The organism is Geodermatophilus sp. Leaf369, assembly GCF_001424455.1.
Classification (GTDB): Bacteria; Actinomycetota; Actinomycetes; order Mycobacteriales; family Geodermatophilaceae; genus Klenkia.
This window is the reverse complement of sequence record NZ_LMQA01000002.1, coordinates 170,252-625,218: the sequence shown is the minus strand read 5'-3', so window position 1 is coordinate 625,218 and position 454,967 is coordinate 170,252. Positions and strand designations below refer to the sequence as shown.

At 74.2% G+C, this 454,967-nt stretch carries 448 protein-coding genes, 3 pseudogenes and 5 riboswitches (2 of these 456 running past the window's edge); of the genes and pseudogenes, 191 read left to right on the top strand and 260 right to left on the bottom strand.

Annotated features, from left to right (window positions below):
* The 3 genes from ASG36_RS11835 to ASG36_RS11825 form a co-directional block, all read right to left on the bottom strand.
* A protein-coding gene (locus ASG36_RS11835; RefSeq protein WP_082523032.1) for a serine hydrolase crosses the window boundary here: on the bottom strand, positions 1-315 show its beginning. The gene continues 1,128 nt to the left of window position 1, outside the view; 315 of the gene's 1,443 nt are visible here — the first part of the coding sequence; its start codon is at positions 313-315; the stop codon falls past the left edge of the window.
* Positions 316-325: 10 nt separating this feature from the next.
* Positions 326-670 carry a DUF3817 domain-containing protein gene (locus tag ASG36_RS11830; protein WP_235494903.1) on the bottom strand — a complete coding sequence of 115 codons (345 nt, stop codon included), beginning with the start codon at positions 668-670 and terminating at the stop codon, positions 326-328.
* 114 nt (positions 671-784) lie between these two features.
* Positions 785-1,936 carry a C40 family peptidase gene (locus tag ASG36_RS11825; RefSeq protein WP_235494901.1) on the bottom strand — a complete coding sequence of 384 codons (1,152 nt, stop codon included), beginning with the start codon at positions 1,934-1,936 and terminating at the stop codon, positions 785-787.
* A 30-nt stretch (positions 1,937-1,966) separates the two neighbouring features.
* Positions 1,967-2,120: riboswitch (cyclic di-AMP (ydaO/yuaA leader) on the bottom strand.
* A gap of 201 nt (positions 2,121-2,321) precedes the next feature.
* Between ASG36_RS11825 and ASG36_RS11820 the strand changes: the two genes are divergently transcribed.
* The 4 genes from ASG36_RS11820 (at position 2,322) to ASG36_RS11805 (ending at position 6,063) form a co-directional block, all read left to right on the top strand.
* Positions 2,322-2,840 (top strand): hypothetical protein, encoded by a 519-nt coding sequence (locus tag ASG36_RS11820; protein WP_055763960.1) that lies wholly within the window; start codon positions 2,322-2,324, stop codon positions 2,838-2,840.
* A gap of 4 nt (positions 2,841-2,844) precedes the next feature.
* Positions 2,845-3,303 carry a GNAT family N-acetyltransferase gene (locus ASG36_RS11815; RefSeq protein WP_157498773.1) on the top strand — a complete coding sequence of 153 codons (459 nt, stop codon included), beginning with the start codon at positions 2,845-2,847 and terminating at the stop codon, positions 3,301-3,303.
* Positions 3,300-4,811 (top strand): NAD(P)/FAD-dependent oxidoreductase, encoded by a 1,512-nt coding sequence (locus ASG36_RS11810; RefSeq protein ID WP_055763958.1) that lies wholly within the window; start codon positions 3,300-3,302, stop codon positions 4,809-4,811. Before ASG36_RS11815 ends, ASG36_RS11810 begins: the two co-directional genes overlap by 4 nt.
* Before the next feature lie 136 nt (positions 4,812-4,947).
* A complete protein-coding gene (locus ASG36_RS11805; RefSeq protein WP_055763956.1) occupies positions 4,948-6,063 on the top strand; it encodes an NDMA-dependent alcohol dehydrogenase in 1,116 nt (371 codons plus the stop codon).
* A gap of 78 nt (positions 6,064-6,141) precedes the next feature.
* Here the strand turns inward: ASG36_RS11805 and ASG36_RS11800 are convergent, their stop codons facing one another.
* The 4 genes from ASG36_RS11800 to ASG36_RS11785 are packed head-to-tail and all read right to left on the bottom strand — an operon-like array spanning position 6,142 to position 10,602.
* Positions 6,142-7,068: a carbohydrate ABC transporter permease gene (locus ASG36_RS11800; protein ID WP_082523030.1), complete on the bottom strand. Its 927-nt coding sequence runs from the start codon at positions 7,066-7,068 to the stop codon at positions 6,142-6,144.
* A gap of 7 nt (positions 7,069-7,075) precedes the next feature.
* A complete protein-coding gene (locus ASG36_RS11795) occupies positions 7,076-8,197 on the bottom strand; it encodes a carbohydrate ABC transporter permease (RefSeq protein WP_200944445.1) in 1,122 nt (373 codons plus the stop codon).
* A 41-nt stretch (positions 8,198-8,238) separates the two neighbouring features.
* Positions 8,239-9,477, bottom strand: coding sequence for an extracellular solute-binding protein (locus ASG36_RS11790; protein WP_055763953.1), 1,239 nt, complete (start codon positions 9,475-9,477; stop codon positions 8,239-8,241).
* A gap of 54 nt (positions 9,478-9,531) precedes the next feature.
* Positions 9,532-10,602, bottom strand: a complete 1,071-nt coding sequence (locus ASG36_RS11785; protein WP_055763951.1) for a substrate-binding domain-containing protein — start codon at positions 10,600-10,602, stop codon at positions 9,532-9,534.
* Positions 10,603-10,748: 146 nt separating this feature from the next.
* Here ASG36_RS11785 and ASG36_RS23010 point away from each other — a divergent pair, with 146 nt between their 5' ends.
* Positions 10,749-12,779: a glycogen debranching N-terminal domain-containing protein gene (locus ASG36_RS23010; protein WP_055763949.1), complete on the top strand. Its 2,031-nt coding sequence runs from the start codon at positions 10,749-10,751 to the stop codon at positions 12,777-12,779.
* 46 nt (positions 12,780-12,825) lie between these two features.
* Positions 12,826-13,671: a YhjD/YihY/BrkB family envelope integrity protein gene (locus ASG36_RS11775; RefSeq protein ID WP_082523130.1), complete on the top strand. Its 846-nt coding sequence runs from the start codon at positions 12,826-12,828 to the stop codon at positions 13,669-13,671.
* Here the strand turns inward: ASG36_RS11775 and ASG36_RS11770 are convergent.
* The gene (locus tag ASG36_RS11770; RefSeq protein ID WP_235494899.1) at positions 13,631-14,824 is read right to left on the bottom strand and encodes a GAF domain-containing protein; all 1,194 of its coding nucleotides are present in this window, start codon (positions 14,822-14,824) and stop codon (positions 13,631-13,633) included. The two genes, ASG36_RS11775 and ASG36_RS11770, sit on opposite strands and share 41 nt — an antisense overlap.
* A 123-nt stretch (positions 14,825-14,947) precedes the next feature.
* On the opposite strand from ASG36_RS11770, the gene ASG36_RS11765 reads away from it, so the two are divergent.
* Positions 14,948-16,768 (top strand): NAD(P)/FAD-dependent oxidoreductase, encoded by a 1,821-nt coding sequence (locus tag ASG36_RS11765; protein WP_055763945.1) that lies wholly within the window; start codon positions 14,948-14,950, stop codon positions 16,766-16,768.
* Between the two features lie 10 nt (positions 16,769-16,778).
* Positions 16,779-17,834: a 2,3-butanediol dehydrogenase gene (locus ASG36_RS11760; RefSeq protein WP_055763944.1), complete on the top strand. Its 1,056-nt coding sequence runs from the start codon at positions 16,779-16,781 to the stop codon at positions 17,832-17,834.
* Positions 17,835-17,937: 103 nt separating this feature from the next.
* Here ASG36_RS11760 and ASG36_RS11755 read toward each other — a convergent pair whose 3' ends face one another.
* Complete coding sequence (locus ASG36_RS11755) at positions 17,938-20,256, bottom strand: transglycosylase domain-containing protein (RefSeq protein WP_055763941.1); 2,319 nt, start codon at positions 20,254-20,256, stop codon at positions 17,938-17,940.
* Between the two features lie 176 nt (positions 20,257-20,432).
* Here ASG36_RS11755 and ASG36_RS11750 point away from each other — a divergent pair, with 176 nt between their 5' ends.
* The 4 genes from ASG36_RS11750 to ASG36_RS11735 are packed head-to-tail and all read left to right on the top strand — an operon-like array spanning position 20,433 to position 26,342.
* Entirely contained in the window at positions 20,433-21,872 is a 1,440-nt protein-coding gene (locus ASG36_RS11750; RefSeq protein WP_055765015.1) for a xanthine dehydrogenase small subunit, read from the top strand.
* Positions 21,869-24,292 carry a xanthine dehydrogenase molybdopterin binding subunit gene (xdhB, locus tag ASG36_RS11745; RefSeq protein WP_055763940.1) on the top strand — a complete coding sequence of 808 codons (2,424 nt, stop codon included), beginning with the start codon at positions 21,869-21,871 and terminating at the stop codon, positions 24,290-24,292. Before ASG36_RS11750 ends, xdhB begins: the two co-directional genes overlap by 4 nt.
* The gene (xdhC, locus tag ASG36_RS11740; protein ID WP_055763938.1) at positions 24,292-25,089 is read left to right on the top strand and encodes a xanthine dehydrogenase accessory protein XdhC; all 798 of its coding nucleotides are present in this window, start codon (positions 24,292-24,294) and stop codon (positions 25,087-25,089) included. The genes xdhB and xdhC overlap by 1 nt, the downstream gene beginning before the upstream one ends.
* A complete protein-coding gene (locus ASG36_RS11735; protein ID WP_055763936.1) occupies positions 25,086-26,342 on the top strand; it encodes a guanine deaminase in 1,257 nt (418 codons plus the stop codon). The genes xdhC and ASG36_RS11735 overlap by 4 nt, the downstream gene beginning before the upstream one ends.
* 3 nt (positions 26,343-26,345) lie before the next feature.
* Here the strand turns inward: ASG36_RS11735 and ASG36_RS11730 are convergent, their stop codons facing one another.
* Positions 26,346-27,191, bottom strand: coding sequence for a PPK2 family polyphosphate kinase (locus ASG36_RS11730; protein ID WP_055763934.1), 846 nt, complete (start codon positions 27,189-27,191; stop codon positions 26,346-26,348).
* Between the two features lie 43 nt (positions 27,192-27,234).
* On the opposite strand from ASG36_RS11730, the gene ASG36_RS11725 reads away from it, so the two are divergent.
* Positions 27,235-27,837: a DUF421 domain-containing protein gene (locus tag ASG36_RS11725; RefSeq protein ID WP_055763933.1), complete on the top strand. Its 603-nt coding sequence runs from the start codon at positions 27,235-27,237 to the stop codon at positions 27,835-27,837.
* Here ASG36_RS11725 and ASG36_RS11720 read toward each other — a convergent pair.
* Positions 27,779-29,773 carry an AAA family ATPase gene (locus tag ASG36_RS11720; protein ID WP_235494896.1) on the bottom strand — a complete coding sequence of 665 codons (1,995 nt, stop codon included), beginning with the start codon at positions 29,771-29,773 and terminating at the stop codon, positions 27,779-27,781. The genes ASG36_RS11725 and ASG36_RS11720 overlap by 59 nt on opposite strands.
* Positions 29,774-29,815: 42 nt before the next feature.
* Between ASG36_RS11720 and ASG36_RS11715 the strand changes: the two genes are divergently transcribed.
* Positions 29,816-29,995: a hypothetical protein gene (locus tag ASG36_RS11715; protein WP_157498772.1), complete on the top strand. Its 180-nt coding sequence runs from the start codon at positions 29,816-29,818 to the stop codon at positions 29,993-29,995.
* A gap of 3 nt (positions 29,996-29,998) precedes the next feature.
* Here the strand turns inward: ASG36_RS11715 and ASG36_RS11710 are convergent, their stop codons facing one another.
* Genes ASG36_RS11710 through ASG36_RS11700 form a run of 3 tightly spaced genes read right to left on the bottom strand, consistent with a single transcriptional unit; the run spans position 29,999 to position 32,596 of the window.
* Positions 29,999-30,727 carry an alpha/beta fold hydrolase gene (locus tag ASG36_RS11710; RefSeq protein WP_055763926.1) on the bottom strand — a complete coding sequence of 243 codons (729 nt, stop codon included), beginning with the start codon at positions 30,725-30,727 and terminating at the stop codon, positions 29,999-30,001.
* 4 nt (positions 30,728-30,731) lie between these two features.
* Complete coding sequence (locus tag ASG36_RS11705; RefSeq protein ID WP_055763924.1) at positions 30,732-31,745, bottom strand: 3-hydroxyisobutyryl-CoA hydrolase; 1,014 nt, start codon at positions 31,743-31,745, stop codon at positions 30,732-30,734.
* On the bottom strand, positions 31,745-32,596 hold the full coding sequence (locus ASG36_RS11700) for a 3-hydroxybutyryl-CoA dehydrogenase (protein ID WP_200944444.1): 852 nt from the start codon (positions 32,594-32,596) through the stop codon (positions 31,745-31,747). Before ASG36_RS11700 ends, ASG36_RS11705 begins: the two co-directional genes overlap by 1 nt.
* 139 nt (positions 32,597-32,735) lie before the next feature.
* On the opposite strand from ASG36_RS11700, the gene icmF reads away from it, so the two are divergent.
* The 5 genes from icmF to ASG36_RS11675 all read left to right on the top strand — a co-directional run bounded on the left by icmF (position 32,736) and on the right by ASG36_RS11675 (position 39,447).
* Positions 32,736-35,966 carry a fused isobutyryl-CoA mutase/GTPase IcmF gene (gene icmF, locus ASG36_RS11695; protein WP_055763922.1) on the top strand — a complete coding sequence of 1,077 codons (3,231 nt, stop codon included), beginning with the start codon at positions 32,736-32,738 and terminating at the stop codon, positions 35,964-35,966.
* Positions 35,966-36,463: a MarR family winged helix-turn-helix transcriptional regulator gene (locus ASG36_RS11690; RefSeq protein ID WP_055763920.1), complete on the top strand. Its 498-nt coding sequence runs from the start codon at positions 35,966-35,968 to the stop codon at positions 36,461-36,463. The genes icmF and ASG36_RS11690 overlap by 1 nt, the downstream gene beginning before the upstream one ends.
* On the top strand, positions 36,460-37,212 hold the full coding sequence (locus tag ASG36_RS11685) for a helical backbone metal receptor (protein ID WP_235494894.1): 753 nt from the start codon (positions 36,460-36,462) through the stop codon (positions 37,210-37,212). The genes ASG36_RS11690 and ASG36_RS11685 overlap by 4 nt, the downstream gene beginning before the upstream one ends.
* Positions 37,209-38,147, top strand: coding sequence for an MBL fold metallo-hydrolase (locus ASG36_RS11680; RefSeq protein WP_055763918.1), 939 nt, complete (start codon positions 37,209-37,211; stop codon positions 38,145-38,147). The genes ASG36_RS11685 and ASG36_RS11680 overlap by 4 nt, the downstream gene beginning before the upstream one ends.
* 157 nt (positions 38,148-38,304) lie before the next feature.
* Complete coding sequence (locus ASG36_RS11675; protein ID WP_055763916.1) at positions 38,305-39,447, top strand: thiolase family protein; 1,143 nt, start codon at positions 38,305-38,307, stop codon at positions 39,445-39,447.
* A gap of 115 nt (positions 39,448-39,562) precedes the next feature.
* On the opposite strand, the gene ASG36_RS11670 is transcribed toward ASG36_RS11675, so the two are convergent.
* On the bottom strand, positions 39,563-40,495 hold the full coding sequence (locus tag ASG36_RS11670) for an alpha/beta hydrolase (RefSeq protein WP_082523029.1): 933 nt from the start codon (positions 40,493-40,495) through the stop codon (positions 39,563-39,565).
* Positions 40,496-40,598: 103 nt separating this feature from the next.
* Here ASG36_RS11670 and ASG36_RS11665 point away from each other — a divergent pair, with 103 nt between their 5' ends.
* The gene (locus ASG36_RS11665) at positions 40,599-42,239 is read left to right on the top strand and encodes an NAD(P)/FAD-dependent oxidoreductase (protein WP_055763914.1); all 1,641 of its coding nucleotides are present in this window, start codon (positions 40,599-40,601) and stop codon (positions 42,237-42,239) included.
* 89 nt (positions 42,240-42,328) lie between these two features.
* Here the strand turns inward: ASG36_RS11665 and ASG36_RS11660 are convergent, their stop codons facing one another.
* From ASG36_RS11660 to ASG36_RS11620, 9 genes are all read right to left on the bottom strand, one after another.
* Positions 42,329-43,087 (bottom strand): ABC transporter ATP-binding protein, encoded by a 759-nt coding sequence (locus ASG36_RS11660; RefSeq protein WP_055763913.1) that lies wholly within the window; start codon positions 43,085-43,087, stop codon positions 42,329-42,331.
* Positions 43,084-44,967, bottom strand: a complete 1,884-nt coding sequence (locus tag ASG36_RS11655; protein ID WP_055763911.1) for an ATP-binding cassette domain-containing protein — start codon at positions 44,965-44,967, stop codon at positions 43,084-43,086. Before ASG36_RS11655 ends, ASG36_RS11660 begins: the two co-directional genes overlap by 4 nt.
* Positions 44,964-45,830 (bottom strand): branched-chain amino acid ABC transporter permease, encoded by an 867-nt coding sequence (locus ASG36_RS11650; RefSeq protein ID WP_157498771.1) that lies wholly within the window; start codon positions 45,828-45,830, stop codon positions 44,964-44,966. Before ASG36_RS11650 ends, ASG36_RS11655 begins: the two co-directional genes overlap by 4 nt.
* Before the next feature lie 32 nt (positions 45,831-45,862).
* On the bottom strand, positions 45,863-47,053 hold the full coding sequence (locus ASG36_RS11645; RefSeq protein WP_055763907.1) for an amino acid ABC transporter substrate-binding protein: 1,191 nt from the start codon (positions 47,051-47,053) through the stop codon (positions 45,863-45,865).
* Between the two features lie 153 nt (positions 47,054-47,206).
* Entirely contained in the window at positions 47,207-48,034 is an 828-nt protein-coding gene (locus ASG36_RS11640) for an SDR family NAD(P)-dependent oxidoreductase (protein ID WP_055763905.1), read from the bottom strand.
* Between the two features lie 199 nt (positions 48,035-48,233).
* Entirely contained in the window at positions 48,234-48,998 is a 765-nt protein-coding gene (locus ASG36_RS11635; protein ID WP_055763903.1) for an ester cyclase, read from the bottom strand.
* Positions 48,998-50,533: a long-chain-fatty-acid--CoA ligase gene (locus ASG36_RS11630; protein WP_157498770.1), complete on the bottom strand. Its 1,536-nt coding sequence runs from the start codon at positions 50,531-50,533 to the stop codon at positions 48,998-49,000. Before ASG36_RS11630 ends, ASG36_RS11635 begins: the two co-directional genes overlap by 1 nt.
* A gap of 3 nt (positions 50,534-50,536) precedes the next feature.
* Complete coding sequence (locus ASG36_RS11625) at positions 50,537-51,733, bottom strand: acyl-CoA dehydrogenase family protein (protein ID WP_235494891.1); 1,197 nt, start codon at positions 51,731-51,733, stop codon at positions 50,537-50,539.
* A 195-nt stretch (positions 51,734-51,928) separates the two neighbouring features.
* Positions 51,929-52,774 (bottom strand): 3-hydroxyacyl-CoA dehydrogenase family protein, encoded by an 846-nt coding sequence (locus tag ASG36_RS11620; RefSeq protein WP_235494889.1) that lies wholly within the window; start codon positions 52,772-52,774, stop codon positions 51,929-51,931.
* Positions 52,775-52,863: 89 nt separating this feature from the next.
* Between ASG36_RS11620 and ASG36_RS11615 the strand changes: the two genes are divergently transcribed.
* Positions 52,864-53,628 carry a crotonase/enoyl-CoA hydratase family protein gene (locus ASG36_RS11615; protein WP_055763901.1) on the top strand — a complete coding sequence of 255 codons (765 nt, stop codon included), beginning with the start codon at positions 52,864-52,866 and terminating at the stop codon, positions 53,626-53,628.
* 4 nt (positions 53,629-53,632) lie between these two features.
* Here the strand turns inward: ASG36_RS11615 and ASG36_RS11610 are convergent, their stop codons facing one another.
* From ASG36_RS11610 to ASG36_RS11580, 7 genes are all read right to left on the bottom strand, one after another.
* A complete protein-coding gene (locus ASG36_RS11610; protein WP_055763899.1) occupies positions 53,633-54,289 on the bottom strand; it encodes a TetR/AcrR family transcriptional regulator in 657 nt (218 codons plus the stop codon).
* Between the two features lie 9 nt (positions 54,290-54,298).
* Entirely contained in the window at positions 54,299-54,973 is a 675-nt protein-coding gene (locus ASG36_RS11605) for an acVLRF1 family peptidyl-tRNA hydrolase (RefSeq protein ID WP_055763897.1), read from the bottom strand.
* Positions 54,974-55,043: 70 nt separating this feature from the next.
* Complete coding sequence (locus ASG36_RS11600; RefSeq protein ID WP_200944443.1) at positions 55,044-55,490, bottom strand: rhodanese-like domain-containing protein; 447 nt, start codon at positions 55,488-55,490, stop codon at positions 55,044-55,046.
* The gene (locus ASG36_RS11595; protein WP_055763895.1) at positions 55,487-56,077 is read right to left on the bottom strand and encodes a cysteine dioxygenase family protein; all 591 of its coding nucleotides are present in this window, start codon (positions 56,075-56,077) and stop codon (positions 55,487-55,489) included. Before ASG36_RS11595 ends, ASG36_RS11600 begins: the two co-directional genes overlap by 4 nt.
* A gap of 220 nt (positions 56,078-56,297) precedes the next feature.
* The gene (locus ASG36_RS11590; protein ID WP_055763893.1) at positions 56,298-57,512 is read right to left on the bottom strand and encodes an MFS transporter; all 1,215 of its coding nucleotides are present in this window, start codon (positions 57,510-57,512) and stop codon (positions 56,298-56,300) included.
* Between the two features lie 44 nt (positions 57,513-57,556).
* Complete coding sequence (locus ASG36_RS11585) at positions 57,557-58,033, bottom strand: hypothetical protein (RefSeq protein ID WP_055763892.1); 477 nt, start codon at positions 58,031-58,033, stop codon at positions 57,557-57,559.
* A 62-nt stretch (positions 58,034-58,095) separates the two neighbouring features.
* On the bottom strand, positions 58,096-59,910 hold the full coding sequence (locus ASG36_RS11580; protein ID WP_055763889.1) for a phosphoenolpyruvate carboxykinase (GTP): 1,815 nt from the start codon (positions 59,908-59,910) through the stop codon (positions 58,096-58,098).
* 245 nt (positions 59,911-60,155) lie between these two features.
* Between ASG36_RS11580 and ASG36_RS11575 the strand changes: the two genes are divergently transcribed.
* On the top strand, positions 60,156-61,322 hold the full coding sequence (locus tag ASG36_RS11575) for an NADH:flavin oxidoreductase/NADH oxidase (RefSeq protein ID WP_055763887.1): 1,167 nt from the start codon (positions 60,156-60,158) through the stop codon (positions 61,320-61,322).
* A gap of 1 nt (position 61,323) precedes the next feature.
* Here ASG36_RS11575 and ASG36_RS11570 read toward each other — a convergent pair whose 3' ends face one another.
* Positions 61,324-61,806 (bottom strand): SRPBCC domain-containing protein, encoded by a 483-nt coding sequence (locus ASG36_RS11570; protein WP_055763884.1) that lies wholly within the window; start codon positions 61,804-61,806, stop codon positions 61,324-61,326.
* 61 nt (positions 61,807-61,867) lie between these two features.
* On the opposite strand from ASG36_RS11570, the gene ASG36_RS11565 reads away from it, so the two are divergent.
* Positions 61,868-62,059 carry a hypothetical protein gene (locus ASG36_RS11565; protein ID WP_055763882.1) on the top strand — a complete coding sequence of 64 codons (192 nt, stop codon included), beginning with the start codon at positions 61,868-61,870 and terminating at the stop codon, positions 62,057-62,059.
* Here the strand turns inward: ASG36_RS11565 and ASG36_RS11560 are convergent.
* The 3 genes from ASG36_RS11560 to ASG36_RS11550 are packed head-to-tail and all read right to left on the bottom strand — an operon-like array spanning position 62,056 to position 64,200.
* The gene (locus ASG36_RS11560) at positions 62,056-62,823 is read right to left on the bottom strand and encodes an alpha/beta fold hydrolase (RefSeq protein WP_055763880.1); all 768 of its coding nucleotides are present in this window, start codon (positions 62,821-62,823) and stop codon (positions 62,056-62,058) included. The genes ASG36_RS11565 and ASG36_RS11560 overlap by 4 nt on opposite strands.
* 27 nt (positions 62,824-62,850) lie before the next feature.
* On the bottom strand, positions 62,851-63,477 hold the full coding sequence (locus ASG36_RS11555; protein WP_055763878.1) for a DUF1707 domain-containing protein: 627 nt from the start codon (positions 63,475-63,477) through the stop codon (positions 62,851-62,853).
* Positions 63,478-63,501: 24 nt separating this feature from the next.
* Positions 63,502-64,200, bottom strand: a complete 699-nt coding sequence (locus tag ASG36_RS11550; RefSeq protein WP_055763877.1) for a DsbA family oxidoreductase — start codon at positions 64,198-64,200, stop codon at positions 63,502-63,504.
* A 53-nt stretch (positions 64,201-64,253) separates the two neighbouring features.
* Here ASG36_RS11550 and ASG36_RS11545 point away from each other — a divergent pair, with 53 nt between their 5' ends.
* The gene (locus tag ASG36_RS11545; protein WP_235494887.1) at positions 64,254-64,778 is read left to right on the top strand and encodes a MaoC family dehydratase; all 525 of its coding nucleotides are present in this window, start codon (positions 64,254-64,256) and stop codon (positions 64,776-64,778) included.
* Here ASG36_RS11545 and ASG36_RS11540 read toward each other — a convergent pair.
* From ASG36_RS11540 to ASG36_RS11520, 5 genes are all read right to left on the bottom strand, one after another.
* The gene (locus ASG36_RS11540) at positions 64,754-66,262 is read right to left on the bottom strand and encodes a class I adenylate-forming enzyme family protein (protein ID WP_055763875.1); all 1,509 of its coding nucleotides are present in this window, start codon (positions 66,260-66,262) and stop codon (positions 64,754-64,756) included. The two genes, ASG36_RS11545 and ASG36_RS11540, sit on opposite strands and share 25 nt — an antisense overlap.
* On the bottom strand, positions 66,262-67,443 hold the full coding sequence (locus ASG36_RS11535; protein ID WP_235494885.1) for an acyl-CoA dehydrogenase family protein: 1,182 nt from the start codon (positions 67,441-67,443) through the stop codon (positions 66,262-66,264). Before ASG36_RS11535 ends, ASG36_RS11540 begins: the two co-directional genes overlap by 1 nt.
* Positions 67,444-67,564: 121 nt before the next feature.
* Complete coding sequence (locus ASG36_RS11530) at positions 67,565-68,083, bottom strand: hypothetical protein (protein ID WP_055763873.1); 519 nt, start codon at positions 68,081-68,083, stop codon at positions 67,565-67,567.
* A complete protein-coding gene (locus ASG36_RS11525) occupies positions 68,080-68,556 on the bottom strand; it encodes a hypothetical protein (protein WP_055763871.1) in 477 nt (158 codons plus the stop codon). The genes ASG36_RS11530 and ASG36_RS11525 overlap by 4 nt, the downstream gene beginning before the upstream one ends.
* 44 nt (positions 68,557-68,600) lie before the next feature.
* The gene (locus tag ASG36_RS11520) at positions 68,601-68,978 is read right to left on the bottom strand and encodes an FKBP-type peptidyl-prolyl cis-trans isomerase (RefSeq protein WP_055763869.1); all 378 of its coding nucleotides are present in this window, start codon (positions 68,976-68,978) and stop codon (positions 68,601-68,603) included.
* A gap of 197 nt (positions 68,979-69,175) precedes the next feature.
* On the opposite strand from ASG36_RS11520, the gene ASG36_RS11515 reads away from it, so the two are divergent.
* Together ASG36_RS11515 and ASG36_RS11510 are read left to right on the top strand one after the other, a co-directional pair.
* Entirely contained in the window at positions 69,176-70,168 is a 993-nt protein-coding gene (locus ASG36_RS11515) for an isopenicillin N synthase family oxygenase (protein WP_055763868.1), read from the top strand.
* Entirely contained in the window at positions 70,165-70,788 is a 624-nt protein-coding gene (locus ASG36_RS11510) for a DUF6518 family protein (protein WP_235495003.1), read from the top strand. Before ASG36_RS11515 ends, ASG36_RS11510 begins: the two co-directional genes overlap by 4 nt.
* A 125-nt stretch (positions 70,789-70,913) precedes the next feature.
* Here ASG36_RS11510 and ASG36_RS21930 read toward each other — a convergent pair whose 3' ends face one another.
* A complete protein-coding gene (locus tag ASG36_RS21930) occupies positions 70,914-71,081 on the bottom strand; it encodes a hypothetical protein (RefSeq protein WP_157498769.1) in 168 nt (55 codons plus the stop codon).
* A 53-nt stretch (positions 71,082-71,134) separates the two neighbouring features.
* The gene (locus tag ASG36_RS11505) at positions 71,135-72,004 is read right to left on the bottom strand and encodes a LysR family transcriptional regulator ArgP (RefSeq protein ID WP_235494883.1); all 870 of its coding nucleotides are present in this window, start codon (positions 72,002-72,004) and stop codon (positions 71,135-71,137) included.
* Positions 72,005-72,074: 70 nt separating this feature from the next.
* On the opposite strand from ASG36_RS11505, the gene ASG36_RS11500 reads away from it, so the two are divergent.
* Positions 72,075-72,698, top strand: coding sequence for a LysE/ArgO family amino acid transporter (locus ASG36_RS11500; protein WP_200944442.1), 624 nt, complete (start codon positions 72,075-72,077; stop codon positions 72,696-72,698).
* On the top strand, positions 72,695-73,225 hold the full coding sequence (locus ASG36_RS11495) for a GNAT family N-acetyltransferase (RefSeq protein ID WP_055763864.1): 531 nt from the start codon (positions 72,695-72,697) through the stop codon (positions 73,223-73,225). Before ASG36_RS11500 ends, ASG36_RS11495 begins: the two co-directional genes overlap by 4 nt.
* Before the next feature lie 30 nt (positions 73,226-73,255).
* Here ASG36_RS11495 and ASG36_RS11490 read toward each other — a convergent pair whose 3' ends face one another.
* Together ASG36_RS11490 and ASG36_RS11485 are read right to left on the bottom strand one after the other, a co-directional pair.
* A complete protein-coding gene (locus tag ASG36_RS11490; RefSeq protein ID WP_055763861.1) occupies positions 73,256-75,568 on the bottom strand; it encodes a bifunctional lysylphosphatidylglycerol flippase/synthetase MprF in 2,313 nt (770 codons plus the stop codon).
* Positions 75,565-76,584 carry a lysylphosphatidylglycerol synthase domain-containing protein gene (locus ASG36_RS11485; RefSeq protein WP_162245191.1) on the bottom strand — a complete coding sequence of 340 codons (1,020 nt, stop codon included), beginning with the start codon at positions 76,582-76,584 and terminating at the stop codon, positions 75,565-75,567. Before ASG36_RS11485 ends, ASG36_RS11490 begins: the two co-directional genes overlap by 4 nt.
* Before the next feature lie 114 nt (positions 76,585-76,698).
* Between ASG36_RS11485 and ASG36_RS11480 the strand changes: the two genes are divergently transcribed.
* Entirely contained in the window at positions 76,699-77,595 is an 897-nt protein-coding gene (locus ASG36_RS11480) for a polysaccharide deacetylase family protein (RefSeq protein ID WP_055763858.1), read from the top strand.
* On the opposite strand, the gene ASG36_RS11475 is transcribed toward ASG36_RS11480, so the two are convergent.
* The 4 genes from ASG36_RS11475 to ASG36_RS11460 form a co-directional block, all read right to left on the bottom strand.
* Complete coding sequence (locus ASG36_RS11475; protein ID WP_055763856.1) at positions 77,592-78,605, bottom strand: heparan-alpha-glucosaminide N-acetyltransferase domain-containing protein; 1,014 nt, start codon at positions 78,603-78,605, stop codon at positions 77,592-77,594. The two genes, ASG36_RS11480 and ASG36_RS11475, sit on opposite strands and share 4 nt — an antisense overlap.
* 176 nt (positions 78,606-78,781) lie before the next feature.
* Positions 78,782-80,047, bottom strand: coding sequence for an acyl-CoA dehydrogenase family protein (locus tag ASG36_RS11470; RefSeq protein ID WP_055763854.1), 1,266 nt, complete (start codon positions 80,045-80,047; stop codon positions 78,782-78,784).
* Positions 80,048-80,083: 36 nt separating this feature from the next.
* Positions 80,084-81,133: a bifunctional glycosyltransferase family 2/GtrA family protein gene (locus ASG36_RS11465; RefSeq protein WP_055763852.1), complete on the bottom strand. Its 1,050-nt coding sequence runs from the start codon at positions 81,131-81,133 to the stop codon at positions 80,084-80,086.
* A complete protein-coding gene (locus ASG36_RS11460; RefSeq protein ID WP_055763850.1) occupies positions 81,130-82,083 on the bottom strand; it encodes a phosphodiester glycosidase family protein in 954 nt (317 codons plus the stop codon). Before ASG36_RS11460 ends, ASG36_RS11465 begins: the two co-directional genes overlap by 4 nt.
* A gap of 150 nt (positions 82,084-82,233) precedes the next feature.
* Here ASG36_RS11460 and ASG36_RS11455 point away from each other — a divergent pair, with 150 nt between their 5' ends.
* Genes ASG36_RS11455 through ASG36_RS11445 form a run of 3 tightly spaced genes read left to right on the top strand, consistent with a single transcriptional unit; the run spans position 82,234 to position 85,279 of the window.
* Entirely contained in the window at positions 82,234-82,839 is a 606-nt protein-coding gene (locus tag ASG36_RS11455; protein WP_055764991.1) for a DUF4956 domain-containing protein, read from the top strand.
* Complete coding sequence (locus tag ASG36_RS11450) at positions 82,836-83,576, top strand: VTC domain-containing protein (RefSeq protein WP_055763848.1); 741 nt, start codon at positions 82,836-82,838, stop codon at positions 83,574-83,576. Before ASG36_RS11455 ends, ASG36_RS11450 begins: the two co-directional genes overlap by 4 nt.
* A complete protein-coding gene (locus ASG36_RS11445; RefSeq protein ID WP_055763846.1) occupies positions 83,573-85,279 on the top strand; it encodes a carbohydrate-binding domain-containing protein in 1,707 nt (568 codons plus the stop codon). The genes ASG36_RS11450 and ASG36_RS11445 overlap by 4 nt, the downstream gene beginning before the upstream one ends.
* Before the next feature lie 13 nt (positions 85,280-85,292).
* Here the strand turns inward: ASG36_RS11445 and ASG36_RS11440 are convergent, their stop codons facing one another.
* Entirely contained in the window at positions 85,293-87,275 is a 1,983-nt protein-coding gene (locus tag ASG36_RS11440) for an acetoacetate--CoA ligase (RefSeq protein WP_055763844.1), read from the bottom strand.
* Positions 87,276-87,370: 95 nt separating this feature from the next.
* On the opposite strand from ASG36_RS11440, the gene ASG36_RS11435 reads away from it, so the two are divergent.
* The 5 genes from ASG36_RS11435 to ASG36_RS11415 all read left to right on the top strand — a co-directional run bounded on the left by ASG36_RS11435 (position 87,371) and on the right by ASG36_RS11415 (position 91,929).
* Positions 87,371-89,224 (top strand): glycoside hydrolase family 15 protein, encoded by a 1,854-nt coding sequence (locus tag ASG36_RS11435; RefSeq protein ID WP_082523026.1) that lies wholly within the window; start codon positions 87,371-87,373, stop codon positions 89,222-89,224.
* Positions 89,221-90,564: a glucose-6-phosphate dehydrogenase gene (locus ASG36_RS11430; protein ID WP_055763842.1), complete on the top strand. Its 1,344-nt coding sequence runs from the start codon at positions 89,221-89,223 to the stop codon at positions 90,562-90,564. The genes ASG36_RS11435 and ASG36_RS11430 overlap by 4 nt, the downstream gene beginning before the upstream one ends.
* The gene (locus ASG36_RS11425; protein WP_055763840.1) at positions 90,561-90,986 is read left to right on the top strand and encodes a DUF2237 family protein; all 426 of its coding nucleotides are present in this window, start codon (positions 90,561-90,563) and stop codon (positions 90,984-90,986) included. Before ASG36_RS11430 ends, ASG36_RS11425 begins: the two co-directional genes overlap by 4 nt.
* A complete protein-coding gene (locus ASG36_RS11420; protein ID WP_055763838.1) occupies positions 90,983-91,474 on the top strand; it encodes a glutathione peroxidase in 492 nt (163 codons plus the stop codon). Before ASG36_RS11425 ends, ASG36_RS11420 begins: the two co-directional genes overlap by 4 nt.
* A 95-nt stretch (positions 91,475-91,569) precedes the next feature.
* Complete coding sequence (locus tag ASG36_RS11415; RefSeq protein ID WP_055763836.1) at positions 91,570-91,929, top strand: PRC-barrel domain-containing protein; 360 nt, start codon at positions 91,570-91,572, stop codon at positions 91,927-91,929.
* A gap of 78 nt (positions 91,930-92,007) precedes the next feature.
* On the opposite strand, the gene ASG36_RS11410 is transcribed toward ASG36_RS11415, so the two are convergent.
* The 3 genes from ASG36_RS11410 to ASG36_RS11400 all read right to left on the bottom strand — a co-directional run bounded on the left by ASG36_RS11410 (position 92,008) and on the right by ASG36_RS11400 (position 94,301).
* Positions 92,008-92,409: a VOC family protein gene (locus ASG36_RS11410; RefSeq protein ID WP_082523126.1), complete on the bottom strand. Its 402-nt coding sequence runs from the start codon at positions 92,407-92,409 to the stop codon at positions 92,008-92,010.
* A gap of 87 nt (positions 92,410-92,496) precedes the next feature.
* Positions 92,497-92,835 carry a hypothetical protein gene (locus ASG36_RS11405; RefSeq protein WP_157498768.1) on the bottom strand — a complete coding sequence of 113 codons (339 nt, stop codon included), beginning with the start codon at positions 92,833-92,835 and terminating at the stop codon, positions 92,497-92,499.
* 95 nt (positions 92,836-92,930) lie between these two features.
* Entirely contained in the window at positions 92,931-94,301 is a 1,371-nt protein-coding gene (locus ASG36_RS11400; RefSeq protein WP_055763830.1) for an NAD-dependent succinate-semialdehyde dehydrogenase, read from the bottom strand.
* A 96-nt stretch (positions 94,302-94,397) separates the two neighbouring features.
* Here ASG36_RS11400 and speB (ASG36_RS11395) point away from each other — a divergent pair, with 96 nt between their 5' ends.
* Positions 94,398-95,411, top strand: coding sequence for an agmatinase (speB, locus tag ASG36_RS11395; protein ID WP_055763829.1), 1,014 nt, complete (start codon positions 94,398-94,400; stop codon positions 95,409-95,411).
* Positions 95,408-97,291, top strand: a complete 1,884-nt coding sequence (locus ASG36_RS11390) for a primary-amine oxidase (protein ID WP_055763827.1) — start codon at positions 95,408-95,410, stop codon at positions 97,289-97,291. Before speB (ASG36_RS11395) ends, ASG36_RS11390 begins: the two co-directional genes overlap by 4 nt.
* Before the next feature lie 58 nt (positions 97,292-97,349).
* Here the strand turns inward: ASG36_RS11390 and ASG36_RS11385 are convergent, their stop codons facing one another.
* Positions 97,350-97,796, bottom strand: coding sequence for a GGDEF domain-containing protein (locus ASG36_RS11385; protein ID WP_055763825.1), 447 nt, complete (start codon positions 97,794-97,796; stop codon positions 97,350-97,352).
* A gap of 114 nt (positions 97,797-97,910) precedes the next feature.
* Between ASG36_RS11385 and ASG36_RS11380 the strand changes: the two genes are divergently transcribed.
* The gene (locus tag ASG36_RS11380; RefSeq protein WP_055763823.1) at positions 97,911-98,477 is read left to right on the top strand and encodes a GNAT family N-acetyltransferase; all 567 of its coding nucleotides are present in this window, start codon (positions 97,911-97,913) and stop codon (positions 98,475-98,477) included.
* Positions 98,478-98,486: 9 nt separating this feature from the next.
* Here ASG36_RS11380 and ASG36_RS11375 read toward each other — a convergent pair whose 3' ends face one another.
* Entirely contained in the window at positions 98,487-99,359 is an 873-nt protein-coding gene (locus ASG36_RS11375) for a PP2C family serine/threonine-protein phosphatase (protein ID WP_162245190.1), read from the bottom strand.
* Between the two features lie 111 nt (positions 99,360-99,470).
* On the opposite strand from ASG36_RS11375, the gene ASG36_RS11370 reads away from it, so the two are divergent.
* Positions 99,471-100,241 carry an SDR family oxidoreductase gene (locus ASG36_RS11370; protein ID WP_055764987.1) on the top strand — a complete coding sequence of 257 codons (771 nt, stop codon included), beginning with the start codon at positions 99,471-99,473 and terminating at the stop codon, positions 100,239-100,241.
* Positions 100,242-100,435: 194 nt separating this feature from the next.
* The gene (locus ASG36_RS11365) at positions 100,436-100,804 is read left to right on the top strand and encodes a hypothetical protein (protein WP_055763819.1); all 369 of its coding nucleotides are present in this window, start codon (positions 100,436-100,438) and stop codon (positions 100,802-100,804) included.
* A 116-nt stretch (positions 100,805-100,920) separates the two neighbouring features.
* On the opposite strand, the gene ASG36_RS11360 is transcribed toward ASG36_RS11365, so the two are convergent.
* Entirely contained in the window at positions 100,921-101,472 is a 552-nt protein-coding gene (locus ASG36_RS11360; protein WP_055763817.1) for a helix-turn-helix domain-containing protein, read from the bottom strand.
* Positions 101,469-102,134 (bottom strand): cyclase family protein, encoded by a 666-nt coding sequence (locus ASG36_RS11355; RefSeq protein ID WP_200944440.1) that lies wholly within the window; start codon positions 102,132-102,134, stop codon positions 101,469-101,471. Before ASG36_RS11355 ends, ASG36_RS11360 begins: the two co-directional genes overlap by 4 nt.
* Before the next feature lie 114 nt (positions 102,135-102,248).
* Here ASG36_RS11355 and ASG36_RS11350 point away from each other — a divergent pair, with 114 nt between their 5' ends.
* Genes ASG36_RS11350 through speB (ASG36_RS11340) form a run of 3 tightly spaced genes read left to right on the top strand, consistent with a single transcriptional unit; the run spans position 102,249 to position 105,096 of the window.
* Positions 102,249-103,775: a cytosine permease gene (locus ASG36_RS11350; protein WP_055763813.1), complete on the top strand. Its 1,527-nt coding sequence runs from the start codon at positions 102,249-102,251 to the stop codon at positions 103,773-103,775.
* Positions 103,772-104,152, top strand: coding sequence for a nuclear transport factor 2 family protein (locus tag ASG36_RS11345; protein WP_055763812.1), 381 nt, complete (start codon positions 103,772-103,774; stop codon positions 104,150-104,152). The genes ASG36_RS11350 and ASG36_RS11345 overlap by 4 nt, the downstream gene beginning before the upstream one ends.
* Entirely contained in the window at positions 104,149-105,096 is a 948-nt protein-coding gene (gene speB / locus ASG36_RS11340) for an agmatinase (RefSeq protein WP_055763810.1), read from the top strand. Before ASG36_RS11345 ends, speB (ASG36_RS11340) begins: the two co-directional genes overlap by 4 nt.
* Here speB (ASG36_RS11340) and ASG36_RS11335 read toward each other — a convergent pair.
* The 5 genes from ASG36_RS11335 to ASG36_RS11315 all read right to left on the bottom strand — a co-directional run bounded on the left by ASG36_RS11335 (position 105,080) and on the right by ASG36_RS11315 (position 110,333).
* Positions 105,080-106,432: an FGGY family carbohydrate kinase gene (locus ASG36_RS11335; RefSeq protein WP_055763808.1), complete on the bottom strand. Its 1,353-nt coding sequence runs from the start codon at positions 106,430-106,432 to the stop codon at positions 105,080-105,082. The two genes, speB (ASG36_RS11340) and ASG36_RS11335, sit on opposite strands and share 17 nt — an antisense overlap.
* Complete coding sequence (locus tag ASG36_RS11330; RefSeq protein WP_055763806.1) at positions 106,432-107,295, bottom strand: sugar phosphate isomerase/epimerase; 864 nt, start codon at positions 107,293-107,295, stop codon at positions 106,432-106,434. The genes ASG36_RS11335 and ASG36_RS11330 overlap by 1 nt, the downstream gene beginning before the upstream one ends.
* A gap of 69 nt (positions 107,296-107,364) precedes the next feature.
* The gene (locus ASG36_RS11325) at positions 107,365-108,132 is read right to left on the bottom strand and encodes an ATP-binding cassette domain-containing protein (protein ID WP_055763805.1); all 768 of its coding nucleotides are present in this window, start codon (positions 108,130-108,132) and stop codon (positions 107,365-107,367) included.
* Entirely contained in the window at positions 108,129-109,163 is a 1,035-nt protein-coding gene (locus ASG36_RS11320; RefSeq protein WP_200944439.1) for an ABC transporter permease, read from the bottom strand. Before ASG36_RS11320 ends, ASG36_RS11325 begins: the two co-directional genes overlap by 4 nt.
* A gap of 135 nt (positions 109,164-109,298) precedes the next feature.
* Positions 109,299-110,333 (bottom strand): substrate-binding domain-containing protein, encoded by a 1,035-nt coding sequence (locus tag ASG36_RS11315; protein WP_082523024.1) that lies wholly within the window; start codon positions 110,331-110,333, stop codon positions 109,299-109,301.
* A gap of 78 nt (positions 110,334-110,411) precedes the next feature.
* Here ASG36_RS11315 and ASG36_RS11310 point away from each other — a divergent pair, with 78 nt between their 5' ends.
* A complete protein-coding gene (locus tag ASG36_RS11310; RefSeq protein WP_055763803.1) occupies positions 110,412-111,629 on the top strand; it encodes an ROK family transcriptional regulator in 1,218 nt (405 codons plus the stop codon).
* Between the two features lie 115 nt (positions 111,630-111,744).
* Here ASG36_RS11310 and ASG36_RS11305 read toward each other — a convergent pair whose 3' ends face one another.
* The 3 genes from ASG36_RS11305 to ASG36_RS11295 all read right to left on the bottom strand — a co-directional run bounded on the left by ASG36_RS11305 (position 111,745) and on the right by ASG36_RS11295 (position 113,606).
* A complete protein-coding gene (locus ASG36_RS11305; RefSeq protein WP_055764985.1) occupies positions 111,745-112,479 on the bottom strand; it encodes a VIT family protein in 735 nt (244 codons plus the stop codon).
* A gap of 61 nt (positions 112,480-112,540) precedes the next feature.
* Complete coding sequence (locus ASG36_RS11300; RefSeq protein WP_055763801.1) at positions 112,541-113,029, bottom strand: DUF2231 domain-containing protein; 489 nt, start codon at positions 113,027-113,029, stop codon at positions 112,541-112,543.
* A 79-nt stretch (positions 113,030-113,108) separates the two neighbouring features.
* Complete coding sequence (locus ASG36_RS11295; protein ID WP_055763799.1) at positions 113,109-113,606, bottom strand: Lrp/AsnC family transcriptional regulator; 498 nt, start codon at positions 113,604-113,606, stop codon at positions 113,109-113,111.
* A 127-nt stretch (positions 113,607-113,733) separates the two neighbouring features.
* On the opposite strand from ASG36_RS11295, the gene ASG36_RS11290 reads away from it, so the two are divergent.
* Together ASG36_RS11290 and ASG36_RS11285 are read left to right on the top strand one after the other, a co-directional pair.
* Positions 113,734-114,564, top strand: coding sequence for an alpha/beta fold hydrolase (locus ASG36_RS11290; protein ID WP_055763797.1), 831 nt, complete (start codon positions 113,734-113,736; stop codon positions 114,562-114,564).
* Positions 114,557-115,120 carry a TetR/AcrR family transcriptional regulator gene (locus tag ASG36_RS11285; RefSeq protein WP_235494881.1) on the top strand — a complete coding sequence of 188 codons (564 nt, stop codon included), beginning with the start codon at positions 114,557-114,559 and terminating at the stop codon, positions 115,118-115,120. Before ASG36_RS11290 ends, ASG36_RS11285 begins: the two co-directional genes overlap by 8 nt.
* A 3-nt stretch (positions 115,121-115,123) precedes the next feature.
* Here the strand turns inward: ASG36_RS11285 and ASG36_RS11280 are convergent, their stop codons facing one another.
* From ASG36_RS11280 to ASG36_RS11265, 4 genes are read right to left on the bottom strand one after another with little or no spacing between them, the layout of a single operon-like run.
* Entirely contained in the window at positions 115,124-115,963 is an 840-nt protein-coding gene (locus ASG36_RS11280; RefSeq protein ID WP_055763796.1) for a CoA ester lyase, read from the bottom strand.
* Complete coding sequence (locus tag ASG36_RS11275; protein WP_055763793.1) at positions 115,960-117,123, bottom strand: acyl-CoA dehydrogenase family protein; 1,164 nt, start codon at positions 117,121-117,123, stop codon at positions 115,960-115,962. The genes ASG36_RS11280 and ASG36_RS11275 overlap by 4 nt, the downstream gene beginning before the upstream one ends.
* Position 117,124: 1 nt before the next feature.
* Positions 117,125-118,330 carry a CaiB/BaiF CoA-transferase family protein gene (locus ASG36_RS11270; protein ID WP_055763791.1) on the bottom strand — a complete coding sequence of 402 codons (1,206 nt, stop codon included), beginning with the start codon at positions 118,328-118,330 and terminating at the stop codon, positions 117,125-117,127.
* Positions 118,327-118,851: a MaoC family dehydratase gene (locus ASG36_RS11265; RefSeq protein WP_055763789.1), complete on the bottom strand. Its 525-nt coding sequence runs from the start codon at positions 118,849-118,851 to the stop codon at positions 118,327-118,329. The genes ASG36_RS11270 and ASG36_RS11265 overlap by 4 nt, the downstream gene beginning before the upstream one ends.
* Positions 118,852-118,922: 71 nt before the next feature.
* On the opposite strand from ASG36_RS11265, the gene ASG36_RS11260 reads away from it, so the two are divergent.
* The gene (locus tag ASG36_RS11260) at positions 118,923-120,119 is read left to right on the top strand and encodes an amidase (RefSeq protein ID WP_055763787.1); all 1,197 of its coding nucleotides are present in this window, start codon (positions 118,923-118,925) and stop codon (positions 120,117-120,119) included.
* Between the two features lie 136 nt (positions 120,120-120,255).
* Here ASG36_RS11260 and ASG36_RS21555 read toward each other — a convergent pair whose 3' ends face one another.
* On the bottom strand, positions 120,256-122,013 hold the full coding sequence (locus tag ASG36_RS21555) for an ATP-dependent endonuclease (protein ID WP_082523022.1): 1,758 nt from the start codon (positions 122,011-122,013) through the stop codon (positions 120,256-120,258).
* Between the two features lie 179 nt (positions 122,014-122,192).
* Positions 122,193-122,909 carry a FadR/GntR family transcriptional regulator gene (locus ASG36_RS11250; protein ID WP_200944438.1) on the bottom strand — a complete coding sequence of 239 codons (717 nt, stop codon included), beginning with the start codon at positions 122,907-122,909 and terminating at the stop codon, positions 122,193-122,195.
* Between the two features lie 87 nt (positions 122,910-122,996).
* Between ASG36_RS11250 and wrbA the strand changes: the two genes are divergently transcribed.
* The 5 genes from wrbA (at position 122,997) to ASG36_RS11225 (ending at position 127,711) form a co-directional block, all read left to right on the top strand.
* On the top strand, positions 122,997-123,611 hold the full coding sequence (gene wrbA / locus ASG36_RS11245) for an NAD(P)H:quinone oxidoreductase (protein WP_082523021.1): 615 nt from the start codon (positions 122,997-122,999) through the stop codon (positions 123,609-123,611).
* A complete protein-coding gene (locus ASG36_RS11240) occupies positions 123,608-124,228 on the top strand; it encodes an isochorismatase family protein (protein WP_055763781.1) in 621 nt (206 codons plus the stop codon). Before wrbA ends, ASG36_RS11240 begins: the two co-directional genes overlap by 4 nt.
* 40 nt (positions 124,229-124,268) lie before the next feature.
* Entirely contained in the window at positions 124,269-125,648 is a 1,380-nt protein-coding gene (locus tag ASG36_RS11235) for an MmgE/PrpD family protein (RefSeq protein WP_055763779.1), read from the top strand.
* Between the two features lie 58 nt (positions 125,649-125,706).
* On the top strand, positions 125,707-126,759 hold the full coding sequence (gene rutA, locus ASG36_RS11230; protein ID WP_055763777.1) for a pyrimidine utilization protein A: 1,053 nt from the start codon (positions 125,707-125,709) through the stop codon (positions 126,757-126,759).
* A 67-nt stretch (positions 126,760-126,826) separates the two neighbouring features.
* The gene (locus ASG36_RS11225) at positions 126,827-127,711 is read left to right on the top strand and encodes an oxaloacetate decarboxylase (RefSeq protein ID WP_055763775.1); all 885 of its coding nucleotides are present in this window, start codon (positions 126,827-126,829) and stop codon (positions 127,709-127,711) included.
* Positions 127,712-127,857: 146 nt separating this feature from the next.
* Here the strand turns inward: ASG36_RS11225 and ASG36_RS11220 are convergent, their stop codons facing one another.
* On the bottom strand, positions 127,858-129,270 hold the full coding sequence (locus tag ASG36_RS11220; RefSeq protein WP_055763773.1) for an MFS transporter: 1,413 nt from the start codon (positions 129,268-129,270) through the stop codon (positions 127,858-127,860).
* A gap of 43 nt (positions 129,271-129,313) precedes the next feature.
* Here ASG36_RS11220 and ASG36_RS11215 point away from each other — a divergent pair, with 43 nt between their 5' ends.
* The gene (locus tag ASG36_RS11215; protein ID WP_055763771.1) at positions 129,314-129,880 is read left to right on the top strand and encodes a TetR/AcrR family transcriptional regulator; all 567 of its coding nucleotides are present in this window, start codon (positions 129,314-129,316) and stop codon (positions 129,878-129,880) included.
* Complete coding sequence (locus ASG36_RS11210; protein ID WP_082523020.1) at positions 129,877-130,656, top strand: thioesterase family protein; 780 nt, start codon at positions 129,877-129,879, stop codon at positions 130,654-130,656. Before ASG36_RS11215 ends, ASG36_RS11210 begins: the two co-directional genes overlap by 4 nt.
* Before the next feature lie 124 nt (positions 130,657-130,780).
* Here the strand turns inward: ASG36_RS11210 and ASG36_RS11205 are convergent, their stop codons facing one another.
* Entirely contained in the window at positions 130,781-130,987 is a 207-nt protein-coding gene (locus tag ASG36_RS11205) for a hypothetical protein (protein ID WP_055763768.1), read from the bottom strand.
* A gap of 103 nt (positions 130,988-131,090) precedes the next feature.
* Positions 131,091-134,465, bottom strand: coding sequence for a pyruvate carboxylase (locus tag ASG36_RS11200; RefSeq protein WP_055763766.1), 3,375 nt, complete (start codon positions 134,463-134,465; stop codon positions 131,091-131,093).
* 85 nt (positions 134,466-134,550) lie between these two features.
* On the opposite strand from ASG36_RS11200, the gene ASG36_RS11195 reads away from it, so the two are divergent.
* The 3 genes from ASG36_RS11195 (at position 134,551) to ASG36_RS11185 (ending at position 136,846) form a co-directional block, all read left to right on the top strand.
* Positions 134,551-135,408 (top strand): SDR family oxidoreductase, encoded by an 858-nt coding sequence (locus ASG36_RS11195; protein WP_235494879.1) that lies wholly within the window; start codon positions 134,551-134,553, stop codon positions 135,406-135,408.
* A 16-nt stretch (positions 135,409-135,424) separates the two neighbouring features.
* Positions 135,425-135,835, top strand: a complete 411-nt coding sequence (locus ASG36_RS11190; protein WP_055763762.1) for a DUF1772 domain-containing protein — start codon at positions 135,425-135,427, stop codon at positions 135,833-135,835.
* A gap of 84 nt (positions 135,836-135,919) precedes the next feature.
* Complete coding sequence (locus ASG36_RS11185; protein WP_055763761.1) at positions 135,920-136,846, top strand: oxygenase MpaB family protein; 927 nt, start codon at positions 135,920-135,922, stop codon at positions 136,844-136,846.
* Positions 136,847-136,849: 3 nt separating this feature from the next.
* Here the strand turns inward: ASG36_RS11185 and ASG36_RS22200 are convergent, their stop codons facing one another.
* Positions 136,850-137,443 carry a TetR/AcrR family transcriptional regulator gene (locus ASG36_RS22200; protein ID WP_055763759.1) on the bottom strand — a complete coding sequence of 198 codons (594 nt, stop codon included), beginning with the start codon at positions 137,441-137,443 and terminating at the stop codon, positions 136,850-136,852.
* Between the two features lie 111 nt (positions 137,444-137,554).
* Between ASG36_RS22200 and ilvA the strand changes: the two genes are divergently transcribed.
* Positions 137,555-138,796 carry a threonine ammonia-lyase IlvA gene (gene ilvA, locus ASG36_RS11175; RefSeq protein ID WP_369794076.1) on the top strand — a complete coding sequence of 414 codons (1,242 nt, stop codon included), beginning with the start codon at positions 137,555-137,557 and terminating at the stop codon, positions 138,794-138,796.
* A 52-nt stretch (positions 138,797-138,848) separates the two neighbouring features.
* Complete coding sequence (locus tag ASG36_RS11170; protein ID WP_055763755.1) at positions 138,849-139,802, top strand: NAD(P)-dependent oxidoreductase; 954 nt, start codon at positions 138,849-138,851, stop codon at positions 139,800-139,802.
* Positions 139,803-139,805: 3 nt separating this feature from the next.
* On the opposite strand, the gene ASG36_RS11165 is transcribed toward ASG36_RS11170, so the two are convergent.
* Positions 139,806-140,783 carry an AraC family transcriptional regulator gene (locus ASG36_RS11165; RefSeq protein WP_200944437.1) on the bottom strand — a complete coding sequence of 326 codons (978 nt, stop codon included), beginning with the start codon at positions 140,781-140,783 and terminating at the stop codon, positions 139,806-139,808.
* Positions 140,784-140,988: 205 nt separating this feature from the next.
* Here ASG36_RS11165 and ASG36_RS11160 point away from each other — a divergent pair, with 205 nt between their 5' ends.
* Positions 140,989-142,131, top strand: a complete 1,143-nt coding sequence (locus tag ASG36_RS11160) for an LLM class flavin-dependent oxidoreductase (protein WP_055763751.1) — start codon at positions 140,989-140,991, stop codon at positions 142,129-142,131.
* Between the two features lie 84 nt (positions 142,132-142,215).
* Here the strand turns inward: ASG36_RS11160 and ASG36_RS11155 are convergent, their stop codons facing one another.
* Positions 142,216-144,552 carry a hypothetical protein gene (locus ASG36_RS11155; RefSeq protein WP_235494877.1) on the bottom strand — a complete coding sequence of 779 codons (2,337 nt, stop codon included), beginning with the start codon at positions 144,550-144,552 and terminating at the stop codon, positions 142,216-142,218.
* 190 nt (positions 144,553-144,742) lie between these two features.
* Here ASG36_RS11155 and ASG36_RS11150 point away from each other — a divergent pair, with 190 nt between their 5' ends.
* The gene (locus ASG36_RS11150) at positions 144,743-145,726 is read left to right on the top strand and encodes an AraC family transcriptional regulator (RefSeq protein ID WP_200944436.1); all 984 of its coding nucleotides are present in this window, start codon (positions 144,743-144,745) and stop codon (positions 145,724-145,726) included.
* A gap of 20 nt (positions 145,727-145,746) precedes the next feature.
* Positions 145,747-146,661 carry a hypothetical protein gene (locus ASG36_RS11145; RefSeq protein ID WP_055763744.1) on the top strand — a complete coding sequence of 305 codons (915 nt, stop codon included), beginning with the start codon at positions 145,747-145,749 and terminating at the stop codon, positions 146,659-146,661.
* Between the two features lie 85 nt (positions 146,662-146,746).
* Here the strand turns inward: ASG36_RS11145 and ASG36_RS11140 are convergent, their stop codons facing one another.
* The gene (locus ASG36_RS11140; RefSeq protein WP_055763742.1) at positions 146,747-147,766 is read right to left on the bottom strand and encodes a zinc-binding dehydrogenase; all 1,020 of its coding nucleotides are present in this window, start codon (positions 147,764-147,766) and stop codon (positions 146,747-146,749) included.
* Complete coding sequence (locus ASG36_RS11135; RefSeq protein WP_055763740.1) at positions 147,766-148,284, bottom strand: DinB family protein; 519 nt, start codon at positions 148,282-148,284, stop codon at positions 147,766-147,768. The genes ASG36_RS11140 and ASG36_RS11135 overlap by 1 nt, the downstream gene beginning before the upstream one ends.
* Positions 148,285-148,479: 195 nt before the next feature.
* Between ASG36_RS11135 and ASG36_RS11130 the strand changes: the two genes are divergently transcribed.
* The 10 genes and pseudogenes from ASG36_RS11130 (at position 148,480) to ASG36_RS11105 (ending at position 156,164) form a co-directional block, all read left to right on the top strand.
* Positions 148,480-149,679, top strand: coding sequence for a CaiB/BaiF CoA-transferase family protein (locus ASG36_RS11130; protein ID WP_055763738.1), 1,200 nt, complete (start codon positions 148,480-148,482; stop codon positions 149,677-149,679).
* A 1-nt stretch (position 149,680) separates the two neighbouring features.
* Positions 149,681-150,598 carry a hydroxymethylglutaryl-CoA lyase gene (locus ASG36_RS11125; protein ID WP_055763736.1) on the top strand — a complete coding sequence of 306 codons (918 nt, stop codon included), beginning with the start codon at positions 149,681-149,683 and terminating at the stop codon, positions 150,596-150,598.
* The gene (locus tag ASG36_RS11120; protein ID WP_055763733.1) at positions 150,595-151,128 is read left to right on the top strand and encodes an NADPH-dependent FMN reductase; all 534 of its coding nucleotides are present in this window, start codon (positions 150,595-150,597) and stop codon (positions 151,126-151,128) included. Before ASG36_RS11125 ends, ASG36_RS11120 begins: the two co-directional genes overlap by 4 nt.
* 37 nt (positions 151,129-151,165) lie before the next feature.
* On the top strand, positions 151,166-152,656 hold the full coding sequence (locus ASG36_RS11115; RefSeq protein ID WP_055764979.1) for an aldehyde dehydrogenase: 1,491 nt from the start codon (positions 151,166-151,168) through the stop codon (positions 152,654-152,656).
* 30 nt (positions 152,657-152,686) lie between these two features.
* A pseudogene (locus tag ASG36_RS21545) lies at positions 152,687-152,898 on the top strand (flavin reductase family protein); the annotation flags it as partial.
* Between the two features lie 60 nt (positions 152,899-152,958).
* Positions 152,959-153,222, top strand: a pseudogene (locus ASG36_RS22650) (flavin reductase family protein); the annotation flags it as partial.
* A 1-nt stretch (position 153,223) separates the two neighbouring features.
* Positions 153,224-153,406, top strand: a 183-nt coding sequence (locus tag ASG36_RS22645; RefSeq protein WP_235494875.1) for a flavin reductase family protein, incomplete at its 5' end; no start/stop codon positions are given.
* The gene (gene ribB / locus ASG36_RS11110) at positions 153,403-154,320 is read left to right on the top strand and encodes a 3,4-dihydroxy-2-butanone-4-phosphate synthase (protein WP_235494873.1); all 918 of its coding nucleotides are present in this window, start codon (positions 153,403-153,405) and stop codon (positions 154,318-154,320) included. The genes ASG36_RS22645 and ribB, both read left to right, overlap by 4 nt.
* Positions 154,220-154,753: a GTP cyclohydrolase II RibA gene (gene ribA / locus ASG36_RS22640; protein WP_235495001.1), complete on the top strand. Its 534-nt coding sequence runs from the start codon at positions 154,220-154,222 to the stop codon at positions 154,751-154,753. The genes ribB and ribA overlap by 101 nt, the downstream gene beginning before the upstream one ends.
* Before the next feature lie 211 nt (positions 154,754-154,964).
* Positions 154,965-156,164, top strand: a complete 1,200-nt coding sequence (locus ASG36_RS11105) for an LLM class flavin-dependent oxidoreductase (RefSeq protein WP_082523017.1) — start codon at positions 154,965-154,967, stop codon at positions 156,162-156,164.
* 63 nt (positions 156,165-156,227) lie between these two features.
* Here the strand turns inward: ASG36_RS11105 and ASG36_RS11100 are convergent, their stop codons facing one another.
* A complete protein-coding gene (locus ASG36_RS11100) occupies positions 156,228-157,286 on the bottom strand; it encodes a zinc-dependent dehydrogenase (RefSeq protein WP_055764975.1) in 1,059 nt (352 codons plus the stop codon).
* A gap of 320 nt (positions 157,287-157,606) precedes the next feature.
* Between ASG36_RS11100 and ASG36_RS11095 the strand changes: the two genes are divergently transcribed.
* The 4 genes from ASG36_RS11095 to ASG36_RS11080 all read left to right on the top strand — a co-directional run bounded on the left by ASG36_RS11095 (position 157,607) and on the right by ASG36_RS11080 (position 163,046).
* Positions 157,607-159,613 carry a PTS mannitol transporter subunit IICBA gene (locus ASG36_RS11095; protein ID WP_055763731.1) on the top strand — a complete coding sequence of 669 codons (2,007 nt, stop codon included), beginning with the start codon at positions 157,607-157,609 and terminating at the stop codon, positions 159,611-159,613.
* 162 nt (positions 159,614-159,775) lie between these two features.
* Positions 159,776-160,525 (top strand): SDR family oxidoreductase, encoded by a 750-nt coding sequence (locus ASG36_RS11090; protein ID WP_055763729.1) that lies wholly within the window; start codon positions 159,776-159,778, stop codon positions 160,523-160,525.
* Positions 160,526-160,621: 96 nt separating this feature from the next.
* Positions 160,622-161,746 carry an NDMA-dependent alcohol dehydrogenase gene (locus ASG36_RS11085; RefSeq protein ID WP_055763727.1) on the top strand — a complete coding sequence of 375 codons (1,125 nt, stop codon included), beginning with the start codon at positions 160,622-160,624 and terminating at the stop codon, positions 161,744-161,746.
* A 172-nt stretch (positions 161,747-161,918) separates the two neighbouring features.
* Positions 161,919-163,046, top strand: coding sequence for an NDMA-dependent alcohol dehydrogenase (locus ASG36_RS11080; protein ID WP_055763726.1), 1,128 nt, complete (start codon positions 161,919-161,921; stop codon positions 163,044-163,046).
* A 50-nt stretch (positions 163,047-163,096) separates the two neighbouring features.
* On the opposite strand, the gene ASG36_RS11075 is transcribed toward ASG36_RS11080, so the two are convergent.
* Both ASG36_RS11075 and ASG36_RS11070 read right to left on the bottom strand, forming a co-directional pair.
* Complete coding sequence (locus ASG36_RS11075; RefSeq protein ID WP_055763724.1) at positions 163,097-163,366, bottom strand: DUF2277 domain-containing protein; 270 nt, start codon at positions 163,364-163,366, stop codon at positions 163,097-163,099.
* A gap of 28 nt (positions 163,367-163,394) precedes the next feature.
* A complete protein-coding gene (locus tag ASG36_RS11070) occupies positions 163,395-164,585 on the bottom strand; it encodes an acyl-CoA dehydrogenase family protein (protein WP_055763721.1) in 1,191 nt (396 codons plus the stop codon).
* 60 nt (positions 164,586-164,645) lie between these two features.
* Between ASG36_RS11070 and ASG36_RS11065 the strand changes: the two genes are divergently transcribed.
* From ASG36_RS11065 to ASG36_RS11050, 4 genes are all read left to right on the top strand, one after another.
* The gene (locus ASG36_RS11065) at positions 164,646-165,233 is read left to right on the top strand and encodes a TetR/AcrR family transcriptional regulator (RefSeq protein ID WP_055763719.1); all 588 of its coding nucleotides are present in this window, start codon (positions 164,646-164,648) and stop codon (positions 165,231-165,233) included.
* 136 nt (positions 165,234-165,369) lie between these two features.
* Positions 165,370-166,458: an iron ABC transporter permease gene (locus tag ASG36_RS11060; RefSeq protein ID WP_235494870.1), complete on the top strand. Its 1,089-nt coding sequence runs from the start codon at positions 165,370-165,372 to the stop codon at positions 166,456-166,458.
* Positions 166,455-167,552: an iron chelate uptake ABC transporter family permease subunit gene (locus ASG36_RS11055; RefSeq protein ID WP_235494867.1), complete on the top strand. Its 1,098-nt coding sequence runs from the start codon at positions 166,455-166,457 to the stop codon at positions 167,550-167,552. Before ASG36_RS11060 ends, ASG36_RS11055 begins: the two co-directional genes overlap by 4 nt.
* 14 nt (positions 167,553-167,566) lie before the next feature.
* Positions 167,567-168,400, top strand: coding sequence for an ABC transporter ATP-binding protein (locus tag ASG36_RS11050; protein ID WP_055763717.1), 834 nt, complete (start codon positions 167,567-167,569; stop codon positions 168,398-168,400).
* Positions 168,401-168,410: 10 nt separating this feature from the next.
* On the opposite strand, the gene ASG36_RS11045 is transcribed toward ASG36_RS11050, so the two are convergent.
* From ASG36_RS11045 to ASG36_RS11025, 5 genes are all read right to left on the bottom strand, one after another.
* Complete coding sequence (locus tag ASG36_RS11045) at positions 168,411-168,737, bottom strand: putative quinol monooxygenase (protein WP_055763715.1); 327 nt, start codon at positions 168,735-168,737, stop codon at positions 168,411-168,413.
* 132 nt (positions 168,738-168,869) lie between these two features.
* Entirely contained in the window at positions 168,870-170,714 is a 1,845-nt protein-coding gene (locus tag ASG36_RS11040) for a BCCT family transporter (RefSeq protein WP_055763713.1), read from the bottom strand.
* 219 nt (positions 170,715-170,933) lie between these two features.
* Positions 170,934-171,959, bottom strand: a complete 1,026-nt coding sequence (locus ASG36_RS11035) for an iron-siderophore ABC transporter substrate-binding protein (RefSeq protein ID WP_055763711.1) — start codon at positions 171,957-171,959, stop codon at positions 170,934-170,936.
* Positions 171,960-171,984: 25 nt separating this feature from the next.
* A complete protein-coding gene (locus ASG36_RS11030) occupies positions 171,985-173,001 on the bottom strand; it encodes an ABC transporter substrate-binding protein (RefSeq protein WP_200944435.1) in 1,017 nt (338 codons plus the stop codon).
* Positions 173,002-173,031: 30 nt separating this feature from the next.
* On the bottom strand, positions 173,032-174,027 hold the full coding sequence (locus ASG36_RS11025) for an acyl-CoA dehydrogenase family protein (protein ID WP_055763709.1): 996 nt from the start codon (positions 174,025-174,027) through the stop codon (positions 173,032-173,034).
* 38 nt (positions 174,028-174,065) lie between these two features.
* Between ASG36_RS11025 and ASG36_RS11020 the strand changes: the two genes are divergently transcribed.
* Positions 174,066-174,983 carry a mechanosensitive ion channel family protein gene (locus ASG36_RS11020; RefSeq protein WP_055763707.1) on the top strand — a complete coding sequence of 306 codons (918 nt, stop codon included), beginning with the start codon at positions 174,066-174,068 and terminating at the stop codon, positions 174,981-174,983.
* Positions 174,980-175,498 (top strand): hypothetical protein, encoded by a 519-nt coding sequence (locus ASG36_RS11015; RefSeq protein ID WP_055763705.1) that lies wholly within the window; start codon positions 174,980-174,982, stop codon positions 175,496-175,498. The genes ASG36_RS11020 and ASG36_RS11015 overlap by 4 nt, the downstream gene beginning before the upstream one ends.
* Positions 175,499-175,606: 108 nt before the next feature.
* Here the strand turns inward: ASG36_RS11015 and ASG36_RS11010 are convergent, their stop codons facing one another.
* Genes ASG36_RS11010 through ASG36_RS10995 form a run of 4 tightly spaced genes read right to left on the bottom strand, consistent with a single transcriptional unit; the run spans position 175,607 to position 177,914 of the window.
* The gene (locus tag ASG36_RS11010; RefSeq protein ID WP_055763704.1) at positions 175,607-176,104 is read right to left on the bottom strand and encodes a hypothetical protein; all 498 of its coding nucleotides are present in this window, start codon (positions 176,102-176,104) and stop codon (positions 175,607-175,609) included.
* Complete coding sequence (locus ASG36_RS11005) at positions 176,104-177,120, bottom strand: zinc-dependent alcohol dehydrogenase family protein (RefSeq protein WP_055763702.1); 1,017 nt, start codon at positions 177,118-177,120, stop codon at positions 176,104-176,106. Before ASG36_RS11005 ends, ASG36_RS11010 begins: the two co-directional genes overlap by 1 nt.
* Positions 177,121-177,169: 49 nt before the next feature.
* A complete protein-coding gene (gene tatA, locus ASG36_RS11000; protein ID WP_055763700.1) occupies positions 177,170-177,454 on the bottom strand; it encodes a Sec-independent protein translocase subunit TatA in 285 nt (94 codons plus the stop codon).
* 40 nt (positions 177,455-177,494) lie between these two features.
* A complete protein-coding gene (locus tag ASG36_RS10995) occupies positions 177,495-177,914 on the bottom strand; it encodes a MarR family winged helix-turn-helix transcriptional regulator (protein WP_055763698.1) in 420 nt (139 codons plus the stop codon).
* Between the two features lie 80 nt (positions 177,915-177,994).
* Between ASG36_RS10995 and ASG36_RS10990 the strand changes: the two genes are divergently transcribed.
* The 5 genes from ASG36_RS10990 to ASG36_RS10970 all read left to right on the top strand — a co-directional run bounded on the left by ASG36_RS10990 (position 177,995) and on the right by ASG36_RS10970 (position 183,253).
* On the top strand, positions 177,995-179,788 hold the full coding sequence (locus tag ASG36_RS10990; protein WP_055763697.1) for an ABC transporter ATP-binding protein: 1,794 nt from the start codon (positions 177,995-177,997) through the stop codon (positions 179,786-179,788).
* Between the two features lie 25 nt (positions 179,789-179,813).
* Positions 179,814-180,317 carry a hypothetical protein gene (locus ASG36_RS10985; RefSeq protein WP_055763695.1) on the top strand — a complete coding sequence of 168 codons (504 nt, stop codon included), beginning with the start codon at positions 179,814-179,816 and terminating at the stop codon, positions 180,315-180,317.
* Between the two features lie 44 nt (positions 180,318-180,361).
* A riboswitch (SAM riboswitch) is annotated at positions 180,362-180,479 on the top strand.
* Positions 180,480-180,520: 41 nt separating this feature from the next.
* Positions 180,521-181,813, top strand: a complete 1,293-nt coding sequence (locus ASG36_RS10980) for a bifunctional o-acetylhomoserine/o-acetylserine sulfhydrylase (RefSeq protein WP_055763693.1) — start codon at positions 180,521-180,523, stop codon at positions 181,811-181,813.
* Position 181,814: 1 nt separating this feature from the next.
* Entirely contained in the window at positions 181,815-182,951 is a 1,137-nt protein-coding gene (locus ASG36_RS10975; RefSeq protein WP_055763692.1) for a homoserine O-acetyltransferase, read from the top strand.
* Positions 182,948-183,253 carry a hypothetical protein gene (locus ASG36_RS10970; protein WP_055763690.1) on the top strand — a complete coding sequence of 102 codons (306 nt, stop codon included), beginning with the start codon at positions 182,948-182,950 and terminating at the stop codon, positions 183,251-183,253. Before ASG36_RS10975 ends, ASG36_RS10970 begins: the two co-directional genes overlap by 4 nt.
* A 22-nt stretch (positions 183,254-183,275) precedes the next feature.
* On the opposite strand, the gene ASG36_RS10965 is transcribed toward ASG36_RS10970, so the two are convergent.
* The 13 genes from ASG36_RS10965 to ASG36_RS10910 all read right to left on the bottom strand — a co-directional run bounded on the left by ASG36_RS10965 (position 183,276) and on the right by ASG36_RS10910 (position 195,729).
* Positions 183,276-183,764 carry a hypothetical protein gene (locus tag ASG36_RS10965; RefSeq protein WP_055763688.1) on the bottom strand — a complete coding sequence of 163 codons (489 nt, stop codon included), beginning with the start codon at positions 183,762-183,764 and terminating at the stop codon, positions 183,276-183,278.
* Complete coding sequence (locus tag ASG36_RS10960) at positions 183,761-184,123, bottom strand: response regulator (RefSeq protein ID WP_055763686.1); 363 nt, start codon at positions 184,121-184,123, stop codon at positions 183,761-183,763. The genes ASG36_RS10965 and ASG36_RS10960 overlap by 4 nt, the downstream gene beginning before the upstream one ends.
* The gene (locus ASG36_RS10955; RefSeq protein WP_055763684.1) at positions 184,120-184,602 is read right to left on the bottom strand and encodes a chemotaxis protein CheX; all 483 of its coding nucleotides are present in this window, start codon (positions 184,600-184,602) and stop codon (positions 184,120-184,122) included. The genes ASG36_RS10960 and ASG36_RS10955 overlap by 4 nt, the downstream gene beginning before the upstream one ends.
* A complete protein-coding gene (locus ASG36_RS10950) occupies positions 184,599-184,970 on the bottom strand; it encodes a response regulator (RefSeq protein ID WP_235494865.1) in 372 nt (123 codons plus the stop codon). The genes ASG36_RS10955 and ASG36_RS10950 overlap by 4 nt, the downstream gene beginning before the upstream one ends.
* Before the next feature lie 13 nt (positions 184,971-184,983).
* Positions 184,984-185,820: a protein-glutamate O-methyltransferase CheR gene (locus tag ASG36_RS10945; protein ID WP_055763681.1), complete on the bottom strand. Its 837-nt coding sequence runs from the start codon at positions 185,818-185,820 to the stop codon at positions 184,984-184,986.
* The gene (locus ASG36_RS10940) at positions 185,817-186,905 is read right to left on the bottom strand and encodes a chemotaxis response regulator protein-glutamate methylesterase (protein WP_082523016.1); all 1,089 of its coding nucleotides are present in this window, start codon (positions 186,903-186,905) and stop codon (positions 185,817-185,819) included. The genes ASG36_RS10945 and ASG36_RS10940 overlap by 4 nt, the downstream gene beginning before the upstream one ends.
* Before the next feature lie 86 nt (positions 186,906-186,991).
* Positions 186,992-187,930 (bottom strand): hypothetical protein, encoded by a 939-nt coding sequence (locus ASG36_RS10935; RefSeq protein WP_055763678.1) that lies wholly within the window; start codon positions 187,928-187,930, stop codon positions 186,992-186,994.
* A gap of 4 nt (positions 187,931-187,934) precedes the next feature.
* Complete coding sequence (locus ASG36_RS10930; protein WP_235494863.1) at positions 187,935-189,548, bottom strand: methyl-accepting chemotaxis protein; 1,614 nt, start codon at positions 189,546-189,548, stop codon at positions 187,935-187,937.
* Positions 189,545-191,209 (bottom strand): methyl-accepting chemotaxis protein, encoded by a 1,665-nt coding sequence (locus ASG36_RS10925; protein WP_055763676.1) that lies wholly within the window; start codon positions 191,207-191,209, stop codon positions 189,545-189,547. Before ASG36_RS10925 ends, ASG36_RS10930 begins: the two co-directional genes overlap by 4 nt.
* A gap of 56 nt (positions 191,210-191,265) precedes the next feature.
* On the bottom strand, positions 191,266-191,547 hold the full coding sequence (locus ASG36_RS22635) for a methyl-accepting chemotaxis protein (RefSeq protein ID WP_235494861.1): 282 nt from the start codon (positions 191,545-191,547) through the stop codon (positions 191,266-191,268).
* A complete protein-coding gene (locus ASG36_RS10920) occupies positions 191,490-192,947 on the bottom strand; it encodes a methyl-accepting chemotaxis protein (protein ID WP_235494859.1) in 1,458 nt (485 codons plus the stop codon). The genes ASG36_RS22635 and ASG36_RS10920 overlap by 58 nt, the downstream gene beginning before the upstream one ends.
* A gap of 63 nt (positions 192,948-193,010) precedes the next feature.
* Positions 193,011-193,451, bottom strand: coding sequence for a chemotaxis protein CheW (locus tag ASG36_RS10915; protein WP_055763674.1), 441 nt, complete (start codon positions 193,449-193,451; stop codon positions 193,011-193,013).
* A gap of 1 nt (position 193,452) precedes the next feature.
* On the bottom strand, positions 193,453-195,729 hold the full coding sequence (locus ASG36_RS10910) for a chemotaxis protein CheA (protein WP_235494857.1): 2,277 nt from the start codon (positions 195,727-195,729) through the stop codon (positions 193,453-193,455).
* Between the two features lie 554 nt (positions 195,730-196,283).
* On the opposite strand from ASG36_RS10910, the gene ASG36_RS10905 reads away from it, so the two are divergent.
* Positions 196,284-197,864, top strand: coding sequence for a peptide chain release factor 3 (locus ASG36_RS10905; protein ID WP_055763670.1), 1,581 nt, complete (start codon positions 196,284-196,286; stop codon positions 197,862-197,864).
* Positions 197,865-197,929: 65 nt separating this feature from the next.
* Here ASG36_RS10905 and ASG36_RS10900 read toward each other — a convergent pair whose 3' ends face one another.
* From ASG36_RS10900 to ASG36_RS10880, 5 genes are all read right to left on the bottom strand, one after another.
* Positions 197,930-198,805, bottom strand: a complete 876-nt coding sequence (locus ASG36_RS10900; RefSeq protein WP_157498764.1) for an endonuclease domain-containing protein — start codon at positions 198,803-198,805, stop codon at positions 197,930-197,932.
* 137 nt (positions 198,806-198,942) lie between these two features.
* Positions 198,943-199,470 (bottom strand): gamma carbonic anhydrase family protein, encoded by a 528-nt coding sequence (locus tag ASG36_RS10895; protein ID WP_082523119.1) that lies wholly within the window; start codon positions 199,468-199,470, stop codon positions 198,943-198,945.
* 14 nt (positions 199,471-199,484) lie between these two features.
* Complete coding sequence (locus tag ASG36_RS10890) at positions 199,485-199,880, bottom strand: RNA polymerase-binding protein RbpA (RefSeq protein ID WP_082523015.1); 396 nt, start codon at positions 199,878-199,880, stop codon at positions 199,485-199,487.
* A 158-nt stretch (positions 199,881-200,038) separates the two neighbouring features.
* Positions 200,039-200,326, bottom strand: coding sequence for a hypothetical protein (locus tag ASG36_RS10885; RefSeq protein WP_055763662.1), 288 nt, complete (start codon positions 200,324-200,326; stop codon positions 200,039-200,041).
* A 164-nt stretch (positions 200,327-200,490) separates the two neighbouring features.
* Entirely contained in the window at positions 200,491-201,039 is a 549-nt protein-coding gene (locus ASG36_RS10880; protein ID WP_082523014.1) for a GNAT family N-acetyltransferase, read from the bottom strand.
* Between the two features lie 144 nt (positions 201,040-201,183).
* On the opposite strand from ASG36_RS10880, the gene ASG36_RS10875 reads away from it, so the two are divergent.
* From ASG36_RS10875 to opgC, 6 genes are read left to right on the top strand one after another with little or no spacing between them, the layout of a single operon-like run.
* The gene (locus ASG36_RS10875) at positions 201,184-202,206 is read left to right on the top strand and encodes a glycoside hydrolase family 26 protein (RefSeq protein ID WP_200944434.1); all 1,023 of its coding nucleotides are present in this window, start codon (positions 201,184-201,186) and stop codon (positions 202,204-202,206) included.
* Positions 202,203-203,438 (top strand): PP2C family protein-serine/threonine phosphatase, encoded by a 1,236-nt coding sequence (locus tag ASG36_RS10870; RefSeq protein ID WP_055763658.1) that lies wholly within the window; start codon positions 202,203-202,205, stop codon positions 203,436-203,438. Before ASG36_RS10875 ends, ASG36_RS10870 begins: the two co-directional genes overlap by 4 nt.
* The gene (locus ASG36_RS10865) at positions 203,438-205,432 is read left to right on the top strand and encodes a glycosyltransferase (protein WP_055763656.1); all 1,995 of its coding nucleotides are present in this window, start codon (positions 203,438-203,440) and stop codon (positions 205,430-205,432) included. Before ASG36_RS10870 ends, ASG36_RS10865 begins: the two co-directional genes overlap by 1 nt.
* Complete coding sequence (locus ASG36_RS10860) at positions 205,429-205,767, top strand: STAS domain-containing protein (RefSeq protein ID WP_055763654.1); 339 nt, start codon at positions 205,429-205,431, stop codon at positions 205,765-205,767. Before ASG36_RS10865 ends, ASG36_RS10860 begins: the two co-directional genes overlap by 4 nt.
* A complete protein-coding gene (locus ASG36_RS10855; RefSeq protein ID WP_055763652.1) occupies positions 205,757-206,203 on the top strand; it encodes an ATP-binding protein in 447 nt (148 codons plus the stop codon). The genes ASG36_RS10860 and ASG36_RS10855 overlap by 11 nt, the downstream gene beginning before the upstream one ends.
* Positions 206,200-208,665, top strand: a complete 2,466-nt coding sequence (gene opgC, locus ASG36_RS23005) for an OpgC domain-containing protein (RefSeq protein ID WP_055763650.1) — start codon at positions 206,200-206,202, stop codon at positions 208,663-208,665. The genes ASG36_RS10855 and opgC overlap by 4 nt, the downstream gene beginning before the upstream one ends.
* 3 nt (positions 208,666-208,668) lie before the next feature.
* Here the strand turns inward: opgC and ASG36_RS10845 are convergent, their stop codons facing one another.
* Positions 208,669-209,625 (bottom strand): EamA family transporter, encoded by a 957-nt coding sequence (locus tag ASG36_RS10845; RefSeq protein ID WP_055763648.1) that lies wholly within the window; start codon positions 209,623-209,625, stop codon positions 208,669-208,671.
* A gap of 81 nt (positions 209,626-209,706) precedes the next feature.
* On the opposite strand from ASG36_RS10845, the gene ASG36_RS10840 reads away from it, so the two are divergent.
* The 3 genes from ASG36_RS10840 to ASG36_RS10830 all read left to right on the top strand — a co-directional run bounded on the left by ASG36_RS10840 (position 209,707) and on the right by ASG36_RS10830 (position 212,328).
* A complete protein-coding gene (locus tag ASG36_RS10840) occupies positions 209,707-210,276 on the top strand; it encodes an ABATE domain-containing protein (RefSeq protein WP_055763646.1) in 570 nt (189 codons plus the stop codon).
* A 4-nt stretch (positions 210,277-210,280) separates the two neighbouring features.
* Complete coding sequence (locus ASG36_RS10835; RefSeq protein WP_055763644.1) at positions 210,281-210,847, top strand: YdeI family protein; 567 nt, start codon at positions 210,281-210,283, stop codon at positions 210,845-210,847.
* A gap of 92 nt (positions 210,848-210,939) precedes the next feature.
* Positions 210,940-212,328 carry an aspartate aminotransferase family protein gene (locus ASG36_RS10830; protein WP_235494855.1) on the top strand — a complete coding sequence of 463 codons (1,389 nt, stop codon included), beginning with the start codon at positions 210,940-210,942 and terminating at the stop codon, positions 212,326-212,328.
* Positions 212,329-212,370: 42 nt separating this feature from the next.
* On the opposite strand, the gene ASG36_RS10825 is transcribed toward ASG36_RS10830, so the two are convergent.
* Both ASG36_RS10825 and ASG36_RS10820 read right to left on the bottom strand, forming a co-directional pair.
* Positions 212,371-212,790 (bottom strand): universal stress protein, encoded by a 420-nt coding sequence (locus ASG36_RS10825; RefSeq protein ID WP_055763643.1) that lies wholly within the window; start codon positions 212,788-212,790, stop codon positions 212,371-212,373.
* A 17-nt stretch (positions 212,791-212,807) separates the two neighbouring features.
* Complete coding sequence (locus ASG36_RS10820) at positions 212,808-214,337, bottom strand: APC family permease (RefSeq protein ID WP_055763641.1); 1,530 nt, start codon at positions 214,335-214,337, stop codon at positions 212,808-212,810.
* Between the two features lie 154 nt (positions 214,338-214,491).
* Between ASG36_RS10820 and ASG36_RS10815 the strand changes: the two genes are divergently transcribed.
* A complete protein-coding gene (locus ASG36_RS10815) occupies positions 214,492-215,706 on the top strand; it encodes a saccharopine dehydrogenase family protein (protein WP_055763639.1) in 1,215 nt (404 codons plus the stop codon).
* A gap of 107 nt (positions 215,707-215,813) precedes the next feature.
* On the top strand, positions 215,814-216,380 hold the full coding sequence (locus ASG36_RS10810) for a DedA family protein (RefSeq protein WP_162245189.1): 567 nt from the start codon (positions 215,814-215,816) through the stop codon (positions 216,378-216,380).
* 67 nt (positions 216,381-216,447) lie between these two features.
* Here the strand turns inward: ASG36_RS10810 and ASG36_RS10805 are convergent, their stop codons facing one another.
* The 12 genes from ASG36_RS10805 to ASG36_RS10750 form a co-directional block, all read right to left on the bottom strand.
* Complete coding sequence (locus ASG36_RS10805; RefSeq protein WP_235494854.1) at positions 216,448-217,428, bottom strand: C40 family peptidase; 981 nt, start codon at positions 217,426-217,428, stop codon at positions 216,448-216,450.
* Positions 217,429-217,609: 181 nt separating this feature from the next.
* Positions 217,610-217,915 (bottom strand): hypothetical protein, encoded by a 306-nt coding sequence (locus tag ASG36_RS10800; RefSeq protein WP_055763637.1) that lies wholly within the window; start codon positions 217,913-217,915, stop codon positions 217,610-217,612.
* Positions 217,916-218,038: 123 nt separating this feature from the next.
* Positions 218,039-219,121, bottom strand: a complete 1,083-nt coding sequence (locus ASG36_RS10795) for an MSMEG_0565 family glycosyltransferase (RefSeq protein ID WP_055763634.1) — start codon at positions 219,119-219,121, stop codon at positions 218,039-218,041.
* Entirely contained in the window at positions 219,118-219,933 is an 816-nt protein-coding gene (locus ASG36_RS10790) for a carbon-nitrogen hydrolase family protein (RefSeq protein WP_055763632.1), read from the bottom strand. Before ASG36_RS10790 ends, ASG36_RS10795 begins: the two co-directional genes overlap by 4 nt.
* On the bottom strand, positions 219,930-221,258 hold the full coding sequence (locus ASG36_RS10785) for an MSMEG_0569 family flavin-dependent oxidoreductase (protein ID WP_082523012.1): 1,329 nt from the start codon (positions 221,256-221,258) through the stop codon (positions 219,930-219,932). Before ASG36_RS10785 ends, ASG36_RS10790 begins: the two co-directional genes overlap by 4 nt.
* Positions 221,255-222,112: a carbon-nitrogen hydrolase family protein gene (locus ASG36_RS10780; RefSeq protein WP_055763630.1), complete on the bottom strand. Its 858-nt coding sequence runs from the start codon at positions 222,110-222,112 to the stop codon at positions 221,255-221,257. Before ASG36_RS10780 ends, ASG36_RS10785 begins: the two co-directional genes overlap by 4 nt.
* 1 nt (position 222,113) lies before the next feature.
* Positions 222,114-223,520, bottom strand: coding sequence for an MSMEG_0567/sll0787 family protein (locus tag ASG36_RS10775; protein ID WP_200944433.1), 1,407 nt, complete (start codon positions 223,518-223,520; stop codon positions 222,114-222,116).
* On the bottom strand, positions 223,517-224,581 hold the full coding sequence (locus tag ASG36_RS10770; RefSeq protein ID WP_055763627.1) for an MSMEG_0568 family radical SAM protein: 1,065 nt from the start codon (positions 224,579-224,581) through the stop codon (positions 223,517-223,519). Before ASG36_RS10770 ends, ASG36_RS10775 begins: the two co-directional genes overlap by 4 nt.
* A 10-nt stretch (positions 224,582-224,591) precedes the next feature.
* The gene (locus ASG36_RS10765) at positions 224,592-225,125 is read right to left on the bottom strand and encodes an MSMEG_0572/Sll0783 family nitrogen starvation response protein (protein WP_200944432.1); all 534 of its coding nucleotides are present in this window, start codon (positions 225,123-225,125) and stop codon (positions 224,592-224,594) included.
* Between the two features lie 31 nt (positions 225,126-225,156).
* A complete protein-coding gene (locus ASG36_RS10760; protein ID WP_055763626.1) occupies positions 225,157-225,987 on the bottom strand; it encodes an amidohydrolase family protein in 831 nt (276 codons plus the stop codon).
* A 106-nt stretch (positions 225,988-226,093) separates the two neighbouring features.
* On the bottom strand, positions 226,094-226,459 hold the full coding sequence (locus ASG36_RS10755) for a hypothetical protein (protein WP_055763624.1): 366 nt from the start codon (positions 226,457-226,459) through the stop codon (positions 226,094-226,096).
* Entirely contained in the window at positions 226,447-226,653 is a 207-nt protein-coding gene (locus ASG36_RS10750) for a hypothetical protein (RefSeq protein ID WP_055764951.1), read from the bottom strand. Before ASG36_RS10750 ends, ASG36_RS10755 begins: the two co-directional genes overlap by 13 nt.
* Positions 226,654-227,332: 679 nt before the next feature.
* On the opposite strand from ASG36_RS10750, the gene ASG36_RS21920 reads away from it, so the two are divergent.
* Together ASG36_RS21920 and ASG36_RS10740 are read left to right on the top strand one after the other, a co-directional pair.
* Positions 227,333-227,971: a hypothetical protein gene (locus ASG36_RS21920; protein ID WP_157498762.1), complete on the top strand. Its 639-nt coding sequence runs from the start codon at positions 227,333-227,335 to the stop codon at positions 227,969-227,971.
* A 140-nt stretch (positions 227,972-228,111) separates the two neighbouring features.
* Positions 228,112-230,607, top strand: a complete 2,496-nt coding sequence (locus tag ASG36_RS10740; RefSeq protein WP_157498761.1) for a hypothetical protein — start codon at positions 228,112-228,114, stop codon at positions 230,605-230,607.
* Positions 230,608-230,673: 66 nt separating this feature from the next.
* Here ASG36_RS10740 and ASG36_RS10735 read toward each other — a convergent pair whose 3' ends face one another.
* Together ASG36_RS10735 and ASG36_RS10730 are read right to left on the bottom strand one after the other, a co-directional pair.
* Complete coding sequence (locus ASG36_RS10735; RefSeq protein ID WP_055764949.1) at positions 230,674-232,053, bottom strand: metallopeptidase TldD-related protein; 1,380 nt, start codon at positions 232,051-232,053, stop codon at positions 230,674-230,676.
* Between the two features lie 5 nt (positions 232,054-232,058).
* The gene (locus ASG36_RS10730; RefSeq protein ID WP_055763618.1) at positions 232,059-233,573 is read right to left on the bottom strand and encodes a TldD/PmbA family protein; all 1,515 of its coding nucleotides are present in this window, start codon (positions 233,571-233,573) and stop codon (positions 232,059-232,061) included.
* 43 nt (positions 233,574-233,616) lie between these two features.
* Between ASG36_RS10730 and ASG36_RS10725 the strand changes: the two genes are divergently transcribed.
* Complete coding sequence (locus ASG36_RS10725; RefSeq protein WP_235494852.1) at positions 233,617-234,117, top strand: low molecular weight protein-tyrosine-phosphatase; 501 nt, start codon at positions 233,617-233,619, stop codon at positions 234,115-234,117.
* A gap of 3 nt (positions 234,118-234,120) precedes the next feature.
* Here ASG36_RS10725 and ASG36_RS10720 read toward each other — a convergent pair whose 3' ends face one another.
* Complete coding sequence (locus ASG36_RS10720; RefSeq protein WP_055763616.1) at positions 234,121-234,489, bottom strand: hypothetical protein; 369 nt, start codon at positions 234,487-234,489, stop codon at positions 234,121-234,123.
* Positions 234,486-235,787 (bottom strand): amidohydrolase family protein, encoded by a 1,302-nt coding sequence (locus ASG36_RS10715; protein WP_055763614.1) that lies wholly within the window; start codon positions 235,785-235,787, stop codon positions 234,486-234,488. Before ASG36_RS10715 ends, ASG36_RS10720 begins: the two co-directional genes overlap by 4 nt.
* 58 nt (positions 235,788-235,845) lie before the next feature.
* On the opposite strand from ASG36_RS10715, the gene ASG36_RS10710 reads away from it, so the two are divergent.
* The 3 genes from ASG36_RS10710 (at position 235,846) to ASG36_RS10700 (ending at position 239,072) form a co-directional block, all read left to right on the top strand.
* A complete protein-coding gene (locus ASG36_RS10710) occupies positions 235,846-236,562 on the top strand; it encodes a DedA family protein (RefSeq protein WP_082523011.1) in 717 nt (238 codons plus the stop codon).
* Between the two features lie 111 nt (positions 236,563-236,673).
* Positions 236,674-238,461 (top strand): MinD/ParA family protein, encoded by a 1,788-nt coding sequence (locus tag ASG36_RS10705; protein ID WP_055763612.1) that lies wholly within the window; start codon positions 236,674-236,676, stop codon positions 238,459-238,461.
* Complete coding sequence (locus ASG36_RS10700) at positions 238,458-239,072, top strand: alpha/beta family hydrolase (protein ID WP_055763610.1); 615 nt, start codon at positions 238,458-238,460, stop codon at positions 239,070-239,072. Before ASG36_RS10705 ends, ASG36_RS10700 begins: the two co-directional genes overlap by 4 nt.
* Positions 239,073-239,134: 62 nt before the next feature.
* On the opposite strand, the gene ASG36_RS10695 is transcribed toward ASG36_RS10700, so the two are convergent.
* The 4 genes from ASG36_RS10695 to ASG36_RS10680 form a co-directional block, all read right to left on the bottom strand.
* On the bottom strand, positions 239,135-239,968 hold the full coding sequence (locus ASG36_RS10695; RefSeq protein WP_055763609.1) for an SRPBCC family protein: 834 nt from the start codon (positions 239,966-239,968) through the stop codon (positions 239,135-239,137).
* A 92-nt stretch (positions 239,969-240,060) separates the two neighbouring features.
* Positions 240,061-240,921, bottom strand: coding sequence for a xanthine dehydrogenase family protein subunit M (locus ASG36_RS10690; protein ID WP_055763607.1), 861 nt, complete (start codon positions 240,919-240,921; stop codon positions 240,061-240,063).
* Positions 240,918-243,395, bottom strand: coding sequence for a xanthine dehydrogenase family protein molybdopterin-binding subunit (locus ASG36_RS10685; protein WP_055763605.1), 2,478 nt, complete (start codon positions 243,393-243,395; stop codon positions 240,918-240,920). The genes ASG36_RS10690 and ASG36_RS10685 overlap by 4 nt, the downstream gene beginning before the upstream one ends.
* Positions 243,392-243,898, bottom strand: coding sequence for a (2Fe-2S)-binding protein (locus ASG36_RS10680; protein ID WP_055763603.1), 507 nt, complete (start codon positions 243,896-243,898; stop codon positions 243,392-243,394). The genes ASG36_RS10685 and ASG36_RS10680 overlap by 4 nt, the downstream gene beginning before the upstream one ends.
* A 300-nt stretch (positions 243,899-244,198) precedes the next feature.
* Here ASG36_RS10680 and ASG36_RS10675 point away from each other — a divergent pair, with 300 nt between their 5' ends.
* The gene (locus ASG36_RS10675) at positions 244,199-245,002 is read left to right on the top strand and encodes a carbonic anhydrase (protein ID WP_055763601.1); all 804 of its coding nucleotides are present in this window, start codon (positions 244,199-244,201) and stop codon (positions 245,000-245,002) included.
* A 6-nt stretch (positions 245,003-245,008) separates the two neighbouring features.
* Here the strand turns inward: ASG36_RS10675 and ASG36_RS10670 are convergent, their stop codons facing one another.
* From ASG36_RS10670 to ASG36_RS10630, 9 genes are all read right to left on the bottom strand, one after another.
* Positions 245,009-246,316 (bottom strand): GAF domain-containing protein, encoded by a 1,308-nt coding sequence (locus ASG36_RS10670; protein WP_055763599.1) that lies wholly within the window; start codon positions 246,314-246,316, stop codon positions 245,009-245,011.
* A gap of 87 nt (positions 246,317-246,403) precedes the next feature.
* Positions 246,404-247,723 (bottom strand): multidrug effflux MFS transporter, encoded by a 1,320-nt coding sequence (locus ASG36_RS10665; protein WP_235494850.1) that lies wholly within the window; start codon positions 247,721-247,723, stop codon positions 246,404-246,406.
* Positions 247,724-247,780: 57 nt separating this feature from the next.
* Positions 247,781-249,202: a mycofactocin biosynthesis glycosyltransferase MftF gene (mftF, locus tag ASG36_RS10660; protein WP_235494848.1), complete on the bottom strand. Its 1,422-nt coding sequence runs from the start codon at positions 249,200-249,202 to the stop codon at positions 247,781-247,783.
* Between the two features lie 38 nt (positions 249,203-249,240).
* Positions 249,241-249,702 carry a class F sortase gene (locus tag ASG36_RS10655; RefSeq protein WP_255354626.1) on the bottom strand — a complete coding sequence of 154 codons (462 nt, stop codon included), beginning with the start codon at positions 249,700-249,702 and terminating at the stop codon, positions 249,241-249,243.
* 137 nt (positions 249,703-249,839) lie between these two features.
* A complete protein-coding gene (locus ASG36_RS10650) occupies positions 249,840-250,676 on the bottom strand; it encodes a DUF4397 domain-containing protein (RefSeq protein ID WP_055763595.1) in 837 nt (278 codons plus the stop codon).
* Between the two features lie 20 nt (positions 250,677-250,696).
* Complete coding sequence (locus tag ASG36_RS10645; protein WP_055763593.1) at positions 250,697-252,250, bottom strand: hypothetical protein; 1,554 nt, start codon at positions 252,248-252,250, stop codon at positions 250,697-250,699.
* Positions 252,250-252,858: a hypothetical protein gene (locus ASG36_RS10640; RefSeq protein WP_157498760.1), complete on the bottom strand. Its 609-nt coding sequence runs from the start codon at positions 252,856-252,858 to the stop codon at positions 252,250-252,252. The genes ASG36_RS10645 and ASG36_RS10640 overlap by 1 nt, the downstream gene beginning before the upstream one ends.
* 166 nt (positions 252,859-253,024) lie before the next feature.
* Complete coding sequence (mftE, locus tag ASG36_RS10635; protein WP_235494843.1) at positions 253,025-253,720, bottom strand: mycofactocin biosynthesis peptidyl-dipeptidase MftE; 696 nt, start codon at positions 253,718-253,720, stop codon at positions 253,025-253,027.
* The gene (locus tag ASG36_RS10630) at positions 253,717-255,675 is read right to left on the bottom strand and encodes an FAD-dependent oxidoreductase (RefSeq protein ID WP_055763588.1); all 1,959 of its coding nucleotides are present in this window, start codon (positions 255,673-255,675) and stop codon (positions 253,717-253,719) included. Before ASG36_RS10630 ends, mftE begins: the two co-directional genes overlap by 4 nt.
* 67 nt (positions 255,676-255,742) lie before the next feature.
* On the opposite strand from ASG36_RS10630, the gene ASG36_RS10625 reads away from it, so the two are divergent.
* Both ASG36_RS10625 and ASG36_RS10620 read left to right on the top strand, forming a co-directional pair.
* Entirely contained in the window at positions 255,743-256,729 is a 987-nt protein-coding gene (locus tag ASG36_RS10625) for an iron-siderophore ABC transporter substrate-binding protein (RefSeq protein WP_055763586.1), read from the top strand.
* Between the two features lie 29 nt (positions 256,730-256,758).
* Positions 256,759-257,241 (top strand): pyridoxamine 5'-phosphate oxidase family protein, encoded by a 483-nt coding sequence (locus ASG36_RS10620; protein WP_055763585.1) that lies wholly within the window; start codon positions 256,759-256,761, stop codon positions 257,239-257,241.
* A 210-nt stretch (positions 257,242-257,451) separates the two neighbouring features.
* Here the strand turns inward: ASG36_RS10620 and ASG36_RS10615 are convergent, their stop codons facing one another.
* The 8 genes from ASG36_RS10615 to mftA form a co-directional block, all read right to left on the bottom strand.
* Complete coding sequence (locus tag ASG36_RS10615; RefSeq protein WP_235494841.1) at positions 257,452-258,189, bottom strand: VWA domain-containing protein; 738 nt, start codon at positions 258,187-258,189, stop codon at positions 257,452-257,454.
* 264 nt (positions 258,190-258,453) lie between these two features.
* A complete protein-coding gene (locus ASG36_RS10610) occupies positions 258,454-259,425 on the bottom strand; it encodes a MoxR family ATPase (protein ID WP_055763581.1) in 972 nt (323 codons plus the stop codon).
* 56 nt (positions 259,426-259,481) lie between these two features.
* Positions 259,482-260,318, bottom strand: a complete 837-nt coding sequence (locus tag ASG36_RS10605; RefSeq protein WP_055763579.1) for a mycofactocin-coupled SDR family oxidoreductase — start codon at positions 260,316-260,318, stop codon at positions 259,482-259,484.
* Positions 260,315-261,151: a mycofactocin-coupled SDR family oxidoreductase gene (locus ASG36_RS10600; protein ID WP_055763577.1), complete on the bottom strand. Its 837-nt coding sequence runs from the start codon at positions 261,149-261,151 to the stop codon at positions 260,315-260,317. Before ASG36_RS10600 ends, ASG36_RS10605 begins: the two co-directional genes overlap by 4 nt.
* Positions 261,152-261,337: 186 nt before the next feature.
* Positions 261,338-263,197: a mycofactocin system FadH/OYE family oxidoreductase 1 gene (locus ASG36_RS10595; RefSeq protein ID WP_055763576.1), complete on the bottom strand. Its 1,860-nt coding sequence runs from the start codon at positions 263,195-263,197 to the stop codon at positions 261,338-261,340.
* Between the two features lie 13 nt (positions 263,198-263,210).
* Entirely contained in the window at positions 263,211-264,443 is a 1,233-nt protein-coding gene (mftC, locus tag ASG36_RS10590; protein ID WP_055763574.1) for a mycofactocin radical SAM maturase, read from the bottom strand.
* Positions 264,440-264,805 carry a mycofactocin biosynthesis chaperone MftB gene (gene mftB / locus ASG36_RS10585; protein ID WP_235494839.1) on the bottom strand — a complete coding sequence of 122 codons (366 nt, stop codon included), beginning with the start codon at positions 264,803-264,805 and terminating at the stop codon, positions 264,440-264,442. Before mftB ends, mftC begins: the two co-directional genes overlap by 4 nt.
* Complete coding sequence (mftA, locus tag ASG36_RS21535; protein WP_082523008.1) at positions 264,790-264,909, bottom strand: mycofactocin precursor MftA; 120 nt, start codon at positions 264,907-264,909, stop codon at positions 264,790-264,792. The genes mftB and mftA overlap by 16 nt, the downstream gene beginning before the upstream one ends.
* Before the next feature lie 108 nt (positions 264,910-265,017).
* Here mftA and mftR point away from each other — a divergent pair, with 108 nt between their 5' ends.
* A complete protein-coding gene (gene mftR, locus ASG36_RS10580) occupies positions 265,018-265,602 on the top strand; it encodes a mycofactocin system transcriptional regulator (protein ID WP_055764939.1) in 585 nt (194 codons plus the stop codon).
* 5 nt (positions 265,603-265,607) lie between these two features.
* Here the strand turns inward: mftR and ASG36_RS10575 are convergent, their stop codons facing one another.
* From ASG36_RS10575 to ASG36_RS10490, 18 genes are all read right to left on the bottom strand, one after another.
* Complete coding sequence (locus ASG36_RS10575; RefSeq protein WP_082523007.1) at positions 265,608-266,237, bottom strand: TetR/AcrR family transcriptional regulator; 630 nt, start codon at positions 266,235-266,237, stop codon at positions 265,608-265,610.
* 107 nt (positions 266,238-266,344) lie between these two features.
* A complete protein-coding gene (locus ASG36_RS10570) occupies positions 266,345-267,562 on the bottom strand; it encodes a cysteine desulfurase-like protein (RefSeq protein ID WP_235494837.1) in 1,218 nt (405 codons plus the stop codon).
* The gene (locus ASG36_RS10565) at positions 267,559-268,989 is read right to left on the bottom strand and encodes a bifunctional 3-(3-hydroxy-phenyl)propionate/3-hydroxycinnamic acid hydroxylase (protein ID WP_055763569.1); all 1,431 of its coding nucleotides are present in this window, start codon (positions 268,987-268,989) and stop codon (positions 267,559-267,561) included. The genes ASG36_RS10570 and ASG36_RS10565 overlap by 4 nt, the downstream gene beginning before the upstream one ends.
* A complete protein-coding gene (locus ASG36_RS10560) occupies positions 268,986-270,794 on the bottom strand; it encodes a SpoIIE family protein phosphatase (RefSeq protein WP_055763567.1) in 1,809 nt (602 codons plus the stop codon). Before ASG36_RS10560 ends, ASG36_RS10565 begins: the two co-directional genes overlap by 4 nt.
* 118 nt (positions 270,795-270,912) lie before the next feature.
* Entirely contained in the window at positions 270,913-271,515 is a 603-nt protein-coding gene (gene amaP / locus ASG36_RS10555) for an alkaline shock response membrane anchor protein AmaP (protein ID WP_055763565.1), read from the bottom strand.
* A complete protein-coding gene (locus tag ASG36_RS10550; RefSeq protein WP_055763563.1) occupies positions 271,512-272,042 on the bottom strand; it encodes a DUF6286 domain-containing protein in 531 nt (176 codons plus the stop codon). Before ASG36_RS10550 ends, amaP begins: the two co-directional genes overlap by 4 nt.
* Positions 272,042-272,452, bottom strand: a complete 411-nt coding sequence (locus ASG36_RS10545; RefSeq protein ID WP_055763560.1) for an Asp23/Gls24 family envelope stress response protein — start codon at positions 272,450-272,452, stop codon at positions 272,042-272,044. Before ASG36_RS10545 ends, ASG36_RS10550 begins: the two co-directional genes overlap by 1 nt.
* On the bottom strand, positions 272,449-272,643 hold the full coding sequence (locus ASG36_RS10540) for a hypothetical protein (RefSeq protein WP_055763558.1): 195 nt from the start codon (positions 272,641-272,643) through the stop codon (positions 272,449-272,451). Before ASG36_RS10540 ends, ASG36_RS10545 begins: the two co-directional genes overlap by 4 nt.
* A gap of 62 nt (positions 272,644-272,705) precedes the next feature.
* Positions 272,706-272,984 (bottom strand): hypothetical protein, encoded by a 279-nt coding sequence (locus ASG36_RS10535; protein ID WP_055763556.1) that lies wholly within the window; start codon positions 272,982-272,984, stop codon positions 272,706-272,708.
* On the bottom strand, positions 272,981-273,340 hold the full coding sequence (locus tag ASG36_RS10530) for an Asp23/Gls24 family envelope stress response protein (protein WP_055763554.1): 360 nt from the start codon (positions 273,338-273,340) through the stop codon (positions 272,981-272,983). Before ASG36_RS10530 ends, ASG36_RS10535 begins: the two co-directional genes overlap by 4 nt.
* Positions 273,337-273,804, bottom strand: coding sequence for an Asp23/Gls24 family envelope stress response protein (locus ASG36_RS10525; RefSeq protein WP_055763553.1), 468 nt, complete (start codon positions 273,802-273,804; stop codon positions 273,337-273,339). Before ASG36_RS10525 ends, ASG36_RS10530 begins: the two co-directional genes overlap by 4 nt.
* Before the next feature lie 80 nt (positions 273,805-273,884).
* A complete protein-coding gene (locus tag ASG36_RS10520) occupies positions 273,885-274,541 on the bottom strand; it encodes an Asp23/Gls24 family envelope stress response protein (RefSeq protein ID WP_055763551.1) in 657 nt (218 codons plus the stop codon).
* The gene (locus tag ASG36_RS10515) at positions 274,538-275,134 is read right to left on the bottom strand and encodes an RNA polymerase sigma factor (protein WP_162245188.1); all 597 of its coding nucleotides are present in this window, start codon (positions 275,132-275,134) and stop codon (positions 274,538-274,540) included. The genes ASG36_RS10520 and ASG36_RS10515 overlap by 4 nt, the downstream gene beginning before the upstream one ends.
* A gap of 47 nt (positions 275,135-275,181) precedes the next feature.
* Positions 275,182-277,401 (bottom strand): bifunctional diguanylate cyclase/phosphodiesterase, encoded by a 2,220-nt coding sequence (locus tag ASG36_RS10510; RefSeq protein ID WP_055763547.1) that lies wholly within the window; start codon positions 277,399-277,401, stop codon positions 275,182-275,184.
* A gap of 109 nt (positions 277,402-277,510) precedes the next feature.
* Positions 277,511-278,167, bottom strand: coding sequence for a response regulator transcription factor (locus ASG36_RS10505; RefSeq protein ID WP_082523005.1), 657 nt, complete (start codon positions 278,165-278,167; stop codon positions 277,511-277,513).
* Positions 278,164-279,315, bottom strand: a complete 1,152-nt coding sequence (locus ASG36_RS10500; protein ID WP_157498759.1) for a sensor histidine kinase — start codon at positions 279,313-279,315, stop codon at positions 278,164-278,166. Before ASG36_RS10500 ends, ASG36_RS10505 begins: the two co-directional genes overlap by 4 nt.
* A gap of 38 nt (positions 279,316-279,353) precedes the next feature.
* Positions 279,354-280,160 carry an ABC transporter permease subunit gene (locus ASG36_RS10495; protein ID WP_055763543.1) on the bottom strand — a complete coding sequence of 269 codons (807 nt, stop codon included), beginning with the start codon at positions 280,158-280,160 and terminating at the stop codon, positions 279,354-279,356.
* Positions 280,157-281,071, bottom strand: coding sequence for an ATP-binding cassette domain-containing protein (locus ASG36_RS10490; RefSeq protein WP_055764934.1), 915 nt, complete (start codon positions 281,069-281,071; stop codon positions 280,157-280,159). The genes ASG36_RS10495 and ASG36_RS10490 overlap by 4 nt, the downstream gene beginning before the upstream one ends.
* Positions 281,072-281,414: 343 nt before the next feature.
* Between ASG36_RS10490 and ASG36_RS10485 the strand changes: the two genes are divergently transcribed.
* The 7 genes from ASG36_RS10485 (at position 281,415) to ASG36_RS10455 (ending at position 286,357) form a co-directional block, all read left to right on the top strand.
* A complete protein-coding gene (locus ASG36_RS10485; RefSeq protein WP_157498758.1) occupies positions 281,415-282,998 on the top strand; it encodes an HNH endonuclease signature motif containing protein in 1,584 nt (527 codons plus the stop codon).
* A gap of 132 nt (positions 282,999-283,130) precedes the next feature.
* Positions 283,131-283,397, top strand: coding sequence for a GlsB/YeaQ/YmgE family stress response membrane protein (locus ASG36_RS10480; protein WP_200944431.1), 267 nt, complete (start codon positions 283,131-283,133; stop codon positions 283,395-283,397).
* Positions 283,398-283,513: 116 nt separating this feature from the next.
* Entirely contained in the window at positions 283,514-284,107 is a 594-nt protein-coding gene (locus tag ASG36_RS10475; RefSeq protein WP_055763540.1) for a hypothetical protein, read from the top strand.
* A complete protein-coding gene (locus ASG36_RS10470; protein ID WP_055763538.1) occupies positions 284,104-284,736 on the top strand; it encodes a DUF2975 domain-containing protein in 633 nt (210 codons plus the stop codon). Before ASG36_RS10475 ends, ASG36_RS10470 begins: the two co-directional genes overlap by 4 nt.
* The gene (locus ASG36_RS10465) at positions 284,733-284,975 is read left to right on the top strand and encodes a helix-turn-helix transcriptional regulator (RefSeq protein WP_055763535.1); all 243 of its coding nucleotides are present in this window, start codon (positions 284,733-284,735) and stop codon (positions 284,973-284,975) included. The genes ASG36_RS10470 and ASG36_RS10465 overlap by 4 nt, the downstream gene beginning before the upstream one ends.
* A gap of 59 nt (positions 284,976-285,034) precedes the next feature.
* Positions 285,035-285,577, top strand: coding sequence for a hypothetical protein (locus tag ASG36_RS10460; RefSeq protein ID WP_055763534.1), 543 nt, complete (start codon positions 285,035-285,037; stop codon positions 285,575-285,577).
* Positions 285,578-285,679: 102 nt separating this feature from the next.
* Positions 285,680-286,357 (top strand): DUF4232 domain-containing protein, encoded by a 678-nt coding sequence (locus ASG36_RS10455; RefSeq protein WP_162245187.1) that lies wholly within the window; start codon positions 285,680-285,682, stop codon positions 286,355-286,357.
* On the opposite strand, the gene ASG36_RS10450 is transcribed toward ASG36_RS10455, so the two are convergent.
* Together ASG36_RS10450 and ASG36_RS10445 are read right to left on the bottom strand one after the other, a co-directional pair.
* Positions 286,342-287,196, bottom strand: coding sequence for a sensor histidine kinase KdpD (locus ASG36_RS10450; RefSeq protein WP_055763530.1), 855 nt, complete (start codon positions 287,194-287,196; stop codon positions 286,342-286,344). The genes ASG36_RS10455 and ASG36_RS10450 overlap by 16 nt on opposite strands.
* Positions 287,196-287,900, bottom strand: coding sequence for a response regulator transcription factor (locus ASG36_RS10445; protein ID WP_055763528.1), 705 nt, complete (start codon positions 287,898-287,900; stop codon positions 287,196-287,198). Before ASG36_RS10445 ends, ASG36_RS10450 begins: the two co-directional genes overlap by 1 nt.
* A gap of 173 nt (positions 287,901-288,073) precedes the next feature.
* Between ASG36_RS10445 and ASG36_RS10440 the strand changes: the two genes are divergently transcribed.
* Together ASG36_RS10440 and ASG36_RS10435 are read left to right on the top strand one after the other, a co-directional pair.
* Positions 288,074-288,964, top strand: coding sequence for a LuxR C-terminal-related transcriptional regulator (locus tag ASG36_RS10440; RefSeq protein ID WP_055763526.1), 891 nt, complete (start codon positions 288,074-288,076; stop codon positions 288,962-288,964).
* Between the two features lie 23 nt (positions 288,965-288,987).
* Positions 288,988-289,956, top strand: a complete 969-nt coding sequence (locus ASG36_RS10435) for an SDR family NAD(P)-dependent oxidoreductase (RefSeq protein ID WP_055763525.1) — start codon at positions 288,988-288,990, stop codon at positions 289,954-289,956.
* Here ASG36_RS10435 and ASG36_RS21530 read toward each other — a convergent pair.
* The 7 genes from ASG36_RS21530 to ASG36_RS10400 form a co-directional block, all read right to left on the bottom strand.
* Positions 289,953-291,851 carry a MoxR family ATPase gene (locus ASG36_RS21530; protein WP_082523004.1) on the bottom strand — a complete coding sequence of 633 codons (1,899 nt, stop codon included), beginning with the start codon at positions 291,849-291,851 and terminating at the stop codon, positions 289,953-289,955. The genes ASG36_RS10435 and ASG36_RS21530 overlap by 4 nt on opposite strands.
* Before the next feature lie 78 nt (positions 291,852-291,929).
* Complete coding sequence (locus ASG36_RS10425; protein WP_055763523.1) at positions 291,930-292,337, bottom strand: TetR-like C-terminal domain-containing protein; 408 nt, start codon at positions 292,335-292,337, stop codon at positions 291,930-291,932.
* A gap of 144 nt (positions 292,338-292,481) precedes the next feature.
* The gene (locus ASG36_RS23000; protein WP_304437792.1) at positions 292,482-292,973 is read right to left on the bottom strand and encodes an MOSC domain-containing protein; all 492 of its coding nucleotides are present in this window, start codon (positions 292,971-292,973) and stop codon (positions 292,482-292,484) included.
* A 29-nt stretch (positions 292,974-293,002) separates the two neighbouring features.
* Entirely contained in the window at positions 293,003-294,124 is a 1,122-nt protein-coding gene (locus ASG36_RS10415; protein WP_055763521.1) for an XdhC family protein, read from the bottom strand.
* Positions 294,117-295,241: a VWA domain-containing protein gene (locus ASG36_RS10410; RefSeq protein ID WP_055763519.1), complete on the bottom strand. Its 1,125-nt coding sequence runs from the start codon at positions 295,239-295,241 to the stop codon at positions 294,117-294,119. The genes ASG36_RS10415 and ASG36_RS10410 overlap by 8 nt, the downstream gene beginning before the upstream one ends.
* On the bottom strand, positions 295,231-296,148 hold the full coding sequence (locus ASG36_RS10405) for a MoxR family ATPase (protein WP_200944430.1): 918 nt from the start codon (positions 296,146-296,148) through the stop codon (positions 295,231-295,233). The genes ASG36_RS10410 and ASG36_RS10405 overlap by 11 nt, the downstream gene beginning before the upstream one ends.
* Positions 296,149-296,217: 69 nt before the next feature.
* Positions 296,218-296,454 carry a hypothetical protein gene (locus tag ASG36_RS10400; protein ID WP_055763517.1) on the bottom strand — a complete coding sequence of 79 codons (237 nt, stop codon included), beginning with the start codon at positions 296,452-296,454 and terminating at the stop codon, positions 296,218-296,220.
* Between the two features lie 160 nt (positions 296,455-296,614).
* Between ASG36_RS10400 and ASG36_RS10395 the strand changes: the two genes are divergently transcribed.
* On the top strand, positions 296,615-296,905 hold the full coding sequence (locus ASG36_RS10395; RefSeq protein WP_055763515.1) for a YciI family protein: 291 nt from the start codon (positions 296,615-296,617) through the stop codon (positions 296,903-296,905).
* 3 nt (positions 296,906-296,908) lie between these two features.
* On the opposite strand, the gene ASG36_RS10390 is transcribed toward ASG36_RS10395, so the two are convergent.
* A complete protein-coding gene (locus ASG36_RS10390) occupies positions 296,909-298,738 on the bottom strand; it encodes an FAD/NAD(P)-binding domain-containing protein (protein WP_055763513.1) in 1,830 nt (609 codons plus the stop codon).
* Positions 298,739-298,950: 212 nt separating this feature from the next.
* A riboswitch (SAM riboswitch) is annotated at positions 298,951-299,062 on the top strand.
* A 245-nt stretch (positions 299,063-299,307) separates the two neighbouring features.
* Here ASG36_RS10390 and ASG36_RS10385 point away from each other — a divergent pair.
* The 4 genes from ASG36_RS10385 to ASG36_RS10370 all read left to right on the top strand — a co-directional run bounded on the left by ASG36_RS10385 (position 299,308) and on the right by ASG36_RS10370 (position 303,138).
* The gene (locus ASG36_RS10385) at positions 299,308-300,303 is read left to right on the top strand and encodes an amino acid ABC transporter permease (RefSeq protein ID WP_055763511.1); all 996 of its coding nucleotides are present in this window, start codon (positions 299,308-299,310) and stop codon (positions 300,301-300,303) included.
* The gene (locus tag ASG36_RS10380; protein ID WP_055763509.1) at positions 300,300-301,079 is read left to right on the top strand and encodes an amino acid ABC transporter ATP-binding protein; all 780 of its coding nucleotides are present in this window, start codon (positions 300,300-300,302) and stop codon (positions 301,077-301,079) included. The genes ASG36_RS10385 and ASG36_RS10380 overlap by 4 nt, the downstream gene beginning before the upstream one ends.
* A gap of 77 nt (positions 301,080-301,156) precedes the next feature.
* Entirely contained in the window at positions 301,157-302,131 is a 975-nt protein-coding gene (locus ASG36_RS10375; protein WP_055763507.1) for an ABC transporter substrate-binding protein, read from the top strand.
* Positions 302,132-302,166: 35 nt separating this feature from the next.
* Positions 302,167-303,138, top strand: coding sequence for an ABC transporter substrate-binding protein (locus ASG36_RS10370; protein ID WP_157498756.1), 972 nt, complete (start codon positions 302,167-302,169; stop codon positions 303,136-303,138).
* A 60-nt stretch (positions 303,139-303,198) separates the two neighbouring features.
* Here ASG36_RS10370 and ASG36_RS10365 read toward each other — a convergent pair whose 3' ends face one another.
* The 5 genes from ASG36_RS10365 to ASG36_RS10345 form a co-directional block, all read right to left on the bottom strand.
* On the bottom strand, positions 303,199-303,672 hold the full coding sequence (locus ASG36_RS10365; RefSeq protein ID WP_055763503.1) for an OsmC family protein: 474 nt from the start codon (positions 303,670-303,672) through the stop codon (positions 303,199-303,201).
* A 64-nt stretch (positions 303,673-303,736) separates the two neighbouring features.
* Positions 303,737-305,101: an aminotransferase class V-fold PLP-dependent enzyme gene (locus tag ASG36_RS10360; protein WP_055763501.1), complete on the bottom strand. Its 1,365-nt coding sequence runs from the start codon at positions 305,099-305,101 to the stop codon at positions 303,737-303,739.
* Positions 305,102-305,139: 38 nt separating this feature from the next.
* Positions 305,140-305,252, bottom strand: a riboswitch (SAM riboswitch).
* Between the two features lie 62 nt (positions 305,253-305,314).
* A complete protein-coding gene (locus tag ASG36_RS10355) occupies positions 305,315-306,136 on the bottom strand; it encodes a MetQ/NlpA family ABC transporter substrate-binding protein (RefSeq protein ID WP_235494836.1) in 822 nt (273 codons plus the stop codon).
* 23 nt (positions 306,137-306,159) lie between these two features.
* Complete coding sequence (locus ASG36_RS10350; RefSeq protein WP_055763498.1) at positions 306,160-306,819, bottom strand: methionine ABC transporter permease; 660 nt, start codon at positions 306,817-306,819, stop codon at positions 306,160-306,162.
* Positions 306,816-307,823 (bottom strand): methionine ABC transporter ATP-binding protein, encoded by a 1,008-nt coding sequence (locus tag ASG36_RS10345; RefSeq protein ID WP_055763496.1) that lies wholly within the window; start codon positions 307,821-307,823, stop codon positions 306,816-306,818. The genes ASG36_RS10350 and ASG36_RS10345 overlap by 4 nt, the downstream gene beginning before the upstream one ends.
* Before the next feature lie 372 nt (positions 307,824-308,195).
* A riboswitch (SAM riboswitch) is annotated at positions 308,196-308,305 on the top strand.
* A gap of 101 nt (positions 308,306-308,406) precedes the next feature.
* Between ASG36_RS10345 and ASG36_RS10340 the strand changes: the two genes are divergently transcribed.
* From ASG36_RS10340 to ASG36_RS10325, 4 genes are read left to right on the top strand one after another with little or no spacing between them, the layout of a single operon-like run.
* Positions 308,407-309,597 (top strand): LLM class flavin-dependent oxidoreductase, encoded by a 1,191-nt coding sequence (locus ASG36_RS10340; RefSeq protein ID WP_055763494.1) that lies wholly within the window; start codon positions 308,407-308,409, stop codon positions 309,595-309,597.
* A gap of 11 nt (positions 309,598-309,608) precedes the next feature.
* The gene (locus tag ASG36_RS10335; RefSeq protein WP_055763493.1) at positions 309,609-310,973 is read left to right on the top strand and encodes an NtaA/DmoA family FMN-dependent monooxygenase; all 1,365 of its coding nucleotides are present in this window, start codon (positions 309,609-309,611) and stop codon (positions 310,971-310,973) included.
* A gap of 17 nt (positions 310,974-310,990) precedes the next feature.
* Positions 310,991-311,668, top strand: a complete 678-nt coding sequence (locus ASG36_RS10330; protein WP_235494833.1) for a GNAT family N-acetyltransferase — start codon at positions 310,991-310,993, stop codon at positions 311,666-311,668.
* A gap of 2 nt (positions 311,669-311,670) precedes the next feature.
* On the top strand, positions 311,671-312,756 hold the full coding sequence (locus ASG36_RS10325; protein WP_055763491.1) for an LLM class flavin-dependent oxidoreductase: 1,086 nt from the start codon (positions 311,671-311,673) through the stop codon (positions 312,754-312,756).
* A gap of 3 nt (positions 312,757-312,759) precedes the next feature.
* Here the strand turns inward: ASG36_RS10325 and ASG36_RS10320 are convergent, their stop codons facing one another.
* A complete protein-coding gene (locus ASG36_RS10320; RefSeq protein WP_055763489.1) occupies positions 312,760-313,248 on the bottom strand; it encodes a carbonic anhydrase in 489 nt (162 codons plus the stop codon).
* A gap of 90 nt (positions 313,249-313,338) precedes the next feature.
* Here ASG36_RS10320 and ASG36_RS23100 point away from each other — a divergent pair, with 90 nt between their 5' ends.
* The 5 genes from ASG36_RS23100 to ASG36_RS10300 are packed head-to-tail and all read left to right on the top strand — an operon-like array spanning position 313,339 to position 316,412.
* On the top strand, positions 313,339-313,413 hold the full coding sequence (locus tag ASG36_RS23100) for a putative leader peptide (protein ID WP_369794088.1): 75 nt from the start codon (positions 313,339-313,341) through the stop codon (positions 313,411-313,413).
* Positions 313,414-313,456: 43 nt separating this feature from the next.
* Positions 313,457-313,945: a winged helix-turn-helix domain-containing protein gene (locus tag ASG36_RS10315; RefSeq protein WP_055763487.1), complete on the top strand. Its 489-nt coding sequence runs from the start codon at positions 313,457-313,459 to the stop codon at positions 313,943-313,945.
* Positions 313,942-314,916 carry a sulfotransferase gene (locus tag ASG36_RS10310; RefSeq protein ID WP_055763485.1) on the top strand — a complete coding sequence of 325 codons (975 nt, stop codon included), beginning with the start codon at positions 313,942-313,944 and terminating at the stop codon, positions 314,914-314,916. Before ASG36_RS10315 ends, ASG36_RS10310 begins: the two co-directional genes overlap by 4 nt.
* Entirely contained in the window at positions 314,913-315,839 is a 927-nt protein-coding gene (locus tag ASG36_RS10305; RefSeq protein WP_235494831.1) for a hypothetical protein, read from the top strand. Before ASG36_RS10310 ends, ASG36_RS10305 begins: the two co-directional genes overlap by 4 nt.
* 21 nt (positions 315,840-315,860) lie before the next feature.
* Positions 315,861-316,412: a hypothetical protein gene (locus ASG36_RS10300; RefSeq protein ID WP_055763483.1), complete on the top strand. Its 552-nt coding sequence runs from the start codon at positions 315,861-315,863 to the stop codon at positions 316,410-316,412.
* A gap of 6 nt (positions 316,413-316,418) precedes the next feature.
* Here ASG36_RS10300 and mftD read toward each other — a convergent pair whose 3' ends face one another.
* On the bottom strand, positions 316,419-317,615 hold the full coding sequence (gene mftD, locus ASG36_RS10295; RefSeq protein WP_055763481.1) for a pre-mycofactocin synthase MftD: 1,197 nt from the start codon (positions 317,613-317,615) through the stop codon (positions 316,419-316,421).
* A gap of 127 nt (positions 317,616-317,742) precedes the next feature.
* Here mftD and ASG36_RS10290 point away from each other — a divergent pair, with 127 nt between their 5' ends.
* Positions 317,743-318,387, top strand: coding sequence for an FMN-dependent NADH-azoreductase (locus tag ASG36_RS10290; RefSeq protein ID WP_055763479.1), 645 nt, complete (start codon positions 317,743-317,745; stop codon positions 318,385-318,387).
* 6 nt (positions 318,388-318,393) lie between these two features.
* Here the strand turns inward: ASG36_RS10290 and ASG36_RS22900 are convergent, their stop codons facing one another.
* Both ASG36_RS22900 and ASG36_RS10285 read right to left on the bottom strand, forming a co-directional pair.
* Positions 318,394-318,516 (bottom strand): hypothetical protein, encoded by a 123-nt coding sequence (locus ASG36_RS22900; protein ID WP_255354625.1) that lies wholly within the window; start codon positions 318,514-318,516, stop codon positions 318,394-318,396.
* 177 nt (positions 318,517-318,693) lie between these two features.
* Positions 318,694-319,638, bottom strand: coding sequence for a DUF2382 domain-containing protein (locus ASG36_RS10285; RefSeq protein ID WP_055763477.1), 945 nt, complete (start codon positions 319,636-319,638; stop codon positions 318,694-318,696).
* Between the two features lie 165 nt (positions 319,639-319,803).
* On the opposite strand from ASG36_RS10285, the gene ASG36_RS10280 reads away from it, so the two are divergent.
* Entirely contained in the window at positions 319,804-320,613 is an 810-nt protein-coding gene (locus tag ASG36_RS10280) for a DUF3097 domain-containing protein (protein ID WP_055763476.1), read from the top strand.
* 75 nt (positions 320,614-320,688) lie between these two features.
* Here the strand turns inward: ASG36_RS10280 and ASG36_RS10275 are convergent, their stop codons facing one another.
* The 3 genes from ASG36_RS10275 to ASG36_RS10265 all read right to left on the bottom strand — a co-directional run bounded on the left by ASG36_RS10275 (position 320,689) and on the right by ASG36_RS10265 (position 324,039).
* Positions 320,689-321,525: an aldo/keto reductase gene (locus ASG36_RS10275; RefSeq protein WP_055763473.1), complete on the bottom strand. Its 837-nt coding sequence runs from the start codon at positions 321,523-321,525 to the stop codon at positions 320,689-320,691.
* 98 nt (positions 321,526-321,623) lie between these two features.
* Complete coding sequence (eis, locus tag ASG36_RS10270; protein WP_082523001.1) at positions 321,624-322,808, bottom strand: enhanced intracellular survival protein Eis; 1,185 nt, start codon at positions 322,806-322,808, stop codon at positions 321,624-321,626.
* Between the two features lie 13 nt (positions 322,809-322,821).
* Positions 322,822-324,039 carry an MFS transporter gene (locus tag ASG36_RS10265; protein WP_055763471.1) on the bottom strand — a complete coding sequence of 406 codons (1,218 nt, stop codon included), beginning with the start codon at positions 324,037-324,039 and terminating at the stop codon, positions 322,822-322,824.
* A gap of 98 nt (positions 324,040-324,137) precedes the next feature.
* Here ASG36_RS10265 and ASG36_RS10260 point away from each other — a divergent pair, with 98 nt between their 5' ends.
* The 7 genes from ASG36_RS10260 (at position 324,138) to ASG36_RS10230 (ending at position 329,260) form a co-directional block, all read left to right on the top strand.
* Positions 324,138-324,662 (top strand): hypothetical protein, encoded by a 525-nt coding sequence (locus ASG36_RS10260; protein ID WP_055763469.1) that lies wholly within the window; start codon positions 324,138-324,140, stop codon positions 324,660-324,662.
* A gap of 127 nt (positions 324,663-324,789) precedes the next feature.
* Positions 324,790-325,851, top strand: a complete 1,062-nt coding sequence (gene moaA / locus ASG36_RS10255) for a GTP 3',8-cyclase MoaA (protein WP_200944429.1) — start codon at positions 324,790-324,792, stop codon at positions 325,849-325,851.
* Position 325,852: 1 nt separating this feature from the next.
* Positions 325,853-326,095: a MoaD/ThiS family protein gene (locus ASG36_RS10250; RefSeq protein WP_055763468.1), complete on the top strand. Its 243-nt coding sequence runs from the start codon at positions 325,853-325,855 to the stop codon at positions 326,093-326,095.
* A 71-nt stretch (positions 326,096-326,166) separates the two neighbouring features.
* A complete protein-coding gene (locus ASG36_RS10245; protein WP_055763466.1) occupies positions 326,167-327,570 on the top strand; it encodes a hemolysin family protein in 1,404 nt (467 codons plus the stop codon).
* Positions 327,567-328,592 (top strand): hemolysin family protein, encoded by a 1,026-nt coding sequence (locus tag ASG36_RS10240; RefSeq protein ID WP_055763464.1) that lies wholly within the window; start codon positions 327,567-327,569, stop codon positions 328,590-328,592. Before ASG36_RS10245 ends, ASG36_RS10240 begins: the two co-directional genes overlap by 4 nt.
* 16 nt (positions 328,593-328,608) lie before the next feature.
* Positions 328,609-328,818, top strand: a complete 210-nt coding sequence (locus tag ASG36_RS10235; protein ID WP_055763462.1) for a hypothetical protein — start codon at positions 328,609-328,611, stop codon at positions 328,816-328,818.
* Positions 328,819-328,942: 124 nt separating this feature from the next.
* A complete protein-coding gene (locus tag ASG36_RS10230; RefSeq protein ID WP_157498755.1) occupies positions 328,943-329,260 on the top strand; it encodes a hypothetical protein in 318 nt (105 codons plus the stop codon).
* Positions 329,261-329,270: 10 nt separating this feature from the next.
* On the opposite strand, the gene ASG36_RS10225 is transcribed toward ASG36_RS10230, so the two are convergent.
* The 4 genes from ASG36_RS10225 to ASG36_RS10210 all read right to left on the bottom strand — a co-directional run bounded on the left by ASG36_RS10225 (position 329,271) and on the right by ASG36_RS10210 (position 332,621).
* Entirely contained in the window at positions 329,271-330,872 is a 1,602-nt protein-coding gene (locus ASG36_RS10225) for a SpoIIE family protein phosphatase (protein WP_235494828.1), read from the bottom strand.
* 75 nt (positions 330,873-330,947) lie between these two features.
* The gene (locus ASG36_RS10220; protein WP_235494826.1) at positions 330,948-331,382 is read right to left on the bottom strand and encodes a molybdenum cofactor biosynthesis protein MoaE; all 435 of its coding nucleotides are present in this window, start codon (positions 331,380-331,382) and stop codon (positions 330,948-330,950) included.
* Positions 331,379-331,957: an NTP transferase domain-containing protein gene (locus ASG36_RS10215; RefSeq protein ID WP_055763456.1), complete on the bottom strand. Its 579-nt coding sequence runs from the start codon at positions 331,955-331,957 to the stop codon at positions 331,379-331,381. The genes ASG36_RS10220 and ASG36_RS10215 overlap by 4 nt, the downstream gene beginning before the upstream one ends.
* A 13-nt stretch (positions 331,958-331,970) precedes the next feature.
* Complete coding sequence (locus ASG36_RS10210; protein WP_055763454.1) at positions 331,971-332,621, bottom strand: pyridoxamine 5'-phosphate oxidase family protein; 651 nt, start codon at positions 332,619-332,621, stop codon at positions 331,971-331,973.
* Positions 332,622-332,806: 185 nt separating this feature from the next.
* Here ASG36_RS10210 and ASG36_RS10205 point away from each other — a divergent pair, with 185 nt between their 5' ends.
* Entirely contained in the window at positions 332,807-333,181 is a 375-nt protein-coding gene (locus ASG36_RS10205; protein WP_055763452.1) for a DUF2382 domain-containing protein, read from the top strand.
* Here ASG36_RS10205 and ASG36_RS10200 read toward each other — a convergent pair.
* From ASG36_RS10200 to ASG36_RS10180, 5 genes are read right to left on the bottom strand one after another with little or no spacing between them, the layout of a single operon-like run.
* Entirely contained in the window at positions 333,169-334,227 is a 1,059-nt protein-coding gene (locus tag ASG36_RS10200; protein ID WP_055764915.1) for an ABC transporter ATP-binding protein, read from the bottom strand. The two genes, ASG36_RS10205 and ASG36_RS10200, sit on opposite strands and share 13 nt — an antisense overlap.
* On the bottom strand, positions 334,224-335,009 hold the full coding sequence (gene modB, locus ASG36_RS10195) for a molybdate ABC transporter permease subunit (protein ID WP_055763449.1): 786 nt from the start codon (positions 335,007-335,009) through the stop codon (positions 334,224-334,226). The genes ASG36_RS10200 and modB overlap by 4 nt, the downstream gene beginning before the upstream one ends.
* 56 nt (positions 335,010-335,065) lie before the next feature.
* Positions 335,066-335,869, bottom strand: a complete 804-nt coding sequence (gene modA / locus ASG36_RS10190) for a molybdate ABC transporter substrate-binding protein (RefSeq protein WP_055763447.1) — start codon at positions 335,867-335,869, stop codon at positions 335,066-335,068.
* A 28-nt stretch (positions 335,870-335,897) separates the two neighbouring features.
* A complete protein-coding gene (locus ASG36_RS10185; RefSeq protein ID WP_055763445.1) occupies positions 335,898-336,293 on the bottom strand; it encodes a molybdopterin-binding protein in 396 nt (131 codons plus the stop codon).
* Positions 336,294-336,351: 58 nt separating this feature from the next.
* Positions 336,352-337,170, bottom strand: coding sequence for a PIG-L family deacetylase (locus tag ASG36_RS10180; protein ID WP_200944428.1), 819 nt, complete (start codon positions 337,168-337,170; stop codon positions 336,352-336,354).
* 82 nt (positions 337,171-337,252) lie between these two features.
* Between ASG36_RS10180 and ASG36_RS10175 the strand changes: the two genes are divergently transcribed.
* From ASG36_RS10175 to ASG36_RS10160, 4 genes are all read left to right on the top strand, one after another.
* The gene (locus tag ASG36_RS10175; protein ID WP_082522998.1) at positions 337,253-338,971 is read left to right on the top strand and encodes an ATP-dependent DNA helicase RecQ; all 1,719 of its coding nucleotides are present in this window, start codon (positions 337,253-337,255) and stop codon (positions 338,969-338,971) included.
* 361 nt (positions 338,972-339,332) lie between these two features.
* Positions 339,333-340,160, top strand: a complete 828-nt coding sequence (locus tag ASG36_RS21915) for a hypothetical protein (protein WP_055763442.1) — start codon at positions 339,333-339,335, stop codon at positions 340,158-340,160.
* 142 nt (positions 340,161-340,302) lie between these two features.
* Positions 340,303-340,980, top strand: a complete 678-nt coding sequence (locus ASG36_RS10165; RefSeq protein ID WP_157498754.1) for a response regulator — start codon at positions 340,303-340,305, stop codon at positions 340,978-340,980.
* Positions 340,981-341,028: 48 nt separating this feature from the next.
* Positions 341,029-342,240 (top strand): acyl-CoA dehydrogenase family protein, encoded by a 1,212-nt coding sequence (locus tag ASG36_RS10160; protein WP_055763439.1) that lies wholly within the window; start codon positions 341,029-341,031, stop codon positions 342,238-342,240.
* A gap of 100 nt (positions 342,241-342,340) precedes the next feature.
* Here ASG36_RS10160 and ASG36_RS10155 read toward each other — a convergent pair whose 3' ends face one another.
* From ASG36_RS10155 to ASG36_RS10140, 4 genes are all read right to left on the bottom strand, one after another.
* A complete protein-coding gene (locus tag ASG36_RS10155; RefSeq protein ID WP_055763437.1) occupies positions 342,341-342,544 on the bottom strand; it encodes a hypothetical protein in 204 nt (67 codons plus the stop codon).
* A gap of 96 nt (positions 342,545-342,640) precedes the next feature.
* Positions 342,641-342,841 (bottom strand): hypothetical protein, encoded by a 201-nt coding sequence (locus ASG36_RS10150; RefSeq protein WP_055763435.1) that lies wholly within the window; start codon positions 342,839-342,841, stop codon positions 342,641-342,643.
* 60 nt (positions 342,842-342,901) lie between these two features.
* Positions 342,902-344,047, bottom strand: coding sequence for a xylose isomerase (xylA, locus tag ASG36_RS10145; RefSeq protein WP_055763433.1), 1,146 nt, complete (start codon positions 344,045-344,047; stop codon positions 342,902-342,904).
* The gene (locus tag ASG36_RS10140) at positions 344,044-345,237 is read right to left on the bottom strand and encodes an ROK family transcriptional regulator (protein ID WP_235494824.1); all 1,194 of its coding nucleotides are present in this window, start codon (positions 345,235-345,237) and stop codon (positions 344,044-344,046) included. The genes xylA and ASG36_RS10140 overlap by 4 nt, the downstream gene beginning before the upstream one ends.
* 101 nt (positions 345,238-345,338) lie before the next feature.
* On the opposite strand from ASG36_RS10140, the gene xylB reads away from it, so the two are divergent.
* Positions 345,339-346,724 (top strand): xylulokinase, encoded by a 1,386-nt coding sequence (gene xylB / locus ASG36_RS10135; RefSeq protein WP_055763429.1) that lies wholly within the window; start codon positions 345,339-345,341, stop codon positions 346,722-346,724.
* 17 nt (positions 346,725-346,741) lie between these two features.
* On the opposite strand, the gene ASG36_RS10130 is transcribed toward xylB, so the two are convergent.
* On the bottom strand, positions 346,742-348,310 hold the full coding sequence (locus ASG36_RS10130) for an aldehyde dehydrogenase family protein (protein WP_055763427.1): 1,569 nt from the start codon (positions 348,308-348,310) through the stop codon (positions 346,742-346,744).
* A gap of 64 nt (positions 348,311-348,374) precedes the next feature.
* Between ASG36_RS10130 and ASG36_RS10125 the strand changes: the two genes are divergently transcribed.
* Positions 348,375-349,607, top strand: coding sequence for an FAD-binding protein (locus ASG36_RS10125; RefSeq protein ID WP_055764909.1), 1,233 nt, complete (start codon positions 348,375-348,377; stop codon positions 349,605-349,607).
* 37 nt (positions 349,608-349,644) lie between these two features.
* Positions 349,645-349,968, top strand: coding sequence for a hypothetical protein (locus ASG36_RS10120; protein ID WP_200944427.1), 324 nt, complete (start codon positions 349,645-349,647; stop codon positions 349,966-349,968).
* A 7-nt stretch (positions 349,969-349,975) separates the two neighbouring features.
* On the opposite strand, the gene ASG36_RS10115 is transcribed toward ASG36_RS10120, so the two are convergent.
* The 3 genes from ASG36_RS10115 to ASG36_RS10105 all read right to left on the bottom strand — a co-directional run bounded on the left by ASG36_RS10115 (position 349,976) and on the right by ASG36_RS10105 (position 352,949).
* Positions 349,976-350,287, bottom strand: coding sequence for a hypothetical protein (locus ASG36_RS10115; protein WP_055763426.1), 312 nt, complete (start codon positions 350,285-350,287; stop codon positions 349,976-349,978).
* A 130-nt stretch (positions 350,288-350,417) separates the two neighbouring features.
* Positions 350,418-352,304, bottom strand: coding sequence for an LCP family protein (locus tag ASG36_RS10110; protein ID WP_055763424.1), 1,887 nt, complete (start codon positions 352,302-352,304; stop codon positions 350,418-350,420).
* An 87-nt stretch (positions 352,305-352,391) separates the two neighbouring features.
* Positions 352,392-352,949 (bottom strand): GNAT family N-acetyltransferase, encoded by a 558-nt coding sequence (locus ASG36_RS10105; RefSeq protein ID WP_055763422.1) that lies wholly within the window; start codon positions 352,947-352,949, stop codon positions 352,392-352,394.
* Positions 352,950-353,058: 109 nt separating this feature from the next.
* Here ASG36_RS10105 and ASG36_RS10100 point away from each other — a divergent pair, with 109 nt between their 5' ends.
* From ASG36_RS10100 to yaaA, 8 genes and pseudogenes are all read left to right on the top strand, one after another.
* On the top strand, positions 353,059-354,021 hold the full coding sequence (locus ASG36_RS10100; RefSeq protein ID WP_055763420.1) for an acyl-ACP desaturase: 963 nt from the start codon (positions 353,059-353,061) through the stop codon (positions 354,019-354,021).
* 77 nt (positions 354,022-354,098) lie between these two features.
* Entirely contained in the window at positions 354,099-354,896 is a 798-nt protein-coding gene (locus tag ASG36_RS10095) for an exodeoxyribonuclease III (protein ID WP_055763418.1), read from the top strand.
* Positions 354,897-354,964: 68 nt separating this feature from the next.
* Positions 354,965-355,732 carry an SDR family oxidoreductase gene (locus ASG36_RS10090; protein ID WP_082522995.1) on the top strand — a complete coding sequence of 256 codons (768 nt, stop codon included), beginning with the start codon at positions 354,965-354,967 and terminating at the stop codon, positions 355,730-355,732.
* A 167-nt stretch (positions 355,733-355,899) separates the two neighbouring features.
* Positions 355,900-356,424 (top strand): annotated as a pseudogene (locus tag ASG36_RS22620) (DUF222 domain-containing protein); the annotation flags it as partial.
* A 1-nt stretch (position 356,425) separates the two neighbouring features.
* Positions 356,426-357,346 (top strand): HNH endonuclease signature motif containing protein (locus ASG36_RS22615; RefSeq protein ID WP_235494822.1); only part of this gene is annotated, 921 nt, incomplete at its 5' end.
* On the top strand, positions 357,346-358,428 hold the full coding sequence (locus ASG36_RS10075; protein ID WP_055764904.1) for a spore photoproduct lyase family protein: 1,083 nt from the start codon (positions 357,346-357,348) through the stop codon (positions 358,426-358,428). The genes ASG36_RS22615 and ASG36_RS10075, both read left to right, overlap by 1 nt.
* A gap of 52 nt (positions 358,429-358,480) precedes the next feature.
* Positions 358,481-359,896 (top strand): ATP-binding protein, encoded by a 1,416-nt coding sequence (locus ASG36_RS10070; RefSeq protein ID WP_055763410.1) that lies wholly within the window; start codon positions 358,481-358,483, stop codon positions 359,894-359,896.
* An 11-nt stretch (positions 359,897-359,907) separates the two neighbouring features.
* A complete protein-coding gene (gene yaaA / locus ASG36_RS10065; protein WP_055763408.1) occupies positions 359,908-360,651 on the top strand; it encodes a peroxide stress protein YaaA in 744 nt (247 codons plus the stop codon).
* 4 nt (positions 360,652-360,655) lie between these two features.
* On the opposite strand, the gene ASG36_RS10060 is transcribed toward yaaA, so the two are convergent.
* Both ASG36_RS10060 and ASG36_RS10055 read right to left on the bottom strand, forming a co-directional pair.
* Positions 360,656-361,696, bottom strand: a complete 1,041-nt coding sequence (locus tag ASG36_RS10060) for an NAD(P)-dependent alcohol dehydrogenase (protein WP_055763406.1) — start codon at positions 361,694-361,696, stop codon at positions 360,656-360,658.
* Positions 361,697-361,810: 114 nt separating this feature from the next.
* Complete coding sequence (locus ASG36_RS10055) at positions 361,811-362,299, bottom strand: GNAT family N-acetyltransferase (protein ID WP_055763404.1); 489 nt, start codon at positions 362,297-362,299, stop codon at positions 361,811-361,813.
* A 48-nt stretch (positions 362,300-362,347) separates the two neighbouring features.
* Between ASG36_RS10055 and ASG36_RS10050 the strand changes: the two genes are divergently transcribed.
* From ASG36_RS10050 to ASG36_RS10030, 5 genes are all read left to right on the top strand, one after another.
* Entirely contained in the window at positions 362,348-363,781 is a 1,434-nt protein-coding gene (locus ASG36_RS10050) for an amidase (protein ID WP_055763402.1), read from the top strand.
* Positions 363,782-363,868: 87 nt separating this feature from the next.
* Positions 363,869-364,252, top strand: a complete 384-nt coding sequence (locus ASG36_RS10045) for a response regulator (RefSeq protein WP_200944426.1) — start codon at positions 363,869-363,871, stop codon at positions 364,250-364,252.
* A complete protein-coding gene (locus ASG36_RS10040; RefSeq protein WP_055763399.1) occupies positions 364,249-364,626 on the top strand; it encodes a response regulator transcription factor in 378 nt (125 codons plus the stop codon). Before ASG36_RS10045 ends, ASG36_RS10040 begins: the two co-directional genes overlap by 4 nt.
* Positions 364,623-366,401 carry a cell wall metabolism sensor histidine kinase WalK gene (locus tag ASG36_RS10035; RefSeq protein ID WP_055763397.1) on the top strand — a complete coding sequence of 593 codons (1,779 nt, stop codon included), beginning with the start codon at positions 364,623-364,625 and terminating at the stop codon, positions 366,399-366,401. The genes ASG36_RS10040 and ASG36_RS10035 overlap by 4 nt, the downstream gene beginning before the upstream one ends.
* The gene (locus ASG36_RS10030; protein ID WP_055763395.1) at positions 366,398-367,147 is read left to right on the top strand and encodes a response regulator transcription factor; all 750 of its coding nucleotides are present in this window, start codon (positions 366,398-366,400) and stop codon (positions 367,145-367,147) included. Before ASG36_RS10035 ends, ASG36_RS10030 begins: the two co-directional genes overlap by 4 nt.
* Before the next feature lie 7 nt (positions 367,148-367,154).
* Here the strand turns inward: ASG36_RS10030 and ASG36_RS10025 are convergent, their stop codons facing one another.
* From ASG36_RS10025 to ASG36_RS10015, 3 genes are all read right to left on the bottom strand, one after another.
* A complete protein-coding gene (locus ASG36_RS10025; RefSeq protein WP_055763393.1) occupies positions 367,155-367,559 on the bottom strand; it encodes a hypothetical protein in 405 nt (134 codons plus the stop codon).
* Entirely contained in the window at positions 367,556-368,203 is a 648-nt protein-coding gene (locus tag ASG36_RS10020) for a signal peptidase I (protein ID WP_055763391.1), read from the bottom strand. The genes ASG36_RS10025 and ASG36_RS10020 overlap by 4 nt, the downstream gene beginning before the upstream one ends.
* 70 nt (positions 368,204-368,273) lie before the next feature.
* The gene (locus tag ASG36_RS10015; RefSeq protein ID WP_055763388.1) at positions 368,274-368,906 is read right to left on the bottom strand and encodes a TasA family protein; all 633 of its coding nucleotides are present in this window, start codon (positions 368,904-368,906) and stop codon (positions 368,274-368,276) included.
* Positions 368,907-369,101: 195 nt separating this feature from the next.
* Between ASG36_RS10015 and ASG36_RS10010 the strand changes: the two genes are divergently transcribed.
* Genes ASG36_RS10010 through ASG36_RS10000 form a run of 3 tightly spaced genes read left to right on the top strand, consistent with a single transcriptional unit; the run spans position 369,102 to position 371,885 of the window.
* A complete protein-coding gene (locus tag ASG36_RS10010; RefSeq protein ID WP_055763386.1) occupies positions 369,102-370,775 on the top strand; it encodes an alpha-glucosidase in 1,674 nt (557 codons plus the stop codon).
* 48 nt (positions 370,776-370,823) lie between these two features.
* Entirely contained in the window at positions 370,824-371,312 is a 489-nt protein-coding gene (locus ASG36_RS10005) for a hypothetical protein (RefSeq protein ID WP_055763385.1), read from the top strand.
* Positions 371,313-371,348: 36 nt separating this feature from the next.
* On the top strand, positions 371,349-371,885 hold the full coding sequence (locus ASG36_RS10000) for a hypothetical protein (RefSeq protein WP_157498753.1): 537 nt from the start codon (positions 371,349-371,351) through the stop codon (positions 371,883-371,885).
* A gap of 4 nt (positions 371,886-371,889) precedes the next feature.
* Here ASG36_RS10000 and ASG36_RS09995 read toward each other — a convergent pair whose 3' ends face one another.
* Both ASG36_RS09995 and ASG36_RS09990 read right to left on the bottom strand, forming a co-directional pair.
* Positions 371,890-376,812 (bottom strand): NAD-glutamate dehydrogenase, encoded by a 4,923-nt coding sequence (locus ASG36_RS09995; RefSeq protein WP_082522994.1) that lies wholly within the window; start codon positions 376,810-376,812, stop codon positions 371,890-371,892.
* Between the two features lie 45 nt (positions 376,813-376,857).
* On the bottom strand, positions 376,858-377,253 hold the full coding sequence (locus tag ASG36_RS09990; protein ID WP_235494818.1) for a phage holin family protein: 396 nt from the start codon (positions 377,251-377,253) through the stop codon (positions 376,858-376,860).
* A 92-nt stretch (positions 377,254-377,345) separates the two neighbouring features.
* Between ASG36_RS09990 and ASG36_RS09985 the strand changes: the two genes are divergently transcribed.
* Together ASG36_RS09985 and ASG36_RS09980 are read left to right on the top strand one after the other, a co-directional pair.
* Positions 377,346-377,813, top strand: a complete 468-nt coding sequence (locus ASG36_RS09985) for a hypothetical protein (protein WP_055763379.1) — start codon at positions 377,346-377,348, stop codon at positions 377,811-377,813.
* Positions 377,814-377,851: 38 nt separating this feature from the next.
* Positions 377,852-378,676 carry an alpha/beta hydrolase gene (locus tag ASG36_RS09980; RefSeq protein ID WP_055763378.1) on the top strand — a complete coding sequence of 275 codons (825 nt, stop codon included), beginning with the start codon at positions 377,852-377,854 and terminating at the stop codon, positions 378,674-378,676.
* 147 nt (positions 378,677-378,823) lie between these two features.
* Here the strand turns inward: ASG36_RS09980 and ASG36_RS09975 are convergent, their stop codons facing one another.
* The 5 genes from ASG36_RS09975 to ASG36_RS09955 form a co-directional block, all read right to left on the bottom strand.
* Positions 378,824-380,464, bottom strand: coding sequence for an ABC transporter ATP-binding protein (locus ASG36_RS09975; RefSeq protein ID WP_055763376.1), 1,641 nt, complete (start codon positions 380,462-380,464; stop codon positions 378,824-378,826).
* Between the two features lies 1 nt (position 380,465).
* Positions 380,466-381,380 (bottom strand): ABC transporter permease, encoded by a 915-nt coding sequence (locus ASG36_RS09970; protein WP_157498752.1) that lies wholly within the window; start codon positions 381,378-381,380, stop codon positions 380,466-380,468.
* Positions 381,377-382,390 carry an ABC transporter permease gene (locus ASG36_RS09965; protein WP_055763374.1) on the bottom strand — a complete coding sequence of 338 codons (1,014 nt, stop codon included), beginning with the start codon at positions 382,388-382,390 and terminating at the stop codon, positions 381,377-381,379. The genes ASG36_RS09970 and ASG36_RS09965 overlap by 4 nt, the downstream gene beginning before the upstream one ends.
* Before the next feature lie 64 nt (positions 382,391-382,454).
* Positions 382,455-384,008: an ABC transporter substrate-binding protein gene (locus ASG36_RS09960; RefSeq protein WP_055763372.1), complete on the bottom strand. Its 1,554-nt coding sequence runs from the start codon at positions 384,006-384,008 to the stop codon at positions 382,455-382,457.
* A gap of 97 nt (positions 384,009-384,105) precedes the next feature.
* A complete protein-coding gene (locus ASG36_RS09955) occupies positions 384,106-385,362 on the bottom strand; it encodes an aminotransferase class III-fold pyridoxal phosphate-dependent enzyme (protein ID WP_200944425.1) in 1,257 nt (418 codons plus the stop codon).
* Positions 385,363-385,519: 157 nt separating this feature from the next.
* Here ASG36_RS09955 and ASG36_RS09950 point away from each other — a divergent pair, with 157 nt between their 5' ends.
* Positions 385,520-386,134 carry a TetR/AcrR family transcriptional regulator gene (locus tag ASG36_RS09950; protein ID WP_055763370.1) on the top strand — a complete coding sequence of 205 codons (615 nt, stop codon included), beginning with the start codon at positions 385,520-385,522 and terminating at the stop codon, positions 386,132-386,134.
* Here ASG36_RS09950 and ASG36_RS09945 read toward each other — a convergent pair.
* Positions 386,100-387,830, bottom strand: a complete 1,731-nt coding sequence (locus ASG36_RS09945) for an NAD(P)/FAD-dependent oxidoreductase (protein WP_235494816.1) — start codon at positions 387,828-387,830, stop codon at positions 386,100-386,102. The two genes, ASG36_RS09950 and ASG36_RS09945, sit on opposite strands and share 35 nt — an antisense overlap.
* Positions 387,831-387,882: 52 nt before the next feature.
* Between ASG36_RS09945 and ASG36_RS09940 the strand changes: the two genes are divergently transcribed.
* Together ASG36_RS09940 and ASG36_RS09935 are read left to right on the top strand one after the other, a co-directional pair.
* Positions 387,883-388,536, top strand: a complete 654-nt coding sequence (locus ASG36_RS09940) for a class II aldolase/adducin family protein (RefSeq protein ID WP_055763367.1) — start codon at positions 387,883-387,885, stop codon at positions 388,534-388,536.
* Entirely contained in the window at positions 388,533-389,507 is a 975-nt protein-coding gene (locus ASG36_RS09935; RefSeq protein ID WP_055763365.1) for a carbohydrate kinase family protein, read from the top strand. The genes ASG36_RS09940 and ASG36_RS09935 overlap by 4 nt, the downstream gene beginning before the upstream one ends.
* Here the strand turns inward: ASG36_RS09935 and ASG36_RS09930 are convergent.
* From ASG36_RS09930 to ASG36_RS09920, 3 genes are read right to left on the bottom strand one after another with little or no spacing between them, the layout of a single operon-like run.
* Positions 389,490-390,407, bottom strand: a complete 918-nt coding sequence (locus ASG36_RS09930; protein ID WP_055763362.1) for an AEC family transporter — start codon at positions 390,405-390,407, stop codon at positions 389,490-389,492. The genes ASG36_RS09935 and ASG36_RS09930 overlap by 18 nt on opposite strands.
* 43 nt (positions 390,408-390,450) lie before the next feature.
* Positions 390,451-391,425: a hypothetical protein gene (locus ASG36_RS09925; protein WP_055763358.1), complete on the bottom strand. Its 975-nt coding sequence runs from the start codon at positions 391,423-391,425 to the stop codon at positions 390,451-390,453.
* Positions 391,422-391,937 (bottom strand): SigE family RNA polymerase sigma factor, encoded by a 516-nt coding sequence (locus ASG36_RS09920; RefSeq protein WP_055763355.1) that lies wholly within the window; start codon positions 391,935-391,937, stop codon positions 391,422-391,424. Before ASG36_RS09920 ends, ASG36_RS09925 begins: the two co-directional genes overlap by 4 nt.
* A gap of 110 nt (positions 391,938-392,047) precedes the next feature.
* Here ASG36_RS09920 and ASG36_RS09915 point away from each other — a divergent pair, with 110 nt between their 5' ends.
* On the top strand, positions 392,048-392,725 hold the full coding sequence (locus ASG36_RS09915) for a TVP38/TMEM64 family protein (protein WP_082522990.1): 678 nt from the start codon (positions 392,048-392,050) through the stop codon (positions 392,723-392,725).
* A gap of 28 nt (positions 392,726-392,753) precedes the next feature.
* Here ASG36_RS09915 and ASG36_RS09910 read toward each other — a convergent pair whose 3' ends face one another.
* Positions 392,754-393,356: a hypothetical protein gene (locus ASG36_RS09910; RefSeq protein WP_055763353.1), complete on the bottom strand. Its 603-nt coding sequence runs from the start codon at positions 393,354-393,356 to the stop codon at positions 392,754-392,756.
* Between the two features lie 68 nt (positions 393,357-393,424).
* On the opposite strand from ASG36_RS09910, the gene ASG36_RS09905 reads away from it, so the two are divergent.
* A complete protein-coding gene (locus ASG36_RS09905; protein ID WP_055763350.1) occupies positions 393,425-394,615 on the top strand; it encodes an ATP-binding protein in 1,191 nt (396 codons plus the stop codon).
* On the opposite strand, the gene ASG36_RS09900 is transcribed toward ASG36_RS09905, so the two are convergent.
* Positions 394,569-395,078 (bottom strand): Lrp/AsnC family transcriptional regulator, encoded by a 510-nt coding sequence (locus ASG36_RS09900; protein WP_055763347.1) that lies wholly within the window; start codon positions 395,076-395,078, stop codon positions 394,569-394,571. The two genes, ASG36_RS09905 and ASG36_RS09900, sit on opposite strands and share 47 nt — an antisense overlap.
* A gap of 78 nt (positions 395,079-395,156) precedes the next feature.
* On the opposite strand from ASG36_RS09900, the gene ASG36_RS09895 reads away from it, so the two are divergent.
* The gene (locus tag ASG36_RS09895; RefSeq protein ID WP_055763344.1) at positions 395,157-395,651 is read left to right on the top strand and encodes a DUF2000 domain-containing protein; all 495 of its coding nucleotides are present in this window, start codon (positions 395,157-395,159) and stop codon (positions 395,649-395,651) included.
* A 72-nt stretch (positions 395,652-395,723) separates the two neighbouring features.
* On the opposite strand, the gene ASG36_RS09890 is transcribed toward ASG36_RS09895, so the two are convergent.
* The 5 genes from ASG36_RS09890 to ASG36_RS09870 all read right to left on the bottom strand — a co-directional run bounded on the left by ASG36_RS09890 (position 395,724) and on the right by ASG36_RS09870 (position 401,695).
* Positions 395,724-397,058: an ABC transporter substrate-binding protein gene (locus ASG36_RS09890; RefSeq protein ID WP_055763341.1), complete on the bottom strand. Its 1,335-nt coding sequence runs from the start codon at positions 397,056-397,058 to the stop codon at positions 395,724-395,726.
* 64 nt (positions 397,059-397,122) lie between these two features.
* Positions 397,123-397,833 carry an SDR family NAD(P)-dependent oxidoreductase gene (locus ASG36_RS09885; protein WP_055763338.1) on the bottom strand — a complete coding sequence of 237 codons (711 nt, stop codon included), beginning with the start codon at positions 397,831-397,833 and terminating at the stop codon, positions 397,123-397,125.
* Complete coding sequence (locus tag ASG36_RS09880) at positions 397,830-399,119, bottom strand: NAD(P)/FAD-dependent oxidoreductase (RefSeq protein ID WP_055763334.1); 1,290 nt, start codon at positions 399,117-399,119, stop codon at positions 397,830-397,832. The genes ASG36_RS09885 and ASG36_RS09880 overlap by 4 nt, the downstream gene beginning before the upstream one ends.
* A gap of 97 nt (positions 399,120-399,216) precedes the next feature.
* Positions 399,217-400,158 (bottom strand): LysR family transcriptional regulator, encoded by a 942-nt coding sequence (locus ASG36_RS09875; RefSeq protein WP_055763331.1) that lies wholly within the window; start codon positions 400,156-400,158, stop codon positions 399,217-399,219.
* Positions 400,159-400,243: 85 nt separating this feature from the next.
* A complete protein-coding gene (locus ASG36_RS09870) occupies positions 400,244-401,695 on the bottom strand; it encodes a cation:dicarboxylate symporter family transporter (RefSeq protein ID WP_055763329.1) in 1,452 nt (483 codons plus the stop codon).
* Positions 401,696-401,868: 173 nt separating this feature from the next.
* Here ASG36_RS09870 and ASG36_RS09865 point away from each other — a divergent pair, with 173 nt between their 5' ends.
* The gene (locus tag ASG36_RS09865; RefSeq protein ID WP_055763325.1) at positions 401,869-403,479 is read left to right on the top strand and encodes a sensor histidine kinase; all 1,611 of its coding nucleotides are present in this window, start codon (positions 401,869-401,871) and stop codon (positions 403,477-403,479) included.
* Entirely contained in the window at positions 403,476-404,153 is a 678-nt protein-coding gene (locus tag ASG36_RS09860; protein ID WP_055763322.1) for a response regulator, read from the top strand. Before ASG36_RS09865 ends, ASG36_RS09860 begins: the two co-directional genes overlap by 4 nt.
* Here the strand turns inward: ASG36_RS09860 and ASG36_RS09855 are convergent.
* The gene (locus ASG36_RS09855; RefSeq protein WP_055763319.1) at positions 404,147-406,327 is read right to left on the bottom strand and encodes an MMPL family transporter; all 2,181 of its coding nucleotides are present in this window, start codon (positions 406,325-406,327) and stop codon (positions 404,147-404,149) included. The two genes, ASG36_RS09860 and ASG36_RS09855, sit on opposite strands and share 7 nt — an antisense overlap.
* 102 nt (positions 406,328-406,429) lie before the next feature.
* On the opposite strand from ASG36_RS09855, the gene ASG36_RS09850 reads away from it, so the two are divergent.
* Complete coding sequence (locus ASG36_RS09850; protein WP_082523105.1) at positions 406,430-406,882, top strand: MarR family winged helix-turn-helix transcriptional regulator; 453 nt, start codon at positions 406,430-406,432, stop codon at positions 406,880-406,882.
* Between the two features lie 12 nt (positions 406,883-406,894).
* Entirely contained in the window at positions 406,895-408,748 is a 1,854-nt protein-coding gene (locus ASG36_RS09845; RefSeq protein ID WP_055763314.1) for an alpha-amylase family protein, read from the top strand.
* 43 nt (positions 408,749-408,791) lie between these two features.
* Here ASG36_RS09845 and ASG36_RS09840 read toward each other — a convergent pair whose 3' ends face one another.
* The gene (locus ASG36_RS09840; RefSeq protein ID WP_157498751.1) at positions 408,792-412,082 is read right to left on the bottom strand and encodes a fibronectin type III domain-containing protein; all 3,291 of its coding nucleotides are present in this window, start codon (positions 412,080-412,082) and stop codon (positions 408,792-408,794) included.
* A gap of 86 nt (positions 412,083-412,168) precedes the next feature.
* Here ASG36_RS09840 and ASG36_RS09835 point away from each other — a divergent pair, with 86 nt between their 5' ends.
* The gene (locus ASG36_RS09835) at positions 412,169-413,050 is read left to right on the top strand and encodes a dioxygenase (RefSeq protein ID WP_055763309.1); all 882 of its coding nucleotides are present in this window, start codon (positions 412,169-412,171) and stop codon (positions 413,048-413,050) included.
* Here the strand turns inward: ASG36_RS09835 and ASG36_RS09830 are convergent.
* The 9 genes from ASG36_RS09830 to crcB form a co-directional block, all read right to left on the bottom strand.
* Entirely contained in the window at positions 413,044-414,621 is a 1,578-nt protein-coding gene (locus ASG36_RS09830) for a methyl-accepting chemotaxis protein (protein WP_055763306.1), read from the bottom strand. The two genes, ASG36_RS09835 and ASG36_RS09830, sit on opposite strands and share 7 nt — an antisense overlap.
* A 192-nt stretch (positions 414,622-414,813) precedes the next feature.
* The gene (locus ASG36_RS09825) at positions 414,814-415,221 is read right to left on the bottom strand and encodes a universal stress protein (protein WP_055763303.1); all 408 of its coding nucleotides are present in this window, start codon (positions 415,219-415,221) and stop codon (positions 414,814-414,816) included.
* 17 nt (positions 415,222-415,238) lie between these two features.
* Positions 415,239-416,801, bottom strand: a complete 1,563-nt coding sequence (locus ASG36_RS09820) for a tripartite tricarboxylate transporter permease (RefSeq protein WP_055763300.1) — start codon at positions 416,799-416,801, stop codon at positions 415,239-415,241.
* A complete protein-coding gene (locus ASG36_RS09815) occupies positions 416,801-417,313 on the bottom strand; it encodes a tripartite tricarboxylate transporter TctB family protein (protein ID WP_055763297.1) in 513 nt (170 codons plus the stop codon). Before ASG36_RS09815 ends, ASG36_RS09820 begins: the two co-directional genes overlap by 1 nt.
* A gap of 62 nt (positions 417,314-417,375) precedes the next feature.
* Positions 417,376-418,359 carry a tripartite tricarboxylate transporter substrate binding protein gene (locus ASG36_RS09810; protein ID WP_082522987.1) on the bottom strand — a complete coding sequence of 328 codons (984 nt, stop codon included), beginning with the start codon at positions 418,357-418,359 and terminating at the stop codon, positions 417,376-417,378.
* Positions 418,360-418,500: 141 nt separating this feature from the next.
* Positions 418,501-419,247: a trehalose-phosphatase gene (otsB, locus tag ASG36_RS09805; RefSeq protein WP_055763294.1), complete on the bottom strand. Its 747-nt coding sequence runs from the start codon at positions 419,245-419,247 to the stop codon at positions 418,501-418,503.
* Positions 419,244-420,611: a trehalose-6-phosphate synthase gene (locus tag ASG36_RS09800; RefSeq protein ID WP_304437791.1), complete on the bottom strand. Its 1,368-nt coding sequence runs from the start codon at positions 420,609-420,611 to the stop codon at positions 419,244-419,246. Before ASG36_RS09800 ends, otsB begins: the two co-directional genes overlap by 4 nt.
* A gap of 75 nt (positions 420,612-420,686) precedes the next feature.
* Complete coding sequence (locus ASG36_RS09795; protein WP_055763287.1) at positions 420,687-421,040, bottom strand: CrcB family protein; 354 nt, start codon at positions 421,038-421,040, stop codon at positions 420,687-420,689.
* Positions 421,037-421,414 carry a fluoride efflux transporter CrcB gene (gene crcB / locus ASG36_RS09790; RefSeq protein WP_055763286.1) on the bottom strand — a complete coding sequence of 126 codons (378 nt, stop codon included), beginning with the start codon at positions 421,412-421,414 and terminating at the stop codon, positions 421,037-421,039. The genes ASG36_RS09795 and crcB overlap by 4 nt, the downstream gene beginning before the upstream one ends.
* 43 nt (positions 421,415-421,457) lie before the next feature.
* On the opposite strand from crcB, the gene ASG36_RS09785 reads away from it, so the two are divergent.
* Positions 421,458-422,558, top strand: coding sequence for a CaiB/BaiF CoA-transferase family protein (locus ASG36_RS09785; RefSeq protein WP_055763283.1), 1,101 nt, complete (start codon positions 421,458-421,460; stop codon positions 422,556-422,558).
* A gap of 1 nt (position 422,559) precedes the next feature.
* Here ASG36_RS09785 and ASG36_RS09780 read toward each other — a convergent pair whose 3' ends face one another.
* Positions 422,560-423,009: a peroxiredoxin gene (locus ASG36_RS09780; RefSeq protein ID WP_055763280.1), complete on the bottom strand. Its 450-nt coding sequence runs from the start codon at positions 423,007-423,009 to the stop codon at positions 422,560-422,562.
* A gap of 58 nt (positions 423,010-423,067) precedes the next feature.
* On the bottom strand, positions 423,068-424,546 hold the full coding sequence (locus ASG36_RS09775; protein ID WP_055763277.1) for a S8 family serine peptidase: 1,479 nt from the start codon (positions 424,544-424,546) through the stop codon (positions 423,068-423,070).
* 165 nt (positions 424,547-424,711) lie between these two features.
* Between ASG36_RS09775 and ASG36_RS09770 the strand changes: the two genes are divergently transcribed.
* Positions 424,712-425,704, top strand: coding sequence for an aldo/keto reductase (locus tag ASG36_RS09770; protein ID WP_055763275.1), 993 nt, complete (start codon positions 424,712-424,714; stop codon positions 425,702-425,704).
* 36 nt (positions 425,705-425,740) lie between these two features.
* Here the strand turns inward: ASG36_RS09770 and ASG36_RS09765 are convergent, their stop codons facing one another.
* Positions 425,741-426,595, bottom strand: a complete 855-nt coding sequence (locus ASG36_RS09765) for a PaaX family transcriptional regulator C-terminal domain-containing protein (protein ID WP_055763272.1) — start codon at positions 426,593-426,595, stop codon at positions 425,741-425,743.
* 140 nt (positions 426,596-426,735) lie between these two features.
* Here ASG36_RS09765 and ASG36_RS09760 point away from each other — a divergent pair, with 140 nt between their 5' ends.
* The 3 genes from ASG36_RS09760 to ASG36_RS09750 are packed head-to-tail and all read left to right on the top strand — an operon-like array spanning position 426,736 to position 429,961.
* The gene (locus tag ASG36_RS09760; protein WP_055763270.1) at positions 426,736-427,101 is read left to right on the top strand and encodes a hypothetical protein; all 366 of its coding nucleotides are present in this window, start codon (positions 426,736-426,738) and stop codon (positions 427,099-427,101) included.
* Entirely contained in the window at positions 427,094-427,567 is a 474-nt protein-coding gene (locus ASG36_RS09755) for a hypothetical protein (RefSeq protein WP_055763266.1), read from the top strand. Before ASG36_RS09760 ends, ASG36_RS09755 begins: the two co-directional genes overlap by 8 nt.
* Before the next feature lie 57 nt (positions 427,568-427,624).
* Positions 427,625-429,961: a SpoIIE family protein phosphatase gene (locus ASG36_RS09750; RefSeq protein ID WP_055763262.1), complete on the top strand. Its 2,337-nt coding sequence runs from the start codon at positions 427,625-427,627 to the stop codon at positions 429,959-429,961.
* On the opposite strand, the gene ASG36_RS09745 is transcribed toward ASG36_RS09750, so the two are convergent.
* The 10 genes from ASG36_RS09745 to ASG36_RS09700 form a co-directional block, all read right to left on the bottom strand.
* Positions 429,958-430,455 (bottom strand): flavin reductase family protein, encoded by a 498-nt coding sequence (locus ASG36_RS09745; RefSeq protein WP_055763259.1) that lies wholly within the window; start codon positions 430,453-430,455, stop codon positions 429,958-429,960. The two genes, ASG36_RS09750 and ASG36_RS09745, sit on opposite strands and share 4 nt — an antisense overlap.
* A complete protein-coding gene (locus ASG36_RS09740) occupies positions 430,452-431,408 on the bottom strand; it encodes a hydroxymethylglutaryl-CoA lyase (protein WP_082522986.1) in 957 nt (318 codons plus the stop codon). The genes ASG36_RS09745 and ASG36_RS09740 overlap by 4 nt, the downstream gene beginning before the upstream one ends.
* A gap of 7 nt (positions 431,409-431,415) precedes the next feature.
* Entirely contained in the window at positions 431,416-431,832 is a 417-nt protein-coding gene (locus ASG36_RS09735) for a VOC family protein (protein WP_055763256.1), read from the bottom strand.
* A gap of 57 nt (positions 431,833-431,889) precedes the next feature.
* Positions 431,890-432,969, bottom strand: coding sequence for a M20 family metallopeptidase (locus ASG36_RS09730; RefSeq protein ID WP_200944424.1), 1,080 nt, complete (start codon positions 432,967-432,969; stop codon positions 431,890-431,892).
* An 89-nt stretch (positions 432,970-433,058) separates the two neighbouring features.
* Positions 433,059-433,748 carry a hypothetical protein gene (locus ASG36_RS21910; protein ID WP_157498749.1) on the bottom strand — a complete coding sequence of 230 codons (690 nt, stop codon included), beginning with the start codon at positions 433,746-433,748 and terminating at the stop codon, positions 433,059-433,061.
* Positions 433,749-433,836: 88 nt separating this feature from the next.
* On the bottom strand, positions 433,837-434,271 hold the full coding sequence (locus ASG36_RS09720) for an SRPBCC family protein (protein WP_055763251.1): 435 nt from the start codon (positions 434,269-434,271) through the stop codon (positions 433,837-433,839).
* A 34-nt stretch (positions 434,272-434,305) separates the two neighbouring features.
* On the bottom strand, positions 434,306-434,812 hold the full coding sequence (locus ASG36_RS09715) for a GNAT family N-acetyltransferase (protein ID WP_055763247.1): 507 nt from the start codon (positions 434,810-434,812) through the stop codon (positions 434,306-434,308).
* Complete coding sequence (locus ASG36_RS09710; RefSeq protein WP_055763244.1) at positions 434,781-436,511, bottom strand: glycerol-3-phosphate dehydrogenase/oxidase; 1,731 nt, start codon at positions 436,509-436,511, stop codon at positions 434,781-434,783. The genes ASG36_RS09715 and ASG36_RS09710 overlap by 32 nt, the downstream gene beginning before the upstream one ends.
* 176 nt (positions 436,512-436,687) lie before the next feature.
* Complete coding sequence (gene glpK / locus ASG36_RS09705; RefSeq protein ID WP_055763241.1) at positions 436,688-438,199, bottom strand: glycerol kinase GlpK; 1,512 nt, start codon at positions 438,197-438,199, stop codon at positions 436,688-436,690.
* A 1-nt stretch (position 438,200) separates the two neighbouring features.
* Entirely contained in the window at positions 438,201-438,920 is a 720-nt protein-coding gene (locus ASG36_RS09700) for an IclR family transcriptional regulator (RefSeq protein ID WP_055763238.1), read from the bottom strand.
* 207 nt (positions 438,921-439,127) lie between these two features.
* On the opposite strand from ASG36_RS09700, the gene ASG36_RS09695 reads away from it, so the two are divergent.
* Together ASG36_RS09695 and glpK (ASG36_RS09690) are read left to right on the top strand one after the other, a co-directional pair.
* On the top strand, positions 439,128-439,865 hold the full coding sequence (locus tag ASG36_RS09695) for an MIP/aquaporin family protein (RefSeq protein WP_235494814.1): 738 nt from the start codon (positions 439,128-439,130) through the stop codon (positions 439,863-439,865).
* 47 nt (positions 439,866-439,912) lie between these two features.
* Positions 439,913-441,430 carry a glycerol kinase GlpK gene (gene glpK / locus ASG36_RS09690; protein WP_055763232.1) on the top strand — a complete coding sequence of 506 codons (1,518 nt, stop codon included), beginning with the start codon at positions 439,913-439,915 and terminating at the stop codon, positions 441,428-441,430.
* A gap of 93 nt (positions 441,431-441,523) precedes the next feature.
* Here glpK (ASG36_RS09690) and pgm read toward each other — a convergent pair whose 3' ends face one another.
* Both pgm and ASG36_RS09680 read right to left on the bottom strand, forming a co-directional pair.
* Complete coding sequence (gene pgm / locus ASG36_RS09685; protein ID WP_055763229.1) at positions 441,524-443,164, bottom strand: phosphoglucomutase (alpha-D-glucose-1,6-bisphosphate-dependent); 1,641 nt, start codon at positions 443,162-443,164, stop codon at positions 441,524-441,526.
* Between the two features lie 46 nt (positions 443,165-443,210).
* Positions 443,211-443,435 (bottom strand): hypothetical protein, encoded by a 225-nt coding sequence (locus tag ASG36_RS09680; protein WP_055763226.1) that lies wholly within the window; start codon positions 443,433-443,435, stop codon positions 443,211-443,213.
* A gap of 80 nt (positions 443,436-443,515) precedes the next feature.
* Between ASG36_RS09680 and ASG36_RS09675 the strand changes: the two genes are divergently transcribed.
* Positions 443,516-446,779, top strand: coding sequence for a DEAD/DEAH box helicase (locus ASG36_RS09675; RefSeq protein WP_055763224.1), 3,264 nt, complete (start codon positions 443,516-443,518; stop codon positions 446,777-446,779).
* Here the strand turns inward: ASG36_RS09675 and ASG36_RS09670 are convergent.
* The gene (locus ASG36_RS09670; protein ID WP_055763219.1) at positions 446,776-447,651 is read right to left on the bottom strand and encodes an alpha/beta fold hydrolase; all 876 of its coding nucleotides are present in this window, start codon (positions 447,649-447,651) and stop codon (positions 446,776-446,778) included. The two genes, ASG36_RS09675 and ASG36_RS09670, sit on opposite strands and share 4 nt — an antisense overlap.
* A gap of 133 nt (positions 447,652-447,784) precedes the next feature.
* Here ASG36_RS09670 and ASG36_RS09665 point away from each other — a divergent pair, with 133 nt between their 5' ends.
* Positions 447,785-448,495, top strand: coding sequence for a hypothetical protein (locus ASG36_RS09665; protein ID WP_055763216.1), 711 nt, complete (start codon positions 447,785-447,787; stop codon positions 448,493-448,495).
* A 74-nt stretch (positions 448,496-448,569) separates the two neighbouring features.
* Positions 448,570-450,285: a helicase gene (locus tag ASG36_RS09660; RefSeq protein ID WP_055763213.1), complete on the top strand. Its 1,716-nt coding sequence runs from the start codon at positions 448,570-448,572 to the stop codon at positions 450,283-450,285.
* Here the strand turns inward: ASG36_RS09660 and ASG36_RS09655 are convergent.
* From ASG36_RS09655 to ASG36_RS09640, 4 genes are all read right to left on the bottom strand, one after another.
* Complete coding sequence (locus ASG36_RS09655; protein ID WP_082523102.1) at positions 450,265-450,711, bottom strand: GNAT family N-acetyltransferase; 447 nt, start codon at positions 450,709-450,711, stop codon at positions 450,265-450,267. The genes ASG36_RS09660 and ASG36_RS09655 overlap by 21 nt on opposite strands.
* Before the next feature lie 22 nt (positions 450,712-450,733).
* Complete coding sequence (locus ASG36_RS09650; RefSeq protein ID WP_055763207.1) at positions 450,734-452,254, bottom strand: flotillin family protein; 1,521 nt, start codon at positions 452,252-452,254, stop codon at positions 450,734-450,736.
* Complete coding sequence (locus ASG36_RS09645) at positions 452,251-452,793, bottom strand: NfeD family protein (protein WP_055763204.1); 543 nt, start codon at positions 452,791-452,793, stop codon at positions 452,251-452,253. Before ASG36_RS09645 ends, ASG36_RS09650 begins: the two co-directional genes overlap by 4 nt.
* A gap of 108 nt (positions 452,794-452,901) precedes the next feature.
* Positions 452,902-454,266: a DNA polymerase IV gene (locus ASG36_RS09640; protein WP_055763201.1), complete on the bottom strand. Its 1,365-nt coding sequence runs from the start codon at positions 454,264-454,266 to the stop codon at positions 452,902-452,904.
* Positions 454,267-454,306: 40 nt separating this feature from the next.
* Here ASG36_RS09640 and ASG36_RS09635 point away from each other — a divergent pair, with 40 nt between their 5' ends.
* Positions 454,307-454,891: a bifunctional 2-polyprenyl-6-hydroxyphenol methylase/3-demethylubiquinol 3-O-methyltransferase UbiG gene (locus ASG36_RS09635; protein ID WP_055763199.1), complete on the top strand. Its 585-nt coding sequence runs from the start codon at positions 454,307-454,309 to the stop codon at positions 454,889-454,891.
* On the opposite strand, the gene ASG36_RS09630 is transcribed toward ASG36_RS09635, so the two are convergent.
* A protein-coding gene (locus ASG36_RS09630; RefSeq protein WP_055763196.1) for an NAD(+)/NADH kinase crosses the window boundary here: on the bottom strand, positions 454,888-454,967 show its 3' end. It continues 802 nt past the right edge of the window; the window shows 80 of its 882 coding nt (coding positions 803-882); its start codon lies beyond the right edge, outside the window; the stop codon is at positions 454,888-454,890. The two genes, ASG36_RS09635 and ASG36_RS09630, sit on opposite strands and share 4 nt — an antisense overlap.

Genomic DNA, 454,967 nt, shown 5'->3' with positions numbered 1-454,967 from the left:
CAGCTGGCCGACCGTGCGGTCACCGAACGGGGTGCCGGGGACGTGCGCCTCCAGCGGGTCGCCCAGGCCGAGCCGGCCCTCGTCGCGCAGCCGCATGACCACGACGGCGGTGACGGTCTTGCTGATCGAGCCGAGCCGGTACTGCACGTCGGTGTGCGGGTCGGCGACGCCCCCGCGGCCGGCCGACCACGCCAGCCCGCCGTCCCGGACGACACCGGCGACCAGGCTGGGGGCCCGCCCGTCGCGCTGCACCCGGGCGGTGCGGGCCAGCAGGGTGCGGGCCGTGGTGGGTGCGACGGGGGTGGGCTCGACCATGTCCCGCAGGCTAGCCAGCCGTGCGCGCGACGGTCTCCCCGAGCGGCAGCCGGCCGGTGCGGGCGGCCCAGCGCTCGAACCAGATCGTGGTGAACGGCGGGACCGAGGCGATCAGCGCCAGCGCCGCGGTCCGGAGGTCCCAGCGCAGCACCCGCCAGGCCAGGAACGACACCGCCACGTAGCCGACGAAGACCGCGCCGTGGATCGGCCCGGCCACCTGGACGCCGACCTCGGAGGTGCCCAGCACCCACTTGACGAACATGCCGGCCAGCAGCAGCGCCCAGGTCACCGCCTCGGCCAACGCGACGACGCGGAAGAGGCGGGCAACGGTGCGGGGCTCGGTCAGGGCGCTCACGACAGGTCCCAACGGCGCGCAGCCCGGGAGGGTCCCCGGGTGTGACCGACCTCCCGACAGCACACCGCCCCGGTCACCATCAGGTGACCGGGGCGGTGGGAGGTGTCGGCTGGGTCAGCCGGCGAGGCGACGCATCGCGGTGATGGAGCCCATCGTGTCGATGCTGGCGACCTTGACGACGTCACCCGAGGTGGGCGCGTGCACCATCTGGCCGTTGCCGATGTAGATGCCGATGTGGCTGACCGGGCTGTAGAAGGCGATCAGGTCACCGGGCTGCAGGTCGGCGCGGGAGACGGCCTGGCCCATCGAGGCCTGCATCCGCGAGGAGTGCGGCAGCGAGATGCCGGCGGCGGCGTAGGCGTACTGCACCAGGCCCGAGCAGTCGAAGCTGTTCGGCCCGGAGGCGGCCCACACGTACGGGTCGCCGCGCTGCGCCATGGCGGTGTCGACGGCGATCTGCGCGGCGGCGCTGTTGGCGGTCACCGCACTGCCGCCGGACGCCGAGGAGCTGGCGGCCGGGGCACTGGCCGAGCTGCTCGAGGACGAGGACGAGGACGACGACGCGCTGCTCTCGGTGGTGGCCGGGGCAGCTGCGGCGGCGGCCGCGGCAGCAGCAGCCGCGGCGGCGGCCTGCTCCTGGGCCGACAGCGCGGCGTACTCGGCCTGGTACTCGGCGATCTGCGCGTTCAGGGACTCCTGCTGGGCGGTCACGCTGTCCAGCTGGGCCTGGGCGTCGGCCGCGGTCTGCTGCGCGGCGGCCTGGGCCTGCGCGGCAGTGTCGTTGGCGGCCTGCGCCGAGGTGAGCACGTCGGTGTTGTGGGCGCCGAGGACGTCGAGGGTGGAGACCCGGTCGACGAACTCGCTGGCCGACCCGCTGGTCAGCATCGCCTGCAGCGAGCCGAGCTGGGTGTCGCCGGTGTAGGCGGTGCGCGCCACGCTGGTGACCGACTGCTGGGCCTGGCTGTAGGCGCTCTGCGCGGCCGCGGCGTCGGCGGCGGCCTGGTCGGCGGCGGCCTGGTCGAGCAGGAGCTCTTCCCGGGCGGTGTTGAAGTCCTCGGTGACGACCTCGAGCTCGTGGCCCTTGTCGGCGATGAGCTGGGCGGCCTCGGCGGCGGTGGTCGGCTCGGCCGGGGCGGACGAGGTGCTCGGCGCGTCCGTGGTGTCCGGTGCGGCGAGGGCCGGCGTGGAGGTCAGGACGACCCCGGCAGCGGCGAGGAGGGTGATCGCAGCGCGACGCCCCCGGAGGGCGGGGCGACGCGCGGGCATGCTGGAACTCGCCATGTGCGGCGGGTGGTCCTTTCTTCCAACGAGCCGCCTACCGGGTTAGCTGACGGATTCGGACGGGAAGTTCGCCCGGCACGTCGACCCTGGGTGGGTCGGTGCGTGCTTCACCCCAGTGCTGCGGTGGGTCCCCGGTCCGCTGCTCCTCGGTGCGCAGCGGGGGCTGCGCGGTGGTGCCGGTGGTGCTCACGAGGGGCGTGCGGTTCGGCGGCGTCCGGTCGGTGTCACCCAGGGGAGGCGACGGAACGATCCGTCCGGACGGGCCGACGGTAGGTGCGTAATACGTTCGTGACAACCGCCGAGACCCCTTTTGTGGACTTCCGCACCCGGGTCCGGTGAACACGCTCACAACGGGTGAGGAGATGCCTCCGTGCAGGGACTGGCGCGCCGCGAGTTCTGCCTCGTGCTGCTCCGCCGGATGGCCGACGTGCGGCCCGACCTCGTCGCTGCCGCACTGCCCCGGCTGGGCGCCACCCGGGCGCAGGCGCACGCCGCGCACACCCGGTGGCAGACGCTGCAGCACTCGGCCCGGCGGGGTGACCGGCACGCCGCGGTGCTCGGCCCGCCGGAGAGCACCGCCGCGCGTCCCTGGGGGGACCTCGAGCTCGTGGTCCGGCAGTGGGTGCTCCCGTTGTGGCCGACGCTGCGCTGGGAGGTCGTGTCCGGGCCGGGCGGGCAGGTGCTCCGCGAGCAGCTGGTGCGGGGCCCCGGCTCCCCCGCGCCGTCCGGCCTCCTCGTGTGGGAGCACGTGCTCGACGACGTCGCCGCGGTGGAGGGCGCCGTCCTCGAGCCCCCCGACGTCCCCACCCGGGACGTGGTGGCCCTGCCCGACGGCACCCGGGCGCTCCTGGTCTGGGGGCTGCTGCAGCGGGTCGACCGGGCAGGATGACCGGGTGCCGACGTTGACCGCCACCACCTGGGCCGACCCTCGGGTGCAGGCCCTGTCCGACGCCCAGCAGGCCGAGCTGCGCGAGCGGTACGACGGCCGGGGCGAGTCCGGCACCCCGCCCACGGCCGAGGACGTCGCGGTGGTCCTGCTGCTGCGCGAGGACGACGGCACCCCGGTCGGCTGCGGGGCGCTGCGCCCGCTGGAGCCCGGTGCGGCCGAGCTGAAGCGGATGTACGTCGTCCCCGCCGCCCGGGGTCGAGGACTGTCCCGGCTGGTGCTCACCGGGCTCGAGGCGACCGCCGCCGAGCGCGGGTGGCACACGCTGCGCCTGGAGACCGGCCCGCTCCAGCACGAGGCGATCGCGCTCTACGAGCGGTCGGGCTACCGGCCCATCGAGGCCTTCGGCCACTACCTGGACGAGCCCGACGAGTGGTCCCGCTACTACGAGAAGGAGCTGCCGTGACCGCCGCCCGGTACGACGTCGTGGTCGTGGGGGGCGGGCACAACGGCCTGGTCGCCGCTGCCTACCTGGCCCGCGCGGGCCGCTCGGTGCTGGTGCTCGAACGCCGGGCCGGTGTGGGCGGGGCCGCGGTCAGCGAGCAGGTGTTCCCCGGGGTCGACGTCCGGCTCTCGGCCTACAGCTACCTGGTCAGCCTGCTGCCCGACCGGATCGCCGCCGACCTGGACCTCGGCCTCACCCTGGCCGACCGGTCGGTGCACTCCGCGACCCTGCTCGATGACCGGGCGCTGCTGGTGGAGCCGGACTCGTTCCGGGCACTCACCGGCTCCGACGCCGAGTGGGCCGGCTGGCAGCGCCTCTACGGCCGGCTGACCACGCTGGCCGAGGACCTCTCCCCCACCCTCGTCGAGCCGCTGCCGACCCGGGCGGAGCTGGAGTCCCGGCTGCGCGACCCCCAGCTCTACCGCGACCTGGTCGAACGCCCGCTCGCCGACGTCGTCGCCGACCACCTCGACCACGACGTCACCCGGGGTGTCGCGCTCACCGACGGGCTGATCGGCACCTTCGCCGACGTGCACGCCGCCGACGGCCTGGCCGGCCGCTGCTTCCTCTACCACCTGGTCGGCAACGGGACCGGCCTCTGGCGGGTGCCGGTCGGGGGCATGGGCGCGGTCAGCGGCGCCATGGCCGCCTCCGCCCGCCGGGCCGGCGCCGAGTTCGCCACCCGGGCGACGGTCACCGCCGTCGAGACCCGGGACGACGGGGCGACCGTGCACTGGACCGACGACGACGGGACGACGCACGCCGTGGACGCCGGGCACGTGGTCGCTGGCTGCGCCCCCGCGGTGCTCGACGAGCTCACCGGCGCCGCCCCCGCACCCCGCCCGGTGGGCGCCCAGCTCAAGGTCAACACGGTGCTCACCCGGCTCCCCCGGCTGCGCTCCGGCCTGGACCCCGCGGTGGCCTTCGGCGGCACCTGCCACGTCGACGAGGCGGCCGGGCAGATCGACGCCGCGTACGCGCAGGCCGCCGCCGGTGCGCTGCCCGACCTCATCCCGTTCGAGGTCTACTGCCACTCCCTCACCGACCCCTCGATCATCGGCGACACCGGGCTGCACACGCTCACCGTCTTCGGGCTGCACACCCCGGCCGACCTGTTCACCGCCGACCCGGTGGGCACCCGGGACGAGGCCGTGCGCCGGGTCGTCGCGCAGCTCGACGCCCAGCTGGCCGAGCCGCTGGCCGACGTGCTCGCCACCGACGCCGAGGGCCGGCCGTGCCTGCAGGCGTCGTCCCCGCTGGACGTGGAGGCCTCCCTCGCCATGCCGGGCGGGCACATCTTCCACGGCGACCTGGCCTGGCCGGTGGCCACCGAGGCCCAGCCGGCGGGCACCTGGGGCGCGGCCACCGGGCACCCCCGGGTCGTCGCGGCGTCGTCCGGCGGGACCGTGCGCGGTGGCGCCGTCAGCGGCCTGGGCGGGTACGCCGCCGCCCGGCACCTCCTGGGCTGACCCTCCCCCGCCCGCGGCGTTGATCAGGGTCGACGACCAGAGTGCGTCCTCCTCCACCGACGCCGGTGGCTGAGGACGCACGGTGGTCGTCCCAGCTGATCGACGCCGCGGGGGGCGGGGCTGTTAGACACAGCGCGTGGAGACGACCGGCGCGGTGCTGCGTGGCGAGGGCGGACAGTACGAGCTCGTGACCCTGGAGGTCGCTGACCCGGGGCCGGGCGAGGTGCTGGTGGAGATGGCCTACGCGGGGCTGTGCCACTCCGACGAGCACCTGCGGCACGCCAACGCCGGTGGCCGGTACCCGATCGTCGGCGGGCACGAGGGGTCCGGCGTCGTCCTGGCGGTGGGGCCGGGCGTGAGCCGGGTGGCCCCCGGGGACCACGTCGTCGCCAGCTTCCTGCCGGCCTGCGGGATCTGCCGCTGGTGCGCGTCGGGCCGGTCCAACCTGTGCGACCTGGGCGCCACCATCGCCACCGGTCAGCTGCCCACCGGCACCTGGCCCTTCCGGCTGGACGGCGAGCCGCTCGGCGGGTTCTGCATGGTCGGCGCGTTCGCCCGGCACTCGCTGCTGAGCGAGGCCTCCTGCATCCGGATCGACCCCTGGCTGCCGCTGGACACCGCCGCCCTGATGGCCTGCAGCGTGCCCACCGGTTGGGGCTCGGCGGTCTACGCCGGCGGCACCCGGCCCGGGGACACCGTCGTCGTGGTCGGTTGCGGCGGGGTGGGTGCCAACGCGGTGCAGGGCGCGGTGCACGCCGGCGCCTCGCACGTCATCGCCGTCGACCCGGTCGCCTTCCGCCGCGAGTTCGCCCAGTCCGTCGGGGCCACCCACGCCGTCGAGGACACCCGGTCGGCCGCCAAGCTCGCCCGCGAGCTCACCCGGGGCAACGGCGCGGACGTCGTCGTCCTCACCGTGGGCGCCCTGGACGCCGACACCACCCGCAGCGCCGTCCGCTGCCTGGGCAAGGGCGCCACCCTGGTGCTCACCGCGCTCGCCGACCTCGGCACCGACGTCACCGTCGCGCTGATGGGCAACGGGCTCACCGTCTACGAGCACCGGGTGCAGGGCGCGCTGTTCGGCAGCTGCAACGCCCACCGCGACGTGCCGATGCTGCTGCGGATGGCCCAGGAGGGGAAGCTCGAGCTCGACCGGATGATCACCCGGCGGTACTCCCTGGACCAGCTCGGCCAGGGCTTCGCCGACCAGGCCGCCGGCGAGACGATCCGCGGCCTGCTGGTCCACGCCGACTGACCCCCCGACGAAGGAACCTCTGCACCCCCCATCGAGCTGTGGAGGGGGTGCAGAGGTTCCTTTGCCGGGGCGCCCGGGTCAGCCCTTGACGCCGCCCTCGTTGGCGCCGGCGACGAAGTAGCGCTGGAAGACGAAGAACACGATCGCGACCGGGATGGTCATCAGCAGCGCGGCACCCAGGGTGAGCGGGAACTGGTTGCCCGAGCCCAGCTGGCCGGTGGTGAGCGTCGCGACGCCCTTGGTGAGGGTGTAGAGGTCGCGGTCCTGGCTGGCGACGATGAAGTGCGGCAGCTCGTTCCAGGAGGCCTGGAAGCTCAGGATCGTCAGGGTGATCAGCGCGGGCCGGGCCATCGGCAGCACCACCGACCAGAACACCCGGAAGGTGCTGGCGCCGTCGATCCGGGCGGCCTCCTCGATCGAGGCCGGCACCGACTCGAAGAACTGCTTCATGATGAAGACGCCGGCGGCATCGGCGACCAGCGGCAGGAACAGCGCCACCGGGGTGTCGTAGATGCCGAGCTGGTTGAGCACCAGGAACTTCGGGATGAGCAGTACGACGCTGGGCACGGCCATGACCGCGAGGACGGCGGTGAACAGCGCCGAGCGGCCCCGGAAGCGCAGCCGGGCCAGCGCGTAGCCGGCCAGCGAGCAGAGGAACACCCGCCCGGCGGTGACCAGCACCGCGACCCACACCGAGTTGAACGCCCACAGCGGGAACTGGGTGTCGAAGAGCCGGCTGAACGCCGCGGTGGTGACCGGGTCGGGCAGCAGGGTCAGCGGGGAGTTGGTCGCGTCGGTGTCGGTCTTGAACGACGTGACGATCTGGATGAGGAACGGGTACAGGTAGACGATCGAGAAGAAGACCAGGACGACGTAGGCCAGGAACCGGCCGATCTGCCGGCCCGGTCCGCGGCCGGTGCTCGGGCGGGCCGGCGGGCTGGTGCCGTCGGCGGAGGTGGGCAGGCCCGCGGCGTTGCCCGGCGTGGTCGGGATCGTGGTGGTCATCGTCGCCTCACCGGCCGGCGTGGAAGAAGGTGGTGCGCGAGGAGGACGACCGGCGGCGCTGGGCGGCCCTGGCCGCCTTCTTCTCCGCGATCGCGTCCTTGTCGCGCATGACGTAGCGCTGGACCGTGGTGAGCACGACGATGATCGCGAACAGCACGAACGACATCGCCGCGGCCCGGCCCCACTGTCCGGTCTCGAAGGCCGAGGTGTAGCTCAGGTAGGCCGGGGTCAGGGTCGTCTTGGCCGGGTTGCCCTGGCTGATCAGGTACACCTGGTCGAACACCTGCCAGGTGCCGATCAGCCCCAGCGTCGTCACCAGGAACAGCGTGGGCCGCAGCGCCGGCAGGGTCACGTTGCGGAACCGCTGCCAGGCGTTGGCGCCGTCCATCCGGGCGGCCTCCTGCACGTCGGCGGGCACGTCCTGCAGCGCGGCCAGGAACATCAGCATGTAGCCACCGGCCGAGGTCCAGACCACCAGCAGGATCAGCGCGGCGAGCGCGATCGAGGGGCCGGACAGCCAGTCCCACCAGGAGAGCCCGAGCGGGCCGCCGTCGGTGAGGGCAGCCGGCGGGTTCGAGGCGTCCCAGAGGCCGAGGCCGTCGCCGGCCAGGTGCAGCAGCCCGCGGGAGTCGCTGAACCAGTTGGGCCCGTCGATGCCGACCAGGCCCAGCAGGCCGTTGACCGCGCCGCCGCCGGTGAACAGGAAGATGAAGACCAGGCTGATGGCGACCGAGCTGGTGACGGTGGGGAAGTAGAACGCCGTCCGGAAGAAGCTCTTGGCCCGGATCTTGCTGTTGAGCACCAGCGCCAGGCCCAGCGCGATCGCCGTCTGCAGCGGGACGACGAACACCACGTACCAGGCGTTGTTGCGCAGCGAGGTCATGAAGTCCTGCCGCGGGAGGCCGGGCTCGGTGAGGATCGTGGCGTAGTTGTCGAAGCCGACGAACCCGACCCCGGTGCTGAACGGCGAGCCGCGGCCGCGCCAGTCGGTGAGGCTGACCCAGAACGCCATCGCGATCGGGATGAGCACGAAGAGCCCGACGAGCACGACCTGCGGGGCGCTGAACGCCCAGCCGGCGGCGTTCTGGCCCGACGAGCGCCTCCTGCGGGTGCGCCCCGGCTCCCGCACGGGGCTCGTCGCGAGGCCCCCCGCGGGAGCCGGGACGGCGGTCATCCGCCGATCGCCTGCTCGAGGTTGGTCTGGGTGGACTCCAGGATCGCCTGCGGGTCACCGGTGGCCAGGCCGCCGAGCTGGCTGTCGAAGTCGATCAGCACCTGCTCCACGCCGGGGGCGTTGACCGGGCCCTGGGCGAACTCGGCACCGTCGACGTAGGCCTGCCGCTCGGGGAACTGCTCGAGGTAGGCGTCGGCCAGGGACTGCCGGGAGGGCAGCACACCGGTGTCCTGGGTCAGCGCGGTCATCGCGTCCGCGCTGGTCAGGTAGGTGGCCAGGTCGACCGCGGCGTCCTGCGCGTCGCTGTCGGCAGCGACCGCCAGGCAGTTGGTGAAGGACAGGGTGCCGGCGCCGCCGGGGCCCTCGGGCAGCGGGACGACGGTGTAGCCGACGTCGGGGTAGTCGGCCTCCATCGCACCGACCAGCCAGTTGCCCTCGATGGTCATCGCGGCCTTGCCGGTGCCGAACGCCTCGCCGCCCCAGCCCGCGTCGACCGCGCTCGGGTAGGCGAAGGAGCCCGCGGCCAGGTTCTCCTGCACGTACTGCAGCGCCTCGAGGTTCTCCGGGCTGTCGGTGGTGACCTCGCTGCCGTCCTCGTTGAGGAACCAGCCCCCGGCCTGGGTCATGAAGGCCCCGACCCGGTCCCGGGTGTCGCCGATGACCAGGCCGGTCTGCCCGCCGGTGGTGAGCGTCCGGGCGACCGTGGACAGCTCCTCCCACGTGGTCGGGTAGTCGGCCTCGGTGAGCCCGGCGGCCGACCACGCGGCGTCGTTGATCTCCAGGGCGAGGGTGGAGAAGTCCTTGGGCAGGCAGTACTGGGTGCCGTCGTAGGTGAACGCGTCGACCAGGTTCGGGTAGAAGTCGTCGAGGTCGTCGACCTGGTCCAGGTAGGGGTACAGGTTGCCGGCGTCGGCCTGGTCGGCCAGTCGGCTGGCGTCGAGGTAGAACACGTCGGGCGGGTTGCCGCCGGCGAAGCCCTGGGCGAGCTCCTGGGAGAGGTCGGCGGCGACCTGCAGGTCCACGGTGTTGCCCGACTCCTGCTCGTAGGCGTCCACCTGGGCCTGCACGGCCTGGGTCTCGGCGTCCCCGGAGCTGGCGATGAGCATGGTGAGCGAGGCGCTGCCGGAGTCCTGCTGCTCGGCGGAGTCGTCGAACCCGCCACCGCAGGCGGTGGCCAGGCTCAGGGTGGCGACGGCGACGGCCGCCTGTGCGGACCGGCGGATGGGGTGTCTCACTCGGGGGTTCCTCCTCGTCGAGGGGCCGGCGGCATCGGTGCCGCCGGTCGGGGGTCAGGGAGCGGGCAGGACCGGTGGGGTGGCGGTGGGCGCCGACCCGGCACCGCGGACCGAGGACGCCCGGACGACGAGGCGCGGTGCCAGCAGCACCGGTTCGTCGGTCGCGGCGTCCCCGGGGCCCGGGTCGAGCTGGGCACGGAGCAGGTCGATGCAGGCCGCGGCGGCCGCGGCGACCGGCTGGGCGATCGAGGACAGCCCGATGGCGGCGGCGACCGGGCTGTCGTCGAACCCGACGACGGCCACGTCGGTGCCGGGCTCGCGGCCCAGTTCGCGGACGGCGCCCAGGGCGCCGAGGGCCAGGGAGTCCGAGGCGCAGACCAGCGCGGTGACGCCGCGGGCGGCGACGAGGCCCAGCGCCGCGGCCTGGGCGACGGCCGGGTCGTCGGGGAGCCCGGCGTCCAGGCCGGTGGTGGACAGGCCGGCCGAGGACATCGCGTCCGCCCAGCCGGCCCGCCGGTCGTCGCCGGTGCCCGAGCCGACGGGCCAGCCGAGGAAGGCGATCCGGGTGTGGCCCTGCGCCAGGAGGTGCTCGACGGCGGCGCGGGTGCCGGCGGCTCCGTCGATGTCGACCCAGCTGCGCCCCGCGGCGTCATCCCAGGGCCGGCCGAAGCTGGCCACCGGCAGCCGGCGGCGGCGCAGCCAGGCGGTGCGGGGGTCGCCGTGCGAGGTGCCGGTGAGCACGAAGGCGTCGACGGCGAAGGAGGCGACCAGCTCGTCGTAGGCGGCGACCTCGGCCTCGGCGTGCCCGGCGGTGAAGAGCACCAGGCGGTGCCCGGACTCCTCGGCGCTGGCGGTCAGCGCGTGCAGGAACTGGTCGAGGACGATGCCTCCGATGCCCTCGCGGACCGGCTCGATGCGCATGCCGATCAGCTGGGAGCGGTTGCTGCGCATCTGCTGGGCCGCGCGCAGCGGGCGGTAGCCGACCTCGTCGATCACGCCCTGCACCCGCTCCAGGGTCGACTCGCTGACCAGGTGCGGGGCGTTGAGCACGTTGCTGACGGTCTGCTTGGAGACCTGGGCGGCCGCGGCGACCGACGCCAGGGTGGGCCGGTGGTCCTCGTGCATCGGATCCGACTCCCTCCCCGGTCGTATTGGAACGGTCTAAGTGACCGCTGGCACAGTGCGCCCCGGTCAACACCGCTGTCAAGTGCAGCCCTGACGAGAAGGGCGCTTGTTGCACGCTGCGGGGCGGGTCGGGTTGGATCGGTCGAATGACGAGCACCCCGGGTCTGCAGCCGACCGTGCACGAGCTCGACGTGTGCCTGCGGGCCCCGGTCACCGTGCTGTCGGCCCGGGACGGCGCGGTGCGCGGGCAGGGCGCCGAGGGCGTGTTCTGCGGCGACATCCGGGCGCTGTCGGTGCGCACCGTGACCGTCGCCGGGCTGGTCCCCGACGGCATCGGGGGCGGCAGCACGGCCCCCGGGCACAGCCGGCACGTCGCCGTCCTCCGCGGGCTGGGGGACGCCGGGCCCGACCCGACCGTGCGGCTGGAGACCAGCCGGGTGCTCACCGCCGACGGGCTCACCGAGACCCTGCGGCTGGTGTCCACGGCGGCCGAGCCGGTGGCGGCCGAGGTGGTGCTGACCCTGGGCACCGACCTGGCCACCGTCGAGGAGGTCAAGAGCGGTTCCGCGCGCTCCCTGGTCACGCCGTCGGGCGGCGGGTGGGCCGGGCGCGGGGTGCAGGTCGAGGTGCCGGGGCTGGAGCCGGCCGGGGACGTGGGCGAGCTGCACTGGTCGGTCGTCGTCCCCCCGCGGGACGCCGTGGAGGTGACCTGGTCGCTCACCGTCACCGACCCCGGGGGCGTGACCGCCGCACCGCCCACCGCACACAGCTGGGCCACCCCGACGGTGACCGCCGACGACCACCGGCTGGCCACCCTGCTCACGCAGTCGCTGGAGGACCTGGCCGGGCTGCGGATGGTCACGACCACCGCACCGGAGGACGTCTTCACCGCCGCCGGGGCGCCCTGGTACCTGACCCTCTTCGGCCGGGACAGCCTGTGGACGGCGCGGTTGCTGCTGCCGCTGGGCACCGAGCTGGCCGCCGGGACGCTGCGCACGCTGGCCGCCCGGCAGGGCACCCGCCGCGACGACGCCACCGGGGAGGAGCCCGGGAAGATCCTGCACGAGATCCGCCGGCCACCGGTGGCCGAGGAGGGCACGACGCCGTTCCTGCCGCCGGTCTACTTCGGCACCATCGACGCCACACCGCTGTGGGTCTGCCTGCTGCACGACGCCTGGCGCTGGGGTCTGGACCCCGCGGTGGTCACCGAGCTGCTCGACCCGCTCGAGCGCGCCCTGGAGTGGCTGGCCACCGACGGCGACCCGGACGGCGACGGCTTCCTGGAGTACCTGGACCGCTCCGGCGCGGGGCTGGCCAACCAGGGCTGGAAGGACAGCCACGACTCGGTGCGCTTCGCCGACGGCCGGATCGCCGAGGGGCCGATCGCGCTGTGCGAGGCACAGGCCTACGCGCACGAGGCGGCGCTGGGCGGGGCGGCGCTGCTGGAGGCCTTCGGCCGGCCGGGCGCCGACCGGTGGCGGGCCTACGCCGCCGACCTGGCCAAGCGGTTCCGCGACGCGTTCTGGGTCGCCGACGACGAGGGGCCGTACCCGGCGATCGCGCTGGACGGCACCAAGACCCCGGTCGACGCCCCGACCTCCAACATCGCCCACCTGCTCGGCTCGGGGCTGCTGGACGCCGCGGAGTCCGCCGCGGTGGCCGCCCGGGTCGGCTCGGCGTCGATGGACTCCGGGTTCGGGCTGCGCACCATGGCCACCACCGCCGGCGGCTACGGCCCGCTGACCTACCACTGCGGCTCGGTCTGGCCGCACGACACCGCGATCGCGATCACCGGGCTCGCCCGCGACGGGCACGGCGCGGTCGCCGGGTCGCTGGCCCGGGGGGTGCTGGCGGCCGGGGAGTCCTTCGACTGGCGGCTGCCCGAGCTGTTCGCCGGGGACTCCTCCGCCGACGTCCGGCACGCGCTGGCCTACCCGGCGTCCTGCCGCCCGCAGGCCTGGTCGGCCGCGGCCGCGGTGGCGGTGCTGTCCGCGGTGCTCGGGCTGCGCCCCGACGTGCCGGCCGGGCGGTTGACCGTGGCCCCGCTGCGCCCGGCACCGCTGGGTGCGGTGCGGGTCGAGGGCCTGCGCGTCGGGGACGACGCGGTGACCGTGGCCGTCACGGCGTCCGGCGAGGTCGAGGTGACCGGCTTCTCCGGTGAGGTCGTCCTGGGCTGACCCGTTCGCTGGGCGCCGCCGGGCGCGGGGTGGTGGAGTGGACACGATGACCACCGGCCCGTCCTGGCACGCCCGGTGGCGCAGCGAGGCCGACTTCCTCATGCGCTCGGTCCGGCGCGGGCTGCGCGGGCGCGACCTGTCGCTGATCGCGGCGGGGCTGACCTTCTACGCCGGGATCTCCGTCGTCCCGCTGTTGCTGCTGGCGCTGGCGCTGACCTCGCTGTGGACCAGCCCCGAGGCCGTGCGCGGCTACCTGGCCGAGCTGGGCGGCATCCTGCCCGACGAGCTGGGCGCCCCGGACGCCCTGGCCCGCCTGGCCGAGGCCGGCACCCGGTTGAGCCTGCTGGGCGGGGTGCTCGCGCTCATCCCGATGACCTTCTACGGCGAGGGCCTGCGCCGCGCGCTGCTGCGCTTCACCGACGAGCGCGACACCTTCACCGGGTGGCGGGGCCGGCTGGCCGTCGTCCCGCTGCTGCTGGTGACCCCGGTGCTGCTCTACCCGTTGCTGCTGGTGGTCCCGGTGCTGGCCGACCTGCAGCGGACCGGTGGGTTCGGGGCCGGTCTGGCGTCGGTCGCCGTCGGCTTCTACGCGGTGCTGTTCGTCCTGGTCGGCCCCCTGGTCTGGGGGTTCCGGGTGGTGGCGGCCGGGATGCTGCCCTGGCGGGCGGTGCTCGTCGGGGCGTTCTTCACCGCGGCGTCGCTGTCGGGCTTCCTGCAGGGGTTCACCCTGTTCCTGGCCCTCCCGCTGTCGCTGGGCGCGCCGTTCGGCGGGCTCGAGGTGATCGGCGGGATGGTCGCGCTGGGGCTGTGGCTGTTCCTGCTGCACCTGGTGGTCATCGCCGGGTGGCTGTTCACCCAGGCGCTGGACCGCCGGCTGGCACTGGTCGACTGAGCCGCTCCCGGGCCACCACCGGGGCCACCGAGCCGGGCAGCAGCGTGGACGGGTCGGCGGGCCGGAGGACCTCCGCCACGACCCCCTCGGCCAGCCGATAGGGCCGGGTCGCCAGCACCGGGCCGGCGGTGCGCCGCAACCGGGACACCTCGGCCCGCACGGTGACCGTGCGGGTGGGGTCGGCGAACAGGTCGTCGGCGAGCTCGGCGGCCGACCGGCCCAGCGGCGCGCGGGCCAGGGCCAGCAGCATCTCCGCGTGCCGCAGCCCGAGCACGTCCTGCCAGGAGCCCGATCCCGCCGCCACGGTCAGCCGCGGACGGTCCCCGGTGAGGTCCAGCGTGAGCCGGGTGGCCGGCATCTCGTCCTCGGCGTCGTCCAGCCGGACCAGCCAGCCACCGGGCAGCGGCTCGACGCGGCACAGCCCCAGCGCGGGCAGCAGCAACCGACCGGCGTCCAGGGTCTCGGGCAGGTGCACCCGGGGCGGACCGCTGAAGCCGGTCACCGCCGCGGTGGCGCCGTCCGGACCCACGACCAGCGCCCGGCCGCCCACCCGGGCCAGCACCGGGGCGGCCACCCGACGCAGCTGCTCCAGCGACCGGTCGTGGGTGGCCCGCAGCTCGTGCTCGGCCAGTGCGGCGACGGCGGCGACCAGCGCGACGGTGCCCGGGTGCGCGCTGCGGGCCGGGCCGGACAGGTCCACGACACCCAGCAGCTCACCGCCCACCGGGTCGCGCAGCGGGGCCGCCGCGCAGGTCCAGCGCTGGTGGCCGTCGACGAAGTGCTCGTCGCCGTGCACGCCCACCGGAGCACCCAGCACCAGGCAGGTGCCGATCGCGTTGGTGCCCACCGACCGCTCGCCCCAGGCAGCGCCGGGCACGAAGCCCAGCGCGTCCGCCCCGCGCCGGATCTCCGGGGCGCCGGCCTGCCAGAGCACCCGCCCGTCGACGTCGGTGACCACCAGCAGCTGACCGCACGCCCGCGCCACCGGCTCCAACCGCTCGCGCAGCACGGGGATCATCGGGGCCAGCGGACCCGAGGCGACCCTGCGGGCGACCTCGGCACCGGGGAGCACGGCCGGCGCCGTCGTCCCCCCGCGGTCGACCCCGGCAGCCGCGACCCGTCGCCACGAGGCGTCGATGAGGGGTCGGGTCACTCCCCCAGGGTGTGACCCCGGCCACCTCCGGCGCAACCCCGTGCAACCCTCCCGGCGACGTCCCCGAACCGGTGCACTGCCTCCTGAGGGCGGCGACGCGGCCGCCCGGAGACGGAGGACGGCATGACCCAGACGCTCGAACGCCCATCCGGCACGCAGACCCCGGCCGAGCGGGTGCAGGCCTGGCTCGCGGCGTTCCAGACCGCGCTGACCGCGCGGGACGTGGACGCCGCCGTCGAGCTGTTCGCCCCCACCTGCTTCTGGCGCGACCTGGTCTCCTTCACCTGGAACATCACCACCGCCGAGGGCCAGGACGCCGTCCGGGCCCGGCTGGTCGAGGTGCTGGACCGGGTGGACCCGACCGGCTTCCGGGTCGCCGACGGCGAGGAGCCGACCGCCGCGGACGGCGTCGACGAGGCCTGGATCGAGTTCGGCACCGCAGTCGGCCGGGGCCGCGGGCACCTGCGGCTGACCGACGGCCGGGCCTGGACGCTGCTCACCACGCTCTACGAGCTGACCGGCCACGAGGAGCGCTCCGGCGCCGACCGACCGCGCGGTGCCGAACACGGCGCGAACAAGGAGCGCCGCACCTGGCTGGAGGAGCGGGACGCCGAGTTCGCCGAGCTGGGCCGGACCCGACAGCCGTACGTGCTGGTGATCGGCGGCGGGCAGGGCGGCATCGCGCTGGGCGCCCGGCTGCGCCAGCTCGACGTCCCCACGATCGTCGTGGACCGGTACGCCCGGCCCGGGGACCAGTGGCGCAGCCGGTACAAGTCCCTCTGCCTGCACGACCCGGTCTGGTACGACCACCTGCCCTACCTGCCGTTCCCGGCGAACTGGCCGGTGTTCGCGCCGAAGGACAAGATCGCCGACTGGCTCGAGATGTACGTGAAGGTCATGGAGATCGACTACTGGTCCTCGACGACCGTCGACTCCGCCTCCTTCGACGAGGCCGCCGGCACCTGGACGGTCCAGCTCACCCGGGACGGCGAACAGCTGACGATGCACCCCACCGAGCTCGTGTTCGCCACCGGCATGAGCGGCAAGGCCCGGATGCCCGACTTCCCCGGGATGGACCGGTTCCGCGGCGAGCAGCAGCACTCCTCGGCCCACGCCGGTCCGGAGTCCTACCGCGGGAAGAACGTCGTCGTCGTGGGGTCCAACAACTCCGCGCACGACATCTGCGCCGCGCTCTGGGAGAACGGCGCCGACGTCACGATGGTGCAGCGCAGCTCCACGCACATCGTCACCAGCCACTCGCTGCTGGGCACGATGGAGGGGCTGTACTCCGAGAGCGCGGCCGCGGCCGGGGTGACCACGACGAAGGCCGACCTGACCTTCGCGTCCCTGCCCTACCGGATCATGGGCGAGTTCCAGAAGCCGCTCTACGACCAGATCCGCATCGACGACGCGGACTTCTACGCCCGGCTGGAGGCCGCGGGCTTCCAGCTGGACTTCGGCGACGACGACAGCGGTCTGTTCCTCAAGTACCTGCGGCGCGGCTCGGGCTACTACATCGACGTGGGGGCCTCCGAGCTCATCGCCGACGGGTCGGTGCACCTGGTCGCCGGTCAGGTGCGCGAGCTGACCGAGGACGCCGTCGTGCTCGAGGACGGGACCACGCTGCCGGCCGACCTGGTCGTCTACGCCACCGGCTACGACTCGATGAACGGCTGGGTGGCCGACCTGATCGACCAGGAGACCGCCGACCGGCTCGGCAAGGTCTGGGGACTCGGGTCGGACACGACCAAGGACCCCGGTCCGTGGGAGGGCGAGCAGCGCAACATGTGGAAGCCGACCGCCGTCCCGCACCTGTGGATGCACGGCGGCAACCTGCACCAGTCCCGGCACTACTCCCTCTACCTCGCCCTGCAGCTCAAGGCCCGGTACGAGGGCATCCCGACGCCGGTGTCCGAGCCGGCCGCCGTGCACCACACGAGCTGAGGGGCACGCCATGAGGGCAGCACGCTGGCACGGCCGGGAGGACATCCGGGTCGAGGACATCCCGGAGCCGGAGCTCCGGCCGGGGCACGTGGCCATCGACGTCGCCTGGTGCGGGATCTGCGGCAGCGACCTGCACGAGTACCTGGAGGGGCCGATCTTCATCCCGCCGGCCGGGCACCCGCACCCGGTCTCGGGCGAGAGCGCACCGATCACGATGGGCCACGAGTTCTCCGGCACGGTGAGCGCCCTCGGCGAGGGCGTCACCGACCTCGCCGTGGGTGACTCCGTGGTCGTGGAGCCCTACGTCATCGCCGACGGCGTCGACACCACGCCCGGGCAGTCCTACCAGCTGTCGAAGGACATGAACTTCATCGGGCTGGGCGGCCGGGGCGGCGGGCTGAGCGAGAAGGTCGTCGTCGCGAGGCGGTGGGTGCACCCGGTCGGGGACATCCCGCTGGACCAGGCCGCGCTGATCGAGCCGCTGGCGGTCGGCCACCACGCCTACCGGCGCAGCGGCGCGGTGGCCGGGGACGGCGCGCTCATCGGCGGTGCCGGCCCGATCGGGCTGCTGCTCGCCGCCGTCCTCACTGCCGAGGGGCTCACCGTGGTGGTCACCGAGGTCAGCGCCGCCCGGAAGGCCAAGGCACGCGAGACCGGGGTCGCCGCGCACGTGCTGGACCCGACCGAGGGGTCGGTGGGCGACCGGGTCCGGGAACTCACCGGTGGCCGGGGGGCCGACGTCGCGTTCGAGTGCTCCAGCGTGGACGCCGTCCTGGACACGCTCCTGGACGCCGTGAAGCCGACCGCGGTGGTCGTGAACGTGTCCATCTGGGGCCACCGACCCGCCGTGGACCTGCAGAAGCTGGTGCTGAAGGAGATCGACCTGCGCGGCACGATCGCCTACGCCGGCGACCACCCCGCGACGATCGAGCTGGTCCGCAGCGGGAAGGTCGACCTGGCCCCCTTCATCACCGCCCGGATCGACCTCGGCGACCTGGTGGAGCAGGGCTTCCAGACCCTGGTGCACCACAACGACACCCAGGTGAAGATCCTCGTCCACCCCTGACCCGCCACCCCAGCGTGGAGGTGGGACCGCCCCCCGACGAAGGAACCTCTGCACCCCCTCTGAGCCTCGTCAGGGGGTGTGGAGGTTCCTTCGTCGGGGGGGGTCAGGCGGTGGGCGGGGCCGGGATGCCCGGCGGGAGCTCGACCGGTGGGGCCGGGCCGGGGACCGGGGCCGGCGCGGGTGCCGGGACGGGGGCCGGTGCGGGCGGGACGTAGGACGCGCCGTTGCTGACCAGGATCGACACCACCTGCCCGACGACGGCGCGCCCGCCGGCCCGCGGGCTGGTGCCCAGCAGCGACCCGGACGGGCTGCTGCCCTCGACCCGGACCACCTGCGGCACGAAGCCCGCCCCCGACAGCGCCGCCTGGCAGCGGGACACCGACGAGCAGCCCGGCACCGGACGGGTGTTGCCGTCCATCACCGTGGGGTCGGCGGGCGGGAACTCCCCGCTCCCGCGGGCGTCCAGGATCGGCGCCATGGCCGCACGCCAGATGGTCGCTGGCTTGTTGCCGCCGAAGCCGCCGACGTCCTGGTTCTGCTTGGGGTTCAGCACCATGACGCTGGCGGCGATCTCGGGGGTGTAGCCGACGAAGGCGGCGGAGAAGTTGTCCTGCGACGTCCCGGTCTTGCCCGCGATCTGGTGGCCGGGCACGTAGGCGCGGGACCCGGTCTGGCCGGGGTTCCCGGGTTCGACGTCCCGGCGCAGGATCTGGTTCATCGTGGTGGCCACCCCGGACGGGATCGCCTCGGCGGTGCACTGGTCGCCCGTCACCAGGGGCTGCCCGGCGTCGTCGAGCAGCGGCTGGCCGGCCCGGTCCAGGACGGCGGTGACCGGGGTGACCAGGCATCGGGTGCCGCTGGCGGCGAAGGTCGAGTAGGCGCTGGCCAGGCCGAGCGGGCTGGTCTCCTCGGCGCCGAAGGTGAACGAGCCGCGGTTCTCGTCGATCACCTGCTGGGCCAGACCCGGCCGGCTGAATTGGAAGAGCCCGGCCGCCTCGGCCATCCGCACCGGGCCCTCGACGCTGCCGAGGGCGTCCTCCAGGGCGAGGAAGTAGGTGTTGGAGGACTGGTAGAGCGCCGTGGACAGGTCCAGCGTGGCCCCGTAGCGGCCGGCGTTGCGCACGTCGTAGGGCTCGCTGCCGTCGCGGTAGACCCGGGAGACGTAGGGGTCGGACGTGGTGAGGGTGTAGTAGGCGGAGAACTGCCTGCTCAGCGCGGCCGCCGCGGTGAACACCTTGTAGGTCGACCCCGAGCCCTGGCTGGCCGCGACGTTGAGGTTGTAGGACTCCTGCGCCGGGTCGTCCACGTCGTAGCCGAAGACCCGGTTCACGCTCATCGCCAGCAGGTGCCCGGTGCCGGGCTGGACGGCGGTGAACATGCCGGCCAGCGAGTCGCCCATCGGCAGGGTGCCCAGCACCGCGGCGTCCCCGGCGCGCTGCAGCTCGGGGTCCAGCGTGGTCTGGATCGTCAGGCCGTCGTGCTCGAGCTGCTCCTGGGTGAGACCGAGGGTCTGGGTGAGGTACCGCTGCACGAAGTCGCAGACGAAGGGCCCGACGGAGGCCTGCACGCAGCCCCGTGGCGGGGCGGCCCCGAGCACCAGACCCAGCGGGGCGGCCTGGGCGGCGGCGGCCTCGGCGGCGGTGACCATCCCCTGCTCGGCCATCCGGTCGAGCACCTGGTCGCGCCGGGTGGTGGCCGCCTCCGGGTCCACGGTGGGGTCGTCGCTGGTGGGGCTCTGGGCCAACCCGGCCAGCAGCGCGGCCTGGGGCAGGGTGAGTGCGATCGCGTCGACGCTGAAGTAGGCCCGCGCCGCCGGCTGGATGCCGTAGGCGTTCTGCCCGAAGTACACGATGTTCAGGTAGCGGGTGAGGATCTCGTCCTTGGAATAGGTCTCCTCCAGCGCCAGGGCCAGCCTGGCCTCGCGGAGCTTGCGCTCCAGGGTCTGCTCGACCGCGGCGGCAGCCTCCTCGGGGGTCTCCGCCGTCTGCAGCAGGGTCTGCTTGACCAGCTGCTGGGTCAGCGTCGAGCCGCCCTCCTGGACGTCGCCGGAGGCCAGGTTGGTCACCAGCGCACGCAGGGTGCCCTGCACGTCCAGGCCGTTGTGGGAGTAGAACCGGGCGTCCTCGATGGCCACCATCGCGTCCTTCATCACCGGCGCGATCGCCTCCGGGCCGACCGGGGCGCGGTTCTCGTCGTAGAACCCGGTGATCGGCTCCCCGTTCGCGGCCAGCATCACCGAGTTCCCCGGCGGGGTCGCGTCGGTGAGCTCGACCGGCAGGGCGTCGAGCAGGGACGCCGAACTCCGCGCCACCGCACCCGCACCGCCGACCAGGGGGAACAACACCCCGGCGACGAGCACCCCGGCCAGCGCGACGGCCCCCAGCAACTGGGCCACCGTGCCGATCCGGCGGGCCGCGCTCATCCGGGCCTCCGCCCCTGGTGTCCCGTGCGTCACAGGAAGTGGATCAGAGAACACCCGGTCCTGCAACGACCTGCACTCCGGTCGGCGACGTGCTCCGCGTCGCCGAGACCTGCACGCAACCTCGAGCAGGCACCCTGGTGCACCACCGCACCGCACCCGACGAGGAGTCGCCCCCCATGCAGTCCCCCAGCGTCACCGTGAACGGGCAGGCCGCCCCGCTCGACGGCGTCCCCGCGCACACCACGGCGCTCGACTGGCTGCGCGGCCGCGGACTGGTCGGGGCCAAGGAGGGTTGCGCCGAGGGTGAGTGCGGCGCCTGCTCGGTGCTCGTCGCCCGCCCGGGGACGACGACGCCCACCCGCTGGACGGCGCTGAACGCCTGCCTGGTGCCGGTGCTGGCCCTCGACGGCCAGGAGGTGGTGACCGCCGAGGGGCTGGGCACCCCGGCCGACCTGCACCCGGTGCAGCGCGAGATGGCGGTGCGCGGGGGCTCCCAGTGCGGCTACTGCACCCCGGGCTTCGTCTGCAGCATGGCGGCGGAGTTCTACCGGCCGGGACGGGGTGGCGCCGCCCCGGTGGACGTCGTCGGCAGCACCGAGCCCTCCCACGAGCACGGTCCCAACGGCTTCGACCTGCACGCGCTCAGCGGCAACCTCTGCCGGTGCACCGGCTACCGGCCGATCCGGGACGCTGCCTACGCCCTGGACGCCCCGGACGACGGCGACCCGCTGGCCGCCCGCCAGCAGCAGCCGGCGCCGGCCGCGCGGGCGACCCGCACCCCGGCGTTCGAGCGCCCCGCCGACCTGGCCGCCGCGCTGGTGTTGCTCGGCGAGCGGCCCGACGCGGTGGTGGTCGCCGGCTCGACCGACTGGGGCGTCGAGGTCAACCTGCGCGGCGTGCGCGCCCCGCTGGTGGTGGCGATCGACCGGCTGCCCGAGCTGCGTGGGCTCACCGTCGGCGCGGACGTCGTCGAGATCGGCGCCGCGGTCACCCTGAGCGAGATCGCGCTGCGGCTGGACGGCGCCGTCCCGCTGCTGGACCTGCTGCTCCCCCAGTTCGCGTCGGTGCTGATCCGCAACGGCGCCACGCTGGGCGGCAACCTGGGCACCGGCTCCCCCATCGGCGACACCGCCCCCGGCCTGCTGGCCCTGGGCGCCTCGCTGGTGCTCGTCTCCGCCGGCGGGGAGCGGGAGGTGCCGCTGGCCGACTACTTCACCGGCTACCGGCGCAGCGTGCGGACGGCGGGCGAGCTGATCCGCGCCGTCCGCATCCCGCAGCCCCAGCCCGGGCTGGTCGGCTTCACCAAGATCGCCAAGCGGCGGTTCGACGACATCTCCAGCGTCGCCGTGGCCTTCGGGCTCGACGTCGTCGACGGCGTCGTCGCGGGCGCGCGGATCGGGCTGGGCGGGGTCGCGGCGACGCCGATCCGGGCCCTGGCAACCGAAGAGGCCCTGGTCGGCCGCCCGTGGGGCGACGTCGCCGCGGCCGCCGACGTGCTGGGCGCCGAGGGCACCCCGCTCGACGACCACCGGGCCAGCGCGGCCTACCGCCGGGCGATGCTGCGCCAGGCCCTGCTGAAGTTCGCCGCCGAGAACACGCTGGAGGCAGCACGATGAGCGCCCTGTCCGAGCGCCCCGCGAACGCCGTCGTCGGCGTCGCGGTCCCGCACGAGTCCGCCGCCCTGCACGTCACCGGTCAGGCGCTGTACACCGACGACCTGGTCGGCCGCACGAAGGACGTGCTGCACGCCTGGCCGGTCCAGGTCATGCACGCCCATGCCCGGGTCACCGCGCTGCGCACCGGGCCGGCCCTCGCCGTCCCCGGGGTGGTGCGGGTGCTCACCGGCGCCGACGTCCCCGGGGTCAACGACGCCGGCGTCAAGCACGACGAGCCGCTGTTCCCCGACGAGGTCATGTTCTACGGCCACGCGGTCTGCTGGGTGCTCGGGGAGACCCTGGAGGCCGCCCGGCTCGGCGCCGAGGCCGTCGAGGTCGAGGTCGAACCGCTGCCCAGCGTGGTCACCGTGCAGGAGGCGATCGCGGCGGACGCGTTCCAGGGCGGGCGGCCGAAGCTGGTGCGCGGCGACGTCGAGGAGGCGCTGGCGTCCTCGGCGCACGTGTTCCACGGCGAGTTCGAGTTCGCCGGCCAGGAGCACTTCTACCTGGAGACGCACTGCGCGCTGGCCCTGGTCGACGAGGCCGGTCAGGTGTTCGTGCAGTCGAGCACCCAGCACCCCTCGGAGACCCAGGAGGTCGTGGCGCACGTGCTGGGCCTGACCAGCAGCGAGGTCACCGTGCAGTGCCTGCGGATGGGCGGCGGCTTCGGCGGCAAGGAGATGCAGCCGCACGGGCTGGCCGCGATCGCCGCGCTCGGCGCCCGCCTGACCGGCCGACCGGTCCGCCTGCGCCTGAACCGCGGGCAGGACATGACGATGACCGGCAAGCGGCACGGCTTCCACGCGCAGTGGCAGGTCGGCTTCGACGACGAGGGCCGGCTGACCGCCCTGGACGCCACGCTGACGTCCGACGGCGGCTGGAGCCTGGACCTGTCCGAGCCGGTACTGGCCCGCGCGCTGTGCCACGTCGACAACGCCTACTGGATCCCCGCCGTCCGGGTGAACGGGCGGATCGCGCAGACCAACAAGACCTCGCAGACGGCGTTCCGGGGCTTCGGCGGGCCGCAGGGCATGCTCGTGATCGAGGACGTGCTGGGCCGCTGCGCCCCGGCGTTGGGCATCGAGCCGCACGAGCTGCGGCGGCGGAACTTCTACGCGAAGGACCAGGAGACCCCCTACGGCCAGCCGGTGCGGCAGGCCGACCGGCTCGCCCGCACCTGGGCCCAGGTGCTGGACACCAGCGACTTCGCCGCCCGCACGGCGGAGGTCGAGGCGTTCAACGCCGGGTCGCTCCACGTGAAACGGGCGCTGGCCATCACGCCGGTGAAGTTCGGCATCTCGTTCAACTTCACCGCGTTCAACCAGGGCGGTGCGCTGGTGCACGTCTACAAGGACGGCTCGGTGCTGATCACCCACGGCGGCACCGAGATGGGTCAGGGCCTGCACACCAAGATGCTGCAGGTCGCCGCCACCGCCCTCGGCGTCCCGCTGTCGAAGGTCCGGCTGGCCCCCACGCGTACCGACAAGGTGCCCAACACCTCGGCGACGGCGGCGAGCTCGGGCGCGGACCTCAACGGCGGCGCGGTGAAGAACGCCTGCGAGCAGATCACCGGCCGGCTGGCCCAGGTGGCCGCCGAGCAGCTGCACGTGCCGGCTGCCGACGTCCGGTTCTCCGGAGGCGTGGTGCGCGGCCTGGCGCCGGGCGGGCCGACGGTGCCGTGGGAGGACGTCGTCCGGCTGGCCTACTTCTCCCGGGTGCAGCTCTGGGCGGCCGGCTACTACCGGACCGAGGGCCTGCACTGGGACTCCGCGGCGATGCGCGGTGAGCCGTTCAAGTACTTCGCGCACGGGGTCGCCGCCGCCGAGGTGGAGGTCGACGGGTTCACCGGGGCCTACCGGGTGCGCCGGGTGGACATCGTGCACGACGTCGGCGACTCGCTGTCCCCGCTGGTGGACATCGGCCAGGTCGAGGGCGGGTTCGTGCAGGGCGTCGGGTGGCTGACCCTGGAGGACCTGCGCTGGGAGGACCGCGAGGGCCCCACCCGCGGCCGGCTCAGCACCCAGTCGGCGAGCACCTACAAGCTGCCCAGCTTCTCCGAGATGCCCGAGGACTTCCGGGTCTCGCTCCTGGAGTCCGCGCACGAGGAGGGCGCCGTCTTCGGCTCCAAGGCCGTCGGCGAGCCCCCGCTGATGCTGGCGTTCAGCGTGCGCGAGGCACTGCGCCAGGCCGCGGCCGCGTTCGGTCCGGCCGGCACCACCGTCGACCTGGCCTCCCCGGCCACCCCGGAGGCGGTGTTCTGGGCGGTCGAGGCGGCCCGGGCCGGCGAGGGCGCGCACGTGCGGGACGGCGGGGAGCAGCCCCCGCAGCCCTCCGGCCCGCCCATCCGGCCGACCTCCGAGCGCGTGCTGAGCGAGTCCTGATGCGCTGGGACCGCGCGGTGCAGACGCTGCGCGACCGGCGCGAGCCGGGCGTGCTGGTGACCGTGGCGACCGTCCGCGGGCACTCCCCGCGCGAGGCCGGCGCCAAGATGGTGGTCACCGCGGACGCCCAGCACGGCACCGTCGGCGGGGGGAACCTCGAGGCGGTCGCGGTCGAACGGGCCCGGGAGCTGCTGCTCGCCGGCGGAGGCACCCGGGTCGTCGACGTCGCACTGTCGGACAAGGCGCCCTACCAGCACGGCGTGCAGTGCTGCGGCGGCGAGGTCGGGCTGCTGCTGGAGCCGCTGCCCGTCGTCCCGGCGGTGGCGGTGTTCGGCGTCGGCCACGTCGGTCTCGAGCTTGCCCGCATCCTGGCCCGGCACGACCTGGACCTGCACCTCGTCGACTCCCGCCCCGCGCAGCTGACCCCCGAGCGGCTGGCCGTGCTCGACGACGCGATCGCCGCCGTGCACGTGCACCAGGTGCCGGTGCTGCCCGAGCTGGTGCTCGCCGAGCTGCCCGCAGGCAGCCACGTGCTGGTGATGACCCACGATCACGCCGAGGACGCCGCCCTCTGCGACGCCGCGCTGCGCACCCCCGGCCTGGCCTCGATCGGGCTGATCGGGTCGGCCGGCAAGTGGGCGAGGTTCCGGCGGACGCTGGTCGCCGACGGCGCCCCCGACCCCGACCGGATCACCTGCCCGATCGGCCTCCCCGAGCTGACCGGCAAGGAGCCGGCGGTGATCGCGGTCGGAGTGGCGGCCGCCCTGCTCGGCGCGGTCGCCCGGGTGCCCTCGTGACGGTCTACCGCGGGACGTTCCTGGACACCCCGGCCGCCGGTGAGCTGCGGGTCGAGCTGGACGGCGGGGTGCGGGTCCGCGACGGCGCGATCGTGGCGCGCGGGCCGTTCGCCGAGCTGTCGGGTGACGACGACGTCGTCGACCTGCGCGGCGGGCTCGTGCTGCCCGGGTTCGTCGACACCCACGTGCACTTCCCCCAGGTCCGGGCGATCGGCGGGCTGGGCATGCCGCTGCTGGACTGGCTCGAGCGGTGCGCGCTGCCCGAGGAGTGCCGCCTCGCCGACCTGGACTACGCCCGCACGGTGGCCGCGGAGTTCGTCGACGGCCTGGCCCGCGCCGGGACGACGTCCGCGCTGGTGTTCGGCTCGCACTTCGCCCCGGCGGTGGACGCGCTGTTCACCGAGGCCGACCGGGTCGGGCTGCGGGTGACCTCCGGGCTGGTGGTCAGCGACCGGCTGCTGCCCGAGGCGCTGCTGACCACGCCGTCCCGGGCCCTGGAGGAGGGGCGGGCGCTGGCCGAGCGCTGGCACGGCGTGCGGCGGTCGCGGTACGCGGTGACGCCGCGGTTCTCGCTGTCGTGCACGACCGAGATGCTGGACTCCTGCGCCGACCTGCTGGCCTCGGTGGACGGTGCGTTCTTCACCTCGCACGTGAACGAGAACCCGGCCGAGGTGGCCGCGGTCGCCGAGCTGTTCGGCGGCTCCTACGTGGACACCTACGACAAGCCCGGGCTGCTGGGGACGCGGTCGGTGCTCGCGCACGACGTGCACCCCACCGACGGCGAGCTCGACGTCCTGGCCCTGCGCGGCACGGCCGTGGCGCACTGCCCGACCTCGAACGCGGCGCTGGGCAGCGGCCTGTTCCCGCTGCGCCGGCACCGCGCGGCCGGGGTGCGGGTCGCGCTGGGCTCCGACGTCGGCGCCGGCACGGGGTTCTCGCTGCTCAAGGAGGGCCTGCAGGCCCACTTCGGCCAACAGCTGCTGGGCGCCGAGGGCGAGCCGCTGACCCCGGCGGACCTGTTGCACCTGGCGACCGCGGCCGGTGCCGACGCCCTGGGGCTCTCCGACGTCGGCCACCTGTCGGTGGGCACGCGGTTCGACGCCGTCTGGCTGCGCCCGTCCGCCGGATCGACCCTGGACGTCGTCCTGCGGTCGGCGGCCGGCCCCGAGGACGCGCTGGCCAAGGCCTTCGCCCTCGGCGGCCCGGCCGACGTGGCCGCCGTCTGGGTGGACGGGGACCGCGTCAGGGGTTGAGCCTCAGTCGGCCTCGTCGATCAGCCGGTCGCGCTGGGCGTCGACGTCGTAGTCCCCGGGCGGGAAGCGCGGCGCGAGGTCGGTGGTGGCCTCCAGCAGCAGCCGGCCGACGGCCCAGTTGCGGTACCACTTGCGGTCGCTGGGGACGACGTACCAGGGATTGGCGTCGGTGCTGGTGCGCTCCAGCACGGTCTCGTACGCCCGCTGGTAGGGCTCCCACAGCTGGCGCTCGTCGATGTCGCCGGGGTTGAACTTCCAGCGCTTCGTCGAGTCGTCGAGGCGGGCCAGCAGCCGCTGCTTCTGCTCCCACTTGGACACGTGCAGGAAGCACTTCACGATGGTGACGCCGGCGGCGGTGAGCTGGTCCTCGAAGCGGACGATCTCCCGGTAGCGGCGCTCGACCACCTCGGGGGTGACCAGCTCACGCACCTTCCCGATGAGCACGTCCTCGTAGTGCGACCGGTCGAAGACCCCGATCATCCCGGGCGCGGGCACGGCCCGGCGCACCCGCCAGAGGAACGAGTGCCGCAGCTCGGTGGGCGTGGGCTTCTTGAAGCTGGTGATCGACACGCCCTGCGGGTTCACCGCCCCCGCCACGGACTTGATCACCCCGCCCTTGCCGCTGGTGTCCATGCCCTGCAGGACCAGCAGCACCCGCCGCTGCCCGCCGGAGACGCCCTCGGCGTAGAGCCGCTCCTGGAGCCCGGAGAGCGCCTGGCCGTCCAGGGTCATCTGGTCCTTGGTCTCGTCCTTGTCCCCGGGGGCCGACGGCTTGCCGTGGGCGTCGATCTCGGCCAGCGCCACGGGGGAGGACGGCGCGCGGAGCACCTCGCGCAGGGAGTGGGCCATGGGGCGCAGCCTAGAGACCACCCCAGACCGCGGAGGACCTCCCATGTGGCACGACCTGTTCGTCCAGCAGCTGCCGTGGACCGAGAAGGTGCTGCGGACCGTGCTCGTCTACGCGCTGCTGGTGGTGCTGTTCCGGCTCACCGGCAAGCGCGGGCTGGCCTCGATGAACACCTTCGACGTCATCGTGGTCTTCATGCTGGGCAACGTCGTGCAGAACGCGGTCATCGGCAACGACGACTCGGTGACCGGCGGGGCGATCGGCGCGGTCACCCTCGTCGCGGTGAACGCCCTGGTCAACCGGCTGGTGGTGGTCAGCCCGCTGGCGCAGCGGCTGTTCGAGGGCACCCCGACGACGGTGATCCGGGACGGCCGGGTGGTGCCCGGGGCGCTGCGCCGGCTGGGGCTGCAGCGCACCGAGCTCGAGCACGCCGTCCGGGTGCAGAACGGCGACGACGTCGCCCAGGTCGACCACGCCGAGCTCGAGCCCGGCGGTCAGCTCCTGCTCACGCTCAAGGACGACGAGCAGGGCGCCACCAAGGCCGACGTCGCCGAGCTGCTGGCCCGCCTGGCCCGGGTCGAGGACCTGCTCACCGCGCGGCCAGCGCCGCCGGGAGCTCCCCCCGGTGCAGGACGACGAGGCTGCTGACCGCCCGGGTCAGGGCGACGTAGAGCCGGTGCAGCCCGCGCGGCTCGGCGGCGACGATGGCGGCGGGCTCGACGACCACGACGTGGTCGAACTCCAGGCCCTTCACCAGCGACGCTGGGACGACGGCGACCCGGGCGGCCTCGGCGTCGTCGGTCAGTGCCGGCACGTCGAGGCCACCGGCGGCCAGCAGCGCGACCAGGGCGGGCACGTCGGCGTCCGCGCAGACCACGCCGGTCGAGCCCGCCGTGCCGGACAGCTCCGTCACGACCTCCACCAGCGGCTCGGCCAGCGCCGCCACCCGCCGCACCCGCAGCGCGTCGGGGTCCGAGCGCACCGCGGTGGCCGGGGCCAGCCCGGGTGCGATCGCCGGGAGCAGCCGGTTCGCGAACGCCAGCACCTCACCGGGCACCCGGTACCCGCGGGTCAGCGGCCGGACGACGGTGTCCGGGCGGCCCAGCGCGGCCAGCGTCTGCGACCAGTCGGCGACCGCCCAGGGGCTGGTGGCCTGGGCCAGGTCGCCGAGCACGGTCAGCGACCCGGCGCCCAGCCGGCGCGCGACGGCCCGGCACTGCATCGGGGAGAGGTCCTGCGCCTCGTCGACGACCACGTGCCCGTGGCCCGGCGTCCGCTCCAGCAGCCCGGCGACCTCGTCGACCAGCACCGCGTCGGCCTCGGTCCAGTGGGTCGCGCGCACCGAGCGGGCCGCCGGCCGCAGGAGCAGCGCCTGCTCGGCGTCCTCCAGCACCCCCCGGGCGGCCCGGGCGAGCAGGGCGGGGTCCGAGAGCACCCGGGCGACCAGCCCGGCGGGGTCGACCGGGGGCCAGTGCGCGTCGCAGAACGCCCGCACCTCGGGCGACCGGGCCGCGGTCCGGGTCTCGGCGTCCGTCGGGCTCCCGCCGGCCGTCTCCTTCTGCCGGCGGGCGTCCTCGGCCAGGGTCAGGGCCAGTCGCTCCCGGCCGGCGGCGTAGTGCACGACGTCCCCGCTGCCCGAGCCCGAGCGGCGCAGGTCGTCCACATGCCGCTTGAGCCGGTCCACCTCGATCCGGTACCGGCGGCCGGTGAGCGTCACCTGGATCGACTCCGTCGGCTTGACCACTCCGCGCCACAACGCCCGGCGCAGCACCTCGGCCATCCGCGCGTCGCCCTTGAGGACGGCGACGTCCGGGGCGTCCACCGCACGCACCGGCACCCGGTCGACCAGGTCGGCGACCGTGGCCTGCTCGACCTCCACCTCGCCGAGGGTGGGCAGCACCTGCTCGATGTAGCGCAGGAACGCCCGGTTGGGGCCGACGACCAGGACGCCGGTGCGACCCAGCTGGGCGCCGTGCGTGTAGAGCAGGTAGGCCGCACGGTGCAGCCCCACGGCGGTCTTGCCGGTGCCCGGGGCACCCTGCACGCAGATCGACTCGGCCAGCGGGGCGCGGACGACGTCGTCCTGGTCGGGCTGGATGGTGGCCACGATGTCGCGCATCGGGCCGCTGCGGGGCCGCTCGACCTCCTGCCGCAGCAGATCGGAGGGACCGTCGTCGGCGGTCAGCGACTCGTCCTCGTAGGAGGTGAGCAGGCCCTCGCTGAACCCGAACCGGCGACGGCGCTCCAGACCCTGCGGGTCGGCGGCACTGGCCTGGTAGAACGGCCGGCTCATCGGCGCCCGCCAGTCGATGACCACCGGGTCGCCGGCGACGTCGCGCACGTGCCGCCGGCCGACGTGGAAGGACTCGACGTCGGAGTCGGTGCGGCCGAAGAACGGGGGCGCGCCCGGGTCGGCGGCCAGGGAGCGCAGCCGCTGCGCGCGGGCGGCGCCCAGCCGCTCCGACGCCCAGGCGTCGACCCCGGCGTCGGCGGTCGCGCGGGTGGCCGCGTGCATCACCTGCAGGCAGGCGGCGGCGTGCTCGAGGTGGGCCCGTTCGGCGGCGAGGACGGGATCGGCGGACACGATCGGGAGACGCTACGCCTCCTCCTGCCCTACGGTGCGGCCATGGAGATCGCGCTGCTCGCAGTCGGGGCTCTGGCGACGGGTCTGCTGGTCAGGGCCCTGCGTCGGCGTCGGGACGGCTGGTACGCCGACGGGGAGGACCCCCCGGCCACCGACGCCCGCGGTGCGGTCAACCGGAACAGCTGGATGCTCGGCGGCGGTGGGGGTGGCGGCGGGGGCTGAGCGTCAGCCCACCGCGCGGACCAACTCCACGACGGCGTCGGGCGCGGTGACCATCAGGTCGTGCCCGACGTCGAGGGAGACGGTGCGCCAGGCCGGGTCCGCGGCGGCCCGGGCGAGCAGGTGGTCGGCGAAGGGCTGCGCCCAGCGGGTGGCCCGCACGTAGGTGCGCGGCACCGCCGAGGGCCCGAACGCCAAGGGCTCGGCCCAGACCGCGAGGGAGTCGTCGGTCAGCCGGGCGTCCACCCAGGCCCGGTCGGCCGGGTCCTCGACGCCCAGGTCGGCGGCCCGGGAGCGGTCGGGGGTCAGCCGCCAGCGCTCCCCGGGGAAGCCCGGCTGCGCGCGGCGGGCCCGGCGCCGGGCGACGACGTCGTCGGGCTCGCCCTGGTCGAGGACGTCCAGGTGCGACTGGCCCGGCAGCGGGACCACCGCGTCCAGGTACAGCAGGTGCCGCACCCGGTCGGGGAGCCGGTCGGCCACCCCGGTGGTGACCATCCCGCCGGCGCTGTGCCCGACCAGGACGACGTCGCGGAGGTCCTCCAGCTCGACCAGCCGGACCACGGCGGTCACCCGGTCGGCCAGCGTCGTCGCCGCGGTGAGCAGGTGGGCGTGCTCACCGGACCCGGGCAGGCTCGGCGTGTGCACCGCCCAGCCCGCGGCGCGCAGCGGGGCGGCGACCCGCTGCCAGCACCAGCCGCCGTGGAACCCCCCGTGCACCAGGACGGCGGTGGGCACCGACTCAGAGCTCCAGGTCGTCGGCCCGGGGCGCGAGGTGGCGGGCCACCTCGCGCGGGTCCACCCCGGCCAGGCTCGCGGGCCGCCAGTGCGGGTCGCGGGTCTTCTCCACCACCTGGGCCCGGATGCCCTCGGCGACGTCGGGCCGACCCAGGCTGGCCGAGGAGATCCGGTACTCCTGCACCAGCGCCTCGGGCAGGGTCATGGTCGCCGCCGAGCGCACCGCGGCGAGGGTGACGGCGACCGCGGTCGGGCTCTTGGTGCCGATCAGCTCCCCGGCCTCCCGGGCGGCGGACACGTCGGAGGCCAGCAGCCGCTCGACGACCACGGCGGCGTCGTCCCCGGCGTAGCAGGCGTCGATCCAGCCGCGGTCGAGCTCGGGTGGTCCCGGGTCGACCGCCGCGGCCCGGACGGCCGACTCCAGGGAGGCCCACGTGGTCGGCGCGTGCAGGCCGTCGAGGGAGGAGACGCACACGTCGGCGAGCCCGCAGGCGATCGCGTCGGCCGGCCCGGCCGAGGTCCCGGTGAGCGCCAGGTGGGTGCCCAGCTCGCCCGGGGCGTGCGCCAGCAGGTGGGTGCCGCCGACGTCGGGCACCAGCCCGATGGTCACCTCCGGCATCCCCAGCCGGGACGACGACGTCACCACCCGCAGCGAGGCGTGGCAGCCCAGCCCGACCCCGCCGCCCAGCACGATCCCGGGCAGCAGGGTCACCACCGGCTTGGGGTAGGCGCCGATCCGGGCGTTCATCCGGTACTCGTCACGCCACAGGGCCCGGGCGGCCACACCGTCCCCGAGGGCGGACTCCCGGATCGCCTTGACGTCGCCGCCGGCGCAGAACCCGCGGTCGCCCTCGCTGTCGACGAGCACGCACTCGACGGCGTCGTCCTGCGCCCAGGCGGCGAGCGCGGCGTCGACCGCGGCGATCATCGGGTGGGTCAGGGCGTTGATCGCCCGCGGTCGGGTGAGGGTGATCCGCCCGACGGCGCCCTGCAGGCCGATCCGGACGTCGTCGGTCACTACTTGGCGTAGGGGAAGAAGCCCCGGCCGGTCTTCCGGCCGAGCAGACCCGCGTCGACCATCCGCAGCAGCAGCGGCGGCGGGGCGTACAGCGGCTCCTTGAACTCCGCGTACATCGACTGCGCGACGGCTGCGGTGGTGTCCAGCCCGATCAGGTCGGCCAGGGCGAGGGGGCCCTGCGGGTGGGCGCAGCCCTGCACCATGCCGGCGTCGATGTCCTCGGCGGAGGCGAAGCCGGACTCCATCATCCGGATCGCGCTCAGCACGTAGGGGATGAGCAGGGCGTTCACGATGAACCCGGCGCGGTCCTTGGAGCGGATCGTGGTCTTGCCCAGCTGGGTCTCGGCGAAGTCGGTGACCGTCGCGAGCGTCTCGTCGCTGGTCAGCAGGCTGGCCACGATCTCCACCAGCGGCAGCACGGGCGCGGGGTTGAAGAAGTGCACCCCGACGACCTTGTCCGGCCGCTTGGTGACGCTGGCCATCTTCACCAGCGGGATGGAGGAGGTGTTCGAGGCCAGGATCGCGTCCGGCGGGAGGATCTCGTCGAGCTTGCGGAACAGGTCGAGCTTGAGCTCCTCGATCTCCGGCGCGGCCTCGATGACCAGCTCGGAGTGCACGACGGCCTGCAGCGAGGTGGCGACGTCGACCCGGGCGAAGGCGGCGTCGGCGTCCTCCTGGGAGATCCGGCCCGAGGTGGCCGCGCGCTGCAGCGACTTCTCCATCCGGGCCCGGAACCGCTCGGCGCCGGCCTCGTCGGCCTCGACCACGACGACGTCGCAGCCCGCCCGGGCGCTGACCTCGGCGATGCCGGCCCCCATGGTGCCGCCACCGATGACTGCGATGCGCTGCATCCCCAACTCCTCCTGCTCGACGGGACCCCACGGTGTCACGACGACGATGCGTGGACGTCCAAGTACTTCCGGCGTAGGTTACGTGGACGTCCAAGCACCTCCGCGCCGCACCCCGGCACCGTCGCCGTCTGGAGCCCCCATGGCCGACCTCCACGTCCCCGCGAACCCGGTCCGGTTCGTCACCGCCGCGAGCCTGTTCGACGGCCACGACGCCGCGATCAACGTGATGCGCCGGCTGCTGCAGAGCCAGGGCGCCGAGGTCGTGCACCTCGGGCACGACCGCAGCGTGGCCACCGTCGTCCGCGCGGCGATGGAGGAGGACGCCCAGGGCATCGCGCTGAGCTCCTACCAGGGCGGGCACGTCGAGTACTTCAGCTACCTGGTCGAGGAGCTGGAGCGGCACGGCGCCGGGCACGTACAGGTGTTCGGCGGGGGCGGCGGCGTGATCGTCCCCGAGGAGATCGCCACCCTCCGCGAGCGCGGCGTGAAGATCTTCGCCCCCGAGGACGGCCAGAAGCTCGGCCTGCCCGGGATGATCAACACCCTCATCGAGGCCTGCGACGTCGACCTGGCCGGTGCCGGGCCGGACGTCGAGGCGCTGCTCACCGGCGACCCGGCCGCCCTGGCCCGGGCGATCACCGTGCTGGAGGCCGGCCGCTCCCCCGAGCTCGCCGAGCGGGTGACGAAGGAGGCCGCGCAGCGGCACGTCCCCGTCCTGGGCATCACCGGCACCGGCGGCTCGGGCAAGTCCTCGCTGACCGACGAGCTGCTCCGCCGCCTCCGGCTGGACCAGGAGGACAAGCTCCGCATCGCCGTCCTGGCCGTCGACCCGTCCCGTCGCCGCGGCGGCGGTGCGCTGCTGGGCGACCGGATCCGGATGAACGCGCTGGAGACCGGCGACCGCAACTCCACGTTCTTCCGCTCGCTGGCCACCCGCACCGCCGGTGCGCAGGTGCCCGAGCACCTCGACCACGTCATCTCCGCGGTCAAGGCCGCCGGCTACGACCTGGTGATCGTGGAGACCCCGGGCATCGGCCAGGGCGACGCCGCGATCCTCCCGTACAGCGACGTCTCGCTGTACGTGATGACGCCGGAGTTCGGCGCCGCCTCGCAGCTGGAGAAGATCGACATGCTCGACTTCGCCGACGTCGTCGCGGTGAACAAGTTCGAGCGCCGCGGCGCCGAGGACGCCCGCCGCGACGTGGCCCGGCAGATGGTCCGCAACCGCGAGGCGTTCGGGCAGAGCTGGGACACCATGCCGGTCTTCGGCACCAGCGCCGCCCGGTTCAACGACGACGGCGTCACCGCGCTGTTCCAGGAGCTCAAGACGCTGCTGGCCGCGAAGGGCCTGGCGCTGGGCTCGGGCGTGCTGCCGCACGTCGACGTCCGGGCGTCGTCCGGGCTGACCAGCGTCGTCCCCTCGTCGAAGGCCCGGTACCTGGCCGACGTCGCCGACACCGTGCGCGCCTACCACCGGACGACGGCCGAGCAGGCCGCGCTGGTGCGCCAGCGTCAGCACCTCACCACCGCCGCACAGCTGCTGGACGGCGAGGCCGCACAGGCCGCCGCCGCCAAGGCCGCCGCGGTCGAGGGCGAGCTGCTGCCCGCGGTCAAGCACCTGCTCGACGAGTGGCCGGCCCGGGTCGAGGAGTACTCCGGCGACGAGCTGGTCTACACCGTGCGCGGCAAGGAGATCCACACCCCGCTGACCCGGGAGACCCTCAGCGGCAACAAGGTGCGCCGGGTGGCCCTGCCGCGCACCGACGACGACGCCCAGCTGGTCGGCTGGCTGCGTCGGGAGAACGTCCCCGGCCACTTCCCGTACACCGCCGGCGTCTTCCCGTTCAAGCGGCAGGGTGAGGCCCCGGCCCGGATGTTCGCCGGCGAGGGCGACGCGTTCCGCACCAACAAGCGCTTCCAGATGCTGTCGGCGGGCAACGAGGCCACCCGGCTGTCGACCGCCTTCGACTCGGTGACCCTCTACGGCCGCGACCCCGAGCTGCGCCCCGACGTCTACGGCAAGGTCGGCACCTCGGGTGTCTCCATCGCCACCGTCGACGACATGAAGGTGCTCTACGACGGCTTCGACCTCTGTGCGCCGAGCACCTCGGTGTCGATGACCATCAACGGCCCCGCGCCGGCGATCCTGGCCATGTTCATGAACACCGCGATCGACCAGCGGCTGGACCGCTTCCGGTCCGACGAGGGCCGCGAGCCCACCGAGGACGAGGTCGCCGAGACCCGCGCGTGGGTGCTGGCCAACGTCCGCGGCACGGTGCAGGCCGACATCCTCAAGGAGGACCAGGGCCAGAACACCTGCATCTTCTCCACCGAGTTCGCGCTGCGCTGCATGGCCGACATCCAGGAGTGGTTCATCCAGGAGAAGGTGCGCAACTTCTACTCGGTCTCGATCTCCGGCTACCACATCGCCGAGGCCGGGGCGAACCCCATCAGCCAGCTGGCCTTCACGCTGGCCAACGGGTTCACCTACGTCGAGGCCTACCTGGCCCGCGGCATGAGCATCGACGACTTCGCGCCCAACCTGAGCTTCTTCTTCTCCAACGGGATGGACGCCGAGTACACCGTCATCGGCCGGGTGGCCCGCCGGATCTGGGCGGTGGCCATGAAGGAGCGCTACGGCGCCAACCCCCGGGCCCAGCAGCTGAAGTACCACGTGCAGACGTCGGGCCGCTCCCTGCACGCCCAGGAGATGGACTTCAACGACATCCGGACGTCGCTGCAGGCGCTGTGCGCGATCTACGACAACGCCAACTCCCTGCACACCAACGCCTACGACGAGGCCGTGACCACCCCGTCGGCGCACTCGGTGCGCCGCGCGCTGGCCATCCAGATGATCATCGACCGGGAGTGGGGCCTGGCGATGAACGAGAACCCGCTGCAGGGCTCGTTCGTCGTCGACGAGCTGACCGAGCTGGTCGAGGAGGCCGTGCTGGCCGAGTTCGATCGGATCGCCGAGCGCGGCGGGGTGCTGGGCGCCATGGAGACCGGCTACCAGCGCGGTCGCATCCAGGACGAGTCGATGCTCTACGAGCACCGCAAGCACGACGGCTCGCTGCCGATCATCGGGGTCAACACCTGGCTGGACCCGAACGCCGGGCAGCAGGAGCCGCAGACCGTCGAGCTGGCCCGGGCCACCGAGTCGGAGAAGCAGTCCCAGCTGGACCGCCTCGCCGACTTCCACGCCCGGCACGCCGCCGAGGCCCCCGAGGCCCTGGCCAAGCTGCAGGACGCGGCCATGCACGGCGGCAACGTCTTCGACGCTCTCATGGAGGCCGTGCAGACCTGCTCGCTCGGGCAGATCAGCGAGGCGTTCTTCGAGGTGGGCGGGCAGTACCGCCGCAACGTCTGATGGCGCTGCCCTTCGACCCGGTGGCGGAGGCCGCGCGCCAGTGGCGGGAGCACGGGTGGGAGGACGCCGCCGACGGGATGACCGCGGTCACCTCGATCATGCGGGCCCAGGCGATCGTGCTGGCCCGGGTGGAGGAGGTGCTCCGGCCGCTGGGGCTCTCCTTCGCCCGGTACGAGCTGCTCCAGCTGCTGAGCTTCACCCGGTCCGGGTCGCTGCCGATGGCCCGGGCCGGGGCGCTCCTGCAGGTGCACCCGGCCTCGGTCACCAACGCCGCGACCCGGCTGGAGGCAGCCGGGTTCGTGCAGCGGCGGCCACACCCGGACGACGGCCGGGCCGTGCTGGTGGAGATCACCGAGCAGGGCCGGTCGGTGGCGGCCAAGGCCACCGACGAGCTCAACGCCGGGGTCTTCCGTCGCCCCGGCCTGTCGGCGGACTCGGTGCGCACGCTGGTGGACGTCGTCCGGGAGCTGCGGGCCGACGCCGGGGACTTCGCGTGAGGACCCTGGACGACGACCTCGGCACCCCCGTGGTCCTCCCCCACCCGCCGCGCCGCATCGTCTCCCTGGTGCCCTCGCTGACCGAGGCGTTCGCGGTGACCGTGCCCGACCGGCTCGTCGGGGCCACCGACTGGTGCACCCACCCCGCCGACCTCGACGTCACCCGGGTGCGCGGCACCAAGAACCCCGACCGGGCAGCGATCGCCGCCCTCGAGCCGGACCTCGTGGTGTGCAACCAGGAGGAGAACCGCCAGCTGGACGTCGAACGGCTGCGCTCGGCCGGCACCGCCGTCTGGGTCACCGCGATCGAGACCCTGGACGGCGCGCTGACCTCGATGGACCGGTTGTTCACCGAGGTGCTCGACGTCGGCACCCCGGACTGGCTGGCCACCGCCCGCACCGCCTGGGCCGCCCCGGCGGCCCCCGGGCCACGCGTCGCCGTCCCGATCTGGCGGGACCCGTGGATGTGGGTGGGCGCCCGCACCTTCACCGGCGACCTGCTGGCCCGCCTCGGCCTGGTCAACGCCGTGACCGGGGAGCGGTACCCCAAGGCCGAGCCCGACGACGTGGACGCCGAGCTGTTCCTGCTGCCCGACGAGCCCTACGTCTTCACCGCCGACGACGGGCCCGAGGCCTTCCCCGGCCGTGCGACCGCGCTGGTCAGCGGCCGGCTGCTCACCTGGTACGGCCCGTCCCTGGCCACCGCCCGTGCCGACCTGACCGCCGCCCTGCAGAGAGGGAACCCGTGAGCTCCACGACGACCGACCCCGTGCTCCCCCCGCCCGTGCTGCAGGAGGTCGCCGACGGCGTCTTCGCCTACGTGCAGCCCGACGGCACCTGGTGGGTGAACAACACCGGCCTGCTGGTCGGTCGCCGCGGTGCCGCGATCGTGGACACCTGTTCCACCGAGAAGCGCACCCGGGCCTTCCGGGACACCATCGCCACGGTCACCGACCAGCCGGTGCGCACCTTGGTCAACACCCACCACCACGGCGACCACACGCACGGCAACTGGCTGTTCGGCGGAGCCACCGTGGTCGGCCACGAGGGCACCCGGGAGGGCGTGCTCGCCGCCGGGATCCCCGTCGACCAGCCGTTCTGGACCCCGTTCGAGATCGGCGAGGTCGTCCTGGAGCCGCCGTTCCTCACCTACACCGACGGCGTCACCCTGTGGGTCGACGACCGCCGGGTCGAGGTCACCCACGTCGGCACCCCGGCGCACACCACCAACGACTCGGTCGTGTGGCTGCCCGAGCAGAAGACGCTGTTCGCCGGCGACCTGCTCTTCGCCGGTGGCACCCCGTTCCTGGTGATGGGCTCGCTGGCCGGTGCGATCGAGGTGCTGGAGCAGGTCGTCACCCCGCTGGGGGCCGAGACGATCGTCCCCGGCCACGGGCCGGTGGCCGGCCCCGAGCTGGTGACGCAGATCCTGGGCTACCTGCACTGGCTCGACGGCGTCGCCCGCGACTCCTTCGCCGCCGGGGTCGCGCCCCTGGAGGCCGCCCGCAGCGTCGACCTGGGCGAGTACGCCGGGTGGAGCGACGCCGAACGGATCGTGGGCAACCTGCACCGGGCGCACGCCGAGCTCGCCGGGGGCGCGCGGGGCTGCCGGATCGACGTCCCCGCCGCACTGGCCGACATGGTCACCTACAACGGCGGGCAGCGGCTGACCTGCATCGCGTGACGTCCGGCCGCGGCGGCGGTTACGGTCAGGGCTGACCGTCGACGTCGGCCCTTGCGTCCGAGCACCGCGCAGGCGACGATGGCCGCTGAGTCAACTCATGTGTTGACGATGGTCCCGGCAGAGCTGCCGGGCCCCTGTGACCGAGAGGAGTCGCGACATGCGCGACGCAGTCATCGTCGAGGCCGTCCGCACGCCCGTCGGCAAGCGCAACGGGGGCCTGTCCGGCGTCCACCCCACCGAGCTGTCGGCCCACGTGCTGAAGTCCCTCGTCTCCCGCGCCGGGGTCGACCCGGTGCTGGTCGACGACGTGATCTGGGGCTGTGTCTCCCAGGTCGGTGAGCAGACCTACGACATCGCCCGCAACGCGGTGCTCTCCGCCGGCTGGCCCGAGAGCGTCCCCGGCACCACCGTGGACCGCCAGTGCGGCTCCTCCCAGCAGGCCGTGCACTTCGCCGCCGCCGGGCTGGTCGCCGGGCACTACGACGTCGTCGTCGCCGGTGGTGTGGAGTCGATGTCCCGCGTGCCCATGGGCTCCTCCACCCAGGGCCAGGACCCGCTGGGCCAGGTTTACCGCGACCGCTACGACGGCGTGTCCCCCAACCAGGGCGTCGGCGCCGAGCTGATCGCCGAGAAGTGGGGCCTGTCGCGCACCCAGCTCGACGAGTTCGCCATCCGCTCTCACGAGCGCGCCGCCACCGCCCAGGACGAGGGCCGCTTCGACGCCCAGATCGCCCCGGTCGACGCCCCCGAGGGCCGGGTGACCCAGGACGAGGGCATCCGCCGCGGCGGCACCGTCGAGGGCCTCGCCGGGCTCAAGACCCCCTTCAAGGAGGACGGCGTCGTCTCCGCGGGCAACGCCAGCCAGATCTCCGACGGCTCGGCCGCGCTGCTCATGATGACCGCCGAGAAGGCCGCCGAGCTGGGCCTGAAGCCCATCGCCCGGGTGCACAGCGTCGCGCTGGCCGGCGACGACCCGGTCAAGATGCTCACCGCCCCCATCCCGGCGACCAAGAAGGTGCTCGAGCGCTCCGGCCTGCGGCTGGACGAGATCGGCGTCTTCGAGATCAACGAGGCCTTCGCCCCCGTCCCGCTGGCCTGGCAGGCCGAGATCGGCGGCGACGAGAAGCTGCTCAACCCCCTCGGCGGCGCCATCGCCCTGGGCCACCCCCTGGGCGGCTCCGGCGCCCGCATCATGACCACGATGCTGTTCCACATGCGGGACAACGGGATCCGCTACGGCCTGCAGTCGATGTGCGAGGGCGGCGGCCAGGCCAACGCCACCGTGCTCGAGCTCCTCTGACCGCCCCCACCGCGCCGTGAGCGTTGATCAGGGTCCCTGATCGAAGTCCGTCCTCCCCCACGATCGTTCACGGGGGAGGACGGACTTCTGCGCAGGACCCTGATCAACGCTCCGGTCAGGCGAGGACGGCGCGCAGGTGCGTCCCGAGCCAGGCGGTGAGCTCGGCGGCCTCGGGCAGGGCGCCGGCCATCCACCAGAAGCCGTGGATCGTGCCCGGGACGGCGTGCAGCGTGACCGGCACCCCGGCGGCCTCCAGGGCGTTCGCGTAGTCCACGCCCTCGTCGCGCAGCGGGTCGAACTCCGCCACCACCAGCGTCGTCGGCGGCAGCCCGGCCAGGTCGGTGGCCAGCAGCGGGGCGGCCTCCGGGGTCGCCGGGGCGCCGGCGAGGTGGTGGTCCCAGAACCAGTCCAGCGACGCCGTCGTCATCGAGAAGTCCGCGGCGTTGTCGACCAGCGAGGGCGTCGTGCGCCCGCGGGGTGGCGCCAGCGTCGGGTAGACGAGCAGCTGGTGGACGACGACCGGCCCGCCGCCGTCCCGCAGCGTCCGGCTGGTGCTCGCGGCCAGGGTCGCGCCGGCGCTGTCGCCGGCCAGCACCAGCCGGTCGGCGTCGGCGCCCAGCTCGGCGGCATGCGCGACGGCCCAGCGGACGGCGGCCACGCAGTCCTCCTGCGGCCCGGGGAACGGCGTCTCCGGGGAGAGCCGGTACTCCACCGACACCACGACCACCCCCGCGGCGACGGCCAGTCCACGACAGGCGCGGTCGGCCACCGCGACGCCGCCGGCCACGAAGCCACCGCCGTGGAAGTAGACGACCAGCGGCAGCGGGGACCCCGGCGAGGGGTGGTAGACCCGCACCGGCAGCCGGGCATCCACCAGCAGGTCGCGGACGTCGGCCACCTCGGTGCGCGGGCCGCCGATCCGGGTCGAGGCCGACACCGAGACCCGGGCCTGCAGCACGCTCATCCGGTCGAAGGGCTGCACGCCCTGGGCCGCGAAGGCCTCCAGCAGGGCGCGCACCTCAGCGTTCGGCGTCCCGGACCAGTCCACAGCGACCACCTGTCTCCGATTGCGTCAACACCTACGTTGACACTGCTCGTGCGCCACCTTACCGTCGGCGGTGCACCAACGGAGCAGACGACGGGAGCACCCCATGAGCAGCACCCAGACCCACCACGACGTCGACGTCGTGGTGGTCGGCGCCGGGTTCGCCGGCCTCGCCATGCTCCGCGAGCTGCGCGACGAACGCGGGATGAGCGTGCGGGTCCTGGAGGCCGGCGACGACGTCGGCGGCGTCTGGTACTGGAACCGCTACCCCGGCGCCCGCTGCGACGTGGACTCCACCGACTACAGCTACACCTTCTCCCCCGAGCTGGACGAGGAGTGGAACTGGTCCGAGCGCTACGCCACGCAGCCGGAGATCCTCCGCTACGTGCACCACGTGGCCGAACGGTTCGACCTGCGTCGCGACGTCACCACCGGGGCCCGCGTCGCCACCGCAACCTGGGACGACGACACCGCCCACTGGGACGTGACCTGCGAGGACGGCACCACCGCCCGCGGCCGCTACCTGGTGATGGCCACCGGCTGCCTCTCGGCGGTCAAGCGCCCCCAGGTCGAGGGCATGGAGGACTTCACCGGCCAGGTGCTGCACACCGCCGACTGGCCGCGCGAGCCCGTGGACCTGGCCGGCAAGCGGGTCGGCGTGATCGGCACCGGGTCCTCCGGCATCCAGGTCATCCCGCGCATCGCCCCCGAGGTGGCGGAGCTGGTGGTCTTCCAGCGCACCCCCGCCTTCAGCGTGCCGGCCCACCACCAGGTGCTCTCCGACGCCGAGCGGGCGGCGCTGAAGCTCTCGCTGCCCGAGCGCCGGGAGATGCTGCGCAACAGCCCCACCGGGCTGTCGGTGCCGGTCACCCGCCGCGGCGCCCTGGACGACGACGACGCCGCCCGCGAGCAGCACTACGAGGAGCAGTGGCACTCCGCCGGCTTCGGGTTCCTGCTGGCCTACAACGACCTGCTCATCAGCCACGAGGCCAACCGGACGGCGTCGGACTTCATCCGCGGGAAGATCGCCGAGCGGGTCACCGACCCGGCGCTGGCCGAGAAGCTGTCGCCGCACACCTACCCCTACGGCGCCAAGCGGCCGTGCGTGGACACCGGCTACTACGAGACGTTCAACCGGGAGAACGTCACCCTGGTCGACATCGCCGCGGCGCCGCTGACCCGGGCGACGGCCACCACGCTGGAGACCGCGGACGCCGCCTACGACCTCGACGTCATCGTCTTCGCCACGGGCTTCGACGCGATGACCGGCTCGCTGCTCAAGCCGACCATCACCGGCCGTGACGGCGTCACGCTGCAGGAGCACTGGGCCGGCGGACCGCTGACCTACCTGGGCCTGATGACCGCCGGCTTCCCGAACATGTTCGTCATCGCCGGGCCCGGGTCGCCGTCCCTGCTGGGCAACGTGATGGTCTCCATCGAGCAGCACGTCGACTGGGTCTCGGCCCTGCTGGTGGACTCCGAGGCCGCGGGCACCCCGGTCATCGAGGCCACCGAGGAGGCCGAGCGCGCCTGGGTCGACCGCGTCAACGCCGCGGCCGCCCCGACCCTCTACATGGAGGCCGCGTCGTACTACCTGGGCGCGGAGATCGAGGGCAAGCCGCGGGTGTTCATGCCCTACGCCGGTGGCCTGCGCCGCTACCGCCGGGAGTGCGACGAGGTGGCCCGCGAGGGCTACCGCGGCTTCCGCCGCAGCCCCGAGCCCAGCACGGACCTCCAGCCGGCCTGACCGCCCCACCGACCCGATCCACGACGAGAAGCGCCCTTCCTGTCAGGAGTCCTGACAGGAAGGGCGCTCCTCGTCGTGCTGGGGGTGGGTCAGGCGCCGAGGTAGGCGTCGACCAGGTTGCCGCCGCGCATCTCCTCGGCGGTGCCCTCGAGGACGATCCGGCCCTGGCGGAGCACGAAGGCGCGCTCCACGACCTCCAGGGCCAGGCCGGCGTTCTGCTCGACCAGGACCACGCTCATGCCGCCGGCAGCGATCAGCTCGCGGAGGGCGTCGAACAGCGAGGCCACGATGGCCGGGGCCAGGCCGGTGGAGGGCTCGTCGAGCAGCAGCAGCGACGGGTCGGTCATCAGGGCCCGGCCGAAGGCCAGCATCTGCTGCTCGCCGCCGGACATCGAGCCGGCCCGGCGGTCGAGCATCGCCGACAGTGCCGGGAAGAGCTCGAGCACCCGGCTGCGCAGCTCGGCGACCCGGGCAGCCGGCAGCGCCTGGCCGCCCATGGCCAGGTTGTCCTCCACGCTCATGTCGGCGAACAGCTCGCGGCCGCTGGGCACGTGGCCGACGCCGGCGCGGGTCATCGCGTGGTCGGGCAGTCCGGTGACGTCGCGGCCGAGCAGGGTGACGGTGCCGCCCTGGGGCCGGACGACGCCGGCGATCGCGCGCAGCAGGGTGGTCTTGCCGGCCCCGTTGGCGCCCAGGACGCCGACGACCTCGTTGCGGGCCACGCTCAGCGAGACCTCGTGGAGCACCCGCAGGGCGCCGTAACCGGCGGTGAGGCCGGCGACCTCGAGGGCCGGGCCGGTGCCGGAGGTGTCCCGCTCGCGGGTGGCCCCGCCGCCGAAGAGCTTCACGGGGTCACGTCCTCGGGGACGTCGGCCGAGCCGACACCCAGGCCCACGCCGGAGCCCAGGTAGGCCCGGATCACCTCGGGATGCCGCAGGACCTCGGTGGGTGCGCCGGTGAGAATGGTGGCTCCTCTGTCCATGACGACGATCTCGTCGGCCAGGTCGACGATGGCCTTGATGACGTGCTCGATGCCGGCGACGGCGTCGACCCCGAACGCGGGCATCCGGCGGATGGCGTCCCGGACGACCTCGAGCTCCTCGTCGCTCATCCCGGCCATGACCTCGTCGAGCAGGATCAACGACGGGCCCAGCGCCAGGGCGCGGCCGAGCTCGACCATCCGGCGGTGCCCGACGGCCAGGGTGTCCGAGGCGTGGAAGCGGATCTCCTCCAGCCCCAGCACCTGCACCACCCAGGCCGCCTGCTCCTGGGCCTGGCCGCGGTGCCGGCCGCCCAGGGCTGCCAGGTAGACGTTCTCCCAGACGGTCATCGACGCGAAGGGCCGCGGGATCTGGAAGGTGCGGGCCAGGCCGCGGCGGGCGAGCCGGTGCGCCGGGGCGCCGCCGACGACGGGCTGGCCGTCGAAGACGATCGAGCCCTTCGACGGGGTGACGACGCCGGCGATCGCGTTGAACAGGGTGGTCTTGCCGGCGCCGTTGGCCCCGATGATGAACACCGTCTGGCCGCGGCGGACGGTGAAGTCGACCTCGCGCAGCGCCTGCACGCCGCCGAAGGTGACCCCCACGTCGCGGCAGACCAGCAGCTCGGCGTCGGTGTCGGCCGGGCTGCGGTGGGCGTGCGCGGCGGTGAGCCGCTTCTCCAGCTCCGCCTCGGTCGGCAGGTCGGTGGTCCCGCGGACGATCTCCCGGCGCAGCCAGCCGACCTTGTTGGCCAGCGAGACGATGCCGCCGGGCAGGAAGACGGTGACCAGCACGATGAGCAGGCCGAACAGGGCGAGCTGGTAGTCGGGGAACGCGCTGGCGAGCTGGTCGCTGACGATGGTCAGCACGACCGCACCGATCAGCGGACCCCACAGCGTGCCGATGCCCCCGGCGAGGACCAGCACGATGACCTGCAGGTCCAGCGCCGGGTTGAACACCGTGGAGGTGTCGATGAAGGCCCGGTTGTAGGCGACCATGCCGCCGACGAGGGCGGGCATCAGGGCGCTGAGCGTGAAGGTGACGACCTTGACCCGGGTGGTGGCCACGCCCATCGCCTCGGCGACCTGCTCGTCGTCCCGCACCGCCATCGCGCGCAGGCCGAACGGCCAGCGGGCCATGAAGGCGTTCACCGCGAAGGCCAGGACGGCGACGCCGGTGATGCCCAGCAGGACCGGCTTCTGGGCGATGACGCCGGGCACGACCAGACCGGTGGAGCCACCGGTCAGCTCCCACTGGGACAGCAGCAGCGAGACGATGTAGGCCAGCCCGAACATGCCGAGGGCGAAGTAGATGCCCTGCAGCCGGAGCATGACCCAGCCGATGGGCACGGCGATGACGGCGCCGCCGATGCCGCCGAGCACCGCGGCCAGGAACCAGGGCACGTCCGCGTGGATGATCAACAGCGCGGTGGCGAAGGCCCCGAAGCCGAAGAAGACCACCTGGCCGAAGCTGATGTAGCCGGTGAACCCGCTGATGATGTTGAAGGCGTACGCCAGCGCCACGAACATCGCGACGTCGATCGCCAGCTGGTTCTGTGACAGCGAGCCCAGCAGCCCCCAGGACAGGAACGCCGCGACGAGGACGGCGAGCAGCCCGATCTGGAGGACGTCGCTGCGGGTGGAGGGCAGCCGTCCGCCGGTGTGCCGGGGCCCACGGGACCGGCTCATCAGCCCGGCGACCAGGGAGCCGCCGGCGGGGCGGTCGGTGGTGGGGGTCGGGTCGGTCATGCCGAGGCCTTCCTCGAGAGCAGCCCGGCAGGCTTGAACAGCATCACCAGGATGAGCATCAGGTAGGGCGCCGCCGCCTGGACCACGGCGCCGAGCTCGTAGCCGGACACCGTCTGGACGACGCCGACCAGGAGCGCGCCGACGGCGGCCCCCTTGTAGTTGCCGAGCCCGCCCAGGGCGATGACCACGAACGCCACGATGGTGAAGTTGGTGGCCGCCTGGGGGGCGATCGGCTGGGTCATCACCAGGAGCATCCCGGCGGCCGCGGCGACGGCCGCACCCACGCTGAAGCCGACGAGCCGGAGCCTGCGGGGGTTGATCCCGCAGGCCCCGGCCCCGAGCGGGCTCTGCGCCTGCGCCCGGAGGCTGGTGCCCGACCGGGTGCGGGTGAGCCAGAACGCGATGCCCAGGGTGATGACCGCGGCGAGCACGACGCCGACGATCAGCGCCAGGGAGAACCGGAGGGGACCCACCACGACCGCCGACTGGAGGAAGTCGATGGTGCGGTAGTCCGAGCCCCAGTACTGCTGGCCGAGGTTGATCAGGATGTAGGACAGGCCGAACGTGGCCATCAGGGTCAGCAGCTCGTGCTGCTTCGCCGTCCCCTTGATCCGCTCGATGACCGCCCACTGCACGAACGCGCCGAGGGCGGCAGCGGCCACCATCACGACCACCAGTCCGAGGAACGGGTTGACCCCGGCGCCGTACAGGCTCCAGACCCCGAGCCCGCCGAGGACGATGAACGCCCCGTGGGCCAGGTTCACGATGCCCATGACACCGAAGACCAGGTTCAGCCCCTGCGCCATGAGCAGGTAGAAGCCACCCAGCAGGATGCCGTTGAGCACCACCTGTACGTACGTCACGACCCGGTCCTCCTCAGCTCACGCGGTGCGGGTCAGTAGGGCAGCTGTGCGGCGACGGCACCCGCCTCGTCGGAGGGGAAGACCACCGCCTGGGCGCCGTCCTGGTACTGGAAGAGGATCGGGGAGTAGCCGGTCTGGACGCCGGTCTCGTCGACGGAGTAGGTGCCGATGACCGTGTCGAACGAGCCGTCGTGGAGCGCGGTGTTGACGGCCTCCTTGTCGGTGCTGCCGGCCTCCTCGATGGCGGCGGCGAGCACCTGGACCGTGGCGTACGCGCCGGCGGCCTGACTGTTCACCGGGGTGTCGTAGGCCTCGTCGTAGCCCTGCACGAACTCCTCGCTGCCCTCGAAGCCCAGGCTCTCGGAGAACTCGCTGTAGCCGATGGCACGGGCCGACAGCTCACCGAGGGAGTCGGCGAAGGCCGGGTCCGAGGCGGTGGGCGAGGCGATGATCGCGGGGCGGAAGCCGCCCTGGTCCATGGCCCGGGTGAGGCCGATGGAGTCCTGGATCGCGGAGCACTCGACGACGACCTCGGGGTCGCCCTCGGCGATGCGCAGCGCGGTGGAGGAGAAGTCGCTGGTGGAGGCGGCGTACTCGATGCGGTCGACCAGCGTGCCGCCGGCGTCCTCGATGCCGTCCTCGACGCCGTCGCAGATCGCGGAGAAGGCGTCCAGGTCGTTGTTGACCAGCGTGATCCGGGTGTAGCCGTTCTCCGCGGCGAAGGCCGGGACGTCGGCCAGGACGGTGTAGCCCGGGGTGAGACCGGCCATCACGTTCCACTCGGTGCCCTCGAACACCGCCGGGGAGGACGTCTGGCTGTGCGCCATGGGGGTCTGGTACCGCTCGGCGAGCTGCGCGGCCGGGCCGCCGAGGGCGCTGCCGTAGGGGCTGAGCAGGGCGTCGACCTCGTCGGTGCCGAGGAACTCGGTGTAGAGCCGACCGACGACGGCGGCGTCGCTCTGGTCGTCCTGCAGGTCGAGCTCGAGCTGACGGCCGAGCACCCCACCGTCGGCGTTGATCTGGTCCACGGCCAGCTGGTAGCCGTTGGAGACGTTGGTGCCCGAGGAGGCGTAGGCGCCGGTCAGGGAGACGGTGGCCCCGATGGTGATGGGCTCGTCGGACGAGCCGCCCCCTGCGGAGCCGTCGTCGGACCCACCGCCGCACCCCGCGAGGACGGTGGCGGAGACCGCGATGCCGACGGCGACCTTCGTGGACCTGCTCATGGACTGCTCCTGGGGTGCTGGCCCGGCGACGGTGCCGGGTCGGTGGGGGGTGGGGGCGTGCTGGTGGAGGTGGTCCGAGTCTCTGGGTCGGGCCACCGGGAGGTCAAGGAGTTCTTCGAGTTACACGTAGTGCACTTCGGTTTCCCGAAGCAGTCAGAGACCGGCCGCCGCGACCTCGGCGGCCGAGGGGGAGGCGATCGAGGCGTCGCCGGCGGTCATCCCGCCGTCGACGGGCAGGACCTGGCCGGTGAGGTAGGCCGCGTCGTCGGACAGCAGGAAGGCGATGACCCGGCCGACGTCGTCGGGGGTGCCGAAGCGGCCCATCGGGGTGCGGGCCAGGACGGCGTCGCGGAAGCGGGGCACCGAGAAGGTGCGGCGGGTCATCCCGGTCTCGATGTAGCCGGGGCTGACCGCGTTGACCCGGATGCCCTGCGGGGCCAGCTCGAGGGCAGCGACCCGGGTGAGCATGGCGACCCCGCCCTTGGACGCGGCGTAGGAGGCCACGTTGAGGGTGGCGAAGTGGGCCATCACTGAGGCCAGGTTGACGATCGAGCCGGTCGCACCGCGGGCGAGCAGCTCCCTCGCCAGCAGCTGGGTCATGGTCGTCGTGCCGGTCAGGTTGACCGCGATGACCCGGTCCCACTCGTCGTCGGGCATGTCGGCGAAGGCGACCCGGCTGGCCACGCCGGCGCTGTTCACCAGGCCGTCGACGGGGACTCCGCGCCCGCGCAGGCCGTCGAAGAGCGCCTGCGCCGCGGCCCGGTCGGTGACGTCGACCTCGACCGCCTCGGCCGAGCCGCCGGCGGCGGTGGCCGCCTCGGCGACGGCGGTGGCGCCGTCGAGGTCACGGTCGGCGACGACGACGTGCGCCCCCCGGGCGGCGAGCACCACGACAGCACCGGCACCGATCCCGGAGGCGCCCCCGGTCACGAGCACGGTGCGCCCATCGAGGGACGGCGCGGTCGGGCCGGGCTGGCTCATCGGGGTCTCCTCGTCGTCCGCAGGGTGCTCAGGCGTGGCTCAGGTCCTCCACTGCGGAGCAAGCTAGGTGACCCGGACCACGCCCGTCAACCCTCCTGTTGACAGCGCGGCGGGATCGTTCCCGGGCCGTGACCCGAACGTCGGGCACGACGAGGGGCCGGACGACCCGCAGGTCGTCCGGCTCGTCGGGGCGGGGTCCTCAGCGCCGGCTGCGGGACCTCAGCAGGCCGTGCCGGTCGCTGACCACGACGCCGCCGGAGACGACGCCGTCGGCCACCGTGACCAGCCCGGCCAGACCCAGACGGACCGGTCCGTCCTCGGCCGGCAGCTCGTCGGTGCCCAGGAACTCCCCGGTCTGGGTCGCGGCGAACGCGACCGTGGAGCCGGCGGAGAACAGCTCGGCGACCTCCAGCCCCCGGGGTCGCACCAGCGCAGCCGTGAGCCCGTCGTCCCAGGTCACGCTGTCGAAGCCGGGCTGGGCCGACCCCAGCCAGGCCCGGACGACGTCCTCGGCGGCCGGGTCGGGCGCCGCCGGCTGCGTCGTCCAGGGCGCCACCATCGGCGGGCCCACGGTGTCGGGCACCCCGTCGGCGAGCTGCCGCCGGCGGGCCGCGTAGTCCTCCTGGGTCCAGTTCTCGGTGAGCACCTCGCCGTCCCAGGCGAACAGCGCGACACCGGTCCAGGCCGCCCCGCGCAGGTCGTGCCGCACCGAGGCGCCGTGCTCGGTGAAGTGCAGCGCGAGCCGGTCCTCGGTGAGCACCAGGGAGTGCACCGTCAGCTGCAGGCCGGGGAACTGCTCGAGCTGGCCGACGGTGGCCGGGGTGTAGGCCTCGAGCCCGTCGAGCTCGACGTCCCCGATGTGCACCTGGTAGCCCGGCGCCATGATCTGCGGCGGCACCGTGGCATCGGCCCGGTCCAGCCAGTCGATCGTGAACCGCTGGGCCAGTCTCGCGAGGTCGTGCATCAGTTCACCTTCCGGGTGGAGCCGACCCAGAACGGCTCGCGCAGCACCTTCTTGAGCACCTTGCCCGAGGCGTTGCGCGGGAGTTCGTCGGCGAAGTCGATGCTGGTCGGGCACTTGTAGTGCGCCAGCCGGTCACGGACGAAGGCGATCAGGTCCGGCGACGTCACCCCGGCCCCGGGACGGCGGACGACGACGGCCTTCACCGTCTCGCCCCACCGGTCCGACGGGACGCCGATGACCGCGGCCTCCAGCACGTCGGGGTGGGCGTAGAGCACGTTCTCCACCTCGGCCGGGTACACGTTCTCCCCGCCGGACACGACCATGTCCTTGATCCGGTCGTGCATGTAGAGGTAGCCCTCGCCGTCGAGGTAGGCGGCGTCGCCGGTGCGCAGCCAGCCACCCTCGACCAGGGTCTCGGCGGTCAGCCCGGGCTGCCCCCAGTAGCCGACGGTGTTCTGGCCCGAGCGGACCCAGATCTCCCCGACCCCGCCGACCGGGGCGTCCTCGCCCGTCGCCGGGTCGACGACCCGCAGGTCCAGCCAGGGCAGCGGCCGGCCCACCGAGCGGAGCAGGTGGGCGCGGGGGCCGCCCGGGTCGTGGTCCTCCGGGGCCAGCGAGACCACGGTCCCGGCGGTCTCGGTCATCCCGTAGACGCCCATGAAGTCGCAGCCGAACAGGGCGATCGCCTTGAGCAGCTGGGTCTCCCCCATCGGGGCCGCGCCGTAGGCGATCCGCTGCAGGCTCGAGGTGTCGGTGCCCTCCAGCGCCGGGCTCTCGGCCAGCATCTGCACGACGGCGGGCACCAGGAAGGTGTGCGTCACCCGGTGCCGCTCGATCAGCCCCAGCACGGCCGCCGGGTCCATGTCGCGGACCAGCACGGTGTGCCCACCCTGACCCAGTGCGGTGAGGCTGTAGCCGGTGCCGCCGATGTGGAACAGCGGCGAGGGCACCAGGTTCACCGTGTCCGGGCCCATGCCGTAGAACTCCCGGCCCATCCGCGGCGTCCACATCAGGTTCGCCGAGGTGAGCATGGCGCCCTTGGGGTTGCCCGTGGTCCCGGAGCTGTAGAGCTGCAGGACGACGTCGTCCGGGTCGGGCTCGTACCCGGGGTCGGAGTCGTCGTCGCCCAGCCAGGCCTCGTACTCCTCCCCCAGCTGCACGACCGTCGGACCGTCGGCGGGCAGCAGGTGCGCGAACTCGGGGTCGACGACGACCACGCGGGGTGCGGCGTCGGCGACGATCGCGGCCACCTCGGGTGCGGCGAGCCGGAAGTTCAGCCCCATGGTGACCGCACCGAGCTTGGCAGCACCGAACACGACCTCGTAGAACGTCGGGGCGTTCTTGTCCAGCACGCCGACCCGGTCACCGGGGGTGACCCCGGCGGCCTGCAGCGCCCGGGCGACCCGGGAGCTGCGGGCGTGGAGCTCGCCGAAGGTGCGGGTGGTGTCCCCCAGGGTGACCGCGGGGGCCTCGGCGCGGGTGGCGCCGAGCTCCCGGACCAGCCCCGCCAGCGTCGTCGCCGTCGGCACGCTCATGCCTCAGTAGCTCTTGGGCAGGCCCAGGCTGTGCTGGGCGACGTGGTTGAGGACCATCTCGCGGCTCACCGGGGCCGTCTTGAACATCCGCGCGACGAACCACAGGTCGGCCAGGCCGTACTCGTAGCTCAGCCCGTTGCCGCCGTGCACCTGGATGGCCTGGTCGAGGGCCTTCACCGCGGCGTCACCGGCAGCGAACTTGGCGATGTTGGAGGCCTCGGCGGCGTCCAGCCCGGCGTCGGACATCTCGGCGGCACGCATGGTCATCAGCCGGGCGAGCTCGACGGCGATGTAGGACTCGGCCAGCGGGTGGGCCACGCCCTGGTGCGCCCCGATCGGGGTCTTCCAGACGGTCCGCTCGTTGGCGTACTGCGCGCCCTTGGCCAGGGCGTACCGGGCGATGCCGTTGGCCATGCAGGCCGCGGCGACACGCTCGGGGTTCAGCCCGGCGAAGACCTGCTTGAGCCCCTCGCCCTCGGTGCCGACCAGGCCGGCGCGCTCCACCGGGACGTCGTCGAAGAACGTCATGAACTGCTTCTCGGGCAGCTGCAGCGCCGAGTCCAGCTGCTGGAAGGTCAGCCCGGGGGCGTCGGTGTCGCAGATGAACAGCGACAGCGTGTGCCGGCCGTCGGGGCCGGGCTCGGCGTCGCGGGCCACCACGAGCAGCGCCTGGCACTCGTCCACGCCCGAGGTCCAGTACTTCTGACCGCGCAGCCGCCAGCCGCCGTCACCGTCCTTGTGCGCGGTGGTGGTGATCTTGTGGGTGTTGGAGCCGGCGTCGGGCTCGGTGATGGCGAAGGCCATCCGGAACGTGCCGTCGGCGATCCCGGGCAGGTACTTCTGCTTCTGCTCGGGCGTGCCGTGCGCGGTGAGCACGGTGCCGGCGATGGCCGGGCTGATCACGACCATGAACATCGGGCAGCCCTGGCTGGCCATCTCCTCGATGACCACCGCCAGGTCGGCCAGCCCGCCGCCCCCGCCGCCGTACTCCTCGGGCAGGTGGACGCCGAGGAACCCGGCCTTGCCCATGTCCGACCAGAGCGCGTCGGCCTTCTCGCCCTTGCCGACGACCTCCTGGAAGTAGGACCGGCCGTAGCTGCCGACGAGCTGCCCGACGGCCTCGCGGAGGTCCCGGCGCTCCTGGGTGGTGTCGCTGATCCGCGAGCCCTTGCCGGGCAGACCGACCGGGGTTCCGTTCACGGGGTGCTCCTCTGCTGGTTCGTCAACGCTGCCGTTGACGGTAGGGAGTGGCCTGGGCCACGTCAAGCGATGACATCGCGGTCCTCCGGACCGCACCGCGCCAGGTGCCGGGTGGCGTGCGCCGAGCGGGACGGCCACTCCTGGTCGGGAGACCCTGCGGGCCCCCGCGCCTGCGGAGCGGCGGCGCTCCGCGCATCACCAGTCGTAGAAGCCCCGGCCGGACTTCACGCCCAGCTCGCCGGCGGCGACCTTGTCCACGAGCAGCTGCGGCGGGGCGAACTGCGGGCCCAGCGCGCTCTCCAGGTTGCGGGCGATGTGCAGCCGGACGTCGAGGCCCACGATGTCGGTGAGCCGCAGCGGGCCGACCGGGTGCCGGTAGGCCAGCTGGATCGCGCGGTCGATGTCGGCGGGCTCGCCGACGCCCTGCTCGACCATCCGGATGGCCTCCAGCGCGGCGACGACGTCCAGCCTGCTGGTGGCGAAGCCCGGGGCGTCGGCGACGACGGCGGACTCCTTCCCGATGCCGGCCACCGCGGCCAGCGCCGTCTCCAGCGTGGCGGGGCTGGTGCGCGCGCCACGCACCACCTCGACCACCGGGATGGACCAGACCGGGTTGAAGAAGTGCAGGCCGAGGAAGTCCTCGGGCCGGGCCAGGTCGGCGGCCAGGGTGTCGATGGACAGCGCACTGGTGTTGCTGGCCAGCACCGCGGGCCGGCGGGCCTCGCAGGCGGCCAGCACCCGGCGCTTGAGGTCCAGGTCCTCCGGCACGGTCTCCACGACCAGGTCCAGGCCCTCGGGCAGCTGGTCGGCCGAGGGCACGTGCTCGATCGCGGCGTCGAGGCCGGCGGCGGTCTCCTCCGACAGCTTGCCGCGGCGGACCCCGGCGGCCGCGGCGTCGGCGATCTCCCGGCGGACCGCGGCCATCCGGCCGGCGTCGGGCTCGACCACCGTCGTCCGGGCCCCGGTGACGGCGAAGACGTAGGCGATGCCCACCCCCATCGTCCCGGCGCCGACGACGCCCACACCCTGCTGCGCTGCCACCTGGTCCTCCTCGTCGAGCCCTGGCTGTACCGTCGCGTCAACGTACACGTTGACGCCGCCCCCGGGCAGCGTCCTCGAGGAGGTCTGCGATGAGCGAGACGGTCCGCGTCGACCGGCACGGCCCGGTGCTGGTGATCACACTGGACCGGCCTGCCAAGCGCAACGCGGTCGACGGCGCGATGGCCCGCTCGCTGGCCGCCGCCGTCGACTCCCTCGACGCCGACCCCACGCTCACCGTCGGCGTGCTCACCGGCGCCGGGGGCACCTTCTGCGCCGGGATGGACCTGGGGGCGTTCCTCACCGGCGACCTCCCCGAGCTGCCCGGTCGGGGCTTCGGCGGCATCACCCGCACCCCGCCGGCCACCCCGCTCATCGCCGCCGTCGAGGGCTACGCGCTGGCCGGGGGCTGCGAGCTGGTGCTGGCCTGCGACCTGGTGGTCGCCGCCGAGGACGCGGTGTTCGGCATCCCCGAGGTCACCCGCGGGCTGTTCGCCGGCGCCGGGGGCCTGATCCGGCTCCCGAAGCGCATCCCGCCGGCCATCGCGCTGGAGCACGCGCTCACCGGCGACCCGCTGCCGGCCACCGAGGCCGCCCGCTGGGGCCTGGTCAACCGGCTCACCACCCCGGGCGGCGCGCTCGAGGGCGCGCTGGACCTGGCCGGCCGGATCGCCCGCAACGGCCCGCTGGCGGTCCGGGTCACCAAGCAGGTCGTGCAGACCTCGCCGGACTGGCCGGTCGAGGAGCTGTGGGACCGCCAGCAGGTGCTGCTGGACCAGGTGCTGGCCTCCGCCGACGCCCGCGAGGGCGCCCGGGCCTTCGCCGAGAAGCGCCCGCCGGAGTGGACCGGGAACTGAGCCCTCAGCGGGCGCGGAGCCCGTCCAGCACCACGTCGGCGTAGGCCCGGCCGATGGTCGCGGCGTCCACGTCGGACTTCGTCGGGTTGAACCAGCGGTTGGTCCAGCCGACCATGCCGATCAGCCCGTAGGCCAGCACCCACGGCTCGGCCACCGGGCGGACGGTGCCCTCGGCGATGCCCGCGGTGATGATGTCGACCACGCACTCCTGGTAGGCCCGGTTGAGCTCGCGCATCTCGTGCGACCACTCGCTGCGCTTCTCCCCGACGTGGCTCAGGTTCTCCTGGATGAACACGTAGAGGAAGGGATAGGACGCCGCGTAGGAGTCCATCAGCTCGGTGACCAGGCGGGCCAGCTTGTCCGGTGCCTCGCCCGCGCCGTCCCGGATGGCCTGCGCCCGGGCGACGTTGGCCCGCACCGCGTCGCTGACCACCTCGTCGAACAGCTCTTCCTTGCTGCCCACGTAGTAGTAGAGCGTCGCGCGGTCGGTGTTCATCGCCTCGGCGATCTGGCCGATGCTGGTGCCCCGGAAGCCGTGCGTCTTGAACAGCCCCGCGGCCGCGGCGATGATCTCGTCGCGCCGCTCCTTGTAGGCGGTCCGCGCCTCACCCTGCGCGGCGGCGCGCCGCCGGCCGATGGCGCTGGGCTGGTCCTCGGTCATCCCCGGACCCTATGTGCTCGTCGCCCGGTCACCGGGCTCCACCAGGTGCACGCGCACCGCGCGCAGCTGGGCCGCGGCCTCGAGCAGCACGACCTTGGTGGGCTCCCCGACGTCCAGCGGGTCGGTGCGGGGCAGGGCCGCGACCGGGCCCAGCCGGGGGTCGGCGAGCACCTCGGCGACCAGCCCGCGGTCGCCCCCGGTGGCCAGGGCCGCACAGCCGGCGGCGTGCGGCAGCAGGACCCGGACGGCGGTCTCCACCGCGTGGTCGACGACGGCGTCGGTCTGGTTGCCGCGCCGGCGGGCGAACCGCTGCTGGGACCACCCCCCGGCCGCGGTGCGCCCCTGCACCTGGCGGGCGTCGACCTTGGAGACCACGAGCGTGGTGCCGTCGAAGACCCCCACCGCCCACCTGCCGCGGCGGACCAGGAGGACGGCGGCCCGGTGGGGGCGCTGGGCCTGGGTGGTCAGCGCGGTCAGCGGCGCCGGCCCGGGCTCCCAGGGGAAGGGCGGCCGCAGGGTCAGCGTGGTGCTGTCCGCGCAGGTCACCCGCACGTGCTGGCCGGCCACCAGCACCTCGGTGAACGCGCCGTGCCGGTCGGCGACCCCGTCGAGCCACCGGCCCAGCCGCTCCGGGGCGATGCCCAGGTCCCGGCCCCCGCCGGCGGCCGGGCGGGGGCGGGTCACCTGCTCATGCAAGCACGACCGGCCCGCGGGGACGCCCCTCCGTCGAGCGTCCCCACGAGCCGGTCGCGGGTCAGTGGGTCGGGCCGCCGAGCGGGGCGCCGGCGTCGGTGCCCAGCACGTGCGGCAGCCCGGCGGCCACCCAGTCGTGGAACCCGCCGATGACGTCGGTGGCGCTGGTCAGGCCGATCGACCGCAGGGCGTCGGCGGCCAGGCTGGAGGTGTAGCCCTCCGAGCACAGCACCAGGACGTCGACGTCGTACCCGGTGGCCTCGGGCAGCCGGGCGTCGCTCGTCGGGTCGAAGCGCCACTCGAGGACGTTGCGCTCCACGACGGTCGCGCCGGGCACCCAGCCCTCCCGGGCGCGCTGGGCGGCCGGGCGGATGTCGACCAGGTGGCCGCCGGCGGCCCAGCGGGCGGCGGCCTCGGCGGGGGTGACCCGGGTGATCCGGGAGCGGGCGTCGGCGAGCAGGTCGTCGATGGAGCGGGCGCCGGCCGGGCGCTGGAGGAGGCTGGTCACCAGTCCACCCCGGCACGCTCGGTGCTGACCCGGACCAGGCCCGCGGGGTCGACCCGGTAGGTGTTCATCAGGGTCAGCCGCGGGCTGTAGACGTGCACGCTCACCGCGGGCTCGTGCAGCGTGTTGACCACCTGGTGCACGTAGTGCGGCCCGAAGAACCGGACCCGTCCGGCGGCGAGGTCCGCCGTGCTCTGGTGCGGGGCCCGGCCGTCACGCCCGGCGACCACCCGCTCGGTCAGCGTGCCGCGGGCGACGGCGAAGGCCCCCGAGGAGGCGCCGTGGTCGTGCAGCGGGGTGCCCTGTCCGGGCAGCCAGGACAGCAGCCAGACCTGGGACTCGGCGAGCTCGGGGTGCAGGGAGGGGTCCAGCGCGGGCGCGAGGTCGGCGGTGGGGAGCAGGTGGGTCCACCGGCTCTCCTCGCAGTACTCGACGAGGTGCGACCACAGGTCGGTGCGCACGGCCAGGGCGACGGCGAGCGCGGCCTGACCGGCCGGGCGGGTGGCCTCGGTGGCCTGGCCGGCGCGGCCGACGGGGCCGGTGGAGCGGGAGGTGGACAGGGCGGGGCTGGACAGCACGGTGCTGGTCACGGGGTTCCTCACGGGACGTGGGCGCGGCGGCTCTCAGAGGCCGCCGACGGGGGCTGGTGCGGGCGCGGGGGTATCAGCGACCCGGACACAGCGCGCTGGCCGTACGCAGCAGGTCCACGGTGGACCTGCGGTGCAGCAGCAGCGAGTACGTCACGGCCTCATCACACCAGGCGACCCCGACACCCGTCAATCCCGATCAGATTGGTGGGGTTTGATCCGGTCAGCGTGCGAGAGCCGGCTCGGCCACGTGCTCGGCCGGCACCACGAGCAGCTTCTGGCACACCCCGACGGCGGCTGCGGCCAGCACCGCGGCGCCCAGCGCCACCCCGAACGCGGCGTTCGCCCCGGCGTCGTCGGCCACCTTGCCCGCGGCCGAGGCGCCGATCGCGACCCCCAGGGCGAGCGCGGTGCCGATCCAGGTGAAGGCCTCGGTGACGCAGACCCGCGGCACCAGCACCTCGGCCAGCGTGAAGGCGCTGATCAGCGCCGGGGACACCGCGAAGCCGGACACCACGACGAACGGGAGGATCACCCAGAGGTCGTCGACCACCAGCAGCGGCAGGCTCAGCACGGGGAAGGCGACCAGCACCAGGAGCAGCCGGCGGCGGACCGGGGACCGGAAGTGCAGCAGCCCCCAGCCGATGCCCGAGGCCATCGAACCCACGGCCAGGGCCGCGATGAGCAGGCCGGAGTACGACTTGGCCCCGACCTGGTCGGCGAAGGCGACGAGCGCGATCTCCAGGGTGCCCAGGATCGTGCCGACGGCCAGCCCGACGACGAACAGCACCCGCAGGCCCGCCGTCCGCATCGCCGAGGGGCCCTGCCGGCTGGCGTGCCCGTGCGCGGGCGGCTGCGTCCTGCCCTGCGCGGCGAACAGCAGGCTGCCCACGACCGCCAGGGAGAAGGCGGTGACCACGCCGGAGGTGGTGTGCCCGGTGGTGGACAGGAAGGTCACCAGAACCGGCCCGACGATGAAGACGAACTCGTCGACCACCGACTCCATGGCCAGCGCGGTGGGCAGTCGCGGCGTCCCGCGCAGCAGGTGGGTCCAGCGCACCCGGATCATCGACCCGACCGGCGGGATGGCGGCCCCGGCGACGGCCACGGACGCGAACGTCGTCCACAGCGGCCAGCCCTCGCGGACCGAGAACAGGAAGAGGAAGCCGGCCACGATGAAGGCCAGCAGCACTGGCAGCAGCACCCGGCGCTGACCCAGGGTGTCGGCCAGCCGCCCGAGCACCGGGCCGCTGATCGCGGTGGCCACCGCACCGACCGCGGCCACCCCGCCACCCAGGGCGTAGGAGCCGGTGTAGTCCTGCACCAGCAGCACGCTGCCCAGCCCGATCATCGACAGCGGGAGCCGTCCGATGAACGCCGCAGCCACCATCGGCAGGGCGTGCGGGGTGCGCAGCACGTGCAGGTACGGGTTGGGCACGGGGAGAGGGCCTCCGAGGGGCGGGGTGGAGAGGGGCGGGCGGGTCAGCCCTGCGGCGGGCTCCAGGCCTGCGGCGAGCTCTGCGGGACGGCGGTGAACCCGTCGTCATCCCGGCCGTCGTCGCCCTTGGCCCGGCGCACCCGGCGCCCCTGGGGGACCAGCGCCAGCACGACCAGCAGCGCACCGATGACGGCCGCCGTTCCGGTGTAGACCAGCTGGTCCAGGCCGCGGCTCAGGTCGCCGTCGCCCACGTCGGGCAGCACCCGGGCGACGTTTTGCACCGTGAGGACGACGCCGGCGACCAGCAGCGCACCGCCGAGGAACGGACTGACCGGGGAGACCCGGCGGGACGCGGCGAGCAGCCCGAACAGCACACCGCCGACCAGCACCCAGGCCAGCCCGGTGCTGCTGGGGTCCCGGGTCGTGGCGGCCAGGCCCAGCTGGCCCACCCCGACGGCGGTGACGGCCAGCGCCGCAGCGGTGAGCACGAGCCCGACGACGATCCCCAGCAGGTGCCTCATGCCCCCGACGCTAACCGCTGGAGCTGGGGGACCCGGTCAGCCGCTCCGGATCCCCCCTCCCGTCAGGCCAGCCGGCTCTTGAGGATCTCCAGCTCGTCCCACATGGTCGTCGGCAGCTTGTCGCCGAACTTCTCGAACCACTCGGTGATCTGCGGGACCTCGGCCTGCCACTCCTCGGACTTCACCGCGAGCGCTGCCTCGACCTGCTCGTCGGTCATCCCGAGGCCCTCGACGTCCAGCGAGCGGGCGGTCGGCACGTGGCCCACGGCGGTCTCGACGGCCGACGCGGTGCCCTCCAGGCGCTCGACGACCCACTTGAGCACCCGGGAGTTCTCCCCGAAGCCCGGCCAGAGGAAGCCGCCCTCGTCGTCCCGGCGGAACCAGTTGACGTAGAAGATCTTCGGCAGCTTGGTGGCGTCGGCGCCCTTGCCGGTCTCCACCCAGTGGTTGACGTAGTCACCGGCGTTGTAGCCGATGAACGGCAGCATGGCGAAGGGGTCGCGGCGGACGACGCCGACGGCCCCGGTGGCCGCGGCGGTGGTCTCCGAGGACAGCGTGGCCCCCATGAAGACGCCGTGGTTCCAGTCCCGCGCCTCGCTGACCAGCGGGATCGTGGTCTTGCGGCGTCCGCCGAAGAGGATCGCCGAGATCGGCACGCCCTTCGGGTCGTCGTACTCCGGCGCGAGGATCGGGCACTGGGTGATCGGGGTGCAGAACCGGCTGTTCGGGTGGCTGCTGGGCTCGCCTGCGTCCGGCGTCCAGTCCCGGCCCTTCCAGTCGGTGAGGTGCGCCGGGGGCTCCTCGGTCATCCCCTCCCACCAGATGTCGCCGTCGTCGGTGAGCGCGACGTTGGTGAACACCGAGTTGCCCTGGTCGATGGTGCGCATCGCGTTGGGGTTGGTGTCCCAGCCGGTGCCCGGCGCGACGCCGAACAGCCCGAACTCGGGGTTGAGGGCGTAGAGCCGGCCGTCCTCACCGAACCGCATCCAGGCGATGTCGTCGCCGAGGGTCTCGACCTTCCAGCCCGGGATGGTGGGCTCGAGCATCGCCAGGTTGGTCTTACCGCACGCCGAGGGGAACGCCGCGGCGATGTAGTGCACGACGCCCTCGGGGTTGGTCAGCTTGAGGATGAGCATGTGCTCGGCCAGCCAGCCCTCGTCGCGGGCCATGACCGAGGCGATCCGCAGCGAGTAGCACTTCTTGCCCAGCAGGGCGTTGCCGCCGTAGCCCGAGCCGTAGGACCAGATCATCCGCTCCTCGGGGAACTGGACGATGTACTTGGTCTCGCTGCACGGCCACGCGACGTCGGCCTGGCCCTCGGCCAGCGGGGCACCCAGGGAGTGCATCGCCGGGACGAAGGGGCGGTCGGTGCCCATGGCCGCCAGGGCGGCGGTGCCGATCCGGGCCATCACGCGCATGGAGACCACGACGTACTCGCTGTCGGTGAGCTCGACGCCGAACATCGGGGCCTCGGCCTCGATCGGGCCCATGCAGAAGGGGATGACGTACATCGTCCGCCCGCGCATGCACCCCCGGTACAGCTCGGTCATGACGGCCTTCATCTCGGCCGGTTCCATCCAGTTGTTGGTGGGTCCGGCGTCGGCCTCGTCGACCGAGCAGATGTAGGTGCGGTCCTCGACCCGGGCGACGTCACTGGGGTCGGACTGGGCCAGGAAGGAGTTCGGCTTCGCGGTGAGGCGGGTGAAGGTGCCGGCGGCCACGAGGGACTCGGTGAGCCGGGTCCACTCCTCGTCGCTGCCGTCGACCCAGACCACCTGGTCGGGCGTGGTCAGCTCAGCCATCTCCGCCACCCAGGCCAGCAGCTGCGCGTGCTCGGTGGGGGCGTTCTCGATGCCGGGTGTGGCCACGGACGTCACAGGCGTCTCCATCCTGGTGAACGCCTGGTGCGGGTCTCACACCGGCGCTGGTGCAATCGACTTGGCTCCCCCGGCGACCTCGTCGTCCCCAGGGGATCTGGGAAGGCTAGCGCCGCCGGAGGGGGTCCGACACCCCGAGTTCTATGACGTACATGACGTCTACCCACCCGTAGGACGTCTCGGACGTCTCCCGCTGTGACCAGGTCGACGGAAGAGCCCCCGCGCGGGGTCCGTTCGGCCCTGGTGTGAGCGCACCCACCCTGTCCACGCCCCTCGTCCTGCGCGGGGTGACGCTGCCCAACCGGCTCGTCGTCGCCCCCATGTGCCAGTACTCCGTGGTCGAGGGCGTGGTCGGGGACCACCACCTGGTCCACCTCGGCCGGTTCGCCCTGGGCGGCTTCGGCACCGTCGTCGTGGAGGCCACCGCGGTCACCCGGGACGGCCGGATCAGCCACGGCGACGTGGGGCTCTGGGACGACGGACAGGTCGCCGGGCTCGCCCGGGTCGCCGCCTTCCTGCGCGAGCACGGCGCCGTCCCGGCCGTGCAACTCGCGCACGCCGGCGGCAAGGCCTCCAGCCACCGCCCCTGGGACGGCGAGGGCCCGGTCACCGCCGCCGACGCGCTGCCCGGCGAGGAGCCGTGGCAGACGGTCGGGCCCAGCGAGGTGCCCCTGGGCGAGGGCTGGCCGACCCCGCACGCGCTGACCACCGACGAGCTCGCCGCCCTGGTGCAGGACTGGGTCGCGGCCACCCACCGCGCCGAGCAGGCCGGGTTCGACGTGGTCGAGGTGCACGCCGCACACGGCTACCTGCTCAACGAGTTCCTGTCGCCGCTGACCAACACCCGCACCGACGGCTACGGGGGCTCGCTGGAGGCCCGGATGCGCTTCCCGCTGGAGGTCGTGGCCGCCGTCCGTGCCGCCTGGCCGGCGGACAAGCCGCTGCTGGTGCGGGTGTCCTCGGTGGACGGGGCGGCCGACGGCACGACGATCGAGGACACGGTGGCCTTCGCCCGCGAGCTGGCCGCGCTCGGCGTCGACGCGGTGGACGCCTCGGGCGGTGGCATCGGCGGCGGGTGGCAGCACCCGATCGGCTACGGCTACCAGGTGCCGTTCGCGGCGGCGATCAAGGAGGGCTCCGGGCTGCCCACCATGGCGGTCGGGATCATCACCGAGCCGGCCCAGGCCGAGGCCGTGCTGGCCACCGGGCAGGCCGACCTCGTCGCGCTCGCCCGTGCCGCGCAGGACGACCCGAACTGGCCGCTGCACGCCGCCCGCGAGCTGTCCGGCGGCTCCTACGACGCGTGGCCGGTGCAGTCCGGCCCGCGGCTGGCCTCCCGGGACCGGCTGCTCGGCTCGATCGGCCCGTGGACCGGCCCGGACCCGGTGCAGCTGGCCCCGCCGCGCAGCTGACTCAGGCGCCGTACCGCGGCGCCGTGCGGGCGAGGAACTCCTCCCAGGCCGGCGGCGCGGCGGTGCCGCGCACCTCGGCGTCGAGCCGGTCGAGGTACCAGTGCCACCCGAGGGCGACGTCGTCCGGCACGTCCGCGGCCCCCCGGAAGACCTGGCTGAACACCAGCGTCGTGGCACCGCCGACCTCGGCCAGGTCCAGGTCGACCGCCCAGTGGTCGGGTGCCCCCCAGGCCACCGACAGCCGTCGTCCCTCAGCGCACTCCACGACGGTCAGCGGCTCGCCGGTGGCGCCGTCCTCGGCGGTCATGGTCAGCAGTCCGGTGCCGCCGGGTTCCCGGGGCCCGTCGTAGGTGCCGAACCAGCGGGCCAACCGGTCGGACGCGGTGAGCGCCGCCCACACCTCGGCGGCGGGCACGTCCCAGTGCCGGGTGAACTGCAGGCGTGCGCCCGCGGGGGTGCTGTCCGTGGTCCCTGGCTCGGTCATCGGTGGCCTCCTCGGGCGCCAGTGTGGTTCGTCCCGGCGCCCGCGGGGAAGACCCGCGCCCATGACCGTCACCGATCCCGACGTCCCGGACCCGTTGAACGACCCCCGCACCACCCAGGCCGACCCCGGCGCACTCGGCGAGGGCGCCGACCTCGCCTCCACCGAGGACGACGCCGTCACCGCCGGTGAGGACGAGCTCGTCGAGGACCCCGCCGGGGAGCCCGACGAGCAGCTGACCGAGCAGGCCCCCTAGGAGGCCCGGCCGGCCAGCTCGGCCAGCGCGTCGGCCACGGCGGCCGGCTGCTCGAGCGCGGTGAGGTGCCCCGAGCCGGGGACGACGACGCTGGTCGCGTCCGGCCGCACCGCCTGCAGCTCGGGCAGCCGCTGCTCCGGCGGCGTCGGGGTGTCGTGCTCGCCGAACAGCAGCAGGACCGGGCCGGGGTGGGCCCGCAGCGCCTCGGTGGTGTCGGGCCGGACGGCCAGCGCGCGGCAGACCCAGGCGACGTCGCCCGGCACCTGGCCCTCGATCATCTGCGCCACCCGGCCGGCGAGCTCGGGTCCGGCGTGCGGCCCGAGACCGTCGCTGACGGAGTCCATCACCGCGGCGATGCCGAGCGCGCCCTCCAGCTGGCGGGCGGTCTCCTGCCGGGCGTCGGGTTCGTCGGGCGGCCCGACCACGGTGGTGGTGTCGCACAGCGCGAGCGCGGCGACCCGCTCCGGGGCCCGCCCGGCGAGCATCGTGGCCACGTAACCGCCGGTGGACAGCCCGGCGACGACCGCGCGGTCCAGGCCGAGGTCGTCGAGCAGGGCGAGCACCCCGTCGACGGCGCGCTCCAGCGAGGGCTCCCCCACGGTCGGCGAGCCCAGCCCGGGCAGGTCGACGGCGATCGGGCGCAGGTCGGCCGGGAGCAGGGCGACCACGTCGTCCCACATCCGGTGGTCCAGCGGGAAGGCGTGCAGCAGGACGACGGGCAGCCCGTCGCCCCCTCGGTCCAGGGCGTGCAGGGGTGCGGTCACCGACCCCGCCTACCCACGCACCGGCGCTCAGAAGCGGAAGCGGCCGACCTCGTAGGGGTAGCGGACGACGACGTCGCCCATCGACACCTTGCCCCGCACCACCAGGTGCAGCCGGCCGGGCTGCGGACCGCCGGGCACCTTGAGCTTGACCCCGCCCAGCCCGGCCGCGACGCCGTCCACGTCGGCGGTCGCGCCGTCCGGGAGGATGAACTTCGCCGTCCCGGCGCCGAGCTTGATGCGCACCTCGACCACCTGCTGGGTGACCACGGCGCTGGTGAAGTCCAGCGTCACGTCGCCCATGGTGCTCTGCACCTCCATCACCGGGGGCACGTGCCAGCCGCCGTTGCGCTTGACGTCGCCGACGGTGGACCTGATGAGCACGGGGGCGGCCGCCGGCGGCGGCGCGGGCTGCCAGGCGACGGGTGCCTGCGCCGGCGGGACGGCGAGGCCGGTGGGCGGGTGCTCGGGCGGCAGGTCGGCCAAGGGGGGCACCAGGTCGTCGGCGTACCGGGCGGCGTAGACCTGGGCCAGCCGGTCGTCGAGCTCGAGGAAGCTGATCCGGCCCTCGCTCATGGCCGTCTGCAGCCGGGCGGCCGCGCGCTCCCGGTCGGCGTCGGAGATCCGTACGCCGCGAGACCCGTCCGTTCCGTCCACCCCGGGGACCCTAGCGGGGTCGGGTCAGACGGTGCAGGAGTCGTCGGTGCAGCCGTCGGCGGCGGGGACGGCGGTGGTGAGCACCGGGTGGGTGTCGGCCCAGGCGCGGTCCAGGACGGCGAGCAGCTGCTCGGCGGGCTGGGCGCCGGCGGCACCGTAGGTGCGGTCGACGACGAAGAACGGCACGCCGGTGGCACCCAGGGCCCGGGCGGTGGCGATGTCGTCGTGCACGGCGGGCAGGAAGCGCCGGTCGATGAGCGCCGCACGGGCCTCGTCGGCGTCCAGCCCGACCTCGACCCCGAGCGCGACCAGGGCGTCGAGGTCGAACACCGAGGTGCGCTCCTCGAAGTGCGCGTGGAGCAGCCGCTCCTTCATCGCGTCCTGCATCCCGCGCTCGGCGGCCAGGTGGATGAGCTGGTGGGCGAGCAGCGTGTTGCCGCTGACGCCGTTGGCCAGGTCGTAGTCCAGGCCCTCCGCTGCGGCGAGTTCGTCGATGGAGGTCATCTGCGCGCGCATCTCGTCCTCGCTGCGGCCGTACTTCGCGGCCAGCGCGGGGAGGGTGGGGTGCACGTCGCCCTCGGCGACCGAGGGGTCGAGCTGGAAGGACCGCCAGACCACCTCGACGTCGTCGGCGTGCTCGAACCGCGACAGGGCGGTCTCGAAGCGGCGCTTGCCGATGTAGCACCAGGGACAGACGACGTCGGACCAGATCTCGACCTTCACGCGCCCAGGAACAGGGGTTCCGTCCGCCGTGTTCCCGGGCCACGATCGGGGGGGTGCTGGACCACCCGGGCCCCTGGGCCGACCCCGACGCCGCGCCGGCCTCCTCCGCGACGACGACCACGACGATGGCCGGGCTGCCGGCCCTGCAGGGGCGGGTGCTGGGCACCAGCGACTGGTTCGCCGTCACCCAGGCGGGGGTGGACGCCTTCGCGGACGCCACCCACGACCACGAGTGGATCCACGTCGACGTCGCGCGGGCGAGGGCCGAGAGCCCCTTCGGTGGCCCGATCGCGCACGGTCACCTGACGCTGTCCCACCTCGCCCCGATGGTCGGCCAGGTGCTGCAGGTGATCGACGCGGCGATGACGGTGGCCTACGGGCTGGACCGGGTGCGCTTCCCCGCCCCGGTACCGGTCGGGGCGCGGATCCGGATGACCGCGACCCTGGCCGACGTCCACGAGGTCGAGGGCGGTCTGCACCTGCGGCTGGCGGCGGTGATCGAGGCCGAGGGGACGGCCACGCCGGTCTGCGTCGCCGAGCCGGTCTTCCGCAGCTACCGCGAGCTGTCGACCAGGTAGGGACGGCGCAACGCCACCTTCCGCACCTTGCCCGCGGCGTTGCGCGGCAGCGCGGGGACGACGTCCACCGAGGTCGGGCACTTGTAGTGGGCCAGGTGCTGGCGGGTGAAGGCGATCAGCTCGGCCGCGGTGACCTCGACGTCCGGGCGCAGCGCCACCACCGCCTTGACCGTCTCGCCCCAGCGCTCGTCGGGCACGCCGATGACGGCGACCTCGGCGACCGCGGGGTGGCGGGCCAGCACGGCGTCCACCTCGGCCGGGAAGACGTTCTCCCCGCCGCTGATGATCATGTCCTTGAGCCGGTCGCGGACGACGACCCGGCCGGCGGCGTCCAGGTGGCCGACGTCCCCGGTGCGCAGCCAGCCGTCGGCGGTGAGCGTGCGCGCGGTCTCCTCGGGCTTGCCCCAGTAGCGGGTCATCACCGCGTCCGAGCGCACCCACAGCTCCCCGGTCTCGCCGGTGTCGACCGGCCGACCGGTCGCCGGGTCGACGGCCCGGATCTCCGCCCACGGCACCGCAGCGCCGACCGACCCGTCCAGCAGTGCCTGCAGCCCGGGGGCGTCCCCGGCCGGGGCCCGCAGCGCGGTCACCGTGCCGCCGGCCTCGGTGAGCCCGTAGGCGTGCAGCAGACCGCAGCCCAGCACCGCCGTGGTGGCCGCCACGAGCCCGGCGGTGATCGGTGCCGCCCCGTAGGCCAGGGTGCGGAAGGCCGAGAGGTCCAGCTCGGCGATGCCCGGCACCTCCAGCAACGTGGCGATGACCGAGGGCACGAAGAAGGCGTGGGTGACCCGGTGCCGGGCCAGCAGCTCGACGGTCTCGGCCGGCCGGGCCGCCCGGGTCAGCACCACGTGGCCGCCCTGCAGCAGGGGGCCGAGCAGGTGGGCCAGCCCGCCGACGTGGAACAGCGGCAGGGCGACCAGCATGGTGTCGTCGGGCCCGCAGTCGTAGACCTCGGCCATCAGCCGTCCGGCGTGGGCGACCGAGGCGTGCGAGAGCACCACGCCCTTGGGCAGGCCCGTCGTCCCCGAGGTGTAGATCAGCACCGCCGGGTCCTCGGGTCTCGCGCCGGGCAGCTGCTCGGTCCCGGACGCCACCGCCAGCCAGTCCTCCCAGCCCCGGTCCAGGTCGACCACCGGGAGGCTGTCGTCGACCAGGTGCGCGGTGGCGGCGTCCACGACCACCAGCGAGGCCCCGGCGTCGGCGAGGATCGGGGCCACCTCGGCGGCCGCCAGCCGCCAGTTGACCGTCACCAGGGCGACCCCGGCGCGACCGGCGCCCAGCAGCAGGTCCACGTAGGCAGCGCTGTTGTGCGCCAGCAGCGCCACCCGATCGCCGGGCCGCAGGCCGTGGGCGACCAACGCCCGACCGACCGCAGTGCTGCGCCGGGACAGCTCCGCGAGGTCGGTGGTCACGCCGTCCGACGTCAGGCCAGGGTGGTCGGGGCGGGCCGCGGCCCGCCGGTCGAACAGCTCACCCAGGCCCATCAGTAGCTCTTGGGCAGCCCGAGGCTGTGCGTGGAGACGTAGTTGAGGATCATCTCCCGGCTGACCGGGGCGGTCTTGTGCAGCCGGGCGGTGAACCAGAGGTCGGCCAGGCCGTACTCGTAGGACAACCCGTTGCCGCCGTGCACCTGGATCGCCCGGTCCAGCGCGAGCAGCGAGGCGTCCGCGGCGGCGTACTTGGCGATGTTCGCCGCCTCGGCGGCGTCCAGGCCCTGGTCGAACATCTGCGCGGCCCGGCTGTTCATCAGCCGGGCCTGCTGGACGGCGATGTAGGCCTCGGCCAGCGGGTGGGCCACGCCCTGGTGCGCACCGATCGGGGTCTTCCACACCGTGCGCTCGACGGCGTAGCGGGAGGCCTTCTGCAGCGCGTACCGGGAGATGCCGTTGTTGATCGCGGCGGCCGACACCCGCTCGGGGTTCAGCCCGACGAACACCTGGCGCAGGCCGTTGCCGGCCTCGCCCACCAGCGCCTCGGGGCCCAGCCGGACGTCCTCGAAGAACACGGTGAACTGCTTCTCCGGCACCATCAGCGCCGAGGGGATCCGCTGGGCGACCAGGCCCGGGGCGTCGGCCGGGACGATGAACAGCGACAGCTGGTACCGCCCGTCGGGGCCCGGCTCGTGGCCGCGGGCCACCACCAGGACGGCGTCGGCCTCGTCGATGGCCGAGGTCCAGTACTTGGTGCCCGAGAGCACCCAGCCGCCGTCGCCGTCGGGACGGGCCGTCGTCGTCACCTGGTGGGTGTTGGAGCCGGCGTCGGGCTCGGTGATCGCGAAGGACATCTTCTTGGTGCCCGAGGCCAGCGCGGGCAGCCACTCCTCGCGCATCGCGGTGGAGCCGTGCCGCTCGATGATCGGCGCGCAGATCGAGTTGATCACCATCGAGAGCAACGGGCAGCCCTGGGCGGCGACCTCCTCGATGACCACGTTGTAGTCGGCCAGGCCACCGCCACCGCCGCCGAACTCCTCGGCGATGTGCACGCCCAGGAACCCGGCCTTGCCCAGCTCGGCCCACAGCTCGGTGGGCTTGGTGTCCTCGGCGACGCACGTCTGGAAGTACTCGCGGCCGTAGGACCCGACGAGCTCGCCGACGCTGGCGCGCAGGTCACGGTGGTGCTCTGCGGTGTCGATCAGCAGGGCATCGGTTCTGGGGTCGATCGACACGCGCGTGCTCCCTCGGACGACAGGTGTGGCCTGCACCTCAACCTAGGAGCCGCACCGATCACCGTCAACTGTCCTGTTGACGCGCCGCGGTCAGCCCGGAGCCCGGACACCACCAGCACCCCTAGACGAGGTCGCGGACCGCCAGGACGACGACGAGCAGCAGCAGGACGGCCACCGCGCCGACGACCCAGCCGATGCCGGCCCGCATGCCCGGGGGCAGCCGCTCGGTCCACCCCAGGTCGCGTCCGGCCCGCCGGATCAGCTCGCGGTTCTCGGCCAGGCGCAGGTCCCAGCCGCCCTCGGGCACGAGGGCACCACCGTGGGTCTCGGGGAACCGGTGCGGACGCAGCGGGGGGACGTCCCGACGGGTGAGCCGATCCGACGGCCTGCTGCTCAACCGGCCGGCGGAGTCGGCCGTGACGTCGACGGTCCGCACGTCCACGGTGTACCGCCGACCCTCCTCGTCGAGGTGCACGCACAGGTCGTGCACCCAGGCCGGGGTCCCGCCCGCCGGCGCCGCTGCGCCCTGCCGGAGCGCCAGGTCGAAGCCGGCGTCGCAGGCCCGAATCTCGTAGGGGCTGGCCGCGGCCAGCTCGCGCACCCGCTCGAGGAACTGGGCGCCGCCCGGGCCCGGGGTCACAGCCGGCCCAGCAGGGCCAGGATCCCCAGGACGATGCCCGCGACCAGCAGCAGCGCGACCGTGACCCCCGCGACGGCGATCCCGGTCTTCACGTCCCGGGGCATCGTCTCCCGCCAGCCCTGCTCGCGAGCGGCCCAGCGGACCAGCTCGCGGCCCTCGCCCATCCGGAAGTCCCACCCGGCGGCGACACCGAGGGTGCCGTCGTCCCGGAGGCCGTACTCCCGGCCCCTGCTGAACCCGATCTGCCGACCGGAGGCGAACGACGCGGACCCGGCCAGCCGCAGCACCGGCGGCCCGGTGGGGTCGACGCCGACCGACCACTGGGCGCTCCGGGTGAGGTCGTTGACCGTCTTCCTCAGCCCCCGGCGGTACGCCAACGTCGTCCACCGGGCGTCCACGGCGTCCAGGACGACGTCGAGACCACCCTCGGGGGGGACGACGACGTAGGGGCTGGACCCGGCCAGCTGGTGCACGCGCTGGGCGAACTCCCAGCCGGCCGAGCCAGGGGTGGGACCGGTCAGCGCACGCCGACCAGGTCGACGACGAAGACCAGCGTCGCGCCGGGCTTGATGACCCCGCCCGCGCCGCGCTCGCCGTAGGCCTTGTGCGCGGGGATGGTGAGCCGGCGACGTCCGCCGACCTTCATGCCGGCGATGCCCTCGTCCCAGCCGGCGATGACCATGCCGACGCCGAGCTGGAACTCCAGCGGGTCGCCGCGGTCCCACGAGGCGTCGAACTGCTCGCCGCCGTCGTGGGTGACGCCGACGTAGTGCGCGGAGACCAGGCTGCCGGAGGTGGCCTCGGCGCCGTCGCCGACGGTGATGTCCTCGATGACGAGGTCGTCGGGGGCCGGGCCGGTCGGCGGCTCGACGTCGGGGCGGGTCAGCTCTGCCACGGGGTGTGCTCCTGGAGGTCGTGCGCCGGGCTGGTCCCGGCACCGCCGACCATCCAAACAGCGTGCGGGCGTCCGCTCCACGTGAAACTCGTGTTACGTCTGGTCCCCGGGTCTTGCCGCCGGTGCCGGGCGCCCGCTTGCATGGTGCGCAGAGCCGCGGCGTCTGCCGTGCGGCCTCCCCTCGGGGGAACACCACCATGAGCACACTGACCGAGCTGACCCGCGAGTCCCGGATGGGCGCTGTCGGCACCCTGACCAGCGACCGCGAGATCCGCCGCATCTCCCTGGCCGGGTTCGAGGCCCGGCGCGAGGAGATCACCGCCGAGCTGTGGCAGGCCGCCACCGACATCGGCTTCTTCCAGGTCGTCGACCACGGCATCGCCCCCGCCGAGGTGGACGCCGCGTTCGCCGCCTCGCAGGCCTTCTTCGCCCTCCCGGCCGAGGTCAAGGCCCGGTTCCCGCTGAAGAAGGGGCTCAACGCCGGCTACGAGTTCAAGAGCCAGGTGCGGCCCTCGGTGGGCACGGCCGACCAGAAGGAGTCCTGGCAGCTCACCCGGCCGCACATGGCCGGGCTCTGGCCCACCGACGACGAGGTGGCCGGCTTCCGGGACACCCTGCTCGCCTTCGAAGCGCGCTGCTGGTCGGTGGCGATGCAGGTGCTGTCCTGCTTCGCCGACCGGCTCGGCCTGCCCCGCGACTTCTTCGCGACCGTGCACGACCCGGCGTCCGCGCAGTACCAGTCCTGCCTGCGGCTGATCCACTACATGGCCTTCCCGGAGGACCTGCTCGACACGCCCGGCACGTGGCGGGCCGGGGCGCACACCGACTTCGACTGCCTGACCCTGCTCTTCCAGCGCGAGGGCCAGGGCGGGCTGCAGGTGCTGCCCGGCGCAGAGGCCGCCCGGCCCTCGGACGACGGCTACGCGTGGACCCCCGTGCCGGCCACCGACGAGGCCATCACCTGCAACGTCGGTGACATGCTCATGCGGTGGAGCGACGACCGGCTGCCGTCGAACTTCCACCGGGTGGCGGCGCCGAGCCGGGGCGAGTCGACGGCCCCCCGGTACTCGATGGCGTTCTTCGCCCAGGCCGACAAGGACGCGGTGATCGAGAGCCCGGCCGGCCTGCACGAGCCGATGACGGCCGGGGACTTCCTGCTGCAGCGGATCCAGGCCAACTTCCGGGCCTGACCCGCCGACTCCTCCTCGCGGCGGCCCTGGGTGCACTGACCGGGGTCGCTGCGAAGGCCGCCGACGCCTCCTGGATCTCCTGGCTGGCCGACCTGGGGTCCTACCCGGCTGCCTGGGTGCTGGCCGTCGCTCTGCTGGCCCGGGCCGCTCGGTCGGTGCGGGTGGCAGCCGCGACCAGTGCCGTCTTCTTCACCGTGATGAGCGTGGCCTACTACGGCTGGGCGGTCGGCGTCCTGGGGTTCGGGCTGCGGGCGAACCTGGTGCTGCTGGCTGCGTGGACAGTGCTGTCGCTGACCGCGGTGCCGCTGTTCGCCGTCGTGGTGCACCTGGCCACCCGGCGGCGCGGCGTGCTGCCCGGCACGGTGCTGGCCGGGGCCGCTGCGGTGGCACTGGCCGACCGGACGCTCTGGCAGCTCTGGCTCGCCGCCTCCGGAGGGCTCCCTCCGGGCACCCCGCTGCACCCGGTCCAGGCCGTGGCCGGCGTCGTCGTCGCGCTGGTGGTGGCCGGGGTGCTCCCGCGCCACGGTCGCACCCGGGCCGTCGCGCTGGTCCTGCTCGTGCCCGCCGCCGTCCTGGCCACGCTGGGCGTCGACCTGCTCTACGGGCTGCTGCCGGGCTGAGCCCTCGCTCCGCCGAGTGGAGTTCGGCTCACGCCCTGGGTGGCGCAGCTGGAGGCAGCCCCCGACGGCGTCCGGATCGAGGCGCTCGCGTCCCACGCCCGTGGAGCAGTGAGACCCGGGGGCTCTCAGGGCCGGAAGTGCTCGATCTCGTCCTGCCGGTAGTAGTCCTGCGCCATGCCCACGCGGACCAGCCACTTCTGCTCGTCCTCGTACCACCAGACCACCGTGCCGATCTGGCCCCGGAGGACCTCGCGGGTGATCTGGACGGTGTCGCCGACCGAGAAGGTGTCCATGCCGGCCCACCCTGGCACGGTCGCGGACAGCGGCGGACCCCCGTCACGGGTGATCAGGTGAGCGCCGCGCGGGCCGCCGTCCGCACGGCGTCGGCGACCAGGTCCAGGCTGGGCGAACGCAGCTTCCACTGCTGCCACCACAGGACGACGTCGACGGCACCGCCCGGGTCGAGCTCGACCAGCCGGTCGTCGGGTCCGGTCTGCAGATCGGGCACCATCCCCCAGCCGAAGCCGAGCCGGACCGCCGCCAGGTAGTCCGCCGACGAGGGCACGTGGTGCGTCGGCGGCCGGACGACGGCGTGCGTCCGTCGGCGCAGGTAGGCCGCCTGCAGGTCGTCGGTGCGGTCGAAGACCACCACCGGGGCCCGGCGCAGCGCGGCCGACGTCGCCCCCTCGGGGAACCACCGTTCGACCACGGACGGCGCGGCCATCGGGCGGTAGCGCATCGCCCCCAGCCGGGACGCCGAACAGCCGGGCACCGGGTCGGCGTCGGCGGTGACCGCGGCCATCACGGTGCCCCCGCGCAGCAGGGCGGCGGTGTGCTCCTGGTCGGCGACCCGCGCGTCCAGGCCCACCCGGTCGGCGACCGGGGCGAGCGCGGGCAGGAACCAGGTGGCCAGCGAGTCGGCGTTGACCGCGACCGGCACGGTGGGCGGGGACCCGTCGGCCGGGACCCCCGCCAGCGCCGCGGTGGTGTCGGCGACCAGCAGCTCCACCTGCCGGGCCAGCCGGAGCACCGCGGCGCCGGCGTCGGTGGGCTCGACCGGGCGGCTGCGGACCAGCAGCACCTGGCCGGTGTCCACCTCCAGCGCCCGGATCCGCTGGCTCACCGCGGAGGGCGTCACGTGCAGCACCCGGGCGGCAGCGTCCAGCGTGCCGGTCTCGACGGCGGCGGCCAGGGCGCGCAGCTGGGGCAGGTCCATCGACAGCACAGCTTACGGCGCATCAGATCCCGTAGCGGTGCTGTCGTCGGTGCCGGCCCAGGATGGGCGGGTGGTCATCTCCGCCGTCCTCGCCGGCCTCGGTCTCGGGCTCTCCCTCATCGTCGCCATCGGCGCGCAGAACGCCTTCGTGCTCCGCCAGGGCCTGCGCCGGGAGCACGTGCTCGCCGTGGTCGCGGTGTGTGCACTGTCCGACGTGGTGCTGATCATGGCCGGGGTCGCGGGGACCGGGGCGGTGCTGGAGCGGGTGCCGTGGCTGGTCACCGTCGTCCGCGTCGCCGGTGGGCTGTTCCTGCTCGGTTACGCGGTGCTGGCCGCCCGCCGCGCCCTGCGGCCCACCGCACTGGACACCTCGGCGGGCGGGGCGCGGGTGTCGCTGGGCGCCGTCGTCGGCACCGCCCTGGCGCTGACCTGGCTCAACCCGCACGTCTACCTGGACACCGTGCTGCTGCTCGGCTCGGTGGCCGGCACGCACGGCGACCAGCGCTGGTGGTTCGCCGCCGGGGCCTGCGTGGCCAGCGTGCTGTGGTTCACCGGGCTGGGCGTGGGGGCCCGCGCACTGCGCCCGGTGTTCGCCCGACCGGCCGCCTGGCGGGTGCTCGACGGGGTGATCGCCGCCGTCATGGCTGCCCTGGCCGTGTCGCTGTTGGCCGGTGCTGGTGGGATCGACCCATGAGCTCCGACCTGTCGCTGCGCTGGCTGACCTCCCCCGCCGACGTCACCGCCGCCATGGCCACCGAGCTCGCCACCTGCTGGCGCGCGGTCAGCAACGCCGGCGGCGCGGTCGGGTTCCCGGAGCTGCCGGTCGACGAGCCCACCGTGCGGACGGCGGCCGATGCCGTGATCGCCGCCCTCAGCCCCGACGAGCGACTGCTCTGGGTGACCGCGCCCGACGGCTCGCTGGCCGGCTGGCTGGTGCTGGCCCGCAACCCGCAGCCGATCTTCCGGCACTGGGCCACCCTGCGGCGGGTGCAGACCTCGCTGGGCTCCCGCGGCACCGGCGTCGGCTCGGTGCTGCTCACCGAGGCCGCCCGCTGCGCCCGCGAGCTCGGCCTGGCCCACCTGCACCTCTACGTCCGTGCCGAGCAGGGCCTGGAGCCGTTCTACCTGCGGCACGGCTACCGCGAGATCGGCCGCTGGCCCTCCGCGCTGAGGATCGCCGACGGGTACCGCGACGAGGTCCTCATGTTCCTGGAGCTCTGACCAGACCCCAGCGTGGATCAGGTCTCCTGATCAAAGACCGTCCTCCCTCACCAACGCTGGTGAGGGTGGAGAGACGTGGATCAGGTCACCTGATCCACGCTGACCCCGGCGCAGCCGGCGGGCCAGGGTCAGGACGGCGACGACGCCCAGCGCCGAGGCGGCGTGCTGGACGTCGGCGATGCCGTGGTCGAGCACCAGGGCGACAACGAGGACGGCGGCCAGGGCGGCAGCCGCCCGGGTACGCCGGCGGCCGGCCGGCAGCAGGACGACGACAGCGGCCAGCAGCGCCCAGCTCCCCGCCGAGCTGCCGCCGTCGACCTGGTGCAGCTCGGCCAGCGCGCTGTCCGAGCCGGTCGCCGCAGCCAGCCGCACGCCCAGCAGCACCGGCACCGAGCCGAGCAGGTCACCGGCGAAGAAGCCCAGCGCGGTCCACCGGCTGCCCAGCCGCGACTCGGCCAGCGGGAACGCCACCGCCCCCAGCGCGATGTTCACCCACACCCAGCCCGGGCTGGCCTGCACCACCGGGGAGGTGAGCAGCCGCCACAGCTGGCCGTGTGCGAGCAGCTCCCAGGACGAGCCGGCCGCGGCGATCAGCTGCCGGTGCACCTGCGGGTCGTAGGCCCCGGCGAGCATGAGCCACAGCTGGACGGCGGCGAACGTCGTCGTCACCGGGAACCGGCGGACCAGGCCGGCCAGCCGGGTCAGCGGGCGCCGCGGGTCGGGCAGCTCCCCGAGGCGGGCGACGGCGAGAGCGACCCGGGGCAGGGCGGTGTCCCCGGTGGTGACCAGGTACCGGGACTCCCACCGCGGCGCCCACTTGTCCTTGAACGAGCGCAGCCCGGCGTAGTCCAGCAGCACCCCGCCGCGCTCGTAGAGCAGCCGCATCACCCGGGCGGGCACGCCGGGCTGGTCGGCCAGACCGGTGAACGGGGCGAGCCCGAGGTTCATCCCGGTGCCGCCCCCGGCGGCGAACCGGTCGCCCATCGCCACGAACAGCTGGTCCATCACCCCGTTCACCGCGCCGGGACGACGCCGCATCAGGTCGAAGCTGCGCTCGGTCGAGCGGTGGGCCGGCAGCGTGTTGGCGAAGGCCTGGACCCGGTCCTCGGCGTCGACGACCGCGAGCACCGGGGTCCGTCGCAGCTGGTCGGCGTCGAACTGGCCGAGGGTGAAGGTGCGCTCGCGGTGCTCGCCGTCGGCGGCCCAGGCCTCGGACACCTCGCGCAACCGGGCCAGGTCGACGTCGGTGAGCGGGTGCTCCAGCGCGACCACCCGGTAGCCGGCCCGCTCGCAGCGCCGGACGGCCGAGCGGATCGACTTGCCGGCCCGACCCTCCGGCGCGGTGCCGCCGGCCAGCTCGACCACCGCCTCCTCGCCGATCTTGTAGGCGCGCAGGCCCAGGGCCGTCAGGTCGGGCAGCTCGGCGGGCGTGACCTGGTGGAAGCCGGGCGTCCAGCCGTTGCGGCGGCACAGGGCCAGGAACTCCGCGGCCGCGGCGCGACGGCTCCCCGGCGCGCCGATCGGGCCGCCCAGCGCCACCGCCGTCCGTCCGCGCAGGCCGTAGCCGACGAAGGCCCGCCCATCGGCAGCCACCAGCCAGTGCTTGTCGGGCAGCAGCTGGAAGTGGGCCAGCGACGTGGTGGCGTGCTCGTCGAGCAACCGCGTGACGACGGCGCGATCGGCGGCCCGCTGGCGGCCGCCGGACACCGCCGCGATCAGCATCCCGGCCCCCACGAGGACGACGGCCAGGGCGGCGCCGCGGGTGGCCGAGACCAGCCAGTCGGCGTGCCGGGTCAGCGGTTCGGCGTCCACCGGCAGCATCAGCAGCAGCCGGGCGGCCTGCCCGGCCGAGCCCCAGGCCGTGGTCCCCCCGCGGAACTGGCCGTCCAGTTCGTAGAGCCCGGCCGTCGCGACCGCGACCAGGAGGGCGGCACCGCCGACGAGCACCGCGATGCCCCGGCGGACCAGCATCGGGTCACCATGCGCGGTGAACGCCCGCCCGCCGGCCCCGACCAGCGCGGTGAGCACCGCCAGCGTCGCCGAGACCGGCAGGTGCGGGTGCACGACCAGCGACCCGACGGTGGCCGCGGCCAGCCCGGCGACGGCGGCCAGCCAGGCCGCTCGCCGTCCGCGCAGCAGCGCCCGGACGACCAGCAGCAGCACCAGTCCGGCGCCGAGCAGCAGGTACCGGCCGCCGTCGATCGCCGCGACCGCGCCCTCCAGCGGGCGCAGCCCCGGGACCGGCCGGTGCTCCGGGTGCGGCACGACGCGCACGACCGCGGACAGCGCCCCGACCCCCACGAGCAGCGCCACCAGGGCGCTGGCCCGCCGGACGGCGGTCACCGGGCCACCGGCTCGCGGCGCCCGGACGCCCAGGCCAGCCCGCCGACGGCCAGCGGCACCCAGAACTCGGCCACCCGGAACAGCAGGGTCGCCGCCGCGGCGACGGCCAGCGGCACACCCCCCACCGTGAGCGCGGCCGCGGCACCCACCTCGGCGGCCCCGATCCCCCCGGGCAGCGGCCCGACCACCGCGGCCACCGAGGCCAGCACGTACGCCGAGAGCGCCAGCCCCAGGTCGTGCCCGCCGCCCACCGCGGCCAGCGAGGCCGCCAGCATCAGCACCCCGATCACGTCCACGGCGGTGGCCGCCAGCAGCGGTGGCACCGCCCGGCCCGGACGGCGGGTGACCGACGCCGCGGCCGCGACCAGCTCCTCGGTGCGGGCCGGGTCCCAGACACGCGCCGGCCGGCGGAGCACCGTCGCCTCCAGCCGGAGCACCCACCCGGTCAGCCGGGCCAGCGTGGCCGGTCGCCGGACCGCGAGCACCGTCACCACCACCCGGGCGGTGGTCAGCGCGAGGAAGACCGCGCCGGCGAGCAGGTCCAGGCCGGTCAGCCGTCCGTCGGCACCCAGCACGACGAAACCGGCCACGAGCACCACCAGGAAGCCGAGGTCGGTGACGGTCGCGGCGAGCAGGTAGCCACCGGCGACCTCCGCGCGCGGCAGGCCCCGCCGGCGACCGGCCCGGTCCATCGCCGCCAGCCCGGCGAGCCCGGCCGAGGTGACCACGGAGTTCAGCGCCACCGCCGACACCGCGCCGCGAGCGAGCTCGGGCAGGTCCGCGGCGCGCACCCGGGTGACGCCGGCCAGCGCGGTGGCGTGCACCGCCGTCCACGCTGCCCACCAGGCCAGCAGCAGCACGCCGAGCACCGCCAGCCAGCGGGGGTCGGCCCGGTGCAGGTCCCGGCCGACCCCGGCGAGGTCGCCCCGCTGGGTCCACCCGACGGTGGCGAGCACGGCGCTGACCAGCAGCGCGAGGCCCACCCGCCGTGCCGTCGTCGTCCGCCCGGTGCCCACGTCGGGGGACCGTAGGTCGCGGCGGGGCCGGCGAACCCGGCTCCCAGCCGACCCGCAGCGCACGATGCCGAACTGGCAGCGTCCTCCCAGCCGGGGGGCGGTAGAACGGATCGCATGAGCAGCAGGCGGCAGTTCCTGGCCCGCGCCGGCCTCGGTGTCGGCGGGCTGGCGGTGGGCGGTGCGCTGGGCGGCACGATCGGCGCGGTCACCGCCCGCAGCGACGACGAGGTCCGCGACGAGGCCCGCACCCGCGCCCAGCAGCAGTTCGCCGAAGCCGGCGGTGCTGCGGACGAGGGCGAGGCCGTCGCCCGGCTGGGGACCCACCGGGTCGTCTGGAACACCACGGTGAGCACGCCGATCGCCTGCATCAGCTTCGACGACGGCCCGACGCCGGACTTCACCCCGCGGATCCTCGAGGCACTGGCCGACGCGGGGGTGACCGCGACGTTCAACGTGATGGGCTGGAACGCCGTCCGGCACCCTGACCTGCTGCGCGAGGTGGTGGCCGCCGGGCACGAGATCGGCAACCACACCTGGACCCACCGCGACCTGACCACGCTGACCGCCGCACAGACCCGGGACGAGCTGGTGCGCTGCCGCGACGAGGTGGCCGGGCTGATCGACGCCCCGTTCACCAGCTTCCGGCCCCCGCGCGGGGAGATCACCGGGTACGCCCTGCGGGTGGCCGCCGAGCTGGGCTACGACACCTACATCTGGTCGGTCACCCGAGGCCCGGGTGACTCGACGTCCCAGCGGCACGTCGAGGACTACATGGGGCAGACCGTGATCGCCGGCGACGTCCTCGGTCTGCACGACGGGATCGGCCAGGGCACCTTCGACCCGGGGGCCTCCTTCGCGCAGGAGCTGTCGGCCCGGCGCGAGCTCGAGGTGCGCGCGCTGCCGGCGGCGCTGGCCCAGATCGCCGACCGGGGGATCACGCTGATGAGCGCGAACCGGCTGCTGGCCGCCAGCGAGGCCGAACCGGTCGGCGGGCAGCCCGCGGTCGGCTAGACCCGGACCACGACCCCCCGCCGGGCCAGCACCTGGCACACGCCCCACACCACGACGACCGAGGCCGCGGCGTACAGGTAGGCCGACGTCGTCGCCGTCGTCAGGTCGGTGAGCCAGCGGTCCACCACCGGCTGGACCCCGTGCGAGAGCACCGCGCGGAACACCAGCTCGGAGACGGCGAACGCCACGATCGCGTTCAGCCCCATCACCTCCGCCGGCCGGAAGGGCCGCCGCACCCCGCGGACGTCGACCAGCCACAGTGCCGCGGCCAGGACCAGCAGCCCGATCCCCCCGGTGACCAGCACGAACGACGGCGTCCACAACCGCTTGTTCACCGGCAGCAGCGGGGCCAGCGCCAGCCCGAGGACCAGCAGCACGGCGGCGCCGGTGACCATCCGCGGCAGGGCCCCACGCACGCCGTGCTCCAGCAGCGCCCGGCCGGCCAGCACGCCGAGGAAGACGGTGACCGCGCTCGGCAGGTAGGAGTGCGGCGCCTCGGCGGAGAAGGTCAGGCCCATCGTCTGGTCGAGCCAGTGCGCCCAGGAGAGGTCCGGCTCGACCGCCGTCCGGCCGCTGCCGGGCACCGGCACCAGCACCGCCACCAGCGTGAGGACGGCGAGCACCCCGACCGCCGTCGGCAGCTGGGCCCGGCGCGGCAGCCGGAGCAGCAGCCAGCACAGCAGGTAGGCGCCGGCGACGTGTCCTAACACCCCGGCGCCCACCACGTCGAAGCCGTACTTCGCGGTGACGATCAGCCAACCGAGTGCCGCCAGCTTGAGCACCCTCAGCAGCACCGCCCGCGGCCGGTCGGCCCGGCTGGAGAACGGCATGGACACCCCGACGACCAGCAGGAACACCGGGAAGACGACGTCGGCGACCCGCAACCCGTGCCAGGGCGCGTGCACGAACTGGGTGCCGATCGCGGCGTTGCCCCGGTTGTCCACGAACAGCATCCCGACCACGGCCAGCCCGCGGGCGACGTCCACGCCGTGCAGCCGCTGCCCCTCCACGGACCCACTCTGACCGCCCACGGCCCCGGCGCACCCGGTCGGCAGCCACCCCGCAGCCGACCCACAGGCGAATCCCCGGCTCGGCCCCGGTCAGCGTGGATCAGGTGACCTGATCCACGTCTCCCCACCCTCACCAACGCTGGTGAGGACGGAGAGCCGTTGCTGAGGGCGGGGCGTCAGGTCAGCGGCGAGCGGGGCAGCATCCGGTCGCTGATGATCCGCTTCTGGATCTCGCTGGTGCCCTCGAAGATGGTGGTCAGCCGGGCGTCGCGCCAGTGCCGCTCGACCTGGCGCTCGGTGGTGTAGCCGTTGCCGCCGTGCAGCTGCATCGCCTGGTTGGTCACCCGCACCGCCATCTCGGTGGCCTGCAGCTTGACCATCGCGGCCTCGCGCTCGCAGGGGACGCCGACGTCGAGCAGGTGCGCGACCTGCCGGTAGAACGCCCGGGACTCCTCCACCTGCGCGGCCATCTCGGCCAGGGCGAACCGGAGGGCCTGGAAGTCGCCGATCGGGTGGCCGAACTGCTCGCGCTCCTGCAGGTAGGTGGTGGTGTCCTCCACCGCGGCGCGGGCCAGCCCGACGGCGCGGGCCGCGGTGTGCACCCGGGCGGTGTTGAGGAAGGCCTGCGCCTCCGCGAACCCGGCCTTGGAGCCGCCGTCGCCGTCGGCGTCACCGGGGGCCACGATCAGGTCGTCGGCCGGGATGCGGACGCCGTCGAACTCGAGGTCCCAGGTCAGGAAGCCGTGGTAGCCGACCTTGTCGATCGGGTAGCCCGACAGGCCCGCCGGGAACGAGCCGCGCTCCTTGGCCAGCAGCACGTTGCGCAGCCCGCGGGAGCGGGACTCCCCCGGCTGCGGGTCGGCGGTGCGCACCAGGACCTGGATGAAGTCGGCGGCCTTGGCGTTGCCGCACCAGCGCTTGTGCCCGGTGATCACCCACTCGTCGCCGTCGCGGACGGCGCGGGTCTGCACGTTGGCCAGGTCCGAGCCGGCGTCGGGCTCGCTCAGCGCGACCGCCCCGATCCAGGAACCCGCGGCCGACTTCCGCAGCAACGCGTCCCGGCGCGAGGCGTCCGCGACCGACGTCCCCATGCCCTGGGAGCGGGCCAGGATCGAGGCCACGCTCATCCAGGCCCGGGCCAGCTCCTCGCTGACCATGCAGTACTCGAAGACGCCGAGACCCAGCCCGCCGTGCTCGCGGTCGATCGTGATGCCGAACCACCCGAGCTCGCCCATGCGCTCCAGCAGGTGCTGCGGGATCTCGCCCTTCTGCGGGTCGAGCTCGTTGGCGACCGGCAGCACCTCGTCCATCGCGAAGGCCCGCGCCTGCAGCTGCAGGGCCTCCCGCTCGGGGGTGTGCCACGGCGGCAGCAGGTCGGGACGGCGGGGCTCCATCTCGACGGTGCCGGTGGTGGTCAAGTCGGTGCTGGCGGTCAACGTCATCGTCGGGTGCTCCTCGGGTCGGCGACCCCGCTGAAGTTACCCGCGGGTAACCAACCCGGCACGCTCGACCGTCGTCCGCACCGTTCGACGGCGCCGGAACACCGCACCCCGCTGGACGGCGAAGGACACCGACACCAGCAACAGCTCGGTGACCAGCTTGGCGGTCAGCAGCCCCAGCCCGAGCGCGGTGAACCCGCTGATCAGCGCCAGGTTGGCCACCAGCAGCGAACCGGCGAGCGCGACGTAGCCCAGCAGCGACCGGCGGCTGCGGCCGGCGCGGAACACCACCCGCCGGTTCACCGAGTAGTTGACCGTCCCGCTCACCAGCCGGGCGCCGACGACGGAGAGCCACAGCGACCCGGTCAGCGCCGACAGCACCACCAGCGCGACCAGGTCGACCGCGGCGGCGGTCAGCGAGGAGAGCAGGAACAGCGCCAGCGGCCGGTAGACCCGCAGCGAGTCGCGGACGGCGCGGAAGTGCGAGGAGGAGTTGCCGGCCAGGTAGACCGTCGCGATCGGCACCTGCTCGACCGGCACGCCCCGGCGGGCGGCCTCCAGCAGCACCCGCAGCTCGTACTCGAACCGGTCCCCGCGCACGGTCAGCAGCCAGGGCACCAGGTCGGCGGCGAACCCGCGGAGCCCGGTCTGGGTGTCGGCCAGCGCCCGGCCGGTGGCCGCCCGCACCAGCAGCGCCGAGGCCCGGTTGCCCACCCGGGACCGCAGCGGCACGTCGTCCCCGGCGAACGACCGCACCCCCAGCACGATCCCGTCCTGCACCGACCCGGCCACCCGGACGACGTCGGTGGCCAGGTGCTGGCCGTCGGCGTCGGCGGTGACCACAGCGGCGTCGGGGTGCAGCAGGGCGACGTGCGCCAGCCCGGTGCGCAGGGCCGCTCCCTTGCCGCGGTTGACCCCGTGGTGCAGCACGGTGGCCCCCAGCGAGCGGCAGGCGTCGAACACGGGCGTGGGGTCGGAGCCGTCGTCGACGACCAGCAGCTCGAGGGCGGGGTCCAGCCGGCGGACGGCGGCCAGCAGCGCGGGCAGCCGCCCGTCGGGCCGGTAGGCCGGGACCAGGAGGACGGTCACGCGATGTACAGGACGTCGGAGGTGCCGCGCTCGGAGCCCTTGCCCAGCGGGTCGTTCACCAGCGCGCCGTCGAACACCATGGTCGAGGAGCCGCCGCCGTCGATGTTGTAGGCGGTGACCGCGCCGAGCCCCACGAAGATCTCGGCCAGCTCGGGCAGCGTGACGCCCTCGCTGTAGCCCTCGCTGCGCCCGTCGACGACCACGAAGACCAGGTGGTTGGTCCCGATGACGCCGACGGCGGTGCGCGGTTGGTCGCCCTGGATGGAGTGGTTGCCGACGTTGGTGTCGACCTCGACGTCGTCGATGCCGGCGACCACCGCACCGTTGAGCACGATCGCCGGGCCGAAGGAGAGCGTGTTCCACACCCCGTCGGCGACGAGCTGGTCGGCCGTGGTCGCCGTCTCGTCGTAGACCCGCACCGTGCCGTCGCGGTAGAACGCCATGCCCTCGCGGGCGCCGGCGTCGCGGTAGGCGACGCCGTTGCGGATGACGATGCCGGTCTCGCGGAAGCCGTAGTAGTCGCCGTTGACCGCGAAGACCGCACCCACCGACGCGGCGATGTCAGAGGGCTCGTCGACGATGTTGAGCCCGAACTCGTCGTCGGCGAACGCCGAGCGCAGCGCGGTGGCGTCGGTGAGCACGACGTCGGCGACGAAGTACGTGACCGTGGAGTCGCCGCTGCCGGTCACGACGGTGGAGATGGTGATCGTGGCCTGGTCGGAGGTGTACGTGTCGCCGCTGACGGTGCCGTTGGTGGTCGCGGTGGTGCCGGCGTCCACGCCCGAGGCGGCCTCGTAGGCCGAGGCGTCGGCCACCTCCACGTGGTCGACGACGAAGCGGTCCAGCGCCCACCCCGCCGTCCCCGCGCCGGCGGCGAACAGGACGCCGGCGGCGCCCCCCAGGAAGGCCCGTCGGCTGTGTCGCCGGGGCGGTGTCTGCGTCTCGGTCATGCGTTCGACGGTCGGGGGCCTCCCCGTGCCGCAGCTGTGCGTCCGGTGAGCGGATCCGGTGCACAGCTGCCGCTCAGCGAGCAGCGGGTGCCCGCACACCGGGGCTCCGCAGAGTCCCCGTCGAACCCCACCCCCGACGGACGGATCCCGATGTCCTCGCTCGTGCTCTACCTCGCCGACCTGGTCGCCATCGGCGTCCTGGCCTTCGGCGTCTACTTCCCCCGGCACCGCCGCCGCGACCTGCTCGCGGCCTTCCTCGGCGTCAACGTCGGCGTGCTGGCGGTCGCTGCCGCGCTGTCCACCAGCAGCGTCGGCGCGGGGCTCGGGCTGGGCCTGTTCGGCGTGCTGTCGATCATCCGACTGCGCTCCACCGAGCTGGCCCAGCACGAGGTGGCGTTCTACTTCGCGGCCCTGGCGCTCGGGCTGCTCGGCGGGCTGGGCTCGGGCACGGCGCAGTCGGAGTGGCTGGTGCCCCTGCTGATGGCGCTGATCGTCGTGGTCATGTGGGCCTCGGGGCACCCCCGGCTGTTCCGCCGGCACCGGCACACCACCCTGGTGCTGGACCGGGCGTTCACCGACGAGTCCGCGCTCACCGCGCACCTGGAGGGCCTGCTGGGCGCCCGGGTGCACCAGGTGACGGTGCAGCGGGTCGACCTGGTCGACGACACGACGCTGGTCGACGTCCGGTACGAGCTGTCCGCACACCCCGCGCTGACGGGTGCGCACGAGCAGCTGACCGCGCAGGCCCGCCGGTGAGCGTCGTCGCCGACCTGCCCACCGTCGAGCTCGCCGAGCTGGTCGAGCGGGCCGCGCTGCAGACCCGGGTCGACCGCAAGTACCTGCTCACCCCGGCGCACGCCGAGCAGGTGCTCGCCCGGCTGGCCGCGACCGAGGCGCCCCGGGTGCTCTGCATCCAGGGACGGCGGGACTCCGGCTATGGCTCGCTGTACCTCGACACCCCCGACCTCGCCGGCTACCACCTGGCCGCGCACGGCCGGCGCCGCCGCTTCAAGGTCCGCCGCCGCACCTACCTGGAGACCGGCGAGACCTGGCTGGAGCTCAAGACCCGCGGGCCGCGGGGCGCCACGGTCAAGCAGCGCTCCCTCGGCGGCGACCGGGCCTTCCTCGACGACGCGTTCTGCGCCGCCGGCCTGCCCGACCTGCGCGGCGTCGCGCTGGTGCCGGTGCTGACCACCACCTACCGCCGGACGACGCTGCTGCTCCCCCGCTCCGACAGCCGGCTGACCCTCGACGCCGGACTCCGCTGGACCACCCCCGACGGCCGCCGGCTCGACCTGCCGCACCGGGTGGTCGTGGAGACCAAGTCCGGCGCGCAGCCCTCGGCCGCCGACCGGCTGCTCTGGCGCTGCGGGGTCCGCCCGGCCCGCATCTCCAAGTTCGGCACCGGCCTCGCCGCACTGCACCCCACCCTGCCGGCCAACCGCTGGCACCCCGTCCTCACCCGCCACCTCACCGCTCTGGAGTCCTCGTGACCGTCCGTCGTCTGCGCGCCGCCCTCGTGGCCGGCGCCGCCGCCACCCTCATCGCCGCCTGCGGCACCACCTCCACCACCACGGCGTCGTCGGACACCGCGGTCTCCGCCGAGGTCGCGGGTGCGGTCACCGCCGCCACCGGGACGACGGTCGAGGCGGCGCTGGCCGCGAACGACGGCTGGGTGACGTCGTCCGACGTGGGCTCGGGGACCGCGATCTCGCTGGAGGGCGACACCGCGTCGGCCGACTCGGATGCGGTGTCCGTCGACGGGGACACGGTCACCATCACCGCAGCCGGCACCTACGTGCTGTCCGGTGAGCTCGAGGGGCAGGTCGTCGTCGACACCGCCGACACCGAGGACGTCGTCCTGGTGCTGGACGGCGCCACGATCACCTCACCGACCAGCGCGGGCATCGCGGTGACGAACGCCGAGACGGTGGTGCTGTCGCTGGCCGACGGCTCGACCAACGAGGTCGCCGACACCGCCGACCACGCCGACGACCGCACCAGCGCGGCGATCGACTCGTCGGCGGACCTGGTGGTCACCGGCACCGGCTCGCTGCAGGTCACCGGGGCGTCGAACGACGGGATCAACAGCTCCGACGGCGTCACGGTCGAGTCCGGGACGGTCGTCGTCGACGCAGCCGACGACGGCATCCGCGGGCAGGACTCCGTCGTCGTGCTCGACGGCGACGTGACGGTGACCGCGGGCGGCGACGGGCTGAAGAGCGACGACACCGAGGACGTCACCCGCGGGTACGTCTACGTCGCCGACGGCTCGGTCACCGTGACCGCCGGTGTCGACGGGGTCGACGCCGCGACCGACGTGGTCGTGGGCGGCGGCACGCTGGACGTCACCGCCGCCGCCAAGGGGCTCGAGGGCGATGTCAGCGTCGTGGTCGGCGACGGTGCCACGACCGTGGACGCCACCGACGACGCCGTGCACTCCAACGGCGCGGTCTCCGTGACGGGCGGGTCCCTCACGCTGGACTCCGGGGACGACGGGGTGCACGCCGATGTCGACCTCACCGTCTCCGGCGGCAGGCTCACCGTCGCGTCGTCCGTGGAGGGGCTGGAGAGCGCGGCCGTCACGCTGAGCGGCGGCGACGTCGCGGTGACGTCGTCCGACGACGGGGTGAACGCCTCGACCGGGACGACGTCGGACGCCGGCGGCGGCATGGGCGGTGGCATGGGGGACGACGGCAGCACCCTGACCATCAGCGGCGGCACCCTCGTCGTGGACGCCGAGGGCGACGGGCTGGACTCCAACGGCTCGCTGGCGGTCACCGGTGGCGACACCACCGTGTACGGCCCGACCGGGCAGGGCAACGGCGCGCTGGACAGCAACGGCGGGATCACCGTCAGCGGCGGCACCCTGGTCGCCGGCGGCAGCGCCGGCATGGTCGAGACGCCGGGCACCGACTCGTCGCAGGGCTGGCTGGTCTGGTCGGGGTCGGCCGCGGCCGGCGACACCGTCCAGGTGACCGCCGGGGACGGCACCGTCGTCGCGAGCTGGACGACCGAGAAGGACGCCGCCTCCCTGGTCGTCTCCGCCGCCGGCATCACCAGCGGCGAGACGTACACGGTGACCGTTGACGGCAGCTCGACGACGGTGACCGCCGGCGAGGGTGCGAGCACCGGCATGGGCGGCGGCGGGATGCCCGGCGGCGGGGGCATGGGCGGCGGCCGCCCGAACGGCTGACGGCTCCCCTGGTTCAGCGCACCCCACGCTCGGCGGCCAGCTGCACGTAGTGGTCGACCACCGAGGCGTCGTCGACGGCGCCCACGTTCAGCGCCTTCTCCGGCGCGACACCCTGGAAGAGCCGCTTGAGCGGCACCTCCAGCCGCTTGCCGGTGCGGGTGTGCGGCACCCCGGGGACGACGATCACCTCGTCGGGAACGTGCCGGGGGCTGGCGTCGCGGCGGACGGCGTCCCGGATCTCGGTGACCAGCGCGTCGGTGAGCTCGAACCCGGGCGCCAGCTGCACGAACAGCGGCATCCAGTAGCCGCCGTCGCGCTGCTCGACGCCCAGCACCACGCAGTCGGCGATCGCCGGGATGGACTCCACCGCCGCGTACAGGTCGGCGGTGCCCATCCGGACGCCGCCACGGTTGAGCGTGGAGTCCGAGCGGCCGGTGATGATGCAGCTGCCGGTCGGGGTGGTCTCCAGCCAGTCACCGTGCCGCCACACCCCCGGCCAGGGCTCGAAGTAGGCCTCCCGGTAGCGGGTGCCGTCGGGGTCGGCCCAGAAGAACAGCGGCATCGAGGGCATCGGCTCGGTGACGACCAGCTCGCCCAGCTCACCGACGACGGGGTGGCCGGCCTCGTCCCAGGACGCCGCGGCCACGCCGAGCATCGGCCGCTGCAGCTCCCCGGCGACCACCGGCAGCAGCAGCGAGGAGCCGATGAACCCGGTGGCGACGTCGGTGCCCCCGGACAGCGAGCCCAGGAACACGTCGGGCTTCACGCTGGAGTACACCCACTCGTAGGCCGCCGCCGGCAGCGGTGACCCGGTCGAGCCGATGCTGCGCAGCGCGGAGAGGTCCCGGGTGTCCACCGGACGCAGTCCGGCCCGCTCGCACGCGGTCAGGTAGCCCGCGCTGGTGCCCAGGTAGGTCAGCCCGGTCGCCTCGGCGACGGCGAACTGGGTGTCCAGGGTCGGGAACCCGGGCGCCCCGTCGTGCACCACGACCGTCGCCCCGGTGAGCAGCGAGCAGGTCGCGATGTTCCACATGATCCAGGCAGTGGAGGCGTACCAGTAGAAGCGGTCACCCGGCCCGACGTCGATGTGCAGCCCGCCCTGCTTGAGCTGCTCGAGGGCCACCCCGCCGTGCCCGTGCACGATCCCCTTGGGCAGTCCGGTGGTGCCCGAGCTGAAGACGATCCACAGCGGGTGGTCGAAGGGCAGCGCCTCGAACACCGGCGCCTGCTCGTCGGCCACGGCGTCGGCCCAGGCCAGCGCGCCGTCCGGGACCTCGACGTGCAGCCGCGGCAGCGCGATCGTCGTCCGCACGGTGGGCAGCGCGGCCCGCAGCTCGGCCACGACGTCCCGGCGGTCGTGCTCCTTGCCGTTGAACCGGTAGCCGTCGACGGCGACGAGCACGACCGGCTCGATCTGGGCGAACCGGTCGAGCACGCTGCGGGTGCCGAAGTCCGGCGCGCAGGTCGACCAGACGGCGCCGATCGAGGCGCACCCCAGGAACGCGACCACCGCCTCGGGCACGTTGGGCAGGTACCCCGCGACCCGGTCACCCCGCTGGACGCCGAGCCCGCGCAGGGTGGCCGCGAACGCCCCCACCTGCCCGCGCAACGACGCCCAGGAGAGCTCCTCGGGGTCGCTCAACCCGGTCTCGGTCTCGTGCACCGCGATGAACGCCGGTCGGTCGTCGGAGGCGTGCCGCAGCGCCAGCTGCGCCAGGTTCAGGGTCCGCTCGGGGAACCACTCCGCGCCCGGCATCGCCCGTGAGCCCAGCACCTCGTCGTCCCGCACCGGGGCCTCGCCGGGGAAGACGTCGAACCAGGTGGCGACATCGGCCCAGAACTGGTCCAGGTGCTCGGTCGACCACGTCCAGATCGCGTCGTAGTCCTGCCCGAGGGACAGCCCGCGCCGCTCGTCGACCCAGGCGGCGAACCGGCCCAGCCGGCTGGCCGCGATCGAGGCGGGGGTGGGTGACCAGAGCGGGGTGTCGGCCGTCACAGACCCACCCTGTCAGAACGCACACCCTGGGGGTTCGACCGCCGGGGAACGGGCAGGTCAGGGGCCATCGACGAGCCGACACCCTGGAGAGCACCGTGCCGACCCGCCCCCTGACCCGCGACCGTGGGCACCTGCCGATCGAGGACCACGGCCTGATCGGGGACGGCGCCACCTGCGCGCTCGTCGCCCGCGACGGCTCGATCCCCTGGCTGTGCCTGCCCGACTTCGACTCCCCGCCGTTCCTGGCCGGGCTGCTCGACCACGAGCGCGGCGGGGAGTTCTCGATCTCGATGGCCGGGTTGGAGACCGCCGACCAGCGCTACCTGGACGACACCGGGGTGCTGCTCACCGAGCTGCACGGCCCGGACGGCGTCGTCGAGATCACCGACTGCCTCACCCTGCGCGCCGGCGCCGACCTCACCGAGCTGGTGCCCGCCGGGCGCTCGGAGCTGCTCCGGCTGGCCCGGGTGGTCAGCGGCTCGGCCGAGCTGACCGTGCGGCTGCGCCCCCGCGACGACGTCCAGGTGCGCCCGGAGGGCGGCGGCTGGGCGCTGTCCTGGCCCGCACAGCCCGACCTGCGGCTCACGCTGTGGTCCTCGCACCCGCTCGAGGTCGCCGACGACGGGTCCCTGGGCGGCACCGTGACGCTGCGCGCCGGCGACCCCCTCACCGTGGCCCTGCACTGGTCGGGCAACACCCGGCTGCAGGACCGCCAGGACCCGGCCGCACTGGTGCACCAGACCGCGACCGCGTGGCGCGCCTGGGCCGGCCGGATCCGCTACGAGGGCCCGCAGCGCCGGCTGGTCCGCCGCTCGGCGATCACCCTCAAGCTGCTCGACCACGCCCCGACCGGCGCGATCATGGCCGCCGCGACGTCGTCCCTGCCCGAGGAGGTGGGCGGGGTCCGCAACTGGGACTACCGCTACACCTGGGTCCGCGACGCCTCCTTCTCGGTCTACGCGCTGCGCCGCATCGGGCTGACCACCGAGGCCGACTCGTTCCTGGCCTGGACGCTCACCAACGCCGAGCGCGACGGCGGCCCGAAGATCATGTACGCCCTGGACGGCGGGCAGCCGCCGGAGGAGTGGGAGGACCCGGCCCTGCGCGGCTGGCGGGACTCCGGCCCGGTGCACTGGGGCAACGGCGCGGCCGGGCAGACCCAGCACGACGTGTACGGCGAGCTGATGGACGTCGCCCACCAGTGGACCACCGACGGCGGTGTCGTCGACGCCCACCTGTGGGAGGCCCTGCACGCCCTCGCCGAGCAGGCCATCGAGATGTGGACGACGCCGGACCAGGGCATCTGGGAGATCCGCGGCGCCGGCCGACCGTTCACCTACTCGGTGGCGATGTGCCAGGTCGCGGTCGACCGCGCGCTGCAGATCGCCGAGCGCTGCGGCCTGGACCACCCGCGCGAGCGCTGGACCGAGGCCGCCCGGGAGATGCGGGCCGCCGTCCTCGAACGGTCGTGGGACGACGAGCGCGGCACGTTCACCGAGCACCTGGCCGAGGACGGCGAGGCCAACGACGGCGGGCTCGACGGCTCGTTGCTGGCCCTCCCGCTGCGCGGCGTCGTCCCCTTCGACGACCCCAGGATGGTCGCGACCGTGGAGAAGGTGCGCGAGCACCTCGACGCCGGCGACGGCCTGCTCTACCGCTACCTGCACTCGGAGTCCGACGACGGCCTGCCCGGCCAGGAGGGCGCGTTCCTGCTCTGCAGCTTCTGGCTGGTGGACAACCTCACCGGGCAGGGCCGGCTCGACGAGGCCGAGGCCCTGTACGACTCGCTGTGCGCCCGGGCCACCCCGCTCGGCCTGCTCAGCGAGGAGATCGACCCGAGGGACGGCTCGTTCCTCGGCAACTTCCCGCAGGCGTTCAGCCACCTCGGGGTCATAGCCTCCGGGTGGAAGATCGCCCAGGCACGTCGCGCAGAGGCAGGTCGCAGGTGAAGCGTTCGTTCGTCGTCCTCGGGGGTTCCGGCGACCTCACCGGCCGGTTGCTGCTGCCCAGCCTCGCGGAGCTCTACGAACGCGGGGTGCTGGACGGTGACGTGCAGGTGCTCGCGGTCAGCCAGCAGGACTGGGACGACGCGGCCTACCGCGACTGGGCCCGCGAGCGGCTGACCGCGCACGCCGAGGACCTGGGCGAGGACGCCCGGGAGAAGGTGGTGGCCCAGCTCGGTCACGAGCACGGCGACGTCACCTCCCCCGCGGACCTGCGCCGGGCGCTGGACCGGGTGGACGGCGTACCGGTGGTCTACCTGGCACTGCCCAACACCGTCTTCCTGCCCACGCTGACCGCGCTGCGCGAGGTCGGGCTGCCCGAGGGCTCCCGCGTCGTGGTCGAGAAGCCGTTCGGCACCGGCATCGAGGACGCCCGCGAGCTCAACGAGGTGCTGCACGGGCTGGTGCCGGAGGAGGGCGTCTTCCGGATCGACCACTTCCTGGCCAAGCAGACCGTGCTCAACGTGCTGGGCCTGCGCTTCGCCAACCGGGTGTTCGAGCCGGTGTGGAACGCCCAGCACGTGGACAGCGTCGACGTCGTCTTCGACGAGGACCTCGGGCTGGAGGGCCGGGCCGGTTACTACGACAAGGCCGGCGCGCTGCGGGACATGCTGCAGAACCACCTGCTGCAGCTGCTCGCGGTCGTCGCGATGGAGCCGCCGCAGTCCCTCGACGCGGCGACCCTGCAGGCCCGCAAGGGCGACGTGCTGCGTGCGGTCCGGGCCGACGTCGCCGGCAGCGTGCGCGGCCGGTACACCGCCGGCACGATCGACGGCCGCGAGCTGCCCGACTACGCCTCCGAGGACGGCGTGGACCCCGCGCGGCAGACCGAGACGTACGCCGAGTTCACCGTGACCATCGAGAACTGGCGCTGGTCGGGGGTGCCGTTCCGGCTGCGCACGGGCAAGGCGCTGGGCACCCAGCGCAAGGAGATCGTCGTCCGGTTCAAGCCGGTGCCGCACCTGGCCTTCGCCGACGAGCAGCCCGAGCCCGACGTGCTGCGCCTGCAGCTGTCCCCCGACGGCATCGCGCTGGAGATCAACCTCAACGGCGCCGGGGACCCCTTCGACCTGGAGCGCGAGGTGCTGCGGGCGACGTCCCCGGAGCAGACGCTCCCGGCCTACGGGCTGCTGCTGCGCGAGATGCTGTCCGGCGACCCGACGCTGTCGATCTCCGACGTCGAGGCCGAGCAGGGCTGGCGGATCGTGCAGCCGGTGCTCGACGCCTGGGCAGCCGACGAGATCCCGCTGCGCGACTACGCCGCGGGCTCGGACGGACCGGCGTGACCGCCCCCGGGGAGCGCAACGTGCTCGGCGGGCCGCTCGAGGTCTGCGGCACCGACCCGGTCACCGGCTTCTACCGCGACGGGCACTGCTCCAGCGGTCCGGACGACGTCGGCAGCCACACCGTGTGCGCCGTGGTCAGCGCCGAGTTCCTGGCCATGCAGGCCGCGCTGGGCAACGACCTGACCACCCCGCGCCCGGAGTACGGCTTCGCCGGGCTGACGCCGGGCGACCGGTGGTGCGTGGTCGCCGTCCGCTGGCGGCAGGCGTTCGAGGCCGGGGCGCCGGCCGGGGTGGTGCTGGCCGCGACCAACGCCCGCGCGCTGGAGGTCGTGCCGCTGGAGATGTTGCGGGCTCAGGCCGTCGACGTCCCCGACGACCTGTCCGGCTGGCCGGCACCCGGGTCTGATCAGGTGGACCCGTGACCGACCTCCTGCAGCTGCCCCTGTCCACCCTCGCCGGCTCCCCCACCACCCTCGGTGAGCTCACCGGCGGCCGGACGGCGCTGGTGGTGAACGTGGCCAGCCGGTGCGGGCTGACCCCGCAGTACCGCGGGCTGGAGGCGCTGCAGCAGGAGTACGCCGACCGCGGGTTCACCGTGCTGGGCGTCCCCTGCAACCAGTTCGCCGGTCAGGAGCCCGGGACCGCCGCGGAGATCGAGACGTTCTGCTCGGCGACCTACGGCGTGACGTTCCCGATGACGGACAAGCTCGAGGTCAACGGCCCGGACGCCGATCCGCTCTACCGCGCGCTGACCGCCGTCCCCGACGCCACCGGCCAGGCCGGCGACGTGCAGTGGAACTTCGAGAAGTTCCTGCTCTCGGGCAGCGGGGACGTCGTCGCCCGCTTCCGCCCGCGCACCGAGCCCGACTCCGCCGAGGTCCGCGCCGCCATCGAGGCACACCTGGGGTGACACCCCGCACGTCGACGGTTGCGCACGACCGATCTGGGGCATCCTCGCGCCGACACGCTCCGAGATCCGGAGCCGAGCACCACGGGAGGACCCGCATGATCCCCGCAGGCAACATCCGCGACTGGCGCGGCGAGAACGTCGTCGACAACGAGGGCCACAAGATCGGCAGCCTCGAGTCGGTCTACGTCGACGTCGTCAGCGACGAGCCGTCCTTCATCGGCGTCGAGATCGGCGGCCTGATCGGCGGCAAGAGCCTGGTCTTCATCCCGCTCAAGGACGCAACCGTCGGCCCCCGCGAGGTCCGGGTGTCCTACCCCCGCGACCTGGCCAAGGCCGCCCCGAACATCGACACCGACGGCGAGCTCACCGCCGAGGAGGAGCCGAAGGTGTTCGCGCACTACCAGCTGCCCTACGCCACCGGCCCCAACGGCGAACGTCAGCTCGCTCGCCGCTGAGGAAGGACCGCCTGCTGGTGGGGTGAGCCGCTGTCGACCGCGGCTCACCCCACCACGGCGAGGCTCACCCTCGGCGGGTCAGCCCGCCATGGCCGACGGGTCCATCCAGACCGCCTCCCAGACGTTGCCGTCGGGGTCGGCGAAGCTGGTGCCGTACATGAAGCCGTGGTCCTGCGGCGCGGTGAACTGCGTGCCACCGTGCGCCAGCGCCCGGGCCAGCAGGTCGTCGCACTCGGCCCGGTCGGCTGCCGACAACGCGTTCATCACCGACACGGCACGGGACGGGTCACCCGCAGTCGCCCCGTGCGGCAGGAACCCGGCGAACTTCTCCCGGGTCATCACCATCGCGGTGATGTTCTCCTCGATGACGAAGCTCGCGGTGTCGACGTCGGAGAACTGCAGGTTCTGCTCGAAGCCGAGTCCGGCGTAGAAGGCCTTGGCGGCCTCCACGTCGGTGACCGGCAGGTTCACGAAGATCATGCGCACGGGGTCCTCCTGGGGTGTCGGGGCGACCATCCTCGCCCGCCTGCCCTCTAGACCGGTGTCCGCCCGCCGGGTCATCGGTGCTCAGGCGGTGGGTTCCTCCGCCGTCCCGTCGTCGGTGGTGTCGTCCTGCCCGGGCAGGGTGCCCATCGGCCCGCCACCGTCCGGGGGCGTGCCCAGCTGCCCACCCGGCCCGCCGCCGGGGAACTGCTGATCGGTGGTCGAGGTCGAGGCGGTCTCCGGCGCGGTGGCCCGGCCGATGGCGAAACCACCCCCACCGCCGACCGCGAGGACGGCGACGGCGAGCGCGGCGACCAGGGCCACCCGCTTCCGCCCGCGCCGTCGGGGGGCCTCCTCGACCTCGACGGCCGGCGGGGTCGCGGTCGGGAACTGCTCGGTCGGGTGGGGCTGCGGGTCGGTCACGATCACTCCTGCGCGGTTCCGGTGGGTGTGTGACCACCGTCGGGTCCCGCGCTGTGCCGCCCCCAGCCCCTCGCTGAGCGGTCGCTGTGGCCCGCTCAGCCGATCCGGACGAGCTTCTTGTTCACGAACTCGTCGGCGGCGAGCAGCCCCATCTCGCGCGAGGTGCCGCTGCGCTTGATGCCGCCGAAGGGCAGCTCCGGGGAGTCGGCGAGCACGAGGTTGACGTAGACCATGCCGGCCTCGATCCGGTCAGCGACCCGCTCGCCCTGCTCCGCGTCGGTGGTGAACACGTAGGAGCCCAGGCCGAAGCCGGTGTCGTTGGCGAGGGCGACCGCGGCGTCCTCGTCGGGCACCGAGTAGACGACGGCGACGGGGCCGAAGAACTCCTCGCCGTAGGCCGGGTTGTCCGGGGTGACGTCGGTGAGCACGGTGGGCTCGAAGAACGCGTCGGTGCGGGTGCCGCCGGCGACCAGGGTGGCGCCGTGCGCGACGGCCCGCTGCACCTGCTCCTCCAGCGTCTGCGCCGCCCGCAGCGAGGACATCGGGCCCAGCTCCGTCTCGGCCTTCGTGGGGTCGGCCGGCACGATCGCGGTCATCTTCGCGGTGATGCCGGCGAGGAAGTCCTCGTACAGGTCGGCGTGGACGACGAAGCGCTTGGCGGCGTTGCAGGACTGACCGCTGTTGTCCATCCGGGCCTCGACCGCGGCGGAGACGGCGCCGTCCAGGTCGTCGGTGGACAGCAGCACGAACGGGTCGGAGCCGCCTAGCTCGAGGGCGACCTTCTTCAGGTGCCGGCCGGCCACCTCGGCGACGGCGGTGCCGGCCCGCTCGGAGCCGGTGAGCGAGACCCCGGCGACCCGGGGGTCGGCGATGATCGTCGCCGCCTGGTCGTTGCTGGCGTAGACGTTGACGTAGGCGCCCTCGGGGAAGCCGGCGTCGAGGAACACCTGCTCGATCGCGGCGGCGGACTCCGGGCACTGCGGGGCGTGCTTGAGCACGATGGTGTTGCCGACCGCCAGGTTCGGGCCGGCGAACCGGGCCACCTGGTAGTAGGGGAAGTTCCACGGCATGACGCCCAGCAGCGGGCCCAGCGAGGCCCGGCGGATCACCGCGGTGCCCTCGGCGCCGTCGGCCAGCTCGATCGGCTGGTCGGCGGTCACCCTCTCGGCGTTGTCGGCGTTGTACTCGTAGATGTCGGCGGCGAAGTCCACCTCGCCCTCCGCCGCGGTGATCGTCTTGCCCATCTCCCGCACGATGAGTGCGGCGAGGACGTCCTTGCGCTCGCGGTGCAGTTCGGCGACCCGGCGCAGCAGGGCCCCGCGCTCGGCCGCGGTCGAGCTGCGCGACCAGCCGCGGTGCGCCGCGGTGGCCGCCGCGATCGCCTGCTCGACCTGCTCGTCGGTGGCGGTCGGGTAGCTGGCGACGGTCTCGCCGGTGGCGGGGTCGACGACGACGTACTCGCTCATGAGCGCTCCGATCAGGGGCTGCCGGGCTGGACGACGGATCCGGTCGTCACGGTAGCGTGCACCGACGGTTTCCGTCGCCGGACAGAGGAGACGCTGATGGCCCGCTACGGCCCGCAGTTCGGCCCCGACATCACGTTCCTGGGCGTGGACCGCTGCGACCACACCGACCCGGCGTCGATGGCCGGCGCCGACGTCGTCGTCCTCGGTGCCCCGTTCGACGGCGGGACCAGCCACCGGCCGGGCACCCGGTTCGGCCCGCAGGCGATCCGGATGACCGACTACCTGCCGCACGACGGCTCGCGGCCCTCGCTCGCCCTGCGCACCGACGGGCTGCGCGACCTGCGCGTGCTGGACGCCGGGGACGTCGAGATGTACTCCGGCGACATCGAGGTGGCCCTGCCCGCGCTGCGTGCCGCGGTGGCCGACGTCGTGCGGGCCGGGGCGATCCCGGTGGTGCTCGGCGGGGACCACTCCATCGCGTTCGCCGACGCCGGCGGGGTGGCCGACGTGCTCGGCCACGGCCGGGTGTCGATGATCCACTTCGACGCGCACGCCGACACCGGCGACATCGAGTTCGGCTCCCTGTGGGGCCACGGCCAGCCGATGCGCCGGCTGATCGAGTCCGGCGCGCTGCGCGGGGACCGGTTCCTGCAGGTCGGGCTGCGCGGCTACTGGCCACCGCCGGAGACGCTGGACTGGATGGCGCAGCAGCGCATGCGCTCCTACGAGATGACCGAGATCGGCCACCGCGGCCTCGCGGCCTGCCTGACCGAGGCCTCCACCATCGCCACCGACGACTGCGACGGCGTCTTCCTCTCCGTCGACATCGACGTCTGCGACCCCGGGCACGCGCCGGGCACCGGCACCCCCGAGCCCGGCGGGCTGACCGCCCGCGAGCTGCTGGACGCCGTCCGCCGCATCTGCCTGGAGCTGCCGGTGGTCGGCATCGACGTGGTCGAGGTGTCCCCGCCCTACGACCACGCCGACATCACCGCCGCGCTGGCCAACCGGGTGGTGCTCGAGGCACTGAGCGCGATCGCCCGGCGGCGCTCGACCCTGCCCCCCTACGACCCCTCGCTCCCGCTGCTCGCAGACAGGAACCAGCCGTGACCGCACACCCGCTCGACCCGTTGTCCGCCGACGAGTTCCGCGCCGCCGCGGCTGTGCTGCGCCGGGAGAAGGGCGTCGCCGAGGGCTGGCGGTTCGCCTCGATCGAGCTGCGCGAACCGGCCAAGGACGTCGTCCGCACCTGGCGGGCCGGTGACCCGAACCCGCGCACGGCGCTGGTCACCTGCTTCGAGCAGGCCAGCAACACCGCCTACAAGGCGGTCGTCTCCCTCACCGACGACGCCGTCCTGGACTGGGCCGCGGTGCCCGGCGAGCAGCCGAACATGACCGTGGACGAGTGGCACGAGGCGCACGTCGCGCTGATCGCCGACGAGCGGGTGATCGCCTCGCTGGCCGCCCGCGGCATCACCGACCTCGAACTGGTGCTCATCGACACGTGGGCCTACGGGCACTCGCTCATCCCCCAGCAGTTCAGCGACCGCCGGGTGGGCTGGACCGACGTGTGGGTGCGCGAGACGCCGAACGGGAACCCCTACGCGCACCCGGTGAACGGCCTGCACCACGTGGTCGACCTGAACACCATGGAGCTGCTGGACATCGAGGACTCGTTCACCGTGGCCGCCCCGGAGAACGCGATGGGCGAGTACGTCCCCTCCCTCGTCCCGGGGCTCGTGCAGCGGGAGGACGTGAAGCCCTTCGAGGTCACCCAGCCCGAGGGCGTCTCGTTCACCCTCGACGGCAACGAGCTGAGCTGGCTGGGCTGGTCGATGCGGATCGGGTTCACCCACCGCGAGGGCCTGGTGCTGCACCGGGTGGGCATCGACGGGCGCTCGGTCGCGCACCGGATGAGCTTCGCCGAGATGGTCGTGCCCTACCGCGACCCCAGCGAGGACCACTACCGCCGCACCGCCTTCGACATCGGCGAGTGGGGCCTGGGCTTCATGACGACGTCGCTGGAGCTGGGCTGCGACTGCCTCGGCGAGATCACCTACGTCGACGCGGTGCTGCACGACAGCCACGCCGAGCCGTACACGATCACGAACGCCATCTGCATCCACGAGGAGGACGACGGCGTCCTCTGGAAGCACGTCGACGAGCACGCCGGCGCCGAGGTGCGCCGCTCCCGGCGACTGGTGGTCAGCTTCCACGCGACCGTGGCCAACTACGAGTACCTCGTCTACTGGCGCTTCTACCAGGACGGCCAGATCGAGTGCGAGGTCCGGGCGACCGGGATCATGGTGACCTCGGCGTTCGAGAACACCCCGCCGGAGCACGGCACCGTCGTCGACGACCACACCTACGCCCCGATCCACCAGCACTTCATCGTCGCGCGGCTGGACATGGAGGTCGACACCCCGGACAACACCGTCGTGCAGGTGCACACCGAGGTGCCGCCGATCGGCCCGGGCAACCCCTACGGCATGGCGCTGACCTCGCGGTCCACGCCGATCACCACCGAGGGCGGGCTCGACCTGGACTGGGCCTCCCAGCGCGGCTTCAAGGTCACCTCGGCGTCCAGGCGCAACGCCTGGGGCGCGCCGACGAGCTACAAGCTGGTGCCGACCGCGGCGATCCCCGCCCTGGCCGGGCCGGAGTCACCGCTCATCCAGCGGGCCGGCGTGGTGGCGCACCCGGTGTGGGTCACCCCGTTCGACGCCGCGGAGCGCTGGCCGTCGGGCGAGTTCTGCAACCAGAGCTCCGCCGACGCCGGGCTCCCCGAGTGGACGAAGGCCGGTCGATCCACCGAGGCGACCGACGTCGTCCTGTGGCACGTGTTCGGTCTGCACCACGTGCCGCGGGTCGAGGACTGGCCGGTCATGCCGGTGGACATCGTCCGGTTCGAGCTCAAGCCCACCGGCTTCTTCGACCGCAACCCGACCCTGGACGTGCCCCCGTCGAAGGGCGCGCACTGCTCGATGTGAGAGGGCCCCGTCGCCCCCCACGACTCGCAAGCTCGCCGCGGGCCCCTGCGACGGGGCCTCACCGGTAGCGGACGGCGTGGCCCTCCCCGCCGAGGCGGGCGATGGCCAGGCCGAGGCCGGCCAGCCGGAGCACCTCGGCGGCGGGTCGGGCGGGGGTGAGCGGGCTCAGGCCCGCCACCGCCGGCACCCCGGCGCGACCGAGCAGGCGGGCCGCGGCGTCGTCGAGGTCGGCGTCGGTGACGACGGCGAACTCCGCGGCGCCACTGCGGGCCAGCCACTCCCCCGGCATCAGTGCGCCCTCGAGGGAGTCGGACACGGCCAGCAGCATGCCGGCGCCGATCGGCGAGCCGTGCGGGACGAGGCCGACGAGCACCAGGCCGGCGGCGGGCGTGCGCAGGGTCAGGTGGTCGAGCAGGGCGGCCCGTCCGGGCAGCAGGGTGACGGCGTCGGTGTCGGACTCGCGGTGCGGGGCGGACACGGGCGGACCGTCGAGCAACGTGGTCACGGGCACACTGTCGGACCGATCGGCCCCGACCTGCAGACGGCTCGCCGTGACCCGACCCGACGGGGTGACGCCGCGGGCGTTGCCGGGGGAGCCCCGGGCTGGGAGGCTCGCGCGGTGCCGCTGACCGTCCGGCCCGTCGACGCCGCGCTGTTCGACGACGTCCAGACCGTCCTGGGCGACCGGGGGCAGGCCGCCCGCTGCCAGTGCCAGGGGTACCGGCTGGGGTGGCACGACCAGCACTCCCCCGACGTGGCCGGACGGCGGGAGCTGCTGCGCGACCAGGTCGCCGAGGGGCACGGGCTGCTCGCCCACCTGGACGGCGAACCGGTCGGCTGGTGCTCGCTGTCGCCCCGCCCGCACAGCACCCACCTGCGGAAGACGACGTGGGCCGGCCGGCACGAGGACCGCGACGACGCCGGCGTCTGGTCGGTCACCTGCTTCGTCACCCGGGCCGGGTACCGCCGACGCGGGGTGAGCACCGCGCTGGCCGCCGGCACGGTCGACCTCGCCCGCTCGCACGGCGCGCGTCTGGTCGAGGCCTACCCGATCCAGCCGGCCCCGGGCGCAGAGGTCACCTGGGGCGAGCTGCACGTCGGCGCGCTGACCGCGTTCCTGGCGGCGGGCTTCGAGATCGTGCACCGGCCCTCGCTGCGCCGGGTCGTCGTCCGGCACGACTGCTGAGGGCCCGGCTCAGCCGGCGGGCTGCTCCTCGACGGCGGCGACGGGGGTGAACGCACCGGTGGAGGGCCCGGGCCACAGGGCCTCGAGCACCTCGACGGTCTCGTCGCGGCTGTTCGCCGCGGCACCCACGGTGCGGTGCCGGCCGACGACGGCGCCCTCGGTCTCCTGGACGTCGGCGACCACGACGGTCACGTTGTCCGAGGCCGGTGCGGCCAGCGCCGCCCCGAGCAGGGTGGCGGCGGCCTGGTCGGGGTTCTCGGCCAGCGCCAGGTGCTCGGCGATGGCCTCGGGGGGCAGCGCACCGGAGAGCCCGTCGGAGCAGACCAGCAACCGGTCGCCGGGGAGCACGTCGACGAAGGAGACCTCCAGGCCGTCGACGTCGTCGGTGCCACCGTGCAGCGCGGCGTAGACCGCGGAGCGCTGCGGGTGCACCAGCGCCTCGGCGGGGGTGATCGACCCGGCGTCGATGAGGGCCTGCACCAGGGTGTGGTCGCGGGTCAGCTGGACCAGCTCGGGGGACCGCCAGCGGTAGGCACGGGAGTCACCGATGTGGGCGAGCACCGCGCGGTCGCCCACGACGCCGATGGCCGACATCGTGGTGGCCATGCCCTCCAGCCGGGGGCGGTGCCCGACCGCCGTCCGGATGCGCTCGTTGGCCGCCGACACCACGCGCGCCAGGCCGCCGTCGACCTCGTCGGGCAGCAGGACGCGACCCAGCGGGGCCAGCCACGACACGATCAGGGACGACGCGACCGCGCCGCCCACGTTGCCGCCGACCCCGTCGGCGACGGCGATCAGCGCGGGGGCGGCGAGCCCGGAGTCCTGGTTGTCCGGCCGGGGACCGGTGTGCGAGCGCGCAGCAGCCACCAACGACAGCGCCACGCCCACCTGCTTCCACCTCGGATGATCGTGGGTCAGTAGACCAGCCCGATCTGTGTCAGGCCTGCTCGAACCCGCTGGTCGTGACCCGTGCGGGTGGTCCACGATGACCAGGTGGGCGGGGACGGGACCGGGCGGGTGGCGCTGGTCACCGGGGCGTCGCGGCGGGCCGGCATCGGGCAGGCCGTCGTCGAGCGGTTGGTGGCCGACGGGTTCGCCGTCCTGGTGCACGGCTGGGAGCCGCACGACGCCGAGCAGCCGTGGGGCGAGGACCCGGGCTCGGCCCGTGCGCTGGTCCGGCGGCTCGGGGACTCGACGGCACTCGTCGAGGCCGACCTCGCCGACCCCGCAGCCCCGGCCGCCCTGGTGCAGGCCGCGGTCGAGCGGTTCGGCCGGCTCGACGTGCTGGTGGCCAACCACGCCCGCAGCAGCGAGCAGTCCCTGGAGGAGCTGACCGCCGAGGAGCTGGACCTCTCGCACGCGGTGAACACCCGCGGCTCGCTGCTGCTGTGCCAGGCCTTCAGCCGGGCGTTCACCGCCGCCGACGGGGGCCGGGTCGTGCTGTTCACCTCCGGCCAGCACCACGGCGCCATGCCCGGCGAGCTGCCCTACATCGCCACCAAGGGCGCGCTGCACCAGCTCACCGGCAGTCTCGCCGTCCACCTGATGCCGCGCGGGATCACAGTCAACTGCATCGACCCCGGCCCGACCGACACCGGCTACGCCTCCCCGGAGGCGGTCGCCGCCGTCGCGGCCCGCCACCCCGGCGGCCGGTGGGGCACCCCCGCCGACACCGCGAGGCTGGTGTCCTGGCTGGCATCGCCGGAGTCGGCCTGGGTGACCGGCCAGGTGATCGGCTCCGACGGCGGCTGGGCCGCCCGCTGACGCGCCCCCTCCCGAGCCGGCGGGCAGGCATCGCGACAGCCCGTCAGGTGCGCCCACCAACGACCTGGACTGCACAAAGACGACGTTGTTGAACTGTCACTCATCTGTGACCAGCCGCCCCCCGACCTGTCGTAGGTTGTCCAGGGCCATCCGAGACCGTGGATTGCCAGAATCCACGGGGGTGGCAGCAGGGCATGGGCGCGCGTTTCGAGGGTGCGTACGACGTGGACTGCGTCGAGGCCGGTGGGCGGTGGGCCGCCACGGTCCGCGGAGCCGGCTTGCCGGCCAGTGCCGGGCACTCCACACCGGCCGAGCTGGTGTTCGCCGCTCTCGACCTGCTCGCCGCGCACACCGGGATGCGTCCGGCCCAGCTGCGGCTGCACCCTGCCGGCGGTCGGCCCATCGAGGCGCACTTCCCACCCGGCCGCAGCGAGCACCGCACCAGCACCGAGCACGGGACGGACTGGTCCGACACCTGGACGGCGAGCCCGGACGCCGACGTCCCCGGCGTCGTCTGCATCGCCGCCCGCCGCCAGTCGGCGCCGCGGCGCACCACCCCCTGAACCCCGGCGGGCGGGGGTCCGGCCGGTCACGGGGCCGGCCGGCCCCCCGCCCCCGGTCCGTCGCGAGCGACGGGCGACCTTCTCGCCAGGAGTGCTGACGAGGAGACCGCTTCTCGTCAGGGGGCGGGACTGAGGGCCCAGAGGACCTCGGCGGCGTCGGTGGCCGAGCCGTTGGCCCAGGTGTGCGGGGTGCGGCCGGGGAAGGTGAGGGCGTCGCCGACCTCGAGCAGGTGCGTCTCCGACGCCAGCTGCACCGTCAGCGCCCCGGCCAGCACGTAGACGAACTCCACCGCCGAGCGCAGCGTGTACAGGTCCACACCACCCGTGCCGCCGGGTTCGAGGCGGGAGTGGATGACCTGCAGCTCGCGCTGGGTCCCGGGGGTCAGCAGGCTCTCGTGCACGTGCTGGCCGCCGAACGCGATCGGCGGGCCGGTGCCGGCGCGCACGAGCTGGGTGGACGGCGGGTCGAACAGCTCGCCCATCCCGATGCCGAGGACCCCCGCGACGGCGACCAGCGAGGCCACCGACGGGGACACCTCGTCGCGCTCGAGCCGGCTGATGAACCCCTTGGTGAGCTCGCAGGCCGCGGCGACCTGGTCCAGGGTCATGCCGCGGGCCTGCCGGGCGGCCCGCAGGCGCGCCCCGATCCGGGCCTCGGGCGGGGTCACGGGGCCACCTGCATCGCGACGGCGCGCACCGGGGCGCCGTCGGCACCGGTGAGCTTGAGCGGCAGCAGCGACACCCAGGGGTCGGGGAACTCCACGCCGGCCAGGTTGGTCAGGTTCTCCCCGATCACCCCGCCGACGGCGGCGACCAGGTGGTGCACCGGCCAGCCCTCGCCGGGGTCGTCGTCGGTGGGGGTGACGTCGAGGTTCGGGGCGTCCAGGGCGATCAGCCGCACGCCGGCGGCGAGCAGCCGTCGGCAGGCGCCGGCGTCCAGGAACGGGTGGTCGAAGTAGGCCGGGGTGCCGTAGTGCGCCGACCAGCCGGTGTGCAGCAGCACGAGGACGCCGGGGCCGAACCGATCGTGCGGGGCGAGGTCGTCCCAGGTCAGCCGGCTGCGCGGTGCCCGACCGCGGACGTCGACGACGACGCCGGGCCCGGTCAGCAGGGACAGGTCGAGCTCGTCGACCCGCAGCCCGCCGTCGGCGAAGTGGAAGGGGGCGTCGACGTGCGTGCCGGTCTGCGAGCCCATGGACAGCGCCTGCACGTTGTAGCCGTCGGCGGCCAGGGTGGCGTGCGGCCGGGAGGCGACGACCGGGTCGCCGGGGAAGACCTGCGTGCCGGCGTCGACCGGCACCGACAGGTCGACGACCTGGATGACCTGCACGTGTCCTCCCGGGACGTCGTGTTTCACAGCGGTGAACATTCGTTGCTCTCTGAGCAACCTGTGGATACGGTACCGGCCGGTGGCCTCCGTCACCCCCGAACGAGGAGACCCTCGATGGCCCACACCGACGCACCGACCCGCCGCCCGCGCGCGCTGGAGGTCGAACAGCACGGCATCGACACGATCCCCGACGCCGAGCGCACCTCGCGCCCGCGTGACCTGCTGCGCATCCAGTTCGGCGGCGCGAACACCTTCGCCACCATCATCCTGGGCACCTTCCCGATCCTGCTCGGGTTGTCGCTGGTCGAGGCGGTCGCGGCCACGGTCCTCGGCGTCGTCCTCGGTGGGCTGGTGCTCTCCCCGATGGGGCTCTTCGGCCCCAAGACCGGCACGAACAACGCGGTCTCGTCCTCGGCGCACTTCGGCGTCCGCGGCCGGATCCTGGGCTCGTTCCTGTCGCTGCTGACCGCGATCGCGTTCTACTCGATCTCGGTGTGGGTCTCCGGCGACGCCCTGGTGGCCGCCGGCAACCGGCTCTTCGGCCTGCCGGACGGCGACCTGACCCGCGCGCTGGTCTACGCCGTCCTCGGGGCTCTGGTCATCGTCGTGGTGGTCTACGGCTACCAGTTCATGCTGCTGGTCAACAAGGTCGTCGTGGTCGGCAACACGGTGCTGATCCTGCTCGGGCTGGTCGCCTACGCCGGCGCGTTCGACGCCTCCTACGACCCGGGACCGGACGCCTACGCGCTGGGCTCCTTCGCCCCCACGTTCGTGCTCAGCGTGCTGATCGTGATGGGCAACCCGGTCTCCTTCGGGGCGTTCCTGGGCGACTGGTCCCGTTACATCCCGGCCGACACGTCGCGCCGCTCGCTGCTGTCGGCGACGCTGCTGGCGCAGCTGGCCACGCTGGTCCCGTTCCTGTTCGGGGTGGGGACGGCGACTCTGGTCGCCGGCGAGGTCGACTACGTGTTCGCGCTGGTCCAGGCCTCGCCGCTCTGGTACGCGCTGCTGCTGATGGTGGTCGCCGTCCTCGGCGGGCTCTCCACCGGCGTGACCTCGCTGTACGGCACCGGGCTGGACTTCTCCTCGGTGCTGCCGCGGCTGGGCCGGGTGCGCGCCTCGCTGGTGATCGGCGCGCTGAGCTTCGTGTTCATCGTGGTCGGCCGGCTGGCGTTCGACCTGGTGGGCAGCGTGAACGCGTTCATCGGCGCGATCGTCATCTGCACGACGCCGTGGATGGTGATCATGACGCTGGGCTACATCACCCGCCGCGGCTTTTACGACCCGGCCGCGGTGCAGGTGTTCAACCAGGGCCGCGAGGGCGGCGTGTACTGGTTCTCCGGCGGGGTCAACTGGCGCGGGATGGTCGCCTGGATCCCCTCGGCCGTGCTCGGGCTGCTGTTCGCCAACTACCCGCCGCTGATCGTCGGCCCGTTCACCAACGCCTTCGGCGGGGTGGACGTGAGCCTGCCGGTGGCCCTGCTGCTGGCCGCGGTGCTCTACCTGGGCTCGCTGTACCTGTTCCCGGAGCCGCGCTACGTCTTCGGCCCCCAGGGCCCGCGCTGGGTGCCGAGTGCCCCCGGTGAGGCCCCGCCGATCACCGAGCCGGTCCGCCGGGCCGGCGCGGACGTGCCCGCGTGACCCCGCTCGAGGGTCTCGACGCCCTGGTCGCGGCGTTCGCCTCCTCCGACGAGGACGCCTACTTCGCCTGCCTGCACCCCGACGCCACCTTCGTGCTCCCCGGCAGCCCCCGGTTCGGCTCTCGCGAGGAGTACCGCGCGGCCTGGAGGCAGTGGGTCGCCGAGGACGGCTTCCGGGTGCTGGCCTGCACCTCGACCGACCAGCAGCTGCAGTGGGTCGGGGAGACTGCACTGCTGACCCACCACGTGACGACGACGGTGGCCACCCACGCGGGCGAGGCCACCACGCAGGAGCGAGAGACCGTCGTCCTCAGCCGGGACGGCGACCGCTGGCTCGTCGTGCACGAACACCTCTCACCGTCTGGAGACACCCCGTGAGCACCCCGCTCGGCCCCGTCGACGCCACGAAGGTCCCCCGCTACGGCGGGCCGGCGACCTTCGCCCGGCTGCCCCGGCTGGACGAGGTGTCCCGCGCCGACGTCGCCGTGCTGGGCATCCCGTTCGACTCCGGGGTCAGCTACCGGCCCGGCGCACGCTTCGGCCCGGGGCACGTGCGCGCGGGCTCGAAGCTGCTGCGGCCCTACAACCCGGCGCTGGACGCGATGCCCTTCGGCACCCAGCAGGTCGCCGACGCCGGCGACCTCGGGGTGAACCCGTTCGACATCGAGGAGGCGATCGGGACCATCGACGCCGGGGTCAGCGCCCTGCGGGCCGACGGCGCCCAGGTGCTCACCCTGGGCGGGGACCACACGGTGGCGCTGCCGATCCTGCGCTCGGTGGCGCGGGACCACGGGCCGGTCGCCGTCCTGCACTTCGACGCGCACCTGGACACCTGGGACACCTACTTCGGCGCCCCGTACACCCACGGCACCCCGTTCCGGCGGGCCAGCGAGGAGGGCCTCATCGACCTGGAGCGGTCGATGCACGTGGGCATCCGCGGGCCGCTGTACTCCAAGCAGGACCTCGAGGACGACGCCGTGCTGGGCTTCCAGGTCGTCCGCAGCGACGACTACGAGGTCGACGGCGTCGCCAGCGTCGTCGAGCGGATGCGCCGCCGGCTGGGCGACGGGCCGGTCTACGTCTCGGTCGACATCGACGTGCTGGACCCCGCGCACGCGCCCGGCACCGGCACCCCGGAGGCCGGCGGGCTGACGAGCCGCGAGCTGCTGAACACCCTGCGCGGGCTGGTCGGCCTGGACCTGGTGGGTGCCGACGTCGTCGAGGTGTCCCCGGCCTACGACCACGCCGAGCTCACCGCGATCGCCGCCTCGCACGTGGCGTACGAGCTGCTCAGCGTGCTGGCGCTCAACCGGACGCGCTGACCCCCCGGGGGTCGACGACGGGGCCCAGGACCCGCTGCGGGGTGCAGGACAGACCCACGCCGCGGGCCGCCAGCAGCGCAGCGCCGGTCGCGGAGGCGCTGCGCACCTGGACCAGCTGCACCGGCCGGCCCAGCGCGTCGGCCAGCAGCTGCTGGACGGCCGGCGTGCGGGCGCCTCCCCCGGTCAGCACCACGGGCTCGTCACCGGCGACGTCTAGCAGCCCGGCGCCGGCGGCGACCGCGGCCGCCACGCCCTCCAGGGCCGCCCGGCCGAGGTCGGCCCGGGTGGTCCCCGGGTGCAGACCGGTCCAGGCACCGCGGTCGGTCGGCCCGGCGACCCCGCCGCGCTCCCCGGTGAGCCACGGCGCGAACCGCACGCCCCCGGCTCCCGGTGCCGACCCGTCCAGGGTGGCCAGCAGCTCCTCCCAGCCGAAGCCGAGCACCCGGCGGACCCAGTCCCAGGCCAGGCCGCCGTTCTGCAGCGCGGCCATGGCGTACCAGCCCTGCTCGGCATCGGCGTAGGTGTGCACCACCGGGTCCAGCGCCGGGGCGGGGGTGGCGCCGGGTCGCAGCAGCTGTGCGCCGGTGCCCAGGTTGACCTGCAGCCCGGTCGAGGTGCCGGTGGCCAGCAGCGCCAGCGGGGTGTCCGCGCCACCGACGACGACCGGCACCTCGCCGATCCCCGGGAGCACGGCGGTCCCGGCGACGGCGTGCGAGGGCAACACCCGGGGGCAGCGGACACCGGCGAGCCCGACGGCGGCGGCGGACCAGTCGTCGGCGGGGACGTCCCAGAGCAGGGTCGCGGCGGCGTCGCTGCGGTCGGTCACGGCGGGGTCGACGCCGGGCAGGAGGGTGGCCCGCAGCGCGTCCTTGGGCAGCAGGACGCCGGCCGCACGCGCCACCAGCTCGGGCTCGTGCTCGGCCAGCCAGGCCACGAGCGGGCCGGTCATCCCCGGCACCAGCGGGTTGGCCAGCGCCGCGCGGTCGGCGTCGGGCAGTGCGCGCCACCGCTCGACCTGTGCGGCGGCCCGCTGGTCGGGCCACAGCAGGGCCGGGGCCAGGGCGGCCCCGGCGTCGTCGACGAGCACCGCGCCGTGCATCTGGCCCGACAGGCCCAGCCCGCGGACGGCGTGCCCGGCCAGGGCCGGGGTCAGCTGGGCGAGGGCCTCGTCGAGGGCGCTGCGCCAGACGGCCACCTCGGTCTGCGCCCACCCCTGCCGGGGGGTGTCGACGGGGTAGGCGACCTCCGCCTCGGCGACGACCGCGCCGGCGGTGTCCAGGGCAGCGAGCTTGAGCCCGCTGGTGCCGAGGTCGGCGCCGAGGAGGAGGTCGGACATCAGCGGGCCAGTCGCTCGGCCATGAACGCGTGCGCGTGGGCGGCCAGGTCCCGGCCGTCGTCCCACAGGTTGCGCCACACGCCGAGCTTGTTGGACAGCTCGGCGGCCACGACGGCGGAGGAGAAGCTCTCGAAGACGACCGGACCGGTGAACCCGGTCTGCCGCACGGCACCGAAGAACCCGTCGAAGTCGATGGTGCCGGTGCCCAGGTAGCCGCGGTGGCTCTCCCCGATGTGCACGTAGCCCAGCTGCTCGCCGGTCTCCAGGACGGGGGTCACGAAGCCGTCCTCCTCGATGTTCATGTGGTAGGTGTCCAGGTGGACGCCGATGTCGCCGCCGGTCTCGGCGATGAAGGCCCGCATCTCCGCGGCGGTGTTGACCACGTTGGACTCGTAGCGGTTCACCACCTCGAGGTTCAGCGACAGGTCGGTGCCGGCGACCTGCTCGGCCAGCCAGGCCATCGCCTCGACGGCGTTGGCCCGGCCCTGGGGGGTCACCGGCGCCATGTACTTGCGCAGGTCGGAGTAGAGCACCCCGCACAGGTGGGTGGCGCCGGCGCCGACCGCGCACTCCAGGGCCTTCGCGACCAGGTCGCGGCCCCGGGCGACGACGGCGGGGTCGTCGCTGGAGACGTCGGCGTCCGGCGCGAGGCCCAGCGAGCAGGCCGCGGTGATGCCGTTGTCGGCGAGCAGCTGCCTGGTGTGCGCGGCGTCGAAGGTGGCCGGGTCGTGCAGCGAGATCTCGATCATGTCGAAGCCGGTGGCGGCGGTGGACTCGATGGCGAACCGGCTGGACTCGCGGGTCCAGTCACCGGCCCAGACCAGGGCGTGCACGCCGAGCGGGTTGGTCACGTTCTCGGTCATCAGGGGGCTCCTCGGGGCAGCAGGGGTGCCGCGACGCCGTCCGGCGCGCGGTGGGTGGGTGGGGGGTGGTCAGCCGGCGACGGCGCCGGTGACCAGACCGACGAGGTCCTCACCGGTGGTCCCGGCGGTGTGCCGGTGGGCCACGCTGCGGCCGGCGCGCATGACCCAGACCTCGTCGGCCAGGCGGAGCACCTGCTCGAAGTTGTGGCTGATCAGCAGCACGGTCAGACCGCGCTCGCGCAGGTCGCGGATCAGCTCCTCGACCCGGGCCGTCTCCTGGACGCCGAGGGCAGCGGTCGGCTCGTCCATGATCACCATCGAGGTGCCCCAGTGGGCGGCCCGGACGATCGAGACGGCCTGGCGCTGGCCGCCGGAGAGCCGACGGACCCGCTGGGTGACCCCGGGGACGTTGACCGCCAGCGAGCCGACCATCGCCGCGGCCTCGGTGCGCATCCGCCGGCGGTCCAGCAGCTTGACCGGTCCGATGCCCCGGGTGAGCTCGCGGGTCAGGTAGAGGTTCTGCCAGACGGTGAGGTCCTCGACGAGGGCGAGGTCCTGGTGCACGGTCTCGATCCCGGCGGCCTGGGCCTGCTCGGGGAGGGTGAAGCGGACGGGTTCACCACCGAGCAGCAGCTCGCCGCTGTCGGGGGCGTGCACCCCGGACAGGCAGCGCACCAGGGTGGACTTGCCGGCCCCGTTGTCGCCGATCAGGGCGGTCACGGTGCCGCGGCGGACGGTCACGCTGCCGTCCTTGAGCGCCTGGACGCTGCCGAAGCTCTTGGTCAGGTTGCGGGCGACGAGGAGGTCCTCGCCGGCGGCGGTGGGAGCGGCGGTCACTTGGAGAACCTCGTGAGGAAGGCGGCACCGGCGACGACGACACCGACGGCGAGCGGTTGGTAGAACTGCGAGACCCCGACGAGGGTCAGCCCGTTGACCAGGGCGGTGAGCAGGACGGCGCCCACGACGGGGCCGATGATCGTGGCCCGGCCACCGAACAGGCTCACCCCGCCCAGCACGACGGCGGCCACGGAGTTGAGCAGGAAGCTGGTGTTGCTGGCCGGTTCGGCGGCCCCGACCCGGGCGACGAGCAGCACCGCGGCGATCCCGGCGAGCACGCCGCTGATCACGTAGGCGGCGATCTTGATCCGCGAGGTGTGCACCCCGGTCTTGCGGGCCGCCTCCTCGGAGCCGCCGGTGGCCAGCAGGCGCAGGCCGAACCGGGAGTGGAAGAGCACCAGGTGCGCGAGGACGGCGACGACCACGGCGATCAGGACCGGCCAGGCGACCGGGCCGATGCCCCCGGCGGCGAGCTCGAGCAGGAAGCCGTCGATGACCGGCTGGGGCTTGCCGTCGGCGATCACCAGGGCCAGCCCGGAGGCCGCCGACAGCGTGGCGAGGGTGACGATGAAGTCGGTGATCTTGCCGCGGGCGACCAGCAGGCCGTTCACCACGCCGACCAGTGCGGCCGCGACGATCCCGGCGAGGCAGGCCAGGTAGATCGACGTCCCGGCGACGACGAACTGCCCGAGCACGACCGCGCCCAGGGTCATCGTGGAGGCCACGGACAGGTCGATGCCCGAGGTGGCGACGACGAAGGTCTGCCCGACGGCCAGCACCACGAGGATGGCGCTGGCGGCGAGGATCGCCTCGATGTTGCCCCCGGTCAGGAAGGTCGGGGTGAGGATGCCGAACACCACGACCAGGACGACGAGTCCGATCGGGGCGGCGAGCTCGGCCCAGGGGGCGGCGCCGAGCCGGTTGCCGACGCTGCGCCGCTGGGCGCCGTCGGTCGCCGGGCCCGGCGGGGGCTGGTCGGCCACCGGCGACGGGGCAGCCGTTCCGGTGGTGCTGCTGGGGGTGGAGCTCACGGGGGTGTCCCTCTCCTGCGGTGGAGCGCGGGGTGGTCGGTGCGGGTGCTCGGTGCGGGTGCTCGGTGCCGGTGTCCCGGACCGGGGCGCGTCGGGCGCAGCCCCGGTCCAGGGGTCAGCGGTGGTGCCGGGAGGTCACTGGATCAGGTCGGCCAGCGGGTCCTCGAACTCCTCGAACGGCGCCGGGAAGGCGGCGAGGGCGTCGGCGGCGTTCTCGGTGGTGACGACGGCGACCGGGGCGGTCACCTCGGCGGGCAGGTCGGCGCCCTGGGTCGCGGCGACGCAGGCCTCCACGCCCATCTGGCCGATGGCGTAGGGGTACTGCGCGACGGTGGCGGTGAGCTCGCCGTCGGCGACGGCCTGCAGCGCCTCCTCGTTGCCGTCGACGCTGATCACCGCGACCTCACCGGTGCGGCCGGCGTTGGCGACGGCGCGGGCGATGCCCAGCCCCATGTCGTCGTTGGCGGCGAAGAACCCGACGAGGTCGGGGTTGGCGGCCAGGATGTCGGTGGCGGCGGTGAGGGCCTTCTGGCGCTCCCAGTCCGCGGCGACGGTCTGCACCACGTCCAGCGTGCCGTCGACGGCGCCGGTGAACCCGTCCACCCGGGCGCCGCTGGTCACGTCGCCGGCGATGCCGCCGATGACCGCGACCTGGCCCGACCCGACGGCGTCGATCATCTGCTGGCCGGCCTGGGCGCCGGCGTCGGAGTTGTCGGTGCCGATGTAGGTGGTGATGTCGGCGCCGGCCTCCTCGGCCGCGTCGGCGTCGACCGGGGAGTCGATGTTGACGATCGGCACGTCCTGGCGGGCGATCTGCGCGAGACCCTGCACGAGGTTGCTGCCGGAGATGGGGTTGACGACGTAGCAGCCGAAGTCCTGCTGGGCGAGGGCGGTGAGCCGGTCGGCCTGGCCGGTGGTGTCGGTGATGCTCTGCGCAGCCTGGACCGTGACGTCGACGCCCTGCTCGTCGGCAGCGGCGTTGATGCCGTCCTCCATGGCCTGGAAGAACGGGTTGTCCAGGCCCTTGATGACGGCGGCGACGGTCGAGGCGCCCTCGCCGTCGGCCGCGCTGGTGTCGTCCCCACCACCGCAGGCGGCGAGGAGGGTGAGGGTGGCCGTGCCTGCGGCGACGGCGGTGAGGGTCCGACGGACCCGGGGGGAAGAGAGCATCGTTGCGGCCTCCTTTATGGCTTGTGCCAGACATTAAGCAGCCACTAGAGTGATGTCAACAGACAAAAAGGGAGATTCGTGACGGACACCACGCACGCCGGACCGCCCCCGCTGGACCCGGCGACGGCCGCCGGCGCGGTCGCCCTGCTGCAGGTGTTCCGGTCCTCGGGCTCCCTCACCCGCGCCGAGGTCGGCGAGCGCACCGGCTGGGCCCGGGTCACGGTCAACTCCCGGATGGACGCCCTGGCCGACTGCGGGCTGCTGGTCGAGGACGGCACCGTGGTCGGTGGCCGGGGCCGGCCCGCCACCCGCTTCCGCCTCGACCCGACCCGGGCGGTGCTGCTGGTCGCCGACATCGGCGCCTCGGGCATGCGCCTGGCGGTGTGCGACCTGGCCGGGGTGGTGCTCCGGCGGGCCGAGGTGCCCTGCGCCATCGCCGACGGGCCCGCCACCGTCCTGGGCCTGGCCCTGGAGGGCCTGGCGCGGCTGCGCGACGCCGTCCCCGGACCGCCGGTGTGGGGCGTCGGCCTCAGCGTGCCCGGCCCGGTCGAGGCCGCGACCGGCCGGGTGGTCTCCCCGCCGATCATGACCGGCTGGGACGGCGTCGCCCCCGCCGACACGGTCCGGCAGTGGTTCGACGTCCCGGTGCTGGTGGAGAACGACGTCAACGCCATGGCCGCCGGCGAGCGCGCCCAGTGCCACCCCGACGTGGACGACCTGCTGTTCCTCAAGGTCGGCACCGGCGTCGGGTCCGGGGTGGTCAGCAACGGGCGGGTGGTCCGGGGCGCCCAGGGATCGGCCGGGGACATCGGGCACACCTGGGCCGACACCCCCGACGGCACCCCCGCCGAGCCCCGCCCGCTGTGCCGGTGCGGCAAGACCGGCTGCCTGGAGGCCTACGCCTCCGGGTGGGCCCTGGTCGACCAGCTGGCGGCCGCCGGCCACCCGGTCGGGTCCGTGGACGGCCTGCTCACCGCCGTCCGTGCCGGGGAGCGGTACGCCGTGGCCGCCGTCCGGGAGGCCGGCCGGGTGCTCGGTGCCGGGGTGGCGCAGGCGGTGAGCATGCTCAACCCGTCGGTCGTCGTCGTGGGCGGCCAGCTGGCCGAGGCCGACGAGCACCTGCTGGCCGGCATCCGGGAGCGGGTCGCCGCCCGCTCGCTGCCGCTGGCCACCCGCGACCTGCAGATCGTGCGCAGCAAGCTCGACGGGGACGCCGGCGTGCTGGGCCTGGCCGCGGGCATCGCCGAGCGGGTGATGAGCGACCCCGACGTCCTCCTGGCCGCCGTCGCCCGCTGACCGGCCCGGAGGGGTGGCCGGTCGACGTGTGCGGTGGCGGGCCGTTGCACCGACCCGCCACCGTCACGACCGGCCCGCCACCCCCGCGAGCCGCCGGCCACCTCGGCCGCGCCCGCTACAGCCCGATGCCGCCGACGAGGGCGCCGATGCCGTAGGTGACGGCCATGGCGATCGCGCCGCCGACGACCAGCCGGAGGACGGCGGTCCGCTTGCCCGAGCCGCCGAGCCGGGCGCTGACCGCACCGGTGAGCGCCAGGGCGATGAGCACGACCAGGAAGGTCACCGGCACCCGGACGGCGGTGGGGGCGAGCAGGATCGCGGCCAGCGGGAGCAGCGAGCCGACCGTGAAGGCGAGCGCGGAGGCACCGGCGGCGTGCCAGGGGTTCGTCAGCTCGTCGGGGTCGATGCCCAGCTCGGCCTCGACGTGCGCGGCGAACGCGTCGTGCTCGGTGAGCTCCCGGGCCACGGTCAGCGCGGTCTCCGGCGACAGCCCCTTGGACTGGTAGATCGCGGCCAGCTCGGCGAGCTCCTGCTCGGGCATCTCGACGAGCTCGATGCGCTCCTTCTCCAGCAGCGCCCGCTCGCTGTCGCGCTGGCTGCTCACCGACACGTACTCACCCAGCGCCATCGACACCGCGCCGGCGACGAGCCCGGCCACCCCGGCGGTGGCCACCGGGGCGACCGAGGTGGTCGCCCCTGCGACGCCGACCACCAGGCCGGCGGTGGAGACGATCCCGTCGTTGGCGCCGAGCACCCCGGCGCGCAGCCAGTTCAGCCGGGCCGAGAGCGCGCCGGCGTGCGGCTCACCGCTGTGCGTGCCGATCGGGGCGGCGGGCTCGTCGAGTGTCACGGCGCGACGGTAGGACGGTGCACAGCCCACTGCCAGCAAGGCGAGGCTGCGCTGGGCGGGGTCAGTCGTCGTCCCCGTCCGGCCGGTCCGGGGAGGCGGACGCGGTGTCCGACCACGTGGCGGCGGCACCGGAGTGCCCGATCCGCACGACCTGCTGGGTCACCCCGACCACCGCGACGACGGCCAGGACGGCGGCCGCGACGCTGAGCGCCCGGCGCACCCCGGTGGGTCGCCGGCCGAGCAGGTAGACGACCACGGCCATCACGAACAGCCCGATCATCCAGGGCAGCAGGCCGTCGGCGAGCTCGGAGTGCTTCTCCACCAGGTCGCTCTCCCCGACCATCCGCTCCAGGTTCTCCCCGCTGGCGGTGGACAGCGGGGTGAGCACCAGCCCGACCAGCGCCACCAGCGGGGTGACGATGCCCAGCCGGCGGCGGGCGGCGGGCCAGAACGCGTGCAGCAGCACCAGCAGCGCGCCCAGCGGGACGAGGACGACGGTCGCGTGGACGATCAGCGGGTGGGCGGGCAGACCGAAGAGGGTCTCGGGCACGGTGGGAGCTCCTGCAGGTGTGGCGTGGCGGTGCTGACGCCGTCAGTGAGCCATGGGGGCGTGTGCAGGAGCTGTGACTTCACAGCTGTGGAGCTGTGCCGTCCTCGGGGCGGCGGGTGCCCCACGCGTAGGTCTGCTTGCGCAGGCCCAGGTAGAGGAACGTCTCGGTGGACTCGACGCCCTCGACGGCCCGGATCCGGCTCACGGTGTCCAGCAGCTGGGTGTCGTCGGCACAGACCACCTCGACGAGCAGGTCCAGCGAGCCGGCGGAGATGACGACGTAGTCGACCTCGTCGAACTCGGCGAGCGCGTCGGCGACCGCGCGACTGTCGCCCCGCACCCGGATGCCGACCATGGCCTGTCGGGGGAAGCCGACCTGGCGCGGGTCGGTCACCGCGACGATCTGCATGACCCCGGCGTCCAGGAGCCGTTGCACCCGCTGCCGGACGGCGGCCTCGCTGAGCCCGACGGCCTCGGCGATCCGGGCGTAGGGACGACGACCGTCCTGCTGGAGCTGCTCGATGATCGCCCGCGACGTGTCGTCGAGGACCAGCGCCGGGCGTTCTCGGCTCGTCATGCCACGTCCCCCCACGGATCCCGTCGTCAGCCGGGTGCTCGACCACGGGAAACAGTAGTGCGCCCAGCATTGGCTAACTGTGTTAGCTTGTACCTAACAGCGAGAGCCACTCCCCTGGAGGTACGACATGACCGAGTTCCTGACCGTCGACGGCGGCACGCTCGCCTACGAGGTGACCGGCGCCGGACCGCTGGTCGTGCTGGCGCACGGCATGGGCGACACCCGCCGCGCCTACGACGCCCTCACCCCCGCCCTGGTCGCGGCCGGCCACCGGGTCGCCGCGCTCGACCTGCGGGGCTGCGGGGAGTCCAGCGTGGAGTGGGGCTCCTACACCCGCACCGACATCGCCGGCGACCTGCTGGCCCTGGTCCGCCACCTGGGCGGACCCGCCGTCCTGGTCGGGCACTCCATCTCCGGCGGCGCCGCGACGATCGCCGCGGCCACGGCACCGGAGCTGGTCACCGCGCTGGTCGAGCTGACCCCCTTCACCCGGGCGCAGAAGATCGGCCTGGGCGACCTGCGGGTGGCCCGGTTCCGCCGCGGCATGACCCAGCTGGTGCTCGCGACGACGCTGGGCAGCACGAAGCGGTGGGCGCGCTACCTCGACGTCGCCCACCCCGGCACCAAGCCCGCCGGCTACGACGCCCGGGTCGCCGGCATCCAGGCCTCGCTCGCCGAGCCCGGCCGGATGGCCGTGCTGAAGAAGATGGGCGCCACGAAGCCCACCGACGCCGGCCTCGCCCTGCCCCGGGTGACCTGCCCGGTCCTCGTCGTCCAGGGCTCGGAGGACCCCGACTGGGCCGACCCCCGCGCCGAGGGCGAGGCGATCCTGGCCGACCTCCCCACCGGGCTGGGCCGGCTCGCGGTGGTCGAGGGCTCCGGCCACTATCCCCACGTGCAGCACCCCACCGAGGTCGCCGAGCTCGTGACGCCGTTCCTGGCCGGTGCGCGTGCCTAGGGCGGGGCTGCACCCGGCCGCCGTGGTCTCCGCCGGCGCCGACCTCGCCGACGAGATCGGCTTCGGCGGGCTCACGATGGGCGCGCTCGCCGAACGCGTCGGGGTGCGCACGCCCTCGCTGTACAAGCACATCGCCAGCCAGGACGACCTGCACCGGCAGATCGCCGTCCTCGCGTTCACCGAGGCCGGCCACGCCGTCGGCGTCGCTGTCCAGGGCCGCTCGGGCAAGGACGCGTTGTCCGCGGCGGCCCACGCCCTGCGCGACTTCGTCCTCGCCCACCCCGGCCGGTACGCCGCCACGGTCGGCCTCACCCCCACCGGACCCGACGACCCCGTCGCGGTCGCCGCCGCCCAGGGCCTGGCGCCCTTCGACGCCGTCCTGCGCAGCTACGACATCGACCCCGCAGACCGCATCCACGCCCTGCGCGCGATGCGCAGCGTCTTCCACGGCTTCGCCACCCTGGAGGCCGACGGCGGCTTCCAGTGGTCCACGGACGTCGACGAGAGCTTCGACTGGCTGATCGACCTGGTCGACCGGGGCCTGCGCGCCCGCTGACGGTCAGCCGGCGGCGGCCACCGTGGCGCGGGCCTGCCGGGCGAAGGCCTCGTCGAGCAACCGACCGTGGGCGTCGACCGCCACCCCGGGGGACGCGGCGAGCCGCGCGAGCACGTCGCGGGCGGCGGCCACCTGCTCGGGCGTCGGCCGGCAGACCCGCTCGACGACGGCGACCTGGTCGGGGTGGATGCAGGCCCGGCCGCGGAACCCCAGCGCCACCAGCGCCCGGGTCTGCGCCTCGAAGGCGTCCAGGTCGCGGAACTCCGGGGACACCGCGGCCGGGGGCGGGGCGATGCCCGCGGCGGCCGAGGCGAGGACGACGGTGCTGCGGGCGAGGAGGAGCTCGGCGCCGTCCGGACCGGGGGCGACCCCGAGGTCGGCGGCCAGGTCGACCTCGCCGAGCTGCAGGCAGCGCACCCGGGGTCCGCCGGCGATGGCGGGGGCGGCGAGCACCCCGGCGGCACTCTCGATCAGCGGGCTGACGGCGATGCTGCCCGGGGGCCGACCGGTGGCGACCTCCGCGGCGGACAGCTGGTCGTGCACCCGGTCGACCACGGCCCGCGAGCCGGTCTTGGGCAGGACCACACCGGTCAACCGGGGGGTGCGGGCGACGGCGGCGACGTCGTCGGAACCTCGCCGTCCCTGGTTGATGCGGACCCAGACCTGCACGGGCACGGGGTCCCCGGCACACCAGTCGAGGACGGCGGCCAGGGCAGCGTCCTTGCCGGCCAGCGGGACGGCGTCCTCCAGGTCGAGGACGACGGCACCGGCGCCGGACGCGGCGGCCCTGTCGAAGCGGTCGGGCCGGTCGCCCGGCACGTAGAGCCAGGAGCGGACGCTCATCCGACGACGGTGGTGCCGGCGACCAGGGACTTGGCGATGACGGTGCGCAGCACGTCGTTGGTGCCCTCGCCGATGGCCATCAGCGGGGCATCGCGGTAGAGCCGCTCGACGACGAACTCGGTGGAGTAGCCGTAGCCGCCGTGGATGCGCATGGCCTCCAGCGAGAGCGCCAGCGCGGTCTCGGAGGCGAACACCTTGGCCATCCCGCTCTCGGCGTCGACCCGCTGGCCGGCGTCGGCCTTCGAGGCGGCCCAGTAGGTGAGCAGCCGCGCGGCCTGCAGCTGGGTGGCCATCTCGGCGAGCTTGAGCGCGATGGCCTGGAACTCCGCGATCGGGTGCCCGAACGCCTCCCGTTCGCCGGCGTACTTCAGGGCCGCGTCGTAGGCGGCCTGGGCAACCCCGACCGACCGTCCGGCGATGTTGAGCCGGCCGATCTCCAGGCCGCTCAGCGCCTGCTGCATGCCCCGACCCTCGGTGCCGCCGAGCAGGTCGGTGACCGGCACCCGGACGTCGACGAGGGAGATCTCGCAGGACTCGGTGCCCTTGTAGCCGAGCTTGCCCAGGTCGCGGCTGACCACGAAGCCCGGGGTGGTGGTGTCGACGAGCAACAGGGACATGCCGCGGTGCCGGGGGCTGGCCTTCGGGTCGGTCTTGACCAGCACCGGCAGGACGTTCGCGTGCCGGGCGTTGGTGATCCAGGTCTTGGTGCCGTTGACGACGTAGTGGTCGCCGTCCCGCACGGCCGTCGTCCCGATGCCCTGCAGGTCGGTGCCCGCGCCGGGCTCGGTGAGGCCGACGCCGGTGCGCCACTCCCCGGTCGCCAACTTCGGCAAGAAGCGCCGTTTCTGCTCGTCCGTGCCGTGCTTGGCGATCATCCAGGCGGACAGGCCGTGGCTGCCGAGGATGCCGGCGATGCCCATCCAGCCGCGGCTGATCTCCTCGTAGACGAGGGTGAAGCTGACCATGTCCAGGGCCAGGCCACCGAACTCCTCGGGCGTGGTCAGCCCGAACAGGCCCATCGCCTTGAGGTGGTCGACGATCTCGGTCGGGTAGCGGCCGGTGCGCTCCCACTCCGAGGCGACCGGGACGATCTCCCGGTCGACGAAGCGGCGCAGCGCCTGCTGGAAGTCCTGCTGCTCCTCGTTGAGCGTGAAGTCCACGTCAGCTCCCCTGTTCTCCGAAGGCGCCGGCGGCTGCCAGCTCGGCGACCTGCTCGGGCGAGTAGCCCAGCAGGTCGGCGGTGATCTCGTGCTGGTGTTCGTTGCGGTGCGGGGCACGTCGGTGCTCGGCGGGCTGGTCGCCGAACCGCACCGGGCTGCCGACCTGCCGGACCGTGCCCCAGTGCGGGTGCTCGGTCTCCAGCAGCAGTCCGCGGGCAACGGCCTGCGGGTCGGCGAGTGCCTGGTGCACGTCGTTGATCGGGGACGACGGGACCCCCGCGGCGGCCAGCAGCGCCAGCCAGTGGTCGACCGTGTTGCCCGCGAAGGCGGCCTTGAGCTCGGGGAGCAGCGCGTCGCGGTGCACGTCGCGGGCGGTGAAGCTGGCGAACCTTTCGTCGTCCCCCAGGTCGGGGCGCCCGAGGACGGCGACCAGCCGCTGCCAGAACTTCTCCTTGGCGCAGCCCACGACGAGCCAGCCGTCGCTGGCGGCGAACGCCTGGAACGGGACGAGCGAGGGGTGCGCGGAGTCCACGGTGCGCACCGGCTCGTAGCCGGCGTTCAGCGCCCAGGTGGCGGGATAGGTCAGCAGCGACATGGCGGTGTCGTAGAGCGAGACGTCGCAGTCACCGCCGACGCCGTCCCTCCTCGCCGCGTGCAGCCCGGCCATCAGGCTGAGCGCGGCGACGAAGCCGCTGGAGAAGTCGACGAGGCTCAGCCCGGTCTTGGTGGGCGGGCCGTCGGGGTCGCCGGTGAGGCTCATCCAGCCGGCGATGCCCTGCAGCACGTAGTCGTAGCCGGGCTCGGCGGCGCGCGGGCCGGTCATCCCGAACCCGGTGAGGCTGCAGCAGACGAGCGCCGGGTTGAGGTGGGCGAGGTCGGCGTACCGGATCCCGATCTTGGCCGGGACGTCGCCGCGCAGGTTGGACCAGACGGCGTCGCTGGTGCGCACGAGGTCCTCGAACACCGCGCGGCCGGCGGGGGTGGAGATGTCCAGGCTGAGGCTCTGCTTGTTGCGGTTGAAGGTCTCGAAGAACAGCGAGTCCTCACCGGCGGCGTAGGGCGGGACGTAGCGGCCGATGTCGCCGCCGGTGCGCGGGTCCTCGATCTTGATCACCTGGGCACCGAGGTCGGCCAGGTGCACGCTGCCGAACGGGCCGGCGCCGTACTGCTCCAGCGCGATGATCCGGACGTCCTCCAGCGGCCTCATCCCTGCAGGGGCCCGTTCTTGGCCTGCGGGAAGTGGTCCTGCCCGATGCCGGACTCCCGCGTGGCGACCATGACCGACCGCTTGTAGGAGATGACCTCGTCGCCGTCCTGGTTCAGGCCGCGGGTGACCATCGAGACGATCCCCGCGTACGGCCGGGACCTCGACGCGCGCAGCCCGGTGCAGAGGCTCTCGGCGTACAGGGTGTCCCCGGCGTAGACGGGGTGGGTGAGCTTCACGTCGGTCATCTCGAGGTTGGCGACGGCGTTCTGGCTCATGTCCAGCACGCTCAGGCCCAGCGTCAGCGCGATCGTCAGCCCGGAGTTCACGATCACCCGGCCCTCGGTGATCGGGTTCTGGGCGGCGAGGTGGGCGTTGACGTGCTGCTGGTTGGTGTTCATCGTCAGCAGCGTCAGCCAGGTGTTGTCGGCCTCGGTGATCGTGCGCCCGAGCGGGTGCTGGTAGACGTCGCCCACCACGTAGTCCTCGAAGTACCGCCCCAGAACGGCTGGGTGTGTGGTCATGGAGACCTCCCTCGACACCCGGACGCTAATTGTCTGATGATTGGCTCCGCAAGCCCTTCCCAGGAGGTCTGATGGACGACGCCGGCACCAACTCCGTGATCCGCCGGGTCGACCGGGGCGCTCCCGGCCCCGGGCCGCTGGCGGGTGTGCGGCTGGGCGTGAAGGACAACATCGACGTCGCCGGCGGCCCGACCACCTGCGGCTCGGCCTTCTTCGCCTCTCGCGTCCCTGCCGAGGACGCCGAGGTGGTGCGGCGGCTGACGTCGGCGGGCGCCTCTCTCGTGGCGACGCTGAACCTGAGCGAGTTCGCCGTCGGGGTGACCAACCAGAACTCCGCCGCCGGCCCGTGCCGGAACCCGTGGGACCTCTCACGGATCCCCGGTGGGTCCTCGGGCGGCTCCGGCGCAGCCGTCGCCGCGGGGGTCGTCGACCTCGCGCTGGGCACCGACACCGGCGGCTCGATCCGGTTGCCCGCATCCGCGTGCGGGGTGGTCGGGCTGCGGCCGACGCACGGCTCCATCCCCATGGACGGCGTCTTCCCGGTCTGCGACGACGTGGACACGGTGGGGCCGCTGGCCCGGGACGTCGCCCTGGTCGCGCGGGCGCAGCGGGTGCTCACCGGGTCGTCCGCCCCACTGCCCGCCGCTGCTCCCCCGCGCCGGATCGGCCTGCCGGTGCAGCTGCTGACCGACATCGACCCCGGGGTGCAGGCGGTGGTGGACGCCGCGGTGGCGGTGTTCGGCGCCGAGGTCGTGCCGATCGAGATCGAGGGCCTGCTGGACGCGCAGGACATCGTCTACACGCTGGTCTACGCCGACCTGGCCCGCATCCACGCCTCCCGGCTGGCCTCGGAACCCGAGCGCTTCCACCCCGACACCCTCGTGCGGGTCGGCCTGGGCGTGGACATCACCGCCGACGAGCGCGCCGACGCCGTGACCGCCCGCCGCGCCCTGCAGAGCCGGATCTCGGCGGCGATGGAGGGCGTCGACCTGTTCCTCACCCCGACCCTCCCGGTCGACGTCCCCCGCGCCGACCCCGATGACGTCCTGCGGGTGTCCCGCCGGCTGGGCCAGCTGACCTACCCGTGGTCCTTGCACGCCGGGCCGACCCTGGCCCTGCCGGTGGGGTTCCACCCGGGTTCGGGGATGCCGGTGGGGGTGCAGCTGACCGCTCCCGAGGACGCCGAGGACGTCCTGTTGGCGGCGGGGGCATGGCTGTTCAACCACAGACTCAGTCATGGTCGCGGCTCGGATCGACCCTCGCCGTAGGTCCGTGCGCGAATAAACCGCTTCGAAGCGGGACGTCAATTTTGTTGCTCTGCTAGGAAGTGGTAACGGGCTGGACGCGTAGCATCCTGCGCGGGTCCGACCCGGGGCGGAGCGGCAGAGGCTGATCGGCAGCCGGTCATTGCCTTTGTGTCGCAGCGATGTACCCAGCTACAGCCTCAACAAATTGCTGCGAAGTATGGCTTGATTTGTAAACTGAGGTTTCAAATACCTCACGCAGCCACGATTGCTTATTTGCGTTGCTAATTTCTGGATGGAACCGCTCCAATTCACCAACAGGCACCAAGAAGAGGCCGACAGATTGACACGCTGCCAGTATGCGATCAAACGCCATAGTAGGGTTCCCGCTCGAGATGGCCGTACGACCATTCGCTTTCACGTGCTTCCAGCCCGACACCCTAGCGATGGCTTGTCGTATCGCGTTAGCTTGCGTATTCGAAACCGTTGATCCGGTCAGCGAGTCAAGGACTTGGATGATTTTAACCCTGGCAAGGGTTGCATCCGGTTCGATAGTTTTTTGATTCACGTGGGACGTCAAGACCGTCACATCTGACTCTATTTGTTGATAATCCCCGCCAAGAGCCTCAAGCGTCTCGCGAAATTTGGACGGGTCCGCCAATAGATCAATATCGGCAATTACAGCGGTCGGAACACGAGTCCCCGCCAGGGCTGTAACAGCCTTCGCGAACCTATCCTTACCCCCACACTGCGTAAACAGCAAGTCTGGGTGGCTCCTACCGTCCTCAATAGAGATTACATAACCGAGGACCGCCTCATAATATCGACAATCCGATTCCGACTCACAAAGAACGACACCCCGATAAAAAATGCCGGCTAGAATGTTCGAGAATCGGAGAAGAGGGTCTTCGTACAGTTTCCTGATGGCAGGGGGTGGGACCTGGGCAACAGCATTGGTCGTTCTTTCCGGCCGCGTTAGTCGGGCCACGGTGACGTCAGCGGCCAGGCCGGCGGACCCAACGACGCCCTGCAGAAAATCGTCACTGTGAGTAGCAACGATTACCTGGGATCCGGACTTGCTGAATTCGACAAAAAGTTCACCAAGAAGTCTGGCCTGGGGGGGATGCAAAAATGCTTCGGGCTCATCCACCAGGATTACATCATATTGCTGAGTTGCCAGCACCAGCAACATGCCAACAAAAGCTTGCACTCCATGCCCCTGATCAGCAGCCAAAGGTAAGGCCATAATTTGCCTCTGGTATTCGGTTTTCACGCCCAAAGGTGGTTCGGGAGCGGAAGGTCTACCCATGTGCAGGCCAATCTGATTTCCTCCATGGCGATTGACTGTGACAGGCTCGCCAAACGCTCTCACAGTCAGGTCGGCTATGCGATTTTCTAGGTCCCGATTCTCGTACATGAGTTGAAGCGGCGTGCTTCCTTGCGGATTGTTATACAGATCCGGAGGGGTGGTGTTGCCCAACTGCCCTAGGCGCCCCTCTGGAGCCAGATGGGAGATAAATACTTGCGCCAAGGACCCGACGGACCCAGCCTGCTGATTCAAAATATTAGATAGTTGCGACTGAAAAAGTGTGCCCCCCTGACGAGTCAGATAGCTTGGCTCATTAAAGCTCCCTTGCGGATACTGACCCGGTGGACGGACAGCATGGATCGCAGTTAGCCTTTTCTCAACTTCCTCCATTGTGGGCTTGATGACATCAAGGCTGGTGACGATGGGATTATGCTCCGGGGCGTTTCCGGGCTGCTCACCAAGTTTGCGCGATATATGGCTCAACAGTGCCGACTTGCCAACATTGTTTGGTCCAACAATTACCGAAAGGTTGTTCGACAGCGCGACAATTTGATTCTCGCTTGAGAGATTGACTCGCTCGATCCTAAGTGGCATAGCCGAGTCTCTCATTACGTGTGAGCGTATTCAAGCCTCGCTGAGCTCAGAACAGGGCTACTCACGACATTGGTGTCAGCTAGTGGAGCAAGACACACGCCCAACGGGATGACGACGATGGCGGTCAGACCTGAGAAGCCCGCCGCCGTTCAGTGTCTTCACATAACCTCACCCGCACCGCTGTCAGCACTCGGTCAGCCCCGACTCAGCCGGTCCATCTGCTCGTACGCGCCGGTCAGGTGGTCCAGGTGCCGCCGCATCGCAGTGGTGGCCCCGTCGGAGTCGCGCGCAGCCACCAGGTCGTGCAGCTCGGCGTGATCGTCAGCGACACACGCCCAGAACCCGTCTGGCGCGTGGTCCCGCCCGAAGCGCGTCCCCAGCACCCGGAACAGCGGCGCGGTGATCACCTCCAGCAGCGGGTTGCCCGTCGCGCGCAGCAGGACCAGGTGGAAGTCCTGGTTCGCCGAGTAGGTCTCCTCCCCCGAGGCCGATGAGGGGTCGAACTCCGCACGCCTCAGGTCCTCGAGGTGGGCATCCGTGCGGTGCAGCGCGGCCTCGCCGGCCGCGGGCACCTCGAGGATGTGCCGGGTGGCCATCAGCTGCGCCACGGTCACCCGCTCGGCCGCGGCCATCAGGGCGACGCCGGTCTCCAGGTGGGCACTGATGTGCCCGATCGTGGGCACGCTGACGAAACTCCCGCCGCTGACCCCGCGGGTGGTCTGGATCAGGTTCTGGCTGGCCAGCGAGCGCAGTGCCTCGCGGACCGTCGACCGGCCGACCCCGAAGTCCGCGGACAGCTCCTGCTCGGCGGGCAGCCGCGCGCCGGGGGCCAGGTCGCCCGACAGGATCCGGGCCCGGATCTGCTCGGCCAGCACGGCGTACGCGGGTCCCGCCGGCGCACCGCTGGTCACGGCGGCCAGTCTGCCAGCGGAGCGGTTCACACAGCGTTGACAGGCCAGGCGTTGACGACGGCAATCGTCTGACAGTTGGATGAGGCCGTGCCCGTCACCCCCCGCGTCGCCGTCGTCTTCTACTCCTCCACCGGCAACCTGGCCGCCATGGCGCAGGCCATCGGCAAGGGTGCGGAGGAGCAGGGCGCCGAGGTGCGGCTGCGCATCGTCCCCGAGCTCGCCCCGCCGGCCGCCATCGCGGCCAACCCGAAGTGGCAGGCCTTCGTCGACGCCGCGGAGCACGAGACCGCCACCCTCGACGACCTCGAGTGGGCCAACGGCCTGGCCCTGGGCAGCCCCACCCGCTTCGGCCTCCCCGCCGGCCAGCTCAAGGAGTTCCTCGACACCACCGGCGGCCTCTGGTTCCAGGGCAAGCTCGCCGACAAGGTGGGCACCGCCTTCACCAGCGCCTCCACCGGCCACGGCGGCCTCGAGTCGACGATCCTGGCGATGAACAACGTGCTCTACCACTGGGGCTCGCTCGTCCTGCCCCTCGGCTACGGCGAGCGGCACCTGATGAAGGAGTCGGGCAACCCCTACGGCGGCTCCTTCGTCTCCCGCTCGGGCGCGGCCCCCGACGACGTCGCCCTGGAGGCGTGCCGGCTCCAGGGGGTGCGCCTCGCGAACTTCGCCGGCTACGTCGCGAGCGGGCTGGCCGGGTGAGCCCGCCCGAGGCGGTGACCGTCGGCGTCGGCCGGCTGGACTCCACCGAGCGCCCCGGCCTGGTGATGGTCGACTGCCAGCGGCTGTTCACCCTCGGCGGCGACCCCGGGACGGCGCTCGGCGCGGCGGCCGAGACCTGCGGCGCCGTCGTCGCCGCGGCCCGGGAGGCCGCCGTCCCCGTCGTCTGGCTGCGGGTGGTCTTCGACGAGGGCGAGGACCTCGGCCCGGTGTGGACGGCGAAGGCCCCCGCGCTCACCCAGCTGCGCCCCGGCGCCGAGCTGGCCGAGTTCGACCCCCGCACCGGCTACCGGGACGGCGACACCGTCGTGACCAAGAAGCGCGCCTCCGGCTTCGTGCGCACCGACCTGGACGGCGTCCTGCGCGGCCTGGGCGTGCAGACCCTCGCCGTCGCCGGGTTCACCACCGCCGGCTGCGTGCGGGCCACCGTGGTCGACGCCGCCTCGCTCGACTACTCCCCCGTCGTCCTCGCCGACGCCATGGCCGACCGGTCGCAGCCCATCCACGACGCGGCCCTGGTCGACCTGGACGCCCGGTACGCCGACGTCGTGGCCGACGGGGTCGCCTGGTTCCACACGCTCAGGGGTTCCGCCGCGTAAACGTCTGACCTATGGTCGCCGTCACAGACAGGAGGGGTCGATGAGCACAGCAGCACTCGCCCGCCAGGTCGCCGACGCGGTCGTCTCGATCGGTCCGGACGACGTTCCCGACGAGGTCCTCGAGCGGGCCCGGCACCTGGTGCTCGACGCCGTCGGCCTCGCGTACGCCGCCACCGCGCACCGGTTCCCCTCCGTCGCCGCCGAGGCGCTGGAGTCCCTGGGCCGCGGCGACCACCCGGTGCTGGGCATGGAGACCCGCCTGTCACCGCGGGACGCCGCCGTCCTCAACGGCGTCCTGGTGCACGGCCTGGACTTCGACGACACCCACATCGGCGCGGTCACCCACGTCTCGGCGTCCGCACTGCCCGCCGCCCTGAGTGCCGCCGTCGCCGCCGACGCCACCACCCGCGACCTGCTGCTGGCCTACGTGCTCGGTGTCGAGGTCGCCGCCCGGGTGGGCCTGGCCGGCGCCGGGGCGTTCCACGACCTGGGCTTCCACCCCACCGCGCTGGCCGGCGCGTTCGGCGCCGCGGTGGCTGCCGGCAAGGTCGCCGGGCTCGATGCCGACCAGCTCGTCGCCGCGCAGGGCGTGGTCGGCTCGATGGCCGCCGGGCTGCTGGAGTTCCTCGAGGACGGCGCCTGGACCAAGCGGCTGCACCCCGGCTGGGCCGCGCAGAGCGGGCTCACCGCCGCCGCCTTCGCCAGGGCCGGCTGGACCGGGCCCGCCGCGGTCTACGAGGGCCGGTTCGGGCTGTTCGCCACCCACCTCAGCGGCCGGGACACCCACCCCGAGCTCGTCGCCGAGGGCCTGGGCACCCGCTGGGAGACCGCCGAGACAGCGGTCAAGCCCTACCCGGTCTGCCACTTCGCGCACGCCTTCGCCGACGCAGCGCTCTCCCTGCGCGAGCAGCACGGGCTCACCGCCGCCGACGTGGCCGGCATCCGCTGCGCCATCCACCCGGTGCCCGGCAAGGTCGTCTGCGAGCCGGCGGCCGCCAAGTGGGCCCCGCGCGACGAGTACGACGCCAAGTTCTCGCTGCCCTACATCGTGGCGACCACGCTGGCCCGTGGTCGGTTCACCCTGGCCGAGCTCGAGGAGTCGGCGCTGCGCGACCCCGAGGTGCTGGCGCTGACCCGGCTGGTCGACGTCGTCCCCGACCCCGACAGCGCCTTCCCCACCGCCTACTCCGGCTGGGTCGAGGTGACCACCACCGACGGCCGGGTGCTCACCCACCGCGAGCAGGTCAACCGCGGGCACGCCGACCGACCGCTACCCAACGCCGACGTCGTCCTCAAGTACCGCGAGTCGATGGCCCCGGTCGCCGACGAGGCGACCACCGAACGGGTGCTGGCCGCCGTCCTCGCCCTCGGGGACGACACCCCCGCCCGCACGTTCGCCGAGGCCTGCGCCGCCGGCTGACCCCCAGACCCCGGCAGCGACGCCGGCCCACCCCCACCTTCTAGCCCCAGGAGCAGGCATGGACTTCGGCGTCTTCATCCCGATCGGCAACAACGGCTGGCTCATCAGCGAGAACGCCCCGCAGTACAAGCCCTCCTTCGAGCTGAACAAGCGGATCGTGCAGGAGGCCGAGGCGCAGGACTTCGCCTTCGCGCTGTCGATGATCAAGCTGCGCGGGTTCGGGGGGAAGACCGAGTTCTGGGACCACAACCTGGAGTCCTTCACCCTCATGGCCGGCCTCGCCGCGGTCACGGAGAAGATCAAGCTCTACGCCTCGACCGCCGTCCTCACCCTGCCGCCGGCGCTCGTCGCCCGGATGGCCACCACCATCGACTCGATCGCGCCGGGCCGGTTCGGGGTCAACATCGTCTCGGGCTGGGCGTCGGGTGAGTACGCGCAGATGGGCCTGTGGCCCGGCGACGACTACTTCGGCTACCGCTACGACTACTCCACCGAGTACGTGAAGGTCATGCGCGACCTCTGGGAGACCGGCACCTGCGACCTGGACGGCCAGTACTTCCAGATGACCGACTGCAAGCTGTCGCCCCAGCCCAGCAGCCACATCGACGTCGTCTGCGCCGGGCAGAGCGAGCGCGGCATGCGGTTCTGCGCCGAGTACGGCGACTACAACTTCATCCTCTCCCCGGGCGTGAACACCCCCGAGACCTACCGCGAGCCCACCGAGAAGCTGGCCGCCGCGGCCGCCGCCACCGGCCGGGACGTCGGCTCCCTGCCGCTGTTCATGGCGATCATCGCCGACACCGACGAGGAGGCCCAAGCCAAGTGGAAGAGCTACCACGACGGCGCTGACCTGGCCGCTCTCGGCTACATGAGCGACGAGGGCGCCAAGGACACCACCGCCGACGAGGGCGGGACGGCGCGCACGATCAACCTCCCCGAGGGTGCGGTCAACTTCAACATGGCCACCCTGGTCGGCTCCCCCGAGACCGTCGCCCGGCAGATCGACGAGGTCGCCAAGATGCAGGGCGTCAAGGGGATGATGTTCACCTTCGACGACTTCGAGCAGGGCGTGAAGACCTTCGGCGAGAAGGTCAAGCCCCTGCTCGGCTGAGCCGCCGGCGGGGCTCCCGTCCCCCCGTGCGGGAGCCCCGTCGGCCCACTCCTCGGAAGGACCCCTCGTGACCTCGTTCGTCGCCCCCCGCCCCAACCCACGCGCCCGGCTGCGCGAGCTGCTCGCCGCCCCCGGTCCGCTGATCGCGCCCGGCGCCTACGACGCGTTGAGCGCCCGACTGGTCCAGCAGGCCGGTTTCGACGTGGTCTACATGACCGGCTTCGGGACGTCGGCCTCGCTGCTCGGGCGTCCGGACGTCGGCCTGCTCGGCGGGGCGGAGATGACCGACAACGCCCGCCGGATGGCCCAGGCGGTCGACGTCCCGCTCATCGCCGACGCCGACACCGGCTACGGCAACGCGCTCAACGTCGTCCGCACCGTGCGGGAGTACGAGCAGGCCGGCGTCGCCGGGCTGCAGCTGGAGGACCAGGTCTCGCCCAAGCGCTGCGGGCACATGACCGGCAAGGCCGTCGTGGACGTCGAGGAGGCGGTGTCGAAGGTCCGGGCCGCGGTCGCCGCCCGCACCGACCCCGACCTGGTGGTCATCGCCCGCACCGACGTCGCCCAGGTCGAGGGCACCCGCGCCGCGATCGACCGCGCGCTGCGGTTCGCCGACGCCGGTGCCGACGTGCTCTTCGTCGAGGCGCCGCGGACGGCCGAGGACGTCGAGCTGGTCGCCACCGAGCTCAAGGGCCACCACCTGCTGTTCAACTGGGTCGAGGGCGGGGCCACCGAGGGCCTGACCATGGACACCGTCGCCGAGCTGGGCTTCTCCCTGGTGCTCTTCCCGATCAGCACGCTGCTGGCCGCCACGCACGCCATGCAGGCCGCGCTGTCGACGCTGAAGCAGACGTCCTCGACCGCGGGCGCCCCGATGGGCGACTTCGACGGGTTCCTGCAGACCATCGGCCTGCCCGAGCTCCGCGCCGACGAGGCCCGCTTCGCGAGCTGAGTCAGGCGCCGCCGTCCCCCCGGCGTCGATCAGCTCCGACGACGAGTGTGCGTCCTCCTCTACAGGCGTCGGTGGCTGAGGATGCACAGTGGTCGTCGAACCTGATCAACGCCGGGGGCGGCGGCTGTCCAGTACGCCCCTCATCGTCACCGGTCCGCCCCCCGGGTCCGGTGGGACCTGCTGCGCCGGCCCAGCGTGGCACCGGTGAGCGCCGCTGCCGCGGCCAGGCCGATGCTCAGGAACCAGCCCCGGTCGGCGACGTCGACGTCCTGGACGGCGCCGAGCGGGACGACGGCCAGCAGCAGCGCCACCCCGAAGGTCGCCCCCAGCTGGCGGGCGGCGGTGAAGGTCGCCGTCCCGGTGGCGACCTGGGCCGGCGGCAGGGCCGTCGAGGCCGCCGTCGACAGGTTGGCGATGGACAGACCCACCCCGAGACCGGTGAGCAGCTGCCCGGGCAGGAACGCGACCAGGTAGTCGGGTTCGGCCTGCACCTGCCAGACCCACCACAGCGCCCCGAGGGCGAAGCTCAGCCCGCCGAGTGCGGCGGCGTTGCCGGGGCCGATCCGGCGGCCGAGCTTGCCGCCCGGGACGGCGCTGAGCGCGGCCAGCACCGGGCCGGGGGTCAGCGCCAGGCCGGCGACCACCACCGTCATGCCCCAGCCCTCGGTCAGCCAGAAGACGTTGTGCAGCAGCATCGCCCCGAACCCGGCGAAGAACAGCGCGGCCGCCAGCGAGGCCAGCGCGAACCCCGGGACCCGGAACAGCGCCAGGGCCAGCGCCGGCTCGCGGTCGCCCGACCGGGCGGACCGCAGCACGGCGAGGCCGAGGATCAGCAGGCCGCCCAGCAGCAGGAGCAGCGTGGTGGCGCTGCCCCAGCCCTCCTCCGGGGCCTCCACCAGGCCGTAGGAGAGCACGGCGACCCCGGCGACCAGCAGCAGCGTGCCGAGGACGTCGGTGCGCCGCCGCTCGCCCTCGTTGCGGGACTCGGTGATCGCGGACAGCCCGACCACCACGGCCAGCACGCCGACCGGCACGTTGACCAGGAACACCCAGCGCCAGCTCAGCTGGACCAGCAGCCCGCCCAGCGGCGGGCCCAGCGCCGCGGCCACCGCGCCGACCGCGGCCCAGATCGCGATGGCCGGCCCCCGGCGGGCCGGTGGGAACGCGGCGAGCAGCAGCGCCAGCGAGGTGCCGGTGACCATGGCGCCACCGACGCCCTGCAGCACCCGGAAGCCCACCAGCGGCCACACGCCCCAGGCCAGCGCGCACCCGATCGAGGCCACGGTGAACACGACCAGGCCGGCGAGGAACACCCGCTTGCGGCCGTACCGGTCGGCGAGCCGGCCCGCGGGGGCGAGCAGCGCGGCGAAGGTGATGGTGTAGCCGTTGAGCACCCAGGCCAGGGCGGACCCCGCGGACGGGTAGGCCGCCTGCAGCGACGGGAACGCGATGTTGACGATGAACAGGTCGAGCGAGGCGAGGAAGGTCGCCGCCGACACCACCGCCAGCAGCACCCGCAGCTGCCGGTCGGTCGGGGGGCGTTCCGTCGTGGTCTGCACAGGATAGAGTTAGCACACAATCTATCGATGTGGAGGATGCCTCGTGCCCAGGGCGTCACGGGAACAGCGAGCGGTCCACCACGACCGGATCATCACCGAAGCCGCGCGTCTGGTCCGCGAGCTCGGGCCTGACGGGGTCACGGTGCCCGGCGTGATGGCCGCCGCCGGGCTGACCCCCGGCGGCTTCTACAAGCACTTCGAGTCCAAGGACGACCTGCTCGTCCAGGCCGACGACGCCGCCATCCGCACGCGTGCCGACCGACTGGCCGCCCTGGTCGCCGACGACCCGGCCACCGCCCGCGAGCGGTTCCTGGACACCTACCTCTCCACGGCCCACCGGGACCACCCCGGTCGCGGCTGCCCGACGGCGGCGCTGGCTGTCGACGTCGCCCGACCGGGGGTGGCCGACGCCGTGCGCGACCGCTACGTCGACGGCGTGCGCGAGCTGGTGGGCACGCTCGCCACGCTCCGGGACGACGACGGACCCGCGGCCCTGGCCGACCTGGCCACCATGGTCGGCGCCGTGCTCCTCGCCCGCGCCACCAGCGGAGACGAGCTCTCCGAGGGGTTCCTGACCGCAGCCCGCGCACGGCTGGCGGACCCGTCCTGACCGGCCGCGCCGCCGGCGCCGGCGCCTGGACCTTCGACGACAGCTGGCGGGCCTTCGCCGGCCTCGAGGGCGGGCTGGTGCTCGGCGCGCTGGCCGAGGCCGCCCACCGGGTCGCCGCCGGGCACGCCCGCCCCGGGGCGTCGGTCGCGGTGCGCACCGTGCAGACCCACCACCTGCGCCCGGTGGACACCGGTGAGGCGTTCACCGCGCTGGCCCACCCGTGGCGCACCGGCGGCACCACGAGCCTGCACCTGACCGCCGAGCAGGGCGGCGAGACCCGGGTGGTCGGCCAGGCGCTGGTGGGCGCCACGCCGGGGCCACCGGACGAACACCCCGCCCGCCCCCTGCCCGACGGCCCCGACGAGGGCGAACCGCTGGTGCTGCCGGTGGACTTCGTGCCGGTCAGCCAGCACGTGGAAATCCGGGCCGTCGGACCGGGCCGCCCGCTGGCCGGGGGCTCCGACCCCCGCCTGGCCGCGTGGGTCCGCGTGCGCGAGGCGGCCGTCGTCCCCGACCCCCACGTGGCGCTGGGGCTGCTGGTCGACGTGCTGCCACCCAGCCTGTACGCCACGGCCACCGCGCCGGCGGTCATGCCGACGGTCGAGCTGACGCTGCACCTGCACGGCGCACCCCCGGCCGCCGGCGCCTGGCTGCGCATGGAGCAGTGGACCGACCTCGTCGACGGCTACGGGTGCGTCGACGAGGCGGTGCTGCACGACGAGGCCGGTCGTGTGGTCGCCCGCGCCCGGCAGACCCGGCGGATGACCCGCCGCTGACCAGCTCCCCGCCGCCGACCCTCCCCCCGCCCCGGCGTCGATCAGCTCCGACGACGAGTGTGCGTCCTCCTCCACCGGCGTCGGCGGCTGAGGATGCACGGTGGTCGTCGGAGCTGATCCACGCTCAGCGGCGGCGGCTGTCCAGCACCCCGCAGACGGTGAGGACGTCCAGGCGCAGCTGCTCGGGGCGGGCGCGGAGCCACGCGGGCTCGGTCCGGGAGAGGAAGCGGGTGACGACGCGGACGGCGAGGTCGTCCGCGCCGGGCACGGCGGCGCGCTGGAGCCGACCGAACACCGTGCCGAGGTGGTCGACGGGGACTGCTGCTGTCACGTGCTGACCTCCGAGCTGAGGGCTCCCACCGGTGGGGCGGGACCAGCGTGCGACATGCGGAACAGGATCGTCCCCAGCTGACCGGCGTGATCACCCGGACGGGTCAGCCCAGCACCACCAGCAGGTCACCACCCTCCACCTGCTGCACCGTGCTGATCGCCAGGCGCGCGACGGTGCCCGCCTGCGGGGCGGTGATGCCCGCCTCCATCTTCATCGCCTCGATCGTGGCCACGGTGTCCCCGGCAGCCACCTCGTCGCCTTCGGCCACCTGCAGGGTGACCACGCCGGCGAACGGCGCCGCGATCTCCCCGGGCTTCGCGCGGTCTGCCTTCTCCGCGGCCTTCACCGCCGAGTCCACCGACCGGTCGCGCACGCTCACCGGGCGCAGCTGGCCGTTCAGCGTGCACATCACGGTGCGCATGCCGCGCTCGTCGGCGTCGCTGACCGCCTCGATGCCGATCAGCAGTCGCACCCCGGGCTCCAGGTCGACGGCGTGCTCGACGCCGCGCCGCAGCCCGTAGAGGAACTCCTTGCTCGGCAGCACCGAGGTGTCGCCGTAGGTCTCCCGGTGGGTGTCGAACTCCGCGGTCGGGCCGGGGAACAGCAGCCGGTTCAGCGTGGGCCGGGGGGTGTCGCGCAGGCCGGCGAGGTCGTCGTCGGTCAGCTCGGCCGCCGGGGCCACCGCCCGCCGTCCCTCCAGGGCCTTCGAGCGGAACGGCTCGGGCCAGCCGCCGGGCGGGTCGCCCAGCTCGCCGCGCAGGAACCCGACCACCGAGTCCGGGACGTCGAACTTCCCCGGGTCCTCGGCGAACGCGGTGACGTCCACACCGGCACCCACGAGCTGCAGGGCCAGGTCACCGACCACCTTGGACGACGGGGTGACCTTCACCAGGTGGCCGAGCAGCCGGTCGGCTGCGGCGTAGGCGTCCTCGACCTCCTCGAACCGCTGGCCCAGGCCCAGCGCGATCGCCTGCTGCCGCAGGTTGGACAGCTGCCCGCCAGGGATCTCGTGCGTGTAGACCCGGCCCGTGGGCGAGGGCAGGCCCGACTCGAACGGCGCGTAGACCCGCCGGACGGCCTCCCAGTACGGCTCCAGGTCGTTGACCGCGGCCAGGTCCAGGCCCGTCGCGTACGGGGTGTGGTCGGTGGCGGCCACGATCGCGCTGAGCGGGGGCTGCGACGTGGTGCCGGCCATCGACGCGACGGCACCGTCGACGGCGTCCACGCCCGCCTGCCAGGCCGCCATCAGCGTGGCGAGCTGACCGCCGGCGGTGTCGTGGGTGTGCAGGTGCACCGGCAGGTCGAACCGCTCGCGCAGGGCCGTGACCAGCGTGGCGGCGGCCGGCGGGCGGAGCAGACCGGCCATGTCCTTGATCGCCAGCACGTGGGCACCGGCCCCGACGATCTGCTCGGCCAGCCGCAGGTAGTAGTCGAGTGTGTAGAGCTGCTCGGCCGGGTCGGACAGGTCGCCGGTGTAGCAGAGCGCCACCTCGGCCAGCGCCGTCCCGGTGTCGCGGACGGCCTGGATCGCCGGGCGCATCTGGGACACGTCGTTGAGCGCGTCGAACACCCGGAACACGTCGATGCCGGTGCGCGCGGCCTCGTGCACGAACGTCTCGGTCACCTGGGTCGGGTAGGGCGTGTAGCCCACGGTGTTGCGCCCGCGCAGCAGCATCTGCAGCGCGATGTTCGGCACCGCCTCGCGCAGCGCGGCCAGCCGCTCCCAGGGGTCCTCGTGCAGGAAGCGCAGCGCGACGTCGTAGGTCGCCCCGCCCCAGGCCTCCAGGCTGAGCAGCTGCGGCGTCGTCCGGGCGACGTGCGGGGCGACGGCCAGCAGGTCCTTGGTGCGCACCCGGGTGGCCAGCAGCGACTGGTGCGCGTCGCGGAAGGTGGTGTCGGTGACCGCCAGCGCCGTCTGTGCGCGCAGGTCGGCGGCGAACTGTTCCGGGCCGACGGCGAGCAGCCGCTGCCGGGAGCCCTCGGGCGGGGTGCCCACCAGCTCGACCTGCGGGAGCTTCTCGGTGGGGTCGACCAGGTGCGGGCGCTCGCCGTGCGGCTCGTTGACCGTGACGTCGGCGAGGTAGGCCAGCAGCCGGGTGCCGCGGTCGGCGGACTGCCGGGCGGTGAGCAGCTCGGGCCGCTCCTCGATGAACGACGTCGTCACCCGGCCGGCCCGGAAGTCGGGGTCGTCGAGCACGGCCTGCAGGAACGGGATGTTGGTGGAGACGCCGCGGATGCGGAACTCGGCGACCGCACGGCGGGCCCGGGCGACGGCGAGGTCGAAGTCCCGGCCGCGGCAGGTGAGCTTGACCAGCATCGAGTCGAAGTGCGCGCCGACCTCGGCACCCAGCGACGAGCCGCCGTCCAGCCGCACCCCGGCGCCCCCGGGCGAGCGGTAGGCGGTGATCCGCCCGGTGTCGGGGCGGAACCCGTTGGCCGGGTCCTCGGTGGTGATCCGGCACTGCAGCGCGGCCCCGCGCAGCACGACGGTGTCCTGGCTGAGCCCGAGGTCGGCCAGCGACTCCCCGGAGGCGATCCGCAGCTGGGACTGCACCAGGTCGACGTCGGTCACCTCCTCGGTGACCGTGTGCTCGACCTGGATGCGCGGGTTCATCTCGATGAACACGTGCTTGCCGCTCTCGTCGAGCAGGAACTCGACCGTGCCGGCGCAGGTGTAGTCGATGGCCTTGGCGAACGCGACGGCATCGGCGCACATCCGCTCGCGCAGCTCGGCCGGCAGGTTCGGCGCGGGGGCCAGCTCGATGACCTTCTGGTGGCGGCGCTGCACCGAGCAGTCGCGCTCGAACAGGTGGATCACGTTGCCCTGGGTGTCGGCCAGGATCTGCACCTCGATGTGCCGCGGGTTCACCACCGCCTGCTCGATGAACACCGTGGCGTCGCCGAACGCCGACTCCGCCTCGCGCATCGCGGCCTCGATGGAGCTGCGCAGCGCGCCCTGATCGTCGACCTTGCGCATCCCGCGCCCGCCACCGCCGGCGACCGCCTTCACGAACAGCGGGTAAGCCATGTCGGCGGCCTGCTCGAGCAGCGCGTCGACGTCGTCCGTGGGCTCGGTGGACCCCAGCACCGGCAGCCCGGCGGCCTTCGCGGCGGCGATCGCCCGGGCCTTGTTGCCGGTCAGCTCCAGCACCGCGGCGCTCGGCCCGACGAAGGTGATCCCGGCATCGGCGCAGGCCGCGGCCAGGTCGGGGTTCTCCGACAGGAAGCCGTACCCGGGGTAGACGGCGTCGGCCCCGGCCCGCTTCGCGGCTGCGACCACCCCGGCCACGTCGAGGTAGGCGCGCACCGGGTGCCCGGGCTCGCCGATCTCGTAGGACTCGTCGGCCTTGAGCCTGTGCACCGAGTTCCGGTCCTCGTGCGGGAACACCGCGACCGTGCCGGCGCCGAGCTCGTAGGCGGCGCGGAACGCCCGGACGGCGATCTCCCCGCGGTTGGCGACCAGGACCTTCTGGAACACGGACACTCCCGGGGACGGTGAACGGGTGTGGGCACGGTAGCGGGCCGGGTAGCGGACGGGAGTGACTCCGAATCGCACTGCCCTGGTGACCGGCGCCTCCAGCGGGATCGGCCGGGCCACCGCGCTGCTCCTCGCCGAGCAGGGCGCCCGCCTGGTGCTCCTGGCCCGCAGCGCCACCACCCTCGAGCAGGCCGCGGCCGACTGTCGTGCCGCCGGCGCCACCGACGTCGTCGTCGAGGCCTGCGACGTCAACGACCGGGCCGGGCTGGGCGACGTCGTCCGTCGGTCGGTCGAGCGGTTCGGCTCCCTGGACCTGGTCGTGCACGCCGCGACCGTGATGGCCTACGGCGACGTGGAGGACCTGCGCGCCGAGGTGTTCGAGCAGGTCGTGGACACCGCGATCCACGGGACGGCGAACGTCGCCCGCCCGGTGCTGGCCCAGTTCCGCCGCCAGGGCCGCGGCGACCTCGTCGTCGTCAGCTCGCTGCTGGCCTCGATCACCGCGCCCACGATGGGCGCCTACGCCACCGCCAAGTGGGGCCAGCTCGGGCTGGTGCGCACCCTGCAGCAGGAGACCCGCGACGTGCCGGCGATCCACGTCAGCGCCGTCTCCCCGGGCGGGGTCAACACCCCGATCTACTACCAGGCCGCGACCGTGCTCGGGAACACCGGACACCCGCCGCCCCCGGTCTACAGCCCCCGCCGGGTCGGACAGGCGATCCTCGCCGTGGCCGAGAACCCGCGTCGGCTCAAGCAGTCCGGGATCGCCAACCCGCTGATCATCGCCGGCTACCGGCTGGTGCCCCCGGTGTTCGACGCCCTGGTCGGCCCGCTGCTCAAGGTCTTCGGGATGAGCCGGGACTCCGTGCCCGCCAGCGACGGCAACGTGTTCGCGCCGGTGCCGGAGAACGAGGCCACGACGGGCCCCTGGCGCGACATCTGACCCCTACGGTGGGTGCGTGCTGGCTGAGCTGACCGCGGTGGCCTGCGCGCTGGTGGGCGGGGTGTTCTTCGCGTTCAGCGGGTTCGTGATGGCCGCGCTGCGCCGGCTGACCGACGACGCGGGCTCGGCGGCGATGCGGGCGGTGAACGTGGCCGCCGTCCGGCCGCCGTTGATGCTCGCGCTCTTCGGGACGGCGGCCGCCTGCGTCGCCGTCCTGGTGACCGGGCCGTCGGCGCTGCAGGTGGCCGGCGCCGTGGTCTACCTGGTCGGCACCGTGGGCGTGACGGTCGCGGCGAACGTGCCGCTGAACGACGCCCTGGAGCGCGAGGCCTCCACCTGGCCGCGCTACCGGCGCACGTGGACCCGCTGGAACCACCTGCGGACGGCGGCCGCGCTCGCCGCCGCCGTCCTGCTCGTCGTCGACTGACAGCCCAGCGTCGTCCGGGACCGCCGCGAAGGACCGTCAGCCGTCACTCGGCGGGACCGGGCGCGGAACCCGCACGATGGAGGCGTGTTCCTGATCAGCGACCTCGCCGACTCCGCCCGGGCCTCCTTCCGCGGTCGGGTGTCCGGCGACCCCACCGGCGCGCCGGACTGGGTGCGCGAGATCGGCACGGTCGGCGCGGGCGACGGCTGGTTCGACCCCGACGGCGTGGTGTGGCGGGTGCACGGCGACCTGTCCACGCTGGTCGGCGGGGTGGCGGCCCTGCTCGGACAGGGCGCGCACCCGCTGGCCCTGGCCGGCGTGCAGCGGCACTCGGCCTACCGCGAGGACCCCTGGAAGCGGCTGGCCGGCACCGCCCGCTGGCTGGTGGTCAGCACCTTCGGGTCGGCCCAGCTCGCCGAGCGCGAGTCGGCCCGGGTGCGCGGCATGCACCGTCGGGTGAAGGGCGTCATCGAGGACGGCCGGGCCTACTCCGCCGGCGACCCCGACCTGCTGCGGTGGGTGCACCTGGCCTTCACCGACGCGTTCCTGGCCGCGCAGACCGCGGTGGGCCGGGACATGAGCCGGTTCGGCCCGCGCTGGGCCGACACCTATGTCGGGGAGTGGGCGCTCACCGCCGAGCGGCTGGGCGCCACGGACCTGCCGCACACCGAGGCCGAGCTGGCCGAGGCGCTCGCCGCCTACGCACCCACCCTCGAGCCGGTGCCCGCGGACCTGCTGGCCTTCCTCTCCGCCCCGCCCGGGCTGGGGGCCGCCGAGCGCGTCGTCTACTCCGGGTTCTCCGGCGGCGCCGCGCTGCTGGTCTCCCCCACCATCGCCCCGCTGGCCGGCGTGCCCGGGCGGGCGGTGCGCGGGCTGCGCGAGCGCGGGCAGCTCGCCGTCACCCGCGCCCAGCTCCGCGGCCTCAGCCTGGCGCTGGGCTCGCACAGCCCGTCGGAGGAGGCCGCCCGCTGGCGGCTGGGCACCGGCCCCACCCCCGCCTGGGCCGCCTGACCCTCAGTCGCAGGAGGCCAGCACCTGGCTGCAGCGCTCGGCCACCGGCGGCCCGGCGACCGGGGTGCCCGCCCAGGAAGCCAGCCGACCGGCGTCCATCGCCAGCCGCATCTCGGTGACCAGGTGCGCGGCGACCCGTTCGGGGTCGGTGCGCACGCCGGGGTGGTCGCAACCGGCCAGCACGCGGGCCAGCTCGGCCTCGGTGCGGGCCTGCCCGTCCCGTTCCCAGTGCCGCAGCAACGGCTCGTTCAGCAGGTCCTCCAGCACGCACCGGTTCGCGGGGTCGGCCATCGCGCCCAAGTGCCGCTCCACCGCGGCGGCCAGCAGGTCCAGGACCGTCCCGGCCGACACGTCCGGGCCCAGGGCCGGGAGGTCGCGGACGGCCAGCAGCTCCCACGGGCACCGGTCGGCGAAGAACAAGGCCTGCTTCTGCGGGAAGTGGTTGAACACGGTGGCCACGGCGACGTCGGCGGTCTCGGCGACGAGCGCCACCGGGGTGTGGGCGAACCCCCGCTCGGCGAAGAGGGTCTGCGCGGCGGCGACGATCTCGCTCCTCGTGCGGGCCGATCGGCGCGCCCAGCGTCCGGTCTCCGTCACGTCACCCCCTGCATCGGTCGATCTGCACGCGGAGCGTAAGCGCCTGTGATCCACGTCGCAGGTGGGCCACCGGGGACGGCAGCCCCGGGGGCGCGGGGGAGGATGTCCGCCGTGACCTCCCCCTTCTCCGCCGAGGTCGAGGCTGCCGTGGGGCGGCTGGCCGGCGTCGCGACGCCGACCCCCGTGCAGCGCAACGCCCGGCTCTCGGCCCTCACCGGCGCCGACGTCTGGTTCAAGCGGGAGGACCTGCAGGTCGGCCGCTCGTACAAGGTGCGCGGGGCCTACAACACGATCGCCCAGCTCGGCCGTGGCGGCACCGCCGTCACCGCCAGCGCCGGCAACCACGGCCAGGGCTTCGCCTACGCCTGCAAGGCCCTCGGCGTGCAGGGGCACGTCTTCGTACCCGGGACGACGCCGAAGCAGAAGCGCCAGCGGATCGCCGCGCTCGGTGGGGACGCCGTGACCCTGGTCGTCGAGGGCGACACCTACGACGACGCCGCCCGGGCCGCGGCCGCACACGCCGCCACCACCGGGGCGACCCTGGTGCCGGCCTTCGACGCGCTGTCCACCGTCGCCGGCCAGGCCACCGTGGCCGTGGAGTTCCTGGCCCAGCTGCCCGTGGTGCCCGACGTCGTCGTCCTGCCGGTGGGCGGCGGCGGCCTGCTCGCCGGCTGCGCCACCTGGCTCGCCGAGCACGCCCCGGGCACCCGGGTGGTCGGTGTCGAGCCGGTCGGCGCGGCGAACATGGCCGCGGCGCTCGCGGCCGGGGAACCGGTGACGCTGGAGCAGATCGAGACGTTCGTCGACGGCGCCGCGGTGCGCCGGGCCGGTGACGTCACCTACCCGCTGGTGCGCGATTCCGGCGCCGATCTGGTCACCGTGCCCGAGGGGCAGATCTGCACCGAGATGCTCGAGCTGTACCAGGTCGACGGGGTGATCGCCGAGCCCGCCGGGGCGCTGGCCAGCGCCGCGCTGACCGGGGGCGCCGTCGTCGTCGAGCCGGGGCAGACGGTGCTCTGCGTGCTGAGCGGGGGCAACAACGACGTCAGCCGGTACGCCGAGGTGGTCGAGCGTTCGCTGGTGCACCGCGGGCTCAAGCACTACTTCCTGGTCGAGTTCCCGCAGGAGCCCGGCGCGCTGCGCCGCTTCCTCGACGAGGTGCTCGGGCCCGACGACGACATCGTGCTGTTCGAGTACGTCAAGCGGGACAACCGGGAGACCGGCGCCGCGCTGACCGGCATCGAGCTGGGCAGCGTCGACGGCCTGGCCCCGCTGCTGGCCCGGATCGAGGCCGGCCCGCTCAAGATCGAGCACCTGGCACCCGGGACGACGGCCTACCGCTTCCTGGTCTGAGGCCCGCACGCAGCGGCTGTCCCGGGCCGCTGGGCGTGGGTTGACTCGGGGCGTGACCCCCCGACTGCTGGTGCTCGACGACCGCGAGGGCCTGCTGCGCGCCTCCCCGGGCGGACGGCGGCTGACCGAGCTCGCCGACACCCGGTTCCTCGACGTCCCCCTGGCCGACGTGCCCGACGCCGAGCTCGTCGGCGTCACCGCGATCGTCACCATCCGGGAGCGCACCCGGCTGGACGCCGGCACCCTGGCCCGCTTCCCGGACCTGGGGATCGTGCTGCAGACCGGCGGGCACGCCTACCACGTCGACCTCGCCGAGACCGCCCGCCGCGGCATCCCGGTGACCCTCTGGCGCACCAGCGCCGCACCCGAGGCAGCGATGCGCGAGCTGACGTTCGGGCTGGCCATCGCCGCGCTGCGCCGGTTCCCGGAGGCCACCCGGGCCTTCGACGCCGGCGCCTGGCCGCCGCTCCTGGGCGGCACGCTGGCCGGACGGCGGCTCGGGGTGCTCGGCATGGGCCGGCAGGGCCGCGCCGTCGCCGAGCTGGGCCGGGCGTTCGGGATGGACGTGGTCGCCTGGGCCCGACCGGGCAGTGCACCCGCCGCCGACGACGTCCCCCGGCTGGACCTGGACGAGCTGCTGGCCACCACCGACGTGCTCAGCGTCAACCTGCGGCTGACCGAGGAGTCCCGCGGGCTGCTCGACCGCGACCGGCTGGGCGCGATGAAGCCGGGCTCGGTGCTGGTCAACACCGCCCGCGGGGCGATCGTGGACGAGGTGGCCCTGGCCGAGGTGCTCCGCGACGGCCCGCTGCGGGCGGCCGGGCTCGACGTGTTCGCCGTCGAGCCGCTGCCCGCGGACTCCCCGCTGCGCGCCCTGCCCAACGTCGTCCTGGCCCCGCACGTGGGCTGGGTGGTGGAGGAGACCTTCGCCGAGTTCGCCGAGAACGTGGCCGACCAGTACGCCGACCACCTCGCCGGCCGGCTCCCGTCGTCGGAACTGGCCTGATGCTCAGCGGTGCGCGCGCAGCGCCGTCCGCACCGTCTCCGACGGCGACTCCCCGAACTGGGCCCGGTACTGCCCGGCGAAGCGGCCCAGGTGGGCGAAACCCCAGCGCAGCGCCACGTCGGTGACCGACCGGTCGCCGGCGGTCTCGGTCAGCTCGGCACGCACCCGGTCCAGCCGCACCTTGCGCAGGTAGGCCAGCGGCGCCATGCCCACGGTCTCCCGGAACCCGGCCTGCAGCGCCCGCGCCCCGACCCCGGCGACCCGGGTCATGTCCACGAGGGTGAGCGGCTGGTCGGGGTGGGCGTCGATGAGCTCCACCACCGCCCCGACCCGGGTGCGCTGCGCCGGTGCCGTGGGGGTGGCCAGCTGCGCGGAGTGCTCGTGCGGGACGGCGAGCAGCACCTGGGTCATCACGAACGCCTCGAGCTGGTCCCGCGCCAACGGCGAGGTCGCCAGCCCGCCGGGCCGGGCGAGCTCGCCGCGCAGGAAGTGCACCGCGGACACCAGGTTGCGCCCGGCCGCCCGGGTCAGGTCCACGGTCAGGTGGAAGTCGATCGGCCCGCCCACCGGTCGACCGAGCAGCCCCGCGAGGTGGTCCTCCAGCTGCCGGCGGGGCAGCTTGATCGCGTACTGCACGGCCTCGGGCGACCAGCGCACCGTGAACGGCGACAGCGGCCCGAAGAGCACCCCACGCCGGCCGCCCGACGTCGCCGCCGTGCGGCCGCCCTGGCTGACCTGGGTGGCGCCGCCCAGGGTGAGGTTGAGGTGGTAGCAGTCCAGCATCGCCGGGACGAGCAGTTCGGCGTCCGCGCCGTAGTTGAGGTGGCCGACGGTCAGCTTGTGCGACTGCAGGAAGTTCAACGTGAAGTCCAGCGGCCGGCCGTCCCGGGAGCGCAGGTCGTGCGGGATGTAGACGTCGGTGATGGCGGCCTGCGCCTCGGCCAGGTCCGACGTGCGCACCAGCCGGGAGGCCGGCAGCACCGCGTGTCCTGGGTCACCCACACGACCAGTGCACGGGAGTGCGGCCTCGCCGTCCATCCCCTCAGCGCACGTCCCTGTCCGCTGGACGACCCCACTTCGTCCAGCGGACGACGGTCGTCGTCCGGCGGATCGTGCGGGCCGGTGCCCGGTGCCCACGATGCCGGGGACGGGTGGCACGCAGCCGCCCCCGACGTGGAGGTCGACGATGACCCTTCCCATGCACCAGGCCGACGGACTGCTGGGCCACTACAAGCCCACCACCGACAACCCGGTCTTCAACGACCAGAAGCTCAAGCTGGGCATCTTCTCCAGCAACTGCTCCGGCGGCGTGATCATGAGCGACGCCCCCACCGACTTCCGGGTCACCTGGGACCAGCAGCTCGACATCGCCCGCACCGCCGACCAGCTGGGTCTCGAGGCGATGGTGCCGGTCGGGCGGTGGACCGGGTTCGGCGGGAACACCGACTTCAACGGGGTCTGCTACGAGACCTACACCTGGGCCGCGGGGCTGGCGCAGGCCACCGAGAACATCGGCATCTTCACCACCACGCACGTGCCGACCGTGCACCCGATCGTCGCGGCGAAGATGGCCGCCACCATCGACCACATCTCCGGCGGCCGGTTCGGGATGAACCTGGTCATGGGCTGGTTCACCCCCGAGATGGAGCTGTTCGGCAAAAAGCAGCTCGAGCACGACGAGCGCTACGCCTACGGCCAGGAGTGGCTGGACTTCGCGATGAGGCTCTGGAACGAGGAGGGCACCTTCGACGTCGACGGGAAGTACTTCACCTCCAAGGGCGCCAAGGCCTTTCCCAAGCCGATCCAGGACCCCCGCCCGGCCCTGCTCAACGCCGGCGCCTCACCGGCCGGGCAGGACTTCTCGGCCAAGAACGTCGACATCAACCTCATCGCGCTGCCCACCGAGGAGGCCCCGGCCTACGTCAAGGGCATCAAGCGATTGGCCAACGACACCTACGAGCGCGACATCGACGTCTGGACCTACTGCCTGGTGATCTGCCGGGAGACCGAGAAGGAGGCCAAGGCGGCCCAGCAGGCGATCATCGACGCCGGCGACTGGCCCGGGGCCAACATCATCATGGACGTGCTCGGCATCCAGTCGCAGTCCTTCGGCTCGCAGATCAAGCAGTTCCAGGAGCGCTTCATCGCCGGCTGGGGCGGCCCGAACCTCGTCGGCACCCCCGAGCAGGTGGCCGAGCAGTTCCACGAGCTGTCCGAGTCCGGCATGGGCGGGGCGATCTTCGGCTTCCACGACTACGCCAAGGAGCTGAAGGAGTTCGGCGCCGAGGTGCTGCCGATCATGCAGAAGAACGGCCTGCGGCACGCCTGACCACCCTCACCCACGACTCGCCGCCCTCACCAGCGTTGGTGAGGGCGGCGAGGCGTGGATCAGGTCACCTGATCCACGCTGGGGTCACAGCAGGTCGAGGGCGGCGCCGACGACGGAGTCGGTGTCGATGCCGTGGTGCCGGTAGACGCTCTGCAGGTCGCCGGACTGGCCGAAGCGGGTGACGCCCAGGTGCGCGGCGGGCACCCGGTGCACGCCGGCCAGGAACGCCAGCGTGTGCGGGTGGCCGTCGAGCACGGTGACCATCGGGGTGGCCCGGTCGGCGGGGAACACCGAGCCCAGGACGGCGTCGTCCACCACCGGGGTGCCGACGTCGTCCAGCCCGCGGCGGGCCTGCAGGGCGCGGAAGAGCAGCCCCGGGCTGGTCACCACGACCACGTCGGCCGGGTGGCCCAGCGCGGTCAGCCGGTCGGCGGCGGCCAGGCCCTCGGTGACCATCGCGCCCATGGTCACGACGGTGACGGCGGGCTCGGCGACCCGGCGCAGTGCGTACGCCCCGCCCACCACCTGGCGACGACGACGCTCGCGCGCGGCCGGGTCGGTCGGCACCTCGGCCAACGCCTGGTCGACCGGCCGGGTGGACAACCGCAGGTAGGCGCTGGACCCGTCGGCCTTCCCGAGCCGGCCGAGGGAGGCCAGCAGGCACCACTCGGTGTCCAGGGCGAAGCCCGGCTCGTAGGTGACCACACCCGGCTGCTCCAGCCCGATCGAGGGGCTGGTGATCGACTGGTGCGCCCCGCCCTCGGGCGCCAGCGTGACCCCGGACGGCGTCCCCACCAGGATCGACTGGCCGCCGGCGTAGACCCCGAAGCTCCACGGCTCCAGCGCCCGGGAGACGAACGGGTCGTACATGACGCCGATCGGCAGCAGCGGCTGCGCCCACCGGTTCCACGTGGAACCCAGCTCGCCCATCAGCGACACCAGGTTGACCTCGGCGATGCCCAGCTCGACGTGCTGGCCGCTGGGCCGCTCGCGCCAGTGCAGGATCGTCTCGGGGTCGTCGGAGAACCAGTCGCGGCGGTCCTCGGCCGACCAGACGCCGACCTTGTTGACCCAGCCGCCCAGGTTGGTGGAGCTGGAGACGTCGGGGCTGACCGTGACCACCCGGGCGCCGGCCTCGGGCGCGGCCCGGTTGAGGTCGAGCAGGGTGCGGCCGAGGGCGGCCTGGGTGGTCGCCGTGCCGGACGGTGTCCGGCCCAGGTCGGCGGGCACGGCCGGGGCACCGGCGCCCTCGTGCTCGGGCTTGCGCAGACGCCGCGCGGCGTAGGCCAGCAGCCGGCCGGGCTCGGTGTGCGGGTCGAAGGCCGCCCACGGCTGCGCCGGGTCCACCCCCACCCGGTCGGCCAGCTCGTGCAGCTGGGCCTCGTTCAGCAGCGCCGAGTGGTTCTGCGGGTGCCCCTCGGTGGCCAGCCCGTAGCCCTTGAGCGTGTAGGCCAGCACCACGGTGGGGCGGGTGTCGTCGATCTGGGCGAACGCCGTCCGCAGCGCCTGCAGGTCGTGCCCACCCAGGTTCCGCACGGCGGCGACCAGGTCCTCGTCGGAGACCCCGGCTATCAGCCCGGCCACCGCGGCGGCCCCGGCGCCGTCCCCGGGCAGGTGCTCGCGCAGCTCGGCGGCGGTGCGGCGCAGCATCCGCTGGTACTCGGGGTTGGTCATCTCGTCGATCCGGTCGCGCAGCTCGGGGCCGCCCTCGCGGGTGTAGAGCTCCTCGAGCAGGGCGCCGTACTTGACGGTGAGCACCTGCCAGCCGGCGGCGGCGAACATGCCCTGCAGCCGGACGGCGCCCATCGTGGGCACCACCCGGTCCAGCGACTGGCGGTTGAGGTCGACCACCCAGACGACCTCGCCGAGCTCGGCCACCATCGGGTCGACCACGGCCTCCCAGACCGCGCCCTCGTCGAGCTCGGCATCCCCGACCAGCGACCACTGCCGGCCCGCGCCGCCGGTGCCGAACTGGGTGTTGACGTAGCGGCGGGCGATCGCGCCCCAGATCGGCGCGGTGGCCCCGATGCCGACCGAGCCGGTGGAGTAGTCCGCGGGCACCGGGTCCTTCAGCCGCGAGGGGTAGGACTGCAGGCCGCCGAACTCGCGCAGCGTGGTCAGCGCCGAGGCCGGCAGCTGGCCGAGCAGGAACTCCAGCGCGTGCAGCACCGGGGAGGCGTGCGGCTTGACCGACACCCGGTCCTCCGGGCCCAGCGTCTCCAGCCACAGCGCGGTCATGATCGTCGCGATCGAGGCGCTGGAGGCCTGGTGGCCGCCGACCTTGAGCCCGTCGGGGTTGGGGCGCACCCGGTTGGCGTGGTCGACGATCGAGGAGGCCAGCCAGAGCACGCGCTGCTCGATCTCCCGCAGCGCGGTGTCGTGGGTGCTCGTTCCGGCGGCGTTGCCGAGGGTGGCGGTCACACCGACCAGCATGACGCCCGCGCGCGCCGGGCGTCGATCCGCCCGCGGCAGGCCGACAGCCGCACACCGCACCCATCTCGACGCCCGGCGGACACCCTGCTGCGCGCAACGGCTGGTCGGACCACCCGGTCCGGCCTAGATTGCGGCTCAGGTGTGGCTGGCGCCACACGGGTCGAGCCCGGAGGTGATCGTGCAGAGCAGTGCCGCGCTGCCGTTGTCGCGCTTCCCCGTCGTCGGGACGCACAGCCTCGAGGAGGCCCGCGACGCGGTCACCCGGGTGTACCTGGCCCACGACCTGACGGCCGACCACGACCGGGTGGACATGACGCTCAACGCCGTCGCCGACCACCACCTGACCCTGGGCTACCTGACCTACCAGGCAGCGGCGGAGCTGACCATGCCGCCGACCGAGGACTGCTACCACGTCAACCTCACGACGGCGGGGTCCACCGACGCCGACCGCTCCGACGGTGCCCGGGCCCGCACCGAGGCCCGCCGCTCCGGTGCCGTGCTCAACCCGCTGCAGCGCAACACCGTGCGCTGGAGCGCCGACGCCGAGCAGCTGATCCTCAAGATCCCGCGCAGCAGCCTGGAGTCCCACCTCGGCGACCTGGTCGGCCGGTCGGTCGCCGAGGTCCTGGACTTCGACTTCGGCCTGGACCTCACCCACGCCGCCGGGCAGTCGCTGCTCAACTCGGTGGAGTTCCTGGCCCGCGAGCTGGACCGCCCCGGTGGGCTGGCCGACATGCCGCTGGCCCGCGAGCAGCTCGAGGCGTTCGTGATGACCCAGGTGCTGCACGCCGGCCGGCACCAGTTCTCCGACGTGCTGGCCGCCCCCGCCGAGGCCGTCCGGTACGGCCGGCTCGCCCCCGTGGTCGCCTTCCTGGAGGAGCACGCCGACGAGCCGCTGACCCCGCAGCAGCTGGCCCGGGTGGGCTGCATGAGCGTGCGCACCCTGCACGCGGCGTTCCAGCAGCAGTTCGGGGAGTCCCCGATGAGCTACCTGCGCCGGGTCCGGCTGGACCGGGTGCGCAGCGAGCTGGTGCGCAGCGACCCGGCCACCGTGCGGGTCACCGAGGTCGCGATGCGCTGGGGCTTCTTCCACCAGAGCCGTTTCGCCCAGCAGTACCGGGACCGCTTCGGCGAGCTCCCGTCCGCCACCCTCCGGCACTGACCCCCTCGAGGAGCCCCACCGTGGACTACGCAGAACTGTCGGCCGCCTTCCTGGCCGAGCCCTCCGCCGGGCGACCCGCCCCCCGGGTGCCCACCGGCGCGGCCCGCTCGCTGCGTGACGCGGCCGAACCGCTGGCCACCATCGGCTTCTGGGGCAAGCCCGCCTACGCCGCGATGGAGGCCCTGGGCCTGGAGTTCCTCACCGGCTACGTGTGGGGCCGCACCGCCCCGATGGGCGAGCCCACCGCCCCGGTCGTCGTCGCCGCCTTCGGGGTCTTCGAGCCCGGGCTGGTCACCTCCCTCTACGAGGACGCCCGCGGCATCGCCTCCCGCGCCGACGTGCTCGCCGCCCGGGAGCGCGGGGCCGTCGAGTCGCTGCACGAGGTGCTCGGCGACGTCCCCACCGGGGACGTCGAGACCGCCGTCGCCCAGCTCCGCCGGGCCACCGACCTGGCCGTGGCCGACGTCGCCGGCCGCCCGCTGGTCGCCGGCCTCGCCTCCCTGGACTGGCCCGAGGACCCGCTGGGCCAGCTGTGGCACGCGCTCAACCTGCTGCGCGAGTACCGCGGCGACACCCACCAGGCGGCCAACGTCGCCGCCGGGCTGACCGGGGTGCAGATGAACCTGGTGACCGAGTACTGGGTGGGCTGGGAGCCCACCGCCTACGCCGGCACCCGCGGCTGGGCCCCGGAGGTCATGGCCGCCGCCGACGCCGACCTGGTCGCCCGCGGCTGGGTCGCCGACGGCGCGCTCACCCCGCAGGGCCAGACCGAGCGCGACCGCATCGAGGCCCAGACCGACACCGCCATGGACCGGGTGCTCGCCCCGATCGGTGACGACGTCCCCGCCCTGACCGAGCAGCTGGACGCCTGGTCGGCCCAGATCGTGGCCGCGGGCGCGGCCCCGTCGGACCCGTACAAGCGCATCTCCGGCTGACCCGCGGCAGGGGAAGCCCTGCACACACCCGTGGACCCCGGTGGTGTGTGCAGGGCTTCCCCTGCCTGGGTGCGGGCGGTCCCCCTCAGGGCTCCAGCAGGACCTTGATCGCGCCGTCGCGCTTGGTGCTGGCGACCTCGAAGGCCTCCGGCGCGTCCTCGAGGGAGAAGCGGTGGGTGACCAGCGGGGAGAGGTCGACCCGGCCGGCCCGGATGAGCTCCAGCGAGCGCTCGTACTGCCCGCGCCCGCCGTTGCCGCCGATGCCGAAGACGGTGGCCGTCTTGAGCATCATCGGGACGACGGGGATGCCCGGGAGGTCGTTGGCGTAGCCGATGAAGGAGGCCTTGCCCTCCTTGCGCACCAGGTCGATCACCGACGCCGAGGCCGCGGGCGCACCCGAGGTCTCCACGACGATGTCGGCGCCGCGCCCGCCGTGCATCTCCAGCACCCGCTCGACCAGGCCGTCGGTGCGGCTGTCCAGGCAGTCGGTGGCCCCGAACGCCCGGGAGACCTCGAAGACCTCGTCCCGGACGTCGGTCACGGTGAGCCGCCCGGCGCCCGAGAGCGCGGCGAACCGGGCCACGGCCAGGCCGATCGGGCCCTGGCCGAGCACCAGCACGGAGTCGCCCAGCTTGATCTGCAGCCGGTCGATGCAGTTCAGCGCAACGGCGAAGGGCTCCAGCAGCGCCGCGCCCCAGATCGGCACGCCCTCGGGGATCGGCACCAGGTTGACCCGCGGGACGGCGACCAGCTCGGCGAAGCAGCCGTCGCTCCACAGCCCGATCAGCTTCTTGTTCGGGCAGTCCAGCGAGGGGCCGTCGACGCACGCGGCGCACTGCCCGCACGGCAGCGAGGGCTTGACGGCGAACTGGCGGCCGATGAGCCCCTCGTCCACCCCCTCGCCGACCGAGACCACGGTCCCGGCGAAGTCGTGCCCGGGCACCCGCGGGAAGGGCGAGTCGATCCGGCCCTCGTACTGGTGGGCGTCGGTGCCGCAGAGCGAGGCGACGTCGACGTGCACGACCACGTGCAGCGGGTCGGCGGTGGGGTCCGGGCGGTCCTGGACCTCGACCTGGCCGACCCCGGTGAGGACGACGGCGCGCATCAGGCGTCCTCGCCCGTGTGGCCCTCGGGCACCTCGAAGCGCTCGGGCAGCTTGCCCCGGGACTTGAGGACGGCGTGCAGCTGGTCGCGGTGGTGCACGACGTGCCCGACGATGATCGGCAGCCACTCGGCGACGGTCATCCGGCCCAGCGTGGTGATCTCCACCGACCGCTCGAGGATCTCCGGGGTGTGGTTCGGCATCGTCGAGACCATCGTGCGGCGCAGCGAGGCGATCTTGTCCGCGGCCTCGGCGGCGGTCGGCGGGATCGCGCCGATCGTGTCGTGCCCGATCTCCTCGCGGTAGAAGAAGTCCAGCTCGGGGTCGGCCTGCAGGCGGGCGATGTCGGCCACCCACAGCAGCCCGGCCAGGGTCATGTGGCTGACCACGGTCGCGCCGGTCCAGCCGCCGCCGGGGTCGGCGACGTGCAGGTCGCCGTCGTCGATGGTGCGCAGCAGCTCCTCGACGGCGGTGAGCGTCCGGTCGGCGATCCGGGACTGCTCTGCTACCAGGTCGGACATGTCTCTCCTGTCGTCCGGCCGAGCTGCGGTGCCCGGCCTCCGGGGGAAAGGTAGGACGCAACGCATGTCGGGTCCAGGCCCACCCGGTGAGCCTGCGCTGTGCGGATGGAGGTCCGCCGAGCGCGGATGGTCGGCGTCCCCCGGACTGCCTACCGTCGGACCCGACCCCGCACGACGACGTGAGGAGCAGTCCCCGTGACCGGTGCCCTGGACGGCATCCGCGTGCTCGAGATCGGCACGCTCATCGCCGGGCCCTTCGCCGGGCGGCTGCTCGGCGACCAGGGGGCCGACGTGGTCAAGATCGAGGCCCCGGACCGCCCCGACCCGCTGCGCACCTGGGGCCAGGTGCACGAGGACGGCCGCGGCTTCTTCTGGACCGTGCACGCCCGCAACAAGCGCTGCATCACCCTGGACCTGCGCTCCGAGCGCGGCCAGGAGCTCTTCCTGGGCCTGGCCGCCGACGCCGACGTGGTGGTGGAGAGCTTCCGGCCCGGCACGCTGGAGCGCTGGGGCCTGGGCTACGACCGGCTGAGCGCGGCCAACCCCGGCCTGGTGCTCGCCCGGGTCTCCGGCTACGGCCAGACCGGCCCGATGGCCGCCCAGCCCGGGTACGCCAGCGTCGCCGAGGCCCGCGCCGGGATGCGCTACGTGACCGGCTTCCCCGGCCAGCCGCCGGTGCGGATGGCGCTGTCGCTGGGCGACTCGCTGGCCGGCATGTTCGCCTGCCAGGGCATCCTCACCGCACTCGTCGCCCGGGGACGCACCGGCCGCGGGCAGGTGGTCGACGCCGCCCTGACCGACTCGTGCCTCGCGGTGACCGAGTCGATGGTCGCCGACTACTCGCGCGCCGGGCACGTCCGCCAGCCCAGCGGCACCCGGCTGGACGCCATCGCGCCGTCCAACAGCTACGAGACCGCCGACGGCACCTTCGTGATCATCGCCGCGAACCAGGACACCCTGTTCCGGCGGCTCTGCGCGGCGATGGACCGCCCCGAGCTCGCCGACGACGAGCGGTACGCCACGCACACCGCCCGGGCCCGCAACCAGGACGAGCTCGACGTGCTGATCGGCGCGTGGGCCAGGGAGCTCCCGCCGGACGACGTGGTGGCCCGCTGCTCGACCGCCGGCGTCGTCGTCGGACCGGTCGCGACCATCGCCGACGTCGTGGCCGACGAGCAGTTCGCCGCCCGGGACATGCTCGTCGCCCACCACGACCTGGGCGTCGGTGCCGACGTGCTCGGCCCCGGCATCACCCCACAGCTGTCCGAGACCCCGGGCACGGTCCGCTGGGCCGGCCCGCCGCGGCCGGGCAGCCACAACACCGAGGTCTACGGCGAGCTGCTCGGGCTCACCGCCGACGACCTGACCGAGCTGGCCGAGCAGGGAGTGGTCTGACGTGGAGCTGCCCAGGAACGTCGACGTCCGCGAGGTGGGGCTGCGCGACGGTCTGCAGATCGAGGCGCCGATCCCGCTGGCGGCCAAGGTCGCGATGCTGGAGGCCCTCGTGGCCACCGGGGTCCAGCGCATCGAGGTCACCTCGTTCGTGTCGCCCAAGGCCGTGCCGGCCCTGGCCGACGCCGACGAGCTCGCCGCGCAGCTGCACCGCTTCCCCGGGGTGCACTTCTCCGCGCTGGTGGCCAACCTGCGCGGTGCCCAGCGCGCGGTCGACGCCGGGATCCCGCACCTGGAGTACGTGGTCAGCGCCGCCGACAGCCACTCCCGGGCCAACGCCGGGCGGCCCACCGCGGAGGCCGTCGAGGCGGTCGGCGCGATCGCCGAGGTCTCGCACGGCGCCGGCGGGTCGCTCGAGGTGATCGTGGCGACGGCGTGGGACTGCCCCTTCGACGGACGGACCGATCCGTCCCGGGTGCTGGACGTCGTCCGGTCAGCGGTGGCCCAGGGCGCCGACCAGCTGTGCCTGGGCGACACCATCGGCACCGTCACGCCCCGGCGCACCGTCGACCTGCTCGACGCCGTCCGCGACGCCGCGCCCGGGCTGCCGCTGGGCGCGCACTTCCACGACACCCGCGGCACCGGCCAGGCCAACGCGCTGGCCGCCGTCCTCGCCGGGGTGACCCAGCTCGACGCCTCGGTCGGCGGGCTCGGCGGCTGCCCGTTCGCCCCCGGCGCCAGCGGCAACATCGCCACCGAGGAGCTCGTCTACTGGCTGGCCGACTCCGGCGTGCAGACCGGCATCGACCTGGACGCCGTCCTCACCGCGGCCGCGGTCACCGAGGACGCGGTCGGGCACGCCCTGCCCAGCTCGCTGTTCCGGGCCGGTGGCACCAGCCGCCCGCGGGGGGAGTTCCGGTGAACGTGCTCGGGATCGTGGGCAGCCCGACGCCGGGCGGCCGGACCGACGCCGCCGTCGCGGGCCTGCTGGCCGGGTGCACCGGCGCCGAGACCCGCAGGCTCAGCCTCGCCGACACCGACGTCCCCACCGTGCTGGACGCCATGGAGGCCGCGGACGCGGTCGTGTTCGGCAGCCCCACCTACCGGGCGTCGTTCTCCAGCCTGCTCCGCAGCCTGTTCGAGTCCGCCGAGCGCGGCCGGTACGCCACCGAGACCACGGCCCACCTCGCCCGGACGACGGCGGCGATCGTCATGACGAACAACGCCCCCGAGCACTACCTGGCCCAGGACTCCCTGCGCAGCCTGCTGGCCGGGTTCTACGGCTGCCAGGTGCTCAGCCCGGGGCTGGTGCTGACCCACCCGCACTTCGAGGGCACCGAGCTGACCGCCGAGGCCGCCGAGCTGGCTGCCTCGCACGGCCGGGCCCTGGTCGACCTCACGACCGCCGTCCTCGCCTCCCCCGCACTCCAGGCACTGGAACCCCAGGTCTGACCTGATGACCCCGCACCCTGACGACAAGGAGCAGTCGATGACGACCGCAACCCCCACCGACCTCGAGCGCTTCGGCCTGTTCATCGGCGGCGAGACCGTCGACGCCCGCTCGGGGAAGACCTTCGAGTCGCAGAACCCCTACACCGGCCAGCCCTGGGCGACCCTCGCCGACGGCTCCCCCGAGGACGTCGACCTGGCCGTCGCCTCGGCCCGCGCCGCCTTCGACGGCGAGTGGGGCCAGATGTCGGGCTTCCAGCGCGCCGCGATCCTGCGGAAGTGCGGCGACGCGATCCTGGCGAACGCCGAGCGGCTGGCCCAGCTGGAGGTCAACGACTCCGGCAAGCTGATGCGCGAGATGCTCGGCCAGCTCAAGGGCCTGCCCCAGTGGTACTGGTACTTCTCCGGCCTGGCCGACAAGATCGAGGGCCGCACCGTGCCCCCGGTGAACCAGAACTACTTCGCGTACACCACGCGGGAGCCGGTCGGCGTCGTCGGCTGCATCACCCCGTGGAACTCCCCGCTGCTGCTGCTGACCTTCAAGCTCGCCCCGCTGCTGGCCGCCGGCAACACCTGCGTGGTCAAGCCCTCGGAGCACGCACCGGCCTCCACCGTGGCCTTCGCCGAGATCCTCACCGAGGCCGGGCTGCCCGCCGGCGTCATCAACGTCGTCACCGGCTGGGACCGCTCCACGGGCGAGGCGCTGGCCTCGCACACCGGCATCGACAAGGTCGCCTTCACCGGGTCCACCGCCACCGGGGCCGCCGTGGCCAAGGCCGCGGTGACCAACCTGAACCGGGTCACCCTGGAGCTGGGCGGCAAGAGCCCGCAGATCGTGTTCGCCGACGCCGACCTCGACGCCGCCGCGAACGGCCTGGTCGCCGGGGTGTTCGCCGCCACCGGGCAGACCTGCATGGCCGGCTCCCGGCTCATCGTGCACGCCGACGTGCACGACGCCCTGATCGAGAAGGTCGCCGCCCGGGCGAACGCGATCAAGCTCGGCGACCCCAACGACGCCGACACCGAGATGGGCCCGGTCGCCAACCGCCCGCAGTACGAGAAGGTGCTGGGCTACCTGCAGGGCGCCGCTGCCGAGGGCGCGACCTTCGCCTGCGGCGGGGAGCCCTCGGCCGAGCTCGGCGGGCTCTTCGTCAAGCCCACCGTGGTCACCAACGTCGGTCCGGAGAACACCATCGTCCGCGAGGAGGTGTTCGGGCCGGTGCTCGCCGCCTACACCTTCACCGACGAGGACGAGGCGCTGAAGCTGGCCAACGACACCCCCTACGGCCTGGCCGGGGCGGTGTGGACCAAGGACGTGCACCGCGCGCACCGGGTCGCCGCCAAGCTCCGCGCCGGCACCGTCTGGGTCAACGCCTACCGCGTGGTGGCCCCGAACATGCCCTTCGGCGGGTTCGGCAACTCCGGCATCGGCCGGGAGAACGGCGTCGAGGCGATCAACGAGTACACCGAGAACAAGTCGGTGTTCATCGAGCTCACCGGCGGCACCCGCGACCCCTTCCAGCTGGGCTGAGCCGTGCTGGCCGAGCAGTTCCGTGAGGTGATGGCCGGGGTGGCGACCCCGGTGTCGGTGGTGACCGCGGTGTCGGCCGACGGCGTCCCGCACGGGACGACGGTCTCGGCCTTCGCCTCGTTGTCGATGGACCCGCCGATGGTGCTGGTGTCCCTGGACCGGGGGTCGGACCTGCTGGCCCTGGTCCGGGACACCGGCCGGTTCGGGGTCAACGTGCTGGGCTCCACCCAGTCGGCGCTGGCNGATGCGGAAGTCGCCCAGGCCCTCGACGGTGACGACGTCGCCGCTGCGGAGCTGACGCGATGGTGCTGGTGTCCCTGGACCGGGGGTCGGACCTGCTGGCCCTGGTCCGGGACACCGGCCGGTTCGGGGTCAACGTGCTGGGCTCCACCCAGTCGGCGCTGGCGCTGTCCTTCGCCCGCAAGGGCACCGACAAGTTCGCCAGCGTCGACTGGGTGCCCGACCAGGGCCTGCCCCGGTTGCCCGGGGCGCCGGGCTGGCTGGCCTGCGAGGTGGCCTCCCTGGTCGAGGGCGGGGACCACGTCGTCGCCCTGGGCACCGTGCTGNGGCCTGCCCCGGTTGCCCGGGGCGCCGGGCTGGCTGGCCTGCGAGGTGGCCTCCCTGGTCGAGGGCGGGGACCACGTCGTCGCCCTGGGCACCGTGCTGGCCGCGGACACCGCCGACGGTGCGCCGCTGACCTACCACTCGAGGGTGTTCGGCACCCACGCCGCCCTGGAGGCCTCGGCATGACCCGCAGGACACCCACCGAGGCCGTGCAGACCGCCGTCGCGGCGATCGCCGCCGGCGGCATGGTGATCGTCGTCGACGACGAGGACCGGGAGAACGAGGGCGACCTGATCCTCGCCGCCGAGCTGTGCACGGTCGAGCAGATGGCGTTCCTCGTCCGGCACACCACCGGCATCGTCTGCGCCCCGATGCCCGCTGCTCGCGCCACCGAGCTGCAGCTGCCGCTGATGGTCACCGACAACACCGACGCCCACGGCACGGCGTTCACGATCACCGTCGACGCCCTGGACACCTCCACGGGTGTCTCGGCCGCCGACCGCGCCACCACCGTCCGGGCGCTGGCCTCGGCGGCCACCACGCCCGCGCAGCTGCGTCGTCCCGGGCACGTGTTCCCGCTCATCGCCCGCGCCGGCGGGGTGCTGGTCCGGGCCGGGCACACCGAGGCCGCCGTCGACCTCACCACCATGGCCGGCCTCACCGGGGTCGGGGTGATCGGGGAGATCGTCGACGAGGACGGCTCCATGCGCGCCGGTGCCTCGCTGACCGCGTTCGCCGAGGAGCACGGCCTGCCGGTGCTGGCGATCGCCGACCTCGTGCGGCACCGCCGCGCCACCGAACGCCTCGTCGAGGTCGTCGGCACCTCCGCGATGCCCACGGAGTTCGGGGACTTCCGGGCCACGGCCTACCGCAACACCCTCGACGGCACCGAGCACCTGGCCCTGGTGATGGGCGACCTCGCCGCGGCCTCCCGGACCACCGAGGGCGCGCTGGTGCGACCGCAACACCCTCGACGGCACCGAGCACCTGGCCCTGGTGATGGGCGACCTCGCCGCGGCCTCCCGGACCACCGAGGGCGCGCTGGTGCGGGTGCACTCCGAGTGCCTGACCGGGGACATCCTCGGGTCGCTGCGGTGTGACTGCGGCGGGCAGCTCGAGCAGGCACTGGCCGCGATCGCCGCCGAAGGAGCCGGCGCCGTGGTCTACCTGCGCGGGCACGAGGGCCGCGGCATCGGGCTGGGCCACAAGATCCGCGCCTACGCCCTGCAGGAGCAGGGCCTGGACACCGTGGACGCCAACACCGCCCAGGGACTCCCCGTCGACAGCCGCTCCTACGGCGTCGGCGCCCAGATCCTCGGCGACCTCGGCGCCACCCGCATCCGGCTCATCACCAACAACCCCGCCAAGTACGGCGGCCTCGACGGCTACGGCCTCACCATCACCGGCCGGGTCGCCCTGCCCACCGTGGAGACCGCGCACAACGTGCGGTACCTGCGCACCAAACGCGAGCGGATGGGCCACCTCGGCCCGCACCTGTCCGCCGTCGTCGACCTCCCCGTCGCCGGAGTCTGACCCGCCCCTGGCGGAGGAACCTCTGCACCCCCCATCAGCGCCGATGGGGGGTGTAGAGGTTCCTTCGTCAGGGGGTGGGCAGGTCTGCGCCGAGCGGCCGGAGGGGTGCGCTGCGCGGCTGTCGAGGGCCCTCGAGCGGACCTAGCGTCGTCGGCGAGACGTGGCCCAGGGCACACCGAAGACCCGGCCCGCCGACCTCGAGGAGCCTCCCGTGACGACCACCGACGACCGTCCGACCGAGACCGCCAACGTCCGCCTGGGCCTGGCCCCCACCGACCCGCGCCCGGCCAACGAGACCGGCCCGCTGGCCGACCGGCAGAAGACCAACCCGCTGTTCAACGACCAGAAGATGAAGCTGGGCCTGTTCGGCACCAACTGCTCCTTCGGGCTGATCATGAGCCACGCGGCCAGCAGCTACGAGGTCACCTGGGAGCACACCAAGGCGATCGCCCAGCGCGCCGACCAGATGGGCTTCGAGGCCCTCATCCCGGTCGCGCGATGGAAGGGCTTCGGCGGCTCGACGAACTTCAACGGCAACTGCTTCGAGACCTACACCTGGGCCGCCGGCCTGGCCGAGGCCACCGAGCACATCGCCATCGCCGCGACGAGCCACCTGCCCACGATGCACCCGATCGTCTCGGCCAAGCAGGCCACCACGATCGACCACATCTCCGGTGGCCGGTTCGCCCTCAACCTGGTCATGGGCTGGGTGACCCCGGAGATGGAGATGTTCGGCGGCTCGCAGCGCGAGCACGACCGCCGCTACGCCTTCGGCCAGGAGTGGATCGACTACGCGTTCAAGCTGTGGTCGGAGACCGGCAGCTTCGACGTGGACGGCGAGTTCTTCTACGGCCGGGACGTCGAGGCCTACCCCAAGCCCGTCCAGGGCCCCCGCCCGGCGCTGGTGAACGCCGGCAACTCCGCCTCGGGCATCGAGTTCTCCGCCCGCAACGTCGACGTCAACTTCGCCTCGCTGGACACCCTGGAGAACGTGAAGACGTACACGTCCTCCCTCAAGGAGAAGGCCAAGAGCGAGTACTCCCGCGACATCCAGACGATGACCTACGGGCTGATCGTCTGCCGGGACACCGAGGCCGAGGCCAAGGCCGCGTTCCAGAACGTCGTGGACGAGGGCGACTGGGGCGCCGCCGGCAACGTCATCAAGATCGCCGGCTCGGGTGCCTCGCAGTCCTTCGACCACGTGGTCAAGGAGTACCAGGAGCGCTTCATCGCCGGCTGGGGCGGCTACCCGATCGTCGGCACCCCGGAGCAGGTCACCGAGGAGCTGGTGAAGCTCAACGAGGCCGGCATGGACGGGATGATCATGGGGCTCATCGACTACAAGGAAGAGCTCGAGATCTTCAACGACGACATCCTGCCGCTGATGAAGCAGGCCGGCATCCGCCACTGAGGAACGCAGAAGGCGCCCTTCCCGGGATCCCGGGAAGGGCGCCTTCTGCGTTCTAGGGGGGGCCTACGGCTCGACGGTGACCTTGATGGCCGAGCCGGCCTTGACGATGTCGAAGGCCTCCAGCGCGCGCTCCAGGGGGAGCCGGGCGGTGATGAGGTCCTTCACCGGCACCTGGCCGGTGGAGATGTACTCCAGCGCCCGCTTGTTGTGCTCGGGCGCGGAGCCGTTGGCCCCGTGGATGTGCAGCTGGCGGTAGTGCACGACGTTGGAGTCGCAGGTGATCGTCGGGTTGGTCTTGGGCAGACCACCGAAGAAGGAGATCCGGCCGTTGCGGGCCGCCATCGCGATGGCCTGCTCCTGCGTGATGTTCGCGGCGGTGGCGGTGATGACGACGTCGGCACCGCGGCCGCCGGTCAGCTCCATGACCCGCTCGACGACGTCGACCTCGGCGCCGTTGATCGTCTCGTCGGGCTGGACGGCGTCGGCCGACATCTGCAGCCGCTCGGCGTTGACGTCGACGAGGAAGACCTTGCCCACCTTGTGCACGCCGCGGGCGATGCGGATGTGCATGCAGCCGATGGGGCCGGCACCGAAGACGACGAGGGTGTCGCCCTCCTCGATGTCCAGCAGCTCCTGGGCGTTGATCGCACAGGCGAAGGGCTCGGCGGCCGAGGCCTCGTCGTAGCCGACGTTGTCCGGGATCCGGTTGAGCCCGTCGACCTTGAGCACCTGCTTGGGCACGATCATGAACTCGGCGAAGCCACCGTCGTACTGGTAGCCGACCGAGGTCTGGTTCTGGCAGACGGCCATCCAGCCCTTGCGGCACTCGTGGCACTCCCCGCACGGCACCGCGGCGATGACCTGCACGCGGTCACCGGGGGCCCAGCTGCTGCCGTACGTGCTGTTGACGTCCGCGCCGACCTCGACGACCTCGCCGGCGATCTCGTGGCCGATGGTGCGCGGCGGGGTCAGGTTCTGGTGGCCGTTGTGGAAGATCTTGACGTCGGTGCCACAGGTCGAGCAGTTCTTCACCGCGATCTTGACCTCGTCCGGACCGCACACGGGCTCCGGCACGTCCTCGAGGCGGACGTCTTCGGGGGCGTAGAACCGCAGGGCCTTCATGGTGTCCTCCACAGGGCTGGATGAGGGGCGGGGACGGGCAGCTGGACCACACATGTCCACACCGAGATGTGTCTGTGGTCACCCTAGCTGCGGTCCCAGGCCGGTCGCCGGGCCGGAATGACGCCCGAGAGGGCCCGAGTGTCTCCGTTCAGGACCGAACGAGTCTGACTCTAGGTCCTTGACGCGCGCTGTGCGCCAGGATACAAACGCATACACAGATCCGTGACTGCCATCACAGGGTCTGTCACCCATCACTGAGCAGGCCCCGGAACACCCCGCCGACAGCGGCCTCCGAGGACCTCCACGGAGGAAGGCACGACATGGCCAGCACCACAGAGGCAGCACCCCGCGGGGGGGCCCGGCTGCACGTCCAGCGGTTCGGCACCTTCCTGTCGAACATGGTGTTGCCCAACATCGGGGCGTTCATCGCCTGGGGCCTCATCACCGCCCTGTTCATCCAGACCGGCTGGATCAAGCTGATCGGCGACGCGCTCGGCTACGAGGGCGGCTACGGCTTCGTCTCCCAGCTCGGCGCGTGGGCCAACGCCGACGGCACCCCGATGCACGAGGGCACCGGGATCGTCAGCCCGATGATCACGTACCTCCTGCCGCTGCTCATCGGGTACACCGGCGGCCGGATGATGTACAACGACAGCCTCCGCGGCGGGGTGGTCGGTGCCATCGCCACCATGGGTGCCATCGCCGGCGCCAGCGGCACGCCGATGTTCCTGGGCGCGATGATCATGGGTCCGCTGGGCGGCTGGTCGATGCGCAAGCTCGACGCCCTGTGGTCGCACAAGATCCGCCCCGGCTTCGAGATGCTGGTCAACAACTTCTCCGCCGGCATCTGGGGCGGTTTCCTCGCCGTCATCGGCTTCGTCATCGCCGGTCCGTTCGTCAGCGCCTTCAGCACCGCCGCCGGCAACGTCGTGGACTTCCTGGTCGAGCGGAACCTGCTGCCGCTGACCTCGATCTTCATCGAGCCGGCGAAGATCCTGTTCCTGAACAACGCCATCAACCAGGGCATCCTGACCCCGCTGGGCACCAACGAGGCGGCCAGCACGGGCCAGTCGATCCTCTTCCTGCTCGAGGCCAACCCCGGCCCGGGCCTGGGCCTGCTGATCGCCTTCGCGCTCTTCGGTCGCGGTGCCGCCAAGGCCTCGGCACCCGGCGCGATCCTCATCCAGTTCGTCGGCGGCATCCACGAGATCTACTTCCCGTACGTGCTGGCCAAGCCGAAGCTCGTCGCCGCGGTGATCCTCGGCGGCATGGCCGGTGTGGCCACCAACCTGGCCTTCGGCTCCGGCCTGCGCTCCCCGGCCTCGCCCGGCTCGATCATCGCCGTGTGGGCGTCCTCGCCGCCGAGCAGCCTGCTGGGCGTCACCGCCTCGGTGGTCGTCGCGGCCGGTGTCTCGTTCCTCGTGGCGGCCTTCCTGCTGAAGATCGACAAGAGCGGGGACGGCGACCTGTCGGCGGCCACCGCGCAGATGGAGGCCAACAAGGGCAAGAAGTCCTCGGTCTCCGGGATGCTCGGCGGCTCCGGTGCCGGCGCCCCCTCGGGCCCGATCCACTCGATCGTGTTCGCCTGCGACGCCGGCATGGGCTCCTCGGCCATGGGCGCCTCGGTGCTCCGCAAGAAGGTGCACGGCGCCGGGTTCACCGACGTCACCGTGGTGAACAAGGCCATCTCCAACCTGACCGACGACGCCGGCCTCGTCGTCACCCACCAGGACCTCACCGCCCGCGCCCGGCAGAAGACCCCCTCGGCCACCCACGTGTCGGTCGAGAACTTCATGGCCAGCCCGCGCTACGACGAGATCGTCGAGCTGCTCCAGCAGCAGAACGGCGCCGGTGCCGGCACTGCCGCCGCCGCGACCTCGGCCGGCGGGGTCGACAGCGGGCTGCTGGCCCGTGAGTCGATCGTGCTGGACGCCTCGGGCGACAAGTCCGCGGCGATCGAGCAGGCCGGTCAGCTCCTGGTCGCTGCCGGCGCCGTCGACGCCTCCTACGTGCGGGCCATGCACGAGCGGGAGACCTCGGTGTCGACCTACATGGGCAACCTGCTGGCCATCCCGCACGGGACGAACGAGGCCAAGCCCTCGATCAAGCGGACGGCGATCTCCTTCGTCCGCTTCCCGCAGGGCGTCGACTGGAACGGCAAGCAGGTCGAGTTCGTGATCGGCATCGCCGGCGCGGGCGACGACCACCTCAAGCTGCTCGGCCGGATCGCGGAGGTCTTCACCGACGACGCCCAGGTCGCCCAGCTGTCGGCCGCCCGCACGCAGGACGACGTCCTCGCCGTCCTGGGGGCCATGCAGCCCGCGTAGGCAGCTCCCGCAAGACGACGGCCCCGGTCCCTGCGGACCGGGGCCGTCGTGCGTCTGCACCCTCCCGCCACCCCCGGCAGGGGAAGCCCTGCACCCACGTCCGGACGCCCACCCTGGGTGCAGGGCATCCCCTGCCGGGGGTGGGGCGGGCAGCATGGCCTCGTGGACACCCCCCAGCGGCCCGTCACCGTCGTCACCGGCGGCTCCCGCGGGATCGGGGCGGCCACGGTCGCCGCGCTCGCCCGGGCCGGGCACGACGTCGTCGTGGGCTACCGCGCCGACGCGGACGCCGCAGCGCGGGTCGTCGACGACGCGACCTCCGTGGGCGTCCGGGCGGTGGCCGTGCAGGCCGACGTCACGGTCCCGGCGGACGTCGACCGGCTCTTCGCCACCGACCTCGGCCCGGTCACCGGCCTGGTGGCCAACGCGGGGCTGACCGCCCACCTCGGCGACCTGGCCGACACCCCGGTGGACGTCGTCCGCACCGTGCTGGACGTGAACCTGCTCGGTGTGGTGCTCTGCTGCCGGCGGGCCGCCCAGCTGATGAGCACCGACCGGGGTGGCGCCGGCGGCGCGATCGTGGCGGTCTCCTCGGCGGCGGCGACGCTGGGCTCCGCGCACGAGTACGTGCACTACGCGGCGGCCAAGGCCGGCGTGGACGCCCTGGTCGTCGGGCTGGCCAAGGAGCTGGCCACGGCGGGCGTGCGGGTGAACGGCGTCGCGCCGGGGCTGGTGCGCACCGACATCCACGCCGGCGCCGGCGACCCGGGCCGGCTGGACCGGGTGACCGCCCGGGTGCCGATGGGCCGCGCCGGGGAGCCCGACGAGATCGCCCCGGCCGTCGTCTGGCTCCTGGGGCCGCAGGCCGGCTACGTCACGGGCACGGTGGTCCGGGTGGCCGGTGGGCTCTGAGAACGATCCCAGCAGGGAGTGACACCGGTCACCACTGACCTCTACGGTCTCGGTACTGGCACTCGGTGCCACGTCCCCGACCGAAGGTGAGCGACGATGCCCATCCGCACCCGCGCAGCGATCATCCGGCAGTCCCCCGGTGAGTACGAGACCGTCGAGCTCGAGCTCGACGACCCCCGCCAGAACGAGGTCACGGTCAAGCTGACCGCCTCGGGCCTGTGCCACTCCGACGACCACCTGCAGACCGGCGACATGGTCCTGGGCCACTACCCGATGTGCGGCGGGCACGAGGGGGCCGGTGTGGTCACCGCCGTCGGCCCGCACACCCCGGGCTACGAGGTCGGCGACCACGTCGTCTTCTCGTTCCTGCCCGCGTGCGGGAAGTGCGCGGCCTGCTCGCGGGGTCAGTTCAACCTCTGCGACACCGGCGCCAACACCCTGGTCGGCTCCCGCGCGGACGACGTCAGCAGCTTCCGCATGCACCTGGACGGCGAGGACGTCGGGCAGATGGCGGGCATCTCCACCTTCGCCGAGTACACGACCGCGCACGTCGACTCGGTCGTGAGGATCCCCAAGGACATCCCGCTCAAGGAGGCCGCCCTGGTCGGGTGCGGGGTGCCCACCGGGTGGGGCTCGGCCACCAACATGGCCGGCATCGAGCCCGGTCACACCGTGATCGTGATGGGCGTCGGCGGCATCGGCATCAACGCGGTCCAGGGTGCCCGGCACGCCGGGGCGACCACCGTCATCGCCGTCGACCCGGTCCCCTTCAAGCGGGAGAAGGCCCAGGAGTTCGGGGCCACCCACTCCTTCGCCGACATCGCCGAGGCCACCACGTTCGCCCAGTCGATCACCGAGGGGCAGGGTGCGGACTCCGCGATCGTCACCGTCGGCGTCACGACCGGCGAGCACGTCGGCCAGGCCGTCGCCGCCATCCGCAAGGGCGGGACCGTCGTCCTCACCGGTGTGGGCAAGATGGCCGAGGTCGGCATCCCGGTCTCGCCGTTCGAGATGGTGATGATGCAGAAGCGCATCCAGGGTGCGATCTACGGCGGCAACAGCCCGCACGACGTCATCCCGCGGCTGCTGCGCATGTACCAGGCGGGTCAGCTCAAGCTCGAGGAGCTGATCACGAAGGAGTACACCCTCGACGAGGTCGCCCAGGGCTACCGCGACATGCACGCCGGCACGAACATCCGCGGCATCGTCGTCTACGAGTGAGGGCGCGGCCGCGCCGGCCACGGTCGGCGCGGCCCCCTCTGGACACGGTCGCGGACGCACGGCAGATTCCCAGTGACCGCGGTCACCGCGATGTCAACGCATGCGTTTATGGTCACACCGACACCTGACACCGGGTGCCAGTGCCGCCGATCTACAGGAGAGCTGAGCAACGATGCCCACGACCACCACTCGCGCCTCGATCATCCGCGAGTCCCCCGGCCACTACGAGACCGTCACCCTCGAGCTCGACGACCCGCGCAAGGGCGAGGTCCAGGTCAAGCTCGCCGCCTCGGGCCTGTGCCACTCGGACGACCACCTGCAGACCGGTGACCTCCAGGTCATGACCTACCCCTTCTGCGGCGGCCACGAGGGCTCCGGCGTCGTCACCAAGGTCGGACCCGACACCCCCGGCTTCGAGGAGGGCGACCACGTCGTCTTCTCCTTCGTCCCCTCGTGCGGGCAGTGCATGGCCTGTCGCCGCGGCGACTTCAACCTCTGCGACAAGGGCGCCCTGCTGCTCGTCGGCTCGCGCGCCGACGACGCCGAGGACTTCCGCATGAAGCTCGACGGCGAGAACGTCGGCCAGATGTGCGGCATCTCGACCTTCTCCGAGTACACGACCGCCGACGTCGCCTCGGTCATCAAGATCGACAAGGACATCCCGCTCAAGTCCGCCGCGCTCGTGGGCTGCGGCGTGCCGACCGGCTGGGGCACCGCGGTCGAGGCCGGCCAGGTCAAGCCCGGTGACGTCGTCATCGTCATGGGCATCGGCGGCATCGGCATCAACGCCGTCCAGGGCGCCAAGCACGCCGGCGCGACCAGCATCATCGCCGTCGACCCCACCCCCTTCAAGCGCGAGATGGCGCAGGAGTTCGGCGCCACCGACGTGTTCGAGGACATGGACCAGGCGACCGCCTACGCCCAGTCGATCACCCAGGGCCAGGGCGCCGACGTCACCCTGATCACCGTGGGCGTGCTCAAGCCCGAGCACCCCGCCCAGGGTCTGGCCTCCATCCGCAAGGGCGGCACCGTCGTGGCCACCGGCCTCGGCGCGATGACCGACATGGCCCCGATCTCGATGTTCGACCTGACCCTCATGCAGAAGCGGCTGCAAGGCGCGATCATCGGTGCCCAGTCGCCGCACTCGGACATCCCGAAGCTGCTGCGCATGTACCAGGCCGGTCAGCTCAAGCTCGACGAGCTGATCACCAAGGAGTACACGCTGGACCAGGTCACCGAGGCCTACGAGGACATGCACGCCGGCAAGAACATCCGCGGCGTCATCGTCTTCAACGACTGAGGAACTGACGAGAAAGGCGCTTCTTGCACTCGCAGGAAGCGCCTTTCTCGTCAGCGGGGGTAGCGGGCGGCGGCCTTCTCGCGGGCTCGGGCGGCGAGGACCTCGCGGTCGCGTGGGGGCGCTGTCGTCCGCAGGTCCTCCAGCAGGTGCCGGGTGGCGTGCGCGATCTCCGCCACCGCCCGGTCGAAGACCTCCTGGTTGGCCTGGGAGGGCTTGACCGACCCGCTCACCTTGCGGACGAACTGCAGCGCGGCGGCGTCGACCTCGTCGGACGTCGTCGCCGGCGCGAGGTTGTGCAGGACCCGGATGTTGCGGCACATGCCGCGAACCTAGGCCCGCAACCCCGCGTCAGGCCAGGGCGAACTCGGCCGGGGAGACCGCCGTGGAGACCGCGCCGCCCTTGGCCAGCGCCCGGCTGATCACCAGCCGCTGGATCTGGTTGGTGCCCTCGAAGATCTGCATGACCTTGGCCTCGCGCATGTAGCGCTCGACCGGGAAGTCCCGGGTGTAGCCGAAACCGCCGAGCACCTGGACGGCGTCGGTGGTCACCTTCATCGCGTTGTCGGTGGCCACCAGCTTGGCGATCGAGGCCTGCTGGGAGTACGGCAGGCCGGCGTCCTTGAGCCGCGCGGCGTGCAGCGTCATCGCCCGGGCGGACTCGACCGCGGCGGCCATGTCGGCCAGCAGGAACGCCAGGCCCTGGTGCTCGATGATCGGGACGCCGAAGGTCTCGCGCTCCTTCGCGTAGGCCAGCGCGTCGTCCAGCGCGCCCTGGGCCAGGCCCACGGCGACCGCGGCGATGCCCAGCCGCCCGGCGTCCAGACCGGCGAGGGCGATCGGCAGGCCCATGCCCTCCTCACCGAGCCGGCGGTCGGCGGACACCCGGACGCCCTCGAAGCGCATGGTCGCCGTCGCCTGGGCGGTGAGGCCCATCTTCCGCTCCGGCGGGTCGGCGATCAGACCGTCGCTGTCGGCGGGGACCAGGAAGCAGGAGATGCCTCGCGAGCGGTGGTCCGACGTCCGCGCCATGACCTTGTAGAAGTCGGCCTCGCCGCCGTGGGTGACCCAGGCCTTCTCCCCGGTCAGCACGTAGTCGTCCCCGTCGCGGACGGCGGTGGTGCGCATCGCGGCCGGGTCGGAGCCGGCGTGCGGCTCGGAGAGGCAGTAGGCACCCAGCAGCTCCCCGCCCAGCATGTCGGGCAGCAGCCGCTGCTTCTGCTCGTCGGTGCCCTGGGTGACCAGCCCGAAGCAGGACAGCCCGTGCACGCTCACCCCGACGCCCACACCCGCCCAGACCGCGCTGATCTCCTCCAGCACCTGCAGGTAGACCTCGTAGGGCTGTGCGCCGCCGCCGAACTCCTCGGCGTAGGGCAGGCCCAGCAGGCCGGCGCGGCCCAGGGTGCGGAACGCCTCGCGCGGGAAGACCTCGTCGGCCTCGGCGGCGACCACCTTCGGCGCCAGCTCCTCGCGGGCCAGCTCGCGGGTGAGCTCGAGGAGGTCGGCTGCCTCCTGGGTGGGGACCAGACGCTGGACCGGCATGACGGGACCTCTCATCGGTACTGCAGGACGGCGTGCAGTACGGAAGATAGCCTGGACGACGTGACCACGGCCAGAGCTGCCACCCGCGGCCCGGCCCGTCGGGAGGCCCTCCTCGACGAGCTGGTCGACCTGTTCCTCGCCGAGGGGTTCGCCTCCTTCACCCTCGACGAGCTGGCCCGCCGGCTGCACTGCTCCAAGAGCACGCTCTACGCCGTCGCCGGTAGCAAGGAGCAGCTGGTCGTGGCGGTCGTCCGGCGGTTCTTCGCCCGGGCCACGCAGGCGGTGGAGTCCCGCGCCGCCGACCCGGTCGACCACCGGGAGCGGATCGAGGCCTACCTGCTGGCGGTCAGCGAGCAGCTGCGTCCGGCCGGGCCGGCGTTCTTCACCGACCTGGCCGCGTTCCCGCCGGCGGCCGAGGTCTACGCCCGCAACACCCGGACGGCGGCCCGGCGGGTGCAGCAGCTGGTCAGCGAGGGCGTCGCGGCCGGCACGATCCGGCCGGTGCACGCCTCGTTCGTGGGTGCGGCCGTCGCCCAGGTCATGGGGGCGATCCACGCGGGGACCATCAGCGCCGAGACGGGCCTGGACGACGCCGCGGCCTACGCCGAACTGGCCGCCCTCGTCGTGGCCGGACTGCGCCGGGCCTGACCAGCTCGGTTCCCGGCGAGACCGTGAGAGCGGCCACACCCGGGTTGACCGGGGCCGCGACCGCAGCGGTAAGGTGAGCCTAACCGATCATGGTCCCGTGGGCCGTGTGTCCAGCCCCCGCCCCCAGGAGACGCCCGTGCCCCAGCGCGCTGTCGTCCCTGCCGCGGCGGAGGGCACCCCCGGTGACTCCGCCGCCGACGACCAGCGCAGCCGCGGCCTGCTGCCCGGCGCGGGCACCCGGATCGGCGGGCTCTGGCTGCTGCTGGCGCTCACCGTCGTGGTGTGCGGGCTCAGCATCGCCGTCGGCACCCGCGCGATCGGGCTCGGCACCGTCTGGCAGGCCCTCACCGACAACGGCTTCCCCGGCGACGAGGCCGTGGTGATCCGCGAGCTCCGGGTGCCCCGCACGCTGCTCGGCATCCTGGTCGGGCTGTCCCTCGGCGTCGCCGGTGCCCTCATGCAGGGCCACACCCGCAACCCGCTCGGCGACCCCGGTCTGCTCGGGGTCGCTGCCGGTGCCTCGGCCGCCGTCGTCCTGGCGATCTTCGTGCTGGGCGTGACCACCCCCGCCGGGTACGTCTGGTTCGCCTTCGGCGGCGCGCTGGCCGGCTCGGTCGCGGTGTTCGCCATCGGCTCCAGCGGCCGGGGCGGGGCCACCCCGGTCAGCCTGGCGCTGGCGGGAGCCGCGCTGTCGGCCCTGCTCTACGCGCTGGTGCGCGCCGTGCTGGTCAGCGACAGCCAGACCCTGGACAGCTTCCGGTTCTGGGTGGTGGGGTCGCTGGCCGGCCGGGACGCCTCGATCGCCTGGCAGGTGCTGCCGTTCATCGTCGTCGGGCTGGTGCTCGCGGTGGTCAACGCGCCCGCACTCAACCTGCTCGGGCTCGGCGAGGACGTCGCCCGCGGCCTGGGCCAGAACGTCCTGCTCGCCCGGGTCGTCGGCATCGCCTCGATCACCCTGCTCACCGGCGCGGCCACCGCGGCGTGCGGGCCGATCGGGTTCGTCGGCCTCGTCGTCCCGCACGTGGCCCGCGCCCTCACCGGCCCCGACCACCGCTGGTTGATCCCGTACTCCGCGCTGCTCGGCGTGATCCTGCTGCTGACCGCCGACGTCGTGGGGCGCATCGTCGTCCGGCCCGGGGAGCTGCAGGTGGGCATCGTGCTCGCCCTGGTCGGCGCGCCGTTCTTCATCGCGCTGGTCCGCCGCAAGCGGCTGGTGGGCCTGTGACCGCCGGCGGCTCGATCACCACGCGCTCCACCCCGCAGCACGTGGACAAGCGGCGCACCGTCCGCATCGGCCCGCTGTCGGGCGTCGTCCGCACCCGCCAGCTGCTGCTGCCCGTGGTCGCCGCGATCGCCCTGGTGCTGGTCAGCGCGGTCAGCATGGGCCGCGGCGACTACCCGATCGGGCTGCTCGACGTGCTGCGCACGCTGGTGGGCGCCGGCGACCAGACCCAGCAGTTCATCATCACCGAGCTGCGCGCCCCGCGGATCGTCGTGGGGGCCCTCGTCGGCCTGGCTCTGGGCCTGTCCGGCGCGCTCATCCAGACCTTCGCCCGCAACCCGCTGGCCAGCCCCGACACCCTGGGCATCAACGCCGGCGCCTCGGCCGCCGCGGTCGCGGTGATCGTGCTGGGGGGCGGGTCGAGCGCCGCGGCCGGCCTGCTCGGCGGACTCGGCCTCCAGGTGGCCGCGCTGATCGGCGCGCTGCTCACCGCCCTGCTCATCTTCGTGCTGGCCTGGGACAAGGGCGTGGACGGCTACCGCCTGGTGCTGGTCGGCATCGGCCTGGGCGCGGTGGGCTACGCGGTCGTCGACTGGCTGCTCACCCGCTCCGACATCACCGACGCCGCCGCGGCCACCGTGTGGCTGACCGGCTCGCTCAACGCCCGCACCTGGGACCAGGCCTGGCCGCTGGCGCTGGCGCTGTTGGTCCTCGTGCCGGTCGCGCTCGCGCTCTCCCGGGTGCTCGGCGTGCTGCAGTTCGGCGAGGACACCGCCCGCGCCCTGGGCATCCGGGTCGGCCGCGCGCAGGCCACCGTCGTCCTGGTCGCCGTGTGCCTCGCCGCGGCCGCCGTCGCCGCGGCCGGGCCGGTCCAGTTCGTCGCCCTCGTCGTCCCCCAGGTCGCCGTCCGGCTGGCCGGGGGCTCCCGCCCGCCGCTGCTGGCCTCGGGCCTGCTCGGCGCCCTGCTCGTGGTCGGCGCCGACCTGCTCGCCCGCACCGTGCTCCCCGTCGCGCTCCCCGTCGGCATCGTCACCGCCGTCATCGGGGCGCCCTACCTGCTCTGGCTGCTCGTCCGCGGCCGCCGCAGCATCACGTGAAGGAGGGACCGACCATGACCGCTGTCCTGGCACACCCCGAACTCGGCACCGAGGCCACGCCCCGGGTGCGGCTGGCGGCCGAGCAGGTGCGACTGGCCTACGGCGAGAACGTCGTCGTGGACTCCCTGGACCTGGACCTGGTCGACGGGTCGTTCACCGCCATCGTCGGCCCCAACGGCTGCGGCAAGTCCACCCTGCTGCGTGCGCTGGGCCGGTTGCTGCGCCCCACGTCGGGCCAGGTGGTGCTCGACGGCAAGCCGATCGCCAAGACCCCCACCCGCGACGTCGCCCGGGTGCTCGGCCTGCTCCCGCAGACCCCCATCGCCCCCGAGGGCCTGACCGTGGCCGACCTGGTCGCCCGCGGCCGGCACCCGCACCAGTCCTGGCTGCGCCAGTGGTCCCGGGACGACGAGGCCGTGGTCGCCGAGGCGCTCCGCTGGACCGACATGCTCGACCTGGCCGACCGCCCGGTCGACGCGCTCTCCGGTGGTCAGCGGCAGCGGGCCTGGATCTCGATGGCCCTGGCGCAGGGCACCGACCTGCTGCTGCTCGACGAGCCCACCACCTACCTCGATCTCTCCCACCAGATCGACGTGCTGGAGCTGGTCGCCCGGCTGCACGCCGAGCGCGGCCGCACCGTGGCCGTCGTGCTGCACGACCTGAACCTGGCCGCGCGCTACGCCCAGCGGCTGGTGGCCATGAAGGACGGCGTGCTGGTGGCCTCCGGCACCCCCGCCGAGGTGCTCACCGAGCAGCTGCTCGACGAGGTGTTCGACCTCGAGGCCCGGGTCATCGAGGACCCGGTCTCGGGCACCCCGATGGTGGTGCCGGTCCGCCGCCTGCGCTGAGCGGAGGGCCTCAGCTGCGCGGGGCGACCTCGCCCATGGCGCCCCAGTCGTCCTGCGGCACCTCGACGTTGATGATCTTCGGGGTGTCGGTGACGAGGTAGGACATCTCGTCGATGGCCTTCTGGAAGTGCGGCTCGGCCACGTGGGCCTCCCCGGCGGCGCCGTCCCGGAAGGACTCCAGCAGCACCCAGGTGTTCTCCTCCTCAAGGCTGCGCGACCACTCGAAGAAGACGTTGCCGGGCTCGGCCCGGACGGCGGCGGTGAACTCGGCGGTGACCCGCTCCCACTCCTCGACCTTGTCGGGGCGGACCGGGAACTTCACGGCGATGAAGATCATGCAGCCATCCTCACCGACACCACGAAGCCCCGCCTCCCGGAGGGAGACGGGGCCAGGTGACGTGCTGGAACGGCCTCGGTGCAGGGCCCCGCAGCGCGCGGAGCGTGCCGTGGGGCGCGCCGAGGTCCTTCTCTAGTCCCGGGGTTCCTGCGGGCGGCCGGCGCCCATGGGCTCCCGCACCGGGATGGGCGAACCCACGTCGGCGATGGTGTTCTCGCCGTCCCGACGCCGGTCGGCTGCGGTGCGGGCCGGGGTCGGGCCGTCGGCCACGCCGTCGCCGTCCTCGTCGGGTGCGTGCCGCACCGAGATGACGAAGTCGTCGCCGTGCGTGGTGAGGCCGTGCACGACGGCCTGCTCGACCGCCTCCTCGGCGACGGTGCTGCGCAGCACCATCGGGTCGCTGCGCAGGTCCTTGGCCAGGGAGAACGCCAGGCCGACCATGACGATGGCGAACGGCAGCGCCGCGATGATGGTCAGGTTCTGCAGGCCGGTGAGGGCCTCGTCCCCGCCCACCAGCAGCATGATCGCCGCGACAGCGCCCATGACGACGCCCCAGAAGACGACCACCCAGCGGGAGGGCTCCAGGGTGCCGCGCTGGGAGAGCGAGCCCATCACGATCGAGGCGGCGTCGGCACCGGAGACGAAGAAGATCGCCACCAGGACCATCACCAGCACCGTGGCCACGCTGGCCAGCGGGTACTGCTGGAGGACGCCGAAGAGCTGCCCCTCGCTGGTGGACTGCCCGGCGACGTCGACCCCGCTCTGCTGGGCGGCGATCCCGGCCCCGCCGAAGATCGCGAACCAGACCAGGCTCACGACGCTGGGCACGAGCAGCACGCCGGTGACGAACTGGCGGATGGTGCGGCCGCGGGAGATGCGGGCGATGAACAGGCCGACGAACGGCGTCCAGCTGATCCACCAGGCCCAGTAGAAGACCGTCCAGCCCTGCAGCCAGGTGGCCATGGCGTCCCCGCCGGATGCCTCGGTGCGGGCGGCCATCTCACCGAGGTCGGAGAAGTAGCTGCCGATCGCGCCCGGGAGCAGGTTGAGGATCAACACGGTCGGGCCGACCACGAACACGAAGACGGCCAGGGTCAGCGCCAGCACCATGTTGGTGTTGGACAGCCACTGGATGCCGCGCGAGATGCCGGAGACCGCCGAGGCGACGAAGGCCATGGTCAGCACGGCGATGATGACGACGAGCAGGCCGTTGCCGACGTCGCCGGCCCAGCCGAGGATCTGCACGCCGGAGCCGATCTGCAGGGCGCCGAGGCCCAGCGAGGCGGCGGAGCCGAACAGCGTGGCGAAGATGGCGAGGACGTCGATGACCTTGCCGGCCGGGCCGCTGGTGCGCTTCTCCCCGAACAGCGGGGCGAAGGCGGCGCTGATCAGCTGCTTGCGGCCACGGCGGAAGGTGCCGTAGGCGATCGCGAGCCCGACGACGGCGTAGATGGCCCACGGGTGCAACGACCAGTGGAACAGCGTCGTGGCCATGGCGGTGGAGACGGCGTCGGGGGTCTCGGCCTCCACGGTGCCCGGCGGCGGGGAGACGTAGTGCGACAGCGGCTCGCTGACGCCGAAGAACATCAGGCCGATGCCCATGCCCGCGCTGAACATCATCGCGATCCAGGAGACGGTCTTGAACTCCGGCGCCTCGCCGTCGCGACCCAGCGGGATCTTCCCGTAGCGGGACGCGGCCAGCCAGATCACGTAGACCACGAAGCCCGAGGCGATCAGCACGAAGAACCAACCGAGGTTGGACTCGATCCAGGACAGGGCGCTGCCGCTGGTGGACCCGAGTCCGGCGGGGCTGGCGAAGCCCCAGGCGACGAAGGCCAGCGCGATGGCCGCGGCGACCCCGAACACGACGGTGTCCAGGTGGCCCTTCTCGTCGGCGGTGGCCGGTGGTGGCTCGGCGATCGCGGGGTGCGCGCCGGTGTCGGCCGGGCCCCCCGAGGTGCTGGGTGTGGTGGTCATCGGTGGGCGTGGCGCACGGGTTCGGCGCCCCTCCGTTCGGGCTCGGGGACAGGGAGCCGGCCCGTCCTCCCAGGTGAGAGGCACGGAGCCGACTCCCCACCGTCCGCCCCACCGGCCCCACAGGTCAAACCGAGGTCGGTCACAGCAACCCTTTCGTGACACGACGACGCCCCCTCCGGCAGGGCCGGAGGGGGCGTCGTCAGCAGGTGCGGAGGCGGGTCAGCCCGGGAACTGCTCCTGCAGCTGGGGCAGCAGCGCGTCGAGCGCGAACGGCACGCTGAGCACGTCGTTGTAGGAGATCGCACCACCCTCGGCGGACGGGTCGAGGTACAGCACCCGGCCCGCGGCGACCGCCGGGATGGCGGAGAAGACCGGGTCGGCCTCGAGCTGGGCGCGGGTCTCCTCGAGGTCGAACAGGGCCGGGACGACGATCAGGTCAGCGTCCAGCAGCTGGGACTCCTCGGCCGAGACGGTGGTGAAGAAGGAGTCGGTCTCCAGCCCCTGCACGGCGTCGGTGAGCTCGAAGCCGAGGCTGCGGAAGAACTCCACCCGGGTGTCGCCGGCGACGTAGACGCCGTAGCCACCGGCCCCGGTGGTGTCCGGGACGGTGATGGTCACCGTGGCGTCGGCGAACTGCGGGTTGGCGTCGGCAGCGTCGGTGAGCGAGCCGTCGACGTCCTCCAGCAGGGCCTGGGCCTCGTCGGCCTTGCCGAGGGCCTCGCCGATCATCGTGGTGGCCTCGTCCCGGCCGACCAGGAAGGCGGCCGAGCCCTCGGGGCGGGCGAGCACCGGCACGAGCTGGGAGAGCTGGTCGTACTCCTCCTGCTCGATGCCGCTGCCGATCGCGATCACCAGGTCGGGCTCCAGGGCCAGCACGTCCTCGACGGTGGGCACCTCGGCGACCGGCAGCAGCTCGATGTCGCCCTCGGCGGCCGGCTCGTCCTGCGCCCACGGGCCCAGGCCCGGGACGGTGGCGTCGGGGAAGGTGGAGAACTCCTGGAAGGCCACCGGGGTGACGCCGAGCGCGAGCACCGTGTCGACGTCGGTGTAGCCGGTGACCACGACGCGCTGGGGCTCGGACTCGATCGTGGTCTCCCCGAAGGCGTTCGGGATGGTGACCGGGAAGGCCCCGTCGGAGGCGGTCGAGGACCCCTCGGCGGCGGGCTCGTCGGACCCGCCACCGCAGGCGGTCAGGGTCAGGGCGGTGACCGCGGTGAGGGCGGCCAGGGTGGTGCGTCGGGACATCGGGGTTCCTCGTCGGGTCGTGGGGTCAGGCGGCGCTGGTGGCGGCGAGCGCCTGCACCAGCAACGGGGTGAGCTGCTCGACGGCGAAGGGCGCCGAGAGCACGGTGTTGTAGGACATCGCGCCGCGCAGGTCGGCGTCGGGCAGCACGAGGCCACCGGCGGTCACCACGGGCAGGCCCTGGAGCACGGCGTCGGCCTCGACGACCGGTGCGCTGGCCTCGTCGGTGAGCACCACGAGCGCGTCTCCGTCGGCCAGGTCCAGGCGCTCGCTGGACAGCTCGACGTAGAAGCTCTCCCCGGTGTCCTCGGCGAGGATGCCCTCGGGGACGGACAGGCCCAACTGGTCCATGACCTGGCCACGAGCGTCGGCAGGCAGGTACGCGCCGTAGACCCCGCTGTAGGGCAGCAGCACCGCGGCGGTCGCACCCGCGAACTGCGGGTTGGCCGCGACGGCGTCGTCGAAGGCCGCGTCGGCGGTCTCGATCAGCTCCTCGCCCTCGGCCTCCTTGCCCAGCGCCTGGGCGATCATCCGGGTCGCGTCGTCCCGGCCCACGCCGTAGGCAGCGGTACCCGCGGGGCGCACCAGGGTGGGGGCGACCTGGGAGAGCTGCTCGTAGACGGTCTCGTCGAAGCCGGCGGAGATGCCCACGATCAGGTCGGGGTCGAGAGCGGCGACCTCCTCGACGCTGACCTCGGCGGTCGGGTCGAGCACGGTCAGCTCGGCGCCGTCCAGGTACTCCTCCGCCCAGGGCCCCACGCCCGTCTCGGCGTAGAAGGAGAACGGCTGGACGGCGACCGGGACGACCCCGAGGGCCAGGATCGGGTCGGAGTCGGTCACCCCGAGGGCGACCACCCGCTCGGGGGCCTCCTCGATCGTCGTGCTGCCCCAGATGTGGTCGACGGTCACCGGGAAGGCCGCCGAGGACGACCCGGGTGCCGTGCCCTCTGCGGCGGGCTCGTCGTCCCCGGACCCGCAGGCGGCCAGCCCCCCGGCCAGCAGGGAGGCGGACAGGACGGCGGTCAGACGGGCAGTGCGGCGCAACGGAGCTCCTCGGTCAGTGGTGAGGGCAGCCTAACCTGAGCTGGGCAGCAGCTGTGTCAGCAGTGCCGCGCGGATGCTCGGCCGGGAGCCGAAGACGAGCAGGAACAGCGCCTCGCGGGCCAGCCGCTCCGCCGGGTGCCCGCGACCGACCGAGCGGCTGCCGGTGGCCACGGCGAGCAGTCCGCTCGCCCGGTGGGCCAGCGCCGCGGCGGCCGCGCGGGCCGCGGGCAGCTCCGCCGGGCCGGCCGCGTCCAGCTGCGTGCGGACGGCGGCGACGTCGGCGTCCAGGGCGGGCAGCTCGGCCAGCCGGGCGCACCGGGCGGCCACCCCGAGGGCCAGCGAGCCGTTGGGGCGCAGCCCCGCCGGGTCACCGGCCTGCCAGCGGGCCATCGGCACGGTGCGCACCAGCCGGCCGGCCGGCACCCGGTGGCCACGCACGGACAGCTCGACGGTGGAGCTGGCCTCCACCGCGACCAGCCGCTGCGGGTCCGCGGTGAGCGTGGGGCCCTCGACGGCGTCGACGAGCAGGAAGTGCACGACGTCCGCGGCGTCCCGGGCGGCGACCAGCAGCACGTCCACGTGCGCCCAGCCGGTCACCCAGGGGACCCCGCCGTCCAGCACGAACTCCTCCCCCTCGCGGCGCACGGTGATCGCCGGCGTCCCGGGCCGGGTGGCGGCCAGCAGCGCGATGCCCGAGCGGGTGCGGCCGGCGCAGAGGTCGGCGAGGAACTCCTCGCGCAGCGCCGCGGGCGCCTCGGCGACCATCCGGGGCACGCCCAGGTGCTGCAACCAGACGAACGTGGTCGCCAGGTCGCCCCCGGCGAGTGCCTCGACCACCGCGTGCACCGTGGCCTGGTCGGCACCTGCCCCGCCGGCAGCCACCGGGCCGGTCAGCCCGTAGAGCCCGGCCGCGGCCAGGGTCTCCAGGTGCGAGGTGGGCACCACCCCGGCGGCGTCCACCTCACCGGCGACCGGGAAGAACACGTCGTCGGCGATCGTCTGGGCCCGTGCGATGAGCTCGTCCACCCCGCCATCGTCCACACTGCACGGGTGGGAGCGCCGGGGTGAGCGGGCTGAGCGACATCACCGACTGGTTCGCCGGCCGGTTCCTCGAGGCCGTGCTGATCGTGCTGGGCGCCGTGCTGCTGGCCCGCCTCGCCGGCTGGACCGGTGGCCGGATCACCCGGCGGATCGACACCGCCGCCGCGGCGTCCGGTGAGCTGGTGCGCTCCGAGGCCGCCAAGCACCGGCACTCCCTCACCCAGGTGGTCACCTGGGCCGCGGTGGTGCTGGTCTACACCGTCGCCGTCGTGCTGGTGCTCTCCACCCTGGGCGTGCCGATCACCAGCCTGGTCGCACCGGCCACCGTGCTCGGTGTCGGGCTCGGCTTCGGTGCCCAGCGGCTGGTCCAGGACGTGCTGGCCGGGTTCTTCATCATCACCGAGCGGCAGTACGGCTACGGCGACTCCGTCGGCATCGTCACCCTCGGCGGGCAGGCCGACGCCTACGGCACCGTCGAGGACGTCACGCTGCGGATCACCCGGCTGCGCTCCCCGGACGGCGAGGTCGTGCACATCCCCAACGGCCAGGTCATCCGGGCGGTCAACTACTCCCGGGACTGGGCCCGCGCGGTCATCGACGTGCCCGTGCCCGCCGGCAACGACCCCGAGCGCTTCGACGCCCTGCTGCAGACCGTCGGCGAGCAGGCCTTCGCCGACCCCCAGCTGGGCCCGATGCTGCTGGACCCGCCCACCGTCATGGGGGCCGAGAGCCTGGAGCTCGACCAGGTCGACGTCCGCGTCGTGGCCCGCACGCTGCCGGGCAAGCAGTTCGACGTCAGCCGGGAGCTGCGTGCCCGGATCGCCCGCGCGCTGGCCCGCGAGGGCCTGGCCAGCACCCCGCAGGACGCCACGCCGCCGGCCGCCGGACCGCCCACCGACGGTGAGCGCGCCGCCGTCCGCACCCGGGACGACGGCGCGTGACCCGGCCCCCGGACCCCGCCGACCAGCACCCCACCGAGGTCGTCCCGACGGTGGCTCGCGCCGACACCGCCCCGGTGCCGACCGTCGAGCCCGCCCCCAGCGGGCGGGAGCGGCTGTTCCCCCGGTCCCGGCCCGGCCACCTCGGCCCCCTGCGCACCTCGACCGTCGTCCTGGCCGTGCTGTTCGTCGCGGTGTTCGCGCTGTGGGTGACGGTGCGGCCCCCGACGCCGCAGACCGAGGGCACCACGACGCCGGCGGTGCAGACCACCGTGGAGCAGCCGGTGCCCACGACCGAGGCCCCGGTGCCCACGACGACGGCCCCGGCCACCACGAGCGACGAGCCCACGACGACCCCGCGGACGACGACGACCAGCCGTCCCACCACCACCGCGCCGACCACCACCGAGGACGACGACCCGACCTCGACCCCGGCGACCACCACCCCGGCGCCCACCACGACCCGCCCGCCGGCCACCACGCAGCCGCCGACGTCCTCCGAGGCCCCGGAGACCTGACCGTCGAGTGCACGACTGCCGTGGTCACCGGGGCTCCGGGACCACGGCAGTCGTGCACTCGAGGGCCGGCCGCGGTGGGTCAGGCGGCGCTGCGGCGCCGGCGGACGGTCAGCAGGGCCGTGCACGGCTGAGACGCCGCTCCCGGGCCACCGGGTCGAAGGACCGCGGCCTGCGGCGGAACGCGAAGTTCGACCCCGCGCCGACCTCCTCGTGCGTGGGCGGGGTGTCGGCCGGGACGCCGCCCACCGGGTGGGGCTCCCCCGACAGCTGGTCGACGGCGTGGTCCCAGCGCAGACCGGCGAGGTCGGCGGCCCGGTGCAGCAGGCCGGCGACCACCCAGACGTCGCGTCGGTCCAGCGGCCCAGCGGCGACCACCACCAGCGCCGACACCGCGGTGCGCAGCAGCTCGCGGTCCCGGCTGCGGACCACGCGGGTCGCGGCGTCCTCCACCCAGCCCAGCAGCACCCAGGCGCGCCCGACCGACAGCGCCTCCGCCGTCCACCCGGACGGGTCCTGCCGCAGCGACCGCTCCACCTGCGCCTCCCAGGGCGAGCCGAGCGCCGGGACGCCGTCCCCGGGGTGCGCGTCGAGCAGCGGCAGCACCATCAGAACGCGGTGACCACCGTGACGCCGGGGCGTCGGCCGACCTCGACCAGTGCCGGGCCGGCGTCGTCCAGCGCGATCTCCCGGGTCACCAGGTCCTGCGGGCGGAGCCGGCCGGCCTCGATCATCGCCAGCATCGCCGGGTAGTCCGCGGCGGCCATCCCGTGGCTGCCGAGCACCGCGAGCTCGCGGGCGACGACCAGCTCCATGGGGACGACGGCCCGGCCCTCCGACGGCGGGAGCAGACCCACCTGGACGTGCCGGCCGCGGGGGCGCAGCGCGGCGATCGAGGCCTCGCAGGTGGCCGGGGAGCCCAGGCAGTCCAGGGACAGGTGCACCCCGCCGCCGGTGAGCTCGACGACGCCCTCGGCCGATGCCAGCACGTGCTCGGCGCCCATCGCGGTGGCCAGCTCCCGGGCCCCGGGCGAGGGGTCCACGGCGACGACCCGGGCCCCGCAGGCCACCGCGACCTGGACGGCGGACAGCCCCACCCCGCCGCAGCCGAGGACCGACACCCACTCCCCCGGCCGCACCGCACCCACCCCGGTGACCGCCCGGAACGCGGTGGCGAACCGGCAGCCCAGCGCGGCCGCGGTGGAGAACGGCAGCTCGTCGGGCAGGGCAACCAGGTTGACGTCGGCGGCGTCGAGGGCGACCAGCTCGGCGAAGGAGCCCCAGTGCGTGAACCCCGGCTGGGTCTGGCGCAGGCACACCTGGCCGGCCCCCTCCCGGCACGGCGGGCAGGTGCCGCAGGCGCAGACGAAGGGCACGGTCACCCGGTCACCGACCGCCCAGCGGCGCACCCGGGCACCGACGGCGGCGACGGTCCCGGCCAGCTCGTGGCCGGGCACGTGCGGCAGGACGACGTCGGGGTCGTGCCCGGACCAGGCGTGCCAGTCGCTGCGGCACACCCCGGTCGCACCGACCCGCACCACGACGCCGTCCGGGGTGGGGGTGGGGTCGGCCACCTGACGGACGGTCAGCGGACCGGAGAACTCCTCGAAGACGAGTGCGCGCACGCCATCAGCCTGCTGGACGTCACGTCGAGCGGTGAGGAGCGGGGGGAGGTCAGGAGGACAGCTCGCGCCGTTCGGCGTCGGCGCGGGCCCGGGCGGCCTTGGCGCGGGCCTCGAGGGCGACGGCCTCGGCCTCGCGGGCCTCGGCCTCCAGGTCGGGGGCGGCGGGGGCGGCAGAGGCGGCGCGGGCCTCGTCGTCCTTCATGCCGCCCATCTCGCCCTTGAAGATGCGCAGCGACCGGCCGATGGACCGCGAGGCGTCGGGCAGCTTCTTGTAGCCGAACAGCAGGAACACGGCCAGCACGATGAGGAGGATCTCCGGCGCACCCAGGTTCATGCGCCCAGGATGACCCCCGGTCCTGTGAACCCGCTGGACGTCAGCCGTCCACGAAGCGGCGCAGCAGCCGGGCGAGCTCGGCCCGCTCGTCGGCGGGGATGCGGCCCAGCGCGGCCCGGGCGTCCGCGGCGCGGGCGGCGGACACCTCGGCCTGCACCCGTCGTCCCTCGTCGGTGAGCTGTACGAGCACCGCGCGCCGGTCGGTGGGGTCGGGCACCCGCTCGACCAGGCCACGCCCGGCGAGCCCGTCGACCACCTCGGTCGCCGAGCGCGGGGCGATCCGCAGGCCCTCGGCCAGCGCGGACAGCCGCAGCCCCTCGGCGCGACCGACGACGCCGAGGGCGCGGGCCTGGTGCGGGGAGAGGTCCCAGGGCTCCAGCACCTCGCGCCAGCGGCCGCGCAGCGAGCGGGCCGCCCGGACGATCAGCTCGCCCAGGTCGTCGTCGGGGGAGGGGGGCACGGCGGGAATGCTAGCGGCCACCGCGTTGCTACCTCACCGTGAGGTAACCTCACTAACACCCGACAGAGAGGGGGACGTGGATGCCACGCCCCGAGGGCCGGCCCGACCCGGCCGACAAGACCCAGCTCGAGCGCAACCCGGTGCGACTGCGCCGCGTGCTGTCGCTCTTCCGCCCCTACCGGCTGCAGGTCGGCGTCGTCATGGCGCTGATCGTGGCCAGCTCGGCGATCGCCCTGGCGACGCCGTTCCTCGTGCGCACCGTCATCGACGACGCACTACCCCAGCAGGACGTCCGGCTGCTGGCCTGGGCCGTCGCCGGCATGGTCGGCGTCGCCGCGGCCACCTCGCTGCTCGGCGTGGTGCAGACCTGGATGTCCACCACCGTCGGCCAGCGGGTCATGCACGGCCTGCGGACGTCGGTCTTCAGCCACCTGCAGCGCCAGTCGCTGGGCTTCTTCACCCGCACCCGCGGCGGTGAGGTGCAGTCCCGGCTGACCAACGACATCGGCTCCATGCAGTCGGTGGTCACCTCCACCGCGACGAGCCTGGCGTCCAACGCCACCACCGTCGTCGGCACCGCGGTCGCGATGGCCGCGCTGAGCTGGCGGCTGTCCCTGCTCTCCCTCGTCGTGCTGCCGCCGGCGATCTGGCTGACCCGCCGGGTCGCGCTGATGCGCCGCGAGGTCACCGCCGCCCGCCAGCGCCGGATGGCCGACATGCAGACCCAGGTCGAGGAGGGCCTGTCTATCTCCGGCGTCCAGCTGGGCAAGACCCTGGGCACCGGTCCGGCACAGTCCGCCCGCTTCGCCGACACCTCGGCCGACCTGGTCGCCCTCGAGGTGCGCTCCCAGCTCGCCGGTCGCTGGCGGATGGCCACCATGAGCATCGTCTTCGCCGGCATCCCCGCGCTGATCTACCTGTTCGCCGGGCTGCCGGCGACCTCGGGCGGGATGACGATCGGCACCCTGGTCGCCTTCACCGCGCTGCAGGGCACGCTGTTCCGCCCGCTCATGGGCCTGCTCGACGTCGGCGTGCAGCTGACCAGCTCGATGGCCCTGTTCAGCCGGGTGTTCGAGTACCTCGACCTGCCGGTGGACATCGCCGACCCCGAGACGCCGCAGACCCTCGCCGCGGCACGCGGTGAGGTCCGGCTGGAGCACGTCGGCTTCCACTACGGCGACCCCGGGCGGCCGGCGCTCACCGACGTCGACCTCGTCGTCCCGGCGGGCAGCACGCTGGCCCTGGTCGGGGAGACCGGATCGGGCAAGACCACGCTGGCCTCGCTGGTCAGCCGGCTCAACGACGTGACCGCGGGGCGGGTGACCATCGACGGCGTCGACGTCCGCGACCTGTCGCTGGCCGAGCTGGCCCGGGTGGTCGGCGTGGTCAGCCAGGAGACCTACCTGCTGCACACCACGATCCGGGAGAACCTCCGGTACGCGAAGCCCGACGCCACCGACGCCGAGATCGAGGACGCCGCCCGCCGGGCCCAGGTGCACGCAGTGATCGCGGCGCTGCCCGACGGCTACGACACCCTCGTCGGCGCTCGCGGGCACCGGTTCTCCGGCGGGGAGAAGCAGCGGCTGGCCATCGCCCGCACGCTGCTGCGCGACCCCCGGGTGCTGGTGCTCGACGAGGCCACCAGCGCGCTGGACAACGAGACCGAGCGCGCCGTGCAGGCCGCGCTGGACGAGGTCGCCCGCGGCCGGACGACGATCACCATCGCCCACCGGCTGTCCACCGTCCGGGACGCCGACACCATCGCGGTGCTGGCCCACGGCCGGGTCGTCGAGCAGGGCAGCCACGACGAGCTGGTCGCCCACGGCGGCCGGTACGCGGCTCTGGCCGGTTCGCCGGTGGGCGTTCCCGCCTGACCCGGCGGGGGCTAGCGTCGGTCGGGTGCCCGCACCCGCCGACCCCGCCGTGGCCGCGCGCTGGGAACGCCTGTGCGCCCTGCTCGACGACGACGAGCACCTCTGGCCCGCCGTCCGGCAGGCGCTGCTCGACCCCGCCGGCTACCTGGCGGCCCGGGCCGGCAGCCCGCTGGCCCCCACCGACCCGGCCGACGTCGACCCGTGGGTCGCGCTGATCGACGGCCTGGACGACGCCGGCGCGCTGGCCTACCTCGACCCCGGCGACCAGGGCGAGGAGCTCGCCGAGGCCCTCGCCGCGCTGCCCCGGGTGGTCCGCGCCAGGGTCGACCTGGGCCCGGTCACCGACACCGACGGCGACGTGCCCACCGCGGTGCGGGCGGCCGATGCGGTGCTCGCCCCCGCCGGGCTCTGCCTGGTGCACCTGCACGAGGACGACGACGCACACCCGCTGGTCGTCGTCCGGGCCGTCGACCACGCCGAGATCACCGCCACCGCGCAGGCCCTGGGGCACCGGACCGACCTGGACTGAGCCCACGGGTGCAGGCCCCGCCCGGGCGTCCTACGATCGGCACGGCTCACGAGAGGCAGCGACAAGCACCTGGCTGGCTGCCCGGCAACCGCTACTCCGTCTGCGGTGCTCCAGGGGAAGAGCCGGTGTGGACGGCGCCCGCCGTCCGCGCAACCGACGGAGCGCCCGCTCGCCCGGGCCTCCCGACACAGGAGGACGTGGCCATGACCGACCCCAGCGGCTGGAGCTTCGAGACCCGGCAGATCCACGCCGGCACGAGCCCCGACCCCACCACCGGCGCCCGCGCACTGCCCATCTACGCGACCACGAGCTACCAGTTCCGCGACAGCCAGCACGCCGCGGACCTGTTCGCCCTCGCCGAGATGGGCAACATCTACACCCGGATCATGAACCCGACGCAGGACGCGCTGGAGCAGCGCGTGGCGTCCCTGGAGGGCGGCGTAGCCGCCCTGGCGGTGTCCTCGGGGCAGGCTGCGGAGACGCTGTCGATCCTCAACCTGGCCGAGGCCGGCGACCACGTCGTGGCCTCCGCCTCCCTGTACGGCGGCACGTACAACCTGCTGCACCACTCGCTGCCGAAGATGGGCATCACCGTCTCCTTCGTCGAGGACCCCGACGACCCGCAGGCCTGGCAGTCGCTGGTCCAGGACAACACCAAGGCCTTCTACGCCGAGACGATCGGCAACCCCAAGGGCGACGTGCTGGACATCTCCGCGGTCAGCGAGGTCGCCCACCGCAACGGCGTCCCGCTGATCGTGGACAACACCGTCGCCACCCCCTTCCTGATCCGGCCCATCGAGTTCGGCGCCGACGTCGTCGTGCACTCGGCGACGAAGTACCTGGGCGGGCACGGCACGGCCGTGGCCGGCGTGATCGTCGACAGCGGCAACTTCGACTGGACCGCGGGCAAGCACCCCGGCTTCACCACCCCCGACCCGACGTACCACGGCGTGGTCTACGCCGACCTCGGTGCACCGGCGTTCGCGCTCAAGGCCCGGGTGCAGCTGCTGCGCGACCTCGGCCCGGCCATTTCGCCGTTCAACGCCTTCCTCGTGGTGCAGGGCATCGAGACCCTGTCGCTGCGCATGGAGCGGCACATCGCCAACGCGCAGAAGGTCGCCGAGTGGCTGGAGACCCGCGAGGAGGTGGAGTCGGTGCACTACGCCGGGCTGCCCTCCTCGCGCTGGTACGAGGCGGGCAGGAAGTACGCCCCGCTGGGCACCGGTGCCGTGCTGGCCTTCGAGATCGTCGGGGGCGTCGCGGCCGGCAAGGCGTTCGTGGAGGCCCTGGAGCTGCACAGCCACGTGGCCAACATCGGCGACGTGCGCAGCCTGGTCATCCACCCGGCGTCCACCACGCACTCGCAGCTGACCCCGGAGGAGCAGGTCACCACCGGTGTCACCCCGGGCCTGGTGCGCCTGGCCGTCGGCCTGGAGGGGATCGAGGACATCCTCGCCGACCTCGACGCCGGCTTCCGCGCCGCGAAGGCAGCCTGAGGTGACGGGGGTCCGGGAGACCTCGTCCCGGACCCCCCTCCGGTCCGGCGGGTGGGTCGAGGGCGACCCGTCCGGTGACCGGCAGTTCCTGGACCTGGGCCCGCTGGACCTGGAGCGCGGGGGCGCCCTGCCCGCCGTCCGGGTCGCCTACGAGACGTGGGGGACCCTCGCCGCCGACGGGTCCAACGCGGTGCTCGTCGAGCACGCACTCACCGGGGACAGCCACGTCGTCGGCCCCACCGGGCCCGGCCAGCCGACCCCGGGCTGGTGGGACGGCCTGATCGGCGACGGCGCCCCGCTGGCCGACCGGTTCGTCGTCTGCGCGAACGTGCTGGGCGGCTGCCAGGGCACCACCGGCCCGTCGTCGACCGCGCCGGACGGCCGGCCATGGGGGTCGCGCTTCCCCGCGGTCACCATCGCCGACCAGGTCGCCGTCGAGCGCCGGCTGGCCGAGGCGCTCGGGGTGGACCGCTGGTCGGCCGTGATCGGCGGGTCGATGGGCGGCATGCGGGCCCTGGAGTGGGCGGTCGCGCACCCGAACCGGGTCGAGCGGCTGTTCTTCCTGGCCTCGGGCGCGGTGGCCACCGCCGACCAGATCGGCACCCAGACCACCCAGCAGACCGCGGTCACCACCGACCCGCGGTGGGCCGGCGGGGACTACGCGGCCGGCGAGGGCCCGGTCGCCGGGCTCGGCACGGCCCGGCGGATCGCGCACCTGACCTACCGCAGCGCCGAGGAGCTGGAGACCCGGTTCTCCACCGTCGTCCAGCCCGACGGGCGGTTTGCCGTGGCCAGCTACCTGGACCACCACGCCGCCAAGCTCGCCGCCCGGTTCGACGCCGGCAGCTACGTGGTGCTCACCGAGGCGATGAACACCTGGGACGTCGGCCGCGGCCGCGGCGGCGTGGAGGCCGCCCTGGCCCGGGTCACCGCGACCGCGGTGGTCGGTGGCATCGACAGCGACCGGCTCTACCCGGTCGCCGAGCAGCAGCGGGTGGCCGACGGCCTCGGGGTACCGCTGCGGGTGGTCCCCTCCCCGTACGGCCACGACGGCTTCCTGGTCGAGGTCGAGGCGGTCGGTGCGCTGGTCCGGGAGCTGTTGGCCGCCCCCGCCGGGGGTCTACCGTCAGCGCGGTGACCACCCCCGAGGCCCGACCCGTGGTCCGGCTGTTCGCCGACCACTCCTCCCCGTACCCGCTGTGGTCCGGCTCGGGCAAGGGCGAGGCCCTGGACCCGGTCGAGCTCGGTGTCTCCCCCGACCTGACCGAGGCACTGCGCGCCTGGGTCGGCCACTGGACGAAGCACCAGGACGAGCTGTCGGGCTGGGACCCGCCGTCGGCCCGCGAGACCCACCAGGTCCAGGGCCACCGGCTCTTCCTGGCACTGGTCGAGCAGCTCGGCGACCGCTACGACGTCGTCCGCCCGAGCCTGGGGCACTAGGCCCCGGACCCGGGCGGGACGCTCAGGCGAGGACCACCGACAGCGCGCCCGGGCCGTAGCCGGCGACGGTGACGGCCAGGTCGAGCCGGTTGGTGGAGCCGGTCAGCACGGCGACGTCGGCCGGCAGAGCCTCGCCCGGGGCGATCAGCCGGTCCAGCTTGGAGTGCGTGACCCCGCCGGCGTTGAGCAGCGCGGCGGCCACGTTGACCACCTCGTGCAGCACCTCCAGGTGCATGTCCGACAGCTCGCCCTCCTCGACCGCGTCCTCCAGGCCGCCCTTGGGGAGCAGTGCCAGCGCGCCGGCGCACCAGGCGGCCAGCGGCAGGTCGACCAGGCAGACCGCGGTCAGCGAGGACGTCGGGTCGACGTAGACGGCGACCGCAGCCGGCCGGGACGGCGTCGGGGTGACCGGGGCACCGGGCGCCACGGTCACGTCGCGACCGAGCAGGCCGGTGAGCAGGTCGCGGACGTCCTTGGCGGTGGGCAGGGCCGTCCCGAGCACGGCGGTCACGCGAGCACCGACCCGAGCTGGTCGCGGAAGGTGTCGGCGGTGAAGGGCTTGGCGATGAGGAACAGCGCACCGGCCTCGGCGGCGGTCTCCCGCATCTCCGGGGAGCCCTCCGAGGTGACGAAGCCGAAGGGCACCGCCGACCCGCGGGCGCGCAGCTCGCGCAGGCAGTCGATGCCGGTCATCTCGGGCATGTTCCAGTCCGAGAGCACGAGGTCGGGGTCCTCCTCGGCGATCTTGACCAGGGCGTCGGCCCCGTCGACGGCCTCGACGACGTCGACGTCGTCCCAACCGGCCTGGCGCAGGGTGCGGATGACGATCTGCCGCATGACACGGCTGTCGTCGGCGACCAGGATCTTCATGGCGTGACCTCCGTGGTGGGGTGGTGCACAGGGGCCTCCGTGGCGCCCTGGACGGTGATGGTGAGCGGGTGGCCGCGCCAGGTGGCGCCGACCGGTCGGACGTCGGTGCCCGGCTGCGGGGGCGTGCCGGTCTGCGGCAGCCCCAGCGTCGACGGGCCGGGGAGCAGGGACTTCACGTTCCCGCCGAGGATGTTGGCCAGCTCGCGCAGCACGTCGTCGACGTCCTCGTCGGCGAGCTCCTCGGCCGGTGCCAGCTGCAGCACCGCCCGGGTGAGGTCGTCGGTGGCCGACGCCGAGCAGGTCAGCACGACCAGCCCGGACCACGGGCCCTCGACGCCCACCCAGGCGCTGCGGCCGTCGGCGACCGGGCCGTCGCCGGGGACGAGCACCTCGTCCTCGCCGACCAGGGCGCTCCACACCTCGGCGGCGACGGCGTTGACGGTCTCGTCGTCGAGCAGGGTGGCGATCGGCGCGCTCACGCCGGGACGCCGTGCGGCAGCAGACCCAGCAGCGCGAGCTTGTCGCCGATCGCGTCGGCGGTGAACGGCTTGATCACGTACTCGTGGGCGCCGGCGGCCAGCGCCCGGACGATCTGGCCGTGCTCGCTCTCGGTGGTGACCATCATCAGGGTCACCTGACGCCAGGCCGGGTTCGCCCGGACGGCGGAGACGAACTGCAGCCCGTCCATCACCGGCATGTTCCAGTCGATGCAGGCCAGGTCGGGGACCCAGCCCTCCTCGAGGACGTCCAGGGCCTCGCGTCCGTGCCCGGCGGGCCGGGTCTCGTACCCGAAGCCCTCCAGGATCGAGCCGACGATCCGGCGCATCGCGCGGGAGTCGTCGATCACCAGCGCTCGCATCTCATGCCCCTCTCGTCGGGCGGTAGGCGGAGCCGCGGCCGCAGGCGACCCGCTCCCAGGTGTCGTCGACCCCGAGGGTCGTCTCGGCTGCGCCCAGGAAGAGCCAGCCGTCCGGGCGCATCAGGCGACGCACCCGCTGGAGGACGTCCCGCTTCGTCGCGGGGTCGAAGTAGATGAGGACGTTGCGCAGGTACACGACGTCGAAGGGCCCCAGGCGGGGCAGGGGGGCGGCCAGGTTCAGCTCGCTGGCGGTGACCATGGCGCGCAGCTGGGGGGCCACCTCCCACTCGGTGCCCACCCGGCAGAAGTGCCGGACGAGCATCGAGGCGGGGAGCCCGCGGTTGACCTCGAGCTGGCTGAACCGGCCGGCGCGGGTGCGCGCCACCATGTCCCGGGACAGGTCGGTGGCGGTGATCTGCACCCGGCCGGAGGCGTTGGGCAGCGCGTCGGCCAGCAGCATCGCGACCGTGTAGGCCTCCTGGCCGCTGGAGCAGGCCGCCGACCAGATCCGCAGCGCCTCGCCGGGCCGGCGGGCGGCCTGCAGCGCGGGCAGGACGGTCGAGGTGAGCGCGGTGAACGGGTCGCCGTCCCGGAACCAGGACGTCTCGTTCGTGGTGAGCGCCTCCACGATCCGGCGGCTCAGCGCGGCGTCGGGGCGTGCCCGGACCCGGTCGACCAGCTCGGCCACGCCGGACAGGCCGAGCGACCGGGCCACCGGCAGGAGCCGGGCCTCCACCAGGTACTCCTTGCCCGGGGCCAGCACGATGGCGGACTCCCGGCGGACCAGCTGGCAGACCCAGTCGAAGCCGGTCGGGGACAGCGCGGTGGCGGCGGTCATGCCGGCACCCCGGACAGCGTGGGACGACGGGCGGGCAGCCGGCGCAGCACCGCGTCGGCGACCCGGTCCAGCGGCAGCACCTCGTCGGCCAGTCCGGCCTGGGTCACCGCACCGGGCATGCCCCAGACCACCGAGGTGGCCTGGTCCTGGGCGAGCACGGTGCCCCCGGCGTCGCGCACCAGCGCGGCCCCGTCGCGTCCGTCGTGGCCCATCCCGGTGAGGACGACGGCCAGCACGGCGCCGTCGTAGGCGGTGACCGCGGAGCGGAACAGCACGTCCACGGCCGGCCGGCAGAAGTTCTCCGGGTCGCCCTGGTCCAGCGCGGTGCGGCGCAGCCCGCCGGTGGAGGACACGGTGAGGTGGAAGTCGCCGGGGGCCACGTGCACGGTCCCCGGGCGCAGCGGGGTGCCGGCCACGGCCTCCACCACGCTCAGCGGGCTCAACCGGTCGAGCCGGGCGGCGAACTGGGCGGTGAAGACCGGGGGCATGTGCTGCACGACCAGCACCGGGACGGCGAGGTCGGCGGGCAGCCGGGGGAGCACCTTGGACAGGGCGTCCGGACCGCCGGTGGAGGAGCCGATGACCAGCACGGCCGGGGTGCGCCGGACACCGGTCCGGGCCGGGGCGGGCGTCGCCGGTGCGGCCGCGCGGGGTGCGGGGAGCACCGGGTCGACCCGTCGTCCGGTCAGGGCCTTGATCCGGGGCACCAGCTGCTGCCGGACGCTCTCCATCGACGCACCGATGCTGCCCACGTTGGCCGGCTTGGTGACGTAGTCGTCGGCACCGGCGGCGAGGGCGTCCAGGGTGGCGGTGGCCCCGCGCTCGGTGAGCGTGGAGAACATGACGATCGGGACCCGGTTGCCGGCCGCGCGGATGGCGGTGACCGCGCCGATGCCGTCCAACTCGGGCATCTCGATGTCCATCGTGACCAGGTCCGGGCGCAGCGTCTCCAGCTTGGCCAGCGCCACCCGTCCGTTGACCGCGGTGCCGACGACCTCGATGGCCGGGTCGGCGGAGAGCACGTCGGTGACGAGCTTGCGGACGACGACCGAGTCGTCGACCACCATCACCCTGATCGGAGCCACGGGGCCTCTGCTCTCTGGTCTCGGTCCCCCGGCGGGGGGACTCGGTGGTGTTTCGGCACGGCCCGGGCCGTGTTGAGCCGGTGCCCTCACCCGTGCGGGTGGTCCTGGGCGGGGACGGCAGCGGTGCTGCCGCCGGGGGGCCAGTCGCCGTGCGCGAGCACCCACGGGGCGCACAGCAGCTCCGACGAGGTCTCGTCGAGGAGGTCGGCGACCGCCAGGGCCTGCACGCAGCCGGCGACGGCGTTCCACACCCCGCGGGCACCGTCGGCGGGGGTGAACCCGGCGTCGACGAAGCCGCCCACGGCCAGCAGCTGGGCCGCGGCGAGCGCGCGGGTGCGGCCGGAGACGTGCGCGGCCCACGAGGCGCCGTGCATGGCCGCGGCCCAGGAGCGCCGGCCATCGCGCACCTCCTCGACGGCGGCGCGCCACCGCACCCGGTCGGCGTCGTCGCAGGTGCGGAGCCGGGTGACCAGCGCGTGCAGCCCCACGGCGGACGGGCCCAGGTCGGGGGTGCCGGGCGGTCCGGCCCGGTCCACCGCCGCGGAGAAGGCCCGGCGGTCCCGGTCGGGCAGCGCGGCAGCGGCCCAGGCCGCGACCGCCCCGTCGGCGAGGACGTCGGCGGCCAGCGCGGTGACGTCGGGACCGGCGTCGGCCGCGGCCGGGGAGTCCGGGCCCAGCACGTCGTCCCGGATGACCCGTTCGACCGCGGCGGCGCTGCCGATGGTGCCCTGCTCGAGCAGCTCCACCAGGGCAGCGGTCCGGGTGGCCGGGTCCAGGCCGGGGCCGGTGACCCGGAGCGAGGGCACCCCGGCCTCGGCGAGCTCGCGGACCCGGCGCGACCGGACGGCCCAGCGGCCCCGTTGGACAGGGGTGCCGGTGGCGACCGGGTGCGCCGCGGCGAGCCGTTCCAGCGTCGCTGCGTCGGCGGCCAGCCCCGTCAGCAGCACCGCGGCCACGGCCGGGCCGGCCGGCAGCCGCACCAGGTCGAAGCCCAGCGTGGCCGCGCTGACCAGGGAGTAGGGCACCGGCTCAGTGCTGGAAGCGCGCGACGGCGCCGCGCAGCTCGTCGGCCATCCGGGACAGCTCGTCCACCGACGCCCGGGTCGAGGCCAGTGCTTCGGTCGTGGACCCGGCCGCGGCCGAGACCGCGGTGATCGACCCGGCGATGCCGGTGCTGCCCGCGGCGGCCTCGGCGACCGACCGGGACATCTCGTTGGTGGTGGCGGTCTGCTCCTCCACGGCGGAGGCGATCGTGGTCTGGAAGTCGTCGATCTGGCCGATGACCGCCCCGATCCGGCCGATCGCCTCGACCGCTCCCCCGGTGTCGGCCTGGATCGCCTCCACCCGGCGGGCGATGTCCTCGGTCGCCCGCGCGGTCTCCTGCGCCAGCTCCTTCACCTCGGTGGCGACCACGGCGAAGCCCCTGCCGGCGTCCCCGGCCCGGGCAGCCTCGATGGTCGCGTTGAGCGCCAGCAGGTTGGTCTGCTCGGCGATCGACCGGATGGTCTTGACGACGTCCCCGATCTCGCGGGAGGAGTCCCCGAGCCGGCCGACCGTGGCGTTGGTGGCGGCAGCCTCGGTGACGGCGGACCCGGCGACCCGGGCGGCCTCCCCGGCGTTCTGGGCGATCTCCCGGATGGAGGCGCTCATCTGCTCGGCGCCCGCGGCGACCGTGGCCACGCTGTCGGACACCCCGCCGGCGGCCACGGACACGGCCTCGGACCGGGAGCTGGTCTCGGCCGCAGAGGCGGCGATCTGTGCGCTGGCCGCGGACAGGTCCTGCGCGGAGGCGGCGACCGCGTCGGCGGAGGTGGATAGCCTCCCGACCAGGCCGCGGACCTCGGTGACCGCGGCGTCCAGGGCAGCGCCGGTGCGGCCGACCTCGTCGGCACGGCGCAGGCCCGTGGTACGGGTGAGGTCGCGGGCACCGACGGCCTCGGCGACGACCCGGATCCGCTCGAGCGGGCCGACCACCGAGCGGGTGACCAGCCAGGCCAGCAGCGCGGCGAGGGCCAGACCGAGGGCCCCGGCCGACCACAGCAGCCAGGTCGCCCGCGACTGGGCGGCGGACTGCTCGTCGGCCAGCCCGGCCAGCCGGTCCTGCGCCGAGGCGGCGATGTCGTCGGCGATGCCGAGGACGACGGTGTACCCCTCGCCGGCCTCCCCGCCGTTGATCGAGGTCTGCGCGGTGGCCAGACCCTCCCGGGTGCCGGGTCGGACCCAGTCGACGACCTGGTCGTCCCAGGCGAAGTAGCTGTCCCACGCCGGGCGCAGCCGGTCGAAGTCGGCACGCTCGGCCGGGCTCATCGCCCGGGTGTCCACGGCGTCCAGCCAGGCGTAGACCGAGGCCTTGCTGGCGAGGAAGCCGGCCCGGTTGTACGAGTCGTCGGCCAGCGCGGCCTCGGGGCCGAAGGCGGCGACGTCGGCGAGCACGAAGCCCTGCCAGCCGGTGGCGTCGGCGATCTGGAAGCGCATCGTCTCGGCGTCGCGGAGCACGCCGTCGGCGGCGGTGACCTCCTGGGCGAGCCCGCGCTGCTCGCTGACCGCGGCGACCCCGCCGACGGCGCAGCCCACGACGAGCAGCGCCACCCCGCCGAAGGCCAGGCCGAGCCGGGTCCGCAGCCCCACGTCGGTGATCCTCACCAGGAGAACCGCCCCACCGTGGTGCGGAGGTCCGCGGCCATCCGGGACAGCTCGTCGACGGCGACCCGGGTCTGGCCCAGGGCCTGCGTCGTCGAGCCGGCCGCGGTGGCCACCCCGGTGATGTTCGCGGCGATCTCGGTCGTCCCGCCGGCGGCCTCGGCCACCGAGCGCGACATCTCGTTCGTCGTCGCCGTCTGCTCCTCCACCGCGCTGGCGATGGTCAGCTGGTGGTCGTTGATCTGCCCGATGACCGCACCGATCCGCCCGATCGCCGCCACCGCCCCGCCGGTGTCGGCCTGGATCGCCTCCACCCGGCGGGCGATGTCCTCGGTCGCCCGCGCGGTCTCCTCCGCCCCGCCGGTGTCGGCCTGGATCGCCTCCACCCGGCGGGCGATGTCCTCGGTCGCCCGCGCGGTCTCCTGCGCCAGCTCCTTGACCTCGTTGGCCACGACGGCGAAGCCCTTGCCGGCCTCCCCGGCCCGCGCCGCCTCGATCGTCGCGTTCAGCGCCAGCAGGTTCGTCTGCTCGGCGATCGACGTGATCACCTTGACCACGTCACCGATCTCCTTCGAGGAGACGCCCAGCTTGGTGATCGTCGCGTTGGTGGTCTCGGCCTCGGTGACCGCACCGGCGGCCACCCGGGCCGCCTCGTTGGCGCTCTGCGCGATCTCCCGGATCGAGGCGCTCATCTGCTCGGCACCCGCCGCGACCGTGGCCACGCTGCGGGACACCTCGTCGGCGGCACCGGACACCACCCCGGACTGCACGCTGGTCTCCTCCGCCGACGCCGAGATCTGCGCCGACGACGCCGACAGCTCCTCACTCGACGCGGCCACCGCGTCCGCGGAGCCGGCGACCGAGGCCATCAGCGCCCGCAGCTGGGCCTGCGCGGCGACCAGCGAGGCGGCCATCTGACCCAGCTCGTCGGCGGAGCGGACCTCCGGGGCCACCGTCAGGTCACCCAGGGCGAGGGCCTCGACGGCGGTGCGCACCGAGCGCACGGTGCGCAGCAGGCGGCGGACGACGAGCACGGTGAGCGCGACGGCTGCCGCGACGCCGAGCGCGAGCACGGTCCAGATCAGGGTCAGCGCGGTGCCGGCCTCCTCGTCCCCCTGCGACGAGCGGGAGGCGGCCAGCGCGGACTGCGCCTCGGACTCGGCCTGCAGCGGCTCCACCACCGCGGTGGTCTGCGGGCGGACCTCGTCCTGGAACACCTGGGCGAAGGCGGCGGCGTCACCGGCGTCGGCCAGCGGGAAGAGGGTGTCCTCGGCCAGTGCGTAGTACGTGTCGAGCTGCTCGGTGAAGGCGGCGAACGCCGCGGGGTCGGCCGCCGCGGCCCGGTAGCCCTCGATCTGGGCGGTGATCTCGGCCCGGCGCTCGGTCAGGTCGGTGCGCAGCTCGGCGCGGGTGGCCTCGTCGGCGATGCCGTACTGCACCACCCGGGCGCGGTCGCCCTGGAAGCTGCGCTGGATCTCCGACAGCTCGGTCAGCGGCACGACGGTGTCCCGGTAGAGGACGTCGGCCGAGTCGCGCAGCGACCCGATCCGGACGGCGGCCAGCGTCGCGACGGCGACCGCCACGAGGGCGAGGGCCAGGACCGCGGTGCCGATCTTGACCGCGATGGGGCGGTCGGCGGTCCAGCTGCGGGACGGCGTGCTCATGGGTGGTTCTCCCCCGTGGAGGTGTGGTCGGGCGGGGTCGTCCCCGCCCGGGGTGGTCAGTAGGTGAAGCGGCCGACGGTGGTGCGCAGGTCGGCGGCCATCCGGGACAGCTCGTCGACGGCCACCCGGGTCTGACCGAGCGCCTGGGTCGTCGAGCTCGCGGCGGTGGAGACGCCGGTGATGTTCGCGGCGATCTCGGTCGACCCGCCGGCGGCCTCGGCCACCGAGCGCGACATCTCGTTCGTCGTCGCCGTCTGCTCCTCCACCGCACTGGCGATGGTCAGCTGGTGGTCGTTGATCTGGCCGATGACCGCACCGATCCGCCCGATCGCCGCCACCGCCCCGCCGGTGTCGGCCTGGATCGCCTCCACCCGGCGGGCGATGTCCTCGGTCGCCCGCGCACCGCCCCGCCGGTGTCGGCCTGGATCGCCTCCACCCGGCGGGCGATGTCCTCGGTCGCCCGCGCGGTCTCCTGCGCCAGCTCCTTGACCTCGTTGGCCACGACGGCGAACCCCTTGCCGGCCTCCCCGGCCCGCGCCGCCTCGATCGTCGCGTTCAGCGCCAGCAGGTTGGTCTGCTCGGCGATGCTCGTGATCACCTTGACCACGTCACCGATCTCCTTGGAGGAGACGCCCAGCTTGGTGATCGTCGCGTTCGTCGCCTCGGCCTCGGTCACCGCACCGGCGGCCACCCGGGCCGCCTCGTTCGCCGACTGGGTGATCTCCCGGATGGAGGCCGACATCTGCTCGGCCCCCGCCGCGACCGTGGCCACGCTGCGGGACACCTCGTCGGCGGCACCGGACACCACCCCGGACTGCACGGAGGTCTCCTCCGCCGACGCCGAGATCTGCGCCGACGACGCCGACAGCTCCTCACTCGAGGCCGCGACCGCGTCGGCGGAGGAGACGACCGTGGCCATCAACGTCCGCAGCGTGCCGGTCGCGGTGTCCAGGGCCCGGCCCATCCGGCCGAGCTCGTCGTCGGTGGTCAGGTCCGACGTGGCCGTCAGGTCCCCGGCGGCGAGGGCGTCGGCGGTGACCTGCACCCGGCGCAGACCGCGGGCGATCGTGGTGGCGACGAACCAGCCGATCGCGACCGCCGCCAGGACCCCGGCCACGAGCACCACGAGCGTCGTCGTCAGGGCGGTGCCGGCGGCGTCCTGGGCGGCCGCCGCAGCCGCGGCCGCGTCGGCCTGCTCGCTCGCGGTGAGCTCGCCCAGCGCCTCGGCTGCCTCGGTCAGCAGCAGGTTCTCGCTGTTCGCGGCGTACCAGCCGGTGGTGTCCTTCGCCGCCGCGAGCGGGGCCAGGGTGGTGTCGAAGAAGTCCCCCCACCGGGCGACGGCCTCGTCGGCCCCGTCGACCAGTCCCTGCTGCTCGGCGGACAGGTCCACCGCGTAGGTGGCCATCTCCTCGGTGTACCGGTCCTGCAGCTGCGCGATCTCCGCCAGCACCGCGTCGGTCTCGGCCTCCGGTGCCAGCACGGCGTTCCGCGAGGCGATCCGCAGGTCGCTGAGGGTGCCGTCGACGGCGGCCAGCTGGGAGACGCTCATCAGGTTCGACGCGTAGACCTCCTGCCCGGCGTCGGCCGCCGAGCCGGTCGCGGTGATGCCGACGACGCCGATGGCCACCGAGGCGACCGCGCCGGCGGCGACCGCGGTGAGGACCTTCGTCCGCAGGCTGCGGTCCCCCCACCAGGCCCGGGTGGACGGCTGCGGTGTGGACGTGCTGGACGTGGGCATGCGGGAGCGCTCCTCAGGAGTCGGGGGACGGAGCGGGGGAGGGTGCTGGGGAGGGGGAGCGGGTCAGGCTGCGACGGCGCGGGCGACGTCGAGGGCGAGCAGCAGCCGGCCGTCGAGCTTGTAGGCGCCGCGGATGAGCTCGCGGGCACGGCCGTCCAGGGTGTCCGGCGGCTGTTCGAAGTCCACGGCGTCCACGTGCACGACGTCGGCGATGCCGTCGACGAGGAAGCTGACGGCCTCCCCGTGCATCCGGACGACGATCACGACCGAGTCCGCGCCCGCCGGGCGGGCCGGACGGCCGAGCCGCTCGCGCAGCTCGATGGCGGTGACCACCTGGCCGCGCAGGTTGATCAGCCCGGCGACCGCCGGTGGGGCCAGCGGCACCCGGGTGAGCTTCTGCGCCCGGAGCACCTCCTGGACGTGGGCCACCTCGACGCCGTAGAGGTCGCCGTCCAGCCAGAAGGTGGCCAGCTGGGTCGTGCGGCTGGTGGTGGGTGCGCTCATCTCAGACCGCCAGCAGACCGGTCGGGACGCCGTCGGCGTGCTCGGTGCCCTCGAAGGCGTAGAAGGACGGGTCGGCGGCGAGGATGGCGGCCCGGACGTCGAGCAGCTCGGTGACCTTGTCGCCGAACACCGCCGAGCCCAGCAGGCCGTGGTCGTCGATGTCGGAGTGCAGCGCCTCGGCGTCGTCGACGATGTCCAGGATCTGCTCCACCACGATGGCGACGGACCGGTCGTGGTCGGCGTAGACGATCACCTCGAGGACGTCGCGCGAGGGGCTGTCGCAGGAGGAGGCGCCCAGGAGACGGTCCAGCCGCACGATCGGCAGGATCGCGCCGCGGTACTGGACCACCTCGCGCGAACCGACCCGCTCGACACCGGCCGCGGGCAGCTGCTCCAGCCGGGTGACGGTGTCCAGGGGGATGGCGACCCGTCGTCCGCCGCCGATGGTGGCCAGCAGCATCCGCTGCCGCTCGACCGGCCCGGCGGCCCGGTCGTGGGCCTGCGCCTGGGCGCGCTGCTCGGCCCGTTCCGCGCTCTCGGCCCGCAGCGCCCGCCGGGCCAGGGCCTGCACGTCGAGGATGAGCGCCACCGTGCCGTCGCCCAGGACGGTCGCCCCGGAGTACAGCCCGATGGACTTCAGCTGGGCACCGACTGCCTTCACGACGATCTCCTCGGTGTTGACGACCCGGTCCACGACCAGGCCGAAGCGGCGGCCCTCGGACCGCAGGACGGCGATGACCACGTGCCCGTCGTGCCGGTCGGACGTCAGCCCGAACACGTCGGCCAGCTGCACCAGCGGCAGCAGCTCCCCGCGCAGCCGGTAGACCCGGGCACCGCCGATCTCCTCGACCGCGCTGGCCGCCTTCTCGGCGTCCAGGCTGACCAGCTCCTGCAGGCTGACCTGCGGGATCGCGTAGCGGTCGCCGGCGCACTCCACGGTCAGCGCCGGCACGATCGCCAGGGTCAGCGGGATGCGCAGCCGGGTGCAGGTGCCCCGGCCGGCCTCGGACTCGATTTCGATCGTGCCGCCGATGGCCTCGATGTTGGTCTTGACCACGTCCATGCCGACCCCGCGGCCGGACACGTTGGTGACCGCGGCTGCGGTGGAGAACCCGGGGGCGAAGACGAGCTGCAGCACGTCGGCCTGGCTCATCCGGGCCAGCGCCTCGGCGGTGACCAGACCGCGTTCGACGGCCTTGGCCCCGACCCGGACGGGGTCGATTCCGGCGCCGTCGTCGGCGACCTCCACCACGACCTGGCCGGACTCGTGTCGGGCCCGCAGGCTCAGCACGCCGTCGGGCCGCTTGCCGGCGGCGAGCCGCGCCTCCGGGGTCTCGATGCCGTGGTCGACGGAGTTGCGGACCAGGTGGGTCAGCGGGTCCTTGACCGCCTCCAGGAGCGTCTTGTCCAGCTCGGTCTCGGCGCCCTCCATCGCGAGGGTGACCGACTTGCCGCACTGCTGGCCCAGGTCGCGGACGACACGGGGCAGCTTGGACCAGATGTGGTCGATGGGCTGCATGCGCGTCTTCATGACGCCCTCCTGCAGCTCGCTGGCGATCAGGTTCAGCCGCTGGCCGGCCCGCACGAGGTCGGTGTCGGACTGCCGGGAGACGTACTGCACGATCTGGTTGCGGGTCAGCACCAGCTCGCCGACCAGCTGCATCAGCGCGTCGAGCAGGTCGACGTCGACCCGGATGGTGGCGTCGGCGACGGCCCGGCGACCGGGGACCGGCTCCTCGTGGTGCTCCTCGACGGCCGGGGGCACGGGGGCGACCACGTCGGTGTGCCGGACGGGGACGGCGTCCACCACCTCGGCGGCCTCGGCGAGCACGGCGGTCGCCTCGGCCGTCGTCCCGACCGTGGCCTCGACCGGTGCCGGGGCGACGCCCACGGCGACCGGCACGGCCTCCATCGAGGCGACGATCGCGGCCACGGCCGGGGCGACGTCGACCGCACCCTCGCTGCCGGTGGTCTCGATCGAACCCAGCAGCGCCCGGACGGTGTCGACCATCGTCAGCAGCGCGTCGGTGCGGTGCGGGGTCAGCTCCAGGACCCCGTCGCGCAGCCGGGACAGCATGTTCTCCCCGACGTGGGTGACCTCCTCCAGCTTGCCGAAGGCGAGGAAGCCGCTGGTGCCCTTGATGGTGTGGATGGTCCGGAAGATGCTGGACAGCTGCTCGCGGGAGCCGGGGTCCTGCTCGAGGGCCACCAGGTCGCGGTCCAGCTGGTCCAGGTTCTCGTGGCTCTCCACGAGGAAGTCCTCGACGATGTCGTCCATGCCGTCCACGCGTCACCGCCCTCGTCTGTTCGTGCGACGACGGACGTGCTCCGCTGTCGGAGGCGGTTACGGCGTCCGGTGCGCACTCTCAACCCGAAGTGCCGAACCCGTTCCGGGACCATTCCTCGGCCCTCGCGACGACCATTCTGAGAATGGCCGACGACCGGTCCCGGCAGCCTCAGGAGCCCCACGGTCATCACCCGCCCCAGGTCGACCCGAGCCCTGCACCAGCACCGTTTCCCCAGCAGGAGGCCCGTTCCCGGGCCCCGCGAGCGGGCCGGTCACCACGCTGGCCGGGTCGACACGTCGAGGACCCCGGAATGGTCACCCGACCCCGGAGTCGACACGACGACCCGGGACTCCCCGACCATTCCCGGAGAACGCGACGGACGTCACCAGAACGTGACCGGCCGGCACCGGCGGTCACCGCCCCGCGCACGGACCGGGGCCCGCGCCGACCGCCGTAGACTCGGGGGGTCCCCCGCGTCGCCGGGCCACCCGCACGACCCAGCACCGCCCCCGTCCGCGGGTACGCCGGTGAGGACAGGAGCACCGTGAGCACCGCCGCCACCGAGGCCGCGCGCCGGCGCACCTTCGCCGTCATCAGCCACCCCGACGCGGGCAAGTCCACGCTCACCGAGGCCCTGGCCCTGCACGCCCACGTGATCGGCCGCGCCGGCGCGGTGCACGGCAAGGCCGGCCGTGGCGCCACCGTGTCGGACTGGATGGACATGGAGAAGGCCCGCGGCATCTCCATCACCTCGGCCGCGCTGCAGTTCGCCTACCGCGACGCCGTGGTCAACCTGGTCGACACCCCCGGGCACGCCGACTTCTCCGAGGACACCTACCGGGTGCTCACCGCCGTGGACGCCGCGGTGATGCTGGTCGACGCGGCCAAGGGCCTGGAGACCCAGACCATGAAGCTGTTCGCGGTCTGCCGGCACCGCGGCATCCCGATCATCACCGTGGTCAACAAGTGGGACCGCCCCGGCAACGAGGCCCTCGCGCTGATGGACGAGATCGCCGACCGCACCGGCCTGCAGCCCACCCCGCTGACCTGGCCGGTCGGCATCGCCGGGGACTTCCGCGGGGTGCTGGACCGCCGGGACGGCTCCTACCGGCACTTCACCCGCACCGCCGGCGGCGCCACCATCGCCCCCGAGCAGGTCATGACCGCCGACGCGGCCCTGGCCCAGGAGGGCGACGCCTGGACCACGGCGGTCGAGGAGGCCGAGCTGCTCGGCGAGACCGGCGCCGACCACGACCAGGAGCTCTTCCTCGCCGGCGCCACCACCCCGGTGCTGTTCGCCTCCGCGGTCTCGAACTTCGGCGTCGCCGCCCTGCTCGACACCCTGGTCGACCTGGCCCCGCCGCCCGGGGACCGGCCCGACGTCGACGGCAAGCCGCGCGCCATCGACGACCCGTTCAGCGCCTTCGTGTTCAAGGTGCAGGCCGGCATGGACACCGGGCACCGCGACCGGCTGGCCTACATGCGGGTGTGCACCGGGGTGTTCGAGCGCGGCATGGTGGTCACCAACGCCGCCAACAACCGGCCCTTCGCCACGAAGTACGCCCAGCAGGTGTTCGGGCGCGACCGCGAGACCATCGAGACCGCCTACCCCGGTGACGTCGTGGGGCTGGTGAACGCCCAGGCCCTCGGGGTGGGCGACACCCTCTACGTCGACTCCCCCGTGGTCTACCCGCCGATCACCACGTTCGCCCCCGAGCACTTCGCCGTCGCCCGGGTGGCCGACACCAGCAAGTACAAGGCCTTCCGCAAGGGGATGGACACCCTGGCCGGTGAGGGCGTCGTCCAGGTGCTCATCAGCGAGCGCCGCGGGGACGGCGCCCCCGTGCTCGCCGTCGTCGGACCGATGCAGTTCGAGGTCGCCCAGCACCGGATGGAGCACGAGTTCGGCGCCAAGGTGAGCCTGGAGAACCTGCCCTACTCGCTGGCCCGCGCCACCGACGCCGAGTCGGCCGAGGAGATCAGCCGTGCCCGGGGTGCCGAGGTCATGACCCGCCCCGACGGCGAGCTGCTGGCCCTGTTCACCGACAAGTGGTCACTGCGGGCCCTGGAGCAGAACAAGCCGCACCTCACCCTCACCCCCCTCGTCGCCGCCGAGCTCTCCTAGCCCCTCCGCAAGAAGCGCCCTTTCTGGGGTCCCTCACCCCGCGAGAAGCGCCCTTTCTGGGGTCGTCATGCTGTGCGCTGTCCGACCAGGGCCTGAACGCGACGGACGACGTCGTCCATGTCGTAGAGGTCGGCGTTCGCCAGCCGCAGCACCACCCACCCGGCCGCGCGCAGCCGGGCGAGGCGGACGTTGTCCCGGGGGACCTGCTGGTCGGTGAAGTGGTGCGCCCCGTCGTACTCGATGGCGATCTTCAGCTCGGGGAACGCCAGGTCCACCCGGGCGATGAAGGCCCGCTGGTCGTCGAACACCTCGACCTGCACCTCGGGCAGGAGCCCGGCGCGCACCAGCGCGACCCTGACCCGGGACTCCTCCGGCGACTCCGCCCGCGCGTCCGCCAGCTCCACCGCCCGCCTGACCTGGGTGACGCGCCACTTCCCGCGCCGGTCCTGGACCCACGCCGCGAACTCCCCCAGGTCCAGGACACCTTCGTGGGCCAGCCGGTCGAGCGCGGCGACAGCGGTGGGGAGGGACTCCATCGCCGCGACGTCCCAGGCAGTGCGCCACGGGCCGGTGACCGGGACTCCCCGCCGGTCGACGAGGACGTCGTCGTCCGTCACGTCACTGCGATGGACCCGGACCTCTCTCGGGCCGCGCCAGGTGGCCCCGCCCGGACCCACGGCCACGACCGGGTCGACCGGACCGAGCAGGGGCGCGGCGTACCAGCCGACGGCCGACAGCCCGCCGATGGCGTAGCCGGCGGGGAGCACCAGCGCCGTCCCCAGGCACCGGGTGTCGTGGTCGAACGGGAGACCCCGGGTGGCGTAGACCCCCTGGACCACCCGGCGGTGACGCCGCCGCAGGTCCTCGGGTCGGACGAGCCCGGCGGCGACGGCGTGACTGCCGATGAACACGCCCTCGTTGAGGCGCACGTGACTGGACACGCCCCCACCCTGTCGCGGCGAGGAGCCCCCGGACCGGGTTGTCCACAGGCACCGCCCCGGAGCCCTGTCCCAGAAAGGGCGCTTCTTGCGATGAGGGGCACCCCAAAAAGGGCGCTTCTTGCGATGGGGGGAGCTCGTCAGAGGGGGCGGAGGGCGCGGTGCTGGTCGAGGCGGTCGGTGTAGCTGGTGGCGTTGGCGCGGATGGGGCCGACTGCGGCCTCGCCGAGCTCCTTGACCACTTTCGCCGGCACCCCGGCGACCAGCGAGCCGGGCGGGACGACGGCGTTCTCGGTGACGACGGCACCGGCGGCGACGATCGACCCGGAGCCCACGTGGGCCCCGTTCATAACCACCGCGCCCATGCCGACCAGCACGTCGTCGTCGATCCGGGCGCCGTGCAGCACCACCCGGTGGCCCACGGTGACCCGGTCGCCGAGGACGAGGGGGAAGCCGGGGTCGCTGTGCAGGGTGGAGCCGTCCTGCACGTTGGAGTCGGCGCCGATCGAGATCGTCTCGGCGTCGGCCCGCACGATCGCGCCGTACCAGACCGAGGACCTCGGGCCCAGGGTCACGCTGCCCAGCACCACGGCGGTGGGGGCGACGAAGGCGGTCTCGTCGACGGCGGGGACTCGGTCGCCCAGGGCGGCGATCAGGGGTGCGCTCACCACCCCTGACTACCTCACTGGCGGGTGCGCCGCGCCTTCAGCACGTCGAGGCGCTCGCTGAGGAGCTCGTCGAGGTCCTTGATCTCGCGGCGCTCCAGCAGCATCTCCCACGGGGTCTTGCTCACCCGCGGCGGGCCGGTCTTCCGGGCGCGTCCCCGGGTCGGCGGGGCCTCGCCGTCGGCCAGCACCGGGGCGACCGGGGTGTCGGGGGTGACCACGAGGATCGAGGTCTGGCCGTGGTTGGGGCAGGCCCAGGCGTTCGGCGGAACCGCGTCGGCGGCGAAGGTGACCCGCACGTCGTGACCCAGGGGGCACTCGTACGTGTGGGTCATGGTCTCGGCGAGCACGGCCCCGCGAACGGACTCGAGGCTGGTGGTCCCCATCCGGGAACCGCGGAGGTTGTCAGGCACGGTGGGGCCTCTCAGTCGTGACCGACCGGAGCGGGCGAAGGGATCGCCGGGGCAGTCGGAGGTCGTCGTCCCTGACCAAGATAGCCCTGCCGAGGCAGATGCAAACGCTGTTTACGCTCGTCGGGCCTGTGACCCTGACGTCACATCCCCACCTCGGATCAGCTGAGCGGGCTGGGCACGATCCGCGGTCCGCGGCGCGGGGCCGCAGCGGCCTGCTCCACCGCGGTGCGGTGCGCCGACACGAGCTGGGAGACCCGGTTGCGGGTCACCCCGGCCTCGCGGGCGACGGCGGAGGGGGCGTGGCCCGCCTCGACGGCGGCGACGAGGGCCGCCTCCCACCGCCGCTGGGCGTCGCGGGCTGCCGACTGCGCCGCCTGACGCTCGACGTCGGCGAGCCGGATGGCGCGCACCGCGGCGTGGGTGGTCGTGTCTGAGCTGCCCGTCATGCGCCCCACGATAGGCGCTCGCACCCCTGCTGGGGGGCCCCCGGAGCCCGGAGTCGCCCGGCTCACGCCTCTCCCACCAGCCCGAACGCCGTTGCACAGGCCGCCGACCAGCCCTCCACACGGACCGGCCAGGGGCTGGAGAAGCCCTCGGCGCGCAGCCGGAATCACAGCGACCGGGCCGGGCGGCCCTGCCGCACCAGCCGGTCCTCACCGTCCGGGCGGTACCCCAGCCGTCGGGTGACGGCGATCGAGGCCGCGTTGTCCTCGAAGGCCTCGGTGGTGGCGTGCTCGGCGCCCAGCGTGCCGAGGGCGAAGGACAGCACCGCGGCCCGCATCCGGGTGCCGATGCCGCGACCCTGGTGCTCCCGGCCGACCCACGAGCCGGTCGCGACCTCGCGCAGCACCGGCAGGTCCTGCGCGGACAGCTCCTGCATGCCGACGACGACGCCGTCCTGCAGCGCGACCACCGGCCAGCACCACCGTTGCGGGGTCCAGGCCCCCCGCACCTGCCAGTGGTACTGCACCGTCCGGCGGGCCCGGTCGGCGCCGGTGCCCACCGTCCACGGCTGGGTGAAGGGCATCTCGTCCTCGCCGTGCACCCCGGCTGCCGCCAGCGCGCCGAGCTCGGTCAGCCGGGCCTCGTCGGGGAGCTGGAGGACCAGCCCGTCCACGTGCAACCGCACGTCCGCCGGAGGCCAGGTCGGGGTGTCCACGGCTCCACCCTGGCCGGTGGGGCAACCGGTTTCGGCCGTGCCGGCCCGTGGTGACAGTCGGTCGCCGGCGGACTCACCACGACGAGGGAGACGTCGCCCGGACGGGGGCTCAAGTCGAGATCCGATCCAGTCGATGCCGGAATGGTGACGTTCCGCATCCCTGGTCTCCTCGCCGCACTCCTCGTGGCCGGCCTGCTGGCCCTGGTCGGGGCCACGCCGGCGGTCGCGGCGCCGTCGCGGAAGCCGGCCGAGGCGACCGGCACCGCCGCCCGTCCCGCGGCCGCCGCTCCCGCCCCGACCGGGCGGACCACGGCGCTGCGCTTCGGGGTCAGCGTCCCCGGTGGCCCCACCGCATCGGCAGAGCTGGACGCCAGTGCCACCGCCGCCGGCGAGCGCCCCAGCGTTGTCCTCTCCTACGCCGACTTCACCACCGCGCCCCCGCTGGCCGGCCTGGACGCCGTCCGCGCCCGGGGCGCCGACCCGGTGGTCACCTGGGAGCCCTGGACCTGGGGCTCGGCCGACCGCGCCCGGTTCTCGATGTCGAGCATCGCCGCCGGCACCCACGACGCCTACCTGCGCACCTGGGCCGACTCCCTCCGCCGCTGGGGCGGGACGGTCTACCTGCGCTTCGCGCACGAGCAGAACGGCGACTGGTACCCGTGGTCGGTCGGCGGCGGCACCACGGCGGCGGACTACACGGCCGCCTGGCGGCACGTCGTCCAGCGGTTCGACCAGGCCGGCGCCGGCAACGTCCAGTTCGTCTGGAACCCCAACGTCTCCTACCCCGGCTCGTCGCCGATGGCGGCCACCTGGCCCGGCGCCGACGTCGTCGACGTGGTCGGTCTGGACGGCTACAACTGGGGCACCTCCCAGTCCTGGAGCTCCTGGCAGTCGCCGCAGACCGTCTTCGCCGGCAGCCTCGCCGAGCTGCGCGCCCTCGCCCCCGGGAAGCCGGTGGTGATCGGCGAGGTCGCCTCCGCGGAGGCCGGCGGGGACAAGGCCGCCTGGATCCGCGACCTGGTCACGTGGCTGGACGCCCAACGTGACGTCGCGGCCGTCGTCTGGTTCGACCACGCCAAGGAGACCGACTGGCGGATCGCCAGCTCCCCGGCGTCCGCACGCGCCCTGACCACCGCACTGGACCTCCGATCGGGGCAGCACGCATGACCACCACCGACGTGGTCCACCACCTGGACCCCGAGCTCCTGCGTCAGCGGGCGGTCGACGCCCTCCAGCTGATCGGCACCCCCGCCGAGGAGCGCTTCGACCGGATCACCCGGATCGCCCAGCGGGTCTTCGGGGTGCCGATCGCGACGGTCACCCTGGTCGACCACGACCGGCTCTGGTTCAAGTCCTGCGCCGGGATGGACGTGCCCGAGGCCCCCAGACAGGCCTCCTTCTGCGACCGCACGGTGAGCCTGGCCGAGACCGTCGTCGTCCCCGACACCCTCGACGACCCGTGGTTCGCCGACACCCCGGCGGTCACCGGGCCCCCGCACATCCGCTTCTACGCCGGCCACCCGCTGGTCGGTCCGGCCGGGCAGGTCGTGGGCACGTTCTGCCTCTTCGACGTCCGCCCCCGACGGCTGGACACCACCCAGCTGGCCCTGCTCGACGAGCTCGGCGAGTGGGCCCAGCGGGAGCTCGCGCACTCCGCGGAGATGGAGCGCGCCCAGCAGGTGCAGCGGGGCCTGCTGCCCTCCACGACCCCGGACGTCCCCGGGTGGGACGTCGACGGGCTGTGCATCCCGGCCCAGGCCATCGGTGGCGACCTCTACGACCACGAGCCGGTGCCCGGCGGGCTGGCGCTCACCGTCGCCGACGTCATGGGCAAGGGCACCGGGGCGGCCATCCTGATGGCCACCGTGCGCGCCGTGCTCCGCGGTGCGGCCCGTACGGCGGAGTCCCGGCCCGGCCGGGGCGGCGAACCGCCCTGGGCCGGGGTCTCCCTGGGCGAGGTGTTCGCCGCGACCAACCGCGACCTCGAGCCCGACCTCGCCCGCTCCGGCAGCTTCGTCACCGCCTTCCACGCCCGGCTGGACCCGGCGACCGGCGTGCTCCGGTACGTCGACGCCGGCCACGGGCTCTCCCTGGTGGCGCGGGCCGACGGCACGACCGAGCACCTCTCCGGCGGGGACCTGCCGCTGGGCCTGGACCGGGACGCCACCTGGACCGAGCGGCAGCTGGTGCTGCTGCCCGGGGACACCCTCGCGGTGTTCAGCGACGGCCTGTTCGACGTCTTCGGCGGGACCACGGACTCCCTGGACGACCTGGCCGCCCTGGTGCGGCGCGACCCCGAGCCGGCCGCGGTCGTGGCCGCCGTCCGCGCGCTCACGTCGGTCTCGGCCCCGCTGGACGACGTCACCGCGCTGGTGGTCCGCCGACGGCCCGACGTCTGATGGGCCGTGCACGGGGGGAGCGCGCGGTCCCGCTGACCGGCCGGTTGGTGGTCATCCGCACGCTGGTGCTGCTGACGGTCCTGCTGGGGCTGAACTACATCGTGTGGCGCTGGCTGTTCAGCGTGAACTGGTCGGCCTGGTGGCTGGCCGTGCCGCTGGTGGTCGCCGAGACCTACAGCCTGATCGACTCGCTGCTGTTCGGGCTGACGATGTGGCGCTACCGGCAGCGCGGGGAACCACCGCCGGCGCCTCCCGAGGCGACCGTCGACGTGCTGATCGCGACCTACAACGAGCCGCTGGACCTGGTCATGCGCACCGCCCGGGCCTCGGTGGCGATCACCCACCCGCACCGGACCTGGGTGCTCGACGACGGCGCCCGCCCCGAGCTGCGGGAGCTCGTCGAGGCGGAGGGCATCGGGTACATCACCCGCTCGGTGGACTGGACCGACCGGCCCCGGCACGCCAAGGCCGGCAACCTGAACAACGCGCTGCTGGCCACCGACGGGGAGTTCCTCCTCATCCTGGACGCCGACCAGGTGCCCGAGCCGGGCATCCTGGACCGCACGCTCGGGTACTTCACCGACGAGCGGGTCGCCCTGGTGCAGACCCCGCAGTACTTCGTCAACGTGCCCGAGAACGACCCGCTGGGCAGCCAGGCGCCGCTGTTCTACGGGCCCATCCAGCAGGGCAAGGACGGCTGGAACTCGGCCTTCTTCTGCGGCTCGAACGCGGTGCTGCGCCGCGAGGCGCTGATGCAGCTGGGGGTCACCCGCTACGTCACCGAGCTCGAGGTCAGCCTGGACCGCAGCCTGCGCACCTCCGGCGCGGTGCTCGAGCGGGCCCGGGCCGGGGTGGACCCCGAGCAGAAGGTGGTGGCCCGGGCGCTGGGCTACGTGGCGTTCTCGCTGCGCCAGGCCCGCAACGAGCTCGCCCTGGGCCACGCCATCGCCGACGTCACCTGGTCCTTCCAGCAGCGGGTGGACGCCGCCGCGGCCGAGGTCGTCGCCGCCGACGTCAAGGCCCTGGAGGCCGACCTGGCCTCCATCCGGGAGCTGACCGCCGAGCTCGGCGACGAGGGCGGGCTCGCCGAGATCGACCCGGCGGCGCTCCGTCAGCTGGCCGGCCGGGACTGGTCGCCGCTGGGCGCGCTGGAGACGGTGCGCACGCTGGTCCGCTCGGTCGACGTCGACCGGGACGACGAGGCGCAGCCGGTGATGCCGCTGGCCACCATCTCCGTCACCGAGGACATGGCCACCTGCATGCGGCTGCACGGGCTGGGCTGGCGCTCGGTCTACCACCACGAGGTGCTGGCCCTGGGCCTGGCGCCGGAGGACCTCGGCACGATGCTGACCCAGCGGCTGCGCTGGGCCCAGGGCACCGTGCAGGTGATGCTGCGGGAGAACCCGCTGGTCCAGAAGGGGCTCTCGCTCACCCAGAAGCTGATGTACACGGCCACTATGTGGAGCTACCTGGCCGGCTTCGCCGCGCTGGTCTACATCGCCGCCCCGATCGTCTACCTGCTGGTCGGCGTGCTGCCCGTGCAGGCGCTGAGCTCGGACTTCTTCGTCCGGCTGGTGCCGTTCCTGGTGGTCAACCAGCTGCTGTTCCTCGTCGTCGGCCGCGGTGCTGCGACCTGGCGCGGCCAGCAGTACTCCCTGGCCCTGTTCCCGGTGTGGATCCGCTCGGTCACCTCCGCGGTGGCCAACGTGTACCGCGGCCGCAGCCTCGGGTTCGCCGTCACCCCCAAGACCAAGCAGGGCGGCGACGAGCTGCCCTGGCACCTGGTGAAGCCCCAGCTCACCGTGATGGTGCTGCTGGTGGTCGCCGCCGTCGTCGGGCTGATCCGACTCGCCGTCGGCCAGGCCACCCCGCTGGGCACCTGGGCCAACCTCGTCTGGGTCGTCTACGACCTCGCCGTCTTCTCCGTCGTCATCACCGCCGTCCGCTACCGCGGGTTCTCCCCCGCCCCCATCCCAGAGAAGGTCCCCTCGTGATCGACTTCCAGACGCACACCCGGGACGACGGCATCGGGGTGCTCGCCCCCGTGGGCCGGCTGACGATGGTCGCCGCACCCCAGCTCCGCGGGCTGGTCAGCCAGCTCGTCGAGCAGGGCCACCCGCGCATCGTGGTGGACCTCTCCGGCACCGAGTTCATCGACAGCTCCGGCCTCGGCGCGCTCATCGCCGGGCTCAAGACCACCCGGCAGGCCGGCGGTGACCTGCGGCTGGCCGCGGTCGGCCCGCAGGTGCAGGCCGTGCTGGAACTGACCAACCTGCACCGCGTGCTGCGCCCGCGCCCCGACGTCGCGGGCGCCTTCGATGGCGACTGACGGCGTCGAGCACGTCCTGCGGGTCAGCGCCCGCCCCGAGAGCCTCGAGCAGGTGCACGAGCTGCTCGCCGCCCTCTGGGCCGACGACGCCATGCCCGCCCTGGACCGGATGCACTTCGAGACCGCGGTCGCCGAGGTGGCGGCCAACATCGTCGAGCACGCCACCCGGGGCACCGCGGTGACGCTGGTGCTGCGGGTCAGCGGCTGGCCCGACCGGGTCGAGGCCCGCTTCGAGGACGACGGCGCCGAGGCCCACGTCGACCTGGACGCAGCCTCCATGCCCGAGTCCGGCGACCCCGACGACCTGGACGCCGTGCTGGCCCTGGCCGAGGACGGCCGCGGCCTGGCGCTGGCCCGGGCCGCCGTCGACGAGCTGGTCTACGAGCGGGAGGGGTCGACCAACCGCTGGTTCCTGGTCCGCCGGCGGTCGCGGTGAGGCGCGCCGGGCTCCTCGCCGTCCTCGTCGGGCTCCTCGTCGCACTGGGGGTCTCCCCCGCCTGGGCCGCCCCGCGCGAGGCCCTCACCCCGCCGGCCGGCGCCCCCTACGTCGGCCCGGCGCTGGACTGGACCAGCGACGGCGCCGCCGACTACGCCGACCGGCTCGGGGAGTCCCCCAGCCTGTTCGCCCAGTCCGTCCGCTACCCGTTGACCGACGACGACGAGCTCTACCTGCGCCAGTTCGTCGAGCAGGCCACCACCACCGGCGCGCTGGCCGTCCTGACGCTGGAGCCGACGGAGTCCCTCGGCGACCTGACGACGGCCGACGCCCAGCGGCTGGCCGACGAGCTCGCCGAGCTGACCGAGGCCGACGACGCCGCGTTCTGGGTGCGCTTCGCCCCGGAGATGAACGGCTCCTGGACCCCCTGGGGCCAGCAGCCCGCCGCCTACGTCGACGCCTTCCGCACCCTGGCCGACGTCGTGCACGCCACCGCGCCGGGCGCCGCGATGACCTGGGCCCCTGCCTACGGCGCGGGCTACCCGTTCGGCACCGCCCGCGGCGAGGTCGAGGGCTCCGGCCCGCGCGAGGAGTCCGCCCTGGACACCGACGGGGACGGCGCGGTCACCGACGCCGACGACCCCTACGCCCCGTACTGGCCCGGCCCCGGGTACGTCGACGCCGTGGGGCTGTCGGCCTACCACTACGGCCTGCAGCAGGACTTCGGCGCCAACGACGTCCCGCCGGCCGGCAAGTACGAGGCGCTGCTGTCCGGCACCGAGGGATGGAGTTCGCCCACCGGCGCCGGTCGCGACTTCTACGGCACCTACGTGACCGGCCAGGACCTGCCGATGGTGGTGCAGACCGGCGCGTTCTTCGCCCCCGGCGACCCGGGCGCGGACGTCGCCCAGGAGCTCGCGGTCAAGCAGGGCTGGTGGCGCCAGGTGTTCGCCGCCGCCCCGCAGTTCCCCGGGATCGCCGCCGTCGTGTGGCTGGAGCAGGAGCGCCCCGAGGCCGAGGCCGACGACGCCCTCGTCGACTGGCGGGCCACTGCCACCCCTGAGCTCGCGACCGCGTTCGCCGCCGACCTCACCGCCGCCGGGTTCACCACCGGGGCGGTCACCACGGTGCAGGACCTGCAGTCCGGCGGCACGGCACTGGCCCAGGACCGCGCCCGGACGACGACCGGCGGCGGCGACGAGATGGGCTGGATCGTCTTCTGCGCCGCGCTGGCGCTGCTGCTCTTCTACGCCTCCGGGCTGGCCGGACGGTTCCTGCCGTCCTGGCGGTACCCGGACGAGCACGACCCCCGCGACCGGCGGCTGGACCTGTTCCGCGGCTGGATCATCGTGGCGGTCGTGGTGACCCACATCGAGGTCGCCGGGCTGTTCTCCTACGTCACGCTCAACGCCATCGGCGCGATCACCGGCGCGGAGATGTTCGTGCTGCTCTCGGGCGTCGTGCTCGGCATGGTCTACCCGGTCGCGGTCCGCCGGGCCGGCGCGTGGCCGGCGGCGAAGGCCGCGTTCCGCCGGGCCGGGCGGCAGTACCTCACCGCGCTGGGCGTCGTCGTCCTGGTGTTCGTGCTGTCGTACGTGCCCTTCATCGACGCCTCGGTGATCACCACGTTCACCGACCGGGGCACCGGCGCCGACGGCAGCGCCGGGGCGGGCACGGTCTACGACCTGTACGCCAACGCCGGTCAGCTGCTGGGCTACCCGCCGCCCTGGTACGCGGTGCAGCAGCTGCTGCTGCTCCAGATGGGCCCCTGGGTCTTCAACATCATGGGCCTGTTCGTGCTGCTGTCGCTGCTGGTGCCGCCGCTGGTGTGGCTGCTGCAGCGCCGGCTCTGGTGGCTGGTGCTGGCGGTCAGCTGGGGCCTCTACGTGCTGCACGCCCAGACCGACCTGCGGGTGCTGCCCTCCCAGTTCGAGGACTCGTTCCCCCTGCTGGTCTGGCAGATCGCCTTCACCCACGGCCTGGTCGTCGGCTACTACCGCCGGCAGATCACCGCCGCGCTGTCCCGGGTGCGCGGGAAGGTGCTGGTCACCGTGCTGATGACCGCCTACGTCGGCACCCTCGTCGTCCTCTGGGCGGGCTCGGTGTTGCACGTGGAACCACTGGAGGGCGTCTACGACGGGCTCTACGAGACCTTTTACCAGCGCACCGACCTGCAGGTCGGCCGGTTGGTCGACCTGGCCCTCGTGGTCGTCGTCGCCTACGCGGTGCTGACCACGATGTGGAAGCCGGTGAACGCCGCCGTCGGCTGGTTCTACACGCCGCTGGGCAAGGTCAGCCTCTACGTCTTCATCGTGCACGTGTTCTTCGCCCTGGCCGTCGGCAACATCCCGGGCCTGGACCGGACGAACCCGTGGGTGGGCACCGCCGTGCACGCCGTCGTGCTGGCCCTGGTGTGGCTGATGGTGAGGTTCAAGGTCGGGTTCCGCTTCATCCCGACCTGATGCTCAGCGGACGACGGTCTCCGGCACCGGGTCCACGTCCACGACGGCCGCCGGGCGCTCCCCGGCCCGGACCAGCACGATCCCGGCCAGGACGACGACCCCGCCGAGCAGCTGCACCGGGCCGGGCTCCTGGCCCAGCAGCAGGGCGGCGAACAGGACGGCGAAGAGCACCTCGGTGAGCCCGACGAAGGAGGACAGGCGCGAGCCCAACCGGCGGATGGCGGCGACCCCGGTCGCGTAGGCGAACGCCGCGGCGAGCAGCGCCAGTCCGAGCACCGGGACGAGCCAGGTGACCTGCGCGCCGGCGAGCTCGACGTCGGCTGCGCTGGTCCGCCAGGGCACCAGGCCCACCGCGGCCGCCAGCCCGAGGGCGACCGCGCCCACACCGAGGCCGCCCCAGGCGCTGACCAGCGGGGGCAGGGCGCCGTCCGAGCGCGCGGAGATGACGAAGTAGGACGCGAGCCCGACCGCGGCCAGCAGGCCCCAGACCACACCGAGCGGGTCGATCTGGGCGCCGCGGACGACGTCGAGCACCAGCACCAGGCCGACCACCGCGACGGCGACGCCGGTGGCGGTGACCGGGCTGGGCCGCTGCCCGTGCCGCAGCCAGGTCCACAGCACGACCAGGACGACGCCGGAGTACTCCAGCAGCAGCGCCACCCCGACCGAGAGCCGGCCGACGGCGAGGAAGTACGCGAGCTGACAGCCGGCGACGGCCAGCAGGCCGAAGGCGAGCACCGAACCGACGTTGCTGCGCAGCAGGTGCCAGCGCCCGCGCAGCTGCAGCACCGCCGGCACGGTGAGCACCAGCGCGGCCAGCCCGACCCGGACGGTGACGGCGGCCGCGGCGCTCCACCCGGCGTCCAGCAGCGCGGTGGCGAACACCCCGGAGGTGCCGAAGGCGGCGGCCGAGGCCAGGGCGAGCAGCAGTCCGGTCAGCCCGGCGCGACGGTCCAGCACGGTGGATCTCCTCGAGACGCGTCAGGACCGTTGAGACGTACACTCCTGACGTGCCGGACCGTAGCAGACGTCAGGAGCAACATGCTCTTTGCCCATGACACCGAGGTCGGGCTGAACGCGGCCGCCGAGCTGGTGAACACCGCCTCCGGGTCGGGCACCGGCACCGAGCTGCTCCCCGACCCGCCGGCCCTGGCCGCCTTCCTGGACGCCTGGCAGTTCACCGGCGACCGGGCCGGTGACGCCGCCGAGCTCGCCGGGGTGCACGCGCTGCGCGCCGAGCTGGGCGAGATGTGGGACGCCGAGACCGAGGCCGTCGTCGCCGTCGTCAACCGGTTGCTGCGCGAGGGGCAGGCCCGGCCGCAGCTGGTCCGGCACGACGACTGGGGCTGGCACGTGCACGCCACCGAGCCGCACGCCCCGGTGCCGCACCGGATGGCCGTCGAGGCCGCGATGGCGGTGGCCGACCTGGTCCGCGCCGAGCAGCTGGACCGGCTGGGCCGCTGCGAGGCCGAGGGCTGCGGCGCCGCCCTCGTCGACCTGACCCGCAACCGCTCCCGCCGGTTCTGCGACGCCAGCTGCGCCAACCGCACGCACGCCGCCGCCTACCGCGCCCGCCGCGCTTCCCCGAACGGGGTGGGCCCGGCAGCATGACGGCATGGCCGACGAGTTCGAGCGCCGCTCCTTCGCCACCATGGACGAGGCGCACGCCTGGTTCGACGAGCACGGCGCGCACGCCCCGGGCCTCTCGGTGCTGCTGGCCAAGAAGAAGGCCTTCCCCTCGGTCACCTGGGAGGAGCTCGTCCAGGTGCTGCTCTGCCACGGCTGGATCGACGGGCGCAGCAACCGCTTCGACGACACCGGGTACCTGATCCGCACGACCCCCCGCCGACCGCGCAGCATCTGGTCGGCCAAGAACGTGGCCACCGTCGCCGCGCTGACCGCAGCCGGCCGGATGCGCCCGGCCGGCCTGGCCCAGGTCGAGGCCGCGCAGGCCGACGGCCGGTGGGAGCAGGCCTACGCCGGGCCCGCCGCGATGACCGAACCCGAGGACCTGACCGCGGCCCTGGCTGCCACCCCGGGCGCCCGAGCCGCCTTCGACGCGCTGCCGAAGACGGCCCGGTACGCCGTGCTGCACCGGGTGCACACCAAGCGCACCGCGGCCGGCCGGGCGAGCACCATCGCCGACCTGGTCGACCGGGTGGCGACCGGCAAGCCCATCTGAGGACGGTCTCGTCAGGAGAGGGCTGTTCTCGCTACGCTCTCGCTCGTCGAACGCCCGTCGGACGACGGGATCCGCAGCCCTGAGGAGTCCTCGTGACCACCACCGAGCAGCCCGTCACCGAGTCCGGCACGTACGGCCCGGGGAGCATGGACAACCTGTGGCTGCACTTCTCCCGGATGGGCGGCTACGCCCACCAGCCCCCGCCGGTGATCGTCAAGGGCGAGGGCGCCTACATCTGGGACGACCGGGGGCGCAAGTACCTCGACGGGCTGGCCGGGCTCTTCGTCGTCCAGGCCGGGCACGGACGCCGGGTGCTGGCCGAGGCGGCCGCGAAGCAGGCCGAGACGCTGGCCTTCTTCCCGCTGTGGTCCTACGCGCACCCGGCAGCGATCGAGCTGTCGCACCGGCTCGCGGCCGAGGCCCCCGGTGACCTGAACCGGGTCTTCTTCACCACCGGTGGCGGCGAGGCCGTGGAGACCGCGTGGAAGGCGGCCAAGCAGTACTTCAAGCTGACCGGCAAGCCGTCCAAGCACAAGGTGATCAGCCGGGCGGTGGCCTACCACGGCACCACGGCCGGGGCGCTGTCCATCACCGGGCTGCCCGCGCTCAAGCAGGACTTCGAGCCCCTGGTGCCCGGGGCCTTCCGGGTGCCCAACACCAACATCTACCGCGCGCCCTACTTCGGTGACGACCCCAAGGCGTTCGGCCGCTGGGCCGCCGACCAGATCGAGCAGCAGATCCTCTTCGAGGGCCCGGACACCGTGGCCGCGGTGTTCCTGGAGCCGGTGCAGAACGCCGGCGGCTGCTTCCCGCCCCCGCCCGGCTACTTCGACCGGGTGCGCGAGATCTGCGACCAGTACGACGTCCTCCTGGTCAGCGACGAGGTCATCTGCGCCTTCGGCCGACTGGGGACGACGTTCGCCTGCTCCAAGTTCGGCTACGTGCCCGACATGATCACCTGCGCCAAGGGGATGACCTCGGGCTACTCCCCGATCGGCGCGATGATCGCCAGCGACCGCGTGATGGAGCCCTTCCTGCGGCCCGGCGTCTCCTTCCCGCACGGCTACACCTTCGGCGGGCACCCGGTCTCGGCTGCCGTGGGCCTGGCCAACCTGGACCTGTTCGAGGCCGAGGGCCTCAACCAGCACGTGCTGGACACCGAGCACGACTTCCGCCGCACCCTGGAGAAGCTGACCGACCTGCCGATCGTGGGCGACGTCCGCGGCGACGGGTTCTTCTACGGGATCGAGATGGTCAAGGACAAGGCCACCAAGGAGACCTTCGACGACGCCGAGAGCGAGCGGCTGCTCCGCGGGTTCCTCTCCCAGGCCCTCTTCGACGCCGGCCTCTACTGCCGCGCCGACGACCGCGGCGACCCGGTCATCCAGCTCGCCCCGCCGCTCATCGCCGGCCAGGCCGAGTTCGACCTCATCGAGCAGACCCTGCGCAGCGTCCTCACCGAGGCCTGGTCCCGCCTGTAGCGGAGGGTGGGAGGGCAGGATTCCTGCCCTCCCACCCTCCGGTCACTCGGGCTCGGCGGGGACGCAGAGGACCGGGCGGGTGGACAGGTGCAGCAGCTTGTAGGCCACCGAGCCCAGGAACGCGCCGCGCAGGGGGCTCTCGCCGTACGTGCCGACGACGATGACGCGCGCCTCGTGCCGGTCCCCGGCCGCGAGCAGCGCGGGCACCGGCTTCTCGGCGACCACCTCGACGACCGTCGCGACGCCGGCCGCGTCGGCAGCGGTGACCGCGTGCGCGAGCGCCGTCCGGCCGATCTCGGCCAGCGCCTTGCCGTGCTCGCCGGCCTCCTCGCCGACCACGCCGGGCGGGGCGGCGCCGTAGACGAGCACCAGCTCCTCGTCCAGCTTGGCGGCCAGGTCGATGGCCAGGCCCAGGGCGCGGCGGGCGCCCGGGGACTCGTCGTAACCCAGAACGATGCTCACTCAGATCTCCCAGACGGTCACGGGGCGGGGTCCTCGACGGCTGCTGCGCTGCGGCCGGCGGCGATGTCGGCCTGCAGCCGCTCGGCCGTCGTCGTCTTCTCGGCCCAGAAGCGGGCGTCCTTGACCCGCCACACGAACATGAAGACGACGCCGACCAGGAAGATGCCGATCCCGATCACCAGCGGCGGGCCCACCCCGAACCAGGACACCCCGCTGTAGGAGTTCGCCGGGTCGGCCAGGTCGCCGATGGACTCGACGAGCAGCCAGATGAGCAGCAGCGAGCCGATCACCGGGCCGACGCCGATGAGCAGGAGGTCCTTCACGCTGCGGGTCAGCTGGCGCCGGTGGAACACCGCGCAGGCGATGCCGGTGAGGGAGTAGTAGAAGGCGATCAGCAGCGAGAGCGCGGTGAGGGAGTCGAACAGCGCGTTCTCGCTGATCAGGTTGACCACCAGGTACCAGGCGATCGCGATCGCCGCGACGGTCCAGGTGGAGACGTCCGGGGTGCGGAAGCGGGGGCTGATCCGGGCCAGGGACGAGGGCATCGCGTGCCGCCGGGCCATCGACAGCCCGGTGCGCGACGCCGGCAGGATCGTCGTCTGGGTGGAGGCGATCGCCGAGGTGGACACCGCGGCCAGCAGCACCCAGTCCCACGGGCCCATCACCTCGGTCGCCAGGGTGGCGAAGATCGTCTCCTCCTCCCCCGACCGGTCGGCGAGGAACGCCGTCCCGAAGTAGCTGAGGATCGCGATGGTCACGCCGAGGTAGGTCACCAGCAGCACGACGGTGGACACGATCGCGGCCTTGCCGGGGGTGGACTCGGAGTCCTGGGTCTCCTCGGTCAGGTTGACCGCGGACTCCCAGCCCCAGTAGATGAAGACGCCGAGCAGCAGCCCGCCGGTCAGCGCGGCCCCGCCGGCGCCGAAGGGGTTCAGCCACGACAGGGACGGCGTCAGGCCACCGCCCTCCACGCCGTCCCCGGACAGGCCCTTGACCAGCGCGATCCCGGCGAAGACGAGCAGCGCGCCGACCTGGGCGATGATCAGCCCGTTCTGCAGCTTGGCGCTGAACTCGGTGCCGATCACGCACACCGCGGTCATCGCGATGATGAGCAGCACGGTCAGCGTGCGGACGACGAAGGTGTTGCCGGCGAGGGAGTCCAGCTGCAGCGCGAGCAGCCCGAACCGGACGCCGACGTCGGCGAGGGAGCCGATGACCAGCACCCCGGTCATCGCGATCGCCCAGCCACCCAGCCAGCCGATCCACGGGCCCATCGCCCGGGTGACCCAGGAGAACGTCGTCCCGCAGTCCTGGTCGGCCCGGTTCAGGTAGTAGAAGGCCGAGGCGATGAGCAGCATCGGCACGAACGAGGCGAGGAAGACCCCCGGGGCGTACACCCCGACCAACGCGACGACGGCCCCGACGACGGCGGCCAGCGAGTAGGCCGGTGAGGTCGAGGCCAGCCCGATGACCAGTGCGTCGACGAAGCCGATCGCGCCGGACTTCAGCTGCGGCTGCGCCTCCGTCCGCGGCGTCGGCGTGCTCACCGGGAGGTCCCTGACTCGGTCATGCGACGGTTATCGCAGGTGGAGCCCGCTGCCACAAGGGTTTCCCGTGTTACGAGTTGGTGCAGCGACGGATGCCGTCGCGAACGTGCTGGTCGTCCCCTAGGGTCGGCGCCACCTGCGAGAGAGGACCCCCATGCGCATCCTGTTGGTCGGAGCCGGCGGCGTCGGCAGCGCCTTCGCCGCCATCGCCGCCCGCCGTGACTTCTTCGAGGCCGTCGTGGTGGCCGACTACGACGGGGCGCGCGCGGAGAAGGTGGTCGCCGCCGCCGGGGGCGACACGCGCTTCAGCGCGGTGGGGTCGCTGGACGCCGGGGACGAGGCCGCGGTGGCGGCGCTGCTGACCGAGCGCGGCTGCGACGTGCTGATGAACGCCGTCGACCCGCGGTTCGTGATGCCGCTGTTCCGGGCCGCACTGAGCGCCGGCGCCACCTACGTGGACATGGCCATGTCCCTGTCGCACCCCCACCCGGAGAACCCGTACACCGAGACCGGGGTGAAGCTCGGCGACGAGCAGTTCGCCCTCGCCGGTGAGTGGGAGTCCGCCGGGCAGCTCGCGCTGGTCGGGATGGGCGTGGAGCCCGGGTTGTCCGACGTGTTCGCCCGCTACGCCGCCGACCACCTCTTCTCCTCCATCGACGAGCTGGGGGTGCGGGACGGCGCGAACCTGGAGGTCGAGGGCTTCGAGTTCGCCCCGTCGTTCTCCATCTGGACCACGATCGAGGAGTGCCTCAACCCGCCGGTGGTCTACGAGGAGGGCCGCGGGTTCTTCACCACCGCGCCCTTCAGCGAGCCCGAGGTGTTCGAGTTCCCCGAGGGCATCGGGCCGGTCGAGTGCGTGAACGTCGAGCACGAGGAGGTGCTACTCATGCCGCGCTGGGTGGACGCGAAGCGGGTCACCTTCAAGTACGGCCTGGGCACCGAGTTCATCGACGTCCTCAAGGCACTGCACAAGGTCGGCCTGGACAAGACCGCGCCGGTCACCGTGAAGGGCGTGCAGGTCAGCCCGCGCGACGTGGTCGCCGCCTGCCTGCCCGACCCGGCCACCCTGGGTGACGCGATGACCGGCAAGACCTGCGCCGGGCTGTGGGTCTCGGGCACCGGGAAGGACGGCGAGCCCCGGCAGGTCTACCTGTACCACGTGGTCGACAACGAGTGGTCCATGCGCGAGTACGGCCACCAGGCCGTGGTCTGGCAGACCGCGGTGAACCCCGTCGTCGCCCTCGAGCTCGTCGCGGCCGGCACCTGGAGCGGGGCCGGCGTGCTCGGCCCGGAGGCCTTCGACAGCCAGCCGTTCCTGGACCTGCTCACCGCCTACGGCTCCCCGTGGGGCATGCGCGAGGGCGGCTGACCCGCAGGCTCCTACCAGCTCCCGTCCAGCAGGGCGGGCACCGACCGCTCGTGACCGCCCTGCTCGATCGGCCCGGTCGCAGGGGCCCACGGACCGCGGAGCGGGTCGTGGGGGGCGACCGGGTCCTTCTGGCGTTGTTCGTGGGGTTCGTCGTCCCCGCCGAGACCGCCGTCGTGCTCGGCGGGGTGGCCGCCGAGCAGGGGCGGCTGAGCGTGTGGCTGCTCGGTGCACTGGTGATCGCCGCCGCGATCGCCGGCGACAGCGTGGGCTACGAGGTGGGCCGGCGCGCCGGCCCCCGCCTGCTGCGCAGCAGGATCGCCCAGCGGCACTCCGCCGGCATCGAGCGGGCCTCGGACACCCTGGCCCGACACGGTGGCCCGGCCGTCCTGCTCGCCCGGCTCACCGCGTTCCTGCGCGCGGTCACCCCGGCGTTGGCCGGGGTCGCCCGGATGCGCTACCGCACGTTCCTGGCCTGGAACGCCGTCGGCGGGGTGCTCTGGGGCGTCGCCGCGGTGGCCATCGGCTACCTGGCCGGCGCCTCGTGGGAGACCGTGGCCACCCAGGTCGGTCGCGGCGGAGCGATCGTCGTCGGCGCCGTGGTGGTCGTCGGCGTCGTGGTGTGGAAGGTGCGTGAGCACCGGCGTGCCCCGCAGCCGGCCTCGTCCCGAGGGTGAGCCGCCGGCCCGGTCGCAGGGACCCGGGGCGTGCGGAGCGCGTCCTGGGGGGCGATCGGGTCCTTCGTCACGCGGTGGGGCGGCGGGCGCCGGCGTAGCCGGGCTTGTCGACGCTGGTCACGGCGACCGGGCGACCGCTGACGCTGGCGTGCACCATCTGGCCGTTGCCGATGTACATGCCGACGTGGCTTACCGGGGAGTAGAAGAAGACCAGGTCGCCGGGCTGCAGGTCGGCGCGGGAGACGGCGGCGCCCATCGTGGACTGGGTGCGGCTGGAGTGCGGCAGCGAGACCCCGGCGGCGGCGTAGGCGAACTGGGTCAGGCCGGAGCAGTCGAAGCCGTTGGGGCCGGAGGCGGCGACGACGTAGGGCTTGCCGACCTGGGCCAGCGCGGTCTGCACCGCGATCGCGGCGGCCTCGGTCGGGGCCGCGGCCGGTGCGGCCGCAGCGGCCGCGGCGGTCTGGGCGCCGGAGACCTCGGGGCCGGCGACGGCGGTGACGACGGCGGCCTGCTGGACGGCGCTGAGCCGGGCGAAGTCGGCCTCGTAGCCGGCCAGATCGGCCTCGAGCTGGGTCTGCTGCGCGGTCACGGCGTCCAGCGCGGCGGTGGCGGCGGCCGCGGCGGCGTCGGAGGTGGCCCGGGCCGCGGCGGCGGCGTCCTGGGCGACGGTGAGGTCGGCCAGCAGGTCGTTGGTGTTGTCGGTCAGCTGCCCGTAGAGCGCCCAGCGCTGCAGGGCCTCGTCGGCGGACTCGCTGGAGAGCACCAGCTCCATTCCCGATTGCGGGCCCGACAGGATGCCGCTGAGCACCAGCGCACGGACCCGGGGCTGCAGCGCGGCCACGTCGGCGTCCGCGACGTCGGCCGCCGCGTCGGTGGTGGCGGCGTCGGCGAGGGCGGCGTCGGCGGCCAGCTGCGCGTCGTTGACCTGCTCGGCCAGGACCTCCACCTGCCGGGACGTCTCGGCGACCGCGGTCGCGGCGTCAGCGGCGGTGGCGGGTGCGGCGGTCGCGGTCCCGGGGACCAGGGTGACGGCGAAGCCGACGGCCACGGCGAGGGCGGCAGCACGAGTCGTGCGTCGGGTCGTCGGTCGAGTCGCGGCAGTCACGAGGGCCTCCAGCGGGCGCCCGTCCACCTGGGGAGGAGTGGATCTCCGAGCGCGTCCTGGCGGACGGTAACGACACGCAGGCACAGCGTGGGGTCGCCACGCGGTGTGGCGTCCATCGCGGCGGTCAGCCTGCTGCGGGCTCCTGGCACTCCAGCGCCTCGACCGCCGCGGCGTCGCGCAGCACGGCGCACAGCTCGGCCGACGTCCACGGCTCGCAACAGTCGCAGTCCCCGTCGGCGCCGAAGCTGCGCAGGCCCAGGGTGCCCGCGGCGTGGTCCTCGAGGATCTGCAGCTGACCGTCGGCGGGGTCGCGGTGGCAGCGGCACTGGGGCGCACACATGCCCAGGCCCCAGCCGGCGACGACGGTGACGCCGTCCTCCTCGCGGACCTCGCCCAGCTGGAAGACCGACGGCTTCTGGTTCCGCGTCACGGTGCTGCCCCCTCGCCCCGCCCCGGCGTGGACGGTCTCGTCGTGCTCTGGACCCGAGTGTCACGCCGCGTCGTTTCCGCGCCGTGTCCGCGCCGTGAGGCGTGCGTTCCGTTCTCCGCAGGATCAGCGCAGGGACGCGTACAGCTCCAGGTGCGCGGCGGCCGCGGCGTCCCAGTCGTGCCCGAACGCCAGCGCCCGGCCGGCCTCGGCCCGGGCAGGATCCCGCGGGCCTGCACCGGCGAGCAGCGCCGCGGCCAAGCCCGCTGGGTCGGTGGCGAACGCGGCCGCGCCGCCGAAGACCTCGCGCAGCACCGGGAGGTCCCGGGTCACCAGCGGCACGCCGGCGGCCAGGGCCTCCATCGCGGCCATCCCGAAGCCCTCCTTGGTCGAGGGGAAGGCGAACACCTCGGCGCCGGCCACCAGGGCGGGCAGCTCGTCGTCGGCGACCGGCCCGAGGACCACCGGCACGACGCCGAGCTCCGCGGCCCGGGCCTCGACGTCGGCCCGGTAGGCGCGGTGGTCGAACAGGGTCTCCCCACCGGCCACCACCAGCTCCAGGTCGGGCCGCTCCCGCTGCACCAGCGCCATCGCCTCGACCAGGTCCCGGCTGCCCTTGCGCGGCTCGATCCCGCCGACGGCCAGCACGTAGCTGCCGAGCCGGTCGCGCCAGCGGCGCCGCCCGGCGTCCCCGTCGGGTCCGGCGGCGACGGCGAACCGGGCGCCGTCCACGCCGTTGGGGATGACGGTGGCGACCCGGCCCCAGCCGGTGGCCACCTCGGCGGCGACCGCCGCCGAGACGCAGACCAGGGCCCGCGGGGTGACGATCGCGCGCTCGTGGCAGGCGGCCAGCTCCGGGGTGGTGAAGACGTCGAGGTGGTGCACGGTCCGCAGGCAGTCCGGGACGGCGTTGGCCGAGATGCAGTCCTGGGCGTGCACCACGTCGTAGTCACCGCCGAAGGCGGCCCCCAGCACGGCGATCGACCGCACGATGCGGGCGCCGACGTCCTCGCCCGCCAGCTCGGGGAACGGCACCAGCCGCAGGGTCACCCGGGGGTCGACGGGGCGGAAGAACGCACCGTCACCACCGCGGCCCAGTGCCCAGACGTGCACGTCGTGCCCGGCCCGGGCCATCGCCTCGGCCAGGGCCAGGGTGTGCACGACCCCGCCCCGGGGCTTGGTGGAGTAGGTGAGCAGCGCGATCCTCACGCGTAGGCCTCCGGACGGCGTTCGCGCAGGTGGGAGAGGTTGAGCCGGGAGCGGCTGACCTCGGCGGCGACGTCCAGGTCGGCGCAGGCGAGCCCGGCCTTGGCCCAGGTGCGGGCGAGCACGTCCCCGCCGGGGCCGACCACCTTGGACTGGCCGAGGAAGCGCAGCCGGCCCATCGTGCCGGTCTGGTTCGCCGAGACCACGACCACCTGGTTCTCCGCGGCGCGCGCGCAGTCGTAGAGGTCGAAGAGCCGGGACTGCCGGTCCTGGGACAGCAGGGGTGCCCGGTCGGTGAGCGAGGCCGGCCAGGCCGACAGGCAGGCCAGCAGCTGTGCGCCGTCGCCGGCGAGGGTGCGGGCGGCCTCGGGGAAGGTCTTGTCGTAGTCGACGAGCATCCCCAGCCGACCGACGGGGGTGTCGAAGGCGGTGAAGCGGTCACCCGCGGCGTAGGCCGCGACCTCCCCCACCGGCTGGTGCACCTTGCGGTGCCGGCCGAGCACGCCGTCCCCGGTCAGGCAGACGGCGCTGTTGAAGAACCGGCCGCCGTCGGACTCCCGCCAGGACAGGCAGACCACCGTCGGTCCGGCCGCGGCGGCGAGCCGGTCGAAGACCGGGTCGTCGGCCGGGAACGCCGGCGGCATGCCGGTCGCCCCCACCGCACCGAAGCCGCCGAGGTACCCGCCGATGGTGGCGTCGGGGAACACCAGCAGGTCGACGCCCCGCGCCCGGGCGTCGGCGGTGATCGCCTCGATCTTGGCCAGGCAGGGCTCGACGTCCCGGCCGAAGTGCGCCGAGACGGCGGCGACCCTCACGCCATGCGGGAGGCCGACGACGCCGCGGCGGCCGCCAGCGCCGGCCCCAGCCCGGTCGGCGACCCGGCGGCGCTGAGCTCGGTGATCCGGTCGGCCACGTGCTCGGCGTCCCGGGCGATGCCGGAGAAGCGGCCCGACCCCCAGGTGTGCAGCCACGGCAGGCCCAACACGAAGAGGCCCGGGGCCGAGGTGACACCGCGGTGGTGGGTCGGGTAGCCGCGGCCGTCGAACACCGGCACCTGCACCCAGGACCAGTCGGCCCGGAAGCCGATCGCCCAGACCACGCTGGTGATCTCCTCGACGTCCAGGGCCACCGGGTCCTCAGCCGGCGCCCAGACCGGCACGTAGCGGGGCTCGGTCGGGGCGTCGACCCCGGCGGCGGCGATGTGCCGGTCGATGACGTCCTTGGCCGAGTCGTCCACGGCGTCGGCGTGGTCCAGGTGGGCGGTGAGGTCCGGGCGGAAGGTCAACTGGCCCCCGGTCAGCCCGGTGAGGGTGCCGTAGAGCTGCATGCCCTGGCTCGCGAAGGTCCGCAGGTCGATGTCGCGACCGCCGTCCCGGCCGGTGACGTAGTGGTTGGTGCCCACCCGGGCGGCCTCGCCGTCCCGGTGCTGCTCGACGGGCATGTCGTAGTGGCCGAGGTCGTGCAGCCAGGCGACGACGTCGCGGCCGCGGTACCGCCGGGCGATCCGGGGGGCGCTGCCGACGGCGAGGTGCACCCGTCGGCCCGCCAGGTGCAGGTCCTCGGCGATCTGCGCGCCGGACTGCCCGGTGCCGACCACGAGCACGTCGCCGTCGGGCAACTGGTCGGGGTTCTTGTACTGCTGGGAGTGCAGCTGGGTGACGCGCGCGGGCAGCGCCGTGGCGTACGGGGGGACGACGGGCAGGTGGTAGCCGCCGACGGCCAGCACGACCTGGTCGGCGTGCAGCTCCCCCGCACTGGTGGTCAGCAGGTAGCCCCCCGCCGGCGCCGGGGACAGCCGGGTGACGGCGACGCCCTCGTGCACCGGCGGGTCGAACGACGCCGCGTAGGAGCGCACGTACTCGACGATCTCGTCGCGCAGCATGAACCCGTCGGGGTCGTCCCCGGCGTAGGGCCAGCCGGGCAGCTGGCACTGCCAGTTGGGCGTGACCAGGCAGAACGTGTCCCAGCGGGCGTCCACCCACTCGTGGGCGACGGTCTCCCGCTCCAGGACGACGTGCTCGATCCCGCGCTGGACGAGGTGCCAGGAGAGCGACAAACCGGCCTGTCCCCCGCCGACGACGGCGACCGGCACGTGGGTGGGCAGCCCGGTCCGGGTGGGCGCGGTCTCGGTGAGCGTCACGCCACGGCCCCGACACCGTAGGTGTCGGGACGGCGGTCCCGCAGGTGCCCCATCGCGCGGCGGGCGCCCTCCAGCGCGGCACCGACGTCGACGCCGGCCACCGCGGTGCCGGGCGCGACGCCGGTGGTCGCCAGCACGTCTCCGCCGGGACCGACCACCTTCGCGCTGCACACGAAGCGCAAGGAGCCGAAGGTGCCCGACTGGTTCGCCGACACCCACACGATCTGGTTCTCCAACGCCCGGGCCTGGTCGAACAGGTCGAAGCGACGGGTCCAGCGGTCCTCGGCGAGGTCGGCCACCGCCCCGGTCCGCGAGCCCGGCCACGCCGACATGCAGGCCACGATCTCCGCGCCGTCAATCGCCAGCGTGCGGGCGGCCTCGGGGAAGGCCTTGTCGTAGCAGATCATCATCCCGATCCGGCCCACGGGAGTGTCGAAGGCCCGGAAGCCGTCGCCGGCCGCGTAGGAGTTCGACTCCCCCAGCGGCTGGTGCACCTTGCGGTGCACACCCAGCACGCCGTCGCCGGTCACGGCCACCGCGGTGTTGTACCGGTCGGTGCCGTCGGACTCGCAGAACCCCGCGGTGACCACCATGTCCCCCGCGATCCGGGCCAGGCGCGCGACCTCCGGCCCGTCGACGTCCAGTGCCGGCGGCAGGGCGTGTTCGGGCAGCACCTCGGCCACCCCGTGGTCCCCGAGCGAGGCCAGGTACCCGCCGAGGGTGGCCTCGGGCAGCGCGAGCAGCTGCACCCCCCGGGCACGCGCGTCGGCGACGAGGAGCTCGATCCGGGCGAAGGTCTCGTCGAGGTCGCGCCCGAAGGGGGCGGCGACCGCGGCGACCGTGGTGGTGGCCATGTCAGTTCTCCGTGGGGTGGGAGGCACCCAGACCGGTCACCGGACCGGTCAGGGCAGGGGTGGTCGAGCCATCGGGCCAGCGCAGCCGCACGCCGGAGCCGGGGACGAGCTCGCCGCAGGTGGCACTGGTCGCCGGGCCTGCGGGGGCGACGGGGCGGTCGGCGTCGTCGGTGGTGAGGAAGGCCGAGCCGGGGAAGCAGGTGAACCAGTCCCCGACCGTGGCGCCGTCGGGGCGGGGCACGGCGGCGACGTCGAGCACCGCCCCGCAGCCGCTGGCCTCGGCGAGCATCCCGAGGGTGCCGACCAGCCCGGCCATGGAGACGTCCTTCGCCGCGGCCGGGGCGGTGCGGGCGACGACGGAGCCCATCAGCTGCAGCTCCGCCGTCGTCCGGCCGGTGGTGGAGTCCCACTGACGGCCGGTCGCGCCGCGGCGCCACCCGCCGCCGAGGTCGGCGGTCAGGCGCACCTGCTGGCCCGGCCGCCCCCCGGAGCCGGGGACCGGGTGGTCGGTGCGGCCCAGCGCGGTCACGCTCAGTGCCGCGGGCACGCCGAGCTGGGTGTGTCCGCCGAGCACCGGCACGCCCCAGGCCTGCGACCCGGCACGGAGTCCGGCCACGACCCGGGCGGCGAAGGAGGCGTCCCGGGCGCCGATGGAGTCCAGCAGCCCGAGCGGGGCGGCGCCCATCGCGGACAGGTCGTTGACGTTGACCAGCACCCCGCACCAGCCGGCCCACTCCGGGTCGCGCTCGACCATCGAGGGCAGGATCGCGTCGCACGCCGCGACCACGTCGGTGCCGGGCACGGGGGCACCGTCGTCCCCGACGAACCCGGCGCCGCCCAGCTGGAAGCCGGCCAGCAGGCCACCGAGCGGGGACTTGGTCGCCCGCGCCAGGGCAGCCAGACGGCCGATCGGCCACGTCATGGCGGTGTGCGGGCGGCCGGCGAGCAGCGTCGGGCCGACGGTCTGCCAGCCGAGCCGGGTGAACAGCCCGGCGTACCGGTCCTGCACGGTGGCGTCGAAGCGCAGCGCACCGGCCTGCTCGGCCCGGGCGCAGGCCGCGGCGACCAGCGCCGGACCGACCCCGGGCGGACCGTCCGGGGCCACGACCAGCCGGGACCCGGTCCACCAGCCGACGTCGGCACCCACCGGGGCCAGCCGCACGCCGCCGAGCACCTCGCCGCGTGTTCCACGTGCAACGAGGACCACGGTGCGGTCGTCGGCGTCGGCCTCGTCGAGGTCGGAGCCGGCGAACAGGCCCTGGGCCTCCACGAAGGCCTGCCGGCGGAGCTCCTGGTGGGCCCGGACCCCGGCGGCGTCGGCCTGCTCGAGCTGCCAGCCAGGGGAGACGACGGCCTGCCGGTGGTCGACCAGGAGCACGTTGCGCTCCAGTGACTGCAGGTCGTTCACGCGCCGGCCGCCTGGAGTGCGCTGCACGCCCCGCAGGCCGCGCAGCCGGCGCCCTGGTCGGCGCCCCGCATGCCCAGCGCACGCAGCCCGGCCGCGACCCGGGTGGTCACGTCCTCCAGCACCGCGGGGTCGGGCGCCCCGATGCCGTCGGCCATCGCGAGCGTGCCGGCCAGCGGGCGGTAGGGGACGACGAAGGGGTAGACGCCGCGTCGGGCCAGGTCCAGCGCCCCGGCCACGAGCTCGTCGGGGTCCTCGCCCAGGCCGACCAGCAGGTAGGTGGACACCCTGTTGGCCCCGAACACCCGCACCGCCTCGGCCCAGGCGGCGTCGTACTGGCTCATCGGCACGCTGGCCTTGCCGGGCATCCAGCGGCCGCGCACGTCGTCGTCCAGGGACTCGACGTGGATGCCGATCGCGGTGGCGCCGGCGTCCTTCAGTTCCTGGATAGCGTCGAGGTCGTGCGGGGCCGGGGGCTCGCACTGCACCTGGATCGGCAACCCCGGCACGGCTGCGGTGATCGCCCGGACGCAGCGGGCCAGGTGCCGGGCGCCGCGGTCCCGGCCGTTGGTGGTGCCGGTGGTGAGCACCATCTGCCGCACCCCGTCCAGCCGGACGGCGGCCTCGGCCACCTCGGCGAGCTGGGCCGGGGTCTTCACCGCGGTGGTGGAGCCGGCGGCGAGGGATGCCTCGATGGCGCAGAACCGGCAGCGGTCGGCCTCGTCGTAGCGGATGCAGGTCTGCACCACGGTGGTGGCCAGCACGTCCTTGCCGTGCAGCCGGGCGAGCTTCTCGTAGGGCACGCCGTCGGCCGTGGACAGGTCGTAGAAGCGGGGCCGCTCGATCGCCTCGGCGTCGAAGCCCAGGTCGGCGCCGTCCAGCAGCAGCCGGCCCCCGCTGATCGAGTAGGGGCTGTCGGCGTCGAGCGGCAGCGCGGTGCCCATCCCGTTGAGCAGGACGTGCCCGTCGTCGCTGGGGCCCGCCCCGGCCCGTCGCCGGACCGGGGCGTCGACCCGGACGCCGAGGATCGCGACGTCCACGCGGGTGCTCGTCGTCCGGGTCATGGCCGGGCGACTAGAGGTTGTAGGTCGAGTTGATGATCGCGCCCTTGCGGGCGTAGTGGATCAGCGCGTCCTGCACGTCGAGCGGGTGGCAGGGGATGCAGCCGGCGATCAGGTCCTCCTCGCGGAGGCCGTGCAGGCTGAGCCCGAAGCGGCAGACGTAGACCGTGCCGCCCTCCTCGATGAACTTCTCGATCTGGCTGTTGATGTTCTGCTCACCGGGGAAGGCGGAGTCGCCGGTGGTCGGGAAGCCCCGGGTGGCCATGGCGTTCATCGCGGCCGGGCCGTAGAAGTACAGGACCGACTCGTAGCCCTTGCGCAGCGCGCGCAGGGCCTGCAGGCAGGCCACGAAGCTGACCGAGGACTCGTGCGCGATGCCGTGCACCAGCGTCAGGTAGCTCTCGCCCTCACCGGCCTGGTAGTCCGGGAAGATCTTGGTCGAGCCGTAGAGGTTGCTGCCCTTGGGGAGCGAGGGGTGCGGGACCTCGGCGAGGCTGGCCTCGGCGTTGGCCTTGATCTCCTCGGGCGTGGCGAGCGGTGTGGTCACTGGTTCCTCCGTGGGTTGGGGTGCTGCAGGGTCAGGACAGGCGGTGGAGCTGCTCGAAGTTGCCGCGGAAGACCAGGTCGGCGAGCTCGCCGTCCCCGGTGGCCGCGGCCAGGCGGGCGTGTTCGCCCTCGAAGTCGCCCCAAGGCTGGTCGGAGGCGAAGAGCACGCGGTCGTGGCCGATGCCGTGCCGCTCGATCTCGGCGGCGAACCAGCGCGGGGCGAAGCCGATGGCCCAGCTGGTGTCGGTGTAGACCCGCTTGCCCTCGGCGACCCAGGCGAAGAACCTCTGACCGATCAGCTTGATGTGGCCGCTCATCCCGCCGCCCATGTGCACCAGGTGCACGGCGACGTCGTCGGCGTACCGGTCGACCAGCTGGCCCACCTCGTCGATGTCGCTGGCCGCGCCGGGGCTGGTGTGCACGTGGACGACGAGGTCGTGCTCGCGGGCCGTGGCGAAGATGCTGTCGAGCTGCGGGAGACACGCCTCGTCGGTGGCCCGTCCGCCCAGCAGGAAGGACAGCTTCAACGCACTCACGCCCTGCTCACCGGCGAGCGCGAGCGCCTTCTCGGTGGCGACGGCGTCCTGCGGCCGCGGGCTGGTCCACAGCCCCGCGCGGATCCGCTCGTCGGTCTGCGCGGCCTCGACGACCAGCTCGTTGAGGGCGAAGGACGCGCTCGGGTCGGGCACCCCGTAGTTGGGGATGACCAGCGCGCACTCGGTGCCCTCGCGGTCCAGGTCGGCCTGCAGCTCGGCGATCGTGGCCCGGGCGGTGGTGTCGGGGTTGACCGGCGGACCGCCGTAGAACGGGAACGCGGGCAGCACGCCGAGGTGGCGGTGCGCGTCGTGCACCCGCTGTGTCATGGACCCACCGTGGGCCCGCCAGGTTCCAGTGCGGTGACGTCGGGAACGAGATGTCGTTACGTGTGCAGCGCCGACCCCCCGCTCGCGTGACGGGCGTGTGTCCTGCTCAGCGCCCCGCCAGCCGGTGGGCGATCACGGGGACCGCCTCCACCCGGCCGGTGACGATCTCGGTGACCAGGGCGACGGCGTCCTCGTCGGAGACGGCCGACGGCTCGCCGGCCATCGCCATGAGGGTCAGCGCCGCGGCCAGCGCGAAGGGCCGGTTGCCCTCGGCCAGCGCCGAGGCCGTGACCAGGGAGTGCAGCAGCGCGGCCGCCTTCTCCGCGGTGGAGCCGTAGACGTCCTGGTCCCCGTCGGTGGCCTCGACCCGGGCCAGCGCCGCCACGAGGAGACCCCGGTCCCGGATCCGGACCTCCGGTCCGACCACCCGCTCGGCGATCTGCAGGAGGTCCGCGACCGTCAGTCCCGCCACCGGGCCAGCTCCCGGAGCGCGGCCCCGTGCCGGTCCAGCTCCGTGTCGAGCACGAGGTCCAGCGGCGTCGCCTCGTCGTGCAGGGCCAGGTAGTCCTCGAGCGCCCGCTTCGCCACGTCCTGCATGGACACGTGCTCGACCCGCGCCCGTCGCCGCAGCGCCTCGGTCTGGGCCGCCGTCAGTCGCAGCGTCATCGCCATCTCGCACCCCCCGGTACGCCGTCCGGGTGATACCACCTGCGGTACCACGTCGAGCCGGTTCTCTGTCCATCTCACCCTGCGTGTTCGAGACGGAACGGTTCGTCGAGCCATTGGGCACGACACGCCGTCATTGTGCCCTGGATCTCACTACTCCTGGTGATCTGCGGGCGCGCTCCCTAGCTTTCGCCCCGTGTTCGAGGCCGATCTCCCCGAGGGCGGCCGACCGCCGTCCCGGGGTCGGCCGTGGACCCGACGCCTGCTCACCGGAGCCGTGCTCGGGCTGGGGTCGGCGGCTGCGCTCGCCGCCCTCGGCGGGCCGGCGTCCGCGGACGAGGCACCCGCGCCGGACACGGCGGCGGCCCAGCCCGAGGAGTCGACCGCACCCGCGGAGACCGTCGAGGAGACGCCGACCGACCCCGTCGAGACGCCCACGGAGGCGGCCCCCGAGGACCCTCCTGCCGTGTCGGCACCGGTGGACGACCCCCTGAGCAGCACGGACACCGGTCCGGCCGCGACCTCCAGCGTCGTGCTGTCGGCTGTGCAGGAGGACCCTGCCCCAGCACCGGAGGCCCCGTCCGATCCCGCGCCCGACCCCACGGCCACACCGGCCCCCGCACCCGTGCCGGATGCGGGGCCCGCCCCCGATGCGGGCCTCGCCCCGGCCGAGGCACCCGTGGCCGTTCCGTCCGTCGAGCCCGCTGCCGACCCCGCCGGGACGACGACCACCGAGGCCGCCGACCAGGTCGTCGCCGACCAGGCGGCCGCCGACCAGGTCGTCGCCGACCAGGCGGCCGCCGACCAGGCAGCACCCACCGTGGTCCCGGCCGATGGCACACCGCCGGGCACCACGGTCGGCACCGCTCTGCCGGCCGCCGAGTGCGGCGTCCCCACCGGGACGGGCGCGACCGCCGACCCGTCGTCCCGGACCGGCACCGGCCGGCACACCCGGCCGGCGGGCGACGACACCCCGACCGGGCACACGGCCGTCACGGAGCAGACCGAGATCGCCCCCGGCCCGGCGCTGCTCCCGAACGCCGACCCCGGCCCCGGCCCCGGCCCCGGCGACCCCACCGGCCCGATGGCACCCCCGGTGCCCGGCTCGCCCGGCGCGCCCCTCGCGGTCACCGTCGGCTGCGCCACCTCCACCACCGCCGGGCCCGGGCAGGGCTCCGGTGCCACCGGGGACCAGGCCCTCGCCGTCCTCACCACAGCCGGCCCCGCCCTCGAGGCCGGGACCGCCACCGCGCGCACCCTCGCCGCCGTGGCCCCCGTCGTCGCCACCGACGACGACCCGGGTTCCCGCCCCGACTGAGCCGGCCGCCCGGCCCTCGCTGCCCGACTCGGCGTGCCCACGGGGGGCACCCCGCCGAACCCGGCGAGCGCCTCGCAGTGCCGCTCCTCCCATCACCCAGCGGTGCGCAACGGTGCGCACCCGGCAGAAGGACGACCCAGATGAACCGAACTGTGCGCAACGGCCTGGCCGTCGCCACCATGGCCGGGGGGCTCTTCCTCCTCGGTCAGGCGGCGGCCAGCGCCGAGGAGGTCACCGCGACCTCCAGCTCCACCGACGGGACCGCGGTCACCGTCGTGGACGCAGGTGTCTCCGCCCCGGGCGGCAGCGCCGAGGGCACCACCGCCGAGAACACCGGTGACGCCACCGGTGGGGCCGGCAGCAACGCAGGCTCCGCCACCAGCAGCGCGACCGTCGCCGTCGAGGCGACGAACGTGCACAGCGACGGGAACGGCTCACCGACGACCAGCGTCGGACCGGCCACCAACACCAGCACCGGCGGCAACGGCGGCGCCGGCTCCGTCGCGGTGACCTCCAGCGGGGACACCGCGGCGGGCGGGGGCACCGCGAGTGCACCTGCCGTCACGGCGTCCTCGGAGTCCGTGGGCACCGGCGGAGGCAGCTCGGACACCGGGGCCTCGACCGCGGTCAGCGCTCCGGTCACCGCCGGCGGCGGCACGGCCACGGGCACCCTGGCCGGCAACGGCGGCAACGCCACCGGCGGCGCCGGCGACAACGCCGGGTCGGCGACCAGCGGGGCCGGCGTCGGTGTCGGCTGCGAGGACCTGCACAGCGACGGCAACTGCAGCCCGACCACGACCGTCGGCGGGGCGACCAACACCAGCACCGGCGGCAACGGCGGCGCGGGCACGATCGTCGTGGGCGCCAGCGGGAACACCACGGCCGGTGGCGGGACCGCCACCGGCGGGAGCGTGACGGCCAGCGCGGAGAGCGTCGACTTCGGCGACTTCCTCGAGTGGTTGCGGGTCAACGGCTACGAGTACGACAGCGTGGCCGGGACCGTCGTCTCCACCCCGGTGCGGGCAGGCGGCGGCACCGCCGAGGGCCAGCTCGCCGGCAACGACGGCAACGCCACGGGCGGGGCGGGCAGCAACGTCGGCTCGGCCACCAGCGGCGCCGTCGTCACCGTCGTGTGCTTCAACTACAAGAGCCACAGCACCTGCAACCCGGTCACCACGACCGGCGCGGTGACCAACACCAGCACCGGCGGCAACGGCGGCGCGGGCACGATCACCGTCGTCGCGACCGGCACCACCACGGCCGGCGGCGGCAGCGCCACCGGCGGGTCCACCACCGGCACCTCCGAGGCCGTCGGCTTCGGCGGCACCGGCGCCGGCACCGTCGTCACCGCCCCGGTCCGGGCCGGCGGCGGCGACGCCATCGGCAACGACGCCATCAACAGCGGCAGCGCCCAGGGTGGCAACGGCTCCAACGTCGGCTCGGCCCACAGCGGCGCCACCGTCGTCGTCGTCTGCTTCAACTACAAGAGCGACCACAACTGCAACCCCGTCACCACCACCGGCGCAGCCACCAACACCAGCACCGGGGGCAACGGCGGGAACGGCACCATCGCCGTCTCCGCCAGCGGGACCACCAGCGCCGGCGGCGGCACCGCCACCGGTGGCTCCACCACCGGCACCTCCGAGGCCGTCGGCCTCGGCGGCGCCAGCGCCGGCACCGTCGTCACCGCCCCGGTCCGGGCCGGCGGCGGCACCGCCCAGGGCAACCTGGCCCTGAACGAGGGCAGCGCCACCGGCGGCAACGGCCACAACCTGGGCTCGGCCTACAGCGGCGCCTCGGTCACGGTCGTCTGCTTCAACTACAAGAGCGACCACAACTGCAACCCCGTCACCACCACCGGCGCAGCCACCAACACCAGCACCGGCGGCAACGGCGGGAACGGCGGCATCGCCGTCTCCGCCAGTGGGAACACCAGCGCCGGTGGGGGCACCGCGACCCGCGGTGCGGTCTCCGGCTCCTCGGAGGCCGTCTCCTTCGGCGGCTCCAGCTCGGCGACCACCGAGGTCGTCGCGGGCGTCCGCGCCGGTGGCGGCACGGCCGTCGGGAACACGGCGACCAACAGCGGCAACGCCCAGGGCGGCTCCGGCCGGAACCTCGGCTACGCCTCCAGCGAGGCCACCGTGGTCGTCGTGTGCTTCAACTACAAGAGCCACGACAACTGCAACCCCGTCACCACCACCGGCGCTGCCACCAACACCAGCACCGGCGGCAACGGCGGCGACGCGGTGATCGTCGTGGACGCGCACGGCGACACCACCGCCGGTGGCGGGTGCGTCGGCACCTGCCCCGCCCCTGGTCCGGAGCACCCGACCGAGCCCTCCACCCCGGCTGAGCCCGTGACCCCGGCTCAGCCCGCCGCCCCCGCTGAGCACCCGGCCACCGCGCCGGCTGCCCACCCGGTGGCGGTCGTCCACCCCGCGGCCGCCCCGGCCGCCCACGTGGTCTCGACCGGGCGCGTCGCCCCGGCCGCGGTCACCCACAGCTCGGCGTCCGACGCCGAGCTGGCCTACACCGGTGCCGACCTCGGTGCCCCGTTCGCCCTGGGCCTGCTGGCCCTGGCTGCGGGTCTCGGCCTGACGACGGCCTCGCGCCGTCGCCGGCTGCAGGAGGTCTGAGGCCGCACCGCACGCACGAGGGGCCGGTCCGCACCCAGCGGACCGGCCCCTCCGTGCTGCCCGGCGTCAGCTGGCCGGCGACACCGAGCTCATGTTGAAGTCCGGCACCCGCAGCATCGGCATGGCCGCCCGGGTGAAGAAGTCGTTCCACTCCCGGGGCAGGGTGCGCTCGGTGCGGGAGGCCTGGGTGGCCCGGCCGAGCAGGGAGACCGGGGACTCGTTGAACCGGAAGTTGTTCACCGCCCCGGTCACCTCGCCGTCCTCGATCAGGAAGACACCGTCGCGGGTGAGACCGGTGAGCAGCAGCGACTGCGGGTCGACCTCGCGGATGTACCAGAGCGTGGTGAGCAGCAGCCCGCGTTCGGTGGAGGCGATCATCTCCTCCGTCGTCACCGTCGAGGTGGGGTCCTCCAGCACCAGGTTGTCCAGCGCCGCGGTGGCCGGCGCGGTCTGCTGCAGCGCCCAGGCGCGCGGGCGGATCAGGTTGGTGAGCACCCCGCCGGAGATCCAGTCGATCGCCGGCGTGGCCATCCCGTTGTCGAAGACCGAGGCCATGCCCGAGGACCCGCCGACCACCTGGAACGGCGAGCACTCCAGGCCCGGCTCGTCGGGGTCGCTGCGCAGCGTCAGCGGGAGGGCGCAGATGCGCTCGCCGATCCGGTTGCCGCCCCCGGTCTTCGCGTAGACGTTGCGGCCCTCGTCGGCGTCGCGGGCCTCCATCGTCCAGTAGGCGTAGATCAGCAGGTCGCTCACCGTGGAGGGCGGCAGCAGCGTCTCGTACCGCCCGGCGGGCAGGTCGACCCGGCGCTGGGACCAGGCCAGCTTCTGCTCGACCTCGGCGGCCAGCGCCTCGATGGAGACGTCGGAGAAGTCGCGGGTGCCGACCCCGGCCCACACCGAGCGGGCGAAGTCCCGGCTCTTGCCGTTCAGCTCGACCCGGCCGGTGGGCTGGTCGTGCCGCAGCCGCAGCCCGGTGGAGGTGCCGACGTAGGTGGTGGCCATCTGGTGCTCGGCGAACCCGAACAGCAGCTCGTCGCGCGCCCCGGCCGCACCGAACGCCTGCCCCAACGCGGGGGCGAACTCGCGGAAGACCTCGATCGAGGTGGTGGCGGGCTCGGCGTCCCACTCCCCAGACCCGGCCGGGACGTCACCGATGAGCGGCATGGCGTCCTCGGCCGGACCGGCGTCGCGGGCGGCCTGCTCGCTGGCCGCGACCAGCTCGGCGACGTCGGGGGTGCCGGTCCGGGCCACGGTGCCTGCGGCCATCCCGGCCCCGCCGTCGACGAAGCTGATGACGACGACCTGGCGGGAGCGCATCGCCCCGTTGGTGGTGAGGCTGTTGCTGGCCCACCGGAGGTTGGCCTCGGAGCTGTCGACGACGTAGACGACCTGCCCGTCGACGGTGGAGGCGGCGAGTGCGGCCTCGACGATCTGCTGTGCGGTCATGACGCTCACTGGCCGCCCTCCTGCACCGTGTTGAGGATGGTCGTGTTCTCGAACAACGCGCTCGGGCAGCCGTGGCTGACCGGCGCGACCTGCCCGGGCTGGGCCTTGCCGCAGTTGAACGCCCCGCCCAGGACGTAGGTCTCCGGCCCGCCGACCCGGCTCATCGAGCCCCAGAAGTCGGTGGTCGTGGCCTGGTAGGCGACGTCCTTGAGCTGCCCGGCCAGCTTCCCGCCCTCGATCTTGTAGAACCGCTGGCCGGTGAACTGGAAGTTGTAGCGCTGCATGTCGATCGACCAGCTCTTGTCGCCGACCACGTAGACGCCGCGGTCGACGCCGGCGATGAGCTCCTCGGTGGAGGGGCCGTCGGGGTCGGGCTGCAGGCTCACGTTGGCCATCCGCTGCACCGGCACGTGCGCGGCGCTGTCGGCGAAGGCGCAGCCGTTGGAGCGGCCCATGCCCTGGAGCCGGGCCATGTTGCGGTCGATCTGGTAGCCGACGAGCACGCCGTCCTTCACGATGTCCCACTGCTGGCCGGCGACGCCCTCGTCGTCGTAGCCGACGGTGGACAGCCCGTGCTCGGCGGTGCGGTCACCGGTGACGTTCATCAGTGGCGAGCCGTACTGCAGGCTCCCCAGCTTGTCCACGGTGGCGAACGAGGTGCCGGCGTAGGCGGCCTCGTAGCCCAGCGCCCGGTCGAGCTCGGTGGCGTGCCCGATCGACTCGTGGATGGTGAGGAACAGGTTCGAGGGGTCGACGACGAGGTCGTAGCGGCCCGGCTCGACGCTCGGGGCCTTCGTCTTCTCCCGCAGCAGCTCGGGGATCTCGGCGAGCTCGGCCCCCCAGTTCCACGTGGAACCGGTGAGGTACTCCCACCCGCGCCCGGCCGGCGGGGCCAGCGTGCGCATCGACTCGAAGGCACCGGTGGACCGGTCGACGGTCAGCGCGGTGAAGGTCGGGTGGATGCGCACCCGCTGCTGCCGGGTGCGGGTGCCGGCGGTGTCGGCGTACCACTTCTGTTCCTTGACGGCCATCACGTCGGACTGCACGTGCTCGACGCCGTCGGCGGCCAGCAGCCGCTCGGACAGCTCGACCATCAGCCCGGTCTTCTCCGCCTCGGGGACGGCGAACGGGTCGATCTCGTAGGCCGAGACCCACTCGGCGTCGGGGTACACCGGCTCGGGGGCGAGCTCCACCCGGTCGGTGTTCACCGCCGCCGAGACCTGCGCGACCACGACGGCCTCCTCGGCCAGCCGGACCGCCTCCGCGGCGGTCAGCACGACCCCGGCGGCGAAGCCCCAGGTGCCCTCGTGCACGACCCGGACGGCGAGACCGAGGTCCTCGCCGTCGGCAGCGGCCTCGACCCGTGCGTCCCTCAGCCGGAGGGTCTGGGTGCGGATGCGCTCGACGCGGATGTCGGCGTGCTCGCAGCCCAGGTCGACGGCCCGGGTGAGGGCCGCCTCGGTGAGCGCGGAGAGGGGGAGGGCCAGGAAGGACTCATCGACGGAACGGGGTTCTGCCACGCGTCCTGTCTACCAGCAGGCACCGACAGGAGAGACTGGGTTCGTGAGCACTGCTACCGACCCGTACCGCGTCTCGATGGTCTGCCTGGGCAACATCTGCCGCTCCCCGATCGCCGAGGTCCTGCTCCGGCGGATGGTCGAGGACGAGGGCCTCGCGGACGACGTCGTCGTCACCTCGGCGGGCACCGGCGCCTGGCACGTCGGCGGCCCGATGGACCCGGGTTCGGCCGCGGTGCTGCGCGCCCGGGGCCTGGACCCCGACACCCACCGCGCCCAGCAGATGACCGCCGCCGTCGTCGAGCAGTACGACCTGCTCGTCGCGATGGACACCAGCAACCTGGCCGACCTGCAGGAGATGGTCGGGGACGCCGACCACCCCCGGGTGGTCCTGCTGCGCGACTTCGACCCCGACGGCGCGGACGGGCAGTCGGTGCCCGACCCCTACGGCGGCGGGCCCGACGGCTTCGAGACGGTCTACGCCCAGGTCGAGGCGGCCTGCGCCGGTCTGGTCACCGCTCTGCCGGGGTTCCTCGCCGACCGCTGACCGTCAGCCGGTGACGGTCACCCGCAGCTCGACGTCGTCGTTCTCGGTCGCGCACGGCCCCTCGTCGCAGTCGGCCGAATAGCTGAGCACGGTCACGACGACGTCCCCGGGGGCCCGGCCGGTGAACAGCCGGGGGTCGGCCCCGTCGGGGGCCAGCACGGCGTCGTCCGAGGACGACGCGCTGGTGAACCGCTCAGCGGGGGTGTCGAGGCCCGGCAGGAGCGCGCACTCCCCGACAGCGAGGGTGACGCCGTCGTCCAGGTCCACCGGCTCGCCGCCGTCGGGACAGACGGCGACCGGGGTCGGATCTCCGTCCACGGTGGTGCCGCAGCCGGTGGCCAGCAGCGCCAGGACGACGACCGCCCGCCTCACCCGCGGGCCTCGGCCGCCAACCGGAGCGCCCGCTCCTGCACCTGCGCCCGCAGCGCCGCCTCGTCCACCGTGGTCGAGGCGCCGTCCCGGACGACCTGCCGGCCGGCCACCCAGGTGTCGCGGACGTGCCGGGAGCCCACCGACCAGACCAGGTGGGTGAGCAGGTCGGCGGGCTCGGCGACCGGGACGAAGGCGATGTCGTCGCTGTCCACGTGCACCAGGTCCGCCCGCCGGCCGACCGACAGCTGGCCCAGGTCGGGCCGGTCGATCGCGGCCGCAGCGGCGCCGGTGGCCAGCCAGAACGCCTCGGGCGCGGTGATCGCGGTGGCGTCCCGCTCGCGCAGCCGGGCCAGCTGGGCGGCCAGCCGCAGGTCCTCGAAGAGGTCCAGGTTGTCGTTGGAGGCCGGCCCGTCGGTGCCCATCCCGACCCGGATGCCCAGGTCCAGCATGTCCCGCAGCCGGGCGGTGCCGCTGGCCAGCTTGGTGTTCGAGCCGGGGCAGTGCGCCACGGCGACGTCGTACTCCCGCCACAGCTCGAGGTCGCCGTCGTCCATATGCACGCAGTGGTTCCCCAGCACCCGCCCGCCCAGGACGTCGTTCGAGGCCAGCAGCTGCGGCACGCTGAGCCCGTGGGTGGCGAGCAGCTCGTCGCCCTCGGTGGCGGTCTCGGCGACGTGGACGGTCAGCAGCAGGTCGTGCTCCCGCGCCGCGGTGGCCGCGTCCCGGAGCACCTCCAACGGCACAGTGTAGGCCGAGTGCGGGCCGATGCCGAACTCGACCTGCGGGTCCGCGGACGCCGCCAGCGTGACCGCGGTCTGCAGCTGCTCGTCGAAGGTGCCGAACCCGGGCAGCCCGATGAGCGGGTTGGCCACGATCGCCCGCGCCCCGGTGGCCCGCACCGCGGAGGCGATCCGCTCGGGCTGGAAGTACATCTCCACGCTGGTGGTCACCCCGTGCCGGAGCATCTCCGCCGACGCCGCGGTCATCGCGACCTCGACGTCGTCGGGGGTCAGCCGGGCCTCCCGCGGCCACATCACCTCGCGCAGCCACCGGTCCAGCGGCAGGCCCTCGCCCTGGCCGCGGAACAGCACCATCGGGGCGTGCGAGTGCGTGTTGACCATGCCGGGGGTGAGCACGCCGGACAGCGCGAGGACGTCGGCCTCCGGGGCGGCCGGGGCGTCGGCGGCCGGCCCCACCCAGGTGATGACGCCGTCCTCGACGTCCAGCACGGCATCGGGGACGACGGTCCCGGCCCGGTCCCCGACGACGACGGCCCGGGCGGTGAAGCGCTGCAGCATGCCCGCAGACGCTAGTGCCCCCGCCTCCGGGAGCCCCGACGCCGATACCGTGGGGCGCATGTCCGTCCTCGCCGCCGCTGCCGACGCCGACCAGGGGGGCATCACCGGGTGGTTGCTCGACGTGGTCCAGACCCTGGGTCCCGTGGGCGTGGGGTTCGCCATCCTGCTGGAGACCGTGGTCCCGCCGATCCCCAGCGAGGCCGTCCTCGGTCTCGCCGGGGTGCTGATCAGCGAGGACACGAGCCTGCTCGTGCCGATGGTCGTGGCCGCCACCATCGGGTCCGTCCTGGGTGCGGCGGTGCTGTACCAGATCGGCCGCTCGTTGGGCCCCCGTCGCTCGCACCTCTTCCTCGACCGGCTGCCGCTGGTGAAGACCGAGGACGTGGACCGCACCTTCGACTGGTTCGTGCGGCACGGCCGGTCCGCGGTCTTCTTCGGCCGGATGGTGCCGATCGTGCGCAGCTTCGTGTCGGTGCCCGCGGGCGTGGTGAAGATGCCGTGGCCGCAGTTCCTGCTCTACACGCTGGCCGGATCGCTGATCTGGAACAGCCTGCTGATCGGGCTGGGGGTCGCCCTGGGCCCGGTCGTCAACGACTACCTCCACTACGTCGACTACCTGATCTACGTCGCCGTCGTCGGCGCCGTCGCCTGGTTCGTCTACCGGGCCGTGAAGGAGAAGCGCGACCAGCGCCGCACCGGCCCGCCCGGACGGCACGCCGCCGACCGGGTGGTGGAGGCGCACGGCGACGCCGAGGACCGCGACTCCCACGCCTGACCTGGCCTTCCCCCGTCGGGTGATCGGACGCGCCGGGACCGCATCCCTGCACTAGCGTGATCACGCGCCGGCAGGGGCCGGCACACCGAGTGACCACCTGGGGGCCCACCCGTGTCCGACCGCCCTGACGACGCCCGCGCTGACGACGCCGCGGGTCCCGCCGGAGACGGATCGGGGGCACCGGCGCCCTCGGACGACGCCGAGCGCCGCACCGACGGCGACCGCTGGCAGGCCTCCGTGGCGAGCTGGTCCCCCGGCGGGGACGACGCAGGACCCACCGAGTCGACCCGGGAGATCCGGCTCGACGGCGGTGCCCCCGGGTCCTCGGGCAGCGGCGGCTCCTGGGAGCAGTCCTGGCCCGCCGACCAGTCCTCCTCGTGGCAGCAGCCCACCTGGGAGCAGCCGTCCTGGGAGCAGAGCGGACAGCAGCCCACCACCCCGGAGCCACAGGCCTGGGGCACCCCGACCGACGACCGCTCCTGGGAGCAGGCCTCCCGCGACCAGATCGCCAGCTGGCAGCAGCCGCCGTCCTGGCAGCAGGCCGCCGACGCGGAGGCCGGGGTGGACCGCGGCGACCAGCGCTCGTGGGAGCAGACCCCGGACGCCCCCGCACCCCAGCCGACCTGGCGCCCGGCCGAGCAGCCGCCGGCCAACCCGCCGTCGTGGGAGCAGCCGGCGCCGGCCCAGCAGCAGGCACCCCAGCAGCAGGCACCCCAGCAGCAGGCTCCGCAGCAGCAGTACGCACCGCCCCCGCCGCAGCAGGGCGCCCCGCAGCAGAACGGCCAGCAGCAGAACGGCCAGCAGTCGTGGGGCCAGCAGCCCCCGGCCGGTGGCTCCGGCAGCTGGGGCAGCCAGGGCAGCACCACCGGGTGGCAGCCCGACAGCCGCCCCCCCGGTCAGGGCGGGCAGCACGGGCAGCGGCACAGCCCGCCGCAGGCCCCGCCGCCCGGTCCGCCGCCGTCGCTGACCTCCCAGTCGCTCCTCCGGCAGACCACCCAGGCGCCCACCCGCGGCTGGCGCCGGTTCGTGCACAAGGCCTCGGGCGGCAGCTTCAACCCGGGGCTGTCACCGGCCGAGATCGAGCACCGCGCGATGGTCGCCCGGGTGACCACCCCGGTGCGCGGCAGCAACCGCATCGCCGTCGTCTCGCTCAAGGGCGGCATCGGCAAGACCACCACCACCTGCTGCCTCGGGCTGACGCTGGCGCACCACCGCGGTGACCGGGTGGTCGCCGTCGACGCCAACCCCGACGCCGGCACGCTGGCCGAGCGGCTGACCAACGTCACCGACGTGACCGTGCGCGACCTGCTGGCCGGGGCCTCGCAGATCCGGTCCTTCACCGACGTCTCGGCCTACACCTCGCTGGCCGGCCGGCTGCAGGTGCTGGCCAGCGACCAGGACCCGGCGCTCTCGGAGGCCTTCTCCGAGGAGGAGTACACGACCGTCGCCGACATCCTGGCGCGGTACTTCAACCTCATCCTCACCGACTCCGGCACCGGCCTGCTGCACTCGGCGATGTCGGGCACGCTGGCGATCGCCGACTCCCTCGTCGTCGTCGGCGCCCCGTCGGTCGACGGCGCCAGCCGGGCCAGCAAGACCCTGGACTGGCTGATCGCGCACGGCCACGAGGAGCTGGTCTCCCGCTCGGTGGCGGTCATCTCCAGCGTGCGCCCGAACACCGGTGACGTGGACATGGACATGGTCCGCGACCACTTCGCCGCCCGGTGCCGCGCCGTGGTGGAGATCCCCTACGACCAGCACCTGGTCACCGGTGGGCTGATCGACCTCGACCGGGTCGGCGAGCCGGCCCGCCGGGCCTACCTCGAGCTGGCCGCGCACGTCGCCGACGGCTTCTCCCTGCCCCCGCTGCAGCGCAGGCCCAAGCCCGCCTCCGCGTGACCCGCCGGGACGTCGACACGCCCCTGGGCCCCGCCCGGTTCACCGTCGACGACCCGGCCGTCCCCCCGGTGGGCACGCTGCTGCTCGGGCACGGCGCCGGCGGCGGCATAGAGGCCCCCGACCTGCTGACGACGACGGCAGCGGCGGTCGCGCTGGGCTGGCGGGTGCTGCGGGTGGAGCAGCCGTGGCGGGTGGCCGGCAAGCGGATCGCCGCGGCGCCGCCACGGCTGGACGAGGGCTGGCGGGCGGTGCACGCCGCGTCCGCGGACCTGCGGACGGGTCCCGTGGTGTTCGGGGGCCGCAGCGCCGGCGCCCGGGTGGCCTGCCGGACGGCGGGCGAGCTCGGGGCGGCCGGCGTGCTGTGCCTGGCCTTCCCGCTGCACCCGCCGGGGAAGCCGGAGAACAGCCGGATCGCCGAGCTGGCCGGCGTCGTCGTCCCCACGCTGGTGGTGCAGGGCGCCACCGACGCCTTCGGCGGTCCCGACGACGTCCGCACCGCCCTGGCCGGTCACCCAGGGCAGGTCGTCGCCGTCCGCGGCGACCACGCGTTGAAGCCCGACCAGCCCGCGATCGCCGCCGCCGTCACCGCCTGGCTGCCCACCCTCACATGACGAGAAGCGCCCCCCTCGTCAGCTGAGCTGACGAGAAGGGCGCTTCCTGCCGGGCGGGGGGATCAGCGCCGGCGGCGGACGATCAGCGCGACCAGGATGCCCAGCACCGCGACGGCGGCGGCGGGTGCCGCGAACCGGGTGAAGGCGGCGCCGCCGGCGACCTCGAGCAGGTCGATCGGCTCGGGCTCGGACTGCGGCGCCGGACGGGGCTTGGTGGGGGCCTTCGTGGTCTCGGCGAGCTTGTCCGTCGCGGTGGCCGCGGCGTCGAACGCGGCCTCGCCGGCCTTGCGGGTGGCGTCGGCGACCGGGTTGTCCCCGTCGACGGAGGCCACCGACGCGGCGACCTCCTCGGCGGCACCGGTCACGGTCTGCGCGGCGTCGGCGGCTGCGGCCTTGACGGTCGGCTCCTGCTGCTCGGCAGCGGCGGCCTGATCGAGGGCGTGCTGCTCGTCGCTGGTGCCGAGCTGGGCGGCGAGCCGGTCGGCGAACTGGCCGAGCAGCTTGTTGCCCACGTCGGTCATCACGCCGCGGCCGAACTGGGCCGGCCGGCCGGTGATGTTGAGGTCGGTGAGCACGTTGACCCGGGTGGAGGAGCCCTCGTCGGCGAGCACGGCGGTGACGACGGCGGCGGCGGTGCCGTTGCCGCGCTGGTCCTTGCCGCGGGCGTCGATGACGGCCTTGTGCGCGACGTCGTCCTTCTCGATGAAGGACGCCTTGCCGGCGTAGGTCAGGTTGATCGGGCCGAGCTTGACCTTGACCCGGCCGGTGAAGTCGTCACCGGTGACGGAGTCGAGGGCGGCGCCGGGCATGCACGGGGCGATCCGCTCGATGTCCAGCAGCACCCGCCAGGCGTCGTCGATCGGGACGGGGACGATGAACGAGTTCTCCAACTGCACGGCTGGACCTCCAGGTTGAGGGAGCGGACAGGCGACCGGCCCGCCCCCGCAGGGGACGGGCCGGCCGACTGGGTGGGGCCTTGAAACCGACGCTACAGCCCTGCGGCCGCGGTCACAGCTCGTCGGGTCAGCACCCGGGCGAGGTGCTGGCGGTAGTCGGCCTGGGCGTTGAGGTCGCTGCTGGGTTCGGTGCCCTCGGCGGCCTGCGCGGCCGCCCCGGTCACGGTCTCCATGCTCACGTCGGCGCCGACCAGGGCCGCCTCGACCGCGCGGGCGCGGATCGGGGTGGAGCCCATGTTGGTCAGCCCGATGCGGGCCTCGGTGATCCTCGAGCCCTCGCGGCGGACGGCCGCGGCGACGGCCACGATCGACCATGCCTGGGCCACCCGGTTGAACTTCTCGTACCGGACGCCCCAGTCGCTGCCGAGCTTGGGCACCCGGATCTCGACGAGCAGCTCGCCGTCCTCCAGCGCGGTGGTCAGGTAGTCGACGAAGAAGTCGGCCGCCCCCACTGTGCGCCGCGCCCCGCCGGGGCCGGCGATGACGAACTCGGCGTCCAGCGCCAGCGCCACGGCCGGCAGGTCACCGGCCGGGTCGGCGTGCGCCAGGGCGCCACCGAACGTGCCGCGGTGCCGGACGGCGGGGTCGGCGACGGTCTCGGTGGCCTCGGCGATGAGCTTCCCGTACTGCGCGACCAACGGATCGGTGCAGATGTCGTGGTGGGTCGTCATCGCCCCGATGACCAGGCTGTCGCCGTCCTCCCGGACGCCGCGCAGCTCGGCGACCTTCGTCAGGTCGACGATGGTCTCCGGTGCGGCCAGTCGCAGCCGCATGACCGGGATGAGCGACTGCCCACCGGCCAGGATCTTCACGTCCTCCCCGCCGGCGGCGATGGCCGCGAGGGCCTCGTCGACGGTGGTGGGGCGGACGTACGCGAACGCAGCGGGGATCACTTCGCCTCCTCGTAGCCGGACTCGGTGGTGCGGGCACCGCCGTAGGCGTTGCTGCCCTCGGCGGCGCGGTCTCCGCCGTCGCCGCCCTGGTGGATGGCCCGCCAGACCCGCTCGGGGGTCAGCGGCATGCGGATGTCGGACACGCCCAGGTGCCGGACGGCGTCCAGGGCCGCGTTGACGACCGCCGGGGTGCTGGCGATGCAGCCGGCCTCGCCGACGCCCTTGGCACCCAGGGGGTTGTCCGGGGCGGCGTGCGTGGTGTTGCCGGTGTCGAAGTGCGGCAGGTCCATCGCCGAGGGCACCAGGTAGTCCACGAACGTGCCGGTGGTCAGGTTGCCGTCGGCGTCGTAGATGGCCTCCTCGTACAGGGCCTGGCTGATGCCCTGGGCGAGCCCGCCGTGCATCTGCCCCTCGACGATGATCGGGTTGACGATGTTGCCGATGTCGTCGACGCAGGCGTACTTGCGGATCTTGACGAACCCGGTGTCGGTGTCGACCTCCATCGCGCACAGGTGGGTGCCGTGCGGGAAGGAGAAGTTCGTCGGGTCGAAGGCGGCCTCGGCGTCGATCGAGGGCTCGATGCCCTCGGGGTAGTCGTGCGCGGCGAAGATCGCCAGGGCGATCTCCTGGATGCCGAGCCCGGCGCCGGGGGTGCCCTTGACGGAGAACTTCCCGCCGCTGAACTCCAGGTCGTCCTCGCTGGCCTCGAGCAGGTGCGCGGCGATCTTGCGCGCCTTGGCGACGACCTTCTCCGAGGCCTTCACCACCGCGGTGCCACCGACGACCAGCGAGCGCGAGCCGTAGGTGTCCAGACCACGCGAGCTGATCGCGGTGTCACCGTGCAGCACCTCGACGTCGTCGAAGGGCACGCCCAGCTGGTCGGCGACGATCTGGCTCCAGGCCGTCTCGTGGCCCTGGCCGTGCGGGGTGGACCCGGTGACGACCTCGACCTTGCCGGTGGGCAGCATCCGGATGGAGGCCTGCTCCCAGCCGCCGGCGCCGAAGGCCAGCGAACCGAGCACCCGGGAGGGGGCCAGGCCGCACATCTCGGTGAACGTGGAGATGCCGATGCCCAGCTGGACCGGGTCGCCGGACTCGCGACGCTGCTTCTGCTCCGCACGCAGCTCGTCGTAGCCGAGCAGCTCGAGCGCGGCCTGGGTGGCCTGCTCGTAGTCACCGGAGTCGTAGGAGAGCCCGGCCACCGTGGTGAACGGGAACTCCTCGGCGTTGATCCAGTTCTTGCGGCGCAGCTCCATCGGGTCCATGGACAGCTCGACGGCGAGCTCGTCCATGATCCGCTCGATGGCGAAGGTCGCCTCGGGGCGGCCGGCACCGCGGTAGGCGTCGGTGGGCACCTTGTTGGTGAACACCCCGTCGCACTCGAAGCGGTAGGCCGGGAACTTGTAGATGCCCGGGAACATGAACGCACCCAGTGCGGGGACGCCGGGGGTGATCAGCCGCAGGTAGGCGCCCATGTCGGCCAGCAGCCGCACGCGCAGGCCCTTGACGTTGCCCTCGCGGTCGGCGGCGACGTCGATGTACTGGATCTGGTCGCGCCCGTGGTGGGCGGTCATCAGGGACTCCGAGCGGGTCTCGGTCCACTTGACCGGCTTGCCCAGCCGGCGCGCGATGAGCAGTGCCAGGATCTCCTCGGGGTTGACCTGCAGCTTGCCGCCGAAACCGCCGCCGACGTCGGGGGCGATGACACGCAGCTTGTGCTCCGGGATGCCGGTGGTCAGCGCCGCCATGACCCGCAGGATGTGCGGGATCTGGGTGGCCGACCACAGCGTGTAGTTGTCCCCGGAGACGCCGACGACGACCGAGCGCGGCTCCATGAACGCCGGGATCAGGCGCTGCTGCACGAACCGGCGGGAGACGACCACGTCGGCGGCGTCGAACGCGGCGTCGGTGTCGCCACCGGTGCCGGCCTCGCCGGCGTCGAAGACGAAGTGGTAGCTGGTGTTGGACTCGGTGTGGGCGTGGACCAGCGGTGCGCCGTCCTTCGTCGCCTCCTCCATGTCCAGGACCACGGGGATGTTCTCGTAGTCCACGTCGATGGCCTCGACGGCGTCGACGGCGGCGGTGCGGCTGCGGGCCACGACGATCGCCACGGCCTCACCGACGTGGTTGACGGTGTCCACGGCGATCGAGGGGTGCCCGGGGTTGACCATGTCCGGGGTGACCGGCCAGGCGCAGGGGATGGAGCCCTGCTCGTCCTTGAAGTCGGCGCCGGTGTAGACGGCGACGACGTTCGGGCGGTCCTTGGCGGCGCTGACGTCGAGGTGGGTGATGGTCGCGTGCGCCACGGGCGAGCGCAGCACCGACATGTAGACCATGCCGGGCAGGACCATGTTGTCGGTCCAGGTGGTCTTGCCGGTGATCAGCCGGGCGTCCTCCTTGCGCAGGCGCGCCGAACCGACCTCCTTGGCCGGTGCCTCCGGGGTCGCGGTGCTCGGGTCCTCGGTGATGGTCATGCCTGTGCTCCCGTCGTCTCGACGGCGTGGGTGCCCGTCGAGCTCATCTCGCCGGCGGCCTGCTGGACCGCCTTGACGATGTTCTGGTAGCCCGTGCAGCGACAGAGGTTGCCCTCGATGCCCTCACGGATCTCGTGCTCGGTGGGGTTCGGGTTGTTCTTCACCAGGTCGATCGAGGCCATGATCATCCCGGGCGTGCAGTAGCCGCACTGGAGACCGTGCTGCTCGTGGAAGGCCTTCTGCATCGGGTGCAGGGTGGCGCCGTCGGCGATGCCCTCGATGGTGGTGACCTCGGCGCCGTCGGCCTGGACGGCCAGCACGGTGCAGGACTTCACGCTCTCGCCGTCCAGGTGGACGGTGCAGGCGCCGCAGTTGCTGGTGTCGCAGCCGACGACCGTGCCGACCTTGCCCAGCTGCTCGCGCAAGTAGTGGACCAGGAGGGTCCTCGGTTCGACGTCGTCCGAGTAGGACGCCCCGTCGACACGCACGTTGATCTGCGTCATGTCCTCCGCCTCGTTGCAGGGTCGTGGCAGCAGTCACCCACCGCCCGTGACCGCAGTGTGCCGACGGACACAGTCCTTAGGCCACGCTTACTTCCCCGCTCTGCCCTGGTGGACACCGCACGAGCGGAGAACGGCGCCCCAGGTGCACGCACCAGCGGAGGTGCGGCGTCGGGAGCCCCGCACCTCGGGGAGCGCGCAACGTTGCAGCGCTGTTGCAGGCGCCGTCCACGGTCGCGTTGACACCACCACACAGCCGACGCACAGTGGTTGTCCAGAGCAACCACACTCCCGGAGGTCCCCGTGCGTCCCGCCGTCCGTCCCGCCAGCGCCCTCACCGCCGCCGCGGTCCTGCTGCTCACCGCCTGCGGGGGGACCGCCGGGAGCGCCGGGGCTGAGGCCGGGGCCGGCACCACCACGGCTGCGGTCCCGGCGGCGGGTGAGCAGTTCGGCTACACCGGGGCCACCGGTCCCGGCGCCTGGGCGCAGCTGGACCCGGAGTGGTCGGCGTGCGGCACCGGGGAGCACCAGTCCCCCATCGACCTGGGCGGCGCCACGCCCGCGGCGCAGTCCGAACTGGGCGTGTCCTACGTGCCGGGCACCGCGGAGCTGGTCAACACCGGTGCCACGGTGCGGGCCGACGAGGCGCCCGGCTCCACCCTGACGGTGGACGGCGTGGGCTACGAGCTCACCCAGTTCCACCTGCACGAGCCGGCCGAGCACACCGTGGACGGCGTCCGCGCGGACGCCGAGCTGCACCTGGTGCACACCGCGGCCGACGGGTCCCTCGCCGTCCTCGGCGTGCTGCTCACCGAGGGCGCGGAGGACGTGGCCCTGCAGCCCTACCTGGACGCGCTCCCGGGGACGCCGGGCGAGACCTCGGCACCGGCGTCGGTCGACCCCGCGGCCCTGCTGCCGGCCGACCACGCGACCTACCGCTACACCGGCTCGCTGACGACGCCGCCCTGCTCGGAGGACGTCGAGTGGCTGGTCCTGCAGCAGCCGGTGTCCGCCTCGGCCGCACAGCTGGCGGGCTTCCGCGCCGTCATCGGGGAGAACGCCCGCCCGGTGCAGGAGACCGGCGACCGGACGGTCACCGTCGGCTGAGCCCGGTCAGCGCGGGCGGGGGCTGCGTCGCAGCCGGAGCAGCTGCCCGGCCGCCGCGGCCCGCCGGGGTGAGCTGACCGGCAGGCAGTCGAGCAGGCCCTGCCAGACCGCGGCGTCGTCGGCGGCGTCGGGGAGCCGGCTGTAGCGCACCAGCAGCTCGGGGCGCCCCGAGCGCAGCACCGCGGCGCGCAGCGAGCCGGCCAGCCGGGCCCGGGCGGTGCGGACGCCGGGGGCCTCCGAACGCGGCAGCACCACCCCGACGTAGCGGTCCAGGGCGGGGGCGACGGCGCCGCGGGCCAGCGCGCGGCGGACCTGGTCGAGATCGGTGTCCAGCGGGGCGGTGAGCCGGTAGGGCCGGGACCCCAGGAGGTCCTCGCCCAGGATCCGGCGCAACCGGGACAGCTCCGCGCGCACGGTCACCGCGGCCGCGTCTCCCGGGTGCACCTCGGCGGCGAGCTGGTCGGCGCTGCGTCCCTCGTCGGCCGCGGCGGCCTCGGCGAGCAGGAGCAGCAGCTCGGAGTGCCGCAGCGACAGGTCGGTGCGCCCGGCCGGGGTGGTCAGCCGGGCGCGCTCGCGGCCCAGCACCTCGAGCAACGGCCGGGCCAGGGGCGGGACCGCCGGCCGGCCGGGGAGCTCCTCGCGGTGCAACCAGCGCAGCTCGGACTCCGCGGCCGCGACCGTGGCGCGCACCAGGGTGAGCACGTGCGGACTGGCCACGTGGTCCCCGCCGGTGACGTCGATGGCGCCGAGGAGCACCCCGGTGACCGGGTGGTGCACCGGCGCGGCCGAGCACGACCACTGCTGCACGGTGCGGCTGAAGTGCTCGCCGCCGTGGATCTGCACCGGGGTGTCCAGGGCCAGCGCGGTCCCGGGGGCGTTGGTGCCGGCGACGTCCTCGCCCCACCGGGCGCCGGCCACGAAGTGCATGGACTCCGCGCGCGAGCGCAGCGCGCGGTCGCCCTCGACCCACAGCATCCGACCCTCGGCGTCGGTGACGGCCACGATCATCCGGTCGGCCTCGGCATCGGTGACCAGCAGGCGCCGGATCACCGGCATGACCGCGGCCAGCGGGTGCGCCTCGCGGTAGGCCAGCAGGTCGTGGTCGAGCAGGTCGACCGGCGGCGGCGTGCCGTCGGGGTCGACGCCGCTGCCCAGGCTGCGCCGCCACGACTCGTAGACGACCGGCCGCACCTCGTCGCGGCGGACGGCTCCCCCGTGGGTCACCACCGCCTCGTGCGCGGCCCGCAACCGCCGGGCGGCGACCGGGCTGGGCAACCCGTCGGGCAGCGCGAGCCACGGGTTCAGCGTGGTCACGCGACCCGGCCCGAGGGGACTGCCCAGTGGCTCATGTCACCCCATCGTGACCGTTCCGCGCCCGTTGCGCCAGGACGGACGTCCTGCTCAGTCCCCGGACTCCCAGTCGGGCAGCTGCCACGGACGCACCACGGCGGCCAGCACGACGATCGCGGCGGCGAACGCACCGACCATCGTCACGCCCATCGCCAACGCGTCGTTGCCGAGCACGCCGACCAGGGGGGCCACCAGCGCACCCACGCCGAACTGCACCGCACCCAGCAGGGCGGCCGCGGTGCCGGCGGCCTCGCCGTGCCGGGTCAGCGCCAGGGCGGGGGCGTTGGGCAGGCCGAGTCCGCTGGCGAACAGCACCACCCAGACCGGGACGACGACGCCGACCAGGCCGCCGGTGTCGGTGAGCGCCAGGACGACGAGGACCAGGGCCGCGACCAGGCCGATGACCAGGGCGCTCGCCAGCAGCCACTGCGGCTGGAAGCGGCGCAGCAGCACCGGGTTGAGCTGGGTGGCGGCGATCAGCCAGAAGGCCCCGGCGCCGAAGAGCAGGCCGAACTGCTGCTCGTCGAGGCCGAACTCGCCCTGGTAGACGAAGGCCGAGCCCGAGACGTAGCTGAACAGCCCGGCCATGGTCAGCCCGGCGACGAGCACCAGGCCGACGAAGACCCGGTCGTGCAGCAGGCCCAGGTAGTTGCGGCCGGTGCCGCGCAGCCCGCTGCTGGTCCGGCGCTCGGGCGGCAGCGTCTCCTTCAGCGTGGCGCCGACGGCGAAGACGAGCACCAGGCCGTACAGGGCCAGGAAGGCGAAGACCCCGCGCCAGGAGGTGAACCGCAGCAGCTCCCCGCCCAGCGTGGGCGCGAGCACCGGGGCCGCGCCGATGACCAGGAAGAGCCGGGACAGCAGGGTGGCGGCGGCCCGCCCGGTGTAGAGGTCGCGGACCACGGCGAGTGCGATCACCGCACCCGCGGCGGCGCCCACGCCCTGCAGCACCCGCAGCACCCCGAGGACGGCGATGTTCGGGGCGATCAGCACCAGGGCGCTGGCCAGCACGTGGAGCGCGGTGCCCACCAGCAGCGGGCGGCGCCGGCCCAGCGCGTCGGACAGCGGGCCGATGACCAGCTGCCCGAGCGCGAGGCCCAGCAGGGTGCCGGTCAGGGTGAGCTGGACCGTCGCCGACGTCGTCTGCAGGTCCTCGGTGATCGTCGGCAGGGCCGGCAGGTACATGTCGATCGTGAGCGGGCCGAGGGCGACGAAGGCGCCCAGGGTGAGCACCGTCCGCAGCCGGCTCGGGGTCGCGGCGACGGGGGCGGTGCCCTCGACGGTGCGCGGGGTCTCGGTGGTGGCGCTGATGACGAGCTCCTCGGCTGGTGGCGGCTGGCACGAGGGACGGCGCTGCCCCACAGGTGGCTCCAAGGCAGCACCCGGGACGGGTGTTCCCCGCAACGGACTCCGTCACGCGCTGTTCACCGGTCAGCCCGCCGGCGGCCTCGCGGGCAGCAGCGCCCGGGCGTCCCGGGCCCGGAGCGCGCCCCGCCACAGGCCGGCGCCGTAGGCCAGGTCCTCCAGCCGGCGGGCAGCCACGAAGCGGGGCAGGTCGACGTCCCGGCGGTGCGGCCACCAGGCGCCGACCCCGTCGGCCAGCGCGGCCAGCAGGGTCAGCCGGCGGGCCCGGCCGGACACCGCCAGGAGCGGGAGGACCAGCGGCCAGTGGTGCCGGGTGACCGAGCGGGCCAGCGTGCGGCCACCGGCCCAGGTGCCGCGGACGACCAGGGTGGCGGCGAGCCCGACGGGTGCGGACTCGCCGGGGCGGGCCAGCCGCCGGGCCAGCGTCCGGGTGGCGACGCCGAGCACGCCGGCCCCGGCGACCAGCCCCGGGCGTCCGCCCAGCAGGACACAGGCCCACGCCGCGGCCGACCACGGGGACATCACCACCGGGGCGACCGCGCTGCCGTGCCGCTGGGCCAGCAGGGCGGCCCCGGTGCCGTAGAACGCCCGGCGGCGCAGCCACTCCCCCGTCGCCCGGGGGTGCTGGTGGTCCACCTGCGCGCCGGGCTCGTAGCGCACCCGCCACCCGGCGCCGGCCAGCCGCCAGACGAGGTCGACGTCCTCGGCGACCCGCATGGTCTCGTCGAACCCGCCGCCCAGCGCGGCCCGCCGGACCAGCAGGGCCGCGCTCGGCACGTAGGAGACCCCCGACAGCGGGGCCACCGGCGCGGGGTGGCGGCCCATGTCCAGCGCACTGACCGCGTCCTCGTACCCGCCGACCCAGCCGGAGCCGTCCCCGGCCAGGGCGGTGATCCGGGGCGCGACGACGGCCAGCCGGGGGTCGGCCAGGTGCGCGGCCAGCACCCCGAGCCACCCGGGGCGGGGCACGCAGTCGGAGTCCAGGAAGGCCACCGCTGTGGTGCCGGCCGTGCGCAGGCCGGCGTTGCGGGCCGCCGAGGGGCCGCGGGCCACCTCGTGCCGGACCACGTCGGCCCGGTGTGCGGCGCACACGCGCGCCACGGCGCCGGGGTCCGCCGAGCCGTCGTCGACCACCACGACCGGGACGGCGGCCGTCTGCGGGTCGGCGCGCACCGCGGTGAGCAGGCGGTCCAGGCCCGCCGTGCGGTCCTTCACCGGCACGACGACGGTGACGCCGGCCGGGGTGACCGGGACGAGCCGCGGGTGGGCGAGGCCACTGTCGAGCAGCCGCCCGGCCAGCGCCGCGGTGGTCGGGTCCGCGACCGTGAGCCCGTCGCCGGCGAGCAGCTCGCGGGCCCGGGGCGCGAGCCGGAGCAGCCGCAACGGCGAGCCGCCCAGCAGCGTCGCCCCGGCGTCCCGGCGCCGGACCCGGGGGTCCAGGGCGACCACGAACCCGTCCGGCAGCCTCGCGTCCGGTGGAGCCGTCACCGGCACGGGCGGACGGGCAGGACGGACACGGGACGAGGTTAGGGGCTGACCCGACTGGCGAAGACGATGGTGTTGTCCTCGTAGGAGCGCACCGACCGGTCGAACTCCCCGCCGCAGGTGATCAGCCGCAGCTGGGCGTCCGGGGTCGGGCCGTAGACCTCGGCGGTCGGGAAGTCGTCCTTGGGCGCGGACTCCACCCGGTCCACCCGGAAGGTCGGGGCGGTCCCGTCCGAGAGCTCGACGACCACCTCGTCGCCGGGGGCGAGCTCCCGCAGCCGGTAGAACACCGCCGGTCCGTCGACGGAGTCCACGTGGCCGGCCACCACCGCCGGCCCCCGCTCACCGGGCACCGTCCCGTCGGCGAACCACCCGGCGCGGTCGAAGTCCACCGGCGCCGCGAGGCTCCCGTCGGGCAGCAGCCCGAGGGCCTCCAGCCCGGTCGCGTCGACCCCGATCGCCGGGACGGTCACCCGGGTCACCGTGGGCGCTGCGTCCTCCAAAGGCTGCGGGCCGGGCAGCGAGGTGCTGGCGGCCGGCGCGGGGACCGACGACGGGGCGGCTCCCGGTGCCGCGACGGCACCGCCGCACCCGGCGAGCAGGAGGCCGACGGCGAGCAGGACGGCGGCCCGGACGGCGCTCAGACCGTCCGCCGGCGGGCCACCACCGGCACGACCACCGCCGCGGCGAGCACCAGGCCGGCCAGCGTCGCCGGACCGCGGTCGGCCGGCGCCGTCCCGCCGCCACCGGTCTCCACCCCGCCGCTGGGGGTGACGCCGGTGCCGGCCGCGTCCTGCAGGGCGGTGACCGTGACGGACCCGTCCGGTGCGTCCAGGGCGACCAGGGTGTTCACGCTGCCCGGCTCGACCCGCACGCCGGTCGCCGTCCCCACCTGGGTGCCGTCGGCGTCCACCGCCAACGACCACACCCCGGCCGGGATCTCGGCGTAGCCGGTGGCCGTGGCGAAGGCCGCGTCGCGGGCCAGCACCGGCCCGTCGACGGCGGTGACGGTGACGGAGGGGTGGCTCACCGAGGCCTGCAGCAGCCGGATCCGGGCCTGCCCGTCCGGCGGGGTGCTGAGGTCGTCGGTGAGCACGGTGCCGGTCAGGTCGGCGTTGAGCCCGACCGCGGCCACCGTGTAGGCCTGCCCGTCGGCCACCGTGACCGACTGGGTGATCGCCGGCGGGTCGGCGGCGTCGCCGCCGGCCGGGACCATCGAGGCGGTGTAGGTGCCGGCGGGCACCCGGGTGTAGTCCGACACGTCGCCGTAGGCCACGTCGCTCAACGCCAGCACCGAGCCGGAGTCGCTGGCCGCGGTGAGCTGGACGTCGACCGCGGGGGTGTCCGGGGACAGGTGGGTCAGCCGGACCCACCCGCCGGTCGTGCCGTCCGCGGGCGCCGCGGCGGCGACCGCGGGGACCCCCAGGACGGCGAGGGCGGTCAGGGTCAGCACACCGAGTGCGCGTCGGACGGTCATGGTTCCTCCAGGGCGGGTGGTCACGGGGTGCCCAGCAGGCCGGACGGCGGAGCGCCCGGCCAGGTGAGCAGGAGGCCGTCGCCGGTGTCGGCGACGACGGCGGTGAAGGGGGCGGGCTGGGCGCCCACGAGCACGGCGAGCGCCGACCCGGTGCCCACGGGGGAGCCGTCGACCGCGGTGACGAGCACGGAGTCCGCCAGCCCGTCACCGTCGGTGTCCCGGACGGCGGCGACGTCCAGCGTGCCGTCGGCGGCCGCCCGCGGGAGCACGACGAGCACGCGGGGGTCGACGGCACCGGCGGCCAGCGCGGTGCGGACGGCGTCGGTGAGCACCAGCCCGGGGTTGACCGCGAGCTCGGCGCCGACGCCCTGCCGGACCTCGAGCCCGGCGTCGGGCACCGCGGTCGCCGGGGCAGCGGCAGACGCGTCGGCCGCCTCGACCGGGGTCGGAGCCCGACCGGCCGGGACACCGCTCAGCGCCAGGGCGAGGACGACGGTCCCGACCGGGGCCAGCCGCGCGGCCCGTCGGGCACCCCGCCCCCGCCCGAGGGCCAGCTCCAGTGCCGCGGCCGGCAGCACGAGCGCGATCCACGGCAGGACGACGACCAGCACGGTCGGCGCCGCCACCCCGGGGAGGGCGGACAGCGCCAGCCAGCCCACGACGCCGGCGGCCAGCGGGCGGGCCGAGGGCCGGCGGACGAGCAGGAGCACACCCGCGGCGGCGGCCAGCACGGTCGTCACCGGGTCGGCGTCCAGGCCCAGTGCCAGGGGCAGCTGCCCGCCGGGGCCGAGCAGGCCGAACCCGGCGCCGTCGAGGAGCGGGCCCGGCGCGGCGCCGAGCCGGGCCAGCCCGACCAGCAGGGCGTACCCGCCGAGCAGCAGGGCCACGGTGCCGACGGCGACGGCCGGCGCCCGACGGTCGGCCGGGGCGTGCCGCACCACCAGCCAGACCACCACCGGCAGCGCCAGCAGGGTCAGCGGCGCGGTCAGCACCGCGACCGCGACGCAGACCGCCGCGGCCGCCGCGGCCCGGGGCCCGGCCCGGCCGCCCACGGCGAGGCAGCAGGCGGCCAGCAGCCACGGGACGGCGACGGCCTCGGCGGACACCGTGCGGTGCAGCAGGAGACCCAGCGGCGAGACCACCAGCACGACGACGCCGGCCGCGGCGACCGCCCGGGACGCCCCCAGCCGACGGGCCAGCACCCAGGTGAGCGCGACGGTCACCAGCAGCGCCAGGACGGCGACCTCGCGGACCGCGGCCACGGGGTCGCCGCCGTGCCGGCCGAGCGCACCGGTCCCGGACAGCCAGGCGGCGAGCTGCAGCACCGCGCCCGGCGGGCGCCCGGTCCACACGGGGTCGGCGACCCAGCCGGTGCCCGACGCGACACCCGCAGCGACCCGGGCCAGGGCGGACTCCTGCTCCGGGGCGGCCGACCGGCCACCGTGGGAGAGCACGCCGACGACCGCGGCACCGAGCAGGAGGGCACCCAGGACGAGGGCTGACCGGCCCCGCCCGGCGGATGGCCGGCCCTCCCCGGCGGGGCGGGCCGGGCGGGCCTGGACGACGACGGCCATCAGCGCTTGCGCTTGCGCTTGGCCGGCGGGCGGCCGGGCGTGCGGGTCGAGCCGCCGGCGGCCGTGACCCGGGCGGGCGGTCGCTGCGCCGGGCGACGGACGGCGGGCGGGGCGACGACGGGGGCCGGCTCGGCGGCAGGCCCGGCGGAGGAGGACGGCTCGGGCTCGGGCTCGGTGGGCTCCGGCTCGGTGGGCTCCGGCTCGGTGGGCTCCGGCTCGGTGGCTCCGGCCTCGTCGACGACGACGGGAGCCACCTCGGACTCGGCCGCGGGCTCGACGACCGGCGCGGACACCGGTACCGGCTCGACGTCGTCGGTCGCCCGGCCGCGCCGGCCGACCACCACGGCGCCACCGAGCCCGGCGACGAGCACCACAGCGCCGCCGCCGACGGCCATCCAGGCGCCACCGCGGGACTCCTCCACCTGCTGCACCGGCCGGGCCGGCGTGCTCGGCGCCTCCGTGGTGGGGGCGGTGGTCATCGCGGGCGTCGTCGTGGCCGGGGGCAGCAGCTGGGAGGGCGGTGCCGGTGCCGCGAGGGCCGCGGAGGCGCCGCCCAGCACGACGGCGACCGCGGCCGGCAGCGCCCACGTACCCACTCGGTCCAGCACCACAGGTCCCCCGTCGTCAGCGGGACCACGCGGACCCGCCCTGGTCAGCAGGACTCGATGGTGACCCGGTGACACGACCAGGGTCGGACCCGTCGGTCTCGGTACGGGGCGCCGTGACCCTCCGTGACGGCGACCGGGCTCAGTGATCACACAGAGGACCCTCAGCTCACCCCAGCAGACGGCCCCCGGCGTCGACCTGCCAGTTCCCCACGGCGACGACGAGCCGGTCGACCATCCCCGCGAGGAACCGCGCACCCTCCGCCGCGGTGGCGCCGGCCGGGTCGCCGAGCACCCCGTTCGGGCTCACCCCGCGCACGCCCTCGGCCCGCAGCCGGGGCAACAGCTCGCCGATCGGGGCCGTTTCCCCCGCCTCGGCCCGGTCCGGCCGCACGGCGTCCGGTTCCACGTGCAACAGCAGCGAGGTCTCGGTGCGCCCGGCGTGCGCGTCGCCCCCGGGCACGCCGCACGGGAACCAGGCGACGTCCCGCCCCTCGTGCCGGAGCAGCGCCACCGCCGCGCGCAGCGCCTCGAGGTTGCCGCCGTGCCCGTTGACCACCAGCAGTCGGCCCGCCCACAGCCCGGCCGAGCGGCCCAGCTCGACGAGCACCGCGGTGAGCGCCTCGGTGCCCAGCGACACCGTGCCGGGGAACCCCTCGTGCTCCCCGCTCGCCCCGTAGGGCAGCGCGGGTGCGAGCAGCAGCCCGGGCACTCTTGCCACCGCGGCGCCGGCGACCGCGGCGGCCACCGTGGTGTCGGTGCCCAGCGGCAGGTGCGCGCCGTGCTGCTCCACCGAGCCCAGCGGGACGACGACGGTGGGCCGGTGCGGCAGGTCCGGGGAGTGCGCCGTCCGCAGCTCGCTCACCACGCCAGCACCACCCGCTCGGCCTCCAGCACCGCGGCGGTGGCACCGCGCGGGGCCAGGCAGTCACCGATCCGGTGCACCTCGAGGCCGCCGTCCACGAGCTCCTGCCACAGCTCGTCGGCCGGGGTGGGGGGTGCGGCGGTCACGACCCAGTCGACCACCCGCACCTCCTCGGCACCGGTCGGGTGGTGCAGCAGCCGGACGCTGCGCCGGCCGTCGTCCCGGCGGTGCACGCCGAGGACGACCCGCTCGACGGTCTGGGCGATCCCGGCCGCGGCGGCCCGGCGGTGCCAGAGCTCGCGGTCCAGCGTGGGGCCGAGGTCCTGGGCGGCGACGAACGCGCCGGTGACCACCTCGACCCGGCAGCCCCCGGCGGCCAGCAGCTCGGCGGTCGACGTCGCGTGCGGCCCGCCGAGCTCGTCGACGACCAGCACCGAGCCGGCCGGCGTCACCGCTCCGGTCAGCACGGGGACGACGTCGACCACCCGCCCGTCGTCGTCGGCCCAGGCCGGCCGGGCCGGACGGGCCCCGGTGGCCAGCACGACGACGTCCGGCCGGTCGGCCAGCAGCTCGGCGGCGGTGACCCGGTGCCCGGTGCGCGGTTCCACCCCGGCCCGCCGGCAGGCGTGCAGGTCGGCGGCGACCAGCCCACCGAACCCGGCCCGCCCGGGGGCTGCACCCGCCACCGCGACCTGCCCGCCGACGGCGCCCCCGGCCTCCAGCAGGGTGACCCGGTGCCCGCGACCGGCGGCCGTGGCCGCGGCCCGCAGCCCGGCCGGACCGGCGCCGACGACCACCACGCGGCGGCTGCGCCGGGGGGCGGGCACGACGACGGACTCCCGGCCGGCCCGTGGGCTCACCTGGCAGCCCAGCCAGCGGTTGGCCCCCACCCGGGCGGCGCACTCGGTGTTGCAGCCGGTGCAGGGCCGGACGTCGTCCGCCCGCCCGGTGCGCAGCTTGGTGACCAGGTCGGGGTCGGCGACCTGGCCGCGGACGATGCCGACCAGGTCGCAGGAGCCGGTGGCGAGGGCGTGCTCGGCCTGGTCCGCGGTGACGATCCGCCCCACCCCGACGACGGGCAGCTCGCTGCCGTCGGCGCGCAGGGCGGCCCGGATGCGGGCGACCAGCGGCAGAGCGTAGCCCGGCGGGGTGGCCATCGAGGGCTCGACGAGGTGCAGGGACTCGGTGGCCACCCCGACGGTGGTGGAGAGCAGGTCGACCCGACCGGTGCCGGCCAGCAGCCGGGCGGTCGCGACGGCGTCCCCGGTCGTCGTCCCGTCCGGTTCGGCGGCGGCCAGGCGGACACCGAGCAACAGGTCGGGTCCCAGTGCGTCCCGGACGGCGTGCACCACCTCCAGCAGCAGCCGGGCCCGCTGCCCGACCGGCCCGCCCCAGCAGTCGGTGCGCCGGTTGGCGGTCGGGGAGAGGAAGGCGCGCAGCAGCGAGGACTGCGAGGCCTGCAGCTCGACGCCGTCCAGCCCGCCGGCCCGGCACCGTGCGGCGGCCGCGGCGAACGCGGTGACGACGGCGGCGAGGTCGGCGTCGGTGGCCTGTCGGGGGACCTCGCGGAACAGCGCGTCGGCCACCGGCGAGGGGGCCAGCAGCGGCACCCGGCTGTGCAGCGAGCTGCCCTGCCCGCCGTTGTGGTTGAGCTGGGCGAGCACGAGTCCGCCGTGCGGGTGCACCGCGGCGGCCAGCTCGGCGTACCAGTCCACGATGCCGGGGCCGGTGCCGTCGAGGACCTTCTCGTAGGGCCGGTCGTCGGCGGTGACCGCCTGCTCCTCGGTGATCACCAGTCCGGCGCCGCCCGCCGCGCGGGCCGCGTAGTACGCGGTGTGGGCTGCGGTGGGCCGCCGGTCCAGCGCCTGGTTGGTCAGGTGCGCGCAGAACACCACGCGGTTGGGCAGCGTCCGGCCGCGCAGCTGCAGCGGGGCCAGGAGCTGCGGGTGGGGCACGACGCGGACTCTGCCACCGCTGCGCCGACCTGCCAGGTGTGGTGAGGCTCGCCTCACCCTGGCCCCGGTGAAGCGTGCCCTCCTCCTCGTCACTGCGGTGCTCCTGGCCGGCTGCTCCGCCGAGCCGGCCGGTGAGGACTCCGCGGCCTCGGCCGCGGCACCGCCCTCGGGGATCGCCCCGGACGCGCTGCCCGACGGCTTCGGCTCGCCTGCTGCCGACGGCGTCTTCCCCCGCACGGTGACCCACTTCGGTGGCACCTCCGAGATCCCGGCCGAGCCCGAGCGCGTCGTCGTGGTCAGCACCGGGCAGCTGGACGGGGTGCTGTCGCTCGGGGTGGTGCCCGTCGGCGCCACCCTCGCCAGCGGGGCCGAGCTGGTGCCCGGGTACCTGGAGACCGCCTTCCCCGAGGTGGACCTGGCCGCGATCGGCTCGGTCGGGCTGCGGCTGGAGCCCGACCTCGAGGCGATCGCCGCGCTGCAGCCGGACCTGGTGTTGGTCAACACGGTGGGCGCCGAGACGATCGGGGCGTCGCTGGCCGGCATCGCCCCGACCGTGGTCACCGAGGGGACCGGGGTGAACTGGCAGCAGGACCTGCTGCTGGTCGCATCCGCCCTGGGCCGCACCGACCGGGCCGACGCCCTGCTCGGAGACCTGCTGGACGACGCGGCCGCGGTCGGCGCCCGAGTGGACGGGCGCACCGTCTCGGTCGTGCGGATCGGCTCGGACCGCACCCGGCTCTTCGGCGTCGGCTCCTTCGTGGGCAGCCTGCTGGCCGCCGGCGACGTCCCCCGCCCGGCCGACCAGCAGTTCACCGGGACCTCCCAGGACCTCAGCGAGGAGCAGCTCACCCTGGCCGACGGGGACCTGCTCCTCTACGGCGTCCAGGCCGGCGCCGAGGACGCTGCGGCGCTGTCCAGCTCGCTCTGGACCGGACTGCCCGCGGTCGCCGACGGCTCGGCCGTGCAGGTCGACGACGAGGCGTGGTTCCTCAACGCCGGGCCGGCCGCGGCGCAGGTCGTGCTCGACGAGCTCGACGCGGCCCTGGGGGGTTGACGCACCCGTCGCGGGGGAACCCCGGCGCCATGACTGAGGACCACACCCGCAAGGTCGCCGAACTGCTGAAGGACGAGCGGATCGGCATGTTCACCACCACCGCTCCCGACGGCACCATGATCAGCCGGCCGATGGCGCTGCAGGAGGTCGAGTTCGACGGCGACCTGTGGTTCTTCGCCGCCCGCAGCTCCCGCAAGGTCACCCACATCACGGCGAACCCGCAGGTCAACGTGGTGGTCGGGTCGGGCAGCTCGTGGGTCTCGCTGACCGGTCGGGCCGCGGTGGTCACCGACGACGCGAAGAAGAAGGAGCTGTGGAACGCCGGCGTCGCCGCCTGGTTCCCCGACGGGCCCGACGACGACGAGATCGTGCTGATCGAGGTGGACGGCGACAGCGCCGAGTACTGGGACACCCCCGGCGGCCGCGTCTCGACCCTGCTGAGCTTCGCCAAGGCCAAGGTCACCGGCGAGCCCTTCTCCGGCGGCGAGAACGAGAAGGTCGACCTGCCCTGAGCCCCGTGCAGCCGGCGCACAGCGAGCGCACTGCCCGCGTGCAGCTCGCCGGCGCACGGTGGGGGCACACCACAGGAGGTGCCCCGATGACCGCCATCGCCGTGCTCGCCGTCTTCTTCGCCCTGCTGACCGTCGCCGATCTCCTGCCGGAGACCGTGCACGAACGCCGGATCGGCCTCGTCGCCCCCCGTCCCTGATCCGAGCCGCTGGTCAGTCGGTGAAGACCGCGGTGAGCGCGCGGGCGACGTCGGTGTGGTCGCGGATCAGCCGGATCCGGCCGCGGCCCATCCGGGCGAGGTCGCGGCCGAGCTCGACGTCGTCCTCACCGCTGGTGTCCAGCAGCACGTCCAGGCGGGGCAGCCGGGCGGCGGTGGTGCGCGGGTCGGGGCCGGCGTTGTGCACGCAGTCGGACAGCAGCAGCACCCGGGCGTCGCGCGGCGGCACCCCGGCCAGCACCCGGCCGGCGGTCTCCAGGGCGAAGGAGACGTTGGTGAGTCCCTGGGTGGGCACCCGCAGCAGGAGGTCGAGCACGCCCAGCGGCTCGACGGGGGCCCCGAGCGGGACGAGCACCGCGGCGTCGGACCAGAAGGCGACGACGGCCAGGGAGTCCCGGCCCAGCTCGCCGGCCAGCGCGCCGACGGTGGCCGCCGCCGTCCGCAGCCGCTCGCCCTTCATCGACCCGGAGACGTCCACGACCAGCACGACCGACCGCTTCGTGCGCACCCGTTCCCGCACCACCACGTCGTCGTCCTCGGGCAGCGGCTTGCCGGCGACGAGCTCCAGCGTGCGCTCGAGGTCCAGCTCGTCGGAGCCCCCGGCCCAGCGCTGACTGGTCAGCTCCCCGACCCCGCGCCGGGCCCGGCGGTCCCGCGGGGGGCGGGGCACGGCGAGCCGGCGGGCGATCTGCCGGGCACGCTGACGGGTGCGGGCGTCGGCCTCGGCGAGCACGTCGAGGTCGGCCAGCGGGATCAGCTCGGCCGGTTCGTCCGTCGTCCCCGGACCGGACCCACCACGCCGCGCCGCGGCCTCCTTCGCCCGTCGCCGGTCACCCGACGACAGCGCGAGACCGGACCCGCCCTTCGCCGGCTCGTAGGTGGCGGGTTGCTCGGTCAGCTGCTTGGGACGACGCCGCAGGGGCTTCAGCGTGCGGTGCTGTCGAGAGCTCCCCGGCCGGTCGCGGCGGGTGACCGGGGAGTCGGCCTCGACGGTCCTTCAACCGGGCTCCGCGGCTGCCGGCTGCAGCAGGAAGTGGTCCTCCCAGATCTCCCGCAGCACGCCCTCGGGGGTCTGCTCGGCGATCTCGTCCAGGTGCACCCGGCCCGACAGCGCCAGCATCACGGCGTCCCAGACCACGGCCGTGTAGTCCTCGGGCAACCCGCGTGGCGGGGCCACCGACGGCTCGTCCGGGAGCGGGACCCCGCGCATGGCGGCGAGCTGGGCGGCGACCAGGGCGACGTCGATCGCCCCGCGCACCGAGCTGCCCTGCCGGACGTCGTCCCGCTCGCGGGTGGCCCGGGTGAGCGCGACGGCATCGGCGATCAGCCGGGGTGACTCCACCCCCGTGCGTCGTCCGACGATGCCGCGTTCGGCCTCGGCGTCCTGGTAGTCCACGGCCAGCCGGCACATCCGGTCCGACACCGAGGTGGGCATCCGCGTCGTCCCCACCGCGTCGTAGGGGTTCATCGAGGCGACCACCCGGAAGGTGGGTGCGGCGTCGACGGTGCCCACGGTGGGCACCGTGATCCGCCGTTCGGCCATGGCGGTGAGCAGGGTGTTCAGGGTGTCCTCGGGGGCCCGGTTGAACTCCTCGACGTAGAGGAACCCGCCCTGGCGCATGGCCTCGACCAGCGGACCGGGGACGAAGTTGTCCGCGGTGTAGTCCTCGCGCAGCACCCGGGCCGGGTTGTGGTGCCCCACCAGCCGGGTGGGGGTGAGATCGGCGTTGCCCTCGACGAAGAGCAGCGGGATGCCCCACTCGGCGGTGATCGAGCGCAGCAGGGTGGACTTCGACGTGCCGGGCGGACCCTCGAGCAGCACGTCGCGGCCGGCGGCGACGGCGGCCAGCAGCAGGTCCGTCTCCCGTTCGCGGCCGACCAGGTGGGTGGCGACCCGGGCGCGGACCTCGCGGACCGTGCCTGCGTCCAGACCGGTGACCCGGCTGCCGGTGATGGTGCTGTCGTCCATGGTGTCCCGTCGTGGAGGGGCAGCCGGGGACCGCGCGGGTCCCCGGCTGCCGGTGGTCACTTGACCGTGTAGCCGGCGTCGACCGGGAGGGTCACGCCGGTGATGTACCGCGCCTCGTCGGAGACCAGGAAGAGGATCGCGTTGGAGATGTCGACCGGCTCGACCCACGGCACCGGCAGCGCGTTCGTCGACTCGAAGATCGGCGCCGCCTTCTCCCGGGACGGCGCCGGGTCGTCCGGTGCGAACAGGCCCCAGGTCTTCTCGTTCTGGATCATCACGGTGTCCACCCCGGTGGGGTGCACGCTGTTGACCCGGATCGAGTGCTGGGCGAACTCGTTGGCCAGCGTCCGCATGACCCCGACGACGCCGTGCTTGGCCGCCGTGTAGTGGATCGTGTTCGGCGTGCCCTTGAGCCCCGCCGTGGAGCTGGTGAGCACGATCGACCCGCCCCGGCCGCCCTCGATGAGGTGCGGCAGGGCCACCTTGCAGGTGTTCCAGACCCCGGTCAGGTTGATGTCGATCATCTCGCGCCAGGCCTCGTCGGTGATCTCCAGCGCGGGCTGGATCTCGAAGACCCCGGCGTTGCCGAGCACGATGTCCAGCCGCCCGAGCTGGGCGACCCCGTCGTCGACGGCGGCCTTCATCGCCGCGGAGTCCCGGACGTCGGCCTTGGTGGCCACGATCCGCCGGTCCAGCGCCTCGACCTGCCGGACGGTCTCCGCCAGGTCCTCGTCGGTGGCCGGCGGGTACATGCCGATCGAGCCGATCGGCGCGCAGACGTCGACGGCGATGATGTCCGCACCCTCCTGCGCCAGCCGCAGCGCGTGGCTGCGGCCCTGCGACCGGGCCGCGCCGGTGATGAACGCGACCTTGCCCTCGACCCGGCCGGTCACTTCTGCACCGCCCCGGCGTCGACGGGCAGCTGGACGCCGGTGACGTACCGGCCGTCGTCGCTGACCAGGAACAGGATGGCGTTGGAGATGTCGACCGGCTCGACCCACTCGATGGGCAGCGCGTTCATGACCTTGAAGGACTCCGCTGCCTCCTCCCGGGTGACCTCGGACTTGTGCTTGTCCGGCCGGAAGAGCCCGTAGGTCTCCTCGTTGTGGATCATGTCGGTGTTCACCGAGGTCGGGTGCACCGAGTTGACCCGGATCATGTCCGGGGCGAACTCGTTGGCCATCGTCTTCATCAACCCGACCACACCGTGCTTGGCCGCGACGTAGTGCGCCAGGTTGGCCAGGCCCTTGATCCCCGCGGTCGAGGACGTCAGGACGATCGCGCCGCCCCGGCCCCCGGCCTTGATGTGCGGTACGGCGGCCCGGACGGTCTTGAAGACGCCGGTCAGGTTCACCCCGATCATCTCGTCCCAGTCGTCGTCGGTCAGGTCCTCGACCGGCGCGAAGGTGGCGATGCCGGCATTGGCCAGCACGATGTCCAACCGGCCCAGCTGGGCCACGCCGTCGTCGACCGCGGCCTTCAGGGCCGCCGAGTCCCGCACGTCGGCCTGGGTGGCGATGATCCGCCGGTCCAGCGCCTCGACCTGCCGCACGGTCTCGGCCAGGTCCTCCGGGGTGGCCATCGGGTAACCGACCGACGCCATCTGCCCGCACAGGTCCACGGCGATGATGTCCGCGCCCTCCTGCGCCAACCGGAGTGCGTGGCTGCGGCCCTGACCTCGGGCCGCACCGGTGATGAAGGCGACCTTGCCCTCGAGCTTGCCCATCTGTGTTTCCTCCTCGTCGAGTCCCACTGCGTGCGTGGTGCACGACCCGACGCGTCGGTGCGTCGGGTCGTCAGGGCCCCGAGGGGGCCGCGGCCACCGGCCGCCCGGTTCGCGGCTTCCACGCCGCCGGGCCCCGCAGGTACCAGGGCTTGCTGACCGACAGGGACTCCAGGGCCGGGGTCGGGCTCACGCGGGCACCGCCGTCCGCGCGGACGCCGCGAGCGCCGCCCGCCGGCCCTCGAGCACGGCGTCCAGGACGGTGCGCGGGGCGAGGACGTCGCCGGCGAACCGCTCCCGGCCCTCGTCGGGCAGCACGCGGCCGGGCAGCCGGTGCCCGGCGTCGACGACAGCGGCACAGGGCACCTCGACGACGGCACCGCTCCACCGGTGCTCCAGCACCGCGACCCCGTCGACCCACGAGCGCAGCAGCACCGCGGTCTCCCGGCGCACCCCCGCCCGGGCCAGCCGGCCGTTGGCCGCGGCCAGGTCTCCGGACGGGCCGAGCATCGAGCCGACGACGTCGTCCGGGGTGGCCAGCACGACGTCCCGGCCCACGGCGGCCAGCAGCTCGGCGACCCCCACCCCGACCGGGCCGCCCACCGGGTCGTGCACCAGCACCGGCCCGTCCGGCAGCACGGCCCCGGACAGCACGTCGGCGACGGACACCGCGCCGGGCACGACGGGCACCCCGGGCAGCCCGCCGGTGGCGACCACGTCGGCGTCGTCCGTCCGACCCATGGTGAACCGCACCCCGAGCCGGACGCACTCACCGGCCAGCCAGTCGGCGAACCGCCGGAATCGTTCCCGCCCGGGGGCAGCCGCGACCACGGGCAGCAACCCACCGACCGCGGGCGCCACGACCTCGACGGCGTGCCCACGCAGCGCCAGCACCCGCGCGGCCTCCAGCCCGGCCGGCCCGGCACCGGCGACCACGACGGGGCGGCCGTCCGAGGGCGTGGGCAGGTCGACGTCGGGTTCGGTGGTCTCGTGGCCCGACCGCGGGTCGAGCACGCAGCTGACCGGGGGGTTGCGGGTGTCGAGCACCTGACAGGCCTGATTGCAGAGCACACAGGGCCGCGGTGCCCGGCCGGCCCGCAGGGTCGCGACGTAGGAGGCGTCGGCGATCAGCGCCCGGGTCATCTCGACCGCGGTGCACCCGGCCGCCAGCAGCTCCTGCGCCCGGTCGGCGTCCACGATCGAGCCCTGGGCGACCACCGGGGTGTCCCCCGCGGCGGCCAGCAGTTCCACGTGGAACGCGGGCCGACGGTGCGCGGTGGGCCGGTACGCGGCGAGGTCCAGCGCGCTGCCGCGCACCAGGGTGAGCAGGTCGACCAGCGGGGCGAGCTCGCCCACCAGGGCGACCGAGGAGGTCGGGGTCAGACCGGCCCAGGGGGCGCCCTCGTCCACCGACAACCGCAGCGCCAGCACCCGGTCGGGGCCCTGCGCAGCCCGGACGGCGGCCAGCACCTCGCGCAGCAGCCGCGCCCGGTCGGTGCCATGGGCGTCGGTGCGGGTGTTGGTCAGCCCGGAGAGGAACTGGCGCAGCAGCGAGCGGGGGCCGGCGTCGACCTCCACGCCGTCCAGCCCGGCCGCCACCGCGGTGGCCGCGGCACCGGCGAACGCGGCGACCAGGGCGGTCAGCTCGCCGTCCCCCATCGGCGCGGGCACCTCACGGGTGACCACGTCGGGCACCCGGGAGGGACCCCAGAGGGCGGCCTGCGTCCAGGCCGAGGAGCCCTGCCCGCCGGTGTGGGTGAGCCCGGCGAGCACCAGCGTGCCGTGCGGGCGGCAGGCATCGCCCACGGCAGCCCACCCGGGGCCGCACTCGGCAGCCAGCGGGGCACGTTCGTAGGGGTGGTCCGAGGGGTGCACGGACGCCGCCTCGGTGACCAGGACGCCGGCACCCCCGGCCGCACGTCGCGCGTAGTAGGCGACGTGCCGGGGGGAGAACGACCGACCCGCTCCCAGGTTGGTCTCGTGCGGGCCGAACAGCACCCGGGAGGGCGCCGTCCGGCCCGCCACCGGGAGCGGGTCGGTCAGTCGCATGGAGGGAGCGGCCTCAGCGGAGGTCGAGGCCCGCCAGCGGCGACTCGTCGCAGATCTTCGCCGGCGGGATCGCCGGCATGCCCAGCAGCGTGGGCTGACCACGGACCGGGCCCTTGTGCGAGTGGTCGACGTGCGACTTGGGGGTGACGAGGTCCAGGTCACGGGCGGCCAGCGCGTTCTCGCCGTAGCCCTGCACGCACTCGGGGTCGGGTCCGTCCAGCGGCAGGCCGGTGAAGAACTTGGCCGCCATGCAGCCACCGCGACAGGAGTCGAAGTGCTGGCACTTGGTGCAGGCGCCACCGGTCTGCGGGTTGCGCAGGTCGGCGAACAGCTCGCTCTGCTGCCACACGGTCTGGAAGCCGCCGGGGCTGCGCACGTTGCCGGCCAGGAAGTTCTCGTGGATGGCGAACGGGCAGGCGTAGACGTCCCCGACCGGGTCGATCAGGCAGACCACGCGGCCGGCGCCGCACAGGTTCAGCCCGGGCAGGGCCTTGCCGAACGCGGACAGGTGGAAGAACGAGTCGCCGGTGAGCACGTTGTCGCCGTTGGCCAGCAGCCAGTTGTAGAGGTCGCGCTGCTGGGCCATCGTCGGGTGCAGGTCGTCCCACACGTCGGCCCCGCGGCCCGAGGGTCGCAGCCGGGTGATGCGCAGGGCAGCACCGAAGGAGTCGGTGAGGGCCTTGAACTCGTCGAGCTGCCCGGCGTTCTCCCGGGTGACGACGACGGAGACCTTGAAGTCCTTCATCCCGGCCTCGGCCAGGTTCTCCAGGGCCTTGATGGCCATGTCGAAGGACCCGGTGCCGCGGACCCGGTCGTTGACCGCCGCGGTGGCGCCGTCGAGGGAGATCTGCACGTCGACGTAGTCGGTGCGGGCCAGCTGGGCGGCGCGCTGCTTGTCCAGCTTCACGCCGTTGGTGGAGAACTTGACCCCGACGTCGTGGCCGATCGCGTAGTCGAGCAGGTGCCAGAAGTCCGGCCGCACGGTGGGCTCGCCGCCGCCGACGTTGACGTAGAAGACCTGCATGCGCTGCAGCTCGTCGATGACGCCCTCGGCCTCGGCGGTGGTCAGCTCGCGCGGGTCGCGCCGGCCCGAGGAGGACAGGCAGTGCGCGCACGCCAGGTTGCAGGCGTAGGTGAGCTCCCAGGTCAGGCAGATGGGGGCGTCCAGGCCGTACTCGAACTGGTCGATCAGCTTGCCGCCCGTGGGGCGTTGGACCGGGGCGCGCGTGGGGAGAACGGCGGTCACGGTGTCCTCTTCTCGATCATCTGGGAACGCGAGAGCGTGGCCAGCGCGGTGACGTAGGCCGGATGCTGGGCCGCGGGCACGTCGCAGGCGACCAGCGTGCTGGGGACGTCGGGGTGGTCCCCGAGGGCCTTGACGACGGCGACCAGCGGCTGGGACTTCAGGAAGGACAGCTTGCGGTTGCCGAAGTGGTAGACCAGCGCGCCGAAGGGCTCGGGCCGCAACGCCACCGACGCCGACTTCTGCCAGGGCAGGGACGGGTCGAAGGGCAGCTCGTCAGCAGGGACGACCACCGCATCCGCGGCCGGCTCGGTGCCGGCCGCGGAGTCGGTGACCAGTGCGGTGTCGATCAGTACACCCCGCACATGCCGTCGATGGAGACCTCCTCCACCAGGGAGTCCTCGACGAGGGCCTCCTCGGCGGCGGGAGCGGTGGTCTCGACGGTCTCGGCCTGCGTCTGCTCGGGCACGGGTGCCTCCTGGTGAGCTGGGTCACGGAACGCCCCGCACGCTAGTGGCACCCAGTGCCACCGGGCAAGGGGACCACCCGGGTCGACCCTGAGGGGCATGATCGGGTGGTGACCGAGACCGGGGGAGACGCCCGCGAGGCGACCCGTGCCCGCATCGAGGCCGCCGCCCTGGAGCTGTTCACCCGGCGTGACTTCGAGACCGTCACCGCCGACGAGGTCGCCGACGCCGCGGGGATCAGCCGACGGACGTTCTTCCGGCACTTCGCGACCAAGGCCGACGCCGTCTGGGGGGACTTCCACGCCCACGTGGTCCGGCTCGACCAGCTCCTGGCCGGCACCGACCCCGACCAGCCGGTGCTCGCCTCGATCTGCGCCGCCTACGTCGAGGTCAACGACTACGACGCCGCCGACCTGCCCCTGCTGCGGCACCGGATGCGGCTGATCCTCACCGAGCCGGCCCTGCAGGCGCACTCCCAGGTGCGGTACGCCGACGTCGACCGGGTGGTCGCCGAGCACGTCGCCCGGCGCACCGGCGCCGACCCCCACTCGCTCGTGCCGCGGCTGGTGGCCACCGCCACCCGGGCGGCGGCGACGACGGCGTTCGAGACCTGGCTGATCGGCGAGGGCTCGCTGGCCGAGGACCTGCACGCGGCGTTCGACGAGCTGGCCGGGGGCTTCCCCGGCCTGCGCTGAGCCCCTCAGACCAGCTGGGCGCGCGCCTCCCGAGCGGTCAGCTCGAGCACCAGCTGCAGGTGGTGCGGGAGCTCGGCCTCCAGCCGAGCCAGCGACTCCACGGTCTCGGTGCCGGCGATGACGCGCTGCCGGTGTTCATGGGCGAACACCCGGGTGGTGCTCAGCAGCAACGCGGCGGTCCACCGGGGGTGCGAGACGACACCGGCCGCAGCGAGGTTCGCCGCGAGGTCGTGCTCCGCCCGGGTGTGCACCGTCCGCTCGTACCTGGTCAGCGCCGGGACGGCCTCCACCTGGGCGGCCATGTCACGCAGCTGGGGATCCTCCAGGGAGGCCAGGTAGCCCATCGTCGCCGCGGTGAGCATCCGGACCACGGCCGCGGCGCAGGTCTCCCCCGGTCGCGGCTGCGGGGGCAGGCTCAACGCCTGGGCGAAGGGCACCCGGTCGGCGAAGAAGAGCTCCTCCTTGCTGGCGACGTGGTTGAAGACCGTCTGCACGGCGACGTCGGCCGCGCGGGCCACGTCCTCGATGGTGGTGCGGTCGAAGCCCTGCTCGTGGAACAACCGCTGGGCGGCGGTGACCACCTGTTCCCGCGTCCGGGCACGCTTGCGCTCACGTCGTGACTGCTCGAGACCCACGTTCTCTCCGTCGTTCCACCGTCGGAGCGAGCCCCCGTTTTGAGCTCAACGAGACGGTGCAGTTCCTGGTCAGCCTAACCACTGCCCAGGGGATCGCGCGCCGACGCTCAGGTCGTGGCGAGGAACTCGCGCAGTCCCTGGAGCAGCCGGTCGACGTCCGCGTCGTCGCTGTAGGGCGCCAGGCCGACGCGCAGCCCGCCGGTGTCCCCCAGGCCCAACCACCGGGAGGCCTCCAGTGCGTAGAACGAGCCGGCCGGGGCGTTGACACCCCGCTCGGCCAGGAAGCGGTACGCGTCGCCGGCGTCCCGGCCCTCGAACGTGACGAGCAGCGTCGGCGTCCGGTGGCCGGCCCGCGACCACAGGGTGGTCCCGGGGAGCTCGGCGAGCCCGGTCTCCAGCCGGTCGCGCAGCACGTCCTCGTGCTCCTCGAGGGCGGCCATCGCGGCCAGCAGGCGGGGCCGGCGGGGGCCCTCCGCGCCGAGCACCCCCGCGAGGAAGTCCACCGCGGCCGTGGTGCCGGCCAGCAGCTCGTAGGGCAGGGTGCCGGTCTCGAACCGCTCGGGGACGGCGTCGGTGGAGGGCAGGAGCTTGTCCGGGTGCAGCGTCCCCAGGAACGCCGGGGCGGCCACCAGCACCCCGCAGTGCGGCCCGAGGAACTTGTACGGCGAGCAGACGAAGGTGTCGCAGCCCAGCTCGGCGAGGTCGACCGGGGCGTGCGCGGTCAGGTGCACCCCGTCGACGTGGAAGAGCGCGCCGGCGGCGTGCACCACCCCGGCGATCTCGGCCAGCGGCGGGCGGGTGCCGATGAGGTTCGAGGCGCCGGTGACGGCGACGAGCACCGTGGCGTCGGTGACCTGGCCGGCCACGTCGGCGGCGGTGAGCTCGCCGGTGGCCGGGTCGAAGGGCACCCAGCGGACGGTGGCCCCGGCGCGCTCGGCGGCCTGCACCCAGGGCCGGACGTTGGCGTCGTGGTCCAGCCGGGTCACCACGACCTCGTCGCCCGGGCCCCACCCCGCGGACAGCGTGCGGGCCAGGTCGTAGGTGAGCGCGGTGGCGCTGCGCCCGAAGACGACGCCCCCGGGGTCGCCCCCGACTAGGTCCGCGACCGCCTGGCGGGCGGCCAGCACGACGGCGTCGGCGGTGCGCTCGGCGGCGGTGACCCGGCCCCGGTTGGCGGTCGGGGCGACCATCGCGGCGTGCACGGCGTCGGCCACCGGGGTGGGCACCTGGGTGCCGCCGGGCCCGTCGAAGTGCGCGGCCCCGCCCTGCAGGGCGGGGAAGGCGGATCGGACGGCGGCGACGTCGTAGCGCACGGGGAGGCTCACCGCGCCGATCCTGCCCGCGGACCCACCGCCGCCACCACCCGGTCGGGCCGGACCAGCACCCAGCGCCCCCGGAGCCCCGGCCCGAGGTCGGGGAGCGCGGCCAGCGGCAGCACCCGCGGACGGACCCCGGCGGGCAGCGCAGGGGCCGGCCCGTGGGCCAGCAGCGCCCAGCCCCCACCCAGCAGGTCGTCGAGCCGGGCGCCCCCGACCGTGGGCTGGGGCAGCAGCACCCCGACCGGCCCGGCCGGTCCCCACCGCGGTCGTCGGACCAGCGGCCCCCGGGGGAGCGCGGGGGTCCGGCTGGCGAGCACCCGGGCCGAGACCCCGGGCACCCGGCGCAGCCCGGTGAGCACCACGCGCCGCAGCACCGCCGTCCGGGTGCCGCCGGCGCTCATCAGCCACCCGAGGAGGGCGGCCAGCCGGATCAGCGCGCGGGCGTGCGCGGCACGCTCGCGCCCGTGGGTGTCCAGCAGCGCGTCGTCGGCGCCGTCGAGCACCGCGTCGAGCTTCCAGACCAGCTGGTGGACGTCGCGCAGCCCCAGCCCCAGGCCCTGGCCGATGAAGGGCGGGGTGAGGTGCGCGGCGTCCCCGCAGAGCAGCACCCGGCCGGCCCGCCACCGGTCGGCGACCGCGGCGCCGTAGACGTACTCGGCGACGCGGACCTGCTCGGCGCCGTCGGCCCCGAAGGGGACGAGCAGCGCGCGCAGGTCGACGTCCTCGGCGGTCTCGTCGGCGGCCAGCCGGAACTCGGCGCGGTAGCGGTCACCGGCGACCGGCATGAAGGTCGCCGGGCGGGAGGGGTCGCAGACCTGGTGGACACCGGGCCACACCGGGAGCGGGACGTCGGACCGGAGGTCGGCGACCAGCCAGCGGGCGGTACGGGCCAGCGGCACCGGCCGCGCCCCGATCAGCCGGGCGACCGTGCTGCCGGCTCCGTCGCAGCCCAGCAGGGCGCTGCCGGCGAGCTCCTCGACCCCGCCGGACCGGTTCGTCACGGTGGCCCGAACGCCGTCGGGTCGGTGCTCCAGGCCGGTCAGCTCCAGCCCGCGGCGCAGCTGCACCAGCGGCTCCCGGCCCACCGCGTCGAGCAGCACCCGTTCCAGGTCGGGCTGGTCGAACATCGAGGCCTGCGGCCAGCCGTGCACGCCCACGCCCGGGGCCCGGGCGAACTCCACGAGCACCCGGTGCCCGGCGTCGAGCAGCCGCAGCCCGGCCATCGGCCGGCTCACCGCCGCGAAGGCCTCGGCCACCCCGGCCGCCTGCAGCACCCGCAGCGCCTCGTCGTCCAGGTGCACCGCGCGCGGCAGCGGCCACGCGTCGGGGTGCCGGTCGACGACCACGACCGCGCGGCCCCGGCGGGCCAGCAGCAGCGCGGCGGTCAGCCCGACCGGCCCGGCACCGACCACCAGCACCGGGCGAGCGGTCACCCAGGGGCCGCCACGGCGTCCGGACCGGGGTCGGGGACGGGGACCGGGACGAGTGCGGGCTGGCGGTACAGCATCAGGGCCACGTCGTCGTCGTGCGCCCCGCCGAGCAGCTGGTCGACCAGGACGCCGGCCAGCAGCTCGGGGTGCAGGGCGCGGCCGGCGTCGAGCACGCCCAGCGCGCGGGCGATGCCCTCGTCGAGGGCCTCGTCGCGGCGTTCGACCAGCCCGTCGGTGTACAGCAGCAGGCTGGCGCCGGGCGCGAGCGTCGTCTCGGCCTCCGGGCGGACCCGGTCGGGGAGCACGGCCAACGGCAACGCCTGGGCGTCCAGCAGCAGCCGGGGCGCAGCGTCGCCGTCGACGACGAGGGCCGGCAGGTGCCCGGCACTGCTGTAGCGGACCACGCCGGTCCGGCGGTCGACCACCGCGCAGAACACCGTGCTGCAGGTGGCGCCCCGCACCAGGCCGGCGAAGCGGTCGAGTGCGGACAGCACCTGGGCGGGTCCGTTGGCCTCCAGCAGCAGGGCGCGGCCGGCGCTGCGCAGCTGGCCCATCACCGCGGCCGCGGCCAGGCCGCGGCCGACCACGTCCCCGACGACGACGCCGAAGACGCCGTCGGCGAGCTCCACCACGTCGTACCAGTCACCGCCCACCTCGAGGGCGCTGGTGGCCGGTTCGTAGCGCACCGCGAAGCCCGGCGGCAGCTCGACCGGGCCGAGGATCGACCGCTGCAGGGTCTCCGACACCTCGGTGGAGAACCGGGCCGCGGCCCGCTCGGCCTCGGCCAGCTCGATCGCCCGGCGTCGCTCCACCGCGTAGGCCTGCGCGTCGGCCACCACCGCGGCGACCTGGGCGGCGACCAACTGCAGGAAGGTGCGGTACTCGGCGTCCAGTGGCAGCTGCGGGTTGGTGCCGAGCACCAGCACGCCCATCGGGGTGGTCTGGCCGGGCACCGTGAGCGGCAGCGCGACGACGGTCTCGACCTCGGAGCGCTCCCCGGCCTCGGGCAGCACGACGCCGCGGGCGACGTCGGCCAGGCCCCGCCGCACCGTCACGGTGTCGGTGACCAGCGCCTGCCACACCCAGTCGTCGTCCGAGGCCGGGAGCGGGGTCGCAGCAGCAGCCGCTGCCGGGCCGCTCAGCCCGACCGCGGCGGCCGCCCGCGCCCCCGACCGGTCGGCGTCGAGCAGGTACAGCACCCCGAACGGACAGTCCTCCTGGGCCGTGGCCACGGCCGAGAGGGCCTCGGTGGCCGCCAGGTCGACGTCCCCGTGCCGGCCGGACCCGGCCGCCGACAGCCGCTGGAGCACGGTCAGCCGGCGGGCGCCCAGCACCCGGCCGGTGGTGTCGGTCGTCGTGTTCAGCACCCCGCCCACCCGGCCGTCGGGCTCCAGCACCGGGGAGTAGGAGAACGTGAACCAGGTGTCCTCGTCGTACCCGTGCCGGTGCATCACCAGCGGCAGGTCGACGTCGTACGTCGCCGCGCCGTCGAGCACGGCGTGCAGGCGCCCGCGCAGGGTGGGCCAGAGCTCGGCCCAGACGTCCTCGCAGCGCTGCCCGAGCGCGGCCGGGTGCTTGTCGCCCAGCACGGGGGCGTACGCGGCGTTGTAGACCATCACCAGGTCCGGGCCCCACATCACCAGCATGGGGAAGGGGCAGTTCAGGACCGTGGTGGCGGCCGTCCGCAGGGTGTCCGGCCAGCCGTTGGGCGGGCCCAGCGGGCTGGACGACCAGTCGGTGGAGAGCACCAGCTCACGGTGTTCGGAGTCGGTGCCTGCCACGAAGAACGGGTCGGTGCGTCCTGGCACAGCCCCTCCTCCGTCGTCGGACCGTCGCGCTGATCATGCAACACGGCACCGACACTCGTGGCCCGCCGACGCGACGACCCCCGGTCCGTGGGGGACCGGGGGTCGTCGGGGGCCGGGCTCAGCCCAGCGAGCGGGCGTTCTCCCGGGGGATGTCCAGCTCGACCCGGGTGGGCAGCCGGTCCAGCTCCAGGGCCTGTCGCAGGTGCGGGAGCGTCGTCCCGGTCACCGCGCGGTGCACCTGTGCCGGGTCGACTCGGCCGTCCAGCTTCACCCGCAGGTGCAGCGAGGGTGCCGACGGGCTGCCGGACAGGTGCGCCGAGGCCCGGGTCACCCCGGGCAGGTCGCCGACCTCGTCCTCGACGGCGTGCGTGATCGCCGACCCGTCGATCAGCGTGCGCCCGGTCTGCTGGTCGTCGTCGAGCCGGATCCGGCTCAACCGGTCGGTCTTGGCCTGGGCGACCAGCCAGCGGGCCGAGAGGACGGCGATCAGCAACGCGACGACCCCGACGACCGGCCAGAACCAGCCCATCCGGGCGACGTCGTCGACGGCGGCGTCGACGACCGTGCGGTCGGCCTGCGCCGAGCCGAGGACGCCCAGGCCCAGCAGCGTCCCGAGGACGCCGAGGGCCAGCAGCAGGAGGCCGAGCACGATCAGCACCGCGCGGTTGGTGCGCACCGCGCCGGGGGTGCGGGTGACCGGTGCGAGGGCGGAGGCGCTCATGCCGACACCTCCTGGAGGTCGATCGAGAGGGACGGGGCCGACGCCAGGCCGAGACCGGCCAGGGCCGAGCCGGCCCGCTCGCGGACCTGCGCGTCCAGCTCGGCGCTCTGCCGCAACGGGGTGCGGACGACGAGCGTGGCCTTGCGGGAGGTGACGGTGGAGCGGGTCGAGTCGACCCCGGCCAGCCCGGAGACCGACTGCTCGAGGGCGCGGCCGACACCGGTGCGGGAGATGGCGGTGACGACGTCGTCGTCCTCGCCCTGCACCACCAGCAGCGTCTTGCGACGGGGCTTGAGCTCGAGCACGAGCAGCAGCAGCCCGACGACGCCGACGACGATCGAGATCGTCAGCACGGCGCCGCTGGCCCAGGTGTGCTCGCGCAGCCAGGTCGCGACGCCCTCGTAGGGCACCAGCAGGTGCCCGGGACGGCCGAGCAGGCCCTGCACGACCTCGGCGACGACGACGATGCCCAGGGCGAGGCCGGCCAGGCCCAGGACCAGGGCGAGCACGCGGTCCACGGTGCGCATCAGCGGACCCTCTTCTGTTCGGGGGTGTGTTCGACGGTCAGCGCGGCCACCCGGACGTCGACCCGCGCGCTGCGCAGCCCGACCAGGGTGGTGAGCCGCTCGCCGACGTGCTCGCGGACGCGGCGGGTGACCTGCCGGACGGGGGCGGGCCAGGCGACGGACATGGTGATGTCGACGGTGGCCTCCTCGCCGTGCACCCGGGCGCTGACCCGGGGCTTGTCGGCGCCGCTCACCGCGACACCGAGGACGCGGCGGGGGCTGCCGGTGGCGGCGTCCACCTCGGCGGCGGCGGCGGAGGCGATCCGCTCGACGACGCGGTCGGCGATGGTCGTCCGCCCGCGCTCACCGGGCTCGGCGAGCTCGGGGCGGTCGCCCGCCGGTGCGGGGTCCGCCGTGGTCGGCGTGCTCACCGGTCTCGGCGGGCGCGGTCGCTCGCCGAGTTCATCAGCGAGGACAGGTCGAGCTGGCCCTCGAGGACCTTGCCGGCGGCGAAGCCGATCGCGGCGAGGACGGCGACGAGGACGAAGGCACCGAAGCCGCCGAAGGCGCCGGCGAGGCCGAGCACCATCCCGACGACGAGGCCGACTGTGCTGGGACGCATGGTCTGACTCCTTGGACGAGGGTCGTACCGGGACTCCGGTGCGACGGGGGTGGTGGGGGCTCTCAGCGCAGGCGGGTCGAGCGCCGGGCGCTCGTGCGTGCCTTGCGCCAGCGGCGGAGTGCCCGCAGCGGCGCGGTGCGCAGCCGGCGGGTCACCACGACGGTCACCGGGCCGCGGGGGGCGGAGGCGGTGCCGCCGGCGTGCCGGGCCCGGAGGGCGGCGAGCCCGGTGGCGAAGGCCTCCGGGTCGCCGCCGACGTCGGGGTGGTGCGCCCGGACGAACGCCCGCTCGGCCGCCCGCTGGGCGCGGTCGGTGCCGGGCGTGCGTCCGGGGGTGGTCACGGCGTGTCGTCCGCGGGGTCGTCCTCGGGCTCCGGGTCACCGGGCAGCGCGACGTCGTCGACGTGCACGTCGGTGCGTGCGCCCGGCGCGGCCGCCGCGACGGCGGCCCGGACCTGGCCGGCGACCTCGGTCATCGGCGTCCCGTAGTGGGCGACGACGTGCACGGCCAGGTCGGCGAGACCGCCGGCGGCGTCCTCACGGACGACGACGCCGGTCACCCGCCGGCCCGGCAGGTACGTCGCGGCGGCACCGAAGGCGCCCCCGGACAGCCGGGCGACCGCCGGGCACGCGAGCACTGCCGCCGCGACGACCTCGGGGTCGACTCCGGCGACGAGCGTGCGGCCCGGGGAGGTCACTGGACCCGGCTGGGTGCGGGCTGCTCGTCCTCGGAGGAGGACTCGTCGGAGGGCAGGTGGATGTCGTCGACGGAGATGTTGACCTCGACGACCTCCAGGCCGGTCATCTGCTGCAGGCTCTGGATGACGTTGCGGCGGATGCCGGCGGCGAGGTCGGCGATCGCGACGCCGTACTCGACGACCACGTCGATGTCGATCGCGGCCTGGGTCTCCCCGACCTCGACCGAGACACCCTGGGAGACGTTGGTGCCACCGGAGCCCGGGATGCGCTCACGGATGGCGCCGAAGGCGCGGGCCGCGCCGCCGCCGAGGCGGTACACGCCGTTGACCTCACGCGCCGCCATGCCGGCGATCTTGGAGACCACGGTGTCGGCGATGGTGGTCTTGCCCTGGCTCGACACCAGTTCGGTGGAGCTGCTGCTCGTGGTGCTCTTGGTGCTGGTGCTGGCGGTCGACTCGGTCATCGTCGTCCTCTCGCTGGGGGCCCTGAGCACGGGCCGCTGGAAGTGCGCTCGGGAACTAGGAGTCCCCTCGTGGGGGATCCTCACGCGCCGTCCCCGGTGATCTGGTTCACACCGTCCTCCTCGAGGTCGGCGACGTGCACGTCGACCTCGACGACGTCCAGCCCGGTCAGCTCCCCGACGCCGGCCACGACCGAGCGCCGGACGTCCTCGGCCAGCTGCGGCAGGGGGTGGCCGGGGGCGACGGTGAGCTGCACGGTGACCACGACCCGTCGTCCGGCCACCCCGATGCCCATGGCCCCGGCCCGCTGCGCCGCCGTCGGGCCGGTGGTCCACTCGGCCCGCACGGCGGCGACCGCCGCCGGCGGCGGGGCGGCCTGCCCGCGCACCGACCGCACGCCCTCGACCCGCTGGGCGGCGCGGCGGGCGACGACGGCGACCACCCAGGCGGCCACCCGGGTGACGCCGTCCCGCTCGGGGACGACGGCGTGCCAGGCGTGCGTGGCCATCGCGCTGACCCGTTCCATCACCTTCGCGTCCAGGCCGACGGGCGTGGCGGGGGGCTCCTCCTCCAGCGTGCGCACCGGGGCCCACAGCTCGGCGAGCTCGGCCAGCGCGGCACGGCAGTGCGGGCAGGCCCGCTGGTGCTCGGGGTCGGCGGGGTCGGCGCCGTCGGCGACCTGGGCAAGCAGCTCGTCCAGGCTGCAGCCGCAGGCCAGCTCGCGCGCCGGGCCGGTCACTGCCAGCCCCGCATGGTGTCCAGCAGACTGCGCCGGGCCCGGGCGATGCGGCCCCGGAGGGTGGGTTCGGACACCTCGAGCACGCGGGCAGCCTCCAGGTAGGACAGGCCTTCGAACTGGACCAGCACCAGGGCGGCACGCTGGTCGAAGGGCAGGGCACGGACGGCGGCCCGCAGGGCGCGGGTGCGCTCGGCGTCGACCACCTGGGCGTCGGGGTGCTCGGACGGCGGCACGGGTTCCTCGCCGGTGAGCGGGTCGACGGGCCGGCGGCGGGTGAGCAGCTGGCGGGCGGCGTTGGTGGTGATCCGGTGCAGCCAGGTGCTGAACGCGGCGTCCCCCCGGAAGGAGGGCAGCGCCCGCCAGGCGGACACCAGCGCGTCCTGCGCGACGTCCTCGGCGGCCGCGGACTCCCCGACCAGCCGGTGGGCGACCCGGTAGACCTGGTCGCGGTGCCGGGCCACGAGCACCTCGAAGGCGTCCGGGCTGCCCTGTTGGGCGCGTCGCACGAGGTAGGCGTCATCGAGGTGCCGACCGTCGAGGAAGGCGGCGTCGAGGTCGCCGGGCACCGGCGTCGTCACCAGTCCCTCGTCCACGCCGGGAGGGTGCCCGGTGGACGCGCCCGCGAACCCCCGGCGGGCGGTCAACCGCGGAGGCGGGCCCCCACGGGGTCCTCGAGCAGCCGGGCCGCCTGGTCCAGCGGGACCGGGCGTGACCACAGGTACCCCTGCCCGGAGCCGGCCCCGGCGGCGGTCAGCCAGGCCGCCTGCCCGGCGTCCTCGACGCCCTCGGCGACGGTGGACAGGTGCAGGGAGTGGCCCATCGCGATGATCGCCTCGGCCAGCGAGGCGCCCTGCTCGGAGGACACCACGTGGTCGACGAAGGACTTGTCCACCTTGAGCACGTCGACCGGCAGGTCGCGCAGGTGGGCCAGGGAGCTGTAGCCGGTGCCGAAGTCGTCGATCGCGATCCGCACGCCGACGGCGCGCAGCCGGGCCAGCAGCGGGGCGACCACGTCGGCCCCGGCGAGCACGGCGGTCTCGGTGATCTCCAGGACCAGCCGGTCCGGGGAGAGACCGGTGCGGGCCAGCGTGCCGGTGACCAGCTCGACGAAGCCCGGTTCGGTCAGCTGGGGGACGGCGACGTTGACCGACATGCTGATCGGTCGGCGGTCGGGGTGCTGGAGGGTGACCGCGGCCCGGCAGGCCTCGCCGAGGACCCAGGTGCCCAGCGCGACGATCAGCCCGGACTCCTCGGCCAGCGGCACGAAGGCCCCGGGCGGGAGCAGCCCGCGCACCGGGTGCTGCCAGCGGACCAGGGCCTCGAACCCCTGCACCGTGGGGGTGCCGGGGGTGGTGAGGTCGACGGTGGGCTGGAAGTGCAGCACCAGCTCGTCGGCCAGCAACGCCCGTTCCAGGTCCGCGCGCAGCTGCAGCCGGTCCAGCGCGGCGGAGTGCAGGCCCGGCTCGTAGACCGCCGTCCCGTGCTTGCCGCCGTCCTTGGCCAGGTACATCGCCACGTCGGCGTTGCGCAGCAGGTCCGCGCCGGACGCGCCCTCGGGCGGGGCGTCGGCCAGCCCGATGCTGGCGCGGACGGCCAGGTGGTGGCCGGCGGCGACCGCCGGGGCGGCGAGCACCTCGTGCACCCGGGCGGCGACCGTGCGGGCGTCGGCGAGGTCGGTGTCCTCCAGCAGGAGCGCGAACTCGTCGCCGCCGAGCCGGGCGACGGTGTCCCCGTCGCGGGCCAGCCCGGCGAGCCGCGCGCCGACCTCGCTCAGCAGGGCGTCGCCCACCTCGTGGCCGAAGCGGTCGTTGACCTCCTTGAAGTCGTCGAGGTCGATGAACAGCAGCGACAGCCGCCGGGTGGACCCGGCTCGACGGCGCAGGGCGTGCTCGAGCCGGTCACCGAACAGCCGGCGGTTGGACAACCCGGTGAGCGGGTCGTGCAGTGCCTGGTGGGTGAGCTGGCGCTCCAGCTCGACCCGGGCGGTGACGTCCCGGACGGTGAGCACCAGACCCTCGACGGCGGGGTCGGCCAGCTGGTTGCTCAGCACGCCCTCGACGTGCGCCACCCGGCCGTCGGCCCGGGTGAGCCGGAAGCCGACCGGGTGGTCCCCGTCGGGACGGGCGTCCAGCAGGGCCACCAGCGGCTCGACGTCGGCAGGGTGCACCCGCTGGTGCACCGGCGTACCCAGCAGCTCCTCGACCGGGGCGTCGAAGAGCCGGGCGGCCGACCCGGTGGCGTAGCCGAACCGGCCGTCGGTGGTGAGGACGACGATGACGTCGACGCTGCTGCGCACCAGGCTGGCCAGCCGGCTCTCGGAGGCGACCAGGGTCTGCTGGGCGGTGACCTCGGCCTGCAGCCGGCGGTGCCGGGCCACCAGCCGGCGGAACCAGGCCATCCAGCCGACCGAGGCGACGACCAGCATCACGGCGTAGGCGATCCAGGCCTGCAGGTCGAGGGTGGCGGCGCGGTCGTCGAGTTCGGTGGCCAGCACGTCGAGCTCGCTCCGGACGCCGGTCAACGCCTCCGGCCCGCCACGGACGGCGTCCGCGGCGGCGCTGAGGACGGCGACCCGGTCGGCAGGTGCGTCCAGGGCCTGCAGCTCCGCGGCGGCACGGTCGAGGTCGGTGGCGAACAGGGGGAGGTCGACGGGCATCGCGGCGGCGGCCTCACCGACCAGCTGGGCGACCACGACCCGCTGGTCGGCGACCGGGGTGGCCCGGGTGTACACGCCGTCCAGCAGCAGGAACTCGGCGACGATGACGGCCAGGGTGCCGAGCACGGTGGCCAGCACCCGCCAGCGGGAGGCCCGGGCGCGCTCCTGGAGCGGCACCGCCACCTCGTCGTCCAGCGTCGACATCGATCTCCCCGCCCGGTGCCCCCGTGGCACGCATCACCGGGAACTTCGGCCTTGTCGCGCCGGTCGTGCAGCCGTCCCGGCGGGGTTCATCCGCGCGGGTGAGCCGGTCTCACCCCGGGGTGACCAGCCGCGCCTCGTAGGCGAGCACCGCGGCCTGGGTGCGGTCCCGCAACCCGGTCTTGGCCAGGATCCGGCCGACGTGGGTCTTCACCGTCAGCTCCGAGAGCACCAGGTGGGCGGCGATCTCGGCGTTGGACAGCCCGCGGGCGACGTGTCCGAGCACCTCCCGCTCGCGGTCGGTGAGCACGTCGAGCCGGGTGTCCCGCCCGGTCGCCCCGGACGGGAGCCCCGCGGCGAAGGTCTCCAGCAGCCGGCGGGTGACCCGCGGGGAGACCACGGCGTCCCCGCGGGCGACGGTGCGGATCGCGGCGAGCAGGTCGGCGGGCTCGGTGTTCTTGAGCAGGAAGCCGCTGGCCCCGGCGCGCAGCGCGGAGAAGGCGTGCTCGTCGAGGTCGAAGGTGGTGAGCACGAGCACCCGGCTGGGCAGCCCGGCGGCGACGATCTGCGCGGTGGCCTGGACGCCGTCCAGCACCGGCATCCGCACGTCCATCAGGACGACGTCGGGCCGCAGGTCGCGGGCCAGGGTCACGGCGGCGGCGCCGTCCCCGGCCTGGCCGACGACCTGGAGGTCGGGCTGGGCGTCGAGCACCATGCCGAACCCGACCCGGACCAGCGGCTCGTCGTCGACGAGCAGGACGGTGGTCACGCAGCACCCGCCGGCGTCAGCGGGAGGGCGGCCCGCACGCGCCAGCCGCCGTGCTCGCCCGGCCCGGTCTCGACCGAGCCGCCCCACGCGCCGAACCGCTCCCGCATGCCGACCAGGCCGTGCCCGGACGCGCGGTCGGGGTCCGGGCGGGGCGTCGTCCCCCGGCCGTCGTCGCGCACCTCGACCTCCAGCGACCCGGGCGTCCAGGTGAGCCCGACCCGCGCGGTGCGGGCGTCCCGGGCGTGGGTGAGGGTGTTCGTCAGGGCCTCCTGGACCAACCGGTGGACGGCGAGCTGCGCGGTGGCCGGCAGCTGCGACGGGCTGCCGGTGACGGTCACGGTGACGGCGAGCCCCGCCGCCCGGACCTGCTCGACGAGCCGGTCGAGCTGGTCCAGGCCGGGGGTCGGGGCGTCGGCGACCGCTGCCCCGTCCGCGCGCAGCACGCCCAGCAGCCGGTGCATCTCCGCGATCGCCTCCCGGCCGGTGCTGGCCACCTGCCCCACCGCCTGCCGGGCCGGGCCGGTGGCACCGGCGTCCATCGCGTAGCCGGCGCCGTCGGCCAGCGCGGTCATCACCGAGATGTTGTGCGCCACGACGTCGTGCACCTCGCGGGCGATCCGGGCGCGCTCGTCGGCGACGGCCACCCTGTCCCGGGCGTCGCGTTCGCGTTCGGCGCGGTGGGCCCGGTCCTCCAGCGCCTGCATCAGCGACGTCCGGGTGCGCCGGTTCCGGCCGACGACGAGGGCCAGCACCGTCAGCGCGGTCAACGGCACGACGCTCTGCCCGCCGGGCTGGCCGGCGAACGCCACGACCGCGACGGTCACCGGCAGAGCCGCGACGAGCACCGCGCCGGCGACCACCTCCCGGGTGGGCCGGTGCTCGGCCACCACGGCGAGCAGCCAGAACAGCACCAGCCCGGCTGGGAGCAGCGCCTCCGGGGCGAGGCCCCGGGAGACCCAGAAGGCCCCGAGCAGCGCAGCTGCGGCGGCGAGCCCGGCCAGCGGCGCGCGGCGGCGGGCCAGTGCGGGCAGCCACAGCAGCAGCGAGACGACCACCTCGGTGGGTCCGATGCCCAGCCGGACCAGCGGCCCCAGGCTCAGCAGCGCCAGCCCGAGGACCGGGACGACGAGGCGCAGGCGCGGGGACACGACGTCGATCGTGCCGTGCCGCCGCGCCTGCGCCCCGGTCACACGTCCCGGCTGCGCAGCCGGACGACCGAGGCGGCCAGTCCGACGACCACGTAGCCGACCAGGACGGCGAACCCGACCCACGGCGTGAACTCGCCCGGGACCGGCGTCAGCTGCAGCAGCTGCCCGCCGGCCTGGCCGGGGAGCCAGCGGACGAGGTCCGGGCCCCAGCTGGCGGGCAGGAGCTGACCGAGGACCGGCAGCAGGAAGACCAGGCCGAACAGCACGGCGACCGCGCCGGCGGTGGAGCGGAGCAGCCAGCCCAGCGCCGTGCCCAGCACGGCGATCGCGGTCAGGTAGAGCGCCGTCCCCACGACAACCCGAAGGACGCCGTCCTCACCGAGCCCGGGCATGCCGTCGGTGACGGCAGCGCCCACCGCGTAGGAGGCGAAGGCCGCGACCAGCGAGGCGACGAGCACGAGCGCGCCCAGCACCGCGGCCTTGCCGAGCACGACGGGCCAGCGCTTGGGGGTGGCGGCGAAGGTGCTGCGGATGGTCCCGGAGGTGTACTCGCCGGTCACCAGCAGGACGCCGAGCACACCGAGGGCCAGCTGGGCCAGGTTGTAGCCGGCCAGGCTGAGGGTCAGCGGCAGGGAGAAGTCGACGCTGGGCGGGCCGCCGCCGTCGCCGCCGGGACCGCCGGTGTCGGCGGTGCTGGTGAACAGCAGGCCGAGCAGCACCATCGCGACCAGGGCACCCAGCAGCACGTTCCACGTGGAACGCAGGGAGCGGGTCTTCACCCACTCGCCGCGGAGCAGGCCGGCGGCGCCGCCCGTCGTCGTCGTCTCGGGGGCGGTGGTGGTCATGCCGGCTGCTCCTGGGTGCGGTACTCGCGGTCGTCGTGGGTGAGGGCCATGAAGGCCTCCTCGAGCGAGGCCTGGACCGGCGCGAGCTCGTGGAGGGCGATCCCGGACTCGGCGGCCCGGTCGCCGACGGTCTCGGCGGTCAGGCCGGTGACCAGCAGCAGGCCGCGTTCGGGGGACTCGACGGTGACGTCGGCGCCGGCCAGCAGGCCCGCGAGCTCGGTCGCGCGGGGGCTGCGCACCCGGACGGCGTCCCCGCCGGCCCGGCGGATGAACTCCGCGGTGGACACGTCGGCGACAAGCCGGCCGCGGCCCATCACGACCAGGTGCTCGGCGGTCACCGACATCTCGGCCATGAGGTGGGAGGAGAAGAAGACGGTGCGGCCCTCGGCGGCCAGCCCCCGGGCGAGGGTGCGGATCCACAGCACGCCGTCGGGGTCCAGGCCGTTCACCGGCTCGTCGAGCACCACGGTGGCCGGGTCGCCCAGCAGCGCGGTGGCGACGCCGAGCCGCTGGCCCATGCCGAGGGAGAAGCCGCCGACCCGCTTGCCGGCGACGCTGGTCAGGCCGGCCAGCTCGAGCACGGTCTCCACCCGCTGCTTCGGGATCCCGGCCGTCGCAGCCAGGGCCTGCAGGTGGGCCCGGGCGGTGCGGCCGGGGTGCAGGGCCCGGGCCTCCAGCAGTGCCCCGACCTGGCGGAGCGGGTCACGGTGCTCGGCGTAGTGCTTGCCGTTGACCAGCGCGGTGCCGGCGGTGGGGCGGTCCAGCCCGAGCACCATGCGCATGGTCGTGGACTTCCCGGCCCCGTTCGGCCCCAGGAACCCGGTCACCACCCCCGGTCGCACCGTCACGGTCAGGTCGTCGACAGCCGTCTTCGCGCCGTAGCGCTTGGTCAACCCGCGGAGTTCGATCACGGTGTCCATGGTGCTCGGCTGCGGAGTCGCCGGCGTCAGCCCGCGGGACGGTCTTCGGGTACTCCTGCAGGACTACGGAGGGCGGGTCTCTCGTACGACCGATCGCCTGCTCAGCCGCCCTCGGGGCGCCCACGTCCGTGGGCTCACCGGAGCCCGTCGGCGCTGACGGACCGCACCATCGACCACGGGGCCAACCCTCTCGCTGAGTCCCCCTTCCGTCACTCGGCGCGGCCGCACCGTCGCGGAGGAAAGTCCTGCCGGGACGGCCAGTTCGGACCCCGTTTCTGTCAGACCCCACCGCTAGCTTCGTGTCATGGAGACGGGGCTGCGGTGGGAAGTAGGGGTGAGTGCGTCCCTGGCCGCGCCCGACCCGTGGCCGGACGAGGACCTGCCTCCTGGGGTGACCCGTCGGCGGACCCGCCTGTCCGAGATCGTGGACGTGTCGCACTGGGACGACGCAGCCTGCGCTTCCGCCCTGCAGGCCCTCGCCGACGCGGACTCCCAGCTGGCGGCCTTCCGGGCCGATGTGGTGAAGCGGTTCGCCGACGTGCGGCCAGACCTGTGGGACCTGAACCCCGACGACCCGGCCGCGAAGGTCGAGGGCTGGGGGTCCGGGCGGACGTTCAACGGGGTGACGGAGTTCTTCACCGACGAGCTGGCCACGGTGTTGGGCACGTCGCGGATGCGGGCGGACACCCTGGCCAACTTCTCCCTGGTGCTGCGCGAGCAGCTCATCGACACTTGGCACGCCCTGGCCGAGGGCCGCATCGACGAGCCGCGGGCGCACGCCCTGGTGAAGGCCCTGGGTTGGCAGGCCCCGGCGGTGGACGCCGAGATCGTGGCCGCCGTCGAGCGGGAGGCGTTGCAGTGGGCGGTCGCCGGGGAGGGCCCGTACCGGCTGCGGGAGCGGGCTGCGGCGTTGTTGCTGCAGTACGACTCCGAGGCCTCCGACCGGCGGCGCAAGGCAGCCAAGAAGCTCACCGACGTGGTGGTCCGCAACCCCGCAGACGGGTTCGCCGACTTCGTCGTGCGGATGCCCACCGAGGTCGCGGCCGCGTCGTGGGACACCTGCGACACGTACGCCCGGATGCGCAAAGCGGCTGGGGACACCCGCCCGATCGGGGAACTCCGGGCGCTGGTTGCGACCGATCTGATCCTGAGGCCGTGGGACGCCTCCCGGGAGCCGGTCACGGCGCACTTGACGCTGTTCGCCCCGTTGCCCAGCCTGGTCGACGACCCACGCGCCGACCAGCCAGACCCCGATGCGCCATCTGAGTGCGGCCGGGTCGCCAACCAGCCCATCACCGCCACCCACCTCCGGGAACTCCTCACCCAGCTGGGGTTCTGCACCGCCACCGGCCTCCAGGTCCCACCGGGTGGCGGCGTCGACGTCGCCCTCACCGACCCCGACACCGGGGCACTGCGAGCCGTCGTGACCCCGCACCAGCTCAGACACCTGGCCCGCAGGGGGTGCACAGAGCACCAGGGGACAGATGTGTCCTGCGACTGCGCCGTCCTCGACGCGCCACCGCCCACCGACGCCTACCGGCCCACCCCTGCACAGAACCGGTTCATCGACGCCCGCGACCGCACCTGCCGCCACCCCGGCTGCCAGAGACCGGCCCGGTTCACCGACGCCGACCACGTCATCGCCTTCCACGACGGCGGACCCACGTCCTGCGACAACCTCTGCAACCTGTGTCGACGCCACCACCGCCTCAAGACCCACGCCCCCGGCTGGCGCTACTCCATGACCCCCGACGGACGGCTCTCCGTCACCACCCCCAGTGGGATCACCCGGACCAGCGCACCCCCGGGCACCCACCACCGGCTCCGACCCGACGACCTCCTCCACCCCCTGGAGACCGCGGTCCCCGTGCTGCCCGCGCCCGTGGTGGACCCCGCGGACGACCCACCGCCCTTCTGAGCGGCGGGGCGACCCAGGGGTGCACGACGGGATCGGTGCAGGCGGGTGGGGTTATGCGGGGTCCGGCCGGGGTACCGGGTGCCCGTCCGGCGGCAGACCGTCGGGTGATCACCTCACACCTGGAGCACCACCATGGGCATCATCGGCTTCCTCGTCTTCGGCCTCGTCGTCGGCGCTGTCGCCCGGCTGATCAAGCCCGGCAAGCAGAACCTCTCGATCCTCGCCACCCTCGGCCTGGGCATCGTGGGTTCGCTGATCGGTGGCGTCGTCGCCACCCTGCTGGGCACCGGCCGGTTCACCGAGCTCAACGTCATCGGCGCGATCGTCGCCATCGTCGCGGCCGTCCTGCTCATCGGTGTCGCCGAGAGCGTGACCGGCAAGCGCTCCGTGCGCAGCTGACCACCTGACCCGACGACCCCGGACGCGGTGCTGGCGTCCGGGGTCGTCGCACGTCCGGACCCGGTCGCGTCGACACAACGATTGTCGATGCCATCGACTGTCGTTATGGTGCCTTCATGCGACGACACCTCACCGGCCCACGGTCGGCCGGCATTGCGGGCACCCTGCTCCTCGTCGTGGCCTCGGTGGCCACGGTCGTCGGCCTGGCCGTCGTCCTCGGCGCTGCACTGGGGGACGACGGAGAGGCCCGGGTGCCCGTGGTCGGCGCGGTCGACGTCGCCGTCCCGGCCGGTGTCACCACGTTCTCCGGCGAGGCCAGCACGGTCGTCCAGGTCGCCGGCCTCCCGCTGGGCCTGCGGCTGTTCGCCGTCCTCGGGATCGTGCTGGTGTGCTCGTGGCTGGTCGTCGGCGCCCTCGCCCTGCGGTCGGTGATGACCGGCATCCACGCCGGCACCCCGTTCGCCGGCCGCCCCGGCGCACGGCTGACCCTCGTCGCCGGCACCGTGTTCGTCGGTGCCGTCGCCGCCCCGCTGGTCGAGGACGCGACCGCCTGGGTGCTGCTCGACCGGGTCGACCTGCTCGACGGCCCGTTCCGCCCCGGCCTCGAGGTGCCGTGGACCGCACTGCTGCTGACCCTGCTGGTGTTGGCCGTCGCCGCTGCGTTCGCCCAGGGCAGCCGGCAGACCCGCGAGCTGGCGGGGCTGGTGTGAGCGCCGACCGACAGGCGGCGCGGCCGCTCCTGGGTCCGCGGTCCTCCCGCGCCCTCAGCATCCTGCTGATCCTGATCGGCACCCTGGCCTGCGCCGCAACGGCCATCCTGCTCGTCCGTGCGGTCACGACCGACTCCGCGAACACCGTGGTCACCCTGTCCAACCAGACACGGCTCGCGCTGGACGACAGCCTGCAGCTGCCCGACGACCTGAGCCTCGCCGGGTACCAGATCGCCGTGCAGCTGACCACCGAGGACCTGCCCGTCGGCACCCGCCTGCTGATCAACCTGGGGGTCGGCATGCCCTTCCTCTGTGGCGGGCTCGCTGCCCTGGCGCTCAGCCGCGTGCTGTGGACCCTGCACACCGAGCACCCCTTCCAGCGCAGCAACGCCCGGCTGCTGGTCGTCGTCGCCGTCCTGTGGGCGGTGTACTCGTGGATCACCCCCCAGGTCGTGCGCACCGCCTCCATGGACGCCCTGCAGCTGTCCGGCTCCCCCGCCGGGCTCGAGCCCGCCGTCGACAGCAGCTCCCTGCCGGTCACCTGGTTCGGCCTGCTGCTGCTCCTCGCCGTCGCCGAGGTCTTCCGCCGCGGTGCCCGCCAGGCCCGCGACGTCGACGGCCTGGTGTGAGCCGCACCCAGCCCGAGGACGAGGACGCCGGCCACCGGGTCCGCTGCCACCTCGACCGGCTGCTCGCCGCCCGCGGCATGACGCTGGTCGAGCTCTCCCAGCGCGCCGGGGTGTCGGTCGTGAACCTGTCGGTGCTCAAGAACGACCGGGCCCGCGCCGTGCGGTTCAGCACGCTCACCGCGGTGTGTGACGCACTCGGCTGCCAACCCGGCGAACTCCTGTCGGTGGATCCGGTCTGAACCTGGGGGCCACCGGGGTAAGCGGCATTTACACACTCGCCACACCGTCTGGAGCCACCATGGCCCGCAACACCCTGTCCCGCTCGCTCCACGACGTCGGCCTGGCCGCCTGGTTCGGCGGCACGCTCGCCAACGCCGTCGCACTCAACGCCGCGGCCGCCGAGGCCGGCGACGCCCAGTCCGTCGGCGACGTCGCCAACGCCGGTTGGGACCGCTGGACCCCGGTCAACGCCGTCGCCATCGGCGCCCACCTGATCGGCAGCGTCGGCCAGCTGCGCGGCAACCGTGACCGGCTGAAGAACCAGCAGGGCGTCGCCACGATGTCCACCGTCAAGTCGGTGCTGACCATCGCCGCGCTCGGTGTCACCGGCTACAGCCGGGTGCTCGGCCAGAAGACCTCGGCAGGCCGCGCGCCCAGCTCCTCGGGCACGAAGCCCTCGAAGAAGACGTCGGCCGACGCCGCGTCCGCACAGCTCCAGCTGGACAAGCTGCAGTGGGTCATCCCGGCCCTGACCGGCGCCCTGGTCGTCGTCAGCTCCTTCGCCGGCGAGCAGCAGCGCCCCGCGTCGGTCCTCGAGGGCCTCACCGCCAGGAAGAGCTGACCTCCGCACCGGCACGGACGTCACCGAACGGTCACACGCCGTTCCCCGATGGTGACGTCCGTGCAGGTGAGAAGCATGGTTGCGCGGGGCAACATGATGGTCATGACCGCACGAACGACACGCCTGGCCCTGCCCGTCCTCCTCGCCGGGGGGCTCGCGCTCACCGCCTGCTCCTTCCTCGGTGGCACGGGCGACGCCGCAGCGGCCGGCACGAGCACCCGTCCCAGCACGAGCACCACCAGCACGAGCAGCGCCGGCACCGCCACCAGCGCACCCGCGGCCACCGCGGCCACCACCGCGGCCCCCACCGCGACCGCGGCCCCGGAGCCCAGCGGCGCGGACCCGACCACCGCGGGCGGCCCCGACCGTTGCCACACCAGCGAGCTGTCGGGGTCCCTGGTCCAGGGCGACTCCGCCGCCGGCACCCGGGGCGCCACCCTCACGCTGACCAACAGCGGGGGCGAGACCTGCACCGTGTACGGCTACGGCGGGCTCGGCCTGATCGGACAGGACGGCTCGGCGCTGCCCACCACCCAGGTGCGCTCGGACGCCGTCACGCCCCGCACCGTGACCCTGCAGCCCGGGCAGGCGGTGGCGGCGCTGATCACCTGGACGGTCGTCCCCACCGGGAACGAGCCCACCACGGGCGACTGCGAGGCGACCCCCGGCCGGCTGAGCGTCATCCCGCCCGACGAGACCGACGCGCTGTCGGTCTCGTGGCCGGCCGGGCCGGTCTGCGACGCCGGGACCATCACCCAGGACGCCTACGGCGCGGCCTGACCGCTCCCTGGCCCACCGGTGGGCAGCGACACCCGCACCACGGTGCCGCTGCCCAACCGGCTCTCCACCCCGACCCGACCACCGTGCCGCTCGACGACGGCGCGCACGAGCGGGAGCCCCAGCCCGCTGCCGGGCACCGTCCGCGCTGCCGGGCTGCGGTAGAGCTCGTCCCACACCTGGGGCAGGTCCTCGGCCGCGATGCCCTGCCCGGTGTCCGCCACCTCGAGCACCACGTGCCCGGTCGTCTCCCGTGCACGCACCTCCACCCGCCCGCCGGCCGGGGTGTACTTCACCGCGTTGTCCAGCAGGTTCCACACCGCGAGGGCCAGCAGGTCGGCGTCCCCGACGACGACGGGCAGCGGCCAGGGCGCCCGCGGGAGGTCCACCGTCAGCTCCCGCTCGGCCACCCCGGGCAGGTCGCGCGCGGCGTCCACCGTCTCCTCGACTATCTCGGTCAGGTCGACCGGTCGACGGTCCAGCCGACTGCCCTCGACGTCGGCGATCTTGCGCAGGTCGGCGGTGAGCCGGCTCAGCCGCAGCACCTGGTCCTCGATGGTGCGCACCGCCGCCTCCCGCCCCTCCCCCGGGCCGGCACTGACGTTCGCGGTGGCCGCCCGCATCGCGGTCAGCGGGTTCTTCAGCTCGTGGTCCAGCCGGGACAGCAGCAGCCGCCGGTCGCGCGCCGTGGCCTCGGCCTGCTCGGCCAGCCGACGCCGGCCCCGCCGGTCGCGGAGCAGGGCCACGACCAGCACCAGGACGACGACGGCGCCCAGCAGACCCCCGACCGCCAGCACCCAGTCCCGCGGGTACGCCGACAGGTACCACCGCTCCCCGCCCATCAGCCGGCCACCACGTCGCCGCGGAACAGGTAGCCCTCGCCGGGCACGGTGACCACCAGCTGCGGCCGGGCCGAGTCCCGCTCGAGCGCCCGCCGCAGCTCGGCGACCCGGGTGTCCACCGTGCGGGTGCTGCTGTGGAAGGACCAGCCCCACACCTGCTCCAGCAGGCGTTCCCGGGAGACCGCCTCCTCGGGGTGCGCCATGAGGTAGGCCAGCAGGGTCACCGCCCGCGGGGTCAGCACGACCTCCGCGCCGTCCCGCAGCACCCGCTGCGACACCCGGTCCAGCACCAGCGCGCCGCTGCGCAGCCGCGAGGCACTGGCCAACGACGGGCCCACCGAGGCGCCGCGTCGCAGCACGGCCCGGATGCGGGCGACCAGCTCGTGCGGGTCGAAGGGCTTGTTGAGGTAGTCGTCGGCGCCCTCCTCCAGGGCCATCGTCCGTTCCCCCGACTCCCCCACCTGGGTCAGCAGGATGATCGGCACCGTCCCGCCGTCCTCGCGCACCCGGCGCAGCACCGCGCGCCCGTCCCGCCCGGGCATGAGGACGTCGAGCACCACGAGGTCCGGCGCGGCGTCGGCCACCCGGGCCAGCGCCTGGTCCCCGTCGGCGGCGACGACCACGTCGAACCCGCTGCGCTGCAGGAACGGCGCCAGGTTGTCGGTGATCGCGGCCTCGTCGTCCACGAGCAGGATGGTCGGCACGTCTGCCGATCCTGGACCTGCGACCGGGGATCCGCTGGTCACGGGGGTTGCAGCGACGTGGCACCCGGTGCCGCCCACCGTTGCCCCGCCGTCCCGGACGTGGTCCAGTGGGGTGACGGGGGTCACCCCGCGGCAGGGGGACGGAGGCCGGTGCGCACGAGCTGGGGACGACGATGACCACCCCGAGGGCCGCCGCACTGCGTCCGCCGGACCGGGACGCCCTGCGCGCCGTCCTCCGGGAGGTCGCCGGGACCTCCGGGCTGCCGATCGCCTTCGGCGGCCAGGTGCAGCCCCACCTCGCCGCCAGCGGCCGGGACGCGGTGCGGATCACCGAGCTGCGCGGCACCCGGACCGCACACCTGCGCGGGCTCGCCGTGGTCGCCGGGGCCGGCCTGGGCGGCCGGGTGCTCACCGAGGGCCGGCTGCACGCCGTGGAGGACTACGGCCTGGCCCGGGGCATCACCCACGACTACGACGGCCCGGTGCTCGCCGAGGGCCTGTGCACCGTCGTCGCCACCCCCGTGCTGGTCCGCGGCGCTGCGCGGGCGGTGGTCTACGCGGCCAGCCGGGAACCGGGTTCGGTGGGCGACCGGGTGCGCGACTCCCTCACCCGGGCCGCCGGCCGGATGGCCGCCGAGCTCGCGGTGCGCGACGAGGTGGACCGGCGGGTGGCCATGCTGGAGGCCTCCGCGGTGGGCCCGCACCCCGGCGGTCACGACGCCGCGTCGCTGGAGGAGGTCCGGGCGGTGCACTCCGACCTGCGCCTGGTCGCCGCGGCCCTCACCGACGACGCGCTGCGCGAGCGGGTGCACGCAGCGTGCTCCCGGCTCGCCGCCCTGGGCGGCGGCGGGCGCCCGTCTCCGCCGGCGGTGGCGCTGTCGGCGCGGGAGACCGACGTGCTCGCCCAGGTGGCGCTGGGCTGCTCCAACGCCGAGAGCGCCCGCCGGCTCTCGGTGCGCCCGGAGACGGTCAAGAGCTACCTCGCCGCGGCGATGGCCAAGCTGGACGCGCACACCCGCCACGAGGCCGTCGTCCGCGCCCGCTCCCTCGGGCTGCTGCCCTGACCTGACGCTGGGACCCTGACCGGGTGCGTCGACCCCCCGCCCCCGCCCGCCTGCTGGACGCCGCCCTCGACCGGCTCGTCGTCCCCGGGTACAGCCGGCTCGGCCCGGCGCTGCGCCACCGCTGGTGGCCCGCCGACCCCCCGGCCGGGGCGCTGGCCGGGAAGCGGGTGCTGGTCACCGGGGCCACCTCGGGCATCGGCGAGGCCATGGTCGACGGGTTCCTGGCCCTCGGCGCCGCGGTGCACGTACTGGGCCGCAACGGGGACAAGACGCAGGCACTGGTCGCGCGGCTGCGCGCCGAGCACGCCGGCGCCGACGTCGAGGCCGAGGTCTGCGACATCGGCGACCTGGACGCCGTCCGCACCTGGGCCGCCGGCTTCACCGGCCGGGTCGGCGCGCTGCACGGGCTGGTGCACAACGCCGGGGCGCTGCCCGCCGAGCGCAGCGAGACCGCCCAGGGCCACGAGACGACCCTGGCCGTCCACGTGCTCGGGCCGCACCTGATGACCTCGCTGCTGGCCGACACGCTGGTCGACGACGCGTCCAGCGTCGTCTGGATGTCCTCGGGCGGCATGTACGGCGCGAGGCTCCGCGACGACGACCTCGAGTTCCGCACCGGGGAGTACAGCGGGGTGCGGGCCTACGCGCGGACCAAGCGGATGCAGGTCGTGCTCGCCGCCCGCTGGGCCGACCGGCTCGCCGGCCGGCGGGTCCGGGTGGAGAGCACCCACCCCGGCTGGGTGGACACCGCGGGGGTGACAAGCTCGCTGCCGGGGTTCGGGAAGGCGGTCGGTCCGCTGCTGCGCACCGCCGCCGAGGGCGCGGACACCACCGTGTGGCTGGTCGCCACCCGACCGCCCTCGACGGGGGAGCACTTCTGGCACGACCGGGCGCAGCGGCCCAGCACGCTGGGGTGGGAACGCGGGCAGGACCCGGCCGCGGTGACCCGGTTCCTCGACCAGGTCGCCGCGGCGACGGGCACCCCGGCCTAACCCAGCAGCCGGGTCAGCGCCGGGCCGATGTCCAGCACGCTGCGCACCATCTCGGCCCGACCGGCCCCGCGGGCGGCCAGCGCCCGGGCCGCGGCCTCGGCCTCCTCGGTGGGCAGCGGGCAGAGCACGTGCAACCGGTCGATGCCGGCCAACGCCGTCTCCGGCGGGGCGCCGGTGGTGTGCAGGCAGTCCGAGAGCAGCACGACCACGCGCTCGTCGGACACCGCCGGGGTGAGCTGGGTCCGGGCAGCCCGCAGGGCGGCCGCCAGGTCGGTCATGCCGTGCCCGCGCAGCGTGACCAGCTGACCGACCAGGTCCTCCGGCGGACGGCGCTGCCCCAGCGCCTGCAGCTCGGTGACCGCGCCGGCGAAGCTGATCACGCTGGTCTCCAGCTTCTCGTCCGCGGCCAGCACCACCCCGGCCGCGGCGATCGCCGCGATCGCCACGCCCAGCCCGTTCATCGACCCGGAGTGGTCCACCACCAGGCAGACCGCCCGGCGGTGCCCGGTCCAGGTGCGGGTGACCAGGTCCTCGGTGGCCGGGGGCCACTGCCCGGTCCAGCGGTCCAGCGTGCGGTCGAGGTCCAGGTCGCCGTCGGCCCGCCGGTTGGGCACCAGCCGCCGGGTGCCCCGGTTGCGCGTGCTGCCCACCCGGCCGACCTGGATGAACACCCGCGAGGCCAGCCGCCGGGCCGCGTCCCGCAGCTCCCGGTCGGTGGCCAGCGCGAGGTCGGCCAGCAGCGCCGCCGCGGCGTCGGGGTCCTCGGCCATCAGCGAGGCGAAGGCCTCCTCGTCGAGCTCGCCCACCTCCGGGCTCACGTCGTCGAAGGCCTCGTGCTGCTGCTGCATCTGCTGGCGGGGGTTCTGCCGCCGGCTGGCCGAGGACTCCCGACGGGCGGAGCTGGCGGACTCGGGGCCCGCAGGCTGGTCAGCCTGCGGGCCGCCCCCTTTTGGGTCGGCCGCTCCCGGGTCGCCCTGCTGCTGCTCGGACCCCTCGGAGTCCCCCGGGTCCTCCTCCGGCGGTGGCCCCTCGGCCGGCCAGACGTCGTCCAGGATCGCGTCGATCACCGACTCCGGGGTCCGCTCGACGCCGTCGACGACCTTGACCCGGCCCGACAACGCGGCGTGCGCGGCGTCCCGGGCGGTCTCCCGGGCGCCGTCGGCACCCAGGCCACCGCCCCCGCGGATCTCCAGGAGACCACCCAGCAGCATCACCAGGTCGATCGCACCGCGCACCGAGGAGCCCATCCGCAGGTCGCGGTGCTCCCGGGTGGCCCGCACCATCCGCACCGAGAAGCCGATGGACGCGGGGTCCCCGCCGGTCACCTGCCCGACGATCGCCCGTTCGGCGTCGGGCCCCTGGTAGCCCAGGACCACCCGGCACATCCGGTCGGCGATGGCCTGACCGACCCGGGCGGTGCCGATCGCGTCGAAGGGGTTCATCGCCGCGATGAGCCGGAACCCGCTGGCCGCGCGCACCCGGCCGAGCCGGGGGACGGCGATCTCGCCCTCGGTGAGCACCGTGATGAGGACGTTCAGCGTCTCCTCGGGGATCCGGTTCAGCTCCTCGAGGTAGAGCAGGCCCGAACCGCGCATCGCGGTCAGCAGCGGCCCGTCGGTGAAGCTGCTGGGCACGTACCCGTCGGTCATCACCGCCGACGGGTCGTACTGGCCCACCAGCCGGGCGGGGGTGAGCTCGGCGTTGCCCTCGACGAAGACCACCTCGGTGCCGACGTCGGCGGCGATCGAGCGCAGCAGCGTCGACTTGCCGGTGCCGGGCGGGCCCTCGAGGACCACGTGCCGGTTGGTCCGCAGCGCGACGGTGAGCACCTCGCGCTCCTTGCGCAGGCCGATGACCGGGCTCGTGGGGGCGGGCGGTGCGGGCAGGGCGGTCACGTCACTCCAGTGGGACTGTCCGGGTGGGTCGTGACGATCATCACCCGGACCACGCCGGGCCCGCAGGCCAGGGGTGGGTCAGACCGGGTGCAGACCGCTGCGCAGCAGGGGCAGCAGCACCCGGTCGACGAGGTCCGGCACGACGGCCGGGTCCAGGGGTCGGCCCAGCAGCCGGCTCACCAGCAACCCGCGCACCGTGCGGACGGCGACCCACGTCGGGCGCAGCGGCACCCCCTCGCCGCGGTCGCGGGCCCGCTGCAGCAGCAGGGCCAGGCCCTCGTCGACGACCCGGTCCGCGCCGCGCCGCAGCTCCTCGTGCGCCCGGGCCGAGGGGTCGGCGGGCAGCGCGCGGAGCTCGGTCGCGTCCGGCGCGGAGGACCACACCCGGGCCAGCTCGTGCAGGTCGGCGGCCAGCGACCCGCCGTCGGCGGGCAGCACGAACGGGGCGATCGCGCCCACCGGCAGCGGGCGCACGGACGCGGTCACCGACGCCGCCGGTCGGGGAGGGGGCTCATCGGGGGCACGGCACGCTCCTCGGGGTCGGTACCAGGGAGCGACGCCCCCGTGTCGGTACTAAAAGTATCGGAACGACTACGGACAGACGACTCGACGGTCCCTGCGTGTCGCCCGTCACCCCACGGGCGCGATCCTCAGCACCGCCGGCCCGAGCCTCAGCACCCCGTCGGACAACGGTCGGCACCGCACCCCACCCCGCCCCCGCATCCCGCGGTGGGCCCCCGGCGCCAGCACGACGTCCATCCACCGGCACGGGTTCGCCGCCCGGCCACCGAGCAGCCGCACCTCCCCCGCACCGCAGTCCAGCGCGAACTCCCGCCCGCGGAGCGCCTCGACGTCCGCCCCGCGCAGCACCACGTTCCGGCGGGCGAGCAGCGGGTCGAACGGCGGCACCCCGAGCTCGGCGGCCAGCGCCTCCAACGACTCCACGTCGAGCACGGTCACCGCGGCGTCCTGGTGCGCGGGCTTTCCGGCGTACCGGTCACCCACCACGCCGAACCCACCGCGCACCTCCAGCTCGGCCCGCCGGTCGGCCTCCTGCGCGGGTGTCGTGGTCCCCGGCCGGCCGTCGTAACGGTGCGCCGCCGACGCCATCAGCGCGACCACCTCGACGGGGACCTCGACGGGTCGGCCGCTCAGCGGTCCGCGGAGGCGTGGATCGGGCCGTCCGCGCCGGTCAGCCGCTCACCGGAACCGCCCCACCGTCCGGCGATGATCTCCGCGGCGATCGAGATCGCGGTCTCCTCCGGGGTGCGGGCACCCAGGTCCAGCCCGATCGGCGAGGACAGCCTGTCCAGCTGCCCGGGCGTCAGGCCGGCCTCGCGCAGCCGGTCCATCCGCTCGTCGTGCGTGCGCCGGGACCCCATCGCCCCGACGTAGGCCACGTCGAGGTCCAGGGCGACCTCCAGCAACGGGACGTCGAACTTCGGGTCGTGGGTGAGCACGCAGAGCACCGTGCGCTCGTCGATGCGGCCGGCGTCGACCTCGGTCTGCAGGTAGCTGTGCGGCCACTCGACGACGACCTCGTGGGCGTCGGGGAAGCGGCGGGCCGTGGCGAAGACCGGGCGGGCGTCGCAGACGGTGACCCGGTACCCCAGGAAGGCACCGACCCGGGCGACGGCGGCGGCGAAGTCGATCGCGCCGAAGACGACCATCCGGGCCGGCGGGGCGAACGAGGACACGAACAGCGTCAGCTCGTCGCCGCGCCGCTCCCCGTCGTGGCCGAAGTTCAGCGTCGCGGTGCGGCCGGCGGCGAGCATGCCGCGGATGTCGGAGGCCGCGGCCTCGTCCAGCCGCGGCAGACCCAGGGAGCCCGAGGTGCGGTCGGGCCACACGACCAGCCGGTTGCCCAGCCGGTCCTCGGGGCCCTTGACCACCGTGACGACGGCGACCGGCTCGTGCGCGGCGACCGAGTCGGCCACCTCGCCCAGCTCCGGGAACGTCTCCTGCGAGATCGACTCCACGTAGACGTCGAGGATCCCGCCGCAGGTCAGCCCCACGGCGAAGGCGTCGTCGTCGCTGACGCCGTAGCGCTCCAGGGTGGGGTCACCCGAGGCCACGACGTCCTTGGCCTCCTCGTAGACCGCGCCCTCGACGCAGCCGCCGGACACGCTGCCCACCGCGGTGCCGTCGGGGCCCACGAGCATCGAGGCCCCGGCCGGGCGCGGCGCGGAGCGCCAGGTGGCCACCACGGTGCCCATGCCGACGGTCTCCCCCGCCCGCCACCAACCGACCAGGTCGTCCAGGACATCACGCATTCTCGATCACTCCTGCCAGTTCCTCGAAGGCCGCGAGGCTGTGCCCGGCGACGAAGTGGTCAACAGCCGGCAGGGCCGCCTGCATCCCGCCGGTGAGCGGCTCGTAGCCGACCCGGCCCTTGTGCGGGTTCACCCACACCACGCTGTGCGCCAGCCGGTGCAGCCGGCGCATCTGCTCGGCGAGCAGCTCGGTGCCCCCGCGTTCCCAGCCGTCGCTGCACAGCACGACGACTGCCCCACGGGCGGTGCCGCGCTGGCCCCAGCGGTCCAGGAATGCCTTGAGCACCTCGCCGATCCGGGTGCCACCCGACCAGTCCGGGATGGCGTGCCCGCTCGCGGCCAGCGCCTTGTCCGGATCGCGCAGCCGCATCTCCCGGGTCACCCGGGTCAGCCGGGTGCCGATGGTGAACACCTCGGTGGACGCCGGGCGCGCCCGCACCGCGGCGTGCGCGAAGCGCAGCAGCGCGTCGGCGTACGGGCTCATCGAGCCCGACACGTCGACCAGCAGCACCACCCGCCGCGGCCGCGGCCGGGCCCGCCGGTGCTGCAGCCGGGTGATCTCCCCGCCGTCCCGCAACGCCCGCCGGACCGTGCGCCCGGGGTGCACCTGCCCGTGCAGGTCCGGACGCCGCCGCCGCGAGGGCCGCATCGGGGCGGCCGGCACCAGCAGCGCGAACAACCGGCGCAGCTGGTCGCGCTCGGCGATGCTCAGCTCCGAGACGTCCCGGGTGCGCAGCACCTCGTCCTCGCTGGCCGCGGCCTTCAGGTCCGGGGCCTCCTCGGTGTCCTCACCGCCCCCGGCGTCCGAGGCCGAGATGGGCGCCGACTCGGCCATCCGCTGCTCCTGCTGCGCCGACCGCGGCGGCTTGCGGGGTGCCTCGCCGGCGAAGTAGGCGGCGAAGGCGGCGTCGTAGCGGTCCAGGTCGTCCGGGCTGGCGCACAGCGTCAGCCGGCCGGCCCAGTAGACGTCGGTGGCGTCGAGCACGTCGAGGTGCCCGACGGCCTGCAGCATCGCCTCGACCCGGTCCGGGGACGCCCCGACCCCGGCATGCCGCAGCGTGCGGGCGAACCCCAGGACGACGTCGACGACGTCCCGGGTACCCGCGCTAGGAGCCACCGAAGAGCGCTCCCCGGGTGAGTGCCCGCACCCGGTCGGTGTCCTCGCGGTACTTGAGGACGGCGCCGAGGGTGCGCGCACCGGTCTCCGGGTCCAGCTCGCGGGCGCCCAGGGTGTGCAGTGCGGTGGCCCAGTCCATCGCCTCGGCGATGCCGGGGGGCTTGAGCAGGTCCAGGCTGCGCAGCTTCGCCGTCGCCCGGGCGACCTGGCGGGCGAGGGTCTCGGTGACCTCGGGCAGCCGCTGGCGCAGGATCGCGACCTCGCGCTCGAAGTCCGGGTGCTCCAGCCAGTGGTAGAGGCAGCGGCGCTTGAGGGCGTCGTGCACCTCGCGGGTGCGGTTGGAGGTGAGCACCACCAGCGGCGGGGTGCTGGCCCGCACGGTCCCGAGCTCGGGGATCGAGATGGTGAAGTCGCTGAGCAGCTCGAGCAGGAATGCCTCGAACTCGTCGTCCGCGCGGTCGATCTCGTCGATGAGCAGCACCGACGGGGCGTCCTCCAGGGCCTGCAGCAGCGGGCGGGCCAGCAGGAAGCGCCGGTCGTAGAGCCCGGCCTCGAGCTGCTGCACGTCGCCGGTGGACCCCGCGGCCTCGGCGGCCCGCAGGTGCAGGAGCTGACGGCCGAAGTCCCAGTCGTAGAGCGCCTGACTGGCCTCGAGGCCCTCGTAGCACTGCAGCCGGTACATCGGCCGGCCGGTCACCTCGGCGAGCGCGTGCGCCAGGGCGGTCTTGCCGACCCCGGCCTCGCCCTCCAGGAACAGCGGCCGGCCCATCGCCAGCGCCAGGTGGGCGGCGGTGGCCAGGCCCTCGTCGGGCAGGTAGCCGGTGGCCTGCAGCGCCGCGGCGAGGGCGTCCGGATCGGCCGGCAGGGTCTCGGCCGGGCGGGACGACGCAGTTGTGGGCTGACTCACCGACCCACCTTCGCACGGGCGTTCCACACCTGCGTTGCAGGTGGGTTGCACACCGTCGCCCAGCCGGGTTCAGCCGGCGGCGCGCACCCGGTGCGGCAGCCCGCGGGAGGCCAGCACGACGTCCAGGGCGCGGACGGCGACCAGCACCTCGTGCTCGTCCAGCCCGGGTTCGCGGTCGGCCAGCCAGCCCACGAACTCGGCCCGGGGTCGGCTGCCGCCGAGGGTCAGGTACTCGACCCAGAGCGCGTCGGCGCCCAGGCCGCTCAGTTCGTGCGCCCGGGCCGGGCTGACGAGGGGTTCGGTCATAGGGGTGGACTCCAGGGCACCGGTGGGTGCCCGGACCGGTTCGCGCCGTGGTTTGACGCGGGGTCTGTGCCCATCCTGCACTCCCCGGGGCCGATGGGGGTGGAGCCGCCCGGGCGGGAGAGGATCGTCGGGCCCTGCCACCGCACTCGAGGAGACCGACGTGATCGTCGCCGTGACCTACCGCTACACCGACGACGTGGCCACCCGTGACGCCGTCCGCGCCGAGCACCGCGACTTCCTCCGGGGCCTGGCCGATGCCGGGTCGCTGCTGCTGTCTGGGCCCTTCGGCGCCGACGCCCCGGCCGGCGCGCTGCTGGTGTTCCGGGCCGACGACGAGGCGCAGGTGCGGGGCTGGGTCGACGCCGACCCGTTCAGCGTGCGCGGCGTGGTGGCCTCCTCGACCGTCGCCGAGTGGGACCCGGTGCTGGGCTCCCTGCTGCCCGCCCTCTGACGCTCAGGCGGCGCGCACCGTCGTCACCGGGACCGCCGCCGACCACAGCGCGGCGGCCAGCGCGTCGTTCTGGTGGAAGAAGGGCGCGTTCGTGCCCGGCCGGGCGAAGGCGGCGACCTGCGCCCCCGACGTCCAGAACCCGACCGCTGACACCCGCGTCGAAGGAACGCCCTGCGCGGACACCAGCCGGAACCCGGCGTCCACGTGCAGCCGGCCCGAGCCGGCCTGCTCCGCGGCCACCCCGCGCGCCAGCAGCGCACGCAGCAGCGGGTCGGTGGTGCGCCCGACGTCGACGGCCGGCACTCGGGCCTCGACCAGCGCGGTCGCCGTCGTCACCGTGTCGGTGCTCGACGAGCGGGCGACCCAGCGGCCGTCCTCCAGACCCACGACGGTGTCGGCGCCGGTGAACCGGACGAGGCCGGCCTCGGACAGCGCGAGGAGCTCCTCCAGCCGCGGGGACGGCGGGCCGCTGGCGAGGTGGCTGAACAGGTTCATCCACCAGCCGCTGACGTCCTCCCGCTCCGAGCGGGGGGTCAGCCGGCCGGCCCGCACCAGCCCGGCGATGGTCCCGTGGCAGAACAGCAGCGCGGTGAACACCGCCTGGTCGGCGCTGTGTGCGGGGTCGGCGGCGCGGGCGAGGTCGGCGCGGACGTAGCCGCGCACCCACTCCTGGAGCTCCTCGTCGGAGGAGAACCGCGCGCCGGCCAACGGCCGGTCCAGCCGAGCGAGGTCGAACCGGTCGGCGGGGTCGGGGACGGCGGCGGCGACCAGCTCGGTCAGGTCGTCGGTGGCCGCGTACGCCTCGGCGAACTCCGCCCACGGCATCGCGACCCGCTCCGGGTGGGCCCGGAACAGCTCGGTGTGGTGCGCCCAGCCCAGCTCCCGGGCGATCACCGGTCCGAGGTCGGCGCGCAGGTCCAGCTGCCGGTCGCCGAAGCGCGCGGTGAGCGCGTCGGGGGTGAAGAACCGCAGCGGCACCGGCGGGCCGGCCCACGGGTAGCCCAGCTTGGCCTTGTAGGGGGTGCCCCGGCGGGAGCCCACGTGCAGCACCGGCTCGGCACCCGACGGGCGGTAGACCAGCCGGCCGTCGGCGTCCCGCTCGTGCACCCCGCCGCGACCCCCGGTGAGCAGCGTGACCAGGTCGACGAAGGCCAGCCCGGCGCCGCGCACCAGCACGTCCTCCCCCGGCTGGAGCACCGAGAGGTCGAGGTCGGCGGTGTACGCGGTCGGCACGTGGGTCAGTCCGGCCGCGGCGGCGGCGGCGCCGAGGGCGGTCTCCTCGTCGGTGGCCGTGCGGTCCAGGTGCCCCTGGGCGAGCACGACGGTGTCCGCGCGCAGCGTCCCGCCGTCCTCGAGCCGCAGCTCCACACCGTGCGGGTGCTCGACGAGGTCGACGACCCGGGTGGCGTGCCGGTGCAGGGCCAGCCCCGGCACGGCGGCCAGGGAGTCGAGCACCCAGGACAGGTAGGCGCTGACCAGAGTGCGCGGGGGGAAGGTGTCCGAGGTGAGCCGCCGGGCGAGCTCGCCGACCGGACCGGGCAGCCCGACCCCCACCTGCTCGGCCCACTCCCACACCGTGGCCGACGTCACCACCCGCTCGGGCACCGTCACCGAGTCGTCGGGCAGCACGGTCACGTCGCGCACCAGTGAGTTGGCCCACAACAGGTCGGACTGGTCGGTCCGCCAGACCCGACCGGCACCCGGCGGGAACGGGTCGACCAGGTGCACGTCGAGGCGGCGGCCGTCGGCGTGGGCGAGGAGCCGCTCGAGCACGCCGAGGGCGGTGGGGCCGGCCCCGACGAGGGCGACGGTGAGGGAGGACGTGCTGGTCACAGGGGTGCTCCGGAGCTGGAGACGGGCGGTGGGCGCAGGCTCAGGCAGGTCGACAGAGCGCGCTGCCGGTGCGCCGGAGGTCGACGTGCCGACGACGGACGAGCGGCTGGTCGGGCACGGGGACCTCCTCTCCGGGGCGGGCGGACGGATCCATTCTCCACCAAGTCGATCGGATTTGACGACTGAGCGTTCGAGGTCCTAACTTCTCCGCAGGTCCTGAGTACCAGCTGCAAGCCCCGGCTCGCTGGTCGGCAACCCTCCGCTGCGGTGGGGTGCCCCGGGTGACGACCTGGCGACGGCGATCGACTGTCGCAAGCGCAGCCCCGCCTCGTCGGCGGGGGACGAGGAGACGACATGGCCCAGCACTCGACCGCCCTGCGGTCCGCGGGGCGTCCTGCGCTCCTCCTGGTCGGGCGGCCGGTCATCGACCTGGTCCGCACCGACAGCGCGCTCTGTCGCTGACCCGACCGCGCCCCCCTCCCCCGGCCTCTGCCCGGGGACCTCGGACGACCCCTCTCCTGGAGCTCCCCCATGTCCCGACCCCTCCTGCTCGACGCCAGAGGCCCGCGATGACCGCCCTGCAGACCCGCCCGTCGGAGTCCGCCGTCCCACCCGCGGGCACGCCCTACGACCGGTTCACGGTGGTCAAGGCGAGGAACCCCGGCCGCTGGGCGGCCACCGCCGTGGTCGCGGTGCTGCTGGCGATGGTGCTGAACTCGCTGATCACCAACCCGCGGTGGGAGTGGGACGTCGTCCTGGCCTACCTCGGCGAGGTCTCGATCGTCCGCGGGGTCTGGACGACGATCCAGCTCACCCTGATCACCGCGGTGCTCGGGTTCGCCCTGGGCACGGTGCTGGCGCTCATGCGGCTGTCGCGCTCGCCGCTGCTGCGGTCGGTGAGCTGGGGGTACACCTGGATCTTCCGGTCCGTGCCGCTGATCCTGCAGCTGCTGCTCTGGTACAACCTCGCCTACCTGTACCAGACCATCGACCTGGGCATCCCGTTCGGACCGTCGTTCGCCAGCTTCGAGACGCTGTCGCTGATCGACAAGTTCGGCGCCGCGATCCTGGGCCTGGGCCTGCACCAGGCCGCCTACTCCGCCGAGATCGTGCGGGCCGGCATCCTCTCGGTCGACCAGGGCCAGCACGAGGCCGCTGCCAGCCTCGGCATCCCGCGCCGCCGGCAGTCCACCAAGATCGTGCTGCCGCAGGCGATGCGCACCATCGTGCCCACCGCGGTCAACGAGATCATCGGCCTGTTCAAGGGCACCTCGATCGTCTACGTGCTGGCCCTGGGCGAGCTGTTCTACACCGTCAGCGTCATCTACGGCCGCACCCAGCGGGTGCTCCCGATGCTCGTCGTGGCCGCGATCTGGTACATCGTGCTCACCACGGTGGTCACCGTCATCCAGTACTACGTGGAGCGGTACTACGCCAAGGGCGCCGTCCGCACGCTGCCACCGACACCCCTGCAACGGCTGCGCGGCAACCTCACCGCGGGCATCTCCCGGGTACGCCCCACCGGTGCCGCCGCGACCTCCGGCCAGGACCCGGTGACCCGATGACCGCCGTCGAGACCCGTCCCGGTCGCGTCGAGGTGCACGGGGTGCACAAGTCCTTCGGCACGAACGAGGTGCTGCACGGCGTCGACCTCGTGGTCGAACCGGGCAGCGTGACCGTCGTCCTCGGGCCCTCGGGGTCGGGCAAGTCGACCCTGCTGCGGTCGATCAACCACCTGGAGACCGTGGACCGGGGCTTCGTCGCCCTGGACGGCGAACTCGTCGGCTACCGCCGGAAGGGCGACAAGCTGCACGAGCTCAAGGAGAAGGACCTGCTGCGCCAGCGCACCCGGTTCGGCTTTGTCTTCCAGTCCTTCAACCTCTTCCCGCACCTCACCGCGCTGCAGAACGTCACCGAGGCCCCGGTCTCGGCGCAGGGCCGGGACCGGCGCGAGGTGGAGGCCGAGGCACGGGAGCTGCTGGCCCGGGTCGGGCTGGCCGACAAGGCCGACGCACACCCCCGGCAGCTCTCCGGCGGGCAGCAGCAGCGGGTCGCCATCGCCCGGGCGCTGGCCATGAAGCCCGCGGTGCTGCTCTTCGACGAGCCCACCTCGGCGCTGGACCCCGAGCTGGTCGGCGAGGTGCTCGCCGTCATCGCCGACCTGGCCCGCACCGGCACCACGATGATCGTGGTCACCCACGAGATCGGCTTCGCCCGCCAGGCCGCCGACCAGATCGTCTTCATGGACGAGGGCCGCGTCGTCGAGCAGGGCACCCCCGCGCAGGTCCTCGACGACCCGCAGCACGAACGGACCAAGGCCTTCCTGGCCAAGGTCCTGTAGCCCCACCCCCCCAGGTCCCGGACGGCGCGCCCGCGCCGTCCGTCGTAGAAGCACGCCCCGAAGAGGAAGAACCCCCCGTGACTGCACACCTGCGACGCAGCACCGTCGCCTTGTCCCTGGCCACCGCCGCACTCCTGGCCCTCGGGGCGTGCAGCAGCAGCGCCGAGATCGAGGAGCAGGCCCGCTCCGAGGGCGGCGCCACCGACGCCCTCACCGTCAACACCACCCCCGACCAGGACCGGGTGCACTCCACGGTCAGCGACGAGGCGGTCGCGCTGCTGCCCCCGGGCGCGTTCGAGGACGGCGTCCTGCGGGTCTCGGTGACCCAGGGGGCCGTGCCGCTGGCCTTCTTCGCCGACGACAACACCACCGTCATCGGCAGCGAGACCGACCTGGCCACGCTGTTCGCCGACTCCCTGGGCCTGGAGGTGGAGTTCGTGGTCAACGACTGGTCCAACTGGCCGCTGTCGCTGCAGTCCGGCGACGTCGACGCGGTCATCTCCAACGTCACGGTCACCGAGGAGCGCAAGCAGATCTACGACTTCGCCACCTACCGCTCCGACGTCCTGGGCTGGCTCGTCGGTGCCGACTCCGGCCTGCAGATCTCCTCGGCGCCCGACGTCGCCGGGCTCACCGTCGGGGTCGCCTCGGGCACGAACCAGGAGCAGGTCCTGCTCGCCTGGAACGAGGAGAACGTCGCCGCCGGCCTCGACCCGGTGACGATCGACTACTACCCGAAGTACGACGACGCCGTCCTGGCATTGCAGTCGGGCCGGCTGGACGCCTACGTGGGCCCCAACCCGACCGCGGCCTACAGCGCCGCGACCTCCCCGCAGGACTTCGCCATCGCCGGCACGACCAGCGGCGGTTGGCCGGCCACCGCCGACATCGCGGTGACCACGGTCAAGGGCAACGGCTACGCCGCGGCCTTCCAGGCGGCCGTCGACCACGTCATCGAGGACGGCACCTACACCGAGGTGCTCGACCGCTGGGGCCTGGACTCCGAGGCCGTCGACAGCTCGCAGCTCAACCCGGCCGGGCTCGGCTCGTGACCACACCCACCACCCACACCCCTCGGAGGACACCCGTGAAGCTCTCCCACCTCGTCGGCGCGCTGCCCGTCGCCGCCCTCCTGCTGCTCACCGCCTGCACCAGCTCCGCCGAGATCGAGTCCGAGGCCCGCGCGGACGCCGCCGGGGGCTCCGCGGCCGAGACCGCGCTGGTGGTGGACACCTCCCCGGAGCAGGCCGACCGGGTGACCACCGACGAGGACCCCGACGCCGCGGCCCTGGTGCCCGCCGACATCGCCGAGGACGGCGTGCTCCGGGTCGGGGTGAACGGCGCCGGTGACCCGCCGCTGGGCTTCCTGGCCGACGACAACGCCACCGTCGTCGGCAGCGAGGTCGACATCGCCCAGCTGGTCGCCGACGGGCTGGGCCTGGAGCTGGAGATCGTGAACACCACCTGGGAGGCGTGGCCGCTGGGCGTGCAGTCCGGCGACCTGGAGGCGGTGTTCTCCAACGTGGGCGTGAACGCCGAACGGCTCCAGCTGTTCGACTTCGCCACCTACCGCCAGGGGATCATGGCCTTCATCGCCGCCCCCGACAGCGGGCTGGACATCACCGACGCCGCAGGCATCTCGGGCCTGCGGGTGGGCGTGGGCTCGGGCACCAACCAGGAGCGCATCCTGCTCGACTGGAACGCCGAGCTCGAGGCGGCCGGGGAGGAGCCAGCGACGCTGGACTACTACGTCAGCGCCGCGGACGCCCTGCTGGCCATCCAGTCCGGCCGGCTGGACACCTACATCGGGCCCAACCCGAACGCCGTCTACCAGGAGTCGGTCGGTGACCTGGAGATCGTCGGGTCGGTGAACGCCGGCTGGCCGAACACCACCTACGTGGCGGCCACCGTGCTCAAGGGCAACGGGCTGGCCGAGGCGATCCAGGCCTCGCTGCAGCACTCCTTCGACGACGGCACCTACGCCGAGACCCTCGAGCGCTGGGGCCTGACCGACGAGGCCGTCGAGGCCCCCGAGGTGAACCCCACCGTCGCCAGCTGAGGCACCCGCACGCAGCGGGGCCCGGGACCGACACGGTCCCGGGCCCCGCTGGCGTCCGCGTCAGGACAGCGGCTGGGCGACCCACTCGGCGGTGTACTCGAGGCCCGAGCGCACGAAGAGCTGGGTGACCGGGCAGCGGCGCTCGGTCTCTGCCTGGAGCTTCGCGAAGGTGGCCTCGTCGGCGTCGGTCGCCACGGTGGCCCGCACGGTGACGGCGTCGAAGTTCGCGTTGCCCTCCTCGCCGCTGACCATGACGGCGGTGTCCAGGTCGCCCTGCACGTCGAAGGTCCAGGCGCCGAGGGTGACCCCGAGCTCCTTGGCCACGATCGAGGCGGTGATCTGGTTGCAGGAGCTCAGCGCCGCCAGCACGTAGGACAGCGGGCTCGGCGAGGAGTCCGCGCCGCCGAAGGCCGGGTAGGTGTCGACGTCGAAGACGTGGCCGGCGTCGCCGCCGACGGTGATCTGCTGGGCGACGCCGGTGCCCTCCGCGTGGTGGGTGAAGGGGACGACGCTCGCCTTGGGCCGGGTGGCCATGGTGGTTTCTCCTCGGGTCGTGGACGTGCTGTCCGCCGGGTTCGGCGGGGGTCTGTGCCGCGGTTCAGCGAGTCGGCGCGGGACCGCAACCGGCACCGCGGGCGACGGCGGCCAGGTCGGCCCCGGCCAGCCCGGCCAGCGGTCGGGGGTCGGCCACCGGCTGGTGCCTGCCCTCCACCACCGCGTACTCGACGGCCGGGCCGTCGGCGACGAACCGGGCGACCGCGTCGACCAGCCGGTCGACGTCGGCCGAGGACGTGCCGACCCCGACGCTGGCCCGCAGCGCACCGCCGGGGACGCCCAGCCGGGCGAGCAGCGGGTGCGCGCAGAACCGGCCGTCGCGCACCCCGATGCCGTGCTCGGCGGACAGGTACGCGGCCACCAGCCCGGGGTCGGCGCCTGCGACGGTGAAGCTGACGACGCCGGTGGGGTCGACCGAGTCCGACCAGATGCGCAGCAGCCGGACGCCCGGGACCGCAGTGAGCCCCTCGACCAGCCGGGTGCGCAGCGCCCGCTCGTGGTCCTCCAGCGCGCCGGGGGGCAGCGCAGCGAGGGCGTCGCAGGCCGCCGCCAAAGCGACCGCGCCCAGCACGTTGGGCGAGCCGCCCTCGTGCCGGTGCGGGGCGGGCACCCAGGTCGTCGTCGCCACCTCGACCTGGGCGACGGCGCCGCCGCCGGGCAGGTACGGCCGGCCGGTGTCCAGCCAGTCGCGGCGCCCGACCAGGGCGCCGGTGCCGAACGGGGCGTAGGCCTTGTGCCCGGAGAAGGCCACCCAGTCGGCGCCGGACTCGGCCAGGGAGAACCGCCGGTGCGGGACGAGCTGGGCCCCGTCGACCAGCACGAGCGCACCTGCGGCGTGGGCCAGCTCGGTCACCCGGCGCAGCGGGAGGGACTCCCCCGTCACGTTCGAGGCGCCGGTGACGGCGACCAGCACGTAGCGCCGGGCGGCCAGCGCCCCGGCCAGCAGCTCGAGGGTGCCGGCGACCGTCGGCGCCGCGGTGAGCACGTCGCACAGCTCGCGGGAGCGCTCCTGCCAGGGCAGCAGGTCCGCGTGGTGCTCGACGTCCAGCACCAGGACGGCGCCGTCGACGGGCAGGCAGCCGGCGAGCAGGGAGAGCGCGTCGGTGGTGTTGCGGGTCAGCACGCAGACGTCGTCCGCGCGGGCACCGACGAACGCCGCGACGGTGTCCCGGGCCGACTCGTAGAGCGCGGTGGAGACCTGGGAGAGGTAGCCCGCGCCGCGGTGCACGCTGGCGTAGAGCGGCAGCGCCTCGGCGACCCGGGCCGCGACCGCGGCCAGCGCGGGGGCGCTGGCCGCGACGTCGAGGTTGGCGTAGGTCGCGGTGCCGCCGTCGACCAGCGGGACGAGGGTGTCCGCGCCGGTGGTGGGCAGCAGGGGGGCGGTGCGGCAGTCGAGTGCGGTGGACATCGGGGAGCTCCTGGCCGTCAGGGGCCCGCACCTGGCGGGACCCGCGCTTGCGGCTGCGCTGCGCAGCCGCCAGGTCGTCACCCGGAGCACCCCGTCGCGGTGGAAGGGTTGCCGGCCAGCGAGCCGGGGCTTCGCGCTGGCACTCGTGACCTGCCAGCAGAGTGCCATGCGCGCGCGAAACCCGTCAAACCCGATCGAGCTGGTGGGGATTGCTCAGAACGCGGGGATGACCGCGCCGTCGTAGGTGTCCTCGATGAACTGGCGCACCTCGTCGGAGTGCAGCAGCTCCTCCAGGGTCTGGATGCGCTCGTCGCCCTCGTCACCGGCCCGCACGACCAGCAGGTTGGCGTTGGGGTTGCCCTCGGCCTCCTCCAGCGCCAGCGCGTCCTCGGCCGGGGTGAGGTCGGCGTCGATGGCGTAGTTGCCGTTGATCACCGCGATGTCGACGTCGGCCAGCGAGCGGGGCACCTGGGCGGCCTCGACCTCGGAGATCTGCAGGTCGACCGGGCTGCTCTCGACGTCCAGCGAGGTCGGGGCGGCGTCGCCGGTGTCGGCGAGCACCACGAGGTCGTTGGCCTCGAGCAGGCGCAGCGCGCGAGCGGCGTTGGTCGGGTCGTTGGGGATGGCCACCGTGGCGCCGTCGGGCAGGTCGGCGAGGTCGGTGAGGGAGTCGGAGTAGATGCCCAGGGGCTCGACGTGCACCGGCTCCAGGGCGGTGAAGTCGTAGCCGGCGGTGGCCTCCTGCTCCTCCAGGTAGGGGACGGTCTGGAAGAAGTTCGCATCCAGGGAGCCGTCGTCCAGGGCCACGTTGGGCTGGACGTAGTCGGTGAACTCGACGATGTCGAGGTCCAGCCCGGCGTCCTCGGCGAGGTTCTCGTCGATGAACCGCAGGATCTCGGCGTGCGGCACCGGGGAGGCGCCGACGCTGAGCGGTTCGTCGGCGGCGGACAGCTCGGCGTCCCCACCGCCGCAGGCGGCCAGCACGGCGGTCGCGGTGAGGGCGGACAGGGTCAGGGCGAGGCGACGGGAACGCACGGGGGTTCTCTCCAGGTGGGGGGTCATCGGCGCGCCAGGCGGCGCGCCCAGGTGTCGCCGCCGAACTGCAGCGCCTGGACGACGACGAGCAGCAGGGCGACGGTGAGCAGGGTGATGTCGGTGCGGAACTGCTGGTAGCCGAACCGGATGGCGAAGTCGCCGAGGCCGCCGCCGCCGATGGCGCCGGCCATGGCCGAGTAGCTGATCAGCGCGACGACGGTGACGGTGACGCCGGCGACGAGCGAGGGCAGCGCCTCGGGCAGCAGCACGGTGCGGACGACGTCGCGGCGGCGGGCGCCCATCGCCAGGGCGGCCTCGACCTTGCCGTGCGCGACCTCGCGCAGGCTGGTCTCGACCAGCCGGGCCAGGAACGGGACGGCGCCGATGGTGAGCGGCACGATCGCCGCGGTGGAGCCGATGGTGGTGCCGACCAGGCCGCGGGTCAGCGGGGCGACCAGGACCAGCAGGATGATGAACGGCAGCGAGCGGCCCAGGTTGACCAGCAGCCCGAGCACCCGGTTCAGCACCGGGTGCGGGGCCAGCGCGCGGGGCCCGGTGACGGTGAGCAGTACGCCCAGCGGGATGCCGAGCAGCACGGTGATGACGGCGGCGACGGCGACCATGTAGAGCGTCTCGCCGGTGGCGTCGAGGAGCTGGGGCCAGATGCGGGACCAGTCGCTCATCGGGCCGCTCCGGCCGCGACGCGCTCGACCCGGGAGCCCTCGGCGCGCAACCGTTCGAGCGCGGTGTCCAGGCCGCTCTGGTCGGTGCCGGTGACCCGCAGCAGCAGGCGACCGTGCCGGCCCCCGGCGACGGTCTCCACCGAGCCGCCGGCGACCTCGACGTCGAGCCCGAGCCCGCCGACCAGGGCCTGGAACACCCGGGTCTCCGGCGTCGCGTCGGTGACGGTGACCCGCACCAGGGTGCCGGTCTCCCTCTCGTCGGCGACCGGGGCGGGCAGCAGGGCCGCGGCCAGCGGGGAGTCGCCCCGGGCCAGCACCTCGTCGAGTCGGCCGCCGTCGACCACCCGACCGGCCTCCAGCAGCACCGCGGAGTCGCAGACGGCCTTGACCACGGCCATCTCGTGGGTGATGAGCAGGACGGTGAGGCCGAGTTCGTCGCGGACCCGCCGCAGCAGCTCCAGCACCCCGGTGGTGCTGGTCTGGTCCAGGGCCGAGGTGGCCTCGTCGCAGAGCAGCACGGTGGGCCGGGCAGCAAGGGCGCGGGCGATCGCCACCCGCTGCTTCTGCCCGCCGGAGAGCTGGCCGGGCCGGGCCGCGGCCCGCTCGCTCAACCCGACCAGGTCCAGCAGCTCCCCGGACCGGCGGCGCCGCTCGGCCCGACCGACCCCGGCCAGCTCCAGCGGGTGCTCGACGTTCTCCGCGGCCGTGCGGGAGTCCATGAGCTCGAAGTGCTGGAAGACCATCCCGATCGAGGTGCGGGCCTTCCGCACCTCGTCGGCGGAGAGGTCCGTGAGCACCCGCCCGTCGACGGTGACCGACCCGGAGGTGGGCCGCTCGAGCAGGTTCACCAGCCGGATGAGCGTGCTCTTGCCCGACCCGGAGGGGCCGACCACGCCGGCGAAGTCCCCGGCGGGGACGGACAGGTCGACGCCGTCGAGCGCGACGACCTCCTGGCCGCCACGGGCGGCCGGGAAGACCTTGCGGACGTCGTTCAGTTCGATCACGGGCGTGGTTCCTCGCAGTGGGGTGGCCGGGCAGCAGCACGCACCCGACGCGGTGGCAGACGCGCACCGGTCGGGCTCCGACCTCAGCGGTCGGGGTGGGTCAGCGACAGAGCCAGCTGGCGGTGCCGGCGTGGTCGACGGCGAGATCGCGCGTCAGGAAGGGCCGGTGCACGGTCGCCATGGTGCACGCCTGTGAGCAATCCCCACAAACCCGGTGCGCTTTGTGTGAGGGGGTTCTCACCGGCCTGCGACCTGCGGATCGGAGGCCAGTCCGGTCCCAGACCGTCGATCCCGCCCACCCGCGCACTGCATTCCCCACCAGTCCGGTGGAGAAAGTGGACAGCGGCCCCGGGCGTGGTTAGCGTCGGAGCCGGTCGAGAGCGTCAGCGACAAGCCCTGGCTCGCTGACCGGCAACCCTCCTTCACGGCGGGGTGCCCCAGGTGATGACCCGGCGGAGGCCACCCCTCCGCAAGCGTGGACGCCGCACGAGGAGAGCCCTGTGCCACCGAAGACCGTCGCCCGCCCACCGGCCGGGGGACGCCCCCCGCTGCCCGGGGCGCGCCCAGCCGAACCGGAGACGACATGACCCCCACCCCCCTCCACCTGGTCGCCGCCCTGGACGGCGCCGGCTGGCACCCCGCCGCCTGGCGCGAGCCCGACGCCCGCCCCCGCGAGCTGCTGCGCGCCGGGTACTGGGTCGACCTCGCCGCCGAGGCCGAGGCCGGCCTCCTCGACGCGGTGACCATCGAGGACGCGCTGAACCTGCAGTCCGACGACCCGTTCACCCCGGACGACCGCACCGACCGGGTGCGCGGCCGGCTGGACGCGGTGCTCGTCGCCTCCCGGGTCGCGCCCACCACGCGGCACCTGGGGTTCCTGCCGACCGCCGTGGTCACCCACACCGAGCCCTTCCACCTGTCCAAGGCGATCGCCACGCTGGACTACGTGAGCACCGGCCGGGCCGGCGTCCGCGTCCAGGTGGCCGCCCGACCCGACACCGCCGGGCACTTCGGCCGCCGGGAGCTCCCGCCGGTCGACCGGGCGAGCGCGGCCACCGGGCCGCTGGTCACCGAGCTGTTCGACGAGGCCGCCGAGTACGTCGAGGTGCTCCGCCGGCTCTGGGACAGCTGGGAGGACGACGCCGAGATCCGGGACGCCGCCACCGGCCGCTTCGTCGACGTGGACAAGCTGCACTACGTGGACTTCGAGGGGCGGTCCTTCTCCGTCCGCGGCCCCTCGATCACCCCGCGGCCGCCGCAGGGCCAGCCCGTGGTCGCGGCGCTGGGCCACGCGCAGGTGCCGTGGCGGTTGATCGGCCGCTCCGCCGACCTCGGCTTCGTCACCCCGACCGACGCCGCGGACGCCGCCCGGCTGGTCACCGCCGTCCGCGAGGAGCAGGCCGCGGCCGGCCGCGCCGAGGAGACCGTGCACGTGTTCGGCGACCTCGTGGTCGTGCTGGACGACGACGAGACCACCGCCCGCGAGCGGCTGGCCCGCCTCGACGAGCGCGCCGGCACCCCGTTCACCAGCGATGCCCACGTGTTCACCGGGACGCCGTCCCAGCTGGCCGACCTGCTCGCGGAGTGGCAGCAGGCCGGGCTCACCGGCTTCCGGCTGCGGCCGGCGACCCTGCCGCACGACCTGCGCCAGGTCACCCGGGGCCTCGTGCCCGAGCTGCAGCGCCGCGGCCTGTTCCGCACCGGCTACGAGGCCGACACCCTGCGCGGGCTGCTCGGTCTGGGCCGCCCCGCCAACCGCTACGCCCACGCCTGAGGAGCCCCGCGATGCCCAAGCAGATCCACCTCGCCGCGCACTTTCCCGGCGTCAACAACACCACCGTGTGGAGCGACCCGGCCTCGGGCAGCCACGTCGAGTTCGAGTCCTTCCGCGAGTTCGCCCAGATCGCCGAGCGCGGGAAGCTGGACTTCCTGTTCCTCGCCGAGGGCCTGCGGCTGCGCGAGCAGAACGACCGCATCTACGACCTCGACGTCGTCGGTCGGCCCGACACCTTCACCGTGCTGGCGGCGCTGGCCGCGGTCACCGAGCGGATCGGGCTGACCGGCACGATCAACTCCACCTTCAACGAGCCCTACGAGGTGGCCCGGCAGTTCGCCAGCCTCGACCACCTCTCCGACGGCCGGGCGGCGTGGAACGTGGTCACCTCGTGGGACGCCTTCACCGGGGAGAACTTCCGCCGCGGCGGCTTCCTGGCCCAGGACGACCGGTACGACCGGGCGAAGTCCTTCCTGGCGACCGCGCACGAGCTGTTCGACGCCTGGCGGGGCGACGAGGTGCTGGCCGACCAGGAGAGCGGTCGGTTCCTGGCCGAGCCGCACCCCGGGGCCTTCGCCCACCGCGACCGGTTCTTCGACATCAGCGGGCAGTTCGACGTCCCCCGCAGCCCGCAGGGCCGGCCGGTGGTCTTCCAGGCCGGGGACTCCGACGAGGGCCGGGACTTCGCCGCCGCGTCCGCGGACGTGATCTTCTCCCGGCACAGCACGCTGGAGGCCGGCCAGGCGTTCTACGCCGACGTGAAGGGCCGGCTCCCCCGGTTCGGTCGCACCCGCGAGGAGCTGCTGATCATGCCGGCGGCCACCTTCGTGCTCGGCGACACCGAGGCCGAGGCCGCCGAGCTCGCCCAGGAGGTGCGGCTGGCGCAGGTGTCCCCCGCGACGGCGATCAAGTTCCTCGAGCAGCTGTGGAACCGCGACCTGTCCGCGCACGACCCCGACGGCCCGCTGCCCGCCGTCGACCCGCTGGTCGGGGAGAACACCATCGCCAAGGGCCGGGCCAGCGTGCGCATGCACCGCGACCCGGTGGCCACGGCGAACGAGTGGCGGGCGACGGCCGAGGCCGAGGGCCTGACCACCCGCGAGCTGATCGTCGAGGTGACCGGCCGGCAGTCCTTCATCGGCACCCCGGCCACGGTCGCGGCGACCATCGACGAGTTCGTCCAGGCCGACGCCAGCGACGGGTTCGTGCTCGCCCCGCACATCACCCCGGGCGGGCTGGGGCCCTTCGTCGACCAGGTGGTGCCGCTGCTGCAGGAGCGCGGCGTCTTCCGCACCGACTACGAGGGCACCACGCTGCGCGAGCACCTCGGCCTGCCGCTGCGCCGCACCGGCGGGGAGTCGGCGGTGGCGTCCTGACCACGACCACCACCCACGTGCTGGACGCCCCGGCCTGGGCGTCCCTGCACGGGCCGCACGCCGCCTTCGCCGAGCGGGTGGGCCGGGTGGTGCGCTACCCGACCGACGTCTCGCCGTTCCTGGCGATGCCCGCGGACACCACGGACCAGGACTGGGCGGACGCCGCGGCGCTGGTCGGCCCGGGTGGCGTCGTCCCTCTCGCCGGTGCCACGAGTCCGCCGCCGGCGGACTGGGCGACGGTGTACTCGGTGCCCGGGGTCCAGCTCGTGGACGCCGGGGTGGTGGCCGCCCCCGACGAGGAGGCGGTGCTGCTGGGCGACGCCGACGTCCCGGAGATGCTGGCGTTGGTCGAGCGCACCCGGCCGGGCCCGTTCCTGCCGCGCACCCACACCATGGGCACCTACCTGGGCATCCGCCGCGGCGGTGCGCTGGTGGCGATGGCCGGGGAGCGACTGCACCCGCCCGGCTGGACCGAGATCAGCGCGGTGTGCACCGACCCCGACCACCGCGGCCAGGGCCTGGGCACCCGGCTGGTGCACGCCGTGGCGCACGGCATCCGGGCCCGCGGCGAGACCCCGTTCCTGCACGCGGCAGCCAGCAACACCGGGGCGATCGGGCTGTACGAGTCGCTGGGCTTCCGGCTGCGGCGGACGACGACCTTCGCCGCCGCCCGCCCCCCGGCCGGGGACCGCTGACCGTGGAGGTGCACTGGTTCCTGCCCACCCGCGGCGACAGCCGGGACGTCGGGCCGGCCACCACCGACCGCGGGCACAACGCCGCCGCGCTCCGGCGACGCCCCACCCTGGACTACCTGGGGGCGGTCGCCGGGGCCGCCGAGCAGGCCGGGTTCACCGCGGTGCTCACCCCCACGGGCTCGGGCTGCGAGGACGCCTGGGTGACCTGCGCGGCACTGCTGGACCGCACGCAGACGCTGCACTTCCTGGTCGCGTTCCGCCCCGGCTTCATCCTGCCGACGCTGGCCGCCCAGCAGGCGGCGAGCTTCCAGCGGCTGTCCGGCGGGCGGCTGCGGCTCAACGTCGTCACCGGCGGCGACCCCGTGGAGCAGCGGTCCTACGGCGACTTCCTCGACCACGCCGCCCGCTACGCCCGCACCGGGGAGTTCCTCGACGTGCTGCGGCGCTGCCTGGCCGGGGAGCGCTTCGACGTCCACGGCGAGCACGTGCAGGCCGAGAGCGCCGGGCTGAGCAACCCGCCCGACGTCGTCCCCCCGGTGTACCTGGGTGGGGCGTCGACCGCGGCCGAGGACGTGTCGGCCCGCTTCGTGGACACGTACCTCACCTGGGGCGAGCCGCCCTCGATGGTGCGCGAGCGGCTGGACCGCGTGCGCCAGAAGGCCGCCGACCAGGGCCGGACCATCCGGTTCGGGATCCGGCTGCACGTGGTCAGCCGGGACACCCCGGAGCTCGCCTGGGCCGAGGCCGACCGGATGCTGGCCGGGATGCCGGCGAGCGCCATCGCGGCCACCCAGGAGCGGTTCGCCCGGATGGACTCGGTCGGGCAGGCCCGGATGGCCTCGCTGCACGGCGGCTCGGTCGGCGACGGCGCCCGCTCGCTGGAGGTCGCACCGAACCTGTGGGCCGGGATCGGGCTGGTGCGCGAGGGCGCGGCGACCGCGCTGGTGGGCAGCCACGAGCAGGTCGCCGAGCGGATCACCGAGTACGCCGAGCTCGGCTTCGACGAGTTCGTGCTGTCGGGCTACCCGCACCTGGAGGAGGCCTGGCGGGTGGGCGAGGAGGTGCTCCCCCTCCTCGCCCACCCGTGAGGCTCAGTCGACCTCGTGCAGCTCCCCGGTCGCCACGTCGAACACGAAGCCCCGCACGCTGTCCTTCAGCGGGATCAACGGGCTGTCCAGGATGCGCTGCCGCGACGCCCGGACGTCGTCCTCGAGGTCGCTGAACGCCTCCGACGCCCACGGCGGGCGGGTGCCGACCTCGGCGGCGATGCCGTCCCGGAACTCGGTGTCGTCGAAGGTGAGCATCCCGCAGTCGGTGTGGTGCACCAGCACGATCTCCTTCGTGCCGAGCAGCCGCTGGCTGATCGCCAGCGAGCGCACCTCGTCGTCGGTGACCACGCCGCCGGCGTTGCGGATGACGTGTGCCTCCCCCTCGGCCAGCCCGAGTGCGCGGTAGACGTCCAGGCGGGCGTCCATGCAGGCCAACACCGCGATCTGCTTGGCCGGTGGCAGCGGGAGCGGGCCGGAGAAGGTCTCGGCGTAGCGGGCGTTGTTCTGCAGCAGGTCGTCGGTGACGGTCATGGCGCCAGCCTGCACCCGTGGACGGCGAATTCCTACTGATCCGATGGACTCAGTGCACATTCCCTCGCACCGGGCTGGTAGGAAGACCCCGTGAGCCACCCGACCCTGAGCCGACGTCTGCACGTCGACCTCCGGCGCGTGGGCTCCAGCAGCTGTCGGGCGTGACCGCGCCGCCCGCCACCTGCCACCCCCTCCCCCGGAGTTCCCCGTGACCGCTGCCCCCGCCCTCCCCCTGCCCACCGAGGCCGTCGCGCACCTGCGCGCCGTGCCCACCCCGCGCGAGCCGGCCCCCGTGGCGCTCCTGCTGCTCACCGACGACGGCCGGCTCACCACGCCCCGTCCCGACCAGCTCGCCGCGCTGGTCACCCGGCTCACCGCGCCCCCGCCCGCCCCCGACGCCGAGCCCCCGGTCGTCGTGCTGGGCCGGCTCACCCTGCGCGAGGACAGCTACCTGGCCGTGGTCGACGACCGGCCGGTGCCGCTCACCGCGCGGGAGTTCGACGTCCTGGCCGAGCTGGCCCGCCGGGCCGGTCGCACCGTCACCCGCGAGCACCTGCTGCGCGAGGTGTGGGGCACCGACGACGCCGGCAGCCGCTCGGTCGACGTGCACGTCGCCCGGCTGCGCGCCAAGCTCGGCGCGGCCGCGGCGCAGCTGGTCACCGTCCGCGGCGTCGGCTACCGGCTGGACGCCGCGTGAGCGACCGGCTGCCGCAGTTCGTGCTGGCCGGCGCCCCCAAGGCCGGGACGACGGCGCTGCACGCGGCGCTGGCCACCCACCCCGGGCTGTACCTGTCGCCGGTCAAGGAGCCGAAGTTCTACCTGACCGACGGCCGTCCGCCGCCGCGCTCGGGCCAGCAGGGTCCCGGCGACGCGCACAGCGCGCGGGAGTGGGTCTGGCGTCGGGACCGCTACGTGCGGCTGTTCGCCGGCGCCCCGGCCGGCGCGGTGCGCGGGGAGAGCACGCCGTTCTACCTCTACGACCGGGCCGCCCAGCGCCGCCTGGTCGCCGACGTGCCGGACGTCAAGGTGGTGGCCGTCGTCCGCGACCCGGTCGACCGGGCGCTCTCGAACTGGGTGCACCTGCGGGCCGACGGGCTGGAGCCGGTCGCCGACTTCGGCCGGGCCGTGGAGCTGGAGGAGCACCGGATCGCCGCCGGGTGGGCGCCGTTCTGGCACTACACCGGGCTGGGCCGGTACGGCGAGCAGCTGCGCGACCTGCTCACGGTGCTCCCCCGCGAGCAGCTGCTGGTGCTGCGGTTCCGCGAGGTCGTCGCCGAGCCCGCGCGGACGCTGGACCGGGTCGGCGCCTTCCTCGGCGTCGCCCCCGGGGTCGCGCACGCCGTCCCGGCGGAGAACGTGAAGCCCTTCGTCGCCGACACCACGCGGTACCGGGCGCTGGCCCGTTGCGCGCGGGCCGGAGCACGGGCCGGGGCGTTGCTGCCGCCGCAGGTGTGGCGGCAGGTCTCGAGGCCGCTCCTCGCCGCCCTGCACGCCGGCGCGACGAAGCGGCCACCGCTACCGGTGGAGGTGCGCCGGGCCGTGCTGGAGCGGGTGCTGCCCGACATCGCGCTGCTCGAGGAGGTGACCGGCGAGTCCTTCGCGGACTGGCGTGCGGACACCGGACGCGGGGACTACGCCAGCCGGGCCGCCCGCCAGGACGGCGCGTGACCCGGGCTGGCAGCCTGGCCCCGGTGAGCTGGAGCCGGGCACGGGTGGAGAGCTTCTGGGCCGACGCCGAGGTGGTGGCCGTCCCCGACGACCCCCGCCCGGGCTCCTGGGTCGGCGGGCCCTCGGTGCAGCTGGTGGACGGCGTGTGGTGGCTGGCGCAGCGGCTGCGCCGTCCGGTGGGCGAGGGACGCGGGTTCGCCAACTCGCTCTCCCGGTCCGACGACGGCGTGCACTTCGAGCCGGTCGCCGCGCTGGGCAAGGACGCGTTCGGCGCCGAGTCGCTGGAACGCCCCGCCCTGGTGCACACCCCCGACGGCCGCTGGCGGACCTACGTCAGCTGCGCGACCCCGGGCACCAAGCACTGGCGGGTGGACCTGCTGGAGGCCGACACCGTGCAGGGCCTGGCCACCGCGACCCCCCGCACCGTGCTGCCCGGGGACGCGGGCAGTGCGGTCAAGGACCCGGTGGTCCGGCACGACGGCGGGCGGTGGCACCTGTGGGCCTCGGTGCACCCGCTGGACGACCCCGACGCCACCGACCGGATGACGGTCGACCACGCCACCAGCACCGACGGCGTCGACTGGACCTGGCAGGGCACCGTGCTCACCGGCACCCCGGGCACCTGGGACGCCCGCGGGGTGCGCCCGGCGACGGTGTGGACCGAGGACGGCGCGACCTGGGCGCTCTACGACGGCCGGGCGACCGCCGAGGAGAACTGGGAGGAGCGCACCGGGCTGGCCCGGGTCGACCCCGACGGCTGGACCCCGGTCGGGGACGGCCCGCTGCTGCAGAGCCCGCACGCCCCGCACGGGCTGCGCTACGCCGAGGTCGTCATGTTGCCCGACGGCGGCCACCGCTGGTTCTACGAGGCCACCCGGGCCGACGGCGCGCACGAGTTGCGCACCGTGCTGCTGCGCGACTGACCCCACGGCAGACTCTCCGTCGTGGAGTCGTCGCCGGAGGCCGTGCTGACCCGGTTGCGGCCGCTGCTGCGGGCGGTGCACGAGGCGCTGTCGGCCGGGGTCGCGGTCAGCCATGCGATCCACCGCCAGCACGGCTGGCAGCCCACCGCCGACCCGCACCTGGACCGACAGCTGGTGCGCCGGCACGCGATGGAGCAGCTGCGCCCCTGGTCGGCGTCGATCGGCGAACAGCTCACCGTCGACGTCGGCGACCAGGGCGGGGAGAACCTCGGGCTGCCGATGTCCGGGCTGATCGTCAGCACCGACGTCGACGTCCTGCGGGTCTGGCACTCCGCGGACGGCGAGCTGCCCCCGGGCGACACCCGGGCGCTGCAGGCCTTCTACGACCAGTCGCCGGTGCAGCAGACCCAGCTGGTGCTCGAGGGCGCCCCGCCGGCCGGCAACCACCTCGCCCTGCTGTGGGCCGACCGGGCCGGGGTGCTCAGCCGGCTGGAGCTGGTGCGTCCCTGGTGGCGCGGGGGCCGGCACCCCGAGGCCGACTGGCGGGTGGACCTGCTCCGCCAGCCGGCCTGAGGTCGCTCAGACCACGTGCTTCTGGTCCGCGGTGCCCAGCACCCGCGGCCAGTTCGCCGGGACGACGACGTCCTCGGGGCGCAGGTCCTTCACGTCGCGGTGGCCCAGGCCCAGCACGGCCGAGTCGATGCCGCTGCGCAGGATGTCCAGCACGTTCTCCACGCCGGCCTGCCCGTTGGCGGCCAGCCCCCACAGGTAGCCCCGGCCGATCATCGCGGCCTTGGCACCCAGCGCCAGGGCCTTGACGACGTCGGAGCCACGGCGGATGCCACCGTCGGTGACCACCTCGACCTGGTCGCCGACGGCCTTGGCGATCGCGGGCAGAGCGCGGATCGAGGCCGGGGTGCCGTCGAGGTTGTTGCCGCCGTGGTTGGAGACGGAGATGGCGGTGACGCCGGCGTCCACGGCACGGTGCGCGTCGTCGACCCGCATGACGCCCTTGAGCATGAACGGCCCGCCCCACTGCTCGCGCAGCCACTGGACGTCCTCCCAGGTCGGGAGGGGGGTGCCCATCCACTCGCCGTAGGCACCGAAGAACGTGGGCGCGGGGCCGCCGCCGGCCGGGGCCAGGTTCGGGGTGGTCAGGTCGGGGATGGCCCCGGTCTTGAGCCAGGTGTAGAGCCACTGCGGGCGCAGTGCGACCTCGGGGCCGAACTGCAGCGCCGCCTTGAGGTTCACCTTCTCCGGGATCGCCGGGGAGCCCCAGTCGCGGCCGTTGGAGAACGACCAGTCCAGGGTCATGATCAGCCCGACGCAGCCGGCCGCGCGGGCCCGCTCCATCCGCTGCACCAGCACGTCGCGGGAGCCGACCCAGTACATCTGGAAGAAGGTCTGCGGGCTGGCCGCGGCGACCTCCTCCACGCTCTTGGAGGCGAACGAGCTCAGACCCATCGTGATGCCGCGGGCGGCGGCGGCCCGGGCGACGGCGACCTCGCCGTCGGGGTGCACGGCCTGCACGCCGGTCGGGGAGATCATCACCGGCATCGACAGGGGCTGGCCCATCACGGTGGTGGTGAGGTCGCGCTCGCCCTGCAGCCCGGCCACGTGCGGGGCGAAGCCCAGCTCGGAGTAGGCGCGGGTGTTGTCCTCGATCGTGTTGCCGCGCTCGGAACCCGCGATCAGGGCCCCGTAGACGGACTTGGGGAGTCGCTTCTTGGCGCGACGCTGCGCCTCGGCGACGGTCTCGAACCACTGGTTGGCCATGGGGTGTCCTCCTCGGGCGGCCACGGTGCCGCACTGTGCTGTGCGTCTCAGGATGCCCTGTGACACTCAGTGCCACCACCCCCGGGCGGATCCGGTCCGCCCCGGGGCCGATGAGAAGGAGCGCCCCGTGCCCCACCTGCTGCACCTCGACGCCTCGGTCGACCCGCGCACGTCGTCCTCACGCCCGGTCACCGCGGCCTTCGCCGAGGCGTGGCGCGGTCTGGGCGCCGACCACACGGTCACCCACCGCGACCTGCAGGCCGACCCGCCGCCACACCTGCCCGACGCAGCCCTGCACTGGGCCCCGGCCCTGCGCACCCCGGCCGAGACCGGTGCCGAGGTGGACGACGTGGTGCAGCGCGAGCTGCTGGCCGAGCTGCTGGCCGCCGACGTCGTGCTGGTCGGCGCGCCGATGTACAACTGGTCGCTGCCCTCCACGCTCAAGGCGTGGGTCGACCACGTGCACGTGCTCGGGACGACGGTGCCCTTCGGTGAGCTCACCGACCAGCCGCTGGCCGGGCGCACCGCCGTGGTGGTCTCCAGCCGGGGCGCGGGCTACGCGCCGGGAAGCCCGACCGCGGGCATGGACCACACGGTGCCGCCGCTGGCGCTGGTGCTCAGCCAGTCCTTCGGGATGACCGTCGAGGTGGTCACCCTGGAGCTGACCCTGGCCGGGCGGGTGCCGGCGATGGCCGACCTGCAGGCGACGGCGACCGCCCAGCGGGAGGCCGCCGTCGCCCGCGTGCAGGAGCTGGCCCGCACGCTGGGGTGACCCGGGTCAGCGGGCCTTCTGCTTGATCGCGTCGACGGCGCCCTTGAGGCTGGGCTGGGAGGCATTGGTCTTCGCCTTCTCGACCTTGGGCTTCTTGGTCTCGCGACCGCCCTTGTTCTTGCCGGCCATGGTGACTCCTCGCCACCGGCGGACCGGCGGTCGGTTGCGGAGCTCGGTCCGAGGTGGCGTGCGCCTGCGGCTGGACCGACGACGCTACGCGCCCGCGACGCAGCGCAGCCCGCCCCGGTCGGACCGGGACGGGCTGCGCGGGCGTGCTGGTGGTGCTGGCGTTCGGGGGGTGCTGGGTCAGCGGGTGGTGCCGCGACCGTCGGTGCCGCGGGTCGTGTCGACGCCGTCCTGCACCTGCTCGATCTCCTCGTGCGCGACGTCGGCCTGCACGCGCTGCTCCTCGGTGACGGTCTCGGTGCCCAGGCGGACCCGCTCGACCGGCACGGTCTCCTTCTCCACGACGGGACGCTCGGCGTGCAGCGTCACCTCGTGCTCCTCCTCGGTGAGGTTGCCACCGGAGAGGGCGGAGTCGCGGTTGGCGTCGGTGATCGGCTCGCGCTCGACCCGGACCTCCTCGTGCGTGACCGGGACGGTGCGGGTGACGTTCTCGGTGACGACGTGCTTGCGCAGTCGCGCCCGGCCGGTCTCCACGGCCTCGGTGCCGACGGACAGCCGCTCCTCGGAGCGGGTCATCGCGTCGTCGGTGATCGGGCCGGAGGTGTCGCGACCCACGGTGCCGGCGTCGTTGCGGGTGCCGGTGAGGGTGCTGTCGTGGTCCTCGGTGGACCGGGCGGCGTGCTGGCCGCGGTCGTCGAGGTCGTCACCGAGGCGGGCGGTGCCGCCGTCGGTGCGGGTGCCACGGTCGTCGAGGTCGTTGCCCACGCGGGTGGTGTCCGTGGTGGTCGTCGTCGTGTTCGACGAGGTGTTGTTGTCGGCGAAGCCGTAGTGGCGGTACAGCTCCTGCTCCTCCTCGGGGGAGAGGTGCTGGTCGGCGTCGACCTTGGGGGCGTCCTTGACGGCGGCCTTGCTCACCGGGACGCGGACGCCACCGTCGGCGAGGTCGGCGTCACGCAGCGGGACGAAGGTGGACTTCGTGCCGAAGAGGCCGGTCTTGACGGTGACCCACTCGGGGTTGCCGCTCTGGTCGTCGAGGAAGACCTCGGACGCGGTACCGATCTTGTCGCCGTCGGCGTCGTAGACGTCGCTGCCGATGACCTGGTCGATGCTGTTGGTGTCGATCACAGTGGAGCTCCTCGTGTCGGTGCGTGGGGGGTGTCGTGCAAGCTCTCTCCACCACTGCCCGACGAGCCGGGAGGTGGAAACGGCCGGTTCCGGTCCACGTTTCCCAAACACCGTCCGGGCGTGTCGTTCCGCCGGCTCCCTGCGCCGGCTGCGGAGACTCGGTCGGTGCCTCCTCGCTCCCCGTACGACTCGCTCGTGCACCCGCGCACCCAGAAGAAGCCGCTCCCCCAGGTGGAGGCGGAGAAGGACCTGGTGGTCGAGGACCCCAGCTCGGGGTTCGTCGGTGCCGTGGTCCGCTGCGAGAAGGACGTCGTCCACCTCGAGGACCGCTTCGGCCGGGTGAAGGGCTACCCGCTCGGCCCGGGGTTCTGGGTGGAGGGACGCCCGGTGGTGCTGGTGCGCCCGAAGAACCCGGCCGCCGCCGGGTCGGCCCGCAGCGCCTCGGGGTCGACCTACGTCGCCGGCGCCCGGGCCCGGGTGGCCCGCGAGGGCCGGATCTACGTGGAGGGCAAGCACGACGCCGAACTGGTGGAGAAGGTCTGGGGCCACGACCTGCGCATCGAGGGCGTGGTGGTCGAGCCGCTGCACGGCGTGGACGACCTGCCCGGCATCGTGAAGGAGTTCCGCCCCTCGTCGGGTCGCCGACTCGGGGTGCTGGTGGACCACCTGGTCACCGGCTCCAAGGAGACCCGGATCGCCGCCCAGGTCACCGGCGCGCACGCCCTCGTCGTGGGCCACCCGTTCATCGACGTCTGGGAGGCGGTCAAGCCCTCGGTCGTCGGCATCCGCGCCTGGCCGACCGTCCCGAGGGGGGAGGACTGGAAGGGCGGGGTCTGCCGGCGGCTGGGCTGGGAGGACGACACCGGCTACGTCTGGGCCCAGCGCATCCTCGCCCGCGTACAGACCTGGACCGACCTCGAGCCGGCCCTGATCGGCCGCGTCGAGGAGCTCATCGACTTCGTCACCACGGACTGACCCGGACGCACGAGAGCCCGCCCCCTGGTCGGGGACGGGCTCCGTGTCGTGCGTGGCGGCCGCGGCCGCCGGTGATCAGCTCGGGATCATGTTGAACGTGTCCGGGTCGGGGCCGGTCCGCTCGTCCCGGTTGAGCGCGGAGATCGAGGTCATGTCGTCCTGGGACAGCTCGAAGTCGAAGAGCGCGAAGTTCTCCTCGACGCGGCTGCGGGTGACCGACTTCGGGAACACGATGTCGCCGCGCTGGATCGCCCAGCGGAGGGTGACCTGCGCGGGGGTGCGGTGCACGCGCTCGGCGACGCGGACGATCGCCGGGTCGTCGAGGACCCTGCCCTGGGCGATGGGCGACCAGGCCTCGGTCAGGATGCCGCGCTCGGCGTTGTAGCCGCGCAGCTCCTCCTGGGACAGGTAGGGGTGCACCTCGATCTGGTTGACCGCCGGGGTGACGTCGGCCTGGTCGCGCAGCTTGTTGAGGTGGTTGCTCTGGAAGTTCGAGACGCCGATCGCGCGGGCCTTGCCGTCGCGGTAGAGCTGCTCCATGCCCTTCCAGGTCTCGACGAAGTCGATGTCGATGCCCGGCAGCGGCCAGTGGATGAGGAACAGGTCGACCCGGTCCATCTGCAGGTCGGCCAGGGTCTGGTCGATCGCCTTCGCCACGTCGGCCTCGGCGTGGAAGCCGTTGTTCAGCTTCGAGGTGATGAAGACGTCGTCGCGGGAGAGACCGGAGTCGCGGAAGCCCTCGCCGACCTCCTTCTCGTTGCCGTACATCTCGGCGGTGTCGATGTGCCGGTAGCCGACCTCGAGGGCGGTCTTCACGGCCTCACGGGTGTTCTCGGGTTCGATCTGGTAGGTGCCGAAGCCCAGCTGGGGGATCTCGACGCCGTTGTTCAGGGTGATCATGGGGATGGCCATGGGTCTCCTCCTCGTGGTGGTGCGGATGCGGGTGGGGCACGACGCCACAGGCGCGGCCGCTCCCTCTCGCACTACCCGGTCGTGCAGCGCTCAACCGGTCAGAAGTAGTCGAGCAGCTCGGCGCGGGGTCCGCAGGCGAGCAGGTCGAGGGCGGCCGGGTCGCCGCTGCCGCCGGCCAGCCCGGTCTGGCCCAGCGCCCGTCCCCCGGTCGCCGCGCAGTACAGGACGGCGAAGCCCCGCACGTCGAGCCACAGGTCGGGTTCGGTCGCGGCACGCCGGAGGGTGGCCGCCCCGTCGGCGACCTCGAGCTCCCAGTCCCCCGCGTTCCAGGGGGCGACGTCGTCCCGCAGCCGGAAGGAGACGCGACCGGTCACGTGCGCCGGCCAGCCCCGGTCGGCCACGGCGCGGACGACGTCGACCGGGCGGTGCATCCACGCCGTCGCCGAGCCGGCCGACGCCCGCTCCAGCGGCAGCACCGTGGAGAACACGTCACCGGCCAGCAGCGGGACCCGCACCGCGCGCGTCACCGTGGTCCAGCCGGCGAGCACGCCGACCAGGGCACGGGCGGCGTCCGGGGTGGTGGCCAGCAGGTGGTGCACGTCGAGCTTGGACTCGACGCCGTACCCGGTGCCCCGGCCGAACACGAGCGCGCCGACCAGCAGGTCGCCGTCGAACACCAGGGACAGCGCGTCGACGCCCTCGGGAAGAGGGGTGTCCGGGGCCTCGTCGAAGTGCCCGCCGCGGCGGGTGAGCAGCCCCTGCCGCTGCCGGGCGACCCGCTCGTACAGCTCGGTGACCAGCGGCAGCTCGTCGGGCTCCCCCGGCCGCACGGTCAGCCCGTCGACGGCCCGGGTGCGCGGCAGGGCGGCGGTGTCCAGCTCGGTGGCACCGAGGGACCCGGCGACCTCCCAGCCCAGGGACCGGTAGACCGCCGACACGGTCGGGTAGAGCGCGCTGACCGCGGCGCCCCGCTCCCGGGCGCGCACCAGCAGCTCGGTGAGCAGCTGCCGGGCCACCCCGCCGCCGCGGGTCTCGGGCCGGACGGCGACCCCGCTGACGTCCGCGGCGACCACCCGCCGGCCGCCCCACCACTGCTCGTGGGCGACGTCGACGACCTTGCCGACCAGCGTGCCGCGCTCGTCGAAGGCGCCCAGCCGGGTCATCCCGGGCACCACCCGCAGCGCCCGGGCCGGCGCCTCGGCGGGGCCGCCGAAGGCCATCCGGCCCAGCGCCCAGGAGGCGGGCAGCTCGTCGGCGGTCAGCTCGCGGAGGGTGAGAGGCACGTGCCCGACCCTCTCAGGCCGCCACGCGCTCGCGGTCGGGACGTCGCAGCACGACCGCGCCCACCAGGGCCAGCACCCCCGCGGCAGCGGCGCCCAGGGCCGGCACGAGGAAGGCGTCCTGGGCGCCCCAGGCGTCCACCGCGGCACCGGCCAGCGCCGCGCCGCCGGTGACGCCGAGGGTGAGTCCGGTCGACGTCCAGGTCAGGCCCTCGTTGAGCGCCCGGCGGTCGACCCGGCTCTCCACCAGCGACATCCCGGCGACCAGCACCGGGGCGATGGCCAGCCCGGCGAGGAACGCCGCGGCCACCAGCCAGGGCAGGGAACCGACCAGCAGCAGACCCTGCGCGGCCACGCCGAAGAAGACCGCACACGCCACGAACCGGGTGACCAGCGTGCCGGGCAGCCGGACCACGCCGTAGGCCAGCCCGGAGACCAGGCTGCCCCCGGCGTAGGCGGCGAGCGCCACACCGGCCAGCACCGGGGCGCCCTGCACCTCGGCGAACCCGACGACCACGACGTCCATCGCGCCGAACACGGTGCCCACCGCGAGGTAGGCGGTGGCGACGACGACCAGGGTCGGGCTGAGCACCGACGTGCGGGAGCGGCGCTCGCCGGGCGCGGTCTCGGCGACCGGGGGCTGGGTGGCCTCCTGGCGGGCCAGCCAGAACGCCCCGGACACCCCCACCAGCAGCCCGACCACGAAACCGGCCGGCGGGGCCACCAGCGCGGCCAGGAAGGTGATCGAGGGCGGTCCGACGACGAAGACGACCTCGTCGACGACGGACTCGAAGGCGAACGCGGTCTGCCGGTCGTCGGCGTCGTCCAGGGCGTGGGACCAGCGGGCCCGGACGGCGGCACCCACGTTGGCCCCGCACGCCCCGGCGAGGGCGGCGAGCACGAACCAGGACCAGCGCGGGGCGTCGAACACGACGGCGGCGGCGAAGGAGAGCCCGAGGACCAGGTAGGCGATCGACGCCCAGACCAGCACCCGGCCCTGGCCGAGCCGGTCCATGCCGCGGGCCCACTGCGGGCTGCCGACGGCGAAGGCCAGCGACAGCGTGCCGGCCACGGCACCGGCCAGGCCGTAGCTGCCGGTCTCGCCGGCGACGAGGAGCACCGAGCCCAGGCCGACGGTGGACATCGGCACCCGGGCGAGCCAGCCGGCGAAGGAGAAGGCCCTCGAGCCGGGGACGGTGAAGATGCGGGCGTACGGGGAGAACGGGTTGAGCACGGGATCGATCTCGACTTCCTGGCCACAGGCGGAGACAAGGGGGCTTGCCGGACTCCCGGGTGGCAGCCCGATCGTAGGGGGCGGGGCAGGATGCCCGCGTGGCCACGTCGACCGTGTTGCGTCCCCTCACCCGCCGCCGCGACGACGTCGACCCGCACCGCGCGGAGAGCCGGGTGGCCGCCTACGTCTACGGCAACGTGCTGGTGCTGGCCGCCGTCGTCGGCACCTCCCCGGCGACGGTCGACTCCGGGACGGCGGTGGTGCTCGTCGTGGGCACCGTGCTGTCCACCTACGTGGCGCACGTGCTGGCGCACTCGATCGGCGCGCTGTTCACCGGGGGCGACCGGCGCCGGGTCGCGCAGGCGCTGCGGGACGCGACCCCGATCCTGAGCTCGGGCGTGCTCCCGGCCGCGCTGCTGCTGGGCACCGCGCTGGGCTGGCCGTCGGAGCTGGTCGGGCAGTCGCTGGCCTCGGCCGTCGGTGTCGTCCGCATCGCCGGGGTGGGCCTGGTCTACCGGCGGCTGCAGGCCGACGTCCCGCTGGGCCGCGCGGTGCTCGTCGGGGTCACGGCCTCCGCGGTCGCCCTGCTCGCCGTCGTCCTCAAGCTGACCCTGACCCACTGAGGGTGCAACCCTCCGCAACCCGCCGGTGCGGCTCCCCCGCGCCAGCACGTCCGCACCTGCGGAACCCGTGGTGACGGCGCCCACAGTGCCCGGTGCCGGTGACGGAGGCCGCTCTACAGTCGGGCGGGTGACGACGCCGAGCCCGCTGCCCGACCCCCAGGTCCGCGTGCCCGACCCGGTGCTCGGCGCCCCCGGAACCGGCGGTCTGGTCGACCGGCACGGCCGGACGGCGACCGACCTGCGGGTCTCCCTCACCGACCGCTGCAACCTGCGCTGCAGCTACTGCATGCCCCCCGAGGGCCTGGACTGGCTGCCCAAGATCGAGCAGCTCACCGACGACGAGGTCGTCCGGCTGGTGCGCATCGGCGTGGAGCACCTGGGCATCGAGGAGGTCCGGTTCACCGGCGGCGAGCCGCTGCTGCGCCCGGGTCTGCCCGGCATCGTCGCGGCCACCACCGCACTGCTCCCCCGCCCCGAGGTCAGCCTGACCACCAACGCCGTCGGGCTCTCCCGGATGGCACCGGCGCTGGCCGCGGCCGGTCTCGACCGCCTCAACGTCAGCCTGGACACCCTGGACCGCGCCCGGTTCAAGGAGCTCACCTTCCGCGACCGGCTGCCCGACGTGCTGGCCGGGCTGAAGGCCGCCAAGGACGCCGGGCTCACCCCGGTCAAGGTCAACACCGTGCTGCTCAAGGGGATCAACGAGGACGACGCCGTCCCCCTGCTGGAGTACTGCCTGGAGCACGGCTACGAGCTGCGCTTCATCGAGCAGATGCCGCTGGACGCCCACCACGCGTGGACCCGCAGCGAGATGGTGACCGCCGAGGACATCCTGGCCAAGCTCACCGCCAGGCACACGCTGGTGCCCGACGTCCAGGAGCGCGGTGCCGCCCCGGCCGAGCGCTGGCTGGTCGACGGCACCGACCTCACCGTCGGCGTCATCGCCTCGGTCACCCGCAGCTTCTGCGGGGCCTGCGACCGCACCCGGCTCACCGCCGACGGCCAGATCCGCAACTGCCTGTTCGCCCGCGAGGAGTCCGACCTGCGCACCGCGATGCGGGACGGCGCGACCGACCAGGAGCTGGCCGACCGCTGGCGGATCGCCACCCTCACCAAGCTGCCCGGGCACGGCATCGACGACCCGTCCTTCCTGCAGCCCTCCCGGCCGATGTCCGCGATCGGCGGCTGAGATGGCCGTGACCGTGCGGTACTTCGCCGGCGCCCGCGCCGCGGTCGGCGTGGACACCGAGACCCGGGACGCCGGCTCCCTCGACGAGCTGGTCGGTCAGATCGTCGACCAGCACGGCGAGAAGCTCGAGCGGGTGCTGACCGCCTGCTCGTTCCTCGTGGATGGAACGTCCACGCGGGACCGCGCGTTGAGGCTGGGACCCGGGGCAGTCGTCGACGTGCTGCCCCCCTTCGCCGGAGGCTGATCCACCCCGCTCGTGAGCTCGCTGCCTCACCTACCCGAGACACCTGCCCGTCCCCCCGTGGGGGTCCAGCCGTGATCGAGTGGCTGCTGGTCCTCGTCGGGATCCTGCTGATCGCGGCCTGCGCCACCTTCGTCGCCTTCGAGTTCGCCCTGGTCACCGTCGACCGGTCGACCGTCGAGCGCCGGGCCGCCGACGGCGAGCGCGGGGCCGACGGCGTGCTGGCCGCCATGCGCACGCTGTCCACCCAGCTCTCCGGCGCCCAGCTCGGCATCACCGTCACCAACCTGGCGATCGGCTTCGTCGCCGAGCCCTCGATCGCGGCCCTGCTCGCCGGGCCACTGGAGTCGGTCGGGCTCTCCGGTGGGGCCGCCCGCTCGGTGTCGATCACCCTGGCGCTGGTGCTGGCCACCGTGCTGACGATGGTGTTCGGCGAACTGGTACCCAAGAACCTCGCGATCGCCAAGCCCTTCGAGGTGGCCAAGGCCGTCTCGGGCTTCCAGCGCGGCTTCACCCGGGGCACCGCGCTGGTCATCCGGCTGCTCAACGGCTGGGCCAACGCGATCCTGCGCCGGCTCTTCACGGTCGAGCCCCAGGAGGAGCTGGCCTCGGCCCGCTCCCCCGAGGAGCTCACCTCCCTGGTCCGCCGCTCGGGCACCACCGGCACGCTGGGCGCGGAGACCGCCGCCCTACTCGAGCGCGGACTGGCCTTCGGCGAGCTGCGGGCCAGCGACGTCGCCACCCGACGGGTGCAGATGTCCTCCGTCCGCGGCGACGACCCGGTCGCCGTCGTGCTGGCCACCGCCCGGGACTCCGGGCACTCCCGCTTCCCGGTGCTGTCCGCCGACGGCGTGGACGACGTCATCGGGTTGGTCCACGTGAAACACGCGCTGTCGGTCCCCCGCGACCGCCGCACCGGGGTGTCCGTGGCCGACGTGATGGTCGAGGCGCTCTTCGTGCCCACCTCCCGCCAGCTCGACGACCTGCTGGTCGACCTCCGGCGGGGCTCGCTGCAGATGGCCGTGGTGGTCGACGAGTACGGCGGCACCGACGGCGTGGTCACCATCGAGGACCTGGTGGAGGAGCTCGTCGGTGACCTCACCGACGAGCACGACGACGACGCCGACGACTCCGACGTCGACGACCGCGGCGACGGCACCTGGTCGGTGTCGGGCCTGCTGCGTCCCGACGAGGTGGCCGCGGCCACCGGTCTCACCGTCCCCGGCGACCGGCACTACGACACGATCGGCGGGCTCGTGCTCCACCACCTGGGTCGCATCCCCGAGGTCGGCGACCGGGTGGAGGCGCTTCGCCAGCTCCCGCCCGAGCTCGCCGAGGAGGCCGAGGGCCACCCCGGTGGCGTCTGGGTCGAGGTGACCGTCGTCGACGGCACCCGGGTGGAGCGGGCCGTGGTCGGCGAGCTCCTCCCCGAGGTCGACGCGGCGAACGACGACGAGCAGAGCGGGGTGCCGGCGTGAGCGACTGGATCGGCGTGCTCGTCGCCGTCGTGCTGCTGGGTGCCAACGCGTTCTTCGTCGGCGCGGAGTTCGCGCTGATCTCCGCGCGCCGCTCCTCCATCGAGCCGATGGCCGAGGCCGGCAGCCGCCGGGCCCGCACCACGCTGCACGCCATGGAGCGGGTGTCGATGATGATGGCCGGCGCGCAGCTGGGCATCACCGTGTGCTCGCTGGGCCTGGGCGCGATCGGCGAGCCGGCCGTGGCGCACCTGCTCGAGCCGGTCTTCGACGCCGTCGGGGTCCCCGAGGGCGCGGTCTACCCGATCTCCTTCGTGATCGCGCTGACCGTCGTCGTCGCCCTGCACGTGGTGATCGGCGAGATGGTGCCGAAGAACCTGGCCCTGGCCGGCCCGGACAAGGCCGCGCTGCTGCTGGCCCCGCCGCTGGCCGCCGTCGTCACCGTGCTCAAGCCGGTGATCTGGACGATGAACGCGCTGGCCAACGCCGTGCTCCGGCTGCTGAAGGTCGACCCCAAGGACGAGGTGACCAGCTCCTTCACCCGCGACGAGGTCGCCGGGCTGCTGGACGAGTCGCGGGCCGGCGGGCTGCTCGACGCCGCCGACCACGACCTGCTCACCGGCGCGCTGACCCTGGAGGACCGGGAGACGCGCACCGTGCTCATCCCGCGCGCCGAGCTCACCGTGCTCTCCCCCACCGACGACGCCCTCGCCGTCGAGCGGGTCGCGGCGGTCACCGGGTTCTCCCGCTTCCCGGTGGTCACCGACGGCGAGCTGAGCGGCTACGTGCACGTCAAGGACGTGCTGGTCGCCGATGGCGAGCCCGACGTGCAGGTCGCCGACATCACCCGCCCGCTCCCGCGGGTGGACGCCGCCGCGGACCTGCGGAGCACGCTGCAGACCATGCAGGCCGACCGGGCGCAGCTGGCCGCGGTGCTCGACGACGGCGTCGTGGTCGGTGTCGTGGCCCTGGAGGACATCCTCGAGGAGCTCGTGGGCGAGATCCGGGACAGTGTGCACAGATGACCAGGGAGGAACGGACATGAGCGTGTTCGACAGGGCGAAGGCCAAGGCCGAGGAGCTGCTGGGCAGGGCGACCGAGGTCTACGGGGAGTCGCACGGCGACGCCGCGGCGGAGGCGGCCGGCGAGGCCCGCCGACTGGAGGGCGAGGCCGAGGAGGAGGCGTTGGAGGCCCGCGAGGCCGCCGAGCGCCGGCACCCCGACGACGACGGGCTCGCCGGCGCCCGCTGAGCGCCCCCCGGGAGTCGCGCGCGACGCGCCGGTGCCGGGTTGCCGTCCGGGTCGACCGGGCGGGACCCTGGCGCCGGTGCAGCGTCGCGCCGCCCCCGTGTCCCCCAGCACCGAGGAGCAGGTCATGACCGCACCCGAGGACGTCCAGCACGTCGAGGTCACCGAGGGCGGTCGGCTGCTCGCCTCCGCCGACGTGGTCGGTGACGAGCACGCCGCCGTCGCCGCCCTGCACGTGGAGGCCGGTCAGCTCCCGGCGGGGACCCGCACCCGGCTGGTCGACGCGGTGCTCGACGCCCCGACCGTCGCGGGCGCCGAGAGGCTCACCACCGCCGGCCCGGCGGGCGACGCCGAGGTGGCCGACCGGCTGCGGGAGCGGCTGGACGACGTCGAGCTGCGCGCCGCCGGCTCCACCACGTTCACCGACGGCACCGTCCCGCACTGAGCGCGGGTGGTCAGGCCAGCCGGACGGCGACCAGCGCCACGTCGTCCTCCGGCCGGCCGTGCACGAGCTGTTCGACGAGCTCGTCGCACAGCTCGGTGAGCGGCCGGGTGGCGAGGGTCCCCACCAGGGTGCGCAGCCGCTCGAGGCCGGCGTCGAGGTCCTCGCTGCGCCGCTCCACCAGCCCGTCGGTGAACAGCAGCACCGTGGAACCGGGCTCCAGGTCGACGGTGTGCTCGCGGCGGCCGGTGGTGCTGTCCACGCCGAGCAGCAGGTCGCCGTCCCAGCCACGGGCGTCCAGCAGGGTGCCGTCGGGCCGCAGCACCACCGGCTCGAGGTGCCCGGCGTTCGCCCAGACCAGCCGGGCCGTGCCGTCGGCCGCGGGCGGCTCCAGGCGGGCGACGGCGGCGGTGGCGAGCACCTGCAGGTCCAGCAGGGCCATGGCCGCGTCCAGCCCGCGCAGCACCTCGGCCGGCCCGGCACCGGAGTAGGCGGCCACCCCGCGGAGCAGCCCGCGCAGCTGGCCCATCGCGGCCGCCGCGGCGGTGTCGTGGCCGACCACGTCCCCGATCACCAGGGTCATCGCCCCGTCGGGCTGGCGGAAGGCGTCGTACCAGTCACCACCCACCCGGGCGGCCTCGACCGCCGGGATGTACCGGACGGCGACCTCGGCGTGCTCGGGCTGGACCGGCTGGGTGAGCATGCTGCGCTGCAGCTCCTCGGCCAGCTGGGCCTGCTGCCGGTAGAGCCGGCCGTTGTCCAGCGCCAGCCCGATCCGGTCGGCGACCTCGCGGGCGGTGGCCAGCTCGTCCCCGACCAGCGGCCGCCCGTGCTCGCACCACAGCGTGATGACCCCCAGGGTCCGGCCGCGGCCCAGCAGCGGCAGGTAGACCCCGCTCCCGTCGGCGAGCTGGGCCTGCAGGTCCCGGGCCTCGCCCGGGGGCAGTGACCCGGCGATCTCGGCGTGGGTGGTGGTGACCGGCTCCTGGGTGCCCAGCGCCCGGATCAGCGGGGTGTCGGCGGGCAGCGCCCCCAGCCGCAGCTGCACGTACCGGGCGAGCACCCCGCGCAGCCGGGCGTCGGCGTGCCAGCTGCCCACGTCGTGCGGGCGGCCGTCGTCCTCGATCACGGTGACCACGGCCCAGTCGGCCAGGGCCGGCACCAGCAACCGGGGCAGGCGGGCCATCGACTGCACCGGGTCCGGGGAACCGGCGAGCTCGCTGCTGACCCGGGCGAGCACGGCCAGCCGCTCCTGCGCCCGGCGCCGGTCGCTGACCTCGGTGAAGAACAGGTGCAGCCCCGGTCCGGCGGGGACGGCGCGGACCTCGAACCAGGTCTCCAGCGGCTCGGGGTACCAGGCCTCGACGGCCTCGCTGACCCCGGTGGCCCGGACCCGCTCGTAGGTCTCGCCGAAGGCGTTGTGCCGGTTGTCCGGGAAGGCCTCCCAGTAGTCCCGCCCGAGCAGCTCCTCGCGGGGGCGGCTCACCGCGTGTTCGGCGGCGGCGTTGACCTGGGTGATCGTCCAGTCCGCGTCCAGGGCGAGGAAGCCCACGGGCATGCCCTCGACGACCTGCTCCGCGCCCTCCACGGTCAGCTGCTCCCTGTCGTCGTCCACCGGTGCCCCGTTGTGCCACACCGGACCCGTCCGCGGCAAGCAGCCACCCCCGGTCGTGACCGCGACGTCACCTGCTCAGGGGCAGGCCACCCACTCCTCGGCGCCGTCGCCGAACACCTGGCGCTTCCAGATCGGCAGCCGGGCCTTGACCTCGTCGACCAGCTCGGCGCAGGCGGTGAACGCCTGACCCCGGTGGCTGGTGGACACCGCGCAGGCCAGCGCGACGTCGCCGATGCCGAGCAGGCCCACCCGGTGGCTGACCGCGACGCCGTGCACCTCGGGCCGGGCGGCGAACTCCGCGGCGATCTCCTCGATCAGTGCCTGCGCGGTGGGGTGCCCGACGTACTCCAGCTCGGTGACGGTCTTGCCACCGTCGTGGTCGCGGACCACGCCGGCGAAGGAGACGGTCGCCCCGGCCGCCGGGTGCGCGACGGCGTCCTCGTGCGCGGCGACGCTCAGGGGCTTCTCGGAGATCACGGCGATGGCAGGCAGGACCCCAGGCTGGCTCACGGTTCGACGCTACCCGGCGGGGTGTCCCAGTCGGTGGGGTCGGCGAGCCCGGTGCAGTCGACCTCGACCACCTCGGCGGCGTGCGCGGCCAGGTAGCTGCGCGCGCCCTCGTCGCCGGTCGCTGCCTCGGCCACCCCGGCCCAGTGGTCCCGGCCCAGCAGCACCGGGTGCCCCCGCACGCCGTCGTAGGTGGGGACGACGAGTGCACCCGGGGCGGCGTGCCCGGCCAGCCGGTGCAGCGCCTCGGCGGTCATGCCGGGGACGTCGACCAGCAGCACCAGGACCGCGTCGATCCCGCTGCCCAGCGCCTGCAGCCCCTGGATCCCGGTGCGCAGCGAGGACGCCATCCCCGACTCCCAGTCGCGGTTGCCGACCACGGTGGCGCCGTCGAGGTCGGCCCGCTGCCACACCTCGAGCATCGAGGCGCCGAGCACGACGAGCACCGGGTCGCAGGCCGCACGCGCCGTCCGCACCGCGCGCTCGACGAACAGCGACCCCTCGTGCTCGACGAGCGCCTTGGGCATCCCGTAGCGACGGCCGCCCCCGGCGGCCAGGACCAGCGCGGCGACGGACACGACCGCAAGCCTCTCAGGAGGTGCCGGTCTGCACCTTGCCCACGTACTCCTCGAAGGTGATGGTGCCGCCCTCGTCGGCGGTCCGGCCCGCGTCGGGCAGCACGTCCTGCACGACGTCCAGGCGCTTCCACGAGGGCCGCGGCGCCTGCCCCTCGTCGTCGGGCACGTACTCGCTGGCCCGGACCCGCTCGTGCACGTGCACGTAGCGGCCGCAGTTGGGGAAGACCTCGTCCACCGTGGCCCGGGTGACCAGCGAGGCGCCGGGCCAGCGGGCGAGCAGCTCGTCGTCGGCGCTGACGCTGGCGGTGGCCTGCACGCGCACCCGGTTCGGGGTCTCCAGGTCGATGAACAGCAGCCCGATCCGGCCGGTCTCGCTGGCGTTGCCCATCGACAGGAACATGCCGTTGCCGTCGTAGTGCGGGAAGGCCAGCGTGCGCTCGTCGAGCACGGCCACCACGCCCTGCGGCCCGCCCTTGTAGGAGACCGTCGGGCGGCCCTCGCCGTCGACGGTGGACAGGAAGAAGAAGTCCCGGGAGGCGATGAACGCCGCGGACCCCTCGTCGAGGGTGTCGGCGACGATCGCGGCCTCGAGCCGGTCGGCCAGCGGGCGGGACTCGAAGTGGTCCTGCCACCCGCGCTGGGAGTCGGTGAAGAACGTGGTCACGGTGTCTCCTCGTCCCCGGCCGCGACGCTGCGGACCGGTGTCGCCCCACCCTCCCCCGGTCGCCCGCCGCACGCCCCTCGGGGACCGGGCGTCGGCGGGTCGCGTGTCGGACCCCCGGCGCGGTGGGCAGGGACCGGGTGTCGTGCTCACCGGCCCGGCCACACCTGCTGCCGACCGGAGTCCCCGTGACCGTCGAACCGACCGAGATCGTCCGCTCCGAGGAGCGGCTCACCGGGACCACCGAGGTCGTGCCCTACGCCCGCGCGCGGCTGCGGGTGGAGACCACCACCGAGGAGGTGCTGGTGCCGGTGACGATCACCCGCCAGCACGCCCGGGTCGAGTACGTCGACGCGCAGGGAGCCCCGGTCGGCCCGCGGCCGGCCGAGCAGGCCGGCGACTGGGTGACCCTGCACGTGGACGAGCCGGTGGTCAGCACCCGAGCGGTCCCGGTCGAGCGGGTCCGGCTGGTGACCGGGTGGGTGGCGGGCACCGCGCAGGTGCAGGCGCAGGTCGCCCACGAGGTCGTCACCGAGGAGCTCGGCCCCGCTCAGCGCGGGTAGACCGCCACCTCCGAGGCCTTCACCGACGCCCAGAGCGCGGCCCCGGGCACCAGCCCCATCTCCGCGAACGCGGTGGCGGTGACGTCGGCGGTCAGCGGCACCTCGCCGTCCAGGTCGCAGCGCACCGTGGAGCCGTGCGGGGTGGCGGCGACCAGCGTCGCCGGCCACACGTTGCGCGGGCTGCCCTCGGGGCGGGCCAGGTACAGCGACACCGTCTCCGGGCGGACGGCGACGAACACCGGCCCGTCCGCGGCCTCGCCGGTGGCGACCCGGCCCCCACCCTCGAGGTCGACCGTCGTCCCCACCGCCGTGCCGGGCAGCAGCGACAGCCCGACCAGCCGGGCCACGTAGTCGGTGCGCGGCATCCGGGCGACCTCGGTGGGGCTGCCCTCCTGCACCACCACGCCGTCCTCGACGACCACCACCCGGTCGGCCAGTGCCATCGCGTCCACCGGGTCGTGGCTGACCAGCACGGTGCAGCCGCCGAACGCGGCCAAGTGCCGGCGCAGCTCGGCCCGCACGGTCAGCCGGGTGCGGGCGTCCAGCGCGCTCAACGGCTCGTCGAGCAGCAGCAGCCGGGGCTCCCCCACCAGCGCCCGGGCCAGGGCCGCCCGCTGGGCCTGCCCGCCCGAGAGCTGGGTGGGCCGCCGGTCGCCGAACCCCTTCAGCCCGACCCGGGCCAGCCACTCCTGCGCCGTCGCCCGGGACCGGGCCTTGCGCACGCCGCGGGTGCGCAGCCCGAAGGCGACGTTGTCGGTGACGCTCAGGTGCGGGAAGAGCAGGTGGTCCTGGAAGACCATGCCCAGGGGCCGCTCGTGGGCGGGCACGTGCCGGGTGTCGTCGTCCCAGACCAGCTCACCACCGGGGACGTCGATCGCCACCCGCCCGCCGTCGGGGGCCAGCAGCCCCGCCAGCACCCGCAGCACGGTGGACTTGCCCGCGCCGTTGGGCCCCAGCACGGCCAGCACCTCGCCGTCGGCGACGGTCAGGTCGACGTCGACCAGCAGGGCCCCCCGCCGGACGACGACGTGCGCGCGCAGGCTCATGCCGCCGGGGTCCCCGAGCGGCCCAGCCACCGGTCGCGCAGCAGCAGCAGGGTGGCCAGCGAGACCCCCAGCAGCACCAGGGACAGCACGATCGCGGCCTCCGGGTCGCTCTGCAGGGCCAGGTAGACCGCCAGCGGCATGGTCTGCGTCGTCCCCGGGAAGTTGCCGGCGAAGGTGATCGTGGCGCCGAACTCCCCCAGGGCCCGCGCCCAGCAGAGCACCGCACCGGCGGCGACCCCGGGCAGCACCAGCGGCAGGGTGACCCGGCGGAACGTCGTCCACCGGTCGGCGCCCAGCGTGGCCGCGGCGTCCTCGAAGCGGGCGTCGGCGGCCCGCAGTGCGCCCTCGACGCTGATCACCAGGAACGGCATGGCCACGAAGGTCTCGGCGATGACGACGGCCGTGGTGGTGAACGGGATCGTGTAGTCGAAGGTCTCGAAGAGCCAGCGCCCGACCATGCCCTGCCGGCCCAGCACCAGGAACAGCGCGACGCCGCCGACCACCGGCGGGAGCACCAGCGGCACCGTGACCAGCGCCCGCAGCACCGAGCGGCCGCGGATCGTGGAGCGGGCCAGCACCCAGGCCAGCGGGACGCCGAGCACCAGCGAGAGCAGGGTCGCCAGCGTCGCCGACACCAGCGAGAGCCGGAGCGCCTGGCCGATCTGCGGCTCGGCCAGCGAGCTGAGCAGCTGCGACCAGGGCGCCCGGACGACCAGGCCGACCAGCGGCAGGACGAGGAAGAGGACCCCGAGCAGCGCCGGCACCAGGAGCGGCGCGGGCACGCCGGTGCCCCGGGGCCGTCGTCGGCGCCGGGGCGGGGCGGTGGTGCTGCTCAGGCTCAGGCGCCGGGGCTGCGGAAGCCGGCGTCGGTGAGCGCCTGCTGGCCGGCGTCGGACTCCACCAGGTCGAGGAACGCCCGGGCCGCCTCGGGGTTCGGTGCCGCGGCGAGGGTGGCGATCGGGTACTCGTTGACCGCGTCCTCGGCCTCCGGGAACGTGATGCCCTCGACGCTGTCCCCGGCCGACTGCACGTCGGAGGCGTAGACCAGCGCGGCGTCGACCTCGCCCAGCTCGACCTTGGTCAGCGCGGCCCGCACGTCCTCCTCGAGGGTGTCGGGCTGTGCGGTGACCCCGGCGGCCTCGAACACCTGCTCGGCGGCGGCGCCGCAGGGCACGTCGGGGGCGCAGACCGCGAGCGTCAGGTCGGGGTCGCCGAAGTCGTCGATGCCGGAGACGTCGGCGGGGTTGCCCTCGGGGACGGCGATCTCCAGCACGTTCTCGGTGAACACCGTGGGGTCGCCCTCGGCGAGGCCGGCGTCGGTGACCACGGTCATCTGGGTCTGGTTGGCGCTGGCGAACACGTCGGCCGGGGCGCCCTGGCCGATCTGGGTGGCCAGCGCCGAGCTGCCGGCGAAGTTGAACTCGACCGTCAGGTCGGGGTTGTCGGCCATCAGCTGGTCACCGAGGTCGGTGAACACGTCGGTGAGCGAGGCCGCGGCGAACACGGTGAGCGTGCCGCTGAGCCCGGCGTCCTCCGTTCCCGCCGTCGACCCGGCAGCGGCGTCGGAGGACGACGAGCCGCCGCAGGCGGTCAGGCTCAGCAGTCCGGCGGTGGCCAGGACCAGGGGGGCACGCAGTCGCACGGTGGGACCTCTCTCGACGGTGAGGGGATCAGGGGACGTCGACGCTGACCTGCGTCGCCTTCACGGTGGCGACGGCGCGGACACCGGTCTCCAGGCCGAGCTCGTCGGCGGCCTCGCGGCTCATCAGCGAGACCATCCGGTAGGGCCCGCACTGGATCTCGACCTGCGCCATGACGGTGTCCCGGACGACCCGGGTGACGATGCCGGTCAGCCGGTTGCGGGCGCTGGAGGAGCGGGTGAGGCCGGGCTCGGGCGCCTCGTGCAGGGCGGCGGCCACCCGGGCGAGGTCGGTGCCGTCGACCTGCGCGGGACCACTGCCGCCCCGGTGGGCCGTCAGCCGGTCGCTGTCGATCCAGCGGCGCACGGTGTCGTCGCTGACGCCGAGCAGCTCGGCCGCCTCGGCGATCCGGTAGGTGGCGGTCACAGGCGCACCTTAGACACGCAGATGCGGAACGAGCAACCGGTGCCCGCCGCAGCTGCGGCTAGCGGAGCCCGGCGAAGAGGTCGTCCTCGACCGGGTCGCCGACGGCGCGGGGCGGTCGGACCCGCACGAAGGCCTCGGTGCCCATGAGCGCGGCGAACGTCTCGACCGGGAACTTCAGGAACACGATGTTCTCCGCCTGGCTGGCGTGGGCGGCCAGCGAGTCGCGCTTGTGCCCGGCGAAGGCGGTGGCGTCCACCTCGGCGCCGACCTCGTCGTCCTCGACGCCCCACACCGGCTGGTCGCCCTCGGGCTCGGGGAACTCCACCCCGGCCTCGCGCACCAGCTCGCCGAACCGGGCGAACGAGCTGCGCCGGATGGTCGAGAAGTAGAGCTTGGCCGGGGAGCCGGTCAGCTCCAGGGCCGCCAGCGTGATGCGGTGGGCCTGGATGTGGTCGGGGTGGCCGTAGAAGCCGTTCTCGTCGTAGGTGACGACGACGTCGGGCCGGTGCTGCTCGATCAGCTCGGCCAGCCGGGCCGCCGCCTCGTCCACCGGGGTGGTCCAGAACGAGCCCGGGGCGTCGTTGGACTCCCAGCCCATCATCCCGGAGTCCAGGTACCCCAGCTGGTGGGCGTGCGTGATGCCGAGGACCTCGACGCTGGCGGCCAGCTCGGCCTCCCGGAGGGCCACCACCTCCTCGGTGCTGTGCCCCTCCTCCCCCGGCTTGACCGTCCCGCTGTCGCCCAGCGCACCGTTCGTGCAGGTCACCAGCACGGTGGTCACGCCCTCGGCGGCGTACTTCGCCAGCACGCCGCCGGTCGACGTGGCCTCGTCGTCGGGGTGGGCGTGCACGGCCATCAGGGTCAGCGAGCGGGTCACGACGACCAGTGTGCCGCCGCCCGCACACGCCCCCCACCAGGCACCTGTTTGACGATCTCGTGGAGCGGGGCAGCAGGGTCGGGTGACCAGCGCCAGCGTCGTTTCCTCCAGCCGGACCGCCGACCGCCCCACCGCCGGGGCCACCGCCTCGGTCCGCACCCGGCGGATCCGGCAGAGCGCCCGTGAACTGCTCGCCGTCGACCCCCTCGCCTTCCGGCCGGGTCAGGAGGAGGCCCTGCAGGCGGTCTGCGCCGGCCGGGACACCCTGGCCGTGCTGCCCAGCGGGGCGGGCAAGTCGCTGGTCTACACGGTGGCCGGGGAGCTGCTGGACGGACCGGTGGTCGTCGTCTCGCCGCTGATCGCCCTCCAGCGCGACCAGGTCCAGCGCCTGCAGGCCCTCGGGCTCACTGCCGCCCTGCTGAACTCCGCCGAGTCGGCAGCCGACCAGCAGGCCGCCCTGGACGGTCTGCGTGACGGGACGGTCCGCTTCCTCTTCCTCGCCCCCGAGCAGCTCTCCCGCGCCCAGGTCGTGGCGGCGCTGGCGGCCACCGCGCCGGCGCTGCTCGTCGTCGACGAGGCGCACTGCGTGTCGGCGTGGGGCCACGACTTCCGGCCCGACTACCTGCGGGTGGGTGCCGTGGTCGAGCAGCTGGGCTCCCCCACCGTGCTGGCGTTGACCGCCACCGCCTCTCCCCCGGTGCGCAGCGAGATCGTCGAGCGGCTGCGGATGAGCGACCCGGCCGTCGTGGTGGCCGGGTTCGACCGTCCGGAGATCGCCATCGAGGTCGAGCACCACGCCGACGCCGACCGCAAGACCGCCGCGCTGCTCGACCGGGCCGTCGTCGAGGCCGGGCGCGGGGTCGGCATCGTCTACAGCGCCACCCGGGCCGGCACCGTCGAGCTCGCCGAGGCCCTGGTCGAGCGGGGTCTGCGGTGCCGGAGCTACCACGCGGGGCTGCGCAAGGCCGAGCGCGAGGACGTGCAGCGGGCGTTCATGGCCGACGAGCTGGACGTCGTCGTGGCCACCACGGCGTTCGGGATGGGCATCGACAAGCCCGACGTCCGGTTCGTGCTGCACGCCGAGCCCGCCGACTCGGTGGACAGCTGGTACCAGGAGATCGGCCGGGCCGGCCGGGACGGCGAGCCCGCCGTCGCCGTGCTGTTCTTCCGCCAGGAGGACCTCGGGCTGCGCCGGTTCTTCGCCGCCGGCGTGCCCGCCGAGGAGGACCTGCAGCACGTGGCCGGCCTGGTGCGGGCCGGTGCCGCCGCCGGGGTGCAGGTCGACGTCGCGGCCCTGCGCGAGGAGACCCACCGGGGAGCCAGCCCGGTCACCCGCGACCTGAACCTGCTCGAGCAGGTGGGCGCGGTCGTGCTCGCCGACGACGGCACGGTCACCCCGGCCCCCGACGGCCCGGCACCCGGCGCCGCGGCCACCGCGGCCCGGCAGGCCGCCGAGCACCACCAGCGGGTGGACGCCTCCCGGGTGGAGATGATGCGCGGGTTGGCCGACACCACCGGCTGCCGCCGTCAGCACCTGCTGGGCTACTTCGGTGAGGAGCTCGCCGAGCCGTGCGGGAACTGCGACACCTGCCGGTCGGGCTCGGCGGCCGCCGTCCCGCCCCCGGCCCGGGACGGCGACTTCCCCGTGGACAGCGCGGTGGAGCACAGCGAGTGGGGTCCCGGCGTGGTGATGCGCGAGGAGGGCGACCGGATCGTCGTCCTGTTCGAGCAGGCCGGGTACCGCACCCTGGCGACCGCCGCGGTGCGCGACCACCAGCTGCTGCGGCTGCGCGCGGCCTGAACCCCGGGCAGCCGGACCCGGCGCGCACCGCGGTGCCGCGCCGGATCCGGGCCCGTCCCGGGGCGGTCCCCCGACCCTCCCGGGACGACGGCCGACCAGGTCCCCCGACCCACGGTCGTCCGCCGGCGCTGAGCGTCCGCGAGACCGTCGGACTCCGGTAGTCCCCCGCAGGTGGTACAGCCCCGGTCGTCACCGTGCGTGCCGAGCGGGGCGTGGGAACGGTCCCGACCTCACGGTCCGTGGCCACCCGGACACGCCGTGGGGCACCGGCACCGACCCGCGCCGGAAAGGGCCCCGCGCGGCCCGGGCGTGGGCCACCATCTGCGCACCGGCGCAGGGGGCGCCGACGGGGCGGGGTGGCATGACGCGCGGGGAACAGCAGCAGGTCGACGCGGGGCACGGCGACGACCCGTTCGTCCGGCAGGTGGTGTGGCTGGTCGACCGCGCCGGCGGCAAGGAGTCCCTCGCCCGCGCCACCGGCAACCGGGTCAGCGTGCGCACCCTGGACAACTGGGTGCGCGGCACCTACCCGCGGGCCGCCGTGACCGGGGCCGTGCGGGACCTCGACGCGTGGGCCCGGGCCCACGCCGAGGGCTACCCCGCTGCGGCCGGCGCTCCCCGGCTCGTGGAGTCCTGCGGCCCGGACCGCACCCCGGCCGCCGTCCCTGCCGCCGTCCCGCCCGCCCCGGAGCAGCCACCGGTCCCCTCGCGGTCCCGCTGGACACCGCTGGCCCTGGTCGGTGGTGCGGCCGCGATCGTGGTGCTCACCGCGGCCGTGACCGTGCCCGTGACGCTGGCCGTCGCCACCGGCGACCCGGCGGTCGACCCGGTACAGGCCGCCCAGGTCGAACCGGCCCCGACCGCGGTCCCCGTCGTCGGCGTGCTGCCCAGCCAGGGCGACGGCCGGCTCTACGAGGAGACCACCGGGAGCATCGGCGCGAACACCTTCTCCGACCCCCGCGCCCTCACCGACAACGCCCTGGGCATCCCGGCCGACACCACGGTGGTCGTCCGCTGCCGGTACTACTCCCCGGTCCTGCCCAGCGTGGTGCCCGACGGGTTCTGGTACCTGGTCGACAGCGAGGAGTGGGCCGGTCGGTGGTCGCCGTCCAACTCGTTCATGAACGGCGACGTGCCGGGCGGGGAGACCCTGCACAACACCGACTTCGACGTCCCGGTCTGTCGCTGACCGGCCGCGCGCAGAACGGCGCAGAACCGCGAATGCGCTGGTCAGCAGCATGGCCGGCGCAGGCGGCGCCCCGACGCTGTACCCCTGCCAGGTGACCGGTCCTGGGCAGGGACGGCCCACGGGCCGGACGGGGGTGGGACGGGTGCAGCCAGCACGGCAGACGACGGAGGACGTCCGGGTGGCGGTGGTCAGCGACCACGGCGTGGTCGCAGCCGGGATGACCGCCTGGCTGGAGGACGGCCCCGGCTCGGGTGCGACGACCGTGGTCGCCGAGGCGACCACGGTGGCGCAGCTGCTGAGCGCTCGGCCGGAGGGGCCGCCCGTCGACGTCGTCCTGCTGGACCTGCTGCTCGCCGACCGGTCGCACCCCGCGGACAACGTCGCCGCGCTGGTCGCCACCGGTGTCGGGGTGCTGGTCTTCAGCCTCGACGGCGACCTGCGGCGGGTCACCGAGGCGGTGCGGGCCGGGGCGGCCGGGCACCTGCCACCCGGGGTGGGGCCCGCCGTCGTCCGGGAGGCCGTCACCGCGGTCGCGGCCGGCGGGCACGTCCTCGACGACGAGCTGCGCCGGGCGGTGGCCGAGCTGGCCGGTCGCCGGCCCGACCTCTCCCCCCGCCAGCAGGACGTGCTGGTCGGCTACACCAGCAGCGCCACCAAGCTGCCCACCGTCGCCCGTGGACTGGACATGCGTCCGGAGACGCTGAAGACGCACCTGCGGCGGATCAAGGAGAAGTACGCCGCCGTCGGGCGGCCGGCGCACACCCGGCTGGACCTCTACCGGCGCGCCCGGGAGGACGGCTACCTGGATCCGTCGGCCTGAGGACCGACCCGGCTGCGACCCCCGTCACCGTGCGGATACCGTCCGACCATGGACTTCGCTCTCTCCGCCACCGCCGAGGACGTCACCGGCCGGATGTGGGACTTCATGCGCGAGCACGTCTTCCCCGCCGAGGCGACCTACCACGCCTGGCGCCGCGAGCGCGGCCACGACGACCACGCCCTGCCCCCGGTGATCGAGGAGCTCAAGGCCGAGGCGAAGAAGCGCGGGCTGTGGAACCTCTTCCACCACGAGCTCGCCGGGCTGACCAACCTGGAGTACGCCTCGGTCGCCGAGATCACCGGCTGGTCGCCGGTGCTGGCCCCCGAGGCGATCAACTGCGGGGCGCCGGACACCGGCAACATGGAGACCCTGATGCTGTTCGGCACCCCCGAGCACAAGCAGCAGTGGCTCGAGCCGCTGCTGGCCGGGGAGATCCGCTCGGGCTTCGCGATGACCGAGCCCGACGTCGCGTCCTCCGACGCCCGCAACATCCAGACCTCGATCGTCCGCGACGGCGACGAGTACGTGATCAACGGCCGCAAGTGGTGGATCACCGGCTCGGCCGACGAGCGCTGTGCCGTGTTCATCGTGATGGGCAAGACCGACCCCGACGGCCCCCCGCACCAGCAGCAGTCGATGATCCTGGTGCCCCGCGACACCCCGGGGCTGGTGATCGTCCGGCACCTGCCGGTCTTCGGCTACCAGGACCAGCACGGGCACTCGGAGCTGCAGTTCACCGACGTCCGGGTGCCGGTGTCCAACATCCTCTCCGGCGAGGGCGACGGCTTCATGATCGCCCAGGCCCGGCTGGGCCCCGGCCGCATCCACCACTGCATGCGCGCGATCGGCATGGCCGAGCGGGCGCTGGCGCTGATGGTGAAGCGGGCCAACGAGCGGGTCGCGTTCGGCAAGCCGCTGGCCGAGCAGGGCACCGTGCGCGCCGACATCGCCCGCTCCCGCATCGAGATCGACCAGGCCCGGCTGCTGGTCCTGAAGACCGCCGATCTCATCGACAAGTTCGGGGCCAAGGGCGCCCGCACCGAGATCGCTGCGATCAAGGTCAGCGCCCCCGAGGTGTGCCTGGCCGTCATCGACCGGGCCATCCAGCTGCACGGCGGCGCCGGCGTCAGCGACGACACCCCGCTCGCGGAGTTCTACGCCCACGCCCGCACCCTGCGCATCGTCGACGGCCCCGACGCGGTGCACATCCGCTCGGTCGCCCGCGAGGAGCTCGCCCGGGAACGCCCCTACGCCGGCTGACCCACCCCGCTCCCGGCGTCGATCAGCTCCGACGACCGGCGTGCGTCCTGCGCCACCGACGTCGGTGGCGGAGGACGCACGCTGGTGGCGGAGGACGGGCCTACATCGCCAGGTTGCCGCCGATGGCGCCGCCGGCGAGGTGGCCCAGCAGGGTCTGCTGGTCCAGTCCGATCCCGGCCAGGGCGTCGCCGTCCCGGTCGGTGTCCAGCGTGTCGGGGAGCCCGGCGGCGTCCAGCCGGTCGGCGGTGTCGTTGTCGCCCTGGGTGTGCAGCAGCTGGCTGAGCTTGGTGCGGTCGATCTCCACGGGAGCCCCCATCGTCACGCGGCGACGACCGGTCGGCCGGCGTCCACGGCCGAGGTGGTGCCCGTCACACCGGGCGGTAAACGAGGTTGTCGCTGATCACGCCACCCGGGAGCGCTTGACCAGGAAGCCGCCGACGCCGGCGGCGACGATTGCGACGACGAGCTGGGCGACGCCGACGGCGCTGCGGTCGCTGCCGAACCAGGTGGGGCTGGAGAGCGCCAGCACGACTGCCACCCCGAGCAGGAAGTACCCGATCAGGCGCTCACGACGGGCGTTGCGGGTGGGTGGGGTCGTCATGGCCCCACCTTATGGAGTGCCACGGACGCGGGGACCGCGCCGTGGCACTCCACAAGACGGTCAGCGGACGCCGAGGAGGTGGTCCATGGCGAGCTGGTCCAGGCGCTCGAAGTGGCAGCCGCGGGCGGCCATCGCCTCGACGTCGAAGGACTCCGCGCGAACGGTCGCCAGGGTCTCCCCCGCAGCCAGCGTGGACTGCGACAGCTCGGCGACGCGGGAGGCGGCCAGTGCCTCCTGCACCTCGGGGTCGGCCCGGAACGCCGCGGCCTTCTCCTTCAGCGCCAGGTAGTTGGCCATGCAGCCGCGGGCGGACTCCCAGACGCCGTCGGCGTCCTCGGTGCGCGGGGGCTTGAAGTCGAAGTGCAGGTAGCCGTCGTAGCCACCCTGCTCCAGGGCGTCGACGGTCCAGAACGCCCCCCGCAGGTTGCCCGCGCCGAAGCGCAGGTCCTGGTCGTACCGCGGGCCGTGCTGGCCGTTGAGGTCGACGTGGAAGAGCTTGCCGTGCCACATGGCCTGGCTGATGCCGGCGGCGAAGTTCAGCCCGGCCATCTCCTCGTGCCCGACCTCGGGGTTCAGCCCGACCATCTCGCTGTGGTCCAGCTCGTTGATCAGCGCCAGCGCGTGGCCGATCGTGGGCAGCAGGATGTCCCCGCGGGGCTCGTTCGGCTTGGGCTCGATCGCGAAGCGCATGTCGTAGCCCTGCTCGATCGCGTACGCGCAGAGGGTGTCCATGCCCTCCTTGTAGCGCTCGAGGGCGGCGCCGATGTCCTTGGCGGCACCGGACTCGGCGCCCTCGCGGCCACCCCAGAACACGTAGGTGGTGGCACCCAGCTCGGCGGCCAGGTCGATGTTGCGGGCGGCCTTGGCCAGGGCGTAGCGGCGGACCTCGCGGTCGTTGCTGGTGAAGGCGCCGTCCTTGAACACGGCGTGCCCGAACAGGTTCGTGGTGGCCATCTCCACGCCCATGCCGGTCTCGGTCAGGGCGTCCTTGAAGCGGGCCAGCACCGCGTCGCGGGTCGCGTCGTCGGGGACCAGGTCGTCGTCGTGGAAGGTGACGGCGGCGGCGCCGAGCTCGGCGAGGCGGTGCACGGCCTCGACCGGGTCCATCGGCGGGCGGACGGCGCCACCGAAGACGTCGACGCCCTGCCAGCCGACGGTCCACAGACCGAAGGAGAAGCGGTCGGCGGGGGTGGGGGTGCGGGTCATGCGTGGGCCTCCTGGGCTGTGCGGACGGGGACGGTCGTGGGATCGGAGAACACCGGCTGCAGCGCGACGTGCGCGCCACCCCGGACGGCGGCGGTGAAGCCGAGCGTGGACAGCGCCACCCGGGAGGGCCCGGGCACGCGCTGGGCCAGCGCGGCGGTCAGGGGCACGAGCAGGAACTCGCCGAGGACGGCGAAGTACCCCCCGAGGACGACGACGGCCGGGTCGAGCAGGGCGACCAGCACGGCCGCGCCCACCCCGAGCCCGGTGCCGATGTCGGCCAGCGCCGCGAGCGTGCGGGCGTCGCCGGCCCGGGCGCGGGCGAGCAGCTCGGCGAGGCGGTCCTCGAGGTCGCGGCCGGCGTCGCGCAACGGGTCGCCGGGGTCGGCGGCGGCGCGCAGCAGCGCGGCCAGGCCGACGACGGTCTCCCAGCACCCGGTCCGGCCGCAGCCACAGGGCGCGTCTCCGGGGGTGAGCGCGAGGTGGCCGACCTCGCCGGCCAGTCCGGTCGAGCCGCGCAGCAGCCGCCCGCCGGTGACCACGCCACCGCCGACGCCGACCTCACCGGTCAGGTAGACCAGGTCGGGCACCCCGGCGTGCGGGCCGACGGCGGTCTCGGCCAGTGCGGACAGGTCGGCGTCGTTGGCGACGGTGACCGGCAGCTCCCACGCAGCGAACCCGGCGGCGACGTCCACGCCGACCCACCGGGGCAGGTTGGGGGCGGCCGCCACGACGGTGCCCTGCACCTGGCCGGGGACGGCCACGGTGATCCCGACCGCGGTCGCGTCCTGGTCCGCCTGCGCCTCGGCCACCATCACCGAGGCCCGGGCCAGCACGTCGGCGGGGTCCAGGGCCGGGACGTCGAGGGCCAGCCGGCTCTGCCAGCGGACGGCGCCGGTCGGGTCGAGGGCCAGGACGGCGAGGTAGTCCACGTTGACCTCGACGCCGAGGCCGCAGACCCCGCGCCCGTCGAGCTCCACGAGCGTGCCGGGCCGCCCGACCGAGCCCGGACGCTGCAGCTCGCCCTCCGCGGCCAGCCCGCGCTCGACCAGCTCGCCGACCAGGCTGGAGACGGTGGCCTTGGTCAGCCCGGTCTCGGTGGCCAGCCGGGCACGGCTGCGCGGGCCGTCGGCGCGCAGGCGGTCGAGCACGGCGGCGAGGTTGGCGCGGCGCACCTGTCCCTGCGTCTGCACCACACCCCCTGGCCCAGGAACCGCGGTTCCCGGGATCACCATTCGTTCGGTCGCTGCACTATTGTCTGCGTCACGCTCGTCCGTCAACCCAGGAGGTCCCCGTGCCGCTCGTCGCCGGCGTCGACAGCTCGACCCAGGCCTGCAAGGTCGTCGTCCGCGACGCCGACACCGGGGACCTGGTGCGCGAGGGCCGGGCGGCGCACCCCGCCGGCACCGAGGTCGACCCGCGGGCCTGGGAGACGGCGCTGCACGAGGCGCTGGCCGCAGCGGGCGGACTGGACGACGTCGAGGCGCTGAGCGTGGGCGGGCAGCAGCACGGGATGGTCTGCCTGGACGAGACCGGTGAGGTGGTCCGCCCGGCCCTGCTGTGGAACGACGTCCGCTCCGCCGACGCCGCGGCCGACCTGGTCACCGAGCTGGACGGCGGCCAGGCCTGGGCCGACGCCGTCGGCGTGGTCCCGGTGGCCTCGTTCACGGTGAGCAAGCTGCGCTGGCTGGCCGACGCCGAGCCCGCGAACGCCGACCGCACGGCCGCCGTCTGCCTGCCCCACGACTGGCTGACCTGGCGGTTGGCCGGCGCGGCCGGGCTGGAGACGCTCACCACCGACCGCTCGGACGCCAGCGGCACCGGGTACTGGTCGGCGGCGACGGGGGAGTACCGCACCGACCTGCTGGCCCGGGCGCTGCGCGGGCGGACGCCGGTGCTGCCGCGGGTGGCCGGCCCGGCCGAGGTGGTCGGCCGGCACGGGGGAGTGGCCCTGGGCGCCGGGGCCGGGGACAACGCGGCCGCGGCGCTGGGCCTGGGCGCCCGCGCGGGCGACGTCGTCGTCTCGATCGGGACGTCGGGGGTGGTCTCGGCGGTGTCCGACGCCGCGGCGGCCGACCCCAGCGGCATCGTGGCCGGGTTCGCCGACGCGACCGGGCGGCACCTGCCGCTGGTCTGCACGCTGAACGCGGCCCGGGTGCTGGACGCTGCGGCCGCGATGCTGCGCGTGTCGCTGGACGAGCTCGCCGAGCTGGCGCTGCAGGCCCCGGCCGGCGCCGACGGGCTGGTGCTGGTGCCCTACCTGGAGGGGGAACGGACGCCGGACCTGCCGCACGCCACCGGCTCGGTGCACGGTCTGACGCTGCGCACCTCCACCCCGGCGCACTGGGCGCGGGCCGCCGTGGAGGGCCTGCTCTGCGGACTCGCCGACGGGATCGAGGCACTGGCCGGTCAGGGCGCCGCGGTGGAGCGGGTGCTGCTGGTCGGTGGGGGAGCACGCTCCCGGGCGGTGCAGGAGATCGCGCCCGCGGTGTTCGGCCGACCGGTGCTCGTGCCCGAGCCGGGGGAGGCCGTCGCCGACGGCGCCGCCCGGCAGGCCGCGTGGGCGCTGACCGGGCAGCTCCCCGACTGGGCCGCCGCCGGGACCCGGCTGGTCGAGGCCGAGCCGACGCCGGCGGTGCGGGAGCGCTACGCGCAGGTGCGGGGCCGCACCGACCGGTGAGCGCCCCCGCGGGGCGCTCAGATCGAGGCGGGGTACCGGGAGTGCTCCGGGAAGTTGCCGTAGAGGAGCTCGTTCTCCGGGCCCTGGGTGACGGCCTGGACCAGCAGCTCGCCGCCGACGAAGCAACCCAGCCAGGAGGCGCCGCGGCCGCCGAACGCCTCCTGGCGGTCGCCGCGGGAGCGGGGCGCGTTGATGCCGACCTTGAACGCCTGCACCTCCCGGGCCAGGCGGCGGGCGAGGGTCTCGTCGTCGCAGGCGATCGAGGCGACCAGCGCACCGTTGGAGGCGTTCATCTGGGCCAGCAGCTCGGCCTCGCTGTCGACCACGACGATGGTGTCCACCGGCCCGAAGGGCTCGGAGTGCATCAGCGCGCTCGCGCCGCCGGGGGACAGCAGCGCCGCGGGAGCCACGTAGGCCGAGGTGTCCTGGCCGGTGATGAACCGGCCGTCGGCCAGGGACCCGCGCCAGAGCGGGACGGCGCCCCGGTGCAGGCTGTCTGCGACCCGGTCGCGCAGCTCGGTGGCCTTGCCGGCGCTGATCACCGGGCCGAAGTCCAGCACCGGCAGCTCGTCGTCGTCGTGCTCCACGGCCAGCGGGTGCCCGAACCGCAGCGACTGCACGACCGGCAGGTAGGTGGCCAGGAACCGGTCGACGAGCTCGCGCTGGACGACGTAGCGCGGGTAAGCGGTGCAGCGCTGCTTGCCGTACTCGAAGCCCTTCTTCAGGTGCGCAGCCAGGCCGTCCCAGTCGGAGAACTCCCAGATGCCCCAGGCGTTGAGCCCCTCCTGCTCGAGCATGTGCCGCTTACCGGTGTCCAACAGCCCCGCGGCCACCTTGCCGCCGTTCGACCGGCCGCCGACGAAGGCCAGCGCACCGATCTCCGGGGAGCGCACGAGCACGCTGGACAGCTCGGCGCCGCCGCCGGACAGCAGCGTGACCGGCAGGCCCTCGCGGGCCATCAGCGCGTGGGCGAGGGTCAGGCAGGTCGCCCCGCCCTGGGACGGGGTCTTCGCGATGACCGCGTTGCCGGCCAGCAGCTGCACCAGCTCGGCGTGCACCAGCACCGACATCGGGTAGTTCCAGCTCGCGATGTTGGAGACCGGGCCGTCCAGCGGGGTGCGGTCGCCCAGCATCGCGTCGATCTCCTCGACGTACCAGCGGACGCCGTCCAGGGCCCGGTCGACGTCGGCGCAGGCCAGCTTCCAGGGCTTGCCGATCTCCCAGGCCAGCAGCAGCGCCAGGTCGTCCCGGGCGTCGGCCATCGCCTCCACCGCCGCGCTCACCCGGGCCTTCCGCTCCGCCACGGGGGTCTGCGCCCACTCCCGGTGCGCGGCGGCCGAGGCGAGCACCGCGTGCTGGGCCTCACCGGCCGACACCCGGGGCAACCCGGTCAGCCGCGACCCGTCGACGGGGGACAGCAGCGGCTCGGGGTCCCCGATCGGCCGCCACGTGCCGCCGACCAGGTTGTGCAGCCGGTCGGCACCGAAGGCCTCGGGCGTGCGGGCGGCGGCGCGGCCCAGGACCGAGGACCACTCCGTCCCGGGCTTGACGTGCAGGGAGGTGGGCCGCGACGTCGGGGCTGTCATGGGCGCACCCTGCCAGTCCGACGCCGTCGGACACCAGGGCGACCCCTCGCCTACCGTCGGTGCCGTGGAGACCGACTGGGCAGGCACGTACGTCTTCCGGGCCCCGGTGGTCCGGCCCACCGACGTCGAGGCGGTGCGGACGGCGGTCCGGGAGGCCACCCACGTGCGCGCGCTGGGCACCCGGCACACGTTCAACGGCCTGGCCGAGAGCCCGGGCGTCCTGCTGGACCTGACCGCGCTGCCCGACGACGTGCAGGTCCGTGACGACGGCACCGTCTCGGTCACCGCCGGGACGACGTACGGCGCGCTGGCCCGCGAGCTGCACCGGCACGGCCGGGGCCTGCACAACCTGGGCTCGCTGCCGCACATCTCGGTGGGCGGGGCGGTGGCCACCGGCACACACGGGTCGGGGGACACCCTCGGCGTGCTGGCCACCGCCGTCCGGGAGGTCGAGCTGGTGGACGCCGACGGCGAGCTGCGCACGGTCCGCCGGGACGACGCCGACGGGGCCGGCCTGCTGGTCGCGCTGGGCTCGGTGGGCGTCGTCGTCCGGCTCGTGCTGGAGACCCAGCCGACCTACGAGGTGCGCCAGGACGTCTACCGCGACCTGTCGCTGGCCGCGGTGGTCGAGGACCCGGCGGCGGTGACCGGTGCGGGCACCAGCGTCAGCGTCTTCACCCGCTGGGACGGCCGGGCCGACGCGTGGGTGAAGACCCGGCTGCCCGCGGACGTCCCCGACACCCTGCTCGGCGCCCGGCGCGACCCGGTCTCCCGGGACGGCATCACCGACGAGATCCAGGGCAACGTGACCGAGCAGGGCGGTGCACCGGGGCCGTGGCACGAGCGGCTGCCGCACTTCCGGCACGACGCCACGCCCAGCAACGGCGACGAGATCCAGTCCGAGTTCTTCGTCGACCGGGCAGACGCGGGCGCCGCGATCGGCGCCGTCGCCGCGCTCGGCGACCGGATCCGCGAGCACCTGGTGGTCAGCGAGCTGCGCACCGTGGCCGGCGACGAGCTGTGGCTGTCGGCCGCGCACGGCCGGGACTCCCTGGCGGTGCACTTCACCTGGCGCAAGACGGCCGCCGCCCGGGACGACGCGCTGCCGCTGGTCGAGGACGCGCTGCGCGAGTTCGGCGCCCGCCCGCACTGGGGCAAGGCGCACCACCTGGGCGCGGCCGAGCTGGAGCGGGTGGTGCCGCGGCTGGCCGAGGCCCGTGCGCTGTTCGACCGGTGGGACCCCCGCGGGGTGTTCAGCTCACCCGGACTGGTCGGGCTGGGCGTCAGGTCGTCATGACGACCGGGTAGTGTGAGCGTTAACACTTTCTTTGATCTTGGAGTTCGCACCCCTCATGCCGAGCATCGACGGCGCCGCCGTCCGCAAGCTGGTCATCGCCTGTGACGCCGGGATGGCGAGCAGCGTGCTGATGAGCTCCCAGCTGCGCAAGCACCTGTCCCCCCGCGTGGTCGTCTCGCACAGCCCGGTCGACGCCTTGCCGGCCGACGCCGACGTCGTCCTGACCCACGGCAAGCTCGCCGAGCGCGTCCGGCTGGCCGCCGGCGACCGCCCCGTCGTCGCCTACGACCTGCTCGTCGGCGACCCCGCGGTCGACGGCCTGGTCCGGGCCATCCGCGAGGGCCAGCAGATCGAGGCCTGAGCCCCGCTCAGTCCGTCCGGTGCCGCCCTGCGGGCGCGGCAGCGGTGTCCGCCGACCGCGGGGCGGGCACGGCCGGTCGTCCGGCCTGCGCCTCCCGCTGGAGCCAGCGCCACCGGCCGGTGGTGGTCAGGTCCGCGGTCAGTCCCGCGGCGTCCCGCGCGGCCAGTGCCGCGTCGGTGAGCGCGAACTCCCCGGTCCGTGGCCCCCGGGCGTCCACCCGTCCCGCGGCGCGTGCGGCCAGCCGCCGCTCCCGGCGGGTGGGCAGGTCGGCCGGGTCGATCGGCCTGGGCAGTCCTGCGTGGTCCTGGTCGGCGGTCATCGCGGTCGGTCCTCACGGCTCGGCACCGGGACGGTGGGGCGTCCCGTCGCGACCGTGGCACAGGTCCCTGCACGGTGCGTGACCGTCCCGGGGGGCCGTCACCAGTGGTGATCGGCCGGCGACGCCGGGTTCAGCCGTTGCGGGTCGGGGGCTCCCCGGCGTCCAGCGCGGCCTGCGCGGCCGCCGGGTCGTAGGCGCACGCGTCGCTGACGTCGTCCACCGGCGCCTCCTCGGTCGGCGCGGCCGACGTCGGCGGTGCCGAGGTCGTCGTCCCCGGTGCCGTCGTCGGCGCGGGGCCGGGTGCCGGTGCGGTGCCCAGGGCCTGCTGGACGAGCAGCCGGATGGCGTCGTAGTCCGGGTAGGCCGGGCTGATCACGGTGTCGTCGAAGACCACCGACCGGATGCCGGCGTCCTTGACCAGGAAGGCCAGGTCGACGAAGTCGTCGAGCACGCTCTGCGGGATGTCGGTGCTGACGATGTCGGAGGTCGTCGCCGCCAGCTGCTGGTAGCGGGTGAGCAGGGTGACCGGGTCTGCCCGGGCCACGATCGCGTCCAGCACGCAGCGCTGGCGGTCCATCCGCTGGTAGTCCGAGAGGCCGAACCGGCCGCGGGCGTAGTCCAGGGCGCGCGGACCGCTCATCGTCTGGTCCGGCCCGGGGGCGATGTAGCTGTCGGGCAGGATGCCCAGGCTCGGCTCGCCGCCGACCGGCACGTAGTAGTTGACGTTGACGGTGATGCCGCCCAGGGCGTCGACCAGCTGGCTGAACCCGTCGAGGTTGACCAGCACGTAGAAGTCGATGGGCAGGCCCAGGGCCTCGCCGACGCCCAGCTTCAGCCAGTCGGCGCCGGGGTTGTCGCTGGGGACGCCGAGCGCGTCGGGGTAGAGCGCGGGGCCGTTGCGGTAGACCGCGTTGAGCAGGCTCTCGCTCTCGCTGCCCGCGTCGAAGCCGTCGGGGAACAGCTCACCCAGCGGGCTGTCGGCCGGGAAGGGCAGGTCCTCGAGGTTGCGCGGCAGGCTGAACAGCGTCGTCGCGCCGGTGGCCGTCTCGATGCTGGCCACGATCACGGTGTCGGTGCGCACGCCCTCGCGGCCGTCCCCGCCGTCACCGCCGAGCAGCAGGACGTTGACCCGCTCCTGGTCGCCGAACGGGTTCACCGGGTCGGCCGGCTCGACCACCGTGGCGCTCTCGCCGTCGGCGAAGACGGTGTCGACCAGGTCGCGCTGGGCACCGGCGAGCTGGACGACGGTCACCGCGGGCACCGCGACGGCCGCGGCCAGCAGCAGGACCAGGGCCGCGCCGACGCCCTGCCGGACCCGGTCGGTGCGCCGGGGGAGCAGCAGCCGGTAGCCCAGCACCACCACGGCGATCCAGAGCGCGGCCAGCACGCCGACGCCGATCATCACCCCGAGCAGCAGGCCCGGGTCGACAGCGGCCCGGACGGCGGTGCGCTGCCCGGCGGTGGCCAGCCACAGCAGCCCGGCGAGCAGCAGCACGAACACGGTGAGGACGACGGCGCCGGACTTCTTCCACCCGGCGGCGAGCAGTGCGCTGCCCGGCACCAGGGCGCCCAGGACGGTCAGGCCGGCGGCCCGGCCGAAGGTGGAGGCGGTGCGGGTGCGCGACCCGCTGCGCTCGTCCCGGTCGTGGTGGTCGTCCGGCTCGTCGCCGAGCTCGTCCACGGCGTCCCGGTCACGGGGCTGCGGCGACCAGGAGCCGGCCCGGCCGGTGCGGTCCGTGCGGTCGGCGTCCGGGCTCGGCGGGGGAGGGGCCTGCTCCGCGGGCGGACCGGCCTCGGGGGTCAGGCCGGCGGCGGCGCGGGCGCGGGCGGCGGCCTGCGGGTCGGCGGAGCGGTCGGCCCGGCGGCTGCGTCGTCCGGGCGCGGTGTCGGGGCCCTCGACCGACGGGGTGGACCCGGGAGGTCGGGTGGGCACCGGCGGAGGGGGCCGCATCCGGTCCAGGTCGTCCGGGGAGATGCGCGCGGTCCGGTCGTCGGGCTGGTCGTCGCGGGTGCTCACGCCCGACCCACCCGACTCGTCACGGCGTCATGATCGCATCGACACCTGTGACCTGGGGTGCACCCTGCCGCGCACCACCCTCCCGGGTCAGGCGGGACCGCCGAGCGCCTCGACGTCGAGCTCGAAGTGGACGGTCTGCAGCTCGGCCCCGGCGTGTCGCTCGTCGAGCACCTCGCGCACCGGCATCGACCGCCAGAAGGCCTCCGCCCCGGCGACGGCGGTGTCGGTGTGCAGGCAGACGGTCGACCAGCCGCCGTCGGTCACCGCCCAGCGCGCCGCCGCGACGACGAGGGCCCGGGCGGCACCCCGCCGACGGTGTTCGGCGAGCACCCAGACCCGGGCCAGCTGAGCCACGGACCGCCCGGCGTACAGGTCCACGAGCACCTGGGGGGAGCGCGGTCCGCCCGCCTTGACCGCCGTGGTGCCCAGCAGCGTGCCGTCGCCGTCCTCGGCCACGAAGAGCGCCTGACCCGGGGTGTGCAGGTAGGCGGTGGCGGGATCGGCGACGTCGGCGTGCCACTCGGGGCGGAACCCGTAGCCGAGGTCCTCGGCGAGCACCCGGTACATCAGGGTGCGGACGGCGTCGACGTCGGTCGGGACGGCGGCGCGGACCCGGACGGCGGTGGGGGTGCTTGTTGCGAACATCAGGCAACAGAGTGGCACAGGCGTGAGCACGCTCGCTGCGGGGAACCCCCGGGCAGGGCCGTCGATCCGCGTAGGTTCGACCCAGACAGCCCCACCCCGGAGGTGCACCGTGCCCGAGACACCCACCACTGCCGCCCTGCTGCAGGAGCTGGAGCCGGTCGTCGAGGAGAACCTCAACCGGCACGAGAAGATGGCCCAGGAGTGGCACCCGCACGACTACGTGCCGTGGTCCGAGGGCCGGGACTTCGCCTTCCTCGGTGGGGAGGACTGGGCGCCGGAGCAGTCGCGGCTGGACGAGACCGCCAAGGCCGCGATGATCACCAACCTGCTCACCGAGGACAACCTCCCCAGCTACCACCGCGAGATCGCGACCCGGTTCAGCCGGGACGGCGCCTGGGGCACCTGGGTCGGCCGCTGGACCGCCGAGGAGAACCGGCACGGCATCGCCATCCGCGACTACCTCGTCGTCACCCGCGGGGTCGACCCGGTCGAGCTCGAGCGCGCCCGGATGGACTACATGACCTCCGGCTACGACTCGGGGGACAAGACGCCGCTGGAGGCCGTCGCGTACGTGTCCTTCCAGGAGCTGGCGACGCGCGTCAGCCACCGCAACACCGGCAAGGCCACCGGCGACCCGATCGCCGACCAGATGCTCGCCCGGATCGCCAAGGACGAGAACCTGCACATGGTCTTCTACCGGAACATCGTCGGTGCGGCGCTGGACATCGCCCCCGACGAGACCATGCGGGCGATCGCGAACGAGGTGATCAACTTCGAGATGCCCGGTGCCACGATGGCCGGCTTCCGGAAGAACTCCACCATCATCGCCAAGGCCGGCATCTACGACCTGCGCTTGCACCACGACGACGTCGTCGCCCCGATCCTGCGGCACTGGAAGGTCTTCGAGCGCTCCGGCTTCGGCCCCGAGGGCGAGAAGGCCCGCGAGGAGCTGGCGCTGTTCATGAGCGGTCTCGACGCCCAGGCCACCAAGTTCGTGGAGTCCCGGCAGCGGATGCGCGACCGGCTGCAGGCGCGGCAGGACAGCCAGATCGCGCCCCTCGCCCAGGCCTGACGAGGCCTGCCTCCAGGGGCCCGCGGCAGGCGGAGCCCGTCGTGGGGAGGAGGCAGGTCCTTCTCTAGGGTCGGGGGGTGCGCCTGGCGACCTGGAACGTGAACTCGATCCGCACCCGTGTCGACCGGGTGGTGGGGTTCCTCGAGCGCAGCGACGTCGACGTCCTGGCGTTGCAGGAGACCAAGTGCCGGGACGACCAGTTCCCCTCGGCGGCGTTCGAGGCGCTGGGCTACGAGGTCGCGCACGTCGGGCTGAACCAGTGGAACGGCGTGGCGCTGCTGTCCCGGGTGGGGCTGGACGACGTGCGGGTCGGGTTCGAGGGTGTGCCGTCCTGGTCGTCGAAGGAGGGCGTGGAGCCCGCCCAGGAGGCCCGCGCGATCGGGGCCACCTGCGGCGGGGTGCGGGTGCTCTCCCTCTACGTGCCCAACGGTCGGCAGCTGGGCGACCCGCACCTGGCCTACAAGCTCAAGTGGCTCGAGGCACTGCGGGCCGATGCCGCGGGCTGGCTGGCCACCGACCCCGACGCGCAGGTGGCGCTGGTGGGGGACTGGAACATCGCCCCGCAGGACGACGACGTGTGGGACATCGGCGTCTTCGCCCACTCCACCCACGTCTCCCCGCCCGAGCGGGCGGCCTTCGCCGCGATCGTCGACGCCGGGTACGCCGACGTCGTCCGGCCGTACACCCCCGGCGAGTACACGTACTGGGACTACACGCAGCTGCGCTTCCCCCGCCGGGAGGGCATGCGGATCGACTTCGCGCTGTGCTCCCCGGCGCTGGCCGCCCGGGTCACCGGGGCCTCGATCGACCGCCAGGAGCGCAAGGGGAAGGGCGCCAGCGACCACGCCCCGGTGGTCGTCGAACTGGCCGACTGACCAGTCAACAGGGGCGTTGAGCCGGGTGTAGCGTCCGCGGCCTCAGTCGGATCCCCCCGGAGGTCATCGTGGACGTCAACTCCTTCTCCCTCGCCGGTCAGGTCGCTCTCGTGACAGGCGCCGCCGGCGGCATCGGGGCCCGCGTTGCCCTCGGTCTGGCCGAGTTCGGGGCCGCCGTGGGCGTGCTGGACGTCGAGGGCTCGGACCTGCAGGCGACGGCGGACTCGATCGCCGCGGTCGGCGGGCGGGCCCACGTGGTCGCCGCCGACGTGACCGACGGCGACGCCCTCACCGCGGCGGTCGCCGAGGTGGAGTCCACGCTCGGCCCGTTGCAGCTCGCGGTGAACGCGGCCGGCATCAACAACCAGATCCCCGCCGAGGACATGGCCCGCGCGGACTGGCAGCGGCTGCTGGACATCAACCTCAGCGGCGTCTTCCTGTCCTGCCAGGCCGAGGGCCGCGCCATGCTCGCCCGCGGCGGCGGCAGCATCGTCAACATCGGCTCCGTCTCGGCCCACATCGCCAACCGCGGCCTGGACCAGGTGCACTACAACGCCTCGAAGGCCGGCGTGCTGCAGCTGACCAAGTCCCTGGCGCTGGAGTGGGCCACCGAGGGCGTGCGCGTCAACTCCGTCAGCCCCGGCTACACCGCCACCCCGATGGCACTGAGCCCACAGGTCTGGCCGCTGGTGGAGGGCCTGCAGAAGGACATCCCGATGCAGCGCCTGGCCCAGACCGAGGAGCTCGTCGGCCCCATCGTGTTCCTGCTCAGCGGTGCCGCCTCCTACGTGACCGGCGTCGACCTGCTCGTGGACGGCGGCGCCGTCGCCTGGTGAGCGCGGGAGCAGGTCTCGAGTCGGCAGGGACACAGGAGCGCCGGACGGCGACCCGTCAAGAGCCGTCACGGATCTGTGGACAGCCCGCTGAGCTGCGGATTCAGGTGTAATCAGACCGCTCATCGCGGTAGACTTCGAACACCTGATCGAACAGCCTGGGAGGTGTCGTGAGCGAGCTGCGGTCCGCCATCGACGCCCTCTCGGCCGACGACCTGCATGCCCTGGTCGACGGTCAGCTGGTCGACCGGACCGCGGAGCTGGTGCAGTCGATCAACCGGCTGAACGCCGAGCTGACCCGCACCGTGCGGCACGCCGACGTGGTCGACGCCGCCGAGCACGACGGGCTGAAGACGATGGCGTCGCTCCTGCGCGGCCACCACCACTGGTCGGCTGGTGCCGCCTCGGCGGTCGTGAAGGCGGGCCGCGTGCTGGAGCACCTGCCGCGGCTGGAGGCGGCGTTCGCGGAGGGCTCGGTGACTGCGGCCCAGGTGGGTGTCGTGGCCGACGCGCTGCGGCCGTGTGACATCGCCGCGGCCACCGAGCAGGACATCGACCTCGACGCCTTCGACGAGGCCTGGACCGAGGTCGCCCGGACGCTGCCGCACGCGAAGCTGGCGACGGCGGTGAACGCGTTCCGCAACGCCCTGGACCCTGACGGCCCGGAGCCGGACCCGACCGAGGAGCGTCGGTTCNACGCTGCCGCACGCGAAGCTGGCGACGGCGGTGAACGCGTTCCGCAACGCCCTGGACCCTGACGGCCCGGAGCCGGACCCGACCGAGGAGCGTCGGTTCACGATGACCCGGCATGCCGACGGCTCCGGGTCCGGGCTGTTCGACCTCGATGCCGTGGGGTTCGAGAAGGTCCAGGGCGTCATCGAGTCGATGGTGCAGGCCGACAGGCCTCTCGGGGACCTGCGGAACCGGGCCCAGCAGCAGGCCGATGCGCTGGTGCAGTGGGCAGACAACACCCTCGCGGCGGGGGACCTGCCGTTCCTGCGGACSRTCAAGCCGCAGGTGATGGTCACCATCGACCTCGAAGACCTCGTGGACCCCGCCACGGGCCACGACACCGCCAGCACCGGCTTCGGCGCCACCATCTCCGCGGCGAGGGCCCGGTGGATCGCCTGCGACTCCGCGGTCACCCGGATCGTGATGGGCCCCGACGGGGTGCCACTCGACGTGGGCCGCACCAAGCGTGTCGTGCCCCCGAAGATCCGCCGGGCCGTGGAGCAACGCGACGGGCACTGCGTGTTCGCCGGCTGCCACGCCCCCACCCACTGGTGCGACGTCCACCATGTTGCTGAGTGGCTCCGCGACGACGGGGACACCTCGCTGGAGAACTCGGCACTGCTCTGCGAACGCCACCACACGAAGGTCCACCACGGGTTCCGCGTCGAACGCGACGACGCAGCTGCTCGGCTGAGCCTCGTCCCGCACCGGGTGCGTCGCAGTGCCCAGCGCGGCTCCAGGTCGACGAGCGAGCCGTCCGGGCGGCGCTACTGTGGCGCGAGGTCCTGCGCTGAGCACGGCTGCGGCGGCCCATCGGGCAGACGTGACGGATCGGTCCCCCTAGCAGGGAAGCAGACCCCCACCCAGCGGGGTTTCCGCTGGTGATGACCACAGCCCCGGCACCCACCCGCGTGTGGACGCCCTCCCGTGTGTTCGTGACCCGCTCCGCCGCCGCCCTCCCGTACGGCCAGCAGGTGCTGGAGCGGGTCCGCGCCGCCGGGGTGCCCGACGTCCAGGTGCTCTCCGGGGACCGGCTGCCCAACCTGCGGGGGGACGGCGACCGGGCCGCGTTCATGGCCGCCAAGGACACGATGGCCGTCGTGGTGGGCGCGCCCTCCAAGCGGAAGCTGCAGCCCATCCCGCCGTCCGCGGACTGGCGCTTCGACCTCGCCGAGGGCTGCCCCGCGCACTGCCAGTACTGCTACCTGGCCGGCTCGCTCACCGGCCCGCCCATCACCCGGGTGTTCGCCGACCTGCCCGACGTCCTCGCCTCGCTCGACGGCTACGTCGGCCGCGGCGAGGTCACCTCCGGCACCCTCGAGCGCGGTCACGAGGGGACGACGTTCGAGGCCTCCTGCTACACCGACCCGCTGGCCATCGAGCACCTCACCGGCGGGCTGGCCACGGCGATCGAGCACTTCGGCACGCACGCCTGGAGCGGGCCGGCCCAGCTGCGCGCCACCACCAAGTTCGACGACGTCGGCCCACTGCTGGACCTCCCGCACCACGGCCGCACCCGGCTGCGCTTCTCGGTCAACGCCGCCACCGTCGCCCGCCGGTTCGAGGGCGCCACCTCACCGGTGCCCGCCCGGATCGCCGCACTGGGCCGGGTCGCCGAGGCCGGCTACCCGGTGGGCCTCACCGTCGCGCCGATCATGCCGGTGGGGGACTGGCGCACCGAGTACGGCGAGCTGTTCGACGCCGTGGCCGCCGTCCTGCCGCGGGGCGCCGACCTGACCGTCGAGTGCATCACCCACCGGTTCACCCCGAACTCCAAGGCCACGCTCACCGACTGGTACCCGCGCACCAGGCTCGAGATGGACGAGGACCTGCGCACCCAGAAGCGCGGCAAGTTCGGCGCCGTCAAGCACGTCTACCCCAAGGACGTCATGGCCGAGCTGCGCACCTGGTTCACCGACGCCGTGGACGCCCGACTCCCCGGGGCCCGGTTCCTGTACTGGACCTGACCTGCGAGAACTCCGGTGACGGAACGGTCCGGGGCCGCTAGCGTGGCCGGGGATGACCACTGCACCGCTGCCCGACCGTCCGTTCGACGTCCCCGCCTTCGCCCGGCAGGTCCAGGAGTTCCTGACCTGGGTGCACGAGACCGGCAGCAGCCGCCGTGACGGCGCGGTCACCGGACGGCTGCTGGCCCACCTCGGCCGCAGCGCCGACGAGGAGACCCGCCCGCCCGTCGTGGCCCGGGAGCTGCCGCCCTTCGAGCAGGTCAACCTGCAGCTGGCCCTGGAGGCCTGGGTGCAGGCCGAGGGCCGCAGCGTCGAGGTCCTCGGCTGGTCGGTGCCGCTGCACCACCAGAGCCCCGACCTCGGTCAGCTGCTCACCGGGGAGAACCTGCCGTACCTGCGCCCCGGGGTGCCCGAGCTCGTCGACTTGCCCTCGGGCCCGGGCCGCACCACCGGCGTCTGGCGCACCGCCGCACTGCTGGTCCGGGACCACCGGGGCGACCACGTGGTCCTGGTCCGCGGACCCGAGCGGCACCAGGAGCCCACGCTGACCGTGGAGGTCGCGGGCCTGCCCGCCGAGACCGCCCAGCAGGTGCTCGGTGAGCTCGACGCACTGCGCAGCGAGCGCAACGTCTACCGCGGCCAGGTGCTCGAGCTCCGTCCGGCGATGGGCGGGTTCGTCGTCGACTTCCCGGTGCTGCCCCGCACCGAGCGCGCCGACGTCGTGCTGCCCGACGCCGTCCTGGAGCGGGTCGAGCGGCACAGCATCGGCATCGCCACGCAGCGCGAGGCACTGCGGGCCGCCGGCCAGCACCTCAAGCGCGGCCTGCTGCTCTACGGCCCGCCCGGCACCGGCAAGACGCACACCACCCGCTACGTCGTGCAGCACGTGCCGGGTGCCACGGTGCTGCTGCTGTCCGGGCGCTCGCTGCACCTCGTCGGCACGGTGACCCAGCTGGCCCGGGACCTCGAGCCGGCCGTCGTCGTGCTGGAGGACGTCGACCTGGTCGCCGAGGACCGCGGACACCAGATGGGCCCGCAGCCGGTGCTGTTCGAGCTGCTGGACGCCATGGACGGGGCGGCCAGCGACGCCGACCTGCTCTTCCTGCTGACCACCAACCGCGCCGAGGCCCTGGAGCACGCACTGGCCGCCCGGCCCGGCCGGGTCGACGTCGCGGTCGAGATCGGCCTGCCGGACGACGACGCCCGGCGCCGGCTGCTGGCGGTCTACAGCCGCGGCTCGGGGCTGCAGGCCGGCCCCGTCGACGTCGACGCGGTGGTCGCCGGCACCGAGGGCGTGACCGCCTCCTTCATCAAGGAGCTGGTCCGGCGCACGGTGCTGGAGGCCCTGCTCGAGGGTGCACCCGGCGGCGCGGTCACCGGGGTGCACCTGCGCCGCGCGCTGGCCGACCTGCTGGACAGCACGCAGGGCGTCACCCGGGCGCTGCTGGGGGTGTCCGCCGAGCCGTAACCTGGCTCCTCGTGCTCGTGCTGCTGCCCCCGTCGGAGACCAAGCACCCCGGTGGGGACGGCCCCCCGCTCGACCTGGCCGCACTGAGCCACCCCGAGCTGGACCCGGTGCGCGAGCAGCTGCTGACCCGGATCGAGACGCTGGCTGCCGACGTCCCGGCGTCCCGGGCAGCGCTCGGCGTGAGCGCCCGGCAGGACGCCGAGATCGCCCGCAACGCCGTCGTCCGCAGCGCAGCGACGATGCCCGCGCTGGACCGGTACACCGGGGTCCTCTACGACGCCCTCGACGTCCGGTCGCTGACCCGAGGACAGCGGGCGAGGGCCGACCGGCGGCTGGCGGTGGGCTCGGCGCTGTTCGGGCTGGTCCACGGCGGGGAGCCGATCCCGGCCTACCGGCTCTCGGCCGGGTCGCAGCTGCCCGGGACGCCCACCCTGCGCGCACTCTGGAAGCCGGTGCTGGGCCCGGTGCTGGCCGGCACCGGCGAGCTCGTGGTGGACCTGCGGTCAGGCGGCTACGCCGACCTGGCTCCGGTCGCGGGGGCGGTCACCGTGACCGTGCTGAGCGAGCGGGCCGACGGGACGCGCTCGGTGGTGAGCCACTTCAACAAGGCCCACAAGGGCCGGATCGCCCGGCTCCTGGCGCTCACGAGCGCGGAGCCGGGCGACGTCGTCCGGCTGCGCGCGCTGCTGCGCCGCGCCGGGTTGCACGTGGAACACGACGGCGGGGACGACCTCGTGCTGGTCGTCCCCGCCTAGTCGATCAGAGCCGCGCGGTGTCGATCACGAAGCGGTAGCGGACGTCGGAGCCGACGACGCGCTCGTAGGCCTCGTCGATCTCGTCGCCGCCGATGACCTCGACCTCGGCGCCCAGGTGGTGCTCGGCGCAGAAGTCCAGCATCTCCTGGGTCTCGCGGATGCCACCGATCTTGGAGCCGGCGAGCGAGCGGCGGTTGGTGATGAGCGAGAACGCGGCCTCGGTCATCGGCTGCTCGGGGGCGCCGACCTCGACCAGGGTGCCGTTGACCCGGAGCATGCCCAGGTAGGCGTCGAGGTCCAGGGTGGCCGAGACGGTGTTCACGATCAGGTCGAACTGACCGGCCAGCTTCTCGAAGGTCTCCGGCTCGCTGGTGGCGTAGTAGTGCTCGGCCCCGAAGCGCAGCCCGTCCTCCTGCTTCTTCAGCGACTGGGACAGCACGGTGACCTCGGCGCCCAGGGCAGCCGCGATCTTGACGCCCATGTGGCCGAGCCCGCCGAGGCCGACGATGGCGACCTTCTTGCCGGGGCCCGCACCCCAGTGCTTGAGCGGGGAGTACAGCGTGATGCCGGCGCACAGCAGCGGCGCGGCCTGCTCGAGGGAGATGCCCTCGGGGATGCCGAGCACGTAGTTCTCGTCGACGACGATCTGCTCGGAGTAGCCACCGTCGGTGGGCTTGCCGTCCTGCATGCCGCCGTAGGTGCCGGTCTCGCCCTTGAGGCAGTACTGCTCCTCGCCGGCCTTGCAGTTCTCGCACTCGCGGCAGGAGTCGATGAAGCAGCCGACGCCGACCCGGTCGCCGACCTTGTACTTGGTGACCTCGGCGCCGACCTCGGCCACCGTGCCGGCGATCTCGTGGCCGGGCACCAGCGGGTAGTTCGCGGCACCCCACTCGTCGCGCGCGGTGTGGATGTCGGAGTGGCAGATGCCGGCGAAGGCGATCTCGATGCGGACGTCGTTCGGGCGGACGTCGCGGCGCTCGATGGTGGTGCGCTCGAACGAGCCGTGGGCAGAGGCGGTGGACCGGGCGGTCACGGTGGTGGGCACGTGTGTCTCCTCGGTTCTCAGTACGGGGGAGCGCCGGGATCCGGGGACCCAGCAGCGCCCACCCCACCTACCCGGGGACGGATGGATTGCACACGATGCATGTGGGGAGCTGCGTCACAGTGCCCTCTCGAACCAGGCGATGTCGACGTAGCGGCCGAACTTCCGGCCGGTCTCGCTGAACGTGCCGACGTGCTGGAAGCCGAACGACCGGTGCAGTGCCTCCGACGCCGGGTTCGGCTGGGCGACGACGGCCAGCACCCGGTGCACGTCCTCGGCGGCGAGCCGGGTGAACAGCTCGGCGTACAGCGCCCGGCCCAGCCCCCGGCCCACGGCGTCCGGGGCCAGGTAGACGCTGCTCTCCACCGTGGTGTCGTAGGCAGCCCGGGGACGGAACGAGCTGCTGGACGCGAACCCGACGACCGCGCCCTTGACCTCGGCGACCAGCGCCTGATGGCGGCCCCCGGTGTGCTGGGCCAGCCAGAGCAACCGGTCGGCAGCCGTCGGGGGGACGACGTCGAACGTGGCCACCGAGTGCAGCACGTGGTGGTCGTAGACGGCACTGATGGCGGTGGCGTCGGCCTCGGTGGCAGGGCGCACGGTCATCGGAGAAGTCTCTCACCGCTGAGGCACTTCAGCCGCTACGGTCGCCGGGTGACCGACGAGCTGTGCACCCGTCCCGCCACCGAGCTGGCCGCGCTGGTCCGGGACCGGGAGGTCAGCGCCCGCGAGCTGCTCGAGGCCCACCTCGCCCGGATCGACCGCTACGACGGCCCGGACGGCGTCAACGCGATCGTCACCCGGGACGACGAGGCCGCCCGCGCCGCCGCCGACGAGGCCGATGCCGTGCTGGCCCGCGGCGAGGTGGTCGGCCCGCTGCACGGTGTCCCGGTCGCGCACAAGGACACCCACCAGACCGGCGGCATGCGGACGACGTGGGGCTCCCCGCTGCACCGGGACACCGTGCCGGCCCGGGACGAGCTGGTGGTCGCCCGGCTGAAGGCGGCCGGGGCGATCCGGGTCGGCAAGACCAACGTGCCGGAGTTCGCGGCCGGGTCGCACACCTTCAACACCCTCTTCGGCGCCACCCACAACCCCTACCGGCGGGGACTGTCCGCCGGAGGGTCCTCCGGCGGGGCCGCCGCCGCGCTGGCCGCGGGCTTCGTGCCGCTGGCCGAGGGCAGCGACATGGGCGGCTCGCTGCGCAACCCGGCCGCGTTCGGCAACGTCGTCGGCCTGCGGCCCACCCCGGGTCGGGTGCCCTCGCACCCCACCGCGATCGGCTGGTCGCAGTTGTCGGTGCAGGGCCCGATGGCCCGCACCGTGGGCGACGTCGCGCTGGGGCTGTCGGTGCTGGCCGGCGCCGACCCGCGGGTGCCGATCTCGCTGACCGACCCGGCCGCGGCCTTCGCCGCCCCGCTGCCCACCGAGCTGACCGGGCTGCGGATCGCCTGGACGCCCGACCTGGGGGGCCGGGTGCCGGTCGACCCGGCGATCACCGAGGTGCTGATGGCCCAGCTGGGCGTCTTCCGCGACCTCGGGGCCACCGTCGAGGAGGACTGCCCCGACCTGACGGGCGCCGACGAGGCGTTCGGGGTGCTGCGGGCCTGGCTGTTCGAGGCCTCCTTCGGCGACGCCGTGCGGCGTGCCCCCGACCAGGTCAAGGACACCATCAAGTGGAACGCCTCGGTCGGGGCCGCCCTCACGGGGGCCGACGTCGGCCGGGCCGAGGTGGCGCACACGAAGCTGTACGAGCGGGTGGTCGAGTTCTTCACCCGCTACGACGTGCTGCTGGCCCCGGTCACCCAGGTGCTGCCCTTCCCGGTCGAGCAGGAGTACCCGACGTCGGTCGCCGGCGTGGAGTTCGAGGACTACCTGGGCTGGATGCGCTCCTGCACGCTGATCAGCGCCACCGGCTGCCCGGCGCTGAGCGTCCCGGGCGGGTTCACCCCCGACGGCCTGCCCGTCGGGCTCCAGGTGATCGCCGCACCGCGCGCCGACCGGCGGGTGCTCGAGGTCGGCCACGCCTTCGAGCAGGCCACCGGGCACGGGCTGCGTCGTCCCGACCTGACCCCGTTCGCCCACTGAGCCCCCCGGGGGGCGCCGGTCACCCGTTCGGGTGAACGCCGGTGGGTCCTCCTCCTCCCGGGGTGCCCGGGTGTCGTTGTCGAGAGGGTGACCACCGCACCCCTGCCCCTCCCGCCGGTGCACGTGCTGGTGGTCGACGACGAGGCCGACCAGGGCGAGCTGCTGTGCACCCACCTGCGCCGGGCCGGCTGCACCACCCAGCGGGTGGACAGCGCCGAGCGCGCCCTCCAGCTGCCCGTCGAGCCCGTCCCCGACCTCGTGGTCGTGGACCTGCTGCTACCCGGCCTCGACGGGTGGGGGCTGAGCCGGGCCCTGGCCGACCGCTGGCCGCACACCCCCGTCGCGGTCTGCTCGGTCGTCGACAGCCAGGACTACCCGGCCGCGACCACCCCGCTGCCCAAGCCGTTCACCGGCTCCGACGTCCGGGACCTGCTCAGCCGGCTGCTGCCGGGCAGGAACGGCGCGGCGTGAGCCCCCGGGTGCTCATCGCCGACGACGAGAGCGACATCCGGGCCCTGGTGGAGATCGCGGTGCGCCGGGCGGGGGCCCAGGTCCTGGACTCCCTCCCCGACGGGACGGCGGCCCTGGCCGCAGCCGGTCGTGACCTGCCGGACCTGGTCGTGCTCGACGTGGGCATGCCCGGACTGGACGGCCTGCAGGTGTGCACCGCCCTGCGCGCCGACACCCGTACCGCCGACGTCCCCGTGCTGCTCCTGTCGGCCGGCGCCTCACCCGCCGACGTCGAACGCGGACTGGCCGCGGGCGCCGACACCTACCTGCTCAAGCCCTTCCGGGTCAGCGAGCTGGCCGACCGGATCCGCGAGCTCACCGGGGACCCGCGGTGAGCACCGCGACGGCGACCCCGGTCGAACCCGGTGCCGGCCCGTGGGCCCGCTGGGAGAACGAGCACCGCTCGGTCGCCCTGCGCAACCTGCCCTTCCCGGTGTTGTACGCCTGCGCCCTCCTCGTGCTGGCCACGCCGGCCGCCGACGCCACGGACCCGCGGTTGGTGCTGCTGTCCGCGGCACTGGTGGCCGCAGCCCTCGTGCTGACGGGCGTCGCCTCCGCCCGCACGCTGCCCCCGGGTGCGGCGGCTCTGGTGCCGCTGCTCGAGCTGGCCGCCGTGGGCCCGCTGCGGGCGACCACCGGCGGTGGCGCCTCCCTGTTCACCGCCCTGGTCATCCCGCCGGTGATCGCGCTGGCCGTCGACCGACGCCGGCGCGGCGTGGCGGTCGCGGTGCTGGCCACGGCCGCGGTGCTGGTCGTGCCCCAGTGGCTGGGCGGGATGGTCACCACCGTGCCGGACCTCGTCCGGGCGGTCTTCACCCCCGCTGCGCTGGGGGTCGCCGCGCTGACGGTCAACGAGCTCTACCGCCGGCTCAGCGACAGGCTGGAGACGGTCGGCGAGCTGCAGGAGCAGCAGACCGACCTGCTGGCACAGGTCGAGATGCGGGCGGCCGAGCTGGAGCTGCTGTCCCGCCGGCTGGCCGGGGCCAACGAGACGCTGGGCAGCGTCATCGACGCGGTCACCGAGCAGGCGATCGTGTCCTGCGACCTGGCCGGCGTGGTCCGGGTGTGGAACCCGGGCGCGGAGAAGATGCTCGGGGCCCAGCGCGGTGACGTCGTCCGCCGGCGGTCCGTCACCTCGCTGCACCTGCCCGCCGAGCTGGAGGCCGCCCGGACGGCCCACCCCGACGGGGCCCACCTGTCCTCGTTCGACGCCCTCGTCGCCGGGGCCGCCACGCACGGCAGCGAGGTCCGTGACTGGACCTGGGTGCGCGAGGACGGCAGCGAGCTGACCGTCGAGCTCGCCGTCACCCCGCGCCGGGACGGCAGTGGCGCCCTGGCCGGCTACACCCTGGTGGCCACCGACATGACCGCGGCCCGCGCGGCGGACCGGTTGCGCGATGAGTTCACCAGCCTGATCTCCCACGAGCTGCGCACCCCGCTGAGCTCGATCCTGGGCTACCTGGAGCTCGTCCTGGACGACCCCGACGAGGTGCTCACCGACGAGCAGCGGCAGTACCTGGCCACCGTGGACCGCAACGCCCACCGCCTGCTGCGGCTGGTCGGAGACCTGCTCTTCACCGCCCAGGTCGAGGCCGGCCGGTTCACCCTGCGCTCGGCCGAGGTCGACCTGAGCGCCGTCGTGCGCGCCGCCGTCGACACCTCCCGGGTCGCCGCCACCGCCGCCGGGGTGACCCTCGAGACCGACGTGCTGCCCGGGCTGGTCATCACCGGCGACGCCGACCGGCTCGGCCAGGTCTGCGACAACCTGCTCTCCAACGCGGTCAAGTTCACCCCCCGTGGCGGGCGGGTCCGCATCGCCCTGGACACCTACCGCCGGGCCGACGGCCCGGTCGCCGCGCTGACCGTCGCCGACACCGGCATCGGGGTGCCCGCCGACGAGCAGGGCGCCCTGTTCACCCGCTTCTTCCGGGCCTCCACGGCCCGCCGGCACGCCGTGTCCGGCGTGGGACTCGGGCTGACCATCACCCAGGCCATCACCACCGCACACGGAGGCACCATGGACCTGCAGAGCGAGCCCGGTCGGGGGACGACGTTCACCGTCGTGCTGCCCGTCGTCGGGACACCCGCCACCGCCGGGACCCGCCGGTGACCGCCGGCTCGGTCCTGGTCGTGGAGGACACCACCGAGATCCGCGACCTGCTGGTCACCGTGCTGGAGCGGGCCGGGCTGCACGTGCGGGCCGTCGGCACCGGGCGGGAGGCGCTGGCCGCGCTGGCCGAGTCGCTGCCCGACGTCGTCGTCCTGGACCTGGGCCTGCCCGACGTCGACGGCGTCGAGCTGTGCCGCCGGATCCGCGCCGAGCACCCCTGCTGGGTGCTCATGCTCACCGCCCGGGTCGAGGAGGTGGACCTCCTGGTCGGGCTCGCCGTGGGTGCCGACGGGTACATGACCAAGCCGTTCTCGCCCCGCGAGCTGGTCGCCCGGGTGCAGGCGTTCCTGCGCCGTCCGGCGACGGTGGCCGGGGCGCTGGCCGGTGCGCCGGCGGTGGCCGCGGGGAGCCGGGTCGACGCCGTGCACGCACCCGTCCCCGAGCGCGGGCCCATCGTGCTGGCCGACCTCGCCCTGGACGAGGACACCCGCGAGGTGTGGGTGGCCGGCAGCGAGGTCTCGCTGACCCGCACCGAGTTCGACCTGCTGATGGCCCTGGTCACCCGGCCGGGCAAGGTGCTGCAGCGCGAGACGCTGCTGCGCGAGGTCTGGCAGAGCGACTGGGAGGGCAGCCTGCGCCTCGTGGAGGCGCACATGTCCAACCTGCGCCGCAAGCTCAGCGGTGCCGGCCTGGTCGAGCCCAGCATCCGCACCGTGCGGGGCGTGGGTTACCGACTCGTCGGCTGACCCCTGCTCAGCAGGTGAAGGACCCCACGGTGACCGAGGCCGTCCAGCCGTAGTCGGTGACGGCGACGATCACCACCGAGTGGCTGCCGCCGGTCTTGGGGGCGGTGTAGCTCCCCGAGGTGCTGGTCCGCCCGGTGATCGTCGCCCGCGTGGTGCCGTTGTCGACCAACCGGTAAGAGGTCACCCGGGCCGTCGTGCTGGCGGTCCAGGTGAGGGAGACCGTGCTACCGGTCGCCGGGCAGCCGTTGGTCGTGCCCTTCTGGTTCGTGACGCCGGCGACCGTCGCGGTGCCGACCGTGGTGCTCCCGGTCTCGGCGTCGGTGAACGCCGCGCTGGCGGTGCCCCCGGTGCCCACCACGACGGCGGCACAGAGCAGCGCGGACACCAGCCCACGCCCCGCCCAGCCGATCACGCGGGCACCCGCTCGCCGTCGTCGCCCTCGGCTGCGTCGTCGGTGGGCTCCTCGTCGGCGGGCCGCCAGATGCCGAGCAACGCCCAGCCGACCAGCACCGCCGGGACGACCCACACCAGCGTCTGGGTGAGCACCGGCGAGCGCAGCAGCGCGATGGCACTGCCCAGGTGCGGCACGACCGCACGGACCTGCCAGGCGGTGTCGCCGTCGAGGGTGGCCTGCCAGGGGTCCAGGCCGTCGTTGGCGTCGCCCTGGGTCTGGATCGTCGTGGTCCCGTCCACCGCGCGGTCGACGCTGACGACCCGGTGGCTGACCACCCGGCGGTCGCCGATCGGGATCGCGTAGGTGATCACCATCCCGGGCTCCACCTCGGCGACCGGGATGGGCAGTGCGACGACGACGTCGCCGGGCTCGATGCCCGGGGCCATGCTCGCGGTCAGCATCGTCACCGTGCGGTAGCCCAGCAGGTGCGGGCCGGCGGCGAGGAAGCAGAACGCCAGGACCGCGACGAGCACGACCAGGTCGGCCAGACCGCGGCCGGCCGCGCGGGCCACCCGCGGGAGGAGCGGCGCCCCGGCCGGGAGCCCGGTGGACGTCGGGACGGGCTGCGGCAGCAGGGCCGGAGCGGGCAGGACGGCGGTCATCGGGGGCTCCTCTCGGGTGGGTGCGGCAGGGGCGGGGCGGACGGCGGTCGGTACCGCCGTCCGCCGGGGGTCAGCGGTTGGTGCCGGCGCGCTGGGTCCCGGTGAAGGCCAGCTGGAGCGTGGAGGACTTGCCCTGGAACGCGTTGTCCGCGGCCTGGGGCAGGGTCATCACCACGAGCAGGTTGTCCGTGGCGCCGGCGGCCAGCGCGCGGGGAGCGGTCAGCGGGACCGCACTGCCCACCACGGCGCGGGAGGCCACCAGGGTGCTCTCGGTCCCGGCGCAGGTGTAGGTGTAGGCGGGGGCGGTGCCGCCCTCGGTGTAGGGGACCGAGCAGGAACGCACCGCCAGCTGCAGGCCGTTGGTGACGTCGGTGTCCAGGATGCTGGAGGTCGTCGCGGTCGTGGTGAGCGCGATCGAGGCCAGCGCCTGGTCGCCGTTGTTGGTCAGCGTCACCGCCCGGGAGATCGTGTCTCCGGGGACGATGTTGGCGGCGGTGACCGAGAGCCGGTTCGCCGCGGAGTTCGCCGTCCCCAGCGCGATGGCCACGGTGCCGGAGTTGACCGTCTCGCTGGCGCTCGTGCTGCTGGTGAACGTGCCGAAGGTGCCCATGCCCGCCACGGCGGCGGCGGCGCCGACCACCCCGGCGGAGACCAGCAGCTTGCGGACGGTGCCCCGGGCGGTCGAGCGGCGGGTGGTGGCCATGGTCGTGGGTCCTCCTGGTGCAGGGCGCCGGGTGGATCCCGGTGCTCGTCGGTGTCAGGAGCGACTCTGCCGACGGTTCCGCAAGCCCACCGCCCTACGAACCTCAAGAGTTCCGCAAGATCGAGTGTGGCCGATCCGGTCGTGCACCACCGATGCCGGGTGTCGCGGCGCCCGGGGTTCCCCGAGGATGTCCCGGTGACCTCACCGAACCCGGCCTGGTGGACCTCCGCTGTCGTCTACCAGGTCTACCCCCGCTCGTTCGCCGACTCCGACGGCGACGGCATCGGGGACCTGCCCGGGGTGCGCTCGAAGCTGGACCACCTCGCCGACCTGGGCGTCGACGTCCTCTGGTTGTCCCCGGTGTACCGCTCGCCGCAGGACGACAACGGCTACGACATCAGCGACTACCGCGACATCGACCCCGCGTTCGGCACCCTGGCGGACTTCGACGGGCTGCTGGCCGACGCGCACGCCCGGGGCATCAAGATCGTGATGGACCTGGTGGTCAACCACACCAGCGACGAGCACCCGTGGTTCGTGGAGTCCCGCTCCAGCACGGTGAGCCCCAAGCGCGACTGGTACTGGTGGCGCGACACCCGGGAGGGCCCGGCCGGGCCCGAGCCGACCGACTGGGAGTCCTACTTCTCCGGTCCCACCTGGGAGCACGACCCCACCACCGACCAGTGGTACCTGCACCTGTTCAGCCGCAAGCAGCCCGACCTGAACTGGGAGAACCCCGAGGTCAGGGCTGCGGTGCACGAGATGATGGGCTGGTGGCTGGACCGCGGGGTCGACGGCTTCCGGATGGACGTCATCAACATGATCAGCAAGGACGTCGGACCGGACGACGCCCTGCGCGACGGCACCGACGGGTTCCTCTTCGGGCCGCGGCTGCACGAGTTCCTCGCCGAGATGCACCGCGAGGTGTTCGCCGGCCGGGACGCCGACCTGATCACCGTCGGGGAGATGCCCGGCGTGACCGTCGAGCAGGCCCGGCTGGTCACCGACCCGGCCCGTGCCGAGCTGGACATGGTCTTCCAGTTCGAGCACGTCGGGCTGGACCACGACGGCGACAAGTGGCACGCCCGGCCGCTGCGGCTCACCGACCTCAAGGCCTCGTTCGGCCGCTGGCAGGCCGGGCTGGCCGACGTCGGCTGGAACTCCCTCTACTGGGACAACCACGACCAGCCCCGTGCCGTCAGCCGGTTCGGCGACGACTCCCCGGCCCACCGCCGGGACGCGGCGACCTGCCTGGCCACGCTGCTCCACGGGCACCGCGGGACGCCCTACGTCTACCAGGGCGAGGAGCTGGGGATGGCGAACTCGACGTGGGGGAGCATCCGGGACTTCCGGGACATCGAGACGCTGAACCACTTCGCCGAGGCCACCGCAGCCGGCGCCGACCCCGACGACGTGCTGGCCACCCTGCGGCCGGCCAGCCGGGACAACGCCCGCACCCCGGTGCAGTGGGACGACACCGAGCACGCCGGCTTCACCACCGGGACCCCGTGGATCGCGGTCAACCCCGACCACGTCGAGTGGAACGCCGCCGCCCAGCGCGACGACCCGCACTCGGTGCTGGCCCACCACCGGTCGCTCATCGCGCTGCGGCACGCCTCGCGCACCGTGCAGCTGGGCGACTTCGAGATGCTGCTGCCCGACCACGAGGACGTGTACGCCTACACCCGCAGCCTGGACGGCGAGACCCTGCTGGTGGTCTGCAACGTGTCGGGCACCCCGTACGCGCTCGCCGAGCTCCTGCCCGAGGCCGTCGGCGCCGAGCTGGTGCTGGGCAACCGGGAGCACCTCCCCGACCACGACGACGCCGTCCTCGGGCCCTGGGACGCACGGGTGCTGCGGCTCACCTGACCCCGGCCCGCGCGAGCAGCGAGCTGCACCAGGGACCAGGATCAGGAGATGGAGCAGCAGCCGTGGGGTCAGCAGCCGTGGGGTGCGCAGCCCTGGGGCCCGCCGCCGCGCCGTCCCAGCGCCGTGCCCCTGCTGGTGCTGGGCCTGATGACCGCCGCGTTCGGGCTGCTCGGGACGGTCCTCCCGACCTACCGCTACTCCGACGGCCTGGGCTCGTTCGCCCCGCTCTACCAGGACTTCAACGACCAGACGACGTTCCAGGCCACCGGCCTGGTGCTGTTCGTCGGCGTCGCCGCGCTGCTCACCGGCGCCCTGCTCGTCCGGTCCCGCACGGCCGTCGGGGCCGGTCTGCTGATGCTGGGCGCCGGGGTCTTCGTGGACCGCGGCGGCGGCCAGCTCCTGGCGTTCGCCCAGTCGCTGGTCGACGGCGGCACGGGCACCGCGGTAGGCGGGGTGTTCCTGGTGCTGGCCGCGCTCTCGGCCGGAGCCACCGCCGTCCTCTGCCTGGTCACGCTGGGCCGCGCCGTCCGCGCCTGAGCCCGCGTCGGCGGTCCGTGGGCCAGGATGTGCCGCGTGAGCCAACCGTCGTACGGGCCGGGACAGCAGCCGTGGGGTCAGCCGCAGCAGCCGTGGGGGCAGCCTGCCTGGGGGCCGCCGCCCACCAGGCCGGGGTCGCCGCTGCAGGTGCCGCTGCTGGTGCTCGGGCTGGTCGCGGGCGTCCTCGGGCTGCTGGGGTCGTTCCTGCCGACCTTCTCCTTCCCCGGGGAGGTCACCTACAGCCCGCTCTCGCAGGGGTTCGGAGAGGGTGACAGCCAGTTCCTGGCCGCCGGCCTGGCGCTCCTGGCCGGCGTGGCGCTGCTGGTGGCCGGCGCGCTCCTGACCCGACCCCGGCCCGCGCTCGGCACCGGTCTCCTGGTCCTCGGGGCGGGCCTGGTCGCCGACCGCGGGCTCGGCCAGCTCCTCACGTTCCTGCAGGCCCTGGTCACCGGCGGCACCGTCGGCACCACCGCGGTGGGCGGCGTGCTGCTGATGCTGGCCGGGGTCGTCGCCGTCGTGGTCGCGGTGCTGGGGGTCCTCGCCCTCACCCGGCTCGCCCGGCCCCAGCGCTGACCCCTCAGCCGCGCCGCAGCCCCCGCAGGGTCCGGACGGCGACGACGAGCTCGGCCAGCTCGTGCGCGTCCCCGGCGGCCAGCTCGGCCAGCTGGGTGGCCGCCCGGCGCTGACCGGTGTCCCAGCGGTCCACCCACCGGGCCACCAGCACGTCCGCGCCGTCGTCGTCGGCCGACCGCGTCCGCAGCACCTCCCCGGTGAGCGCGGTCTGCTCGGCGGTCAGGTCGTCGCGCAGCGAGGCCCGGGCCATCGCCGGCCAGCGCCGGTCGCGGGGGAGCGCGGTGACCAGCTCGCGCAGCGGGACCAGGTCCAACCGCTCGGCCAGGCACTGCCAGACCCGCCCGGCCAGCGCGATCGGCGCCCCGGTGTCCTCGGCGACGACCGCGAGGTCCAGCGCGGCGGGCAGCAGCCCGGCCGCGGCGACCTCGGCTGCCAGCTCCGGGGGCACCCCGGCCGACCGCAGCTCGGCGGCCCGGTCGGCGTAGGCACCGGCGTCGGCGCCCAGCAGCCACTCCGGCAGGTCCCGGGCCACCGCGGCCACGGCGTCGGCGAACCGGGCGGTGACGGTGCCGATCGAGGGCGCGGGCTCGGCGGCGAGCTCGGGCACCCGCAGCAGCCAGCGGCTGGCCCGCTCGGCCAGCCGGGTGGCCTCGGTGCGCAGCTGCACCTGGGTGGCGGCCGGCACCCGGTTGTCCAGGGCGCGGGCGGCGTCCCACAGCCGGTCGACACCGAACACCCGGCGGGCCACGGTGTGCGCGCGGACGACGGCGACCAGCGGGGCGCCGGTCTCCTCGGCCAGCCGGAACAGCCCGGTCACCCCTGCGGTGTTGACCGCCCGGTTCGTCAGCGCGGTCGCGGTGATCTCCCGGCGCAGCGGGTGTGCTGCGACGGCCTCGGGGAAGCGACGCAGCAGCTCGCCCGGCACGTAGTCGGTGAGCAGGTCGGCCAACGCGGGGTCGTCGGGCAGCGTGGAGTGCAGCACCGCGTCATCCACCTCGAGCTTGGCGTAGGCCAGCAGCACCGAGAGCTCCGGTGAGGTGAGGGCGGCGCCGTCCCGCCGTCGTTCGCTCAGGGCCCGCTCGTCGGGCAGCGCCTCGACCGCCCGGTCCAGCCGGCCCGAGCGCTCCAGCGCGCGGAGGAACCGGCTGTGCGCGTCGAGCAGGCTGCGCGCGGCGCTGGACTCCCCGGCCAGGGTGGAGTTCTGGTCGTGGTTGTCGGTGAGCACCTGCGCGGCGACCTCGTCGGTCATCGAGGCGAGCAGAGCTGCGCGGCCCGCGGGGTCGAGCCGGCCGTCGTCCACCACGCGGTTGAGCGCGATCTTGATGTTGACCTCGTGGTCGGAGGTGTCCACGCCGGCGGAGTTGTCGATCGCGTCGGTGTTCACCCGGCCGCCGGACAGCGCGTACTCCACGCGTCCGCGCTGGGTCAGGCCCAGGTTGCCGCCCTCGCCCACCACCCGGACCCGCAGCTCCCGGCCGTCCACCCGCACCGCGTCGTTGGCCTTGTCCCCGACGTCGAGGTGGCTCTCGGTCTCGGCCTTCACGTAGGTGCCGATGCCGCCGTTGAACAGCAGGTCCACCGGGGCCAGCAGCACCGCGCGCACCAGCTCGGCGGGGGTCAGGTGCTCCACCTCGGCGTCCAGGCCCAGCGCCTCGCGCATCGGCTCGCTGACCGGCACCGACTTCGCCGTCCGCGGCCAGATGCCGCCCCCGGCGCTGATCAGCGAGCGCTCGTAGTCCGCCCACGACGAGCGGGGCAGCTCGAAGAGCCGCTTCCGCTCCGCGAACGACGTCGCGGCGTCCGGGGTGGGGTCGACGAACACGTGCCGGTGGTCGAAGGCGGCCACCAGCCGCAGCTGCTCGCTGAGCAGCATGCCGTTGCCGAAGACGTCGCCGCTCATGTCGCCGACGCCGACGACGGTGACCTCCTGGCTCTGCACGTCGATGCCGAGCTCGCGGAAGTGCCGGGCCACGGACTCCCAGGCGCCGCGGGCGGTGATGCCCATCGCCTTGTGGTCGTAGCCGACCGAGCCGCCCGAGGCGAACGCGTCGCCCAGCCAGAAGCCGCGCTCCAGGCTGATCGAGTTGGCCAGGTCGGAGAACGTCGCCGTCCCCTTGTCGGCCGCGACCACCAGGTAGGTGTCCTCGGCGTCGTGCCGCACCACCCGGTCCGGGTGCACCACGGCGCCGTCCACCACGTCGTCGGTGAGGGTGAGCAGCGCGCCGATGAACAGCCGGTAGCAGGCCTGGCCCTCGGTCAGCACGGCCTCGCGGGACCCGTCGGCCGGGGGCCGCAGGACGACGAAGCCGCCCTTGGCGCCGGTCGGCACGATCACCGTGTTCTTCACCGTCTGCGCCTTGACCAGGCCGAGCACCTCGGTGCGCAGGTCCTCCCGGCGGTCGGACCACCGCAACCCGCCGCGGGCCACCGCGCCGAAGCGCAGGTGGACGCCCAGCACCCGTGGGCTGGACACCCACACCTCGCGGGCCGGCCGCGGCTCGGGCAGGTCCGGGACGGCGTGCGGGTCGAGCTTGACCGCCAACGGGGTGCCGTCGGTGAACGCCCCGTCGACGTAGGCAGTCGTCCGCGTCGTGGCCCGGACGGCGGCGACCAGCGAGGTGAGCACCCGGTCGGCGTCGAGGGACTCGACCTCGCCGATCCGCGCGGTCAGCCGCTCGACCAGCGCCCGTTCGTCGGCGGCCCGGTCGCCGGTGTGGTCGGGGTCCAAGCGCAGCGCGAACAGGTCGACCACCCCGGACACGACGTCGGGGTGCGCGGCCAGCGCCGTCTCCACGTAGCGCGAGCCGAACGGCAGCCCGCCCTGGCGCAGCCACTGCACGTACGCCCGGACGACGGCGACCTGCTGCCAGGTCAGCCCGGCGACCAGCACCAGCGCGCCCAGCCCGTCGTCCTCGGCGTCCCCGCGCCAGACCGCGGACACCGCGTCGGTGAACCGGCGGGGGAGGGAGTCCAGCGCGGGCAGCGGGCCGGTGGGGGTGCTGAGGCCGAAGTCGTAGACCCAGGCCAGCGGGGCCCCGATCCGGTCGATCTCGTAGGGGCGCTCGTCGACCACGCTGACGCCCAGGTGCTGCAGCACCGGCAGCACGTCGGACAGCAGCAGCTTCTCCCCGACCCGGAAGACGGTCAGCCGGCGCTCGCCGGGCGCCGCGTCGCGGGGGGTCCACAGCCGCAGCGACAGCTCACCCGCGGCGAGGGAGTCCAGCCGGTCGAGGTCGGCGACGGCCGTGGAGGCCGGGAAGTCCTCCTGGTAGGCGGCCGGGAAGGCGTCGGCGACCTGGGCCAGCCGGCGTTCGGCGTCGGCGCCGTGCTCGGCGACCAGCACGTCGGCCAGGTCGTCGGTCCAGCTGCGGGCGACCGCGGCCAGGGCCCGCTCGAGCTCCCCGGCGTCCACCGGCGGCAGCCCGGTCGCGCCGCGCTTGCCCACCGGCACCCGGACGACGAAGTGCAGCCGGGTGAGCACCGACTCCGTGGAGCGGGCGGTGTACTCGACGCTGGTGCCGCCCAGGTGCTCCAGCAGCAGCTTCTGCATCGCCAGCCGCACCTCGGTCGTGTACCGGTCGCGCGGCAGGTAGACCAGCGCGGAGAAGAACCGCCCGAGCGGGTCGCGGCGCAGGAAGAGCCGGGTCTGCCGGCGCTCGCGCAGGTGCAGCACGGCCAGCGCGACGGGCAGCAGCTGGTCCACGTCGACCTGCAGCAGCTCGTCGCGCGGGTAGGTCTCCAGGACGTCGAGCAGCTCCTTGCCGGTGTGGCTGTCGGCCTCCACCCCGGAGCGGGCCAGCACCGCGGCGGCGGTCTGCCGGACCAGCGGCACCTCGGTGACGCTCGCGGTGTAGGCACCGGTGGGGAAGAGCCCGACCACCCGGTGCTGCCGACCGCTGGTGCCCTGCGGGCCGGGCAGGGTGACGGCGACGACGTCCAGCCAGGCCGGCCGGTGCACGGTGGAGCGGACGTCGGCCTTGGTGACGACGACCCGCCGGCCCACCGCGTCACGGGCCGCGGCGGCCACCGGGACGACGGGGGTGGACATGTCGGTGTCGCTGCGCAGCACGCCCAGGCCCGAGCCGGGGACGGCGGCCGTCGCGAGGGCGCCGTCCTCGCCGGTGACGAGGTCGACGTCGCGGGCACCGAGGAAGACGAAGTTGCCGTCGGTCATCCAGCGGAGCAGCGCGGCGGCCTCGCGGGCGTCGTCGTCGCCGTCCTCCTCGAGGAAGTGGGCGAGGTCCAGGGCGCGGTCGCGCAGCTTGCCGGTGTCCTCGTGCACCCCGCGCACGTCGGCGAGCACGGTGCGCAGCCCGGCGACCAGGTCCTCGGCCGCCTCGTCGTCCACCGAGCCGGCCAGCACCACGGCCATCCAGGACTCGGCGAGGGCGTCGGTGCCGCAGCTGGCGACGTCGCCGCTGTCGCAGAAGGCGAGCAGCCCCCCGGTCACGTCGCGGCGGACGACGACCACCGGGTGCACCACGTGCTCGAGGCCGACCTTCTGCCGGACCACCTCGGCGGTGACCGAGTCGACCAGGTACGGCATGTCGTCGGTGACCACCCGGAGCACCGCGGGCCCGTCGGCCGGGCGGTCCAGGGCGACGGTGGCCGACCCCTGCGGGCGCACCTCGGCCAGCCGCAGGTGGTCCAGGGCGAGGGCGACGAGCTCGGCGGGGTCGTGCCCGACCACCTCGGCGGCCGGCTCCCCGCGGTAGTAGCGGTGCACCAGGGCCGGGACGTCGGCCACGGTCAGCCCGGCCGGCAGCGGCCCGACCTCGCTGGCGGCCAGCACCGCGGCCCGGTCGAGGATCTGCTCCTTCTCCGCGCGGGCCGCCTCCAGCGCGGCGAGGTCCGCCGGCCGGGCGGCGCCGGGCGGTCCGCTCGTCCCGCGGTCGCTGGGGACGGCGGACGGTGCGGGGTGGGGCATGGCCCCGACGCTAGTGCGAGCGCGTGGCGGCCGTCACCAGGCGCGTCAGGCCTTCACCTTCAGCGGCAGGATCAGCTCCGCGATCCAGCTGAAGAGGGCGATGAGGAAGCCGCCCACGATCGCTGTCCAGAAGCCGTCGACCTGCAGCCGGTCCGACACCGCCGCGGTGATGCCGAGCATGGCCGCGTTCACGACCAGCAGGAACAGCCCCAGCGTGAGCACCACGAACGGCAGGCTGAGCAGCCGCACCACCGGGCCGACGATCGAGTTGACGACGGCGAAGAGCAGGGCGACCCAGAGGAATGTCCCGGTCTCCCCGAACGTGCCGTCGGGGTTGCCGACGACGGTGATGCCGGTGACCAGCTGGGTGACCACGTAGATGATCCCGGCCAGGACGACGACACGGAGCGCGAACCTCACGACGGACGACACGCCGGTCATGGTGGCAGAGGCCCTCTCCATCGGTCCCTCTACGACTCTCTGCGCGTGGTCGCTAGACAGCCGTAGACGGAACTCGAGAGCACACTCCCCGGGTGCCGTCCGACGACGTCGTCCTCGACCTGGGCGTCCCCCGCCATGAGCTCCTCGGCTGGACGGTCCTCGTCCTGCTCGTCGCCAGCGGCGGCCTGGGCGCTCTCGTCACCGGCCGGGGCGCGGTGGCTGTCGGCTGTCTCGTCGTCGTCGCGGCGGTCGTCGCGCTCGTCGGCCCTGCGGTGGTGGGCCGCGTCGTGGCGTACCCGGCCGGGCACCTCACGATCCGTTCCCCACTGGGGACGGCCCGCTGGGAGATGGAGGACGTCGAGGACGTCGTCGTCGCCCCGGCCGCGCGCTCGGAGGGGAGCAGCATCCCGCCCCCTCTCTGGGGCATCGAGCTCGTGACGACCTCCGGGGTGGACGTGCCACTGCCCAGCACCCGGGTGCTGCCGCTGCCCGCGTTGCGTCGCCGGTTGGACCGACAGGCAGCGGCCCTGCGCGCCTGGCTGGACGCGGGACCGGCCTGAGCCTCCCGGCTGTCGCTCCACGGCCGTAGCCTCCGCGCGTGACCACGCACACGGAGGGACACCTCTCGACCGGGCAGTTCTGGCAGTCCTGGACGCCGGAGGCAGAGGTGACCGGGGTGGTCGTGCTGGTGCACGGGCTGCACGAGCACGGCGGCCGGTACGCCCACGTCGCCGAGCGCCTGGCCCGGGCCGGCTACGCCACCTCGGCCCCCGACCACCCGGGGCACGGCCGCTCGCCCGGGAGCCGGGGGAACATCGGCTCGATGGCCGCCACGGTGGCCGGGGTGGACGAGGTCGTCCGGCGGGCCGTCGAGGCGCACCCCGGCGTCCCGCTGTTCGTCTACGGGCACAGCATGGGCGGGCTCGTCGCCGCGCAGTACCTCACCGGCCGGCCCTCGGTCGCCGTCCGCGGCGCCGTGCTCTCCGCCCCCGCGCTGGACCTCTCCACCGCCAGCGGCGTGCAGCGGGCGGTCGCCCCGGTGCTGTCGCGGCTGCTGCCCGACCTCGGCGTACTGACCCTGGACGCGACCGCGGTCAGCCGCGACCCCGCCGTCGTCGCCGCGTACCAGGCCGACCCGCTGAACCGGATGGGCAAGGTCCGGGCGCGCACCGGTGCCGAGATGGTCGCGGCCACCGCCGCGATGCCCGACCGGTTGCGTTCCCTGACGATCCCGCTGCTGGTGCTGCACGGCAGCGCCGACCGGCTGGTGCCGCCTGCAGCCGGCGAGCTCGTCGTGGACCGCGCCGGGTCGACCGACGTCACGCACACCGTCTACGACGGGCTGTTCCACGAGCCGCACAACGAGCCCGAGCAGGACCGGGTGCTCGACGACGTCGTGGCGTGGCTGGACGCACACCGCTGAGGCCCCCCCTGGGGGGAACACCGACCCGGCGGACGTGCTTGTCTGGAGCAGGCCGGTCCGGTGCATGCCCCCGGGCCTCACCCCCGTCGCCACGAGCGACCACTCGCCGCGAGGCGGCTGTCCGGACCGGCCCTCACTCCTCCCGGCTCACCCCGCCGGGACGACCGACGGGGAGCCCGCCTCTCCGACCGGGATCGCGTCGAGCAGGGCGCGGGTGTACGCGTGGGTCGGGTGGTGGAAGAGCTCGGCGGGGCTGCCGCTCTCCACGATCGACCCGGCCCGCATCACGTGCACGACGTGGCAGATCATCCGGACGACGGCCAGGTCGTGGCTGATGAACAGGTAGCTGAGTCCCAGCCGCCGCTGCAGGGACACCAGCAGCTCGAGGATCTGGGCCTGCACCAGCACGTCCAGCGCCGACACCGCCTCGTCCAGGACCACGACGTCGGGGTCCAGGGCCAGGGCCCGGGCGATGGCGACCCGCTGGCGCTGCCCACCGGAGAGCTCGTGCGGGTACCGGCGGGCCAGCTCGGGGTCCAGCGCGACCTGGGACAGCAGCTCGGCCACCTTCGCCCGCCGCTCCGCCGGGGTGCCGACCCCGTGCACGTCCAGGGGCTCCCGGATCGCGTCGCCCACCGTGTACCGAGAGTCCAGGGCGGCGTAGGGGTTCTGGAAGACCGGCTGCACCCGTCGGCGGAACGCGAAGAGCTCCCGGCCGCCGATGCCGGTGACCGACGTGCCCTCGAAGGCCAGCTCGCCGGCGGTGGGCTCCGCCAGCTTGAGCACCATCTTGGCGACGGTCGACTTGCCCGAACCGCTCTCCCCGACGATCCCGACCGTCGTCCCGCGGGGGATGGTGAAGGAGACGTCGTCGACGGCGGTGAACGGGGTGCGCCGGCCCAGCGCGCCGGTGCGCACCGGGTACTCCTTGCGCAGGCCGGTGACCTCGATGATCGGCTCGGCGGTGCCCTCCGGCGGGGTGACCATCGATGAGGTCGCCAGGCTGGGTGCGGCCGAGATCAGCAGCCGGGTGTAGTCGGCGGTGGGTGAGGTGAGCACGGTCTGCGCCGGGCCCTCCTCCACGACCGCGCCCTTGCGCATGACGACCACGTGGTCGGCCCGTTCGGCGGCCAGCGCGAGGTCGTGGGTGACCAGCAGGACGGCGGTGCCCATCGTCTCGGTGAGCTCGGCCAGCTGGTCCAGCACGGTCTTCTGCACCGTCACGTCCAGGGCGGACGTGGGCTCGTCGGCGATCAGGAGCTGGGGACGCAGGGCCAGGCCCATCGCGATGAGCACCCGCTGGCGCATGCCGCCGGAGAACTCGTGCGGGTACTGCGCGTAACGCCGTCCGGCGTCGGTGATGCCGACCCGCTCCAGCAGCTCGACCGCCTTCTTCTTCGCCTCCCGGCCGCGGGCCTCGCGGTGGACGGTGAACACCTCGGCGATCTGCGACCCGACCGAGCGCAGCGGGTTCAGGTTCGACATCGGGTCCTGCGGCACCAGGCCGATCTGCTTGCCCCGGACGCCGTTCATCTGGCGCTCGGACCGGGCCAGCAGGTCCACCCCGTCGAAGGTCACCGACCCCTGGGTGACCCGGCCGTTGGGGGCCAGCAGCCGGTTCACCGCGGCGGTCAGCGTGGACTTGCCCGACCCGGACTCACCCACCACGGCGACGGTCTGGCCCGCGTGCACGGTCAGGGAGGCACCGGACACGGCCTCGACGTCGCCGCGGTCGGTGCGGAAGGCGACCGACAGGTCGCGCACCTGGAGCAGGGGAGCAGTGGTCATCTCAGCGTCCTCGGTTCTTGACGTCGAACACGTCGCGCAGGCCGTCGCCCAGGAAGTTGACCGCCAGCACCACGGAGACCATCGCGATGCCGGGTCCGGCCGCGATCCACCACTGGTAAAAGTTCGCCGCGCCGTCGGTGATCATCGCGCCCCACTCGGGGGAGGGCGGCAGTGCGCCCAGGCCCAGGAAGCTCAGCGACGCGACCAGGATGATGATCGAGCCCAGGTCCATCGTGGCGTTGACCGACACCGGGGTCAGCGAGTGCGGCAGGACGTGCTTGCGCAGGACCGCCCACCGGCCCATCCCGATCGCCCGGGCCGCGAGCACGTGCTCGCGCTCCTTGATCGACAGGATCTGCCCCCGCACCAGCCGGGCGTAGATCGGCCACCAGACCGCGACGATCGCCAGGAAGGCGTTGGCCAGACCCGGCCCGAGGGCGGCCGCGACGGCCATCGCCAGCAGGATCGACGGGAACGCCATGGTGATGTCGGCGGTCCGCATGAGGACGGCGTCGACCCAGCCGCCGAAGAAGCCCGCGACCGCGCCCACCAGGCTGCCCACCAGCACCGACAGCACGATGGCCAGCACCGCGATCGGCAGCGACAGGCGCGCCCCGTGCAGCACGCGCGAGAACACGTCGCGGCCCAGGGAGTCGGTGCCGAAGAGGTGCTCGCCCGACGGCGGGAGCAGCCGGCCGCCGGAGGAGGAGAACGGGTCGTGCGGGGCCAGCACGCCGGCGAGGGCGATGACCAGCAGCCACACCAGGACGACGACGGCGCCGACGACGATCTGCGGCCGGGCGAAGCGCCGCAGCCGGGCCCGGAACGGGAGCTTCTCGTCGTCGAGCGGGGCCTGGGGGAGGGCGGTGCCGCCGAACGGGCCGGCCTCCGCGAGCGGGCCTGCGGTGATGGTCATGAGAGCCGCACCCTGGGGTCGATGGTCGCGTAGGCGATGTCGGTGAGCAGGTTGCCGAGCAGGAAGAGCACGCCACCGACCAGACAGACGCCGGTGATGGCCGGGAAGTCCAGCCCCCGGGAGGACTCGACGGCGTAGGTGCCGATGCCGTTCCAGGAGAAGATCGTCTCGATCAGCACCGCGCCCATGATCAGGAGCCCGACCGAGACGCCGATCAGGGTGACCACCGGGGTGATGGCGTTCTTCAGCACGTGCCGGTTGAGCACCTGGCCGCGGGCCATGCCCTTGGCCCGAGCGGTCCGGACGTAGTCCGCGCCCTGCTCCTCCAGCATCTGGGAGCGCACCAGCCGGATCACCGTGCCCAGCAGCGCCAGGCTCATGATGAACGCGGGCATCAGCAGGTGCGCGAACGCGTCGGTGAACAGCGGCCAGTCCCCGGTCAGCAGCGAGTCCACGGTGTAGAAGCCGGTGACGTCGGGGGGCGGGATGACCCGGGCGGAGAGCCGGCCCGGGCTGGGCGCGATGCCCAGGGTCGCGTAGAAGACGAACAGGAAGACCAGCCCGACCCAGAACACCGGCAGCGAGGAACCGGCCAGCGCGGCGACCCGCAGGACGCCGTCGGCGACCCTGCCCTGGGTGCGGGCGGCGATCACGCCGCCCACGGTGCCCAGCACGACGGCGATGACCAGCGCGGTGAACGCCAGCTCCAGGGTGGCCGGCAACCGGGCCCCGAGGTCGTCCAGCACCGGGGACTTGGTGCGGAACGAGGTGCCCAGGTCACCACGTACCAGGTTGGTCAGGTACACCCAGTACTGCTCGGCCAGGCTCTTGTCCAGGCCCCACCGGCGGGTGGCCGCGGCCACGACGTCGGGGTTGCCCAGGTTGCGCTCGCCCACGATGGTGACCAGCGGGTTGCTGGAGACCGAGCGGGACAGGAAGAACGCGATGGTCACGATGCCCCACAGCAGCAGGGGGATCAGGGCCAGGCGCCGGAGGGTGAAGCGGAGCACGGGCTGCCTCCTGGGTCGGGGGGATCGGGTCCCCGGGGGCGGTCACCCGCCCCCGGGGCCGGACTCAGTCGGTGAAGGAGAGCCTGGTCAGGTCGAGGTTGCGGGTGATGTCGTAGTTGTTGCCCTGGAGGTCGGCCGAGCTGGCCAGGATGTAGCTCGGGTTCACGATCGGCAGGATGATCGCGTCGTCGTACATCAGCTGGCCCAGCTCGGTGTAGGTCGCCGTCCGCTCGTCACCGGACTGCGCCAGGGCCGCCGCCACCAGGTCGTTCTCCTCCGGGCTGACCGGCATCCGGGCCCGGCCGGCCCAGACCGAGCCGTCGATCAGCGAGAAGTACTGGAAGTACTGGACGGTGTCGGGGTGGTCGGGCGCGAAGTAGATCGCGGTCACCGGGTAGCCGGTGCTGTCGATCTGCTCGCCCCAGGTGGAGAAGTCCACCGGCGCCAGGTTCAGCGTCACGCCGACCTCGGCCAGGCTCTGCTGGATCGACTGCATCTCGGTGTTGGAGCTGACGCCGTAGGCCGAGAACGTCGGGTACGTGGCGTCGAGGGTCAGCCCGTCGGGGTAGCCGGCCTCGGCCAGGAGCGCGCGGGCGCCGTCCGGGTCGAAGTCGGGGATCGGCAGGTCCTCGCTGCCCTCGAAGCCGTTCGGGATGCCGGTGGACTGGCGCTCGCCGTTGCCGGCCAGCGTGGCGTCGATGACGGTGTCGTAGTCGATGCCCATCCGGATGGCGTCGCGCACCCGGACGTCCTGCAGGGCCTCCCCGCCGGCCACGCCGGGGGACAGCGCCAGGTACAGGAAGTTGTAGGAGGGGACGACGTCGGTGGTCAGCGACGAGTCGGACTCGATCTGGTCCAGGGAGTCGAAGCTGATCTGCATGGCCAGGTCGATGTCGCCCTGCTGCAGCTGCTGCAGCTGCGCCGAGGCGTCGGTGACCTCCTTGATCGTGACGCTGGAGAAGTTCGGCTCCTCGCCCCAGTAGGAGTCGTTGGCCGACAGCACGATCTCCGAGCCCTCGGAGTAGGAGTCCAGGACGTACTGACCGGAGCCGGCCGAGTTCTCCAGGAACCACTGCTCGGCGGTGTCGCTGCTGGCCGCGTCGGCGTCGGCGGTCGCGCCGTTCTCGGCCGCGACGTCGGAGTTGACCACGCCCATGTAAGACGCCGAGGCGATGTTCAGGAAGGCCGAATTCGGCGCCGCCGACGTGACGACGACGGTGCGGTCCCCGGTGGCCTCCACACCGGTGATGCCCTGCATGAAGTAGCTGGGCAGGCCCTGCAGGTTCTGCACCCGCAGCCACGACCAGGCCACGTCCTTGGCCTCGACGGCCGAACCGTCGGCGAACACGGCGTCGGGGTCGATCTCGAAGGTGAACTGGGTGGAGTCCTCGTTGGCCTCCCACGACTCCGCCAGCAGCGGCTCGAGCTCGCCGTCCGGGGTGGCCCGCACGACCGTCTCGTAGACCGCGGAGTTGTAGATCTGGCACGTGTCGCAGAGCGACCGGGAGATGTCCAGGGAGTTCACGTCCATCGCCCGGCCGATGATGATCCCGGTCCGGTCGGTGGTGGCCGGCCCGGTCGAGGAGCACGCCGCCAGGGACGTCGCGGCCAGGACCACGACCCCTGCCCGTACTGCGGTTCGTCGACGGTGCGGTGCACTCGGGCGGGCGCTGCTCATGGGTCTCCTCTGCCGTGCCGGGTGGGGGTGGGGTGGGTCAGACGTCGAGCGAGGCGAGCTCGTCGAAGGCGTCCTGGGTGCGCAGCAGCGCCTCGTCGACGACGTCGTCGGTGTGGGCCGTGGAGAGGAACATGTTGTGCCAGGGGTGCAGCAGCACCCCGCGCCTGATCGCGGCGTCGGTGAAGGCGAAGGCACGCTTCTTGTGCACGTCGTCGGCGAACACCAGCAGCGGCATCTGGGTGGGTCCGGTGAGCTGCAGCGGCCGCCCGGCGGCGATCGACTGGGCCTCCAGCCCGGCCTTGAACCGGTCGCCGGCCGACCGGGTGAGGCCCGGGGCGTCCAGCGCGACGGCCTCCCCGACGGTGGCGATGCCGGCCGCCATGGGCACCGCGGAGTACCAGAAGGACCCGGTCACGTAGACCTCGGACGCAGCGGCGCTCAACGCATCGGTGCCGACCAGGGCCGCGATCGGGTAGCCGTTGCCCAGCGCCTTGGAGAAGGCGGTGAGGTCCGGGCGGATGCCCAGGGACTCCCAGGCACCCCGGACGTCGAGCCGGAAGCCGGTGCGCACCTCGTCGAGCACCAGCGCCGCGCCCTCGGCGGTGGCCAGCTCCCGGGCGGCCCGGGCGAAGGCCGGGTCCACCAGCTCCTGCGGGACGAAGGCGTCGTGCCGGAACGGGGTCACGATGATCGCGGCGACGTCCCCGGCGTGGGCGTCGACGGCCGCCCGCAGCGAGGCGACGTCGTTGTACTCGAACTCGACGATGTTGGCCCGGTCCTCGGCCGTGACCCCGACCGCCCGAGGGGTGAACCAGTCGTTCGCGCCGTGGTAGGCGACCGCGGCCTTGAGGAACTTGCTCTTGCCGGTGGCGGCCCGGGCGATCCGGATGGCCGTCGAGGTGGCGTCGGTGCCGTTCTTGGCGAACACCGCCCAGTCGGCGTGCGCCACGGTGTCGGTCAGCAGCTCGGCGAACTCCACCATCCGGGCCGAGGGGCCGGTGAGCGTGTCACCGAGGGCCTGCTGGGCGGCCGCGGCGGCGTCCACCCGGGGGTTGCGGTGCCCCAGCAGCATCGGCCCGAAGGCACACATGAAGTCGATGTAGCGGTTGCCGTCGACGTCCCAGGTCAGGGCGCCCTCACCGCGTGCGTAGAACTGCGGGAAGGAGGGCGGCATCGTGTGCTCGTTGGCCGTCATGTGGCCGTACATGCCGCCTGGGATCACCCGGGCGGCCCGGGCCCGCAGCTCGGCGTCCAGCGTCCGGGACACGGTGAGGCGTTCTTCGGCGAGAGTCACGAGGGGGCCTCCTGGGAGCGGGGTGCGAGCACGTCCGACTATTTATGTCGGATGTTCGAGATAAGTTAGGGTCCGGCTACGCTGCTGTAAAGGGTTCGGCGCCTGTTTCTCGTGACCCAGCTCACCCGTCGGCCACCAGCCGTCACCGAGGAGTCCCGTGCCCAAGATCGTCGACCACGCCGAGCGTCGGCGGGAGGTCCTCGACGCCACGTGGCGGGTCATCGCCCGGACCGGACTGGACTCCGCGACCACCCGGGCGATCGCCGAGGAGGCCGGCTACTCCATCGGCGTGCTCACGCACTACTTCAGCGACAAGCAGGACATCCTGGTCTCCGCGCACCGGCTGGCCTTCGCCCGGGCGCGCGACCGCATCCTCGCCGCCACCCGGGAGACCACCGGCATCGCGGCCCTGCGCCTGGCCCTGCTGGAGGCCCTCCCGCTGGACGCCGAGCGGTTCGTGGAGGCGCAGGTCGACGTGAGCTTCCTCGGCCAGTCGGTCGGGAACGCCCACCTGCGGGGCATCCGGAGCGCCACCTACGAGGGCTCCCGGCGGCTGTGGCGGTCCTTCCTGGACCAGGCCGACGCCGGCGGTGAGCTGGGCCCCGACGCCGACCTCGCACTCCTCGTCGACGACGTCGTCTGCCTGGTCGACTCGCTGTCGATCCAGGCGATCGTCGACCCCGACCACATGACCGCCGACCACCAGGTCGTGCTCGTCGACCGGTTCCTGGCGCGGGTCAGCGCCGGTGGTGCACCGGCGCCCGCTCGCTGACCGGGGTCGGGATGCCCGCGTACCGGGCGGCCAGCTGCAGGGCCAGGTACAGCGAGTAGTGCCGCGACTGGGACAGGTTCCCGGCGTGGAACCACAGCTGGGGGACGGCGGTCGGCTTCCACACGTTGCGCAGCTCGCCCTCCCAGGGCCCCGGGTCGCCCGTCGTCCCCGAGCCCGTGCCCCAGACCCGGCCCACCCGGTCGGCGGTGTCCTGGTCGACGAGGTCGGCGACCCAGCCGTTCATCGGGTCGTACCCGGTGGCGTGGACGACGAGGTCGGCCGGCAGCTCGGTGCCGTCCTCCAGCACGACGGCGTCCTCGGTGAGCTCGCGGACCTGCCCGCGGGCCAGCCGCACCGAGCCGTCGGCGATCAGCTCGGAGGCGCCCACGTCGATGTAGTAGCCCGAGCCCCGACGCAGGTACTTCAGCAGCATGCCGGTGTCGTCCTCGCCGAAGTCCAGCGCGAAGCCGACAGCCTCCAACCGCGCGTAGAAGTCGGCGTCCTGCACCCGGATGCGGTCGTAGACCGGCTTCTGGAAGCGGCCCAGCAGCGCCAGCGGCACCGACGCCAGCGTCAGGTCCGCCTGCATCGTGGTCACCCCGGCGGCCAGCGCCTCCTCGGAGTACGTCCCGGCCATCGACTGCAGCACTGCCTCGCTGCGGACGACGAGGGTGGAGCTGCGCTGGACCATCGTGACGTCGGCGCCGTTCTCCCACAGCGCCGCGCAGATGTCGTGCGCGGAGTTGTTCGACCCGACCACCACCACCCGTCGTCCGTCGTGCGCGCCGGAGCCGTCGTGCTCGGAGGAGTGCCGCTGCTCCCCGCGGAAGCGGTCCGCGCCGGGGAAGACCGGCACCCGGGGCTTGCCGCTCATGCCGGTGGCGAAGACCAGCTGGACCGGGTGGACGCTGAGCTCCTCGCCGTCCCGCTCCAGCACCACGTCCCAGCGTCCGGCGGTGTCGTCGAAGGACGCGGAGCGGACGGTGGTGGCCGACCGGTAGTCGATCTCCATCACCCGCACGTACACCTCCAGCCAGTCGGCGATGGCGTCCTTGGGGGCGAAGACCGGCCAGGTGGGCGGGAAGGGGAGGTAGGGCAGGTGGTCGTACCAGACCGGGTCGTGCAGGCGCAGGGACTCGTACCGGCTGCGCCACTGGTCACCCGGCCGGCCGTGCCGGTCCACCACCACCGCCGGGACGCCGAGTGCCTTGAGCCGAGCACCCAGCGCGATGCCGCCCTGCCCGCCGCCGATCACCAGCACGTACGGCTCGGCCGTCCCCGGTCCTGGGCGGGGCTCGGTGCCGCGGGGACGGCGGGTGCCGGTCGCCTCCTCGTGGCCGGTGAGCTCGAACAGCGTGGTGAGCAGCGTCCACGCCCGGCCGTCGGTCAGCCGCAGGTGCCCGCGACCGCGGCCCACCGAGGTCTCGAACTCGATCCACGCCTCCTCGAGGGCCCCGTTGCGCGTGGGCGACGTGCCCGCGGACACCCGGAAGCCGGTGGGGTCCACCCGGTCCAGCACCTCGACCAGCCGGGCCCGGACGGCGTCACGACCCTCGGCGGTGGCGATGTTCCACGTGAAGGCGACGAGGTCCCGCCAGAAGCACTCCGGGGCGAACAGGTCCACGACCGCGCCGACGTCCCGGGCGGTGAGCGCGTCCTGGAAGCGGGCCAGCCAGGACTGCAGGTCGTCGGACACGAGCGCCTCCGCGGGTCTTTTCCATGTCGGTCGTTCGATATACGTTAGGGCGATGGAGCCCGTCCCACCAGGTGCCGACGTCCAGCGCGCCCGCCAGGCCGTGGCCGAGGGCGGACGACGGCTGATCAGCGAGGGCCTGGTCACCGGGACCGCCGGCAACGTCAGCATCCGGGTCGGTGACCTGGTCGCGGTGTCACCGTCCTCGGTGCCCTACGACGAGGTCGGACCCGACGAGGTCTGCGTGGTCGACCTGCAGGGCCAGGTGGTGGCCGGCAGCCTCCGCCCGTCCACCGAGACCGGGCTGCACCTGTCGGTCTACGCGGCCACCGACGCCGGCGCGATCGTGCACCACCACGGCCTGCGCAGCGTCGCCGTCTCCACCGTCGTGGACGTGCTCCCGCCCCTGCACTACTACGCCGTCCGGCTCGGGGGCGCCCCGCGCGTCGCGCCGTACCACCGCTACGGGACGCCGGAGCTCGCCGCCGCCGTGACCGGGGCCCTGCAGGACCGCACCGCCGCGCTGATGCAGAACCACGGTGCCGTGACGTACGGCGCCGACCTGGACCAGGCCTTCGAGCGGGCCCACCTGCTCGAGTGGCTCTGCGAGCTGTTCGGCGAGGCCAGCGCACTGGGCCGCCCGCGGGTGCTCACCGACGACGAGCTCGCCGAGGTCGCCGCTGCCGCCTACGGAGGGACCCCCCGATGACCCACGTCGTCTGCATCGGCCCGCACATCGTCGACGTGCTGGTCCGCCCGGTCACCGAGATCCCGCCCGGACAGGGCGGGGTGCTGATCGAGGACGCACGGATCACCGCGGCCGGGACCGCCGCCGGGACCTCGGTGGACCTGGCCAAGCTCGGCGCCCGGGTGACCTCGATCGGGGCCATCGGGTCGGACTCCCTGGGGCGGCTGCTCGGCATGCTGCTGGCCGACCACGGGGTCGAGACGGACCGGTTGGTCACCCGCGAGGGCGGCCGGACGTCGACGACGATCCTGCCGATCCGGCCCAACGGCGAGCGACCCACGATGCACCTGCCCGGGGTCACCGCGACGCTGACCGCCGACGACGTGGACCTCGACCTGGTCGCCCGTGCCGACGTGCTGCACCTGGGCGGACCCGACGTCCTCGGCCCGTTCGCCACCGAGGTCGCACCGGGTCTGCTCCGGCACGCCCGCGGGTCGGGCACGACCACCACCGTGGACCTGCTGCGCTCGGGCGCCGGACCGGACGTGCTGGAGCTGCTGAGGCCCCTGTGGCCCTGGGTGGACCTCTTCGTGCCCAACGACGACCAGCTGCGCTCGATGACCGGCCTCGCCGACCTCGAGGAGGCCGCCCGGGTGCTCCGGGGCCTGGGCGTGGGGACGGTCGTGGTGACCTGCGGCGCCGAGGGCTCGCTGATCGTCGGGGAGGGCCCGGCCGAGCGCGTCCCGGCCTTCACCCTCGACGTCGTGGACACCACCGGGTGCGGCGATGCCTTCACCGCCGGGCTGGTCGTGGGTCTGCAGCTCGGCTGGGACCTGCCGGTGGCCGCGCGACTGGCCACCGCCGCCGCCGCGCTGGTCGCCCAGGGCCTGGGCTCGGACGCCGGCATCGTCGACCTGCCCTCGACCCTGGCGTACTGGGCCGAGCGGGCCGACCAGGTGGGCCTCGCCCCGCCCTCAGCCCAGCAGGGCTGACACCACCAGCAGCACCGGGATCGAGCCGACGGTGCTCAGCGTGATCGACTCCCGGGCCAGGTCGACCGCGGTCCGGTAGGTGACCGCGTAGGTGAAGATGTTCTGCGCCGCGGGCAGCGCGCAGAGCACCACGACGACGAAGAGCGTCTGCGGCCCCAGCCCCAGCGCGAGCCCGAGGAGCCAGGCCACCAGCGGCATGCCGACCAGCTTGACGCCGACGGCGGTCAGCACCGGCGCCCGCTCGGCCCCGCGGCCGGGCACCGGGCTGCCGTGCAGCGAGATGCCGTAGGCCAGCAGCACCGCGGGGACGGCGAGGCCGCCCAGCAGCCCGATCGGGTCGAGCAGGAAGCCGGGCACCCGGACGTCGAAGGCGCTGACCAGCAGGCCCAACGCCGACCCGATGAGCACCGGGTTCTTCACCGGCGCCAGCAGCCGCTCCCGCAGCGTCGTCCCCGAGCCCGGGACCGCGAGGTCCAGCACCACCAGCGACGCCGGGACCAGCACGACCAGCTGGAACAGCAGCAGCGGGGCGACCGCGGTCGCGTCCCCGAGCACGTAGATCGCGATCGGGATGCCCAGGTTGGCGCTGTTGACCATGCTCGCGCTCAACGCCCCGATGGTCGTGCGCCCCAGCCCCCACCCGCACACCGCGCCGACGACGGCGAACACCGCGATGGCCGCCAGCGCCGACACCGAGGTCACCAGCAGCACGGGGGAGAAGACGTCCCCCAACTCGGCCCCGGCCAGCGTGGTGAACAGCAGCGCCGGCGTCGCGACGAGGAACGAGGCCCGGGAGAGCACCTCCTGCGCGTGCGGGCCCAACACCCCGCGCCGGCCCACGAGGTACCCGACCCCGATGACCACCCCGATGACCAGGAACCCCGCCAGCACCCCGGTCACCGGCCCATCCTCGCCCAGGCCCCCCTCCGGGGCGGCCGTCAGGTCAGCGGTAGCCGGTCCGGAGGAGGCAGGACTCGACCGCTGCGTCGTAGGCGGTTGCGTCCTGACCGGGCTGCAGCCTGTGGTCGTAGCCCTCGCCGAGCACCGAGACGTCCCACCCCAGAGGCAGCAGGCAGTCGACCATCCGCCGGCCGAACTCCGCGTCCGGCGGCGCGTCCGCCGGGGGAACTGCAGCCGGCTGGTCGCCGGGGAGAGCTGTCGAGTCGAATCGCTGGGGCGGCTGGTCGTAGACCACGGCACCGTCGCGCAGCACCTGGAAGGCGGCAACCGTGGCGGGGCTCTCCGGGGTGGGGACGACGGCCACGGCGATGCCGTCCACCGTCTGCGTCGTCCGGTAGCCGGTCTCACCCGCGCCCGCCCGGAAGCGCACCTCATCGTCGGGGGAGGCCACGACCACGACCCGACCCTGCTCGCCAGCGGTGTCCACCAGGCCCATCGGGGTGTCCGGGAAGGACCGGTCCGGCCCGGACGCACGTTGCCAGGTGATCCCGTCCTCGGGGGTGACGTCGACGAACCAGGTGGACCAGGTCTGGCCGTCGACCCGGCCCAGCACGAGGGCCCAGGCCTGGCCACCGAGGACGTCGCCGACGAACACCACCCGCCTGGTGCCCGCGGGCGGGTCCACCGCCGTCGCCGTGCCGTCGTCCCAGTCGGCGGCCAGCGCCTGCTCGACGAGCTCGGCATCCCCGGCCCACGAGCCCCGGGTGGGCACGTCGTAGAGGCCCAGGTCGGCGTCACCAGGGGCGGCGGCGACGGCGCCGTCGGCCGGCCGGACGGCGTCCAGCAGGGCCGGGGTGCCAGCCACCACCAGCGCGACCGCGACGGCCACCGCCGCCCAGCCCCGCCGGCGCCGGTCCTGGGCGCGGTGCACAGCGACCACCCGGTCGGCGGTGGCCGCGCCGTGCCCGGTGGGGGCGTCGGCGGAGAGATCGTGCAGCAGGGCGCGGACGTCGGTCACGAGGTCCTCCGGGCGTAGGGGTCGGGGTGCTCGGCGGCCTCGACACCGTCGAGGTACCGCCGCAGGGTGGCCAGGCCGCGGGCGGCGTGGGTGCTGACGGTGCTGGGGGAGCAGCCGAGGACGCGGGCGGTCTCGACCTCGGTGAGGTCCTCGAACCAGCGCAGGACGACGACCGCACGCACCCGCGGTGAGAGTTCCTGCAGTGCCGTGCGGACCAGGTCGGTGGTCGCCTGCCGGGCCTGCAGGTCCTCCCCGGCCCGGTCGGGCACGGACTCGATGACCTGCTCGGACGTCGACAGCCGCCGTCGCCAGCTGACGTGGCTGGTCACCAGGACCCGCCGGACGTAGGCCAGCGGGGAGTCCGCGCGCTGCACCCGGTCCCAGTGCCGGTGCGCCTTCACCAGCGTGGTCTGCACCAGGTCCTCGGCGTGGCCGTGGTCGCCGGTGAGCAGGTAGGCGGTGCGCAGCAGCGGGCGTTCGACCTGGACGACGAACTCGGTGAACGCGTCCACGCCGTCCCCCCTCGTCCTCGGTGTGCCCACACCCGGTTGACGCGGCGGGAGGTGCCGACACCCGACACCACCCAGGTCACGATCGGGTCACGGCCCGCACACTGGGGGCGATGAGGCGGGCGCGGGTGACGACGGCGCAGGCCGTGCGCGCCGGTTTCCTGGTCCTGCTGCTGGTCGCCGGGGTGGTGCTGGCGGTGACCGTCGACCTGCCCTCGGTGGCGTCGCTGCGCGGGTGGCTGGCCGACGCGGGGGCCTGGGGCTGGGTCGGGCTCGTGGTGGTGTCGGCGCTGGTCACCCTGGCCCCGGTGCCGCGGACGGCGCTCAGCGTGCTCGCCGGGGTGCTCGCCGGGTTCGGGGGCGGACTCGTCGTGGCCTGGGCCAGCGGGGTGCTGGGTGCCGCCGCCGGCTTCGGGGTGGCCCGGCTCCTGGGCCGGGACACCGTGCAGCGGCTGGCCGGGCCGCGGCTGGCTTGGGCCGACGCCGTGCTGACCGACCGCGGGGTGCTGTCCACCCTGCTCGGGCGGCTGACGCCGGTCGCCCCGTTCACGCTGGTCAGCTACGCGGGCGGGCTCTCGGGCATCCGCTTCCGCGACCACCTGCTGGGGACGGCGATCGGCCTGGTCCCGGGCACCGTGCTGCACGTCGGGGTGGGCGCCACGGTCGGCGCGGCCGGCGAGCTCGGCGGGTGGACGCTGCTGGCCAGCGCGCTGCCGTTCGCCGTCGTCGGCACCGTGCTGGTGGTCCGCTGGCTGCGGCGGCGCCGTCTGACCCGGTCTGCGGCCGTCTAGTCCCGCCGCTAGAGGTCCGCAGACGCCGCTACGGGACCTCGATGGTGGTCGTCACCCGCACCACCGAGGGCCGGGGCGGCACCGAACCGAACCCGAACCGGACCGGTGGCTCGACGGGGGCCAGGTCGCCCAGCGGCGCACCGTCCCAGCTCGCCGTGGCCGACACCAGGGTGTGCAGGTCCTGCACGCCGTACCACTCGGTCCGTCCGTTCCCGGCCGAGCCGCGGGTGTGCAGGCCGGTGAGCAGCTGCGCGGGGCGGTCCAGCAGCCCGACCCAGGCCGGGGTGCGGGCCAGCGGCGGCGGAACGGCGCGCAGCAACCAGCCCAGGGCCGGGCGACGGCCCACGCGCACCTGCAGGACCAGCGGACCGGCCTGCACCGTCCACCGGTCGGCGGCCCGGCGCACCGCGACGTCGACGACGTGTACCGCGTCGAAGGAGTAGGTGGCCGCCACGAAGTCGGCCAGCGGCCGCGTCTGCGCCAGCAGCACCCGGTGACCGTCGGCCCGCTCGACCATCACGTCGGACACCGCGCCCAGCGGCGACCGCGGCCAGTGCCCGACGACCAGCCGGGTGCCCGAGGTCGTGCCGGTGCCGAGGATCCAGCCGTCGAACCGCTCCCGATGCGCCACGCGACACGCCCTACCCCGTTCTACGCAGGTCTACCTCGACCGCTAGAGAGCCGAATACGGTGCGACACATGGACCCCGTGCGGAACCCGTACGCCCCCGGCGCCGGTCAGCGGCCCCCCGAGCTCGCCGGCCGCGACACCGAGCTGAGCGCCTTCGACGTCGTCCTCGAGCGGATCGCGCACGGCCGCCCGGAGCGGTCCCTGGTGCTCACCGGGCTGCGCGGGGTCGGCAAGACGGTGCTGCTCAACCAGCTGCGGTCCGCGGCGATCGCCCGCGGGTGGGGGACCGGCAAGATCGAGGCCCGGCCCGACCAGTCGCTGCGGCGGCCGGTCTCCAGCGCGCTGCACATGGCGCTGCGCGAGCTGGGTCCGCGGCACGGCGACCAGGAGTCGGTGCAGGAGGTGCTGGGCGTGGTCAAGGCCTTCGCCCAGCGGCAGGCACCGGACGCCAAGGTGCGCGACCGCTGGCAGCCGGGCATCGACGTCCCCGCCGCCACCGGCCGGGCCGACAGCGGCGACATGGAGATCGACCTGGTCGAGCTGCTCAGCGACGCCGCCGGGGTGGCCGCCGACATCGGCAGCGGCATCGCGCTGTTCATCGACGAGATGCAGGACGTGCAGCCCGACGACGTCAGCGCCATCTGCGCCGCCTGCCACGAGCTCTCCCAGCAGGGGGCGCCGCTGATCGTGGTGGGCGCCGGGCTGCCGCACCTGCCCGCCGTCCTCAGTGCCTCGAAGTCCTACTCCGAGCGGCTGTTCCGCTACCTGCGGATCGACCGGCTGGACCGCCCCGCCGCCGACCGGGCCCTGGTCGGCCCGGCCGAGCGGGAGGACGTCGCCTTCGACGCCGAGGCCCTCGACGCCCTCTACGACGCCGCCGACGGCTACCCCTACTTCGTGCAGGCCTACGGCAAGGTCACCTGGGACGTCGCCGCCACCTCGCCGATCACCGCCGCCGACGTCGCGATGGCCGCACCGGCCGCCGAGGCCGAGCTGGCGGTGGGGTTCTTCGGCTCCCGCTACGACCGGGCCACCCCCGCCGAGCGGGAGTACATGCACGCGATGGCCGAGCTGGGCGGTCCCTCCGGCGCCGCCGTCAGCACGTCGGACGTCGCGGTCTCCCTGGGCCGCAAGCCCGCCTCGCTCTCCCCGGCCCGGGACTCGCTGATCAAGAAGGGCCTGGTCTACAGCGCCGAGCGCGGCCAGATCGCCTTCACCGTGCCCCACTTCGGCCGGTACCTGCTGCGCCAGCCGGGCTGACCGGGGAGTCGGTCGCGGCGATCCGCGGTGGCCGGCGCAGGTGCTCGTAGACCACGCTGGTCCGCACGTCGCCGACCTCCGGCCGTTGGGTGAGCCGGTCGACGACGAAGGAGTAGAGCGCCTGGTTGTCGGCCAGGGCCACGTGCACCAGGAAGTCCTCGGCGCCGGAGACGACGAACAGCCCGATCGTCTCCGGCTGGGCCTGCGCCCAGTCCCGGAAGGCCTCGATCGCGCGGCGGGAGGGCGGGCGCACCCGGATGGCGATCAGCGCCTGCACCGGGCGCCCGACCGACGCCAGGTCGACGTCCAGGGTGGCTCCCCGGATGACCCCGCGGTCCCGCAGTGCCCGGGTGCGCTCCAGCGCGGTGGACGGCGCCACCCCCACGGCGGCCGCCACGTCCCGGTTGGTCCGCCGGGCATCGGACTGGAGTTCCCGCAGGATCGCCGCATCGAGTTCGTCCACGGACCCATCCTGCCGCCCTCTGCCGAACGTCGTTCGGAGTGCACCCACCGAGGGCGTGGATCTGCCTAGCGTGCGGGCATGACAGCGAACGAGATCGGCTTCCTCCCTGACGAGGTGGTCACCGCCGAGCCGACCCGCAACGCCCGGCTGAAGTGGGTGGTGGTCGTCGACGCCGCCGTGCCCGCCGGTGAGGCGGTGAACGCCGTCGCCTGCGTGGCGGCCGCGACCGGGGCGGCGGTCGACAACCTGCTCGCCCACGGCGGACCCGACGCCGACGGCGTGCACCACCCCGGCCTGCCCTGGGCCGGCTGCTCGGTGCTGACCGCCACGGCCGAGGAACTGGCCGCCGTCCGGGCGAAGGCGGTGGACTCGGCCGGGGTGCTCGTGGTCGACATGCCGCGGGCGGCCCAGACCCACCGGGTCTACGACGGCTACCTGGCGGAACTGGTGACGACGCCGGGGGCCGAGCTGGCCTGCCGGGCACTGAGCCTGGTCGGTCCGCGCAACCGGGTCTCGGCGATCACCAAGTGGCTGGGCCTGCTCACCGGCGGGGCCGCGTCGCCACCCGCGTGAGGGGTCCCGCGTTCCACGTGGAACGCCGACCGCCCCCGACCCGGGCGGGGTCGGGGGCGGTCGGGGGAGCGGTCAGCGCTGCGGCCCGATGCCCTGCGCGTTGAGGCCCTCGATGATCCGGCTGGTCTCCTCGAACCCGATGACCAGGATCGCGTCGGGGTTCAGGTCGACCATCTGCGACACCTCGCTGTCGTAGTTGGCGGCCTGGGGGTCGTAGACCAGCGTCACGATCGAGTCCTCGGCCAGCCCGTCGGCGACCAGGTCGGCGGCGGTGTTCTCGGCCAACCCGGTGCCGTAGGGGTCGTTGAGCGCCAGGATGCCGACGGTGTTGTTGCCGTCGCCGCCGATCAGGTCGGCCAGCGCCCGGGCCTGCAGGGTGTCCGGCGGGACGGTGCGGAAGTACAGCCCGTTGTCGGCGTAGTCGGTGAGCACGTCGGAGGTGTTCGCCGGGCTGATCATGAGCACGCCGGCCTGGGTGATCGCGTCGATGACGGTCAGCGACACCCCGGACGACGAGGCCCCGACGATTGCGTTGGCCCCGGACTGCAGCAGCCGGTCGGCGGTCTGGGTGGCCGTGTCGGTGGAGGCGTCACCGGAGTCGCCGGTGACCAGCTGGACGTCGCCGCCGAGCACCCCGCCCGCGGCGTTGACGTCGGTGACGGCGAGGGTCAGCGCGGCGATCTGCTGCGGGCCCTGGTAGCTCAGGTTGCCCGTCAGCGGGGTCAGGCTGCCGATCACCAGGGGCGCCCCGGTGGTGCCCGGCGCGGCGGGCGCCGGGCCCTCGTCGGTGGCGGCGTTCGCGATGTCCCCGGCCTCGACGAACTCCCGGGCGTCCTCGTCGATCTGGTTGTCCTCGGTGAAGCTCTCGATCGCGAAGCTGGCCACCGAGGGCTCGCCGGGCTCGGTGAAGGCCAGCTCGCCCATGATCCCGTCGTAGTCGGGGTTCCCGCCCGAGGCGATGACCGCGCTGCAGGCCGCGAAGTCCGTGCACTTCTCCCCGCCGAAGGTCACCCCGTTCACGTACGGGGCGAACGTGGTGGCCTGGTTGCTGCCGGCCAGCTGCGCGGCCAGCGCGGTGATGACGACGGCGTCGTAGGTCTCCCCGGCGGTGTTGAAGTTGACCAGCGTGGGGTCCTCGGCCAGCAGCCGGTCCCGGAAGTCCTGCGCCAGGTCGGTGAGCAGCACCGTGCCGCGCATCCCGGCGAGGACGCCCGGCTCGCTGAAGTCCTCGCCGAGGCCGTTGTTCATGTTGCCGTCGGCGCCGTAGACGTTCACGGTCTTCGCGCCGGCGTCGCTGCTCGGGGCTGCCGCGTCCGTGTCGTCACTGCTCCCGCCGCAGGCGGTGGCGGCGAGCAGGACGGTGGCGCCCAGCGCCAGCGTCCGTCCGAGGGTGGGGTGGGTCCGCATCACGGTCTCCTGTGGGGAGGGGGAGGGCCGGCGACGAGCTGTCGTGCCGGTGGAGCGGGGAGGGTCAGCGCATGGCCGCGCCGCCGGCGATGACCACGGTCTCGCCGGTGACGTAGCCGGGTTCGACCAGGCGTTGCACCCAGACGGCGATCTCGTCGGGCCGGGCGACCCGGCCGAGCGGGATGGTGGCCGCGGCGGCCGCCATCCGGCCGGTGGCGGCGTTGCCGGGGGTGTCCACCCAGCCGGGGGCGACGGCGTTGACCACGATCGCGTCGGGGGCCAGCTCGATCGCCAGTGACTTGGTGATCGAGAGGACCGCGGCCTTCGAGGCGCTGTACAGCAGCTGGCCGGGGGAGACCGCGAAGGCGTCGACGGAGGCGAAGTTGACCACCGCACCCCCACCGGCGGCCCGCAGGTGCGGCACGGCGGCCGCGGTCACGTTCAGGGTGCCGAGCACGTTGACGTCGAAGACCCGCCGGTAGACGTCCTCGGAGTAGTCGTCGAGCCGGGTGGGCGGGTAGATGCCCGCGCAGTTCACGACAGCGGTGAGCCGGTGCCCGGCGACGAGGCCGTCCACGGCGGCGGTGACCGCGGCCCTGTCCACCACGTCGGCGACCAGCGGGACGACGGCCGGCCCCACCTCGGCGGCCAGGGCGTCCAGCGCCTCGGCGGACCGGTCCAGGGCGAGCACCCGCCAGCCCGCGCCGGCGAGCCGCTCGACCACCGTGCGGCCCATCCCGCTCGCGGCGCCGGTGACCAGGACGGTGTCGCTCATCGGGTGCTCTCCTGCAGGGTGCGGGCCGGGTTCGTGGGGAGGCCGTCGAGCACCTGGTGCGACCGGGTCATCTGCTGCGACCAGACCGGCCGGAGCACGTCGACCCGGTCGTCGGGGGCGCCGGCGGCCAGCAGTTCGACGTCCAGCGGGCGGGCGGTGCGGCCCTCCAGGCCCAGCAGCCGGACGGCGAGGGCGGACTGCGCGCTGAACACCGGGAACTGCGCGCCCCGCGGGCTGGCCAGACCGACGGTGTACATCCGGGCGGTGCCGACCGGCACCGTCATGCCGCCGACCCGCAGCGGGGCGCCGGCGGACCAGGTGAGCTGGTCGGGGGCCAGGAACGGCAGGCTGACGGCGAACCCGGTCGCCCACAGCACGGTGTCGAACTCCGCGGAGGTGCCGTCGGCGAAGGAGACCTCGCGGCCGGCGACCCCGACCACGCCGGTGCGGGCGGTGATCCGGCCGTGCTGCAGCCAGTACAGGAGCAGGTCGTTGACCACCGGGGCCTGCTCGTTGAGGTTGCGGGTGACCGGTTCCTGCAGGCCGGGGTAGTCCGAGGGGCTGCCCACCGACACCCTCACCAGGGCACGCTGCACCCGCTCGGCCGCCCAGGGCGGGAGCTTGGCGAGGAGGGGCAGCTGGTTGCGGCCCCGGCCGAAGAAGGTCTTGGGCTGGAACACCTGCCCGTGCCGCATCGCGATGGAGACCTCGAGCCGGGCGTTCGCGGCGTCCACCGCCAGGTCGCAGCCGCTGTTGCCGGCGCCGACCACGAGCACCCGGCGGCCCTCGACGTCGGCGACCGAGCGGTACTGCGAGGAGTGCAGCGAGCGGCCGGTGAAGTCCGCGGCCATCGCCGGGAGCCGGGCGTCCCAGTGGTGCCCGTTGGCGACCACCACGGCGTCGAAGTGCTCGGTGCCGGCCGCGGTGGTGACGTCCCAGCCGGAGACCCCGCCGTCCGGGCTGGTGACGGCGGTGACCTCGGTGCCGAAGCGGATGTGGGCGAGCAGGTCGTGGTCGGCGGCGAAGGCGTCGAGGTAGGCGATGACCTGCTCCCGGCTGGGGAACAGCGGGTAGGACGCCGGCATGGGGACGCCGTCGAAGCAGGAGACGTCGCGCGGGGTGATGAGGTGCAGCGCCTCGTAGTCGGTGTGCCAGTGCCCGCCGGCCCGCTCGCTGCGGTCGAAGGCGACGACGTCGTGCCCGGCGTCCCGGAACACCCGGACCGCCTCCAGGCCCGCGGCACCGGCGCCGATCACGCAGACCCGCTGGGGTGTGCTGGTGGTCATCGGTCCTCCCGTGCCGGCCGGGGTGGTCGGCGTCAGGACGAGTCTGGGGCTCCCCGGGCACCGTGTGAACGGGAAGTTCAGGACGCCAGCTCAAGGCTCAACCTCTGGCTGGACCGCCGTCGGCCGCGCGTTGCAGGGCCCGGATGTGGGTGTGCGCCAGGTCCATGAACACCCGGGTGGCCGGGCTCAGCACCCCGCCGGTGCGGGTGATGAACGCGAACCGCTCGTGCACCGGTGGTTCCAGCCGCACCCAGTGCAGCCGGCCGGGGTAGCCCGACCAGCGGGTGACCAGGTAGGAGACCAGGGAGTCGCCCAGGCCGTGCGAGGCCAGCTCGACCGCCGCGGTCTGGAACTCCACCTCGATCTGCGGTCGCAGCTCCACACCCGCGGCCCGCGCCCGGTCGGTGAGCATGCGGCGCAGCGGGTCCTCGGCACCCCAGCGCGCCTCGGACAGGATCAACGGGGCGTCGGCCAGCTGCTGCACCGTCACCGGCTCGCGGGTGCGGTCGCCGTCGGTGCTGACGTAGACGACGGAGTCGGTGAGCACCGTGGGCCCGACGTCCAGCCCGCGGTCGTCGACCGGCAGCTGGACCAGCCCGGCCTCCAGCTCGCCGGTGCGCACCTGGGCGGCCACCTCGGAGCTGTTGAGCCCCACGACCCGGGTGAGCACCCCCGGGTAGCGGGCCCGGAAGTCCCCGATCAGCGCGGTGAGCAGGTACAGGTGCGCACTGGAGAAGGTGCCGAAGCTGACCGTGCCGCCGGACAGCTCGCGGACGTGCCGCGCGCTCTCGGTCAGCGCCGTCGCGTCGGCCAGCGTGCGCTGCGCGGCGGGCAGCAGGGCACGGCCCGCCTCGGTGAGCTGCAGCCGACGGTTGGTGCGCACGAAGAGCGTCACGCCGAGGGTGTGCTCCAGCCGGCGCACCTGTTCGGACAGGCTGGGCTGGGCCACGTGGGTGGCCTCGGCCGCCGCGACGAACGAGCCGTGCTCGACCGCGGCCACGAAGTAGGTGAGCTGCTGGAGGGTCGGCAGCTGGGCCACCCGCGCAGGCTACCGGCGCACCCCGGCCGCACAGCACGACGCCCGCGCCCCCTCGAGGGGGACGCGGGCGTCGGGGTGGGGCGGGTCAGCGCAGGGACTCCCGGGCGAGCTCGCGCTCGGCGTAGGCGGCGTCGCGCTGGCCGGGGCCGGCGTTGGTGCCGCTGGCCGGGGCGGCGTCGACCGGGTCGCCGTCGGTGCTCGACGGGGCGTGGCCGTCGTCGATCATCGTGGTCTCGTCGAAGGGACGCTCCCCGGACAGCACCGCCTTCATCTGCTCGCGGTCCAGCTCCTTGGTCCAGGTCGCCACGAGCATGCAGGCGATCGCGTTGCCGGAGAAGTTGGTGACCGCGCGGGCCTCGCTCATGAACCGGTCGATGCCGACGATGAGGCCGACGCCGTCCAGCAGCTCGGGGCGGTGCGACTGCAGGCCACCGGCCAGCGTGGCCAGACCGGCGCCGGAGACCCCGGCCGCGCCCTTCGAGGCGATGATCATGAAGACCAGCAGGCTGATCTGCTCGCCGACGCTCAGCGGGTCACCGAGCGCCTCACCGATGAACAGCGAGGCCATCGTCAGGTAGATCGCGGTGCCGTCGAGGTTGAAGGAGTAGCCGGTCGGCACCACGATGCCGGCGACGGGCTTGCTGACCCCGGCGTGCTCCATCTTGGCGATGAGGCGGGGGAGCGCGGTCTCCGAGGACGACGAGGAGACGATCAGCAGGTACTCGCGGCCCAGGTACTTCAGGAACGTGAAGACGTTGATCCCGACGACCACCCGCAGGATCGCGCCGAGGAACACGAAGACGAACACCGCGCAGGTGGCGTAGAAGCCGAGCATCAGGATGCCCAGGCTCTTCAGCGCGTCGACACCGGTGGCGCCCACGACGGCGGCGATGGCGCCGAAGGCACCGATCGGGGCGACCCACATGATCATCGCCAGGATGCGGAAGACCAGCTTCTGCAGGTGCCCGATGCCGGTGAGGATCGGGGCGCCGGCCTTGCCCATGGCCTGCAGCGCGAAGCCGACCAGCAGTGCGATCAGCAGCGCCTGCAGCACCGAACCACTGGTGAGCGAGGACAGCAGGGTGGTCGGGATCAGCGACAGGATGAAGCCCGTGGTGCCCTCGGGGGCGCCCTCCGCGGACTCCGAGAGCAGCTCGGCGCCGGCGCCGCGGACCTCGTCGGTCAGCTGCAGGCCGTCGCCCGGGTGCAGGACGTTGCCGACGACCAGGCCGATGGCCAGGGCCACCGTGCTCATCGCGATGAAGTAGCCCAGCGCCAGACCGCCGATCCGGCCGACCTGCGCGGCCTGCCGGATGGCCCCGATCCCCAGCACGATCGTGCAGAAGATGACCGGCGCGATGATCATCTTGATCAGGCCGACGAACGCGGTCCCCAGCCACTTCAGCGAGACGCCGAACTCGGGGAAGACCAGGCCCACCACGATGCCGGCGACCACGGCGACGATCACCGAGATGTAGAGCCAGTGGGTCTTGTCGCGCTTCTGCCGGGGGGCGGTGTCGGTACCGGGGGATGCCATGGACTGCTCCTGTGGAGTCGGTGGCGGACGGGGTGCTCGGGGTGACGGAGCGCCGTCCTGACTGCGGCCGCCGAGTCCGGCGACGCGCTGACTGTCGCGTCTGTCGTGATCGCCGTCACCCATGCGTTCATTGCGTTCACACCGCACCGACACCGGACCGGCACACTCCACCCGTGCGCTTCCCCGCCCTGCTCACCCGCGGGGGCGGCAGCCTGGCCCGCCAGCTGCTCGCCCTCCAGGCGCTGGTGCTCGTCGTCGTCGTGGCCGCGTTGGGCTGGGTCGCCGTCGACGACGCCCGGGACGCCGTCGAGGCGCGGGCCGACACCCAGGCGCTGAGCATCGCCGAGACGATCGCGGACTCCCCGCTGGTGCGCGCCACCGTCGTCGAGCCCGACCCGTCCTCGGCGCTGCAGCCCTACGTGGAGCAGGTCCGCGCCGACACCGACACCTCCTTCATCACCGTGCTGGCCCCCGACCGCACCCGGTTCACCCACCCCGACCCGGCGCTGATCGGCCAGCCCTTCGTCGGCACGATCGGCCCCGCGCTGCGCGGGGAGACGTTCACCGAGACCTACGCCGGCACGCTGGGCCCCTCGGTGCGCGCCGTCGCCCCGGTGTTCCGCTCCGGCAGCACCACCGACGTGGTCGCGCTGGTCAGCGTGGGCATCACCGTCGCCGCCATCGGGGACGACGTGGCGGCCGCGCTGCCGGGCATCCTCGGCGTCGCGGCGGCCGTGCTGCTCGTCGGGGCGCTGGGCAGCCTGGCCATCAGCCGGCGGCTGCGCCGGCAGACCCACGGCCTGGGTGCCGAGCCGCTGGCCCGGATGCTGGAGTACTACGACGCGGTGCTGCACGCCGTCCGGGAGGGCCTGCTGCTGCTGGACGGCGAGCGGCGGGTGCAGCTGGTCAACGACGAGGCCCGCCGGCTGCTGGAGCTCGAGGGCGACGTGACCGGCCGGCACGTGGGCGACCTGGGCCTGTCCCCGGAGCTGGTGGCCACGCTGGGCCGGCAGCGGCTGGCCGTCGACGAGGTGCACGTCAGCGGCTCCCGGGTGCTGGTGGTCAACCAGGCCCCGGCCACCCCGCAGGGCGGGTCGGTGGGTGCGGTGGTGACCCTGCGGGACCACACCGACCTGCAGGCGCTCACCGGTGAGCTGGACAGCGTGCGCGCCTTCGCCGAGTCGCTGCGCGCCCAGGCGCACGAGGCGGCCAACCGGCTGCACACCACGGTGTCGCTGGTCGAGCTGGGCCGCAGCGCCGAGGCCGTGGAGTTCGCCACCGCCGAGCTCGCGCTGGCCCAGCGGCTCACCGACCGGGTGGTGGGCGCGGTCGACGAGCCGGTGCTGGCCGCGCTGCTGCTGGGCAAGGCCGCCACCGCGCACGAGCGCGGGGTGGCCCTGGAGATCGACCCGGCCACCGCGGTGGGCGCCACCGGCATCCCGGGCGGGGACCTGGTGACCATCGTGGGCAACCTGCTGGACAACGCCATCGACGCCGCCCTGGCCGGCGATGCCCCGCGCGAGGTGCAGCTGGCCCTGTGGACCGAGGACGGCCGGCTGGAGCTGCGGGTGGAGGACACCGGCCCCGGGGTGAGCGACCCCGAGGCGGTGTTCCGGCGCGGCTGGTCGACCAAGGACGACGGCCCGCGCGGCACCGGCCGCGGGCTGGGCCTGGCGCTGGTCGCCCAGGCCGTGCGGCGCAACGGGGGCACGGTCGCCGTGCGGCCCGGCCCGGGTGCGGAGTTCACCGTGTCGCTGCCGCTGCGCGAGACGGCCGACTCGTGAACGACCTGCGGGTGCTCGTCGTGGAGGACGAGCCGGTCGCCGCCGACGCGCACCGCGCCTACGTCGAGCGCACCGCGGGGTTCACCGCGGTCGCCGTCGCCGGCACCGGGCAGGCGGCCTGGGACGCCCTGGGCCGGCTGCCGGTGGACCTGGTGCTGCTGGACATGAACCTGCCCGACACGCACGGCATCGAGCTGGTCCGCCGGCTGCGTGCGGCCGGCCGGGACGTCGACGTCCTCGCCGTGACCTCGGCCCGCGAGCTGACGACCGTGCGGGCCGCGGCGGCCGCCGGGGTGGTGGGCTACCTGCTCAAGCCCTTCACCTACGCCGCGCTGCGCGACCGGTTGACCGCCTACGCCGACTACCGCGCCCAGCTGCGCGCCGACGGCGACGTCACCGGGCAGGACGCCGTCGACCGGGTGCTCGAGGCCGCCCGCCCCGCCCGGCCGGCGCCGCTGCCCAAGGGGATGGGCCGGGAGACCCTGGACGCGGTGGTCGCCGCCGTCCGGGGCGGGGACGGGCTCTCCGCGGCCGAGACCGGGGAGCTGATCGGGGCCTCCCGGATCACCGCCCGCCGCTACCTGGAGCACCTGGCCGAGGCCGGGCTGGTCGCCCGGACCCCGCGCTACGGCGGGACCGGGCGACCGGAGCTGGAGTACCGCTGGCGTCAGTGAGCCGCGCCCTCCGGCCTGCGCCGGGACACCGGGTGCGGCCACCAGGTCCGCTCGCCCAGCAGCCGCACGACCGCCGGCACCAGCAGCGACCGGACGACGAAGGTGTCCAGCAGCACGCCGAAGGCGACCAGGAACGCGATCTGGAGCAGGAAGAGGATCGGCAGCACCCCGAGCGCGGCGAAGGTCGCGGCCAGCACGATGCCGGCGCTGGTGATCACCCCGCCGGTGACCGAGAGCCCGGTGAGGACGCCCGCGCGGGTGCCGTGCTCCAGGGACTCCTCGCGCACCCGGGTCATCAGGAAGATCGAGTAGTCGATCCCCAGCGCGACCAGGAAGACGAAGGCGTACAGCGGCACGGTGGGGTCGCCGCCGGGCAGGTCGAGCACGTGGTCGAAGACCAGCGCGGCGGCCCCGAGGGTGGCCGCGAAGCTCAGCACGTTGCTCAGCAGCAGCACCAGCGGTGCGACCAGCGACCGCAGCAGCACCGCCAGGACGACGAAGACCACCAGCAGGATCACCGGGATGATCCGGTCGCGGTCGGCCACCGAGGTGTCCCGGACGTCCAGGGCCTGCGCCGTCGTCCCGCCCACGAGGGTGTCGGCGGAGACGTCGTCGAGGTCGGTGCGCAGCGCGGCGACGGCGTCCTCGGCGGCGGGGGAGTCCGCGGCGTCGACGAGCGTGACCTGCAGCTGGACCAGCCCGTCGACCTCCAGCGGCTCCCCGGTCGCCGGGTCGGGGGTGGGCTGCACGTCGGAGACGCCCGCAGCGCCGCCGACCACCTCGGTGACCGCCGCGAGCTCGTCGGCCGGCGCCACGACCAGGGTCGGTGACCCCGAGCCGGCCGGGAAGTGCCGGGCCAGCGCCTCGCCGCCGACCACGGACTCCACCCGGTCCAGGAAGGTGTCGGTCTGGCTCACGCCGTCGGTGTCCAGGGTCGGGGCGAAGGCGGCCAGCACCACGAGGAACAGCGCGCTGAGCACCCCCACGGCGACCGGACGGCGGCCGACCAGCGCGGCCACCCCGGCCCAGACGCCGGTGCTCTCCGGGCCCTGCGACCCCACGTGCGGCACCCCGGGCCAGAACACCCACCGGCCGTGCTCACCGGCCGACGTCCGCCCCGGCAGCACCAGCAGCGCGGGCAGGAAGGTCAGCGCGGCGAGCACCGCGGACACGATGCCCACCGCGGTCACCGGGCCCAGGCCGCGGGTGGGGCCGATGTCGGCCAGCAGCAGGCAGAGCAGGCCCAGCACCACGGTGGCGGCACTCGCCGCGACCGGCTCGAGGGTCTGCCGCCAGGCCCGGCGCATCGCGTCGTACCGGTCGTCGTGCCGGCGCAGCTCCTCCCGGTACCGGGCGACCAGGAGCAGCGAGTAGTCGGTGGCCGCACCCACCACCAGGATCGAGAGGATGCCCTGGCCCTGCCCGTCCAGGGTGACGACCCCGGCGTCGGCCAGCAGGTAGACGACCAGGCTCGCCGTGGTGAGCGCGAAGCCGGCGGTGAGCAGCACGAAGAACGGCAGCACCGGCGAGCGGTAGACCACCAGCAGGATCAGCAGGACGGCGATCCCGGCGACCAGCAGCAGGGTGCCGTCGATGCCGCCGAAGGCGCTCACCAGGTCCGCGGTCGTGGCCGCCGGCCCGGCCACGTAGACCTCACCGCCCAGGTCAGGAACCGCGGCCCGGACCTGCTCGACCGCGACGGTGATCGGGCTCTCGCCGTCGGGCAGCGAGGCGCTGGTCAGCCCGCTGTCGAAGGAGACCAGCGCCAGCGCGGCCAGGCCGTCGTCGCTGGGCACGACCGGGATCGGCCCCGGCACCAGGAAGTCCCCGACCCGCTGCGCCGTCCCGCCCTCCACCGGCACCTCGACGTCGGGCACGGACTCGGCGAACGCGGCGAAGTCGGCCAGCTGCTGCGGGCTGAGCGGGGTGTCGGACTCCAGCAGCAGGTAGGCCGGGAAGGCCTCGGTGTCGCTGAACCCGGCCGACAGCTCGGCCACCCGCTGGGACTCCGCGCTGCCGGGCAGGAAGTCGCTCTGGGAGTTGGACTGCACCTCCGACAGCCGGCCGCTGTACGGCCCGGCGACCGAGGACAGCGCGAGCCAGCCGACCACCAGCAGCGCAGGCAGCAGCCAGCGCAGCCGTCGGCGGGACCGGGTGCTGTCGGGGTGGGCCATCGGGGTGCTCCTGCGTGCGGGTGGGCGACGGGGCAGAATGGTCAGCCTGCTGAGGGAATCTAGCAGGATGTTCAGCATGCTGAGCAAAACGGGGAGGTGGAGATGGCGGACCGTCCTGCCGACGACCCCTCCACCTGGGCCACCGGGCGGTTGCTGTCCACCGCCGCGCGGCTGGTCGAGCACGCCTGGGACGCCCACCTGGGGCAGTGGGGGCTCAACCACGCCGGGTTCGCGGTCCTCTGGATGCTGACCGGCGGTCCGCGCTCCCAGCGTGAGCTCGCGCAGGCCGTGCAGGTGGAGGACCAGACCATGAGCCGGGTGCTCGAACGGCTGGAGCGGCACGGCCACGTCAGCCGGGCCCGCTCCACGGTCGACCGGCGCCGGGTCGAGGTCAGCGTCACCGGTGCCGGGCGGACCGCACTGGCCGAGGCCGGGGACGGACAGGCCGCGGAGCGGGTGCTCGGGGACGCCGTGCCGGACCTGCCGCAGCTGCGTGCCGGGCTGATCGCGATGGTCACCGACCTGTCGGCCCGCCGGTGGCCCGACGAGGACTGAGATGCTGCCCGGGTGTCTGTCCTGGACGACCTGCCCGCCCACCGCCGCGAGGTCTTCGACGCCCGGGTGGCCCGCTGGCTGCCCGACCTCCTCGCCGGGCTGACCCCGCTCTACCCCGACCCGCGGGCCGTCGCCGACCGGCTGCTGGTGGCTGCCGCGCAGGCGTTCGCCGACCGGGACGACGAGCTGCACGCCCTGGACCTGCGGCGCACCCTGGCCCCGGACTGGTTCCAGCAGCCGGAGGCCCTGGGCTACGCCGCCTACGCCGACCGGTTCGCCGGCACGCTCGCTGACGTCGCCGACCGCGCGGGGTACCTGACCGACCTCGGCGTCACGTACCTGCACCTCATGCCGGTGCTCACCCCCGGCCCGCCGCCCAACGACGGCGGCTACGCCGTCGCCGACTACTCCACGGTCCGCCCCGACCTGGGGACGACGGCCGACCTGCGGGCGCTCACCCGGGAGCTGCGCGGCCGCGGGATCAGCCTGTGCCTGGACCTGGTGCTCAACCACGTCGCCCGCGAGCACGCCTGGGCCCGGGCCGCCCGGTCAGGGGACGCGGACAAGCGCGCCTTCTTCCACGTCTTCCCCGACCGGACGCAGCCCGACGCCTACGAGGCCACGCTGCCCGAGGTCTTCCCCGACCTGGCTCCCGGCAGCTTCACCTGGGACGACGACCTCGCCGGCTGGGTGTGGACGACGTTCAACGACTACCAGTGGGACGTCGACTGGTCCAACCCCGACGTGTTCTGCGCCTACGCCGACGTCGTGCTGGACCTGGCGAACCACGGCGTCGAGGTGCTGCGGCTGGACGCGATCGCCTTCACCTGGAAGCGGCTGGGCACGAACTGCCAGAACCAGCCCGAGGTGCACGCGCTGACCCGGGCGTTGCGCGCGGTGGCCCGGATCGCCTGCCCGGCGACGGTCTTCCTGGCCGAGGCGATCGTCGGCCCGCGGGACCTGGTCGGCTACCTCGGCCGGGCCGAGCACTGGGGCAGGGTCAGCGACCTCGCCTACCACAACGGGTTGATGGTCCAGGTCTGGTCGATGCTGGCCGCCCGCGACGCGGTGCTGGCCTCCCGAGCGCTGCAGCAGCTCCCCGTCCCGCCGTCCACCACGGCCTGGATCACCTACGTGCGCTGTCACGACGACATCGGCTGGGCCGTCGACGACGGGGACGCCGCGGCCGTGGGGCTGTCCGGGTCCGCGCACCGCCGGTTCCTCTCCGACTGGTACTCCGGGGCCTTCCCCAGCTCCTGGGCCCGCGGGCTGGTCTTCGGGGAGAACGAGGAGACCGGGGACCGCCGCATCTCCGGCACCGCCGCCTCGCTCGCCGGACTCGGCGCCTGGGACCCGAACGCCGTCGCCCGGGTGCTGCTCGCGCACGCCGTCGTCCTCGGGTTCGGCGGGCTGCCGGTCCTGTGGAGCGGCGACGAGCTGGGGATGCTCAACGACCCGCACTGGGCCGAGGAGCCCGGGCACGCCGAGGACAACCGCTGGGCCCACCGCCCCCGGCTCACCTGGCCCGCGGACGGACCGCCCGCCCCGGTGTCCCCGGCGATCGCGGCCGGCATCCGGGCGATGGCCGCGGCCCGGGCGACGCTGCCCCAGCTGCACGCCTCGGTCGCCGCGCAGGTGCTCGACCCGCGCGACCCCGCCGTCCTGCTCGTCGCCCGCCGGCACCCGCTGGGCACGGTGCTGGGCGTCTACAACGTGGCCCCCGAGCCCCGGCACGTGCCCCTCGACGTGCTCCGGGAGCTCGGTCTCGACCCGGCCCGGGTGGTCGACCACCTCACCGGCGAGGCCCCGGTGATCAGCGACGGCGCCGTCCAGCTGCGCCCCTACGAGGCCCACTGGCTCCGCTGAGTGGAGGGCGGGAGGCGAGGTCTCCTCACCTCCCACCCTCCACTCAGCGCACGGGGGAGAGGACCGCGCCGGTGGACAGGTCCTTGGCGTAGAGGTCGCGCAGCCGGTTCGTGTCGGCCGGCAGCAGCGCCTGGGACGTCGTCAGCAGCACCAGGTCGCCGCTGACCGGCAGCACCCGGCCGTACTCCGCCGGCGCCACCGCCCCGGTCGGCCCGGTGGTGGTCCGGCCGTCGGCGTCGGCGGTGACCAGGGTCAGCGTGCCCGTCTCCAGGTCCCGGCGGACGACGTCGGTGTGCCCGTTGACGTCCCCGGGCACGACGGCCGCGGTGGTGGAGAAGAAGCCGTACCGGCCGGTCGGGTCCAGGCCGACCTGGTGCTCCCAGGCCGCGGTCTGCCCGCTGCCCAGCGGGGCCAGCGCGCCGGTGACGACGTCCTTGCGGTAGGCCAGCCCGGTCGACCAGCTGCTGCCCGGCGCGGTCGGCTTCGCCGCCGTCACCAGGGCGACGTAGCGCCCGTCGTCGGAGACCGCGACGTCGCCGGCGTCCCGGTACACCGCGACCTCCGTCGTCCGGCCGGCGGCGACCACGGTGGAGACGACGACCGCCTCGCCCGCGCCGGCCCCCGACAGCGTCTTGCGGTAGAGCACCAGCGGGCCCGACGACGAGGTCGCCGGGAAGACGGCGAACCGGCCGTCCGGGGTGAGCGCCAGGGCCGGGCCGGTGGCGGTGCGCGGCAGGTCCGTGCCGGTCGCGGTGGTGGAGACCCGGGTGACCGCGCCGGTGGACACCCGGGTGGCGTAGACGTCGACGGCGCCGTTGGTGTCGCGCGGCCCGAGGTCGGCCCGCGCGGAGTAGAACGCGACGAGGTCGCCGTCGGCGCTCATCGCCACCGTCGGGCTGGTCGCGTGGACCGACGAGCCGGTCTGCAGCACGGTGCCGGCCACCGTGGCGCTGACCCGCCCCCCGGCCGGGACGCTGAGCAGCACCCAGGTGCGGGTGGCCAGGTCCAGCCGGTAGACGTCGCTGAGCCGGTTGGTGTCGGCCGGCAGCAGCGCCGCGGTGGTGGCCAGCGCGACGTACCGCCCGTCGTCGCTGACCGCCGGGGCGGCGGTGTTCGTCGGGTCGGTGGCACCGGTGGCGGCCGCGGCCAGCGGGGCGATGCGGGTGGCGGTGCCGGCGGTGCGGTCGAGCAGGTACAGCTCGTAGGCGCTGTTGACGTCCGCGGGCTCGAGCTGCGCCCGGGTGCCGACGACGACGAACCGGCCGTCCCGGGAGGCCGCGAGCCCGCCGGTCTCGCCGGAGCCGAGCGCGGGCACGGTGCCCACCGCCGGGACGACGACCACCGCGACCGACGCCGCCGAGGCGTTGCCGCTCCCGTCGAACGCCACCACGGTGAAGCGGTAGGACGTGCCGTTGACCAGCCCGGACACCGTCGCCGACGTGCCGGTGACCGTGGCGACGACGTCACCGTCCTGCAGCACCCGGTAGCCCGCGACGTCGGTGTCGGCGACCGGCTGCCACCCGACGGTGGCCGCGGTGTCCCCGGCCCGGCCGGTGATCCCGGTCGGGACCGCCGGCGCGGTGGTGTCCACCGGCGTCACGGTGACCGTCGCGGACACCGGGGAGACGTTGCCGTGCCCGTCGACGGCGACCACGGTGAACGACACCGGCGCAGGCTCGAGGCCGGTGACCGTCGCCGACGACCCGGTCGAGGTGGCGACGACGACGCCGTCGCGCAGCACCCGGTGCGCCACGACGTCCCCGGCGGCCGAGGGTGCCCAGGTGACCGTGGCCGAGCGCTCGCCCGCGGTCGCGGCCACGTCGGTGGGGGCCGGCGGCGGGGTCAGGTCGGTGGGGGTGGCGTCGACCGGGGGAGAGGGCGGCGAGGCGTTGCCGTGCCCGTCGACCGCGACCAGCGTGTAGCGGTAGGCCGTGTCGTTGGTCAGCCCGGTGTCGGTCACCGAGGTGCCGGTGACGGTCGCGACGACGACGCCGTCGCGCAGCAACCGGTACGACGCGACGTCCGGCTCGGGGGACGCCGTCCAGCTCAGGGCGACCTCCCCGTCGCCGCGGGTGGCGACCAGCCCGGTGGGCGCGGCCGGGGCGGTGAGGTCGGTGGGGGTGCCCGGCACGGCCGGTGCCGACGTCGCCGAGGCGTTGCCGTGGGTGTCGACGGCGGCGATCGCGTACCGGTAGGTGGTGTCGTTGGTCAGCCCGGTGTCGGCCAGCGTGGTCGTGCCGGCGGGGACGGTGGTGAGCAGCGCGCCGTCCCGGAACACCCGGTAGCCGGCCAGGTCGGGCTCGGTGTTCGGCGTCCAGGACAGGTCGACCCGGCCGTCCCCGCGGGCGGCAGCCAGCCCGGTGGGGACGGCCGGCGGCGTCAGGTCGGTGGGCGTCGCGGCGACCGCGGGGGACGACGCGGGCGAGCGGTTGCCGTGGGTGTCCACCGCGACCAGGGAGTACCGGTAGGTCGTGTCGTTGGTCAGTCCGGTGTCGGTGACCGACGTGCCGGTGACCGTGGCGACCTCGACGCCGTCGCGCAGCAGCCGGTAGGAGCCGAGGTCGGACTCGGTGTTCGCCGCCCAGGACAGCGCCACCCGTCCGTCGCCACGCACGGCGGTGAGGCCGGTCGGGGCTGCGGGTGGGGTGAGGTCGGTGGGGGTGGCGGCGACGGCGGGGGAGGACGACGCCGACCACTGCCGGCTGACGTCGACGGCCTGCACCGTGTAGCGGTAGGTGACGTCGTTGGTGAGCCCGGTGTCGGTGAACGCGCGGCCGGTGAGCGTGCCGGTGACCACGACCCCGTCGCGCAGGACGCGGTAGCCGGCGAGGTCGGGCTCGGTGTTCGCCGCCCAGGAGAGCTGCACCTGCCTCTCCCCGCGGACCGCCGTGACGCCGGTGGGTGCAGCCGGGGCCACGCCGTCGCGGGGGTACCCGCTCACCGGGGCGCTCGGGCGGCCCTCGTACTGGGTCAGGCCGAAGAAGCCCCCACGGGTGCGGGTGGCCACGGTGACGGCGTAGTCCGTGCCGTTGACCAGGCCGGTCACCGTGAGGCTGGTCGCGGTGGTGGTGCCGCGGTCGACGCCGCCGACCACCACCCGGTAGCCGTTGGTCCCGGTCTCCCCGGACGCCGTCCACCGGACCAGCAGGGCGGCGTCCTGACCGGTGACCGTGATGCCGGTCGGGGGCACGGGGTCCTCGGTGCTCGCCAGCCGGAGGACCGGCGTGGGCACCGGCGTCGCCGGCACCCCGGCCGTCGTCAGCACCGCCGCGCCCACCACCGCCAGCGCCAGCGCCCGCACCCACCGTCGTCGTCCCGTCCGCTGCTGTTGCACGTGGAACACCCTCGACCGGGCGCGGGCGGAGTTGAGTCCGGCCCTGTTTTGTTGACGTTTCATACACCTGGGCCTACGGTCGTGCCATGGCCTCGATCTTCGACCCGCAGGTGCCCGCCGGTGCCTTCGACGACTTCCTCGTCGACGCACTCCCCGCCGCGCGCGAACAGCGCAGCTGGACCGCCGAGGACGGGGCCCTGCCGAGCCTGTACCTCAGCCACGGCGCGCCCCCGCTGTTCGACGACGGCCCGTGGATGCGCGACCTGCACACCTGGGCGCTGTCGATGCCCAAGCCCAAGGACGTGCTGATCGTCAGCGCGCACTGGGAGTCCGCGCCGCTGTCGCTGTCCGGGTCGGCCGCGCACACGCCGCTGGTCTACGACTTCGGCGGCTTCGCCCGGCGCTACTACGAGATGACCTACGAGACCCCGGACGCCTCCGACCTCGCCCGCCGGGTCGCCGCCGCCATGCCGGACTCCGAGCCGGTCCACGAGCACAGCAACCGCGGCCTGGACCACGGCGCCTGGGTGCCGCTGAAGGTCATGTACCCCCTGGGCGACGTCCCGGTGCTGCAGATGAGCCTGCCCACCCACGACCCCGAGCGGCTGATGGACCTGGGCCGCCGGGTCCGCGAGCTGCGCGAGGAGGGCACGCTGGTGATCGGCTCGGGCTTCATGACCCACGGCCTGCCGTTCCTCACCCGCGAGTCGGTGACCAGCGGCCAGGTGCCGAGCTGGTCGGCGGACTTCGACGCCTGGGCCGCCGACGCCCTGGACCGGGGCGACGTCGACGCCCTCGCCGACTACGCCCACCGCGCCCCGGGCCTGCCCTACGCCCACCCGACGGTGGAGCACTTCACGCCGCTGTTCGTCACCCTCGGCGCCGCCGACCAGCCCGAGCGCCCGGTCACCACCACCATCGACGGCTGGATGATGGGCCTCTCCCGCCGGTCCTTCCAGCTTCAGTAACGGAACCGACCCACCGTCGTCCGCAGCTCGCCGGCCATCCGGGCCAGCTCGTCCACGGCGACCTGGGTCTGACCCAGCGCCTGGGTGGTCGCCCCGGCGGCGTCGCTGACCCCGGTGATCGTGCCGGCGATCTCGGTGGTGCCCCCGGCTGCCTCGGTGACCGAGCGGGACATCTCGTTCGTCGTGGCCGTCTGCTCCTCGACCGCGCTGGCGATGGTCAGCTGGTGGTCGTTGATCGTCCCGATGGTCACCGAGATCCGGCCGATGGCGGCGACCGCGGCCACCGAGTCGCCCTGGATGGCCTCGACGCGGCGGGCGATGTCCTCGGTCGCCCGGGCCGTCTCCTGCGCCAGCTCCTTCACCTCGTTGGCCACGACGGCGAAGCCCTTGCCGGCCTCCCCGGCCCGCGCCGCCTCGATGGTGGCGTTCAGCGCCAGCAGGTTGGTCTGCTCGGCGATGGACGTGATGACCTTGACGACGTCGCCGATCTCCTTGGAGGAGACGCCGAGCTGGGTGACCGTGGCGTTGGTGGTCTCGGCCTCGCCCACCGCGGTGGTGGCGACCCGCACGGCCTCGTTGGCGCTCTGCGCGATCTCCCGGATCGACGCGCTCATCTGCTCGGCCCCCGCGGCCACCGTGGCCACGTTGCGGGACACCTCGTCGGCCGACCGCGACACCTGCCCGGACTGCGTGGAGGTCTGCTGCGCGGCGGCCGAGATCTGCGCCGAGGACGCCGACAGCTCCTCGCTGGACGCCGCGACCGCATCGGCCGAGCCCACGACGGCGGCCATCAGCTCACGCAGCCGCACCTGGGCGCTGGTCAGCGCCCGGGCCATCTGGCCCAGCTCGTCGGCCGAGTGCACCTCGGGGACGACGGTCAGGTCGCCGGACTCCAGCGCGGTCAGCGACCGGTGCACCGAGGCGACCGACCGGCGGATGCCGCGGACGACGACCCAGGCCAGGGCACTGCCGATCACCACGACGGCCAGCAGCCCGAGCCCGAGCACCCACAGCGTCCGCGAGGCGGCCGCGTCGGCGCCGACGATCTGACCCGCCGCCTCCTCGCTGGAGCGGGTCTGCTCGGCCGAGAAGTCGTCCATGACCGCGTCGGTGGCGGCCTGCACCGGGCCGGTGACCAGCGCGGCGACCGCGGCGGTGTCACCCCGGTCGGCGGCGGGCACCAGCTCGTCGTCCACGACGGCGTAGTAGGCGGCGAGGTCGGCGCGGAACTGCTCCCAGGCAGCCGGGTCGATGGCCAGCGGGGCGTAGCCGGCCAGCTGGTCCTGCAGGGTGGTCTGCCGCTCGGCGAGCTCGGTGGCCAGCGCGGCGCGGGTCTCGGCGTCGGCCAGGCCGTAGGTGATGTAGCGGGCGCGGTCGCCCTGGTAGCTGCGCTGGATCTCCCCGAGGGCGTCCAGGCCGACCACGTGTCCGGTGTAGAGGTCGTCGGCCTCGGCGCGCAGCTCCTGGGAGCGCAGCGCGGCCACGGCCATCAGCACGCCGCTGAGCAGACAGACCACGGCGACGATGGCACCGGTCTTGACGGAGACGGATCGATCGGTGAACCAGCGCACGGGGACTCCTGGACGACGACGGGCCGGCGGTGTGGCCGGTCACACCCGTCACTTCGGCCCCACCCGCCCCGGCCTCGCGCCGAGGGGTCGGTCGTGTCCGAACCGGTGCACGGCACAACGGTCACCGCCCCGGACCGGTCGACATCTCGACGGGTCCGGGGCGGTGGGCGTCCGGTGGTGCGGTGCTGCGGGTCAGGCTTCGTGCGGTGAGCTCTTCACCCCGAGGATCGGGCACTCGACGTCGAGCAGGATGCGCTGGGCGGCCGAGCCCATCAGCAGCTTGCCCACCGCCGAGCGCTTCTTGAGCCCGATGACCAGCAGCTCGGCGTCGGTCTCGCGGACCACGTCGGCCAGCTCCTCGGAGACGTCCCGGCCGCGCACCGGCTGGCGCACCTCGGCGCGCACCCCCGAGGCGGTGAGCTCGTCGTGCAGGGCGCGCAGCGCGTCGCCCTGCAGGAAGTCCGAGTCCACCAGGGCGTCCCCGCGGGAGCTGTTGACCACCACGAGCAGCGCGTCGCGACGACGGGCCTCCGCGAGGGCGTGGTCGAGCGCGAAGCGCCCGCGGGTGTTGGGGACGTACCCCACGACGACGACGGCCATCCGACGATCCTCTCCCATCACTGGTCCCTGCCCGACGTGACGACGCTCTCGTCGTCCCGGTGCTCCAGCTGCCCGTCCCGCTGGACCTCCTCCGGCGTGGCCCGCCGGCCCTTCACCAGCCGCAGCACGAACGGCCCGACCAGGGCGACGAGTGCGAGCAGCAGCACGATCCGGCTGAACCAGGTGTCGGTCAGCGCGGACAGGTCGCCGTCGCTGATCGCCAGCGCGCGGCGCAGGTTGTTCTCCGCGATCGGGCCGAGGATCAGCCCGATCACCGCGGGGGCGACCGGCCAGCCGTAGCGGCGCATCACGAACCCGAGCAGACCCAGGACCATGAGGATGACCAGGTCCAGCGGGTCGGCGTTGACCGCGAACGAGCCGAGCGAGGCGAAGACCAGGATGCCGGCGTACAGGTAGGGCCTGGGGATCTTGAGCAGCTTCACCCAGACGCCGACCAGCGGCAGGTTCAGCACCAGCAGCATGACGTTGCCGATGAACAGCGAGGCGATGAGCGCCCAGACGAGCGGGCCCTCGGTGGTCAGCAGCGTCGGGCCGGGCTGGATGCCGTAGCCCTGGAACGCCGCCAGGATGATCGCCGCGGTCGCCGAGGTGGGCAGGCCCAGGGTCAGCAGCGGCACCAGGACACCGGCGGCTGCGGCGTTGTTGGCCGCCTCCGGTCCGGCGACGCCCTCGATCGCGCCCTTGCCGAAGTCCTCGGGGTGCTTGGTGAGCTTCCGCTCGGTGGCGTAGGAGAGGAACGTCGGGATCTCCGCGCCACCGGCGGGCAGCGCACCGAACGGGAAGCCGAACGCCGTGCCGCGCAGCCAGGGCTTCCAGGAGCGCCGGAAGTCCTCCTTGGTCATCCAGCTGCCCTTGTGGTCGATGACCTGGACCGCGCCCTTGCGCAGCCGGCTGGCCACGAAGAGGGACTCCCCGACCGCGAACAGCGCCACGGCGACCACGACGACGTCGATCCCGTCGGAGAGCTGCGGGATGCCCAGGGTGAACCGCTCCTGGCCGGTGATCACGTCGGTGCCGACCAGGCCCAGGTACAGACCCAGGCACAGCGAGGCCAGCCCGCGGAGCGGGGAGGACCCGAGCACGGTGGCGACGGCGACGAACGCGATGACCGCGAGGGCGAAGTAGTCCGCCGCGGTGATCCCGATGGCCAGGTCCACCACGGTGGGGGCGACCAGCGCGAGCAGCAGGGTGGCGATGGTGCCGGCGACGAAGGAGCCGATGGCGGCGGTGGCCAGCGCGGCGGAGCCCCGGCCGGCCTTGGCCATCTTGTTGCCCTCGAGCGCGGTCATGATCGAGCTGGACTCACCGGGGGTGTTCAGCAGGATCGACGTCGTCGACCCGCCGTACATGCCGCCGTAGTAGATGCCGGCGAACATGATCAGCGCCGCGGTGGGCTCGAGCACGTAGGTGGCCGGCAGCAGCAGGGCCACCGTCATGGCCGGGCCGATGCCCGGCAGCACGCCCACGGCGGTGCCGAGGACCACGCCGAGCAGCGCGAACAGCAGGTTGACCGGGGTGATGGCGTCGGCGAACCCGCCGAGCAGTGCGTCGATGCCCATCAGAACCAGCTCGTCACGAACTCGAGGACCGTGCCGCCGGGCAGCGCCACGTTGAGGGCCTTCACGAACACGATCCAGGCGATGCAGCCCACGGCCAGGCCGATGAGGAAGGGCCGGACGATGCCGACCGCACCCAGCGCCCAGGCCACGGCGGCGAACATCAGCGCCACGGCCAGCGGCCAGCCGATGACGTTGATCAGCAGCGCGTGCGCCAGGAAGGCGACGGCGATGACGGCGACGGCGCGCCAGTCGGTCGGGGCGTCGGGGTCGACGTCCTCGCTGTCGTCGGAGGGCGCCCGGTCACCGCGGAGCACCCGCAGCGCCAGGAACGCACCCGTGACGACGGTCAGCCCGCCGACGAGGTAGGGGAAGAACCGCGGGCCCAGGGTGTTCGTCGAGCCGGGCACGGCGATCGCGCCGGCGTCGACCAGCAGGTAGACGCCCAGGGCGGCCAGCAGGACGGCGAGCACCAGCTCGCCCTTGTTGCGCTTGGTGGTGGTCGGCTCGGTCACGGGGCGGACGTCGTCCGCTCGGGTGCTCACTGGCTGCGTCTGATGGCCCATCTCGCTGGCGCTCACTGGATCAACCCGATCTCGGTCAGGACCTGGCGCACGCGGGTCTCCTCCTCGGCGAGGAACTCGCCGTACTCGTCTCCGGTCATGAAGGTGTCCAGCCAGCCGTTGGTGTCCAGCGCTTCCTGCCACTCGTCGGTGTCGTGCGCCTCGGTGACCAGGCCGATGAGGTCCTCGCGGGCGCCGGCGCTCATCCCCGGGCGGGCCATCAGGCCGCGCCAGTTGGTGACCTCGACGTCGTAGCCGCTCTCGAGGATCGTGGGCACGTCGGGCACCTGGGTGGACCGGTCCGCGGTGGAGACGGCGATGCCGCGCAGGTCGCCGCTCTGCACCTGGGGGCCGTAGTCGGCGGTGCCGGAGATGCCGGCGGCGACCTGGTTGCCCAGCAGCGCGGCGAGGGACTCACCACCGCCGGAGTAGGCGATGTAGTTGACCTCGATCGGGTCGATGCCGACCGCCTGGGCGAGCAGCCCGGCCAGGATCTGGTCGGTGCCGCCGGCCGAGCCGCCGGCGATCGGGGTGCCGCGCGGGTCGGCGGCCCAGCCCTGGACGAAGTCCTCGAGCGTCTCGTAGGGCGACTCGGCCGGGACGACGATCAGCTCGGTCTCGGCGATCAGCTGGGCGATCGGGGTGACGTCGGTGAGCCGGGTGCTCGAGTCGTTGGTGTCGATGGCCCCGACCATGACCAGGCCCATCATCATCAGCAGGGCGTCGTCGTCCTCACGGGACAGCTGGCCCAGGCCGATCGTGCCGCCGGCCCCCTCGACGTTGAACACCTGGACGTTGCGGGCGACCCCGGTCTGCTGGATCACGCGCTGGAGCGTGCGGGCGGTGGTGTCCCACCCGCCGCCCGGGCTGGCCGGGACCATCATGCGCAGGCGGGACAGGTCGCCCGGGGAGACGACGGTGCCGGCACAGGCCGACAACGCGGACAGGGCCGGCAGCGCGAGCGCTCCGGCCAGGAAACCTCTGCGGGTCAGCTGCACGGGAGGTGCACCCCCGACGCTGGGGAGACGGCGATCACGTGACGGGACGCTAGGGCCCGCGGCGACCCACGTCACAGGTCCGGGGCTGTCCCTTGGTTACACAACCCGCGCACGTCCCAGAAACCGCGGTTTCCGGGGACGTCAGACGTGCAGGGCCGTGGCCAGGCGCTCGAGCAGGGCGCGGACGCCGTCCAGGTCGGGCACCCGGTGCGCGGCGGCGGTCTCGCCGGGGCCGACCTTCACGGTCACGTCCTCCCGGCCGAGGGCGGTGAACGCGTCCTCGTCGGTGGTGTCGTCGCCCAGGTACAGCGCCCCGTCGGCGCCGAGCTCGCGGCGCAGCCGGAGGACCGCGGTCCCCTTGTCGGCGTCGGTGAGGGCCAGCTCCAGCACGTCCTTGCCCGGCTTGCGGGTGATACCGGTGTCCGCGGCGGCGTCGGCGGCGGCCAGCAGGCCGGCGGCGGCGTCCCGGTCGGTCGCGGTGCGCACGTGCACGGCGACCGCGGCCGGCTTGACCTCCAGCCGGGCACCGGGGACGGCGTCCACCAGCGGCTCGAGCGCGGCGACCAGGGTGTCGCGGTGGGCCAGCAGCTCGGGGTCCGGCCCGCCGTCGAACTCCGCCCCGTGGCTGCCGACCCAGCGGTAGGGGCCGGTCAAACCGCTGGTGGCCTGCAGGTCGGCCACGCCCCGACCGCTGACCAGGGCGACGGTGACGTCAGGAGCCGCGGCGAGGCGGGTCAGCAGGTCCGCCGCCCACGGCTGCGGCCCGGCCTCGGAGGGGACGTCGGCCAGCGCGGACAGCACGCCGTCGTAGTCGGTGGCCAGCAGCAGCGGACGGCGCAGCGCGAGGGCGTCCAGCGCGTCCTCCAGCGTCAGGTCCAACCCGCTCACGACTGGGCCTCCAGGGCGTCGAAGAACGACCCGGCCCAGTGGTCGAGGTCGTGACCCCGCAGGTAGCGGCGCATCGCCTTCATCGCCTTCGCCGACTCCGCCGGGTCGGCCCGCAGCGCGCGCATCAGCTGCTTCTTGACGCCGTCCTTGTCGTGCGGGTTGACCAGGTAGGCCTGCTTGAGCTCGGCCGCGGCACCGGCGAACTCGCTGAGCACCAGCGTGCCGCCGTTGTCGCTGCGCGCGGCGACGTACTCCTTGGCCACCAGGTTCATGCCGTCCCGGTAGGGCGTCACGAGCATGACGTCGGCGGCCCGGTAGAGGGCGGCGAGCTCCTCGCGCGGCATCGACTGGTTGAAGTAGTGCACCGCCGGACCGGTGGTCGAGCCGAAGACCCCGTTGATGTGCCCGACCTGCTGCTCGATCGTCTCGCGCATGGTCACGTAGTGCTCGACCCGCTCACGGCTGGGTGTCGCCACCTGCATGAACACCGTGGACGGCGCCTCGATCAGCTCGTCCTCCAGCAGCTCCAGGAAGACCTCGAGCCGGACGCCGATGCCCTTGGTGTAGTCCAGCCGGTCGACCCCGAGCACCACCTTGTCGGGGTTGCCCAGCTCGCGGCGGATCTCCGCGGCCCGCTCGAGCACCTCCGGGGACCGGGCCAGCTCGTCGAACACCGAGACGTCGATCGAGATCGGGAACGCCTTGACGGTGACCGTGCGGCCCTCGTACTCGATCGTCCCGCCCTTGGTGGGCAGCTCGTGCAGGCGCTTGGCCAGCTGGACGAAGTTCGTCGCCGCGGCCGGCATCTGGAAGCCGATGAGGTCGGCCCCCAGCAGGCCCTCGACCACGGCGTTGCGCCACGGCAGCTGGGTGAACAGCTCGTAGGGCGGGAACGGGATGTGCAGGAAGAACCCGATGGTCAGGTCCGGGCGCAGCTGGCGGAGCATCGCCGGCACCAGCTGCAGCTGGTAGTCGTGCACCCAGACGATCGCGCCCTCTGCGGCGACCTCGGCGGCCTTCTCGGCGAACCGGCGGTTGACCTGCACGTAGCTGTTCCACCAGGTGCGGTGGTACTCGGGCTTCTCGACCACGTCGTGGTAGAGCGGCCAGAGCGAGGCGTTGGAGAACCCCTCGTAGTACTGGTCGACGTCGTCCTCGCTCAGGGCGACCGGGACCAGGTGCATGCCGCCGGACTCGAAGGGCTCCGGGGCCTCCCCGGCCGAGCCCGACCAGCCCACCCAGGCACCGCCGCGGCCGGCCACGAAGGGCTCCAGGGCGGTGACCAGGCCACCGGGACTGCGGGTCCAGCTGACCGTGCCGTCGGCGGCGACGACCTGGTCCACCGGGAGTCGGTTGGCGACCACGACCACGGGACTGTCTGACTGCGTCTCATCAACCATGCTGGCCCGACCCTACTGAGGCCCGGCGGCCGTCGCAGGTCATCGGACGGCGAGGTACCCGACCGCCGCCGCCCCGACGCCCAGCAGCAACGACCCGGCCACGTAGGCCAGCGCCCGGCCCACCGCCCGTTCCTCGACCAGCCGGACCACGTCGAAGCCGAAGGTGGAGAACGTGGTCAGCGTGCCGCAGAAGCCGGTGCCCACCAGGGCGACGACCGCGGGGGAGAGGTCGCGCAGCCCGAGGACGACGCCCAGCACCAGGCTGCCGAGCACGTTGACCACCAGGATCCCGAGCACGCTGCCCCGGCCCCGCCACCGCACCGCCGCCCGGTCGGCGGCGAACCGCAGCGGCGCCCCGACCAGCGCGCCGAGCGCCACCCACAGCACGGTCACCGGGCCACCCGCCGGCCCACGCCCAGCCCGAGGACGACGGCGGCCAGCCCGCCCACCACGCTGACCAGCAGGTACACGACCGCCATGGGCCACCGGCCGGCCTCGGCGAGCTGGACGGCGTCGACGGAGAACGTGGAGAAGGTGGTGTAGCCCCCGAGCACCCCGGTGGCCAGGAACGGCCGCAGCCACGGGTGGTCCGGCGCCCGGGCCAGCAGCACGGCGAGCAGCAGGCCGATGAGCAGGCAGCCGGTGAGGTTCACGGCCACGGTCGCCCACGGCCAGGCGCCGGGGGAGTGCGGGAGGCCGAGCTGGACGCCGTACCGGGCCAGGGCCCCCAGGGCGCCGCCGACCGCCACCACGACGTAGGGACGCACGGTGCGGGAGCATGCCACCACGACCTGAGGAGAGTGGGGCACCGTGGCCGGACCGCTGCAGGGTGTGCGCGTCGTGGAGTTCGCCGGCCTGGGCCCGGGCCCGTTCTGCGGGATGCTGCTGGCCGACCTGGGCGCCGACGTCGTCCGGATCGACCGGCGCAGCGCCGGTACCGGGCTGATCGGCGCACTGGGCGGGACCTCGCTGCTCGACCGCGGCAAGCGGTCGATCGCGCTGGACCTCAAGGACGCCGAGGACCTCGCCGTCGTCCGGGCGCTGGTCGGGCGGGCCGACGTGCTGCTGGAGGGCTTCCGACCCGGGGTGATGGAGCGCCTGGGGCTGGGCCCGGAGCAGGCGCTGGAGCTCAACCCGGCGCTGGTCTACGGCCGGATGACCGGCTGGGGGCAGACCGGGCTGCTGGCGCACTCGGCCGGGCACGACATCGGGTACGTCGCGCTGACCGGGGCGCTGGGGGCCACCGGTCGACCCGACGAGCGCCCGGCACCGCCGCTGAACCTGCTCGGCGACTTCGGCGGCGGCGGGGTGTTCCTCGCCCTGGGCGCGGTCGCCGCCCTGCTGCACGCCCGGACGACGGGGCAGGGCCAGGTGGTCGACGCCGCCATCGTGGACGGCACCGCGGTGCTCACCACGATGATCCACGGGATGCTCGACCAGGGCACCTGGCGCGACGTGCGCGGGGGGAACCTGCTCGACACCGGCGCGCCGTTCTACGACGTCTACCGGTGTGCGGACGGGACGTTCCTCGCCGTCGGTGCTCTGGAGGAGCAGTTCTACGCGGCGCTGCTCACGGGTCTCGGCCTGGCCGGGGACGCCTCGCTGCCCGACCGGTCCGACGTGCGCGCCTGGCCGCAGCTGCGCGACCGGTTCGCCGAGGTGATCGGCAGCCGCACCCGGGACGAGTGGTGGCAGGTCTTCGCCGGGACCGACGCCTGCGTCGCCCCGGTGTGGTCGCTGCTGGAGGCGGTGCAGGACCAGCACAACACCGAGCGCGGGGTGTTCGTCGAGGTGGACGGCGTGCACCAGCCCGCCGTCGCCCCCCGGTTCTCGGTCACCCCGGGCGCGGTCGGCTCCGTGCCGGCCGTCGGCCAGCACGACGCGGAGATCCGCGCCGAGCTGGCCGGCTGACTCAGGAGGGCGACAGCGCCGCCAGCGCCTTGTCCGCGTGCTTGGCGAAGCGGAACTCGCTCTTGATGACGTCCTTGACCAGGCCGTCGGTGCCGATCACGTAGGTGTGCCGCTTCACCGGCGCGGCGTTCATGTTGCGCTTGGTGCCGTAGGCCTCGCAGACCCCGCCGTCGACATCGGCCAGCAGCGGGTAGTCGAACCCGTTGCCCTCGGCGAACGCCTTCTGCTTCTGCACCGAGTCCCGGCTGATGCCCACCCGCTGCGCGCCGACGGCGGCGAACCGGGCCTGCTCGTCGCGGACGGAGCACATCTCGGTGGTGCACCCGCCGGAGGAGGCCAGCGGGTAGAAGAACAGCACCACCGGACCGTCCTGCAGCATCGTGGACAGCCGCCGGGGCGTGCCGTCCTGGTCCGGGAGCTCGAAATCGGGGGCCACGTCTCCGCGCTTCATGCCCCACCTTCGCATCCAGCCCCCGGACCGGTTCGGTCCCCCGGGGAACCCGGGGAGGTCAGCCGGCCCGCAGGGCGGCCACCGCGGCCACGACGTCGACCAGGCCGGCGCCCTTGTCGTAGGACGTCGTCCGGCCGTCGACCGTCGCGTACGCCGCACCGTCGGTGTAGCGGTGCGCCGAGCCGACGATGGCCGCCTCCACCTCGGCCGGGGTGGCGGTCGGGTCGGCCTGGAAGAGCTGGGCCACGATCCCGGCCACGTGCGGGGCGGCCATCGACGTCCCGCTGATCGTGTTCACGGTGCCCACGTCGAGCAGGCCGGGGCCGTTCTGCGGCATCAGACCGGTCGCGCAGATCGGCAGGTACGGCCGGCAGGACGACGCGATGTCCTCACCCGGCGCGGACACGTCGGGCCAGGTCGAGGGGTCGGTGGACAGCCCGCGCGAGGAGAAGGTGCTCACGGTGCCGTCCGGGGTCCCGGTGGCCTGGTCGTAGTAGGACGCGACGGAGAGGACGCCGCCGGTGGGGTCCTGCCCGGGCGGGTTGGTCAACGACGCCGACCCGTCCCCGCCGTCGTTGCCGGCCGCCCAGACGGTGACGACGCCCTCGGCGGCCAGCGCCCGCTGCAGCTTCACGGTCGCGCTGTCCGGGTCGAACTCGCCGCCCCCGGTGGGCCCGTAGGAGTTGTTGGTGACCTTGATCGGCGGGCAGACGTCGGCCGGCACCCAGGCACCGCAGGGCGCCTCGTGGTTCTCCAGCACCCAGTTCAGCGCCGAGTCGGCGCCGACGATGAGCAGCACCGCGCCGGTGGAGATGGAGACGAGGGAGGCGCCGGGGGCGGCACCCTGCAGCTGGTCGCCGTCGGTGAGCGTGGTGGGCCGGCCGGCCACGATGCCGCTGACGTGGGTGCCGTGCCCACCACCGGACAGCGTGTCGGTGTCCAGGAAGCCGGGGACCGGCAGCACGCAGTCCGGGGTCGGGGTGCTCTCGACCAGACAGACGCTCTTGAGGTTCGCCACGACCGCACTGCCGCCGTCGGGGTCCTGCAGGTACGGGTGGGTCGGGTCGACCCCGGAGTCGATGACGGCCACCGAGACCCCGCTGCCGTCCAGCGGCGACCCGTCGGCGCCGGTGAGGGTGGCGACCGCCTCGGCCCCGCGGGTCGCGGTGTTCGAGGTCTGGTCGGAGAAGGTGATCGGGCTGTTGCCCTCCAGGTAGACCACCCCGGGCTCCCGACGCGCGGCCTGCACCTGGGCTCCGGTGCCCGAGGCGACGACGACGCCGATGCGCTCGAACTCGGTGACCGCGGTCATCCCCGTCGCGGCGACTGCCGCACGGGCGGCCGCGACGTCGGTGCCGTGCACCAGCACGGTCGTGGGGCTGGCGGCGGCGAGGACGTCGAGCTGGTCGGCCAGGAACTCCTGGACCGGGGCGGGTGGAGCGGCGGGGGCTGCGCTGGCGGGGGCGCCGGTGACGAGCGCACCGGCCACCAGGGCGGCACCCCCCACCAGGGCGACGGTTCTGCGGACGGCGGTCACGGGACTCCTCGACGGTGCGGCGCGACGTCGGTGTCGCGCTCGGGTCGGTCAGCTGTGCGTGCGCTGTGCCCGGACCAACGAGGGGTGCCCGGACCCGTTACCGGCGCGAACGACCGTTCCCGTTCCGGTGGTTGCACGGCACACCGAGCGGGCAGGACGACGGGCATGGACACACGCACGCTGAACGACCTGACCGTCGCCGCCCAGGGCCTGGGCTGCATGGGGATGAGCGAGTTCTACGGCACCGGGGACCAGGCGGAGGCCGAGCGGACCATCCACCGCGCCCTCGACCTGGGCGTCACCTTCCTCGACACCGCCGACATGTACGGCCCGTTCACCAACGAGCAGCTGGTCGGGGCCGCGATCGCCGGCCGGCGCGACGAGGTCGTGCTGGCCACCAAGTTCGGCAACGAGCGCAACCCGGACGGCTCCCGCGTCGGCATCAACGGGCGCCCGGAGTACGTGCACAGCGCCTGCGACGCCTCGCTGCAGCGGCTGGGCGTCGACGTCATCGACCTCTACTACCAGCACCGGGTCGACCCCTCCGTGCCGATCGAGGACACCTGGGGCGCCCTGGCCGAGCTGGTCCAGGCCGGCAAGATCCGGCACGCCGGCATCTCCGAGGCCGCTCCCGACACCATCCGCCGGGCGCACGCCGTGCAGCCGGTGACCGCCGTGCAGACCGAGTACTCGCTGTGGACCCGGGACCCCGAGACCGACGGGGTGTTCGCCGCCTGCGCCGAGCTCGGCATCGGGTTCGTCGCCTACTCACCCATCGGCCGCGGCTTCCTGTCCGGGCAGATCCGCAGCGTGGACGACCTGGAGGAGGGCGACTTCCGCCGGGTCAACCCGCGGTTCCAGGGGGAGGCGTTCCAGCAGAACCTGCGGCTGGTCGACCGGGTGCGCGAGCTGGCCGAGGGCAAGGGCGTCACCGCGACCCAGCTCGCACTGGCCTGGGTGATGGCCCGCTCGGGCGCCGAGGGGCTGCCCACGATCGTGCCGATCCCGGGCACGAAGCGGGTGTCCTACCTGGAGGAGAACGCGGCCGCGGCCGACGTCGTCCTCAGCGCCGACGACCTGCGGGCCCTCGACGAGGCCGCCCCGGTGGGCGCGGCCGCCGGCGACCGCTACCCGGACATGTCCTCGGTGCACGTCTGAGCGACCCGCACCGGGCAGCACCTCAGGAGAACGGCATCAGATGAGCGACGGGGAGTCCTGCTGGGCCCGGGGGGCGACGACCTCGCCGACGTCCTCGGCCAGCCGGGCTCCCACGTGCTCGCGGGCCGGGTCGGCCAGCCGGGCGCTCAGCTCGGTCCAGGTGTCGCAGGCGTCCTGCCCGGGCCAGTCGGTGGCCTTGAGCTCCGGGGGCAGGAACGGGTCGCTCCCCACCATCGCCCGGAACGCGCGCAGCGAGCGCAGGTGGGCCCGCAGCGCCTCCGCGCCGCTGGGGCAGGGGGCGGCCAGCTGACCGCGGAACGAGGCGGTCAGCTCCCGCCACCCGGCGGCCAGGGCCTCGAGGTCCCAGCAGCGGTGCGCGAGCTCGAAGTCGGTGGAGGGCATGTCGGCGTCGGCCATCGTGGCCCGCAGCACGTCAAGCCGGGCGATCGGCTCGGTGGCGAGCTCGGCGCGCACCTCGTCCAGCGCGGCCTCCTGGGGGGAGATCCAGGTCGCCGGGGCCAGCATCCCGAAGCCGTGCCGGCCCAGAGTGCGGCGGACCCGCTCCCGGGTGGCGCGGTCGGTCTCCGGGACGGTGTAGATGACCATCCGCCAGCGGCCGTCCCAGGGCAGCAGCCGCTGGTCCAGGCGCTCCTGGCGACGTTCGCGGACCGCGCGCAACCGGTCGGTCGGGGTGTAGAGGGTCTCCCGGCCGCTGCGGCTGGCGGTGAACAGACCCTCGCGGCGCAGCCCGGCCATCGCCACCCGGGTGGTCGGCTCGGCGATCTCGAGGTCCTCCAGCAGCGCGACCAGGGTCTGCAGCCGGACGGGGTGGGCCGTCAGCCGGTCCAGGTGCTCGGCGAAGAGGTCGCTCACCAGATCGCGGACGGTCATGCCCCGAGTCTGTCCCACCACCGGGCTCCTGGGGAGACCCCACCGGGGCTACGAGACCCGATCGTGCCCTACCCGCCAGTAGGGCCCGGCGGACGTCGGACTGGGAGGATGGTGCCCGTGACCGGACCGCTGGACCCCGTGTGAGCACCCCCCTGGTGGTCGCGGCCTCCGCGGTGGCCCTGGTGCTGGTCGCCCTCGGTGTGCTGTCCACGGTCCTCCGTCGCCGCACCGGGCAGGCCCACCTGGTCGTCGCCGGGGTGCTGGAGCTGATCCTGGTCGTGCAGCTGGTGCTGGTCGTCGTCGCCCTCGTCGGCGGGGAACGCCCCCCGGAGACGGCGACCTTCCTGGCCTACCTGGTCAGCGTGGTGCTGGTGCCGGTCGCCGGGGTGCTCTGGTCGCGCACCGAGCCCACGCGGTGGGCCGGGTCCGTGATCGCGGTGGCCGGTCTCGTCGTCGCCGTCATGGTGTGGCGGCTGCTCCAGCTGTGGGAGGCCACCGGTGGCTGACCGCCTGGGCGCCCCGGCGGCCGGCTCCGACGGGCCGACCGACCACGGCTCGCGGGGCCCCGGCCGGGTCCTGGTCGCCCTCTACGGCACCTTCGCCCTGGCCGCGGGCGCCCGGGCCGCCGTCCAGCTGGCCACCCAGTTCGACGAGGCCCCGGTGGCCTACCTGCTGTCGGCGTTCTCCGCGGTCGTCTACCTGGTCGCCACGATCGGGCTGGCCCGCGGTGGCCGGGGCGGCCGACGCACCGCCGTGGTCGCCGTCCTGGTCGAACTGGTCGGGGTCCTCGTGGTGGGCACGCTGTCCCTGCTGGACCGGCAGGCGTTCCCGGACGCCACGGTGTGGTCGGTGTACGGCCAGGGCTACGGGTTCATCCCGCTGGTGCTGCCTGTCCTGGGCCTGCTGTGGCTGCGGCACCTCGCCGAGCTCGACGCCGCGCCCCCCGACGAGCAGGACCCCGGCGCCGCCTGAGGCCCCGGGGCGGATGCGGAACGGTCCCGGGTCACAGCCCCCGCTTATGCTGTCCGCGTGCCGTCTGAGCGCGACGAGCCGCGGGCCGCGTCGGTCCCCGTCCCCCCGGAAGCCGCCGCGGCGGTCGCCGGTGTGGCGGCGTCCCCGGCGGACGGGTCCTCGCAGGCCGGCATCGTGGGCGCTGCCGAGGCCCTGGTGTCCGACCGGCCCCAGGGTGCCCGGTCCGCGCTGCCCGGCGTGCTCTCCGACGTCCCGGTGGCCGTGCTGGTCATCGACCGCTCCGCCGGCACCGTGGTCTACGCCAACACCGCTGCGGTGGAGATCGCCGGGCACGTCCGGCTGCCGGTCCCGATCGACGAGTGGGGTGCGTCGGCGGGCCTGACCGACCTCACCGGCGCGCCGCTGGCCAGCACCGGCAGCCCGCTCTCCCAGGTGGCCGACGGGTCACCCGTCGCCGGGGAGGCCGTGCGGCTGTCGCCGCTGCGCAGCACCGACGCCGACCGCGCCGGCGCCGCCGACGACGACAGCGACCCGCTCACGCTGTGGGTCACCGGGTTCCCGCTCTCCCAGGACCCCGACGCCGAGCAGCTGGCCCTGGTCGTCTTCCTCCAGGTCGACGGCGGCACCTCGGCCGACCCCGAGGCCCAGCTGCAGGCCCTGCGCGACCGGGCCGTCGTCGCCACCGACATCACCTTCACCATCACCGACCCCCGGCAGCCCGACGACCCGCTGGTGTGGGTCAACCCCTCCTTCACCCGGGTCACCGGCTTCTCCTACGAGGAGTCGGTGGGCCGCAACTGCCGGTTCCTGCAGGGGCCGGCCACCGACCGGGCGGCCGTGGACGCCATCGGCGCGGCCCTGCGGGCCCAGGAGCCGATCACCACGACGCTGCTGAACTACCGCAAGGACGGCACGGCCTTCTGGAACCAGCTGTCGATCACCCCGGTCTTCGACGGCACGGGTGAGCTGGTCAGCTTCGTGGGCGTGCAGACCGACGTCACCGAGCGGGTGCGGGTCGAGGGCGAGCGGGCGTCGGCGTTCGCCGCCGAGCAGTCCGCCCGCCGGGAGGCCGAGGTCGCCCAGGCCGTCGCCGAGCAGGCCCGCGCCGACGCCGAGCGGGCCACGGCCGAGGCGGAGCTGGCGCAGAGCCGCCTGGCGCTGATGGCCGAGGCGACCAGCACCCTGTCGGCGACGCTGGAGATGAGCGAGCTGCTCGACCGGTTGGCCGGTCTGTGCGTGCCCCTGCTGGCCGACTGGGTGTTCATCACCCTCGTCGACCCGTTCGGCGACGTCCGGGAGACCGCGGCCCGGCACCGCGACGGCATGCACGACGAGCTGCGCCAGTTCAGCAACCTGCACGCCATGCACCTGCCGGAGGCGTCCCCCAGCCGTCAGGCCCTGGACACCTCGCTGCCGGTGCTCATCCCGGACATGGACGACGAGCGGACCGCCGCGGTGTTCAGCCACCCGTCGACCGCCGGGCTGTTCCGCCGGCTGGGCGGCACGTCGGTGCTCAGCGTCCCGATGGTGGCCCGGCGTCGCACGCTGGGCGCGATGGCGCTGGTGATGACCAGCGACGACCGCGGGTTCGACCGCGAGGACGTCGACCTGGCCGAGGACCTGTCCCGCCGGGCCGCCCTCGCGATGGACAACGTGCGGCTCTACCAGCAGGAGCACGAGGTCGCCGAGACCCTGCAGCGCTCCCTGCTGCCCGACCTGCCGGAGATCCCGCGGATCACCTCGGCGGCGCACTACGTCAGCGCGTCCACCGCAGCCGACGTCGGCGGGGACTTCTACGACCTGCTGGCGCTGCCCGACGGGTCGGTCGGGGTGGCGATCGGCGACGTGGTCGGCCACGACGTGGTGGCCGCGGCGGCGATGGGCCACCTGCGCGGACTGCTGCGGGCCTGCGTCTGGGAGCCCACCGACGCCGACCCGGGTGCCGTGCTCGGCCGGGTCGACCGGCTGGTCCAGGGCCTGCACGTGGCCTCGATGGCGACCATGGCCTACGTGCGGGCCGAGCCCCCGGCGGGGGAGGGCCGGCCCTGGACGCTGGCCATCGCCAACGCCGGGCACCCGCCGCTGCTCGTCCGCCGACCCGACGGCAGCGTCGAGGTGCTGGACGAGGTGAGCGGGCTGCTGGTGGGCGTGGACCGGGAGTCCCGTCGGGAGACCCTGCACCTCGAGGTGCCGGTGGGGACCACGCTGATCGGCTACACCGACGGGCTCATCGAGCACCCCGGCGCCGACCTCGACGAGGGCATCCGGACGCTGGTGCAGCGGCTGCGGGACGCCCCGGTGGACGCGCTGCCGCAGGACCTGTGCGACCACGCGGTCGCAGCCGACCTCGACCGCCGGGACGACGTCGCGCTGATCGCCGTCCGCTTCGACTAGCCCTTCGTCTGCAGGCCGTAGGCGCCGCGGTGGAAGACCAGCGGGGCCTTCTCCGCCGTCGCGCCGAGGTCGAGCACCCGGCCGACGACGATGGTGTGGTCCCCGCCCTCGTGCTCGGCGAACAGCTCGCAGTCGATCCAGGCCACGACGCCGTCCAGCACCGGTGAGCCGTGCGCGCTCGGCTCCCAGCTCACCCCGGCGTACTTGTCGGTGCCCGAGCGGGCGAACTGCGAGGACAGCCGGTCCTGGTCGTCGGCCAGCACGTTCACGCAGAACCGGCCGGCCTCGCGCAGCCGCGGCCAGGTGGTCGAGCTCCTCGCGGGGGCGAAGGCGACCAGCGGCGGGTCCAGCGACAGGGAGCTGAAGGACTGGCAGGTGAACCCGATCGGGCCGTCGTCGGCGATCGCGGTGACGATGGTGATGCCGGAGGCGAAGTGGCCGAGCACGTCCCGCATCACACGGGGGTCGACGATCTCCGGGGGCTGCTCGCTCATGCCTGCGATCCCACCACCTCCGGGGACCACGTGCCGCGCGGGGCGTTGCGACCTCCGGCACGGAACAGCGAGCTGGGCAGCTCCCGGCCGACCGCCCGCCGGGTGACCGCGGCGGCGGCCAGGACGGCGTCGAGGTCGATGCCGGTACGCACCCCGGAGTCCTCCAGCCAGTACACGAGCTCCTCGGTGGCGATGTTGCCGCTGGCGCCGGGGGCGAACGGGCAGCCGCCCAGCCCGCCCACCGAGGAGTCCAGCTGGGTGACCCCGGCCTGGACGGCGGCCAGCGCGTTGGCCTGACCGGTGCCGCGGGTGTCGTGGAAGTGCACGCCGAGGGGGACGCCCGGGGTGGCCCGGCGGACCTCGTCGAGCAGCCGCACCACCCGCAGCGGCGTCGTCGTCCCGATGGTGTCGCCCAGGCACAGCTGGTCGGCGCCGGCGGTGACCGAGGCACGGGCGACGTCCACCGTGCGGTCCAGCGCGGTGCGGCCGTCGAAGGGGCAGTCCCACGCCGTCGCGACGACCACCTCGAGGCTGCCGCCGGCGCCGTGGGCGAGCGCGGCGATGTCCGGGACGGCGGCCACGGCGTCCTTCGTGGGCCGGCCGGCGTTGGCCCGGGAGTGGCTGTCCGACGCGCTGACCACGTACTCCAGGTCGGCGATCCCGGCGTCCACGGCCCGCTGCGCACCCCGGGTGTTGGCCACCAGCGCGGAGAAGTGCACGCCCGGGAAGCGGTGCAGCTCGGCGGCGAGCGCGTCGGCGTCGGCCAGCGCGGGCACCGCCTTCGGGGACACGAAGGAGGTCACCTCGATCCGGCGCACCCCGGTCTCCACCAGGGCCTCGAGCATCGCCAGCTTGTCGGCCAGCGGCACCGGCGCCTCCAGCTGCAGGCCATCGCGCATCCCGACCTCGCGGACGTCGACGGCCTGCGGCAGGAGGAGCTCGAAGTCGGTCACCCCCCGATCATGCCGCGTCCGGTGCGGACCCCACGTTGAACATCCAGGGGGTGCCGAAGCGGTCGGTGCACTGGCCGTACTCGTCGCCCCACATCTGCTTCTCCAGCGGCACCTGCACCTCGCCGCCCTCGGACAGCTGCGCCCACCAGCCACGCAGCTTCTCCGTGTCGGTGCCGCTGATGCACACGCTGGCCCCCGCGGCCTTCTCGAAGCCCATGCCGGGGCCGGTGTCCGAGCCCATCAGCAGGATGCCGTCGGGGGTGTCCAGCTGGCTGTGCATCACGCGGGCGGCGTCGGGGCCCTCCATGCCGAACTCCCCGAAGGTGTTCACGGTCAGCTCACCGCCCAGCACGCGCTGGTAGGTCTCCATCGCCTCCCGGGCGTTGCCGTCGAAGGACAGGTACGGGCACAGGTTCGCGGTCATCGGGTCTCCTCTGGGGCGGGGTCTGTCACCCTCTCGGACCGGCGGGCCCGGCGGAAGTCATCGGTCCCAGCGGGCGACCACCTCGGCGAAGGTGCGGGCGGCGTGCTCGAGCTCGGCGACCTCCACGTACTCGTCGCGGGCGTGCATGACCGCCGGGGTGCCCGGGCCCCAGACGACGATCGGGGCGCCGTCGGCGACCGGGCCGAGGACCGAGCCGTCGGTGAAGTAGGTGGCCGGCTGGCTGCGCTTGTCCGCCGGCAGGGCCTGCACCCAGGGGTCGTCGGCGGGGGTGAGCAGCGGGGGCAGGTCGACCCGGACCTCGACGTCGGCGACCTCGGGCTGGGCCCGCCACCAGGCCTGCAGCGCGGCGCCGTCCCCGACGGTGCGCATGTCGACGACCACCTCGGCGGCGTCGGGGACGACGTTGGGCACCGTGCCGCCGCTGATCACACCCGGGTTCCAGGTCTCGGTGCCGAGGAACGCCTCGGTGGCCAGCGGGAGCTGGGTGCCGGCGCGCTGGAGGACGGCGACGAGGTCCATGACGGCGTTGTGGCCCAGGTGCGGGGTGCTGCCGTGCGCGGCCCTCCCGGCGGCGCGGACGGCGAGCCACAGCGCACCGCGGTGGCCCAACACGACCTCGTTGCCGGTGGCCTCGGGGACGACGACCGCGCCCGTGCGGGTGCCCTGCAGCGCGCGGGCGGCCACCTGGGCGCCCTTCGAGCCGATCTCCTCGTCGCTGGTGAGCAGCAGGCCGACGGGGGTCTCCGGGTCGGCCGTGGCGACGGCGGCGACCGCGGCCACCAGGCCGGCCTTCATGTCCGAGCCGCCGCGGCCCCACACCCGGCCGTCCTCGGCGTCGGCACCGAAGGGGTCGCGCTGCCAGTGCGTCGCGTCCGCGGCCGGGACGGTGTCGACGTGGCAGGCGAACAGCAGCCGCGGCCGGTCGGGGTCGGTGGGGGTGGTGAGCAGGGTCCACGGCTGGTCGGCGTCGTCGCCGTCGGTGCGCTGCAGGTGCGGCGCCTGCGCGCGGAGCACCTCGCTGACCACGCCCATCACGTCCCGCTGGGGCCGGGGGTCACCGGAGACCGTGGGACGGCGGACGAGCTCGCGGACCAGGTCGACGACGTCGATGCTCATCGGCCCACCCTGCCCGTGGCGGTCGGGGTCGGCACCCCGGACACACGTCGGGCCGGGTTCCACGTGGAACCCGGCCCGGACGAGCCGACCTACCAGCCCTGCGGGCTGTCCTGCCGCGGTCCGGTACCCCGCCTGCTGGCGACCCAGCCGCCGACCAGCGGCAGCGCGGCCAGCACGGCGGCGACCGTCGGCACCGGGAGCAGGAAGACGACCAGGGTCGCCTGGCCCGAGGCGGTGCCGTACGAGGAGGCCGCACTCACCACTGCCTGCAGCAGCACGGTGAGGGCCAGCGCGGCTCCGCCCCCGACGACGAACCAGCGGTCCGTGCCGGCCAGCAGCCGGATCGAGCCGTAGATCAGTGCGGCACCCGCCGGCAGGCCCACGACCACGCTCACCCAGGTGGCGCTGCCCCCGTCCGAGCCGGCCAGCAGCACGATGCCCACCAGGCCCCAGAGGATCGCGATCCCACCGGCGATGAACCCGAGCACTGCGGCTGCGGTGCCCTGCGCCGGGCGGCCGGGGCCCTTGGGCCACGCCAGCGGCACGGCCGGCGGGGTCCACCACGGGCCCTGCTGCCCGGCCCACGGCTGCTGGGGTGCGGCAGCCCACGGCTCCGGGGCCGGGCCGTAGGCCGGCGGGGGTCCGCCCTGCCCGTAGGGCGGCGCCCCGGCGCCGTACGCCGTGGCCCCCGACCCGTACCCGCGCCCGTCACCGCCGGGAGGCGCCGCCCCCGGCGGGCTCGCGTCCCAGCCTCGTCCGTCGTCTCGCGCCCCGGTCACCGGCCCAGTCTGCCCGGACCGGGCCGTTCCCCGTGGGAGGCGGTCGACCCGGGCCACCCGGCGGGGTGACCTGCCGGTGGCCGGGGGATCAGACGGTGGCCAGCACCCGGGTCATCTGCTCCTCGGTGTCGGTGCCCAGCTTCTCCAGCGCCGGCTTGAGCAGCGGCCCGGCCAGGGACGCGACCCCGTGGAAGTCGAAGTCCACGTGGTAGCGGATCTCGGTGCTGGTGGCGTCGACGGCCCGGAAGGAGATCTCGTCGGTCGAGGTGACCGTCTTGTTCTCCCCGACGAGCACGAGGCGGTCGGCCTCCCAGGTGGCCAGCCGGTACTCCAGCTCGGTCTCCCGGCCCATGAACTCGCTGACGTTGCGCCAGCGGGAGCCCACCTGCACCGGCTGGCCGTCGACCGGCGTGCAGCTCTTCGTGCCCGGGTCCCAGGCCTCGGCGTGGGCGAAGTCGGCGAGGTAGTCGACCGCCTTCTCGAGGGGGCACTGCACGACGAAGGTCCGTTCGACGGTGGGCACGGCTGCTCCTGGGGTCGGGGTGGTGGGACCCCCGTCATGCCCCCGTGGCGGGGGGTCGACACCACACCTGGAGGCGTCGTCCGCCCCGGTCGAGCACGCCCTCCCGCTCGAAGCCGGCCCGGGTGGCCACCCGGCGCGAGGCGGCGTTGCCGGGCAGCACCAGGGCGCGCACCCGCTCGGCACCCCCGGCCAGCAGCGTCTCGGCGACCTGCCGGACGGCGCCGGAGGCGAGCCCGCGGCCCCGGCCGGCCGGGAGCAGGGCCCAGCCCAGCTCCCAGCCCTCGTCCTCCAGCCGCACGCCCACCACCCCGACGTCCAGCCCGTTGGCCACGACGACCCACCGGTCACCCGTACCCGCGGCCCGGCGCGCGAGGAGCCGGTCGACCCGCGCCCGGGCCTCCTCCTCGGTGAGGTCCGGGGCTGCCGACGTGCCGGCGACGACCAGCGGGTCCCGGGACAGCGCCTGCTCCAGCGGCCAGTCGGCCTCCGTCAGCAGGCGCAGCCCCGGCTCAGACGAGGGCGCGACCGACGGCCACCGCACGGGTGTCCGGCGCGGCGACGCGGGCGGCGTCGGCCTCCTGGTCGTTGTCCTCGGTCTGCGAGCGGCGCTCGGCCTCGACCCGCGCGGCGTAGGAGGCGACCTCGTTGGTGACCCGCTCCTCGTCCCAGCCCAGCACGCCCGCGACGGCCCGGGCCACCGGGAGGGCGGACTCGGTGCCGCGGTGCGGGGTCTCGATGGAGATCCGGGTGCGGCGGGCGAGCAGGTCGTCCAGGTGCAGCGCACCCTCGCGGGCGGCGCCCCACACCATCTCGACCATCAGGTACTCCTCGGCGCCGGGCACCGGCTGCAGCAGCGACGCGTCGTCGGCGGCGAGCTCGAGGACGTCCGGGGTCAGCGAGCCGTACCGGTTGAGCAGGTGCTCGGCGCGGAAGCGCGGGACGCCCCACTGGTCGGCCAGCCGGTCCAGGGAGTTGACCATCGCGAAGTAGCCCTCGGCGCCGACCAGCGGCACGTCCTCGGTGACGCTCTTCGGGATGGTCCGGGTGACGTCCTCGGCCACGGCGTCCACGGCGTCGGCGGCCATCGGCCGGTAGGTCGTGTACTTGCCGCCGGCGACGGAGATGACGCCCGGGGAGGGGCGGGCGACGGCGTGCTCGCGGGAGAGCTGGCTGGTGTCCTCGGACTCACCCGAGAGCAACGGACGCAGCCCGGCGTAGACCCCGGAGATGTCCTCGTGGGTCAGCGGGGTGGTCAGCACCTCGTTGACGTGGTCGAGGATGTAGTCGATGTCGGCCTTGGACGCCGCGGGGTGCGCCTTGTCCAGGTCCCAGTCGGTGTCGGTGGTGCCGACGATCCAGTGCGAGCCCCACGGGATGACGAACAGCACCGACTTCTCGGTCTTGAGGATCAGCCCGGTCTCGCCGTTGATCCGGTCGCGCGGGACGACGATGTGCACGCCCTTGGAGGCCCGCACGTGGAACCGGCCGCGGCCCCCGACGAGGGTCTGCAGGTCGTCGGTCCACACGCCGGTCGCGTTGACGACGACCTCGCTCTTGACGTCGATCTCCTGGCCGGTCTCCACGTCGCGGACCCGGGCGCCGACGACGCGGCCGCCGGCCCGCAGGAAGGAGACGACCTCGGCGGAGTTGAGCACGGTGGCGCCGTACTTGGCCGCGGTCAGCGCGACGGTGAGGGTGTGCCGGGCGTCGTCGGCCTGGGCGTCGTAGTAGCGGACGGCGCCGACGAGCGCGTCGGGCTTGAGGGCCGGGAAGAGCTTGCGCGCCCCGGTGCGGGACAGGTGCTTCTGGGAGGGCATCGGCTCGCTGAGCGCGCCGAACCGGGCCAGCCCGTCGTAGAGCGCCAGGCCGGCGGTCACGTAGGGGCGCTCCCACACGCGGTGGGTCAGCGGGTAGAGGAACGGCAGCGGCTTGACCAGGTGCGGGCTGATCCGGTTCACCGCGAGGTCGCGCTCGTGCAGCGCCTCGCGGACCAGGCCGAAGTCGAACTGCTCCAGGTAGCGCAGGCCACCGTGGAAGAGCTTGGAGGACCGGGACGACGTGCCCGAGGCGTAGTCGCGGGCCTCGACCAGCGCGGTCTTGAGGCCGCGGGTGGCCGCGTCCAGCGCCACACCGGCGCCGGTGACGCCGCCACCGACGACGAGGACCTCGAACTCCTCGGCGGCCAGCGCGGCCCACGCGGCGGCGCGCTGCTCGGGACCCAGCGGGGTGACAGCGGACATGGGGTGCTCCTGTGGTCTCGCCGCCACACGGACGACGTCGTCGGCGTCGGGTGCCCCGGGGTCCGGTGCACCTCGATGTGTGGGCCGCGGTGTGACCCGCGGCTCTTGACGTCCACGGTAGGTCCGCGGCACAGGCCCGGCGAACCCCGGCGTCCGACAATCTCGGACGCGCACCCTCACGGGTAGGGGGCGCCCCAGGCGATGGACAGCGCCACCGCACGCTCCCAGGTGGGGTACTCCGCGGACAGTTGGGCGGCCCGCGCGGGCACCGGGCTCCACTGCGCCGAGCGGTGCCAGTTGCGCCGCAGCGCCTCGACGTCGGCCCACAGCCCGACCGCCAGCCCGGCGGCGTAGGCCGCGCCCAGGGACACGGTCTCCCCGACCATCGGGCGGACGACGGGCACGTCGAGCACGTCGGCGACGAACTGCATGAGCAGGTTGTTGGTGGTCATCCCGCCGTCGACCCGCAGCGCCGGCAGCCGCAGCCCGGAGTCCGCGGCCATCGCCCGGACGACGTCCCGGGTCTGCCAGCCCGTCGCCTCCAGCACCGCCCGCGCCAGGTGGCCCTTGGTGACGTAGGAGGTCAGCCCGGCGACCATCCCGCGCGCCTCGCCGCGCCAGTGCGGGGCCAGCAGCCCGGAGAACGCCGGGACGACGTAGCAGCCGCCGTTGTCCGCCACGGTGCGCGCGAGGGTCTCGACCTCCGGGGCGGTGCCGATCAGGCCGAGCCCGTCACGCAGCCACTGGACCAGGGCACCGGCGACCGCGACCGACCCCTCCAGCGCGTAGTGCACCGGCTCCCCGGCCAGCTGGTAGGCCACCGTCGAGATCGACCCCGACCGGGTGCGGACCAGCTCGGTGCCGGTGTTCTGCAGCAGGAAGCTGCCGGTGCCGTAGGTGCACTTGGCCTCGCCCGGGGCGAAGCAGGCCTGCCCGAACAGCGCGGCCTGCTGGTCGCCCAGCGCGCCGGTGATCGGGATGGCCGGGCTCAAGGCGGTGGCCACCCCGAGCTGGCCCACCGAGGGCCGGATCTCGGGCAGCAGCGCGGCCGGGACGCCGAAGAACTCCAGCAGGTCGGGGTCCCAGGCGCAGGTGCGCACGTCCATCAGCGACGTCCGGCTGGCGTTGGTCACGTCGGTGACGTGCACCCCGCCGTCCGGGCCGCCGGTGAGGTTCCAGACCAGCCAGGTCTCCATGGTCCCGAACAGCAGCTCGCCGCGCTCGGCCCGCTCCCGGGCCCGGGGCACGTGGTCGAGCACCCAGCGCAGTCGCGGCCCGGCGAAGTAGCCGGCGATGTCCATCCCGCTGCGCTCGGCGACGATCCCGGCGTCGGGACGGGCGGTCAGCCGGGTCACCAGGTCGGCGGTGCGGGTGTCCTGCCAGACGATCGCCCGGGTCACCGGCCGGCCGGTCGCCTTCTCCCAGACGACCGTGGTCTCCCGCTGGTTGGCGATCCCCAGCGCGACGACCTCACCGGCGGCGGCGGCCACGTCGTGCAGCGCCTGGGCCGCGGTGCGCTGGGTGTTGGCCCAGACCTCCATCGGGTCGTGCTCCACCCAGCCCGGCCGCGGGAACCACTGCCGGTGCTCCCGCTGGCGGACCGCGACCATCCGGCCGCTGCGGTCGAACACGATCGACCGGGTCGACGTCGTCCCCTGGTCCACCGCCAGCACGTAGCGCTCGGCCACCTCAGCCCCGCCAGCCCAGCTCGCGGGACACCGCGTGCGCTGCCTCGGTGACCATGCCGACCAGCTTGGGTCGGGCCGCACCGCGGCGGTCGCAGACCTCGTCGACCGGCCCGGCGATGCCCATCGCGGCCACCACCAGCCCGGTGGACCCGCGCACCGGCGCGGCCACCCCGCCGGTCGCGGACTCGAACCCGCCGCACTCCACCGCCCAGCCCTGCGCGCGGACGGCGGGGAGCTCGGCGCGGGCGACGTCCTGCACGCCCCGGGTGGAGCGGTGCGGGGCGAAGGCCGCCAGCACCCGGCCGAGCGCCGTGCTCTCGGCCGGCAGCGTCGTCCCCACGTCGAGCACCTGCACGGAGTCGTCGGGCCGGAAGACGTGGTGCACGACGACCACCCGGTCCTCCACCAGCGCGGCCAGCCGGACGGCGTGCCCGCTGCGCGAGGCCAGCGCGTCGGCCCAGTTCGAGGCCCGGGAGCGCAGCTCGTTGACGTCGAGGTGGCTGGCGCCCAGCCGGAGCAGGCCGGTGCCCAGGGCGTACCGGCCCTCGCGGTCCTGCTCGACGAACCCGACGGCCAGCAGGGTGCGCAGCAGGCTGTGCGCGGTGGTCTTGGGCAGCCCGACCGCCGCAGCGATGTCGGTCACGCCGAGGGTGCCCCCGCTGCCGGCCACCACCTGCAGGATGGCGGCGGCCCGCTCGATCGACTGCACGGTGCCCGGCACGCGCCGAACGGTAGGGCATCCCGGGTGGCGGGACGGCAGCACGAGGCGGTGCCGTTCCGTCCGACGATGTCGTACGACGTCCCCTTGGCCTGGTGATCGGGGCCACTTAGCGTCCTGCAGCGACACACCCCGGGGTGACGGGGGACACACCACTCCCCGGGTTCGACGACCGGCCCGCAGTGACGCGGGCCCAGAACGGAGTTCCCCTTGGACCAGGTCAGCCTCATGACCGTCTTCGGCAGCGAGGTCACGGGCACCGCGATCCTCATCCTGCTCGGTGTCGGTGTGGTCGCCAACGTCTCCCTCGCGAAGTCCGGCGCCCTCGGCGGCGGCTACATCGTGATCATCTTCGGCTGGGGCCTCGCCGTCTTCGCCGGCGTCTACGCCGCGGCCAGCTCCGGGGCGCACCTGAACCCCGCGGTCACGATCGGACTGCTGGCCTCCGGGGCGGCTGAGTACGCGCCCGGGGTCGAGGTCACCGTGGCGTCCACGGTGGTCTACCTCGTCGCCGAGCTGCTCGGCGCGATCATCGGCGCCGTCCTGGCCTGGGTCGCGTTCCGCCAGCACTACGCCGCCGAGACCGACTCCGGCGCCATCCTGGGCACCTTCTCCACCGGCCCGGCCATCAAGAGCACCGTGGACAACCTGCTCACCGAGGCCATCGCGACCTTCGTGCTGATCTACATCATCATCCGGTTCGGCGACACCCCGACCGAGGTCGGCCCGCTGGCCGTGGCCCTGCTGGTCGTCGGCATCGGCGCCTCGCTCGGTGGCCCCACCGGCTACGCCATCAACCCGGCCCGTGACCTGGGCCCGCGCATCGCGCACGCCATCCTCCCGATCAAGCACAAGGGCGCCAGCAACTGGGGCTACTCCTGGGTCCCGATCGTCGGCCCGCTCGTCGGAGCGGTCGTCGCCGGCCTCTTCTCCCAGGTGAACATCTGACCCACGCCCCGTCCTGACCCCGCACCTCAGAGCAGAGGAGACACCCCATGGCCCAGTACGTGGCCGCGATCGACCAGGGCACCACCAGCACGCGCTGCATCCTCTTCGACCACGACGGCACGATCGTCGCGACCGGTCAGAAGGAGCACGAGCAGATCTTCCCCAGGGCCGGCTGGGTCGAGCACGACCCGCTGGAGATCTGGGCCAACACCCGCGAGGTCGTCGGCCAGGCGCTGGCCCGCGGGAACGCCTCCACCTCCGACATCGTCGCCGTCGGCATCACCAACCAGCGCGAGACCACCGTCGTCTGGGACAGGACCACCGGCCAGCCGGTCTACAACGCGATCGTCTGGCAGGACACCCGCACCGGGAAGATCTGCGACGAGCTGGCCGCCCTGGGCGGTGGCGACGAGCGCTACAAGGACCGGGTCGGGCTGCCGCTGGCGACCTACTTCGCCGGCCCCAAGGTCCGCTGGGTGCTGGACAACGTGGACGGCGCCCGCGAGCGGGCCGAGGCCGGCGACCTGGTCATGGGCACCATCGACTCCTGGCTGATCTGGAACATGACCGGCGGCACCGACGGCGGCCTGCACCTCACCGACGTCTCCAACGCCAGCCGCACCATGCTCATGGACTACCGCACGCTGGAGTGGCTGCCCGACATCGCCGAGGACATGGGCATCCCGATGTCGATGCTCCCGGAGATCCGGTCCAACTCCGAGGTCTACGGCAAGGGCCGGGCCGCGGGCTTCCTCGCCGGGGTGCCGATCTCGGGCTCGCTGGGCGACCAGCAGGCCGCGACCTTCGGCCAGGTCTGCTTCGAGAAGGGCATGGCCAAGAACACCTACGGCACGGGCAACTTCATGCTGCTCAACACCGGCGGGGAGGCCGTGCCCTCGGAGAACGGCCTGCTCACCACGCTCTGCTACAAGCTCGGCGACGCCGCGCCGGTCTACGCCCTCGAGGGCTCGATCGCCGTCACCGGCTCGCTGGTGCAGTGGCTGCGCGACAACCTGGGCATGATCAAGGACGCCCCGGAGGTCGAGACCCTGGCCGCCGGCGTCGAGGACAACGGCGGGGCCTACATCGTCCCGGCGTTCTCCGGCCTCTTCGCCCCGCACTGGCGCTCGGACGCCCGCGGCGCCCTGGTCGGGCTCACCCGGTTCGTGAACAAGGGCCACATCGCCCGCGCCGTCCTGGAGGCCACCGCCTTCCAGACCCGCGAGGTCCTCGACGCCATGAACGCCGACTCCGGCGTCGACCTCACCGAACTGCGGGTGGACGGCGGCATGGTCGGCAACGAGCTGCTCATGCAGTTCCAGGCCGACGTCCTCGACGTCCCGGTCATCCGGCCGAAGATCGTGGAGACCACGGCGCTGGGCGCGGCCTACGCCGCCGGGCTGGCCGTGGGCTTCTGGTCCTCCCTCGACGAGCTCACCGCCAAGTGGGCCGAGGACAAGCGCTGGGAGCCCGCCATGGAGACCGGCGAGCGCGAGCGGCAGTACCGGCAGTGGCAGAAGGCCGTCACCAAGACCCTGGACTGGGTCGACGACGACGTCTCCTGACGCCCCGCTGCCCCGCAGCGTGGATCAGGTGACCTGATCCAACCCTGGCCGCCCTCACCAGCACTGGTGAGGGCGGCCAGTCGTTCGTGAGGGTCAGGAACCCAGGGCCGCCGAGACGACGGCGCGGGCCTCGTCCTGGACCTGGGCGAGGTGGTCGGCGCCCTTGAAGGACTCCGCGTAGACCTTGTAGACGTCCTCGGTGCCCGACGGACGGGCGGCGAACCAGGCGTTCTCCGTGGTCACCTTGAGCCCGCCGACCTTCGCCCCGTTGCCCGGGGCCTCGGTCAGCTTGGCGGTGATCGGCTCCCCGGCCAGCTCGGTCGCGGTGACGTCGGAGGGCGACAGCCTCCCCAGCTTCGCCTTCTCCTCGCGGCTGGCCGCGGCGTCGACCCGGGCGTAGGCGGACTCCCCGAAGCGGGCGGTCAGCTCGCGGTGGTGCTCGGACGGCGACTTCCCGGTCACCGCCTGGATCTCGCTGGCGAGCAGGGCGAGCAGGATGCCGTCCTTGTCCGTCGTCCACACCCCGCCGTCCCGGCGCAGGAACGAGGCACCGGCGGACTCCTCGCCGCCGAAGCCGACCGACCCGTCGAGCAGTCCGGGCACGAACCACTTGAAGCCGACCGGCACCTCGACCAGCCGGCGGCCGAGGTCGGCGACCACCCGGTCGATCAGGGACGACGAGACCAGCGTCTTGCCCACCGCGGTGTCGGCCGACCAGCCCGGGCGGTGGCTGAACAGGTACTGGATCGCCACGGCCAGGAAGTGGTTGGGGTTCATCAGGCCGCCGTCGGGGGTGACGATGCCGTGCCGGTCGGCGTCGGCGTCGTTGCCCGTCGCGATCTGGAACTCGTCCTTGCGGCTGATCAGCGAGGCCATCGCCGCCGGCGAGGAGCAGTCCATCCGGATCTTGCCGTCCCAGTCCAGCGTCATGAACAGCCACGTGGGGTCGACCAGGGGGTTCACCACGGTGAGGTCGAGGCCGTGGGCCTCGGCGATCCGGCCCCACCAGTGCACGCTGGCGCCGCCGAGCGGGTCGGCGCCGATCCGCACGCCGGCCGAGCGGACCGCCTCCAGGTCGAGCACCTGGGGCAGGTCCTCGACGTAGGTGCTCGTGAAGTCGTAGACGCCGGCCGCGGCCCGGGCCCGGGCGAACGGCACGCGCTGCACGCCCTCCAGACCGGCGCGCAGCAGCTCGTTGGCCCGGCCGGCGATCCAGCCGGTGGCGTCGGAGTCGGCCGGGCCACCGTGCGGGGGGTTGTACTTGAAGCCGCCGTCGCGGGGCGGGTTGTGCGAGGGCGTGACGACGATGCCGTCGGCCAGGCCCGCACCGCTCGTCCGGCCGGCGTTGGCGCGCAGGATGGCGTGGCTGACGCCGGGGGTGGGGGTGAAGGAGTCCTCGCTGTCGACGAGCACGGTGACGTCGTTGGCGGCCAGCACCTCCAGGGCGCTCACCCAGGCCGGCTCGCTGAGGGCGTGGGTGTCCCGGCCGATGAACAGCGGGCCGTCGAAGCCCTGGCCCCTCCGGTACTCCACGATGGCCTGGGTGGTGGCCAGGATGTGCGCCTCGTTGAAGGCGCCGTCCAGGCTGGACCCGCGGTGTCCGCTGGTGCCGAAGACGACCTGCTGGCCGGGGTCCTCGGGGTCGGGCTCGGTGGCGTAGTACGCGGTGACCAGGTGCGGGACGTCGACCAGGTCCGCGGGCTGGGCCGGGGTCCCGGCGCGCTCGGTGCTCATGGGTCGATCCTGGCCTGCCCGGGCCCGCTCCGGCGACCGGAGGCCCTCAGTCCGAGCGACCCATCGCCTTCTTCACCCGGTGCAACCACCCGCCGGTGGCGATCCCCTGGGCCACCCGCTCCGACGGCGTGGCGTTCGAGCCGGCCGCGACCATCCCGGCCACCTGGCCCTGGAAGGTGGTCCCGCAGTCGGGGCACAGGGTCCGGCCGGTCGGGGTGCGCACTGGCGCCTCGTCGAAGCGGGTCCGGCAGCTGTCGCAGGTGGTGGCCATGCACCAGTCTCACCCGCGCCGTCGTCCACAGCCCGACGAGACCGGCCGGGACCGTCAGCACCCCGCCGTAGCCTGGACGGGTGCTCGAGGAGTGGCGTCAGGAGGCGTCGGACGCCGCTCTCACGGCACACGTCGGACCCGAGGTGTTCCGGCGCGCGTTGACCGTGCTGAACGAGGGCGCGGTGACCGCGGTCGACCTCTCCCGCGACGGCCGCCGGGTCACCGCCACCGTCCGCGGCACCGCCTCCCAGCCCTACCGGACGACGATGGTGCTGGCCGGCCAGGGCCGCGAGGGCTGGACGAGCGTGTGCACCTGCCCGGTCGCGGTGGAGTGCAAGCACGCGGTCGCCGCGCTGCTCGCGCTGCGCTCGTCGGCGGTGGGACCCACGGTGCAGCTGCCCGAGTGGGAGCGCACCCTCACCGAGCTGGTCCAGGGCACCGAGGCCCCCGGCCGGGCCCCGACCCGGGTGCCGCTGGGCCTGCAGTTCGAGGTCTCCGCCGAACCCGCGGCCCGGGCCTCGGTGGGCGCGCCGGGCTCCCGGCCGCGGCTGGTCCGGCTGCGCCCCGTCGTCCCGGGCAAGAACGGCCGGTGGGTGCGCACCGGCATCACCTGGAAGCAGCTGCAGTACGACGCCGCCCAGTCCGGGTGGGACCGCCGGCACCTGGCCGCGCTGCGCGCGCTGTACGCCACCCACCAGGCCTCGCGCGGGCAGTACTACTCCTACGCGCCCACCGACGTGTACCTGCACGAGTTCGGCCCGGGCCTGTGGCGGATGCTCGACCAGGCCCTCGGTGACGGGGTCGTGCTGTCCGGTGCCGGCCCGCGCCAGCAGCCGGTGGTGCTCGCCGACGCCCCCGCCGACCTCGCCGTCGACGCCCGCCAGCAGGCCGGCGGCGGCGCCCAGCTGCAGGCGGTCGTGCGGGTGGACGGCCGGGCCGTCGACCCGGCGGCGCTGTCCTTCCTCGGCCACCCCGCGCACGGGGTCACCGTGCACGAACCCGACCCGGAGACCGCGCTCCTGCTGGCCCGCCTCGACCGGCCGGCCACGCCCACCCTGGCCGGGCTCGCCGCCCGGGGCCGGCCGCTGGACGTCCCGGCCGCCGACGTCGGGCGGTTCCTCCGCGACTGGTACCCCGACCTGCGCAGCCGGGTGCCGGTGGTGTCCGGCGACGGGTCGGTCGAGCTGCCCGACGTCGTCCCCCCGCGCTTGGCGCTGACCGCCACCTACCCCGGCGACCTGTCGGTCGAGATCGCGTGGACGGTGCGCTACGGGCCCGACCGGTCCTTCCCACCGGCCGCGCCTGGGGACACCGCGCAGCCCGGCTCCGGCCGCGACCTCGACGCCGAGCGGGCGCTGGAGACCCGGCTGCCCGGCCCGGTCGGCGGGGTGCCCGAGCTGTGGACGGTCGACCGGCGGCTCACCCCCGCGGCCGAGCTGCGCGGCATGGAGGCCATGGAGTTCACCTCCGAGGTGCTGCCCGCGCTGCGCGAGGACGCGGGCGTCGACCTCACCGTCGTCGGCTCGCCGCCGGACTACCGGCAGTCCACCGCGGCCCCGCAGATCACCTTCACCGCCCGCGACAACACCCAGTCCGACTGGTTCGACCTCGGGGTCGCGATCACCGTCGACGGCCAGGTCGTGCCGTTCTCGGTGCTCTTCCAGGCCCTGGTCACCGGGCGCACCCGGCTGATGCTGGTCACCGGCACCTGGTTCTCCCTGCAGCGCCCGGAGTTCGACCGGCTGCGCCAGCTCATCGAGGAGGCCCGCGCGCTGGAGGACGTGCCCGCCGACGGCGTGGTCGCGGTCAACCGGCTGCAGGCCGGCTGGTGGGAGGAGCTGCTCACCCTCGGCGTGCTGGAGGAGCAGAGCACCCGCTGGACCCGCGACGTCCAGGGCCTGCTGGACGCCGGCACCGGGGACCGACCGGAGGTCCCGGCGGGGCTGACCGCGCAGCTGCGGCCCTACCAGCACGACGGGTTCGCCTGGCTGTCCTTCCTCTGGGACCGCCGGATCGGCGGGATCCTGGCCGACGACATGGGGCTGGGCAAGACGCTGCAGACCCTCGCGCTGCTGGCCCGCGCGCACGAGGCCGGTGACCTCGACGAGGCCCCGGTGCTGGTCGTGGCGCCGACCAGCGTGCTGTCCACCTGGGCCCGCGAGGCGGCCCGCTTCGCCCCCGGGCTGCAGGTCGCCGTCGTCCGGGAGACCGAGCGGCGCCGCGGCACGCCGCTGGCCCAGCACGTGGCCGGCGCGCACGTCGTCGTCACCTCCTACGCGGTCTTCCGGCTGGAGGACGAGCAGCTGCAGGCGCTGCCGTGGCGCGGTCTGGTGCTCGACGAGGCGCAGACGGTGAAGAACCACCAGGGCCGCACCTACCAGTGCGCCCGCCGCCTGGACGCCCCGTTCACCCTCGCGCTGACCGGCACGCCGCTGGAGAACAGCGTCATGGACCTGTGGTCGCTGCTGTCGATCACCGCCCCGGGCCTGTTCCCGGACCCCTCGGCCTTCACCCACCACTACCGGACGCCGATCGAGCGGGACGGCGACCGCGAGCGGCTGGCCTCGCTGCGCCGCCGGATCAAGCCGCTGGTGCTGCGCCGCACCAAGGAGTCCGTGGCCCCCGAGCTGCCGCCCAAGCAGGAGCAGGTGCTGGAGGTGACGCTGAACCCCGAGCACGAGGAGCTGTACCAGAAGCACCTGCAGCGCGAGCGGCAGAAGGTGCTCGGCCTGGTCGAGGACCTGGCCAAGAACCGGTTCACCATCTTCCAGTCGCTCACCCTGCTGCGGCAGCTGAGCCTGGACCCCTCGCTGATCGACCCGGACTACGCGAGCGTGGCCTCCAGCAAGGCCGACGCGTTCGTCGAGCACCTCACCGAGGTGGTCGAGGAGGGCCACCGCGTGCTGGTGTTCAGCCAGTTCACCCGGTTCCTGGGGAGGATCCGGGACCGGTTGACCGCCGAGGGCATCGAGTGGGCCTACCTGGACGGCTCCACCAAGGACCGGGACGCCGTCGTCGACGGGTTCCGCCAGGGCGACGCACCGGTCTTCCTGATCAGCCTCAAGGCCGGCGGCTCGGGCCTGACGATCACCGAGGCCGACTACGTCTACGTGCTCGACCCGTGGTGGAACCCGGCCACCGAGGCCCAGGCGGTCGACCGCACGCACCGGATCGGCCAGGACAAGACCGTGATGGTCTACCGGCTGGTGGCCGCCGGCACCATCGAGGAGAAGGTCATGGAGCTCAAGGCCCGCAAGGCCGAGCTGTTCTCCGACGTGGTGGGCGAGGGCGCGCTGTCCTCCGGAGCGCTGACCGCCGAGGACGTGCGCGGGCTGTTCGCCTAGGCCTCGACCTGGGCCAGGCCGTGCCGTTGCTCGACTCCGTCGAGGAACCGGCGCACGGCCTCGGTGAACACCTCCGGGGCCTCCGAGTGCACCCAGTGCCCGGCGTTCTTCACCCGCACCAGCCGGACGGCGGGGAACAGCTCGTCCATCCGGGCCCGGTCCTCCGGCAGCACGTACGTCGAGTCCGCTCCCGCGATCCACAGCACCGGGCCCGGGAACACCGCACCGGGCGGGGGCTCGGGGAACCCGCGCAGCACGCCCAGGTCGCGGCCGAGGGTCGCCAGGTTCAGCCGCCACCGCCAGCCGCTGGACCCGTCGCGGACGAGGGACTGCAGCAGGAACCCGCGCACCATGTCGCTGGGCACCGCCGCGCGCAGGGCGGCGTCGGCGTCCTCCCGGGTCGCCAGGGCGTCCAGGTCGATGGCCTGCATGGCGGCGATGAAGGCCGCGAACGGGGAGGCCTCCTCGTACGGGTCGTCGGTGCGGCCGCCGGTCTCGGGGTAGGTCGAGGGCGAGATGTCGACGACGACGAGGGCGCGCAGCAGCTCGGGGTGCCGCAGCGCCAGCTGCATGGCCACCTTCCCGCCCATCGAGTGCCCGACCAGCGTCACCGGCTCGCCCCAGGAGGCCAGCAGCCCGGCCAGCAGCTCGGCCATGTCGACGTAGTCGACCCGGTCGGTCCACGGCGAGTGCCCGTGGTTGGGCAGGTCGACCAGGGTGACCCGGTGCCCCGGTCCGGCCTCGGTGGGATCGGCGAGCCGGCGGGCGATCGTCGTCCAGTTGCGGCCCTGCCCGAACAGACCGTGCACGAAGGCGACCCGCGGTCCTGCCTCGCCGAGGGTGCGGGTGGACAGCTCCAGGTCCTCGCTCACCCCCCGATGAGACCACGGGACGCACGGGGACCCTGGGGGAGGAGGAGGGCAACGGGGCCGGTGGGACGGGAGCACGCTTCCCCGTTCGTGTCGCGCGACCGTTCTGCCCGTGACACAGCGTCATGGTGTGGTCATGACGTTCAGCGGCGAGGCGGTGGTCTGGCAGGGCAGCGGCACCGTGTGGCCGGGTGTCGCCTGGGGTGATCCGCTGGCCACCGTGCTCGGGACCCTCGGCTGGCGGGTCTCGCTCGTGCCGTGGGGCGACCCGGCAGCCGAGCACCGGGGCCGCGACGGGGTGCTGCACGTGTTCAGCGGCGGCCTGGAGGCGATCGGCTCCGGGAGCGCGGCGATGGCCGAACGCCTGGACGCCGTCCGCGCCGCCCTGAACGTCGCCGCCGACGACCGGGCCAGCGTGGTGGGCATCTGCCTGGGCGCCCAGATGATCGCCGCCGTCGCCGGACAGCTCGACCCCGAGCCGGTGCCCTCGGGCGGGGAGGCCGGCACCACCACGGTGCACGGCCACGGCGTCCCCGACCTGCACGTGGCGACCGCGCACGCCCAGCAGGTGCCGACGGCGTTCCTCGGCACCCCGGGCACCCGGTTGCTCTGGAGCAACGCGGTGACGCCGTTGCAGGGCTTCACGCTCGGCTCCCGGGTGGCCGGCGTGCAGTTCCACCCGGAGCTGTGCCCGCTGGAGGCCGGCTGGGCCGCGACCGCGTTCCAGGAGCTGCTCGGGGTGCCCGACGCCGAACCCGCCCGCGGTGACCTGGACCCGGTGACCGCCACCGGCACCGTGCTGGCGATGGCCGGGGCGCACCGCCGCATCCGCTCGCTGGCCGCCTGACCCACCGCGCCGGGAGCGTCGGACCCCGCCCGTAGCGTCGGGGCGGTCCCCGTCGTCCCCTGCTGAGGAGCCCCGTGCCCGGTCGTCGTCGCCGCGCCACCACGACCCGGAAGGCCGCACCCCGCAAGGCCGCACCCCGGAAGCCGCGGACGGCCGTCGCCGCACCCGACGTGCCGGTCGCCGGGCCGGGGGAGCGGGTGTGGGTGCTCGCGGTGCCGTTCCGGGCACCGGCGCCCGGTGCGGTCTGGCACAAGGAGCTGCAGGCACACGTGTGGGTGGGTGCCGCCCTGCCGCCCGAGCTGGCCGTCTACGACCCGGGCCCGTACACCTTCGAGCGCTTCCTGGAGGAGCAGCTCAACGACGAGGCACGCCCGGTGCCGGCCGGGGACTCGATGACCCCGCGGGCCGAGCAGGTCAGCGGGGCGGCCGCGATCGCGGCCCACGAGGCCGCCGGTGGCCGGATGTTCCTGCTCGGCGACGACCCGGGCGTGGGCAAGACCGGGACGGCGGTCCTGGCCGTGCAGCAGATCGCCGCACGCCGGGGCGCCCGCACCGTGCTGGTGGTCGCCGACCGGCCGGCGGCGATCACCGTGCCGCACTGGACCCGGTCGATCACCGCGTTCGGCTCGGGCGGGCTGCGCTGGTGCGTGACCACCTGGGACCGGCTGGCCAAGGTGCGCGGGCTGTCCTTCGACGTCGTGGTCGCCGACGAGGCGCACATGGTCCGGCACACCACCACCCAGCGGTGGAAGCACTGGAAGGCGGTCTCCGGGTCCGGCCGGGTGAAGGACGCCCCGTTCGTGCTGCTGGCCACCGCCACCCCGGCCCACTCCCCGCTCGAGCTGCCCTACCTGGCGCCGCACCTGGCCGCGGTGCACGACGAGCCGCTGCGGGCCTGGGCCGACCTGCCCACCAAGCTCGCCGAGCACGGGTTCCACGTGGAACGCGGCCGCTACGGGGCCACCTGGACCGAGGACCCCAACGAGCGGCGGGCCGACCTGGCACGGCTGCGCGGCTGGCTCACCGACACCGATCCGCCCTCGACCCTGCACCGGCCGGCCCCCTGGGGGCAGGTGCAGGTGACCGGCACGCCGGTGGCGCTGACCCCGGCCGAGCGGGCGGCCTACGAGCAGGAGTGGAGCGCCTTCCGCGAGGAGATGCAGCTCGCCCGCCGGAAGAAGGAGACCGCCCGCGGGCGGGCCGCGCTCATGCGGTTCCGGCAGAAGGCCGGGCTGATCCGGGTGCAGGCCACCGTCGACTGGGTGAAGGCGCAGGTGGAGGCCGACCGGCAGGTCGCGGTGTCGGTGGAGTTCGTGGAGACCGCGGCCGACCCGATCCGGACCGCCCTGCTGGACGCCGGGGTCGGCGTCTCGGGCGTCTACGGCAGGGACCGCTTCGACGTCGAGGCCGAGCGGCTGCGGTTCCAGACCGGGGAGTCGCGGGTCTGCGTGTTCACCGTGACCGCGTCCATCAGCCTGCACGCCGGCGAGCAGCTCCCCGGGGGTGCGCCGGCGTCCACCACCCCGCGGGTCGGGCTGTTCCACCAGCCGCGGTTCTCCGGCATCGCCGCCCGGCAGGTCACCGGCCGCACGCACCGCGACCACCAGGTGTCCCCGTGGCGGATCGCCTACGCCGAGGAGACCGTGGAGGAGCAGGTGGCCAAGGTGATGGTCGAGCGGCTCGCGGTCACCGGCCAGACGGCCGGCGGCGACACCGCCGGGCTGCAGCAGATCGCCGAGCTGCTCGACGCCGACTGGCTGCCCGCGGCCTCACTCACCGGGAGCGACTGAGCCGGCGACCACCCGCATCGGCAGGTGCAGGATGCCGTCCTCCAGGTAGTCCTCGCCCGACCGGACGAAGCCGAAGCGGCCGTACCAGGCCTCCAGGTACGCCTGCGCCCCGATGTCCACGGTGCGCCCGGCGCACAGCTCGAGCCCACGGGTCACCAGCTGCGCGCTGAGCCCCCGGCCCCGGGCGGAGACGGCGGTGGCGACCCGGCCGATGGCCCGGTCCTCGCCGTTCTCCAGCACCCGGATGCAGGACACCGGGACGCCGTCCTCCTCGACCCAGAGGTGCACCGTGCCCGGCTCGGTGTCCCGGCCGTCGAGCTCGGGGTACGGGCAGTCCTGCTCGACCACGAACACGTCGACCCGCAGCTTGAGCAGGCCGTACAGCTGGGCCGGGGTCAGGTCGGCGAAGCGCTTCTCGACGATCACGACCCCAGCCTGCCGCACGGTCTCAGGCGTTCTCCCCGTCCACCGGCACCACGGTGCCCGTACCGGTGCCGAACGAGGACACCGCGTCCCCGGACAGCCGCTTGAGCAGCTGGGCCATGTCGATGCCGGTGAGGTCGCCGGACAGCTGCAGGCCCTGGGCGACGTTGGAGGCCACCGACCGGGACAACGACCCGGGGCCGTCGGCGCTGATCACGGTCATCTTGTCCACGCTGGACAGCGGGGCCGCGGCGGCCGCGACGACCTCGGGCAGCACCTTGACCAGCAGGTCCAGGATCGCGGCCTCGCCGTAGGTGCTGAACGCCTGCGAGCGGGCGTCCATCGACTCGGCCTCGGCCTTGCCCCGGGCGAGGATCGCGGAGGCCTCGGCCGAGCCCTCCCGCTCGACGGCGTCGGCGATCGCCTGACGGCGCAGCTTCTCGGCCTCACCGCGCTTGGCGCCCTCGATGGCCTCGGCCTCGGCGAGGGCGGACCGACGGGCCCGCTCACCCTCACCGGAGAGCTTGGCCTGCTCGGCGGCAGCCTGGGCCGCGGCGATGGTGGCCTGCCGGTCGGCCTCGGCGGTCAGGATGCGGCTGTTCTTGCGACCCTCGGCCTCCTGCTCGACGCGGTAGCGCTCGGCGTCGGCCGGGCGGCGGACCTGGGTGTCCAGCTGGGCCTGGGTCAGCGTCGCGGTGCGCGCGGCGACCTTCTCCTGCTCGGCGAGCACCTGCTGGTCCTGCGCGGCCTGGGCGAGTGGGCCGGCCGCGGCGGCCCGGGCCTTGGCGGCATCGGTCTCCGCGGCGATCTCGGACTGCTTCAGGGCCAGCTGGCGCTGGGAGACCGCGATGGCCTCGTCGGCGAGCAGCTGCTCCTGCTGGGCGGCCTGGCGGGCGCGGGCCTCGGCGATCGAGGCCTCCTTGAGCACCCTGGCGGCCTCGGGACGGCCCAGGTCGGCCAGGTACGTGCCCTCGGCCTGGATGTCCTGCAGCTGGAAGGTGTCCAGCACCAGGCCCTGGCCGGTGAGGGAGGACTCGGCCTCCTCGGCGACGGCGGAGGCGAAGGCCGCGCGGTCGCGGATGATCTCCTCGATCGTCAGCCGGCCCACGATGGAGCGCAGCGCACCGGCGAGCACCTCCGAGGTGAAGGTGTCGATGCCCTGCTGCTGGGCCAGGAAGCGCTGCGCGGCGGCCCGGATCGAGGACTCGTTGCCGCCGACCTTGACGATCGCGACGCCCTCGAGGTCGCACTTGACGCCCTGCTTGCTCACCGCGCCGCGGATGCCGACCGGGATCCGGCGGCTGGACAGGTCGATCGAGTGCAGCTTCTGCACGACCGGGAGCACGAAGACGCTGGCGCCCATGACGACCTTCTGGCCGGACATGTCCCGGCTGACCGCGCCGTCGGCACCGGTCACCGAGCGGCCCTGCCGGCCGGTGACCAGGAAGGCCTGGTTGGGCCCGGCGACCTTGATGCGGGACAGCACCAGCAGCACGAGCAGGAGGACCAGGGCGACGATGCCGCCGAGGGCGATGAGCAGGGTCACGGGGTGGGGCCTCCAGACGGTTCCGGTGCGGTCGAGACGACCTCCACCGAGGTCGCCGACGGGGTGTCGACGACGTAGACGGGTGTGCCGGCCGGCAGCGCGGCCTCGCTGCGGGCCGAGTACTTGAGCTGCTGGCCACCGACGGAGAGCCGGACCTCCCCGAACCCACCGGCCGGCACCGCGGAGACCACGACGCCCTGGGTGCCCAGCAGCCGGTCGTCGGTGAGGGTCGGCTCGGTGGGCATGTCGCGCAGCGAGGCCGACAGCCGGAGGGCGCCGGCGGCCAGCGGCAGCGCCACGACCAGGCCGGCCAGCAGGCTGAGCAGCACGGTCGCCACGCCGGGCAGGTCGGGCAGCAGGGCCGACGCCGCAGCGCCGCCGAAGCCGATCCCACCGAGGAAGGCGGCGATCGCCGGGACGGAGAAGGGGCCGTCGACGTCGCCGCCGAACTCACCGATCTCCCCGACCACCAGGGACAGCACCAGCACGAGCAGACCTGCGCCACCGACGACGAGGAAGGTCACGGCGACGGGGTCCAACCGGGCTCCTCTGCAGGTCGAGCGGGGGTACGGCACCCCCACCCTCACAGGCCGGTGCCCCTCGATCAAGCACGGTTGCGTCTCGGTGCACCCGATGGGGGCGGTGCCTCAGCGCCAGTCGGGCGGAGCGGCCGGCTGCAGGTCGGGGTCGTCCCCCGCGAAGGTGCGCACCTTGCCGGGCCCCGTCGTCGGCCCCTCGAACCGGCAGGTGACCCGGTTCAGCCCGCTGCCCCACACCCAGCCGCGGCCGAGCTCGGCGTGCTCGACGTCCTGGCCGGGGTGCCAGACCCGCTGGGCCGGACCGGGGGCGGGGTCGTCGGGGGCCAGGGCGTCGGGGGCCAGGGCGTCGGGGGCGCGGTCCTCCTCGGCCGACTCGACGGCGGCGGACACCGGCTCCTCGGCGGGGGCGAACAGGTCGCCCTGCACGTAGGTGGCCAGGCCCGAGACGCCGACCCCGAGCAGGCGCACCCCGCCGGTGCGGTCGATGCCGGCCAGCAACCGCCGGGCGACCTCGGCGATCGTGCGGGCGTCGTCCACCGGTTGGGGCAACGTCTGCGACCGGGTGAGGGTGGTGAAGTCGTACCTGCGGAACTTCAGCGTGACGGTGCGGCCCGCCGTCCCGTCCGCCTGCAGCCGGGTGACCACCCGGTCGGCCAGCCAGCGGATCTCGGACTCGAGCCGGCCCAGGTCGGTCAGGTCGGTCGCGTAGGTGCGCTCGGCCGACACGCTCTTGGCCTCGCGGTCGGGCACGACCGGCCGGTCGTCCTCGGCGCGGGCCAGGCGGTAGAGCCCCGAACCGTGCGCCTGACCGACCAGGGAGACCAGGTCGGTGAGCGAGCGCTGGTGCAGGTCGGCCACCGTCCGGACGCCGACCGAGGACAACCGGTCCCCGGTGGCCGGGCCGACGCCGGGCAACGAGCGGACCGGCAACGGGTGCAGCACCTCGAGCTCGGTGCCGGCGGGGATCACCCGCAGACCGTCGGGCTTGTCGAGCTCGCTGGCGATCTTGGCCAGCGTCTTGGACGACGCGATGCCCACCGAGCCGCGCACCCCGCCGGTGGCCTCGTGGATGCGCACCTTGAGGGCTGCCGCCAACGCCGTGAGCCCGTCGGTGGTGAGGTCGTGGCCGCCGGCAGCGAGGTCGACGTAGGCCTCGTCGACGCTCACCTGCTCCACCAGGGGCGACAGCTCGCGCAGCTCCTCCATCACCACCCGCGAGGTCGTGGAGTAGGCGGCGAAGCGGCCGCCCAGGAACGCGGTCCCGGGCGGACAGCGGCGGCGCGCCTCCCCGGCGGACATCGCGCTGCGCGCCCCGTAGGCGCGCGCCTCGTAGGAGGCGGTGGCGACGACGCCGCGACCCCCGGTGCCGCCGACGACCACTGGCTTGCCCCGCAGGCTGGGCTTGTCGCGCTGCTCGACGGCGGCGAAGAAGGCATCCAGGTCCAGGTGCAGGATGCTCGCCTCTCGCCGCACCGGTCCATCGTCCTCCACCGGCGCAGCCGATGATGGGCCCGTGACCGAACCGAGCATCTGGGCCCAGCAGGCCGCCGCCGACCCCGAGCACTCCGCGAACTACGTCGCGCGCTTCCGGGGGCTGGCCGCCGACGGGTTCGACCTGGACGGCGAGGCCCGGTTCGTCGACGCGATGCTGCCCCGCGGCTCCCGGGTGCTCGACGCCGGCTGCGGCCCCGGCCGGGTGGGCGCCGCGCTGGCCGCTGTCGGGCACGAGGTGGTGGGCGTGGACGCCGACCCGGTGCTCGTCGAGGCGGCCCGGGTCGACCACCCGGGTCCGACCTGGCTGGTCGGCGACCTGGCCCTGCTGGACGTGCCCGGCCGGTTCGACGCCGTGGTGTGCGCGGGCAACGTGATGGCGTTCCTGGCGCCGTCCACCCGCCGCCGGGTGCTGGCCGGCTTCCGGTCCCACGTCGTGCCCGGTGGCCGCGCGGCGATCGGCTTCGGTGCCGACCGCGGCTACCCGTTCGCCGAGTTCCTCGACGACGCCCGCGCCGTCGGCTGGACCGTCGACCTGCAGCTGGCCACCTGGGACCTGCGACCGGCCACCGCGGAGTCGGACTTCCTGGTCGCCGTCCTCTCCTAGACCACCAGCTCCAGCCGCGCCGCAGCCCGGCCGACGGTGACCTGCTGGCCCCAGGAGACGGTCAGGTGGTCGTCCT

Bases quoted from the DNA above. Each gene is read 5' to 3' on its own strand.
- ASG36_RS11765 (WP_055763945.1), top strand. From the start codon at position 14,948: ATGACCCAGACGCTCGAACGCCCATCCGGCACGCAGACCCCGGCCGAG.
- ASG36_RS11295 (WP_055763799.1), bottom strand. From the start codon at position 113,606: ATGACGAGCCGAGAACGCCCGGCGCTGGTCCTCGACGACACGTCGCGG.
- icmF (WP_055763922.1), top strand. From the start codon at position 32,736: ATGGCCGACCTCCACGTCCCCGCGAACCCGGTCCGGTTCGTCACCGCC.
- ASG36_RS10550 (WP_055763563.1), bottom strand. From the start codon at position 272,042: ATGCGCACCGTGGACCGCGTGCTCGCCCTGGTCCTGGGCCTGGCCGGC.
- ASG36_RS11280 (WP_055763796.1), bottom strand. From the start codon at position 115,963: ATGAGCGTCCGCTCCTGGCTCTACGTGCCGGGCGACCGGCCCGACCGC.
- pgm (WP_055763229.1), bottom strand. From the start codon at position 443,164: ATGAGCACCGAGCGCGCCGGGACCCCGGCCCAGCCCGCGGACCTGGTC.
- ASG36_RS10710 (WP_082523011.1), top strand. From the start codon at position 235,846: ATGTCCGTCCTCGCCGCCGCTGCCGACGCCGACCAGGGGGGCATCACC.
- ASG36_RS11760 (WP_055763944.1), top strand. From the start codon at position 16,779: ATGAGGGCAGCACGCTGGCACGGCCGGGAGGACATCCGGGTCGAGGAC.
- ASG36_RS11070 (WP_055763721.1), bottom strand. From the start codon at position 164,585: ATGCCGGTCCAGCGTCTGGTCCCCACCCAGGAGGCAGCCGACCTCCTC.
- ASG36_RS09970 (WP_157498752.1), bottom strand. From the start codon at position 381,380: ATGACCATCACCGCAGGCCCGCTCGCGGAGGCCGGCCCGTTCGGCGGC.
- ASG36_RS09745 (WP_055763259.1), bottom strand. From the start codon at position 430,455: ATGAGCGAGCAGCCCCCGGAGATCGTCGACCCCCGTGTGATGCGGGAC.
- ASG36_RS10015 (WP_055763388.1), bottom strand. From the start codon at position 368,906: ATGGCCACCACCCGCCGCTCGACCGCCCGGGGCACCGTCCGCAAGCTG.
- ASG36_RS10840 (WP_055763646.1), top strand. From the start codon at position 209,707: ATGCTCTTTGCCCATGACACCGAGGTCGGGCTGAACGCGGCCGCCGAG.
- ASG36_RS10990 (WP_055763697.1), top strand. From the start codon at position 177,995: ATGCCACGCCCCGAGGGCCGGCCCGACCCGGCCGACAAGACCCAGCTC.
- ASG36_RS11040 (WP_055763713.1), bottom strand. From the start codon at position 170,714: ATGACCACCACACCCAGCACCTCGGGGGGCCCGGCCGACACCGGCGCG.
- ASG36_RS11700 (WP_200944444.1), bottom strand. From the start codon at position 32,596: ATGCAGCGCATCGCAGTCATCGGTGGCGGCACCATGGGGGCCGGCATC.
- ASG36_RS11515 (WP_055763868.1), top strand. From the start codon at position 69,176: ATGAGCACACTGACCGAGCTGACCCGCGAGTCCCGGATGGGCGCTGTC.
- ASG36_RS09730 (WP_200944424.1), bottom strand. From the start codon at position 432,969: ATGAGCATCGACGTCGTCGACCTGGTCCGCGAGCTCGTCCGCCGTCCC.
- ASG36_RS11635 (WP_055763903.1), bottom strand. From the start codon at position 48,998: ATGCACGACCTCGCGAGACTGGCCCAGCGGTTCACGATCGACTGGCTG.
- ASG36_RS11675 (WP_055763916.1), top strand. From the start codon at position 38,305: ATGCGCGACGCAGTCATCGTCGAGGCCGTCCGCACGCCCGTCGGCAAG.
- ASG36_RS09995 (WP_082522994.1), bottom strand. From the start codon at position 376,812: ATGCCCCACCCCGCACCGTCCGCCGTCCCCAGCGACCGCGGGACGAGC.
- ASG36_RS11160 (WP_055763751.1), top strand. From the start codon at position 140,989: ATGACCCTTCCCATGCACCAGGCCGACGGACTGCTGGGCCACTACAAG.
- ASG36_RS11235 (WP_055763779.1), top strand. From the start codon at position 124,269: ATGAGCACAGCAGCACTCGCCCGCCAGGTCGCCGACGCGGTCGTCTCG.
- ASG36_RS09890 (WP_055763341.1), bottom strand. From the start codon at position 397,058: ATGCGGACCCACCCCACCCTCGGACGGACGCTGGCGCTGGGCGCCACC.
- ASG36_RS11135 (WP_055763740.1), bottom strand. From the start codon at position 148,284: ATGTCCGACCTGGTAGCAGAGCAGTCCCGGATCGCCGACCGGACGCTC.
- ASG36_RS09885 (WP_055763338.1), bottom strand. From the start codon at position 397,833: ATGAGCGACACCGTCCTGGTCACCGGCGCCGCGAGCGGGATGGGCCGC.
- ASG36_RS09850 (WP_082523105.1), top strand. From the start codon at position 406,430: ATGGCGGACCGTCCTGCCGACGACCCCTCCACCTGGGCCACCGGGCGG.
- ASG36_RS11085 (WP_055763727.1), top strand. From the start codon at position 160,622: ATGCCCATCCGCACCCGCGCAGCGATCATCCGGCAGTCCCCCGGTGAG.
- ASG36_RS11270 (WP_055763791.1), bottom strand. From the start codon at position 118,330: ATGAGGCCGCTGGAGGACGTCCGGATCATCGCGCTGGAGCAGTACGGC.
- ASG36_RS11570 (WP_055763884.1), bottom strand. From the start codon at position 61,806: ATGACCGAGCCAGGGACCACGGACAGCACCCCCGCGGGCGCACGCCTG.
- ASG36_RS10645 (WP_055763593.1), bottom strand. From the start codon at position 252,250: ATGGCCGTCGTCGTCCAGGCCCGCCCGGCCCGCCCCGCCGGGGAGGGC.
- ASG36_RS11645 (WP_055763907.1), bottom strand. From the start codon at position 47,053: ATGAGCAGGTCCACGAAGGTCGCCGTCGGCATCGCGGTCTCCGCCACC.
- ASG36_RS11610 (WP_055763899.1), bottom strand. From the start codon at position 54,289: ATGACCGAGGACCAGCCCAGCGCCATCGGCCGGCGGCGCGCCGCCGCG.
- ASG36_RS10460 (WP_055763534.1), top strand. From the start codon at position 285,035: ATGGCCCGCAACACCCTGTCCCGCTCGCTCCACGACGTCGGCCTGGCC.
- ASG36_RS11480 (WP_055763858.1), top strand. From the start codon at position 76,699: ATGAGCAGCAGGCGGCAGTTCCTGGCCCGCGCCGGCCTCGGTGTCGGC.
- ASG36_RS11080 (WP_055763726.1), top strand. From the start codon at position 161,919: ATGCCCACGACCACCACTCGCGCCTCGATCATCCGCGAGTCCCCCGGC.
- ASG36_RS11615 (WP_055763901.1), top strand. From the start codon at position 52,864: ATGAGCGAGACGGTCCGCGTCGACCGGCACGGCCCGGTGCTGGTGATC.
- tatA (WP_055763700.1), bottom strand. From the start codon at position 177,454: ATGAACCTGGGTGCGCCGGAGATCCTCCTCATCGTGCTGGCCGTGTTC.
- ASG36_RS10760 (WP_055763626.1), bottom strand. From the start codon at position 225,987: ATGACACAGCGGGTGCACGACGCGCACCGCCACCTCGGCGTGCTGCCC.
- ASG36_RS09820 (WP_055763300.1), bottom strand. From the start codon at position 416,801: ATGGGCATCGACGCACTGCTCGGCGGGTTCGCCGACGCCATCACCCCG.
- ASG36_RS11540 (WP_055763875.1), bottom strand. From the start codon at position 66,262: ATGGGCCTGGGTGAGCTGTTCGACCGGCGGGCCGCGGCCCGCCCCGAC.
- ASG36_RS11725 (WP_055763933.1), top strand. From the start codon at position 27,235: ATGTGGCACGACCTGTTCGTCCAGCAGCTGCCGTGGACCGAGAAGGTG.
- ASG36_RS11665 (WP_055763914.1), top strand. From the start codon at position 40,599: ATGAGCAGCACCCAGACCCACCACGACGTCGACGTCGTGGTGGTCGGC.
- ASG36_RS09765 (WP_055763272.1), bottom strand. From the start codon at position 426,595: ATGACCGTCCGCGATCTGGTGAGCGACCTCTTCGCCGAGCACCTGGAC.
- ASG36_RS09880 (WP_055763334.1), bottom strand. From the start codon at position 399,119: ATGACCACCAGCACACCCCAGCGGGTCTGCGTGATCGGCGCCGGTGCC.
- ASG36_RS21555 (WP_082523022.1), bottom strand. From the start codon at position 122,013: ATGAGAGACTCGGCTATGCCACTTAGGATCGAGCGAGTCAATCTCTCA.
- ASG36_RS11505 (WP_235494883.1), bottom strand. From the start codon at position 72,004: ATGGACCTGCCCCAGCTGCGCGCCCTGGCCGCCGCCGTCGAGACCGGC.
- ASG36_RS10020 (WP_055763391.1), bottom strand. From the start codon at position 368,203: ATGACCGCCGTCCTGCCCGCTCCGGCCCTGCTGCCGCAGCCCGTCCCG.
- ASG36_RS10650 (WP_055763595.1), bottom strand. From the start codon at position 250,676: ATGACCGTCCGACGCGCACTCGGTGTGCTGACCCTGACCGCCCTCGCC.
- ASG36_RS09895 (WP_055763344.1), top strand. From the start codon at position 395,157: ATGACAGCGAACGAGATCGGCTTCCTCCCTGACGAGGTGGTCACCGCC.
- ASG36_RS10620 (WP_055763585.1), top strand. From the start codon at position 256,759: ATGACTGAGGACCACACCCGCAAGGTCGCCGAACTGCTGAAGGACGAG.
- mftD (WP_055763481.1), bottom strand. From the start codon at position 317,615: ATGGCCAACCAGTGGTTCGAGACCGTCGCCGAGGCGCAGCGTCGCGCC.
- ASG36_RS10980 (WP_055763693.1), top strand. From the start codon at position 180,521: ATGACCGACCCCAGCGGCTGGAGCTTCGAGACCCGGCAGATCCACGCC.
- ASG36_RS10440 (WP_055763526.1), top strand. From the start codon at position 288,074: ATGACCACCCCGAGGGCCGCCGCACTGCGTCCGCCGGACCGGGACGCC.
- ASG36_RS11640 (WP_055763905.1), bottom strand. From the start codon at position 48,034: ATGAGCCAGCCCGGCCCGACCGCGCCGTCCCTCGATGGGCGCACCGTG.
- ASG36_RS10770 (WP_055763627.1), bottom strand. From the start codon at position 224,581: ATGACCCGGACGACGAGCACCCGCGTGGACGTCGCGATCCTCGGCGTC.
- ASG36_RS11290 (WP_055763797.1), top strand. From the start codon at position 113,734: ATGACCGAGTTCCTGACCGTCGACGGCGGCACGCTCGCCTACGAGGTG.
- ASG36_RS10385 (WP_055763511.1), top strand. From the start codon at position 299,308: ATGACCGCCCTGCAGACCCGCCCGTCGGAGTCCGCCGTCCCACCCGCG.
- ASG36_RS10685 (WP_055763605.1), bottom strand. From the start codon at position 243,395: ATGACCATCACCGAGGACCCGAGCACCGCGACCCCGGAGGCACCGGCC.
- ASG36_RS11095 (WP_055763731.1), top strand. From the start codon at position 157,607: ATGGCCAGCACCACAGAGGCAGCACCCCGCGGGGGGGCCCGGCTGCAC.
- ASG36_RS09915 (WP_082522990.1), top strand. From the start codon at position 392,048: ATGAGGCGGGCGCGGGTGACGACGGCGCAGGCCGTGCGCGCCGGTTTC.
- ASG36_RS09825 (WP_055763303.1), bottom strand. From the start codon at position 415,221: ATGGCCGTCGTCGTCGTGGGGTACGTCCCCAACACCCGCGGGCGCTTC.
- speB (WP_055763829.1), top strand. From the start codon at position 94,398: ATGGCCCGCTACGGCCCGCAGTTCGGCCCCGACATCACGTTCCTGGGC.
- ASG36_RS10835 (WP_055763644.1), top strand. From the start codon at position 210,281: ATGGCCGACGAGTTCGAGCGCCGCTCCTTCGCCACCATGGACGAGGCG.
- ASG36_RS10115 (WP_055763426.1), bottom strand. From the start codon at position 350,287: ATGACCGCCGACCAGGACCACGCAGGACTGCCCAGGCCGATCGACCCG.
- ASG36_RS10610 (WP_055763581.1), bottom strand. From the start codon at position 259,425: ATGGACGACAGCACCATCACCGGCAGCCGGGTCACCGGTCTGGACGCA.
- ASG36_RS11050 (WP_055763717.1), top strand. From the start codon at position 167,567: ATGACCGCTGTCCTGGCACACCCCGAACTCGGCACCGAGGCCACGCCC.
- ASG36_RS10925 (WP_055763676.1), bottom strand. From the start codon at position 191,209: ATGAGCACGCCGTCCCGCAGCTGGACCGCCGACCGCCCCATCGCGGTC.
- ASG36_RS11260 (WP_055763787.1), top strand. From the start codon at position 118,923: ATGGACGACGCCGGCACCAACTCCGTGATCCGCCGGGTCGACCGGGGC.
- ribB (WP_235494873.1), top strand. From the start codon at position 153,403: ATGACCCGCAGGACACCCACCGAGGCCGTGCAGACCGCCGTCGCGGCG.
- ASG36_RS10715 (WP_055763614.1), bottom strand. From the start codon at position 235,787: ATGCTGCAGCGCTTCACCGCCCGGGCCGTCGTCGTCGGGGACCGGGCC.
- ASG36_RS10480 (WP_200944431.1), top strand. From the start codon at position 283,131: ATGGGCATCATCGGCTTCCTCGTCTTCGGCCTCGTCGTCGGCGCTGTC.
- ASG36_RS10885 (WP_055763662.1), bottom strand. From the start codon at position 200,326: ATGACGGGCAGCTCAGACACGACCACCCACGCCGCGGTGCGCGCCATC.
- ASG36_RS10450 (WP_055763530.1), bottom strand. From the start codon at position 287,196: ATGGGCGGGGAGCGGTGGTACCTGTCGGCGTACCCGCGGGACTGGGTG.
- ASG36_RS11585 (WP_055763892.1), bottom strand. From the start codon at position 58,033: ATGAGGCACCTGCTGGGGATCGTCGTCGGGCTCGTGCTCACCGCTGCG.
- ASG36_RS10275 (WP_055763473.1), bottom strand. From the start codon at position 321,525: ATGGCCATCCCCATGATCACCCTGAACAACGGCGTCGAGATCCCCCAG.
- ASG36_RS11330 (WP_055763806.1), bottom strand. From the start codon at position 107,295: ATGACCGAGAACGTGACCAACCCGCTCGGCGTGCACGCCCTGGTCTGG.
- ASG36_RS21930 (WP_157498769.1), bottom strand. From the start codon at position 71,081: ATGGACACCTTCTCGGTCGGCGACACCGTCCAGATCACCCGCGAGGTC.
- ASG36_RS09665 (WP_055763216.1), top strand. From the start codon at position 447,785: ATGACGTTCAGCGGCGAGGCGGTGGTCTGGCAGGGCAGCGGCACCGTG.
- ASG36_RS10400 (WP_055763517.1), bottom strand. From the start codon at position 296,454: ATGACCGAACCCCTCGTCAGCCCGGCCCGGGCGCACGAACTGAGCGGC.
- ASG36_RS10160 (WP_055763439.1), top strand. From the start codon at position 341,029: ATGGACTTCGCTCTCTCCGCCACCGCCGAGGACGTCACCGGCCGGATG.
- ASG36_RS10415 (WP_055763521.1), bottom strand. From the start codon at position 294,124: ATGCGTGATGTCCTGGACGACCTGGTCGGTTGGTGGCGGGCGGGGGAG.
- ASG36_RS11115 (WP_055764979.1), top strand. From the start codon at position 151,166: ATGACGACCGCAACCCCCACCGACCTCGAGCGCTTCGGCCTGTTCATC.
- ASG36_RS09940 (WP_055763367.1), top strand. From the start codon at position 387,883: ATGGAGCCCGTCCCACCAGGTGCCGACGTCCAGCGCGCCCGCCAGGCC.
- ASG36_RS11800 (WP_082523030.1), bottom strand. From the start codon at position 7,068: ATGACCACCACGATCCCGACCACGCCGGGCAACGCCGCGGGCCTGCCC.
- ASG36_RS09680 (WP_055763226.1), bottom strand. From the start codon at position 443,435: ATGGCCACCACCTGCGACAGCTGCCGGACCCGCTTCGACGAGGCGCCA.
- ASG36_RS10200 (WP_055764915.1), bottom strand. From the start codon at position 334,227: ATGAGCCTGCGCGCGCACGTCGTCGTCCGGCGGGGGGCCCTGCTGGTC.
- ASG36_RS10070 (WP_055763410.1), top strand. From the start codon at position 358,481: ATGACCACTGCACCGCTGCCCGACCGTCCGTTCGACGTCCCCGCCTTC.
- ASG36_RS10230 (WP_157498755.1), top strand. From the start codon at position 328,943: ATGACCGCACCCGAGGACGTCCAGCACGTCGAGGTCACCGAGGGCGGT.
- ASG36_RS11655 (WP_055763911.1), bottom strand. From the start codon at position 44,967: ATGACCGACCCGACCCCCACCACCGACCGCCCCGCCGGCGGCTCCCTG.
- xylA (WP_055763433.1), bottom strand. From the start codon at position 344,047: ATGACCCGCACCCCCACCCCCGCCGACCGCTTCTCCTTCGGTCTGTGG.
- ASG36_RS10525 (WP_055763553.1), bottom strand. From the start codon at position 273,804: ATGACCGAGTCGACCGCCAGCACCAGCACCAAGAGCACCACGAGCAGC.
- ASG36_RS11350 (WP_055763813.1), top strand. From the start codon at position 102,249: ATGGCCCACACCGACGCACCGACCCGCCGCCCGCGCGCGCTGGAGGTC.
- ASG36_RS10005 (WP_055763385.1), top strand. From the start codon at position 370,824: ATGGAGCAGCAGCCGTGGGGTCAGCAGCCGTGGGGTGCGCAGCCCTGG.
- glpK (WP_055763232.1), top strand. From the start codon at position 439,913: ATGGCCCAGTACGTGGCCGCGATCGACCAGGGCACCACCAGCACGCGC.
- ASG36_RS11010 (WP_055763704.1), bottom strand. From the start codon at position 176,104: ATGGTGCTGCCGCTGCTCGACGCGCACCCCGGGGACGGCGTCCCGGCG.
- ASG36_RS10075 (WP_055764904.1), top strand. From the start codon at position 357,346: ATGACCACAGCCCCGGCACCCACCCGCGTGTGGACGCCCTCCCGTGTG.
- ASG36_RS10350 (WP_055763498.1), bottom strand. From the start codon at position 306,819: ATGAGCGACTGGTCCCGCATCTGGCCCCAGCTCCTCGACGCCACCGGC.
- ASG36_RS09835 (WP_055763309.1), top strand. From the start codon at position 412,169: ATGGCCTCGATCTTCGACCCGCAGGTGCCCGCCGGTGCCTTCGACGAC.
- ASG36_RS11035 (WP_055763711.1), bottom strand. From the start codon at position 171,959: ATGTCCCGACGCACCACCCTGGCCGCCCTCACCGCGGTCACCGCCCTG.
- ASG36_RS11335 (WP_055763808.1), bottom strand. From the start codon at position 106,432: ATGTCCGACCTCCTCCTCGGCGCCGACCTCGGCACCAGCGGGCTCAAG.
- ASG36_RS10600 (WP_055763577.1), bottom strand. From the start codon at position 261,151: ATGGGCAAGCTCGAGGGCAAGGTCGCCTTCATCACCGGTGCGGCCCGA.
- ASG36_RS11265 (WP_055763789.1), bottom strand. From the start codon at position 118,851: ATGACCACACACCCAGCCGTTCTGGGGCGGTACTTCGAGGACTACGTG.
- ASG36_RS10380 (WP_055763509.1), top strand. From the start codon at position 300,300: ATGACCGCCGTCGAGACCCGTCCCGGTCGCGTCGAGGTGCACGGGGTG.
- ASG36_RS10130 (WP_055763427.1), bottom strand. From the start codon at position 348,310: ATGACAGCCCCGACGTCGCGGCCCACCTCCCTGCACGTCAAGCCCGGG.
- ASG36_RS10055 (WP_055763404.1), bottom strand. From the start codon at position 362,299: ATGACCGTGCGCCCTGCCACCGAGGCCGACGCCACCGCCATCAGTGCC.
- ASG36_RS09735 (WP_055763256.1), bottom strand. From the start codon at position 431,832: ATGACCGCGAACCTGTGCCCGTACCTGTCCTTCGACGGCAACGCCCGG.
- ASG36_RS11715 (WP_157498772.1), top strand. From the start codon at position 29,816: ATGGAGATCGCGCTGCTCGCAGTCGGGGCTCTGGCGACGGGTCTGCTG.
- ASG36_RS09710 (WP_055763244.1), bottom strand. From the start codon at position 436,511: ATGTCCGCTGTCACCCCGCTGGGTCCCGAGCAGCGCGCCGCCGCGTGG.
- ASG36_RS10680 (WP_055763603.1), bottom strand. From the start codon at position 243,898: ATGACGCAGATCAACGTGCGTGTCGACGGGGCGTCCTACTCGGACGAC.
- ASG36_RS09780 (WP_055763280.1), bottom strand. From the start codon at position 423,009: ATGAAGCGCGGAGACGTGGCCCCCGATTTCGAGCTCCCGGACCAGGAC.
- ASG36_RS11075 (WP_055763724.1), bottom strand. From the start codon at position 163,366: ATGTGCCGCAACATCCGGGTCCTGCACAACCTCGCGCCGGCGACGACG.
- ASG36_RS21915 (WP_055763442.1), top strand. From the start codon at position 339,333: ATGACGCGCGGGGAACAGCAGCAGGTCGACGCGGGGCACGGCGACGAC.
- ASG36_RS11140 (WP_055763742.1), bottom strand. From the start codon at position 147,766: ATGCGCGCCGTCGTCCTCACCGGGGTCGGCCAGGTCGAGGTCCAGGAC.
- ASG36_RS10920 (WP_235494859.1), bottom strand. From the start codon at position 192,947: ATGCCCACGTCCAGCACGTCCACACCGCAGCCGTCCACCCGGGCCTGG.
- xdhC (WP_055763938.1), top strand. From the start codon at position 24,292: ATGCGCTGGGACCGCGCGGTGCAGACGCTGCGCGACCGGCGCGAGCCG.
- ASG36_RS09905 (WP_055763350.1), top strand. From the start codon at position 393,425: ATGGACCCCGTGCGGAACCCGTACGCCCCCGGCGCCGGTCAGCGGCCC.
- ASG36_RS11785 (WP_055763951.1), bottom strand. From the start codon at position 10,602: ATGCACGAGGACCACCGGCCCACCCTGGCGTCGGTCGCCGCGGCCGCC.
- ASG36_RS11400 (WP_055763830.1), bottom strand. From the start codon at position 94,301: ATGAGCGAGTACGTCGTCGTCGACCCCGCCACCGGCGAGACCGTCGCC.
- ASG36_RS11315 (WP_082523024.1), bottom strand. From the start codon at position 110,333: ATGCTCTCTTCCCCCCGGGTCCGTCGGACCCTCACCGCCGTCGCCGCA.
- ASG36_RS11565 (WP_055763882.1), top strand. From the start codon at position 61,868: ATGACCGTCACCGATCCCGACGTCCCGGACCCGTTGAACGACCCCCGC.
- ASG36_RS10910 (WP_235494857.1), bottom strand. From the start codon at position 195,729: ATGGACGACATCGTCGAGGACTTCCTCGTGGAGAGCCACGAGAACCTG.
- ASG36_RS10780 (WP_055763630.1), bottom strand. From the start codon at position 222,112: ATGGCCACCACCACGGTCGCCGCGGTCGCCGCCCCCTTCGGGCGCGAC.
- ASG36_RS10740 (WP_157498761.1), top strand. From the start codon at position 228,112: ATGAACCGAACTGTGCGCAACGGCCTGGCCGTCGCCACCATGGCCGGG.
- ASG36_RS11495 (WP_055763864.1), top strand. From the start codon at position 72,695: ATGAGCTCCGACCTGTCGCTGCGCTGGCTGACCTCCCCCGCCGACGTC.
- ASG36_RS10105 (WP_055763422.1), bottom strand. From the start codon at position 352,949: ATGTTCGCAACAAGCACCCCCACCGCCGTCCGGGTCCGCGCCGCCGTC.
- ASG36_RS09935 (WP_055763365.1), top strand. From the start codon at position 388,533: ATGACCCACGTCGTCTGCATCGGCCCGCACATCGTCGACGTGCTGGTC.
- ASG36_RS10495 (WP_055763543.1), bottom strand. From the start codon at position 280,160: ATGACCACCACCGCCCCCGAGACGACGACGACGGGCGGCGCCGCCGGC.
- ASG36_RS09990 (WP_235494818.1), bottom strand. From the start codon at position 377,253: ATGACCGGCGTGTCGTCCGTCGTGAGGTTCGCGCTCCGTGTCGTCGTC.
- ASG36_RS10335 (WP_055763493.1), top strand. From the start codon at position 309,609: ATGCCCAAGCAGATCCACCTCGCCGCGCACTTTCCCGGCGTCAACAAC.
- ASG36_RS10870 (WP_055763658.1), top strand. From the start codon at position 202,203: ATGACCACCACCGACGTGGTCCACCACCTGGACCCCGAGCTCCTGCGT.
- ASG36_RS11365 (WP_055763819.1), top strand. From the start codon at position 100,436: ATGGGCGCGCGTTTCGAGGGTGCGTACGACGTGGACTGCGTCGAGGCC.
- ASG36_RS11410 (WP_082523126.1), bottom strand. From the start codon at position 92,409: ATGATCTTCGTGAACCTGCCGGTCACCGACGTGGAGGCCGCCAAGGCC.
- ASG36_RS11460 (WP_055763850.1), bottom strand. From the start codon at position 82,083: ATGACCGAGACGCAGACACCGCCCCGGCGACACAGCCGACGGGCCTTC.
- ASG36_RS10320 (WP_055763489.1), bottom strand. From the start codon at position 313,248: ATGACCGTCACCGACGACCTGCTGCAGAACAACGCCCGCTACGCCGAG.
- ASG36_RS10475 (WP_055763540.1), top strand. From the start codon at position 283,514: ATGCGACGACACCTCACCGGCCCACGGTCGGCCGGCATTGCGGGCACC.
- ASG36_RS11455 (WP_055764991.1), top strand. From the start codon at position 82,234: ATGTCCTCGCTCGTGCTCTACCTCGCCGACCTGGTCGCCATCGGCGTC.
- ASG36_RS10945 (WP_055763681.1), bottom strand. From the start codon at position 185,820: ATGACCGCCGCCACCGCGCTGTCCCCGACCGGCTTCGACTGGGTCTGC.
- ASG36_RS11730 (WP_055763934.1), bottom strand. From the start codon at position 27,191: ATGGCCCACTCCCTGCGCGAGGTGCTCCGCGCGCCGTCCTCCCCCGTG.
- ASG36_RS11470 (WP_055763854.1), bottom strand. From the start codon at position 80,047: ATGACGTTGACCGCCAGCACCGACTTGACCACCACCGGCACCGTCGAG.
- rutA (WP_055763777.1), top strand. From the start codon at position 125,707: ATGGACTTCGGCGTCTTCATCCCGATCGGCAACAACGGCTGGCTCATC.
- ASG36_RS10915 (WP_055763674.1), bottom strand. From the start codon at position 193,451: ATGAGCGCACCCACCACCAGCCGCACGACCCAGCTGGCCACCTTCTGG.
- ASG36_RS10960 (WP_055763686.1), bottom strand. From the start codon at position 184,123: ATGAAGATCCTGGTCGCCGACGACAGCCGTGTCATGCGGCAGATCGTC.
- ASG36_RS11415 (WP_055763836.1), top strand. From the start codon at position 91,570: ATGATCCCCGCAGGCAACATCCGCGACTGGCGCGGCGAGAACGTCGTC.
- ASG36_RS10250 (WP_055763468.1), top strand. From the start codon at position 325,853: ATGGCCGTGACCGTGCGGTACTTCGCCGGCGCCCGCGCCGCGGTCGGC.
- ASG36_RS10855 (WP_055763652.1), top strand. From the start codon at position 205,757: ATGGCGACTGACGGCGTCGAGCACGTCCTGCGGGTCAGCGCCCGCCCC.
- ASG36_RS23010 (WP_055763949.1), top strand. From the start codon at position 10,749: ATGACGAGCACCCCGGGTCTGCAGCCGACCGTGCACGAGCTCGACGTG.
- ASG36_RS11045 (WP_055763715.1), bottom strand. From the start codon at position 168,737: ATGATCTTCATCGCCGTGAAGTTCCCGGTCCGCCCCGACAAGGTCGAG.
- ASG36_RS09855 (WP_055763319.1), bottom strand. From the start codon at position 406,327: ATGGCCCACCCCGACAGCACCCGGTCCCGCCGACGGCTGCGCTGGCTG.
- ASG36_RS11825 (WP_235494901.1), bottom strand. From the start codon at position 1,936: ATGCCCGCGCGTCGCCCCGCCCTCCGGGGGCGTCGCGCTGCGATCACC.
- ASG36_RS10595 (WP_055763576.1), bottom strand. From the start codon at position 263,197: ATGCGACTGACCGACCCGCTCCCGGTGGCGGGCCGGACGGCGCCCTCC.
- ASG36_RS10865 (WP_055763656.1), top strand. From the start codon at position 203,438: ATGGGCCGTGCACGGGGGGAGCGCGCGGTCCCGCTGACCGGCCGGTTG.
- ASG36_RS09975 (WP_055763376.1), bottom strand. From the start codon at position 380,464: ATGACCACTGCTCCCCTGCTCCAGGTGCGCGACCTGTCGGTCGCCTTC.
- xdhB (WP_055763940.1), top strand. From the start codon at position 21,869: ATGAGCGCCCTGTCCGAGCGCCCCGCGAACGCCGTCGTCGGCGTCGCG.
- ASG36_RS11750 (WP_055765015.1), top strand. From the start codon at position 20,433: ATGCAGTCCCCCAGCGTCACCGTGAACGGGCAGGCCGCCCCGCTCGAC.
- ASG36_RS10150 (WP_055763435.1), bottom strand. From the start codon at position 342,841: ATGACGACCCCACCCACCCGCAACGCCCGTCGTGAGCGCCTGATCGGG.
- amaP (WP_055763565.1), bottom strand. From the start codon at position 271,515: ATGAGCGCCTCCGCCCTCGCACCGGTCACCCGCACCCCCGGCGCGGTG.
- ASG36_RS09770 (WP_055763275.1), top strand. From the start codon at position 424,712: ATGGACACACGCACGCTGAACGACCTGACCGTCGCCGCCCAGGGCCTG.
- ASG36_RS10735 (WP_055764949.1), bottom strand. From the start codon at position 232,053: ATGACCGCACAGCAGATCGTCGAGGCCGCACTCGCCGCCTCCACCGTC.
- ASG36_RS10540 (WP_055763558.1), bottom strand. From the start codon at position 272,643: ATGCGTCCCAGCACAGTCGGCCTCGTCGTCGGGATGGTGCTCGGCCTC.
- ASG36_RS11100 (WP_055764975.1), bottom strand. From the start codon at position 157,286: ATGAAGGCCCTGCGGTTCTACGCCCCCGAAGACGTCCGCCTCGAGGAC.
- ASG36_RS10815 (WP_055763639.1), top strand. From the start codon at position 214,492: ATGCGCATCCTGTTGGTCGGAGCCGGCGGCGTCGGCAGCGCCTTCGCC.
- ASG36_RS10340 (WP_055763494.1), top strand. From the start codon at position 308,407: ATGACCCCCACCCCCCTCCACCTGGTCGCCGCCCTGGACGGCGCCGGC.
- ASG36_RS11755 (WP_055763941.1), bottom strand. From the start codon at position 20,256: ATGAGCGCGGCCCGCCGGATCGGCACGGTGGCCCAGTTGCTGGGGGCC.
- ASG36_RS11630 (WP_157498770.1), bottom strand. From the start codon at position 50,533: ATGAGCGTGCCGACGGCGACGACGCTGGCGGGGCTGGTCCGGGAGCTC.
- ASG36_RS11690 (WP_055763920.1), top strand. From the start codon at position 35,966: ATGGCGCTGCCCTTCGACCCGGTGGCGGAGGCCGCGCGCCAGTGGCGG.
- ASG36_RS10360 (WP_055763501.1), bottom strand. From the start codon at position 305,101: ATGTCCACCGCACTCGACTGCCGCACCGCCCCCCTGCTGCCCACCACC.
- ASG36_RS09870 (WP_055763329.1), bottom strand. From the start codon at position 401,695: ATGGCATCCCCCGGTACCGACACCGCCCCCCGGCAGAAGCGCGACAAG.
- ASG36_RS10455 (WP_162245187.1), top strand. From the start codon at position 285,680: ATGACCGCACGAACGACACGCCTGGCCCTGCCCGTCCTCCTCGCCGGG.
- ASG36_RS10365 (WP_055763503.1), bottom strand. From the start codon at position 303,672: ATGGCCACCCGGCCCAAGGCGAGCGTCGTCCCCTTCACCCACCACGCG.
- ASG36_RS10750 (WP_055764951.1), bottom strand. From the start codon at position 226,653: ATGACGCTGCGACTGACGGCGGCCCAGACCGAGGCGCTGCGGCGACGG.
- ASG36_RS22900 (WP_255354625.1), bottom strand. From the start codon at position 318,516: ATGGCCGGCAAGAACAAGGGCGGTCGCGAGACCAAGAAGCCCAAGGTC.
- ASG36_RS10510 (WP_055763547.1), bottom strand. From the start codon at position 277,401: ATGTCGACGCTGGACGACGAGGTGGCGGTGCCGCTCCAGGAGCGCGCC.
- ASG36_RS10235 (WP_055763462.1), top strand. From the start codon at position 328,609: ATGAGCGTGTTCGACAGGGCGAAGGCCAAGGCCGAGGAGCTGCTGGGC.
- ribA (WP_235495001.1), top strand. From the start codon at position 154,220: ATGGGCGACCTCGCCGCGGCCTCCCGGACCACCGAGGGCGCGCTGGTG.
- ASG36_RS11775 (WP_082523130.1), top strand. From the start codon at position 12,826: ATGACCACCGGCCCGTCCTGGCACGCCCGGTGGCGCAGCGAGGCCGAC.